This window comes from Aristophania vespae (assembly GCF_009906835.1).
GTDB classification, from domain to species: domain Bacteria; phylum Pseudomonadota; class Alphaproteobacteria; order Acetobacterales; family Acetobacteraceae; genus Aristophania; species Aristophania vespae.
Map to the genome: position 1 here is coordinate 1,297,672 of NZ_CP047652.1, position 461,373 is coordinate 1,759,044.

Sequence of the window (461,373 nt, forward strand, 5' to 3'; positions counted from 1 at the left end):
CGCCACTTTCCTCCCCAGCGTGTACATATTTGACAGGTTACATCTATCAAAAGAGCATAAATAGCAGCTTGGGCTGCTATATAAGAATGGGCACTAATCGCTTCATGCAAAATGCCGGTAAGCAATATTGAACGTATAATAGAAACACTATTAAGCAAAAAAACTATATTATTTTCTAATCTATTATAAATAGTCCATAATATTATTATAATAGATAATATTATAACCGATATTAACCAATATTGTACTTCATTTGCACCAATTTTTAAAGCTAAACCAACCAGCAAGATATAAGATAAATCATAATGAGCTTGATTTTCTTTTCTATAATGATCAGGCCAAAATAAAACAGGCAGAACTAAACATACACTCCAAAAAGCTGGATATAATCCCAATAGCAAAAGCGCCATTATCATATAAGATATTGGGCATGAATTTTCTCTTTGGAGTGCATGGCAAAATAAAGCACACCCCACACATAAGGCTTGCAGTTCAGCATTAAGTGTTAACAAACTTAAAGAGGCTGGGACAAAAGCCATAACCCTATAAAATTCCGGACAGTCAAAAAATCTTTTCTTTTCTGAAAAGACATTTTTATAAAGCAGGCTAATATCTCGATAGGAGATAAGACTTAAAAGCCCGACTAAATAAATGATTAGAGGGTCATTATTCCACACGCTCTCATTTATCCTGCTTGTCGCCATCCTTGAGGCTCTTGTTTCCAGTAAGTCAAGTCGAACCCATCCTGTTTCAACTTTTTCCAGCGTAAGCGTGCCCGAACCACGCTATCTTCATTTTGTCCGTCAAAAAGGTCAAAAACTCGTTTAAATCGATTCACATCGATAATATCGGCCCCATCAATACGAAACAGAAAAAGCGCACCATTAGGAGGCGGTTCTGCTTTTGCGCTAAGCCATATAGGCTGACGTGCAGCAAAACCAGTTTTTTGAGAACCATGGGGAAGCCAGAAATAAACTGGACTCTCCCATAAAGCACGGTCAAGACGCTCTAGCTCTTCTGTGTCAGAACAACATATCAGCGCTCTTTCGTCACTAGACAATGTCCGGTCAAGAAGAGGCAGCAAGGCTTCCTGCACAGAAGTACGTGTCAGATGATAAAAACCTATTTGAGGTTTAAAGCGATTTTTATCATTACCCTCTTCCACCATTTGTGTAGAAGACAGCTCCTGCCCTGCCGCCATATAATAATGCTCTCCTAAAAAAGCCTAATGTTCTCTGTCTGCTACAAACTGATTAAGCAACTGCACACCAAAACCACTTGCTCCCTTAGGAATACATGGCCCTGCTTTGTCACACCAGGCTGTGCCTGCAATATCGAGATGCGCCCAACTTGTATCACCAACAAAACGTTTTAAGAATTCTGCTGCTAAAATAGAGCTGCCTGGACGCCCACCGATATTTTTCATATCGGCAATGTCGGAATCAATACGGCGATTATAACTTTCTCCCATAGGCATAGGCCATAATTTTTCGCCTGCTTTTTCGCCTGCCTGTTTCAACTCCGTACTTAGCGTGCTGTCATTACTAAAGAGGCCAGCATAATCTGTGCCTAAAGCTACAACGATAGCCCCTGTTAAAGTTGCTAAATTGACCATTAAAGAAGGTGCATATTTATCTTTTGTGTAAGAAAGCAAATCAGCTAGAACCAGCCGACCCTCTGCATCAGTATTTTGTACCTCAATGGTCAGGCCACTATAGCTCTTAACCACGTCACCAGGGCGCTGTGCATCGCCTGAGACCATATTTTCTACAAGCCCGACAACACCAATAGCGTTAATTTTGGCCTTGCGGCGGGCCAGTACGCTCATTAACCCGACAACAGCAGCGGCACCGCCCATATCGGTTTTCATGTCTTCCATACCAGCAGCTGGTTTGATGGAAATACCCCCTGAATCAAACGTAACGCCTTTACCTATAAAGGCTAATGGAGCTTCATCTTTATCTGTCGCCCCCTGATAACGGATAATAACCGTATAAGGTGGTTTGTTACTACCCTGGGCAACGCCTAACAAAGCGCCAAATCCTAGAGAAGCCATAGCTGCACGATCTAGAACATCAATTTCCAAACCCAAAGGCTCAAGGGCTTCTATACGGGCTCTAAAGCTTTCGGGGTAAAGTACGTTTGCCGGTTCGCTAACCAGATTACGGGCTAAATAAACACCTTCACTTAAAGCCTCAAATTCGGCCCATTGAGCCTCGATCTGAGTTAAGGATGCATTTTGAGGTAATAAAATACTGATTTCTTGAGGGTAAATTTCTTTTTTATCTGACTGATAAAGAGAGAAATTATAGGCTTTCAGGCGAGCACCTAGAGCAATTGAGGCGCTTTGTTCTGCAAGTGTTTGAGGGATAATAAAATACGCTTTGGCATTTTTGATCTTCGTTTCTCTCAAAGCCTGAAAAGCGTCACTGCCAGCATGCTGCAAACGTATGATATCTGAGACAGTAGATTTATCTTTCGCGCCGCAACCAATGAGATGAAGCTGCGCAATGGAGTCAGTCGGCGCAATAAGCTGTAAAGACTGCCCCGTTACGCCGTTAAATTCCTGCATGGAGACTGCCTTTTCCAGGCGCCCTTGCAGCAGATTATTAAGCTGTTGATAATATTCATCATGAATAAAATTAGCCCCATCACAAAATAAGGCTAAAGCTGATTTTTCGCAGTGTTGGTCTGAAAATTTTTCGAAACTAATTGAAATCATATTTAAACTCACTTTGATATAATCGATCACAAATCCTTGACGATCTCATTTTTCTTCCATTTTGGAGATCTTCGGCATTCAATAATGAGAGCGTATCAGATAAGTGTGCTTATGACGAACGGTTAGAAATAGGATAGCCTGTACAAAATGAACGTTCATACCGCTTCCACTCTCGATACTCACACTCTTCTTGATCTTGCATTGCAAATCGTCTCTGAAGCTTCAGATATTGTTTTAGCGGTAAAAGAAAAGGGCTTCCATACCCAAAAAAAAGCTGACTGCTCACCAGTCACTGAAGCAGACCATGCTTCAGAAGCCCATATTCTTTCGCGCCTGCGTCGAGCATGCCCTGAGATTGAAGCCATTTCAGAAGAAGAATTTTCTTCAGGTATTCATCCTAATGTCAACGGAACTTACTGGCTTATTGACCCTTTGGATGGCACACGCGGTTTTGCAAATGGTGGTGATGATTTTGCCATTAATATCGGTTTAATATCAGGCGGTGAACCCATAATTGGTGCAGTAGCCATCCCAGCCTTTGGACAAATTTACGGAGGTGGGAAGAATTTGGGAGCTTTTTATCAGGATTCAGACGGACGACACCCTATTCAGGTTAGTGATATACCCGAGGAAGGGTTGCGTGTTTTAGCATCATTTTATTATGGTTCAGAAGATGAGCTTAAGAAATTTCTGACAAAGCAAAATATTCAATCAATTGACTGTTTTGGTTCAGCTATCAAAATAATTCGTGTGGCTGAGGGACAGGCAGATTTTTACCCCCGATTTGGACCTACAATGGAATGGGATACAGCAGCGCCACAAGCTATTTTGGAAGCGGCAGGGGGCCAGATTTATACAATTGATGGCATGCGCTTAACTTATGGCAAACCAGGACGCCTCAATTCGCCTTTTTTCTGTTCAGGTAAAACGCAAATCTTGTCTTCAGCCTCTGAGAGTACTGAGCCTAAAGATAAAATTTCAGAACTCCGTCATCATAAGGACTAAGCTATTTCGTGACTGAATTTCTTGATGTAAGTTTTGACGGTATTCGTCGTGCGGCTGACATTATACGCTATGGTGGTATTGTCGCTTTCGGGACAGAAACAGTTTATGGTTTGGGAGGGCTCTCCACTTCACGCCAGGCTGTAAGCCGAATTTATGCTGCCAAGGGACGTCCTTCTTTTAACCCACTTATCAGCCATTTTGCATCAGCTGAGCAGGCTTTTCAGGAAGTTGACCTCACATTAACTCCTTTGGGAGAAAAGGCTAGAGAGCTTGCATCTCACTTTTGGCCTGGTCCTTTGACACTTATTTTGCCCAAAAAAGAAAATAGCCTTATTTGCGATAGTGTAAGTGCTGCATTACCAACTATTGCCATACGTGTTCCACGTGGCAGAGCTGTGAATGAACTTTTAAGATTAGTCAACGCACCCGTAGCAGCACCATCAGCCAATCGCTCAGGACGCATAAGCCCCTCTTCTGCTTTGCATGTCAAAGAAGAACTAGACGGTAAAATAGACGCTATTTTAGATACAGGTTCCTGTATTGTTGGGCTAGAAAGCACGGTCCTAGACTTAACAGGCGAAACACCAACCCTCTTACGTCCTGGCGGCTTGTCGCAAGAGGAGCTTGAAGCTATTTGCGGACCAGTTCGTCATGCAGCGCCTCTATCTCAGGATCAAAAACCTCTCGCACCGGGACAGTTAACTTCACATTATGCTCCTACTTTGCCCATACGGCTCAATACAGATAAGGCAAATTTTGATGAAGCCTGGTTAAGTTTCGGCCCTGAAATAGAGGAAAATCACCCCCTTAAATGGAACCTCAGCCCCAAAGGTGACCTTGCTGAAGCAGCGGCACGGCTTTATGCAGGATTGCGCTATCTTGATAATGAAGGCCAAAAAAAGGGGGTAAAGGCCATAGCTGTTAGTCAAATTCCTCAAGAGGGATTAGGTTGTGCTATATTTGACCGGCTGCAACGTGCCGCAGCGCCCCGCCCTATATAAAACAACAAAGCGAGCAGAAAACCTAACTTATGGCAAAGGACTCCCACCCCCTTGACCAAAAAGAATTACGTCTTTTAGCGGACATACTGGCACTCGTTTTAGATGATGAGGCTGGCCAGGCCCAAGCCGCTCTTGATCGCTTAAGACATCGTGCCCGCCAACAAGAAATCTCCGGTGGTAGTTTTAAAAACCTCATAATTTCATTGGCTGAAACATCTGCTGGTTCTGATACACTTTTAAAAAAACGCCACGAACTTGAAATACAGCGTTATAAAGATGTTATGGAAGAGCTTGCCACGCAGCATAGAAACCTACAAAGACACGTTGCTTTGCTTGAAAGAGACAATCAAATAATACGTTACAATCACAGCCAGCAGCACGATATTTTACCTTGGCAGCGTATAAGAGTTATTATCGCTTTGCTTGCAGGTATATTACTGGGTATTGCAGCAAGCCAGATCGTACATAATATTGGCTCAGCGCAAAAAATTGATCGCGCACTTTGCTTTACCCAATCTCTATCTCATAATAACTCTCAATAAACGTTACGAGAGATACGTTCAGACTTATATTTTTGTCATTTTATTTTTGCATAGAAGATAAAACATCAGAATATAGTCGGCTTAGGCGGTTTTGATAGTCAGACATACTGAATTTTTTCACCTGGCTATATCCAGCTGAGACCAATTTTTCACACAGCTCATTTTCATGATCTAGCCGAATAATTGCCTTAGTTAGGGCTTCTATTTCATAGGCAGGAGCTTTCAAAACAGCATCTCCTCCTATTTCGGCCAATGCACCCTCATTTGAGGCTAAAACAGGCACGCCTAGACTCATTGCTTCAATCACAGGCAACCCAAACCCTTCGCAAAGAGAAGGGAAAAGAAGTGCTCTTGCATGTTTTAGCAGAGCAAATAACGTACGCTCAGGAAGATAATCAATTTTTATAATGCGTCCCGTCGATATACCATGCTCAAGATATCTTAATTCTTGCTCTTCTTTCCAAGCCATAGCCCCCACTAAAACAAGCTTCCTTTGGCTTTTTGAAGCAAGAAAGGCTTCGATAATACGACCGATATTTTTCTTTGGTTCCAATGAACCATAAAAAATAAAATAGGACTGAGATGATAAACCAAAATCAGCTTCTATCTCTGCCAGGGACTCTTCTGCTGAGCGGGTAAAAGCGGGCCGGGTCGTATCACATGACTGGTAGCAATTATATAATTTTGGCTCCATTTCTGGGAAAAACGACAAAATATCCTTTTTTGATGCTTCAGATATTGTGCAAATACCATCCGCCAGTCTGCCAATTTTTTTTAGCAGGCTAAAATAATGTGGCTTATTATCAAGTGTTGTATGAGGCAGACGCAAAGGCACGACATCATGTATTGTATATATATTTGCGGCCCCTTCTAACCTGATAGGAAGTGGGTAAGTCCAGTGCATAACGTCTGGAGGAGACGCTATACGGAGTGTCATGAACTTTCCCGTTCGGGCAAAATACCTGGCTGCACGGTTGAATAAATTATCCGCATTTAGCAGCCTGTTAAAAACGGGCAAACGCTCGGCAAAGCTGCGACTATCTATCAGATGACTGATAGGTATTTCTGAAATTTCAGGGCGGCTTATATCTTCTTTACGACGCTTAAACCAGCTTTTAGAAAAAACACGAACCGGCTTTCTTTGCTCCTGGCTTGCTAAAAGCTCAAAAAATCTGATCTCTCTCATAAGAGGAGATGACTGTGCAGAAATATTTAAACCGTAAAGAATATCTATAGAATACCCAAGATCAGACGTAGCCCTGCTTAGCGTACGTGCATAAGTCGCTACGCCTGTTCCTCTGGCAAGACTGAGATTGAAGCCATCGATAGCAATACGGAATGAATTTTGTTCAACCAAGTTCTATCCACCTCATCTCTTAAGCACATTTACGATTATAAACAGTTTTTTTAGTCGAAACATTAATTGTTCTTAAAACAACAATGCAGACCATTCCTATTTTATACCCGCCATATTTTTTGATACCCAGAATAAAGTACTTCTGCCCCGATTGACGACATAAATTGATCAATAATCATCCCTTTACCTCCTTCACCAAGAGGTGGAACATTAAAATCATCTACACAGATTAAAGTCCCTTCACTAATCAAACGACGTGCCGCCATCATTTCTGTAGCATGATGGATCGCACTTGGCATTGGAGCCGAAATATCAAGATCGAACGAATCTAAATATAATAATGAAGCTGCCCTACTCGTAATCTGCCCTAAGGTGTGCAGTCCCGCCCTTGAGTCGTTAAGAATTGTATTTGTTGTGCCACTACATGCCCTGCGTGCGCTATCTATGCTTGCTGCATTAATATCGATTGTAAAAACAGTCCCATGCATTTCCCTCGCGAACCAGTCGAAAAGAAATGTACTTTGACCATCACCTTCCCAGTTATTGGGGACTCTCAAACAGCCTGTTTCTACAATAACGGGCCGTTCCTGTTGTCGCAAAACGTCAAAAATAACAGAAAAACCGTCAGCCCGTTTACCAAGACGAGGACGAATATGCTGATTAAAAGCGTTATGAAAACCTGAAGCTTGGATTTCGGCATTCAGCCCAACATAAGAAAAATCGGCTGATACAAAGCCTGTTTCCATTGTGTTGTCTGTCAGCAGGTGCTTTTTACGCACTTCGAGGCGATCACTTAGAGCAATTTTATCAACTATGTCATCAACCGTCTCATTACCCTGGGATAATTGAGTGATGAGATTTTCACCACCTTGATCAGAAATTTTGTCGAAAACAGCACTCACAAGTTGAATATCTTGATTATCGGGCGATCCAGGACAAATTCCAGCATCTCCCATTTTTGAGTCGCTTTCTTCATTATTCATATTCATAATATTTTCCTTAAACTTAAAGTAAATATTCAAAAAACAAATTAAATACACAAAGAGATAATAATATTGATCAAATTATACACGTACACATATATAATAAAGTTTTAAAATAACCCTCTAATAATTTTAATGCAAAACAAAAATATATTCTATAATAAATGTAAAAATATGTTAAAATAAACTATGATATTAAAAAATTAATTTTCTATTATAACGCTATTTATAAAATATAGCTCTTTGCATAAATATAAGCTGCGAGAAAAGCCGAAACCAGACTTTTCTCGCAGCATTTTGGGTTATTTGTGTTTTACCAACTTAATTCAGCTAATTTAACACCATAAACCGCTATGATTTAACCTTGATTCAAAAAACGTTTCACCTGATTTAATACTTCTTCAATTTTAATTTTCTTAATACAGGCTACATCTTGTCCACATTCTTCGGGGTTATGATGCAGATAGCACCCGGCACAAGGAACTTTCCTGCTAATGATAACACCTCCCTGTTCCTGCCCCCATTCTGGCCACCCTATTCTTGCAGAATGAATGCTAATGACCTTTGCTCCCCTCAAGGCCGCAAGATGTTTTGGTCCTGAATCGTTACCAACAAAAACAGAGCAAAAAGATAGCAATGCATCAAAATGATCTGAAGGCAGTAATTTATCAAAGTAAATAATCTTGCCTGACTCTAAATCTTTGGCAGGAAGTTTCCCAAATTGAGATGGATTGTCAGCAATGAAGAAAACCTTAGCTCCGGTTTCTTTCACAATTTCTGCTGCAAGCTCAGTATAATAAGGCCACTGGGTAAATTTAATTCTAGACCCTGTATGAAGCACAACAAAATCATCTTCAGGGTTTATGCCATATTCCTTGAGACAATCTCTGTTTAAACTTTCTCTCCGTTCAACATGTGCCCCACTATCGAGCCAGCGACCAAAGGCTTCGATAAGAAGTTTCGTTCTGGCAGAATGACGCATAACATCATTGCCGGTTTTGGGATCATGAGTGACAATTTCAACATCTAAGGTTTTGCAATCCCCTCTTCCAAGGCCCATTGTCACTGGAGCACCGGTCATGGGAAGAAGTCTTTTAGACATACCGTCAACTGATAAATCAATTGCTACATCAAAATCATATTTTGAAAATGTTTTGATTAACTCATCCTGCTTTTCTGCACTCATTACTCTTTGACGACGATCACGGTCATCAGGTAGGTCAAGAATGATGTAATCGTCAAAAACATTAAGACTACGCGCTAATCCTTCATTAGCAGGCGTAATAACACCTGTAATTTTGGCGTGCGGTACTAACTCTCTTAGACGTTTTAAAGCCGGAACAGAAACAACCATATCACCCAACTGATCCGCTCTGATCACGGCAATACGGTTTAATTTTCCTGGAAAAGAATGCGTAGAAGCCTCATTAATTGAACTAGGTAAAGCATTGACCTGCTCAACAACTGATAAACCAGCATCACTGTTTAGAGGAGGAATATTACTATCGCTCTCCTGATATATGTCTTTAGGTAAATCTTCCGCTACGATAATACGGTCTCTCTTCCAGGTTAAGTTCTCCTGGACGTCTCCTTTAACATTGAGGGCACGCACTATAACGTCGTGCCAGCCGCATGAAAATTGAGAAAAGTCGATCCACGCATTATAAACATATTTTTTAAGACGTGTTCTTTTCCGCTCAAATTCAAGCGGTGCCGCTTCGAGTTTGGCTTTATATACTAATTGACCACTAACCCAGATTTCAACAAAGCGGCATTCAATCGCTGAAATTATATAGCCACGTAAGGAGTCTATGCCACGAACAGTAAGTCCGTCACCCCATTTCGTCTTTTGGTGGTTACCACTCCGACTAAAATGAAAGATCTCCTGATGCTCGTGATAAAGATCTTTTTCGGGAATTTTAAATAAGGTGCGATCTATTCTATGGTCTTTTATGACCTCATCATAAAATTCATCTCGCGTTAATATGTAAGTATCTTCATTTTTCTGTTCTTTTATTTTTTTCTTACACTGCTCAATAATAGATTTTATCTCATTACTTTCTTTTTCATCTGATATATTGCGCAATTTTTTACACAGAGTGAGAGCTTTGGTGTAATCATTAAAAGAAACATAAAGCTTTGCTAATGCCTTAGTAACCTCTACATCATTTTTTTCAATATCCAAATATTTAAGATAATATTGCTCTGCGCTCTTATAATTACCAAGCGCAGCCTGTATTTCGGCACATGTTAATATTACATCTGGCTTTTTGGGGTCAGACGCAAGACCTTTTTCATATAAGCGAGCAGCTACCTGCAACTCACCTTTTTCATATGCCCTTTGAGCAAGGTCAAGGTTTAACAAGCCTATATCAGCTTGCTTGGCTTCTATCTGTTTTTCTTTCAATACTGCTCGAATTTTACGAACTTTGTTTTTAATAGTCATTAGAGAACGCCCCTTAATAATATCACCGCAATGTTCTTTTAGGTCTAAAATTCTTTCAACAAGAACGCGTATCTACGGAATCACGATATGAGTTTGCTTAATTCGCTAAATACTTCATCTACAGAAATATTTTTTACGCATACGGCATCGTGACAACATTCTTCAGGGTCGTAATTCAACGAACAGCCGGCACACGGCACTTTTCTACTCATGATAATGCCTGCCTGTTCCTGTCCCCACTCTCTCCAATCTGTCCGGGCAGAATGAATACTAATCACTTGTGTTCCCCTCAACCCTGCAAGGTGTTTTGGCCCTGAGTCATTACCAACAAAAGCCGAGCAGAAAGACAAGAAAGCATCAAAGTGATCAAAGGGAACTTTTCGGGGCAGATAAATTATCTTTTTCTCTTCAAGCAAGGTTCTATCTAATGTGTCGAGTTCATTATCATCATCAGATAGAAAAACGACTTTAAGGCCCAACTGATTAACAATTTTAGTGGCTAGATCAACGAACCACGGCCAACGTGTAAATTTCACTCTGGCCCCACTATGAAGAACAATAAATTTTTCATTTTCTTCAATGCCATATGGTGCCAACATAGTCTTTGTCAGATCATCACGGCGAACAGTTTTGGCACCGCTATCGAGCCATAAAGCCAAAGCATCTACCAAACTTCTGGTACGCGCAGAGTGGCGCATTATATCATTGCCAGCTTTAGGGTCATGTGTCTCGACAATCAAATCAAGCGTTTTATAACCCTCTCTTCCAAAACCAAGTGTAATAGGCGCATTCATGTGATGAAGAAGTTTATATGAATTACCAGCTACAGAAAAATCTATAGCCACATCAAAATTACGCCGTTCCAAATCTCTGATAAGAGACTTTTGGTCGTCCATATCCATAACACGCTGACGACGCAGCGGATCATCTGGGAAATTTAAAATAACTATTTCATCAAAAACATTAAGGCTTCTGGCCAGCACCTCACTTGCTGGACTAATCAAACCTGTTATATGCGCATCGGGACATAATTGACGTAACTGCTTAAGAGCAGGAACAGACGCCGTCATGTCACCTAATTGATCAGCACGTAAAACAGCAATATTATTAATAGGCCCTGTAAAAGATTTAGATGAAGCCTTATGAACAATACTAGAGCGTTTATTTATCTGTTCTACCAGTGATAAACTAGACCCATAATCTATGTTATCAATAATACCATCACAATCTGCATGTAACCTTACAGGAAGAGGATCAGCAACAATAATACGTTCACGCCGCCAATCTACCCCTTCATTAGCTTCGCCTTTAATACCCATTGCTTTTATGATGATATCATGCCAGCCACGTTTGAACTTAGAAAAATCTATCCATGCATTATAGGCATATTTTTTAATATGAGGGTTTGATTTCTCTCTTCTTTGTGGCGCTACAGTGAGAGGCCCTCTAAAGACGAGCTCACTATCAACATATATTTCTATGGAAAAATATGGCTTATCAGAAACAATATAACCACGTATGGCGTCAACGCCCTGAACAGTTTGCCCTCTTCCCCATTTCGTAACCCGATCAAGACCGTTACGCACAAATACAAATGCGTCACGATGGTCAATATAGATATCATCGCGGGTTTTAGGAAAGAAGGCTGGATCTATCAATCCATTAGATACAAATAAATCTAAGTCTTCCAGCTCTTCATCACTTAATGTTTTAGATAATTCTGAGCCGTTTCTTTGTAACTCTTTGGCTAATTCTCTTTTATATTCAATCGTATGGACAATATTATTGAGTTCGTTGCGAGCATCATCCCAATTTTCACGGCGTTGAGTTGCTTGCTCATAGTATTTTTTAGCTTCTATATAACGGCCAATTGTTTTATAAAAATGTCCAAGTTGTATATATATTTCCGGGTCACTTGGTTTTAGATCCAAACATTTCAGATAGCGTGCTTCTGCATTTGCAAATTGCCGATTTTCCTTATGCATATGGCCCGATTGAAGAAGAAGAGCATAATTATCTTGATCAACAGAAATAATTTCGTCAAAGAGAAACGAAGCTGTAGCATAATCTTTATTATCGCGTGCCTGATTTGCTTGATCAAGTAAATATTTATAAATAATATTACCCTTCTTAATATCTTTCATCACTGAACTAGACTCAATTTTGACATCAGAATTCTCAGAGAGATTAAAACTATTTCCGCTCATTAACTACAACCCCGGTATAAATATTATTACCTAATTAACGCTCTCATTACGTCATCTGATGCTTTGAGCGTGTATGATGTGAAAGATTAAAGTTTTTACCTAGTTAATTACTTACTACGTTCATCATATCCACCCTTTGGCTAGTTAATATATTAAATGAGGCGTGTCTTTTTAAACTTCTCAGATTTAACCCCTATTTTTTGTCATATTGATCTTATTCAACCTCAATAAAAAATGGTTCTGAACTTTTTTCACATAAGCTACTATCAAGCTTTAGCTTGATTTTTAATCAGCTCTATGGCGGCCCGTAAATATGATAAAGTGAACTTGCTGGCATATGATCTGTGAGTGCTACGCCATTTGCGTCTAATCTATCAATCCACCCACCCTTTAGATGTGATGGAGCATATCGTTCAAAAAAACATTTTTTCTGACGGTCAATTAATGATTTTGCCTCTGAAAAATTCTCTCGTTCTTTTAATGCAAGCATACGCATAAACTCAGTTTGCGGCCAAATACGCGTTGTATTTTCAAGCTGCCTACCGTCATCGGTAATGGCGTCGCACACAATCAACGTATCGGGACTGACACCATATTTCATGGCCGCATCGAACAATTTTTCTCTTGTCTCTTTCATCTCATGAGAAAAAGATGTTTCTGGCGCCAGTCGCATAAACTCACTAAAAAGCCATGACCATTCACAAAGATGCCCTGGTTCAACTCTGTTAAGACCGATAGCTTCAAGCGGTTTCCATTCAGCATCAAAAAACTCAAGCAGCATGCCTGTATGAGGAAGAATAAAACGCTGCATCGCCAAATGGGTCATATTTTGCGCGTATTCTAAGTAGAAACTATCTCCTGATACTTCAAAAAGCATGAGATAGGCTTCTAATAAATGCATGTGGGGATTTTGCCTACGGATCGTATCTGGAGCAGGAACGGCATCAAGATACCCACCATTTTGAGCTTTAAAAATCTTATCTATTTCAATAACTGTGCGTCGCGCAACATTGAGATGAGCAGGATCCTTCGAAATCTGGTAAGCCCATGCATAGGCAAATAAAATAAAAGCATGAGCATAAAGATCGCGGCTTTTATCAGCAGGTTGACCGTCAGGAGCCAGAGAAAACACCCAGCCTATCTCACCATCACTACCCCAATAGCGCTTCTCTACTTCCTGTAAAGAGTCAAGAGCTAAAGATGCCGTTTTAGCCAATCCATCAAGCTCAGCACGACAATAAGTAGATATTTGTCGTGCCTGAACCATAAGACGAAGAGCAGGCAGCTCAATAGGCTTATGGTCAAACGTTAAACGTTCATGAAACAAACGGCGCTTATGATCAAAACCAATATTGGACCATAAAGGAAGAGCTTCTTCCATAAGCCAAGAATGCCAGTTTTTTTGTACCACAACACTGCCTTTTTAATTTAAATTACAAACGTCTAACGTTTAGTCACAAAGTAAAAAACTTTGAACTCTACCTATTATTACATAGCTGTTATTTCACGATATTGTCTTTGGCCTTTTTGACAAGAGATGATGTAGAGCGGCCTTCAATGAGATCAACAAGAGCAACACGTCCATTATATTGCTTGACAAAATCCCCACCCACTACTTGGCTTTCAGTGTAATCAGCACCTTTTACAAGTACGTCAGGCCTTAAAGCTTTGATCGCTTCTAAAGGTGTATCTTCGTCAAAAAGCACTACCAAATCAACATCGCGCAATGCACCAACCACCGTAGCGCGGGCTATTTCATCCTGAATAGGGCGTGAATCACCCTTTAAACGCTTTACAGAACTATCTGTATTTAGAGCCACAATCAGCTTGTCACCCTCTCGTGCAGCAGCTCGTATCAAGCTTATATGGCCTGGGTGAACAAGGTCAAAACACCCGTTTGTAAAAACTACCTGCGCTCCATGATGGTGCCAGTTTTGGACGATATCTTGCGCTTCTTCAATTGAAACCAGCTTACCAGCATCATGCATTTCATTGCGCAGCTCCTGGCTTAGCTCTGCACGTGACACAGTGGCCGTTCCTAATTTGCTAACAGAAATAGCTGCGGCGGTGGTTGCGATAACTATGGCTGTTTCCAGCGGCTGACCAGCAGAAAGCACACTGGCGACAGTTGCTAAAACCGTATCACCTGCACCTGAAACATCACTCACTTCAGATTTACGCACTGATGCGTGCGTCATCTTCCCATTTTTACGCCACAAGGTCATGCCGTCTTCAGAGCGCGTTAACAGGACATCGCCCCCAAATTGCTCTGATGCCTTTTGTGCTGCCCGCTCAATTTCTTGTTCTGTCCGTAAAGAAAGACCCGTTGCCTGCGTCATTTCTGCGCGGTTCGGCGTTACCAGTGTCGCTCCTCGATATCCAACAAATGATTTACGTTTAGGATCAACGATGATTGGTATGTTTTTTTTACGACCCGCTTCTATCACAGCTGCGAGCACTTCATCAGAAAGAACACCCTTTGCGTAGTCAGAGCAAACTAACACATCAGATTCTGCAATAGCTGCTTGCGCAGCTGCAATAATACGTGCTGTCACATCACTTGAAAAAGGTTTGATACATTCTTCATCAATGCGTACAATTTGTTGGTTACCGCTAAGCACGCGGGTTTTAGTGATCGTTGTCCAATTTGGATCTCTTACCACACCATCTAAATTAACATTAGACCAGGGCTTGAGGATATCAAGCAACATATCACCAGACTGGTCCTCTCCTACAACACCGATAAGATTGACCTGACTTCCTAAAGCAGCAGCATTAACGGCAACATTGGCCGTACCACCCGGAACGTCAGAAAACCGCGAATGCAATAAAACCGGAACAGGTGCTTCGGGAGATATACGGTTAACCGATCCAAAAATATATCGATCAAGCAATAAATCGCCAACAACACAGAGGCGGCCGAACGTAAAATTTTCAATCATGCTACCATCACTCAGTCAATAATTTAGAATTTAAGAAGAGGGGATACGAAGTTATCGAGGTTTTTACCATCAAATAGATATCCTTTTAACCCCGCGGCGCGGGCCGCCTGAATGTCTGTGTCACGATCACCGACGAGAAAAGAATTTTCTTTATCAATATCAAACTCCTTAAATGCCTTTTCGATCATTCCAGGATTGGGCTTACGATCATGATGGTCGCATCTATAACGCTCAATAATAGCCTGTGGGTGATAAGGAGAAATATAAAACTTATCGATATGCGCACCCCACAATGAAAGCTGCGACTGAATATGCTCGTTAAAAAGACGAGCCTGTTCTTCAGTATATAAACCCCGCGCTATGCCTGACTGATTTGTTACAACAATAACGAGATACCCGCATTTATTCATACGAGCAATTGCCTGAGGAGCGCCCTCTATGAAAGAGAAATCTTCGATACGATGTGGGTAACCAACATCGACGTTAATAACACCATCACGGTCAAGAAAAACAGTTGGGGTCATTTGTAAGTCTGCACTCACTATAAAAAAATATGACAAAATGACTGAAAGACATTCTGCCTTTCAAAATGGAAGCGTGTTGCTTTCAAACCATCAAGCGTTAATCTTTGAGTATAATTGATTTTTAAAAGCATCATGCGGCCCAATACATTAGTTTTAGTGCTTCCTGAAATACGACATCAACCGGAATTGTTTTAAGGCATAGCGCCCCAACACCACAGTGCCGTACGTCATTAACACCACACCCCGCACAAGGCACTTTTCGACTAATTACAAGACCGCCCTGATTTTGCCCCCATTCCTGCCAATTTAAACGAGGCACGCTAACACTAATAACCGGAACCCCTCTCACAGCGGCCAGGTGTCGAGGTCCGCTGTCATTACCAATCATCAACGCCGCATAACTGATAACAATATCAAACAAATTAGGATCAAGTTTATCTAAAACATGAATGCCGTCACTGTTACTTAACTTTGAAGCAACCTCGCTCTGATGGTCGACAAAAAACACAACTTCTTTATGCGTTTCTGCCCTCAACCTTTGAGCAAGTTCTATAAAATGCTCTAAGGGCCACATATTTAATGTGTGACGGGCACCTGTATGAATAACGACGTAATCTTTTTCTTTTAATGAAAAAGGTTTTAGTTTCGTAATATCATCTTGATAGCTTTGCCGTTCGACAACAGGTTGGCGCTGATGAGCCACCCGATCAAGTGCATCAACAAGCATCATCACATGGGCTGCGTGATTAATAACCGGCTTGCTATTAAATTTTTCTCTCGAAATAACTTCAATACCATAATCTAAAAAATGAAATCTTTCTGGAGAAAACCCAACACGATAGCGCGTATTACACCATAATAATAATTCGCGACTTTCATGCCCGGTCTGTAAATCAATAGCCAGGTCAAATTGTTCTTTACTTAAAGCTTTTTGTAGTTTTTCTTTATTTTCGGCTGTTAAATACCGCCTCTCAGCATCGTGTGAATAAGACAGATTAATAGCGATCAAAGCGTCACAAACACCGCTAGCTTTCAAAATTTCATGGACGGCTGGTTGTGCAATAATCGTAATATGCGCATTTTGATAAATATCACGCAAACGTTTTATAGCCGGTAATGACGCAGAAACATCTCCCAACTGATCAACCCGAAGCACAACCAAACGCTTTATGTTTTTAGACGAAAACTCTGACGGCGAATGATGTACTTGGGGAGGAAAAGCTAGAACAGAATTAAACAAATCATCTTTTTCCACCGATAAAGATGGAACAAATGCGTCGGACATTTCCATGTCTCTAGCAAAATCGGGCAAAAACATACGGTCCGGGACTGTGCGAACAAAACGCCTCATTTTCGTAATCATTTTTTTGCCATTAAACGCAAAAACCCAAAGCTTATGCTTAGTTTCTGGCAAAAACTGACTATCTACCCATAAATTCGCTGCCCAAATATAAACAGGACCTTTTTTACCGATTAAAGAAGGTGTTGTTTGAGCTAAAATTTTTTCATCTTTACCCAAACTTACAACCGCACGGTCACATTTCTCTAATGAAAAAATAAGAACACGATATGCTATTACGCCAGTTAATACTGGCATTCCGCTTTTATCTTTTAAGGTGCCAATTTGCACTAAAGTCATGCAGCGCCGCATTTTGCCAAATGGCAAGAGCAAGCTATTTAGAAGGATCTTGCTGATAACAGGAAAACGATCTACCCAACAAAAACGCCTGGGGATTATTACTGACATGCTACCCTCAGCTGGCAGCGCCCATGATTTGATCTCTGGCAGAGATAGATCCTCATTTTTTTGTGAGGTCGATTTATAATTATCTGCCAAAATCATATAAAACCCAGATACCTTTTGAAGCTCTATAAATATAAGGGCGATAATAATAGATTATAAATTAGAAGTAAATTTTAATTTCTTAAAAATAATTAAAGTGAATTATGTCACAAATGTGTCTATTAAAATTGAACTATGAAAAATTGTGAAATATAAACAAAATCTTAAAAATTTATTAAAATTTACATACTCGCAATAAAAACAAAAAAACTATTATTAAAATTATTTTTCGTATTTAATCTTATTTAAAATAACTTATAGTGAAAAATTTTGTATTACTTTTTGTGCGTTATATCATTTTCATATTGTTCTACTCATCATGTCTCCCTAAAGTGCCATTGTTCGGATAATTATAAAGGAAAATAGTGAGTCGGAATCACATTATGGAGCGTCCTTTTTTAAAGCTCCTGGATCAATATATAACAAAGCAGCTTTTGCTCTCGCTTTTAGGCTTAACTTTTGGAGCAATTGCCCTTATCTGGCTTACACAATCGCTACGCTTTGTTTCTCTTATTGTGCAACATGGCCTGGCTCTGAAGGCGTTTTTACACCTCACACTTCTCATGATACCTAGTTTCGCCGCTATTATCTTACCTGTCACAACATTTCTTGTTATTTTATTTACCTATCAAAAATTAAGTCACGACAAAGAATTAGTCATTTTACAATCTATGGGACTTTCTTCTCTTAGATTAGCACGCGCCGGTTTGTTCTGCGGTGGCATTGCCACACTAATATGCTATTGCCTAACATTATGGCTGGCACCAGCATCCTATCATGCTTTTCACCGTTACGAATTCAAGATAAGAAACCGAATTGCTGCCTTTTTACTTGAAGAAGGCGTCTTTACTACTGTTTCTCCGACCATGACAATCTATATTCACCGTAGGCATAATGAAAATGAATTTTACGGTGTTCTAATTCAGGATAATAAAAACGCAACAAAACCTGTCACAATTTTTGCAGAACGCGGAACATTGATATCACGGCCCGAAGGACCAAGATTAGTGCTCTCTAACGGCACAAGACAGCAGTTAAACCGATCCACGCAAAAAATAAGCATGTTGGATTTCAAAAATGATACCCTTGATCTAGACGGGCCAGTAACACCTCAAAAAATAAATCGGGAAGCATCAGAGCTGCCACTTCTCACATTGCTTCATCCGCCTCATGATACCCCTAAGCGCCTTCAAAACAAATTGAAGGTTGAGGGCTGGAATCGGCTTATTACACCGTTATTTACTCTTTCTTATAGTATCATCGGTGTTGTATGTATTTTAAGAACCCGCTTTTCGCGTCACAGTAATATTGTGAGACCTTTTGTAGCGGTTGTGCTTGTTATAGCTCTTTTATTATTTTCTTTAATGCTCAAAAACATGGCAGAAAGAGAACTTACTTTCATTTTCTTCCTTGCCCTAGAAGCTATTTTGCCGGCAATTATAGGTATAACAAGCCTAATTTTATCGTCATCTTCTAAAAACCGGAAAACCAAATCAGCTCTTTCCAACCTTAAGGTGCCAATGTGAGTCGTCTTTTAGGAGCTTGGAACCATAGACAGGCTGCTCTCGCACGACTTTATAAAAAGTTCGAAACAAAAGGCTATATGGAAAAAGCTGGTTTCCCTTATTTATTATCAAAATATGTTTTTTTACGTTTCTTTCTAACAGGCTGTACTTTAGTTTTAGCTCTAACAAGTCTTATTTCATTATTCGATTTCATAGATCTTTTAAGAAGAGCGGCCAGCCACCCTAACGTGGCCATAAGCTCTATTTTAGAAATTGCCGGTCTTCATATTCCCTATTACGCCTTATACGTCCTGCCTTTTGGCCTGCTTTTAGGGGGTATTATCTGTTTTTCCCGCCTAGCACGGTCTTCCGAATTAGTAGTGGCGCGTGCAGCTGGTATTTCAGTATGGCAATTTCTGGCCAGCCCCGTTTTATGTTCTTTTTTATTAGGGATTTTTTTTACAACAGCAATCACGCCTCTATCTTCGTACATGTACCGCAAGGCAGAAAGGCTTGATAAAATTCTTCTTCAAAATAATTCTCATAAAATTGGTCTAAAGCAGGACTCATTATGGTTATGGCAAAAAGATAACAGCCTGACCCCCTCAGGTAGTGCCATTATTCATTTGGAAAAACCTTATATAGAAGGCGAGCACCTTAAAGCCTCCAACATCACCCTATTTCGCCTGGATTCACACGCTCATTTATTATTGCGTATTGAAGCACCCAAAGGAGATATGTTTGCCGCTTTATGGCATTTTGAAAATGCCGTCAGCTTTCAGCCATCACATCAACCTCAAAATCTGGGCCTGGTGACGCTTGCTTCAACTCTTGATATTGAACGTATACGGAACCACGCAGCCCGGGCAGATACAATTTCTATATGGGCATTGCCGCGTGCTATTCACTTGCTCAGCCAATCAGGCTTTTCTACAATACAATTAAAATTACACTTTCAGTCTTTATTGGCTCTTCCCTTCTTAGCTGGTACAATGACACTTATTTCAGCTGGTTTTTCAATGAGGCCTTCGCGACGTGGGGGGATAGCGCGACTCCTTTCTATAGGTATATTAACGGGTTTTGCACTTTTTGCTGTTTCGAAAATTGCAGAACAATTAGGTAAATCTGGGGCACTTCCGCCAATTTTTGCGGCATGGGCTCCTACAGCAGCCGGGTTATGTATTGCAACAGCCCTGCTATTATTTATGGAGGACGGTTAATGCCTGGACTTGGAAATTTTCCGTCCGGTTTAAAGAAGCGATTTCCCTTACTATGCTTAGCCCTTACAGGCTCGGCATTAGGTATTTTAACACATTCTGCTTCTTCTTACGCCCAGGACAATTTAAATGCTCACCAGGCATCCGACAAAAAAAATAAGACTATTTTAACCCCCCTCACCATGCCTCATCACAGGAGCCCTTAACTTATCTGGCAGATCATGAAAGCTATGATAAAACTGGCCTTATTATATGGAAAGGCAATGTGCGCGTCTGGCAAGGAGATCAGGCTCTTCGGGCTGACAAAATAACGTACGACCGTGCTTCAGGCATCATGACAGCCAATGGGCATGTCGCCTTTGTGCAGCAAGATGGCAGCACAACTTATGCTGACCATATTGAGCTCACTCAGGGCTTGAAAGATGGTATTGGCAGCGCTGTTTACATGCGTATGCAACAAAATGCTAAATTAGCAGCCACCGGCCTTAGACGCACCAGTGGCGTTTTGAATGATTTTTCTAACGTTGTTTATACGGCCTGTGCTCTTTGTGAAAAAAATCCTGACTTGCCACCTTTTTGGCAAATTCAAGCCTATGGAGCCACTCAGGACAAAGAGCATACAAATATTGAGTTTAACCATGCTTGGCTGAAAATGCTGGGCATTCCGGTATTTTATTTTCCCTATTTTGCCGTAACCGATCCCACTGTCAAACGCCATAACGGTTTTTTAATTCCTAACATAAGCCCACATGACCGCTATCTTGGAACCTATTTCACAATCCCCTATTTTTGGGATATTGATGACCAGCAGGATATCACTTTTGAACCTTTGGTTGCGACCAAAACCGGCCCGCAACTAAGTGCAATTTATCGTAACAGGCTTAATTTTGGTCGGCTCAAAATCAAAGGTGGTGTAGCTGACGATACGCGTAGAAACTCACCCTACACAAACCCTTTTGGTCAGAGATATGACAATACCAGTAAGCATGGTGCGCAGGGTTACATTTTTGCCAATGGTGATTTTGCCATAAATCGTCATTGGTATGGGGGCTTTGACGTCAATGTCGCCAGCTCTGCCAATTACATGCGCGATTATCGCATTCCTGGTTATGGTAATGATACGCTTGGGTCAAATATTTATGTCGAAGGATATGGTGTAGGGTCATTTCTCAGACTTGACGCACAGGGATATCAGGGTCTTAACCGGGGCATTATTAATAATTCCGAACTTCCTTTTGCGCTGCCCCGTTTAACTTACGAATTTCAGGGAGAGCCCGATCCTCTTGGTGGCCGCTTAAGTGTACATTCAACAGACTTTTTTGTTTATCGCTCCCGCGGCGCAGTAGATCAGCGTGGCGAGCTTGCTTTGCAATGGGATAGGCCATTTCACAATAATCTGGGCCAACAGTGGCTGTTAACTGGACGTGTTGATACAACGCTGTATCATGCCAAACATTTAGAAGAGCAGCCTAATTATGGTCATGGTGGCGGCCATGTAAGAGGATTTGTTCTTCCGACTGTAGCTTTAAAAATGAACTGGCCTTTCTTACGCACCTTTGCAAAGGGCCATGGAAGCCAGATTTTTGAGCCTATCATTCAGCTCATTGCAGCACCTAACATGGGCAATTCCATAAACAGAAATTTGCCTAATGAAGATAGTTTAACCTACGAATTTACTGACACAACATTATTTGCCCTAAATCGCTATATGGGAACTGATCGCCTTGATAGCGGCTTACGCGCCAATGTTGGTATTCACCAAAACTGGAGCTGGAATGGGCATTCAGTTGATATGCTTGTTGGAGAAAGTTTTCAGGAACATATAGATCGCAATCGCCTTCCATATTCTGGGTTAGATCATCACGTTTCTGACCCCATTGGGCGCATTACGATCACGCCAAATCAATATGTGGATTTAACAGCGCGCGGACGCTATAACCCCTGGCGCGGTAATTTTGACTATGGTGAAGCTTTATTATCCACCGGGTTACCCTTCCTACGCTTTACTGGCGGCTATGTGTATGAGCCTATCACGCCTTATTATCTCTATCGCACGAATTACAGGCGTTTTAGGCCCAATCTACCATCTTTGAGACCAACTAACGAACTAACCGGCCGTGTTACGGCCAAAATTGGGCAATATCATGTTTCCGCTTATACGCGGCGCGCCATGCAACAAAAGAAATTTGTCGCAAATGGTGGTGATGTCGGTTATGAAAATGATTGTTTTGGGCTAGACGTTATTTATATCCGTCAATACACCTATGTAGGTGGCGAGAAACGAAACTCGACTGTTTTGCTCAATTTCTTCTTTAAAACCATAGGCACATTCGGGGTTAACGGCTGAGTTATGCTTTTTTCTTTTCGTTCTGCTCTCTTAAGCGTTACAGCATGTTCGTGCGCTCTTCTCTTCTCCAATGCAGCTTATGCAGCGCACAAGGCGAAACCAGCGCCAGTAGCTGAATCATCGCTTGCATCTCATCCCGAAGCAGAGGGAGAGATTATTGCGGTTGTAAATGGCCAGGTTCTTACAAAAAGAGATGTCAACGATCGCGCACAGCTTTTCGTGCTTTCAACCGGCTTACCTGTTAGCCCCGAAACCATGCGGCGCATGCGCGGGCAAATTATTCATCAACTCATTGATGAGCGCTTAAAAACGCAAGAAATGCTCAGGCGGCATATTATTATCGAGCCTGAACAGATTGCCGATGCTATTAATACCATCGAAGCTCGAAATGGCATGCCTAAAAATGCCTTACGGCAGCGTTTATCAAGCGATGGCATTTCACTCACAACGCTCATAGATCAAATTCGCGTTCAAATTGGATGGATGCAGGTTTTAAGGCAAGAACTTGGCCCCAAAAACCGCGTTACACCGGAGCAAATTGCTGAACGTGAAAAAGCTCTCCAGGCTGAAGCAGGACGACCACAATATTTCTTAAGTGAAATTTTTGTGCCCGTAGAAGATCCACGCCACGATGAAGTTGAGCTTGAATTTACCCAAATGATTATCAAGCAGCTTCGCAAAGGCGCTCCATTCCCTATTGTTGCAGCTCAATTCTCCCAGGATCAGAGTGCTCTTGATGGTGGTGCAATGGGGTGGGTTCAGGAAGACCATCTTGACCCTGCGGTTGTTGAAGTTGTTCGTGCCATGCCTAACAGAGCTATTTCAAACCCGATCAAAGTTCCTGGCGGTTATGTTATTGCTACAGTACAGGCACGTCGTTTAGTAGGCAAAGAAATGGGCACACTGATCACGTTACGTCAGGCCTTTTTCCCCTTTCAATCTCTGCTTAATCCCCAGGACCCTACAGACGAGCAAAAGCTAACCCTTCAAAAAGCAACTCGCGCCTCTCAAACATTATCAAGCTGCCAGGCGGTAGAGGAATTAAACAAATCCCTTGGAGCAAAAAGACCATCTAACCCTGGGACACAAATTCTGGAACGACTGACGCCACAAATGCGTGGTGTTTTGGAAAAACTTCCCCTCAACAAAGCCACGCATCCTTTAGTTGCAAGAGATGGTATAGCGCTTTTAATGGTTTGCAGTCGTGAGCAGAAAAACTTGGCGCAGCAAACTCCTGGTCAAATTGCTGACCAACTTATGAATGAGCGTATAGAACAAACTGCGCAGCAATTACAGCGTGCCCTTCATCGTCGTGCCGTAATTAAAATCCGCCCAAGTGTGCGAGAATTCCTTAAAAAGAATGCCGAATGAGCAGCAATTTTGAGACATTAAAATCTCTTCCTTCCTTAAAGGATTCTATTAGTCATTATGGGCTTGATGCCCGTAAAGCTTTGGGACAGCATTTTTTGCTCGATCCTGGCCTCTGCTCTCGCATTGCAGGGTTAGGTGGCAATCTGACTGGACGGCATATTATTGAAATTGGGCCAGGCCCCGGTGGTTTGACAAGAGCTCTCTTATTAAGTGAAGCTCGCACTATTCATGCTGTCGAAATTGACCAGCGTGCCTGGCCCCTACTTGATGATTTGAGCTCTCATTTCCCAGATAGGCTTACAATCGTTAAACAGGATGCTCTTACACTTGATGCGAGCAGTTTAACTGATGCGCCTCGGCAAATAATCGCTAATCTCCCTTATAATGTTGCTACGCCGCTCCTTATTGGCTGGCTGCGTCAGGCAGAAAAGTGGGAACGGCTTGTACTCATGTTCCAAAAGGAAGTAGCCGAACGCATCTGTGCTGAACCAGGTAGCAATGCTTATGGCAGACTCTCCGTGCTCTGCCAGTGGTGTGCTGAGTGCTCCATAGCCTTAATACTACCGCCGGGAGCCTTTTCTCCACCGCCCAAAGTCAGTTCGGCCGTTGCCTGCCTTACGCCTTACTCTCACCAGCCCCCAGCAGCTTTATTTAAAGCTATGGAGCAAGTCACGGCTGCTGCTTTCGGCCAAAGACGTAAAATGCTCCGTGCTTCGTTAAAATCTATAGGGGGTGAAACTTTATTGCGTTCGGTAGATATTGACCCTACACGTCGTGCAGAAACTCTTACAGTTGACGAATTTGCGCGCTTGGCTGTCTATCATTTGGAGCAAACCAAGCGCGCGTCTTAACAGACAAACTACTCACTATTTTGAGCATAAGAGAGACTTTACTGTCTCTCTTTTTTAGAGCTTTCTTCTTTAAACATATAATCACGTGTAAGAGGAACAGCTTCTATAGAGGGTGTAAGTTGAAGTTGAAAATTCATATGACCCTGAAGTCTGAAAGCCTGCTCGCTTGCTAGAAGATAAAGCTCAAACATACGTATGAAGCGATCATCATAAAGTGCTCTAATTTCTTCACGATGCTCTGAGAAGCGCTTGTGCCATTGCTCCAGAGTAAGAGCGTAATGCAGACGTAGGATCTCACAATCTGTTACCCATAGCCCCGTTTGCTCAATAGATGCAAAAACCTCACTCAAAGCAGGTGAGTAACCACCGGGAAATATATATTTTGCTATCCAGGGATTTGTCGTGCCTGGGCCATCCATACGACCAATTGAGTGAATAAGAGCAACACCATCATGTTTTAAACAATGTCGGATACTGTTGAAAAAAGTTTCATATTGCTTCACTCCTACATGTTCAAACATGCCAATAGAAACAATACGGTCGAATTTTCTGTATAAATTACGATAATCCAGTAGCTCAAAACGAACTAAATGCTCAAGATTTGCCTCTTTAGCACGTCTACGTGCTACGTTTAATTGCTCGACAGAAAGCGTAATGCCCAACACTTTCGCGCCATAATCTTTTGCCAAAGTGAGAGCCATACCGCCCCACCCGCACCCAATGTCCAGAACTTCAAGCCCTGGACGATTAAGACGAAGTTTGGAGGCTATATGACGTTTTTTAGCTTCCTGAGCGTCTTCCAAACTCATATCCTCACGCTCAAAATAAGCGCATGAATATTGAAGATCTTTGTCTAGAAAAAGAGCATAAAGCTCACCGCTAAGATCATAGTGATGAGCCACGTTAAAACGTGACCGTTTTAATGAATTGAGCGGGCGCATAACGCGTGCCACCTGACGGAAACGCGCATTAATTTCTTCACCCAAAAGAGAATGATTTTCCATATTTTGCATCAAAAGATGCAACAAAGTTTTTAATGTGCAATTTTTGGGAATAATGTGCCCTTCCATATATTCCTCACCAAAAGAAAGGCCAGGATTTAAAGCAAGAGCATATTCTGTTTTTAATGTAGTAATTTCGAGAGCTGCTTCACCACCTCTATGAGCCCCCTGATAACGACGCGTAGAGCCGTCACTAAATGTTACTGTTAAAGTCCCTATTTGAATAAAGTTTTTAAGGAGAATATCAAGAACCCGTCTCATTTTTACATTCCCTTAACTATTTAACTATCAATTACGTCTTGTGTTGTGGTCCAAAATGCTCATGACATAAGTATCAATTTCACAAACTTGATCATAACCGAAGTTAATACTGATTTTTCTTAAAAGGTATTCACAGAGTTATATATCTACCACTTTTTAACTTACCGTTACGAAATATCTTTTTAAGATATATTTTAAAGAAAAAAGGCCCTGACAGATCAAATCCTGCCAGGGCCTTTTTCAAAGAATTAATGTTTCAAAAAGCTTATTTGTCTTCGCTTTCTATAACACCGGCTGCCTCAGCGGCAGCTTCTTCTTCAGCAGCTTGCTCAGCATGCAGCTCGCCGAGGATATTTTCCTCTTCTTCCTGCATAACTGGTTCTTCGCCACGTGCCTGACGCTCTGCTTCTTCTTCAGAGCGAGCCACGTTGACCGTCATTTTAATAGAAACTTCTGGGTGAAGAACAATCTTCGCCTCAGTAAGACCTAAGAATTTGATCGGTGCTTCAAGAATAACCTGCTGACGAGCAACCGTTAAGCCAGCTTCTGTTGCTGCAATAGCAATGTCGCGAGGCGTAACAGATCCATAGAGGCTTCCACTATCACCAGCCTGACGGATAATGATAACTGTAAGACCTTCCATACGCTCTGAAAGGCGTTCAGCCTCTTCACGCTTGCGGAGGTTTTGTGCCTCAAGCTGAGCACGCTCAGTTTCAAAGCGCTTCCGGTTGGTTTCATTCGCGCGGAGAGCTTTGCCTTGAGGGAGAAGATAGTTACGTGCGTAGCCAGGTTTAACACGGACGATATCGCCCATTTGACCCAGATTTTCAACACGTTGTAATAAAATGAGTTCTGTCAGTGACATTGCACGCTCCTCAGTTCACGACATAAGGAAGCAGAGCAAGGAAGCGAGCCCGCTTAATCGCTTGCGCAAGTTCACGCTGCTTTTTTGCTGAGACAGCCGTAATACGGCTTGGTACAATTTTACCACGCTCAGAAAGATAGCGGCTTAGAAGTCTCACGTCTTTATAGTCAATCTTAGGAGCATTCGCACCTGAGAAAGGACATGATTTGCGACGACGATAAAAAGGACGACGTGCGCCAACAGCCATACGACGTGTGGCTGGGTTCACTTCAGAAGGATTGGTCGTATCAGACATGATCTATTACTCCGCTTCTTCGACGACTGTTTCACGAGCTTCAGAAGACTCGTTGTTACGACGGCCGCCGCGACCGCTCTCAAAGCGACCACCTGAACGTGAACCACCACGTGATGAACCACGTTCACCACGATCATCGCCTTTACGTGAAAGGACAGGTGATGGTGTTTCGTCAATTTCTTCAACACGAAGTGTCAGAACACGCAGAACGTCTTCGTTCAGGGCAAGTTGACGCTCCATTTCACGCATTGCTTCAATAGGAGCATCAATACCTAAAAGGACGTAATGGCCTTTACGGTTCTTTTTGATACGGTAAGCAAGTGTACGAAGGCCCCAAAATTCACGTTTTAGGATCTTGCCTTCCTGCTCTGCGAGCTGGGCTGTGATGGTCTCGACCAGGCCTTCGACCTGAGCCTGAGAGACATCATTACGTGCGATAAGCACGGTCTCATATAATGGCATGCAAACTCCCTTCGGATAAAATCAACCCTCTCTTGCACAAGCACAGAGTTCAACACTATCAGAGTAAAATGATAGAGGGGTATAGCCATAAGGTGCCAAAACCTCATAGCAGGGGGATCCGGTCCTAATACCGCATTTTATGAAAAAAACAAGATAATTATGCGGTCCTAATACCGCATAACAAGGGGGAATTCGATATTGGGGCCGTATTTTATCGAGAAAAACGGACGTATTAAAGCGAATTCACATCAGTGCCCGCCTGTCATTGCACTACTCATCAAAGAATGAGCCTAATTTACAACTTGGGATTCAATTTACGCAAAACTTTCGCCTTAATTTGGCTGATAAGCTCACATGTTACGTGAAATTATTTCCCGATTTCTTCAAAAGAATGGTTCATATCCATACCAATTATAGGACATGCTCCTCATCATCATGGTAAATGATAGAGGAATATAATCGTGCAGCCCTAAAGTATTATAGCAAGGAGCATGCGATCTTAAAGCCGCATCTTGTGAAAAAAGAGCATGCTGGGACAAATTCATCTTAGCATTTGCTCAATATAAACTTAGCCCTCAAAGAACAAACATGTTTTTCGACCAAAACTCGGATGTTTTGATTTATACGGAGTATCCGCCACAATTTGGCTGATACACTCGCATGTAACGTGAAATTGCTGCCAAACTTCCTCACAAGAATAGTTCATATTCATGCTAATTTAGGACACGTTCCTCATCATCAGGATAAATGATAGAGATATATAGTCGTGGGGTTCTAAAATATTAGAGCAGGAAGTATGCGATCTTAAAGCCGCATCCTGTGGAAAAAAGCATGCTGAGGCAAATTCATCCCAGTATTCGCTCCTTATAAACTTAGCCTTCAAAGAATGAGCATGTTTTCCAGCCAAGGCTCGGATATTTTAATTTATGTATGATATTTGGCTCAATTTTACTCATACGCTCGCACGTAACGTTAAATTATTGCCCAATTTCTCCAAGAGAATGATCTATATTCATACCACTTGCGGGACATGTTCCCCACTATCAGTGTAAATGATAGAGGAATATAGCCATAAGGGTGCCAATACCCTCATAACAAAAAATGCGGCCTTAAGACCGCATTTTGTTGAAAAAATAAAAGTTTATTAAGACGAATTCACATCAGCGCCCGTCTGTCATTAGGCTAGTCATCAAGGAATGAGCGTAATTTACGGCTTCGGCTTGGATGTTTTAATTTACGCAGAGCTTTCGCCTCAATTTGGCGAATACGTTCGCGCGTAACGTTAAATTGTTGCCCAACTTCCTCCAGGGTATGATCAGTATTCATACCAATACCAAAACGCATTCTCAAAACACGTTCCTCGCGAGGTGTAAGAGAAGCTAGAACGCGTGTTGTCGCTTCACGCAAGTTGGTCTGGATAGCTGCATCCAGTGGAATAATGGCGTTTTTATCCTCAATAAAGTCACCAAGATGACTGTCTTCTTCATCTCCAATTGGCGTTTCCAAAGAAATAGGTTCTTTGGCAATTTTGAGAACTTTGCGCACTTTTTCAAGTGGCATGCCCAGCTTTTCTGCCAGCTCTTCAGGGGCCGGCTCACGACCAATTTCATGCAACATTTGGCGGGAGGTCCGCACCAGCTTATTGATCGTTTCAATCATATGGACAGGAATACGAATCGTTTTAGCCTGATCAGCAATAGAACGCGTTATGGCCTGTCGAATCCACCAAGTTGCATAAGTAGAAAATTTATAACCACGACGATATTCAAACTTATCGACCGCTTTCATCAAGCCAATATTGCCTTCCTGAATAAGATCCAGGAACTGTAAACCACGGTTTGTATATTTTTTCGCAATAGAAATAACCAAGCGCAAATTCGCTTCAATCATCTCTTTTTTGGCACGTGTCGAGTCACGCTCACCGCTTGAGATTGCCTGATAAACTACACGGAACTCATCAACAGGTAACCCCATTTCATAAGCCAGTGCTTTTACATCATGGCGCAAACGCTTAAGAGATTCCAAATGTTTTGTCGTAAGGTTTTTCCATCCCTTGCCCGTTAGCGCAGAGATTTTTTCAATCCAATCAGGCTCCAACTCGTGATGACGGTAATAAGACATGAACTCATCACGGGGAATTTTGCTTGTTTCAGCTAAACGCAGCATCCGCCCTTCAAGACTATTGAGGCGCTGCACATGTGCCTTAATAAGCTCTACCAACTCTTCTATACGCGTATTATGAAGGTGCATGCGTTCAACAAGGGATACAAGCTCATTACGAACCTGATTGTAACTTTCCTCGGCGACTTCAGAAGTCCCTTTTCCCTCTACTAAAGATTGGATACGCTCACTCTGCATGGAAGCAAGCTTTTGATAGAGTGGTTTAAACTCTTCAAAAAGCGCCATGATTTCAGGTTTAAGCTTTTCTTCTAGGGCAGAAAGAGAAAGGCTGTTGCCATCACCTGCACCACCTTCTCCGTCACCATCACCATCACTGTCATCATGGGAAGAATCGACGTCAGAGTCGCTTTCATTGTCTTCCTCTGACTCCAGATCCCCCATCGCCTCAGCGCCTTCAGGGTCACTCTGGCTTGCTTCCAGGTCGATAACATCGCGCAATAGCATCGAGCCATCCTGGAGCTTTTCATACCACCCTAAAATAGATCCAAAAGTCAGAGGGCTACGACATAGGCCGCCAATCATCTCACTACGGCCTACCTCGATGCGTTTTGCAATCGCGATTTCACCTTCACGAGATAAAAGCTCAACAGCACCCATTTCACGCAAATACATACGTACAGGGTCGTCAGTACGGCTGGCAACCTCAGCGTCTACATTGCCGCCTGTTGCTTCTTCTGGCTCTTCTTCTGTTTCGTCAGTAGTTTCGGCGCTTGCTGCAGCATTATCAGGGCAGCGCTTTCATCGTCTCGGTCTTCGCCCTCAATAACCTGTATGTCCATTTCTGACAGAGCAGCCATGATGTCTTCAATCTGCTCGGACGTCATGCGGTCCTGTGGCAAAACAGCATTAAGCTCATCAAAAGTGATGTTGCCGCGTTCTTTGCCTTTTAAAATAAGTTTTTTAACGGCAGAGGACTGAACGTCCAGAGGCGCACTATCCTGCTCCGGGACGTTTTGATCTGATCCAGAGGCTGATTTAGTCGCCATGCGTCTCTCCGTCTAGTTCTCTACTCAAAGCCAGCTTTGGGGCAGGGTGCAAGTGGTTAATTCTTGGCCATAAGTCAAGATGTAAGCGCGAAAAAGAAGAACTAATCAGAGATTTAAGCCTCTTTTAGCTCAATTTTATCGACAAATTACTCTATCCCCAAGAGTCGCCAAGATGTTATTATGTGCTTTCTAAAGGCTCACTGATCTTCGTCAAGTGCTGGAACCTCTCCACGCTTTAACGCCTCTAGTGCCCTCATACGCGCTAGCACAGTCGGAGGAAAGCTATTTTCTGCATTTGAGCCCCCGAATTTGTTGAATAAGCGTTTAAAATAGCTTCTGTTACAGCCTGTTGCACTTCTTTTTCAAACTTAGAAAAATTAACCAGACCGTAAAAATGCCACCACGTTTCTGCAACCCCAATAGACAGCAAATCTTCTTTCTCTTCTGATGTCTGATGTTGTCTGGGCACATAGACCGATAAAAGCTGAGACATCGCTTTTTCCTGCCCGTGCTCTATCATCCAGTTTTGGCAGGAAACGGCATTTAATTCTTCTGCCTGACTCGCCCATTCTAAAAAAAGGGACCGGAACTGAGATAATGTGTCAGGCAAACTCAACTGGCAATAAGCCTGCTCAATTTGGGGCAAAATTTCTGGATAAGATAATAATAAAGCCGTCAGGATTTTTAGACGTTCACTGCTGCCCTGCGTTATCGAACGCGACGCAGATTTGACGTGATTTGCTCGAGCATTTGAAGATCTGAAATTTCTATTCTCACCTCGGAAATGTGCAAAAAATAAATCTAAAAGTGTTTTTCTATATTCACTTGCCAAAACCTTATCGGGAATCTGCTGAGATAATTCTATAAGCTTATGCCGAATAGAGGCGCGCTCTTCTGGTCCCAGATGAACTTTGCCTGCTGTTATTAAGGTAAATAATTCTTCTGCCAAAGGCTGAGCATTTTCTAGGAGATGGGCAAAAGCGCCCCTGCCTTCTCTTTGCACAAGACTATCAGGATCATCGCCTTCGCCAAGTCGACAAAAACAAAGTGTTTGCTCAGGCTTAATAAGCGGCAAAGCAAGCTCACATGTTCTTAGTGCAGCTCTTTGCCCGGCAGCATCACCATCAAGACAAATTATAGGCGCTCTGTCATGGCGCCATAAAAGGGCAAGCTGATCTTCTCCCATGGCTGTGCCTAAAGGGGCGACAGCCCCTCCAAAACCGGCCTGGTCCAACGCTATAACATCCATATAGCCTTCTACAACAACAAGCTTATCTCCCTTTCTTACAACTTCCGCAGCACGATTGAGATTAAATAAAACGCGCTTTTTGGAAAAAAGAAGTGTTTCCGGGCCGTTAACATATTTAGGTTGCCCCTCTCCTATTATACGGCCTCCAAAAGATATGAGCCGCCCCTTACGATCATGAATAGGAAACATGAGACGGTTAAAAAATAATTCACCGCGTCTATTTCCATGTTCATCATGTCGCAACAGACCTAATTGAGTCAGTTGTTCGGCTGTTACACCCTCTGGCTTAAGGGCTTCTATTAAAGAACGCCCGTCTCCAGACCACCCTAATCCAAAACGTGTCACCGTTGCTTCTGACACGCCACGCTTATTTAAATAATCCCGGGCAGCCCGCCCCTGTCGTTCAAATAAATTGTGACGATAATAGGCCTGAACAAGCTCCATGATTTCAACAAGGCTAGCCGTTTGGCGTGCTTTTTCTTCATAGCGCGGGTCTTCTTGTGGGATATCCAGCCCGACTTCATTTGCCAAACGTTCTACAGCTTCACGAAAATTAAGCCCTTCGCTCTGCATAATAAAAGAAATGGCATCACCATGAACGCCACATCCATAACAATGGAAGTGATCTTCATAAATATAAAATGAAGGCGTTTTTTCTCCATGAAAGGGGCAACATATTTTCCAGTTACGCCCTGATCTTACAAGTTTATTCTGCCGTCCGATCAGAGAATATAGGGGCACTCTTTGGCGCAACTCATCAAGAAAAGCAGGTTCAAAGGCCATGATTATTTTGTACTTTATTTTGATTTAAAATTGAAAAGAAAAGCCCTGCATGTCACAGAATGGGCATTTATATCATTTTTGGGAAAAAATTTCATATGATGGAACGTAAAACGGCACTAGGTTTTTTATGCGGTGTAACAGCCGGCGCACTCTGGGGTTATGTCATTTTAGTACCAGCCCTTATTCGCCCTTTTACGCCACTACAACTTGCCTGTGTACGCTTTATGTTTTTTGGGCTCATAGCCTCTATAATGGTTATACCTCGTTGGAGAAAAATTTTTATCCCTCTTGGAAAACGAGAATGGGGATCTCTGATTTTATTAAGCCTGCTGGGTAATATCATGTATTACCTGTTATTAGGCACCTCCGTGCAGCTCATTGGCATTGCCACACCAACGCTTATTGTAGGGTTACTACCAGTCACGGTCACTGTTGTAGGGGCCTTTGAAGACGGCGCCGTTCCCTTGCGTAAATTAATTCCTTCTATTTTATTGAGCGTGGCAGGTGTGGTCTGCATTACCTGGCATGCCTACCATCTTACTCAAAACTCGCCCCACCATAGCGATGCTATACGTATGATCATTGGCCTGCTCTGTGCTGTAGCAGCCTTATTTTGCTGGAGTGCTTACGCCATTAAAAATGCCCGCTGGCTCTGTAGCCTTACCATCACAACACCTTATGAGTGGAACCTTTTAATTGGCCTGTCTACAGGCGCACTAGCACTCTGCCTTGTTCCCTTTGCCTTTTTCTGGCAGACCTCACTACCTTTTAGCGCCATATCTCCAAAAGATTGGAGCTGGTTTCTACCGATTGCTTTTTCGGCAGCTCTGGTAGGCTCTATTTTGGGCAATGCCTGCTGGAATAAAATGAGCCAGATTTTACCTCTAACTATGGTGGGACAAATGCTTCTTTTTGAAACAATTTTTGCCCTTATTTATGGTTTCCTCTATGAGCAAAGAGTACCAACACCATTGGAAAGTCTAGCCATTATTTTAGTGAGCGCCAGTGTCATCACCTGTATGCACGCTCACCGCAAACCTAAGAAATTTACAACTGAAGGGCATGGATAAACATCCATGCCTTCAACGAGTAAGGCTATATCAGGTTAACTCTAAAACCTAATATATTTAGCCTAAGCGTTTTTTTACTAAAGCACTGGCCTTAGCTGGGTCTAAGGTTGCACCAAAACGATCTTTGAGCGCAGCCATCACACGGCCCATATCTTTCATGCTGCTGGCACCTAATTGGGTGATCGTTTTCTCAATTTCTTCAGAAAGCGTCTTTTCATCCAATTCTGGTGGCAGATAATGGCGGATCATATTAATCTCACCCTCTTCTTTTTCTGCAAGCTCAGGACGGCCCCCTTTGATGTAAAGCGCAACTGACTCAGTGCGTGACTTAATCATGGAGCGTAAAGCTGAGAGAATGTCATCGTCACTCACTTCGGCTTTGTTAGCACGCGCAGCAACATCAAGATCTTTTATCTTGGCTGTAATACCACGTAATTGTGCAACTTTCTCTGACTGACCAGCTTTCATGGCGGCCTTGAGATCATCCATAATTTGATTACGTATACTCATAACAGCTCCTATAATTTGGGTGGTTTCCCATAAGTCATTGTTTATCAAAGTTCGTTATAGGGCAAAAACTGCTTTAAGGAAAAATATGGGAAATTTTTTCCCAAATTAAATAAATGCAAGTTTCGAAATTAATAGCGGAAAAAACTTCCCATATTGCAGAATGTTACCTATATTAGGCTAAGATAAACCGGCATCGGCACGGAGCATATCATGAATATTGATAGTCTAATCAAAAAAGCTGGCGGGACAACACGTATTGCCCACCTTACAGGAGTGGGGAGCGAAGCTGTCCGAAAATGGCGCCAAGCGGGTACTATTCCCACAAAGCACTGGCCAGCTTTGCTCAACGTGCCTGGTATTACTTTAAATGACCTGAACGCTTCTCCTTCTGGGAATTCAAAAATGTCAGATAACCACCCACAGCAGCCTCCTGGCGCAAATGCCGCTCTTGTCTTAGCAGATGGCTCAGTCTTTTGGGGGCGGGGCTTTGGTGCCCATAATGATGGCGCTGTGGGAGAGCTCTGTTTCTGCACCGGAATGACAGGCTATCAGGAAACTCTGACAGACCCTTCATTTGCAGGGCAAATCGTTACTTTTACCTTCCCTCATATCGGCAATGTCGGCACGAATGATGAAGATGACGAAGCTCCCAAAATGGCAGCATTAGGTGCCGTTGTAAAAGAAGATGTCACAGCCCCAGCCAACTGGCGCGCTCATCAATCCTTACAAAGCTGGCTTGAAAATCAGGGTAAGAGCGGTATTAGCGGCATAGATACGCGCGCAATCACACGTATTTTGCGCGACCAAGGACCACAAACAGCTGTCCTGGCTTTTCCAGCTAAAGGGCCTATAGACTTAGATAATCTTCTGGAAAAAGCCCGCACTTGGCCAGGACTCGAAGGGATGGATCTGGCTAAAAGCGTTGCGCAAAAAGCCCGCACCTGGGACAAAAGCGTCTGGCAGGATACACGCCCTGCTCGCAGTGCAAAAAGACGCGTTGTAGCCATTGATTATGGTGCAAAAGATAACATCTTACGCTGCTTGGTTAGTGCAGGATGCGACGTTCATGTACTCCCTGCTACAGCGACGGGAAAAGACATTCTAGACCTTAAGCCAGAAGGCGTTTTTCTCTCTAACGGCCCGGGAGACCCTGCAGCTACAGCAACATATGCCGTCGAGGCTATTCAGGCTGTACTTGATGCGGATATTCCGCTTTTTGGTATCTGTTTGGGGCACCAGCTTCTTGCTCTCGCCTTGGGTGGTAAAACCTATAAACTGGAACAAGGACATCGCGGGGCTAATCAGCCCGTTAAAGATCTTACAACCGGCAAAGTAGAAATTACCAGTCAAAATCACGGCTTTGCCGTTGATGAAAAATCTCTCCCTGATGACGTAAAAGTCACTCATATCAGCCTTTTTGACGGCTCTAATGAGGGCATTGCCTCGTTGAAAAAACAGGCATTTTCTGTCCAATATCATCCAGAAGCCAGCCCTGGGCCAAGCGATAGCTTTTATCTGTTTGAACGCTTTGTCGAGATGATGGATAAGCGCGCTGAAAAAAATAACTCTTCCTCAAATGCGTCACAATCTCACGCAGTAGGAGCTTAAACCCATGCCTAAACGCACAGATATCCGCTCTATTCTCATAATCGGTGCTGGCCCTATCGTTATTGGGCAAGCTTGTGAGTTTGACTATTCTGGCGCCCAAGCCTGTAAAGCCCTTAAAGAGGAAGGCTACCGGGTTATTTTGCTAAACTCCAACCCCGCAACGATCATGACTGATCCGGATTTGGCAGATGCAACATATATTGAGCCTATTACACCGGAATTTGTTGAACGCATTATCCTTAAAGAAAAGCCCGATGCTGTCTTGCCAACAATGGGCGGACAAACAGCTTTAAACGCCGCTATGGCGCTCGATAAATCTGGCTTTTTAGCAAAACATAATGTCGAGCTTATTGGTGCCCGTGCTGACGTTATTGACCGCGCCGAAGACCGACAGAAATTCCGCGAAACAATGGATGCGATTGGCATTGAAAGCCCACGGAGTGCAATCGCTCACTCCCTGGACGAAGCCCGCGAAGCTTTAAATCATATCGGCCTCCCAACCATTATTCGCCCTTCTTTTACTATGGGTGGTTCTGGTGGCGGTATTGCCTATAATAAAGAAGAATTCGATCAGATCGTTCTTTCTGGGCTTGATGCCTCTCCCACGACAGAAGTTTTGATTGAAGAATCAATCATAGGCTGGAAAGAATTTGAGATGGAAGTCGTCCGCGATGTAGCGGATAACTGCATCATTGTCTGTTCCATTGAAAATATTGATCCGATGGGCATTCATACAGGTGATTCAATCACCGTTGCACCTGCCCTTACCCTGACTGATAAAGAATATCAGCGCATGCGTGACGCTTCTATCGCCTGTCTAAGGGCGATTGGCGTTGAAACAGGGGGGTCAAACGTTCAGTTTGGCGTTAACCCCAAAGATGGCCGCATGGTTGTTATTGAGATGAATCCTCGCGTCTCTCGTTCTTCCGCTCTGGCCTCAAAAGCAACCGGGTTCCCCATTGCAAAAATTGCAGCAAAACTCGCGGTTGGCTATACTCTCGATGAATTGAAAAACGACATTACCAAAACGACGCCGGCCAGCTTTGAGCCGACGATCGATTATGTCGTTACTAAAATCCCACGTTTTACGTTTGAAAAATTCCCCAGCACACCCGCCCTTCTCTCCACCTCTATGAAATCTGTGGGAGAAGCTATGTCTGTTGGACGTAGTTTTGCTGAATCACTGCAAAAGGGTCTGCGCTCAATGGAAACCGGGCTAACAGGGTTAGATCCTGTGCCCGCTCCTGGTGATGGCTCACACGAAGCTTATAAAGCTGCACTCTCTGAACCACGGCCTGAGCGTATTTTAATGGTCGCTCAAGCATTTCGTGCAGGGCTAAGCCTGGAAGACATACAGGAAGCATGTTTGTTTGAACCTTGGTTCCTGCGCCAAATAGAAGCCCTCATTGCAACTGAACGTGCAATTGAATCAAAAGGCTTACCTCAAGATGCCATTTCTTTAAGACAATTAAAGGCACAAGGCTTTTCTGACCGTCAGTTAGCACGCTTAAGTGGAAAGAGCGTAAAAGATATCGTTGCCTTACGCGAAAGACTGGAAGTCCATCCTGTCTATCGCCGGATTGACACATGCGCTGCTGAATTCGCCTCTGACACACCTTATCTTTATTCTACTTATGAAGGTGGCTTTGGTACGCCAGAGTGTGAAAGCCAACCAACAGAGGCCGATAAAATCGTTATTTTAGGCGGTGGTCCCAACCGTATTGGTCAGGGCATCGAATTTGATTATTGCTGTGTTCATGCGGCCTACGCCCTGCGTGAAGCTGGCTTTGAAACAATCATGGTGAATTGTAACCCTGAAACTGTTTCAACTGACTATGACACATCTGACCGGCTTTATTTTGAGCCATTAACGGCTGAAGATGTTATTGCCCTTGTCCGCGCAGAAATGGCTAAAGGACGGGTTTTAGGCTGTATTGTGCAATATGGCGGCCAGACGCCTCTAAAATTATCTCGTGCTCTAGAAGATGCTGGAATCACTCTTCTTGGCACTCCTGCCGACGCGATTGATCGTGCCGAAGACAGAGAGCGCTTCCAGGCAATGTTGCGTAAATTAGGCTTGCGTCAGCCTCATAACGGTATTGCACGCACCCCTGATGAAGCCCTGAAAATTGCCAAAGACGTTGGCTATCCTGTCGTAGCACGCCCCTCCTACGTTTTAGGTGGCCGTGCTATGGAAATTGTATTCGATCAAGCTGGTCTGACCAATTACCTCAATACGGTGCTCCGCCAGGCTGGCGAAGATATTTCGACGGGACCAATTTTACTTGATCACTACCTTAATGATGCTATTGAGGCTGACGTCGACTGCATTGCCGATGGTGAAACTGTTTTTGTCGCAGGTGTGATGGAGCATATTGAAGAAGCAGGCATACATTCCGGTGACTCAGCCTGTTCTCTTCCACCTTATACACTCTCCCCCGCTTTGGTGAGTGAGTTACGCTCACAAACAGAGGCTATGGCAAAAGAACTTGGCATTCGTGGCCTAATGAATGTTCAGTTTGCTATAAAAAACGAAGAAATTTTTGTTTTAGAAGTAAATCCTCGCGCCTCTCGCACTGTGCCATTCGTTGCTAAGGCAACGGGAGTTCCTGTTGCCAAAATTGGTGCACGCATCATGGCAGGAAGTAAACTCTCAGAGTTTAACCTGACTGATCGCCATATTGTGCCCCATGTCGCGGTTAAAGAGGCCGTTTTCCCCTTTAATCGTTTTTCTGGAGTGGATGTGATTTTAGGGCCTGAAATGCGTTCAACAGGCGAAGTCATGGGGCTTGATACCAGCTTTGAAATGGCTTTTGCGAAATCACAATTAGCTGCGGGTGTTAATCTGCCACGTCAGGGAACGGTTTTCTTATCAGTTCGTGAAAATGATAAAGTCCACGTACAGCCTTTAGCACGCAAACTGACGGAAATGGGCTTTAAAATTATGGCAACCAGAGGCACAGCTACACGCCTGCAAGAGGCAGGAATTGAAGTATCAATTACCAATAAGGTAATTGAGCGGCGCCCTCATTGCGTAGATGCCATCCGCTCAGGTGATGTCCAAATGGTGATTAACACATCTCAGGGAGGACAATCCGCCCGAGATAGTTTTGATATTCGCCGCTCAGCACTTACAATGGGTATTCCACATTATACAACCATTGCAGGAGCAAGAGCTGCCATTTACGCTATTTCAGCCCTGAAAAATGGTGAAGCCAGAGTAGCTCCCCTCCAATCCTATTTTGGTGAATCCTTTTAAATTAATTTCAAAACTTGCAGGTTAAGCAATCTGCTGTATCCTGTTATTTGAATCTGCATGAAACTCGTTCCCCCTCCTTAATTTATTGAGGGGGAAGGTTTTTTTGTGTTTTGAGCTTAATTTTTTTCTTTTTCTGGGGAAAAATCGTGCAAAAGAGTCCAATGACCGCACAAGGACTTCAACGTCTAGAAGATGAGCTACGTCGCCTAAAGACAGAGGATCGTCCTGCTGTAATTCGAGCTATTGCCGAAGCCCGAGCACATGGAGATCTTTCTGAAAATGCAGAATATCATGCTGCTCGCGATCGACAATCATTTATTGAAGGCCGCGTATTAGAGCTTGAATCTCTAATCTCTACAGCCGAAGTGATCGATCCTTCGACTCTTTCGGGTAATCGTGTCCAATTTGGTGCCTTGATCAAATTAGTCGATGAAGAAACTGATAAAGAAAGTTCTTATCAAATTGTCGGCGTTCACGAGGCTGATATTAAAGAAAAACGCCTTTCTATTTCTTCACCTCTTGCCAAGGCTTTAATTGGAAAAGAAGTTGGTGATACAGTTTCCGTACCGGCACCAGGTGGTGACCGGACTTATGAAATCCTGGAAGTAATATACCGATAATGACTGTATCTGCTCCTCACACCCCCATAAGCCTTGATGATGTTTTTGCAGCCCAAAAGCGTATTGCTGCTACAATTACAAAAACACCAACAATTAGAAATGTTGCTTTATCACGGTTAACCGGAGCAGATATTACCCTGAAATTGGAAAATATTCAGGCTATTGGGTCTTTTAAAGAAAGGGGAGCAGCCAATCGCATTGCCCTCCTGACTTCTGAAGAAAAAAAACGCGGTGTTATTACGGTTTCTGCCGGTAATCACGCACAGGGTGTTGCTCGTCAGGCAAGCCTTATAGGGCTGGATGCCACCATTGTAATGCCACGCTTTACTCCTGCTACAAAAGTTGGCGCGACTAGAGGTTGGGGCGCAAACGTTGTTTTAGCAGGAGAAAATTTTGACGAAGCCTGCGCCACAGCGGAAGAGATACGCCAAAAAGAAGGGCGAATCTTTATTCATCCTTTTAATGACCCTGCTGTTATGGCCGGTCAAGGAACATGCGCGTTAGAACTCATAAAAGACGAACCTGACCTTGATGCTGTTATCGTCCCTATTGGCGGTGGCGGATTAATGGCTGGTTTTATCACCGTGTTTAAAGCCCTTAGCCCCAAAACAAAAATCTACGGTGTGCAGGTTGCTTCTTATTCTCCCTTTGGGAATTATCCAGGCCCTCTGCGTTCAGCAAAAGGTGGCTCAACCCTGGCTGAAGGTATTGCTGTTGTACAACCTGGCGATTTATGCATTCCCATTATAGAAAACCAGCTAGAAGCTGTATTTGTTGTTGACGAGCTTCAAATAGAAAGTGCAATAACCACATTAGCTGAAAAAGCCCGTCAAGTATGTGAAGGTGCTGGTGCAGCGCCATTAGCAGGTCTTTTAGCCAATAAGGCTCTCTTTGAAGGAAAAAAAGTCGCTCTTCCCCTTTCGGGAGGAAATATTAATGCGCGTATTCTCTCTCACGTTATTTTACGATCACTTTTGCGAGAGGGACGCATTTTAAGACTTATTTTCCAAATACCTGACAGACCTGGGCTTTTGGCTGATATTTCAAAACGAATTGGTGATTATGGTGGCAACATCATTGAGGTTTCTCATCACCGTCTTTTTGCCGCCCCGTCTGTACAGACAGCCGAACTGGTCGTGATGATTGAAGCCCGTGATACTGATCACGCAAGGGATATAGAAGCTGAACTTTCCCGCCATTTTAACGTGACGAGAGAATAACCTGTTCAAGAAAAGGTTTAATTTTTTTCGGCAGGTAAAGCCCTGTATTTACATCATCTTTTGTGAAAATTTTGTCCCATCTTAGCGCCCGGACCCCCTATTTAAAAAGGGTCTTTAGGGCGCTTTTTTCAGGCACATCTAAAAATATAATTTGATTCATATCAATGCAACTTTCATGATATAAGCTTGTCATTGGAAAATTGAGATAATTGTAGGGGAAAGCTGCTTTTTATACTTTATTTACTCAGCTTTTCCTCTTCTTTATACCTCCTAGACTGGAGAAAGAATGTGACTATTAAAATCGCTATATTGAGGGAAACACTACCTGACGAACGAAGGGTAGCTATGATTCCCGCAGTTGCTGAGCGTTTGAGTAAACTTGGTGCTACGCTTGTTTTAGAACAGGGTGCTGGTGCCGCTGCGACTTATACAGACCAAGCTTATGCCAAAGCCCAGCTAACGCTAGAGCCTGATCAACACAAGCTCCTGGCAGATGCTGATATTGTTTTATCTGTACAACCACCGCCAATTGAAACCGTAAAAAAAATGAAAGCTGGCGCTCTGCTGGTTTCTTTCATTTATGCACAAGCCCATCCTGAACTTGTCAAAATATTACGCGACAATAAAATTACCACTTTTGCAATGGAGCTTGTGCCCAGAATAAGCCGTGCACAGGCTATGGATGCTCTTTCCAGCCAGGCCGCATTAGCGGGTTATTATGCACCTCTGCTTGGCAGCACCTATATGCAAAAAATTCTGCCAATGATGACCACAGCAGTAGGCTCGCTTCGTGCAGCCCGCGTTTTGGTTATGGGATTGGGTGTAGCAGGTCTGCAAGCTCTCGCAACAGCACGTCGGCTTGGAGCCATGTGTGAAGGCTATGACGTGCGCCCCGAAACGAAAGAACAGGCAGAATCTGTTGGTGCCAAATTTGTTGACACTGGAATCGATGCCCGTGGTGAAGGCGGCTATGCTCGTGAATTAACGGCAGAAGAAAAAGCCAAGGTCCGCCAGGTTCTCTCTCAGCATATCGCACAAGCTGACATGATTATCACGACCGCCGCCATCCCAGGCCGCAAAGCCCCAAGATTGATTGATGCTGACCAACTCGCCGCCATGAAAGAAGGCTCGGTTGTAGTGGATATGGGAGCACCAAATGGCGGCAACTGTGAAGGCTCTAAATCTGGTGAAGTGGTTAAAGTCGGGCCTGTCATATTAATTGGGCCTGCTAATCTGTCTTCTTCGCTGGCGGCACAAGCCAGTGAGCTTTATGCCAAAAATATTCTTAATCTGCTGCAACAGGTTCTCAAAGATGGGGTTTTAAAACCTGATTTTGCAGATGAAGTCATTGCCGGCACAACGCTAACACATGACGGTAAAATCACGAACGCAGCTATTCAAAAGACAATTGAAGGTTCAGGGGAGCACGCTTGATGATTACCGTAACCTCTATGACATTCATTATCGCCCTCTATATCTTCATGCTAGCTGCCTTCACGGGCTATGTGGTGATTAGCAGGGTGCCTTCTATTCTTCATACGCCTTTAATGTCGGGCTCAAACTTCATTCACGGCATTATTGTTGTTGGGGCTCTTAATGCACTTTTTAATGCCACGACACTCCCTGCCCAAATTATTGGTTTTATCGGCGTATTTCTAGGCGCAGCAAACGTTATGGGTGGCTATGTTGTCACTGACCGTATGTTAGCAATGTTCCGCCCAAGCCAGAAAGCAACCTCAGAGAAGAAGGACCAGCAGTAACATGTTGATAGAATATATTGTTGGTCTGAGCGGGCTTATTGCCGCAGGACTATTTATTTATGGCTTAAAAGCCATGTCCTCTCCCGTAACGGCTGTAACTGGAATTATGACAGCAGGTTACGGTATGGTTATCGTAATTGCAGCTGCTTTCCTTAATCTTTTTCACGTTAGCCCAAGCGCACAACCGCACCTTACTGTCAATATCACTTTAGCTGTTATAGCCCTTGTTTTGGGGTGTGTATGGGCAGGTCGGGCAGGCCGCAAAGTGCAAATGACAGCCATGCCACAAATGGTTGCTCTATTTAACGGTATGGGGGTGGCTCAGCTGCCGCTCTTGCGGCAGATAGCTTGTTAGCTAATCATCCAGCTTCAGGTTTACATCTCAGCATTACCATTATTGGTGCCCTGATCGGATCAATTTCCCTCACAGGGTCTGTCATTGCCTGGGCAAAACTTGATGGCCGCATTAATAAGCCCTTACGTTTTACTGGCCAACGCATTTTTAATGGTTTGATATTCCTGGCCGCTTTAGTGCTCGGTGGTCTTGCCGTTATGAATTACGGCACCCCAGCTGGTATATTGCCGATCATTCTCTTCTTTGCTGCTGCTTTGGTATTTGGTGTCTGCATGACACTTCCTATTGGCGGCGCAGATATGCCAGTGGTGATCTCGCTCTATAATGCCTTTACGGGTCTTGCTGTTGGCCTTGAGGGCTATGTAACAGACGATCCTGCCCTGATGATCGCTGGTATGGTCGTTGGCTCAGCTGGTACATTGCTCACCGTTTTAATGGCTAAGGCAATGAACCGTTCACTAACCAATGTGCTGTTTAGTAACTTTGGTGATGCATCAGGTTCTTCTAAAGGCCCAGAGGGTGAAATGAAATCCGTTGAGCCAGGTGATGCTGCAACCTCGATGAAATATTCATCCAGCGTGATTATTGTTCCCGGATATGGTTTGGCAGTTGCACAGGCTCAGCAAAAATTATTCGAATTTGTCAAAATCCTTATGGCAGATGGCATCGATGTTAAATTTGCTATGCATCCTGTTGCTGGTCGTATGCCAGGCCATATGAACGTGCTTCTTGCCGAAGCCGGCGTTCCTTATGACATGATCTATGACATGGATGACATTAATGAGAATTTCGCATCGACTGATGTTGCTCTCATTATTGGTGCTAATGACGTCGTTAACCCAGAAGCACTGACCGACAAATCCTCTCCTATTTACGGTATGCCAATCCTGAATGCTTACAAAGCTCATCAGGTATTTGTCATCAAACGTGGTGCGGGAACGGGTTATTCAGGTGTGCAAAACCCCCTCTTTTTCCAAGAGAATACCACCATGGTTTATGGTGACGCCCAAGGCGTGCTCTCTAAAATGGTTGAAGCTGTTAAGGCCCTTGGCAACGCTTAACTGTTAAAAACTTACTGCAAAAAAGGGTGTTACTTTTTGTATCACCCTTTTTTGATTCATTTTTAAAATATATAATATTTATAATAACAATCTGCTATGTTATAATGTTACCAGGGTAAATATAAACTAAATTATGTAAAATACTTATAGATAATTTGTATTAATCATATATATTATATTTATAAAGAAATTATTTTATTTTAATTATATTAAATTTCCCGGAAATAATTTCAAAATAAAATAACCTAATATATCTCTCAATCTTGAAAATTATGATCACGCCACTTAGATCTATAAGAATAAGGATATACTGAAAGCGTTTATAGTCTACTTAACGGCTCAGTAACTTCAAAATCCACCAAAAGAAAGGATTATTTCCATGTCTTATGCAACGATAAACCCCTTTACAGAAGAACAGCTCAAGAGCTTTCCTAATGCAACATCTGACGAAATTGCAGCAGCACTTGATAAGGGTCATTCTGCCTATAAGAAATGGAAAAAAACATCTTTCGCAAAACGCGCCCTAATTATGCAAAAAGCCGCAGACCTGCTGCGTGAGCAATTAGATGATTATGCAAAAATCATCACGTTAGAAATGGGCAAATTATACGCAGAGGCCAAAGCAGAAACGCTTTTGGCAGCAGAAATTTTTGAATATTACGCTGTTCATGCAGAGCACCAATTAGCACCTCAGATTTTGCCTGTTGCTTCATGTAAAGGGAGCCGGGCTAAAATCGTTTATGAGCCGCAAGGTATATTATTTGCCGTTGAGCCTTGGAATTTCCCTTACTACCAAGTAGCCCGGATTATTGCACCACAACTATCTGCTGGTAATGTCGTTTTGCTTAAGCATGCAGGTAATGTACCTCAATGTGCCGAAGCCATGGAAAAGCTCATGCATGAGGCTGGCTTAGAAGATGGCGCTTTTCAAAATTTATTTCCTACACATGATCAGATAGCGGAAATTATTGCTGATCCGCGTGTCTGTGGTGTTGCTCTGACGGGTTCCGAGAAGGCTGGTGCCATCGTTGCCTCGCAAGCAGGGCAGGCCCTTAAAAAATGTACAATGGAACTAGGCGGAGCAGATGCCTTTATTGTTCTTAATGATGCAGATGTTGAAAAGGCAGCGAAATGGGCTGTTTATGGCCGCCATTGGAATGCCGGGCAAGTTTGTGTCAGCGCAAAACGCATTATTGTTGAAGATGGCGTTTATGATAAATTCGTCGAGCTTTACCGCAAAGGGGTAAAAGAACTCCGTATGGGTGACCCTATGGACAGCTCAACGACCCTGGCTCCCCTCTCCTCTCGCAATGCCGCTGAAAGCCTGAAACGTCAGGTGAAAGAAGCCGTTGAAAAAGGGGCAAAAGCTGAAGAGATTGCCCTTGATCTCCCAGGTAAAGGTTATTTTGTACGTCCTGTTATTCTTACGAATTTGGAAAAAGATAACCCAGCACGTCAATGGGAGTTCTTTGGACCAGTTACATCACTTTTCCGCGCAAAGGATGCAGCTCATGCGATCGAAATCGCCAATGACTCACCTTATGGTTTAGGTGGATCAATCTTTACAAAAGACGAACAAAAAGGAGCGGAATTAGCCCGCCAGATCGAAACTGGCATGGTTTATATTAACCATCCCACAATGGTTAAAGCCGACCTACCTTTTGGCGGTGTAAAGCGCTCTGGTTTTGGGCGTGAATTGCTTGAACTGGGCCTAAAGGAATTTGTTAATGCGAAGCTAATTGGTATTGCCGATATTGATTCGCCTTTTTAACATAATCTGACGCGATCATATTGATTTTATAAAAAGAGCGGGAAGCCAACACTTCCCGCTTTTTTTATGAAAAGTTTAGTCAAAAATAACGGTTAATTAAGTGCCGTAAAACCTGTCTCCAGCATCCCCCAAACCTGGCACAATATAACTTTTCTGGTCGAGCCCTTCATCAATAGAGCATGTAATAATACGCACATCAGGATGCGCTTCAGATAAGGCTTTCACACCTTCTGGAGCTGCGACGAGACAGGCAAAAATCAGTTCTTTCACACCTGCTTTTTTTATACGATGAATTGCTGCTATGGCAGAATGCCCTGTTGCCAGCATAGGGTCGAGCACGATGCAAAGCTTTTTTTCTAGTTTATCGGGGGCTTTAAAGTAATATTCCTGTGCCTCTAGCGTACTATGATGACGCTGCACCACAATATGCCCTACTGAAGCAGTAGGCACAAAATCCAGCATACCAGCCAAGAGTGCATTACCCGCCCGTAAAATAGGCATAAAACAAAGTGTGTCATCTTCCAATTTTTTCGCAACACAAATTGTTCCGTCAGGAAGTGTAATGCGTTTTTCTTTAAGTGATAGCTCTTTTGTTGCTTCATAAGCCAAAAGTACACTTAATTCTCGAACAATGGCCCGAAATTCAACAATAGGCAAAGAACGATCACGCAAAAAAGACAACTTATGATGCACGAGAGGATGGTCAATAATCTGCACATTTCGCAGCATGTTGAGTGTCTTTCTTACATGTAAAATCAAATATCGGGATTATTTAGCAAAAAAACTCATCACAACCCTATAGTTAATTTTGCTTTACTACTTTACCCCTCTTTTGGATGTGAAGGTGTTGGCAAAATAAACTCATAAAAAGCCAAATCTAACCAACGACCAAATTTATACCCCACCTGATGAAGAGTGCCTGCATGTTTGAACCCTAAGCTTTCATGTAATTTGATGCTACATTCATTGCTGGCGTCAATTCCACCAATCAAAGAATGAATATCATTTTCCTGAGCCGTCTGGACAAGCTTTTGCAGAATGGCACGGCCAAGCCCTCTTTTACGGGCTTCTTTTTTTACATAGACTGAATGCTCAACACTATATTTATAAGCAGGCCATGCTCTAAAATTTCCATAAGTGCCAAAAGCAACTAATTCACCCTGACTATCCTCTATGCCAATAACAGGAAAATTGTTCTTTTCTTTGGAAATAAACCACCAGACCATACTTTCAAGCGATCTTGGCTTATAGTCATATAAGGCTGTCGAATTAATAATTGCCTCATTTAATATATCAACTATAGCTTTAGCGTGGCGCTCCAAGGTACAATTTACGAATTTATAGTCAGGTAGCTGATCTTTTACATCTGGCGAAATTTTCTGTTCCGGATTCTTAATCATAAAAAAAATCCTCTTAATAAAACGGGACTAGGCTTCTTTCTTATCTTCAGGACGAAAATCCAAAGCGAGACCGTTAATGCAGTACCGTAACCCCGTTGGATTAGGACCATCAGGGAAAACATGGCCCAAATGGCCTTTGCAGTTTGAGCAATGAACCTCAATACGCTTCATGCCTAAACTATTATCTTCAGTCAGACCGACTGACGCCTTTTCGATATCAAAAAATGAAGGCCACCCTGAGCCACTTTCATATTTTGTGTCAGATGAAAAAAGAGCCTGTCCACAGCGGGCACAATGATAAGTCCCTTTGCGCTTTTCATAATTAAGCGGGCTTGACCCCGGTGCCTCTGTGCCACAATGAGACAAAATATGGTTTTGCTCAGCGCTCAGGGGCTGAAAACCGGAATTTTGGTCCTTCGGATCCTTTTTATGAGACATAAAAATACCTATCTTGATTGAGTGATGATTTTCATAATAGGCTTAACATCTATGAAAAATAATTAAGGTCCAAGCTTTTAAAGAGGTGATATAATCACTTTTGAAGTGATCGATTTTAAAAACATTATAAGATAAAATCTCACAATTCTTATAAGGGAAATGTAAATTTTACCCTTTATTTTATAAATGACGGCAGGAGCGGTTCTATGTCTAAGTCTACAACACCTCGCCCCGTTATGTTGGCTATTCTTGATGGCTTTGGTTGGCGTGAAGATCAGTCAGATAACGCTGTTAGATTAGCAAAAATGCCCAATTTCAATAAATTATGGGCTGGTCATCCCCATAGCTTTCTCCAAGCTAGTGGAGAAGATGTCGGTCTTCCAGCAGGACAAATAGGCAACTCAGAAGTGGGGCATCTTAATATTGGTGCAGGCCGCGTGGTCATGCAGGAATTACCGCGCATCACCCACGCCTGTAATGATGGCTCACTGGCCAAAAACTCCGTTTTAAATGGCTTTATAGACGCTTTAAAACGTACTGGTGGAACCTGCCACTTAATGGGACTTGCCTCTAAAGGTGGCGTACATTCTCATCAGGACCATATTGTTGCTTTAGCCAAAATTGTTAATGATGCCGGCATTAAGGTTAAGCTCCACCTCTTTACTGACGGGCGTGACGTTCCTCCTAAATCAGGTGAAGAAACCCTACCTGAGCTCCTTAAGGCCCTTCCTGAAGGTGTAGATGTTGCAACTGTCAGTGGCCGTTATTATGCAATGGACCGCGATAATCGTTGGGACCGCGTGCAAAAAGCCTTTGACGCGATTCGTTACGGCAAAGGCCCCAAATTTGCTGACCCAACAGCGGTTATTAAAGACCAATATGCAAAAGACGATCGTGGTGATGAATTTGTAATTCCTGCTGTCATTGGCAATTATGACGGCATGAAAGACGGAGATGCTATCCTTTCGGCAAATTTCCGTGCTGACCGTATCCGCCAAATTCTGAATGCCTTTATCCTCCCTGAATTTAATGGTTTCGACCGCGGCACACGCCTGGAGCTAGCCGGGGTCTGCACAATGACCCATTATTCAGATACACTTTCGCCTTATGTGACGATCCTTTTCCCCGCGGAAACTCTTAAAGACCTTTTGGGTGAAGTTGTATCAGCTGCAGGGTTGCAACAAATCAGGATGGCTGAAACTGAGAAATACCCTCACGTTACATATTTCTTTAATGGTGGGCAGGAAGTTAAACTCCCTGGAGAAGACCGCATTTTGGTTTCCTCTCCTAAAGTAGCCACTTATGACCTACAGCCTGAAATGTCTTCTGTAGAGCTGACTGACCGCGCTGTCGAAGCCATTTCTTCTAGCAAATATGACATGGTCATCCTTAACTTTGCCAATCCAGATATGGTAGGTCATACAGGATCATTAGAAGCAGCCATTAAAGCTGTCGAGGCTGTTGATACAGGCTTAGGCCGCATTGCTGACGCTATTGAAAAAGCTGGCGGTATCCTGTTGGTTACGGCGGACCATGGTAATTGTGAGACCATGAAAAACCCAGAGACCGGGGGCCTCACACAGCTCATACGATCAATAAGGTGCCTTTCATTCTTGCTTATTCCAAAGAGAATGTAGCGGTACATGATGGCCGTCTTGCTGATCTGGCACCAACAATCCTGCATTTAATGGGGCTTAAAAAACCAGCTGCCATGACAGGTAAATCGCTGATTGATAAAGCGTAAGTCTATTTTACATCCATTGCTGAAATGGGGGCTGAGAGGTATATGCCTCTCAGCCATATTACTATTTTCCCTTCCCCTTTTTATGGGAATGCAGGCCGCTGCCCTCACTGAGAGAGAAGCCCTGCAACAAGCGAAAAAATCTCGCCTGGAATTACAAAAAAGCCTTCAGACGCAATTAACAGCTTTAAAAGCGCAAGAAGCGCAAATGCATAAAGCGGCCTCAAAAGCAAAAATAAGCGCCCGCCAGTTACGCATTTTTAGAAATAAACAACGCAGTTTAGAAACCGCACTCGCACACACAAAATCAACCCTGGATGCTTTGAATCACAGACAAGAGCAGCTTGATAAGGGTGAAGCCTATGTAGAAGAAAAGCAGAAAAATAATGCTTTAAATATAGCGCGCGCTCTCCCTGCCGCAGAGAATTTGCGGAAATCTGGTGAACTCACTCTTCTTCTTCCTCCAAAAGGGAATGAAGATAATCTGCTTGCACAATCTCTATTAAAAGCACGTTTAACTTTTGCTCAAAGACAGGCTGAACAACTTCTTGTCGCGCAAAATTCTCTTCATCATCGACAAGAGACGCTTGATCAGCAGGCCGAGCATTTAGAACAGCAACGGCTTAATCAACAAAAACGCAAAACGCTTACTGAAAAACGAACCAAAGAGGCTCTTTTAAAAAGCAAAGCAGATCAACAAGCTTACATTCAAGCTCAAAACAAGCTCAAACAAGCGCGCAAAAATATGCGTGATCTGACAAATAAAATCGAACTTATTGCCAAAAAAGAAGCTCAGGCCAGACGACGCCTGCAACAAGAAGCACGACGTTTGGCAAGACGCCACCAGCTCGCTAAAGCACGTAAAATGCAGGCTGCTGCTCGTGCCTTGAGTGGGGGTAAAGGCATTACAAAAGGCCAGGGCTTTACCCCGGTACAAGGCACACTCATAAAGAGATGGCATCAAAAAACAGAAGCGGGGCCAGCAACTGGTCTAACATATAAAGTTACAAATGCCGCAAATGTCATTGCCCCTTGTAACGGACGACTTCTTTATTCAGGGCCTTTTCGCTCATTTGGACAAATGGTTATTTTAGATTGCGGTCGTAAACAGCGCTTTGTCCTTGCTGGGTTTGGTCAAATTACAGCATCATCTGGGCAACATATCAAACGGGGAAGCTCTTTAGGGCATATGCCAAGTAGTGGAGGAGAACTATTTGTTCAGCTTCGCCATGGCGTGCAAATCATTAATCCCATGCCTTTCCTGAAAGGCTCATAAAGTTCAAGAGTTTATTTAGAATAACCCTTGGAGCAGAGACGTAAAAAATGTAAGCTGCTCAGCTGTGATTATTTTAATCCCGGCCCTGATTTTTAGAACTAGCCCTCCCAATCCCGTGAGGATGACGACCATATGAAGTTTAAAACTGCCCTCTTAATGGGATTTGCCTTTTCAGCAGGTATCGGCATTACCACAAGCCTTTATAACGCAAACTCTGTTGGCTCTTCCCTGTGGGCTGCTTCAGCTAAAGAAACGGCACAAGACGAGCCTAATAATGCTGAGACTGTGCGCTTATTAACCCTTTTCGGCACTGTAATGGATGTAGTCCATTCCGAATATGTCGAGCCTATTAGTGATAAAAAACTGATCAATAATGCTCTTGATGGTCTGGTAGGCAATCTTGACCCGCACTCATCTTACATGACGCCTGAGCAATTTAAGCAAATGCAAGATGAAATCTCGGGTCAATTTGGTGGTCTTGGCCTGCAAGTCCAGGCCGATAGCGGACATATACGTGTTGTAGGACCTATTGAAGGTACCCCCGCAGCACGAGCCCATATTATGTCTGGTGATGTTATCACCATGATTAATCATAAAAATGTTGCTGATTTAACGCTTGACGAAGCTGTCCGCAAAATGCGGGGCGCCCCTGGCACTAAAATCAACATTACTATTTTACGCCCCAAAACGGGCAAAACGATGGATTTCACTATAACACGTGAAATTATTCATGTTCAGGTCGTCCGTTCAGCTCTTTATGGCAAAATTGGTTATTTACGCCTCGCTGAGTTTGACGATTCAAGCGATCGTGAAATCCGTGTAAATTATAAAAAATTAGTCAAAATGGTTGCCAAAACCCCAGCTAAAACGCTTTCTGGTCTGATATTGGACCTTAGAGCTGACCCTGGTGGAAAACTTGATCAGGCTATTGCTGTTTCACGAGATTTCATTAAGTCAGGCGAAATTGTATCAGTCCGTGGCCGTCACCCAGAAAATAATCAGCATTGGCATGCTAAAGGCACAGATATCACCCATGGTCTGCCTATTGTTGTACTAACCAATGCAGGCTCGGCCTCGGCAAGTGAAATTGTTGCAGGCGCTTTAAAAGACCATCGGCGCGCCATTATTTTAGGTGAGCGCACTTTCGGTAAGGGATCAGTTCAAACTCTTATTCCCATCGCTGATCAGGGTGCGATACGTTTAACAACAGCCCGATATTACACGCCTTCAGGCCGTTCTATTCAGGGCCGCGGAATCACACCTGATGTTGAGGTCAAAGAAACACGCGATAAAGATGAAATTTATACTTATCGTGAATCAGACTTGGCCCATGTTCTCAGTAATATTGGTGGCAAAGCCGGACAGGACTCTATTCGTAGCGATCTTCCTGCTGATATTATCAAAGCGATCCCTCATGAACCGCCAGAAAAATGGCCTAGCTTTAATCCTGAGAAACCTGAAACGGATTTTCAGCTCCAACAAGCCATTCATCTCCTCAATGCTTTAAGTAGCGCGAAGGCTAAAGCACCAAAATGACCCGCCCCACCTCCATAACCACCCTTCCCTATCGCCCTAATGTAGGCCTGGCGCTTTTTAACAAAGACAGAAAGCTGCTTGTAGCCCAAAGGGCTGATTTACCCGGAAGTGTATGGCAATGCCCACAGGGAGGCGTTGATAAGGGTGAAGATCTTTATCACGCCGCCTGGCGAGAAATGGAGGAAGAAATAGGCACGCAGAACGCCGTGCTTTTGGGGGAACATCCTGACTGGGTCACTTATGATCTTCCTCCCCATTTACTCGGTCGCGCTTTGGGAGGAAGATTTCGGGGACAAAGGCAAAAATGGCTCGTTTTTGGCTTTACTGGCACAGAAGATGATATATGCCTTGATGTTCAGGATCCTCCTGAATTTACAGCCTGGAAATGGTTAAGCGTTCAGGACATCTTAAGCGGGAATTATGATCTTGGCTTTAAGAAAAACATGTATGAAACCTTACTGCCTGAATTAGAAAAAATTTTTCAGGACGCCTCGGCCTCAAAAGACTGGACCCGCACAAGCCTCGCATAAAGACCATTTTTAGCGAGAAGTTCCTGATGTGAGCCAGTTTCCGCTATAGAGCCATTTTCTAAAACAATAATCACATCAGCTTGCTGAACAGTGGAAAGGCGGTGTGCAACAACGAGCGTTGTACGCCCCTTTCTGATTTTTGATAAAGCTGCAAGAATCTTCGCTTCACTTTCTGAATCCAGAGCACTTGTTGCTTCATCCAAAAGCAAAATCCGGGCATCACGCAACAAAGCCCGCGCCAGAGCCACACGCTGCCTCTGCCCTCCAGACAAAGCCTGCCCTCCAGGACCTACACGCATTTTTAATCCATCTGGCAGAGTTTCAACAAAATCCAGGCAAGCTGCCTGGCATGCCTCATGCAGTGCTTCATCACTTGCTTCGGGACGACCCAAACGAATATTTTCCTCTATGGTCAAATCAAAAAGAGCCGTTTCCTGACTCACATAGGCAATGGAGTCTCTCAAACTATCCAGCGTAAGGGAGCGACTATCAATATCCTCAAGCAGCAACTCGCCAGAGCCAACATCATGAAGGCGCGGAATCAATGATAAAGCCGTTGATTTTCCGGCCCCACTTGGCCCCACAAACGCGATTAATTGTCCTGGCTCAATAGTAAGAGAAAAATGTTTTAACCCTGTTCTACCATCTCTATAATCATAACATACGTCTTTAAAATGAATTTTCCCGCCACCTTCAGGCAAAGAAAGAGCCTCTGCCTTTTGCTGTACAGCCTGAGGCTTATCAATTACGTTATAAACGCGCTCCATACCTGCAAGCCCTTCTTGCATGGCTGTATTAAGCGAGCCTAATGCCCTTAATGGCCGCGAAGCTGCAAAAAGAGCCGCAATAAAAGCCGTAAATCCCCCTAATGTGGCACCACCATGAGCCGCTCTCCACCCTGCAAAACCAAGAACAAAAGCAATAGCGACCCCACCAATGACTTCCAGCATGGGGTCAAGACGTGCACGTGTGCATGCTATACGCAAAAAACTATCATGCAAAAAATCTAAAGCAGCCCCTACACGTTTTGTTTCCTGCTTTTCTAAGCGGTAAACACGCACCTGGCGTGAAAGAGCAAAGCTCTCTGTTAATAGGCTTGCTGCAACACCTACATATTCCTGCACCCCCCGTGAGGCCCTTCGCACACGGCGCCCTAATTTTTGCACAGGAATAATAGCAAGCGGATATAAAATAAGAGCAATAAGACTAAGCTCCCAATCCGCCCAGATCATGGAAGCAACAAGTCCCACAAGTGTTATGACATCACCTAAGGCATTAACGGCACGCGTTAAGGCTTCTCGCACAGTCAAAGCATCTGTTGTAAAACGAGCAGCCCATTGGGCAGGCGCTTCTTGCTCAAGATAGGCAATATCAGCCTGGAGGGTATGTTGAAACATACGCTGCTGCAAACTACGTATGATAGTCCAAATTAAGGATTGAACGGAAACATTTTGCCAATATTGCGACAGAGCTTTGGCTCCTGTCACTAAAATCACCACAATAGGAATCTGATATAATATACGGGGATCATGCGCCGTAAACATATCAATGGCCCGTTTGATAACAATGGGGTACGCTGCTGTTAAAAGGGCCATAATAATCGTTAAAATGAAAATAAGGCCTAATTGACTTTTATGATGACGGATATGATCGCGCCATAAACGCTTTAAAAGTGACCAAGTGGCTTTGTCATAAGAGGACGCGGATTTCATAACCTATGGCTTTACCACGCTTAGGAATCAGAAGAAACTTGCTCTTTTAACCAGGCCAGGCAGGCTTCTTTATCGGGGCGGCACCCTTGTTCTAACCACCAATTTTGCGTTTTTTTAAGCCATATCCCCAAATTTGGCCCTGGTGGCAGGCCCAATTCCATCCCATCACGCCCTGTTAAAAGAAACTCGGGCTGCGGAAGAAGGGATAATCTTTGCCGAAAATGAGACCATTCTTTGCTAGGCTTACCTAACTCTTTTGCCTGCCAGAGCCATGAACGATCAATCAGAAGAGATAACTCCTGAGCAACTTTTAAGCGGCGCAACTCATCGTCAGAACCACCAGGCAGTAAAATTGGCTCATTATTGGCATAAGCTTTTAAGGCGCATTGCTGCATACGTGACAATTTTAGATGACGCCCGATAGAAGGATCAGGATTAAGAGCAAATAACCTTGGTAAGGCTTTAGGAGGATCCTGACAGGCTAATAATCGCTTTAAATTTTCAGGGTCAGGATGAGGTAAAATTTCAGACAAAATTTCTGTCTGCTGCATAAGCGCAATAATAGACCCAACCTCTGGCCCTTCAAGAATTTTTAAAAGCTCTGAAGCAACGCGCTCAATGGACAAATTTCGCACAAGGGCATGGTTTTGTTTTATAGCTTTGCAAGCATCCTGATCAGCTTCACCTTGGCCATAACGTGCCTGAAAACGAAAGAAACGTAATGACCGTAAGGCATCTTCTTCTATTCTTTTAGTCGCTTCACCGACAAAGCGAACACGCCCTTTTTTTAAATCTGCCTCACCACCAAAATAGTCATATAAAATACCCTGCTGATCTAAAGAAAGCGCATTCATTGTAAAATCGCGCCGTTGGGCATCTTCTTGCCAATTATCAGTCCACGCCACAACAGCATGACGGCCATCAGTTTCAACATCACGCCGCAAGGTGGTAATTTCATAGGGGCGACGGTCAATCACGGCGGTAATCGTGCCGTGATCCAATCCTGTTGGGATTGTTTTAATACCCTTTTCCTGCAATTTTTTAATATTATCTTCAGGCGTGTAAGGAGAAGCCAAATCTATATCATTAACGTCTCGACCAATGAGAAGATCACGCACACATCCCCCCACCAAACGCGCTTCGGGCAGGGCCTCCCATATTTTATTTAGCCCTGCATAACCCGCTAAATTTTCAAATGATATTGGCAATTTTTACTCTTTATCAGCCAAACGTGAGAGCGGGAAAAAACAATTTCGGCTCCAGACTCCAAGACAGGCCTTGCCATTTACATGCCCAATTGTAGCCAGGGCTGCCAATTCAAATAGCAGAGCGCGGCTTACGCGAGCTAAAATTGGCTTATCTCCCTCGCCATCCCGCACATGTATATAGGGAACAGTACTATCCTCTAGGGGGCGGTCCCAATCACAAATTAAAGGGTGGTCTTCTCCCAGGCAAATAAGCTCATCAACATTCGTTCTAAAACAAAGTGTCTGATGCCTATTGCACTTACCTCGAAAATCAAGCTCAATGGCCATAAAGGGAACGTCTTCAACATGAATCAAACCTGATTCAGTTGTGGATTTGAGCCAGTAACGCCCCATGGAGTCTCGTCTTAAAAGGGAGGCAAAAAGACAAATAAGAGCTTTACGCTTTATAGGAGACCCTCGATAAAGCCACGTACCATCACGACAAATATGAAATGGCAGACGCGGAAGAGGCTGATCTTGCTGAGTAATTTTTTCGTGAAGGGAAGTCTGTTTAGAGCATAAAGACATGCCAGAAGAAGAGACTAAAAGGTTTGAAGGCTCTATTTTATTATTCAATTGTCCCTCCTTTCATCATTTAAAGCCATTTTTTCATATAAATGCTTACAAAGCCCCTTTGATATAGGGCCCTGACTTAGTTTAGATAAGGGGGAGAAATAGATATGCTACGTATTTTTGCTCGAAATGACTATGATGAGCGCATTATAATAAAGTACCAACACTAATTTAGAGGGCGTATGACTGATCATAACAAGACTGAAGACCTAAGCCCGCCATATCAAACCGGCCAAGACACCATTAATGGTGTCGATTCAGTAGCACCTAAATTAAAGCTTTTATCTAAATCAATTAGTGAAATTGTCCTGGGCCAAGAAACTGTGATTGAGCAGGTGCTCATTACATTACTAAGTGGCGGGCATGGTTTATTGGTTGGAGCCCCGGGCTTGGTAAAACACTTCTGGTCAATACATGCGCCAAAGCTTTAGGGCTTGATAGTTCGCGCATTCAATTTACGCCTGATCTCATGCCTTCTGACATTACGGGAGCTGAGATTTTAGAGCAGGATGAAACCGGCAAACGTTACTTTCGTTTCCTGCCAGGCCCTATTTTTGGTCAACTCATTTTAGCTGATGAAATTAATCGTGCCAGTCCACGCACTCAATCGGCCCTTTTACAGGCAATGGCAGAAGGTGTTGTTACACAAGGTGGTAAAACCTGGCCCCTTCCTCGTCCCTTTCATGTGCTGGCAACACAAAACCCTATTGAGCAGGAAGGCACATACCCGTTACCAGAAGCGCAGCTAGACCGCTTTATGCTGCAAATCTTGCTCGATTTTCCCTCACAGCAAGCAGAACGTGAGATGCTTTTGCAAACAACGGGAATCAACCAGTCAGAGCCCAAGACCATTTTGAATGCTCAAGAATTACTAAGCGCTCAAAAACTGGTCAGGCATCTCCCTGTTGGGGAAACTGTCATTAATCTAATTCTTGCTCTGGTCCGGGGCTTACGCCCTCAAGAGGCGCAGGCCTCATCTGAGGTCAAACAATCTCTTGATTACGGCCCAGGACCTCGTGCGTCTCAGGCTCTTATGATGGCTGTCAGAGCAAGAGCCTTGCTTGATGGGCGTCTGGCACCTAATCAAGATGATGTCTTTGCACTCGCACAACCTGTATTAGCGCACCGTTTAGGGCTATCTTTCTCAGCCCAGGCTGAAGGCATAACCGCAGACTCTTTAATTCATAACCATGTCTCTCATCTGACATAAAGCGGGCAAACTCTAACGTGTTACGTCCTTTTTCTTTTCTGAACCGCTATAAAATTTTGTCTTCAAAAGAGTCTTCTTTGCAAAAAGAAGACTATCATCTCCCTGAGTTAATTTTGGCAGCAGGCCAACTTGCCAAACTCTTACAAATAGGGAGACACGGCCATAAACGTAGCGGAACAGGAGAAGATTTTTGGCAGTTTAGAGCTTATCAGCCTCATGAGCCTGCCTCTTTCATTGATTGGAAACAATCTGCACGTTCACCTCACGAAGAGACTCTCTGGGTCAGAGAAAGAGAGAGGCAAACACCACGTCCATTCATATTATGGGTTGATTCTTCTCCTTCTATGAAATGGTCATCGCAAAAAAAACTTCCGACAAAATATGAAGTTGCCATAAAAAGCTCTCTCGCTCTGGGGCAAGCTGCTTTAAGAGCAGGAGAAAACGTCAATGCTCTGGGGCAAAAACATTTTTTAAATGGGAGTCATTTTCTTCCTAAATTGGCACACCATTTAACCCATAATACAAGCGAATTACCACTAATTGAGCTTGCCGCACCCCATGCTACCTTACTCATTGTCAGTGATTTTTTGTGGGAAGAGTCAGCCCTAGAAACTCTTTTGAAATCCTGTAAAAACCGGCCAGGAAAAACAATTTTTTATGTTATTTTAGACCCTGCGGAATATGATTTTTCTTATTCAGGACATCTTAAATTTACAAGCTCTGAGGATCCTGATGCTTTGATTTTATCAGCTAATGAGTCTTTACAACAAGATTATCAGGCGGAATTAACAAGGCAATTAGATATTTTAGCAAAATATAGCCACGTAATGCCTCATGTTTTTTATCAGCTTCACCTGACTAATAAAGCTTTATTACCCAATTTATTAACATTAGAAGCGCTGTTAGGGGGCAAGGCATGAGCTTTCTTTCACCCTGGCTTCTACTAGCCCTGCTGGCTCTTCCCCTTATTTGGTGGTTAGTCAAAGCTGTTCCACCTCAGCCCCGCCTGCATAATTTTTCATCCCTTCTGCTACTACGCCGCCTTACTCAACATAAACAAAATGCAGCTCACACCCCCTTATGGCTTCTTCTACTCAGATTGCTAGCTGTAACATCACTCATTTTAGGATTTTCCAATCCTGTTTGGGGGCCTGGCGAGCAAAAAACAGCCCCAAAAAATCTAATTATCATTATTGATAATGACTGGGCTGCCATGTCCCAATGGCATGAACGACAAATCGCTTTTACTCGTTTGGGATTAAAAACCCTCGAAAAAGGGGGAACAGTGCGTGTATTACTTAGTACGCGCCTGAAAAATAACCAATGGCCCGATATTTTTCAGACCTCTGATCCCAAACAATTTAAAGACTATATTGCAGAGCTTGCCCCTCACCCTGGAAACCTGATCGACATCATTTGACATGGCTCTTATCCCGGCCTTCTTTTTTGTCGATTTTGCGCTCATCTGATGTTGCCATTTTTTCAGATGGCGTAGCAGATTCATCAGAGCAAGAATTAATATCAATTTTAGCTCACAGCCCTCACAGGCAAGACATAAGATGGCCGGATTGTCATATAACGCAGCTTTATGCGACGCTTCTTTCGGGCAATAAAATAGGTGTAATCGCCAAAAAATTTGAGAACTGTCCTACCAAACCTTTGAAGCTTAAAGCCCTCACCCTACAAAAAAATGGTCATTTTACGCCCATCCAAAAATGGGACATTACCCCCAATCTGTACCGCACATTTTCTATAGAAAGTGCATTATTACCTTCTCTTCATGCCCTAACCATAGAAGGTACTATGTCACCTGCTGGCCTGGCTTTATTAAAAGCCCCTAGCAGTACACGCTCTGTTGGCATATTACGCCAAAGCGGTGACGATAAGCCTTTAATTGGCAATGTGTTTTATCTTAAACGCGCTTTGGAGAATTTTACCTTAAGCAAAGATATTACGCCTTCATCTCTTAAACAAAGCCAGCTTTCTGTCATACTAGCCACTGACGGATCACTATCAAGCGATACTGCCTCGGAAAAAGTGCTCAATTGGGTGCAAAATGGTGGTATTTTAATTCGCTTTGCAGGACCAATTTTAGGTAAAAGCACTGCTCAAATTTTAAGTCCTACCCAAAAAGCTTTGATTACAGTGCCTTTAAGACAAGGTGAGCGGACTTTGGGTGGTTCCATGTCTTGGAGTACACCACAAAATTTAGCGCCCTTTCCTCCTAATTCACCCCTTTACGGACTAACAGTTGCAAAAGATGTTTCTGTAAAAAAGCAACTTATTGCAGAACCTTCTGAAACACTTTCAAGCCATGTTTGGGCTACATTAAATGACGGCACCCCCCTCATAACTGCTCGGCAGGAAGGAAAAGGATGGGTCATTTTATTTCATGTGACGCCCACAGCTGATTGGTCCAACCTGCCTCTATCGGGTTTATTTCCACAAATTCTGGAAAAACTTATTGAGGTAACACCACATGTTAATGGCCTTAATGAAACAGGCTCTATCATAGCTGAAACCTCATTATCACCCTGGAAAACACTCTCTTTAAAAGGCACACTCGAAAAACCACCTTTAACGGCTCTACCACTGCCTAGAAATAACTCAGATGGCGTTAGCGCCACTCATCCGGTCGGTTTTTATGGTGTTGCGCCAAATATTGTACCTTTCAATCTCGTACAAAATAAAAACCCTCTTATTAAAGAGCCTTTATTAGGTGTATTCACAAAGCCTGATTTAAGTCCGGCTCATTATGCTTTAGGGCCGTTCCTGCTCGTATTTGCCCTTATCCTGCTTATGCTAGACCTCATTCTCACAATATGTCGGCACGGCAATTTTTCTAAAATAACCTTAAGAATAAGCATTATATGTCTGACGTTACCCATCTTACATAGTCCCTCAGGCTATGCAGCCTCTTTAACCGCCCCACCTGAAGCTTTACAGCCAAGCCTTGCTTTTATTCCTTCAGGACAGGCAGACACTGACGAAATTGTTAAAGAGGGACTAAAGGGACTAACACATTTCATTAATCAACGCAGTACAGCGCATTTAAGTACACCGCGTGCCGTCACACCAGGGCAGGATAATTTGGCTTTTTATCCCGTGATTTATTGGCCTATCACAACAGAAACCAAACTGAGTAATGATCAGGCCAAAGCATTAAATGAATATATGTCTCATGACGGGCTATTACTGATTGACGAAATGGGGGCTGGTAGTTTGATTGGAGAAAAAAGCCTCAAAACAATCCAGACAATCTTACGCAATGCGACAAAAGGTTTGTCGATCCCACCCCTTGAATTACTCACTGACAAACAGACCCTGGCCCGTACTTTTTATATTTTACATGACTTTCCCGGTCGCATTGCAGGGCAAGATGCTTATATTGCCCATACGCAGCTTGATGAAGGAGAGGACGTAAGTCCAATTATCATTGGTAATGCTGATTGGGTTCATGCCTGGGCAATAGATGACAATAACCACACACTTTTTGCCGTCATCCCCGAGGGAGAAGACCAACGCACGCTCGCTTATCGTTTTGGCATGAATGTCGTGATGTACGCCCTCACCGGCAATTATAAATATGACCAGCGCACTTATCCAGAAATGCTCAAAAGATTAAAGACTAACGGCCCTTCATCTATTGAAGAAGAGGGAGATGAATAATGAGCCTAGACTGGTCTCCTCTCCTTCCAAGCTGGCTTTTAATAGTCATTAGTTTTGGTACTTTTTTCTTTTGCCTTTGGGCACTTATAACGCACACTCGCGGACAACTCATTAAGAGCTTCGCTTTTGTTATTCTGCTTATGTTTCTGGCAGGACCAGGCATCCGCCAGGCTCGCTATCAGCCCCAGCCACAAGATGCTCTAATTGTGGTAGATCATACTGCTTCCATGAATATTCGTGACCGCAGAGATATAGCCGACAAAGCCGCTGATAATCTCGCGCAACAGGCAAGCCAGATTGCAGGAGTTTCGACATATCGATTAGATGTTAATGATGACAACCAGCAAGGGACACATCTTTTTGAAGCGATTAAAGAAGAAGCACAAAATCATCCTAACTTATCGGCCATCTTCCTTCTTACCGATGGAATGAATCACGATACGCCACAAAAATTAGATAATATATTACCTGGCTTTAAGGGACGGTTTCTTCCTGTTCATCTGCTTCTTACCGCAAAAGGCGAAGAAAAAGACCGTGCCCTCCAGCTTCTGTCAACTCCGCCTTATGCGATTATGGGAACCGAAGCCCATATACACATTCGAGTAAATGATTTGGGAGGAAAAACGGGGCAAAGTGTCAAAATTTATAAACGCCAAAACAGCGCCAAGCCTAAATTCATTGCTGACACATTAACTGGGCAGACAATCGATATTCCTGTTAAAATAACGCAAAATGGCTCAAATTTAATTGAATTATCTGCTTCAAAACTGCCAGACGAAGCCTCAACGCGTAATAATCGCCTCGTTGTTTCTATTCAGGGCATACAAGATCATTTGAAAGTCATGCTTGTTTCGGGAGCGCCTAATCAAAGTGCACGCGTATGGCGTGACTTGCTCAAGGCTGATCCTTCTGTTGATCTCGTGCATTTTACAATTTTACGATCACCCGAAACATCAGATGACACCCCTATATCTGATCTAGCTCTTATCCCTTTTCCTACACATGAGCTTTTTGTCGAAAAAACCAATCAATTTGACCTTATTATTCTCGATAGCTTCGATAACCCGAATATTTTACCTGAATCTTACATTGATAATATTACGCGTTATGTCCGTCAGGGAGGAGGATTATTAGTTGTATCAGGCAGTGAACTTGCTGAACCAGGAAGCTTACAAGATACATCCTTAGGCGAAGTGCTTCCTGCACGTGTAACCTATAAAGGCGCAGAAACTGGTGTTTTTAAGCCTGTTATCTCTCCCTTTGGTCAAAATCACCCAGTTACAAATCATTTATCTCAAAAGGGTCCCTGGGGAGATGAATGGGGACCATGGTATCGGCTTTTAAAAACCACACAAATAAAAGGCAAAGTTCTTCTTGCAACAAAAGAAGGCACACCTCTTTTAGCTATAAGACACGACGATAAAGGCCGCGTTGCTCAAATTTTATCTGACCAAATTTGGTTATGGTCTCGCGGGGGTAGCGGTGGTGGACCACAAAAAGAGCTTTTACGCCGCCTATCTCATTGGCTTATGAAAGAACCTGACCTCGAAGGCGAGCGACTAAAGGCCAGACTTGACGATCATAAAATTATTGTTGATCGCTACAGCCTTACACCACATGACTTTTTAATGGCAGATATTTCCTCCCCTCTAGGAGAACATTTCCAGGTTAAGATGCAACCCGTTTCTGATGACTCTAACCATTTGAAGGGTAGTCTAACACTCACCTCTGATGAGGAAGATAATCAGGGTATTTGGACCATACGCCAAAATGGTCTTGCGACATTTATTGCTGATACAGCCTTGCAAACCATCGAAATGCAAGATTTAAGAAGTACAGCACACAAGCTGGAACCATTGGTTGAAAAATCCGGTGGTGGAATTTTTTGGATTGGAGATCATAAGGTACCCACCTTAAGACAGGTGGCAGAAGGCCATAAAGCATTTGGCACTGACTGGACTGGCTTACCCCTTCACCGGGAAAAAATAATGGGCGCTGACCACCTGCGTTCGATTTTACCATCTTGGCTCGCTTTAATTCTTATTTTACCCCTTTTAGCTCTTAGCTGGTGGCGAGAAGGTCATTAAGCGATAGAAAGACCTAACTCAGTTGATAATCACCATCTTCATGACTCGCCAGTACGAAAAGAAGAGGCTACACTATAACAATGCGCATATTTGACTCCACAAAGCCTTATTTGCTCCACTGTGTCCTCACAGCCACTCTTTTATTGGGGCCGGTTTACCTGTTCCATCCAAGCATGGCTCATGCTCAGGCTGTTGATGAGGCAGAAGCAGAGCAAGATGCTATGGCAGCACAGCAACGTGCTGAAGAGCAGAAAAAGGCTAAACGGTCTGCTCCTCCTTCCGCGATTCCTGGAGCTGATGACAATGGAGAAGATACAAGCCATTCCCGGCTTGATCTAAATCCAACAGCCGCTTTATTTGACGCCGTCAATCGTGGATCTCTCGTAGCCGCTAAAGAAGCGCTAAGTCGAGGGGCAGACGTCAATGCAAAGAATGTATTAGACCAGACGCCTCTTGATCTCTCTATTGATCTTGGGCGCAATGATATTATGTTTTTATTGCTATCAATGAAAACTTATAATCCTGATGGCCGCTTAGTGACATCTGTTGAGCATGAAACAGAAACACCTAAAAAAGGTAACGCGCACATAACCGTAAATGGCCAGGCGGGACTAGCCAGAATGGCGCCCAAAATACACCCCTTAAGTGATGGTGGCCATCCACAGCCTGGTATCGGCTTTTTAGGATTTAACAGAGGGGGAAAGCTCAGCCCTAAAGTTACTTCAGGGCCTAAACACAAAAATTCAGCTCGGCATGCGCAAACGCAAATGGGAAAACACTAACCTCCCACTTCGAACGAAACTTCCCTCAGGCTGATTGTCTGAGGGAATGAGTTTCCTGTCGTAATTGATCAAGCTGGATTAACTGTCCATCGCGTTCAAAATACCAAAAAGTCCACCCATTACATGATGCTGCATTGGTTAATTGCGCGCCTAATTTATGAATAGAGCCTCTATGCTGCCCCGAAACCAATGTCCCATCAGGCGAAACAGAAGCGCGTAAGCGTCTTTGCCGATCATAAACATAAGTACCAGCAGGTAATGCGCCATTTTCGACAAAGAAGCCAAAAGGAATACGCGGCATTTCCCTCTTAGCAGGGGTGATTGCTAATTTATCTGCGGAAAGCACTTCTACATTTTCAACACGACGCCGGGCCGCATTGAGGTAATCATCATGACGTTCAACACCGAGATAATGTCGCCCCAATTTTTTTGCTACTGCAGGGGTTGTGCCTGTTCCACAGAAAGGGTCAAGTACAACGTCACCAGCCTTTGTAGAGGCCAGCAACACACGATGTAAAAGACTTTCAGGCTTTTGTGTCGGATGTAATTTTGACCCTAATTCATTACGCAGCCGCTCATGGCCAGTGCATAATGGAAGGTACCAGTCTGAACGCATTTGCAGGTCATCATTTAACGCCTTCATTGCCTGATAATTAAAGCAATAGCGGCTTTGAGGGCTACGCGCAGCCCAAATTAATGTTTCATGAGCGTTAGTAAAGCGCCTTCCTCTAAAATTTGGCATAGGATTTGCTTTACGCCAAATAATATCATTTAAGATCCAAAACCCAAGATCCTGTAGGATTGTGCCTAATCTGAAGATATTATGATATGATCCGATAACCCAGATTGTGCCGTCTTTATCAAGCAGCCGACGTGCCTCTGTAAGCCAGTCACGGGTAAATTTATCATATGCTTCATAATTGGAAAATTTATCCCAGTCATCATCAACGCCGTCAACTTTGGTTTCATCAGGCCGGCGCAACTCACCTTTAAGCTGTAAATTATAAGGTGGGTCTGAAAAAATACAGTTTACGCTGCCCGATGGGATTCCTTTCATTACCTCTACACATTCACCATGCATAATTTGGTCAAGAAATAAATTATTTGTCATAATGAAAAGGCCTCGGTAGGAATCAAACGACGTATCGGTGCAAAATCGCGACGATGATGAGGGGTAATGCCACTTATTTTTAAACCAGAAAGATGCGCTGCGGTGCCGTAACCAGAATTACGCTCCCAGCTATACATGGGGTAACGGTGTGATAGACGCTCCATAGCGCGATCACGCAAAACTTTCGCAATAATCGAAGCCGCAGCAATTGAGAGACTTAACCCGTCGCCTTTAATAATCATTTTTATAGGGCATGGAATATTTTTAGGGGCATGCTTACCATCAATAAGGGCCATGACAGGCCATTGTCCTGCCTTCTGCGCTAAGCGCTTTAAAGCACGCCTCATCGCTAAATGTGCCGCATTACTGATATTAAGAGCCTCTATTTCTTGAACAGAAGCAGCTGCTGGAGCAATAAAAACATTTTTTGAGGCATAAAGAGCTTTAAAAACCTTTTCACGCTTAATAGCAGAAAGTTTTTTTGAATCATCAATAAGCATGGCAAGTTCCCCTTCGGGAGGGGTGATAAAAGCTACAGCTGCTGCCACAACAGGCCCAGCCAGAGGCCCGCGTCCAACTTCGTCCACGCCAGCTACAAGCCCCTTATAGGCAATCTCTAGGCTGTAATCTGGCATCCTTACTCCAAACTGGTTAAGCGAACTAACTTTCTCCTTTTAGCTTTTGAATCACTTCGACTCGGTTGCCAACCCCCTGAATGAAAAAAAATTACGTGAGTCAAGCAATAAAAAAAGCCTCTTAGAAATAAGAGGCTTTTTCATAAAACGATTTTAAGGACTTTAAAGCTGGATTTCTGCCGAATCTGACGTGAAGTTGTCGCCGTCTTTTAAGGGCGAATCATTTTGTCCTTTTTGGGAAGGACTTTTTCCTGGCTGCTTTTTTTCTGCAAAATTAGGTGTTTTATTATTGGTGTTAGTCTGAACCTGTTCTTTGCGGGGGTGATAGGCTGGAAAATCTTTTAACATTTTAGAGCTATAAGCCCCTAATCCCATACCAATAAAGAGTAAAACCAGCGGCATAACCGCTAAAATCAATCCTCTTTTAAGGATCGAATAGCGCACCCAAAAATACCCGATCAAAAGCAGCCACCACCATAATGAAGGCGGTTTATAGCCATGTTCAGCCAGAGTTTTGCGATCGTACCACATTGCAATAAAAGTGATCCCAGCAAAACAAATCGTTTCCAGAATTGAACCTGATCTCTGCATCGGGTCAACACCGCGCACGATATCGATAATAAATATGAATATCTCAAGAAAGCTCGGCAACATCATCAACCATGCCCAATGTGAAGGCACTGTTGCGGGGTCTTTCTTTTCTCCCAGTGGAGGTTTTACCCGAGATGCCGAAGAAACCATCACGCTAAAAGAAGGCGTAATTAAACCGGCCTTTGACGCAGGGCGCCACTGATCACCAAAATCGGGAGTCCATACAAGTGTGTGTGGCTTGATACGGTGCTGTACAATTAAACGAATGATCTCCGCTCGGGATACAGGTCCCATTTGTTGACCATTATGTTCGTAAAACCACTCCATAAAACCAAACCGCACCCTTAAATTTACACATTATGTATCGTTAATTGATCATAAATAAGGCTTCCTGATGCATTTAAACACCCAGGAAGCCTTATTTTAATCAAAAATTCTTAGATTATTATCACTTCTTAAAGAAAACTCTTCCAATAACCAACCCTATAACAGTTGCTATAAGGAGAGCCATGACAGGATGATCTTGAATAAAGCTTGTTGCAGCCTCTAATTTGGATTCATTTGCATCATAAAGATCAGCAAATTCCTGTTGAGCTTTGCCAGAAAGCTGATCTTTTTTGCCACCAAGTTGCATGCCCATATCACCCGTTAGGCCACCTGCGGCATCTTTAGTGCGGCCTACAGCTTCATCAAGAAGGCCTTCGGCTTTTTTACCAATTGACTCTGCCATGTGATTATCCCTTTTTCATAAATGGACGATAAGAAGCAAAGTTCCGAGCTATACTCCTTATCGGAGCATTCATAGGATATGACATTTATAGCTCAAACCACAAGAGAATTGAGAGATAAACTTACTGTAATCCTCAGTTAACACTTTATTGATAGAAGCTCACTAACTTTTTTTAAAGAAAAATAAGAGGATTTACGAACTAAGGATTATGTAAATCTCTCATTCATGAGGGCTATAAGTTTAGGTGCAAATCATATTATTAAATATTATAGTCCCTACTTCGAAACCAGCAATAAAATCTTAATAAGAGGTGAAAGCTGCATTTATGAATAAGCAACCTCCTGCTTCCTCAAAAAAACGGAAAAAATGGGTTATTGGTAGCATTTTTGCTCTCCTTTTGCTTCTTATAGGATGGCAGCTTATTATTCACGCTCACTTTGGCACCAAAAAAAACGCACATTCAAAAAATCAGGCTCAGGCTGTTGCAGTGACGACTGCCCAAAAAGGGCATATGCCGGTTATTCTGCAACTTTTAGGAACAGTCGTTCCCGTTGCTAATGTTACAATCACGCCACGCGTTAATGGTCATATTCTCAAAGTTTATTACCAAGAAGGCCAACATGTTCATGCTGGTGACGAATTAGAGCTTATCGATCCGCGCCCTTATGAAGCAACTTTAGCTCAATATGAAGGAACCTTAGCTGCTGATCGCGCGCAATTAGCACGCGCCCGCATTGATAATGCCCGCTATCAAAGACTGATCAAGCAAAATTCAACGTCAGCCATGACTGCAAAAGACCAAGAATTTACGGTCAAACAGTTAGAAGGTCAGGTCAAATTTGATGAAGCTAATGTGCGTAATGCCAAACTCAATGTAAATTACTGCCATATCCTTGCCCCCGTAGATGGGCGGGTTGGTATTCGTGCCTTGGACGTTGGAAATTACGTCACAACCGGGCAGTCGGGCGGTTTGACAACATTAACGCAAATGCAGCCTATATCAGTGATATTTACTCTGCCACAAAATGATCTTCCCGAAGTACAGAAACAACTCTCCAAGCAGCAATTTTTAAAACTTGAGGCCTGGAATAGTGATAACACCCAAAAACTTGCCGAAGGCACGGTTAAAGCTCTGGACAGCCAAATAGACACAGCAACGGGAACAGTGCGGTTACGCGGCATTTTTGCCAATGAAGATGAAAGACTTTTTCCTAATGAATTTGTCAATGCGCATCTTCTTGTCAAAACACTCAATGACGTTTTGCTTGTGCCCGGCGGCGCAGTTCAGACAGGGCCGGACGGTTCTTTTCTTTACGTCATTAAAGACGATATGACCGTTGAAATAAGAGCCATCAAAACAGGACAAAGCGATGATAACAACACCGTTATTCTCTCAGGTTTAAAACCAGGAGAAAAAGTTGTCACAGACGGCATTAATCACCTCAAAGAAGGCAGTAAAGTGTTCATTACATCATCAGAAGGTCGTCCCTCACCGTAAAATCACCGAGGCCTTTATCTTTACCTTTCTGACGACTGAAAGTGCATTTTCGTGAATCCTTCTCGCCTGTTTATTGACCGCCCTGTAGCAACCAGCCTCCTTATGGTGGCCATTTTGCTGGCGGGCCTGCTAGGCTATCACTTCCTTCCCATTTCAGCATTGCCAGAGGTTGAATACCCCACCATAACGGTTTCGACCTTTTATCCTGGCGCCAGCCCTGATGTCATGGCGACCTCCGTCACAGCCCCCTTAGAAACGCAGCTCGGTCAAATGGCGGGCCTAGAGCAAATGACGTCTCAATCTTCGGGAGGCGCTTCAGTTGTTACATTGCGTTTTGGGCTAGATATGGCAATGGATATTGCTGAACAGGAAGTGCAGGCAGCGATCAATAATGCTCAATCACTTTTACCTAGTGATCTGCCTGCTCCTCCAATTTATGCCAAAGTTAATCCGGCTGATACACCCGTTTTGACACTTGGCATTACATCTAAAACAATGCCACTTGTGCAAGTAGAAGACTACGTAAATACACGCTTAGAACAAAAAATAAGCCAAATTTCAGGCGTAGGATTGGTTAGTCTTTCGGGAGGTAATCGCAAAGCCTACCGAATACAAATTAATATCCCCAAGCTAACTTCTTATGGCATTGCGATTGATACAGTTAGAACCATTATTGGCACAGTCAATGTAAATTCCCCTACGGGCACATTTGACGGTCCCAAACATTCCACATCTTTGCGCATTGACGGCCAAATCCAGTCTGTAGAGCAATTATTGGACCAGGTTATTGCCTATCAAAATAATGGTCCCATTCGCTTACGTGATGTAGCAACCGTCATAGAAGGAGCCGAAAATAATCAGCTTGCAGCATGGTCCAATAATGTTCCTGCTCTCATTTTAAATGTACAGCGCCAGCCCGGCGCCAATGTTATCGCTGTCGCTGATAATGTGCGGGCCATGTTGCCCCGCCTTAGACAAGACCTGCCCACCGGAATTGACATTACCCCTCTCACTGACCGCACAACAACTATCCGTGCTTCAGTTCACGATGTAGGGTTTGAACTTATATTAGCGATGTTTCTTGTTGTCGCCGTTATTTTCGTTTTTTTATGGAATGTTCCTGCAACGCTCATACCCGGCCTGTCAGTTCCGCTTTCTTTGATCGGAACGCTTGCTGTTATGCATTTACTTGGGTTTTCGCTTGATAATTTATCTCTCATGGCTTTGACCATCGCTTCAGGCTTTGTTGTTGATGACGCCATTGTTGTGATTGAAAATATATCACGCTACGTCGAAGCAGGTGACGACCGCCGCACAGCAGCTCTCAAAGGAGCAAAGGAAATAGGATTCACCATCATTTCCTTAACCGTGTCTCTCATAGCAGTACTCATTCCACTGCTATTTATGAGTGACGTTGTGGGACGTCTTTTTCATGAATTTGCCACCACACTGGCAATTACGATCATTATTTCAGCCATCGTCTCAATTACGCTTGTGCCCATGATGTGCGCCCGTATGTTGAGCGAAAAACCCGCTCAAAAACGTCTTTCAGAAGCAGAACATCAAGACAGAAAACGCTCTTTTTCTGAGCGGATAACACAGTTTACGCACTGGATGATTGCTCATTATGACAGAGCCTTAAATATAGTTCTACGGCACCAAAAACTCACACTCACTATTACCCTAGGAACAATTTTACTAACCGGATTTCTGGCTTGGTCTATTCCAAAAGGCTTTTTCCCTGAACAGGATACAGGCGTTCTGCAAGGTGTATCTGTCATGGCCCAGAGCATATCTTTTGAAGGTATGAAAGAAAAGCAGGCTGCCTTGGGTAAAAGACTTCTTCAAGACCCCGACATAGAAAGCCTGTCATCTTTCATCGGGGTTGATGGCCAGAATATGACTCTTAATGTCGGGCGTTTTCTAATTAATCTTAAACCCAAAGATAAACGCACTAGCTCTCTTACTACGATTTTGCAAAGATTGAGCGATGCAAGCCATGATGTTGTAGGAACCCAATTATTTGTCCAGCCTGTTCAAGATTTATCACTTGATTCAACAGTCTCGGCTATGCGCTATCAGTTTGTATTGGAAACACCTGATTATCAGGACTTCGAAATTTGGGTCCCGCGCTTTTTAGACGCTCTTAAAAAAGAACCAGCCATTGCTTCAATGACATCTGACCTTCAGTCAGATGGTCTCACCGCCATGATCACGCTCAACCGAACCAATGGAGCGCGTTATTCTATTACCCCACAAACAGTCGATAACGCCCTTTATGATAGTTTTGGTCAAAGACAAGTTTCTACCATTTACACACAGGCTAACCAGTACCGTGTCATTTTAGAAGCTGAACCTCGCTTGCATAAAGACATAAGCAGTCTATCACAACTTTACTTACCTGGTATTTCATCTGAAGCCGGTGGCAGTACTTCAGGGCCCGAACGTAAGCCCACCTCAGGGCTTGTCCCTTTATCGCAAGTCACACAACTTTCACGCATGAAGTCACCGCTACTCATTACTCACTTTGGGCAGTTCCCCGCTACAACAATTTCATTTAATGTCACGTCGGGCTATGCACTGGGTGAAGCAACGCAGGCTATTGAACATACAAAAGATAAAATTAATCTTCCTGCCAGTTTCCAAACCGCTTTCCAGGGCACAGCAGCAGCTTTCCAGACATCTTTGGGGCACGAACTAGCGCTTATTATAGCCGCTATTGTAGCTGTATATATTGTTCTGGGAATGCTTTATGAGAGCTTCATCCATCCTATTACCATTCTATCAACTCTACCTTCTGCCGCTATAGGGCTTTATTAGGGCTTTATGCCTTTGGCATGGCGCTTGATATTATGGGAATTATAGGCATTGTCCTGCTCATTGGTATCGTGAAGAAAAATGCCATCATGATGATTGATTTCGCCTTAAATGCTGAAAGGCAAGAAAATCTATCACCTCTTGAGGCCATTCATCAGGCAGCCCTCCTCCGCTTTCGTCCAATTTTAATGACAACTTTGGCAGCTTTATTTGGTGCCTTGCCACTCATGATGAGCACGGGCACAGGAGCAGAATTGCGTCGTCCTTTGGGTGTAGCGATCGTTTTTGGGCTGCTTTTGTCACAGCTTCTTACTCTTTTTACCACGCCCGTAATGTATCTTTTTATGGATAAAATCTCACGACGTGTCAGAGATTTTTTTCAGCCCTCTTCCGATGAAGAAAAGATAACGGAAAGACCGTGAAACTCGTTAGGTTTTTTGTCAGACGACCTGTTGGCACCACCCTTATGGCACTGGCCATGTTTTTAGGTGGTATACTCGGGTTTATTGGCCTCCCGGTTGCGGATTTACCTAATGTTGAATACCCCGTCATTATGGTCACCGCAACCCAGCCAGGAGGATCACCTTCAGAAATTGCAAGCACAGTTGCTGAACCTCTGGAACGCCATTTAGGGGCTATTGCGGGTGTGCGAGAAATCACGTCTCAATCAACCGTAAATCAAACACGTATCCTGCTACAATTTGAGCTCACACGCGATATTAATGGAGCCGCTCGAGACGTTCAGGCAGCCTTAAGGGCAGCAAGACAGGATCTACCGACGTCTCTGCGCCAGGACCCTAAATACATGAAGGCCAATGCTAATGGGCCGCCCATCATGGTGCTAAGTGTCGTCTCCTCTACGCGCACCCCTCAGCAGCTTTTCGATTTTGCCACTAATATTATTGTGCCTGGTTTAAGCCAGGTTGAAGGTGTGGGTAATGTTGCCATTAGAGGGAGTGCTCTACCAGCAGTACGCGTCGAGCTTAATCCCTTAAGGCTCTTTCGTTATGGCATTGGTTTTGAAGATATACGCGCCGCCCTGGCCTCCGCTAATGCCCATACACCTAAAGGTTTTATAGAGGTTCATGGTCAGAGACTTACTCTGGCTACAAATGATCAGGCCAATGGAGCAAAAGCTTACCGTGATCTCATTATAGCCTATCGCAATAACCAGCCTGTTCAACTCTCAGACGTTGCTGATATTATCGATAGCAAAGAAGATCTAAGGCAGGGTGGTTATATTAACGGCCAGCCTGCCATTATTTGCACGGTCTATGCACAGAGCGGCGCTAACATTATTAAAACCATTGATCACCTCAAAGCCCGTTTCCCCTCCATTGAGGCGTCTTTACCAGGAGATAGTACTCTCACATTACACCTTGATCGCTCAACAGCTATTCGTGCTGCCCTTACGGATACAGAGAGAACCCTTATTCTTTCTGTATTATTAGTGGTGCTTGTCGTCATGTTGTTTCTTCATGATTTAAGAGCAACTTTTATTCCAGCTTTAATCGTTCCTTTAGCCACCGTAACGACATTTGGAGTTATGAAGCTTTTTGGCTACCAGCTGGATACACTTTCACTCATGGCATTGACTATCGCGACAGGATTTATTGTCGATGATGCGATTGTTGTACTAGAAAATATAATACGTTATCTTGAAAAAGGTCATACACCTTACAAGGCTGCTATATTAGGCGCTTCAGAGGTCACTTTTACCGTTATATCAATTACCTTATCGCTTATTGTTGTTTTCCTGCCAATTTTATTGATGCAGGGCATAGCAGGTATGTTTTTTCATGAATTTGCTATGACGATGATTATCGCACTGACAGTTTCACTCATTTTATCATTAAGCCTCACCCCTATGATGAGTGCTGTTTTTCTTAAAAAAAATTCTATTTCTGTAAGGCACAACTTTAAAGCAGCCTTTAACGTTATTTATTATTGCCAAAATATATTTCAGTCCTGTTTTAACTACCTGATAAAAGCTTATGAACGTTCATTAAATAAAGCCTTAAATCATCCCCGTTTAATTATTTTATCTCTCCCTCTTACTCTGGCCTTAGCTGCCTTGATGTTTATTATTTTACCCAAAGAGCTTTTTCCTCAGCAGGACCACGACATGATCATGGGGCGTTTAGTCGCTGATCAGTCCGTTTCTTTTCATGCTTTACAATTATTAACTCAAAAAATAGAACGCAAACTCGCTGATGATCCTGACGTTATAAGTGTGATTGGTGGCTTGGGTAAGCGCTCAGCTAACTCAGTTAATTTTTTCGTTACCCTCAGGCCACGGAATGAACGCAAAGACGATATTTCCACGACAATCCATAGGTTAAATCAAAGCTTTTCCCACCATGCTGGTGGTGCGCTACGCTTGCGTCTCCCCAGCCTTATTGGAGGAGGAGCACGATCCTCTGACGGTGCTTATCAATATAGTTTGCAAGGCTCTTCGGCTGAGGAACTTTATAGTTGGACCCCAAAACTCGTAAAAGCGCTCTCTCATTTGCCCTTATTAACTGATGTCACTTCAGACACTGAGCAAAACGGCAGGGGCATAACTCTATTTTTAAATCGTGATGTTGAGGCGCGTTATAAAGTTACCCCTCAGCTTGCTAGCCAGACACTTTATGATGCTTTTGGGCAACGCTCGGCTTCCGTCATATATGGTGACTTAAACCAATATCATGTCGTCATGGAAGCAGCACCACGCTTTTGGTCTGACCCCTCTTTTCTTAAGCAAATGTGGGTTAGTACAGCAGGTGGTACAGCGCATGGAGGAACAGCTTCTAATAATGTGCGTGTCAGAACAAATAAACTAGACACATCTTTAAGCCAAAGTGAAATTTCTTACCGAAATTCTATTGCAAATGCTTTAGCAGGTGGAAAATCTGCCTCAAATGGCGCCGCTGTTACAACCTCACGTGAGATAATGATACCTCTTTCCCTTATTGGTCAGTTAAACAACGTTAATGAACCTTTAGCTGTTAACCATCAAGGGCAGTTCGTCTCCACCACAATCTCATTTAACCTTGCACCCGGTGCCTCATTGGGTCCCGCTATTACCTCAGTGCAGGAAGCTCTTATAAAGCTCCATATTCCGCCTTCAATTCATGGCGGATTTGCTGGCAGTGCAGCAAATTTTAAGAAGACGGTTAATCAGGAACCTCTATTAATATGCGCGGCCCTTATCGCAGTTTATATCGTCCTTGGCATTCTTTATGAAAGCCTCATCCATCCCCTAACAATTCTTTCAACTCTACCTTCAGCAGGGGTTGGCGCGCTTATTGCCACAGCCTTATCAGGCAAAGCATTTTCACTTTTAACGCTTATTGGTATTATTCTTCTAATCGGCATTGTAAAGAAAAACGCCATCATGCTCATTGATTTTGCTCTTCAGGAGCAGAAAAAAGGCCTTAGCGCTTACAAAGCCATTCATAAAGCTAGTTTACTGCGTTTTCGCCCTATTATTATGACCTCTTTTGCCGCCGCTCTAGGAGCTTTACCCTTGCTCATTGGGCATGGCTCTGGTTCTGAATTACGACGTCCTCTTGGTATCTCTATTTTAGGAGGGCTATGTTTAAGCCAGCTTTTCACACTCTACACAACACCTGTTGTGTATCTTTATTTAGATCGCTTTGGCCGCTTTGTTAAAAAATCGCGTAAGGATTTCTCGTATCGCTTTTCACTGATTAAGTAATCATTCCACAACCAGGATCATCACGTGGCCCGTTTCTCACCTCACCGTAATTTTGTTAGTTTTGCCCCTATTTTCCTATTACTAAGCAGTTGCATGGTGGGGCCGGATTATCATCGCCCTAAAGCCATTATTAGTACTCACTTTAAAGAGGCTCCCCCTCCACAGGGCTGGGTAAAATCTCAGCCAGATAAAGCCGCTCTAGCAAAAGGAAAATGGTGGACAATCTTTAATGATCCTACCCTTGATGAATTGGAAGAGCGCGTTAATAAATCTAACCAAAATATAAAACAATATGAGGCGCAATACCGCAAAGCGCGGGCAATGATTGATTCAGTTCGTGCTAATCTCTATCCAACACTTAATGGGCAATTTTCATTTAACCGCAATTCACGTGGTGGTTCTGCTATTGATAGTTCTGGCATTAGCCATACTCAAACTTTTACAACTAACAGTTGGACCACCGGACCAAGCGCTAGCTGGACGATTGACGTTTGGGGAACAATTAGACGTCAAATTCAGCAACAGGTGACAGCTGCTCAATCAAGTGCCGCACTTTTGGCAAATATGCATCTTTCTTATCAACTAGAATTAGCGACTGACTATTTCAATCTTCGTTATCAAGATAGTTTGATTGATTTATTTGACCGCAACGTCGGACTATATAAACATAATCTTGAAATATTAGAAAATCAGCTTGAAGCTGGCGTTGCCGACCCTACTAGTGTGCTTCAGGCACGTTATCAATTACAATCAACCCAGGCAAGTCTTGCTAATGCTCATGTTGCTCGTGCTCAATATGAACATGCTATTGCAGTACTAACAGGTAGAGCACCTGCTGATTTAACTCTAACCCAGGCTCCGCTGCCCTCTATTTTGCCTCCCCCTCCCGAGGCCATACCCTCTACTTTGTTAGAAAGACGACCAGACATTGCTCAGGCTGAAAGAGAGATGGAAAGCTATAATGCTGAAATTGGCTATCGCATTGGCAGCTTTTTTCCACAAATTACGCTTAATGCAAGTTACGGCTATAGTGGCGACCCTCTAAGAAAACTTATTCAGACAGCAACCCGTACTTGGTCACTCGGTGCTGGTGCTACAGAAACAATATTTGCTGGTGGTGCACGCTCCGCTGCCGTGAGAGAAGCCGAAGCAGATTACGACAATGCTGTTGCATCTTATAGACAAACTGTTTTAACAGCCTTACAAGATACCGAGGATCAGCTATCGAATTTACGTTATCTGAACGAGCAAATGATCTATCAGGACCAGGCGGTAAAAAGCGCAGAAGAGGCCATTCGTATTTCTATGAATGAGTACCTTGCTGGGACACAAATTTATACAACCGTCATCGCAGCTCAACAGACTGCCTTACAATATGAGCAAACGCGCTTACAAATTCAGCAACAACGTCTTTTATCAGAAATCCGTTTAATCACAGATCTTGGTGGAGGCTGGGATTCCGACAAACTTCCAAGTAAAGCCTCTTTACAAACGGATAACCCAATTTTACCAAGCTTTATTCAAAAAGATAAAAACTAAAAAAACCGCCCTTATTAAGTGAGGGCGGTTTTTATATAAACGGCGTCAATTTTTAACATTTTTTGCGCTTTTTACAGCAACAATGACGCCCCATTAAAATACCAACAATACCAGCCGCGATTGTCCATAACCATGAATGATCATTTACAAGATCTTTAACCAGGCACTGAGCTTGGCCTGTCAGCGGGCATAATTTGTCTTTAACACAAGTACTCATGCTTTTACCCTTTCTCTCATACCAAAATAATAGTTCAATAAAAAAGGGATTAGCGCCAAAGCACTAACCCCTTATATTATTCTCCCAATAGGGAAAAAGTTCAAGCGGCTTCTGAATCCTCAGAAGTTTGAACTGGACCGCTATCTTGGCCTTTAGCATCAACATCACGATCAACAAGCTCAATGATCGCCATGTCAGCATTATCACCATAGCGAACGCCCGCTTTAAGAACACGTGTATAACCACCAGCGCGGCTTGTATAACGGTCTTTAAGAGCAGAAAATAGCTTCGCAACCACTGCTTCGTCACGCAACAGGGCATGAGCCTGACGGCGTGCGTGAAGGTCTCCACGTTTACCGAGAGTGATTAGCTTTTCTGCAACAGGACGAAGTTCTTTCGCCTTTGGAAGTGTTGTTGTGATCTGCTCATGTTTAAGCAGCGCGACAGCCATGTTACGAAACATTGCCGCCCGATGAGATGATGTGACGTTAAGCTTACGTCCACTTACATTATGACGCATTTTATTTTCCTAATCGTTACCCAAAGCTTCCCAGCTGAGGCTTCTTAGAATGTCTCATCAAGACGACGAGCGAGATCCTCAATACTTTCAGGTGGCCATGCAGGTACATTCATACCTAGTGACAGCCCCATTCCTGTAAGCACTTCTTTAATCTCATTAAGTGACTTACGACCAAAATTAGGTGTACGTAGCATTTCCTGCTCTGTCTTTTTAACAAGATCACCAATATAGACGATATTGTCATTTTTAAGACAGTTGGCACTACGCACTGATAATTCGAGCTCATCCACTTTACGCAGCAAGTGACGGCTGAATGGCAGGTCGTCTTGAGCTTCTTCCTGCTGAACAGGACGTGGCTCATCAAAGTTAATAAAGAGCTGGAGTTGATCCTGAAGGATACGGGCTGCAAGAGCCAAGCCATCTTCAGGTGTAACAACACCATTTGTTTCTACTGTGAGGCGTAATTTGTCATAGTCTGTGACTTGGCCAACACGCGTAGGCTCAACTTTATAGGAGACACGACGCACAGGCGAATAAATAGCATCAATAGGGATAAGCCCGATTGGTGCATCTTCAGGACGGTTAGCTGAAGCCGGAACATATCCCTTTCCGGTATCGACCGTGAATTCCATGCCAAATGTGACATCATCGTCAAGGGTACAAATCACTAACTCAGGATTCATGATTTCAATATCATGACCTGTTTGGATTTGCCCTGCTTTCACCTCTCCAGGACCGGTTGCCGTAAGCATCATGCGTTTCGGCCCCTCTCCATGCATTTTAATGGCGAGCTGCTTAACGTTCAGAATAATATCTGTAACATCTTCGCGCACACCTGCAACGGATGAGAATTCATGCAAAACGCCATCAATTTGAATAGCTTTTACAGCAGAACCTTGCAGAGAAGACAAAAGAATACGGCGGAGCGCATTGCCAATTGTCAAACCAAAGCCACGCTCTAGCGGCTCCGCAATGATCGTGGCAATACGTGATGGAACCGGGCCGGGCTCGACTTCAAGCTTCTCCGGTTTGATGAGGGACTGCCAGTTTTTCTGGAGAACCAAGGTCATGGCCTTTCAAACAACGAAGCCCACTGAAATATCAGTGGCGCCAGGCCCGCACTATTCGTGCGGTAATAACTACACCAGATGGAAACTGCCTTTTTGCAAAGGCAGTTTTTCCACCAATTAAACGCGGCGACGCTTACGCGGACGACAGCCGTTATGAGGAATTGGAGTCATATCACGAATTGATGTAATCGTGAATCCAACCGCTTGAAGAGCTCTAAGAGCACTCTCGCGGCCCGACCCTGGACCAGAAACTTCAATTTCTAAAGTTTCCATACCATGTTCACGAGCTTTACGCCCTGCATCCTCAGCAGCAACCTGCGCGGCATAAGGTGTAGATTTTCGTGAACCTTTAAAACCCTGTGCACCAGAAGAAGACCACGCAATAGCATTGCCTTGTGCATCAGAGATCGTAATCATTGTATTATTGAACGTAGAAAGAACATGTGCAACACCAGAAATGATGTTCTTACGCTCTTTTTTACGAAGACGTGGGGCAGGAGCCTTGGCCATAATATGCTTGTCCTATTTGTTCGCAGATGCTTGTGAGAAAAGTAACACTTAGCGTGTGACTTTTTTCTTACCAGCGATTGCCACAGCCTTACCTTTACGCGTACGGGCATTTGTGTGTGTTCTCTGACCACGCACTGGTAACCCGCGACGATGACGCAACCCGCGGTAGCAGCCAAGATCCATTAAACGTTTAATGTTCATAGCTACTTCGCGGCGAAGGTCACCCTCTACGCGATATTCATTATCAATAAGCTCACGAATCTTGACGACCTCGTCGTCAGAAAGTTCGTTTACGCGCTTAGCATCAGGAATCCCGAGCTTACTGCAGATGGCCTGCGCGCTCGACGGACCAATGCCATAAACATAGCGCAGACTGATGACCACACGTTTGTTGGTCGGAATGTTTACGCCGGCAATACGTGCCACGCCAATTCTCCAATCAACGCGGCACTTTCACCGCGTTCCCTTAATTTCGTGCCCTATTGGGAGACAACCGACACAATGTCAGACAGCCCCCTCTCCTGAAGCGATTCCAGCTTTTAAACAAAGCTACGCTCATAACTACTGGGCCAGATATACTGCCCAGCTCGTTAAGTCAAACTTTATTGATCACTTTTTTGTGATCATTCTTTACGCTGTTAATTATTACACGCGTTAAGAATCGTATCTATAGAATGTGCAACATCGCTTATTGTTTGCAGCCCGTCAACCTGTTTTAAGCGTCCATCCTTCTCATAATATGGAAGAATAGGTTTTGTCTGGCTCTCATATATTTCTAAACGAGACCGTACAACCTCAGGTTTATCATCCGCACGACGGGTCCCATCATCCCCTACACGCTGAGAAATACGCTGAACAAGCTCTTCTGTTGGCACTTTAATAAGGATAACTGCATCAATAGATATTTTCTTTTTTTGCAGCATATCGTCTAAAGCAACAGCCTGGCTCGTTGAACGTGGGAAACCATCTAATATGAAGCCTTTTGCACAGTCTGGCTGTTCAATGCGGCTCTCAATCATGGCGATGATAATTTCGTCAGGGACTAATTTACCCTCATCCAAAAGCCCTTTGATTTTTTGACCAGTTTCCGAAGCTGCAGCAACTTCAGCACGAAGCATATCACCCGTTGAGATCTGCTTCAGCCCATATTCTGTTTCTAATCTTTTAGCTTGAGTGCCTTTACCGGCGCCTGGAGGCCCTAAAAGAATGATATTCATTCTTACTTTCCTCTTTCTTTAACTCTACCAGTACCACGACCGCGCTGCTTGCGTATAAGACCCTGATATTGATGCGCCACTAAATGTGACTGAACCTGCGTCACAGTGTCTATCGTAACAGAAACGATAATAATCAAACTCGTTCCACCAAAATAGAAAGGCACATTATATCGGCTGATAAGAATTTGCGGTAGCAAACATACCAAAACCATATAAGCCGCGCCAATTGTGGTAAGCCGGGAAAGGATTTTATCAAAATAGCGCGCTGTATTCGCACCAGGCCGAATCCCTGGAACAAAACCACCTTGCTTCCGCAAATTCTCTGCTGTTTCTTCTGGGTTAAAAGTAACCGCTGCATAAAAATAGGAGAAGAAGATAATCATCAGGGCATAAAACACCATGTAAAGTGGATGTCCCTGCGAAAATAGCTGTCCAATTTTGCCTAGCCATCCCGTGTTGTTATGCAAAAAACCTGTCAGAGTCGCTGGAATAAGCAAAACAGATGAAGCGAAGATTGGAGGAATAACACCGGCCGTATTGACCTTGAGAGGCATATGGGTGGAATCGCCGCCATAAACACGGTTACCTACCTGCCTTTTAGGATATTGTATAATAACACGGCGCTGTGCTTGTTCCATGAAAACGATAAAAGCAACAACGGCTAACGCTAGAACAAGGAAAATAGCGACAAACAAAGGAGACAAAGCTCCTGTGCGTCCTAGCTCAAACAAACTTGCCGTAGCGTGAGGTAAGTTAGCAACAATACCTGAGAAAATAATCAGCGATATTCCGTTCCCAATGCCACGCGATGTAATTTGTTCACCTAACCACATCAAAAACATGGTTCCAGTAACAAGCATGACAATATAAGAAAAAATAAAGCTAAAACCGGGAGAGACAATAGCACTAAGCCCATTTTGGGTATGAAGGCTACTCAACCCCATAGCAAACCCATAAGCCTGCACAATCGCTATAATGACAGTCAGGTAGCGCGTATACTGATTAAGCTTTTTGCGTCCACTTTCACCTTCTTTTTTCAAAGCTTCCATGGAAGGAAGAGCTGTTGATAAAAGCTGAATGATAATTGACGCGCTAATATAAGGCATAATGTTCAGGGCAAACACGGTCATACGACCTAAGGCGCCACCTGAGAACATATCAAACATACCAAGAATACCACCCTGGTTTTGAGACACTATTTGTCCCAAAACTGATGCATCAATCCCTGGCACAGGTATAAACGTCCCTAAGCGGTAAACAATTAACGCCCCGAGAGTAAACCAAATACGCTTTTTTAATTCTGTCGCTTTAGAAAAAGCGTTAAAATTAAGGTTCGCGGCTAGCTGCTCTGCTACGGAAGCCATCTCCCCGTCCTTTCATAGAAACAGCGCCACCGCACACAGTGCGGGACGCTGTTTACTAAAACACCACATTTCACTTAACGTGAAAAGTAGAAAACTTAAGCCTCAGGCTTAGCACTGCCTTCAGAAGCCAAAACTTTAACAGTCCCACCAGCTTTCTCAACAGCAGCAATAGCCGCAGCCGATGCACCAGCAACTTCAAAGTTAAGACCAGAAGAAAGCTCACCTTTTGCCAATAAGCGAACACCTGCAACTTTACGGGACCCAACTAAACCTGCTGAGCGCAAAGTTTCAATTGTGACTGTTTCAGCAGAAGAAAGCTTACCAGTTTCAAGAGCTTTAGAAATAGCACCCAGATTAACCGAGGCATATTCCTTACGGAAAATATTCACAAAGCCCCGTTTAGGCATACGACGATAGATCGGTAGCTGACCACCCTCAAAGCCATTAAGGGAAACACCCTCACGAGCTTTTTGACCTTTATGGCCTTTTCCGGATGTTTTGCCTTTACCTGATCCAATGCCGCGACCTAGACGTTTCTTGCGATAACGTGCACCAGCATTGTCACGTAGTTCATTAAGATTCATCTTAATCCTCCACCTTCAGAAGGTGGGCTACTTTACGGATCATCCCACGAACTGAAGGTGTATCCTCCAGTACGCGAGAAGTGCCAATACCGCGCAGACCCAATCCTTTGATTGTCTCAGCTTGACCTGGTTTGCGGCCAATTACAGAATAGATCTGTGTAACGCGCAGAGTTTTACCCTGAGATTCAGACATTCGCAGCCTCCGTCTCAGAATTTTCACGACGTCCAAAAAGCTCAAATGTCTTTTTACCACGGCGTGAAGCAACCTGGCGAGGGCTCGCTACTCTCTCAAGAGCATCAAATGTCGCTTTGATCATGTTGTGCGGGTTACGTGTACCAAGGCTTTTAGCAACAACGTCGCTTATACCTAAGCTTTCAAAAACCGCACGCATTGGACCACCAGCAATAATACCCGTTCCGGCATCGGCTGCACGAATAACGACTTTACCTGCACCAAAATGCCCAAAAGCATCATGATGAAGGGTACGGCCTTCTTTCATAGGAACGCGGATCATGCGACGACGTGCACGCTCCGTTGCTTTACGAATGGCCTCAGGCACTTCGCGGGCTTTACCTGCACCGTAGCCAACGCGACCTTTTTGGTCACCTACAACTACAAGAGCAGCAAACGCGAAACGACGTCCACCTTTAACAACTTTAGCTACACGGTTGATGGTAACGAGCTTGTCAACAAGCTCATCACCTTGCTCACGCTCACGACCACCACGGCCGCCTTCTCTTGGCTCACGTGCCATGTGTGATCCTCCTTAGAACGAAAGCCCGCCCTCACGGGCAGCCTCAGCCAGAGCTTTCACTCGGCCATGATAAAGATACGCGCCGCGATCAAAAACGACTTCCTTGACGCCAGCAGCTACGGCACGCTCTGCAACGAGTTTACCAATAACTGTAGCCGCCTGAATATCCGCGCCGGTTTTGCCAGCACTGCGAACGTCTTTTTCAAGTGTGGATGCACTTGCCAAAGTATGCCCGCGCGCGTCATCAATGACCTGAGCATGAATATGTTTGCTAGAACGGAAGACCGACAAACGCGGCCGGCCGCCGCTCTTGCGACGAAGCTGGAAACGCAACCGCCGGCGGCGACGTTCCTGCAATCCTTGCAGCGATGCCATTACTTCTTCTTACCTTCCTTACGACGCAGAACTTCAGTCTCATAGCGAACGCCTTTGCCTTTATAAGGCTCTGGGCGACGGAAATTACGAATATCCAAAGCTACTTGACCGACACGCTGCTTATCATTTCCCTCAACAACGATTGCCGTCGGACGCGGCGTAGTAATTTTAATATCCGATGGAATCGGATAAATTACATCGTGTGAAAAGCCGAGGTTCATGACCAAGTTTGAACCTTGCACCGCTGCACGGAAACCCGTTCCTTGAATCTCAAGACCCTTAGTAAAGCCTTCAGAAACACCTTTGACCATATTAGCCAGAACGGCACGTGTGGTTCCCCACATTGTCCAGCTCTGACGGGAACGACCACCTAACGGCGATACGACGATCTTTCCGTCCTCAATCTTCACATCAACATTAGAAGAAACAGGAACTTTAAGCTCACCACGCTTGCCTTTAATGGCAATCTGGCCGTCAGCGATTGTCGCTTGAACGCCAGCAGGAAGCTCAATAGGATTTTTACCTACGCGAGACATGCTTCTCTCCCTTAGAAGACGCGGCAGAGGATCTCACCACCAACATTGGCAGTACGAGCCTCGACGTCAGAAAGAACGCCACGCGGAGTGGAAAGAATTGAAACGCCTAGCCCAGCATAGACACGAGGCAGTTCTTTAATCTTAGAATAGACACGACGTCCTGGACGTGAAACACGATGAATTTCACGAATAACAGGCTGGCCATCGGTATATTTAAGCTCAATGCGTAATTGAGAAATTCCTTTACGAATTTCTTCTGTAGCATAGCCACGAATATAACCTTCGCGCTTAAGAGCTTCAAGAACACTTGCCCGCAACTTTGAAGCAGGTGCAACACAGGCTGTGTGGCGTGCTCGCTGTGCGTTACGAATCCGGGTAAGCATATCACCCAGCGGATCAGACATAGACATTTAAACTATCCTCTTACCAGCTGGATTTGACCATACCGGGAATTTGACCCGTAGAAGCAAGATCGCGCAGCGCAATACGGCACAACTCAAACTTACGGTAATTCGCACGGGGGCGACCTGTAACTTTACAACGCAGTCTCACACGTGTTTGTGAACCATTGCGAGGAAGGCTTGCAAGTTTAAGGGTCGCTTCAAAACGCTCTTCCATAGGAAGTTCGCGGTTTTTAATAATATTTTTTAATGCGGTCCGCTTTTCACGATCGCGCTTAGCTAACGCAGCACGATTGTTATTACGGATAATCGCAGAGGTCTTCGCCATCTCGAATTATCTCCCGGAACCTGTCAGGACTATCCCAACGGTTTTCCAATTAGTCATCATTTAGCGGGATTTAATCAGAAGATAAACCCCTAAACCCCACTAAATAATTATTAAACTTAGAGTTAGGACAGGAAGGGAAGGTCAAAGGCCTTAAGAAGGGCTTTTGCCTCGGCATCAGTTTTCGCTGAAGTGACGAAAATGATATCCATTCCGCGAACGGAATCAATTTTATCATAATCAATTTCAGGGAAAACGATCTGCTCTTTAATGCCCATGGCAAAGTTACCACGACCATCAAAGCCTTTATTTCCTGGCAAACCGCGGAAATCACGAATGCGCGGCATTGCAATCGTTACAAAACGATCAAGAAACTCATACATACGGGTACGGCGAAGAGTAACCTTACAGCCGATTGGCAAACCTTCACGGATCTTAAAGCCTGCAATAGCTTTTTTAGCTAGAGTTTTAACCGGCTTTTGACCTGAGATTAAAGCCATTTCGGCTACAGCAGAATCTAATTTTTTCTGATCACCAGCAGCTTCACCAACGCCCATATTAAGGACGATTTTTTCTAGCTTAGGAATCTGAAAATCATTCTCATAGCCGAATTGTTCTTTAAGTTGTGCCTTTAACACGTCCCGATAATGCTGATGCAAACGGGGCAGCACACCATTTTTGTTGTCGCTCATCGTTTGCTCCTCAGCCTTCGATTACGTCGCCCGTTGCCTTGGCAACGCGAACTTTGCGACCATCCTCAAGCACACGAAAACCAACGCGCGTTGGTTTACCGCTCTTAGGATCGACGAGCTTCAGGTTAGAAAGATGGATTGGCATCTCACGTTCAATAATGCCACCATTTTCACCCATACGATTTGGCTTTGTGTGGCGTTTTGCCACAGCAACACCGCGAACAATTGCTTTTTCTGTTTTAGGGAAAACAGAAAGAACTTCTCCGCGAACGCCTTTTGAGCGACCTGTAAGGACCAGTACCTGGTCCCCTTTTTTAATACGTGCTGCCATTATAGCACCTCCGGAGCCAAGGAGATGATTTTCATAAACTTACGGGCACGCAGCTCACGAACAACCGGGCCAAAAATACGTGTTCCGATTGGTTCTTGCTGCTTATTAATTAATACTGCAGCATTGCGATCAAAGCGGATCGCTGAACCATCTGGACGACGTACAGGATATGATGTGCGAACGATCACAGCTTGGTGAACGTCACCTTTCTTAACCTTGCCACGGGGAATTGCCTCTTTGACGGATACGACAATGATGTCGCCGACCGAAGCGGTTTTCCGTTTGGAGCCACCCAGTACCTTAATGCACTGCACCCGACGTGCACCTGAGTTATCAGCTACGTCTAAGTTGGTCTCGGGATGAATCATCTGCCTACCCCCTTACGCGTCAGCAGATGTTGACGTATTTTTAGCTACGTCAGCACCGTTGCGTGAAACGACTGTCCAGGTTTTACGCTTGGAGATAGGAGCGCATTCTTCAATACGAACCATATCACCAATCTGGCATGAATTTTCTTCGTCATGCGCCGCATATTTTTTTGAACGGCGGATAAATTTCTTATACAGGGGATGCATAACACGACGATCGACAAGAACGGTAACCGTCTTGTCCATCTTATCGCTCGTCACCCGACCTGTTAGGACGCGCCTTGGCATCGTCCGTCTCCTCTCAGGACTTGTGCGCGGACGTTTGTGCGCCCGTGCTGTTCTTCGATTGATGCAGCAGTGTTTTGATGCGCGCTACAGCACGACGCACCATTTTAACACGGCTGGTGTTCTCAGTTTGGCCAGTAGCCGCTGAGAAACGCTGATTAATCTGCTCGCGCTTAAGCTCGATTAGAAGAGCATTTAACTCATCTGCAGATTTTGCGCGCAGATCAGAAACTTTATAAGCTTCAGCCATATCAAGCCTCCTCAATGCGCTGAACAAACTTTGTCTTAATTGGCAACTTAGCAGCAGCTAAGCTTAAAGCCAAACGAGCTACATCAGGTGGAACCCCTTCGATCTCGAAAAGGATACGACCTGGTTTCACACGAGCTGCCCAGTACTCTGGGTTACCCTTACCGGAACCCATACGCACTTCTGCAGGTTTTGTCGAGACAGGAAGGTCAGGAAAAATACGAATCCAGACACGACCAGCACGTTTCATAGCACGTGTGATAGCACGGCGTGCAGCCTCAATCTGACGAGCCGTAATTCTTTCAGGCTCGAGAGCTTTAAGACCATATGCCCCAAAGTTTAGCTGGGTTCCCCCTTTTGCTAAACCATGGATGCGGCCCTTGCGGACCTTGCGGAATTTTGTCCGCTTTGGAGAAAGCATGTTTTATACCCTCACTTTAAACACCAATGACGTAGAACGAAGACTTATGCCTCGTCTTAACGCTGAGGTGCCTGCTCCGCAGCTCGGCGATCTTGAGCCATAGGATCATGAGAAAGGATTTCACCTTTAAAGATCCAGACTTTTACACCACAAGAGCCATAAGTTGTATGGGCCGTTGAAGTCCCATAATCGATATCAGCACGCAATGTATGCAAAGGAACACGTCCCTCACGATATTTTTCATCACGAGCAATCTCAGCACCACCAAGACGACCGCTACAGGTAATACGAATACCCTGGGCGCCAAGTCTCATAGCTGACTGAATTGAACGTTTCATTGCACGGCGGAAAGCGACGCGCCGCTCTAACTGCTGAGCAATACTATCAGCAACTAAAGTAGCATCAATTTCTGGCTTGCGAATTTCAACGATATTCAGCGCAACATCGGTCTTAGCCATACGGCTAAGCTCTTTGCGGAGCGCATCGATGTCTTGCCCTTTTTTACCAATTACTACGCCTGGACGGGCTGCATAAATGGTAACGCGAGGTTTTTTCGCAGGACGTTCAATAACAACACGTGAAACGCCAGCACTACTTAATTTTTTACGCAAGAAATTACGCAGCTTAAGATCTTCATGAAGAAGACGTGCATAATCGTTACCTGCGTACCAACGGCTGTCCCAAGTGCGGTTTACACCCAGCCGAAGACCGATTGGATTAACTTTATGTCCCATAGGTCAGGCTGCCTTCTGTTCTTTGACGCTTTTCTTGGATGCTGCATCTCCTTCTGGAGCATCAGCACGCTCAGCGACAACAATCTTCAGATGACTAAAGAATTTCTCAATACGTGCTGAACGGCCACGGCCGCGTGCATGAAAGCGTTTCATGACGATCGATTTGCCAACTTCGGCTGATTTAACCACAAGACGATCAACATCTAACTGATGGTTGTTTTCAGCGTTAGCTAAAGCACTCTCCAGCGTTTTTTTCACTTGCTGAGCAATACGGCGACGTGAAAAAGTCAGGGCAGCAATAGCTTTGTCAGCAGGCTGATTGCGAATCATTGCAGCTACAAGATTTAACTTGCGAGGGCTAACACGCATATTGCGAGCAATAGCCTGAGCTTCTGTATCAGCCAATGTACGAATGTGCTTCGGTTTGCTCATAATTAGCCCCGCTTCGATTTTTTATCGGAGCCATGGCCAGTGTAGGTACGTGTTGGTGAAAATTCACCAAATTTGTGACCCACCATATTTTCCGAAACCTGAACAGGCAGGAATTTATGGCCGTTATAGACACCGAAAGTTAATCCGACAAACTGAGGAAGAATGGTGGAACGACGTGACCAAATTTTGATCACCTCGTTACGACCAGAAGCCCGCACTTTTTCGGCTTTACCAAATAGATACCCGTCGACGAACGGGCCCTTCCAGACGGAACGTGCCATCTCTATAGCCCTCTCTTATTTACCAGACTTGCGACGACGGATAATCAGGCTGTCCGTCCGCTTATTGACACGGGTTTTATAACCCTTTGTTGGTACGCCCCAAGGTGTGACAGGATGACGACCACCAGATGTACGACCTTCACCACCACCATGTGGGTGATCGACTGGGTTCATGACAACACCACGAACATGAGGGCGACGACCTAACCAACGGTTACGGCCGGCTTTACCAAAATGCTGGTTCATATTGTCTGGGTTAGAGACGGCACCAACTGTTGCCATACATTCACCGCGGACCAGACGAAGCTCACCAGATTGTAATTTAATCTGAGCGTAACCAGCGTCTTTACCAACGAGTTGAGCGTAATTACCAGCAGAACGAGCAAGCTTGCCACCCGCACCCTGTTTTAACTCAATATTATGAACGATGGTTCCAACAGGCATTGCTGCCAATGGCATAGCATTGCCAGGACGAACATCAACCTGCTGACCAGAAACGACACGGTCACCAATTTTAACGCGCTGAGGTGCAATAATGTAGGAGAGCTCTCCATCATCATAACGAATAAGCGCAATAAAGGCTGTTCTGTTGGGATCGTATTCTAAACGCTCAACTGTTGCTGCCACGTCAAATTTACGACGTTTGAAGTCAACATAACGATATGACTGTTTATGCCCGCCACCACGGAAACGCACAGTCGTACGACCATAATTGTTACGACCACCAGAGTGATTTTTACCTTCGGTAAGCTGTTTTACAGGCTTACCTTTCCAAAGGCCACTCCGGTCAATGAGCACTGTGCCTCTAGTACTCGGCGTCGTGGGATTAAAGTGCTTTAATGCCATAGTAACTTCCCCGCGCGTTAGCTAATTTTTGCGGTCAAGTCGATGGACTGACCTTCAGCTAGCTTAACATACGCCTTCTTAATGTCGGAACGACGTCCAAGACGCCCTTTGACACGCTTTGTCTTACCCTTTTGAACGAGGGTGTTAACATCTAACACCTTTACGTCAAAAAGTTTTTCTACAGCTGCCTTAATTTGTGGCTTTGTTGCAGAAAGAGAGACTTTGAAAACGACTTGATTACGCTCTGAAAGAAGCGTTGCCTTCTCCGTGATAAGAGGAGCACGTACAACTTCGTAAATCGCCTCATCCGAAAGAGCGGCTGCGCTTTTACGCGCATTCATTACTGCGTTAGTTGTCATGCTAGGCGCTCCTTGAGACCCTCAAGACCAGAACGCGTAATGACAAGCGTTTCATGCTTAAGGATATCGTAAACATTCGCACCGACAGTCGGCAGAAGGTCAATCTTTGGCAGATTGGAAATCGCTCTTAAAAAAGAAGCATCAACGTCTTTATCGACGATCAATGCTGAAGTCCAACCGAGAGCTTTAAGCTGCGCAGATGCTTCACGTGTTTTTGCAACGCCGCTTGCAGCTTCAATAATGACCAGCTTGCCTTCAGCTACCTTCTGAGAAAGAGCAGAAATTAAACCAAGGCGGCGCACTTTTTTGGGTAGGTCATAACCATGATCACGAACAACCGGACCATGAACAACACCACCTGTACGGAACTGAGGCGCTCTCAAAGAACCTTGACGAGCAGAACCTGTCCCTTTTTGACGGTATGGCTTTTTAGTCGTACCAGAAACAGCACCCATGCCCTTTGTAGCATGTGTTCCAGCACGACGTTTAGCTAATTGCCAGTGGACGACACGCGCCATAATATCTTGACGCGGAACAATTCCGAAAATCTCTTCCGGCAGTGCGACAGTGCCTGCACTCCCGTTATCGAGGGTTTTGACTTCGTATTCCATATCCCTCACCCGGCGGCCCCGACGGTCGCAGCCGGATATGGTGCGTCCGCATGGCGGGCCTTCTTGATTGCATCGCGAACCAGGACATAACCATTCTTGGCACCAGGAACAGCACCACGAACCATAATTAGGTTACGTTCTTCATCGACAGCCGCAATTTCTAAATTCTGTGTCGTAACGCGTTCATCACCAAGATGTCCGGCCATCTTCTTACCTTTGAAGACTTTACCTGGATCTTGACGTTGCCCCGTTGAACCGTGTGAGCGGTGACTAATCGACACACCGTGAGTTGCTTCGAGACCAGCAAAGTTGTGGCGTTTCATAACACCAGCAAAGCCTTTACCCTTACTTTGGCCCGTCACATCAACTTTCTGACCCACAATAAAGTGAGAGGCAGAAATCTTTGTGCCTGGCTCTAAAAGAGCGTCTTCAGCAACGCGGAACTCAACAAGTTTACGCTTGGGTTCAACTTTAACGCGAGCAAAATGTCCGCGGTTCGCTTTTGTAACGTGCTTAGTTTTCGCGTTTGTAATACCAAGCTGCACGGCTGTATAGCCATCGCGATCATTGGTACGAGCGTCTACTACCTCTACATTATCGAGGTGCAGCACCGTCACAGGCACATGTGTGCCATCTTCTTTAAAGAGTCGGGTCATGCCCAACTTTTTTGCAATCAATCCGGTACGCATCGTCTGGACCTTAAAGTTTAATCTCGACATCAACGCCAGCGGCGAGGTCGAGCTTCATGAGGGCGTCCACGGTCTGCGGGGTTGGCTCAACAATGTCAAGCAAGCGGCGGTGAGTTCTCATTTCAAACTGTTCGCGGCTTTTTTTATCCACATGAGGTGAACGATTCACGGTAAACCGTGCAATATGCGTAGGTAGAGGGATGGGACCCCGAACCCGCGCACCCGTACGTTTCGCCGTATTGACGATCTCTCTTGTGCTATTATCAAGCACGCGATGATCGTAAGCCTTAAGGCGAATTCGGATGTTCTGGTCGTCCATGGTCTGTTTTTATCCAACTAAATATTCAGACTGTCCTCCTACAGCCATTAATCCTGAAATGGAACCCCGGCCAATAAAAAAATCGACCGGGGCTCCACAGATTCAATGGCTTAGTAGGATTTAAGCCGTGATTGTAGCAACCACGCCAGCACCTACCGTACGACCACCCTCACGGATAGCGAAACGGAGGCCTTCATCCATAGCAATCGGAGCAATCAGCTCGACATCCATAGCAACGTTGTCACCAGGCATGACCATCTCTGTGCCTTCTGGCAGATGAACAACACCTGTAACGTCTGTTGTGCGGAAGTAGAACTGTGGACGATAGTTTGTGAAGAATGGTGTATGACGACCACCTTCCTCTTTCGTCAGAATATATGCTTCTGCTTTGAATTTGCTGTGTGGTGTAATTGAACCTGGTTTAGCAAGAACCTGACCGCGCTCAACGTCCTCACGCTTCGTGCCACGAAGAAGAGCGCCGATATTGTCGCCAGCTTCACCACGGTCAAGAAGTTTACGGAACATTTCAACACCAGTGACGGTTGTTTTCGTTGTGTCACGAAGACCAACGATTTCAATTTCGTCACCAACGTTAACAGCACCACGCTCGACACGGCCTGTAACAACGGTTCCACGACCAGAAATCGAGAAAACGTCTTCAATTGGCATCAAGAATGGGCGGTCGACTGGACGCTCTGGTTGAGGGATATAAGAATCCACTGCATCCATCAGGTCTCTTACGCGGTTTTTACCAAGTTCTGGATCACCATCTTCAAGGGTAACAAGAGCTGAACCTTTGATAATGGGGATATCATCACCAGGGAACTGGTAAGAAGATAGAAGCTCACGAACTTCCATTTCAACCAGCTCAAGAAGCTCTGGGTCATCGACTTGGTCAACTTTGTTCAAGAAGACAACAAGTGCAGGAACGCCAACCTGACGAGCAAGCAGAATGTGCTCACGTGTCTGAGGCATTGGACCATCAGCAGCAGAAACCACCAGAATTGCGCCGTCCATCTGGGCAGCACCGGTGATCATGTTTTTCACGTAGTCAGCGTGTCCTGGGCAGTCAACGTGAGCATAGTGACGTTTGTCTGTCTCATACTCAACGTGAGCTGTAGAAATCGTGATACCACGAGCGCGTTCTTCAGGTGCTTTATCGATCTGGTCGTAAGCACTGAAAGTAGCGCCACCTGTTTCAGCAAGTGTTTTTGTAATAGCAGCAGTCAGCGAGGTCTTGCCGTGATCGACGTGACCGATGGTGCCGATGTTGCAGTGCGGCTTGTTCCGCTCAAATTTAGCCTTTGCCATCGTCTCTCTCCATAACCCTTACTCACATTTAAGTAAGGGATAAGACTAAAACTTTAATCCAGATTTTACTAATGCTTTCGCTTTAGCAAAATCTGGAAATAAGGTCACTGGTAACAAATTACCAGCGATAGTGACTGAATGCCTTATTAGCTTCAGCCATACGGTGCGTATCTTCCCGCTTTTTAACAGCCGAACCACGGTTATTCACCGCATCCATAAGCTCGTTTGATAGGCGGTCCTGCATGGTGTTTTCACCACGTTTGCGGGAAGCATCAATAAGCCAACGAATAGCTAATGCTTGCCGGCGTTCCGCACGAACTTCAACTGGTACCTGATAGGTAGCGCCCCCCACTCGACGTGAACGGACTTCAACAGCCGGCTTCACATTATCGAGAGCGGAATGGAACATAGCAATAGGATCTGCTGAGGACCCACCACGGCGGCGAAGAACTTCTAACGCCCCGTAAACAATGCGTTCAGCAGTAGATTTTTTCCCGTCGTACATTAACGCATTCATAAAACGCGTAATAACGACATCTCCGAACTTCGGATCAGGAAGGATCTCACGCTTAACAGCGCGATGACGGCGACTCATTCCAAATACCCCTTATTTCGGCCGCTTCGCGCCATACAGCGAACGACGCTGACGACGTTTAGCAATACCTTGTGTGTCCAGCACACCACGAAGAATATGGTAGCGCACACCCGGAAGGTCTTTTACACGCCCGCCGCGGATAAGCACAACACTGTGCTCTTGCAGGTTGTGACCCTCACCTGGGATATAGCTAACCACCTCATACCCATTGGTCAGACGCACTTTGGCAACCTTACGCAGGGCGGAGTTCGGTTTCTTCGGTGTAACTGTATAGACACGCGTGCAAACACCACGCTTTTGCGGACAGCCCTGTAATGCAGGGACCTTGTTCCGCTTGGCGGCCGGCTCGCGGCCCTTTGCGATCAACTGGTTGATGGTCGGCATGCGCCCTTCCCAATCCTTTGTCCATATGCTGACAAGAGACAATCCCTTGTCACGACATCCGTTCAAACCGACACGCGGAATGAACCGCCTGTCTTTGCACAATTAGTCCTAAAGAAACGATTCTTCGTTTCCCGGACCACTCCTAATATGCTCGTTCTTTACTATTTTCTTAATAGAAAAAGTAGATCCGAGCACGACTCGTTAACCTTTGGACGAATCCTTCACCAAATAAGGGAGGAACCGTCTAGCGAGCGGACCCTAAAAGTGCGCGCTCATTAAGTCAAGCCTCTCCTTTACAGGAGAGACTAAAACTTATCAAAGGTTTATTCAGCAGCGTCCTCAATTTCTGAAGAAGGCTGCTCAATTTGTGACTGAGACTGCTGCATTGCAATATGTCTCAATCGACGCATCGTGCCACCTGTTCCCGCAGGAATGAGGCGACCAACGATAACATTTTCTTTTAGACCACCTAGCGTGTCGACCTTACCTGACGTTGCAGCTTCAGTTAAGACACGCGTGGTCTCCTGGAAGGATGCTGCTGAGATAAATGAGTGTGTCTGCAGAGATGCCTTAGTGATACCCTGTAGCACTGGGAGTGCCTTAGCAGGTTCACGACCACTAGCAAGCAGCTCTTCGTTCTCACTTTCAAACTCAACACGATCTACCGTCTCACCGATCAAATAGGTCGTATCTCCAGGTTCAAGAATTTCAACCTTTTGCAGCATTTGACGAACAATGACTTCAATATGCTTGTCATTGATCTTCACACCCTGCAAGCGATAAACATCCTGAATTTCATTTACAAGATAATCTGACAGAGCCTCGACACCCATGACTTTAAGAATGTCATGTGGAACACGAGGACCATCGACAAGTGGATCGCCCTTACGGACAAAATCCCCTTCCTGCACAGAAATATGTTTACCTTTAGGGATAAGGTAATCTGTCTGTTCACCCGTCTCATCATTTTTGACAATGATGCAACGTTTTGCTTTGTAGTCCTTACCAAATTCTACGCGACCATCAGCCTCGGCGATGATGGCGTGATCTTTTGGACGTCGTGCTTCAAAGAGTTCAGCAACGCGTGGAAGACCACCGGTAATATCACGTGTTTTGGAGCCTTCACGAGGAATACGTGCAAGCACGTCACCAGCATGAACAGTAGCGCCGTTTTCAACAGACAGAATACTGTCAGGTGAAAGGAAATAACGTGCCTCATTGCCATTGGCAAGACGAACGACTTCACCATCGGCCGCTTTAAGCTGAAGACGCGGACGAAGATCCACACCTTTAGAAGCTTGCTTATAATCCACCACGACGCGTGATGTCAGACCCGTCACCTCATCCATGCGCTCAACGAGCGTGATGCTATCGATAAGGTCAAGATATTCAACCGTTCCGGACTGCTCTGTGATGATCGGTAAGGTATATGGATCCCACTCAGCCATTTTCTGACCGCGTGTGACCATTTGTCCTTCTGATACCATAAGACGGGCACCATAAGGAACACGATAACGAGCTCTCTCAACACTGTTTTCATCAAGGAGAAGAATTTCACAGTTCCTTGACATAACGACAGGAACATTTTGTGAATTCTCAACAACGTTAAGATTATTGATCGTTACTTTACCATCACGTAATGCTTCAACCATTGATTGCTCAGCACCGCGCGTTGCGGCACCACCAATATGGAAGGTACGCATCGTTAGCTGCGTTCCTGGCTCACCAATTGACTGAGCTGCAATAACACCTACAGCTTCGCCAATATTAACAGGTGTGCCTCGTGCAAGATCACGTCCGTAACAACGTCCGCAAATTCCAACTTTGCTATCACATGTAAGCACCGAGCGGATTTCAACATTTTCGACGCCGGAATTCTCAAGAACTTCAACGTCAGCTTCTCCAAGAAGCGTGTTGCGCTTGAGAATCAGCTCACCTGTAGCTGGATGGTGAACATCACGCGCTAAGGTACGTCCTAACGTTCTTTCTGAAAGTGAAGAAACGACTTCACCACTATCCATAACCGCACGAACAGTCAGACCGCGCTCTGTGCCACAATCTTCTTCAGTAATGATGCAATCTTGCGCAACATCAACGAGACGACGTGTCAAGTAACCTGAGTTAGCAGTTTTAAGCGCTGTATCAGCAAGACCTTTACGAGCACCGTGGGTAGAGGTGAAGTAGTCGAGAACCGACAAACCTTCTTTAAAGTTTGCGATAATAGGCTGTTCGATAATTTCACCTGATGGCTTCACCATCAGACCACGCATACCGGCAAGCTGTTTCATCTGAGCTGGCGACCCACGAGCCCCGGAGTGGCTCATCATCCACACAGAGTTTGTAGGCTTACCAATAACTTGCTTGGAGATCTCTTTGAGCATGGCGGCCTGCACTTCATCGGTGCAACGTGACCAGGCATCGACCACTTTGTTATAGCGTTCGCCAGCCGTGATGAGACCTTCTTGATATTGCTGCTCAAACTCTTTGACTTCAGCCGCTGTACGATCAACAAGCACAGCTTTTTCGGCTGGGACGATCATATCGTCCTTACCGAACGAAATCCCGGCCATTGCAGCATGTCTAAAGCCTAGAGCCATCAAACGGTCACAGAAGATAACGGCTTCTTTTTGACCACAATGACGATAAACAGCGTCAATAACGTCAGAAACGTTCTTTTTGGTTAGCTGTTTATTAATGAGGCTAAAGGGGATAGCAGCATGTTGTGGTAGAATCTGTGCGATAAGAGCGCGACCTGGCGTTGTCACAAATGTCTTGCGAATGGAATTACCACTCTCATCCACTGTGTCCATACGCAGGCGAATCTTGTCATGCAGTTTTAAAGCGCCTGAAGCGATTGCTGATTCGATTTCAGCAACGTTAGCAAAAGCTGTAGGACCTGCCTGAACAATCTGATTATCTTTAATCACTGGCTCGTCAGGTGTCTGATGATATTCAGGCACCTCTAAGCTGAGATAATAAAGACCAAGAACGATATCCTGTGAAGGAACGATAATAGGTTTACCGTTTGCAGGGCTGAGGATGTTATTTGTGGACATCATCAGCACGCGTGCTTCAAGCTGTGCTTCCAGAGACAGAGGCACGTGAACAGCCATTTGGTCACCATCGAAGTCTGCATTAAACGCAGTACAAACGAGCGGGTGTAGCTGAATAGCCTTACCTTCAACCAGAATGGGTTCGAACGCCTGAATACCTAATCTATGCAAAGTAGGGGCACGGTTAAGCATAACAGGATGCTCAGAGATAACTTCTTCTAAGATATCCCAAACTTCCGGGCGTTCTTTTTCAACCATACGCTTTGCAGCTTTAATGGTTGTAGCATGACCGTACTTTTCGAGCTTTGAATAAATAAAAGGTTTGAAAAGCTCTAGCGCCATTTTTTTCGGCAGGCCACACTGATGTAACTTCAGTTCTGGTCCCACCACAATGACTGAACGTCCAGAATAATCGACGCGCTTTCCAAGGAGGTTCTGACGGAAACGGCCTTGCTTACCTTTCAACATGTCTGAAAGGGATTTTAAAGGTCGTTTATTAGCACCGGTGATTGCACGACCGCGACGCCCATTATCAAAAAGCGCATCTACCGCTTCTTGAAGCATGCGTTTTTCGTTACGTACGATAATGTCAGGCGCTCTTAATTCAATAAGGCGTTTCAGACGATTATTACGGTTGATAACGCGACGGTAAAGATCATTAAGATCAGACGTTGCAAAACGACCACCATCGAGCGGCACAAGAGGACGTAACTCTGGCGGAATGACCGGAACGATATCAATAATCATCCACTCAGGCCGCGCACCGCTTTCTACAAATGCTTCAACCATTTTAAGGCGTTTGACGAGCTTTTTACGAGCGGCTTCAGACGTTGCTTTGCGCAGTTTCTTGCGCATAATCGTCTTTTCAGAATCGCCTTCTATGACCTCGGCATCATAGTCAAAAGGATCTGGCTCACCACGCTCGCGCGCTGCAAGGCTTAGCTCGCGCTCTTGAGCATTAGGAATACCCCAGTCATAGCTCGATAGAGCACGCTTAATAGCCTCTGCTCCGATACCAACTTCAATACCGGCATCGGGGTAGGTATCAAGCAACTCCTCACAGCGAACCTCATCTAAAAGATATTGATCGCGACGCTTACCATGCTTGTAAGATTCAATTTCGTCTGATTCGAAAATACCTCTATCAAGGACGAGAAATTTTTCGAAATAAAGGACCGGCTCAACATCCTTAAGAGGGAGATCAAGCATGGTTGCAATACGGCTGGGGAGCGACTTTAGGAACCATATGTGAGCAACAGGAGACGCTAGCTCAATATGACCCATACGCTCACGGCGTACTTTGGCCAGAGTAACTTCTACCCCGCATTTTTCACAAACGATTCCGCGGAATTTCATCCGCTTATATTTACCGCAAAGACATTCATAATCTTTGGTTGGACCAAATATACGTGCGCAGAAAAGCCCGTCACGTTCTGGTTTAAACGTACGGTAATTAATCGTTTCTGGTTTTTTGATCTCGCCATAAGACCAGGAACGGATTTGCTCACTAGAGGCAAGCTGAATCCTAATCTGGTCAAAAGAAACAGACTGACCAGATTGCCCCAAAATCTTCATGAGTTCGTTCATGCACCGAAACCCCATTGTGCCAGGCGTCGTTCCGCCAACACGTTAAAAAAGAACTGCAGAGAGAAAGAGGAAAGCACCGTAATTACGATGCTCCCTGCTCAAGTTCAACATTCAAGCCAAGTGACTTCAACTCTTTAACCAGAACGTTAAAGCTCTCTGGTATACCTGCCTCAAAGTCATCTTGTTCACGTACAATAGCTTCATACACTTTTGTACGTCCTGAAACGTCATCGGATTTGACAGTAAGCATTTCCTGGAGCGTATAAGCAGCGCCATACGCTTCAAGAGCCCACACTTCCATCTCACCAAAGCGCTGGCCACCAAATTGCGCCTTACCACCAAGTGGCTGCTGTGTAACCAGCGAGTAAGGACCAATTGAACGTGCGTGAATTTTGTCATCAACTAAGTGATGCAATTTCAGCATGTAAATATAGCCAACTGTCGTTTTACGTTCAAAAGCTTCGCCTGTACGACCATCGATCAACTGTGACTGACCAGATGTATCAACGCCTGCTTTTATGAGCATTTGCTCAATATCAGGGATTGAAGCCCCATCGAACACTGGTGTAGCGATAGGCACGCCCTTGCGAAGATTTTCACAAAGCTCGATCAGCTGATCATTGGTAAGAGTTGCGATGTCTTGCTCAAATATGTGATCGCCGTAAACATCTTTCAAGCGGTCAAGAAGTTCCTGACGACGTTCACCGGTGCGCTGATATTCATCAACCATTTCACCGATATTTTGACCAATATTTGCGCAAGCCCACCCAAGATGGGTCTCAAGAATCTGACCGACATTCATACGCGATGGCACGCCGAGCGGATTAAGCACAAGATCAACCGGCTGACCATTTTCAAGGAATGGCATATCTTCTACAGGAACAACGCGTGAAACCACACCTTTATTCCCGTGACGACCAGCCATTTTGTCACCTGGCTGTAGCTTACGCTTTACAGCAATGAAGACTTTAACCATCTTCATAACGCCAGGAGGTAGCTCATCACCACGCTGAAGCTTTTCGACCTTGTTATCAAAGCGCTGATTAATACGGCGCATTGCCTCGTCAAATTCACGAGAAAGAGTTTCAAGCTCAGCGCTTACAGCAGCATCTGCTACTGGAATGTTACGCCATGCACCCCTTGGAATTTCACCAAGCACTTCTGGTGTAATGACCGTTCCAGAACGGACAGCCTTAAAGCCAGCCGCAGCGGTTTGGTTCATTAAACGCTCTTTTAAGCGATTATAAAAACTTCTTTCCTGGATATAACGCTCATCGTCACGGTCTTTTGCAAGACGTTCGATCTCAGAGCGTTCAATAGCCATTGCGCGCTCATCTTTATCAATGCCGCGTCGTGAGAACACACGAACATCAACAACAGTACCACTTGTTCCAGGAGGAAGCTTTAGTGATGTATCACGAACGTCCGAAGCTTTTTCACCAAAAATGGCGCGAAGAAGTTTTTCTTCAGGCGTCATTGGGCTTTCGCCCTTTGGCGTCACTTTTCCGATGAGGATGTCACCAGGATTAACTTCGGCACCTACATAGACAATGCCTGCTTCATCAAGATTACGAAGGGCTTCTTCGCCAACATTTGGTATGTCGCGTGTAATTTCTTCCTGACCTAATTTTGTATCACGAGCCATGACCTCAAATTCTTCAATGTGAATTGAAGTAAAGACGTCATCACGAGCAATACGCTCAGAAATCAGGATGGAGTCCTCGAAGTTATAGCCATTCCAAGGCATAAACGCGACGAGCACGTTACGACCGAGAGCCAACTCACCTAGTTCGGTAGATGGGCCATCAGCAATAATATCACCAGCAGCAACCAGATCACCAACTTTCACAAGAGGACGCTGGTTAAGGCATGTGGACTGGTTTGAACGCATATATTTACGCAAACGGTAAATATCTACGCCCAAAGTAGCGCCATTTTCGTCCGTGGCACGCACCACGATACGTGCACCATCAAGCTGGTCAACAATACCACCGCGCTTTGCGATGATTGTGGCCCCTGAATCATGAGCCACAGCGGCTTCCATGCCAGTACCAACAAGTGGTGCATCAGCTTTAAGAAGCGGCACCGCCTGACGTTGCATGTTCGAGCCCATAAGAGCACGGTTAGCATCATCGTTTTCAAGGAACGGAATTAGAGCCGCAGCAACAGAAACAAGCTGCTTTGGAGATACGTCACACGCTGTAACATATTCAGGGGAACAAGACGGAAGTCACCCTGCTGGCGGACTGAAACGAGATCATCACTCAAGCGCATGCCATCAAGCTTAGCATCAGCCTGTGCAACGATCAGTTTTTCCTCTTCCATAGCGGAGAGATATTTCCAACCATCTTGCAGAACACCATCTTGAACGAGGCGATAAGGTGTTTCGATAAAGCCGTACTTATTCACTTTGGCATATGTTGCCAGTGAGTTGATCAGACCAATATTCGGTCCTTCTGGCGTTTCAATTGGACAGATACGACCATAATGCGTTGGATGAACGTCACGGACTTCGAAGCCTGCGCGTTCACGTGTTAACCCGCCTGGGCCAAGCGCTGAAAGACGACGTTTATGAGTTACTTCAGATAACGGGTTGGTCTGATCCATAAACTGGCTGAGCTGTGAAGAACCAAAGAATTCTCGCACAGCAGCGGCAGCAGGCTTTGCGTTGATAAGGTCATGAGGCATAACCGTATCAATATCGACTGACCCCATACGCTCACGAATAGCGCGCTCCATACGGAGCAAGCCAATACGATATTGGTTTTCCATTAGCTCGCCCACTGAGCGAACACGACGGTTACCCAAGTTATCGATATCGTCAACCTGACCACGACTATCTTTTAAATCACAAAGAATTTTGATAGTGCGGATGATATCTTCTTTGCGTAACGTCCGATGTGTGTCAGGAGCATCAACATCCAGACGCATATTCATCTTTACGCGACCAACCGCAGAAAGATCATAACGATCAGGATCAAAGAAGAGCCCCTGAAGCATAGCTTCAGCCGTTTCGCGTGTTGGTGGCTCACCTGGACGCATGATGCGGTAAATATCGATCAATGCTTCTTCACGCGAAGTATTTTTATCAGCCAATAGCGTATTACGAATCCAAGGACCGTGTGTGCTATCAATTGCTAATGTTTTAAGCTCTGTGATACCCAGAGTCTCAAGAGATTCCAGAAGCTCTTCAGTTAGCTCTTCACCAGCTTCGGCGTAGATTTCACCTGTATTTTCATTGACCAGATCACAAGCAATGAAACGGCCAATAACATCCAGGCGACCAACACGCACAACGCGTGTTTTCTCTGCAATTTTTTTAACTGTTCGTGCCGTAAGCTTTGTTTCAGCTTCAGCAACAACTTCACCCGTATCTGCGTCAATGAGTGGGCTGAGTAGTTTCAAACCACGAAAAGCGTCTGGCTCAAAAGGACGCGCCCAATCATCTCCCGTGCGGGTGAAAGGCACGACACCATAGAAGTTAGCAAGGATTTCATCTTCATCCATGCCAGAGACTTCTAGGCTCTCAATATCACCGCCTTCGCTACGCTTTTCTTCAAGTGCAGTAAGATAATTCTGCCCGTGCATTGCATAAAGCAATGTCGTCACTGGCAATTTACGCTTACGGTCAATACGCACATGAATAATGTCTTTCGCGTCAAACTCGAAATCGAGCCATGACCCACGATAAGGGATTATTCTTGCAGCAAATAAGTATTTACCAGATGAGTGCGTTTTACCTTTATCATGATCAAAGAATACACCGGGACTACGGTGCATCTGAGATACAATAACACGCTCAGTACCATTGATGATGAAGGTACCGTTCTCAGTCATTAAGGGCATATCACCCATATAGACAGGCTGCTCTTTCAAATCGCGAATTGAGCGTGTGCCGGTATCTTCGTCAATATCCCATGTTGTAAGGCGTAATACGACCTTCAGGGGAGCTGAATATGTCAGGCCCCTTTGAATACACTCTTCAACATCGTATTTTGGTTCTTCAAATTCATAATAAATGAAATCCAGGCGCCCTTTGCCTGCGAAATCATGAACAGGAAAAACTGAACTAAAAACCTCCTGAAGGCCTTCCATACGACGGCTATCAGGACGTACATTCATTTGCAAAAATGCTTCGTAAGAAGCGCGTTGCACATCTATCAAATTGGGCATTGGCGCAATTTCGGGAATGCGCCCAAAGCTTTTGCGGATCCTCTTACGCCCTGTGAACGATTTCGTGATTGCGTTCATCTCATCCTGCCTCTGCACCAGACCTCCGAGTCGCCTGCCTATAAGTCTCTCCTCACGAGAGACGTTTTCATGTCAGACGACTTGAACGACTGGCTCCTGTTCAAAACACAAAATTACAAAGATATTCTTATATAAGAACTTTTTTTGCAAACGGCAACAAAGCGGGCACTGCGTACAGCGCCCGCCTGTTTTTCGTCCAAAAGAATATCTTAGACTAAGATATTCGTTTGATCGAGTCTTATTTAATTTCGACTGTAGCGCCGTTATCTTCAAGAAGTTTCTTGATTTTCTCGGCTTCGTCTTTGGAAACACCTTCTTTAAGGGTTTTAGGAGCACCCTCAACGAGGTCTTTAGCTTCTTTCAGACCAAGACCGGTAATACCGCGAACTTCTTTAATGACGTTGATTTTCTTGTCACCAGACTTAGCAAGAACAACGTCGAACTCTGTTTTCTCAGCAGCAGCTTCACCGCCAGCAGCTGGTGCAGCAGCAACTGCAACAGGAGCAGCAGCAGAAACGCCCCATTTTTCTTCTAAAAGCTTGGAGAGTTCAGCAGCTTCAAGAACGGTCAGGGCTGACAGTTCGTCAACCAATTTTGCCAAATCGGCCATGTGAGTTTCCTTAATAATGCAATAAGTCTATGTGCTTCCCTACGGAAAGCTAACACGATGTTTAAGCGGCTTCTGAGTCGCCGGTACTGGCATAGGCACCAAGAACACGAGCAAGCTGACCAGCCGGTGCTTGAGTGATACCTGCAATACGTGTTGCTGGAGTATTGATCATACCCACCAACTTAGCACGCAGCTCATCAAGTGATGGCAGCTCGGCAAGAACTTTAATGGCATTCGCATCAAGCGACTGACCATCAAGAGCACCACCGAGAACAACTAGCTTGTCATTTTTCTTGGCGAACTCGACTAACACTTTCGCCACAGCTACAGGCTCATCTGCCCACGCAAGCGCGGTAGGGCCTTTTAGCAGTGGCGCAATGCTGTCGAATGGGGTCCCATCCAGAGCACGGCTGACCAGCCGGTTTTTCGCGACCTTGTAAGACGCTCCCGCTGCACGGATGTTACGGCGAAGCTCTGTGACATCGGCAACCGTAAGACCTTTATTTTCGGTCACGATGACGATGTTAGCGCTGCCAAACACCTTAGCGAGGAAGTCAACAAAGGCCCGTTTTTCCGTACGGTCCAAAACCTGTCTCCTCGTCAGTCTGAATTAACAGACTAAGTTACCCATAGACTAACTCTGAAATCAGAATTAGCCCGCTCGCCTGTCCACAGAAGGGAAATCCGCCGCGACGCACTATTAAGTGCAAAAAACGGTTTCGCCCGTCTGACGTCCGCGATTTTACAATCCTTAGGATAATACCCGTTTGAGTATTATCACGTACGCTCTTGGACAGGATGGGGCAGTAAACCACCCCTACACTGCCCCGCAGGGCAGCGATTCTTTGTCTAGAAGACTTATTAGCCTTCTAAGCTGGAAACGTCTAGATGCACACCTGCTCCCATTGTAGAAGAAAGGGCAGCCTTTTTCAGATAGGTGCCTTTTGCTCCTGCTGGACGAGCTTTTTGAACTGCATCTACAAAAGCCTTTAAGTTTTCAACGAGTTGAGACTCACTGAAAGAGGCTTTACCGATACCGGCATGCACGATACCAGCTTTTTCAGCACGATATTCGACCTGACCAGATTTAGCGGCTTCAACAGCACCTTTTACATCCATGGTCACTGTACCCAGACGTGGGTTTGGCATTAAGCCACGTGGACCAAGGATTTTACCGAGACGACCAACTAAAGCCATCATGTCAGGTGTTGCAATGCAGCGATCAAAATCGATATTACCGGCCTGAATTTTTTCAGCCAACTCTTCTGCACCGACAACGTCCGCACCAGCTGCCTGAGCTTCTTCAGCTTTAGCACCACGGGCAAAAACGCCAACGCGAATTGTTTTACCTGTTCCATGAGGAAGAGACACAAGGCCGCGAACCATTTGGTCAGCATGGCGAGGGTCAATACCAAGATTCAGAGCGACTTCTACTGTCTCATCAAATTTGGCTGTTGCATTCTTTTTTACAAGAGCAACAGCTTCGTTTGCAGCATAATTTTTGCTTGAATCAACATCTGCACGGATGGCGGCTAAACGTTTATTTTTTGCCATGGGATTAGCCCTCCACCACATCAAGGCCCATTGACATCGCTGAACCGGCGAGCATGCGCACGGCCCCATCAATGTCATTAGCGTTCATGTCTTTAAACTTCGTCTCGGCAATTTCACGTAGCTGAGAAATTTTGACTGAACCAACAGAAGCAGATTTACCAACTGTCTGGCTGCCTTTAGAGATTTTGGCAGCTTTCAGTAGGAAATATGTATTTGGTGGGGTCTTTGTAATAAAGCTGAATGTGCGATCCGCGTAAGCTGTAATAACTACTGGAATCGGCATCCCAGGCTCAAGGCCCTGGGTTTTGGCATTAAACTCTTTACAGAATTGCATGATGTTCAAACCACGCTGACCAAGAGCTGGACCCACTGGTGGTGAAGGATTGGCCTTACCGGCCGGAATTTGTAGCTTGATGTAGCCAACGACTTTTTTGGCCATATCCGGGACTCCTCAACATTTCTGTTCCCGAACCGCGGTCTGGCGGAAGATGATTATCCCCCTCCCGCGTTCGATGAGTGACAGCCCGTAAACGAGATTAACTCATTCGTCAAGGTTTATGTGCTGTTTGAACAGAAGCTGAAAGATTATTTACATTTTCTTCTGGTTTCGTTTTTATATCAGCAACATCTTTAGGACGGTCTAAATTTTCATATTGAAGAGGTCCAAAAGGATCTATGTCTTTTATTTTAGGCATGTCACTAACCTGCCAGCCACCTCCTAATGCTCGAATAAGTCTAATAGTTGCCTGAAGCTGTGAAGATTGAGCTACCACTTCTTGCAAACGTGCTTCAAGCGCATCCTGCTGCGCCACTAAGGCATCGAGATAATTGGACAGCCCACCCGTATAGAGCGCCATTGTCATGGCCTGCGTACTGAGGGCAGCTTCTACGGCTTGATGTTGATGAAGTTGTTCCTGATGATATAATTTTGTTTGACTTAAGCTATCTTCAACATCGCCAAACGCGCTCAAGACAACGCTACGATAATTATCGACGCTCTCCCTATATTGCGACCATGCTCTTTGCAGGGCAGCACGTCGCAAACCGCCTGTAAATACCGGCTCTACAGCCTGAACGGCAATACTCCAAAATGCTTTGGAAATACTGGCCAAATCAAACCCGCCATCTTCAAAGCCGCCATTAGCACTAAATGTGATATGGGGGTAGAAAGCGGCGCGCGATACACCGATGGCACGTGAGGCTGCTGCCATATGGCGCTCGGCAATGGCAATATCTGGACGGCGTTCCAAAAGAGTAGAAGGTACACCAGCCTTGATTGCGATGACCCCAAAATGCATGTGGGAATCTTTTATGGGTTTAATATGAAACGCAGCGGGCACTGTATTTAACAATACTGCGATCGCATGTTCCATAACTTGGCGACTTGCCTGCAACCTGTCCTGAGCAGCGAGCGCTGCGTAAAGTTGGTTTTCAGCACGTGAAACGTCTAAACCCGCTCCAATAGCGCCACCTTGCCTCAAACGAGTTATTTCGACAGCAGCGCGGAAATAACGAACAGAGTCATCATAAACTGATAATTGAGCGTCTATAGCCCGTAAGGCAACATAATCAGAAGCTAATTCGGCCTGTAATGATAGCCGAGTTAAAGCGTAATCAGCAGCACTCGCTTGAGCTAAATTTTTCTGAAGTCTTGTGGAATTTCGTATAGAGTTCCAAAAATCAGGTTCCCATGTTGCGGCTCCGCTATAAGCTTCGTTTGATTCATAAACTATAGAGTCATTATTGTTACGATGAAAAATCCGCCCTTCAGATGCTTTATTTTTACTCATTTTACCTGAGGCTGTGAGCTGAGGATAAAGCTGGCTTTCACTTTCTTTAGCAAGATCTCTTGCCTGGGTAAAAACTTCTGAAGCAGCCTGTAAATCTGGGTTTGAAGCCAGCATTTTTCCTTCAAGCTGATTAAGTGTTGGATCTCCTAAAAGCTTCCACCATTTACCACGAGGCACAGAATCAGCAGGCTTGGCATTGCTCATAATTCCCTTGCCAGCCCACCCATTGGGATAAATATAATGGGGCACCTTATAATTTGGTGCGAGATCACAGCCCGATAAAGTGAGCGAAACAGCCCCCACAAATAAGACGGCGAAACGAGAATATGCAAAAAATCTCATCGTTACCCCTATTTCGCATCATGAGAAGATGGGGTGGTTTTTGCTGCTTTTGCTCTATCCTCTGGCTCTTTTTTAGCTGAAGCATCATCAGATGATGCCTCAGATTTATCACTTTCTTCTGCCTCAGTTTCTTCAGGGAGGGCAGCAGCTGCCCGCCGCAAATCACCAGGCGTTACGTTTTTAAGGGGGTGTGGCGTTACTTTGGGTTTTTCAGATGAATTATAACCGTGAGTACTTGGCACAATTTTGACCTGATCACCATCAAGCAAATCTGCTGTAGGGTTGGCTACTATTTTATCAGTGGCCTTAACACCGCTTAAAATTTGCATTGTTGTGCCATAATTAATGCCGAGTTTTACATTTTCTAGATGGACATGATTCCCCTCTACCTTAGCAACTTGAGTCCCGTGAGCTCGAAAAATGAGAGTGCTTGTTGGCAAAATTAAAATAGAAGGGTCACTTGGAGCTTTAATTTCGGCGGTAGCATAAGAATTTGGCCAAAGAAGACGGTCTTTATTTTCCAGCATCAATTCCGTCGTAACAGTTCGCGTAGAAGCATTAAAAGCTTTGGCTGTTGCCAGAAATTTTGCATGGAAGGTTCGCCCCGGATATTGAGGTACAGTTAAGTCAGCGCTGATATCAGGAGAGATAACATTTGCGTAGTCTTGTGGAACTGAAACAAAAACACGTATCTTTCTGACATCTGCAACTGAAAAAAGCTCGGCAACGGAACCGCGGGCATTTAAATTTCCACCATCTCCATTAACGTAGTCCCCGACATTGACAAGTCGTGAAGTAACAATCCCATCAAATGGGGCGACAATCTTTTTAAAATTTTCTAATGCCTGATATCGTTCTACTTCATGTGCGGCAGCTTCTAACTCAGCCTTTTGAGCGGCTGCATTGGCAGCTTGCACATCAACTTCCTGACGGGACACAGCCTGAGTGCTTTTAAGGGCACTCCAACGTTCAGATGTGATTAAAGCAAGTTTGTAACGAGCCATGACCACATCATAATGTGCTTTGGCAGCGGCAAACTGTGCATCTAAACTTGGGGTGCTGATTTCAGCTAAAACGTCACCTTTTTTGACATGAGCTCCATAATCTTTGTACCACATTTTTACATAGCCTGAGACCTGGGCATAAATAGGTGCTTCGTACCAGGCTGCCAGATTGGCTGGCAAGCTAACTGTGCGCATTTTAGGTCCAGGCTGTGGCATAACGAGAGCTACCCTGGGGATGGAAGCATCTTCCGTTTCCTGCACCAAATTATGCATATGAATACTACGCTCAATAATGCCCCACCCTGCCAGACATAAAGCAGCAAGAAGAACACCAAAAAGGATAAGACGAGCTTTTAGGCGAGAGGGATTGTGATAAGAATTGGGAGATAATTTCACAATACTTCTCCTTCTTTTGGCTTAGGATGGGATGAAGAAGCTGATTTATGATGCATAAGGGCAAAAACGCAGGGCACTAATAGTAAAGTTGCTACAGTTGCAATCATGAGGCCACCAATCACAGCCTTGCCCAAAGGCGCATTATCGGAATTACTTACAGACATAGGAATCATACCGATCATCATAGCTAAGGCCGTCATCAGCACTGGACGGATACGCTCATACCCTGCCTCTATAGCAGCTTTAAGTGCATCACCATGCGCGTCCAGGCGCTCTCGGGCAAAGGCAACAACCAATATGGCGTTGGCGGTTGCAGTGCCCATACACATGATAGCCCCTGTCAAGGCCGGTACGGACAAGGTCGTATGCGTAAGAAATAAACTCCATGAAATCCCTGCCAAAGCACCGGGAAGCGCCATGATGATTACAAAAGGATCAAGCCAGGATTGGAAATTCACGACAATGATCAGGTAAACAATGGCGATTGATAATGCTAACCCACCTATAAGCTGTATATAGGCATCATTCATTGTTACAGCCTGGCCTCGTACGACCATGGAGGACCCGCGAGGAAGATTTTTGCGTTCCTCTTTTACGAGTTTCTTCACAGCCCGCGAAACGGTTCCCAGATCAATATTTTCTGGAGATGCGTAAATATTGAGCACGGGCATGATGTTATAATGTGATACCTCAGCCGGAGTACCCATTTGCGTAATATCACTTAGCGCCCCAAGAAGCTGCATAGTTTGGTTATGCGGGTTGCCATCACCCTTATCGACAGGGATCATTTCAAGCTGATTCATTGTTTGCAAGTAATTTGCTGGCATCTGTACATCGATCAGCTGAGACGTACCTTGTTTATTTAGATAATAACTTTGCCCGACCTGCGAACTACCTGACAAACTCACAAGCATATTAGAGGCAATATCTTTTTCTGTAATACCTGTCCCCAGGGCAAAGCTACGCCGCGCATTGACCTTAAGAGTTGGTTGGGTCATTGGCTCTTGGATGGAGACATCTGTAATGCCTGTAATATGACGCATTTTATGCGAGAGCTGGACAGCAAATTTATAATTTTCCTGTAAATTTCTTCCAACAATTTGAACGTCTATGGGAGATGGCAGGCCAAAATTAAGAATTTTAGCGGTCAAATCACCAGGCTGGAACGTAAAGACTGTGCCAGGAAAAGCCTCTGCCAATCCTTTGCGCAAGGTTCGCCTATATTCGGGTATTGGACTTTCAGGATTATTTAATTGAACCGTAATATCGCAATCCTGTGTACCAACTGTTGGTGTAGGAAGCATTGCCTGATTTAAGTGACTGGCAGGTAGGCCGCAATTACTGACAACACTTTGCACCTGACCCGGCAAAAGCAAATGAAGCTGTTTTTCAACAAGACCACTAATTTTGGCTGTTTCTTCTATACGTGTACCAATAGGAGCGCGCATATGAAGTTGAAGTGTGCCTGATTTAATTTCGGGAAAGAAATTTTGCCCAACGAAAAAGAGTAAGCATAAAGAGGCCAGTGCTGCCGCTAAGAAGAAACAGATAAAACGCCCTCTTATGGCAATCAGGCCCGTTAGAATATCTCTATAACTATTTCTAAAGCGCTCAAATCCTTCCTCGAATTTCAGTTGAAAACGCTGAAATATATTTTTCTGACCAGAAGAATTTTCGTGATTTTTCGATTGAGATGCCAAAAGCCAATTCGCCATTGTCGGCACTAATGTACGAGACAAAATAAAGGAGGCAATCATGGCAAATATAATTGCCTCAGCCATAGGCATAAAAAGCCAGCCAGAAATACCTGTCAGCTCAAACAGTGGAAACCACACAATACAAATACATGTGGTGGACACAAAAGTAGGTACGACAATCTGGTTAGATGCATCGATAATGGCCGGTTCTAAATCTTTTCCCATATGTAAGTGAGCATCGATATTTTCGATCATGACCGTAGCGTCATCTACCAAGATACCCACAGCAAGAGCGAGCCCACCCAATGTCATGACATTAATAGACTGACCCGCTATACTTAGCCCTATCAAAGCCGATAAAATAGCAAGTGGAATAGATGTCGCGACTATAATTGTAGAGCGCCATGAACCTAAAAAAAGCAAAACGACCAGGCTTGTTAAAATAGCCGCAATGATCATTTCACGCACAACATCTGTAATGGAGTCTTTTACAAAGCCCGAAGCATCTGTCAGCACTTTGAGTGTTGTGCCCTCAGGCAAAGTACGTTCAACCTGAGGCAAAAGCTTTTTAATGCCACTCACCACAGATAAGGTGGATGCATCGCCGCTCTTCATGATAACAATCATGACAGCCTGTTGACCGCGCACAAACACTGCGTTTGTCTGCGGAGGCCCTCCTTTATGCACCCAGGCTACATCACGTAAATAAACTACGGAATTACCAACCTGCTTGAGAGGCATTTTATTAAAAGCTTCAAGATCCATTGGTGCAGAGTTGGAATGCACCATCATATCCAAGGGACCTAGTTTAAGATCACCTGAAGGGAGTACGATATTTTGCTTGTTAAGCGCCACAGCAACATCTTCGGGAGAGAGCCTATGTGCTAAAAGCTTAACTGGATCCAAATCCACCATAATATTGGCGGCTAATCCTCCATAAGGATGAGGGATAGCAGCACCCGCTACCGATACCAACTCGGGGCGGATCAAATTCATGGCCATATTATAAACTTCTGACCCTGACATTTTAGAGTTACTTACCCTTAATGTCATAACCGGGACAGAAGAAGCATCCATGGCTAAAATAAGTGGAGGTGTCGCCCCTGTAGGGAGTTGTTTGATAATCGTTTGCGAAACAGATGTGATCTGTGTTTGCGCAACTGAAGGATCTGTCCCAGGCTGAAAGAAGATTTTGACAATACCACGGCCATAATAAGAGTTACTCTCAATATGTTCGATATTACCAACTGTCGCGGTTAGCGCTCTCTCATAGTAATAAACTATACGGCCTGACATTTCCTCTGGCATTAAACCTGAATAAGACCATAAAACAGCCACTACAGGAATACGAATATTAGGAAAGACATCAGTCGGTGTACTAACAATAGCACGCACACCAAATATAACTATGACAATCGATAAGACGACAAAGGTATAGGGTCGACGAAGAGCGGTAATGACAATGGCTTTCATTGTCTTTTAGCACTCTCAGTACTACGAATCATTGAGCAACGCCTCATTTTATGGGTTTATTAAACCTTGGTTTAATTTAAAATTCTGAAATGTGTTCTAAATCTGTCCAGAACAATAGCCTCTTGCTCTCTAAGACGGTATCCTGTTTTTTATTAAAAGCTTTTTAGACTTTTACTCTCTATTTTCGAGACCTTTATGTCTCATGCTTTTATCATTTTATGAAGAACAAGCCGGAAAAAGTACCCTGAAAATACTGCCTTTGGCATTTTCATTATAGACATTATAATTAATATCCAATGTAGCATTATGCAGTTCTATAATTGGCATAACTAAGCTCAGCCCCAAACCATGGCCCGGAACCATGCGTGTTTTATCTGTTCTGTAAAATCTGTTTAGAACAGCCTCACGCTCATTTTCTGCAATACCAACGCCTGTATCTCGCACCTCGATCCAAAGCTGGCGTTTGGCATCTTCGCCTACAGCTATACTGACGCTCCCTCCCGGCTCTGTAAATTTAATTGCATTATCGACCAAATTTGCCACAACCTCGCTTAATAAATGCATATCAGCAAAAATTTGTCTTTCTTTAACCAGGAGTAAAACAGACAAAGAAACATTTTTTGTCTCAGCCATAGGCTCATATAAATCGGCAAGATCAATAATCAGCGAAACTACATCAAAAGTGGAAAACCCCTCTTTACGGAGGTTATTTTCAATTTCAGCTATTCTTAATAAAGCTTTGATTACCGTAAAACATTGTTCAATATCACCTCGACAGCGATCTACTGCTTTATTGAATTTTTCTATTTCTTGAGGTGTTGGGGATAAAGGTAATTTAGCAATCCTATTCATGCGTGCCTGCAAACGTGCAAGCGGTGTTCTGATGTCATGGGCTATATCATTGCCAACATCACGGATTGCCATCATAAGACGTTCCAAGCGGTCTAACATATGATTAACAGATCCAGCGACCCGTTCCAAACCATCTCTTTCACGACCTATTGGTAATCGTTCCTGCAAATTACCTTTCATAATGCGTTCAATAGCATGATGAGTAAGCTCGACTCTGTTGAGAATCTTTTGGCTCAATAAATAGCCAGCCACCAGAGCAAAAAGCAGGATCGGCAGCATTGAGAAAAGCGCTATATGAATAATGATCTGATGGAAATGGCTTGCCATCATATAGGTATGAGCAAGGACTAAATAACGATCATGCCGCCCATCCAAGCCTTTAACCCTGACCACTAAAACACGCATTGAAGAAACGGTGCCATCACGTAGACGAAAAGAAAGAGTCTGGATTTTATTTACTGGCAACAGCCCTTTTGGCCATTGATGAATATCACCAACTATATAGCGTTCATCAATATCGAATAGTCCAGCACCATTAAGTGAAACGCGCAATTCATTTGTGCTGCGGTCACGCACTTTAACTTCTAATTCGTGAGGGGCTTCCTGAGACAATAATTCGGCAGTACGCCTTAAAATACCCCTCGAATTTACATGTTCATAAGATTTTATTTGTTCATAAATTACGACAAGCTGTAAGCACATCCCTAATATAAGGACACCGGTTAAGGCTACCGTAAATCTGAATGTGATTGTTAAAAAGGGATTATGTCGAGACATTGAGGCAGAATCCAACACCCCGAATGCTTTTGATCAAAGGTGTTTCGTCTTCCCCATCTACTTTTCGGCGTAATTTGCCAATATGAACATCAACCAAATTCGTCTGAGGTGTAAACCGATAATTCCATACCTCTTCGAGCAACATTGAACGCGTAACGACAGTATCGGGGCGCCGCATCATATATTCTAAAAGTCGGAATTCGCGCGGCAAGAGCTCTAATTCCCGATTCATACGCCAGGCTCTGCGCTCAATCAGATCCATTTTTAGTGATCCAACTTGCAAGATTGTTTGGCGTGAATCAGTGAGAGGGCGTCTGAGCAGGACTTCCAAACGAGCAGCTAATTCTTCGGGAGCAAAGGGTTTTGTTAAATAATCATCACCACCAGCTTTCAAACCCGTAACACGATCATCAACTGCTGATAGGGCCGACAAAACCAAAGCGGGCAACATTATTCCTTCATTACGCAGGGTTGCCACGACTGTTAGCCCTTCCATGCCTGGAAGCATACGATCTATGATCATAAGATTATAGATATCTTGTTTTGCAAGCTCCAGTCCTCTTATTCCTGAAACTGTATGATCTACGAGATAATGTCTTTCTTCTAAATCAGCTTTGATCTCATCCGCCAATTCTTGATCATCTTCGATTAAGAGCAGTCTTGGTTTTCTTTGTTCCTGACTGTTTTTTGAATCTACAGCTGAATCCATTGTACTTATCGGCATATTATCCATTCTGCTCTTCTCTTAAGCTTTCAACAATAAACCTATTTTCTTGCTATCTTATTTACGGCGTTAAAAATTCATTTTCCATATCTTGCGACATATCCTCTAAAGCGTTTAAGCGACGGCCTAAAATACGCGATCGGCGACGTGCTTCCTCGATCGTATTACCCATTGTGCCAGCATTACGCTGTAATTTCTCTAGAACTTGATCAATTTTTATCATTTCTTGGCGCGTCTCACCTAATAAACCAGCAATAACTTCTGTTCTTTCTTCCAGAGCAAGAGTTACGTAGCCCAAATGGACAGTCCGCAAGAGTGCAGGTAATAAGGCAGGCCCCATAATGATTATACGATGTAGGCGCCCTATTTCATCAATCAAACCGGGAGAACGGGCTATTTCAGCATAAAGACCATCAGTCGGGACATAGAGCACGGCGAAATCAACTGTCACAGGAGGACGGATATATTTCTGCGATATTTTCTTCGCCTCAAGTTTGACCACTGTCTCAAGCGCCTTACGAGCTTGTTTTTCTCCTTCTGCATCACCCATTTCGGCAGCATTAATAAGACGCTCATAGGCCTCTGTCGGAAACTTACAGTCTATAGCGAGACGCGGTTGTTCCTGATGACCGTGAGACGGCATTTTTACAGCAAACTCAACAACTTCCCCCGTTTGTGGTGATAATCTAAATTCACGGTCATAACTTCCTTCAGGTAAAATATCGTCCAATATCGCCCGACATTGCGTCTCGCCCCAGCCGCCTCTTGTTTTAACATTAGCAAAAAGTCTTTTTAGATCACTGATCTGGGCTGTAACGTTTCTGACCTCACCCAATGCCTTTTGCATTGTTGCAAATTGCTCAACAACGCGTTGAAAGCTATTTTGCATTTGTTTTTCGACTGTGCCTTGCAAGCGTTCATTAACACTCTGCTGCAAGGTTGCTACTTGAGCCTGCTGTCTTTCTGCCATATCGCGCAGGGCTTCTGACAATAAAAGACGCATATCACTCTGATCTTGTTGCGATTTTTGTGATGAATTATCAAAAAACTGCCTATTTTCGAGGCGCAACTGCTCAATACGTGCGCTTAAAACACGCTCAAGCTCGGTAATTTGGTTTCTTTGATATTCTGCCTCGTAAGCACGAGCTTGAGCCTGTTGTGCTGCAAAATGGTTGCTGCCATTGCCGCGCAATATGGCAAAAAGGGCAAGTAAAAAAGACCCCCCTGCTATCGCCCATGGCAGAAAAATTTCCATAGTCAGTTTACTGTCCCTATGTTGAGTTCCCTTGGGCGAACTGCGCTGCTGCCTGACCAGCAACATAACCGCTCGACCAAGCCCACTGGAAATTATACCCCCCAAGCCATCCTGTCATATCCACAGCCTCACCTATAGCATAAAGCCCCGGGACGCAGACTGATTCCATTGTTTTGGAAGAAAGAAATTTTGTGTCGATGCCGCCACGCATAACTTCAGCTTTACCATATCCTTCTGAAGAAAAGGGCGTCAAAACCCAGCGCTCTATAGAACCAGCAAGAGCGCGAATAGCCTTCATGGGTTGGGAGTTTAAGGGGCGGTCATCACAATGGTTTTTAGCTAAAACACGACCTAATCTTTGTGGTAATCTCTCAAGTAAAGCAGGCGGATGAGCCTGGGGCGTCTTGCTCTAATAGCCTCAAACTCATCCATCACTTTTAGGCCCGGCATAAGATTCAGTACGAGAGCTTGCTGCTTTTGCCAATATGATGAAATTTGCAAAATAGCAGGGCCAGATAAACCTTTATGCGTAAAAACCATACCCCCTGTAAATTGAGGTTTTTTCGTCCCTAATGAGACAGAAATATCTAAAGATACACCTGCTAAATCAGGATATGCCTCCTCCAAAATAAAAGGAACAAGCGCAGGAGCTGGCTGTATAATTTTAAGACCAAACCGGCGTGCTAACTGGAGAGAGAAATCTGTAGCACCCAATTTTGGTATAGCTAATCCACCAGTTGCCAAGATAAGGGCACGTCCCTTTACAACACCCCTAGACGTTTGAACGATAAAGCACTGCTCGTCACGAGAGACGTCGCCAATTTTATGACCTAATAAGAACTCAACATTTCCTTTATGACATTCATTCAGCAACATATCTAAAATATCACGTGCTGAATTTTGGCAGAAAAGCTGTCCTTTCTCTTTTTCTTCCCAGGCTATTTTATGCTGTTGCACCAGCTTGAGAAAATCGCTCGGTGTAAAACGGGCAAAAGATGAACGCATAAATCGTGTATTTTGGGAAAGGTAACAATTTTCCTGGGCATTTAAATTTGTAAAATTACAGCGCCCGCCGCCAGAGATCAGAATTTTACGTCCTGCTTGCTCTGCATGATCTATAACGACAACACGTGCTCCTTTTTGCCCCGCCTGAGCGGCAGCCATGAGGCCAGCCGCCCCCGCCCCCAGAATGATCACATCCCAGTTTTTACTATTATTTTTAATTGTCATCATTTTGAGAAAGGGTCTCTTAAAAATCTAAGTCAGCATAATGAGCTGAAGGCGTAAAACCACTAATTTTATCGGCAAGTAGCGGGCGGAAGCAGGGCCGGGATTTTACCCGCGCATACCAATCTCGTACTGAGGGTGCATGTGCCCAGTTAATATCACCCAAAAAGTCCAAAGCTGAGAGATGTGCTGCAGCTGCAAAATCCGCTGCCGAAAGAGAAGGACCAGCGAGCCAGGTACGCGTTTCAGCCAGATAGCCAATATAATCAAGATGGAAGCGAAGATTTTTATAGCCAATACGTAAAACATTCCCGTCTGGCTGCCCTACACCAAAGAGCCGCTTCTCCACTTTCTCGCCTAACAAATTGACACTAACTTCATCTTGAAAAAGTCGGTCAAACCAATCAAGCAGGCGCCTCACTTCCACACGCTCAGCAATTGTACGTCCCATAAGAATCGTTTCTGGGTATACATCTTCAAGATATTCTGCGATGACAGACGCACCCGGTACAATTTGACCACTATCTTCGACCAAGACAGGAACTTCGCCAGCAGGATTAAGCGCCTGGAATGCCTCATTCTTCTCCCATATTTTTTCAAATACAAGCTCACAAGGTAAACGCTTCTCGCCCAGCAAGAGCCGAACAAGACGAGATTGCGGTGAAAGGGGTAGGTGGTGCAATATACGCATAATTCTCTTTAAGTCTTTCTAGACGATCATAACAAGTGTCCTGTTAGTGGATTCGACACAACTGCATGGTATATTTGCCCTCATGTCCCACTCATCTGCTCCTCACCCCAACAAAAATACTCCTGAAGCTCTGCGCATTCGCGCGAGAGGACGGTCATTTTTGGCTCTTGTTCTAACACCAGAAGCTCCGCTTGATGCATGGCTAAAAGGGTTAGACATACAAATCAGTCATTCTGTCAATTTTTTCAATGGTCGACCTATTATTATCGATCTTGAACTACTTGATCCCCAGACTGAAGGGCTAAGTTCTTTTTTGGCTGCCCTTAAAGAGCGAAAAATCCATATTATAGGCATTGAGGGCGCCGACCCCTCCTGGCCCGCTTTGGCAGGCTGGGAATGGCCTGCTGCCCTTAATGGAGGACGGCCTAGCGGGGCCGTTACCTTGCCCGATTCTCCGTCACAAAAAAACAGCCCAGAATCTGAATCTATAGAACAGAATTCTTATTCTCCAGATACAATAATAATAAATAGGCCAGTACGCTCAGGGCAAACAATTGAAAATCTGAATGGCAATATCATTATTATCGGCGGCGTTTCATCAGGAGCCGAGGTTATAGCAGGCGGTTTTATCCATATTTACGGCACCTTAAGAGGGCGCGCTATTGCAGGGATAAATCATCGTCCGCACGCACAAATTTTTACTACACGCTTAGAAGCAGAGCTTCTGGCCATTGACGGCTATTATCTCGTAGCTGAAGAAATAAATGATGCCTGTCTTGGCCATCCGGCACAAATATGTTTAAAAGATGGCAAGGTATGTGTTTTACCTCTTCCAAGCATCCGCCCTTCAGAGACTAATGGTTAAATAAAACTTGACGAAGTAAATTAAGAAAAAATACTTCAAAAAAAGTCTTCTTAGTAAGATAGATTAAGGTTTATCAGTGTAAGACATCTTTTTAAGAAATATTTCTTAGAGTCTCCTGAAGATGACATATAAAGGTTAGTAGCTATATGGCAAAAATCATCGTCGTAACGTCAGGTAAAGGGGGCGTGGGCAAAACAACAACTACTGCAGCACTTGGTGCTGCTCTTGCACGCAACGGCCAAAATGTCGTTGTTGTAGATTTTGACGTTGGCTTACGTAATCTTGATCTTGTTATGGGAGTTGAGCGACGTGTTGTATTCGACTTGATCAATGTCGTTCAAGGTGATGCTAAACTCTCTCAAGCGCTTATACGTGATAAACGCTGCGAAACTCTCTCTATTCTTCCTGCGTCACAAACACGCGATAAAGATGCTCTCACCTCAGAAGGTGTAGCGCGTGTTATGGAAGAACTGAAAGAAAAATTTGACTGGATCCTCTGCGATAGTCCTGCTGGAATTGAACGCGGGCTCAGCTTGCCATGTATCATGCCGATCATGCCGTGATTGTAACTAACCCTGAAGTCAGCTCTGTACGTGATTCTGACCGCATCATAGGTATGTTAGATAGCCGCACTGCTCATTCTGAAAAGGGAGAGACGGTCGAAAAGCACCTTCTCATTACCCGATATGATCCAGCGCGTGCCGCACGCCGAGAAATGCTTGGCGTTGATGATGTTCTAGAAATTCTTTCTGTTCCGCTCATCGGTGTTATCCCTGAAAGTGAAGATATTTTAAAAGCTTCCAATATAGGAACTCCTGTTACTCTTGCTTCTCCTGACAGTATTTGTGCTCATGCTTACCTAGAAGCCGCCCGCCGTCTTGAGGGAGAAGATATTGACGTCACAATCCCGACGGAAAAGCGAGGCTTGTTAGATTTCCTATTTAAAAAGAGGGGCGCATGAGTTTTTTCGATAATTTCTTCTCACGCAAGCACCCTCCTACAAGTCGTGTCGCACGCGACCGACTTCAGATTCTTCTTGCACATGAACGCAGTTCCGGCACCGAAGGAGACTCAGATCTCATTAAAAAACTTCACAAAGAGATTTTGGAGGTATTGTCACGCCATGTCTCTGTCGATCAGGATAAAGTACAAATTAAGCTAGATCGAGGACAACAATATTCCACACTGGAAATAGATATTGAAGTTCCTGAAGGTAAAGACAAAAAGAAGACCATTTAAACCGGTCTTCATAAATTTAAAGACTTAGATATAAGGTTTTAAACTTTATATCTAAGTCTTTTTTAATTAGAGCTCTGACCACACTCTAAGAAGATTATGATAAATATTTGTCAGTCTTAAAACTTCATTATCTTTATCACCTCTTTGACGGGTAAGCTCCTGTATTGTCTGGTCAAATTCAAATAACAAAGTACGATTGTCTTGTGAGCGGATAAAAGACTGACTCCAGAAAAAAGAAGCAAGACGAGCACCACTTGTAACGGTTCGAACAGCATGTAAGGCAGTCGTAGGATAGACAATCATATCACCAGCCGGAAGCTTTATTTCTTGCTGCTCTGATGGACCAAACAGCACTAATTCACCACCCTCATATTCGTCTGGTTCGCTAATAAATAATGTACTGGATACATCAGTGCGAATACGCATGCCCGCACCAGGAATAGGGCGTAATGCGTTATCGACGTGCGCTCCAAAAGACATACCCACATCATAACGATTAAATAAGGGTGGTACGACACGATGAGGCAAAACGGCACTGTTAAAAAGAGGATTTACCCCTAATTTCTGCAATAAAAATGTAGAAAGCTCACGCCCTAAAGGACTATTGGGAGCAATTTGTAAATTATGTTTAGAAGCTGCTGATTGCTGCCCCGCCGTAGCACGGCCATCAACCCATTCTGCCTCTGAAAATTTAGAGCGTACCCACTTGAGTTCATCTTTACTCAGAACTTTTTCAATGTGTAAGAGCATATAAACGCTCCTTTTTCTGTCTTAACTCAAAAATTACATGATCAAAGACATATGAGATACAAATTTTAAACTATAAAAACAGAAAACTTCACATGCTGAAATTTTCACTTTAGCTTCGCTATTCTCATTAAATGTCTTTGGCATAACAAATAATCAGGTGCCCCTGTTTGTTTACATCTTGTCTCAAGTTCCTGAGATTCAGAAGCAATAATCGTAACCATGCGCAGATTTAAACGTGCTAAAGCCTTTTGAAAAAACTCCTTGCGCCGAAAAAATAGCGGCGGTCTTAAGCCAGCAATAGCCTCCTGCCGTGACTGTCCCTCTTGCTCAAGCAATAAAACATAATGGAGTTTATCAATAATATTTAAAACTGTACGGGCATAAGCAACAGGGACAGCACCATCTGCCAAAGCCCTTATTAGAGAAAGATCAGCCTGGCGGAACTCTCCTGCAAGCGCCTGATATACGGCATCTTCAAGAGAGGCATTGCCTGAATCCCCTACACAATGGCGCACATCATCCAATGAAAGTGCACTACCAGGCACTGCGTATAATCTAAGTTTTTCAAGCTCATTCCGTACTAGCGCCCTATCTGAGGCTAAGCGTGATTGCAGCCACATCAAAGCCTCACGGTCTATGCGAATATTATCTTGAAGCAGAGTTTCTGTGATTGTACGCGAAAGAGCACGCCCCTCTTCTGCATAACAGGCTATGGAAGCAATCTTTGGTTCTTTCTCAGCAAAATTACGCAATTTAGAACGTGGAGATAAACTTCCTGCTTCCATAATGAGAACTGTGTCACTCTTAAGAGCAACGACACGTTCTAATTGAGGAACAAGATTATCCTGCACCCCGCTAACCCATACAACACGCCGCCCTCCAACAAGAGAAAGGGCCGACATTTCTTCTTCTACCCTTATCTGCTCCTCGCCCTCTAAACGCGTCAGGCGGAAAGGGTCATTAAAATCATCAACAATTTTGCGTGCAGCTTTCGCCGCACGCTCGCGAACAAGGCCGGTATCTTCACCATAAAGCAGTAAGCCCTGCCACGAGCCACTATCATCTAAAACACGATCTATTTGACGCGCTTCGATCTTCAAGGCTGAGTATCTTCCAGTTGCTGCGTTGAATAGCTACGCTGCATCCGCCCTGTAGCCATTGCGGGGAAGCCATCACTATCCAAGAAACGATAGCGTCCACTATGACCATCCTGCATTTCATCAACATCAAGATAACGACGAGGCGTTGTTTTATCGGGGCCCAAGGATATATTTGCTTTAAGCCAGATAGCGACCTGCTGCGTAATATCATGAGCTAAGTTTTCAGAAACACGCTTCAAAGCTGTTTCATCATTGAGTGACTGGGCAAAATATTGCTGTATGTTAGGATTATATCCGTCCAAGGTTCGTGCAAAACCCTGCGCTAGCAATTTAGGCTGCTCTTCAACGCTATAAAGTTTCCATTGCGCTCTGCCTACCAAACGAGAGCGCCCAGACGTATTATCAAGGTGAATGTCGACAGCTTCAAACGAAGCCGAGCCATTCACCTTTAATGTATAACCATCTGGCTTTTCAGGACCATCTCCTGCCATATCTTTTTGCAATGCCAAACGCATTGTCTGACCAAAACGTGTAGGAATATTAGCCACATAAACACGCTTTAATTCATTTGAAGCATCTATGGACTGGGTGCCCTGATTTCCATAAAGTGGCTGAAAACCACACCCCCCCAGGCTCATAGCTGACAATGCCAGAAGCGTTAGGCCAGCAAAGACTTTTTTAGGCAGAAGAATTTTTATCATTTTGGAGCCACAACAAAATTTACTATTCGGTTAGGAACGTGAATCTCCTTAACAATCTTTTTGCCTTCCAGTGCTTTGGCAACGTTGGGTTCAGCCTTCGCCTGCGCCAACACTGCCTCTTTAGGAGCATCAGGAGGACAGGTAATTGTCCCTCTCAATTTTCCTAAAACCTGCACGGCAAGAGTTACTTCATTAACAGCGAGCCATTCTTTCTCGGCTTTTGGCCAGGGGCGCTCAGCCACCATTGCACCATCTGGCTCCAGAAGATTCATTAATTCTTCGGCTAAATGGGGCATCATTGGTGAAATTAGCATCGCAAGAGCTAGCGCTGCTTCACGGCGTGCTGCCGCAAGGCCATCAGCCTGTGTTTTTTCAGCTTCAGCAAGAGCAGATGTTAGCTCATGGATACGGGCAACAGCAACGTTAGGGCTAAAGCCATCAAGCGCCTCTGTAACAGCTGCAATCGTTCTGTGCGTTGCACGACGTAAATCTTCGCCAGCTTTGCCATGAGTAGCGTCAGGCTTATCTTGCGCAGCAACTGAAGCTATCAAGCGGTAAAGACGCTGCATGAAACGCCCTGCTGCGGTAACACCGGCTGCTGTCCACTCCATATCCCTTTCTGGAGGGCTATCGGAAAGCACGAACCAACGCGCTGTATCAGCGCCATATTGCTCAATAATATCAACCGGCGAAACAGTATTACGCTTCGATTTTGACATTTTTTCCGAACGACCAACAGTCACAGCCTGACCTGTATCTTTTCGGACTATCTGCTCTCCTCGACGTTCAACCTCTTCGGGATAGAGCCATTGTTGCCCATCACGATAGCTTTCATGTGTCACCATGCCTTGCGTAAACAGCCCGTTAAATGGCTCGTCAACATTCAAATGCCCGGTTTTATGCATGGCTCTGGTAAAAAAGCGCGCATAAAGCAAATGCAAAATTGCATGCTCAATACCACCAATATATTGATCAACAGCAAGCCAGCCATTTGCAGCATCAAGCTCAGTTGGTGCCGAGGAATGCGGGCTGGTAAAGCGAGCAAAATACCACGAACTATCTACAAAAGTATCAAATGTGTCAGTTTCGCGCCGTGCTGCTTTACCACAATGAGGGCAGGAAACATGCTTCCAGCTAGGATGATGATCTAGCGGGTTTCCAGGACGGTCAAACGTCACATCGGTTGGTAATGTAACAGGTAGCTGGTCCTCTGGCACACCAACAGCACCGCAATCATCACAATAAATGATAGGGATCGGACAACCCCAATAACGCTGGCGAGAGACACCCCAATCGCGCAGACGCCAATTTGTGACTTTCTGTCCGATGCCCAAAGCTTCTAGTCTTTCAATGGCAGCTTTTTTCGCATCTTGCGTATTTTTGCCACTTAAAAAACCAGAGTTATAAAGTGTGGCTTCACCGGTAACAGCCTTATTGCCTAGTTGGAAGCTCGCATCTTCACCAGCAGGAAGTAAGATTGATGGTGTTTCCAATCCATACTTACGGGCAAAATCTAAATCTCTTTGGTCTCCACAGGGGCATCCAAAAATAGCACCTGTGCCATATTCAGTCAGAACGAAATTGGCAATCCATACAGGAACAATCTGCTCAGGCCTGAAAGGATTAGCGACAGTAAGACCGGTGTCAAATCCGCGCTTTTCAGCTTTATTTAAAGCTTCTTCGGAAGTCCCTAAACGGCGACATTCTTCAATAAATTCGGCAAGTTTTGGATTTTCGTGAGCAAGTTTTGCAGCCAAGGGGTGATCAGCCGCAATTCCTATAAAGCTCATTCCAAATAAAGTATCTGGTCGGGTCGTAAAAACCTCAAGGGAATCTTGGTCAGCATCAAAACCCTTAGGCGGATTGTGAAGAGCAAAGCGAATTTTTGCCCCTTCTGAACGTCCTATCCACCGTTCCTGCATGATTTTAACACGATCAGGCCAGCGATCCAGCTTTTGAAGTCCTTCAAGAAGAGGCTCGGCATAATCACTGATTTTCAAAAACCACTGTGAAAGTGTTTTCTTCTCAATAAGTGCCCCAGAGCGCCAACCACGCCCATCAACAACCTGCTCATTTGCCAGGACCGTCTCATCAACCGGGTCCCAGTTAACCGAAGCATCACGGCGCTCTACAAGACCAGCCTTAAGCATATCAAGAAATAGCTTTTGCTGCTTGCCGTAATATTGAGGCTGGCATGTTGCTATTTCTCGCGACCAGTCGAGCGAAAATCCCAAACGTTGCAAGGTTTTGCGCATGGCCGCAATATTTTGCATGGTCCATTCACCAGGGTGAACACCACGCTCACGTGCTGCATTTTCGGCTGGAAGGCCAAAAGCATCCCATCCCATAGGATGGAGAACAGAAAAGCCCTGAGCCCGTTTATAACGAGCTACAACATCACCAAGGGCATAATTGCGAACATGCCCTACATGGAGCTGCCCCGAAGGATAGGGAAACATTTCCAAAACATAATATTTGGGGCGTCCCTTTGGTGGAACATCGGGAACTTCAAAAACGCTTTTTTCTTCCCAGCGTTTTTGCCAATAAAGTTCGCGCTCTTGGAAATCAAACTGTGTTTGAATTGGCTGTGATGCTGCTTTGTCGCTCATTAAAACTTACTTTCCACCACCATTTTCGGCTTTTAGTTGGCGCGCACGCTCTAAAATACGTGCTGTAATATCTGAAACAGTTGTCGGGGCAACGGGAGTATCTTGCCACTCTCCACCATTCAGGCGTGTCTGGCGGAAAATGGTCACTCTTATTGCATCTGAGCGAAGGCGGCGGTCAAGCACATAAGCAGCAATTTTAAAGCGCTCATCACTTGTGCTTGGGGGCTGATACCAATCAGTCAGGATAACACCGCCCTGCGCATCTGCTGAGAGCATAGGCATAAAGGACAATGTATCAATAGCGCCACGCCACAAATAGGCATTAACGCCGCCTTTAAGCTGATCATGACCGCCTTCGGCTCCTCTATCCACTCCTAAAAGATGGTTACGAGGCTTGGTCAGAGTGCCGGGGTTTCTCTCGCTACTGCCGCAGGCCGTAAGCCCAATAAGGCCGAAAACAGCGAGACAAGATAAAAGAGTCGATTTTTTCAAGAAAGACATTTCCTTTAATCGACACAACAAAATATGAGGTTTTTGTGACTTTGAGGTCATAATAATCCTGCTGCACCGTGCCAGGGCTGGGTTACGAATAAGATTTAAAGGCTGGCTTGACCTAAAAACCATAAGTTCATCTCTTTCATAGAACGCCTCTCGCATAAGGCCAAGTCATGAGTTGCAGATCAATACTTGCGATAAAAACAAATTAAGGGTACTGAACAATTGTGTGTCCGCGTAGCTCAGCAGGATAGAGCACAGGATTCCTAGTTTTAATTGGGCGCTAGGAGTGGGAAACCGCCTAGTGGATTCGCTCAAATTCGGGGAAAGCTCTGGTCTTCTGATCGTGCCAATCCCGAGCCAAGCTCTGGCTTTATAAGTCAGCAGAAGGTGTAGAGACTGAACGGGTGACATCTGAGGCTTTGTGCTTATGATGAAGAGACAGTCCAGCTTACAAACACTCTCTCACGAGAGTGGCTATGAAAATAGTAGTGAGATGAATCCTGGGGCCGAAGGTTCGAATCCTTCCGCGGACACCATCTTTTTTCTCAATAAAAAGACGCTCTTATGACAAAATCTTCTGAAAAACCGTCTTTTCTTTTTGTCTGCACAGGCAATATATGTCGCTCTCCTTTGGCCGAACTTGCCATGAGAGAAGAAGCACGTAAAAGGGGACTTGATCTTTTTATTGATTCAGCAGGAACCGGAGACTGGCATTTGGGCTATCCTCCTGATCCACGTGCCCAGGCTGTTGCGAAGAGAGAAGGGCTTGATATTTCACAACTACGCGCCCGCAAAGTCAGCACGGCAGATTTCAGAAAATTTAGCCATATTATTGCTTTAGATAAATCTCATTATAAAACGCTAAACCGCCTTAAACCCGCTGGCTCTGATGCAAAAGTGATCTTGCTACTTGATTGCGTTCAGGGACGTAAAGGGCAAGATGTAGAAGACCCTTATTATGGGTCTGACAAAGACTTTGATACTAGCTGGCATGACGTGCAAGAGGGCTGTCACGCTTTGGCTGAGCAAACACTCTCTTCATTATCGTCATAACCTTAGGATCAAATTACAAAGGAGTTAGCGTGTCCTCTTCTTCTACACCCCCTCAAATTGATCTTCTCGTTCTCGATGATGTTAAAGACAGTATTTTAGAAACGCTTAAAAGCCACTTTATCGTTCATATTTATAAGGATGAAGAAAGCTTAAAGCCTATAGCGTCTAAAATTAGGGCTGTTGCCACAACGGGCGGTATGGGCATGATGAGGCCAGATCTCATGGCCAGTTTGCCTAATCTTGAAATTATCAGTGTTAATGGTGTCGGAACGGACAGAATTAATTTAGAAGAAGCTGCAAAACGCAATATTGCGATTACAATTGCTACAAATGTTTCAACTAATGATGTTGCCGACACAGCAATGATGCTGCTCTTAAATTTAAAACGTCATTTCCGCTTTAATGAAGATTACCTTTATGAAGGAAAATGGAGCAGAGAGGGCTACCCTCCCCTGGCACATAGCTTAGAAAAATGTCGCTTAGGCGTGGTAGGGTTTGGTCATATTGGCCAGGCCATTGCACGCCGTGCCACAGCGAGTGAAATGGAAGTCGCCTATTATAATCGCCGCCCTCGCTCTGAAACATCTTATAAATATATACCAGACCTTATAGAGCTTGCCAGCTGGTCAGATATATTGGTTCTGGCAGTTCCTGGTTGCGCTGAAACAGACAAAATGATCGACGCTTCCATATTAAAAGCGCTCGGTCCACAAGGCGTTTTAATCAATATCGCTCGTGGTAGCGTTGTGGATGAAGAGGCCCTTATTAAAGCCTTAGAGAATGGCACAATTGCCGGGGCAGGATTAGATGTTTTTTGCAACGAACCCCATATAAATCCTGCATTTTTAAAACTTAAAAATGTGACGCTGCAACCTCATCAGGGTTCAGCCACCGAAGAAACACGACAGAATTTAGGCCAAAATATGATTGATAACCTCTTGGCCCACTTTTCTGGAAAAAAACTTTTAACGCCCCTCACTTAAGGCATCTTTTTTAAGAAGGGTCAAACAAGAACTACCCCGCTTTTAAAAGCCAGCTCGAAATATTTCGCCCCTAAAACAACCTTAAAACAAGGAAGGGGCGATTATCTAACCTGTAAATTGCTCTGCAATAATCCTGTCAGATAGACTATGGCCGGGATCGAATAACAAAGTGGCTTTTTTCTCCAGCTCTTCACGAATAACAACCTCTTCCACATTCCTAATTTCCTGAGGGCCTGCAACGGCAGAAACAGGACGTTTTTCAACCTGAGCTAGTTTAAAACGCACAATAGATGAAGCCGGCAATAAGGCCCCACGCCAATGACGTGGATGAAAAGGTGAAACAGGTGTCAAAGATAAAAGATCAGAGCCTAGAGGGATAATCGGCCCACGAGCTGAAAGATTATAAGCCGTAGAACCGGCTGCCGTAGAAAGAATAATGCCATCACAGCATAATGTATCTATACGCTCTTTGCCGTCTACTTCTACTGTAATGCGCGCTGTTTGGCGTGTTTGTCTATAAAGATAGACATCATTAAAACTGCGCCCTTCGTGAACAACCCCATCCACCGTTTTTGCAATCATATGAAGTGGTGAAATAATTGTGCGCTCAGCAAGCTGGAGGCGTTCAATCAAACCCTCCTCTCTGGCAGGATTCATTAAAAAACCCACCGTGCCGTAATTCATGCCAAAGACAGGAATATTACGACCAAGAATTGCCAGTAACGTTTCAAGGAGGAAACCGTCTCCTCCCAAACAAACGAGCACCTCGGCTTGATCAAGACCAACATTACCATATTTATGCGTAAAATGCGTAAGAGCATTTAAAGCGCGCTCTGTCGGGACTGCGGCGAAAGCAATTTTCATGACTTGGTCTTCTTTCAGCTCCAACGAACTGAGTTTGGCAAATATTAACACCCTCTTGACTATCTCAAAGTAATGACAATAGTACGAGGATGGACTATGACGGGTCTTCATCACCATCACGGTCCCATCACCGACTAAGAGCAATCACTTAGAAGGCAACTATTTGCAGCAATAGCATGTTTGATCATGCTAAATCTAGTATAGTTTCTAACTTTGATATTGCTAGGCGCCTATTGAGCTCCAGGCTTATCCATATGTTGTGTTAGCATACAAACCTGATGCTATTTTAGAAATACCTACTATTTGCAAGAACTAGTTTCTACTTAGCCATATCCCTTACAGATAAAATTATTATAAATTAGATAAAACCAATTTTAGAGCTAGTTAAATTTGGTAAAACTTTTCACTCTACAAAAAAGACTATGCTGATTACGAGCTCTAAATACCAGAATTACATAAAATTTTTTCTAGTTTGATATTTATAACGTAATTAAATGAAAAGACTTTTTTGAGAGAATTTTGGTACTGACATCTGAGAACGGACTAAAATTGTGTAATAAGTTTTTATGTCCAGTTGTAACTATACACCAGGGGCCATGCTATAAAAGCACCAAGAACGTTATTGCCTGCCTTGGCCTTTTCTCATTAGTAAAAGCGGGTAAGAAAATAGATTATAATAGTAATATAAAACCATCTTACTTTTATCACTAGGCTGGCAATAACTTAGATTATGGCTAGTCAGGCAGCATGGTCTTATCGTGCTAAAGTCAGATTTGCTTTTAGCAGGCCACGCTAATGCACATTCACAGCGCCATTTTTACACAAATTTTTATAAATAAAATTTTTAGTAACTCAGAGTAAGGACGTCGACAGCCCCGCAAAACAACTTTGGTAAAATATTCTTTTATTTAATAAAAAATATTATCGATAGTAGAAAAGAAAGAGTAGAGATACTCGTAATCTCTTTTCTATTATCAACATCTACAACCGAAATAGCCTGAACTAAAACTTATTCAAAACGTTAAAGTCGCAGGCTGAACTTTTATTTTTTGTCCGATTGTTCTTCATCTGGGTTGATAATGTCATAAGCTGCTGAACCAGGATAAGGCCCTTTTTTGACATCTATATTGGAAGGACAAATAAATTGATCACCTTCTTGCAAGGCTAAGGCCCAAATCTTTTTCTCCACCATGCTATGCAGACCACGCACTGTAATCTCATGTTCTAAACGCATAAGGGGTAAAAGTGATTCAGGCAAAATAACCTCAGTTCCATCCTCTAACAGTACGCCTTGCGGTGTAATTCTTGTCACTTCTGCAGTTACAGAAGGTAAGGGCTTGACGTCATAATCACAGGGCACTGCCCATGATTGCGGCGCTAAAAATAGCCACCCTATCACGGCACAACATGCCAACCACAATGACGTAACTGTTAAAGAACGGAACAAAGTCATTTTTAATGCCTAAAATGTCTCATACCAGTGAAGACCATAGCGATCCCTGCTTTATTAGCAGCATCAATCACCTCTTGATCTCTAATTGACCCACCTGGCTGAATGACAGCTGTAGCACCGGCTGCAACGACAGACTCCAGCCCATCAGCAAAGGGGAAGAAAGCATCAGACGCTGCAACAGATCCTACAGTCAAGGCCTCTTTTAGGCCAGCTGCCTGTGCCGCATCCTCGCTTTTACGTGCAGCAATACGAGCACTATCAACGCGTGACATTTGGCCAGCACCAATCCCTACAGTAGCCTGGTCTTTGGCATAAATCACAGCGTTGGATTTAACATGTTTGGCGACACGAAATGCAAAGAGTAAATCTTTCATTTCCTGTTCGCTCGGTGCTCTTTTGGTCACAACTTTAAGTGACTCAAGACTAACATGCCCATTATCGCGGCTTTGTGCCAAAAACCCACCTGAAACAGAACGCACGACCAAGCCAGCTTCTGTTGGGTCAGGCACACCTTCAGTTAGCAGAAGACGTAAATTTTTCTTTTTTGCCAACAACTCAATAGCTTCTGAATCTGCCTCGGGAGCCACAACAACCTCTGTAAAGATTGTGCTAATCTGCTCTGCTGTTGCAAGATCAAGCTTGCGATTAAGGGCTACAATCCCCCCAAAAGCAGAGACTGGATCACAACGTAAGGCAGCTTCCCACGCTTGAAGCAACGTTGGGCGAGATGCCACACCGCAAGGATTAGCATGTTTTACGATAACAACGCTCGGTTCACTAAATTCGGCAACCGCTTCAAAGGCAGCATCTGTATCGTTAAGGTTGTTATAGCTTAATTCTTTGCCTTGCACCTGACGCGCTGTAGCAAGACCGAAACGTTTTTCGCCTGTCTGGTAAAAGGCCGCCTGTTGATGAGGGTTTTCACCATAACGGAGTAAAGCACCTCTTTTACCAGAAATTGTGACTGTTTCTGGTAAAGCAACCTCACCTTTTGGTGTTTGTTCCTGAACAAACCACGAGGCGATCATGCTATCATAAGAAGCTGTATGAGCATAAGCAGAGCTTGCCCACTGACGACGCTCGGTTAAAGTTGTGCCCCCTTGCTTAAGAGCGGCAAGAAATTCTTTATATTGCGCAGGTGCTGTCAAAATAACGACATGTTGAAAGTTTTTTGCTGCGGCGCGCACCATGGCAGGACCGCCAATATCGATATTTTCGATACATGTTTCAGCATCTGCACCAGAAGCAACAGTGGCAGAAAAGGGGTAAAGATTGACGCAAACAAGGTCAATCGGCGCAATGTTATGCGCTTCCATTTGTGCGAGATGCTCTTTATTATCACGGCGCCCTAATATGCCACCATGAATCCATGGCACGAGAGTTTTTACGCGACCATCTAAAATTTCTGGAAACCCTGTATGTTCCGAAACTTCCTGGACCGCTATTCCCGCTTCTCTTAATGTACGGGCAGAACCGCCAGTAGAGAGGATTTCAACATTTTGCTCCACTAACGCGCGGGCAAGCTCAACCAAACCCTCTTTATCAGAAACAGAGAGTAAGGCACGACGAAGAGGCAATCGATTTTCATCAGTCATGCCTCTGAATATATCTGTGTTCCTCCTGATGCAATGAAATAATGAACAGACAAAAGAATTTTTAATTCAGCTTTTGGGGCGCCTGAACAGATTGCATTTTATGCAGGTCATTAGGTTGAGCTTGAAATATATTTCTAGTTTTATTTTGGGTTGTATCGCTGGCTGAGTCATTGGCTGTTTGAAGTGTTTGCCACCCCCCTCCCAGAGCACGATAAAGATTAACCGTAGCGGTATTTGTTTCTGTTCTACTTTCTGCCAGCAAAATAGCATTTGCTAATAACAGGGCCTCGGCCCGGTCAACTTCCAAAAACGGAACGGCGCCCTCTTTATAACGCTCACGCGCTGCTGAAACAGCTATTTGGTTTTGATGCACGGTTTCTTTCAGGTCATCATAGCGAGCCTGGACATGAGCTAAATCTGTTACGGCATCATCAACTTCTCGCCACGCATTAAGCACAACGCGCCTAAACTCCAAAGCAGCTTCTTTTTGTTGTGATTTACGGAGTTTCAAAGTACCCGATAAGCGCCCTCCCTGGAAAATGGGAATTGTCACTGTAGGGCCAACATCAAAATATTTTGCTCCCGACATAAAAAAATCAGTAGCAGATAAGCTTTGCGTGCCTAAATTACCTACCAGATTAATATCAGGATAAAAGGCTGCTTTTGCTGAACCAACCAAAGCTGTTGCAGCATGTAATTTCGCCTCAGCTTCCATAATGTCAGGGCGGCGCTGTGCCAATGTAGAAGGCAACCCAACCCCTACAGAAATAGGCGCTGCTGGCTGCCCTGTTCGAGGTAACAGGTCTTTTTCTAATTGCCGGGGAGGAAGTGCTAATAAATACCCAATTGCATTAATCAGAGCTGCCTCGGCTTTTTTTAAAGGAGGTAATTCACTTTTTGTTTTTTCAACCTCTCCCCGTGCCTGAGCAACTTCCAGACTATTAGAGGCCCCTTCCTTCTGGCGTTGAAGGACAAGATTAAGGTCACGCTTAACAAGTTGAAGGTGTTCTTCAGTGTAATTAAGCTGTTCCTGAACCCCTCGTAAACGCATATAGCTATCGACCAAATCAGAAAGACTCGCGAGCACCACAGCCTTGCGCGCTGCTTCGACGGCCGCAATATCTGCCTTACCAGCCTCTACAGAACGGCGGATCATACCAAATAGATCCAGGTCCCAAGCAGCCTGACCAATATTGCTATAAAGCTGAAACTGAAGGTCAGCGTCGGGCTTAGCCTCCACCATGGAAAGCATGCCTTTTTCACTTTGCTGCTGCCAGCTATAAGAGCCCGCCCAGTTCACATTAGGCATACCAGCCGCCGCAACAACTTTTAACTGCCCTCTTGCCTGGCTTATACGTGTTGCTGCTTCTTGGATGTCTAAATTTTGTTTCCCCAGGCCTTCGATGAGATTATTTAAAATCTGGTCATTAAATTGCCGCCACCATTTCAGATCAACCTCACCTTCATAAGTAAAGCCGGCTTTTTGATCTCCTGATATATTTGCAGCTTTATCCCATTTTTGTGGCTGACCTTTCATTTCGGGACGATGATAATCGGGCCCTACCATGATACAGCCACTTAAAATGGTCGTTAAAAAGACTGTGCCTATTCCCCCTTTTATGAAAGGAGGAAATAAATTTCTAGAGCCACTCATCGTGCTGTCACCGACTGGTTAGAATGACGCTGCTGTTCTACGATATTTTCGAGACCCGTATTAATTGTGGTTTCAACAGAAAAGCCCATCCTCAATAATTTTGCCAATGGCTGTCCGGGAACCAAAGTAATTTTTACCGGTAATCTCTGAACAATTTTCGTAAAGTTTCCTGTAGCATTTTCTGGAGCTAAGGGAGCAAAAGCTGCTCCAGAAGCTGGCGGTACGCTATCAACCACCCCTTCTAGGTCAATATTATAAGCATCAACATGTATATGAACTTTCTGACCTGGTTTTACGTGACGCAAAGCAACTTCGCGGTAATTCGCCTCAATCCACAAATCATCAATAGGCACAACGGCCATTAATGGTGCACCAGCCGGTACGACATTGCCGGCCTGAACATTACGTTCGCCAACCATACCGTCAAAAGGCGCTCTAATTTGTGTATAAGACAGGTTTAATTCAGCCTGACGAACACGTGCCTGATCTACAGAGACTTGTCTTTTAGCAGCTTCGTTTTTAGCCTTTAAGACAACTAACTGTGCTTTGGCCGCCTCTAACTGAGCTTGCGCGGCCTTATAAGAGGCTGTTAATTCATCTAGAGTTGCATGACTTTTCTGCCCTTCTTGCAAACTACCCGCCCCTGTACGCGCAAGATGAGCGTAACGACTAGCATTTTGCCGCGCAAAAACGAGTTGTGCTTTTAAACGTTCTACCTCAGCCTGAGCATTAGCGATTAAGGCAGGTTGCCGAGCCACATTAGCCTCTGCATCCATCACCTGTGCTTTATCGCGCGCTTCAATAGAACGGGCTTCATCTAAGGCAGTTTGGTAATCATTGGGATCCAGCGTCGCTAAAATATCGCCTTTATGGACCGTTTGGTTATCATCGACTTCAACAGAAATTACCTGCCCAGAAACACGTGGTGCAATCACTGTATGATGCACCGTTACATAAGCATCATCTGTCCAGACACGTGATGTAGGCACAAAAATAATTGCCAAAACAATAACGATAAAAGCAACTAAAATCCCCCCAGCCACAAAAAACGGCCAGCGTGATGAAGATTGGGGCATAGCCATAAAAAATTACCTTTTACTACTTATCAGATGTGTTTGGGGTTGTGACTGGCCCGGGAGGTGGAGATGCCAGTGCAATACGAGGTGGATAAGCCCGTACCGGCACGATCAAAAGCCAAAGTAACAAGAAGGCCGCTAACATGATGATAATCATGAATAAATCTTCAATGACCAATACAGTGACCTGGTGATGTAGCTGTTTAGCCAAAGCCGCTACCGCCCCAGCCGTGCGCGTTTGGCCTGTGGGTGTTAAAGGAGCTGGATGCTGCCATGCAGGGTTGTTTCCCTGAAAAAGGGAATAACGATGAAGACCCAACCAGTCTGTTAAGCGAGAAGAATGAAGGCTTCCCCGCCAATGAAACGCTAACTGCACTAACCACGTACCAGCAACCTGCATAATAGCACGTGGCGCATTGACCATGCCCGCAGCATATGGTCCTTCCTGCGGCATCACGGCGTTCGTGGCTCCCATCAGGATAGGCATAACAATCATGGCACCTGCCAGACCCTGCACGGCTTGCCAGAAATAAAACTGGTTTCTATTCCACTCAGCCGAGACAAAAGAATTGGCACAGCAAGCAGAAATCAGACAGACAAGCCCCAGGAAGCTAACAATGCGTGAATCAACCCACTCATAATTGAGAATAATGGCCATAAGCGGTAAGAAAACCAATTGCAGGCAAGCAATTATAGCCGTTACGAGATAGGTTTGTTCGGGCCTATAGCCAGCCACTGCCGTCAGAAATTGACTAGGGATTGCCGAACTCGAAATCGACAGCATGACAAAAATTTGCAGAGCCACAATGCTATAAAGAAAATTGCGCCTTTTTAATAAAGAAAAGCGGAAAAATGGCTCTTTCCGCTTAATTTCATTCATAACAAAAAGTGGCAGTCCAACTACTGCAACTAAGGCACAGACACTTATCAAAGGAGAATTAAACCAATCTAACCGATCTCCTTGTGCTAATAAGACCACAATCGCCGGCATGGTTATAATTATAAGCACTGTACTTAGGTGAAAACTTCTTTCTTTTAAGCGCTCTAATTTTGGCTCCGTATCTGTAAGGCCAAAATTAAGCAGTGCCATCGCCATGGCCCCTAATGGGATAGATTGAAAGAAAATGAAACGCCAGCTCACAAGATCAGTCCATAACCCTGCCAAGGAAGTACTTAAATAAGGGAAGCAAGTTGCCGTCAGGGCATAGGCCGCCAAACCATAAAGCCGAATAGGCGGGGCCAGGACCTTAAGAGCGATTGACATGAGAAGCGGGATTGTACACCCACCCGAAACCCCCTGTAAAATACGCATACCATATAGAAGCGTGAGGTTATGGATGAACGGAATAGGAAAACTGCTTAATACTGTTAAAAGCGCAACGATGAGTACAAAACGTTTCATACCAAACGTTACGGACAGCCACGGTGCCATAGCCATACCGACAACTTCAGCGGCGCTATAAACAGTAGTAAACCAGGTGCCTGGATCGTGGCTTATGCCAAGTCCACCTAAAATATTTCCAAGACCTTGTGAAGAAACTTGCTCATTAAGCGATGCTGACATCGCTAAAATAATAATACCTGCAAGACCGAATAACGAACGTGTTTGTGGGGACACTTATTTATACCAATAAATTATTATTAATTATTAGAAAATATGTGAAAAATACTTATATAGACGTCCCACAAAAGACATTTTTACAGCACAATATAATTAGATCAAAAGAACATACCATATGTTCACCATTTCAAAGAGGCACGTAACCACCTTAGCAAAAAAGTAAGGTTTAAAAAAAAGCAAAAAGAGAAAGCACCCTTATCAAAACTGAAAAAGGCCACTCTGTTAAAATAGAGTGGCCTCTTCATAAATTGTCAAGAACTTTTAGCCCGTTATGGCCTTTGCCCTTTGCTTTACCATTTCAGGGGTGGCGTTCCCTGCTGTTAACCAAGACCCCCCAACACAGGCAACGCTATCAAGAGCAAGCCAGTCTTTATAATTTTGTTCCGTAATCCCACCTGTGGGGCAGAATCGAACACCTAAGCTGCTAAACACAGATGAAAGACTTTTCAATGATGGAATGCCACCATTGGCGACTGCCGGGAAAAATTTAAAACGACGCAGCCCCATATCGAGCCCGCGCATAATATCACCCGCATTGGCAATACCAGGCAGCAAAGGCACGTTTTGAGCACGTGATGCCTCAACCAAAGATGTCGTTAGGCCGGGGCTAACGACGAACTTAGCACCAGCTTTCACGGATTGCTCAAACTGTTCAGCGTTTAAAACAGTACCTGCACCAACCAAAGCACCCTCTACTTTAGACATTTCAGAAATGACGTCTAAAGCACATGGTGTCCTTAATGTAACCTCCAATGTAGAGAGACCACCCGCTACCAAAGCTTCGGCTAAAGGACGTGCTTGGGCAACATCATGGACCACGAGCACCGGAATAACCGGGCTACGGTCCATAACAGCATCAATTTGAGAAAAATCACTCATTGCTCAGTCTCTTTCATGGGATTATTACCGAGTGTTTCTAATTCACGGTCCATCATATAAAGAACCGCAGAAGCTCCTTCCTCGGCTGGAGGAGCTAAATGACGGGAAATCGCAAAAAGCTCACGCCCCGTCCCGGCAACTTCAGCTGAAATATGAGCAGCTTCACGCTCATTCCAAATTTTTTCGTCAATAAGAACTTCTAATTGCCCCGTTAAAGCACAGAGACGGATCATATCACCATCTCTTACTTTTGCTATGGGACCGCCAACTTTTGCTTCTGGCCCTACATGCACGGCAGCTGGTACTTTCCCACTTGCTCCCGAAAGACGGCCGTCTGTAACAAGAGCAACCTTATAGCCTTTAGCCATTTGCACCCCTAAAGGTGGAATAAGAGCATGAAGCTCTGGCATGCCGTTTGCTCTGGGTCCCTGGCCACGCACCACCACGACGACATCCTTATCTAACTCGCCGTTATGTTGCGCTTCTTTAACGGCTTCTTGCGTATCAAAAACGCGGGCCGGGGCTTCAATCGTCAGATTATCATCAGAAATAGCACTGGCCTTGTAAACGCCACGCCCTAAATTGCCCTTAACGAGCTTAATCCCGCCAGATTTATGGAACGGATCAGCAATGTCACGAATTACCTCATCATCCTGAGAGGACTGTGACAACGTATAAACAAGCTCATTTTTATCATTTAGGCTGGCACGTTTGCCGTAAGAGTCGATGCCACCTTTAGCGAGGGTTTTTACATCTCTATGTAAAAAACCAGCCTCGTTCAGTTCTCGAATGACAGTTGGCAGCCCACCCACAGCGTTAAATTTATTTACATCAGCTGGGCCACTTGGATAGATTTTTGCGATCATAGGCACAACGTCTGAAAGACGAGACAAATCTTCCCAGTCAATGATGATACCAGCAGCACGTGCTACAGCAGGCAAGTGGATTGTATGGTTTGTTGATCCGCCTGTTGCCATAAGACCAACAGCAGCATTCACAATCGCTTTTTCGTCAACAATTTCATATAAAGGCAGCGGTGTCTCTGATTTTAAACCCACTTCAACAAGACGATGTACACCGGCCTGTGTCACAGCCTGACGTAATGGCGTGTTAACGCGAATAAAAGAGGCATCGGGCATCATAAGGCCCAAAAACTCGGCCATCATTTGGTTTGTATTGGCTGTGCCATAAAAAGTACAGGTGCCTGCACCATGATAAGAAGCACATTCAGCTTCCATCAGTTTTTCGCGGCCAACCTTGCCTTCTACATAAAGTTCGCGCACATGAACTTTTTCTTTATTCGGAAGGCCTGAACTCATAGGCCCTGCAGGAATTAACATTGTTGGCAAATGACCAAAACGCAAAGCGCCCATTAAAAGGCCCGGTACAATTTTGTCACAAATTCCTAAAAGAGCTACAGCTTCAAACATGCCATGGCTCAAGCCAATAGCAGTTGATTGAGCAATAGCATCGCGTGAAAAGACAGACAGATCCATACCCGCCTGACCTTGTGTCACACCATCACACATTGCCGGCACACCCGCAGCAACCTGTGCCGTAGCCCCTACTTCACGGGCAAAAATTTTAATTTGTTCTGGGTAATGTCTATAAGGCTGATGTGCCGAAACCATGTCGTTATAAGCTGTAATGATTCCGATATTAGGCCCCTGCGCTTTCATCAACCCATCTTTATCAGAAGGGCGTGCAGCGGCAACAGCGTGAGCAAGATTACTACATGTAAGATGCGGTCTAGAAACACCTTGCGCCTTGTTGCACTCCATAAGAGCCAAATAACGCCTACGTGAAAGTTTTGATCGTTCAATAATTCGAGCCGTGACACTTTCAACAACGGAGTTTAGAGACATGCAGCACTCACTTTTCACACTGCCTTCTTAAATGCTTATAACATTTGAGAAGGCGGGATTGTACGTTATTTGCCCCTATTAAAGGGGCCTATTTGCCTCAACTTTATTAAATTCACACTCTTGTGAGCAAGCTTATTACAAAAGAACCTCTGGGCCTTTCTGACTAAAAAGAGTTCATTCTCCCAATTTTTCAATGAGATAGGAAGAATCTTAAAAAGAAATTTAATCTTATGAAGACGTTATGAGACCTTTATCCATGAGACGAACTGATAGCCCTTTCCGAAGCAATAGACGGCCAGCGCCTTTCGGATAAGGCCATTAGAGACGGTGTTTTAAGACCCATTTTTTTGGCATATAGCCACGTTGTACATAGAACATTATGCACATAACGACGTGTTTCAAAGTTGGGTAAGGTTTCTATAAAATAAAGCGGATCGGGTTGGTTTGGCTGCAAGGCCTGCCACCGCAACATAGCCCCTGGCCCCACATTATAAGAGGCCAAAACATGCAGCAAATTACCTTTTTTGAGCTTTTCGTCACTACTGGCCTGAGAAACTGCCTCAGACAAATAAAGAAGATAAAGCTGACCCACTTCCAAATTATAACCCGGGTCTTGTAGCTTTTTCGTCATATTTCGGGGAACTTTAATAATAGCCACCCCTTTTTTATCAAAATTAATATGGTGTGCCGTTACAAAACTGGCAGTTCTTGGCTGAACCTGCATTAATCCATAGGCTCCCATAGGAGAAACCGCATCAGGATTAAAATTGGACTCCATTAAGGCCACAGCATAAATGAGTGCTGGGTCAAGTTTGAAGCCGTGATGAGGCTTTAACTTAGGGAGTGGTGGTAATTCAATTTCGGCTATTTGTGGCTGTTTTATATGATCAACCACATTTATCATTTGCTGTGACAGTCTGGTCATACCAGCTTCACGCACAACCAGTTGCAGAGAATGGGCCCGCACCGGATCAGACTTCAAAAGTCTAGGCCACATATAACGTGCCAGATTTTCAGCCCGTCCCTGCTCCCCAACTTGCAGAAGAGCGAAAAAATGCCGCCCTTCCGCCGAGTTCATAATAGCTTCTACGTCACTTTCGGTAAGAATTTGATGCTGAAGCGAGACCTCATCCGCCGCAGATAAAGTTGCCGAAGCATCTTTTTGTTTCAATTTCCGCTGCAAAGCTTCCTTGGCTAAAAGGCCGTAAAAACTATTTTTAAAAGAGGCAGCACGTCTTAACCAAATCTTATGAGCACGCTTTGCGTGGAGTCGTTCCTGAACACGCGCCTCCCAAAAGGCAGATGCTGCCTGCAAATCAACTTCTGTTTTTGGTGCGTTTGCAGCCCCCTTAAAACAAAAAGATGCCGCCTGAAGCTGCTTTTCATGCCACAAAGCCAGGCCCATAACAAAGGCAGGAAGACCTACCTGCCTTGAGCCTTTATTAAAGCCGATATTTCCAAGATGAATAGCATCTCGCAATTTGCCCTGGCTCAAAAAAGTTAAAGCCACTTCACCATAAAGTTGCGCTAAATAATCAGCTTTTAGGCCTCGCGTGCGCCTTATAAGTTTTAAGGCCTGGCGTGCTCCAGGCAAACCTTTATTGAGATGATCGTGAATAACACGATCAAAGTGACTTTTACGCTGTAGAGAGAATAAATCCTCATTACCTGTCTGTGAGGTAATGTCAGTCCCTTCCATCTTTAAGTAAGGAAGAGACGGAGGAGGTGATATTTTTCGCGTAGGGCGAAAAGCCTCCAACTTTGTGTAAATAAGGTTAGCATCCGGCAGTTGCGGATATAAGTCCAGCCACTGCCTTAGGTCAGATTGTTTTGGTTTAATGTCAGTGTGTAGATAATATTCAGCTAAAATATCTGGCCGTAAAGCTTTATCAGAAATAGAATTTAGCTCTTCCTGAATATGGGTAAAGCGGGCATCCCTTACTGAATGAAATAAAGATTCATAACGTTTTGCACTTATATCTGAAAGAGGATGAGGAAATATGATCGCCCCATCCTTTATATGAGAATGAAACTCGGAAAAAACGGCTTCACCCGAAAGCTTAATAGCCTCAGATAAAGTTACATCTGCTTTTGCCTGAGCATAAAAGGGAGAAGTACTTGCAAGTAAGGCAGCACTCACGAAAATCGCTCGGGCTGTCGAAGCAAATACAATTGGCAGTCTTTTGTACATAACGCGTGCTACATAAGGAGCCAATTCTAAAAAATCAAGATGAGGCCATAAAGACACACCTCACCAATATTCGTACATAAAACATATATACTTAAGAAATATCTATTACCTGACGCATAACTTAATTTTCTAAATACCCAATGTTTCAGCAAGTAAAATCATATCCTGCCAAAGACCTTTTCTTACCACGCTACCTGCTCTTAATTGTAATGGATGAAAAGTTGGTAACAGCTTAGCCTGCCCAAGAGACGCTGACAGGGTAATATCATGCCATTTGCCTCTTACCTTTGTGATACGGGTCGGTTTTTTAAATAAGATATGCAGCGCCGTTGTGCCCATCGTTATAATAGGCAGAGCACCATTTTGTGCCCAACTCAGTGCCAAACTATGCTGCATAATCTCAGCACCGACTTTTAACTCCTGTGGCAAAAGAGGTCTTCCTCCAGGAGGGCGCCACGGCATAGCAGGTATTAAGCTGGCGTCGCTTTGCTTTAAGCCAATAGACTTTAAAATTTTTTCCAAATACTGCCCAGCCTGGCCTGAAAATAAAACGCCAGAGCGATCTTCGTCATCATCAGGAACTTCACCAATAATAATGAAGCGCGCTTTGTCACTTAAAATAGGCAATAAGTGGTGAGTGGCTGTTTTCGCTAATGTCGAATCTTTTATGTGATCACTATATTTTTTGAGAGATTCAATATCTGTTACTTCAATAGTGACGTCAGCAGACGCTTTTTTAGAACTCTGCCCCGCATAAGACCCTATCTGAGTTGACTTCGCTCTTTCGGGCTTTCTTTGGCCTAATATGGGTGTAGGAGCTTCTAAAGGCTGCCAGGGAATATTTTCCGTTACAGACTCTACCCCCCAGTCTCTCTGAAGCTCGAGCGCTGTTATAAGAGATTTAACTGAAGCATTATGGTCCAAAACCATGTGGGCAAATACTTTTCTGCAAGACTAAAAAAGGATCAAAAACAAACATAACAGGCATCACCATGATTCCCGCTTTTGGCCAAGATAGCAATTATAGAAATCTTTTGTTACATCAGCTCAGTTTACCAAAGGCTTTTGAGCTCCCTCTTTGTTATAAGGACGCAATATGTCCCCCCTGCAAGATAAAGCACACGCTAAGATAAATCTTTTTCTCCATGTGACAGGACGTCGCCCTGATGGCTATCATCTCCTAGACAGTCTAGTTGTTTTTGCCGAAGCGGGAGATAAGCTTTTTCTAAAACCTGCCCCTCTGCCCAGCATTCGTCTTTGGAACTTACAGGGCCTTTTTCTCAAGGCTTGAGGGCTGAGCCCAATAATCTCGTTCTTAAAGCGGCTGAGGGATTAAAACAAAAATATTACGACTTAAATGCTAAAAACCCACCACCAGTCCATTTTACGCTAGAGAAAAATCTTCCTGTTTCATCAGGAATTGGCGGTGGCTCTGCCGATGCTGCCTCGGCATTACGCCTTTTAACCCATCATTGGAATATGCCACCTCAAGCAGCCTCCGACCTCGCTCCCTCTCTGGGCGCTGATATTCCGGTTTGTTTTGTGCAAGAAACAGTACGGATAGAAGGCATTGGAGAAATTTTATCACCAGTCCCCCCTTTACCCTCAATGGGGATGATTTTACTCAATCCAAAAATCGCTGTTTCAACCCCAACAATATTTAAAAATTTAGCATTGCCGGTCGGAGTTTCTTCTTCTACTAGAACTGATTTTCCTACTCAAAGCTGGAAAGATCTAGAAGAGTTTATCGCCTTCTTATCCACCACTCGCAATGATCTACAGGCCCCTGCCATTAAACAAGTACCCGTCATTGCAGACATGATCGAAATATTATCTGACCTGCCAGACAGTCTTTTTGCACGTATGAGTGGCTCTGGGGCTACCTGTTTTGCTCTCTTTAAAACCAAAGAGCAAGCGCTCAAGGCGCAAGCTATTTTAATGAAAAAAGACATAACACGCTCTTGGTGGTGCTGGGCCGGAAAAGTACGCGTTTAAGGTCTATAAACATAAAAGGCTCGCCTCATAATTGAAGCGAGCCTTTTTCAAAAGATAGGGACTTTAGCTAGAGTCTTATTGTCCCTGAAATTCTTTTAAATGGGCATTACATTGTGACCAGTAACCGCCGCCTTTTTGGATCCATTTAAGTGATCCATTACCGCCATTTTCTTTATTAGCATTATACTGCATGACGCAGGTTTTCATACGGGCTTTTCCGGGTGTAAGAGACGCAAATTTTGGGTCAATTTTATTTGGAAAAACGATGCTGCCATTTACGATGGGTGCTCTGGCAGTTTCTGCGCGGGTATTGTCGTCTTTTGCCTGATTTGGTGCATCTTTCTTTGTATCATTCATCTTGGTTTTCGGCGTTTCAGCTTTTGAAGCCCCGCCGATTGCGCATTTAGAGGCTTTAAAGTCTTTATAGGCAAGACCATTAAGCGAACCGTCTCTTTTGGCGGCAAAAAATGCTTTTCGACAATCCCGGCCAGACATACCCTCATGCTGAGCAGCAGCTAAAGCTGTACCACTTGTCATTAATGCCGCTAATGTTAAAGCAGAACAAAAACGTGATAAATTCATAGGGTCTCTCCTATTACAACATAACTTTTATAATGAAGAGCTTCATGACAAGATCTTCGACTCTCACTATGAGGCCATTACTGATAAAAGTCTCTCCAAGCCTAAAGAGAAAAACAAGCTTTTCTTTTAAGCCATGCTAATTTTATCAGATTAAAAGTAAAAAGCTTTATAATGAACGCGGCGCTAAATAAATAATTCCTGCCCCTATTAGGCATATTACACCGCCTAATATATCCCAATAGTCAGGGCAGCTACCTTCAATAATCCACATCCATAATAAAGAAGAAATAATATAAATGCCGCCATAAACCGCATAGGCACGCCCTGCTTGCTCAAAGGGGAGCAACGTCAGAACCCAGGCAAAAAAACTAAGCGAAGCCAGAGCTGGCACTAACCACAAAACAGAACGCCCTAGTTTAAAAACCTGCCAAACCGCAAAACAGCCAAAAATTTCGGCCAAGGCGGCAAGACAGTAAATTAAAAATCCCTGCATTTACAATGTCTCTCACTATGGCCGTAAAAATATGTGCCCTGTCTTATTAATTAAGGCGCTCTCCATGTTGTGTCATATCAAGGCCCTCCAGCTCCTCATCACGCGTTACGCGCATTCCTATTGTACGGTCAATGCAAAAGACTATGACAGCTGTCATAACCACACACCATATGATAACCACACCGACGGTTTCAACTTGACTTATAAGCTGCTTTAAACCTCCAATAGTGCCCTCTGGATTGGCTTTAGTCGCTGATAAAGGCCCATAAGCCAGCACACCTGTGAGCACTGCTCCCACAATGCCGCCAACGCCATGAATGCCGAAAGCATCCAGACTATCGTCATAGCCCAACTTCCGTTTAGCTATACTCACACTTCCGAAACAGACTGCACCAGATATAAGCCCAATCCATAAGGCCCCACTTGGTAACACAAATCCCGCTGCCGGTGTAATACCCACCAACCCCGAAACAGCTCCTGATATGATCCCCAAAGCTGTAGGTTTTTTGTTATACCACCATTCCAGCAACATCCAGCTTACACCGCCTGATGCTGCTGCAATTTGGGTGGTTAACATTGCCAATCCGGCACGTCCATTAGCCCCAAAGGCAGAACCTGCATTAAAACCAAACCACCCTACCCATAATAAAGCCGCCCCTATAATTGCATAGGCCAAATTATGAGGGGATAAATCTTTCCGTTTAAAGCCTGTTCTTTTGCCGATCATGATAGCGCACACCAACCCTGCTATGCCGGCATTGATATGGACGACCGTCCCACCAGCAAAATCGACCGCTCCAAGCCCTGCAATCCAGCCATCTGGGCTCCATACCCAATGAGCAACAGGCGCATAAACCAAAATACCCCATAACACTGTAAAAAGGCACAAAGCAGAAAACTTAATCCTTTCTGCAAAGGCACCTGTAATAATAGCAGGAGCAATAATGGAAAAACTCATCTGAAAGGTTAGAAAAACACTTTCAGGAATGGTCATTGTAACAGGCTCGGCAGAACCTTCACCAAGCACGAAAGCACTATCAAGCCCGTTATGAAAATGATCAGCCAAACCATTCAGGAAAAAACGTGTTGTTCCCCCGATCCAACTTGTCCCCGTAGAAAAAGCCAGACTATAACCACATATCATCCATATTAACGACGCTATGCAGCATATACCAAAAGACTGCACCATTGTAGAAAGAACATTTTTACGCCGCACCATACCAGCATAAAAAAGGGCTAGCCCCGGTATGGTCATCATAATGACCAAAGCAGTACTGGTGAGCATCCAGGCTGTATCGCCTGCACTAACGGCTTGCATTAGAGCGCACCCTCGCCGCTTTCGCCTGTGCGAATACGGATAATATGTTCCAATGGCGTCACCATAATTTTACCGTCGCCAATACGCCCTGTACGGGCGGCGTTTGTAATGGCTTCTAAAACCTCTGGTACAAGGCTGTCACTAATAGCCACCTCAATTTTTACTTTTGCAACAAGACTGACGTAATATTCTGCACCACGATAAATTTCCGTCTGTCCTTTTTGACGACCAAAACCCCTCACCTCAGAGATGGTAAGACCTTGAATACCTAATTGCGTCAGGGCTTCGCGCACATCATCTAATTTAAAGGGTTTTATAATGGCAGTTATCAATTTCACGATACCGGGCCCTCTATTTATCACCTTAATAGGACATGCACATTATCAGATAAAATCGTATCACTATCGCAACAATATAAGCAAGCCTTTCTTTTATCTTTAAGGAAGAGTAGGAAAGAATATGTAAAAGAGGGACAAGAATGACCCAGCATTATGATGTCTGTATTAACGGCGCGGGACCAATTGGCGCAACCTTAGCCTGCTTGCTTGCTCAAGCAGGCATAAAAGTATTGCTCCTAGAAAGACAAGCCCTCGTAACAGCTCCTTTGGCTTCTTTAGATGGGCGTGCTTACGCTTTAACAGAAGGCTCGCGTCCTCTTTTGGAAAAAGCAGGATTATGGCAGAATCTGAAGGGTAAACCTGAACCCATCAAAATGATCCATGTTGCTGATGGCGAAGGCCGTTTTCCTAAAGCAGCCCCTAAAGTCAAATTGACTTTCACACCTGAAGATTCCCCAGAAAATCTCCCTTTCGGATGGATGGTGGAAGCTAATAATCTGTTAGCCTCTATTGGTCTGACACTGCAAAACCACCCCTCCATTCGGGTTTGTACCTCTATTACGGGGCAATTTGATTTCCACAAAGATCATGTTTCAGTCACGCTTAATTCTGGCGAGACATTAACAGCAAATCTTGCGATTGCAGCAGATGGACGCCGATCCGAACTTCGCAAACAGGTAGGCATTAGTTTAACCTCCCTTCCCTATCATAAGTCCGCTTTAGTTGCGTTATTGGCTCATGAACAACCTCATCATGGCGCTGCTCTTGAGAATTTTTTGCCGCAAGGGCCTTTTGCACGCCTTCCTCTTCCACCAACAGCCGAACATCCTCACCGTTCTGCCATTGTGTGGACAGATCGCCCAGAGCGAATTGAACTTTTTAAAAATCTTTCAAATTCATCATTTGAAGATAATGTTCAAAGCCGGCTAGCAGGAGAAACATTAGGCAAACTTCAATTAATCGGCAGGAAATGGATTTACCCTCTTTCCTCTCAATATGCCCATCGTTATACAGCGCCACGACTTATTCTTATTGGCGATGCTGCTCATGGGCTACACCCTGTTGCAGGACAAGGTATGAATTTAGGGTTTCGCGATGTAAGGCTTTTGACAACTCTTTTAACCGAAGCCTTTCAAAATAAAAAAGATTTAGGAGACAAAGATCTTCTCGCCCATTATCAACGTATAACTCGACCCAATAACCTTGCCATGCTTGCTGGGTGTGATCTTATGGAAAGACTTTTCAGCAATGACAAATTTATCATTCGCCAAGCGCGGATTTTAGGGCTTAAATTCTTGGGGGACGACCTCATTTAAGACAATCTTTTGTCAAACAAGCAATGGGACTTTAAGAGATTATATATGCGTTATAGTCACTGTACTCCGACTAACAGCACAGCTCTCTCTCAATTCTGGTCTCAAGTACAGGCGCAGGCATGTGGTTGTCCTGACCCTCTCATCAGTGATCTTTATGCTGTTAATATATGTGACCACATTGATTTTCCCTCGGCGCTTGCGTCTCTTTTAGGGGCAAAATTAGCAGATCGCTCTATGACAGAGAGCACATTAAACCGATTGGTTGCAAAATGCCTGGAAGATAACCCAGCAATTATTGAAGCAGCTCGTACTGATATGTTGGCAACTTATGAGCGCGACCCTGCTTGCACTGATTTTGTTACACCCTTTTTATTTTTTAAAGGCTGGCATGCCTTGCAAGCATATCGCATCGCTCATCATTTATGGCTAAATGGCCGACGCCCCTTAGCCTATCATGTGCAAAGCCGAATTAATGAGCGCTTTGGCATTGATATTCACCCGGGAGCCACAATTGGCCAAGGACTAACTATTGACCATGGCACAGGCATCGTTATCGGAGAGACCTGTATTATTGAAGATGATGTTTCGATCTTCCAAGGCGTTACTTTAGGCGGCACCGGCAAAAGTGACGGCAATCGTCACCCCATTATAAGACAAGGCGCTATGATCGGAGCAGGAGCCAAAATACTTGGTCGCTTGGAAGTTGGCGCTTATGCCCGTATAGGAGCCGCCTCTGTTGTTTTGGAAGATATTCCTGCCTATGCAACAGCAGTCGGTAACCCTGTCCGTATTGTAAAAAAAACCCTCCCTAAATAGCCTCTCTAGCTAGTTATCCCCAATTTGGGGGACAAGTTTGGGCATGAGTTTGTGTAACTTACGGGGTACAATGTGCACAAACTTTCATCTCTCAAGCTTTGCCCTCATCTCTATGCTGTGTGTAACTTACAGAAGCGCCCAAATATTTAAATTTTGGCGAAAATTCTGCCACTCACATTAGAAGTTATCCCCAAATTTGAGGACAAGATAGCGCACGACTCTGTGCAATATTTTCTGGATTATGGGGATAAAATGAGGTCAAGCCTTCGACTAGTTATTTTTGAAGTTTATTTCAACCAAACCGATCTGATGACTTTAAGCAAAAAATTAAATAGCCTCGGTCTCATATTTTGATATTTTAACAAACATAAAGACAAAATACTTTTTGCTTTGCTCTAACATACGCTCTTACTGAATAAGAAGCTGCGCTGCCACATAGATGACTTACATCGCACTAATAATAGCGTTTAAGTAACTTTTTTGAAGTAAGAACAATCAAACGGGCTGGAACATTGCCTTAATGGCAACAAAGACATTTTATTTATATGTTACAGCCATCATCATAGATTTTTTGAATATCACTTTTATTATCCTGGCCACAAAGACTATGCGCCAACATATTCATTAATTTGAAATCACATACGTCGCTTTTAAAATGAGGTCTGGCAATAAAATGGGGTTCTTAAAAAAGAACCCCACAAAACTCTAATTGTGAGAGAATTTAAAGATTGTCACATGGTCGTAAGACTGACCAGGTTTTAGCTCAATGGTGGGAAAATTGGAATGATTGGCACTATCAGGAAAATGCTCCGGTTCAAAGGCCACTGCATCACCTTGACGATAAGCCTGACCCGATGGGCCTACATAACGCCCATCTAAAGAATTACTCGTGTAAAACTGCATACCAGGTTGATCAGTATATACTTCTAAAACCCTACCTGAACGTGGATCTGTCAATTTTGCAGCTGGTCTGAGTTTGCCTGTAACAGCCTCTCCTTTTATGACCCAACATTTATCATAACCCCGTGGCCAGATCATTTGTGACTCTTTACTACGTAGATGGTCACTAATTTTATGAGGCTTATTAAAATCTAGAGCCGTACCAGCAACAGGCACAAGCTTTCCAGTTGGAAGAGAAGCTGCGTCAGTTTCTACAAATTTATCAGCAAAAATCTGTAAAATTTCTGGCTCTATCGTACCACTACCTTCGCCTAAGAGGTTCCAATAATTATGCGTTGTAAGATTAACAATTGTGGGCGCATCAGTTTGAGCCTGAAAACGCGCTTTCAGACTATTATCGTTACTTAATGTATAAGTAACGCTTGCCGTCACCGTCCCTGGGAAACCTTGATCACCATCAGGACTAATTAATTTTAAACGAACATGGGCACCGTTTTTATCCTGGCCCACATCATCAATCGTCCAAAATTTGCGTGAAAAGCTCTCTACCCCTCCATGGAGCGTATTTTGACCCTCATTGACCGATGTATGATAGGTCTTACCTTCAAGGGTAAAGGTTCCATTAGCAATGCGATTGGCAACACGCCCAAGCACTGCCCCAAAAAAGGCCCCTTTATTATTTTTGACATATCCATCAATAGAGTCAAAACCTAGAGCGATATTAGCTATTTTACCTTTTTTATCAGGCGTTTCTACAGACTGGATTATCCCACCATATGTAATGATTCTAACTGTTGTTGAACGGTCATTAGTCAGCGAAATAGACTTGACCGTTTGGCCATCTGCTAATTTTCCCCAATTTTCAACCTTAGCTTTGGGCATTGCCTGTGCTGACACAGAAAATGCCATGGTAAGAGCAGACGCAGACATTAAAAATCGATTTTTAGTCAAAATATTTTTCATAAATTTCTCTTTTCTTTTCATAAGGTTTTATTCGCACTTTAGTCAGCTACAATTGTCAGATTAAAAGCATTAACAAAAAACTTAATTAAAAAGATGTAAGAAAAGAGAGTGCAGGACATCTTATTTTAGATTATAAGAACGCACCATGCGATTTTTCTTGGGATTAAAGAGGGCCAGCTCCCTCTCTGCCTTGGAGTGGGAGGATAGGACCATGGCGTGTAGAACCAGCAAAGACCAGCTTCACAAACGTGAGAGAAAATTTCTACGCGTTCTAGCTGGAGCTTGCGCTCTTTTAACTCTTTCTGCCTGCGGATCCTTACGTAATCCTCCCCCGAAAGACCCAGAAGCGCTTCAGGATTACAAACAGGCTAATGATCCGTACGAGCCTGTAAATCGTAAAATGTTTGGCTTTAATAGCTGGGCCTACCACAATGCATTACGCCCTGTAGGCCGCGCCTGGAAAAATTATATTCCTTCACCTGTGCGCAATTCTGTCGCTACACTTAACGAAACATGGCGGCAACCCGCAGTTTTCTTCTCTGATGTAGGAGCAGGAAAACCTCGCAGAGCTGGCGATTCCTTTATGCGCTACCTCATCAATATGACAGCAGGTGTCGCAGGTTTTTTCGACGTGGCAAGTCTAGCAGGCTACAAACAGCATGAGACCGACCCAGGAATGGTCATGGGATTATGGGGCCTTGAAACCGGGCCTTATATATTCTTGCCTTTCCTCGGTCCCTCTAACTTCCGTGACATGGCAGGTTATGCAATTAGTCAGGGTTTAACCCCTATCAATTACGTTCCTCGCGGTTATGGTTTACTCAGCTTTAACTGGGGATATAATATTCTGGGCGCGTTTAATACTTTTGCAGATAGTACTGATCAGCTTGACCAGCTTGAACGCGAAAGTTTAGATCCTTATGCTTTCCTAAGGAGTGCCTGGCAGCAAAACCGTCAGGGCCAAATCGATGCTCTCAAAGCTGACCATCGAGCTACAACTCCCGATTGGTACTAATAGTCATAAGAGTACGTTTTTTCTTATTGTTCAGACATCCTCTTGTTAGGAGATCCGTCAATGAAACTTAGCCCCCTATCACGCAGAACGGTTCTAGGCGTAATAGGTGCCCTTTCTCTGGTGCCAAGTTTAGCATTTGCTACACCTGCGACGGATTTTGTGGCATCATTTGGCTCACAGCTTACGCAAATCCTCGATTCATCGGACTCGCTTAAGCAAAAACGTGAGAAAATCCTGCCTTTACTTCAAAAAAACGTCGATATTGCTGCTATCGGCCGCTACTGTTTAGGCCGGTACTGGCGTGTGGCCACACCAGCACAAAGAGAGCGCTATCTGCATCTCTTTGACCAGGTTTTACTCTATGCCATCACAGCGCAAGTGGGTAATTATCAAAATGTTTCTCTCAAAATCACGGGTCATATTCCCAGCCCATCGGGAGAAAAAGTTAACCTGCTTGTCAGCCGTCCTAATCAACCATCTGTCACTATGACTGTTGTGGTAAATGGAGCCCCACCCGCGTTATTGATTTATATGGCGAGGGTGCCAGTATGCGAATGACACAGAGAAGTGATTACACGGCTTATCTCTCACGTCATGGCGATAATGTGGACCTTCTCATCAAAGCTCTTGAAAAGCAGGTTGCACGTAACAGCCAGACTCCATAAGAAATTTTTTCTAAAGAAACTATTTTCTTTTAGGGCTATATTTCAGACTTACGTCTTGAATATAGCCCTTGCTCTGTTTAGAGAGCTTCATCATGACTGATGACCTCACCCTCTTTGACTTTCACCTCCCCCATGATCATATTGCCACTGAGCCTGCACGCCCTAGAGAGGCCGCAAAGCTTTTGCGCGTCGACCCTCATGCGCCCTTTAATGAGCAGCTTCAGCACGACATTATCAGAAATCTCCCGTGCCTCGTAAAAGAGAATGATCTTATTGTCGCCAATAATACTGAGGTGATAAAAGCCAAATTTGAAGCCCGCCGGGGTGAAGCAAAAATTGGCATTACTTTAGATCGCATCTTACCAGAGGGAACATGGCACGCTCTCGCCCGTAATGCGCGACGCTTACATAAAGGCGATGAGTTACATTTCGGAAATGATGAAACTGTAATAGCTACAGTCATTGATAATGAGGGAGATGGCGCCGTCACACTTCGCTTTTCAGTAGAAGGAGACGAGTTTGACCAGTTTCTGGAAAGGCGGGGCATTTTAGCACTTCCCCCCTATATAGCTCGCCCGAACGGGCCTACAATGCAGGATAATATAGACTACAAAACTATTTTTTCGCGTTTTAGAGGGGCAGTAGCCGCACCAACAGCAGGCTTACATTTTACTGAAGACCTCCTTGAAGCCTTGCGAAAAAAAAACATTCGTCACTGTAGCTTGACCCTCCATGTAGGAGCAGGAACGTTCTTACCAGTACGTAGTACAATTGCTGAGCATAAAATGCATGCTGAATGGGGACATATTGACTCTCAGACTGCCCAGCTCATCAATGAAACCAAGGCCAAAGGCGGTAGAATTATGGCTATAGGCACAACCACATTACGCCTTTTGGAAAGCGCCGCTACTGAAGAAGGACTGGTTGAGCCCTGGTCGGGAGAAACATCCATTTTTATTAAACCAGGGTACCGCTTCAAAGTTGTAGATCGTCTTCTCACAAATTTTCACCTTCCTCGCTCAACTCTTTTCATGCTTGTCTGTGCTTTTAGTGGCACGGAAACAATGCGTCGCGCTTACGAGCTGGCCGTAAAAGAAAATTATAGATTTTATTCCTACGGAGATGCCTGTCTTTTGGAACGTCAATCATGAGTACATTACCTCGTCCTGACCTCACTCCCTCAGATAAAATGTACTGGCAAGAAGAAGCTCGCTGCGGCAGTGACAGCACAGGCTGGGCACGTGCGGGGTGGCTTCATACACGGCATGGAAGCGTGCCAACGCCAACCTTCATGCCTGTTGGCACTGTTGGAACGGTTAAGGGCATAACAACTGATGCCCTACGCTCAACAGGTGCAGGTATTATATTAGGCAACACATACCATCTTATGCTGCGCCCTACAGCAGAACGAGTACACCGTTTAGGTGGTCTGCACAGAATGATGGACTGGCCCGGCCCAATATTGACTGACTCTGGGGGATTTCAGGTCATGTCATTAGGGCCATTACGCCAGATGGATGAAGATGGTGTAACTTTTCGCTCTCATATTGATGGTAGTAAACACCGCCTTACAGCTGAAAGCTCCACTGACATTCAGTTTAAACTTGATGCCACAATCACAATGGCATTTGATGAATGCCCCGCCCTCCCTGCAACAAAAGAAACGCTTGAAACCTCTATGGAACGGTCCATGAGATGGGCAGCACGCTCACGTGAGGCTTTCAAAGCTCGCCCAGGTTATGGGCAATTTGGCATTGTGCAAGGAGGAACGGAAGAAGATCTACGTAAACGCTCGGTCAAAGCACTACGCAATATTGGGTTTGAAGGTTACGCTATTGGTGGCCTGGCTGTAGGAGAAGGGCAGGAACTCATGTTTTCTACCCTTGATTTTACAATCCCTGAACTCCCAGCAGATCAACCGCGCTATCTTATGGGTGTAGGCACCCCAGATGACCTACTAGGCGCGGTTATGCGCGGTTGTGATATGTTTGACTGCGTTATGCCCTCAAGAGCTGGACGCACAGCGAGAGCCTATACAGAGCGCGGTACAATGAATATGCGTAATGCCCGCTTTGCAGATGATACTCGTCCCATAAGCCCTGATGATGACAGCCCTTTGGCTGGCCGTTACTCAAGAGCTTATATTCACCATCTCTTCCGCGCTAATGAAATGCTAGGGCCAATGTTACTAACGTGGCATAATCTAGCTTATTATCAGCGCCTCATGCGTCAGATAAGATCTGCTATCATTGATGGCACCCTACCTGCCCTGGCGCAAAAACTGAGAGCGGATTGGAGTAAAGGGGATTGGACAGAAGAAGAATTTCCCAAACCACAATTTACTCTTTAGCTCTTTAGCTCTTTAGCTCTTTAGCTCTTTAGCTCTTTAGCTCTTTAGCTCTTTAGCTAGGGATATTATTTTTATAACAGTGCCAACTAGCAGTAAGCTCTTTTACGATAGGGCTTGCTGCATATAACTAGGTTATAGAGATATCTAAACCGGCAAACCCTGGTTTACTTGCCTCATCTGCCAACATGGCTGTGACACGCACCCCGATAATCAGACGTCCACGTTATTTGGGATTTATAAAAACAAAATGCGTCCTATATGAACTTTACCAGCCCACTTTTTGACATTTAAAGTTCGAACAAAAGCAATCTCTCTTATCTCAGTGCAGCCATCTTTTCTTTTCCATCTGTTCAATAACCCACAAGGCGATCTAGTTGAACATTCATGCAATGATTCAGTCAAAAAGCTTCTAAACAAATAATATTATCCCCTATGACATAGGGCGCGGTCTCTATCTTTGGGGTAGCACCTCAAGCCTTTTATTTTGCTCCATAAGTAAAAATTGAGCTTCTATTAGTGTGCTTTGGATAAAATAGACTTGTGAATTTCATCTTTGGCAAAATCCTTTAATGCCAATTCCAAACGCCATTCTAGTGCAGCTTTCTGATTTTGCTTCAAATAAGAAGCACATTTTTTAGAAGGTTTTATAGAAACAATCTCGCGATTACATGACATCACCTTATGGCCTAAATTATGCTTTACCCACAAAGACTTTCCAGGAACAAAAGCATATTCCAAGCTCACACGCGACAGCTTAATAAGGTCACCATAATTAAGCCGAAACTGTTTTGCTGCCAGGCTGTATTGTTCGGTCAAGTCAGAGCGCAATATACCTTCATTATCTGATATAAATGCTACTGGCACTAATGATTGACGGTAAATTGTAAAGGGGTGTTCATTCCCCCTAATATTCAGAATTTTCTCATTACGGGTTAAATTTAATTCCACTAAAATGTTATGATCCGCCAATTTCTCAAGAAGAGATGATGAATCATCTTCATGCAAAATATCCATAGCCTGACCAATGCGCTGTGCACCGGCAATATCTATCGCATCACGAATATGACTGGTAAGATTTTCTGGGGAAACTAAATTTGCTGTAAGCTCGCCAGCGGGAAGCACAATATTAACAGCTGGATATATTCCGTTCAAAAAGTGAAACATTTCCATTTGTAATTTATAATGATCAAGTGCTTCTGGGTCATCTTCATAACCGGAAAGTGTGACGCCAACGAAACGAGAATCATTTTTTGTCAGGAAGTAACCGACCTCTAATTGCGTTAATATAGAAATTAAAGGCAGGTTGCGTGAAGTTTGAAAGAGATAGCGCACTTCAATCTGACAGGCAGGATCTTCGTCTTTTTCGCCACAATGAAGTTTTTGATGCGCCTGCTTTTCCATTTCAGTTATATCTTGTTGTGCCAGTTTTGTAAGGCTCCCCAAAACGGGTAAAAGCTTTTCATGCACAGCAGAAAGATCGGATTTTTTCTCAAGCTTTGGCCGACCCTCTATGTTTATCATAGCACTAAGGGCCGGTGATACGGCAATTTCTATATAAATAACGTGGTCACGCGCAGCTTGCTGTAAAGCCTTTGCCAACATATCACCCTGATGGTGTTTTTCTACAGCCGCAAAACGGGTAAAAGTACCAAAAAAGTGATCATGCGCTGAACGATCCCCGACCATTGGCACAAAATCTCTCATTGAGAGAGCAGCAACCATATGGCTCCAGGCTGAAAGATCTTTGCCTAGATTTTGTGCAGGTTGCTCATTGTGGGTAACAACACCACAAGGTGAAGGAAGGATTTTTGCCTTACTGATGCTAACACATAAACCATCTTCACCCGCCCATTTAAGCCATGTTTCAGCATAAATGGCACCAACAAGATGATTATTAAGATCTCCTCCTTTTGGAAAATCTCTTAAAAAAACTCTCAACTTTAGTGGGTCATCTTTGATATGATTATAAAGCTGCTCCACTGATAAGGTTGAACCAGCAGCATATATAGGCCGAACATGAAAAATTGCGCCTAGCATAAAAAGACACAGCAATTTTAATAATGTTTTTATCATCCTATGTTGCAATTTTTTCGTAACCTACGCAGAGAATAAAGAATTAACACTTTTAACAGAGGATAAGATTTCTGTCTCACAAACCAAGTACTATTGAAGAAAAAATAGAAGCCAAAGCCCTTGAAATGGGGTTTGATGCTATAGGTTTTTGTAAGGCATCGCTTGATCCCTCAATCGAAGAGGGGTTGCGCGCCTTTGTCGCTCAACAATATCACGGTACAATGACATGGATGGAAGAACGGATTGAAGAACGTGCTCAACCTAAAGTTCTATGGCCAGAAGTACAAAGCGTAATCTCACTCGGACTGTCCTACGCCCCGGCTGAAGACGCTTTTGCAACATTGAGACAGAAAAGTCATGGCAATATCTCTGTTTATGCCCGTAATAGGGACTATCATGATGTATTTAAGGGGATGCTTAAACAGCTTGCCCAATTTGTCGTAAAATGGGGTGGAGAAAGCACAAAAGTTAAAGTCTTTGTTGATACGGCACCCGTATCAGAACGGGATCTGGCTGAAAAAGCTCAACTTGGATGGCGTGGCAAACATGGTTGTCTGGTCTCACGATCCCACGGATCATGGCTCTTTCTAGGTGAGATTTTTACAAATCTAGATTTAACCCCCTCTTCCTCTAAGGGAGGAAAATGCGGTTCCTGCACTCGCTGTTTAGACTCATGTCCAACTCAGGCCTTTTTAGCACCCGGTCGAATGGATGCGAGACGATGTATTGCTTACCTCACAATTGAGCATAAGGGATCTATTCCTCATGAATTTCGCTCACAAATAGGTAACAGGATCTATGGTTGTGATGATTGTGTAGCCGTTTGCCCCTGGAACAGCTTTGCGAAAACGGCACAAACAATTAAATTTCATGCAAAAAAGGAACATATAGCCCCTCCACTTTCAGAATTAGTACAATTTGATGATGCCAGATTTCGCACTCATTTTTCTGGTTCACCTATCAAACGTATTGGACGAAGCAAATTCATACGTAATGTGCTTATTGCAGTCGGGAATTCGGGCAATTTGTCTCTCCTTCCTCATGCTGAGCGTTTAAGACATGATGATGATCCTGTCATTGCAGAAACAGCCTCGTGGGCTGTCGAACAACTTAATCTTCAAGAACTCTAAAAATGAGTGGTTTGGTAAAACGCAGTATAACAATCAGTCGTCACCGCACTTCTATAGCCTTAGAAAAGGAATTTTGGATAATATTAGAAGAAATAGCCGAAAAAAGAGCGCTTCCTCTTGCTTCCTTAATTATTGAAATAGATTCCAAGCGCGATCCTGATCAAGGCCTTGCCTCTGCACTAAGAATAGCCACCTTAAATGACGTTTTAAGGCGGCTAACTTTAAGCTCTTCACCGAACAAATAGTGAAACGAGCAATAGGAAGACCCCCTACTAGAAACTTCTTAAATTTCGTTTTTCTTGCTAACTATAAATTGAAAGAATGGAGCATTTTATGGCGATGTGGGGAAAAATGTTTGGCGGTGCAGCGGGCTTTGCTACAGGGGGGCCTTTTGGCGCTCTTATGGGCATGGCGCTCGGACATCTTGCAGATAAAAAGAAACTTCTTAATGCCCCCACTGGCACATGGGCCAGAAATTTTAAAGCCAAAGGCACCCCTGATCCTGATAATGCTGCTATGTATGCAGCAGCCAAACTTGCCTCAATTTTTGGCAAAAGCGATCAACTTTTTGGCTTGTCAGTCATTACGCTCAGTGCAAAATTAGCCAAAATCGACGGGCCCGTTTCCAAGAAGGAAATTCAGGCTTTCAAAACCTGTTATCGTTTTCCTGAAGAAAATTTGTCTGAAGTTGGTAGAGTGTTTGACCGAGCCCGCAATCGTACTGATGATTATCTAATGTACGCTCAGGAACTTGGTAATGCCTATGCTCATAATCTAGCCCCCCTAGAAGGAATTTTGAGCTCTCTATTTTATATTGCCCGCTCTGACCTCCCTCCTGGTAGTCCGCTCCACCCCCGTGAAGTTGAATATTTACAAAATGTGCACAAAGCTTTTGGTCTGTCTCAAGCCGCCTGGGAACGCGCTGAGAGGGGACAATCACGTATTAACGTGAGCTCTAACACACCAGATTCCTACCGCATACTTGGCATTACACGCTCAGCCAGCAACGAAGATGTCCGAGCACGATGGCGTGTGCTCATTAGGCAATATCACCCAGATATTTTAGCCCAGCGCCCTATGACTGACCTTCAACGCGCTCAGGCTCAAGAGCGTGTGGCACAAATCAACGCAGCATGGGACCAAATTAAACGGGATCGGGGGCTTTAACGAGCTTTTCTAACGTAGCACGAACGCCATCACGCTTAATCATTTGGCGGTATTTTACAATCTGAGCATTTAGTTCATCATGGGCTATATCTTGCCATGCTCTGAACGCCGGTAAAGATAGAGCTTTTTCAACATTAGAAGAGCGTGCACAAGCCCAGTCTTCATTAGTAAAACTAGGTTCTTTAGGAGTAAATTTGGTGCCTTTTTCATTTACCCCCTGTAGCATTTCCAAATAGGCCGCCAATCCGTAAGCAATACGCGATATATCACCTTTTTTCTGTATAATCGCCTTTACTGTAGGCCCCCAAAATACAGGAATTTTAGAAGCGCCATCACCCGCAACCCTGAGTGTCTGATCACCAATAGCTGGATTGAGATAACGCTTTAGAAGATTATCTCTATAAGCCTCTAAAGAAAGCCCTTCGGGGGTGTAAGGGTGGGAATAACGTCATCATTCCAAAAATCCCACAATAAGCGCCTGAGTAACGGTTCTGCCCGCAACGCTTCATCTTTGATCTCATAACCTAACAGACAGGCCGAGTAACATAACATACCGTGCGATGCATTAAGCATGCGGGTTTTGACATGTTCATACGGAGAAACATCGCCAACAATTTGTGCCCCAACTTTTTCAAATTCCGGCCTTGTATGAAGAAAATTATCTTCTATCACCCATTGAGTAAAATCTTCTGTTAGCACGGGAAGGGCATCATTCAATCCCGTTTTTTCATTTAACAGACGTTGCGTTTCAGCCGTGATACTGGGGGTAATACGATCAACCATTGCATTGGGGAACGTGACATTTTCTTCAATCCACTTTGCCAAATCTGGATCATGCGCCCGGGCGAGATATAAAACAATTTTTTTTGTTGTCGTGCCATTTTGCTGTAAATTATCGCAAGATAGAACTGTAAAACCGCACCCTTTCAACTTCCGGCGCAAAGCACAGCCTGCTACAATATAACCAAAAGCTGTTTGTGGTTTTTCCAAATTTTTAAGATCAGCATTTAAAGCAGCATCATCTTCTATAACTTTCTGGGCACGCGCGTCATAAGGATACCCGCCCTCTGTCAGTGTCATTGATACAAGATGCGTTTCGGGTGAAATAAGCGCCTTTAATACGGCCTGGGGGCTTTGTGGGGCCAAAATATAATGCAACAACACCCCAATAAGACGTGTTTTGAAAGATCCATCAGAAGCACATTCTGTAAGAGAATAGATTCCATTTTGTTTTCGGAATAAATCGCTCTTTTCCCTTGCTGAGGCGCTATCGCGTAGCCCAACCCCGATAACACCCCAATAAGGATCATCTTTGAGCAGGCGGTCTAGATAATAAGCCTGGTGTGCCCGAAAGAAATTCCCCACGCCAAAATGTACGATACCAGCCGTTACACTTCTCGGATTATAAAGAGGCTTTTGAACAGAGCCCAAATCCTTTGTAAGATTAGCATAATTCAACATAAAGCATCCTCTATAATAGGATTATTTTAGAGGATTTTTGTCACACTTACTCTACAAAGATTTGTGATAATGAAAAAAATTAAAGCTATTTAGCGCCTTAGTGGAAGAGGTACCCACTTCATACCATCTTTATCCTGTAAAAGAAGAAGGACATCTTTTTTCTTTAATTCTTCGACACGCTTAATAGCCCGTTCGAAAGCGTCAGGACTATTTACGTCCGTCTGTCCTACCTGAGTGATAATATTACCTTCTTTAATGCCACGTTGGTCAGCAATACTATTTTTGCTCACTTCACTAACTAAAATACCTCTTTGACTATCAGAAAGAGAATATTGCGTGCGCAAATCCGAATCAATGGCACTTACTTTCAAACCGAGGCTTTTGATTGTTTGATGTCTGTTTTTAGGTAAAAATACGTCTGAGGGCAAAGGATCAGCTTCTTTAGGAGATTTTTCCAAAATAAGCGATACAGTTTTACGCTTACCTTTATGCCACACATCAAATGTAACTTTTTCACCTGGTTGGTGTTCAGCAACCAAACGCGGCAAAATAGACCCGGTAATTTCATGCCCATTTACACTTAAGAGGACATCTCCCACCTTTAAACCAGCTTTAGCAGAGGGACCGCCCTTTTTAACATCAGCTAAAATAGCCCCTTTGGCGGGTGTGCCATTTTCATCATAAATATCGAGATCATCAGCCATAGAGCGCGTGAGATCCTGGAATGAAACTCCTAGCCAGCCACGCTGTACATAGCCTTTACGACGAAGCTGCTCAATAATACCGCGAGCGTCATCTGCTGGAATTGCAAAACCAATTCCAATCGAATCCCCTCCGGCACCACCATAAATGAGGGTGTTGATTCCAATAACCTCACCTTTCAGGTTAAAAAGAGGTCCACCAGAATTCCCACGATTAATGGCAGCATCAGTTTGGATGAAATCATCATATAAACCGTGAGCCACGTTTCGTTTACGAGAGGAAATGATCCCAGATGTGACAGTGCCACTCAGCCCAAAAGGGTTACCAATAGCAAGCACCATATCGCCAATACGCGCTTCGTCACTATGGCCTAAAATAACGTGAGGTAGAGGGTGAGCAGACTGCACCTGCAATACAGCAAGATCAACCTGACTATCACGTCCTATGATTTTAGCAGGAAGCTCTGTGCCGTCATGTAACGTGACACTAACCTGGTCCGCATTATCTATAACGTGATTATTCGTAACCACTATACCAGACGGATCGATAATAAAACCTGAACCTAAAGCTTGCACTTCTCGTTTTGGAGCCCCTGCCCCCTCTTTATGCTTCATATAATCATGAAGAAACTTGTCTAAGGGTGTCTTTTTTTTGGAAGGTGGCGTTTGTGGCCCATTGGGACTACTAGCATCAGGGCCATCTGAGTTCTCATCATCCGCTGGATGAATAATCTTTGAAGCAGAAATATTCACGACAGCAGGCAAAAGCTTATCAACCAGATCAGCAAAGCCAGGAGGTGTATCCTCCTTTTTTGCTTTTATGGAAGCTTTAACAGCTTCTATTGTCGCCATAGGCTTGTTCTGCGCCCATGAGGTGACAGAAAGAAAAGGGCTGCTCACGACTAATAAAGCCGCACAAGAAACAGAAAAACGAGAAAAAGCTTTGGTCATGGGCGAAACTCTAACCTACTTCTTTTAAAAGGTCATCAATGAGTTAAAAAGAATAAAATAATTTTCCTTTCAGTGCTTTTTGCAACGTGAGAAAATCATTTTATGACTCAAGAAAACGATTCCGTAACGTCCCTCATTCGCGAAAACATTTTAGCGTTTTTGCATCATAAAGAACTCACTAAACGCATAATTTTGCGCGATGTGATTGTGCGAGAGAACCAAGCTTTCATAAGCTGTGAAAGCTTCGTCAAAAATGAAAGTTTTTTAAAATCCCTTAAAGAGGACCTGGACTCTCTTTTAAAAAAGAAAACAGATCTCAGCGCTGTCAATTTGTCTTTCATAGCCGCTCAGACACCTTCAACTGCACCCAACCAAAAAATGCACCGCCCTCTTGGAGGGAAACCCTCAAACGACCCTACTTTACCTGAGGTCAAGCTCGTTATTGCCGTTGCTTCAGGAAAAGGAGGGGTAGGGAAATCTACCGCAGCCATTAACCTTGCCTGTGGTCTTGCTCAAAAAGGCCTTAAAACCGGGCTACTGGATCTTGACATTTATGGTCCCTCCCTTCCGGTTATGTTAGGTGCCGATACAAAACCTGAAGTCGTCAATGGCAAGCTTATTCCCATAGAGAAATGGGGCTTAAAAACAATGTCTATCGGCTATCTGGTCGATGAAAAACAGGCTCTTATCTGGCGCGGCCCCATGATTATGGGCGCGGTATCGCAGTTACTGGATGATGTACAATGGGGTAAGCTTGATGTTATGGTTATCGACCTCCCCCGGGCACAGGTGACGCTCAGCTGACCCTTACAAAGAAGCTAGGAGATAAATTAGAAAAAGGTGGAGCTATTATTATCTCCACGCCGCAAGATATTGCTCTACTTGATGCCAGACGGGGCGTGACGCTTTTTGAACGTACCCACACGCCTATTTTAGGGCTTGTAGAAAATATGTCCTATTTTAACTGTCCTCATTGCCACAAAAACACAGCTATTTTCGGCCATGGCGGCGCCCGATCGGAAGCTGAAGCTCTTAATCTTCCATTTTTGGGTGAGATTCCACTTTCTACAGAGATTCGCCTTGGTGCTGATAAAGGAGAGCCTATTGTCATTTGCGCTCCAGATACTATTGAAGCAAAGGCTTTCCGTGCCATTACGGACAAAATTTATCTCACTTTAGAGTCACAATTTTCATGAAAAATTTCTTTTTCCTCACTTTAATAAGCTGCGCCTTGCTAAGCGGGTGCAGTAACCAAGCCTCTCACCCCGCCTTATCCTCTGACGGTTATGGTTTTGTTGAGAAAGGGCCAGTTGTACCGCCCCCACCAGAGCTTATAAAGCCAGTAAAAACTGGTAATTTTTAATTTTTTACAAAAAAATTAAATTTACCTCTTGATTAATTGTGCAGGAAATGAGAATTTCCCGCCAACGCCGGATTAGCACAGTGGTAGTGCAGCGGTTTTGTAAACCGAAGGTCGGGAGTTCGAATCTCTCATCCGGCACCATTTTTCATTACATTCTCCTATATTGATGTATTTAGATGTCGGTGCCTGCCGCGTACAAAGCAGCTATGGCACGCATATTACCAGATATATTTCACGAGCCTCACCGAACTGGCCGGCTAGCAAATATTTCCGTTGTCTTACGGAACTATGATGACTTGAATGATGTGTGACATCACAAACAAAAACATCGGCTTTTAAGACTCTGAGAGCAAAAATATGCCGAAAGTCACGGGCCTTTAAATTTTTCACTCTCTCTTATATCAGACTAGCCAATTATGCATCTGAGCATGACAGCTACATTCTGATATCTCGTCATAAGAGAACAAAAACAAACGGTCTTCTTTAATATGTCTCCAACATATTTCCATATGGCGTGGCGTTAATGAAATAACACTATAAAGCCATGATTTATCATGAAGTAACAGCCACTAACATGATAAGACGACTCCTAACCATTAAATATGAAAGAGACAAAACTAAGTTAAAAAGTAATAACGCATTATAAAGGCACAGAAAGTGGAAATAAGTCGTTTATATGAAAACCACTCTTCTTTTTAAGTTTCTATATACAAGAAATATACAAAATATGATCCAAAGTAAGAAAGAATTGTAGTAACTTTGTTATCAATATCAGAGAAATTACAGATTCTTCTTTATTATCTCTTGTTTACTAATTTTAAATATATTGCAGGGATGAGACAAAAAAGAAACGCTTTGTCGTCTCGAGTCTAACCATGTCAAACCGTATTCATCAGTGGTAATACATTTTTGTCAAACTACCTGCCTGTGAACTTTAAGATTAGGTTTTTGAGCCTTTAACAAAGAGTAGCTGTCTTTATAGATTTAGATAGAAGCAAGATAAAATACCAAACAGCTTAGTGGGAAACCATATCATAACCAAGATATCTTGCACTTTTTATCCAATAATAGCTTAACATAAGCCGCTAAAGAATAATAACCGAACAGGATATTATATATATTCTCTGTAAATATCTATAATAAATATTCTTATAGTAGAAATGCTCCGCAGCACTCCCATTATTACTAAGTAATCTGTAATAAAACTATTCAACCTTTTAAGCAGGCTGCGTTATGCTACCCTCACAACGCAGCCCTATCACTGGACAGAGCCAACTAGAAAGGAATACCCTGCCAGTGACTATTATTATCAATAGCATGCATTAAAGTGCTTAATCTAGTGTTTATAATTTAGACATACCGATAGATATTTAAAAATCTCTTATATTGCCAGTTTACATAAAAAGTAAGCACGTAATGTTAAATGTTAAGACAAGCCTTGATATTATCAAATCATAGTAAATTCATTGTAATTTGTCTGGTTTATGTCTTGGCCTAATTATCTTTGATCGAATGAGATCAACTTAAATATGCTGACTGTAGAGACACTAAACTTAATATCCTAGCATAAGTCTCACAATTTAACTTCAAATAGGTCACGAGTAAGATCAGGACTAAAATGAAATAGCATCATAAATATCACTTGATGTTAGCCATTTGGGACGGGCAATGCCCGCCCCTATTTGCAATAAATCTTTAGGATTTCAGTTTTACAGCAATTGTAAAAACAAAAGAGAGTAAATCATTTGGACAACGCGATGTGATGATCTCATCATCGATAACAGCTTTATCCTCCCATATAGCGCCAGCATTTTCCAGATCCTTTTTCATGGACCACCATGCCGTTGCTTTACGTCCCTTTAATAGTCCCGCATCTGCTAATACCCACGGTCCATGACATATAGCAGCAACGATCTTTTTTGCTTTATGAGCCTTTTTAACAAAATTTAACGTAAGCTTGTCAGCTCTCAAGCTATCAGGACTCCATGTACCACCAGGAATAATCACAGCGTCATAATCTGTAGGATCAACATCATCTAAGAAATGATCAATTTTGTGCCATCTTCCAGGACTTACATAATGAATACTGAAAATATGTGTTTTGCGTAACGGAGGATGAATCATTCCACTGGCAGCCGTGGTTTTAGGACACTTTGGAGCAATGAGGTGAGTATCGGCGCCATGTCTTTTAAAATAGGTCAATATAGCAACAAGCTCTATATCCTCTACGCCGTCCGTCGCAATAACTGCTATTTTTTTACCTCTTAAGGTTGCAATTGCTGGAGTTGCAAATATTCCTTCTCTAATTTCGCGATTTTCTTCAGCACCTAGAAACTGCAATGTATCCAGGGTAGGTGTGGCCGGCTCGCCATCTGAAGCAAGATGCCTTAATATAACTTCAGGTCGGCTATTATCGTTTTTCATAAGGTGCTCTTTTTCTATTAAGTTTCTCTTTAGGAGCCAATGTCCTTTTAAGATTAGAGCGCCTTTACCTTTTAATTTAGGTTAAAATCTCAAGAAATCATTATAGATATTCATAAAACTTATTTATTCTCTAATAAATAAGTTTATTTGACGTATTTGATATCAATATATATTATAAACAAAAACGTTATTAAAAAATTTTGTCTTAATTTTATAAATTTATATTAAATAAAAAAACATATTATTAATATTCGCACTCATAATTAATATAAACGCGAATATTAAAAAAGAATAATGCCTTAGTCTGTCCCGCATAAAGGACCAACTTTTTATTTAAGATTTAGTTGCCTTTTGGTTGTAACAAAATAGTGCATAAAGAAGTGTCGTGACAACTAGGCCCACAACCCAAGAAATATCTATACCACCTAATGTCGTAGCAAGATGACCAGTATAAAAATCAGTTTTTAAAAAGGGCAGTTCAACAAGCACACCTAAAATATAACATGAAGCTGAGCGCCTATTAAGTCTTCCATAACGACCGGCACGGGGTTTAAAAAAATCCTCTACGGCGTAATTACCTTTTTTGAGAAAGTAATAATCAAAGAGGTTAATAGCCGTCCAAGGTACCAATACCGCTAAGAGAAAATCCAAAAAGGCCGTATATGACTGCAAGAAGGTTTTAGACATTGCCAGCCCTATAAAGAGGGCAATAATGAGCAAAAAGCTTGTTACAAGAACACGCGAAAACCGTCCAAAAACTCTTTTAGAATGAAATGTCTGGATTAATGTAAGGGTGCATAACCCCCACAATATACGCTCATGGCACTGCCCAAGGGTATGGCAAGAGCAAGCACTAACACTATGACAAGCCCAAATGGCCCTGACAAATGAATAAGCGCTTGAGAAGGAGATAAATCGGGCCATGAAATAACGAGTAGGCTGCCTAACATCATTGGCAATATGGCGCCAATAACTGTTCCGCCATAACTGGCCCAAAAGGTTTTACGCACGGATAAGGCAGATACCGGTAGGTAACGTGACGAATCAGAAACATAGGGTGCATAGGCAATTTGCCACAGGGCAGCCACCGAAATAGCCCCGATAATGCCTGACATAGAGCCGTGCATATCACTTAATACCGGCCATGATAGTGCATAAAGCCCACACCCTATAGCGTAAAGCACAGCAATAGCCGAAACCCAGCTTGCCAATTTAGAGCAAAGATGAATCGCCTTATAACCTAAGACACAGGGAATAAAGGTCAAAAGAGCTATAAGTAATATGGCGTTTTTTTTCCCAATCACAGGTACGATATGAAAAAGTGCATCCCCACCCACAACACAATTTGAGGCTGCAAACCCTACATACATAATAATGACCAGAACAATCACAGGCACAGAGCCATATAAACCAAACTGCCCTCTGCTCTGCACCATTTGCGGAACACCTAAACGCGGCCCCTGCGCCGCGTGAAGTGCCATAAAGACGGCCCCAACGAGGTTACCCACAATAAGCGATATCATTGACCAAAAGAACGATAACTTAAAAACTACCGGCCCCAATGCTCCCGTAAAAACGGTCAGCAAAGTCATATTCGCGCTAAACCAGACCGAAAAAAGATCGGAAGCCTTTCCAAAACGCTGTGAAGGCGGGATAGGATAAATTGTATAACGTTCAAAGCTCTGTGTCATGAGCTATGCTTTCCCACACTTACCTTATCAAGAGAAGAGACAATTTCTTCTTAAGCGTAACAAATTTAAAAAAAATATTTAATAGAAACTTACCAGCCTCAAAAACAGAAACAGCTCATAAAACGCGGCTCTAAATCAAATCAAGCAGATGTGACTAAGATTTTTCTCTTTAATAAGGTCAACTCACATATAGTAAAAACAGTTTACAGCTCTTACAAACCCACTCATAAGGCGCTTTGTAAGATAAGGATATTAACTATATGCCCTGTAAGGAAAAAGGTAGTTTCGACATGACATTTAAAACATATCAATGTTTTGCCACTTCTATTTTTGCTTTAGGGGTTCTAGGCGGTACTTATGCTTCCCAAGCTTTGGCAGACCCCGCTCTACAGGCTAAGCCACAACATGATGAACTCGTTCAAAATGTTAGGCAGCATTGGGCCAAGATAGAAGCAAGGCATTCATTTAACAAACTTTCAGACCACAGCCTGCAAGCACTCCAAGATATACTTGAAGCTAATCAATATTTGTCTAAGCAAGAAAAAACCGAGGCTTTAAATGAGCTGAAGCTTGCTCGTGACGACCTGGCTAAAGCTTTGGTAAGTCATTCAAATTTCAAAAGTTTGGCTAGTAAAGTTAAAAAGGAAGAAGCCGCAGCTAAATTCGCACATAATTTAGCAAAATATAGCAACGATAACTGGTCACCAGTTGGTGGAACGTTTGTCGCTAAATCTTCTCTTTCTAAAAAAGAAGCTGACATTTTGGCTCAAGCCAATCATTCTTTAGAAATGAAGAATGTTCCGCAAGCATATAAACTCATTCGGCCCATTGAAAACAAAGTGCAAATAGCCATTGCTATCGCGCCGTTAAAACCAATTACACAATCTGTGGAAGAAGCCCTTAGTGATGTCGAAAAAAGCGATCTGACTTCAGCCAAAGCAAAACTTGACCAGGCGATCAAGCAATATGTCTTTATTCCACAAAGATATATGAATATGAACCCGCTTACATGTAGTAAGTGCAAAATGATCGCGCACCGCTAAAAGCGCAGAATTATAACTTACTTTCCCTTCTCTATTAGTTTTATAGAGAAGGTTTTCTAGCAATTTAATATTTATCACTTTCGTTAGCTTTTACTATAAAGCTGCTCAGAGCAAAGCTGATAGTAAAAGCCATTTATGTTGTGATTTATTATCTTACCATCTTTCGGGTTGACTTATAAGCAACTGCCTGGCTTTGGTTATTTTGGGCTTCTTTTAAAAGAGCCCCTTCGTCGGGAAGAACCTTCTGCCACCCGCCTCCAAGAGCATTATATAAACGAGCCAAATTCGTTGCGACAGCGGCGTCACTCGTTGCCAGATCCATTTGTGCATCTTGAGTTTGTATTTGCGCATTCAACACATCGAGATATGTACTGAGGCCAGAGCGATACTGACTTAAAGCCAGATCAAGAGAACGCTGACTATCTTTCACCGCGTTATTAAGACCCTCCCTTTTGTTCTGCTCATCGTGATAGCTTTGCATAGCATTATCAACTTCGTGCCATGCTCGCAGCACCGTCTGACGATAAGAAATAGCAGCTGACTTTTGAGCTGCTTTTTTCAAATTAAGCTGTCCAACCAGTCGACCACCCTGAAAAATTGGCAATGATATACTAGGTCCAACATTCCACGCCCTGGCTCCCCACAACCCTAAATCTTTAAAAGAGAGCGTTTGAAAACCAAAATCAGCATTAATTGTGATTTTAGGATAAAAATCCGCTGTTGCTTCGCCAAGTTCGGCAACAGACTGGCGCAAATTTGCTTCTGCTTCGCGTATATCAGGACGGCGGTGAACCAATTCAGATGGCAGCCCTGCCGGTACAAAAGGCGGAACAACTGGCGTATTTTGACCTTGTTCCAACTCCTGGTCTAGACTCCGCGGAGGCGCACCTAAAAGAAAAGCAATAGCATTCTTTTCCTGTGCCACGATCTGAGAAAGCTGTGCTTGCTGAGCCTCAACACGATGAAGACGCGATTTGACAGAATCTACATCTAATTCCGTTACTAAACCCGATTTATAACGACTCTGCGTTAAACTGAGCAGATCGGATAAAGTTTTGTGACTTGCATTTAAAACACGTACTCTTTTTTGATCGCCACGAAGTTGTAAATAATCATGTGCCATATCTGCTTGTTGAGCAATCAAGACGCTGCGTCTTTCTTCCTCACTCATTTGCATCAAAGCTTTTGCCGCCTGATACTGACGTGCTACCCGCCCCACAAATCAACTTCATAAGTGGCATCAATGGAATATTGCCACTGATTCAAGACAGGAACCTTTACGTCACCAGGAGAAACGAGCCCTGGGCTCTTTTTTCCTATACGGTGGATGATTTCTTCTAACTGTTTTGTACTATTTTGAGTTCTGGCATAAGTACCCTGCGCTGATAAGGCAGGAAAACGCTCAGCCCCGGCAATCATCATTTGAGCACGACTTTGCGCCAAGTTGGCTGTAGCTAATTCAAATGCCAGATTCTGCTTTGCAACTCTCTCTTCCAAAGACGCTAACACAGGGTCATGAAAGGATTTCCACCAGGCATCGTCAAAAGGTAACTCTGTCACGACACTTAAGGGTGAAGTTTGCCCATTTTCGCGTGCATGTGTGTCAAAATGAGGAGGAGACCACGGCTTGGGAGCATGATATTTCGGGCCGACCATACAGGCACCCAACCCCAAAAGCGGCAGAGTTAAAAGGAAACTTTTGAGCATGAATTGTCGTCTTACAGGACGAAGTGATCGGACAGACTTCACAAAAGTACTCCTGTATTAATCAGTGCCAAAAATGACAAATTTGCTTTAAATATAGATAATTGTGCTAAATATTGACGCCACATCTTGCGCAGCTTAAGTAACCAACTTCGATTATCAAAAAAAAGTAACCAAAAGGCATGAATAAAAGCCCTCATTTGGTACCTGCTCTCACCGAACCTCATGAACCTTTCTCCAGAAGAAGGCAAATTTTGGCTGGTGCAGGTAAAATTTTTCAGCAAAAAGGCTATGAACGGGCCTCTATGGCAGAAATTGCTAAAGAAGCCTCTGTCTCTAAAGGAACGCTTTATAATCATTTTAACAATAAAGCTGACCTTTTTACGGCTTTTTTCGAGGAAATGAGCCACACAAAGCTTAAAATTTTTGAGACTCTTTTGCGTTCCGAAGAAAGTGATATTGAAAAGACACTCATTAATTATGCACGCGCTGTTATTGAGCTGCTGCTGAGTTCTGTTTCTCTCAACCTCTACCGCATTATTGTTGCTGAAGCAGAACGCTTTCCCAATTTGGCTGACACTTTTTGGCAATATGGTTCTGCCCGCACTATTGGCTATCTGGCACAATTTTTTGAACGCAAAACCACTGAAAAAATGCTTAAGGTTGAAGACCCAGTTTTGGCCGCTGAGCTCTTTTTGATGATGTGCCAAACAAGGCTCGTCCAAAAAAAGCGCTTGCAACTCCCCGTTAAAACCAATCCCGAGCATATTGAAGAGATCGTCCAGCTTGTTACACGGAGTTTTTTGAGCATTTACGCTCCCCAAAAATAGTGAGCCCGTAAACCTCACCATTTTAATGGACACCTACATCAGCTTTTTTTCCCTTTTGTGCTGTAATCAAAAAGCAAAGAGGAACCATAAAGAGCGTCATAACTCCCAACATATTAAAGACCTGATTATAGGCAAGTAGCGAGACCTGCTTAAGAAAATCCTGATAAAGATGCTGTATGGCATATTGCTGAGATTGCAGAAACGACATGCCATGAGCCTGTGCCGCCGCCTCAGCTTGCGATAAATAAGACCGTATTTCAGGCCGTGACATCACAGCATGACGTGATAGATCAGACTGATGCACCTGTCTGGTCTCAATAATAGCGGCTGTAGATAAGGAAATGGCTAAAGAACCAAAATAGTTTCGCACCATACTAAAAAGGGCCGAAGCATCGCCATTCAGTTCTTTAGGCAAGGTTGAGTAGGCAAATGTCGAAATTGGCACAAAGAGAAAAGCCAAAGGCGCCGTTTGCATAATGCGACATTTAACAAGAAAGCGGAAATCAACATCCTGATATAATACAGCAGAACTAAATAGCGCCATGGAAAGTGCAAAAAAGCCAAAAGCAATAATAAGCCTTAATTCTATTTTTTGCATTAGGCGCCCAACGAGGGGGATCAGGATCATAATGGTCAGACCACCTGGGGCCAAAAGCTGCCCTGCAATTGTGGCCGTATAACCCTGAACCTGCTGAGCAAATTGCGGTACAATCACGGCAGAGGCATAAAGTACGACCCCTAATACACCCATCATGATAGTGCCAATTGCAAAATTGCGATCTTTAAATACCGTTAACCGCACAAGAGGATTTTTAGCTTTTAACAGCCAATAAATCGCAGCAATAAAAGCAATAACGCCAATAACCGCTAATGTTACAATAAAAGATGAACCAAACCAGTCATCATCTTCACCACGGTCAGTCATGATTTCAATACAGCCTAGCGCCAAAGAAATAAGACCAATACCGATAACATCAATTTTCTCTCGGCGGGCTTTTTCCCAGGGGGGATCTTCCAATAAAGACGCAACGGCAATAATCGTGAAAATACCAAAAGGTATATTTACAAAGAAAATCCAGCGCCAATTATAATTATCAGTCAGCCATCCACCGAGCATTGGACCGAGAACCGGGCCTACAACGGTAGCAATGGCCGTCAAACCAAAAGCAGCGCCCCTTTTTTCTGGTGGAAAAATATCAAGAATAATTGACTGCTGGCAAGGTTGCAGACCACCCCCAAAAAAACCCTGAAGAAGTCGAAAAACAACCAGCATCGGCAAAGATGTTGAAAGCCCACAGAGAAAGGAAGTTATAGTAAAAAGAACAATACAAATAACAAAATAACGTTTGCGGCCAAAAAACTTTGCTAACCAGCTCGAAATTGTAAGAACAATACCATTAGCCACCAGATAGGAAGTCAGGGCCCAGGTTGCATCATCATAGGAGCTACCTAATGCACCAGAAATATGCGGCAGGGCCACATTCACAATAGTGGTATCCAAGACCTCCATGAAGGTAGCAAGTGTTACAACTACGGCAATCAGCCAAGGATTATGCTTTGGCTTCCAACTGGAGTTTTTATTATCTGCCTCCGAAGAAGCTGTAGCTGCGCCGCTCATTCTGTGTGAACCGTTGGCACAACAGAAAGACCTAAAGCGAGAGGAATTTTCGGATTTAAACCGCTATCAATCAGAATTTTTACAGGAATACGCTGCACCGTTTTGACAAAGTTACCCGTCGCATTCTGAGGCGGAAAAGCACTGAAGGATTCGCCTGAACCCACTTGTAGTGAATCAACATGCCCCTTCAGATGAAGCTGCGGATAGGCATCAACCTCAATATCAACCTTTTGCCCTGGTCGCATATGAGTTAATTGCGTCTCTTTGTAATTAGCAACAACCCATACATCATCAGGCACAATTGAGAACATCTCCTGTCCTGTCTGAACAAAATTGCCCTGCTCTACATTACGTTGAGAAATGCGCCCATCACGTGGAGCCTTAATGTCCATCCACTCAACATTGAGCTTTGCTTTTTCTAAATCAGCCTGGGCTGCTGATAAATTCGCTAATGCCTGCGTGACGTGAGCATCGGCAGTTGCAATATTTGCCTGCACTGGTTCAGCCTGCGTCAATTGACCTTGAGCCTGGGCAACTCTTGCTGTGGCTTCATCAAGTGCCGCATGAGCGTAATCAATTTCTTGTTGCGTTGTAGCAGCACGCGCAACCTTATGCTGACGGGCATAATCTGTACGCGCTTTGAACAGACCGGCCCGGGCTGCCGCTAAATTCCCCTGGGCCTCGACCAAACGGCCAGGAAAGTTCTTTTGGGCTACAATCAAAGATAGCTTATAAGCGTTCATATCAGCTTCAGCCTGCTGGACTGAGGCTTCAGCTCGATGCAGGGCCGCTACATAATCACGCCCATCAATTTGAACGAGCAGATCTCCCTTATGCACATACTGGTTATCATCAACCAAAAGCTTTTCGACAAAGCCACTAACATGCGGTGCGATAGAGATTTTACGCCCAGTTGTATAAGCGTCATCGGTGCTAACTTCATTGCGTGTAAAAAACAGATATAGCCCGGCACCTAGCAGGACCATGACAACCAGAACGATTAAGATCACTCTTTTGCCAGAGCTCGCTTTAGGCGGAGTCTTTGAGTCATCTTTTTGCGAATCATCCTGCGCCATCATTTTATCCCGTTATTTTCACGTTTATCTAACAAGAGAATAGTTAAGCGAGGGTTCGCAAAAAAGATTTTAATCTTATTGCTATTATCTCACTGACCGATCGGTCACCACCAATGACACAATATTTACTCCTCTGGCAAGAGCCTAATCCTGCTTCTCATAAAGTCGCTTTGCAGCTTGGAAGGTATTATGGAGCAAGCATGTGATTGTCATTGGTCCTACGCCGCCCGGAACAGGAGTTATATGCCCTGCAACATGCTTGACCTCATCAAAATTAACATCACCTACCAGGCGGCTTCGACCATTTTCTTGCATGACGCGTGTAATACCAACATCGATAATTGTCGCCCCTGGCTTGACCCAGTCACCCCGTACAAGTCCAGCCTTTCCGGTTGCTACGACAATAATATCAGCTTGACGTGCTAACTCGGGAAGATTGGTTGTATGTATGTGCGCAATAGTTACCGTACAGTTTTCTTTGAGCAATAATTGCGCCATAGGCCGGCCAACCAGATTAGAAGAGCCGATAATGAGCGCATTCATGCCTGTCATGTCTGGATGCACAGATTGCAACAATTTTAGGCAACCGAGAGGAGTGCATGGGACAATACCATTTGTCATTCCCAGGGCAAGGCGACCTGTATTTACCTCACCCAAACCATCGACATCTTTTGCTGGATCAATAGCATTTGTTACTAAAACAGGATCAATTTGCTCAGGAAGCGGCAACTGAATGAGAATGCCATGTATTTGCGGATTTTTGTTAAGATCCTCAATCAGAGTAAGCAATTCTTTTTGCGACGTGCTTTGAGGAAGCATATGCATAAAAGAGCGCATACCAGCATGATGGGTCTGAATCGCTTTATTTTTAACATAGACTTCAGAAGCTGGATCATTTCCCACAAGCACAACAGCAAGCCCTGGCAAAGGGTGCCCTTCTTTGATCAAAAGATCAACTTCTTGGCGAATTTCTTCGGTCAAGCCCTTTGCCATTGCTTTACCATCAATTAACTTAGCACCATTGGCCTCGTTATGATTGTCCATTCCAGCAGATGATGTCATGATATACTTACTCCCCAAACCCAGCAGTCACCGCAGTTCTTTAAAAGGTCTTTTCCAGACCGATCTCTTATTTACTCTATGTAAAAGAGGAATTACCCGAGTTTTCTAGCTGAGAAAACAGAAATTGTAAGGATTTTTTTAGTGTCTGAGGACGTACGCAAAAATTTTGCTAGTGATAATGTCACTCCTGCCAGTGCCGAGATCCTTGAAGCACTCATGCGGGGCAATCAGGGTAATGTCTCTTCATACGGAGAAGACCATTATACAGAACAGCTCGCAAAAAAATTTGGTGAAGTTTTTGAAACAGAGCTTGCTGTTTTCCCAATAGCAACAGGTACAGCCACAAACTCCCTCGCTTTATCCGCTATAGTAAGACCTTATGGCAGCGTTATATGTGATCATAGTGCTCATATTGAAAATGACGAAGGTGGAGCGCCTGAATTTTTTACCTCAGGGGCAAAAATAAGCACTCTTCCTTCTCCTCAAGGACGTATGTCTCCTGAGGCATTGCAGGAAGCCATAAAACGCAACAAGGAAAAAGGCGTTTTATCTCCTCCATTTCAGGCTTTATCTCTCACACAATCCACAGAATGGGGCACCGTTTATCCTATTAAAACTATAAGTGCCCTTTCTGATATTGCCCATCAGAATGGCTTGACCGTCCATATGGACGGAGCACGACTTGGAAATGCTATTAATCATTTAAACTGCTCTCCTGCTGAAACAACATGGAAAGCCGGTATTGATATTTTAAGTTTTGGCGGCACTAAAGCAGGTACCATGGCCGCAGAAGCACTTATCGTCTTTATTAACGAGCGCACAAAACCCTTTTTGAGTGCCATTCCTCACTTAATTAAACGGTCTGGACATTTATGGTCCAAGCATCGCTTTTTAAGCCTACAGCTCCTTGCTTTACTCGAAGATACTTTATGGCTGAAAAACTGTGCCCATGCCAATAAAATGGCCAAACTCCTTGTTGCAGAGCTTAAGCGCCACCCTGGAGCACAAATGCCGTTTGATTGCGAAAGTAACGAGGTTTTTGTAGTCTTACCCGAAACGTTACTCGATAATTTAGAAAATGAAGGATTTAGCTTTTACCGCTACCCTACCCCTGGTGGCGTTCCGGGAAAACTTGTGCGTTTTGTAACAAGTTTTTACACACGAACCAAAGACGTAGAGGCCTTAATAGAGGCCATTAACAAATAATATCGAAAGCCTATTTAAAAACCCCAATGTCTTACAAAACATTGGGGTTCTGACACTACAAAAATTCAGTTCACAGCTTGATGAAATTTTTAATTACCGTCACTAGTTCCATCATCTGAACCATCGGGCGAGACAGCGACGAATAGTTGCTGACCATCACGTAAAATCCGCAAAAGTGGAGGCTGATTATTAGCCAAAGCCTGCTTAATTAATGAAGCAGCTGCATGAGGATTTGTCGTGACACGATTACCTACAGCAACAATTATATCACCCGGGTGAATGCCAGCACGCTCAGCAATACTTCCCTGTGCAACATCGGCAATAACGGCTCCTTTTATAGTTTCATCCAGACCCAACTCCCGGCGGGTTCTTGGTGTAATCGCTGCTAAGGCTATGCCTATTTTACCTGAAGGGCCTGCTTCTCCACCGTTAGAACCGTTTGTCTGGGTTTTATCGTCCATATTACCGGTAATAACAGTTAAGTTCACTGTTTTACCCTCTCGCAATACAGATAAATCAGCCTTTGAACCTGGTGGCAAAGCCACAGCCTTTACGGCAAAATCATGAGCACTTCTGACGGTGTGACCGTTAAGAGATAAAATGACATCTCCAGTTTTTAAGCCGGCCTTTTCAGCTGGGGCACCTGCGACAACTGAAGCAATAATGGCCCCATGTGTTGTTTTTCCAGGTTCTGATACGGAAAGCTTAAGTGCACGCGCCATGGTTGGCGTGACTGTTTGTGTCACAACGCCAAAATAACCACGCACAACATGACCAGATTTACGTAACTGGTCGACAACAGATTTCACAGTATCGGAGGGAATAGCAAATCCAATACCGATTGACCCCCCACCATTGGGCGACATAATCATAGAATTCACACCTATGACTTTGCCATCTAATGTAATAAGTGGTCCACCCGAATTACCCCGGTTAATGGGCGCATCAACCTGAATAAAATCATTATAGGCATCTGTATTAAGCTCTCTACCTAAAGCAGAGACAATACCAGATGTCACAGTGCCACCGAGCCCGTACGGATTACCAACAGCAACAACCCATTGGCCAGGTTGCACAGTATCAGAATCACCGAGCTCAAGATAAGGAAGCTGCTCGTTTGTTTTAACACGTAAGAGCGCCAGATCTGTTTTGCTGTCCCGTCCAACAACCTTTGCGGGAAGGACGGTACCATCATCAAACCGAACTTTGACTTTCGCGGCTCCATTTACGACGTGGTTATTGGTAACGATATAACCATCAGCCGAGACTAAAAACCCTGACCCTCTTGCCTCAACCACTCTGTTCGAGGGCATTGGCATCATTTGGAATGGAAAAGGAAACGGAAAAGGCATGCCATTGCCTAAACCAGGAGGGCCATTATCGCCCCCATTATCCATATCGCTTTCTTTAATACGCGCCGAAATAGACACCACTGCCGGCTTAACCTGTTTTACGAGGTTAACAAAGTTGGGCACACCCTGACTCGCAACTTGCGGTCTAATAGGTTGGCTTTGCGCATAAGCACCCACAGGGCTAAGGCTAACACCTATTAAAGGTAAAGTCGCTAAACACGCCAAGGACAAACGGGAAGCTGAATTCATCTCATTAGTCCTATTCTGATCCTGATTAATAGATATTATGACAAATTTAAGATGATATGCATCTATCCAATATATGAAAGATTTTTAATAAAAATAAAAACCATATAATTAAATCTACATTACACCGATATTTAACATTTTTTTTTACAACAAAAAACCCGCTCTTTTGAGCGGGTTCTCTGCAAATCCTATTTAAAAAGGTCGTTATTTATCATCCAGTCTATAAGCGATGACATAATCTCCGCGGTCAGGAGATTGGCGAGCGCCTCCGGCTGAAATCAAAATATACTGCTTATGGGTCTTGGGCGATATGTAAGACATTGGTCCACCCTGGCTTCCTACAGGTAAACGTGCCTTCCAGACTTCCTTACCTGTCGCACTGTCAAAAGCTCTCAAATAATAATCTTGAGTACCAGCAATGAAAACAAGACCGCCTTTTGTGGTTAGAGTACCCCCCAAAGTTGGCATACCGACGGGCATTTTTGCGTGCATTTTAATACCAAAAGGTCCTGTATCCTGCACTGTGCCGACAGGTACTTGCCACACAATTTTATGACTCTTCATATCAATTGCTGAAAGCGTACCAAAAGGAGGCTTCTGGCAAGGAATTTGCAATGGAGACATAAAGCGGTTTTTCACAACAGAATAGGGTGTTCCTTTTAAAGGCACAGCTCCCATACCTGCATTGACTGATTCGCCACCTTCATTTTCTGCCGCCACGGGGCCAGAATTTTTAACCATGCGCACCCACAACCCAAGGCGCATATCATTGACAAAGATATAATTATGTTCTGGGTCTGCTGAAATTCCGCCCCAGTTCATACCACCCAGAGAGCCAGGAAAGCTTAGTGACGTATCTGTTCCTGGAGGGGTAAATAACCCTGAATAGCGCATTGATTTAAAGGAAATGCGACAGGCCAGCTGATCAAAAGGTGTAGCCCCCACATATCAGACTCAGTAAGAGGTCCTGCTCCAATCTGGGGCATACCAACTGAGAAAGGCTGAGTTTTTGAATATTGCTCTCCAGGAATATCAGCTGAAGGAACAGGAAGTTCTTTCACATCTGTTAAGGGTTTGCCTGTATGGCGATCCAGAACAAAAATCTGACCGGCTTTTGTACCGAATACGACCGCGGCTTTTTTCCCTTCTGCAGTTGGAACATCAATTAAAGAAGGCTGCATAGGAATATCAAAGTCCCATAGATCATTATGGACTGTTTGATAAACCCAACGCTCTTTGCCCGTGTTCGCATCTAACGCTAAAATAGAAGTCGCATATTTATGGTCTTCGGCTGTACGAGGCACACCCCAAAGATCAACAGATGAGCTCCCCATAGGGATAAAAACAACATTCATTGAGCTGTCATAAGACATGGGAGCCCAAGAATTAGCAGAACTACGGCGGTAAGTCTCACCCGGTGCTAATTTATGATTAGGATCAGGGTTACGAGCATCAAAAGCCCAAGCCAGCTTCCCAGTCATGACATCGTAACCGCGAATGACTCCCCCAGGCATATCAGTACTGACATTGTCAGCAACGCGTCCCCCAACGACAACTGTTTTACCAGCAGCGATTGGTGGCGATGTTACCTGATATTGTGGATCTGGTGCAGCTCCTAAACCTTGCAGAAGGTCAACTGTACCTTTATCCCCAAAATCTTCACAAAGTGAGCCATTATCAGCATCTAACGCAATTAAGCGAGCATCTGTTGTATTTACAAATAGTCTACGCTGACATTGCGTTTGTGATGGCTGAACGTCGGATTTAGGAGCCGAACTCAATGAGGTGCCGTCTGTGTTGCCACTCTCTTTTGGAGCTGTTGCCACATCATAATAAGCCAAGCCACGGCAACGCTGCCAAATCTTGGATTTGCTGTTAATGGCTGCTTTCCAGATTGATTTTCCCGTATCAACATCCACAGCAATTACATTATTATGGGGTGTGCAAAGGAATATTTTATCCCCAATTTGTAATGGCGTTTGCTGATCTTCTGCACCATTGCCATCAGGGCTTATGGCAATATCACCTGTACGGAAAACCCAAGCCTTGTGAAGCTTTGAAACATTCTTGAGATTAATCTCTGAAAAGGGAACGTAACGGCTGCCACCTTCATCACGTCCGTAAGAAGACCAATCACCCTGGCCATCTTTTGCCTGGGATAAGGGAAACCCAGTTAACGGGCCAGCCACAGGAGGATGTGGTACAAACATCCCCCAGACTGTCACTAACAAACCTAGAGCTGTTAGCCATGCACCTGCCCAGGATAATTTTCTAGCTTCTTTTTTTCCACGAGCCTGTCTCAAATAAGGAAGCACGATGAAAAAAACGAGCAATAGGACAGAAGGCATCATTAAGCGGGAAATTAATGGCCAAAAATCGAAGCCTGCATCCCAAATGGCCCATATCACACTTGTGACATAAAAGAACAAAAAGAGCCAAAATGCTTTATCACTCCGCTTAATAAGATAAGCAGATGAGAGAAACAAAATGATGCTCTCTAAAATAAAATACGAACTTCCTCCCAGAGAGAGCAACCACCCTCCCCCTATAAGGAAATAAAGCCCCGTTAGCCCTAATACAGCTGCAAGAACCCAAGTTAAAAATAAATTAAGGCGCGTAAACAAACGAGCAGACGGTGGCACTATCTTCTCCTAACCCTGTGGTAAAATCTTTTAACCAAAAAATAATAATTTTCACCACATTAACTGACTAACTATTTAGTTTCTAGTGCATATGACAGCTCACAAGCTGAACCAAATAATATATTAAGGCCAAGACTTCAAATTGTCGTGACCATATAGAATGTGATAACGCTACAGCCAGAAACAGCTTTCATTTACCTTGATAATGAAAGAGAAGGTCATGGTAGAACATTTTTCTCACATACGTGATTCAGACCAAACCAGGCAAAATATCCTGGATGTAGCACTAAAAGAATTTGCAAAATTTGGCCTTGCTGGCGCTCGCGTAGACAGAATCGCCAAGGAAATGAACACAACTAAGGGCATGATCTATTATTATTTCAAAGATAAAGAAGGTTTGTATAAAGCGGTATTAGAACGAATTTACCCTTGTCTCCGTGCTGAAGAACAAGACCTGTCACTTTCAGAGCTTGACCCAATCGCAGCCCTGGAACGAATCATTGATTTTACAATAGATTATCACGAACAACATAGTGACTTCGTCCGCATTGTAATGATCGAAAATATTAATAATGCAGAATATTTACGCCAAACCGGAATTGATAGTACTATAAGCTATGTTATTTTACTTACCTTAGGCGACATAATACGTAGAGGCTGTGAAAGTGGTATATTTAAACGTGATATCACGCCAGTTGATCTACATATTCTTTACACGTCATTCAGCTTTTACCGTATAAGCAACGCATCTACTGTCAGTTCTGTTCTTGGGTTAAATACCCTGAATGCCGTTAACAGCAAGCGCCATCGGCAAATGATCAAAGATAGCGTCAGAGCCTATATGACGAGTGCGGCTTGATAATAGACATTTATTTTTAGTGCAATTTTAAGATTTGCATCACAAAAGTGTGACTTTCAGCTTTTTTCTTTATAGCTTGTCGGCATTTCTATAACTAACTAGATAGTTATTTCGTTAACCAGCCGGTAAGATGTGTCCTTAATGATTTTCTGTCAAAAGATGTTAAAATTCCATGCTTTTAATGGCTCAAACAGTCACTATGCCCCACATGCTATTTATAACTTCATGATTCAGAAAACGCATTTTACGAAATCAATTGCCTTTTCTTTTCTAACAAGTCTCTTTCTTGTGATGGGCAATTTATCTCAGGCTCAGGCTCAGGCTCAGGCTCAGGCTCAGGCTCAGGCTCAGGCTCAGGCTCAGGAAATAAAAAATCCATATAAAATCACATTGAAAGCACCATCTACTGCGCCATCCAAACATTCTTTTGACAATAAGCTTTTTGGCAATATGTATGGAATGAGAGACTGGCTCGCCGATAAAGGAATTGACCTAACTCTTACCTATATGACTGAAACCCTCGCCAATGTCGCGGGAGGACGGCGAGCAGGCATAGATTATGCTCATCAGATTATTATGGCCACCGATGTAGATTTAGAGAAATTAATAGGCGCAAAAGGCCTTAGTTTTCGTATGCTTGGGGTGCAGCGTGCCGGGCGTGATGTCGCAAAAGACTATATTAGTGACTTAACTTTATTCGAGCCCCAACAATCATATGGTGTAGGCGGCAATGTGCTGTACCACCTAGTCCAGCTTTATTTGCAACAAAAACTTGCAAATGACCAAATTATTGTAACAGCCGGCTATTACCCTCCTAATATGAGCTTTGGCTCGTTTCCGCTGGGATGTTATGCCCTTGATAACGTAACATGCTCGCACCCGACTGGTGTTTCAGTATCGTCTCATTGGCGGTCCTGGCCCTTTGCTAATTTGGGAGCCCAAATTGAATATGACCCCATAAAAACGGTTTATATACGCGCCGGTCTATTTCAGGCCACTAAAAAAGATGGTGGTAATTCGGGGTTCTATATCACGACAAATTCGCTAGGGGTTGTTATCCCTATGGAAATTGGATGGAACCCAAGTTGGGGAAAAGACCACTTACCAGGTCACTATAAAATTGGGGGTTACATTGATACCTCAGATAATAAGGACCTATATCGCTCCATCAATGGCAGACCGATCGTTACATCAAACTTGCCAGCACGCATCGAAAAACAGCGCGGTGCCTGGTATATTGGGGGTGACCAAATGCTTTATCGCCTGGGACCTGGCCCACGTGATGGCATTATGTTTATGACCATTATTACCGGCTCAAGCGGAACGTCTTTGCCATTTCGTCATGATTTTACCGCAGGGTTTGTTGCTCAACATTTCATGCCAGGTCGACCAGGTGACTATAGCTCCATATTCTGGTCAGAGCTTATCGTAAATCCCAACCTTACCAAAACACAAAGACTTCAAGCTTCTATAGGTTTACCCTTGAGAAATGGGGTAAAAGCAATTGAAACAAATACGCATGTCCTGGAATTTAACTATGGGTTTCAGTTCTCCCATGGTCTTAAATTCGTGCCTGATTGTCAGATTATTTTTCGTCCAGATGCCGGGAATTATTATAAAACCGCTCTTGTAACAGGGTTCCGTTTCCAGGCTGATCTCTGAGATATTTATGGCGATATTTGGACTTCTTGATGTTTCTGAGCCAAATAAGCATTAACTTCGCATAAAATGCTATGCAGTATTTTTGAAGGTGTGTTTTCCAAATAGTCCTTTATCGCATAGCAGCTTCCTGGAAATTCCAGCGATAATGACCGTCTTAACCAAAAGGATGCGTCATTATATTCTTTTTTCTCGGCAGCCAGGCGGCCCCTATTAAAGGCCGCCCAACAGTCTCCTCCTTCGGCACCAGCGGTAAAATAAAGACAGGCCGCATCAAAATCTTTTTTACCGGTAACCATTCCCTGCTCATGCAAAATACCCAGCATATTGAGCGCTTTATTAACCCCTCTCTGGGCAGCAAGGACATAATGGGCAAAAGCCTGCTTAGGATCACAAGCCACACCATCACCAGAAAGATAAAGATCAGCTAAATTAAAGTTGGCCCATCCCTCACCTTTTTGCGCCGCATAATCAAAATATTTTATTGCCTGTGTGGGATTACGCTTTACACCCCATCCTCGTTCATAGGCACGGCCAAGCATATTCAAAGCCTTAGCTCGACCACTACGTGCCGCCAGGGCAAACATCTCAAAAGCATGACGATCATCACCCTTATTAAGAGATATTTGCCCTAATAAGAGCTGTAGCTCTACGTGATCAAGATCTTTTAAGCTGGGGGCACAAGCCCCCATCTCACGACCATCTTTCATTAGAAAGAAAGACCCACATTGCCAATAAAAGCACGCCCTGGAGCCGGCGTAGCACGGCTTGTGCTGAAAGAAGACGCATAATTCAAATGGTTGGTAAGGTTAGTTGCATTAAGTGAAACACGATAACGCTCTGTTTCCCATGAAACCATCCCATTTAATGAGAATTGGTAAGGAATCCGGGCTACGTTATCAAAGTCACCATTGGCCCAACTTGCTGAGGAATATTGTGCTCCACCTGCTATTTTCAGGTGCCCATAGGCCGGATCAAAGAGATGACTTGATAGGTCATATGACGTCCATAAAGAGAAGTTATTACGTGGCGCACCAGCGGCTTCCTTGCCGTGATATTCTGAGCCCTGTTTAAGCTTGATTTTGCTATCCATCCAGGAATAGGCACCATATATATCCCAGTTATCTGTGATTTTACCGCTTAAACTAACTTCGACACCACGAGTACGCAGACCAACACCAGAATCAATAAAACCTGAGACCACATCTCCCGCCTCGTTATAATAATAGGAATTACTTTGATTGATCTGGAAGAACGCAACGCCAAGCCCTAAACGTTTATTGAAGAAATCGGTTTTATTCCCAAATTCAAATAAGTCACTACGTTGTGGGTTATAATCAGCACCATTTTGCGGCGTATCATCCTGTATGATCGTAACCTGAGAAGAAATGTCTGTACCAATAGGTTTATATGAACGCGAGAAGGTGAAGTAAAAAGATGAGTCTTTAAACGGGGTATAAACAATACTTCCTGAGGGACTCCAACGGTCAGCACTTTGTCTTTGACGTGGTACATATTCTGGGTTGAGTTGGTAACCTTTAATACTGGACGTAAATGCATCCCAACGCACTGTTCCAAAAAGGGCTAATTGTTTGGTTAGCTGAATATGGTCAGATAAGAATAATCCGACATCGCGTTGATCTGAATTTGCTTTTTTAGAGTCTGGAAAGCGGATATAGGCCCCATTAGATGAATGAGAAGGATTTCTGATCGTCTGATTATTAACACGCCCATACCATGTTCCCGCATAACGGTCTTCATCCTGGTAATTGACGTCAACGCCAAACTTCAAATCATGTTTAATCATTGCTGTTTTGAAACGGGCGTTACCCATAATAACATTTTCTACGCCCCATCCCTTTGAAAGATAGGCTGTACCACCCACAGCAGTATATCTTGTTGCTGGATTACCACCATTTAAAAAGTCATTAACACATTGAGGAGTGCTACAAGCCCCAACAGATGTAGCACCGTAATTACGCTCGTAATGTGTAAAACGCGTGCTGTTGGTTAATGTAAACCAGGAAGACAGTTCTGATTTAAGACTTGATGTCAAACTATGAATATCAGAATTGTCACGATCAGCATCACGAGCATAAGTCGTGTTACGATCAAGACCTGCACTTGTAATAGGCTTATACCTGCCATTTGGCATTTTGATCATGCCAACACCATAATCAGGCATCGCATCAGTATGAAGCCAGCGCCAGTTTAGATGCCAGGATGTCTTACTATGTAAACCCAATCCTAGATCAACTGCTGAGCCATAGCGATTTGAATAAACATAATCACGCCCAACAACACCGCTCCTATTATACATCCCGTTAACACGCAGAGCGACATCGTGATTAATTTGATAGTTCACATCGCCTTGGCCGCGATACATGTCGCCATTACCAAAGCTTTGATCAAAATTATAAAATGTTCCTGAACGCGCTTTTTTAAGGGATTCATTAATTAATCCCCCTAAGTTAGCAGCCCCAAAATATTCACCCGCAGGGCCTTTAATAACCTCTACATTTTCAACATCGAAAATATCGCGTGTATAAGTACCAAAATCTTTTAAACCATCTGTATAAATATCACCCCTGGCTTGTTGCCCACGTATACGAAACTGGTCACCATTGAGTCCCCCGCGCCCCTCGCCACTTGAAAGGGTAATGCCAGGAACGTTAGCCAAAGCCTGGTCTAATGTATAAAGACGTTGCTCTTTAATAATCTCTTTTGGAACGACATTAATAACTTGAGGTGTGTCACGCACAGAAAGAGGCATACGACCAATATCAAGCTTTGTAGCATTAATATTCGGGATATCATTTTCCTGCTTATTTTCACCACGCACACGCAATGAAGGCAGCTTTATGCTTTCATCATTCGCAGCAGGATCAGTCTCTAATTTCTGAGCTTCAGCTTCGCTCTCAGTTAAACTAATACCAGCTGTTACACCCAAAACCACAGCCGCCCCAAAACGCACTGCCGGCTTATATGTCTTGCTAAACCGCTCCATTGTCTCTCCCCAGAATGAAACCATTCCCTAACTTGTTAAGACATTAAAAATAAGTAACCTAAATTCCTATAATGAGATTAAGAGTTATTCTCAACTAGAATCGATCATAAAATTTTACGTTGTGAAAAAACTTTCCGTTAAACTGTGTCTTTTAAAGCTCAGCCCACCTACGAACTAAATTATGGTAGACAGACGTAAAACCTAAAATAGCGCGGTTATCATCAGGTAATAACTGACGGGCAGACCGTATAGACTGGTCAAATTCATATAAGAGACTGCGCATTCCATCATCTTTTACCATGGACTGTGTCCAGAAAAACGAAGCCCAGCGGCTCCCTCTGGTGACAGGACTCACACTATGCAGACTTGTAGAAGGATAAAGCACAAGATCCCCAGCAGGTAGTTTAACCTGATGCGTGCCATATGTGTCTTCGATAACAAGCTCTCCACCATCATAATCTTCAGGTTCAGTTAAAAATAATGTGGATGAAACGTCTGTCCGAATGCGAAAACCCGTTTCGGGATCGGGACGAATTGCATTATCGACGTGAGTGTCGAATTTCATGCCAGTATCATATCGGTTAAAAAGAGGAGGGAAAACCCGCAAAGGTAAAGCTGCACTCGTAAAAATATCGCTTCGGGCAAGAGCTTTTAAAAGCAGAGTTCCTAACTCACGACTCACTTTAGAATCCTGAGGGATTTGCAAGTTTAATTTTGCTTTAGCTGACTGCTCGCCTGCCGTAATTTTTCCATCAACCCACTTATCAGCTTCAAGCCTCTGACGAAAATAGGCGACTTCCTCCGGCGATAAAATATTGGGAATATGGATAAGCATCACCCCTCCTCTGAGACCCAAAACCATATTATGCAATTTCACTTGCAAACGATTCTTAGTTGCACAATAAAGATATTTAGTCCATAGAGTTTTTAGCGCCTTTTCAAACGGCGCTCCTCAAACCACGAAAAGCAATTTTCGGAGATCAACTGCCTTATGCCTGCCACTCCTGCATCTTCAGTTCCTTTTTCCCCCTGGGAGATGTTTCTCAATGCGGGATCCCTTGTGCAGGGTGTGATGATCATCCTGGTCATTGCTAGTGTGCTTAGTTGGACCATATTCATCGCCAAATCAGTCGAACTCATATGTGTGAGGCTTAAACTTCAAAAAGCAGAGCAGCAGATTGAAAAAGCCTCTACTTTTGACATGATAAAAGATGAGACATTAGAGAGCAGAATAGCCCAAACGCTTATTATGGCCGCCGAAGCTGAACGCATCCGCTCTAAAGAGCTTTTTGATGATAGTGAGGGTATAAAAGAACGCATTGTTCTTCATCTGGAACGATTAGAAGCCGCTGAAGGACGTAAGCTCATGAGAGGTACATCCTTTCTGGCAACCACGGGAGCTACTGCACCTTTTATAGGTTTATTCGGTACAGTTTGGGGTATTATGACCTCATTCACAGGCATTGCAGCCAGTAAGGCCACTAGCCTCGCCGTTGTTGCCCCAGGCATTGCCGAAGCCCTGCTCGCCACAGCCTTAGGGCTTGTTGCAGCGATACCGGCAGTTATTATTTATAATCATTTGGCACGCAAAACTGCCTCCTGTCGTGCACAGATAGCTGATTTGACAGCCCTTATTATGCGCCTGATTTCTCGTGATTTAAGCCAAAAACAGCATCTATTTCCTAATGGGCGAGTCGTCCCTTTTAATTTGTCACGCCACGCTGGGGAGTAACCAGGCATGATTCGCATTCGTCATGCTGATGAGACCGGACAACATTTTAACAAAGGTGAGACCAGTGAGATAAACGTCACACCCTTTATTGATGTAGTTCTGGTACTACTTGTAATTTTTATGGTTACAGCTCCTTTAACAACTGTAAATGTACCTGTTGATCTACCATCTTCAACTGAAAAACCAGCACCGCGTCCCGATCATCCAGTTTTTCTTACTGTCAAAGCCGATCATGGCTTAGCGTTAGGAGACGATGACATTAGTGTCGACGCACTGCCAAGCGCTTTAGAAACAGCAACCAAAGGCAATAAAGAAGAGCGTATTTTCCTTCGTGCCGACAAAATTGTAGATTACGGCACCCTTATGAGCGTAATGAATAAGCTCCGCAAAGAGGGTTACCTTAAAGTGGCGCTTGTTAACCTTCAGGGACAAGAAGACCCTTCAGAAAATTCTTCATCCGTGAGCACAAAGTGAATAGCACGGCAGAAAAAGAACTCATTGCGACAAGTTTTCTTGATTGGCAAAAAAGCCTTATCAAGCAGAGTAAGCGTGAAGATATTCTTTTGTGGGGCAGTTCTTTTATAGCGGTCTTAACTATCGGCGCCGCACTTCTCTGGTGGGCCATGCATGTCTCTCCCCCAGAAATTATCATAGATGAACCGCCACCTGCGGCAATCGCTATTGATATGACACCTATGTCTGTAACCACGCCGCCCCAAGATGTTGCACTTGGCCCTCAGCAAACCCAGTCCCAATCTGAGGCAGCAGAGCAAAAAACACCTGAAATATCTGCCCCGCCATCACCTGCACCTAACCCACCCATAGCGGTTCCGAAAGCGCAAAAACCACACAAGGTTGTTAAAAAACGCAAACCCTTGCCTGTGGTAAAAAAATTACCTCCTAAAAATACACCTCCAGCAGAAACAACAACGGCTCCTCCCTCTACAGAAGCTCCTCCAGCGCCATCACAAGCAGCACCAGCACCGGGCCACTCATCTGCAAAGACATCTCATAATCTCGTAACATGGCAGGGCGCAGTTTTAGGGCGTCTTGAAAAATTTAAGCGTTACCCTTCTGAAGCAATGGAAAGTGACCAGGAAGGTGTACCCCATGTTACATTCTCAATGGACCGCAATGGCAAAATTATTTCTGTCAAATTAGCCAAAAAATCCGGCCATTCCCTTTTAGATGAAGAGGCTTTGTCGTTACCAAAACGAGCCGAACCTCTACCACCTCCCCCGGATACGGTAAAAGGAAACGTCATTACCCTGACTGTACCAATCGAGTTTTATATTCATTGAAAAAATAAATTCCGATCAGCGCTTTGCTTTAAAAAACTGTTTTAGCAAATGCGCTGAATCGGTTTCACGAAAACCGCTAATAATCTCTTTTGGCCTATGCAAACAACCAGCCATTTGAAATAAGCGCGGCCCGTGATCAACACCCCCTCCTTTAGGATCATAAGCCCCATAAACAAGCCTATGAAGGCGAAAATGGCTTATGGAGGCTGCACACATTATACAAGGTTCTAACGTTACAATAAGTGTGCAGCCAGTCAGACGAGGCGTTTTCAAAAGTCGTGACGCATCTCGCAAGGCCAAAATTTCAGCATGAGCCGAGGCATCATGATTTTTTTCTACTAAATTATGTGCCTGAGAAAGAAGACAGCCTTTTTCATCAAGAACCAAAGCACCGATAGGCACTTCACCAGCCCTAGCACCTTCATGTGCTAAAAAAAGCGCTTTTTCCATTGCCTCCTGCCATGAGGAAACAGAAAAATTTTTCTTTGATTTATCGCGATACATGGCCATTAAATACCGGTTTTTTCTTAGCTATTATAGTTACTATAACAACCAATATTAATATGGATGAAAAAGAAGCCCGTTGCTTTGACTAAAAACGCGCGGTATGTGCATTTTATGAATAAAATTTCTCCTTCTTCCTCTTTGAATTCTGAACGTGGCGAACGTATCGCCAAAGTCCTTGCACGTTGCGGCGTTGCCAGCCGTAGGGCCGTCGAACATATGATTGAAGATGGACGAGTCATTCTTAATAATGAGAAGGTTACGCATCCTGCAACCTTCGTTCAGTCAGGTGATATTCTTAGAGTTGATGGGAAAATTATAGAACCCCCGCAACGTACGCGTTTATGGCGTTATTATAAACCCACAGGTCTTGTCACTACTCATCATGACCCACAAGAAAGGCCAACCGTCTTTGCTTCTCTTCCCGAAGGAATGCCCCGTGTCGTTAGTGTCGGACGGCTTGACTTAAACTCCGAGGGATTGCTCCTTCTTACTAATGATGGCGCTTTAGCTCGTGAATTAGAGTTGCCATCGCGGCAATGGGTGCGTCGCTACAGAGTGCGCGTTTTTGGTTTGGTTGATCCCAAGCGACTCGCAGATCTGGCCAAGGGATCTGAGTTTGAAGGTGTAAAATACGGCCCTATTCATGCTGTTCTTGATTCTACCAAAGGTGATAATTCCTGGCTGACTGTCAGCCTTAAAGAAGGCAAAAACCGCGAAATTCGGCGTGTCATGTTAGGTATGAACCTGCATGTTAGCCGGCTTATCCGCCTCTCTTACGGTCCCTTCATGCTTGGCTCTTTAAAAGCAGGAGACATAGAAGAAGTCGCAGGCAAAGTTCTTGCTGAGCAAATTCCTTTTGTGAATGACGGCATTAAAGCGGCAAAAAAGCGCACGAAATGAAAATCATTGCTGGCCGCTTCCGGGGGCGCACCCTGCGCGCGCCAACAGGGCAAAATACCCGCCCAACCTCTCAAAGAACAAGGCAAATCATTTTCGACCATCTTATGCATGCCTCTTGGTACGGCCGAGAGGCATTAGAGCGGGCCTGTATTTTAGATGGATTTGCCGGAACAGGAGCTCTTGGACTAGAAGCCCTGTCCCGAGGGGCAAAATTCGCAAGCTTTATTGAAAAATCACGTCAAGCAGCCGCTATTTTACACGATAACGTACGTGCCTGCCGCGTTGAAGATCAAACCCAAATTTTGCGATGTGATACAATAAACCCTCCTCCAGCCCGCATGAAACATAATTTGGTTTTTTTGGATCCACCTTACCATAAAGCTCTGGTTCCCCAGGCTCTTAGGGCCCTTTCTCAAAAAGGGTGGCTTGCTGAAAAAGCCCTTATAATTGCAGAGACTGAACACCAGACCGAAGATTTGTTGCATGAACCTGAAAAGCTTATACTCAAGCGACAAATTGGTATAGCAGAAGTCCGTTTTTGGTTTCATCAGGGATAAATAAAAATTTGTAACTTCTGATATTTTTTATTTTAATATCCTGCTCTGAATGAGCTCTGACAGCCTGATATTTTCACAAACTCATTTCTTGTTAAACTGACTTTAAAACTGGTTTCGCTATAAGACTTCCCATCACTCTTCAAAATCGCTATTTTAGGAAATCGTATTCCATATTTAAATGGCGCTTTAATAGCGGACTTTATCAGCAAAAATTACAGAGGACAGATCTGTCTTGCTTTTCTTAAAACGAGCGCGCCGTAAGCCTTCAACGCCCGTTGAATCGTCTGGTCCCCATATTCCTTCTACAGATGAGTTAGAGGGCTCACGTTTTGCACGTCTTATATCGGCACGCATGATGGAGATTCTCGGTTTATTTCTGCTTATTATTGCAGTAGCAATTGCAGTAGCTCTTTTCAGCTTTAACCCTCATGACCCTTCTTTTAATACGGCAACAGGTACACAGCCTACCAATTTGCTAGGCAGAGCAGGGGCAACAATCGCTGATAGTCTGGTCCAGTGGTTAGGATTGGCAAGCGCATTACCCATTCTTATTTTACTAGCCTGGTCGTGGCGGCTTGTACGCTACCATATGCTCACTGCGCCCATATTGCGCCTTTTAGCCGCTTTTTTACTTTTACCTGCTGGCGCCTTATGCATCAGCACCTTTCAAATATTAGCACCTGGTCCTAATATTGCCTGGCCATCAGATAGTGGACTAGGTGGGCAACTGGGACAGTCACTAGCTCACTACCTTTTAAATGCTACAATTGGCGAAATGGGGTCTGCTGGAGGAGCTGTAGGGCTCATTCTCTCTCTCTTACTGCTGGCTCTTTTATTTCCCATCACCATGGGGCTAAACAGCCATGAATGGCGTGCCATAGGCAGTGCTCTTTTAGCGACCTTTAAATGGGGTATCTCTCTCGCTCGCGGCAAAAAAGCTGATAATGAAAAAGAAACAGACTTTTCTCAGCACAAGCTATTTACTCCCCAACCTGGCGCGCGCTTACGCTATAGTGACAAATTCACGCCCAAGGGGGGTGTTCCTGCTGGCTTTTTAAGACGTAACTTTATGCGTCAAGATCCACGTCTTCCGCCTGCAATTGAAGATGGCCAAACCTGGCTTCAACCTCCTCATACTCAAGAAGCAGCCCCATGGGAGCGTGTTCCCCCAACGGATCAGGCAATTCCTATTGTCCCCAAAAGTGAAAATGAAAAAAAAGAGGCGCCTACCAATCCATATGGGGAGAAGCTGGCCCAAATAAACAGGATGAGTGACACCACCACCCCGCCCGTAGTCCCTGTGATTATTGACGAAGATGACGAAGAAGAAGATACATTCACTGCACCTGAAACACTGGCTTCAAAAGAAGACTCTCACCCTAACGGCGATTTCTTTAAACGTATGATCCATCGTGGCTTAAGTGCCATGCCCTCATATAATGCTCCCCCAGGTGAAGAAAAAACGACCCAGCAAATAACACCAAAAAGTGAGCCTGCTGGCCCATATACGGGTTCTGTCACCCAAAATCATAAAGCCTCTCCACCTGCAACAGAATATCAGAGCTGGGCTAATCCTTCCTTAGACCTGCTCAATCCCTTACCAGACCAACAATCTACTGGCCCCTCTGAAGAGGTGCTGCAAGACAACGCACGTCTTTTGGAAAGTGTTCTAAATGATTATGGTGTTCAGGGTACGATTACAGATTATCATGCAGGCCCTGTAGTTACACTTTATGAGCTTGAGCCTGCACCTGGGGTACGCTCCTCCCGCGTCATTGGACTTTCAGACGATATAGCAAGATCACTCTCAGTTTTGAGTGTACGTATTGCCACTGTGCCAGGCCGTAACGTTATTGGGATTGAAGTTCCCAATGCATCACGCGATACAGTCTATTTCCCCGAACTGCTCCTTAACGAGGGATGGCACGATGGCAAGGCTAAATTAAAGCTTGCTTTAGGAAAAGATATCGCAGGTCAGCCCGTCTATGCTGATCTTGCCAAAATGCCGCACCTCCTCGTTGCTGGTACAACGGGATCGGGAAAATCAGTGGGGATCAACGCCATGATCCTCTCTTTACTCTATCGCTTAAGTCCAGAGGATTGCCGGTTGATCATGATTGATCCCAAAATCCTTGAGCTTTCAATTTATGACGGCATCCCGCATTTAATGACTCCTGTTGTTACGGAGCCCTCCAAAGCTGTTAGTGCCCTTAAATGGGCTGTGCAGGAAATGGACCGTCGCTACCGCCTAATGGCTGACCACCAAGTACGTAACATTAGCGGCTATAATGACCGTATTGAACGCCTGCGCGATTCTGGAGAAGCTCCCACACGCCGCGTACAGACAGGGTTTGATCCTGAAACAGGCAGACCTGTCTTTGACGAACATCGCCTTCCCCTTGAACATCTTCCTTATATTGTTGTGGTCATTGATGAAATGGCTGACCTTATGATGGTCGCGGGGAAGGAAATTGAAGCAGCAGTATTACGCCTTGCCCAAAAAGCTCGTGCTTCTGGCATACATGTCATTATGGCCACTCAACGCCCCTCGGTTGACGTAATTACCGGCACAATTAAAGCTAATTTTCCTACGCGCATTTCTTTCCAGGTAACAAATAAATATGACAGTCGCACAATTTTAGGAGAACAGGGCGCCGAGCAACTTTTAGGACGCGGTGATATGCTCTTTATGCAAGGTGGTGCACGCATTACCCGCGTTCATGGCCCCTTTATCAGTGACGAAGAGGTAGAAGCAGTTGTTGCTGACCTCCGCACGAAAGGCGAGCCAGTCTATAATGCTGATGTTATCGCTGACGAGCCAGAAGAAGCCCCGCACGCCCAAGTAGGAGCTCTGATAGCGATGGCAATAACGACCTTTATGAACAGGCCGTTGATCTTGTTTTAAGAGAACAGCGCGCTTCTACAAGCTTTGTACAGCGCCACCTCTCTATTGGCTATAACCGGGCTGCCAATATTATTGACCAGATGGAACGAGAAGGCATTATCAGTGCGGCTAATCACGTTGGTAAACGTGAAATTCTCGCCTCGCGTTCAATGAGAGAAACAGCAGACTCATCAGACGATGATGATGAATAGGGAAAATATTGCTACGCCTCAAGCAAGCAAAAATTAGACACCAAAGAACATGACCCACAACATTATGTTGCCAGGAAAAGAACTCCCAATTCTTTGGGAAAATAATCATTTTCTGGTCATTAATAAACCAAGTGGACTTGCCTCACATCCAGGCCCTCAAACCCGTGATAGTGTTGAAACGCGTTTTGTACCCCAAAAAAGAGGAGGACCCTGGTTAGTTCATCGACTTGATCAGGAAACTTCGGGTTGTTTGCTTATTGCTAAGCGAAAAACCCCTCTCATCGCGGCACAAAAAACCTTTGAGAAGCGTTTGGTGAAAAAAACATATTGGGCCCTTATTGAAGGTCATCTGCCTTCAGAGACAGGATCGATTACCGCGCCCTTAATACGATCTGAGAGCAAGACCGGCTGGCATATTAAGGCTGTCACATCCTCAACCCCACAGGCACAGAACGCTAAAACCTTATGGCGTGTTTTAGGGCAGAATAAGGACTTAACCTGGGTTGAACTCCAGCTCTTAACCGGTCGCACTCACCAGGCCCGTGTACACTTAGCCCATATGGGGGCTCCTATTTTAGGAGATCATCTTTATGGCAAAGAATATCCCGGACTGCCCTTACAGCTTTTGTCACGCTCTCTCGAACTTACAGTCCAGGAAACACATATCAGCGCCATAGCGCCACCTTCAGCGCTTATGGCACGTTATCTCAAAGATTTTCCTCTTTTCGAGCCTGGCCTTAATTAAGCAGCCGGATCCATTAAAAAGCGGGTAACAGCCTTTTTGAAAGGTGTCAGACGCTCTGCAAGCCCAAGCCCAATACGCCTTGCAATAAGAAACGGAAATTCATCACGCGTATAAGCGACGGCAATGGCATTTGTTGCTGCAAAAAGCGGCGCGGTGTTCCAACGATGCTGATATGAAAAACGTTCCAGAGCACGTCTATCCCTGGATCACCGCTTCCCTGTAATAAAGACTTCACTAAAGTTTCCTGCCCCTTAAGGCCCAGATTGAAACCATGAGCCGTTATAGGGTGCATGCCCACCGCAGCATCTCCAATTAGGGCAAAGCGCTGAGCATGAAAACGATGAGCATAAACAGCCTTTAAAGGATAAGTTATGCGCCCACTTGCCAAAACCAGTTTCCCCAGCCGTTCTCTTGTGCGTTTTGTAACTTCCTCACCAAATTCATCAGGCGAGACAGATTTAAGACGTTCAATTTCACCAGGAGGCAGGGTCAATACCAGAGAGGAAAAACAGTCCTTTCCTTCCTCATCCGATACGGGAAGCAGTGCAATAGTCTGCTCTTCATCAAACCATTGGAGGGCAACATTATCATGAGGTACGTCATGTTTAACGCGACATACCAGTACATTTCGCCCAAAATCGTGGATGATAGCCCCAATGCCCGCCTGGTCACGCAATTTGGAAAAGCGCCCGTCAGCCGCCACTAATAAGCGCGCCTTAAGCATAGAACTATCTGTCAAATTTAGCGTTACATCGTCCCGGGTTGCTTTAAAATCATGCACAGCTATGCCGGCCCGAAGAGTAACATTTTCTTCTTCACATAAACGCTGATAGAGAGCCTTGCGAATCAAATGATTGGCCACTAGAAAACCCAGCGCATCAGCAGAATCTTGCCCTTGCGGAGGGCTAAATAGTAAAGACGGCCCTCCTTCCTGGCCGCTCTCAATACGGGCCACTTTAAGCGGACAAATGGCATGAGACGCAATATAAGGCCACACGCCAGCCTCTTTGAGCCAATGCATGCTATGATGTGTTAAGGCAATTTCACGCCCATCGAAGGATGGATTAACCAACGTCTCAATAGGGCTAGGCTCTATAACACATGTCTTCCATCCTGAACGGGCAAAAGACAGCGCACTCGCTAGCCCCGCCGGCCCCCACCAGCAATGATAACGTCATATTCTGTCTGTAAGGGGGCAAAGCTGGTCACTTTTTCTCTCCTTTATCCGCATTGAAAGAAGGGATCTCCCCCTCCTGCCAGTAAGCGACATAATCCTTAATATTAGGACGTCTAGGCTTTTTAAGATCATTAGATGGGGTACCCACTAATAAAATTCCAGCTAACTGATCTGTAGAAGATAAACCAAGCTTATGCATTAATTCTGGCTCATCGCAATAAGCGCCACTAACCCATAATCCACCAAACCCTTGGGCATGAAGACCATTAAGGATATTCATCGCCCCTGCCGCACTCGTCATAATCTGCTCCAATTCAGGGATTTTATGATTAGGACGCAAATGAATACCTAAAGCAATGAGAGCTGGCGCGGCTGAAAAACGACTAATGATTTTATTTGTTTTCTCTTCTGGCAGATCAGGAACTTTACGTTTTAGAGCAGCAATGACTTCTTGTGCAAAAGCAATACGTGCTTCACCCTCAACAATAATATAGCGCCATGGCCGCAATTTCCCGTGGTCTGGAGCACGCAAAGCCGTAGCAAGAATAAGCTCCAGCATTTCACCATTGGGGGCAGGCTCTTGCAAAGAATCAGTCGACATACGTGAAAGCAGCATGTCCAGATTGGAGGCTGTTAAGGATTGAGAATGCATACAGACCTCTTTATAGATATAAAAATAACAACTTATCTAAAATTATTACGTCCCCAAGAAAAGCAATTATCGTTATTCCTCTTGGAAAACCCACAAACTCTGGTGTAGCAGGAAGATATGACAACGCACACCCCCCACAAAAATCCTCGTATGGCGACGATAACACGCCGCACAAATGAGACTGATATATCACTCTCCCTAGACCTTGACGGTCAAGGAAAAGCAGACATTAAAACTGGAATCGGTTTTTTTGATCATATGCTTGAGGCGTTAGCACGTCATGGCAGTTTGGATATGCAAATTCAAGTAAAGGGCGATCTTCATATAGATGATCACCATACAATTGAAGATATTGGCATTGCTCTAGGAGAAGCTTTCCACAAAGCTATCGGCGATAAAAGAGGAATCGAACGTTTTGGACAAGCGCTTGTTCCCCTTGATGAAGCATTATGTGAAGCCGTAATAGATATTTCTGGCCGTCCCTTTCTAACCTGGGACATCACCTTCCCTCGCGAAATGGTGGGCACCATGGCGACAGAAATGATTGAAGAGTTTTTTCGTGCTTTTATCATGTCGGCACGCATAACGGTGCATCTCAATAAAAAAGCTGGTAAAAACGCGCATCATATTGCCGAAAGCACTTTTAAAGCCTTTGCACGCGCTTTACGTATGGCAGTTGCCCGTGACCCGCGCGCAGCCGGTTCTATCCCTTCTACAAAAGGGATGTTGTAAAAAGCCTATCTGCTTGGAGACAAATAATGCGTGTTGTTGTCATAGATTATAATGGCGGTAATTTAGCTTCCGCTGCGCAGGCAACAAAACGTGCTGCCTCGCAACTCGGTTTAAATGCAGATATCCGTATTTCTCGGCAAGAGAGCGATATTCTCTCTGCAGATCGCTTAATCCTTCCAGGGCAAGGCGCTTTTGCAGATTGCGCTCGCGGCTTAGAAATTGATAATCTTCGTAAAATCTTGGAACAAACCGTAGAAAAAGGCACAGCTTTTTTAGGGATCTGCGTTGGTATGCAGCTTATGGCCGAATACGGTCTGGAGCACGGCAAGACACCTGGTCTCGGCTGGATCAAAGGCTATATCGCTCCAATGAGCGAAGCTGAGGAGGCAGGACTAAGACTTCCTCATATGGGCTGGAATGAGCTTAATTTTACAAAAGGAGCTCACCCTTTAACTGAAGGACTGAGCCCTAAAGATCATGCTTATTTTGTCCATTCTTATGCCCTAAAGAACGGTGCATCTGAAGATATCATAGCCACAGCAGACTATGGGAGTGCCGTCCCAGCAATTGTTGCACGGGGCTGCCAATGCGGCACACAGTTTCATGTTGAAAAAAGCCAGGAAGTTGGCCTTACTATTTTAAGGAATTTCCTAAGCTGGGCACCACGTGCATAAAGGGGCATATATGCCTTATAGTAAACTTATACATCGCGTTACAAAGCCCCTTTCTGAAGAAGATTTACAAACCCTAATAGATGCAACAATGGCCGCTATTTTAGATGGTGGCACGTTTGGATGGCTAGAGCCGCCTGAACGCCCTGTATTGGAGCGCTTTTTTAAGGGAATGTTGCTTGTTCCAGAACGAGAATTTTTTGTAGCCCGCACCCCTGACGGAACAATATGTGGATCGGGTATTTTGGCCCTGCCACCCGCTCATTTAGATTTGCATAATTTAAAATCGCGGATCCAGGGCTTTTATATTGCCCCCTATGACCGTAATGAAGGCTATGGGCAAGCTCTTCTCAACGCTATGCTTGACAGAGCCCGCGCCCTTAAAATTAAGGTTGTTGATTGCGAGCTGAGAGAAACCCAAAAAATTGCCATTGATCTCCTTATCAGACTTGGCTTTGAACATTGGGGCACACATCCTTATTATGCGCGCACAGGCAAAAAAGTCGTACGTGGATTATTCTTTTCAAAATATTTGGTTAAAGATGAGCCTCTCACTTATTGGCAAGCCCCTCAAAACGTTTCTTCTTCCCTCTCCTGTCCGATAGATGCACCAATTATGCGCCCTAAATTAACACTTTACCCCGCTATTGACCTCAAAAATGGCGCCTGTGTCCGCTTAAAACAAGGCAATATGGACCAGGCTATACAATATTCTGACAATCCAGCCGCTCAGGCTAAAATCTTTTCTGAAGCAGGCTGTAAACATCTGCATGTCGTCGATCTAGACGGTGCATTTGCAGGGCATTCAGCCAATAGTGACGCTATAAAAAAAATCATAGAACACACCTCCCTTCCCATTCAACTTGGTGGGGGGCTGCGTGATATGGCCTCTATTGAACGCTGGCTAGAAGCTGGCATTTCCCGTGTTATTTTGGGTTCTGCTGCCGTCAAAAACCCAGAACTGGTAAAACAGGCTTCCAAACAATGGCCCGGAAAGATTGTCGCAGGCATTGATGCCCGCCATGGCTGCGTTGCAACAGAGGGCTGGGCTGAAGCTTCTGAACTAACAGCGATTGAGCTGGCAAAACGTATGGAAGATGCCGGCGTTGCAGCCATTATTTTTACAGAAATTACCCGTGATGGCATGTTGGAAGGGCTTGATCTTGAGCAAACAGCAGCCTTGGCCCGCAAAGTCTCTATCCCTGTTATTGCAAGTGGCGGGGTTGGCTCACTTGATCACCTTAAAGCTCTATATCGCACGGCTCGGGAAGTGCCCGGGATTGCAGGTGTTATTATCGGCAAAGCAATTTACGATGGACGCATAGATTTAACAGAAGCTCTAAAATTACTGGAGGGCTCATGTTAAAGCTACGCGTTATACCGTGTCTTGATGTGCGTGATGGCCGCGTTGTAAAAGGCGTCAATTTTGTCTCCCTCCGCGATGCGGGAGACCCCGTAGAGCAGGCTAAACTTTATGACGCCGCCGGAGCAGATGAACTTACTTTTTTAGACATTACCGCTAGTTCGGAAAATCGCGATACAATTTTGGATGTTGTGAGTCGGACAGCTGCCGAAATCTGCCTTCCCCTTACCGTAGGGGGTGGTGTTAGAACAACAGATGATATGAGAAAGCTTCTGCTTTGCGGAGCTGATAAATGCGGCATTAACTCCGCTGCCATTAAAAGGCCAGATGTCATTAACGAAGCCGCTGAGCGCTTTGGTAGCCAATGTGTAGTTGTGGCTATAGATGCACGTTCTGATGGGCATGGTGGATGGGAAGTTTACGCCAAAGGTGGCCGCGAAGCTACCGGCTTGGATGCCATTGCCTGGGCCGAAGAAATGGCCTCACGCGGGGCTGGAGAGATTTTACTGACCAGTATGGATCGAGACGGTACAAAAAAGGGCTTTGACCTGAAGCTTCTTCAAACTGTCTGTCAAAAAGTTTCTGTTCCTGTCATTGCCTCAGGTGGGGTTGGTGAATTGGAACATTTTATCGAAGGCGCTAAAGCTGGTGCTACGGGTCTTTTGGCTGCCAGTATTTTTCATTTTGGGCAATTTACGATCAAACAGGTAAAAAACGCTCTTTATGAAGCAGAATTGCCTGTCAGATTAAATCGTTAAATTAAACTTCTAAAATATGAGATATCTGTATGGATAAAAATAAAGATCACGTTCTTCAACGCCTCTTTGACACAGTTATTTCACGCAAAGATGCGTCTCCTGAATTGAGCCATTCTGCCCGTCTCATGTCGCGTGGACGCCATAAAATTGCTCAAAAATTTGGTGAAGAAGCCGTAGAATGCGTTATTGAAGCGATAGACGGTAATAAAGAAGCCCTAATAAGCGAGAGTGCAGATGTTCTTTACCATCTCATTGTAATGTGGGTTGACGCGGGAATAGAGCCAGAAAATATCTGGGCCGAATTAGCCCGACGAGAAGGAACAAGCGGTATTGAAGAAAAAGCCTCACGCTCTCAATAAAAATTCATAGGATTTTGCACAATGGCTGCGGACAAACACCTCCCTCATTACGACCCTGAAAATATTTTTGCCAAAATTCTTAGAGGCGATATTCCTTCAAAAGCAGTATATGAGAGCAAAGATACTTACGCCTTTCACGACATCCAACCAGCAGCGCCAGTGCATATTCTTGTAATACCACGCGGCTATTACACAGATTTCCATGATTTCACTATGCGCGCTTCAAAAGAAGAAATAGCTGATTTTTGGCAAAGCGTGGATAGCGTAGCGCAGGAACTTAACTTACTTGAAAATGGTTTTAGACTCGTAACCAATACAGGTAAAGATAGCGGGCAAATTGTCCCGCATTTTCATGTACACCTTCTCGGAGGCGGCCCCTTGGGACCTTTATTATCGGGTTCGGATATTTAAGTAAAAATTTAGGGTGCAATGCACGAATTTCCTTGCACCCAAAGCCATTATCCTCTAGACGAGGTTCATCTCTAGTCCCGTTCGTCTAGAGGCCTAGGACACCGCCCTCTCACGGCGGCAACACGGGTTCGAATCCCGTACGGGACGCCAGCAGAAAATTGCGGTTTTAGAGTTATTCCTATTAGACATAGTATCGCAAATGTAACACTAACCCTTGTGATACCGCCTTAACGAAATTTACCAAAATCCTGCTGCAAGCACTTCAGACGCAGGACACCAGTCGCTCATAACCTCAAGGTAGAACTCGTTCTTTCCAGATAAGACAGGTCATATTTGCGATAGACGCATCTCAATATGCATAGATCTATTATCTCTCACTACCTGGCTAGACTATGTTTTCAAACCTTTAAAGCCTAGTCAAACCCGTTTCAAAATTAGTTGTCTGCACAAAATGATTTCAGGGAATAAAGCCTGAACCCAGAGATTATGAAAGAACAGACTTAAAGTGTCTATAAAACCTGGCTTTCAACTTGGTAAAACTTTGTCTTGATAAGACTCAGCAAAAAGAATTTTCTCTTAAATGACCGTCCATTATATTAATTGGAGAGATAGGGTAACTATTCATCATATATAAATCACAGTCTAATATTTGAAAATATTACATAAATTTTCAACAGCCAGAAACCAGTTCTATAAAATTATTACAAATAAAAACAATACATAACGTCACATATTTAATAAATATATTTCATATATTTGTAAAAGTTTATATAAATATCTTATAATTTTTAATCCATTTTTCTCTATTCTTTGCAAATGTTCTTTACAAACTTTATTTTATTTATTTATAACCTATCTCCCACCCTTATCTAAGAACAATTGAAACAAAGCAGGTATTCAAATGAATACGCTGCCACAATCAGCTTTTTTCAAAAACATAATCTCTTATAGATTTCCGTTACGTGAACATTAACTGAAATTAATATATTACGTTACATATTAATTACTTAAAAATAGTACGTTTTTTAGAATGCTCTATAACCTGCAATCCTTAGTAATATCTATTTCAAAAATTAATTACATACAGAAATGTTAAAGTAAAATTGTAATATTGTGAATATTTTCATTTTATACATACTTCATAAAATACATATAATTTTGTTAATCGTGTCATAGATCACACACTGTAGAAATATCATAACGTAACGTAATGTTTAAATATTATAGTACTATTGCACATTAATTAAACCACAACTAAAGGAATTTTAACAAATTATTAATAAATGACGTTCGTCCAAAATTTAGGCAACGTCCTCACTAATTATATTATGGGACAGACAAAAATGAGTGTTTTGAGGTTTCGCAATAAAAAGGATTTTCTTAAATATATTAGGACATCTGTCAGCAGCATAGCGCTGATTATGGGAACTTCCTTAACAGCCTATGCTCAGGACATAAAATTCAATACTGCTGCTAATGGCACTACAATCCTCGACTTAAATGTTCAGCCTGGCGAGACACTTACAGTTGATAAGACACACCCAGAATTTGCTCAGGATAATCTTGATAAAGTGACTGAGTTGACAATCAATGGAGGAGGTAATGTTGACATACCTGCTCCTGAGGTTGGATCCACGTCTCTTTCCTTTAATAATTTGAAATCTCTCAATATCCAAAGTGGGACTTTCTCTCCCAACGCAAGTAAATTTATCTTCCCCTCTGAAAGAGAAGGTTTGAATCTAACATTAGGCAAAAGCGGTGTCCTAGATCTAAGGAATAACAAAGATGATGGGAATAATTTTTATTATAACATCCAGAATCTCAATGGAAATGGCTCCATTATTTTTACAGCTACTCGTAGCTACACTCCTACCATTCATGGTGACCAGAGCATTTTCTCAGGTACTATAAATGGCTCTTTCAGCGATGATCCGAGTACACTTTTTTCTTACAACGCTCCCTATGACGAAGAAGATTTCGGCCGATTCGAAAAATTGTCTTGGGTCGCTTTTAATGGAAAATATGTTGATCTGAATAACGCGACCATAGAAAAAACAGCCGTACTCTCTTTTACGGGGCTAGGTGATTGGTCTGAAACCACTCAAATCAATAATAGCTACATCCGTAATGGCTCCAGCATAAATGTTGCTGAACTCCTTATTGGCCACGGGGAGGATAACTCCTATGACTTTGGAACAAAGCCCGCATTTCCCTCAGACCATAATAAGGCGACTGTCATTATTCGTGACAATAATACGCTGGTTAATACAGCCCAGCTTGTCGTTGGTCAGCAAGGCGGTGGAAAAGAATGGGAGCAGGCAAAAGATGGAAAAATTCTTATCCCTGCTCAAGGTGATTACGCCACAGATGCAGGCCATTCCAGTGGGATATTATATGTCACAAAAGGCGCTCAGATTAACATTTCTGGTGGCGGCCTGCATGGAGGTATCTATCTAGGTAATAATGCCGGTTTTGGTTATGACGATCGGACCAATGATGCTTCCAGAAATGATTCCTATCTTTACGTCGACGGTAATAGTGACGGCACAATGCACATTACTGGAGATGACGTCACTTATGATACCACTCATAATATCGTCCAGAACACTTCCCATGATGGCGGTATCGTTAATGTCGATCAGGGCACCTTATGGATCGGACCGGTTAATCTCTTGGACCCCGAAACAGGTTCGGGCTCTGGCCTGATCACGGTCGATCATGGGGGTCAGCTTAATCTGAAAAATTCCTTCATCGTTCTTGGCGGGCAAAATGGCACAGGAAATATTCAAATCAATGATGCCGGTATTCTAAACATCACAGGCACACAGCCCGGTCAGATTACTACAGATAATACAGGTCGCCTCTTTAGCACCACGCGTCAGGGTGCTCTCTCCATTAATCAGGGAGGTGTGCTCAATATCGGTGACAGTTACAATGCCGGCATCCTGCGTGTTTATGGCGATCTAAACCTTGCACAGGGCAGCCAGACCAATTTCTACGAGGGAACGACTTCTACTGAAAAAAGCAATAAGGGAGATGCCTATAACTCCTATGCGGATATACGGGGCAATCTGACACTCGGCGGTAACCTTTCCATCAATGGTATTGTAGGGCAGAATAAAGGGCAGAATGGTGCCGTTGATGTTGGGCTCTATCATCTCTTTGATTATACAGGCACTCTCTCAGGACAGACCAACACTATATTCGCAGCCACAATTGCAGGACAGACTGGCTCTTACGTCTATGACAGCGCTGCCAAATCTGTTGATGTCATGGTCACCAATAATAGTGATATAAACACGCCAACTACCCCGACTACACCAAGTGGAGACACAACGCCTCCAGCACATAATACTGACACACCAAAACCGCCCCCAGCCCCCCTACTCATGTTGTTTCTGGCGGCGATTACCGGATCACGGCGTCTGGCGGTCAATCTGATATTACCTCTTCACTCGATTTCACATCTGGAAAATATCACACCATCTCGGGTGGTACGATCACAGCACCAGTCAGTGCCAGTAATACTGGACAAAATATGCTCAGCCTTAACAGCAATCAGGAGCAAAACGGGGTCATCAATTCCGCTATCGTGGATAACGGCAAGAATGCCGTGGGTCTGATGAAAAAAGGTACAGGCACAGTCACAATCAATGGCAAAAACAGCTATACAGGCGTGACGGCCATTCAGTTTGGTGGGCTCACTATTTCTAAAACAGGTGATATTTCCAAAAGTAGCAAAACAGAAATTACCTCCCTGGGAAGTCTCTATGTAGAAGGAAAAGCAGGAGACATCATTAATAATGGTAATGTGAGTGTCACAGGCCAAACAGGCTATATCTCCAATAGTGGTGGCAAAACACAGATTTCTAGCAATGGTCAGGTTTCCTCAATGGTCAATAATGGCCATGCCGTTCTGACTGATAACGCCAAAGTCACAGGCACTTTGGTTCAGCAATCTGGACAGCTTGATCTTAATGACAATGCCAGCATTGATACTCTGCAAGCCACAGGCGACCAGCATCTGGACCATATTGCCGGGCTAGACCGTAATGACGGGCTATTCAGTCAGACCCGTAAGGATTTTGTTGCTGATCAGCTCAAAAATGCAACCGATCCAGCTGCCAAGGGCCTTTTACAGGCTATAAGCAACACACTTAGTGGCAACACAGATAATGTTCTCGATGAGCTTAAAAAGACCAATAATCTCTTTACGATCGGGTCAAATGCCAATGTCACCATTAATAACCTGCAAGGTTATGGCACAGCCTACCTAAATGACGGTTCTACGATGACTCTGGCCGGTAATAACACTAACTATGGTGATGCCATGTTCGGCTCCGGGCGTGTCAAATTTACAGGACAGAACGCTACTCTAGTCGGAACAAACTTTTATTCCGGTGGAACAGAAATTATATCAGGTGCCAATGTAACCTCTGGGGCCCATTCTCTTGGCAGTGGCACTGTCGCTATTGACGATAATGGCTCTCTCAGCATTCACGAAGACAATATAAGCAGCTTTGACAATAGCTTTACCGGTACAGGCACTTTTAACAAAACCGGTCAAGGTATTCTGACCCTTAATGCCAGTGTTGATGATTCCGGCTTTAAGGGACAAACCAATGTTCAGTCTGGATTATTGACAGTCAATAATAAGCTGGGTGGCAACACCAATGTTATGACAAATGCCGCTATTTCTGGCACAGGAACAGTAAATAACCTCACCCTGAACAAAGGTTCCACGCTAGGTGTCACGCTTGATGGAGGAAATGGCAAAAATGCCCCCACTATTCAGGCTCTGCATGTAACAGGAAAAGCAGCCGTCAATGATGCCACTCTGGGCGTTTCAGTCCAGCATTTGACAGGACTTGCACTCAACAAAAACTACACAACACAGGCCCTGGACTTTAAAACAACAGGTAGCGGATTTAACAAGACCAGCTTTGATACAATCTTTGTCAAAGGTAAGGCTGTGCAAGATCAGAATGGTCTATGGAATTTGGATTACCGACGTTACGCTGCTTATAATAGCTGGGCAAAAACGGCCAATGAATATGCTGTCGCTAATGCTCTGACACATGCCGACAATAAGGGACTATCATCACCCTTCATGACTGCACTAAATAATATGGCCGCAGGAAATGATGCCGGCGCACAGGCACGCGGTGCCTATAACGCTCTTTCTGGTGAACTGAATGCCGATGCCAAAACCGCTATGGTTAATGACAGCTTCTTTATTCAAGAAGCCGTTATCAACCGTCTAGACTGCGCCGGCGACCAGCTACGGGCTCGCACCCTTGATGGCAAACAACAAAGCCATGGCTATTGCAACATTGACCCCAATAATCCTGTTACGGTTTGGGGCACAATTTATGGACAGAAAGGCCACAATTCCGGCAGTAATGGCTCTGCCTCTCTGGGGCAATCTTCCATTGGCTGGATCATGGGTGCTGATACGCAACTTGAGGGAAACTGGCGCTTAGGTGGTATGCTTTCTTATGGTCGTGACTGGTTTGATGCTAAGGCAGGTCGAAGCTCCTCAGCCCATTCCAACACAGCCACAGTTGGGGCCTATCTTGGCAATGCATGGCGTGTTGGCGGATTGATACCTGATGCAGCCCTCACCTTTAAAGGTGGCGTAAGCTATTCCTGGAACATGATTGATACACATCGCCAGGTGAATTTCAGTGATTATTCTGGAAATCTGTCATCAAGAAATCGTTCAGGCACGGGGCAAATCTTTGCAGAAACAGGGTATCGCATGGCCTTTAATGAAGGCGCAACCATCCCTCTGGAAGTTGAACCTTTTGCACGCATGACTTACGTCAATTACGGTCAGGACAGCTACCGTGAACATGGTGAAGATGCCGCATTAAGAATAAAAGGACAGAATAGCTCCATAGGCTTTTCAACCATGGGCATTAAGCTAGCTTCCAGCTTCTCACTGGGTAAGGTTATGGTCTCGCCTCATCTAGAAACCGCCTATCGCCGTGCTTTCGGACGGACAAACGCCCATATTCGTGAAGGCTTTATCAATGCCAATAATGGCTATGACGTGACAGTCTGGGGTACGGGGCTTTCGGTTGATACTGCGCAAATCAATACAGGCTTTGGCATGCGCTTGACCGACAAATTTGATGTTAATGTCGATTATATCGGTCAATATGGTAGCAGCCAGAGCAGCACAGGCGGCTCAGGAAGCATCCATTACAGATTCTAACCTCATTCACATAATCACGTAAAAAATGTTCAAAATAGACAGGGGGTTTCCAGCCCCCTGTCGGAAGCCAGCCTCAACTAAAAGAAAATACAAACCTGCTTTTGTAAAAATAATTAAACAAGGAACCTTAGCAGTGCGTCCAGCCTTTTATTCAGTGAGTATTATGCATTTTACAAAGCTGTGTCAGGCATATTCTTTGAGCAATCAAATTGTGACTTAATGCCCTAATTACCAAATAAATTTGACTTCCATACCCTTTCCAAATGACATCTATAAGTTATTTCTGATCTGGCAACTCAATCGAAATAAAAACTGTAAGATGCAAGAAAACAGTAATGCAGACTATAAAATCTTTATTATCTGCTCACATGTTTCTTTTTCTTAGTACGGCTACAAATTACATATAGCGATATAAATGTACTATTGCGCTGTTGCTCAATACTTTTTTTGGCAGTTAATAAAGATGTGCCTAGCTGTAAATAATTGCCCATAATATAATGGTTGATGGCCAAATATTATGATCCTCTTACTTCGGCAATAAAGTTTCAAATCCCTATAGTGAGACCAGGCCTTTTAGTGTTTCCCGCACGTACGAGCCTAGAGCGTAATCCTTCTTAACCTCTAATTGCTCTACATGATATTTTCGCGCATATGAGGATGAACCTCAAAGATATATCTAAAACTGGATATATCCCCCGTACTCTCATTGGCCTCGTTACACCCTGTACGCTCCACTTTGATGAATTACTCACAAACAAATCAACAAAATCTTGCTACCAAGCAGCGCCAGAAATTGCCTAAAATTTAGTCAAAAAACTTGGTAGATTTCTCGACAAGAAAATCACTTTATATAACAATAATTTCCAAAAAGAGTGTTCCCCGTGTGAGCGAGGATGAGCATTTGTGGTTAGACGATGCAACTCTCGCCGTCCGTATTCCCCACGCGTGCGGAATAAACCACAATCAAAGCAGCTGCGTTGATGTTGGTCGCTATGTTCTCCCGCACTTGCGGGGATGAGCCTTCATGGACATGCTCTTAAAACATTGGCACGTCGTGCTTTCCCGCGCGTGCGGATGAACCGATTAGAAAGAAGCATGTTTCCGGCGCGTGCGGGGATGAACCGCCATATATCCTGTTGGCCATTTCTATAGCCAACAGGATAGTAGAAGCTTGGTTTTTATAATTATTTAGACGCCTTAAAATGGAGAGGACATCCATTAAGACGTGTCCGAAGCTGGGACGAGTAAGGATAGGTAGCACGCCGTGCACGCATAATGTCTCCCAAAGGACGGTGAGCCGCCAGGCCGTGCCAAGGAGAGAAGGACAAGCTATCTTCCAGACGTTTTGCTCGTTCCTCTGACCAGGCCTCCTGAGGTGGGATTCTAATAGTTGCAAGTGGCAGGAAAGGATTATTTTCTTCTGACCAAATTTTCCCCGCATTTTCTATTGGGTTTTCTGTCAAATCACGACAGAGCTGTGCTCTTAAAGTCCATTCCCCGCCTTCCTTGCTGAAAAAATTGTTCAACGCTTCACGAATGGCGGTCGGGTTTTTGTCAACATCTATCATCCTGCCTTCTTGTCTTTTAAAGCTCTCAGATGTTGGCACAATATCGAACTTAGCAACATATTTACCAAACCGTACGGGAACCTGGCTAAAGAAGCGCTCCCCCACCGGAATAGTTGGCGGATAACCACCCAGCAGTGCGACCATATCATTGGGCCGGCCCCACCGAATTAATTGCTTTTGCACAGAACGCATAAGGCGTGAAAGCAGCTTTTTAAAACCATTCAAACGGTCTGTTGTTGGAGCAAGCAAACGCAGAGTATTTAAAAAATGACGTGAATCAGGGGCTGCAAAAATAGGCCCATTAACAAACAGAAAGTCCTGCACAGGAACACCCTCATTATCAGGAAGGAGTTCGCCTTCAACATCATTTATTTTCAGGGCAAAACCACGTGGCAGGGACACAGCATCGTCCAGTACGTCGCCTGGTATAGTTGAAATACGCACGACAACCGAATGTTCGCCCGGTTTTGCAAATAATCCCTGTGCTAAAATATCGGGCAGGCCCTCATGTATGTGTATAGTACCTTCTAATAAAGCGTGGCTTTTGGCATGAACTCCTCTGCCAGCCCGCCCTTCATCACGATGAGTTGTGGTAATAATCTTATGAAATTCTTTTGCAAAACCTTGATGAATTTTCTGCTCATTTGGGGCCACGTGTTCAAGATCGTCACTGTATAAAACCGGGTCTTTCATGGTGTAACCTCCTAAAGATAAAATTAAATGAAACGATATCGCAACATATTACGCAGGTAATATGCAGAGCTTTGTCCTCTTTCACGTAAAATGGCTTATTTTGTCTCTCTTAGTTCAGAGTCATGGAGACGTCGCACGGCAATAGACCTTAACCTCTCTTTTAAAAACTGACTTTGCTGAGTTGGGCTGACAATAAACCGTCTTTTATTATCTAGACTTTACTTCGGCCTTTTATGGCCTGGTCCACTGCTTTTATTCGCTTTAGCGATGTAAACAGAATTTCTGTTTCAAAGGCTAAATGATCTCCAATAGTCTTCATTGTCACATCACTTTCACCATCGTGATTTCATAGAACCAACGTAACTAACTATTGCGCACAAACCAGGTGCGAGGGTGCCAGAGCAGAAAACAAAACTGCTAATATAATCGCAGGGTTGCGTAGGACGAAGCACCTATCTCTGCACCTTACATACTGGTAAAAATCAAAAACCATTATTTATATTTTATGAAATTATATTGTACGAAATATAAAAATAACGTTTAAATAGGAAATATCTTTCTTCCCACTCAAACTCCCCATGACGGCCTAATCCCCTGGGCCCAATTTTTGAGGGCTGCACCTTTCATATAAAGCTGGTTAGATCCGTTATTTAGGGTAATAGAACGACAGCAAGTTTAAATATATCTTACTTATGTAAGAGCATAATCTAATGAGGGATTTTTCTCTTATATTTGACTTTTATACATCATGACGACGCACATTTGTTGCAACCTTAACTTCGCTCTTTTCGGTACTTCATGATCACAAAAATGTCATTTAGCCCTGCATGAATGGTCATTTTCTTATATTACACGTTAGGAGCTTATATACGGAAATCATTTCTCGTAACCAGGTGACCATTAAGTTCCACCCACTCAGACTTAAACCATGTATTATTAATTGTTACTGGCTTTACCACTCACTAATTTACAGTCATTCATCATTCTGACTGCCAAGAATTTACTTATAATTTGTCGATAATGTGAGTCAAACTTACAATTAACAGCCTCAATGTTCTGGGAGCGGTAACTGCTCAGCGCCTTGATCTATGAAAATACCCTCTCCAGACAGCACCTTTGTACTTCACATGACAAAAACTCGACATCTAATGGGACCTTGGCAGATTGCATATTTTTGAAAACAGCAGGTTTGAGCTGCTTTTAACTAGCGTAAAATGAATTTTGTATGGGACATCAGCTATGGTTTTTAAACAGTGCATCTGTCACGGAGGCAATCAGGCGACATTTAGTAGCTCATACGCAGCATGGTTTTAAAAATCAGTTTCATTTATTTTGAAAATCACCCTTATATAGGGGCCTACAACGCACTGCGCCGAACATCTACAAAAACGTTTCATATGATAAACTTTTTGATGTACTGAATTTTTGCACTGCCAATACGGCAAGATAACGACCCGAAAAGACGCTATCACGTGAGATTTTCTATTCAGATGGTTTCACCTAAAAATCACCTTACACATCGCAGAAGCAATATAATAATTTCTCTAAAATTAGTTTAATATTTTAGTTCTCATTTTAGCTACAAATGATGCTGTGCACGATACTACCATTAAAGAAAACAAAATATCTAAGTAGCAGTTTTGTAATGTAATAAGTGGGTTATTTCCCTCTACTCTGTTTCTAAAGAACGATAAAATGATTATTTACTTCATAAGCCGTCGATGGTTTTCACTCACATTTACCGCTAAAGACGCTCGGTTTCGACTGTCTGTAATATTTTCTTCAACCTTCAACCTTCAACCTTCAACCTTCAACCTTCAACCTTCAACCTTCAACCTTCAACCTTACCTTCAACCTTCAACCTTCAACCTTCAACCTTCAACCTTCAACCTTCAACCTTCAACCTTCAACCTTCAACCTTCAACCTTCAACCTTCAACCTTCAACCTTCAAAGAAATAACCTAATTATAATTTTTTCCAAAACAAATTTCATATATTGGAGCCCCGCTTTTTCTTTTTTCTACCCCCGGTATCAATTATGTCAATGCAAGTTTTTCATTACGCGCTCTGTTACGGCTCTCTGACCTTCTCGTATGACGTGGCTAAAATATAACTCTAATTTTACGCTTAAATCGACAAGGTCATAATTCAAAATTTGTGAAATTCTAACAAGTTCGCATCATGAAAGTATTTGAGGTTCCTGTACAAGATACTTTTTTCACAGTTAGACCTAAACCAACCGGTTATTACTATTAGTAGATCTCTCCCATTTTAAAAAATAATTATTGATATTATTACGTAAGTAACGATGGTTATATCTACTTCTTATATGTGTCACCCTAAATGGTCAGAACCTTTTCATAACCATTTTTGCCTTTATCAGGAACTCTCACATTTAACTTTAAGCAAATTCACGAAACATAATCATCGTGCTTTACAAACATTTTCTTATAATTCAAAATAAACTGATTAGAAAAACTAAGGTCGTTAATGAAATTTATGCTGGGAACCAAGCCACCGCAAAGGAGGCTTTAAAAATACTTAATTTTATAAAATGCCTTGTAATTCTCAAAGAGAATTAGACGCGGCATCGTCCATGTTTGGTCACAAAAACGCACTCAAATTACAAAATTTCATCACATCACATAAAAGGTTATTTTATGCTGTCCCTTAACTTTGATACAAAAAAATCAGCACTTTTACTCATGGATTTCCAAGAGTTTATTTTGAAAAATTTCATGCCTCCTGAAATAGCGTCTCAAGTCGTTAAAAATGCTGCTCACCTGCTGGAAGCAGCTCGAAAAGCTAATATATTTGTTATTCACGTTAATGTTTCTTTCCGGAATAATTACCCCGAAATAAGTTCACGTAATAAAATGTTTTCGTGGATCAAAGAAAAGGGCCTAGCCATCCCGGGAAGTGATGCCTTGCATATTCACGATGCTTTAAAACCCTTAAAAAATGAACCAGTTATTCACAAGCACCGCATGGGAGCATTTACCGGCACTGATCTTGAAATGATTTTGCGGGCACAAAATATTGAAACACTTATTTTATCTGGCGTTACGACGTCAGGGGTGGTGCTCTCAACTTTCAGGCAGGCATTTGACCTGGATTTCAATCTCGCCGTTATCAGCGATGGCTGTGCTGATGGAGATGCAGAAACACATGCTTTTCTCACTGAAAAATTTTTCCCCCATCAGGGAACTGTTTTATCTATTCAGGACATGACAGCACATTTTTAAAGTTGAAGAACTCTTAATTTTTTAGAGGCCAGTTAATTATATATCGACAAGCAGGCCGATTTTATCAAACCTGCTTGTTGGTTTATTACCTTATTAAGCCATTATCTAAGAAAATACAGGCAGAATAGCCAGCATAATTCGCATTATAGTCACTGCGGTCCTTACTCTATAAATAAGTGACATGCCCTCAAAAACGATAAACGCACCATCAGCACAGGTACATTATATTAAGAGAAAAACTCTAGTAATAAGTTTTATAATTTTGCAAAAATTAATACTGTGTTACAGATAATGTGAATAATACATACATATTGTATATTATAATCAAAGAGTTTTTTTAATTAAATTATGATTTTACTTTATAAAAAATTTATTAAATTTTTTTCTTAATATTTAAATATGAATTCTTAAGATATATTTCCACTTTTTATAAGATAAAAAAATTTTTAATCTATATCTTTAAAAAAAGGAACAAACAGTTTAGTAAAGAAGACAATAGCAAAATAATTTTGTTTTATTTAATTATAGTCTAACCTACCGAGTAGCAGTTTAATGTCAGAAAATAAATTTCTTCAGAATAGTATTTTAGAACTAGATGGAAAAATTAATAATATAAATAACTTATTAATAAATTTTGCAGAATTAATACAGTTATCAGTAATAAAACAGCAAAATTCTGAAATAATATTAAACAACTTAAAAGACAGCATTAACTTATTAATGCAAAAAAATACTTGCAACAAAAAAATTCGCTGTTTTTTTCTTATTCATTCTATATCTATGTGGGACTCATTGTCTGATATTTATAGACGTATGGCACAAGATGAACGGTTCGAACCAATTATATTTACCATACCTAGTCGCATTATTAGCAGTGGTGATTTCACAGGGGAAGAAGCTGTTAGTGATGCATTTACAAAAATGGGAATATCTCATTATCGCCTTGAAATGACAGATTCTTTTGATGGCCTAACTATCCTTAAAAACATGTCTCCCGACATTATTTTCCGCCAGCAACCCTGGGACGGAGATATGATGACATGTTATGCAGCTCAAGATTTAAACTTTGCTCGTCTTTGCCTGGTTCCATATTCACCATGGATGCTGGATATGGATAAGATCGCTCAAAGTGGTATCAATTTTGACCGCACATATCATAGATTAGCATGGCGGTTATTTTCTGAATGCCCGGATTCTAGCGAAACTTATTCGCAAAATCCTCACATAGACCAAGATAGAGTTATATTTTCTGGGTTATCCAAGATAGACAGTTTATTGCTTCATAAAGATAAAGGTGTGTGGCCTTTTCCTGAAAAAGAAAAAAGACCTTATCGTGTGATTTGGAGCACTCATTATTCTGCCTATGAAGAGTCCTTCCAATTTAGTGTTTTCAATCAAATTTGCCTGCTCATGCTTGAATGGGCCCAAAAAACCCCTGATATTGAGTTTGTTTTTAAACCTCACCAAGGTTTAAGAAATGGCGTCATAAAATCAGGCTTTATGACAGCAGAACAATATGACAAATATATTTCTGTCTGGGAGTCTCTTGATAATTGTGCGGTCTCTCTAGGAGATTATGCAAGCCTTTTTGACGCTTCTGATTTAATGGTTACTGACGGTATTTCGTTTCTGGCCGAATATCAGTTTTTCGATAAACCTATAATCTTTTTTGACTCTGGTTCTCATGCTGCTTTCAACTCTCTTGGCGAGTTAGCAGCATCATGCTCAAAAAAAGTATCTTCTTTCCCCGAAATGGTAGAAGCTGTTTCTTATTATAAAAATGGAGGAAAATGGGAGTATGTTGCAGAGCGTGAAGCTTTAAAAGAAACGCTCTATCCCTCCGGTCAATCACCTTCACAGCTCATTATAGAAGCTATTTATGAAGGATTTCAAAGGGAATCAAACAGCTAAATATTAGTTTTATAAATAGAAAATAGTCAGAGTAAATTATGAAACGTATCCTTACATATGGCACTTTTGATACGCTACATTTTGGTCATATTCGTCTTCTAAAACGAGCGCGCGCTTTGGGAGACTATCTTATGGTCGGGCTTTCAACAGATGATTTTAATCAGTCTAAAAACAAAGAAGCATTTCTCAGTTATGACGAACGAAAGGCCTATCTTGAGGCCTTGCGTTATGTCGATTTAGTCATCCCTGAAACCTCATGGGAACAAAAGAAAAGTGATATCAAATTATATAAAATTGATATCCTGGTCATGGGTAGTGACTGGCAAGGAAAATTTGACCACCTAAAAAATGACTGTGAAGTTATTTATCTAACACGCACCGAAGATATTTCCAGCACAGCCATTCGCAAAATCATTACCTAAGCCTTTTTTAAAAACCAGGTTCTGGCTATGTCAGAATCTGTTTGTTAAAGGTTAAAATAATATTTATACCTCATAATTGAGCGAAATTTTAGAGTCTATAGTTAAATATAGGCCTTAAACAGCGTGCATATGGCACGCTTTTTTATGAAATACGTATAAAATTCTGTGATTTTTTTTATTTCTACGGTCAGTTAGGCATAATTTATGCTGATTACGCTTAACAGGTGCTTGACAAAATTAACAAACATGTAAATTCTATACATCTTTAAAAGGTATATAACTTGTACACCTTTTGACTCTTGTAAGGATTTATTTTCATGTCTGGGGCTCCTGAAGGAACAGCGGTTTACGCCACTGCCCAAGATGCGAACGACAAGGACAAGCTCTCTCCTTGGTGGAAACGCATCCTCATAAGCGTTATTATTATCGCTTCGATTATTTTAACGTATATTACTTTACACGCTTACCATGTTGCACCGCCCATCCCTGGGCAGGTAGTTGATCAGCAAGGGCAAGTTGTTGCAACAAAATCCAGTATCGAGGAAGGCCAACAGGTATTCCAACGTTATGGACTTATGAATAATGGTTCAGTCTGGGGACATGGTGCCTATATTGGACCTGACTTTGCGGCATATTCACTGCATCATACGGTTGAGCGTTTGCATGAAAGCGTCGCTTTTTCTGAATTTGGTGAGAGTTATAAAACGCTTCCCCCAATAAAACAGGCTGCTGTAAATGGTGAAGTCGCCCTATTACTTAAGAAAAATAACTATAGTAAGAGCACAGACACACTTAGCTTAAACAAAGAACAGGCAGAAGCCTGGCGTGATGGCCCCGCTCTCTGGACAAAATACTTCCATGACACAGTATGGAATGGCGGATTAGAACCGGGTATTGTCCCAACAAAAGAGGAAATGACCCATCTTGCAGACTGGTTTAACTGGGCTGCTTGGGCTTCTGCAACTGCACGCCCAGGGACAGAGAATTCTTATACAAATAATTTTCCCTATGAGCCTGGGGCTGGCAATACGCCAATCCGCGGGGCACTCATTTGGAGTATGTTAAGTCTGCTTACCCTGCTTGGGGGTATTGGCGCTGCGGTCTTTATTCGTGACAGGTACCCAAGTGCCGCTTGGGTTACACAGGATTATCAAAGATTAAACTGCCGTCTGTGGATTGGTAAAGTCTCCGAAGGGCAAAAGGCTCTGGCCAAATATATGGTTATTGTGGCGGCTCTTTTCTTTGTGCAAACTCTCCTTGGAGGGGCAACGGCACATTATAGAGCTGATCCAGCAAGCTTTTATGGCCTACCATTGCAAAAAATCTTTCCTAGTAACCTTTTAAGATCCTGGCATTTACAGCTTGCCGTTTTCTGGGTTGCAACTTCTTATGTCTCAGCCTGTCTTTATATTGCTCTTGGGTTCCGTGGACCTGACGACAGGCTTGCTAATTCACGCGGGCTCAAAGTAGCGATTAATCTCCTTTTTGTTGCTTTTGTCGTAGTTGTGGTCGGCTCATTATTAGGGATTTGGGCTGGATATTTGCAAATATTTGGTCGTTGGTGGGAGCTTTTAGGCGCAACTGGCTGGGAATTTATGGAGCAAGGCCGCTTATGGCACGGGCTTTTATTAGTCGGGCTATTTGCATGGATGGCACTTTTATGGGTGATTTGTAGCCCTGTTTGGAAGCGCAGCCAGCAAGATCGCCCCATGATCACGGCCTTCTTGCTATCTGCTTTGGCAATTCCAGTCTTTTACCTGCCCGTACTCTTCATTGGTGACCATACTAACTACTCAGTAGTAGAAATTTGGCGCTTTTGGATTATCCATCTATGGGTTGAAGGATATTTCGAGTTCTTTGCGACAGCCCTGATTGCAACAGTTTTCTATCTTTTAGGAATTGTTCCACGCAATGTAGCGCTGCGTACAATCTATTTTGACGGAATTCTCTTTTTCCTTGGTGGTGTTTTAGGAACATGTCACCACTGGTACTTTACAGGCCAAGGGCAAATGATGATGGCCTTTGGTGCCCTTATGTCTGCCTTAGAGGTTGTGCCACTAACCCTTCTCTGTGCTGAGGCATGGGATTTTATTAAACGCACAAAATTAGACCGCGACGACCAAAACCAGGTTACGCATAAATGGGTTTATGCGTTCTTACTCTCTGCTGGGTTCTGGAACTTTGTTGGTGCAGGTATGTGTGGGTTCTTTATCAACCTACCAATTGTCAGTTACTATGAAGTTGGCACCATGCTCACTCCTAATCACGGCCATGCAGCTATGATGGGTGTGTTTGGTATGATGGCTTTAGCTATGCTCGTTTTGGTCTTGCAACAAGTTAGTAATGCTCAACAGTGGAAAAAAGTCGAGAAATGGTTACGCATTGCCTTCTGGGGTACTAATATCGGCCTAGCTGGTATGTGCTTGATCAGTCTTTTCCCTGGTGGGTTGTTCCAACTATATGACGTAATGAGCAACGGTTACTGGCACGCTCGCAGTCTTGCTTATAGCCAATCAGCACGCGCACAATTTATTGAATGGATCAGAATGGTCCCTGATGTTGTGTTTATTCTCTTTGGCTCGCTCCCTATTGTGATTTTTGCACTCCGTACTTACGGATTACTAATCACAAACCGTAGTAATAAAGTATAAGGAGGCTTGCCTAACTCAGGAAAATGATGATTTAAGCAAAATAAGTTTTATAAGTTGAAAAAGATGGCGGTTTTTAATAGGCCGCCATCTTTTTTTATAAAACAAACATGTAATCAGAATTTTTTAATGTAAATTTTGGCATATTTGCTATAAATATGATTTTTATTTTTAAAATTTAATACCACATTATTGATCTGCTAAAATGTAAGTTGAATAATAGTCAGACATGTTTCTGTGGTAAATGACCCATAGCATCTTTAATGAACTCTCTTAACTCATAATGTGCCATAGCTATATTGAGTAAAGATCCAAATATTGTGCTCCTTGCACAAGCGGAGAATAACTCACTTAAGGAAGACATCATTTTTATTATAATGGGATTTTGATGTTCATTTCACTATGTGAAAGAGCTTTTTTAATGAGAAACATAATTCTTTGAATTTTATAAAGGCCTTTAGCGCTATTTTATTGTAAAACTTAATAGCTCAAAGATGAATATACAGGCATTTTCATGTTTAAAAGCTCATTTTAAACTAAGTTTTATAATCATTACGGTAACGTTTTGTTTAGGAAGTGAGGTTATGGCTTACTTACAGCCATAACCTCACCTGACTTAGCTATTTATTTCTTTTCATGCATTGTTTTATGTTCAGATAGCCATTTTGTCATTTGAGCAATTTGTGTTGCCTGATCATTAATGATTTTTTGCGCAAAAGCTCGTGCTTTGGGATTTTTCCCATATTTTAGCTCGATCTTAGCCATTTCAACAGCCCCCTGGTGATGAGGGATCATACCTTGGATAAAATCCATATCAGCATCACCGCTGAAATTGACCCGCATATTTCTGGTCATTTCTGAATTAGCGGCCATAAATTCTTGGGTAGAGGCAGGTGTCCCTACTGGTGCCGCTTGCTCACTCATTGAGGCTGTTTGAGCAAAAGCAGAACTCACACCACCAACCAAGAGACCAGCTAGTAAAAGAGAGGTAATTTTTTTCATAATATTTTTCCTTTTTCAGTTAAAATAACTGAGACCCTGGAAAAAGGCCTAATCTGTTTTTTCACATAATTATAGAAGTTTGGTTAATATTGCTTATAATATAAAATATTAATTTTCTTTATTACCAATTCGTAAAATGCCGTTTCCTCAGATACGAACTTTCTTTATAATGCGTACAACAAATTTTATGTTTAATTAAGGATAGTTTTTTAATGTTCAATCAAAATACGCAAATTCCACAGCATTTACACCTTATTTGGCTTGGCGACAAAGCTGATATGCCCAACCAGTCAATTGCAAGTTGGGTTGGCATGAATCCTGGCTGGAAAGTTCATCTCTGGCTTAAAGAACATTTAGAGACGCTTTCCTGGCACAATGAAGACCATCTCAAAACTTTATTAGAAAAAGCAAAAATAGCTGAAGCAGCTAATGACAGAGACGCTATAAAAAATATTTATACTTCCATCTCTGATATTATGAGATATGAAATTCTATTTGCCGTAGGCGGTTTTTATGTTGACGCAAAGTCATATTGCGTCAGATCTCTTGAGCCCTGGTTATTTGACGGTGATTTCTGCGTCGCCAGTGATAATGAAACCGCTATGCCTGGTTTGCTTATCAATGATTATTTGGCCTGCACAGCCAACCATCCTATTTTATTAGAAACGATTAATAATATCCATCATGTTGGCGTGGAAGAAGATGAATCATGCCCGGTCTGGATCAAAACAGGCTCAATGATGCTAAAACAAACTATTGATAAAATGGATGAGGCTCATAATATCACAATATGGCCAAGCCATTATTTCCCCCCCTCCAAAAATGTAACAGAAACATATTGTGGCACAGGCGCTGTATTTGCCCGCAATTTAATTGACCAAGATCTTGTCAATTTTCAAACAGTACATAATTTCTTTAACATTGCGGCCTTCCCTGTTTTTAATGAGCTAGTCACAACACCTTCAGGGCCACGTCTGATTAATCGTAATGACACTCAAATTGGACGCCTCATCCGGGCAGAGGGAGTCTGGGGTGTTCAGGAACTATACCTCCTTAAAAATTACATTCCTAAAGGCGGTATCATTATTGAAGGCGGGGCTAATATTGGTGCCCATACGGTTGATCTGTGCCGGATGGTTGGTACAGAAGGTAAAGTTATTGCCTTTGAGCCACAACGTCTCGTTTTTCAAGAGCTTTGTGCTAATTTAGCGCTTAATAATGTACCTAACTGTTTTTGTCACAATAAAGCGCTCGGTGCCGAAATAACACGCTCTACAATGCCTAGCGTTGATTATTACAAACAAGGTAATTTTGGTGACGTTTCCCTATTAGATCAGGGGGACAGAACAAATGACCTTACTGCCAGTGACTGTGAAAAAGAAACTACTGAGATTATCACAATCGATTCACTATCTCTTTCCCGTCTTGATTTCGTAAAATTAGACGTTGAGGGCATGGAAAATGCCGTTTTAAACGGGGCAACTGAAACAATTAAAAAATTCAATCCTATTATCTATATGGAATCTCATAATGATGGGCACGGTGCCGAAGCCCGTGCTTATGCACGTTCTTTAGGGTATAAATTATACCGTATAATTGTTATGGGAGAGCAAAATGTGCTTTGTTTACCCCAAAACAGCACTCACGTCACTGATCTGGAAGAGATTGTGCATTAAAAATTACTAAGGGCTTCAACCCTAGTCCCCCGCCATTAAACGGGGGACTGTGATTCATGATGCCAGTATTTTACTCGACCTCACAAGATACTCAGCAAAGTCACTAAGCCAGCGTGCCTTCGATATTTTCCTGCTCACAAGCCCTGCGAACATAGGGTAAAGCATCGATTTTATTAAGAAACGTTGCGATATGAGGGTAATTCCGGGGTGAAACGCTAGTTTTACACAAGGCACGACAGGTCAGCGCGAGGTGTATGTCAGCGACTGACGTTTTATTGCCCAAAAAATAAGGGCCATTTTTAGCTAAATGAGCTTCTATTATTTTTAAATAGCTCTCTACTCTTTGCAGAGCTCCAGAACGAACAGCATCTAGAACATCCTCTGATACGTCTCCAACCAACCGATCAGGATAAAGCGCATGCATCATAGTTGCTTGTAAAGAATTAGTAAGAAAAAACATCCATTGCAAAAATTCCGGTCGCTGTGCTTCTTCTGGGGGTGGTGCCAAACCAGCTTCGGGATGAGCATCAGCTAAGGTGACCAAAATAGCAGATGATTCATAGATAATTTTACCATCCTGCAAGATTAAGGCAGGTACTCTGCCATTAGGATTTATCTTAAGGTAATTAGAAGATTTTTGCTCATTGGCCTCCAGGTCAAGAAAATGAATCTCATAAGGGACATCAAGCGCCTCCAAAACAATATGAGCCGAAAGCCCCATAGTCCCGTAAGCAGAATATAATTTATACATAATGTGATCTCCTTTTCGTCCAATGGCTAATAGGGCCCTTAAGCTTTTAACGTAAATTATAATGTTCCATAGTTTATATTCATAAATATTTTACTATATTTTCACAGCACCATCGTTTTTACAGAGTAAAGAGTAGGCTTATGTCCCGTCACACAGCAGCTACACACTTTTTAGAAAGTCAGGGAATTAACTTCACCACTATTTCTTATGACTATACCCCTCAAAAAGGTCATGTTGGTGAACAGGCCGCTCAAGCCATAGGGGCTGATGCACGCTGTGTTTTTAAGACCCTGGTCGTAAAACTTGACGGAGATAAAAGCGCATTTGCGGTGATTCCAGTTGAAAAACGGGTCAATTTCAAGATCTTGGCAAGCGTTTTAGGCGCTAAAAAAGCCAAAATGATGCAAGCTGACGAAGCTCACAACCGCACAGGCTATCTCTCTGGCGGGACAACACCCTTTGGCTCACGCCAGGCAATGGCTGTTGTGATTGACCAAAGCGCTTTTAACCACGATAAAATATGGATCAACGCAGGTGCACAAGGATTTTTGGCATGCCTAAATCCCCATGATATCCAAAAAATTACTCAAGCTTTGAGCGCAAAAATTGCAGCATAAACATGTCTATATTATAAAATATAAGTTAAAATTGGTTAATACAAAGTAGTATTTTAAAATATGAACAGTAAATGACAATAATTTCACTCTATTTTTCAAGATATTTGTCTTATAAAGGGTGTTACCAACTAAAATATATAATCTTTCTTCAGGGACAAGTCCCATGCTGAACACAATTTTTTTAAAAAAGAGCTCACTCGGCTTATTTAGTGTCGCATCACTTATGAGCGTGTCTCTAAGTACTGCTCAGGCACATCATAGTTACCGCGGCTATCATGGCTATCATGGCAGTTACGGACGATATCATGGGGGATACCACCCTCGTGCTTACCGCCCTCACCATTATTACCATCGTTATTACCGCCCGTACCGCCACCATTTTGGTCGCAGCTTTGCACATGGTTTAGGCTGGGGTGTGGGTATGGGCGTAGGTTATAACCTTGTTAACTACGCTACCAGAAATTTAGAGACTTATAGTTCTTCTGACTATAACCCTTATATTTATAGAACTTATGACTCTTATGGCGGCTATAGTTCCTACCCGTCAGTTGTCAATAATTCAGAGACAATTATTAATAACCCTCCCCCTGCACCACCTATATCTTCGGTGCCACCTGCTTATCCGTACCCCGTGCCAGGTTACACAAATTATACGGCTGGTTACGGGTACACACCTACAGCTCCCATTACCCCACCAGTATATTAATTAAATCTACTTATTAAGGGCTTAAACTCTCGGCCTTCCTCGCGCTATAAACCCTAAAAATAACTTGAGGAGGTCGGGTGATTTTTAGCCGTTTTTTTATTGATCGCCCTGTTGCCACGACGCTTTTTGCGCTGGCTATATTTTTATCCGGCTTGATTGCGCTGCCTTTTCTACCTGTCGCAACAATGCCAGATATGACAGCTACAGCCATTATGGTTGTGGCTGACCAACCTGGGGCCGACCCCCAACAGATGGCAACCTCTGTTACTACCCCACTAGAACGGCGTTTAGCCTCTATTGCTGATCTCAAAACTTTAGAATCCGAAACACAAAATGGTCAGGCTTCTCTCTTTTTAGAATTCTCTTCTTCGCGAGATATTAATGGTGCCCTAAGAGATGTACAGGCAGCCCTGAGAGCAGCAAGAAGTGACCTCCCCACAGGGACTCTTAATTCTGACCCAAAGGCTTTTAAGCTTGATGGCGGCGGTATGCCTGTCTATCTCCTGAGTCTAACATCGAAACAACTTTCTACAGCTAAGCTATTCGACCTCGCCACTATTCGTGCACGGCCAATACTCGCTCAGGTCGCAGGGGTGGGACGCGTTGAAGTGACAGGGGCCTCTACCCCGGCAGTACGTGTCGAAGTTAATCCTTATCCTCTTTATAAATGGGGTATAGGGTTAGAAGATATACGCTCTGCACTGGCTTCAGCAAATGCTTTTACCCCCAAAGGCTATCTTACCCTTAATGGCCAGCAGCTGAGCTTAAAAACCAATGACCAGGCTATAAATGCAGCCGCTTATCGTGACCTCATTGTAGGTTATCGCAACGGTTTCAACCCACTTTATTTGCGTGACATTGCGACCATTCGTGATGATGTACAAGATGTTTACCAGATGAGCACTTTTAATGGCGAGCATGCTGTATCCTTACTCGTCATGCCACAACCACATGCTAATACGGTTGAAATTGTTAAAGGTATCAACAAGCATTTATCTACTTTAAGAGCAGCTTTACCGGGTAACGTTTCTCTTCAGGTTGGAATTGATCTTTCAAAGACAATACGTGCATCTTTAGATGATGCTAAATTAACGCTTATTATTTCTATTTTATTAGTCGTTTTAGTTATCGCACTTTTTTTCAGGCGTGCCGTTAGCACGCTCATTCCGGCCATAACAGTTCCTGTTTCTCTTTCTGGCACATTAGCCATGATGGCCTTTTTCCACTTTACACTCGATATTTTATCATTAATGGCTCTTACAATTGCTGTCGGTTTTGTTGTTGATGATGCCATTGTAGTAATGGAAAATATCGCCCGCCACATGGAGCAGGGAATAGAAAGACGCCGTGCTAGCATAATTGGTGGCTCTGAAATAACCTTCACGGTCCTTTCAATCAGCCTATCTTTGATCGCCGTTTTTATTCCTCTTCTTTTTATTCCCGGAACTTTAGGCTCTATTCTCTATGAATTCGGCATGACTACGGTAAGTGCGATTGCTGTTTCAACGGTTATTTCTCTCACCTTAACGCCTATGATGTGTGCACATTTACTAAAAGTCAGCACAGCATCTAAGGCTCAATCCGCTCAAATAGAGTCCCGCGCTTTAAAAATCGTACATAAGGCTGCGTTATCGCTTGAAAATGGACTTTCTGCATTAACTCATCTTTATGGTCGTTCCATAAACTGGGCACTAAAACACCCTATTTTGATAGGACTTTCTCTTCCAGGGAGTTTTATATTACTTATTATCGGCATTATTTTTATGCCCAAAGAACCCGTGCCTTCAATGGATATGGCTGTCATTATAGGGCGGGTTAATGGTGAACCTTCTCTTTCTTTTAAAGCTTTGACGAGCCGCTTAAAGCAGGCCGAAACTATTATTCGCAAAGACCCAGCGGTCATTTCCGTTACAACTATGACGCAAAGCAGCAATAATGGGCGTTTTTTTATTCAGCTTAAAGATAAAGCCCAGCGTGCCCCTATTGAAAAAATTATACAAAGATTACAAAAATCCATCCCGCCACGAGCTGGAGCAGACATTATGCTTTGGGCCATGAGCAGCAGCAGACAGGGCGGTAGTGGCAATAATAATACAGGCAATTACCGTTATGTTTTGCGTAGCGATAACCCGGCCCCTTTACTCGATACCATGCCCAGACTCATGACAGCTTTACGCAAAACAGGTAAATTTGTTAATCTTTCAACTGACAATGAGCAGCAGGCTTTTTCAGCTAATGTTGTCATATTACGTGATCTTGAAGCGCGTTATAATGTCACACCGCAACTTGTGCAGAATGCCCTTTATGACTCATATGGCCAAGCTGTCGCTTCCACTATTCATTTACCCCTCACCGATCACCGCGTCGTGCTCGTGCTTGGACCCCAATGGCGCGAAAATCCCCGTTTACTTCACCATTTATGGCTTTCAACCTCGGCAGGATCAGCCGCAGGTGGCATTGCCTCTAACCTCATACGTGTCCGCGGTACAGGAGCAGATAGCCAGGCAGCACGCTTATCAAGAGCCTCTATAACCAATAATCTGGCCAATCAAATTTCAGGCAACAACTCTAATGGTGCACCTGTTTCTTCTTCTATGGAAACAATGATCCCACTTGATAATGTCGCGCATATCGTACCAACACCTCAACCCTTAACAATCAGCCACCATAATGGCAGTTATTCAAGTTCGCTCTCTTTCGATCTTGTTCCTGGATTGAATTATAGTGATGCCACCTCTCTTATTAAGCAAAGTTTAGTCGCTATTCATGCTCCCTCTGAAATCAGAGGTGATTTCAGCGGAACTGCGGGTGAGACAAAAGACCTTATGATCAATGCTCTCATAGCCTTTGCAGCCGCTATTGCAGTAATGTATCTGACTCTAGGCGTGCTTTATGAGAGCCTCATTCACCCTATTACAATTCTTTCCACACTTCCTTCAGCCGGTATTGGTGGAGTTTTAGGATTATGGATCGTAGGGGATTCATTTAGCCTTATCGCCATTATTGGCATCATTCTCTTAACAGGTCTTGTTAAGAAAAATGCCATCTTGGTTGTGGATTTTGCCCTACAAGCTGAAAGAGATGAAAAACTCTCCCCCCGTGAGGCTGTGTCAAAAGCGGCCATTACACGTTTCAGACCTATTTTAATGACCAGTCTGGCAGCCGCTTTAGGCGCTATTCCGCTTATTTTAGGCAATGGTTATGGCTGTGAATTACGCCACCCTCTCGGTGTTGCTATCTTGGGGGGTATGATTGTCAGCCAGCTCCTGACTTTGTACAGCACGCCGATCGTTTATTTATGGATGGGAAAAATCAGTCGCATTATGCGTAATTTCACGCATAGAATTTTACCTTCATCCTCTTATAAAGAAAAAATTGTGCAATAAATCATCAGCTCTTAAAGTAAGGCTACAAGATCAGTAAGGACCCCTTATGAGCACTGAGCCTCCTTTTGATAAAGATAACGGCACTACACCCCCTTCGCGCCGTAAAATTCTGACAGCAAGCACTATTGCTTTAGGAGGAGCTGGAGCCTGCGCTCTGGCAGCTCCTTTTCTTGAGTCATTAGAAGGGCCGGGTGCAGATTTACGCAAAGCTGAATCTGACGATAAAGCTGCAATTGTGGAAGTTGATCTTTCTGATCTTAAGAGAGGTGATCACAAACAAATTAAATGGAAAAATTGGCCTGTTTTTATTCAATATCGCACAAAAGACATGATAGCTGCCCTTAAAGAGCCGGCACTAAAAGCTCTTTTACGTGATCCTGATTCAAAAATTCGCCAACAGCCCAAAGATGCAGTCAATGATTATCGCTCTATCAACCCTGATTATGCCATTTTAATTGGGATTTGCACCCACCTGGGCTGCATTCCTAATTTTCGTGATGTCAAAGGCTATGCTCATAAAGGTGGGTTCTTTTGCCCCTGTCATGGTTCCCAATTCGATAATGCAGGGCGAGTTTTAAAAGATATGCCAGCACCTTATAATCTGCCCGTACCACCAGCCCGCTTTATAAAGCCTACCATTTTACGTTTGGGAGAAAGTGCCGCGGAGCCTCATTTCAGCATGAATGATATTCAACAGATATAAAGCGCGCTCATGACCCAATCTCCCCCCCTCCCCATAAACCTGATCTAGAGCATCAATCTGGGCAGCGTCTTTCATTTTTATATAGCTTTTATAAGCATTTCTCACATTACCCCATGCCCCCCGTTAATTGGTTTTGGTGCTTAGGGGCATGCCTATTAGCCGCTTTAGGCCTTATGATGTTAAGCGGTCTTTTTTTGGCAATTAACTATGTCCCTGATACGCACCAAGCCTTTCAGGCTATTGTAACGATAGAACGTCATGTACCTTCAGGATGGTTAATTCGTGCTATTCATATGGCAGGAGCGACTATGATTTTCGCAGCGCTCTATCTCCATATTGGGAGAGGGTTATGGTACGGCTCTTATAAAGCGCCGCGAGAATTTGTCTGGCTCACTGGGCTTTTACTTATGGCACTTTTCATGGTCACAGCCTTTGCAGGCTATGTCTTACCCTGGGGGCAAATGTCTTATTGGGGTGCTACAGTCATAACACATGCAATAGAATCCATTCCTTTTATTGGCAAACCACTTCTCAACTTTTTGTTGGGAGGACCAGAACTAGGCGATATCGCTTTACGCCGCTTTTTTATATTGCATTTCACTTTAGGGTTTGTGGCTGTCGCCATCATAGCTCTGCATATTTTATGTCTTCATGCCGTAGGGCCAACAAATCCTACACTTGACTCACCTCAACCCAAGCGCGTGACAAGGCCTTTCCACCCTTTTTACACTATTAAAGACAATATCGCTGTTTGTGTTTTTCTTATTATTTACACAATCCTGATTTTCTACCTGCCTCATTTAATTGAAAAACAGGCTAATTTACTACCTGCCAATTCCTTAAAAACACCAGATACAATCAGCCCAGAATGGTACCTGGCTCCATTCTTTGCCATGTTACGTGCTGTGCCATCTCAATTAGGCGGGCTGGCAATCGCTTTTGCAAGTTTGCTCATGCTTTTTGCCCTACCCTGGCTCGATCGCTCTCCAAAACATAATGCCACTTACCGACCTCTGGTGCGCTTGGGATGGATCCTGTTTTTTACAGCATTCCTCACTCTTATTGTGGCTGGTCTGGAACCACCTTCTACATGGTGGATTTGGCTAAGCCGGGTGGCTCTTTTAATATGGTTTAGTGTATTTCTCGTTATTCTTCCTTATGCAAGCTTTCGCGAAAGGCACTCAAAAGGAGAAAAATCATGAAATTTTCTCCCCAAAACTTTTTATACTCAGCTCTTTTAAGTTCAGCTTTTTTAGGTTGTTTTTCCTCACAAGCAGCTGCTGATACAAGCACCCAACACGGCTTTTATGTATTTCAAAAAGTCTGCATGGACTGCCATGGCATGGCAGATGTTCATTATGGCGATATGGCAAAATTAGGGATTCCACTCTCTTATCTAAAAGAATGGGCCGAAAGCCGCCACGCCACCCTAAAAGACCCTATTGCTTCGCCTTTCCCAACAATTGAGGCTGCTAAAGCAGCTTATGGCGATGCTCCACCTGACATGTCACAATTAGCACGATATATAAAAGGAGGATCTTTTTACATTGAAAAAATGCTTAAATCCTACGAGCCAGCTCCTAAGGACTTTAAATTAGGCCCTAACAGTTATTATAATCCTGTCGCTCTAAGCCATCATAAAGTTTTTCGTATGCCCTATCCCTTCATGAAGGAAACGATGACTTATCCTGATGGTAAAATTGCTGATGTGCCACAAATGGCACAGGATGTTACACAATTTTTAAACTGGGCCGCTGCGCCACACAATAAAAATCGTTTTCTTTATGGAACTGCTATTTTGCTTTATTTAGCAGTCATGTTGGGCTTATTAATTTCACTTAAGAAAATGATACCTTAGTAAAATATAATAACAATAAGCTCCCACTCTTTTACGCAAATTATATGAGGTTTACAAAAAGAGCGGGCACTTATTCTGGCACTGTACTTATTTACGCTTATGGAGCAGGATTAGCATTTAACTGATGAATATTATTTATTTTTGCTTCCAAATCATCAGTAATCAGACTGGCCTTTGTTTTTAACAAAAGATCAAGCTGCTCTAAAGATGTAGCACCAATGATCGTGCTTGCTACAAAAGGACGAGACATTGCAAAGGCTGTTGCCATTTGCACCAGATTTACGCCCTCTTGCTCAGCTAAAGCTTTATAAGCTTTGATTGCTTTATCTACACCTGGTTTTTCATAGCGTTGTCCGCGATCAAAAAGCGTCGTGCGAGCTCCTGCAGGGCGGGCTCCATCAAGATATTTTCCTGTTAAATAGCCCTGTCCCAAGGGGGAATAAGCCAGCAACCCAACTTTTTCACGAAGGCACATCTCGGCAAGGCCAATTTCAAAAGTACGGTTGAGCAGGTTATAGGCATTTTGAATAGACACGATATGAGGTGCTTTTAATTTATCAGCCTCATGCAAAAATTTTGCTACCCCCCAAGACGTTTCGTTTGAAAGGCCATAATGGCGTATTTTCCCCTCTTTCACGAGCTCGTTCAAAGCTCCTACTGTCTCAGCAATAGGAACTTCATCAGCAAGTGAGAGATTTTTGAATGTCGTGCCACCCTCTCCAAATAAGCCAATTTCCCTATCTGGCCAATGCAGCTGATAAAGATCAAGGTAATCTGTCTGTAAACGCTGCAAAGACTGATCAATAGCATAACGGATTTGCTGTGGCGTTAAGCGGGCCGGCTCTCCTCCAGGTCGATACCATTTATTAGAAGAGCGCCCTACAACTTTACTTGCAAGAATAATTTTATCACGCTGGCCCTTTTGTTTGAGCCAGGAGCCAATAATTTTTTCTGTTGCGCCATATGTTTCTGCACGTGGAGGAATAGAATAAAGCTCTGCCGTATCAATAAAATTGACACCATGGTCCAATGCCATATCAAGCTGCGCATGACCTTCTGCCTCGGTATTTTGTTGGCCAAAGGTCATGGTGCCCAAGCAAATTTCACTGACAGAAATCTCTGTGTTACCAAGATTATGATAACGCATTTTATCCTCCTAAAAGAGTGATAGTTCCTACAAAAATTATAAAAAATTAATGTATGTTTATGGGACTATAACACATCCAAAGACTTTTATTTAGGATAACAAAAAGCTATCGTTTCTGAGGTTTGACTAAATAAACCAAAAGTGAGGAGCAATTTCAGACTCATGCGTATTTTACTAGTTGAGGATGACCCTACGGTTCGTTCATATGTCTCAAAAGGACTGAAGGAAGCTGGCCATAACGTTGATGAGACCGAAAACGGCAAAGACGGTCTTTTTCTCGCTGTAAGTGAGAGCTATGACGTCATCATTCTCGATCGCATGTTGCCAGGTGGTATTGATGGGCTTCGTATTCTTGAAACATTAAGGAGCCAGAAAAATAAGACACCTGTTCTCATTCTTTCTGCTTTAGCTGATGTTGATGAACGCGTATCTGGCTTAAAAGCTGGAGGCGATGATTATGTTACAAAACCATTTTCCTTCTCAGAGCTTTTAGCCCGTGTAGAAGCCCTAACGCGACGGGGACAAAATGACAATCCGCAGACAACAAGGCTGATTATAGGTGATTTAGAGCTCGATTTATTGGCCCGTGAAGTCAAAAGAGAGGGCAAACGCATTGACCTTCAGCCACGTGAATTTCGTCTCCTAGAATTTTTGGCACGCCATGCAGGCCAAGTTATCACACGCACGATGCTGCTAGAAAAAGTGTGGGATTATCACTTCGACCCTCAGACAAATGTGATTGACGTTCATGTTTCACGTTTGCGCCAAAAAGTAGATAAACCCTTCGCCCACACTATGATTCACACAGTGCGGAATGCGGGCTATATTTTGCGTGCTCCTGACGAAGAAACTTAAATCACCTTATGAACAACACTAAAAAGCGGTTAATTTCATGGCGGCGCCGTTGGCCTATTCGCTCTATCGGGGTCAATTTTGCCCTTGCCTATAGTGTTGTTTTTCTGATCTCTGCGAGCATCTTTCTCTCATTTACATGGTGGAGCACCACAAATCTTTTAAACCGTCATGTACAAAATGCGATTGAAACTGATGCTTCAGATCTCACTCATCGGTGGCGCGTTGGTGGGCCTCGTGCCCTCACGCACGCCATTAAGGAACGGTTAGATCAAAATGTAGATGATGACGCGCTTTATTTACTCGTCGATGGGCTTGGGCGCCGGTTGGCAGGAAATTTACCAGGGTGGCCTGTCAAAATACAAAAGACAGACCATTATTATGAACTCCCCATAAAGCGTTATTCATTTAGAACCACCGCAAAATTTCGGGTTTATAAACTCACCAAGGGTTACCGTCTCATCATAGGTCACGACGTTAAAGGGCGTGAACTCTTCCGTCACATTATTACAGAAACACTTGTCTGGTGCGCTCTTATGGTCTCTATCCTTGCTTTAGGAGGGGCTTTTGTCGTGAGACGCCTGTTCCGGCATGTGGTGTTTTCTATTGCCCGAACAACACGCGCTTTAGCAAATGGAGATCTTAACCACCGGATAGCCCTTGATGGGAGCGAAACTGACCTCGTTGCAGAAACAATTAATGCAATGCTGGAACGTATTAATCGCTTAATGGATGGGGTGAAGCAGGTTTCTAACGCCATTGCCCATGACCTGCGAACACCCATCGCCCGTGCCCGAACACGCCTAGAAGATGCCATCGATCACGCCAAAAGTGAGGAAGAGCTGCGCGAAGCCGTTAGCTTGGCGGTAGGAGATCTTGATAATATTACGCTTATCTTTGAGGCCTTATTGAGAATTGCACAAATTGAAGCCGGGGCCAAACGCTCTGCCTTTGCTGAAGTTGATCTCAATAAATTACTTGAAAATATGGCTGAATTTTACAGTGTTTCTGCTGAAGAAGCCGGCTTGAACCTGGCCCTTAATGCAAGCTCTTTACCCACCATCATTGGCGATAAATCTTTATTGCAGCAAGCTATCGCCAATTTATTAGATAATGCCATCAAATTTACCCCTCAAGGTGGTACGATTACATTAGAGGCTCATACAATTCCCTTAGAGAGCACCTCACCTGACTCTATAAAAATCAGCGTTCGTGATGAGGGTGTTGGTATGGCTGAAAAAGACATTAATCGTGCTCATGAACGCTTCTTCCGCGCTGAATCAGCACGTAATACCCCTGGCTCTGGCTTAGGCCTATCCCTTGTACAGGCCATTATGAGCCTTCATAAAGGCAGCTTATCATTGCAAAATGAGCAACCCGGCTTACGCGTTATTCTTACATTGCCTCTTTCAGACAGTTAACAGATATTACCAAAATTTCATATCGTCCCCACATCTAGGCTAACTTATATACATCATAATAGGGACTATGCGCGCTATATTCTTCCTTTTCGTTCTTCTATGTCTGGCTGAAACCTCTCATATAGGTCATGCTAAAATCATGCCTATTACAAAAGACGTACACACATCTCATGAAGGCAGCTTGGAGATTACAAGTGATAGCAAAGATTATTGCTCTCGGCTTGATCGCGCCTTAACAAAAAAACTTAAGCTTCCCCACGGTGTGCCTGTTGGAATTGTAGAAGATGTACGTACTCTGCAAGAAAGAGGCAAATTTCTTTGCGGGCAAGGCTTTGTCAGAGGGGCATTGAAAGGCTTAGGAGAGGATTAGTTTTATTAAAACAATATGAAAAACCCTCTAAGTATAAATAAAATTTATAAAGTAGTACTTTGTCATTATACAAAATATATCTCTTAATGGCTAAAAAATTAATAAAATATAACAAATTTTAATTGTTCTTGACATTAGAACTGACATTATCTCATTCTTAAAAAGACGGTATTACATTTGAATTCTGTAGCAGCATGAAGAAACGAGATAGTAAATTATATCTCGATTTCTTTATAAAATGCTGGATATGGAACGGAGACACAGTAAAATGAAACAAAATCTCACACTTCGTCGCGTTTTAAAAAATGCTTCTTTCCTTGCTGTAGGAGCTCTTATGAGCACTAGCTTTTCAGTCAATTCTGCTCACGCTGGACCTGGAATGATGCCTCCTCCACCTCATGCAGATCACCATGCTGGCGTTAGACTGGCTTTCGCGACACAAGGTGAAGCACAAGCTAAACCAACAGAACTCACCATTCATCTCACAGCACAAAAAGAGAGCACCTCCCCCGTTGAGGCTCAACAAGCTCTTAATAAACTGGTCGATAGTGCCATGAAGGCTACATCTGACCAGAAAGACATTAAAACAATGGCAGGCAATTATTCTATTTCTCGGGAATATACACAAAAAGGCCCTGGCCGCTGGAGTGCCCGTCAGACAATTAAAATCAAAGGTACAGATAGCCAAAAGCTTTTAAGCTATGCCGAAAAGCTTCAGAAAATTGGTCTTGGTGTTGATAGTTTTGAATGGTCTTTAGATCAACAGACCCAGCAAAAGCTTGAACAACAGGCTCGCTCTGAAGCCCTTAAAAAAATACGCCAACAAGCTGAGTCAGATGCTCAAGATCTGGGCCTGAAATTCGTCAAGCTTGATAGCGTCATGGTTCGCTCCTCTGGTATGCCACATGCCCCGAGGCACACCCATTCGCTTTAATGGCTGCTCGCTCCGCAGAATCTCCACAGCCACAAAGTACACCAGAAGCTCAAAAAGTTGTCGTTACTGTCATGGCCCATGCATGGCTGAACAATCAGTAAATAAGATAATCAGACCTTACTGATCTGAAATGGGACGCTTTCCTAACGTAATGGAAAGCGTCTTTTCTTCATTATTACGCTTGATCGTAAACACGAACACAGTTCCCGGAAGAGCTGCTGCTACACTTCTGAGCACTGTTCGGGCATCTCTTACAGAAACCTTGCCCATAGCTAAAATGGCATCTTTCTTACGCAATCCCCCTGCCAGGCAGGCCCATTTTGATCAACATCCTCAACGATCATAGGAACATTCGTATCATTGAGCGTTACGCCAAGCCATCCATGATCAACGTGACCATTTTTTTCAATCTGCTCCACAACAGGGGCAACAATTTCAGCCGGAATACCAAATCCTATTCCAACTGATCCATCACTTGGTGAAGCAATAGCAGCATTTACAGCAATAACCTGACCATGAAGGTTAAAAGCAGGCCCCCTGAATTTCCAGGGTTAATGGGAGCATCTAGCTGCATGAAATCATCTAAGGCTCCAATGCCCAAATCACGCCCCACGGCAGAGATGATTCCCGCTGTTACTGAGGAACCAAACCCAAAAGGATTACCCGCAACTAAAATCCAATCTCCAATCTCAACCTGCCGACTATCACCCCACGTTACACAAGGTAACGGCGTTGGTGTGTCAACCTTAATAACCGCAATGTCAGTCATTGGATCATCACCCAAAAGATGAGCTGACAGGCTACGCCCGTCTGATAAAGACACTGTCACCTTTGTCGCCCCACCAATAACATGGCGGTTCGTCACGATTAGCCCTGAGGGGTCAACGATAAACCCTGATCCTGCGCCTGTCATATCATCATCAGCAGGGTGAATAATTTTACGGTTTATATGACGGTGCTTTACTTTAGAAGAGACATGCTTCTTAGCTCGCTTGAGTATTTTTTTATGCGGGCGAGGATGTACTTTCTGTAGTCTTCTCTTAGTGTGAGAGGGCACTTTTTTATGGATGGGCGCTTTTGCTTTGGGCTTAACTTCCCGATCGGCCGGATCGCGTGAAATAGAAATATTTACCACCGCGGGAATAACCCGCCGCACCAAAGGAGCAAAACTAGGAAGGTCGGACGATAAAGCAGAATTTAAAGAGGGCGTTTTTACCTTCTCAGCAGAAGTTTCTTTCTTCTTTGGAACCTCAGTAAGTGAGTTTGGCCTTACTAAAGGTGCTGATATAGGCACTGAAGGCGGATGGTTATGGAAAAATCGTTTTCTGAGAAAAGAATGCCCCGCCGCTTCTTGTGACTTGGGCGCCATATTACTTTCATAAGCAACAAAAACGGCACATACAGCCCCTGCAGTAAGGCCGCCAGCGAGAGCGGGGATCAAAACTGCATGGACAAGCCGCTTCATCGCAGGAAGACCTCAATAGAACAGAGTTGCTCAGGTTATAATAATCAGCATCACCCTTCCCACTTACTGAAAGAATGAGGCAATATTTTAACACCAAAAAAACTAATCGCTAAGAGCGTAACTTCATTTCACTCTGATTATTTATTTTAGCAAAATACTGTTAGGGAGCTGTCAGGCAATGTACCTTTTTAAAACATCTTTGTTTCTACTTTATGAAAAGACTCAAAAATAAATTTAGTTATGAGATGATCGACGATGGATCTTCTGGCCAATTATGCTTTGGGTAACGCCCTCTCATCTCTTTAAGCAAATCTAACCATCCATTTTTCCAAAAAGCTTCTAAATCTGTCGTAATTGCCTGAGGTCTACCAGCAGGTGAGAGCAAAATGGCCTGAAGAGACACCTTGCCCCGTGCAATTATGGGCAAAGACTTTAACCCATAAAAAGACTGGGCACGCGCTGAGACTGAGGGCACAGGGGCCGTATAATCAATAGTGTGCTGGCGGCCTTTTAAAGTTAAAAAAGGAGGGAGATGCTTATCTAATATCTGACGCTCCTCATAGCTCAAAAAACTTTGTAAAATGTGCGTAAGGTCAAGTTCTTTAAACTGAGATAATTTGCAAAAACCTATTAGCCAAGGTTTCAGCCATTCCGAATCTTGCAAGAGAGCCTCATCAGAAAGATCAGGCAAGTCTGGGGCAAAATAAAGTCGTGCAAGGTGAATCCGGGCCTGCAATTGACAGACCTTATCATCCCACGTCAGTAATTTTTTAAAATCACTTTTAAGACGCTCTAAAAACAGCTCAAGTGCTTCCTCTTCCGAAGCAGGAATGTTTTTGTCTTTTAAAACCAGAGAACCCAAACATAATTTTTGACGTGCCCAGACACGCCCTGAATTTGTATCAAACGCAAGGTCGCGTTTTTCGATCAATTGCTGCTGTAAACAAGACGGTAAATCATCTCTCTTTAACGCTGTAGCCATGGTTATTTCATGAGAGCGTTTGGCATGAATTCCTATAGCAACCAGTAATGATTCACGAGATAGAGGATCTGTCACAGAAAGGCGGGCGCTCCCTCCTCCTGCCAAACGATAGCGCCCTATGTCTCCTGCCTGCTGCGCCACTCTATCAGGAAACCCGGCAGCCACTAAGAAAGGAATTTTTTCATCCTCTATAAGTGAAAAATCAGTATCTTTCACTTTTAAGCGCCGCATGTAACGTTTTGCTATATGACGCAGATGCTGCATAACATAGCCAGGAACTCTCCGATCATTCTGTGCAAAAAGTGCTAATCTAAATCTGATATCGGTTGTGATATTCGTTTTATCATCAACTCGTCCTAGAGGATCACGTTCTTCTAACAAGGCAGCAAGACATGACGCTGTAATTTTTTCTGAATCTGTTTCAGCAGAGCAGAGCATGGCTGCAAGACGCGGATGAGTACCAACCCCTATCATTTTATGACCTAAGGGTGTTAGGGAACCGTTTTTATCTAAAGCACCCAGTAATTTTAACAAATGCTGAGCTGCTTCCAAAGCTCCTGATGGCGGCATTTCAATAAGAGGTAATGTAAGAGGGTCTGTACCCATTACATGCCGCCAGGACGATGTTATAAGAGCAAAATCACTTAAATCAGCGTCTTTTATTTCAGGACTATCCTGTAATAAAAGGCGGCGTTGCGTCATTTCAGACCATAATCGTACAGCAATTCCAGGCCCCTGACGGCCCGCGCGCCCAGCTCTCTGCTCTGCTGTGGCACGAGAAATACGATGAGTTATAAGACGTGATAAACCCGTATTTGGGTCACGTCGAGGAGAGCGCCGCCAACCTCCATCTATGACAATATGAACACCCGGCACTGTAACAGAGGTTTCAGCAATGGATGTTGCTAAAACAATGCGTCGCCCCTTTTCAGGATCCAGGGCCTTTTGCTGCTCTTGTGGCGATTGCTCCCCATAGAGAAAATAAACAGGTAACTTAGAGTCAAGTAAGGCCGCACACCGCCTGATTTCTCCTATCCCGGGTAAAAACACCAAAATAGAACCCGCTTCATCGTTCCACATTCGATGAATAACACGCGCGCATAAAGCAGGAAGATCCTTCAAATGCGCAATATCACGCTCAAAACGAACGGTAACAGGGTACTGCCGCCCCTGACTCTGCAAAAGAGGTGCTTTTAGAAGCTCGGTAAAAACATCAGTTTCCAAAGTGGCAGACATAGCCACTATTCTTAAATCAGGACGAAAATTTTTTTGTATATCAAGGCATAAAGCAATCGCTATATCGCTATTTAATGAGCGCTCATGTACCTCATCAAAAATAACAACACCAACATCTTCAAGAAGTGGATTACTTAATAAGCGCCTTAATAATAATCCCTCTGTCATCACTTCTATGCGCGTTTTAGCAGAAACGACCTGCTCCAAACGTGTGCAATATCCAATAAATTCGCCAGGATCCTCTCCTCGCAAAAAAGCCATACGCGCCGCTGCACCTCGTACAGCAACACGTCTAGGCTCAACGAGGATTATTTTCTTACCTGCAAGCCAGTTTGGCTCATGAGCTAAAAGGTAAGGAGGAACTAGCGTTGTCTTACCGGCACCTGGAGGCGCCATAAGCACAAGATTAGGATTAGTTTGAAGGCTTTTTAAAAGTGCAGGAAGTGTTTCTTCGACAGGAAGTGAAGACTCAGTGAGCATATCCAATGAGTTTCAGGCCTTATTTTAACGGAAAGCCAAGCTTTTCGAGAACAGATTTAACCACATGGCGACCACTTAAACCTTTTAGGCTCGAAACGCGCGCAGCAACAGTTTGCGACCAACGCCGAGAAGGTAAACCCTGCTCCTGCTGGTAGTCATCGGCCTTTTTGTCATAATCAGCGATATAATCTGCTTCATTTTCCGTATTATAACGTTCTCTATGCACCACAACATTTTGGCTAAGACGCGGTTTAATATGTCTGGTTACATTAGAGGCCGGATGCCCTACGCACAAACCAACAACAGCATAAGACCGTGGAGGTAATTCCAATAATTCTGCCACGGCTGCGATATTATTGCGCAAACCACCTATATAAACCGTGCCCAGCCCCATTGATTCAAAAGCCGTTACGGCATTTTGGGCTGTAATGCCGATATCCAGCACGGCCATTAAGTGTGATTCTTCGTAATTCAGAGCTTCATCTGACAATTTTTCATATTTTGTCAGTCGCTCTAAGCGCGACAAATCAACAATCCAGGCAAGAAAAACAGGGGCTGTTTTAATATAATTCTGATGACCAGCAAGCTCCGCCAATTTTGCCCTTTTTTGCGGATCTTCTACCACAACAACAGACCAATGTTGCAAATTACAGGAAGTTGCCGCAGATGAAGCCGCCGCTAACCCTGTCTCAAGAGCACCTTCTGGTAGAGGATCGGCTTTATAATCACGCACACTTTGATGCGATAATTGTACGCGTAGGGTCTCGTTATCAATAAGAGACTGTGGTGCGGACAAACGATAACGCTCTTGCCATAGCTCGCTCATGCTATGGCCAACAAAAGGCGAAGCTTTATCCATGACCTTTACTCCTCGTAATTTATTAGTGAGGTCACTGGCACATCAATTTTACTGCGCCCCTTTAAAAAGGCTAACTCAATCACAACAGAGGCCCCAACAACTTCGGCACCGACCTTACGCAATAGACTCACTGACGCCCCTAACGTGCCTCCCGTTGCAAGAAGATCATCCAACACAACTACGCGTTGGCCGGGTTTAATAGCGTCTTCCTGAATATGGAGTTCATCATGACCATATTCCAGACCATATTTTAATGAAACTGTTTTACCAGGTAATTTGCCAGGTTTACGCAACATCGTAAAACCACAGCCCAAGCGCATTGCCAAAGGTGCAGCTGTTAAAAAGCCCCGGCTTTCAATGCCAGCTAAAATGTCAGGATTAAATTTTGCAACAATGCGAGCAAGCCGTCCTGTCGCAATCTGCCATGCCTCTGGATTACGAATAAGAGTTGAAATATCGTAAAATAAGATGCCTTCTTTAGGGAAATCAGGCACTTCACGAATATATTTCTTAAGATCAGCGGGTTCCGGTTCTTGATAAGGCATATAAAGGCTTCCTTATGGTCAGTAAATCAATAAACACATAAGGTGTCATTGTGTAAGCGAGCATCACAAAAGGCTCAAGTTTTATTGCCTGCATAAAAAGAATAAGCTTCTTTTATCTTCTCTAAAAGTACAGTTTTTCTAAAAGGTTTGGGTAATAAACTAACTTTCTCCAAACCTTGGACCGATGTCTGACTTTCATCAAAACTACCAGACGTTAAAATAACAGCTAATTGTGGAAATTTTGCCCGCAATTTTTGCGCCAACACCTTACCGTTAAGCGCCCCCGCTAAATTAAGATCAGAAATAAGAAGCGCAGGTTCTAATTTTTCAGCCTGTTCTAAAGAGTCTTCGGCTGATGAAAATTTAAAAACGCAATATCCCTCTTTTTTAAGAACGGATTCAATCAAAATTGCCACCATTTCTTCATCTTCAATCAGCAAGGCATGACCAGCTTTTATCATATATTCTACTCTTGGACGCGACGAGCCTTAACTGAACTGATCAGGGCAAATATTAACATAATGCTATTAGCAAAAATAAGCATCCCGGCCATTGGCACGGCTGTACCAAGAGGCAGGCGAGCAAAAGCAAAAGTTGCCAACATGCCAAACACATATTGCCCTGTACCACCTAATGCCGCAGCTGACCCCGCATTTTGAGCCTGGTTAGAAAGTGCAATAGCCGCCGCATTAGGCCCAACAGCTCCACCAGGACTTAATGTTAACAGCATGATGATAGTCAAAGGCCAAAAATATAGCTGCTTTAAATGGCCAGCATGGTCTAAATCATGTGCAGACCACAGAGCAACAAGCAAAAATAGACTACCAAAACTCACAGCTAACACTAACGCCGTTTTAAGAAGTGTTCTGCTGTTATAGAATCTCAATAAAAATGCGTTAATTTGCGAGGTGCCAATCATGCAAATCGCAAACGCTCCAAACAACATGCCATAATGAAATGGTGTAAGGTTAAAGACCTCTTCAAATAAAAAAGGTGCCGCAGTCAGATACGTAAAAACTATAAGCCCTTGCAGCATCCAGATTATACCGGTGTAGAAAAAGCTTGGATCACGCAAAATGGAAATATAACGGTGAAATACAATATGTGCCTTAATTTCACGCCTATATTGAGGAACCAATGTATCAGGCAAAAATAACAACACAGCCACAGCACTGAAGCCGCCATAAATAGCCGTGCCCAGAAAATTCCTCTCCAGCTCATATATTGTAAGAGAAATCCTCCTAAAGCAGGGGCCATAATCGGTACAATCCCCTGAATAATGATTAATCGTGACATGATACGCGACATGCCATCGCCCGAAGCAACATCACGAATGCACGCATTAGGCACAACCATACTTGCCGCCCCCATCAATGCAGCGAGCACGCGATAAAGGCATAATTGTTCGAGTGTATTGGAAAGAGCACATCCAATAGCAGCCAGGACATAGCCTAATGTACAGGCAAGAAGAGGCAACCGACGGCCAAAACGATCTGAAATAGGGCCAATCACAATTTGCCCAATAGCCAAACCTGCGACCCACGCCGTCATTGTCAGACTACCAGCTCCAGGGCTGGTATGAAGTTGGTGTTCAATTGCTGGCAGGGCAGGAAGATAGATATCAGTTGATACTGGTGCAACGGCTGTCAAACTACCTAATAGGACAGGAAACCATAAGGGCAAAGACGTATTAAGAGCAGAGCCATCTTCGGCTTTTTCAAGATTAAGACGCGTTAGAACCACAATTAATCCTCAATAACTTTAAAGCTCATTATGCCCAGATGACTTATTACCCGCTAATCTGGCTTTATAAAAATGATTCATAGCAACCAGCCCTACCAGGGAGGACAATAAAAAGAGCAAACTCGCTATAATAATTTCATAAAAATGGCCTAAATGCGTGCCGGTCCCAATAAGAGTAAATATAACATTTTGTGGTATCCCCCCTATAAGGGTTGCAAAAACAAATTCCACAAAAGGTATTTTTACCAATCCTGCTCCAATAGACACTAACAAAGCTGAACCTATAGGCAGCAAACGCAAGGAAAGCACGGCTAAAAAAGGCGATGTTTGCCCCATTTCGCGCAAAATTCTTAAAGCCTTATCTTTGGTAGATGAAAATGAACGACTTAAAAAACGCGCCCATAAATAGCTTAAACAAGAACCTGCCTCATAAGCGAAAGTGCAAAGTAACAATCCTTTTTCAAAACCGAAACTAAGACCTGCGGCAAAGCAAAGCGCCTGTCTGGAAAGACCAAAAGCACAATAAAAAGTGCCAATGAGAGAAAACCAAAACCATCCCCAAGGCTTAGTTTGCCATTGTGATACATCAGAAAGAAAAGCTTGGACAACCGGTATTTGCCAAAGAATCAAAGGAAGGAGGATAAGCGCCAAAGCTATAAATATCATTTTAACGGCGCTTATTAACATTAACTTTTTTCCTATTTTACCCAATACCGCAAACAGCTTTTTAAATTAAAGCCCTTCTTTGATCCTGACTAAATAAGTCCTCTTGCGCGAATTTGGGCAAAAGCGGCTATGGTAACCATACAGGTGATTTCACCTTTTTTGATCATGTCTTCAAAAACATCAAGCGGCATATCGTGAACTGTGATGTCAGACTCCGTCTCTTCACGTTCTGCTTCGCCGCGTACAAGATCTCGAGCTAAAAATACATACCCTTTTTGGGTAGAATAACCTGCACCCTGATAAAGAGTGCCTGCGGGAATGAGTTCATTAGCTATAAGACCAGTTTCTTCTCGCAGCTCACCCAAGGCAAGTTCTTCTGCTTTTACATTATCCTTTGTTTCCCACATTCCCATGGGAAACTCCCATAGGCGCTTACCAATTGGGTAACGAAATTGCTGAATGAGACTTACGTCTCCATTAGCATGTACAGGCATGATAACGGCAAAAGTGCCACGTTCAACAACCCCATAAAGCCCTTTTTTGCCACTGGGATGAATAATGATATCTTCTCTCACAGCCGTCCAAGGGTTCTTATAAGCGAGTCGAGAAGATAAGATCTGAAATCCTGCTTTTTCCCTAGCTTTCTGTACTTCTGCTGAAGTGTCATCCTGGCTCATAATTTTTCCTTCTTAAAAAAATTTATAATTTTGATTTCAATTCGATCCTGAACCGTCAGGAACGAAAAAGCCAAGCATTTTTGCTGGATTATCCTCATATTTGAGCACTTATTTATTCTTTCTACCCCCTAGGTGACGAACAGGCTCACCTTGCTTATGATGACGCCATTCAATCATTGCCCCTGTAGGTACTGTCTTCAATATGGGGCAAAACATCTCAAGCTGAGAAGGGACCCCTTATGTCCGCAGCGACTAACACAGAAGAAACCCTCGAAGGCTCTCCCACAGCCAAAGTACTTCCTGTCGTTCTTTTTAACCTCCTCGTCTATTTTATTATTGGCCTTCCTAATGCCGTCATTGGTGCTATCTTTGTTCATGAAACATTAGGTTTCAGCACCGCTATTGCAGGCATGACGCTTTCGCTTCAATATTTAGGCACATTCGGCACACGTCTCGTTGCTGGACAACTTGTAGACCGTTATGGTCCCAAGAAAATCCTATCATATGGACTATTAGCAACAACAATATCTGGCGCTATCATGTGCGTCGCAGCCCTTATTCCTACGCTCATGTCACTGACAGGATCAACGCGCTACATTGCTCTTGGCCTTGCACTTCTGAGCCGCATTTTCCTTGGATGGGGTGAAAGCTGGACAGCAACCTCAGTAACAACATGGAACATTCGCCGCGTTGGGCGTACGCATACGTCAGTGGCTATTTCCTGGAACGGTGTCACCTCTTATGGTGGTATTGCTCTCGGTGTTACTGTTGGGAAATATCTGAGCCACTTTATGCCCAATATTGGCTTGCTACCTGTTGGTATTGCCTCGGCAGCACTTGCATTTGGTGGTCTTGCCCTTTTAATCCCTTTTTATACAGGCGTTAAACCTTTGCCCGTTCAAAAGGGCAAACAAATGTCGTTTTTTCACGCGTTACGTAAAGTCCTTCCTTATGGTGCTGGCCTTGCTGCAGGATCCTTCGCTTTCGGGACAATCAGCAGCTTTTTAGCTCTGTATTTCAGCGCTAACGAATGGACACATATTGGCCGTGCATTTGGCATATTTTCTGCTGTTTTTATTTTGGGCAGGCTTTTATTTGCCTCTCAAATTGACAAACGCGGTGGCATGTTAGTCGCTTTTATCTCGTTAGTTGTCAGTGCGCTTGCCATGGCTATTTTCTGTGCTTTCCATACAGAATTAGGCGCTACAATCGGAGCAGCTCTGACTGGAGCCGGCTTCTCGCTTCTCTTCCCTGCCCTTGGCACGATGGCCGTCAAAACAGGTGGCGCCGAATATAGCGGCATCTTACTCGCTGCTTATTCTGTCTTCACCGATCTAACAATTTTCGTTGTAGGTCCTCTTATGGGAGCAATCCAGGTCAAAGCTGGATGGAATGCCATGTTCGGTGTTGTTGGCCTGCTCTGCCTGAGCGGAATCGCACTCAGCACCCTGCTTTCACGCCTACCAGGTAGTGGCATCCAGCCAGAAACCAAAGCCTAAAATTCAAAGCTTTACTTTCTTTATGTTTAATCAAGTGGAACTTACCTTCCACTTGATTTTATTTCTTACCTCCCAAGAGGACTTTCCATGAAAATTAAGAACTGCACAGTTTTTTGCGGCTCTCGTGACGGCTTTGACCCTATTTTTAGTCAAACGGCTATTGAGCTTGGCAAAGCTCTAGCTCAAGCCGACATAACGCTTATTTTTGGCGGTGGCGCCACTGGCCTGATGGGAAAAGTCGCCAATGGTGCCCTCCAGGCTGGCGGGCAGGTTGAAGGTTATATAACTGACTTTTTAGAAGAGCGCGAACACCGCCATGGTGGTTTAACTAAACTTGAAGTCCTCTCAGATATGCCGGCGCGCAAGGAACGTCTTTTTACATTAGGTGATGCCTATATCATCCTACCCGGTGGTTTTGGCACTTTTGACGAGTTTACAGAGGTGTTAGTCAATCGTCAGCTTGCATTGCACAATAAACCAATCATTATTCTCAATATAGCACACTGGGCCGATGCTCTTTTGCAGCTTTTAAATGTAACTATTGAACAAGGATTCGCTGAAACAGAATCCCATAATTTTTACCAAGTTGTAGAAGACGTTCCTTCAGCCATAAAAGCTCTCTCCGGCTCCCTATAAAAAGGAAAAGATTTTTTTATGCTTAGGCTGCCTCTTCAATCCGTTTGATAGAGGCACCACAATTGGCTAATTTACGCTCTACACCTTCATAACCGCGATCCAGATGATAAACGCGGTTTAAAATTGTTGTGCCTTCAGCTACTAATCCTGCAAGAATCAAAGAAAAAGAAGCCCTTAAATCCGTTGCCATGACAGGGGCCCCAGAAAGACGCGGTACACCACGAATAATGGCTGAACGCCCCTGAATATTAATATTAGCGCCCATTCGATTTAATTCTGGCACATGCATAAAACGATTTTCAAAAATCGTTTCTGTGATCATGGAAGCTCCTTCTGCTACTGCAAAAAGAGCCATAAATTGAGCCTGCATATCAGTTGGAAAACCGGGATAAGGTTCTGTCATCAAATCTATACCAACTAGATTTTGAGATGCAGAAACACGAAGACCCTGCTCATCTTCAGATACGTTAGCACCCATCTTTTGCAGCGCTATCATAACCGCTTCTTGGTCGAGAAGGCGCCCACCTTTTAGAAGCAAATCTCCGCCAGTGATGGCCGCAGCGCATGCATAAGTACCGCATTCTATACGATCAGGCATGACACTATATTCAGCCCCATGAAGAGATTCGACGCCCTCAATGGTCAAATTACCCGTATGCTCACCTGTAATGCGCGCACCCATCGCATTTAAACATTGTACAAGGTCGGCAATTTCTGGTTCACGCGCAGCATTTATAATTTCTGTCGTACCCCGAGCCAAGCATGCGGCCATTAGCAGATTTTCTGTAGCTCCAACACTTGCGAAAGGCAAAGTAATGCGCCCACCCGCTAAACCTCTAGGCGCTTTAGCATTGATATAGCCATTTTCAAGTTCAATTTCTGCGCCTAAAATTTCTAACCCTTTTAAGTGCAAATCCACAGGACGCGTGCCAATAGCACAGCCTCCTGGTAAAGAGACTTTGGCTTCACCGCTACGCGCTAACAGAGGCCCCAAAACCAGAATCGAAGCCCGCATTTGCGAAACAATATCATAGGGCGCTTCAATAGAAGTGACAGGCCCCTCGATAATTAGACTGTGAGTATCAGCCCCTTTTGTCACTGTTTTGCCTAAAGTCGTAAGCAAATTACACATTGTGTGTATATCAGCGATATTAGGCACATTGTGCAAAATAAGGGGCTCTTTAGAAAGAAGAGACGCTACCATTAACTTTAGACCAGAATTTTTGGCCCCGCTAATCGTGATTTCGCCTTTAAGGGGGCGCCTTCCTTCTATCGTGAAATAACTCACAGCCTTACCTTTATAAACGTGGTGGGGTCACACCTGATTGTCTCATATATTTTCCGGCACGATCAGCATAGCTAATCTCGCAAGGACTTGCCCCCTGGAAAAATAAAAACTGACAGATCCCCTCATTAGCATAAATCCGTGCAGGAAGCGGGGTTGTATTGCTGATTTCTATTGTCACTTGTCCTTCCCACTCCGGCTCAAGTGGCGTGACATTAACAATAATACCACAGCGTGCGTAAGTAGATTTACCCAGACAAACAACTAAAGTATCACGAGGAATACGAAAATACTCAACCGTGTGTGCCAAAGCAAAACTATTGGGCGGAATAATAATATCGCCCTTGCGCGTAACAAAGCTATTTGCCGCAAAGTTTTTGGGATCAACAACGGCACTATCTACATCGGTAAAGATATGAAACTCATCTGCAACTCGAGCATCATAACCGTAAGATGATAAACCGTACGAGATTACGCCTTCGCGTTTTTGCGCTTCAACAAAAGGCTCAATCATCCCTTTTTCCTGAGCCATACGTCGAATCCAGTGATCTGGCATAATAGGCACGTTTTATTTCTCCTCTTAGGAACTTTTACCGCTCTAACCCATGTTATGACTGGGTTCAATGATTAAGGCTTTTTAGATGAATCCCGCGGTGGATCTTCAGGGTAACGTATAATGATATCGGCCATTGCTGGCATACGGTCTCGCGCAACTGCCCCTCTTAATGTACGGCGAAAGCCGGGCCAGCGAGGCCGTAACTCGCTCGTTATCACGCCACAAATAATAAAAAAAGCGCCAAAAATTGTAGTTGATGGTAGTGCCTCCCCCATCAAACTGCCGATAATTCCACCCCAAATTGGTTCGGTAGAATAAATAACAGTTGCCCGCGTTGCTGAGACTGATTTTTGTGCCCAATTCATGACAAGCTGCACAGCTGCACTAAGCAACCCCATAGCCAAAGCACAAAGCACCCATCCCCACGCTAAATGCGGCGCACTCTCTCCAGCAATAGGCATGCATATAAAGGCTACAATACCACCCGCTACGAGCTGCACAATCGTGATACGACGACTATCAGCCTGAAGGGCATAAAGACTAATCAGCAAAATCTCTATCGCAAATGCAAAAGTCGCAATGATCGTAAGAATATCACCATGACTTAAGGATATTTTCCCACCTTGCGGCCCCGCTAAAAACATCAATCCCATAAAGGCAAGGATTAACCCCAACATACTCATAAAATGGGGCGGCTTTCTGAGAAAAAGCCACTGCATTAAGGGCACCAAAGGAACATAGAGTGCTGTCAAAAAGGCAGAGCGGCTTGAGCTTATGGTAAGCAACCCCTGCAATTGCAGCAAATATCCGGTAACGAGAGCCAAACCAATCAGTGAGCCATTAATGATTTCTTTGCGTGTAATCCCTACCAGACAGCGTGTTCCCGTGAGAAGCACCACAAAAAACGCAGCAAAAAGAAAACGCACGGCAACGAAAAAAAAAGGCCCGCTAGACTGCAAGGCCAAATGAAGAACATAGTAAGTGCCACCCCAAAACATTGTAACAATGATGAGGGCCAATTCCTGCCGTGAAGGCAAAGGAAGACGGATTTTATTCATTAAGAAAGAGAATCCTTCAAACTAAGCCGTGCCTGTTCTTCTTCAGTGGGACGAAGCCTTTTCTGCTGCTTACGGCGCAAAAGATTAGCCCTCAAAGCTTTCGCTTCTCTTTCAAGGCGCTCCTGGCGCTGTTTTTGAGCGTCGGCTTTTATAATCGTTTGGTTTTTCATTGGCTTAGCTCACACGATTAACACCATAAAGTGGCTGGGCTTCTAACATGACTCTATCACCAAACCAATAACGATTTATTTGAATTTTTAGCCTTTAGACCCACGATATAGTGATTATCTATTCCTATAATTTAAAAAAGATAAATTACAGGAGTTTTTTACTCTGTTATTCGTCAACCAATTTCTTAGCAAACTTATTATACATATCCGTTTTAAGGATTTCATCATAAATCTTTAATGTGGCAGATTGCATGATGTTTTTAGCAAAATACTTCAAAGCATGCTGACGAGCTATTTGCGCCAAGTGAACTAAATTTTCTCTTTCAGCAGTAAGGACATCTATTAAAGCATTTCTTAAAGCCTTGACGTCATTAGCCTCAACTAAAATACCAGTCTGATTGTCTAAAATCGTTTCTGCCAACCCGCCTTCACGCGTACCTATAACAGGGCGCCCCATCATTTGGGCTTCAATAGCGACCCGCCCAAAAGGTTCAGGTTTGAGAGACGGCACTACAACCACGTCAGCTGCCGCATAAGCAGCAGGCATGTCAGAACAATTTCCTACAAAGCGCAATCTATCAGCAATGCCTGCTTTTTGCGCCTGAATATGAAGCTTGCGCGCGAATTTTTCCTTTGTTTCCACGCCAGCTAAAACGCAAACCCATTCTTCTTTAAAATCATCTTTTAAAGCTGCTAATGCCTCAATTAAAAAACTTTGCCCTTTCCAGGGGGTTAAACGCCCAGCCATGAGAATAACGCGACTCCCTTCGGGGATATACCAACGCTCAATAAGAGCTTGCACGCGCGTCCCAGAAACGGACTCTGGACAGAAAAAATCAGCATCACATCCACGTGGAATAAGTTTTATCTTATTTTCTGCAATTTTAAACTGATGCTGAATTTTTTGAGAAATGTGCTGAGAAACTGCAATAACAAGCGCACCTTTTACCAACACAGAATTGTAAATACGCTTTGCTACAGAGTGTGCATCATGCACCCCATGCCATGTTGTAATGAAAGGAATTTTTTCTTTTTTAGCAGTCTTTAAAGCCACCCAGGCTGGATAGCGGGAACGCGCATGAATCAAATCAACCTGGTACTCTTCGCAGATTTTTCTTAAACGCCTTACATTTCGAAAATAAGCCAAAGGTGAGGCCGACTTTTTTAAGGAAAGCGTGACATGCTCTCCTCCCACAAAGCGCAGTCGAGGAAGCAGCCGACCGCCTTCACTCACGACGATAGCCCGCCCCCCTGCTTTTGCAACCGCTTCAGCAATATCTAGTGTACCTTGCTCGATACCACCCGCATCTAACTTGGGAAGAACCTGTAAGATACATGGTTTCTTTGTTTTTATCATGAATCTTTAAACACCAGTTACTATCCGCCAGCAGGAATTGTTACGATAGCCCCAGCGCTGTGGCTTGTTGCTGCCAGTGCATTAATCACCTGAATCATCGTAAAAGCTTCTTTACTCTGAAAATCAGTGTCATCTATCCAATACCAGCGGTTTTTATAATGCACTGCTGTGTAAGTCTCATCAGGAAGACTCTTTCCTGAATGGATCATAACTTCCGGCCTGCTTTCAATACCGACTTGAGTAATTGTAGGAGGCGTGCGACCAGAATGAACATCTTCTTCTGGTACCTCCATCTCATAGGAAAGCTGAGTAAGCATAGCCAGCATAGAACGTGTTAAAATAGCAATTTGCCCTGCTTTCTTGGGATATGGGCCGTAAACAATCTCCGCTTCCTGAGCTCCTGGGGCTAAATGCAAAAGGCGTCTTACCTCACGCTGTACAGCAAGAAGGCTGTTATCTGATGTACTAGAAAGCACTAAATAAACATGCTCCCCCTTACCTGCGGCATTACCGTCACTTGCACTATTTTTAGGAGATTTCTTAGGTTTGTCCGAAACGGAAGGTGTTATTTCTTCACTGGCAATACGAATAGTCATAGCGCCAGCAATTTGCAGCTGACGCAAGTCGTGAAGCAAAAGATAAAATCTGACAGAGCCCCTCCAAAAGGGCCTGCCCCTAACCCGCGCACATTAGAAAGACCATCTATTGACTGTGCCGTAAGCCGCAACAGCGTATCAATAGACATTCCACCAAGACTAAGAGGCATAATGACTGTCGGTGAAATCGGACGGATAATATTCTCAGCATATTGCTGACCCGTCAGAGGCTGATAGGTAATAGTCGGATTTTCAGCCATAGACATCGAGCCCTGACCAAAAAGATAATTACTGACCGCTGCGGCCGGGTAACCATAATAACCACCCGACAGACTACGAGAAAAACTATAACCCGCAATCACCTGGGTCGTATCAAGAAAAGTTGGTGGATCAGCATAACGTCGACGCACAATATTAAGGAGCATTTCGCGCTTTTGCGTCTCTCCCAAAGCACGCGAATAAGCAAGCTGGTCATTTTGCATGCGGCCAGGGCCAAGCGTAATGCATCCGGCTAAGCTCAAAAAGCTCAGCATGCCGGCTATATTGGATAAAGATAAAAGGGATAAAGCCAGTTTATATCTACAAGCCGTAAAAAAACGCAATAAGATAGGAACTCTCCCCACATAAAGCCGGAACGGGCATATCGCTCTTAGCATGCCTCAATTGGATCTAATCTAAAGGCATAAGAATAAAGGATGAATAAAAATTTCATCCACAAAGGTAAACTCTATAAAATTAGTTTTTAATCAGATTTCATTCATGAAGCACGCGTTAAGAGTATTTTTTTCCTCAAAATTACCCTTGAAAGAAAACGATATCCTCCTTAGATCAAGTCTAAGCCGTTGGATCGTATAAAGCGATTCAGCAGCAATGTCATATAGGGTTATACCTAATGCCTGGTTAGAGAGGGTTAGGCGTAACCGCTGAAAGGACTGTGATTTATGAGTAAAGTTATTGGTATTGACCTCGGTACGACCAACTCCTGCGTTGCTGTACGCGAGGGTAACGAAACAAAAGTCATCGAAAATAGCGAAGGAACTCGCACAACCCCGTCAATGATTGCTTTCACTGATGGCGGTGAAGTACTCGTTGGGCAATCTGCAAAACGCCAGGCTGTAACCAACCCAACAAACACGCTTTATGCTGTTAAACGTCTTATTGGCCGGCGCTTTGACGATGCGACAGTTAAAAAAGACCAGGGCATGGTCCCTTATGAGATTGTTCGCGGCGAAAATGGCGATGCCTGGGTGCGTGCACAAGGTAAAGATTACGCTCCGTCACAGATTTCTGCTTTCGTTCTTGGCAAAATGAAAGAAACAGCCGAGGCTTATCTTGGCGAAAAAGTAACAGAAGCCGTTATCACTGTTCCTGCTTACTTTAATGATGCCCAACGTCAGGCAACACGCGATGCTGGTCGTATTGCTGGACTAGACGTTAAACGTATCATCAATGAGCCAACAGCAGCTGCGCTCGCTTATGGACTTGAGAAACGCGATTCTGGTCATGTTGCCGTTTACGACTTGGGTGGCGGAACGTTCGATATCTCCATTCTTGAGATTTCTGACGGCGTGATTGAAGTGAAATCCACCAATGGTGATACATTCCTAGGTGGTGAAGACTTTGACAATAAAATCATCGACTTCCTTGCCGATGAGTTTAAACGCGAACAGGGAATCGATCTTCGCTCAGATAAAATGGCTCTTCAGCGTCTGAAAGAAGCTGCTGAGAAAGCAAAAATCGAGCTATCTTCATCTAAAGAGACAGAAGTCAACCTCCCATTCATCACGGCCGATGCTTCTGGACCCAAACATCTTGTTGTACGCTTAACACGCGCTAAACTTGAAAGCCTCGTTGAAGAGCTGGTTAAACGCACCTTGGCACCATGTCAGGCAGCATTGAAAGATGCCGGTCTTTCAACATCAGAGATCAATGAAGTAATCCTGGTTGGTGGTATGACACGTATGCCACGCGTGATTGATGCCGTAAAAGAATTCTTTGGTAAAGAACCTGCCCGTAACGTTAACCCGGACGAAGTTGTTGCTATTGGTGCTGCCATTCAGGGTGCTGTTCTGAAAGGAGACGTTAAAGACGTTCTTCTTCTAGACGTTACGCCGCTTTCTCTTGGTATTGAGACATTAGGGGGCGTCTTTACACGTCTGATTGATCGTAATACGACCATTCCGACCAAAAAGAGCCAGACCTTCTCAACGGCTGAAGATAACCAACCTGCCGTGACGATTAAAGTCTTCCAGGGTGAGCGCGAAATGGCTGCCGATAATAAATTACTCGGCAATTTCGACCTACAGGGTATCGCACCAGCACCACGCGGTGTGCCGCAGATTGAAGTCACTTTTGATATTGACGCTAACGGTATCGTTAATGTGTCTGCAAAAGATAAAGCAACAAATAAAGAGCAGCAGATTCGTATTCAGGCTTCTGGTGGTCTTTCTGATGCTGACATTGATCGTATGGTAAAAGATGCTGAAGAAAATGCATCAGCCGATAAAGCACGCCGCGAACTCGTTGAGCAGCGTAATAACACTGAGTCAATGATCCATCAGACTGAGAAATCACTTAGCGAAGTCGGTGATAAAGTTTCTGAGGCTGATAAGTCTGAAGCAGAAGAAGCTATTAAAGCCGCTCGTGAAGCACTGAATGGCGATAATCTTGAGACCTTGAAAGCAGCTTTAGAGCGCTTGACACAAGCTGCTATGAAGGTTGGACAGGCCGCCTATCAGGCTCAGGGTGAAGCACCACAAGATGCAGAAGCTCACGCTCAGAAAGACGAAGAAAATGTCGTCGATGCTGATTTTGAAGAAATCAACAATAATGACGATAAAAAGAAATAATTTCGTCGAAAAGGGCTAGTGTTAGACATTAACTTAGCCCTCTGGAACTGGGCGTCTGATTCTTTTTATGGATTAGACGCCCTTTTTTCACCATAAAAGATTAACATATTCTTTTCTTTGAAATGAGTAATTGAAAGCCGACATGGTCACGAAAATCGACTATTACGAAGCACTTAGCGTCTCACGCACCGCCAGTCAGGACGAGTTAAAAAAAGCTTTCCGCAAGAAGGCTATGCAATATCACCCTGATCGCAACCCTGGCGACAAAGAGGCTGAGCAGAAATTTAAAGAAATTAATGCCGCTTACGAAGTCCTCCGTGATGAAGAGAAACGTGCTGCCTATGACCGTTATGGCCATGCTGCCTTTGAGGGTGGCTCCGGTGGTGGCGGAGGTTTTGGTGGGTTTGGCGGTTTCGATGCTGGCGGACTTGGCGATATTTTTGAACAAATGTTCGGAATGGGCGGGCGCCGCGGCTCAACTCAAAGAAGCGCTGCTGATATTCAGATCCAGGTCGAAGTCAGCTTAAAAGAAGCCTTTACTGGGGTAAAAAAAGAGGTTTCTGTCAAAACACGTGTCAGCTGCTCAACGTGTCACGGGACAGGATCTGCTGACCCCAATAGTGCTAAAACAACATGTCCAAGCTGCCACGGCCGCGGTGTCGTTCGTGCACAACAAGGCTTTTTCTTAGTAGAACGCCCATGCCCTACCTGTCAGGGGACGGGGCAAACTGTTGAAAAACCGTGTCACACCTGCCACGGCAGTGGAACAGAAGCTGCTACCTCAACAGTTAATATTGATATTCCTGCCGGTATTGAAGATGGCACCAGAATTAGGCTTGCTGGCAAAGGGGAAGCTGGTAGCGGCAATATCCAGCCGGGTGATTTATATGTGCTGGTTTCAGTAGAGTCTCACGACCTCTTCCAACGTGAAGGTGCTCATATTTATTGCCGTGTTCCACTACGTATGACGCAGGCAGCCCTTGGCACGGAAATTGAAGTCCCTGTTATTGATGGTTCTTCAGCAAAAGTAAAAATTCCTGCCGGGACACAAAGTGGAGAAACATTACGCCTGAGAGGAAAAGGATTCTCTGTCCTGCACTCTAAGGCACGTGGTGATATGTATCTCCAAATGAGCATTGAGACGCCTCAGCATCTTACAAAACGCCAACGTGAGTTGCTTGAAGAATTTGAGCAGGAAAATGGCAATCAGGCAAAAGCCAGCCCTGAAAGCACTGGTTTTTTTGCGCGCGTGAAAGAGTTTTTTGAAGGCTCCTAATTCATAATTTTAGGCCATAAAATGACTTTACCTCTTGCCTCTCTTTCACAGTGAGGCAAGAGTCGTTTCATGAGAAACATCGAATCCCCTAAAATTGGTATTGCCGGTATTACAGGCCGGCTTGGTTCCCTCTGTGCTGAAGAAGCTGGCCCTCACCTTGTAGGTGGGCTTTCTCGTCATGCAGACCCTTCACGCTCTATCGTATCAACACCCTCGCTGCTTGCGTCAAAATGTGACGTGATAATTGATGTAAGCCATGCGAGCCTGGTTACGGCCCATGCTAAAGCTTTTGCACAAGCTGGCTGTGCGTGGGTATTGGGCACAACAGGGCTCGATCAGCAGGCACAAGACGCTATTGCAGAAGCTTCAAAAAAAATAGCTATTTTACAGGCAGCTAATTTTTCTCCAGCTTTAACAATGCTGCTCGACCTTGCCCAACAACTTGCGGCATCCTTGCCTGATTACGATGCCGAAATTCTTGAAACACATCATCGCCAAAAACTTGATGCGCCTTCAGGAACAGCCCTCGCTATTGGCCGCGCCGTAGCCAACGGAAGGCAGGTCGATTTTGACAGCGTTAAGAGGCTAGACCAAAATGGGAAACGCCCTGACGGAGCTATTGGATTTGCTTCTTTACGCGGTGGCCAGGTGATTGGTGAGCATGATTTACGTTTTCTCACCTCCGATGAAGAAATCACTCTTTCACACAAAGCTCTTGATCGACGTGTCTTTGCCCGCGGTGCCCTACAAGCTGCTTTTTGGCTGGCAAATCATAAGCCGGCTGGACTCTATACGATGAGTGATGTAGTGAAAAAGAACACTGCTTGATTAGAGTAAAAATTATAAGATAGTTGCATATACACCTATCTTTAAGTCTTTACCCTCTTGACCGTTGGTCACATTTACGTCAAGCGATATATTCCTTGATGCTGTGGTGGCTCCCTTTTCTGGGGAGTCACGGAATCAGCTTTTTTCTCCACTCATTCCCTGTGAGGTCCCTGAGTGCGCAATAATGGCGATTTTCTTTTTACTTCCGAATCTGTCTCTGAAGGTCATCCGGATAAAGTAGCTGACCGTATCTCCGATACGGTGCTTGATGCTTATCTTGAAGCCGATCCTGAAGCACGCGTCGCGTGTGAAACGCTCGTCACAACAAACCGCGTAATATTAGCTGGTGAAGTTCGTGGCCCTGAAGCCGTTGAGAAAACGCTGATTGATCGTGCGCGGGCTGCTATCAAAGATATTGGCTATGATCAGGAAGGTTTTTCCTGGAAAAAGGCCGATATTCAGTCTTTTCTTCATGCACAGTCAGTAGATATTGCTGTTGGCGTTGATAGCAGCAGCGATAAAGATGAAGGTGCCGGCGACCAAGGTATCATGTTTGGCTTTGCCACGCGTGAAACCGAACATTTAATGCCAGCACCGATTTTTTACGCTCACAATATTTTAGAGCGTCTGCGCGACCATCGTAGAAGCGGAAATGAACTTGGAAAAGGCTTGCTCCCTGACGCAAAAAGCCAGGTCACATTACGCTACGTTGATGGCAAGCCTGTAGGCGTAACATCCATTGTGGTTTCTACTCAGCATGAAGCCAATATGAGCCAAGACAGAATTCGTGAAATGGTTCGTGAGACCGTAGGCGAAGTGTTGCCAGAAGGCTGGACGTGCCCAGAGGATAGCTTCTATGTTAATCCTACAGGCATATTCGTTATTGGTGGTCCCGATGGTGATGCCGGCTTAACAGGCCGCAAGATCATTGTTGACACTTATGGCGGTGCAGCTCCTCATGGTGGCGGTGCTTTTTCGGGTAAGGATCCTACAAAAGTTGACCGTTCTGCTGCCTATGCCGCACGCTATTTAGCGAAAAATGTTGTTGCAGCAGATTTAGCTGACCGCTGCACCATTCAGCTTAGCTATGCTATCGGTGTTTCTCGTCCATTGTCAGTTTATGTTGATTTGGACGGCACAGGTCGCGATGTTAATGAAGAAAGACTCGGTGTTATATTAAATGAAATTATGGATCTCTCACCCCGTGGGATTCGTAAACATTTAAGGCTTAACCGCCCTATTTACACCAAGACTTCATCTTACGGGCATTTTGGTCGCGTGCCTGACACGGCACTAGATAATTTCACCTGGGAAAATACAGACCTGGTTGAAAGCCTAAAAAGTGCTCTTAATCGCTAATGTGAGAAAATCTCTCTCATTTAGACAATAATATATTCATTATTCCCCTTTCTTCTTACAAAGAAAGGGGGATATTTTTTACTAGTTAGTTTAGACATGACGGCCCAGTTGTTTGACGATCTAAAACCGCAACCTGAACGCCTTTATGGCCGCCAAAGAGGCCATCCTCTAAGGGCGAGACAACAGATATTACTTGATAAGACGCTGCCTCGTATGAGCTTTGATGCGTTTAAGAACCCCCTTGAAGGGTTTTCACGCCCTGTTTCAAAAATTTTTCTAGAAATTGGCTTCGGTGGTGGAGAGCATGCACTCGACCAGTCAGAACGTCACGCAGATGTGGGCTATATTGCTTCAGAGGTTTTTGAAAACGGCATTTGTTCCCTCTTATCACGTGTTGTTTCTGAAGGCGAAGAAAGCGAAGGCGAAGTTCCAGCCAACTTACGCCTCTGGACTGATGATGCACGCCTTTTAATGAAGGAACTTCCCGACCAGTCTCTTGATCGGGCTTATTTAATGTTTCCAGACCCATGGCCAAAATCACGCCATGCCAAAAGGCGTTTTGTGCACCCAGTAAATATTGCACATTTGGCTCGTTTGTTAAAAAAAGATGCAGAATGGCGCATTGCCAGTGATCACCCTGTTTACCAAGAGTGGGTCACAGAGGTCATGAGCAGTCAGCCATATTTTGAGCTTAAATCATTCACACAGGAACGACCAGAAAGCTGGTCTCCAACACGTTACGAAGCCAAAGCCTTTCGTGAAGGCAGGCAACCTTTTTACTGGACTTTTGTACGCCGCGCCTAAGTTAAAACTCATCGGTGCTTCCGCCTCATCGAACCTTACAGACCATATGGAGTATTTCCTAAATGACGCAGCCTTTAACAGCGGAAAACCACATTGAACGCGAAGAAATGGAATTTGACGTTGTGGTCGTCGGCGGGGGGCCGGCAGGGTTAAGTGCCGCAATCAAGCTTCGTCAGCTCAATCCTGACCTATCAGTATGCCTGTTAGAAAAAGGCAGCGAAATTGGTGCCCACATTGTCTCTGGTGCTGTTATCGAAGCAAAATCATTAGCGGAGCTTTTCCCTGATTGGCAAAATCGTGGCGCCCCGCTTAATGTAACTGTGTCTGAAGAAAGACTTCTTTTCCTCACAAAGGACAAAGCCTTCCCTATTCCTGCTTTTCATTTTGTCATGCCTCAAATGGATAATCGGGGAAATTATGTAGTATCTCTCGGCGATTTATGTCGCTGGCTTGGTGAACAGGCTGAGGCTCTGGGTGTTGAAATTTATCCAGGCTTTTCAGGCCGTCATCTTCACATTGAAAATGGACGCGTATGCGGTATTGTTACAGGTGACATGGGCATTGCGCGCGACGGAACTAAAAAGCCTGATTTTACACCAGGTATGATTTTACGGGCAAAACAAGTTATTTTAGCTGAAGGAGCAAGAGGCTCTCTTAGTGAACATGCCATTCATTATTATAACTTACGCGCAAAATGTGACCCACAAACATACGGGTTAGGCATTAAAGAAGTTTGGGAAATCCCCAAAGAGAAGCACCGCCCCGGTTTTGTTCAGCATAGTTTTGGTTGGCCTTTAGATACACAAACTTATGGTGGAGCTTTTCTCTATCATTTTGGAGAAAATCTAGTTAGCTATGGTTTTGTCACAGGCCTAGACTATTCTAATCCCTGGCTTTCTCCCTTTGAAGAAATGCAGCGCACTAAATTACATCGCTCATTTAGCTATCATCTCGAGGGTGGGCGGCGTATTAGCTACGGGGCTCGTGCTCTTTCCGAAGGTGGATTTCAATCAATTCCTGAACTGGCTTTCCCTGGTGGTGTGCTTACAGGTGATAGCGCTGGCTTTTTAAATATGCCAAAAATCAAAGGCACTCACACTGCCATGAAATCAGGCATTATTGCAGCGGAAGCTGTTATAGAGGCTCTTAAGGACAATTCAGTAGAAGCAAGAACCTATCTTCCCAAGCTCAAAGAATCATGGCTTTGGAAAGAACTATATAAAGCCCGCAACATTCGGCCTGCTTTTTCTAAATGGGGCTTGCTCAAAGGAGCAGTTTATAGCGGTATTGATAGCCTGTTCTTGCGGGGCAATGCACCCTGGACACTACATCACAAACGCGCAGATAATGAATCTTTATACCGTGCAGCACAGTTTATAAACTCTCCTTATCCTAAAGCTGATAATAGACTGACATTTGACCGTGCCAGTTCAGTTTTTCTAAGCAATATAAGCCACGATGAAGACCAGCCCGTCCATCTTCAATTACTCAATAAAACTTTATGGAAAGAGGTCAATTTACGACATTTTGCCTCTCCAGAATCGCGTTATTGTCCCGCCGGTGTTTATGAAGTAGAAAATGATGGAAGCGGGAATGAGAGTTTAAGGATCAACGCACAAAATTGCGTACATTGCAAAACGTGCGATATTAAAGATCCATCTCAAAACATTAAATGGGTTCCTCCTGAAGGAGGGAGCGGGCCTAATTATTCCTCTGGCATGTAAGGTTTAGCGCCAAGCCTGAATGATTAAATGTCTTTTCATGCAGGATGATGTGACATTTCCTTAAAGACGCGATAGTCTTAAGAAAATTTTCTCAGCGGCGACAGCGACGAAAGATGACAATGAAAGTTCTTGTCCCCGTTAAACGGGTTGTTGATTATAACATCAAACCGCGTGTAGCGGCTGATGGTAGTGGTGTAGAAACACAAGGCGTAAAGATGTCGATCAATCCTTTCGACGAAATTGCCCTTGAAGAAGCCATAAGATTACGTGAGCAAAAGGCAGCTACAGAGGTGGTCGCCATTTCGATCGGCCCTCAAGCTGCTCAGGACACATTGCGCACTGCAATGGCCATGGGTGCAGACCGCGCTATTTTGGTTCGCACAGATGCTTTGTTGGAACCTTTGGCAGTGGCAAAGATTCTGAAAGTAATGATCGAACGCGAACAGCCTGGTCTTGTTAGTATGGGCAAACAGGCTATTGACGATGATATGAATGCTACGGGTCAAATGCTTGCGGCTATGCTTGGTTGGCCGCAAGCCACATTTGCCAGCAAAATTACAATCGCCGATGGTAGCGCCGAAGTAGCCCGTGAGATTGATGGAGGAATTGAAGTACTTTCGTTACCTCTTCCCGCAGTTATCACGGCAGATCTTCGCCTTAATGAGCCACGTTATGCCTCTCTTCCTAACATCATGAAGGCTCGCAAAAAGCCTTTAGAGACAATTGAAGCTGATAGTCTTTCAATTGATCTCACCCCACATCTAAAAATTGTGAAGGTGGAAGAGCCTGCAGAACGTAAGGCAGGTATTATTGTTGAAACGCCCCACGAGCTGGTTACAAAGCTAAAAACAGAAGCAAAGGTGATCTCATGACCGCACTTGTTCTGATCGAAACTGAACAGGGGAAAATCCGCCAGGCTTCTCGTTCAGCTCTGACGGCGGCCCGCTCGTTCGGTGAGGTTGATCTTTTAGTTATCGGTGATGGCGCAGAAGCTGCCTCTAAGCTTAAAGACGTTCGTAAAGTCCTGCATGTCACGAACTTAAAACATCCCTTAGCTGAACCAACTGCGGCTTTATTAGCGCAACTGGCTCCCCATTACAGTCATATTGTGGCGGCTTCTTCGGCCGTAGGGAAAAATATTCTCCCACGTGCGGCCGGGCTTTTAGAAGTGCAGCCTATCTCTGATGTCATCTCCATTATAGATGACAACACTTTTATCCGCCCCATTTACGCAGGCAATGCCCTGGCCACAGTTCAGTCGGGTGATAACATTAAGTTATTAACTGTACGTGGCTCAAACTTTGATGCCACAGAGTACGGAGAGGCTGACGCACCAATTGAGGCAATTGAAGCTCCTGAAGATCATAAAAATGTGCGCTTTATACGCGTTGAGCTTTCACAATCTGATCGCCCAGAACTGGAAGCTGCACAGATTATTATTTCGGGTGGAAAAGGTCTCAAGGACGCTGCTAATTTTGACCGTCTCCTAGCACCTATTGCAGATAAACTCGGTGCTGCCATTGGCGCTTCTCGTGCCGCTGTGGATGCCGGTTTTGCTCCCAATGAAATGCAAGTCGGGCAAACAGGTAAAGTGGTCGCTCCTGAGTTATATATAGCTGTAGGACTTTCTGGCGCTATACAGCACCTTGCTGGCATGAAAGATAGCCGTGTCATCGTTGCTGTAAATATGGATCCTGAAGCTCCTATTTTTAAAGTGGCTGATTACGGGATAGTGGGTGATCTTTTTGAGATTTTACCTGCTCTAGAGAAAGCTCTTTAAGCTTTTCTAGACTGAGTCATTAAAAAGGCTTCTGCTTTTCATAGCAGAAGCCTTTTTAATTAATGTCTCTCAGCCCTTGCACATCTTACAACAGCAGAGTAGGAAAATTGCCTGAGTGCGGAGTATAGCTCAGCCTGGTAGAGCACTGCGTTCGGGACGCAGGGGCCGGAGGTTCGAATCCTCTTACTCCGACCATGTAAAATTTTTTAACATCCTTTTTACGATCAATTTTCTTCTCTTATGGTAGAGCGTTCTAAATGAGTCAGATTTTTCTGCCTTTAGAGAGGAAAAAATATGTCACGCAAATTATGTGGTTTTTTAGCAGCTATGGCGCTTATGGGCGCTACACCAGCTATTGCTGAACCTGGCGGATGCCTGAAATATGGCGCTGCTGGCGCTGTAGGTGGTCATTTGGCTAACCACCATGGTGTGATTGGTGCTGTAGGTGGATGTGCTGTGGGTATGTATCAACGCCACAAATATCGGAAATCTCTAAAAGAAAAAGCAGCTTTGTGGGATAAAGAACATGCAGCAGATGGTAATGACCATAAAAGCTGGTGGCAGAGCCATAATAGCAAGGAGTCTATAAGCCAGAAAGCACAATGGTATGATTCTGAACATCCAGAATCAGAAAATGCTCCTGCACAACGAGCTGCTCATTAATCTTTAAAAAAATATCCCTGCTTTGTTTCAAAAAAGCAGGGATTTTTCCCTTAAAAAGCTTTTAGAGCATGACGTGATAATGCTTCGAGCAGATCTATCGTGCCTTCAGACTCATTGAGGCAAGGAATATAAGCAAAATCCTGGCCGCCCACTTCCAAAAACTCCTCACGTAGCTCACGCCCAATTTCATCAAGCGTTTCGATACAATCAGTCATAAAGCCAGGTGTGATGACAGCAATTTTTGTAATACCCTTTTGAGGCAAAGACTGTACAAAAGGCGCTGTATAAGGTTTTATCCATTCTGTTGGCCCAAAACGGGATTGAAATGTTACAGGGGCCTGCTCTTCGGTCAAACCTAGCTCTTCTCTCAAAGCCTCGGCAGTACGGAAGCACTCATCCTGGTAGGGATCACCTTTTTTGATAAAAAATTCTGGTACCCCATGAAAAGATATTATGAGTCGCTGCGGCTTAAAATCCAGAGTACCTAAATGCTTTTTTACCGACTCTGCCAATGCTTTAATAAAAATAGGATGATCAGGAAAAGACGGCACAGTAACAATTGATGGCTGACGCCTGAGCCGCATCAAATAGCGAAAAAGCTGATCCTGTGCTGTTGCTGTCGTAGAAGCAGAATATTGAGGATAAAGAGGCAGGCTAATAATACGATCACAACCCTGTCGCATAAGCTGTGACACGGCTTCTTCGATAGAAGGTTTGCCATAACGCATTGCCCATCCGACCGGGATAGACTCTTTTTCAAACCGGGCCGCTAGTTCATAAGCCTGGCGTTCCGTATAGACGCGTAGAGGAGAGGCATTTTCTGCTCGGTTCCATATACGTTTATAGTTTTTACCCGTTTTAAAGGGCCGCCTCGTCAGAACAAAGCTTTGTAATATAGGCTGCCATAAAAGAGGGGGCATTTCTACTACGCGCCGATCTGACAGAAATTCTTTCAAATAGCGACGAACAGAAAAATAATCCGTAGCCTCAGGTGTGCCAAGATTAATGAGAAGAACACCAACCCGTCCTTCAGACGAAGATGATGAATGCGGGAGGGGATTGATAAAATATGTCATAATAAATGACTATGTACCCCTCCCAAGGCAAAAAAAACTAAAACTATGCTTAGTTTTTCCAGAGTGGTGAATTTTTGCCGAGTAATTTTTGCTCTACCAGGCTCTCAGCGATCTGCACTGCATTTAACGCTGCCCCTTTGCGGAGATTGTCCGAAACACACCAGAAGGCGAGCCCATTTTCTACAGTGGGATCAATACGCAGGCGAGAAACGTAAGTGTCATCTTCACCTACACACTCAACCGGCGTGACATAACCCCCATCTTCACGCTCATCACGTAAAATAACGCCCGGTGCGTGACGTAATGCTTCTTGAGCTTTACGCAAATCAATTGGTCTTTCACATTCAATCGAAATCGCTTCGGAGTGACCAATAAAAACAGGCACCCTTACACAAGTCGCTAGAACCTGAATATCAGGATCAAGAATTTTTCGTGTCTCGACCGCCATTTTCCATTCTTCTTTTGTCGACCCATCTTCTAAAAAGCGATCGATATGAGGAATGACATTAAAAGCGATTTGCTTTGTAAATTGCTTGGCTTCGATAGGGTCATGGACGAAACTACCGCGCGTTTGGGTAAATAATTCATCCATACCTGTCTTACCTGCCCCAGAAACTGCCTGATAGGTAGACACCACAACACGACGAATCTTAAAAAGCTCATGGAGCGGTTTTAAAGCCACAACCATTTGTGCTGTAGAGCAGTTAGGATTAGCGATAATTCCTTTTTTTGCTTTTTGCAGCGCCGTCGCATTAACCTCTGGTACAACAAGCGGAACGCCTGGCTCCATACGGAAGTGAGACGTATTATCTACGACCATACAATGTGCGGCAGCTGCTTTAGGGGCATAAATTGCAGAAACAGCCCCACCAGGAGAAAAAAGGCCCAAATCCCAACCATGAAAATCAAATGTTTCAAGATTTTGGACTTTTAGGATTTTTTTATCTCCAAAAGAGACTTCTTTTCCTACTGAGCGTGATGAAGCTAGAGCCACAATCTCATCAGCAGGAAAGTTACGTTCCGCAAGAATACGGAGCAACTCACGCCCGACCGCTCCCGTCGCACCCGCGACAGCTACTCTGTACCCCATCTTATTCTCTCCTTCGCACATCATCGCTTAAGGCTTTAAAACCTAGCGGCAAAACTGGGACTAACTATTAACTTTTAACGCAAGCACATTAATGCTTAAGTCACTAGAGTAAAGAAGCAATTTTTTATGTTTTTTTAGTAAAACGTTTCCAGAAAGCCGAAAGCTCATGTCGCTTTTTTTCTAAAGACGTGCGCCAGTTTGCACCCATATAATTAAGCTGGATGGTGCAACGCGGCCCATTATAGGGCAAATGTCCGTGCCAACTCTTAGGGTGATTAGGAAAAATCACCAGAGTTCCTCCTTTAGGAGGCACTTCGACTGCGTAATCCTCAATATGATCAGGGCCATTTGTAAAGCGCAGGCACCCTTGATGAGATGACCAATCTTTCTCTTTGGAATTCATATAAAGTAATAAAGTTACGCGTTTTGAACGACTATCACGATGAATTTGACCATCTTTATCACGCGTTTGGCCACGCAATGTCAGCATAGATGGGGCTTTTTGCAAATTTAGACCAAACTTCCGACTGACAATATTTTTCAACCTGTCACCCTGAAATTCTTTTAAAAAAGCCTCGAAACTGGGGTGGAAATCAAGAGATTCGGGAGCAAAAGATCCGCCGGAATGAATCTCGGGAAAAAGACTCACCATTTGCTCCAACGTATCTCCTTGCAAAAAGGAAGGAACAATCAGATGAGGGCAAGGAGCATTTTGAAGAGGTGCTTGTTCAACCGCCTCATAATGAAGAATAATCTTTTCCATGATAGGATAACGCTATCTCTGTTTCTGCACCCTTGGCAAGCTTTAAGGTGAAGCTTACGTTAAGAAACGCCCTAAAGGTTTCTCTTCACGCTATAATGGGGTAAATCATGCCCTAATTAGGGAAAGAATATAGGTTTGCTATGAGTAAAAGCCCGCTAACTGGCCTATTAAATAATCGCGATGCGATGAATAGTGAAAATGTCGCCTATCTTAGCGAGCTTCACAGCCGTTGGCTAAAAGATCCCCAGTCGGTAGATCGCGCTTATGCAACTCTTTTCTCTAATCTGGGCGATGATAATCCCTTCACGCTGGAAGATTTTTCGGACAAAAAAAATCTATTACGCCAGATTAGTGACGACTCGCTCAAAACCGCTTATCGCACTTTTGGGCATTTACAGGCCCAACTTGACCCACTCAATATGCAAATAAAGCGGGGTGAAGATGCTCTCTTTTTCCCCGATGCTGATCCAGATCTTCAAGCACGTTACAGACGTTTTTACTGCGGAACAATTGGTGCAGAATTCATGCATCTTTTATCCCCACAAGAACGTCAATGGTGGATTGATCAGTTAGAATCCTCTTATGCCTCTCCATCACTTTCTGACGAAGATATTCTGGCAGCTCTGATTGCAGCAGAGGAGTTTGAAGCCTTTTGCCAGCAGCGTTACCCTGGTGTGCGCCGCTTTGGCCTGGAGGGCGGAGAAAGCTTGATTGTCGCTTTACGCTCGCTCGTAAATAACGCCGCTCTTCGTAAGGTTAAAACCATTAGTTTTGGCATGTCTCACCGTGGGCGCCTCAATGTAATGGCCAATATTCTACATAAAGATTTGGCCGCTATATTTAGTGAATTTGCGGGAAAAACTTTTCAGCCACCTGGCATATCTGTTTCAGGCGATGTGAAATATCATCTAGGCACTTCCACGCACTTAACGCTTCATGACCATGATATAGAATTATCTCTTTTACCCAATCCCTCACACCTTGAGGCCATTGGTCCCGTCATTCTGGGCCGGGTTCGCGCCTTACAGGATTCAAGAAAAGATAAAGAAAGAAACCAGCATCTCGCTGTCATGATCCATGGTGATGCCGCCTTTGCAGGTCAGGGTGTCGTTTATGAAACCCTCCAACTCTCTCAGTTAGAGGGTTACCGTACAGGGGGCACGATCCATTTTATTGTTAATAACCAAATTGGTTTTACCACTTCACAGCAAAATGCTTATTCGGGATACTGGAACACGGATGTAGCCAAGTCTGTTGCTGCTCCTATCCTCCATGTTAATGGTGATGATGCTGAGGCAGTCGCCCGTTGCACTGATTTAGCCTATCAGTGGCAGCGTCAGTTCAAACGTGACATCGTTATTGATATTCAGTGCTATCGTCGAAATGGTCACAACGAAACTGACGATCCTGCTTTTACCCAGCCACTCATGGTTAAGGCTATACAAGCTCAACCAGGTGTAAAACAGCGTTTTGGACAAAAGCTAATACAAAAAGGCTCTCTGACCACTGAGCTTTTAGCTCAAAAAGAACAGAGCTATAAAAATATTTTACTCAATGGGTTTGATCGCTCAGCCAGTTACGAATTTAATAGCCATAACTGGTTTGGTGATGGTCCTATTGACCCAACACGCTTGCTAGATAAGCCAGAACGTTTACAGCCTATGACTGGCGTGCCTCTGACACGCTTGCGCGAAGTTGGTCACTTTTTAAGCAAAATACCATCTGATTTTACACTTCATCCCCGCTTAAAGCGCCAACTAGAAAGCCGCACTCAGAGTGTAAATGAAGGAAGTCCGATTGATTGGGCTACGGCAGAAGCCCTTGCTTTTGGCACATTAGCACTTGATGGCCACCCTGTTCGTCTTTCTGGCCAGGATTGCGGACGAGGTACTTTTACACAACGTCATGCTGTTTTGACTGATCAAAATACAGGCAGAAATTTCACACCTTTAGCTCATATAAACCACCGTCAGGCACCTGTTGATATTTGGAACTCCCCTCTTTCAGAATACGCTGTGCTTGGCTTTGAATATGGTTATAGTCTTGGCAACCCCGAGGCTTTAGCAGCTTGGGAAGCTCAATTTGGTGATTTTTCCAACGGAGCACAAATCATCATTGATCAGTTCCTTGCTTCTGGCGAGACGAAATGGCTCCATAGCTCAGGTTTGACGCTTTTATTACCTCATGGCTATGAGGGTGCTGGACCAGAACATTCTTCAGCCCGACCTGAAAGATACTTACAACTTAGCGCAGAAAATAATCTTCGGGTTTGCTGGCCATCTACTCCTGCTAATTACTTCCATGCTTTAAGACGGCAAATTATACGTCGCTGCCGTAAACCGCTTATTATTTTCAGTCCGAAGTCGCTTTTGCGAAACCGATTAACTGTGTCCTCTTTAGCGGAAATGGGGCCTCAAACACGTTTTCAACCTGTACTTGCCGATCCACTCATCACACAGGATGCAGATCGCATAATAGTTTGCTCAGGAAAGGTTTATTATGACCTTTTCCAAGCTAGAGAAGAGGCCCAAAAGAATAACGGTATTCAGTCCAGAACTGCTCTCATACGTATTGAGCAGCTTTATCCATTCCCTCACCACGCTCTTATCGAGATATTCCAAAAACACCCTCAAGCACGTGAAATCATATGGTGCCAGGAAGAACCTCACAATGGAGGCGCTTGGCAGTTTGTCAATCGAAGGATAGAAAAAGTGCTTAGGACGGCACAACATCCTGTTAAGAAACTTGACTATGTAGGGCGAGCAGCCTCTGCATCTCCTGCAACTGGATCACTCAGCATCCATCAGGCCGAACAGAAAGCTCTTCTTCAAAAAGCCCTTTCTTTAAAAATGAGCTGACACCCTCATATAAGAGGCCTTTTCCGATGGGCAAATTCAATAAACGAAATGTTTGTTATGAACCAAAATTTTATTGAGAAAGATTTATAATGACCTCATCACATTTAAAGTCAAATTCTCTCCGCACTGGACCCGATCTTTCAGGCCATTTTGGTCCTTATGGTGGGCGATTTGTTGCAGAAACCCTCATGCCCCTCATGATTGAGCTTGAAAAAGCTTATGAAACTGCCAAAACAGACCCAGAATTTCACGCAGAGCTTAAACTTCATTTGCGTGATTATGTTGGGCGGCCCAGCCCCCTATGGCACGCTAAACATTTAAGCGAGACAATTGGCGGTGCACAAATTTATCTCAAGCGTGAAGATCTCAATCATACGGGGTCGCATAAATTAAATAACGTGATGGGCCAAATTCTGTTAGCACGCCGTATGGGTAAAACACGTATTGTGGCAGAAACGGGTGCAGGGCAACATGGCGTTGCTACGGCAACAGTTTGCGCTCTTTTCGGGCTTAAATGCGTAATTTATATGGGTGCAACAGATGTTGAACGTCAAAAACCCAATGTTTTTCGCATGCATCTTTTAGGTGCTGAGGTTAAGGCCGTAACTTCAGGGGCTGGAACGTTAAAAGACGCCATGAATGAAGCCATGCGTGACTGGGTTGCTCACGTAGAAGACACTTATTTTCTTGTAGGCACGGTCGCTGGGCCTCACCCTTACCCTGCTATGGTCCGCGATTTTCAGTCAGTTATCGGTACCGAAGCCCGCCAGCAAATTCAGGAACAGACAGGACGCCTGCCTGATGGTATTATTGCCGCTATTGGTGGCGGCTCAAATGCTATGGGCATTTTCCACCCCTTTCTTGATGATGCAGAAGTGGCACTCTATGGTGTTGAAGCCGCAGGACTAGGGCTTGAGAGCGGAAAATTAGCGGCCTCAATTTCACGCGGAAGACCAGGTGTTTTGCACGGCAATCGTACATATTTGCTTCAAGATCAACATGGTCAAATTGAAGAGGCCCATTCCATCAGCGCTGGGTTAGATTATCCAGGTATCGGACCTGAACATTCATGGCTTAATGATATTGGGCGGGTAAATTATGTCAGTGCTACGGATAAGGAAGCTTTAGATGCCTTCCAAATTCTCACGCACAAAGAAGGTATTATCCCTGCCCTCGAAAGCGCTCACGCTGTGGCTTATGCTCAAAAGTTAGCCCCTAAAATGAGCAAAGATCAAATCTTGATTGTTAATATTTCAGGCCGCGGCGATAAAGATGTCCCCACAGTTGCGGCTCACCTTGGTGTAAAACTGTAAGGAACAGCGATCTTATGAGCCGTATTTCAGCCTGTTTTGCCGCTCTCAAAGCTCAGGGACGCGGTGCTTTAATTCCCTATCTTGAGGCCTTTGACCCTGACTATGAAACTTCTAAGAAGCTTCTGGCAGAAATGGCCCAAAATGGCGGTGATATTATAGAAATTGGAGTACCATTTTCAGACCCCGCCGCAGATGGCCCTACCATCCAGCTCGCGGCCAAACGTGCCCTTAAAGCGGGTGCAACTTTATCTAGAATTCTGGACATGGTGGCCGATTTTCGTCGAAATAACGATAATACCCCTCTGATACTTATGGGGTATCTGAACCCTATAGAACAGTTCGGGACAGAACGTTTTTTAGAAGAAGCCGCTAAAGCTGGTGTTGATGGGCTGATAATTGTCGATCTCCCTTTTGAGGAAGCAAAAGATGTTCGTGCATCTGCCAAAAGTAAAGGGCTTGATTTAATTCACCTTACTACACCTAACACCCCCGAGGACCGGCTTGAACTAACATTAAAAGAAGCGTCTGGTTTTATATATTATGTGAGCATTACCGGCATTACGGGTACAAATAGCGCTACTGAGGAACAACTTCGTCAGTCGATGGGTAGATTACGCAAAGTCACAAATCTTCCCGTCATAACAGGTTTTGGCATCGCCACCCCCGAACAGGCAAGATCTGCTTCTCATATTAGCGATGGTGCCGTGGTAGCTTCTGCTCTCATTAAAGAGATGGCAGGCACTTTGGAAGATGGCAAAGCCACTTCAAAAACAATCCCCACCGTTATCCAGTCTCTTAAAAAGTTAGCAGAAGCCGTCCGATCCTAAGGTCGCTCATATTATGGAAAAGCCGCGCTCTTTTTTGAGCGTGGCTTAGAGTGGTTTTTCTTAAAACCCTTCTTTTCGGACACGGCGTAAACCCAAGCCGAAAAGCAAGGATGAAAGCCCTGCTACCAAAAGTTCTATAGCGATCAATGTACCGATAAAGAAAAAGCCAGACCAGGGCAGATACCAATAGAGCAATATACCAACAACAAGCGTAATAGCACCCCCAAAAGCGGCAACCCACCAGTCAGGTGCGTGATCACGCTGGTTAACAGCCCAGAAAATTTTACTAAAACCACCTAAAACGAGCAAACCTGCTAAAAAGGCTGTCAAAATCTGTGAACCTGCAATTGGCTCAGCACACAAAATGAGCCCTGCAAGAATAATAAAAAAGCCAATAAGAAGATTTACCCAGCGCCCCATCATTCTATTTTTAAAATGCGCAATCCCTTGCACAAATTGAATCACGCCCCCTGCCATTAGCAGAATACCGAGCACAATTGTACTTGCCAAAGTGACGCTAAAAGCATCAATAAAAGCTAGAATCCCCAAGATTAACATGGCGATTCCCATGCCGATAAACCAGCCTGGCTTTAAGCCAACACGGGCCATCCCATCTGATAGATTCCTAAAACGATTCGACTCATCCATATCTTCAACCTTATAATATCGGTAATATACCTTTTTCTAAGGCTTGGTTAATGAAAACTAGCCTTAGACTGGTATCTTGATGTAAGCACCATTAAACTATGTCACAATCCTGTCACTGTGACGTTAACTCAGTGACGATAGTGAGCTAATCTGCGGAGAGTAAACAGAGACTATGAGCTGGCTGACCGAATATGTGCGCCCCAAACTGAGGAGCTTACTTCAACGGGATATCCCAGACAACCTCTGGACAAACTGCGAATCCTGCTCTCAAATGTTGCTCATTCGCGATTTGGAACGCAATTTAAAAATATGCCCCCATTGTGGCCATCACATGCGTGCCCTGGGCCATGAACGTCTGGCCTGGACTTTTGATGATGGGCAATATACCACAATCGAACTTCCAAAAATGCCAACTGATCCGCTTGGATTTCGTGATTCAAAACGTTATACAGACCGCCTTAAAGCAGCACGTACAAAGTCTGAACTTGACGAAGCTATGCTCGTTGCTCATGGCACAATCGGGGGTAACCCTGCTGTTATTGCTGTAATGGCATTTGAATTCCTAGCCGGAACAATGGGTGCTGCGCTGGGTGAAGCCTTTCTTGCTGCATGCCAACTTGCTGTATTGCAAAAAGCCCCGCTAATTATTTTTACCGCTTCAGGTGGGGCCCGCATGCAAGAGGGCATTGTTAGCCTTATGCAGATGCCACGTACAACAATTGGTGTACAAATGCTGCGTGAAGCCAAACTGCCCTATATTGTAGTCTTTACAAACCCGACTACTGGGGGGGTATCAGCCTCATTTGCAATGTTAGGCGATATTCATATCGCTGAACCCAATGCTCTTATTGCCTTTGCCGGGCCACGTGTTATTCGCGATACGGTGCGTGAAGAACTTCCCGAAGGATTCCAACGCTCGGAATATTTACGTGAACACGGTATGGTTGACATTGTTGCTAAAAGAGCAGAACTACCCGATTTGCTAAAGCGTCTTATTTCTCTTCTTGGCTCTAACAAGCCTCAAGAAAATGATAATGCTTCTGAAACGGGGCAAAAAGAAAAATTTCAAAAATAACAACCACCTTGGCGCTTAAGGTAGAATAGTCATTATGTCAGTTTCTCAGCAGCGTTTGCCGCCATCTGGCGAGTATCGTGGGAAGGCAGGCTTTGTTATTGCACGTTTGCAAGAGCTTCACCCAAAGTTAATTGACCTCTCCTTAGGCCGCCTTGAAGCTCTTTTAGCCAAGTTAGGCCATCCTGAACGCAATTTGCCACCAGTCATTCATGTCGCAGGGACAAATGGCAAAGGCAGCACATGCGCTAATTTAAGAGCCATTGCTGAAGCTGCTGGCCTGCGTGTGCATGTTATGACAAGCCCGCATTTGCTTAGTGTTACAGAACGTTTCCGTCTTGCTGGCCAGTTTGTCTCTGAAGAACAGCTTATTGAAACATTAGAAGAAATTGAGCGCATTAATAATGGCGACCCCATTACCGTTTTTGAAGTTTTAACCGCCGCAGGATTTCTTCTTTTCTCACGCACTCCTGCTGATCTTGCAATCATAGAAGTTGGACTCGGGGGCAATATGATGCAACCAACGTCATACCAGCACCAATAGCGTGCATTATCACCTCTATCAGCCTTGATCATCAGGCTTTTTTAGGTGATGACATCGTCACTATTGCGCGAGAAAAAGCAGGAATTATCAAAAATCATGTTCCTGTCATTATTGCCCCGCAGGAAAAAGACGTTTTGGCGCTTATACGCTCTATTGCCCAAGAACATTCAGCACCAAGTTATGTTTTAAATGATGAAATCACCCTTCAGGATTTAGCAAAGGGTATAAGCTATTCTGATCCTTTGGGCACATTATCCCTACCTCTTCCTGCATTGGAAGGACCTCATCAAAACCAGAATTCTGCCCTCGCCATAGCAGCTTTAAGACTGGCAGATTTGGCGCTTCCTCTCTCATCTTTTGCTGCTATTTCAAAGGCAAGCTGGCCCGCACGCTTACAACCCCTTAATGGCGCACTAAAAAAGATGCTTCCTCCGGAATGGTCTCTCATTTTAGATGGAGGGCATAATCCAGGGGCAGGAGAAGCTTTGGCCAAGGTCTTAAAAGACTGGAATGACCAACCTATTCATCTTATCGTAGGGTTAAAGGATAGCAAGGATGCAAGCGGGTTTTTACGCCCTCTCATGCCCTATGCACAGACTATACAAGCTGTTGCAGAGCCAGACCAGCATTTAGCCATGAATGTTGAAGCTATCATGAAATCAGCACAAAAAGCTGGTGGTAAAGCCCTTAAAGGCTCAACCATCAAAGCCGCATTAGCGTATTTAACCAGCCACTATGCAACAACGACCAAAGCCCGCGTACTCATTTGCGGTAGCCTCTATCTAGCAGGCTGCGCTCTTTCTCAAGACGGCACGAATCTTCACTAAAAAATTATTTCTCAATGTCACGCCCGCTTAACAAGGCTATAACTTAAATTCTATGAACGATTTAGTCCCCTCTTCGTCTGATACAACCTCCTCTCAAAGCATAACCGCTCTTTTGCAACGCTCTCCTCCAGCTAATTTAGCTGCTGAGCAGGCTTTGCTAGGGGCTATTCTAACCAACAATAAAGCCTATGAGCATGTCTCGGACTTTTTACATCCCTCTCACTTTTCAGATGAGATTAATGGCCGCATTTACGAAGCCATTACGCGACGCATAGAACGTGGACAGCTTGCCGATCCTGTCACGATGCGCGCTGAGTTTGAACATAGTGGCATTTTGGCAGGGGCTGGTGGACCTGCCTATCTTGCCCAATTGCTCAATGCGATGGTGGGCATTGTTAATGCTGGTGATTATGGTCGCGTTATTCACGATTGTTGGATTCGCCGTCAGTTAATCGATATTGGCGAAACTGTCGTCAATAATGCCTATGGTGCTCGCACAGAACTGGACGGGACTGACCAGATTGCCGCTTCGGAAGAGGCACTTTTCAAACTGGCCACTGATAAAGGGCAAGATGGAGGGTTTGTTTCCTTCGAACGGGCTTTGACTCATGCTTTAGAAACAGCAGAACAGGCTTTTCTTCGCACGGGCGACATTGTTGGTCTAACCTCAGGTTTACGAGATTTTGATAAAAAAACCGGTGGATTACACCCTTCTGATTTACTTATTCTTGCCGGCCGGCCAGCTATGGGTAAAACAGCTTTAGCCACAAAAATCGCCTTTTCTGCGGCACAAGCCATTATGCGCGAAGCAGAAGATAATAATACGCCTCCTAAAGGAAGCGTTGCAATTTTCTCGCTTGAAATGTCAGCAGAACAATTAGCAACACGTATTCTTTCTGAACAATCCGAAGTTTCGGGTGAGCGAATCAGACGGGGTGATATTGGACAAAAAGAATTTGACCGCTTTGTCCGCGTTTCAAGAGAATTACAGCGCCTCCCCCTCCATATTGATGATACGCCCGCTCTCTCACTCTCAGCCATGCGCACAAGGTGCCGCCGTCTGGCTCGCACAAAGGGACTGAACCTGGTTGTTATTGATTATTTGCAGCTCATGCGTCCTGCCATTGGCACAAGGCCAGAAAGCCGCGTCTTGGAAATTTCCATGATCACACAGGGCCTCAAAGCCATCGCAAAAGAACTTTCAGTACCTGTCATTGCACTGTCACAGCTCTCTCGTCAGGTCGAATCTCGCGAAGATAAGCGTCCCATGTTGTCCGATTTACGTGAATCGGGTTCTATTGAACAAGATGCTGATTTGGTGATGTTTGTATATCGTGATGAATATTACCTTCAACAGCGCCAGCCTAAAGAAACTACCTTTGAAAGCCCTGATAAATATCAGGCTGCTCTGGATGACTGGCAGCGTAAAATGGCTGCTATCCATAATAAAGCTGAGCTTATTATCGAAAAACAGCGTCACGGGCCAACTGGTACTGTACAGCTCTTTTTCGATGGGCAATATACGCGCTTTTCTGATCTTGATACATTCCATGAATAAAAATACAATCAAGCTAGAGAGCGAATAACCTTTATTTCTCGCATTAGCCCGGCGCATTTTCTGTGTTCAAAACGCGTTTTAAGGGCTTTGTCGTAAAATCGTTTCCTAAAGGCTGCCTTATCGCAATTCCAGTCAGCCTTTAGCTCTTTTCTCATAGAAATTATAACGATTCTTAAAGTTATAAAAATGTCCGTGAATTTATGCTGCTATAAAAAATGAACACCTACGTTAAATATATAATGAGGATGTGACACGACGTTACCGATACTCATCACATCTATTGAGCCAGAAGACTACAACACGCGCCTTCTTACTGCACCATAGCTACGTGCCAAATTACGCTCTTAAAAAGAGCCCTCTTGCAATCCGTTAAATTAGTAAAAGAGATGTAGTGGCACCCATTTCATCGCCATACACCCTTCACAAACACGCATATCTCTTTGTTATGTTACGAATATCGTTTAATTTCTAAAATGTCTTTGCCCTTGAAAGCTTAACAAAATAGTCTTTACGTCATCAAAAAACTAAATTTTAAAATCAAAAGTGCCCCGAATTATAAAGATTTGTTGAAATACTCCAATCTTTAACCCAGGGTGAAAGCCCTTCCACTCCAATAAGATTGAAACCTGCAAACTCACCATCCCAATAGCTAAGCCTGTTTTGTTTTTCTTAATGGCGCGTCAGTAAGCTGTTTCGCTCAGTCATAATGCGCCTCATCTGGCCTGCTATATCAATTGAAGAAATTTTATCAGTAGAAAATAATTTCGCTGATTCCATTGCTTATATAAAGCAAACGGGCGCCAAAAGTTCCTAATCCAATAGGTAAAACTCTTGGCGCATTATGTTTCTGTAAAAAGATAATTATCTGCTCACAGACATAGACTTATATTTTATACTACCAACTATAGTAGTTTTTTATTTTTTCTCTAAGCATTCCGCAATGAATCTATGAATTGCTACAGCCCTGTGACTATAACGATTTTTTTCTTCATCACTCATTTCACCAAATGTACGTTCATCTTCTCTACAGTCAGGATTTTGTCCCTCTGGAATAAACATAGGATCATAACCATGTCCTTGCTCTCCTCGCGGTGGCCAACAGATTCTGCCTGCGACTTCTGCTCGTACAAATTGTTTCACGCCATCTGGCCATGCCAGGCAAAGCACCGTGACAAAAGAGCCTGACTGATCATTGCTATTACTGGCAACCATCTCATCATGAACACGTTGCATCGCTAATTTCATGTCACGCTCTGGACCGGCCCATCGAGCAGAATAAATACCTGGTAACCCTCCTAAAGCCGCAACACAAAAACCTGAATCGTCAGCTAACGCTGGCAAATTCGTCGCTTTCGCTGCTGCAAAAGCTTTGAGTGCAGCATTGCCCTCAAAGTTATCTTCCGTTTCATCAGGTTCGGCGAGACGAAAATCTCCAGCAGAATGTACCTTAATGTTATAAGGTGCCAAGAGCTTCATGAATTCACGAATTTTGCCCTTATTATGGGTAGCAAGAACGATCTCTGCTCCCACTGGTAAAAGGCGTTTATGAGCATTTTCTGGCATTATGCCACCCCGTCTTTATTTCCGACGCGCCTTATTTTGCGCTTCAATTAGCTCTTTTATGCCTTTTTCAGCTAAATCAAAAAGTGCGAAGAATTCCTTTTTTTGAAAAGGTTTATCTTCTGCCGTACCCTGAATTTCAACAATACCGCCATCGCTTGTCATAACAAAATTTGTATCTGCCTGCGCATTGCTATCTTCAGCATAATCCAGATCAAGCACTGCCCCCGCCTGTGTGAGGCCACATGAAATTGCAGCTACCTGCCCTGTCAAAGCCGAGGAACGCCCCATTTTGTCTAAAGCCTGCGCTAAGGCCACCCAAGCTCCCGTAATAGAAGCACAACGTGTCCCTCCATCAGCATTTAACACATCGCAATCGAGAGTGATTGTACATTCACCTAAAGCTTTAAGATCGACACAAGCACGCAAAGAACGACCAATCAAACGCTGGATCTCTTGCGTACGTCCTGACTGTTTACCCTTAGCCGCTTCACGATTACCACGCGTATGGGTTGCACGAGGAAGCATACCATATTCTGCTGTTACCCAACCCTGGCCTTTATTTCTTAAAAAGGGCGGTACTCTCTGCTCAACAGACGCTGTGCAAAGCACTTCCGTACCTCCCACTCTAATGAGAGCAGACCCCTCAGCATGATGAGCAAAATTTGTTTCAATAGAAACAGCTCGACACTCATCTACAGCACGGCCTGAAGGTCGCTTTGTCATAACTTCATCCTTATCGTTCATTTTCAGCTACATAAAGCCTTTATAGCCTCAGCATAGAGGACCTTTCATCATTAGTCATGTGATGAAACAGAGCTGAAATTAAGGCAGCTATCGACGCCACAAAACAACCATAAGTTGCAAATTTACATCGTTACCGAAAAATGTAGTCATAAAATATGTGTTGTTAGAAGGTTTTGACTTAGCTTCTTTGATTCTTACGAAAAAAAGGCCTTACTCAAATTTATGGCTTAACTATTTCAATAATGTGTATTTTATAAGGAAACTAATTTGTCATGCTAGAAGATGGAACATATGCCCAACACTTAGCCTCTCTCAAGCCCAAACACCACCAAGACAGTATCATCCGGATCCCTCCATTCTTAGCGGAATCGAGAAAACGTTTTCCCGTTGAGATTAATATGAGCGAAGATCTTTGGAAGTATGCGCTTTTGATAATGTCTGTCTCTCCAGGTGGAAAAATCTTAACCAGAGATCTCATTGACACTCTTCCCTGCTATGTAAAATTACCAGAACCCCATAAATATAAAAACAGGGCTCGGGCAAACCCGATAATTTTCCAGCTGGTGCGTAACCTGAAATCACATAAATCAAATGACTCTAATTTTATTTACCAAAAATATGCACAGGACATTCCTTTTGGTTTTAAAATAACCTCAAAAGGTCGTGAATTTGTAAAAAATTACTTCAAATTAAACCCTCCTTTTTCCACAAACCCATTCCACCATAAAAGATAGTTATAAAAGATTAAATATTTCTTAATATAATAATTGATCTGGACCATTTTAATATAAATTTTCCAATATTCAGATCATTAGTTTTAAATAATTGAAATGAAAGTGATAATTTCTAAAAATTATTCGCTATGTAACAGTTGTAAGAAATTCATTATTTTTATCTATTATTATATAAAATTATCTACCCCTTTTCATGCTTTAATTGATAATAAATTTTGAGCTAGACTGTCACTTCTGGCCCTCTTACATATTGTCAATCCGGTGCTATGCCAGTTTTTACGTTAAAACTAAGCATCTCGCGGTCACAAAATTAAGTATGAACTAGTTTACTTAATATTTGTTTATTATTAAAATAGTTTTACTATTATTAATTTTAGTTTAAATATTAAATTTTTAAGTAGATATAAAATAATATATATTATATATATTTACAAATTAATTTATTTTATAAAAAAATTTATCCGTATTATTTTTTGACTTCAGGATATCCCATAATATATTTTATTTTTATAAAAATAAACAATTTCTATTGTTCACTCTTTCATTATGTAAAGTATAAAACCTTGAGCATCGCCCATTTATAAAAACGTTTTTATAAGTCTATAAATGTGAAGTTATTTCATTTTAAACTAAGCGCAATGTGCCGTGTCAAAGTTGGGTCCATGACCTGATAGATATAAATCCAACATGATTTTACTGCACTAATCAGCGTCTGAATATGCATTCCTTAGCAGAGTCATACTCTCATAACCCCTATAATTTTAAGCAGACTATAGATTGCGCCTACGATGGCAGAGCAGAAATCATCTAAAGACTCTCTTGAAAAATGCCTCTTTTAAGCACTTTCACAGCCCATAAAAACTACCTGACTGCCCACTGTCCCTAGTTATAATTATTGAGACGGATATAGAATCGAGACTGAACGGGATAACTGAGAGAGATAGAGTTAGAAATTGTAATTTTCCGGGAGGGGCGGATGGGGCAATAGGAAAGAAGATATTTCTTTCTTTTAAAACCATGGGCGGATTTTTGATACCTGCCCCTGTTCTCTCTTTATCCTTAAGACAAATTTATAAAACATCTCCCGAAATTTAGGAAAATACTTTAACCCTGTTTGAAACGTGTTTCAGAACAGATTTTAGACAAATTGCTCAACGCAACTAACCTTTATAGACAGCCTCCTAGTGCGCCATAGCACGCACGCTGGGGCGCTCTCATATTGCCTTTGAGACTAGAGAAAAATAATGTTAGCCATGAAGGATAGAAAAATTAGGCGCGGCTTAACTATCCAGACGGATATGACCAATAACTTTTCCTATGACGCGAACTTCAACATCTGGAACAGCAGCGCCCCAGCAAATATCATCCATTGCTACGTCAAAATCCTGGTAATCCTTGTTGTCACTCATAATCATATAAGTACGCGGATCTTTCAAACCAAGCCGCTTTACCAAAACCAGACCATTAACAGATAGGACATAAATGCCTGGCTCTATCTGCTCTGGCTTGTAATTCACAAAGATAACATCCTGCGGCCTAATGCTAGGCAGCATACTGTCACCCCTGACCCTCATCATAAATAAATGATGCGGGATAAAGCCCAGAATTTCGAGAAGAAAACGCCTGGAAACCGGCATTTCTTCGGTATGCTCCCAATTATGAGGCATAAGAGCATGCCCAGCCGCAGATTCAGCAGGTAGCCACGGCAACATGCATAAATCACCCTCACCCCCATCGCAGGATAATCAGAGTGAGAAGACTCCTCCTTACCCAGAGCAAGCCATTCAAGTGAAACACCGCAGGCCCCTGCCAAACGAATGGCAGCATCCAGCTTCATATTACGTCCTGCAAGATAATTATTAAGCGTTCCCAGAGGAACACCAGAATTCTGTGAAACAGCTTTGTTTCCACCAGCTTTCTGAATCGCAAATTTGAGACGCTCTATCCTGTTTTCTTTTCCGATGTCTTCTTCGGAACTGTTTAGTTTCTGTTTGGAGATGTTATCCATTTAAAAACCTCAAAAATTGACAAAATCCCTCAGGTTTCGTAACAAAACTAAAACATTACAATTATTTTAACTTCGTAATTGCTACTTTAAGTTCCAATTTTGCTATTTTACATTATAATAAGAAAGGAAACATCGGGAACATGTTTCGATTTCAAAGTTAGAAACGGGGCCGATTGCTGCCAACCTGAAAAACGAGAGAAATAATGAAACATAAACTATCCGGAATTGATGTTGAAGATATCAAAGCGGAATTGAGAAAAAAATACGGACCTCTTGTCCATATATCAGAGCAGTTTGGACTAAGCCGCAACGCCATTAGTGCTGTTTTGGGCAATGCGCGGCATTCGATCAAAACAGAACTAAGAGTGGCACAGCTTTTGGGAAAAAGCCCTTACGAAGTATGGGGGGCGTCACGCTTTACGCCAGATAACAAACCGGTAAAAAGAGCACCACAACGCAGTGGCGTAAAAAAAGTGCCTGAAAAACTGCGCAAAATGTGCGGAAAAGACTAATGCTCAAAGCAGAGTTCGCCACATTGAGAACAATAGAGGCACTAAAATTACCTGGAGTCCCCAAAAGTTCGGCACTGCTCAAAACAGCAAAGAAAGAGAACTGGACTCGCCCAGAATGGAAAGGGCGTATGTGGCGCCCCCATAAGGGACAGGGCGGAGGCGTTGAATATTCATATAAACTTTTACCAAAAATAGCTCAAATAGCCTGGGTGCAGCGTTTTCTGAGGTGCGAAGAAGCCAGAAAAACACCTTCGTCCGAACATGCTCAAAGATGGGAAACTTACCTCAGAGCGAGTGAGAACCAAAAATCCTCTGCCCTGAACGCCCTTAAACTTTTGGTGTCAGTAGAGGAACTACACAAGGCAGGATGGACAATAGAAGAGGCAATAGAGGCATTTAAAAAAGAAAACAGCCATTCAGTGAGTCGCGCTTCAGTGATGAGATGGCGAAAAATGGTAAGAAATATAGAAAGAGAGCATTGGCTTTGCTATCTGGTTCCAGAAAAAAGAGGCCCGAAATCATCAAGAGCCTCCTGCTCCGAAGAGGCATGGGACTTTGTTAAAACTGACTGGCTAAGAGCAGAAAAGCCCAGCATTTCGGCCTGCTACAGACGGCTATGCAAAGTGGCTGAAGCACAAGGCTGGACCATTCCATCAGAAAAAACAATATCGAGATGGCTGTCAGAACTCCCCATCGAGGTAAAAACATTAGCCCGTGAGGGGCGCGAGGCCGTCAGGCAGCTCATCCCTGCGCAGGAACGCGACCGTAGGCACCTGCATGCTTTGGACTCTGTAAATGCAGATGGGCATAAATGGGATGTCATGGTCGAATGGCCTGATGGTACAAAAGGCCGTCCGCTCATGGTGGCATGGCAGGATCTCTATAGTAACATGATCGTAAGCTGGCGCGTTGACCGCTCAGAAAATACAGATTTGATCCAGCTTGCTTTGGGTGACATGGTAGAAAAATACGGCATTCCCCACAAAGCCTATCTCGATAATGGCCGTGCCTTTGCTTCAAAAAGAATGACCGGCGGAGCAAAAACACGGTTCCGCTTTAAAATACGTGAAGGTGATGCCGCAGGTATTATGACGATATTGGGTATAGAAACAGTATTTGTCACGCCTTATTCAGGACAATCAAAACCAATAGAAAGAGCCTTTCGCGACCTTGCAGGCGACGTTGCAAAGCACCCTGCTTTTTCGGGGGCCTATACAGGTAATAGCACAGCCAGCAAACCCCATAATTATGGCGAGCGATGCATAAAGCTGGAGGAGTTTCTTGAAGTCATAGGGGCTGGGATTGAGGAATATAATAACCGCCCCGGACGCAAAACAGGAGTATGTGGTGGGGTTAAAAGCTTTCGACAGGCTTTTGAAGAAAGCCTATCACACATTGCCGTTAGAAAACCGACCTCCCTGCAACGCCATCTTTGGCTAAGAGCAGCCGAAAATATAGTTACCTCAAAACGAGATGGATCACTCAGATTAATGGGTAACCGCTATTGGGGAGAGTTTTTAAGAAACCATATGGGAGAAAGCGTTATTGTTAGGTTTGACCCCCAGGCCCTGCATGAAGGACTACATGTCTATAATAAAAGTGGCGCCTTTCTGGGTGACGCCCCTGTTATAGAAAAGACAGGGTTTGATAATATGGCAGCCGCCGCAGAAAAGAAGCGGGCTGAAAAACAATTATTAAGAGCAGCAAAATTACAGCTCGAGGCCGAAAAGCGCCTAACAATATCAGAACTGGTCAAATTATTACCAAATCGAAATGAAAATGAAGACATATTGATAGATCAAAAACTGGTTTCGCCCTTTAGGGCCGGATCGGTTGTGACAAAAGAAACTGCGCCTTTTGCGGAAGAAAATGCGCATGAAGAGGAAGATAACGTGACGGCCAACATCCTTAATTTCATGCGTCAAAGTGCATAAGGGAAAAAAGCGTCATGAATGAAGAAGTCAAAACAGCACATAGCGCGTTAATTGCTGAAATCAGAAAACTGCAAAAAGAAGACGGGCTAACACTGTCACAAATCACACGTGAGTCAGGTATAGCAAAATCAACAGTCAGTCAGTTTCTGAGTGGGCAATATGGCGGGAATAATGAGAAAATAGCAGAACAGGCACAAAAATGGCTTGATACTTACAAAGCACGTCATCAGCTCAATGGCAAATTAAGAACTGAACCTGAATTTATTTTGCTTCCCTCATCAAAGCAGTGGGTGCAGCTTTTTGAATATGCACAAATGGCTGGAGATATAGGGGTGATTACAGGGGCACCTGGAACAAGCAAAACAGTAACGGCAGAATATTACTGCAAAACCAATAGTAATGCGTGGATGGTCACGGCTTCAAGCTCGTTAAGGTCACCAAGAGCCTTGCTTGAAGAAATTGCAGAAATTGTAGACTCACCAGTCAAATCAGGATCTGGGGTGATGCGGGGGCTGATTAAAAGGCTGCGCAATACGGGTGGATTACTCATTATAGATGAAGCACAACATTTAAGCACAGAGTCACTAGACCAGCTTCGTGGACTCAATGACCAAGCCGGAATAGGACTAGCCTGGATCGGTAATGAACCATTACGTGGACGTATTGAAGGGATGGGACAAAGTAAATCAAATGCCCAAATCTTTAGTCGCGTCGGCATGTGGAAAGCCCGCACAAAACCCCTTAAAACTGATCTGGAACAGCTAAAAGACGCATGGGGTGTCACAAACCCAGAGCTAGATAAGCTGCTATTTTGGATAGGCTCACGCGAAGGGGGACTAAGAGAGCTGAGCAAAACCTTAAGATTTGCCTATTTTATAGCAGGCAGCGAGGGAAGAACAGAATTGCAGGCCTCAGACATTGAAGCAGGCTGGACCCAGCGCAAATCATCATCCTTACCAAACAGCCTGCACAGACATTAATGCAGAACCAACTAAGTCAAAGAAAATAAACACCATTACACACTACTTCCCCTGTTACTTTCTTATTAACAGGGGAGAACGCTAAAAGAGGTGGCGTTGTCAGGCCAAACGTGCAGGGAAAACCCAGTAAAAGCAGAGCAAGCAAGCTAAACTCACAGAGTAGAATCAAAGTGAGTTAAATCGGCAAAGCAGGAACAGAAACACCAAAGCAACCAAACATCAACTCTTACACATCACCTTCCCTGTTACGTTCGAACTAACAGGAGGAAGTATCAAAAAACGGAGCTAATGAGCCAAACTCACAGAAATAGAACTGAGTGTGCTAAGCCCGCAGGACAGACCAGCTAGACCAAGGGCAATAAACACCAACTTTTAAACATTATTTCCTACAAAGAGTAGAACCAGAAAAGGCAAAGTAACCAAGCTGAACTCACAGAGTAAAACCGATGTGAATTAAATTGGCAAAACAGGAACAGAAACACCAAAGCAGCCAAACATCAACTCTTACACATTACCTTCCCTGTTACGTTCGAACTAACAGGAGGAAGTATCAAAAAACGGAGCTAATGAGACAAACTCACAGAAATAGAACTTAGTATGCTAAGCCCGCAGGACAGACCAGCTAGACCAAGGGCAATAAACACCAACTTTTAAACATTATTTCCTACAGAAAGTAGAACCAGAAAAGGCAAAGTAACCAAGCTAAACTCACAGAGTAAAACCAATGTGGGTTAAATTGGCAAAGCAGGAACAGCTCAGCCTAAAAGAATGGTGAAAACAGCCTAAAGTAACAATTTCTGACGTTCGTCACATACAGCACGGGCCGGCCTGATATCTGCCCTGATATTATGGAGAACATTTTTAATATAGCTACGCCCTACACCAACGCGGGCAATAATTTCATTGTTGGAAAGCCCCTTAAGAGCGAGTTTTCTAACACGCCATGCTTTGAGCATGGGTACTTGCCACTGCTCACCACCATAACGTTCAGAAAGGCAGCGTGCCAGTGAAATACCCCATGACCTGGCCAGACTGGACTGCTCAACCCTTAAGCGTGGAACCCATATTTTTTGCCCCGCCATAGCCTCAATAAACATAAAGCAGCTTTCTTCTCCAACAACATCAGAGAGCCAGCTAATTTCTGATGGCACTATAATGGTAAACTCTCCCATAAGCGGCTCCACAATATTGATGATATATATGTATTAATTATAACACAATTAAATATAATTTACAATATTAAAAGTAATGTTATAGTTACAATACAAAATTATATAACATTACTATAAATTATATCTAATATTGTTTCGAAAATTTAAATCTATACTCATTATTAATTGTGCAAAATATGAATAATAATATGTTGTGTTTCATTTCATATTTTTATCAGATTTTATGACTAATAAAGTTGTTACTCAATAGTTTCTCATTAATCGGGGTATTGTTCTGTCCCCTGATAGTGGTGCGCAGGTTTTTCTAATGTGCAGGCTATGAGAACGAGCCTTGAACAAACCTTAAATTTCACAATTGAGTCTGAAGGTGGATATCAGTGTCTAAGGTCTGACCCTGGAAACTGGACGGGAGGCCGGGTTGGCTGTGGCGAACTGGTGGGCACAAAATATGGGCTCTCAGCCCCTATTGTCGGGCAGGAAATCGAAGCCCTGACGGCACGAAAAATGCGGCTGTTAGACGAGGCAGATTTTGAGCGTATCGCGACAGAACAATTTTGGAACCCCATGAGGTGTGATGACCTTCCAGTCGGGCTTGACCTGCTGACATTTGATCATGGCTTTAACACAGGCCCTGGTTCGTCGGTCAAATTATTACAGCGTGTAGCAGGTGTAAAAACTGATGGCATTATGGGCCCCGCAACACTAAAAGCCATTAAAAGTGCTTCGGTGGCGCAGCTTGGTCCGTATTTGAACCGAACATCAATTTTATGCCTGCAAAAATCACTAATGCTTGATGAAACAGGTGTGATGAACGCTCAAACACGCAGAGCAATCAGTGCGGAAAAAAACCATAATTTATTATGGGTAAGTGCCCTGTCTTCGATGCAAGATGTGGATTACCGACAAAAAAGCGGCTTTAGCACCTTTGGGCGGGGCTGGCTAAACAGAGTGCAAAAACGCACTGAAAAAGCCCTTGAACTGTGTCGCGAGCACCAAACAGACAAAATAAGAGCGGCGTGAGAGTCTCGGTCTGCCGGGCGCGGCGGACAGATTTTTCCTCCAGCGCAGACGCAGCGCGGATAAAGGCGTTTTTATGAAAACAATCCTCGCATGGCTGGCGCAAAATATCCTGCCATTATTAACAAAACTCATTGAGCCTGCCATTATTGGCCTGCTATCAAAATATAACACAGCCGCACAAGCAGCATTGCGCGCAGCACTGAATAAATCAGATAAAAGCGCAGATCAGTTACTTCAGCTCTATCGCAGCTATGAAACAAGCCATCCATTGGTCAAAGACGCCATGGATGAAACAACCAGACTTTTAAAAATAGCGGGCATTACAATGCCACGTGCCGAGCTGGTTGAAACCCACATGAAAGCAGCCATTCACGATGTTGCGTCAGTTTTTTTAAAACCGGAACCAGAGCAGAAATCCGATATAACCTCAGAGCAGAATTCTGACCAAAAACCTGGCACGAAATCTGAGCAGAAATCTGACGGTGATCACACCGTGATTTAATTATGTGCCAGAAATCGCTCATCATGATGCTGGTTATCGGACTGCATTGAGATAAAGAACAATGAATAACGATATGAAAACACACATTACAGAAGAGCGACGCTGGCGCATTCTGTCATTTTTGGCCGATGCCTCGGGGCGCAGCCTGAATGAAGACGTGCTTCTTCTCTGTTTTAGAGAACTTGGCTTTCCAACTGACGTTGTAGAATTACGCCATGACCTTGATCATCTCGAGCGCCATGGCTGCGTTAAGCTGATTGATTACAGGCTGGAAATGGGGCGGCATTTATTTGTTGTGCGCCTCACAGCCGGAGGGCTGCAAACATGGCGATGCGAGCGGCCAGTCAGCGGTGTGGCAGGCAGAAAGCCGCTCTAAAATGCCCAGACCATCGACAGTATCAAGGCTGGCTGATGCAACCCGGCAAAAAATTGGTGAGTTACATGATGCAGGCTGCACTATTGATGACATAATGCAGGCCCTGCCCCAAGCCAGCATCAGCCATACAGCCTTAGAGCGCCATATCAGGCAGCGTAAAAGGCTGGGCCTTGAACTGAAAAGATCGCGCAACGTGGCCGAAAATCTGGTCACCCAAATGGGCAATAAAGCACCAGGCCAGAAGCAGAAGCAGGTGCTACTCACTGAACTATTTCATACCATGCTGCTGGATGTGTTTATGAAATCAGACAGTCAGAAACTGTCAGCACTAACAGAAAATCCGAAAGAATTTTCGGCTTTTGCAGATGCGATTTATGCCCTAGCCCATACCAGCCGGCCAGATGCTCCGCCACGCACCAAGATAGAAGAAAAAGCACAATCAAAGACAAAAGATAAAGCAAAACCCAAAATCGTTAAAGCAGCATCCAGGCAAAAGCTTTCCACCGCCATAACGCAACAGGGCACAGCCAAAAAAGCTGATGCAAAATTACAAAATGCACCATCACGCAGTGCAAAGCCATGTAAGGCTAAATCACGCAATGTGACATTAAAAACAGAAGACACAGCAACAGGTAAAATTGCCGAAAAAGCCAGCGAACAGGAACTCTCTGCCGAAATGATCGCTCAGATCATGGCCGAGGCTTTTGGTGCAAAATTATATAATGCAGACTCACACGATGCGTCATTAAAGACAGACAATAAAGCAGGAGCCAAAATTGCTGCAACCTCAGCCAGACAGGGACTTTCTGCCAAAACGATAGAACAAATCATGGACGGGGCTTTTGGTGTGAAGTCACATAATGCACCACCACGCAGCGCAAAATCTTGCGAGGCACCCTCATGAGCAAAGCAATCTTTTTGCCCTATCAAACTGCCCTTATGACCGCAATGCAAAACCACCTTGTCACAGTCATTGCAACATCACGCCGCACCGGAATGTCTTGGGTAGCATTATTACTCACAGCCAAACAGGGTCTTTCTGCCAAAACGATAGAGCAAATCATGGCCGGGGCTTTTGGTGTGAAGTCACATAATGCACCACCACGCAGCGCAAAATCTTGCGGGGCACCCTCATGAGCAAGCCAATCTTTTTGCCCTATCAAACTGCCCTTATGACCACGGTACGAGACCACCTTGTCACAGTCATTGCAACATCACGCCGCACCGGAATGTCTTGGGCAGCATTATTACTCACAGCCAGGCAGGGACTTTCTGCCGAAATAATCGCTCAGATCATGGCCGAACCCTTTGGTGTGAAGTCACATAATGCATCACCACGCAGCGCAAAACCTTGCGAGGCACCCTCATGAGCAAGCCAATCTTTTTGCCCTATCAAACTGCCCTTATGACCGCAATGCAAAACCACCTTGTCACAGTCATTGCAACATCACGCCGCACCGGAATTTCTTGGGTAGCATTATTACTCACAGCCAGACAGAGACTTTGTGCCGAAATAATCGCTCAGATCATGGCCGGGGCTTCTGGTGCAAAACCATATAATGCAGACTCAGACAATGTGTCATTAAAGACAGACAATAAAGCAGGAGCCAAAATTGCTGCAACCTCAGCCGGACAAGGACTTTTTGCTAAAACAATAAAGCAGACCGGGGCCGGACCCTTTGGTGTGAAGTCACATAATGCATCACCACGCAGCGCAAAATCTTGCGAGGCATCCTCATGAGCAAGCCAATCTTTTTGCCCTATCAAACTGCCCTTATGACCGCGGTGCGAGACCATCCCGTCACAGTGGTTGAAAAATCACGCCGCACCGGAATTTCCTGGGCAGCATCATTTATTGCTGACCTGACCGCTGCCGCCGCAAAAGAAAGCGGGGCATGGATGTCTTTTACCTTGGCTATAATCTGGAAATGGCACGGGAATTCATTGATTACTGTGCCGAGCATGCAAGGCTCATGCACCAAGTCACAATGAAGGTAAATGAAAGCTTTTGGAAAGACCCTGAAAAAGAAGGGGCTGCCATCAAGGTTTTTCGAATTGATTTTGGAAGTGGCCATAAGGTTCTTGCCCTTCCCTCCCGTGCTCGGGCGCTACGCGGCATGCAGGGGCTCGCCATTATTGACGAGGCAGCCTTTCATGACAAGTTGGAAGAATTGCTCAAAGCCGCTATGGCCCTGCTCATGTGGGGCGGAAAAGTGCTTATCATCAGCACCCATAATGGCGAACAGAACGCCTTTAACATATTGGTTAATGACGTCCGCTCTGGCAGAAAGCCCTATCACCTCATAAGACTAACACTTGATGACGCCCTCTCAGAGGGACTTTATCGTAAAATCTGTGAACAAACAGGCAGGAAATGGAGCCCTGAGGGAGAAGCAGAATGGCGCTCAGAGCTCATTGCCGGCTATGGCCCCGTAGCTGATGAAGAACTATTTTGCATTCCTTCTTCCGGAACAGGATCCTATCTGCCACTGGCACTAATTGAAGCACGGTCTGACAGTGATATAGCCGTCATACGCTGGGGATGTGATGAAGGGTTCGTACTGCTTTCCGAAACAGTACGAACACAAGAAGCCAATGATTTTATCCGCACTGATCTATCAGCTCTTTTAGCAGGGCTGGACCGTAAAACTCCCCATGTCTTTGGGGTTGATTTTGGGCGCTCTGGAGATTTGACAGTCATTTGGGTAATGGCTCTTAGCAGTAATATGGTCCGACAATGCGCCTTTATTATCGAACTTCGTAACGTTCCGTTTGAACAACAAAAACAGATATTGCATCACACGCTTGACAGACTGCCACGCCTGCGTGCCGGCGCTATGGATGGGCGCGGTAACGGGCAATATCTGGCAGAAGTCACAATGCAGAAATATGGCCCACTTATTCAGGCCGTTATGCTGTCAGAATCCTGGTATCGCCAGAATATGCCAGCATTAAAGGCATCATTTGAAGACGGGCTCATCACAGTCCCAAGAGACCGCGAAATTATTGATGATTTGCGTGCACTGACACTTATACGCGGGGTTGCACGTATTCCTGAAAAGCGCACCGCCGGCGCCACAGGCAAACGCCACGGCGATGCCGCCATTGCACTAGCTCTGGCTTACGCAGCAAGCCGGTCTGAAACCTCTGAATATGCCTATGAGGCCGTTCACCTCCCCTGGGGAAAACATGCAGGCAACACCATGCACCACACCACGCCCCATGACGAAGAAGAAAATGACTGGCTAGGTGGCCCCTATGGCAGGTCCGGCCTGGTGGGAAAGGTGATGTTGTGAACAAGGATCTTTCAATGACACGGCACACCGATCCGGAATTTCTGAATGTGCCCATGAGGCGATGCACTTACCCTGGGAAGAAACACGCAGGTAGCGCCCCGTACACCTCCCCTAAAAAGGAACATGAAAGCGGCGTTATGTGCCTCTCCCGGGGTAAGCATAAAGCCAGCATTATGCGCCTTTTATGGACCATTCACTTTATCCTGGAGGAGCATGAAGGCAGCATCATGCACCGTGCCACATTCCATAACGAAGAAGGCCATGACTGGCCGGGTGGTTTCTATGGCAGGTCCGGCCTGGTGGGAAAGGTGATGTTATGAAAGAGGGTCTTTCAATTATGGTCCTTGGTTTGTCTTCGCTAATGGGGCTTGTGTGGCTATCCTGGCGGGCTGCCAAAACCGCAACAGAAAAAGAGAACGCCCATGAGGCACGCAAAAGCGCCACTTTGATTGAGCAGGCCTCTCAGGCAGCGGCAAATAAGTGCAATACAGATAGCGAGCTGGAAGAGAGTCTTGAAAATGGCACTTTTTAAATCTTTTTCAGCCCTCTGTGCGGTGCTGGTGCTCGCAGGCTGCGCAGACCCAAAAATCGTCGGACTTTGCCCGCCTTACGTGGCCTATAGCAGGCAGGACCAGCATATGCTGCTTTCTGAATTACAGGCAGGGAAAGCAGCACAGGTGCCACAAAGTCAAACTTATCGCTTTTTGCGTGATTACGCAAAAGAACGCGCTGCCTTGCAGGTAATTTGTAAAGGGAAATAAAATGGCCATATTTGACCAGTTCGGTACCCCCCTTCCCCCTCATGGCAATCGTGAAAGACTGGGGGCAACAGTGTCAGGCTACCGCCCTGCGCTGTCTGATCCCATTGCGACATCGGGCCTAAACCCGACAGATGCCGCCGCATTGTTGCAGTCAGCCGCAGAAGGAAATTCGAGCGACTGGCAAACATTATGCGAACTGATAGAAGAAAGAGACCTGCATTATTTGGGGGTCATCAGCACACGCAAAAGATCAGTTGCCCAGCTTCCCATAACGGTTGAGGCCGCCGGGGCCTCGGCCAAACAGAAACAGGCCGCCGATTTTGTTCAAAAATGGCTCGATAAGGGTATTTTTCAGCGTTCTGCCTTTGATATTTTAGATGCAATTGCCAAAGGTTTTTCGGTTCATGAAATTATCTGGCATTGTGAGGCTGGAAATTATTACCCCAAAAAGCTCATTTACCGCCCCCAAAGATGGTTTGAAATCAGCTATCAAGATGGCGAAACAATTTGGCTCCGTGCTGACGATGTCAAAGGCAGCAAAAAAGCACGCCCCTCCATAAAAGACGCTGTTGCAGAACCCATGATGCAACCGCTAGACCCCGAATTACCCTTACACACCGCCATCCTTCATGGTCTGGCCTGACCATAAGAGCCGGGCTAACGCGATCAATCGTGTTTAACAGCCTGTTCAAACTATTTTCAAACCGTGATTGGGGCGTGTTTGTGCAGAGTTTTGGCATTCCGGTCCGTGTTGGTAAATTTGACCAGTCCAGCACAGATAGCGACCGTAATACGCTTTGGAGGGCCGTTTCAGACGTTGCAGGCTCACTCGGCTGTATGATCCCCAAAAATATGGATCTTGAATTTATAGAACCCAGAAGCGGCGCCGGCGCCAATGACACTCACGAAAGACGCATTAAGTGGCTGGATGAACAGACAAGCAAGGCCGTTCTGGGCCAAACCGGCACCACAGATGCCCGGCAGGGAACACACGCCGCCTCAATGACACACCGCCTGGTGCAGGAAGACATAGAAAGATCAGATGCTCTTTTGCTCGCCCATACCCTTAATGAACAGCTTGTAAAACAAATGGTGGATTACAGTTTTGGCCCCCCTGCTGACGGACATTACCCCATCGCAACAATTGGCCGACCAGACGAAGCCCCTGTTTCTGTCTTGATTGATGCGGTTCAGAAACTCGGTCCGCAGGGACTGAAAATCAAAGCAGATGAATTATATACCAGACTTAATGTCAAACCCCCTCTCGAAGGCGATGAAACAGTCGGTATTCAGCCCCAGACACGAAACGCCACACCACCTCCTACTTAAGGGCCTTTACTTTATAATCGGCTGAACTGCCTCTCAATTAGACCAGGCCAGCAGCAAAGCGGGCAATCTGTACCTAATAGTCTGGCCCTCATGGCATGATTTTGCCCGCACAAATCAGAAATAGTCACTCATTTGCAAGCTAGAAAGACACCAGCAATAGCCTCGAAATTGAGGCACAGCCTGAAATATGAATGACCACTTCTTTTATTATGTTAAAGTGCCAGCCAATTTTCCAGTTTCAAACCTTCTAGCTTTCCGAACTCTTCAATATTAGATGTTACAACTATAGCCCCAAGAGCAGAGGCCTGAGTAGCCACAAGGAGGTTATGAGGGCTTATGACATGACCAGACGCCTCAAGCTGCGTTCTGATAGTGCCATATTGATTATCAACAGGAATATCGAGAGCCATTATTTTAACACTATTTAAAATAGCTTCAATCTGGTGTGTTAATTTTGCTGAACCCTTTTTGGCACATCCATAATGAAGTTCTGCTGCCGTAATAATACTAACACAAATAGCATCATCGCCAATTTCTGCGATTTTGTGAGACACAGGGCCATGAGGATTTTGGGCTAATTCAGATACAATATTTGTATCAAGCATATAAAGCTGCTTCATAATTCGATTTCTGACAAAGGCTGTGAGGTCGTATTTATTTCGGGAAAATAGTCTTCAGGAAGTAAAGGCTGCAAATTAGCCAGAGCTGCAGATAAACCTTTATGAGCCAAAGGTTCGATAATCAAACAGTCTCCATCTTTATGAATGAGCACGCTTTTGCCTGGCAACTCAAAATCTACAGGAATACGAACAGCTTGGCTTTTATTATTTCGAAAAAGTCTCGCCTCACGTGGCGTTGATGTTTTTATAAGTGATGAATATGGCACGCAGCCCTCCATATATATGGTATCTATATACAAAAAAGTTACCAGTTACTTAAAACCTTTATCTTCGTATCAAAAACAAGCTCTTTGATATAGATCCAAAGTAAAAAAAGCCGCCAATATGAGGCGGCTTTATAAATTCCAGTAAAAAAAGAACTCTTAATTTGTATTTTTCGCTCCAGCCCACGCCAGCATGTGACTCGTCATGGTCTCTTTTAGCATTAAATTGCATCTCTTTAATATCTACAAAATGAACTGTGCGCGCATTAATAATTTTCTTTATTTCTTTGACTTTCTTTTCAGCAACATTCACAGGGGCATAAGATTATGCAGGTCTGTCATCATCACCAAAAATGTCATGACAGATTTCTTTATGATCGAAAACTTCGTTTCTAATTTTATATATTATGTATGTCCGCAGGACTATAAATTGCCACGCACAAGCTCTTATCCGACTTTTAAGATTTTTCCGGTCGCGATACTTCCAAATGACTTTTGCTATATTTTTCTAAGCGATAAAATCACCAGCATAGTCATTCTGATATTTTTTAATGAAAACCCACCGATTGTCTTCGCATTTTGATTTTTCGTGATTACCATAAACAAGCTTAAAGCTTTTGGCTTCGGCAAGGGCATCTTGGTTTGTAAATGGCTTGGCGTGGGCAGAGACGCAATATGTTAAGGCTATAGTGCCTCATATGGTTTTCATCAATTTTGACATTGATAAAATCCTTTCGGACGCCTCTCTTATAACAGGAAAGTCAATAGAAGCTCGTTTTCGGCAAGGGTAAATAACTTCGCTCCAAGCCAACACCGAGCTTCACTACGATCTGGCGAAGTTTTTTATTTTTGATTGCCCTGCGCCATTATACTTTGCCAGATTTTTTTATATGACAAAGTATAATGGCTCTCGGGAAAAATAATAAATAATTCTAAAACTTGTTCCTATTATTTTCCGCCATTCCACCCCAATCCAGCATGGGCCTGGTCATGATCTCTTTTGACATTAAAATTAATCTCATCAATATCTATGGGACTAACTGAATGGACTTTGATGATATTTTTTATTTCTGCAACACGCTTATTAACAGAAGGCTTGGACACAGAAATAGATGGGGATTGAAAGTAGTCATCAAAAGGTGACGTACATATAAACTGTTGATAGGCACCATCTGTTGAGCGTTTATATTTTGACTGGGTTTGCATGACTATAGTTTGCCACGCACAAGCTTCTGTTAACATAGAAGCATTATCCCACCTCTGATAGTCCCAGAGAATATAGGCCACATTCCTCTGAGCAAGATAATCACCTGCATAAGCATTTTGATATTCTTTTATAAGAAGTTTTTGGGCTACGTCACAATCCGATTTATTATGAGCGGCACTACAGTAAAAACCGTAGCTTTTTACCTCATGAATGGCATCTTTATTAGTGAATGACGTCGCGTGTGCAGCAACACAATATATTAAAATAGTGCTACCAAAAATGGTTTTTACTAAATTATGCATGGGTAATATCCCTTTAGGCCAATCTTATGGCACAGAGTCACAGGGTTTCACTTTTCAGAAACATAGGGGGGAAATTCGCGCCCTATTTCTGTCACTCATCACTATCACTATCTACAGCATCGACTGTATGAGCACCGATAATATTTACTATATCTAACGCCCGCGCATGAATGAGCCGGTTGCGAGTAGGAGAGAACTTCAAACCCGACTTCGTTCCTTTACCCATAGCTGGTGCACATATCTTAATCATATTTTCACCATCTTTCTTGGGTAATTTTTTTAAGTCATATGACATGACCACATATTGCCAAGAACAGGCCTCTATCATGGCAGGAACAATATCGCTCCGGTCCCGATACTCCCACAAAGTATCGGCCACTCTGGTCACACTGGCATAATCACCAGCATAGGCATTTTGATAATCTTGGATAAAGTTTTCTTGAGCTTCAGCGCATTCTGACTTGGTGTGAGTATCACCACAATAAAACTCATAAGTTTTTGCCTCTTTTATGGCATCTTCATTTGTAAATGGTTTCGCATGGGCCGAAACACAATATATCAGGGCAGCACTGCCAAAAATGGTTTTTACTAATTTAAGCATGAATAATATTCCTTTAAGCCAATCTTACGGCGCAGTGTCACTGCGTTTTACGTTTTGGAACATGGGAGAGCAATTTTGAGACCTGCTTTAGTCACTCATCACTATCTACGGCATGAACTGTATGTGCCTTAATAACTTCCATTATGTCTAAGGCCCGTAATGCGATCAGCCGAAAGCCGGGAGAGAAACGTGAATCCGCATCCTTAATTTTGCCCGTAATTGGCGTGGCCATTTTATAGGCCTTTAAAGACTCTTTTTGGGAAAATGTTCCCGATAAAATCACTCCGTATACATAATCCCACGCGCTAGCATCTAACAGGCTAGTAATATCGCTCCGAGACCGATACTCCCACAAAGCATCAGTCACTTTAATCATGCTAGGACGATCACCAGCATAAGCATTTTGATAGTCCTGAATAAAGTTTTTTCGAGCTTCCGCGCATTCTGACTTGGTGTGAGTATCACCGCAGTAAAACACATAAGTTTTTGCCTCATTTATGGCATCTTCATTTGTAAATGGTTTCGCGGAGGCCGAAACACAATATATCAAAGCTACACAGCCAAAGATGGTTTTTACTAATTTAAGCATAAAGAATATCTTTTCAGGACAATCAATAAAGGGGGAAATGACAGGTTTTTCCGTTTTGGAAACAAAATGAATAATTCTTGATCATTATGTCACTTTTTCCCATCAGAATTTCCTTTCACCCGATGGACTGTATGCGCCCCTATAATTCGTCCTATTTCGTAAATCCGCGTGACCAAAAACCGCTGGCCATACCCAAGTCGTAAATTTGGATCTCCAGCGGAAAACAGACTACACATGCTTTCCCAACCATGTTGCTGTCCTGGAAGTCTTTGTTCTGGCTTCACGGGGATAAGAAAAAGTTGCCATGCACAAACATCTAGCAAGGTAGAAGCATCATCCCTAGACCGATACTCCCGCAATGCATGAACGACTTTTTCCTGCGCAGTACGGTCATCGGCATAAGCATTCTGATAGTCCTTAATAAAGGCTTTTCGGGCTAGCGTGCACTCTGACTTTGTATGAGTGTCACCACAATAAAACTCGTAATTTTTGGCCTCATTTATGGCATCTTCATTTGTGAATGGCTTTGCGTAAGCCGAAACACAATATATCAGGGCAGCACTGCCAAAGACGATTTTCGTTAATTTAAACATCAATAATATCTTTTCAGGACAATCAATAAAGCAGAAAGTGACGGGTTTTTTCGATTTAATAAAACTTGGTGAATAATTTTCAGCCTTGCTTTATTACTTTCAGTCATCCCACCCCAGCCCGGCATGAGCTTGGTCATGGTCTCTTTCGACATTAAAATTAATCTCATCAATATCCACGAGATGTGTTATGTGATATCCGATAATTTCCTTCATCGCCTTAACAAGCTTTTTAACAGTAGGCTCTATTTTGGGAACATCTGAAGCATTATAAACACCAAAAAACGGCTTACACATGAGGTTCAAATAAAGACGGTCTGTTGAGCGCTTATATTTTGATTTTGTTTGCGTAACTAATGTTTGCCAGGCGCAGGCTTCTTCTAACGCAACATCATCCTTTTTGTCATAATATTCCCATATAATAGCGGCCACGTCTCTTTGAGCAAGATAGTCACCTGCAAAAGCATTTTGATACTCTTTAACAAGAAGATTATGGGCTACTTCACAATCTGACTTTTTATGATTGTCACAAGAAAAATGAAGTCTGTTTAACAGTTTAATCGCCTCTTCATTACCAGATATTTCGGCTCGGGCAGAAACGCAATAAGTCAGCGTAATAGCACAAAGCATGGTTTTTATTAGTTTTGACATAATTAAAATCCCTTCGGACATTTCTTATGACAAATATCAATATCAAACAATCACATCATTAAAGATATTATTGTATATGGTTCATTATATGTCTATTTTGATTATCATTAAAATTTTCACTATTATATAACTACTTATAAACAATTTTCAAAAAGAAAAGCCGCTCAAATAGAGCGGCTTTCCATATAGCAGAAAGGCAATTAATAACCTCAAAGCTTAATATTTATCACTCCAGCCCACGCCAGCATGTGACTCTTCATGGTCTCTTTTGACGTCAAAATCCATTTCTTCAACATTTACGAGATGGACTGTACGAGCCTGAATGTTTTTCTTTATTTCTTCGATTTTCTTCTCAACAACATCCGCAGGAGCATAAGATTGTGGAGGTTTGTCGTCCCCACTTAGATGACTACACATGTCTTTTTGATCATAGATTTCAATTCCATTTTTATATATTGTATCAGTCCGCACGACTATGGTTTCCCAGGCGCAGGCTCCTATCTGACTATTAAGATCCTGCCCGTCGCGGTGCTTCCAAATAGTCTTTGCTACATTTTTCTGAGCAAAAAAATCACCCGCATAGGCGTTCTGATATTCTTTTATGAATTGCTTTCGATCAGCTCGACATTTTAACTTGTCATCCTCACCACAAACAAACTTATATTTTTTTGCCTCAGCAACAGCATCCTGGTTTGTAAATGGTTTGGCATGGGCAGAGACGCAATATGTTAGGGCTATAGCGCCAAGCATAGTTTTCATTAGTTTTGACATTAATAAAATCCTTTCAAACTTCTTTTCATATATAAAGAATAATAGGTCATATTCCTTTCTTTGATACTCAATTTTCAAAGAGGATGAAATAGCAACCCTGCCAAAAATGAGTTCGCAACAGCCAATACTTACTTTGAAACATGTTTCAAACAAATCTACCGCCCTCAAGGCACGTTGCAAGATATATTTTACTCTAGCCTGCACATAGTTTTGGGCAGACATTCTTTTATTTTATCACGATTCATTAACAGAATATTAGCGCTATCCATAGAAAAAGCCGCCTCATTTAGACGGCTTTTTTGTGACAGAAAGACGATAATCCTCAATCAGCGCTATCTGCTCCATCCGAAACGTCTTTATCATAATCTATTTGGATGAAATCAAAAACTTCAAAGTCTGCGGGATACACCGTATGAATAGCGATAATTTTTTTTATTTGCTCGACCCGCTTTTGAATAGCAAGTGACGACTTTTTATCAGCCGTAGCAAACTGGCACATTTTTTTTGTGCGATCATCATCTGAAGGAACTTTAGAGTTTGATGAGCTGGACATGGCTATAGTCTGCCATGCACAGGCGCCTATCTGACTGGCAGCATTCTCTGGATCACGATACTTCCAAATAGCGTAAGCTACTTCTCTCTGGGCCTCAAAAACCCCCGCATAGGCACTCTGATATTCTTTGATAAAGATTTTCTGATCATGTTCACAACGTGCCTTATCATGATTGCCACAAACAAGCTTAAAGCTATTTGCCTCCGCAATAGCGTCTTCATTTGTGAATGGCTTGGCGTGAGCAGAAACGCAATATGTTAGGGCAACAGCCCCTAGCATAGTTTTCAGTAACTTCGACATTGATAAAACCCTCTCCTAGTTTCCTATATAAAGAATAATAAATCATTCCCTTTTGATACCCAGTTTTGCACTTAAACGGAATAGTCGCTTCAAGTCATTGCTCAGACAAACATAAAATAAAAAACAACCACATTTGGGAATTCTTCTATTTTGATTATAGTGTCACTGTCACGATATCGCGAAATTACTAGTAAATGCCGTCTACTTCCAGCTCTGGCATCCCCTTCAAAGTCCCATAAGAAAAAGCCGCCCCACTAAGGCGGCTTTCCATATAACAAAGAAATAATCCTCAATCAGTCCTGTGTGCTCCAGCCTACGCCAGCATGTTTCTCGTCATGATCTCTTCTGACAACAAAATCCATTTCTTTAATATCTACGGGATGAACCGTACGAGCATTTATAATCTTTTTAATTTGCGCAACACGCTCACGAACAGTCGGGCCATTCTTATAAATTAACGCAGCATTATCATCTTCAGAAAAATCGCACTTTATCTCCACATCTACACGATCATTAGACTGCTTATATCTTGATGGGGTAAACACGAATATGGTCGACCAGGCACAAGCCTCTATATGGCTGGCAGGATCCTCTGGGTCACGATATTTCCAAATGGCATCAGCCACATTACGCTGCGCCTGATAATCACCAACATAGGCATTTTGATATTCTTTAATGAATGTTTTCAGATCGTCTTCACAACTTGACTTGTCCTTGCGACTACTACACTTAAAATTGAAGTTCTTTGCTTCAATAATGGCATCATGATTTGTGAATGGCTTGGCGTGAGCAGAGACGCAATATGTTAGGGCAACAGCCCCTAGCATAGTTTTCAGTAACTTCGACATTGATAAAACCCTCTCCTAGTTTCCTATATAAAGAATAACGCATTCTTCCTCCCTTTCTGATACCCAGTTTCGGGCTTAAACAAAATAGCTTTGAAGCTAAAATACTTTCTAGAAATATCTACTTTTTGCTATTCATTAACAATGTGTTAACGCCAGCCTTGCCGTTACTAAGCCAAAAACACATTTCATTTGGGTAGCTCTTCATTTCGATTATAACGCCATTACCACGATATTACGTAACTCTTGATACAGGCCGTTTGCTTCTGGCTCAGGTTTTTCCCTTAAAGTCTTGAAATAGCATTTCGTTTCAATCTAGAAAGGAATTTTTCCCAAAAACGCTTAGAGAGTGATGGCCTGTCAAACTCACCACCCAAAAAGAAAAAGCCGCTCAGAGAGGGCGGCTTTCTGAATGCTGGGAAAGTAATAAATAATCTGCCAGTTTTGCGCTCAAACAAAATAACTTTGTAGCAAAAGCGCTCTTGCAGTGGCCGATATCAATTTTCAAACGCTCTTCAAACAATTTCGAACAGGGCTGCAGGCTTTGCAGTCTGCTTCAGGATAGATTTTACCCCGGACTGCAAAAAATGTCTGTGCGGTAAAATATGGAGCTGGTTTTATTGGCGCTATCGGGGGGTGGTTCTGGCCCCTGAATAATCAGCTCTATTTCGCTCATTCTCGCCTGCATGAGCGAGATGATAGAATTGCCCCTTCCGAAAGACGACAATAATGTGCCTGACTGGGTGCATTTACTCCCCTCCGGGTCGTTCTCCGCTGCTGGCGGGAGCAGAACGCTGCGCGCTGAGGAGCTTCATGCCATTATAAGGGAGTCCATGAAGCAGGGGAAAATTGTGCTTGATGAAAATCACAGCACAGATCTCGCTGCCCCCCGTGGCAAGACAGCCCCAGCCATGGGGTGGATTACAGCCATGCAGGTGCGTGATGACGGCATTTGGGGTCGTGTCGAATGGACAAACCGCGGCAAAAACATCATGGCAGATAAGGCCTATAGGGCTATTTCGCCTGTTTTAAAAAGCGATTATCGCGGCCAGGTCATCCAGATCATGCGGGCTTCTTTGACCAATAATCCTGATCTCTCTCTCCAGACCCTTCATTCACAACAGATACAGGAGGATGCGTTGACGTATCCACTTTCTGCACTGCGTACACGCCTCGGCCTGCCGGCTGATGCGGATGAAGCCGCCATCACCGCGGCGATTGCTTCAGCTTTAAAAGCTGCCAAGCTTTATGTTTTGCTTCGGACTGGAGCGGCTCAGCTTGCTGGGCTGGATCAGTCAGATCAGACTATCACGGATGAGGCCATTCTCACAAAGCTCAGAGCAGGACAAGATCAGGTCTCGCTCCATGCGGCAAACCAAAAAGCCCTGCAAATACAGATTGACGAGCTAAAAACCGCCAATGCCCGCATGGCAGGTGAGAGATTTGTCGAAATAGCCGGTCAGAAAAAGGCCATTACGAGTGAGCTGAAAACACAGCTTATTACGCTCCATGCCTCTAACCCTGAATTGGCAAGAACCATTGTAGCAGGTCTGGCTGATGCCCCCTCATCAGAGAGCGTTACACTTCATGGTGCTGCCTTGGCCATGCCACATGGAAACGCTCCGTCATTTAAAACCATTGATGCCGCGCTTGGCCTGACATCAGACGATCTGAAAAAAGGAGGGCTGGGATAATGCTTACAAAAGACAGGGTGGTTTCTGAAAAATTTTCTACTCATGCACCAGAATTTGCTCATTCTGTAGCGGCAGGTCATTGCGTTTATCGCGGCTCTATTGTGGCAGTCTGTGAAGATGGCACCATTGTGCCGGCTGGGTCTCGCAACACAACCTCACCTTTGGTGGCGGCTATCGGCATTGCGCGGCAAGGTAGCGATAATAGAGAGGGTTCTTCATCGCCATCTCCCATATGGGTGCAAAAAGGCTGTTACGCTCTGCCCTTCGATCATATGCCAAGCTGGGCCGCTATCGGGCAAGATGTTTATGCCATTGATGATGAGACAGTCTCGCTTAGTGATCATGACATGAGCGATCATGCCCCGGAGCAGACAGACGCGGCTGATGCCACAACACATAATGTAGCAAGCAGCGCCAAGCGGCTCAGGGCGGGCACACTCGCCGGAATTGAAGCCGGCCATGCTTTTGTGCTCATTTCCTGAAGGTATAGGTAACATGGACATTAATATAGGTAATATCAACGCGTTAACGACACGCGTGAATTTGGCCTTTAACAAATATATTGAAACTGTCGATACGCATTACCAGCCTTTTACCATGGTGGTTCCCTCCTCTGCGGGAGAAAATCTTTATCCCCGCCTCATGGAGCTGCCAGGTTTTCGGGAATGGTTTGGCCAGCGCGTGGTGCATCGCATTGGTGAGGAAGGCCGCATTTCTGTTGCCAACCGCACTTTTGAGCAGACTTTCTCTATTCGTCGTGAAGATATTGAAGATGACCAGATGGGGTTTTTAACCCCTATTGTGCAGCAGCTCGCTTCTGATGCGGCTAGTCTGCCTGACAAGCTCATTTTTGAGCTTCTTGAAAATGGTCATAAAAATCGCGGCATGGATGGGCAATATTTCTTTGATCCTGACCATGAAGCTTATGACCAGACGGGCACATTAACGGCTTTTTCAAATATTATGCGCCCTGCTTCTGGCGAGGCTACAACAGCAGCATGGTACTTATTTAATACACGCCAGCCTATGAAGCCGATGATTTTCCAGAACCGTCGGAAATTCGTTATTCAGGCGCGCACCCAGCTTCAGCAGGGTAATGTATTTAATGGTAATGAGTTTGTATGGGGTGCTGACGGGCGCTGTGCTGCGGGTTATGGTCTGCATAATTTTGCCTTCCGCTCTACAGCTCCCTTAACGGCTGAAAATCTTGGCAAAGCTATTGGCCAGATGCAGGCGCAATATCGCCGTGATGGCACACCTTATAACACACGGCCAGATATGATTTTCGTCCCCACTTCTTTAGAGGGGCCAGCGCGGCAGCTTATAGAAAAAGACTTCCTGCCTACCTTGGCACCTGATGGCAAGACTTATGTCACGGGTTCTAATCCATGGAGCAGAACAGCCAAACTTGTGGTTTGCCCTTATCTCAATCCTTTGGCGGTAAGTGAATAATGTCGCGCAAAACAGACGAAAAACCGGCTGCCCCCCGCACAGAAATGATGCAGGCCCGCCTTCTTGGCGCTGCAAAAGACACTGAGCTGAAAGCAGGGACCATTTTGGTCACCTGCGTTTCACCCGGTTTCAGACGTGCAGGGATTGCTCATGAGCGCCTCAAAATTTGGGCGCGTGATGAATTGGAACCTGGCCAGATTGAGGCCATGCGCCAAGAGCCTAAACTGACCCTTATTGAGTTTGTCTAATCATGGCTTATGCGACGCTCAATGATCTCATCCAGCGTTTTGGCCGTCATGAAATTGCGGCCACAACGACCGATCTCGACTGCCCTCGGGGTACGGTAGATGAAGCCCGTGTAAAACAGGTTTTAGACGATGCTTCGGCTGTCATGGACAGTTATCTCCAGCGTCGATACAAGCTGCCAGTCAGCCCGGTTACCCCTGTACTGGTTCGCGTTTGCTGTCAGCTTGCTCGTTTCGATTTGGCAATGGGTGGCGATAATGTCCCTTCTGAGCAAATCAAAAGCGGGCAACAAGCTGCAATGGCATGGTTATGCGACGTGGCAGCCGGAAAAGCGACGCTTGATGCGCAGGCTGTCAATGAAACGGGATCTATCTGGTCGCGCGTTTCTACACGGCAGACTGAGGTTAATGCGGTGGCATTATGGTAGGGGATATTCCGCCCTCTTATCCTGATGCCATTTTGAAGGGTGACGTTCTGACTGACCTCTTTGAGGCAGTGCAAGCGCGGCTAAAGGTCATTTTGCCAGAAAGCGCGTTTGCTCACACGATTTTACCGCCAAGTCCAACAAAGCAAACCCTACAGGCCATTATGAAAAATGGAGCCTGCGTGGCTTTGGGCTTTGCTGGATGGCATCGCAATGAAAATGCCGGCGCCTTTTTTAGAGGAGATGCCATTTTCCCTCTCTCTATTTTGCTCACTCATGTGACGTCCAGAGATCTGTATCTGGGAACAGGGCAGCTTAGAGGAATGGGAGTTACCGGTGTGATGGCTGCGATTGCCGGCGGAATGCATAGCTGGGAAGTACCCACTATTGGCACATGCCGCCTTCAGGGGCTGCATATGTCTCAATCAGGAGACTGGTTTGAGGAACGCAGTGCCCTGATTACGGCAGAGCTGATTTTTAACGATGTCAGTTTGGGCAATGCTGAAACATTAGCCCTGTTGGAGGATTTTATCACGCTTCAAAGCAAAGTCGCGACGGTGCTGGAGAAAAAAGATGAGTAACATTCTTGTTAAAGTTGCTGACGGGCGGCGTGCTGTTACCCCCCGCGGAGATGATGTACCGGCCGGATTATTCAGGGTCAATAAAAACGACCCTTATTGGGCTCGTGCCCTACGGGCCGGTGACCTGATTGTGGCTGCTGAAAAGACAGCCACTAAAATTACAGCTCAGGCTGTTCAATGCGTTCCCTCAAGAAAGGAAGAAAAATCAGATGCCTGATTTTCAGGAAATACCCGGTGAATGGCCGGTTCCAGGCAGTTATACAGAGGTTAGCTACGTGCCAGCACCTGGCACATTAGCCGGCATGCCTGTGCGGCCTGTCATTATTGGGCAAACCAGTAAAAAAGAAGCCGCCGGTATATTGCACCATTATATTACGGCTGGCCAGGCAGAACAGATTTACGGCAAAGGCAGTATTCTGGCCCAGGCCGTACGCACATTTATTGACGAAAAGCCTACTCTCGGTGTTGATGTCATTGGCGCAGCTCTGGCTGATGATGCCGTAGCTGCCAGTGCTACAATCTCTTTTGAAGGTACAGCCTCCGCAGCTACAACAGCTGCTCTTATTGCCGCTGGCGTGAGATTAAACTGGACTGTCAATGTCGGAGCCAGTGCTGCTGATATTGCAACCGGACTGATTAATGCAGCCCAAACCAGCAAAGCATTTGCTTTAACGGGCCTTAAGCTCGCTCTTGGTTCTGACAAAAAATCTGTCACAGTGACTGCTGGTGAAGCAGGTGCTTTGGGTAATGATTTTGATATTCGTTATTCCAGTGCCTTTAATGACCAAATTGCCGGTGTGACCGTAAAAGTCACAGCCATGCAAGGTGGCACAGGAGTGGCTGATATTTCTGACGCCCTGCTTGCTTTGGGTGAAAGCTGGTATACTGATCTTATTTTATGCCAGACAGATAGTGCTGCCATTACAGCCGCTGTAGCAGAGGCAAACCGCCGCAAAGATGCGATGGTGGCCAAAGATATGCGTGTTGTGGTTGGGTTGCGTGCCACTCAGGGCCAGGCTCTTGCCCTGCAACAAAATTTCTCAACCTCCGAAGAGCTGGTTTTACTGCCTCTCTCTAACCCTCGTTGCAGCCCATGGCAGATTGGTGCAGCTTTGGGAGCACAGCTTGCACAGTCACTTAATAATGACCCTGCACGCCAGCTACGCACCCTGCCGCTCAATACACTCGCAGGTCTTGGTCCAGAAACATCTGACCAGTTTTCAGACACGCAACGCTCTGTGCTGCTTGGTAATGGATGTTCAACCGTTACAATTGCACAAGATGGCACAGTCACTTTAGAGCGCGTTATTACAGCTCGTGTGTCTGACCCGCAAACACATCAATCTGTCGGTGTGTGGGATGTTATGATTCCTGCCATTGCAGCGCGTGTGCGTTATGAGTGGAATAGTTACGTTAACAAAACATATGCGCGGTCTAAACTGGCTGATGATCATAGTCCTCTATCTAGTGCTGATGGCGTTGTCACAACACGCACCTTAAAGGCAAGCTGGATAGCGCAATGTCTTTTATATCAGAACCGTGGCTGGATTGATGATGTTGCCACGACAGGACCGCAATCAGTTTTTGAGCGTAACACTTCTGACCGGTCTCGTGTTGATTCATCATTACCAATTCTGCCGATGGGATCATTAACGGTTCTGGCAAACTCTTTGCAATTACAGGTGTAAGACATGGCACAGACTTTAGGTATTATCCGATTTTTCTGGCGCGGCAAGCAATATGACACTGATAAAAGCAGCTCCATAAAGCTAAGTGGCATTAAAAATAACGACGTTCATGCCAATTTCCGCACATTGCGCTCCTCTGAATATCAGGGGGGTCAGGTCAAGGTGAATGTCAACGCCACAACTGAAATGTCTCTCAATGATTTTGACCCCTCTTTGGGTGAAAATGAGCTTCAGCTTCAGACTGATTTAGGCACAACAATTGTTGTGTCTGATGCCTGGGTGCGTGAACAGCCAGAATGGGCTGGTGGCGGCAAGCCCGCTTCGGTTGTTTTCAGCTTTAACACTTATCAGGAGGTTGAATAAATGAGCGAGACAGACTTACCAAAAGGCGCAGAACTGCAAGAAGATGGCAGTGTACAGTACACCTTATCGCGGCCCATTTCGATGGCTGTCAAAGGTGGCACAACCCGTGAGCTCTCAGAGCTCACTTTTAGTGAGCTGGTTGCGGGCGATCTGATTGATAGCAGCACAAGTGGCTCAGGGGCAAAAATTTCGCTTGATATGCTCAAACGCTCCACAGGGCTGAATGATCTGGTTGGCGAAAAATTACTGCGCTCTCTTCCTGCCCGCGATTATATGCGCTGCCAAAAAATTATTGCCTATTTTTTGGAAGATGGGGAGACGACTGGCACGTAAAATTGGCAGCTATTGCCAATACGTTACGATTTGGTCGCAGCGATCTTCGGGCACTGACGCGAATGGAACTAAATTTCTGGGCTACGGCCCAGAATGACTATGTGACTCAACTGGAAGCACAGGATTAAGAATGGCGTACGAACCTACTGCACAGTCCGCACCGCAGGCGCTCGGCCAAATGTCGGGTATTAAAACGACCAATAGTTTACTTTCTGATATTAAAACAAAAATAGGCGACCTTGGCGACAAATTAGAAACGATCTGTACTTCTTTTACGGCCCTCAATAAAAAGATCGACGACGCAGCAAAAAATAGCGATACAGCCATTGAAACGATGAATCGCGCTGTTAGCGCCATGAATGCCATCACTAATCACTGGTCGTCTTCTAAATCAGTCACTGATGATGCAGGTCATAAAACAAACTACGTGCCAGGCGGCCCTCATCATACAGGTCATCATGTAAGCGATGCCATAAGCCACAAAACAGACCATGGCGGCAAAAAATCACATGAGCATGAAAAAGAAGAGTCAAAATCTAATGATAGCGACATTGGGTTATCACTCAAATCTTTCGAAGATAACGGAAAATTAGAAGATGTTATTCGCCGTATCGGGGAGTGTAAAGGCCTCTATGACGCGGCACTGGAGGAGTTTGTTCAGTCTCAGAGAGACTTTATCGCCAAGCTAGCCCATGCCACAGGTCAGGTCAGTTTGGATTTGGCCAAAGTAGAAAATTATCTTTATCACGAAGGATATAGCGGCAAAGAAGGTAACAAGATCCTTACAATAGATGCCCAGGTCGCCGGAGCCTATAGAACTGGCATCGAAGACGTCGCCCATACCGGGGTCAATCTTCAGAAAAACCTGGGAATTAGTACTGATGAACTGGCAGGCGCCCTCGCCGCGGCTGCATCCATTGAAAGAAAGGATATTGTAGGCCTATTGCCAAAAATATCATTTGACCATGTAAATAGTTACTTAGCCAAATCTGCAGAAAATGCCAAAAAGGCAGGTCTTAAGGGAAGAGATGGTGTAAATGATATGGTATCGCTCTTAGCCTTTGCCCGTAAAGACACGAAAACAGACAAAGAAGCATTTGAAAACGTCGACAAGCTTTATACTGCTCTAAACTCTTCGACGACAGACAAAAATTTCAGAAAAAACTTCGGCGGAAAAGGCATCGCAGAGCTGATAGCTAATGCACATAAGGCTGGCATAAGCCCCATAACGGCTCTGATAAACCGTATCAAAGAATTAGGCAAGATCAAGGGCAGTAACGATAAGGCAATACACGCTCTTTTCAAAGGCACAGGTAGTGAAGATCTCATTAAAGACCTAGTCGCTCACCAAGAGCAATATACAAAAATTAAGGGAAATGTATCTAAGGTCAATCCGGACAATTTGCAACGCGATTTGCACCAAGAAATGAATGGTAAGCTGGCAAGCATCAATAGATTTGAAGAAGCCTTGTCCCAACTTGGGCAACATATCGCTAACGGTCTTACATTTGCTATAGACGCAGCTACGGCATGCATAAATTGGCTTAATTCTATATTTTCATTTCTTGAACGGAACTGCAAATTTGCAGCAGACCTATTGGCAAGTGCACTCGCTTTATTACCGACTGCAATTGTCTCAATAATAAAGGGTATAGGAAAACTTTTTGGCTTAATAGGGAAAAGTATTAAAGGATTTTTTGGCAGAGCCGCAAGCGCTATAGCAAGAACTGCCAGCTCAGCTTGGAAAAACATAAAATCTGCTTTCGGATCAATAGGAAAATCCGGAAAAAATATTACAGAATTTTTTAGCAGAGCCGCAAAAGCTATAACAAGAACTGTCAGCTCAGCTTGGAAAAATATAAAATCTGCTTTCGGATCAATAAGAAAATCCGGGAAAAATATTACAGAATTTTTTAGTAGAGCCGCAAGCGCTACAGCAAGAACTGCCAGCTCAATATGGAGAGGCATAACATCTGTTTTTGGCTCGATAATGAGAGTTGCGGGAAAAATTGGAAGATTTTTTGGCCCGGCAGTGAGAGGTATAGTATCAGCCTGTGGCACAATTGGCAGAGTTGTGAGGGGTTCAGTAGTAGTTTTTGAGTTCCTGGGCGAGGTTATAGAGGCAATCGTAACAGGAATTGCAGCAGTGCTCGGAGCGCCTGCTGAGGGAGCGGCTGCATTGGTCGCGGCTATAATCGCAGTGGGATACGGCTTATATATGCTGATCTTCCACTTCGATAAGGTCAAAAAGTTTTTTGTAGATCTTGGTAACGATATTTCCAAATTCGTTTCATATCTATCCAATCTTTTCCCCCGGATGTGGAATAGCATGAAACACTGGTGGCAGTCTGACAAGAAGTCCGACAAATCAGCTGCCGATGCAGCGGCGTCTGCTGCTGCTGACATCTCAGCTCCAGCTTCAAAAGCTGCGGCGGCAACCGATGAAAACAGTGCCAAAGATTTTGCAGAAAAACAGATGAGGTCAACGGTTGAGCTTGGCCAGAAGCTCCAGTTCAATAAGGGGCTTCATGGCACAAACGCACCCGCCAATGACAGCAAGGCCGATGCTATAAGCAAAGATCCAGCGGGCGCGGCTAACGTCATGAGCTTTAATAGCTACCTTCCAGGTGGGATCAATACTGATGCTCTTGGCAGAAATCCAGCAAATGTGGCCAAATTTGCCAATGTGGGTACAAAGCTTCCAGCTGGGTTTAATGCTGGCGCTCTTGGCCAAAACCCTATGGGTATAGATCCGGCTTCACTCACGAATGGGGCGCCGTCTCCGCTATCTTTACGCACTGTCAAAACACAAAAACAGGAAACAGTCGTTCGTCTCAAAATCGAAGCTCCCAAGGATATGCGCGTTTCATCAAAACATACCCAACAACCCGGGAATAATGTTTCTGTGCTTGTTGATCATGGCCAAATGATGATGAGGGCATAATCATGTTAGATTCTTTTGGTTTGGGCGGGCTGGCCGGCTCCGAGATTGCACAACTTGGTAGCGGCCTGGCGGGGGCCTGTTTTCACGCTTAACGCAACAAAGCTATTTGGCGGGTGTTTCCTTCTCCATCATAGATTCAAGCGAAGGGGCCGGACGCCGCATCAAGCGTATTTTATTTCCTGACCTGCCCCTGAAAAGCAGCTCTTTCAGGATTTTGGAGCGATAGACACGACCATTACAATCACTGGTGTGATTGTTGGTGATGATTATGTCATTCGCTCCAAAAGAATGCGCAAAGCCCTGATGAAACCAGGGAAGAAAACACTCATCCATCCCTGGTGGGGCCAGCTCAAGGTCAGGCCCGTCAGCTTGGCCTCATTTAAGTTCCATCAGGGACAAATTCGCTGTACGTCTTTTGAAGTTCAGGTTGTGCGCGACCCTGACCCTCCGCGTAAAAAGGGCCTGCTCGGGCGCATTAATGACACCGTCAATAATGTTTTAGAAAAAGCCGATGAATTGATGGATGAGGCTGAAAGCGCCATTTCGCTGGTGCTATCAGCTGCGTCATTGCCGCTATCACTGGTCTCGGGTGTGAACTCACTTATTTCACAATGTGAGGGTATTTGGGATAGTCTGACAGCGTCTGCACCTGAACCTATCAAAAGCGCCATTGCTCCAGCATTGGCCGCAGCCTCTAATGGTGTGGTCGCCCCACGACAAAATAATAATGGCTCTTACGCCCAAAATGTCGTTTCTGTTCTGGCTACCCTGCCTGCTTCACTCACAGAGGCCATTACCCAGCCTAATCAGTCAGTCATTGCCCTCCCTTCACAGTCAGGCACGTTTTTGCAATCAGGAACGGCCCTGCCCTCGCAATCAGGTAATGGCTCACAGTCAGGCAATACCCAACCTTCACAACCGGGTAATGGATCACAATCGGGCAATACCCAGCCTTCACAGCCGGGTAATGGCGCGCAGTCAGGGGCTTCCTTCCCGTCAAACACAGCCTTATTTTATCAAATAGGCGCTGATGGGCAGATAGAAACAGAAAGCGTAACAGGGCAAACCATTGCCGCACTTCTTATTGCCGGTGCACGTGAAACAGGCCGCGTTACCGAGGCCATTGCGGAGAGCAATCCATTATCGAGTGACATATTGGCACTTGGTGTGGCAGCCCAGGCCTTTGTGGTCAGTCAGCTCGCCGCAGCATGGGCTGCTATGGAATTTACCAATAATCAGGAAGCTGAAGAACAGCTTCTGGTTATAAAGGAAATGTGTGATTCCCTTCTGACAGCTTTAGAAACAGCCATAACGGCCAAGGCTCCCATATCACTCGGGAGGGTATTTTCTGCCGTGCAGAGCCTTAAAACCGGCCTTACTGTCGATGGCAATGCCCGCATAGGCTCATTACCGCAAATCAAAACCGTCCCCGTAGCGGCGCGCTCTTCATTATGGTCGCTCTGTTACGCTGTGGGAGGAGATGACACAAGCCAGGTTGAATCCATTTTTAACGATGCTGTGCTGCGTAATGGCCTGTCTCACCCTGGCCTCACACCTTCTGGAACATTAGAGCTTCTGGAGATGAATAATGACAGCTAAAAAATCCCACGTCACACCCGACCCCAAAGCTAAATTATTTATTGAAGGTCATCTTTTTGAGCACTGGACCAGCCTGGAAGTCGGGCTTGACCTGTCCAATCTCGCAGGCATATTCCGTGCAGAACTGGCTATGTCATTTCCGATAAAAGCACAGGAAAAGCCAGTGCTGGGCGCCGCTATCGAAATTCAGATCATGAACAAGCCCGTATTACGCGGCTGGATTGAGGCCATTAATAGTAGCGGCGATGCAAACTCTCTCCAGCTCACCATTTCGGGGCGGGACAAAGCGGGTGATATTGTTGACTGCACGGCCCAGCCTGAAGGCCCGGCCGCCTTGATCGTGTAAAACTCGAAACAGTTGTGGGGTCACTCGCCAACCCTTATGGGCTGAGTGTCAGGCAAGTTGTTGATACGGGCGCGCCCTTTGAAGTTGTTGCCTTTGAGGCTGGGTCCAGCGTACTCGATGCCATTGAAAAACAAAGCCGGCAAAGAGGCGTGCTGGTCACGTCAGATGGTTTAGGTGGCATTTTGCTCACAAAACCAGGCGATACACGCGCTGATGAAGATTTAATCTTTCCCGGCGGAAATGTGCAGCGTTTTGAAGAACGCCTCAATCAGTCATTTTCTGACCATATTGTCAAAGCACAGGGTAAAGCTGCTCACAGAAGCGGAAAAAGCGCTTTTAGCACCCAGAAATCGGCCGGCACTGTGGCTTTGACAAAAGGACACGCAGACCACGAACAGGCGGCTGTCTGTTCGTTTGGATATTGTTACGATTCACGCGTGGGGCGCTACAGACCAAAAGTTTATGTTGCGGGTTCGCATAATAATAAAGAACAGCCCCCCTCACAAACAGGCACCGACCTTGCAAGCATTTTGGAACAATCACGCTCACAACCCAGAGCCGGCTGGAACAACCCACCAGCCCTGACAAAGACAGACACCCCACCGCGCAGCCAAAACCAGCCTTATGGCCTGAATGACCAGGCCGCATGGCGAATGAGAACAACACGCGCAAAAAGTTCGGCACGCGTCTATACCGTGCCCCGCCTTTTGACAGAAAAGAAAACATTATGGCGCCCAAATCAACTTGTTCGGGTCAAAGATAGCGTCAATCAAATTGATGGTGACATGCTCATTGGTGCCGTAACCTGGAGCATATCAGGGCAAAGCTGCGAGACCAAAATTTCTGTTGTTCCACCAGACGCCTATGACCTCTCCGGTATTGCCGACCACACGCCACAACACGGGCAGGTCACACGCCGGCACGGCAAAGCATGGCACCGCCATAAATCAGTGGCACAAAAATGAAACAATTCTCCACTATTTACCGCTCCATCAGACCACAAGCCACCGTCACAGCCATTGTCTTTTCCTATGGCTCTGACCTCTCCGCTGTTACTGACCACACACCACAACACAAGCAGGTCACAGGCCGGCACGGCAAAGCATGGCACCGCCATAAATCAGTGGCACAAAAATGAAACAGCTCTCCACTATTTACCACTCCATCAGGCCACAGGCCGCCGTTGGGGGCATTGTCTTTTCCTATGGCTCTGACCTCTCTGCTGTTGCTAACCACACACCACAACACAAGCAGGTCACAGGCCGGCACGGCAAAGCATGGCACCGCCATAAATCAGTGGCACAAAAATGAAACAGCTCTTTGCTACTTACCGCTCCATCAAGCCACATGCCGCCGTCAGAACCACTGTCTTTTCCTATGGCTGTGATCTCTCTGCTGTTGCTGACCACACGCCACAACACGGGCAGGTCACAAACCCGCAAGGCAGGGTATGGCAAAGCATGACGCGACACAGCATGGCGCGACCCGGCATAATCGGCACAGAAAAGCATGGCCCGGTCAGCCTAGAACAAAGCAAAACGCAGAACAACACAGCACAGCGCTGCGCAACATAGCACAGCAAGTCATAGTGCAGCGCGGTGCCCTAAATCGGTGATACAAAAATGAAACAACTCTTTGATATTTATCACTCTATCAGGTCACTCATATCACATGCCGTTGTCAGAGCCATTTATGATGATGGTGCAGAGCAGCAGCTTGATCTTAATATCCATGCAGGCCAAACCAGAACGCGGGTGCCTGTTCATTTTCCTTTTGGTTTTTCCTCACATGCACCGCTTGATGGGGCCGTCACCCATGTTATTAGCACAGGGGGCGATCCTTCTGACCTTATGGCCCTTCCCCCCTCCAACCCTGCCGCAGCAAGGCTTGGTGATTTGGCAGAAGGTGAGAGCGTGCTTTATGACAGTGCGGGCCAGAGGCTGATTTTTCGTGATGGTGCCGTTGCTGAAATAGATGTGGTGGGCCAGCTCATTGTACAGGTTAAGGGAAGCCCCATTCTGACACTGGATGAAACAGGTATCAGCATCAAGGGCAATATCCACGCTACGGGCGATGTCACGACCGACAAAACTTCGCTCAATAACCATATTCATGGCGGTGTTCAGGCCGGTGGCGCCAAAACCACCCCGCCACAATAACCGCTCATAATCGGGGTATCGTTCTGGCCCCTGAGACCAGAATAGAAGCTGCTCTATTTATGAGAGTATGATTAGCGATAATTCTGTCACACTTCATATAGGCCCTCATCAAGATGGAAGATGTGACCTGGTCATTACCCCTCGCGGTAATGGGCAGGGCAGCATTTCACTTGACCGGACCATCTCATCCTCCCTCTTACTGGCTCTATGCTCTGATAGGCGCGCTGATGAAGATGACTCTCTCCCGGCACTTCTGACCACATCAGACAGGCAACCTACCCCCCTTGGAGGGCGTCGCGGCTGGGCTGGCGATATTTTCCAGGAAAATGGCCAGAGATTTGGCTCAAAATTATGGCTTTTGGAACGCGCCAAACGCAATGAGGCCACCCGTCTGTCAGCCATGGATTATGCCACTGATTCTGTCTCCGATATTGGTACTTACCATAATCAGGAGCTGACTGTCTCCGCTCACTGGAGTGATGACAGACGGTCTGAGCTGGTGGTTCAGGTCAAGGGAGATCAGACAACCGTCACACAGAAAGTAAAAACAGCATGAGCGTTGTTATTCCAACCCCCACACAGCTGGCAGAGCGCTACGTCACCGCCTTTTCGCAGACAGATTTCATTGCCTCTGATGGCTCTACTGTCAAACTGGACCCAACAGCACCCGGCACATTTGAGCAGGTTCTGGCAGCGGCCAAATCCATGGCGGATTATGAAACATATCTCTATATCAGAGACCGTTTTTTACAGGTTCTGCCCACCACCGCCACAACAGGACCAGGCGGGCTATTACCCCAGCACGGCCAAATATGGGGCGTTCCCCGCCGCAGTGCCCAGTCTGCTCTGGGTCATGTCATTATTACGGCACAAAGCGATGCCTCTTTGCCTGGGGGCACAATCCTAACCAATAATGGCACAGTGCAATGGGCTTTAAATGAGGCTGTCAGCCTCACGGCAGGCGAGTCAGTCTCTGCCGCCGTCACATGTGTGCAAAGGGGTACAGCGGGCAATCTGGCACCACATTCTAGCCTGTCATTAATTGAGCCTGTTGCCGGTATCCGCACTGTTACCGTCGATCAGAACGGCCTGACTGGCGGAGACGATATCGAGCCTACCGAAACATGGCGTCAACGCATTTTGAACGCCATTCGCAAACCATATCAGGGTGGTTCGAAAGACGATTATATTCAGTGGGCCAAACAATTTGGGGCCAGTTACGTTAATGTCGTGCCCTCTTATACAGGGCCAGGCACGGTGGGCATTATTGTTGCCATGAGCGGCCCCCGCACCCCAAGCGATGACGAAGTCAAACGCCTGCAAGATAATATAGATTCCGTGCGGCCCATACGCGGCAATGCCACAATTTACGGCGCTGTCATCAAAAATGAAGAGGTCACTGTTACCATAAAACCCGATACCGGCCCCATAAGAGAGAAAGTTCATTCTGCCTTATCAACGGTTTATGCCAGTGTAGGCATAGGGGGCACGCTCTATCGGGCCATGCTCGAAAATGCCCTTTTTATCGCGGCTGGCCCCTATGCAGCCTTACAATCTCCACCTGGAGATATTTCATATCCCTCCGACACCATACCAACCCTGACACATATTGAATGGGGCGCGTCATGAGCATTGCGCCCCCACGCTCAGCCGCCGAAATTGCTGAAGAATGGCATAGTGACCTTTTGCCTGGGGGCCCTGCCTGGCACGGCCCCAATATCAAATCATTAATGCACGCTTTGGCTCTCCCGCGTGAAACGCTAGAGGGTGACATCGCCTCTATTGCTACAGAAATCTGCCCGGGCACGGCCCATTTGCTGCTTGATGATTATCGCGATGTTTTGGGCACCGACCCTTTAGGCCGTGATGAAAATAATCTGACAGATGATGAATGGCGTGCCCTTCTGCAACAAAGATGGACCGCAAGAGGCAATCAAAGGCCCGATTTTTACAAAGAGCTGGCCAAAAAACTGGGCTGTGACATTAAGTTATGGGAGCCAGATGCCCCCCTTGTGGGCGGCACAATATGCGGCACCAAGGAGCTTGCCGCACCTTCAGTGGCTTTTCAGTGGATCGTGATACTCCCTGATGAGACAACTGACGAGCAGGCTCGCAAAATACGGCAATTTTTCAACTTTTTAAAACCTGCGGATAGCGAGGTTTATTTTTTGCGTAAAGGATCCTGGTTCAATGGTTGAGTTAAACTGGCCCACATTCCCCAATGCCACACATATGAGGCAAGACTCTCAGGGTCGGCCAGAAACACAAAACCTCATACCCGGTAAGCAGTTGGGCACCGAAATTGATGAATTTCTGCTCAACCCCCTTATCCACAAAGTATGCGATATTACAGATGCGCTAAAAACCGTTCAGCCCGCCGGTGATTACGCCCTCAATAGCCGCGTTACCACTGTTGATAACGACCTGCAAAATTTTAAAGCAGACGCCGTTACAGGGCATGGCTATAGTGATAATGATAAGCGCATTACCAATATCTGGGCTAATAACGATAAGGACTACCCCAGATTACAGGCAAACGTTGGAACAGACCAAACACTCGTTACAGCGCGTATTGAAGATGTCACAAAGGAAACAGCCCGCGCCCAATCCGCCGAAGCCACACTTGTTTCTGGCACATTAGGCACAGGCCCCAATGACAAAGCCGGACGTGGACTTCATACCAGTGCTTCAGGCCATGCCTTTTACTGGGATGATAGCGGTGCCAAAGGCGACCTTGCCTATCTTTCAGACGTCACTGACGAAACAACCCGCGCCAAGTCTGCCGAAGCCACGCTTGTTTCTGGCACATTGGGCATGGGCTCAACCGACAAAGCCGGGCGTGGACTTCATACTAGTGCGTCAGGCCGCCCCAATTATTGGGACACAGACGGCACAAAAGGTGATCTTGCTTATTATAACGATGTCACCACTGTCAGTGTTGATCTGCAAAATTTTAAAGCAGATGCCGTTACAGGGCATGGCTATAGTGATGGGGATCTGCGTGTCACCAATGTCTGGGCCAATAAAATTGACAAAAATCGTCCCAGATTACAGGCAAATATTGGAACAGATCAAAGCCTCATTACAGCACGTATTGAGGACATTACCGACGAGACAGCCCGTGCCCAGTCTGCTGAAGCCACGCTTGTTTCTGGCACATTAGGCACAGGCCCCAATGACAAGGCCGGGCGTGGACTTCATACTAGTACGTCAGGCCGCCCCAATTATTGGGACATAGACGGCACAAAAGGTGACCTTGCTTATTATAAAGATGTCACCACTGTCAGTGTTGATCTGCAAAATTTTAAAGCAGATGCCATTACAGGGCATGGCTATAATGATGGGGATCTGCGTGTCACCAATATCTGGGCCAATAAAATTGACAAAAATCGTCCCAGATTACAGGCAAATATTGGAACAGATCAAAGCCTCATTACAGCACGAGTTGAGGATATTACTGACGAGACAGCCCGTGCCCAGTCTGCTGAAGCCACGCTCGTTTCTGGCACATTAGGCATGGGTTCAACTGACAAAGCTGGGCGTGGACTTCATACCAGTGCGTCAGGCCATGCCTTTTACTGGGATGAAACGGGCGCCAGAGGTTACCTAGCCTATTATGCCTCATTAATCCGCAGACCCCTCACCGCCACGCAAAATGGCAGCACGATAGTGCCAGATGGTGTTACGCAGCTTATTGCCGAAATTGTCGGTGGTGGCGGTGCTGGCGGTAGTTGTCAGGGGCGATCACTTCAAGAGTCAGTTTATGCAGCAGGAGGCGGTGCCGGAGGCTATCTCAAGGTTCAAATTTCCGTCTCCCCGGAGATCAGATCAGCTGGGTCATTGGTAAAGGAGCCATAGGCCCTGACTCAACAGGGGGTGACGGCAGTAATGGCGGCGATACTGTTTTGTCAATTAATGGCAATGTTGTCGCAACGGCTCAGGGTGGATTTGGCGGGGTCTGGAACTCCACCTTCAGCTCGGCAGGCGGTGGCGGTGGCGGTGTAAATGGGGGTGCTAATTCTGTAGTCTGGTCTGCTGGTGGCTGGGGCGGTGATGGACAAACCGGCCCCGTTGCAGCCCCTACTGGATATGGCGCAAATGGCCCCTGGGGTGGTGGTGGCAGAGCCGGGAACGGTGGCGGCATTAATGCCTGTGGCTTTGGTGCTGGCGGTGGTGGTGCCTATGATACGGGACTAGCCGGTAATTTTTGTCGCGGGGGCAGCGGTTTTGACGGCGTTGCCATCATCTCGCTCATATAATTCATTTAAATTTCAGAAGGAAAAACAAAACATGGAAACCAATCCCATAAATTACGCCTGCTACCGCACAAAATCTTTAGGCTGGCAACAAGCAGGCTATATCGTGGTGATAGCAACGGCGCCTTCATTAGATGACCTGCCCACAGCCAAAGACAACCCAGATTTATGGGGCAATACGGCATGGGTTGCTAATGACGAGGGCCAATATCTCATTAGCCACACTTATCCCGAACTCGTTCCCACACGCAAAGACCGTGCCTCTGACAAAACATCAGATAAACCATCAAATGTAACGGCCAAAAAACTAGCTGATTAAAATAGCTGACGCGATATCCAATAATCATAGCAAATAGTCAGAATAGGCTCTTGCAAAAAGAGCCACATTCAGCCCCTCCAGGAGAAAGCCTCAGATCATTATGCCGTTAATGGACTTACTAACTGTCATAAAACAAAATGAGGGGCTAATATGTGGCCTGTGCGGCACCCTAACGGGTTGGCTAGGCCAAATGGCCAAAAGCCGCCTGCTCTCACAACATCATAATAACAAACAGCTCCATCTAGCTTTGATGAGAGAAAGAGACCTAACTGACCGTGTCATAGCCCTAACTGATGAAATAGAAGGTCTATGGCACAGATTTTACGGACGGGAAGAAATATTAAAAATCTACCACTCTGCGGCCTTAACCGCCCGCCGGGAAATTAATATTCTGGAAGCGAAACATAATTATCCTCTGACGGAATTTAGAGACCTACCCGTTTTTCCCCCTCCCAAAGAGGCCATGGCTCATATTAAAAAACAAGGCTAAAACTGATTTTAGCCTTGTTTTAAAGTTCTTACCGCTGCTAAAATCCTGTCATAATATAATATGACGAAATATTTCCTTTTGAAGCAACAAACAACATTTCAATATTAAATCTTTGCCTGATTAACACGTGCAGAAAGTTTCTGATGACTTTCTTTTCTTTCTCCCACTTTGCACAAAAATTACTTTAAAACAGGGCAGGACCATCTACCTCATGCCAGGCCTGTCACTAATGTAACTCACTCCTCGCACCAGCCATTACAAGCTGACAAATATGTATATTCAATAAAAAACTTTCCAGAAAATACTATTCTTTGAGTAACACTAACTACAAGTTCACCTTATCCGAAACACTTATCTTTTCTTCTCCCCACCCTGCACAGAAATTACCATAAGACAGAGCAAATCCATCTACCTCATGCCAGGCCTGTCACTAATGTAACTCACTCCTCGCACCAGCCATTACTAGACGACAAATATGTGTGATTAACAAAATACTTTCCAAAAATACTGTTTGCTGAGTAATACTGACTACAAGCCTGTCTTATCCGAAGCATCTATCTTCCCCTCTCCCACCCTGCACAGAAATTACTTTAAAACAGGGCAAGACCATCTACCTCATGCCAGGCCTGTCACTCATATAACTCACTCCCCGCACCAGCCATTACAAGCTGACAAATATGCGTGACTAACAAAATACTTTTTCAGAAAAGACCATTTTTTGAGTTATAACGACCCTTAAACATGTAACAAATGGGGGGTCTCACTCCCCCAACATCCTATTTTATTCCTGTTTCGAAATAATAAAAAGCCCATTATTTACTGCGCCTGACTGTAACATCCATAGGAGCATCAGGTAATTTAGGCTGTGAGCGCTGCCATACCGTGCCATATCTTGTATATTGCGGTGGAACCGGTATAGCGACCTGAAGGTCATCTGCCGCTGAGCGTGCCCAGAATGGGTCTCTAAGCATCTCACGACCAATCAGCACCATATCGGCACGGCCATTTTGCAATATTTCTTCTGCCTCACGGCCTGTCTGAATTAGTCCAACTGCGCCCGTTTTAATCCCCAGTGAATTACGCAATAATTCTGCTGCCGGAACCTGATAACCAGGAAAAACATTGCTTGCCGTCGCTGGCACGACCCCACCAGAAGAGCAGTCAATCAGATCAACGCCTTGTTCTTTCATCCAGCGGCCATAATGTAAAAAATCTTCTGGAGTATTTCCGCCTTCGAAATAATCACTTGAGGAGATACGTACAAATAAAGGCCCCTGCCACTCCTTTCGAACCACATCTATAATCTCGCGTACAATGCGATAACGTTTTTCATGACTGCCCCCATATTGATCTTCTCTTACATTCGCCAGGGGTGAAAGAAACTCATTGAGCAAATAACCGTGGGCTGTATGTATTTCGATAACATCAAACCCTGCTTTACGGGCGCGAATAGCTGCATCACGAAAAGACTGGATAATTTCATATATACCATCCAGAGTGAGCGCCTGCGGCACTGCTTCTTTAGCAGAATAAGCAATGGCAGATGGCGCAACTGAATTCATTTGCAAAAAACCCTGCTTACGACCAGCATGGCCAATCTGTATGCCTGCTTTGGCACCCATATCATGAATGACATCAACAAGTCGGCTTAGGCCAGGAAGATGGCTGTCACTCCATATACCAAGATCACCCGGACCAAGCTGTCCATTTGGCAAGACGGCACATGTTTCGGGAAAGATAAGCCCCGCACCCCCCAGCGCACGCGCGCCATAATGAACCAGATGAAAATCAGTGACATTACCGTTCTCATCAGCTGAATGCATGCACATGGGAGACATGGCAATACGGTTTTTAAATTCAATATTTCTGATTGTAAGGGGAGCAAAAAGAAGTGACATAAACTCTCCGGGATTAAGTGAATACCCAGACAATAATATTCATATCTTTGAGAGCAATACGGGAATAAAACACCGTTAGTAACCTTATTTATACATAGTTCCATAAATGTAACTGAACAGAATGATCTTTATCGTTATATTCATTTTAAAATCAGGTAGAATTTATTTTATGGTATTTATGAGTATTTATAACAAAGGCACTCTGACAGAGTGCAAGCACATCTTCGTAGTTTCGTAGTTTCGTAGTTTCGTAGTTTCGTAGTTTCGTAGTTTCGTAGTTTCGTAGTTTCGTAGTTTCGTAGTTTCGTAGTTTCGTAGTTTCGTAGTTTCGTAGTTTCGTAGTTTCGTAGTTTCGTAGTTTCGTAGTTTCGTAGTTTCGTAGTTTCGTAGTTTCGTAGTTTCGTAGTTTCGTAGTTTCGTAGTTTCGTAGTTTCGTAGTTTTCGTAGTTTCGTAGTTTCGTAGTTTCGTAGTTTCGTAGTTTCGTAGTTTCGTAGTTTCGTAGTTTCGTAGTTTCGTAGTTTCGTAGTTTCGTAGTTTCGTAGTTTCGTAGTTTCGTAGTTTCGTAGTTTCGTAGTTTCGTAGTTTCGTAGTTTCGTAGTTTCGTAGTTTCGTAGTTTCGTAGTTTCGTAGTTTCGTATTTTTTTTTTTTTTTTTTTTTTTTTTTTTTTTTTTTTTTTTTTTCGTAGTTTCGTAGTTTCGTAGTTTCGTAGTTTTTTTTCGTAGTTTCGTAGTTTCGTAGTTTCGTAGTTTCGTAGTTTCGACCCCAATATCGCGATTTTAAACAGAAGTACATCACATTTTCAAAAAAATTCAGCTTTTATCGGGTAATACCGGTCTTTTTTCAGCAGCATGTTTCAGCACGTCAAAATCTTCATCTTTGGCAGTACGCATACCGCGCCGCTCCAGCCATCCCCGGCCCCACACACTAAGCCCCATAATAAGATCATGAAGTGTCCGCCCCTCTTCAGTCAGCGAATATTCCACATGGGGTGGCACAACAGGATAAACCTTACGGGTGATAAGTCCGTGTTCTTCCAGCTCACGCAGCTGCCTGGTTAAAAGACGCTGATTAATCCCCCTAAGCGCACGGAAAAGCTCACCAAAGCGAAGTGTTCCGTCCGTAAACAGATGATAAAGAATAACACCTTTCCATTTACCACCCAAAATATGTAGGGCCGCTTCCATAGAACAGCCAGGAACGCCATCAAAGTTACGCATTCTTTTTTGCATGATGTGCTCCTTTAGTTCATTTTTGATATGTACAGCCTCATATGACACTATCATAAGATAGTACCCATTTCTTGTTCAAACTAAAATCATTTCATAACAAGACATATTTTCTCTATTTTGAATGGCAAGAAACAATGGCAGGTAAGCTAATTACATTTCATCAGGATTGCATTATTGCTTTTCATGCAATCAAACCACCAGCTTCTTCTTTAGTAAATTAACGGGGTTAGCTAACAATACTGCGCTTTTTACTCCACAAGAATAAGCCACCGCAGACAGTCACATCGAGACAAGAAAGCAAGCAGTAAAAAGCAGACAGAACGAGCGTGCCACACTACCAACATACCCTTCAGAAAATTACCAAGATCAGCTAATAACGCCGCATTTTTTATTCATCAAAACAGGCCGCCGCAACCAACCACCTGAAAACCAGAAAACAAGCAGTAAGGGATAAGTAAATTAGGTGTATCAGTCATGACATCACGTCAGCCTATGTTACTGAAAAGACCCTGAACAGAAAGTCCTATTCCGCTCCCGAACCATAACCACCTTATTTTAGATGCGCATATAGTCAGGATGCTAAAAGGATAAAAATGAGCAATTTGCCAGATAATATAAATGCAAAAAGCAACCGAAATTGTGCCTCAAACCTAAAAAATAACTTCTATAACTCAAGAATATTGCAAGGGAGTTTCTGCTGGTTTTTTAACCGTAACTGAAAGCCCTGCTATGGCTGTCCAGGATAAATAACCTTGGGCATAAAGGTTATTAAGAAGAAGGTCCTAATTAATTTAAGCCTCTTTCAATCATTCTTTATGAACCATATTTTCAGATGGAATCTTTATTCCCTTTGCGCCTAAATGGACAGATTCAATAAAATCTAGTGTCATATTATACGCAACCATATTTTATAGGGCCAGTTAACTCAGCATTAGTTTAACCTCAAATATGAGCCAATATTCATATTCGCCGTGCAGTAATATCCTACTTCACTTTAATATTTATCAATAAGATATCAAATACCAATACCAATACCAATACCAATACCAATACCAATACCAATACCAATACCAATACCAATACCAATACCAATACCAATACCAATACCAATACCAATACCAATACCAATACCAATACCAATACCAATACCAATACCAATACCAATACCAATACCAATACCAATACCAACATGACCGCCATGCCGATCATTTTAGCAACCCAAAATTATACCATTTTATAAAAATAATTTTCTAAGAACGGCCTTTTTTACCGACAGACAGCCCTTCCTTTTCTTCTATCTTCAATAATATACGGCTAATGCGCTCAAACCATATCTAGCCAGTTTTGCATCATTAAGCTCTATCTGACTGTTAATGACCCTTTCCCCCGCCTGCATAAAGCAGGTTATTTCACCCCAGGCTTTGGTTATCCGACCATTAAGCCCTTCCACCAAAACCACTATGACTCAAATCTGATCACCCCTCACTTTTTGCTTCTTATTAAATAAGAAAGACGGACGTAAATATAAATTTGCAAAACTGTTTCAACCGTTTTTTGATCTAATTAATTCCGTCCCAAAAAGTTAAAAATTCTGTCACGTTACACAAGTGAAACAGACAAAACATATATTAAGGTCAAAGAGGTCTAAAACTATCTATATCGGGCCGTTAGCAAATGCGGCAATAAATTGGTTTTCACCTGTCGACGACTAGAAACGTCAAACTGGCCTAACGTTTTTTAGACAAGAGAGGAAAAGCCTGAGATGATTAACACTGACAGGGCACCAACCTACGAAACGGTAATTTCTAAACTCAAAAGGAAAGACAAGCTTTAGCCAGAATAGAGCATCGCCAGATAAAATATCTGAATCATATGATCAAAGATGCTCAAAATAATACAAGCAATTGATTAAACCAGGGCTGAGGGTCAAGAGCTTAAAAACAGCATATGCCACCATCAGAAGCTTTGGAGCAATGCCCGCTCTTAGAAAGACAGGCAGTCTGCACTTTGACAATGAAAAAACAGCATCAAAAAGGAAGCGCTTTTCATTGAAAGATAGTTCAGCGTCTATTCTTCATAAAAACTTCAAAAAATAAAAATAATTGACGCTATTACAAAATTTTCAATAGAACTAACAATAGCTTGTTAACCAACAAGTTTATTTAGCATGGAAGACGAATTATCATATTTTATGAAGTAGATTAAAATACATTTTATATTAGTGCTTTAAATGTTTTTCAAATTTTATTTTTGATCTTTAATTGAAATATGATAATCGTCATTCTTTAACATCAAGACAACATTAATATGAAAAAAATATATTATATTTTATTGTATATGCTGTTTTATACAGTATCGACGTTATTTATTGCCCTACGCGTTAAGGATCTGGATTTTGATCCGATCTTTTTTGTCATGTCCCTGATATTACCAATCTTTTTGCTCTCAATTGGTAGATATTTATCAGTCATACTAAGCTTTTTCATATTTCTGATTATAGAATTTAATATTTATATTGTTCTTATGTATCACAAGACATCTTTTGAGATCTGTGTGGCCATTGCCGGCTCACCGATTGATGATGTTTTTACCATGATAGAGGCTGTCCCATTACAGGTTTTTCTATCTGTGATCATCCTACAGTCTTTGTTGATGTTTATTACATGGAAGGCCGCTTTTAACCGACCCAAAGTGGCGGCAGTCTCACTTGCCTGCTTTGGTACTATGTTAGGAGGCAGAATTTTATTAAAATCTGATATTGGCGTGGAGGATCTTTACAAAAACGCGCTTGTGTACGATCATTTTAAAAAGCAATTTGTTATTAATGGTGACGCTGAATTATATGGTTATCTTTACGGTTTAACGCCGGGTTACCTAGGAATAACCTTAACAGAACTTACTCTCGCCCTGAGCTATAATACAGGCCACTTTAAAAGTGTTCCTATTTCACTCAAGGGGCACGACGTTACAGATCCTGTTATTACGTCAAAAAACACACCAAAAGTGCGTCATATTGTGATGATTGTTGGTGAGTCTGATTCTGCATTGCACCATAATCTCTATGGGTACCGGGATTACGAAACGACTCCGCATCTTAAAAATCTATATAATCAAGGCCAAGTGTGTTTTATTCCAAAAGTACATTCTGGAGCGAATTTAACCCGTGATGCAGTACCGATGCTTTTGTCATTTTATGATGCTGACCATCCTAACAAACTCTTGAAAGAGAAAAACCTGATCGAACTGGCAAAGGATAATGGTTACATAACCTACTGGATGGGGGCACAGGAAGGTACAAATGTTTACGGCAGTTCCTATGGATTTTTAGGCCATTTTGCTGATCACTATTTGATGCCCCATGATACAAATATGGCATATTCTCTCAAAAAACAGAGAGATCAAATGCTTTTACCTATGGTAAAAAAAGAGTTTTCTTCTCTGGATAAAAGCAAGCCTTATTTTATCATTATTCATTTGATGGGAAGTCACACAGATTATATAGCAAGAGTAAGAAAAGAAGATGTAAAAGCACTTCCTACAGCCGGGAGTTATAATCAGGCTATTCACCACACAGATCACTCAATTAATGAGATTATTGAATTAAGCAAAAAATATCTGGGTGATTTTACGTTGCTATATAGTCCAGATCATGGCGAGCTTCTAAGAAGCCCTGATTTAGGGGAACATGGTATTTATGATGGTGGGTACGACCAATATAAAATAGGCATCTATCTAGCAGGCGACAATCATACTAATTATTGTCAGCAGGCCGAGACATTGCGTAGTGATAATGGCTATTTTGCCTCTCCTCAGAATAAGTATCTTCTACTCACAATGATGGGGTATGGTGTTTCCCAAAAAGGTCTAGACTATATTAAGTCGCACGACCGCGTCGTTAATTCAGGCATAGCGTTTGATTATGACAAAATCCCACAACCTAAAAGAAAAAAGCAATAACGTTGAAACGTAAATTGTTTTCATGATTCCAGGAGGGCTGGTCTGTTTTACTCAGACCAGCCTTTTAAGTTTACTCGTTAATGACGTGCGATCACGCCATCATCAGGGCGCTATATGCTGGCTTTTAGAGATTTCTGGTAAAAATTTTGCCTCTTCAGCCAGACAGAATCCAACGGCATTATTTTCTAAGATTAAATTAATAGTCTTATTATTGAATATAGCTACATAGTTTTCATCAAAAATTATGAAATAATTATATTACATTACAAAATATCTTAGTAACATATATTTGATTAAAATTGTTAATTATATCTATAGATATAATGATTTAGGCGTCTCATATTGACAGAATATTCTTGTGAAACTTTATCTTATTAACAAAGCCTTCGAAAAGGACATTATCGAAAGCGCCTCACAAAAAAGAGGGATTATGATGAGCTTCCCTTTATCTTTCTGTTTTTTAAGCACAATATTATCAATAATCATTTTAATGAGCGGACATAAATCTCACGCAGCCGATATTACACTTGGGGTCATTGGCCCTCATGAATATGATCTTCCCGTTGATTTCAAACCGTTCAATGCCTTTGTAGAATATGGCGATGGTAACGCTGCCGGGTTACATTATAATAATAAAGGCCAGCGCCACGGAGGTAATGGTAACCATAGCTGGTCCGGTATGAGCAAATATGTTCATTTCTGGAGTTTTGATTCCGTCCCCGGCATTGGCTTTGCCTATGAAGTCATTCAAACTGAGAGTTTTATCCTCGCTAATGGTAAAAATTACGGCGGCCTTGGCACTACGATTACAGGACCGGCTGTATGGTTTAAACCCAATAAAAAGAGCACATTGGGCATGCAGGTTTTTATGCAAACCCCTTCAGGCACAAGGCAGGATATCGCCAATAATTACTGGTCAGCTATTATAAGTGGCATGTTCGATTATGAGTGGGATAATTTTAGTTTTGATGGCGATTTTGGTGGTGTTCCCGCTTCAACAAAACATATTAAAGGCCAGCATTCCTATCATCCTGGCACAGTATTTTTTACAAATTTACGCTTTAGCTGGAAAGCAAGCCACGAGTTTGAACCATTTTTTGCTTTTGACTGGCAAAATGCGCAAGGTTTATATGATTATACCTTAAATCAGTCTGTGCCTGATACAAACAGCCGTGAAATTGCTCTGGGCGTTGGGTTAATGTGGAATATCTCGTCCTCTATGAACATAACAGCGCGTTATTCACACTCTGTAGAAGGGCGGAATGTCCCCGAAACGGATGCCTATTATCTTAAATTTGCCTATCTCTGGGATGGAGCCATATTCTCCCGCTATTAAACGCCACTATTTATGTTAATTAAAGGCTTTCTTCTATTAACGCCGTAAAATTGTGATTTATACCCTAAAGTAAACAGCTATAAAATCACTTTAAAACGCCAATTCGTTTTCTACTCTCTATTTGGCTAGGTTTCGGTCAATAATCGTGTATATTTCTAACTTAATCGCTGCCAGTGAAATATATTTCACTGGCTTTATTCATTTCGCTGCCCTTACGATTGGGCTCCCTTTATTGTCAACCGATCCTAATTTGAAATAGTAACAATCTGTTTACCTCACTGTCTCTCTCATCATAGTGAATAGTAGTTTGAGCTTAGATTAGCTAATCAAGCTTTAAACAACGTGTCTTAATGAGCAAAGGAGCTACGAGACTGTGGAAGACGAAGTGCAAAGAAAGAAAAGGATTGTTCCTTTTATAGCAAACAAAGCTTTATCGCGCCGTCATTTCATTTTGAGCTCTACCGCCGTAATGGGCGCTGGAATTGTTCTGTCTTTTCCCAAACTAACTTTAGCACAAGAAACAAATAATAACGCTAAAGACAAATCTATTACTAACATCCATCATATGGCAGAATTTGTCACAGCAAAGAAAATATCACCCTCTCTTGCCCAACGCGCCGGCTGGGCCATTACAAAAACCGATGCCCAGTTTCCAGATCATATTGAAGCACTGGCAGAGTTTATTACTAAAAATAACATCACTGATATAGAAGCTTTACAAGACGCGCCTGGTTTTGATGGTGACATTAAAATTGCTGCCCAGAAGCTAATCTCTGCTCTTTATCTGGGCTATGCAGGTCAACCTGTTGAACTTTCATCTGAAGATAATGTTGAGTTTGTAGCCTATAGAGAGGCCCTCACATATCAGCTGACCCAAAAATACACACCGATCCCAACTTATTCTCGTTGGAGCACCGGTTATTGGGCTCATCTTCCCTCAGAGTGAAACTGGCTTATTTTCCGGTAAATTCTTTAAGTAAAAAACGCTTTATAAAGCACGTTTAATAAATCAAGAAAGGTCGTGTCTTGGCCATTGAATATGATGCAGACGTTATCGTTGTTGGTTCAGGAGCCTGCGGCTCTAATGTCGCTAACGAATTAGCTAAACAAGGCAAATCAGTTATTCTGTTAGAGGCTGGCCCCAATACACCACGCTGGAAAATTTTGGAAAATTTCCGCAATTCTGGCCGCCATTATGACCGTAACAACGCTTATCCCAATAATCCTTGGGCACCTACAAGTAACCAGCCAGGCTATATTAAAAATATAGGTAATTTTCGTGAACAACCCGGCATGCTCAAACTGGTTGGGGGCACAACGTGGCATTGGGGTGGCGCAACCTGGCGCTATATTCCCAATGATTTTAAGATAAAATCACTTTATGGCGTCGGGCGTGATTGGCCAATCAGCTATGATGACCTTGAACCTTATTATTGCCGTGCAGAATATGCCATAGGTGTTGCTGGCTCTGATAGTGAGGATCAATCAGGCAAGAACCCTGGGCAGGCTTATCCTCATCGTTCACAGCCTTATCCGGTTAATGCTGAAGAAGACGTCTATAACAGTACTTTACTCAAAAAAGCGCTTATTCCTCATGGCCACAGTGTTGTACATGAGCCTACCGTACGTATTCATAAGCCTTATGAAGGACGCCCGGCATGCCAGGGCAATAATAACTGTGACCAGGTTTGCCCTATTGGTACATTATATAATGGCTCAATATCGGCTGATCAGGCAGTGCGAAATGGTGCAAAGTTAATTAGCGAAGCCGTGGTACATAAAATTACCAAAGGTGAAGATAAAAAAATCCGTTCTATCAGCTACCTGACTTCAACAGGACAGGAACACACTCTTACAGCTAAATATTTTGTACTTGCCGCCCATAGTTTTGAAACAGCAAAACTCATGTTGATGAACGATATTGGCAATTCATCTGACATGGTTGGCCGTAATCTTATGGATCACGTGGGTATTAGCATGAGCCTTCTTGCTCCAGAACCAGTCTGGAGTGGAAGAGGGCCTGTGCAGCAAGCCACAATTATGACATCACGTGATGGTGCTTTCCGCTCTGACTTTTCGGCCAATAAACACACATTAGGTAATAATAACCCGCAAATTGACATCGCTAATCGCGCTATTTCAGAAGGGTTAATGGGCAAGGCACTAGATGAGCGGATTCTGGATTGGTCAGCCCGCATTATGAATTTCTACAGCTTTCTTGAGCCTCTGCCTGAACCCACTAACCGGGTAGAACCTAATTCTGACTGGAAAGATAGTTTGGGTCTTCCAGGACTAAAAGTGACCTTCAATGCTTCTGACTATGTCAAGCGTGGCGCTAATCACATTGCCAAAGAATATAAAGACATCGCACAATTATTAAATGGCGAAATTATCACCATCAATGAAGAATTAGAAAATCATGATCATTTGATGGGAACAATGATCATGGGTAAAGAGGCCTCTGATTCTGTTGTGAATCATGAGGGACGCTGTTTTGATCACAATAATCTTTTTATTGCCTCAGTTGGCGTGATCCCTGCAGCTGGTGTGGTTAACCCAACACTCACAGCCATTGCCTTAGCAATCCGCTCAGCTGACATCATCGCCAAGGAGGTGTGACATGAGTAAGAAGAACCTCTTTATCTCTTTATTGGCACTTCCTCTCAGTTTGATGACCTTAGGCCCTGCCGTGGCTCAAACTGCTCCTCAATCAAATGCTGTTTCTGAAAATGCTCTTATTGCCAGAGGGCAATATTTAGCCCATGCAGGAGATTGCGCTGCCTGTCATACAGTATCAGGCCATAAACTCTATTCCGGTGGCTATAGCTTTCACATGCCTATGGGTGAAATTGTCTCGGGCAATATTACCTCTTCAAAAAAGTTTGGCATTGGAACATGGTCAGAAACAGATTTTGCCAATGCCGTGCGCAAAGGTATCTTGCCTAATGGCAGACACCTTTATCCCGCTATGCCATACACGGCCTATGCAAATATCACCGATGATGACATTCATGCACTTTACGTCTATTTCCAGCATGTACCCGCTGTAGAAACAGCTCCTGAGAAAAAATCCCAGCTCAAATTTCCCTTTAATCTTCCTGGCCTCATGACTGTTTGGAACTTTCTCTATGCTAAGCAGCAGCCATTTCAGCCAGATCCCACTCTTAATTCGGAAGAAAATCGGGGCAAATATCTCGTTGAAGGGCTTGGGCACTGTTCAACATGCCACACACCCCGCAACCAGATGCTTAGTGAGGATATGGGTAAGTTCCTAACTGGCGCCTATGTTCAAAACTGGCATGCTCCCAATATTACATCTGATGCCGTTAGTGGTATTGGTGGATGGAGCGACCAGGAGCTATTTTCATATCTCAAAACTGGACGCGCTGTGGGTAAATCACAAGCTGGCGGCCCCATGGCTGAGGCCATTGTACAAAGCTTTCAGTATCTCACAGACCACGATATTAAGGCTATTATCTCCTATCTTAGAAAAGTGCCTGCCGTACGCACGCCAGGACAGACCTTTACATCCTGGTCTGTCACAAAACCAAAAGAAGATAAATGGAATCACTATGAAACGGGTGGGAGTAAAAACGACCAACCCGGTTATAGAGATATTAGCACGCTTAATGGTGCCATGCTTTACAATAATAATTGCGCCGCATGTCATGGTATTAATGGAGAAGGAAGCGAAGATCACATCTTTCCCTCTCTCACACAAAATAGTGCTGTAGGAGCAGACGATCCTACCAATCTGGTTATGTCAATTTATGAAGGCATACATCGCCAGGGTGTCGGTTACAAAGCTGTTATGCCGGCTTTTAGTCAACAATATCAGGCTATTCATAACTGGCTAAGCCCTGCTCAAATTGCAGCTATCTCTAATTATGTGACTGAGCGCTTTGGCCAGGGTAACGCCCATTTAAAAGCCGCCGATGTAAATTACATTACGTCAAGGGCGACCGATACAGCACCCTTCCTAATTCGTAATGCTGCGATTTTAGCCGCAATTGGTATTGTTACTGGTGTCGTTATTCTAATTCTTCTTTTTGTCATGATCTCCAAATCACGGCGGCGCCCATGACTCAGTGATAGACAGAGAGGCAAAAATTTAAACGGTCTTTATGACTAAAAAACCCGCCATTAACTGTGGCGGGTTTTAAATTAAAAACGGGAGAAATAGTGGCTTAAAATGGCAAAACCATCAAAGATAATCTTCATTACCTTCTTTTAATCATTATAAACCCCCTATTCTTTCAATTATGTTATAAGGTTCGTCTCTTTCTCTGCCCATGTTATAGAGATCTGAATGACGCGTAATTCTCTCCGGCCTGAAAGGCCTACATCATCGGTTCACAAGCCAGTTTTTCGGCGGTACCGAACCTTTCTGGCTCTTGTCCTAGGGCTGATTTCCTTTTGCTGTGTCGGCACTCTCCTTGTCGGACTGGGATTTTATAGCCATTTAACGTCTGACCTTCCCAGCGTAGAAGCCCTACAGCATTACAACCCGCCCGTTGTTAGTCGTCTTTATACCTCTGACGATCAGTTGATGGCAGAACTCGCCTATGAGCGGCGGATTTATGTTCCTATTACGGCCGTTCCTGACAAAGTTAAACGTGCTTTTATCGCGGCAGAAGATCAAAATTTCTACAACCATAAGGGGATTGACCCTATGGCCATTGCGCGTGCGGCTTTGACTGACGTTTTTGCACGTCATGGCAAACGTCCGCTTGGCGCCTCTACCATTACGCAACAAGTCGCAAAAGTGATGTTGCTAAATAATAATAATCTCACTTTAACACGCAAAGCGCGCGAGGCTCTCTTGGCCATGCGCATTGAAGAAGCCCTTTCCAAAGAACGTATTTTAGAAATTTATCTTAATGGAATTTATCTGGGTGCCGGTGCTTATGGTGTTGAAGCAGCAGCGCAATCCTATTTTAATAAGTCTCTCGACCAGCTTGATGATGCTGAAGCAGCAATGCTGGGAGCATTGCCCAAATCACCAACAAAATATAACCCTTTTCTACACCCTGATACTGCTCTCTGGCGCCGTAACTGGGTGTTAGATCGGATGCACGAAACGGGTGTTATTTCTGCTAGTGCCGCAGAAGCAGCCAAACAAGAACCTCTTATCCCACAAAAAAGGCGTCGCTCAGGACCACTTCCAACAACAGAATGGTTCTCAGAAGAGGTGCGGCGTCAGCTCATTACGCAGTATGGCAGTGATCAGGCTTTACAGGGTGGATTAGACGTTCACACAAGTCTTGACCCTTATTTACAGCAAGTCAGCACCCATGCCTTGCAAAACGGCCTTATGGCTTATGATCGCAGATATAGCGGCTGGCGCGGAGCGATCCAACATCTAGACACTATAAAAGACTGGTCAGCACAGCTTAATAAACTAACACCGCCTAGAGGCATGTTGACTGAATGGCGACTGGCTGTTGTGCTAACTCAAGCACCAGTTACAGTCGGTTGGAACGAATATAAAACGCCTAAAACAGCATCATTAAGAGCAGCAGACATAACATGGAGCCGGCGTGCCCACCCTTTGCGCCCAGGTGATGTTATTTTAATTGAACCTGCCGCTGATGGCTCAGTTGCTCTAAAACAGATCCCCCAGGTGCAAGGAGCAACAGTCACTATTGATGCTCATAGCGGGCGTGTTTTGGCCCTAGTGGGTGGGTGGTCTTTTAAGCAAAGCCAATTTAACCGCGCTACTCAAGCCCTGCGCCAGCCTGGATCTTCTTTTAAACCTCTAGTCTATCTCGCTGCCATGGAGAAAGGCATCTCCCCTTCTGAGACCTTTAAGGACTCACCCATTTCTTTCGGCGACTGGCATCCCAAAAATTACGAACATAATAACTGGGGTCCAACAACATTACATGATGCCTTAAGAGAAAGCCGGAACCTTGTTACGATCAGGGTTGCAGCCTATTTAGGTATGGCTGCCGTAGGTGATTTGGCCGTTAAAGCAGGCATGGTTGACTCTATGCCACCCTATCTGCCTGCTGCACTCGGTGCTGTGGAAACGACTGTTTTAAAAGAAGCCTCAGCTTATGCCGCTATCGCTAATGGCGGGCATGTCGTTAAACCGACATTGGTAGATTATATTCAGAGCCCGCAAGGCAACATATTGTGGCGCCGTGAAGGATTTTCTCTTAACGCCCCAGAAGGCGGCCTACCACAACTGACAGATCAACGCCCTGTTTTGGCAAGCCCACAAAGCGCCTATCAGATAGTGACTATGATGCGCGACGTTATTAAACGGGGAACGGGATTTCGTGCCGGAATCGGTATCACCCAACCTATCGGGGGAAAAACGGGCACAAGTCAGGACTTTCGTGACGCCTGGTTTGCAGGTTTTTCACCCGATATTGTAACAGTTGTTTGGGCTGGTTTTGATACACCACGTTCATTAGGCCGTAACGAAACAGGCTCGCGCGTTTCGGCTCCCATCTGGAACACCATAATGAAAGCAGCTTTATCAAAACTGCCTCAGCGTGAATTTCCTGCCCCTGAGGGTATAACTTTAGCGCGCTATAATACAGGGCGCATCGTAGCTGTAGATGCGTTCAAAAATGACCAGACCCCTGGAGCTTCTGTGCCTCTACATGGCTTTGGTGCCGGCACGCAAAGCTTAACGGCTAGTGATACAGGTGCCGATATGATTCCTGATTCTGAAGAAGATATGGAAATTTATAGCAATAATAATGCCGCACCAAGCTCCTCTTCGGGATATGACACTTCAAATAGTACTGTCTCTCATTCTGATAGCTCATCTAATAGTGACATTGGTGTGGGTGGGTTGTACTAGAATGTCTTCAGAAAAACTTAACCATTATTTTGTGGAGTTAGACATAGATGTCGGCTGAGACCGAAGCCCTCTCCAACCAGATCAAGCAGTCAGTGGCACTGCTGAGGAGGCATCTTTGACTGGGATGTTGCCAAAACACGCCTTGCAGAACTTAATCATCGTGTAGAAGACCCTGACCTCTGGAACGATGCAGAAGGTGCGCAGAAAATTATGCGCGAGCGCACTTTACTCGCTAACCAGATAGAAGGCGTTGAACAGCTTGAAAAAGATGTGCAGGATGCTCTTGAGCTAGTCGAGCTTGCTGAAATGGAAGCAGATAATGCTCTCATAGAAGAAAGCACTCAAGCTTTGCGGCAGCTAGCCCAGCAAGCCCAACAGCGTGAAACAGAAAGCATGCTTTCTGGAGAAGCAGACGGTAATGATTGTTACCTTGAAGTTAATGCTGGCGCCGGCGGTACAGAAGCTCAGGACTGGGCCAGCATGTTGCTTCGCATGTACACGCGTTGGGCAGAACAACATGGTTATAAGGTCTCGCTCATTGAAAATAGCGATGGCGAGCAGGCAGGGATTAAATCCGCTACAATTCTTGTAACCGGCCCTAATGCTTATGGTTGGCTAAAAACTGAAGCAGGTGTACATCGGCTTGTCCGTATTTCACCCTTTGACTCAGCAGCACGTCGTCACACTTCTTTTTCTTCTGTTTGGGTTTATCCTGTTGTGGATGATTCAATCGAAATTGAGGTTAATGACTCCGACTTGCGTGTTGACACATTTAGAGCTTCTGGAGCCGGAGGACAGCACGTTAATAAAACGGATTCGGCAATCCGTATTACACATATTCCTACTGGAATTGTGGTTGCCTGTCAGACTGATCGCTCACAGCACCGTAATCGCGCAACAGCTATGGAAATGCTTCGCGCTCGCTTATATGAAGCCGAACTGCAAAAACGAGAAGCTGCGGCTGCTGAAAATGAAGCCTCTAAAACAGATATAGGATGGGGCCATCAAATCCGATCTTACGTTTTAGCGCCTTACCAGCTTGTTAAAGATCTGCGCACCAACGTTGAAAAAGGAAATCCAGACGCTGTTTTAGATGGTGATCTGGATGCTTTCATGGCAGCTTCCTTAGCACAAAGAGTAGGCGGTACACGCTCTGAAGCCAGTGCTTTAGCGCAATGACACCATCGTAAGCAGGTTTGTGACAAATTTTAGATCAGACCTGGAGAGAAGGAAGGCAATAACGTCTTTCTTCTCTTCAAAAGATATTAATATCTTACATGACAGCCATATAATAACTGTATGGGCTTGACATTCAGCGATCAGTTTTGTCCTCTATTTATGGTAAAAGAGGATGATAATGACTCTCATTTGATGCTATAATATGGGTGAGATAATAATTTTTGCCTCACAACTCATTTGAACTGAGATCGTAAGAAGGATAAAAGATCCACTATGAAAAGTTATGTGGCCCAACAGCATAGACCAATTGACTATGTCATTGCAGTAGGGGTTGCATTACTTCTCGTTGGGGCCATCATTTTTGCCCTCACCCGGCATCAGACAGAAAAAGCAACAGCCAGCCTGACGCCTCTACAGGCAAGCATCATTACGCAGGCACCTTCTGCCGCTCCGGCAGCTGCTCCTCCTGCACCTGCTTTAATTGAGCCACCTGAACCTTATATCCCCCCTCCTAAACTTAATATTGCCGCCCCCCCAAACCTATTAAGAATGTGACGCACAAAAAACCTACAAAAGAAAAAAAGACGAAGCATTCCTCACAGGCCAAGCAAAACTCTCACAGTCAGTCACAAAATAATGAGGGTAAAGAAGGGCAGAGTAACGGGTCAGCTAAATCGGCAGCTCCAAACCCAGGTGATCATTCAGCAGGAGCACAACCTATTAATAATGTGCAGCCTGAATATCCATTAAGTGCCCAGGAGCAAAGTCGAGAGGGAAATGTCACTGCTGTTTGTGATATTTTAGCAAATGGAAAGCCTGCTCATTGTAAAATATTAAAAGTTCGCGGCGGCCATGATTTTGCCGAAAGTGCCATGGACTTTTTAGAAAATTCTCCCGTGCGCTATCAACCTGCCGTGGTCAATGGTCAGGCTGTTATTGAGCATAATCACGTTCTTCACATCGATTTCGTTCTTACTGATGGCATGGATTAAAATGACACTTAAAGCTTCATCATATCCTGCCATATCCATTTTTTGGGATCGTGTCTCTTTCCCACCAAACAACGCTATTCAACGAGGATTATTGGGATCTATGACCAGATTGTTCTGTCTTTCAGCACGCTCAAAATTTTTGCCAGCTCGAGCAAGACGTTATCAAGCCCTTGCGCTGGCTTTGGGGGTGAGCCTCTCTGGTCTGGCGCCCTGTGCTTTTGCACAAGATGCAGCACCCTCTCAAACTAATTATAATATCCAAGTTGATTCTTCGCATCCTGCCCCTATTTCTACGTCATCCAATAAGCAAAATCCCGAAGCGACCCCACCACAAGAGACAACACAAAAACAAGATGCTGCACCTGAAAGTGCTGCTTCGGTTGCTTTACTCTCTGACAGCCAAACAACCGAAGCCCCGGCTGACAATCCTTATGGATTAAAAGCTCTTTGGCAGAATGGCGATATGATCGCTCGCATTGTATTGCTGATTATGGCCATTATGGCTGCTGGCACATGGATCATCATGGTTGTCAAATTCATAGAGCAGGCTCGTCTCTTTCAGGCTGCTCGTGAAGCATCGCGTAGTTTTTGGAACCAACCTTCTATCGAAGAGGGGGCTCACTCACTTAAAACAAATTCTCCTTTCCGCTATATTGCCGAAACGGGGCTAGCTGCAAGCGCGCAATATAAAGGTGCGGTCATAAATCAGATTAACCGTCAGGCCTGGCTGGAACTTTCTTTACGACGCTCAGTTGAAGTGATTAGCTCACGTTTGCAGGGTGGTTTAGCATTTTTAGGAACAGTTGGCTCCATCGCACCTTTTGTAGGGCTTTTTGGCACCGTATGGGGTATTTACCATGCTCTTACTGCCATTGGCGTTGCAGGCCAGGCAACACTCGACAAAGTAGCTGGCCCCGTTGGTGAATCCCTTATTATGACAGCTATCGGCCTCGCAACGGCTGTCCCTGCCGTTTTAGGGTACAACCTGCTTGTGCGCCGCAATAAAGCCGCTATGGAACGGACACGTAATTTTGCTGCTGATATGCATGCAGTCCTCATTGGCGGGTTCCGTCATGACGCTATATTTAGTGACAGTCACGATGCACCCCGCACGACCCTTACGCCAAGCGATCGGGTGTAAGTATGGCTATCTCCTTTAATAGCGGGAGTGACCATGATGAAGATGAGGTCGTATCAGCCATTAACACCACCCCTTTGGTGGATGTTATGCTGGTGCTGCTCATCATCTTTCTCATTACCATTCCGGTTGCAACCCATACTGTTAAGGTAAATCTACCTGTTGACCGCAACCACCCAACGCAAACCAAAGCAGGCAATATCGTCTTGGCCGTTATGGCAGATGGGCAGGCTTATTGGAACGAACAGCCTATTACAGATCATGCTGAGATGATCAGTAAACTCACACAGGCTGCAGGGCAAAAACCGCAACCGCAAATTCAGATCAGGGGTGATGGTGCCGCAAAATATGCTGATATTGGGCCTATTATAGCAGCCTGCCAGGAAGCAGGCATTGCTCATGTCGATTTCATCACAGTTCCGCCTCATTCTTAGTGTTTAAAATGACTGTTCCGGTCTTTTATTCACCTAAGCTTAGTTATTGCATTTAATCGTACCGCTGGAGGTCTCTCCATATGTCTCTCAATCTAGGCACAGACGTCACTCATGCTGATGAGAGCATTGTTGACATCAATACAACACCTTTAATTGATGTCATGCTGGTGCTGCTTATTATGTTAATCATCACCATTCCGCTACAAACGCACTCTGTCTCAATTGACTTGCCCCAGGGTAAATCTCCACCAGGCAATATTCATCCTCAAACAATCACGTTAGATATTAATTACGATGACAGCTTGAGTTGGAACGGCACTCTTCTTACTTCTGAAGAAGATTTACAAACTCATTTGCACGATATCGTATCGCAAAATAATGGAAATGAGACTGAACTTCATATTCACCCTGATAGGCTGGCTAACTATAAGACCGTTGCTCATATATTAGCCAGTGCCCAAAAATCAGGCATTAAAAAGTTGGGTATTATCGGCCTGGATCAATTTATGGAAGGACAATAATCAGTGTCTCTCTCTCGCTTCATGTGCTTACGTGCTCTTCTTTTAAGTGGAAGCATTGCATTATTGGGGACAACTATAGTGCAGGCAAATGATAACATATTGAGACCAGAAATTGGGGTGCCACTACAGCAAGCTAAAACGGCCCTCGCTGCACGCCGTTACAACGCCGCTATTGCCTCAGTCAATGCGGCTGAGATTGTACCCCATAAAAGCTCTTACGAAGCCTATGTGATTGCCCAGATGAAAGCAGCCATTGCTACAAAGACAGGCAATGTCACAGAAGCTTTCAAAGCTTATGACGCACTGATTAATGACCCTAAGACATCATCCAAAGATAGAGAAAAAATGCTCTCTGCGGAAATTAGTCTGGCCTATAAAGCTAAAAACTACAGTGCTGCGGCTCGCTCTGCTGAACGCTATATTAAAGAATTTGGTCCTAATGAACAAACGAACTTACTGCTAACTCAGGCCTTTTATCTTGATCATAACTGGCCCAAAACATTAAGAGCCGCTCAAGATTCCATAGCCTTGTCCCAAAAGGCAGGGCGCATGCCGAGTGAAACAGAATTACAAATATACGCTTTAGTGGCTAACCGCGTTAAAGACCAGGCTCGTGCAACGCAGGCCTATACGCTTCTGGTTCAGCATTATCCAAAGCCAAAATATTGGCAAAATTTAATTCAAACTCTCCTTGCCAACCGAACTTTGCCCCCTGCTTCAATCTTTAACTTACAGCGTTTTCGCTTTGTCACACACAACTTAAAAGACCCTGCCGAAATTAAAGACATGGTAGAACGCGCGGTGCAGCTTGGCCATCCTACTCTGGCTTTGTCTCTACTAAACCAAGCCTATTCATGGCACCTGATGGGACAAGGAACTACCAAAAAGCAGGATGACCATTTCCATGCCTTTATTGCTAAGCGCGCAGAAGACGCAAAGGCTGCCCTTAATGATAGAGTCAAAGAAGCAGAAAATAGTGCTCTTGCAAAACCTTCTTTGATCGAGGGTTATAATCTTGTTCTGGCCGGAAAAAAAGAACAGGGCCTGGCCTTAATGAATAGTGGCCTGGAGAAAAAACCAGTTAGTCATGATCAGGCTTTATTAGATTATGCCCTTGCTCAAAATGATGCAGGACAAACATCTGAAGCCCTCAAAACACTTCAACAGATAAAAGGGACATCCCCAGCTGCAACCATGGCTCGATTATGGTCTATCCAATGGCAGGCAAAATCACCTAAAAATTAAAAAACAAATCCTGTACATTATTTTTTAAAGCAAGATTTGAGACGTTAAAAGCGAACTATCTGAGCCCTTTTAACGTTATCTTGCGCTTTTTTTGTTAAAATACCGTAAGGTTTTCTTAACACGTTATCACCTCTATAACGTGTTACTTTAAGCCTTTTCCATTCTAAACACTCTTTTCCACTATTAGAGGAGAAGCCGTCTCATGCCAGAGAAAGCTTGTGATAACGCTTTTAGAATTTCAGAGTCCCCTCCTCAAAAATCTGCCTTTATGAGGCGGTTTTTAGCTGTACTGGTAATCCTTCTAGGGTTATTACCTTGTGCAACTCTTGCTCAGACTGTACCTCTCACAAATGCTCCTCCCGTAACATCAGCGCAAGCCGATCAGCTTCTTAACGTTTTAAATGATTCCAAAAAACGTCAGGATTTTGTTACGACACTAAAAAATCTTTCCGACGCTCAAAAAGCCGTTGAGAAGGATAAACAAAATAATTCTTTGCTAGATTCTGCCTGGAACAGTATTTCCAAAGCAAGTCACAAAACAATAATTCAGCTCCATAGCCTCACTAAAACAGTCACTAATTTTACTGATACAGGGCCTTGGGTTAACCACGTCATGCATACACCAAGTGTGCAGGGTGAAATCCTCCGTATTTCCACACGCGTTGCTATTTTGATTGTCGGAGGCTTAATTCTCTCTTACGGCATTCATTTCTTATTAAATACGCCGCGCAAACGTTTGGAATTGCGTGCTCAACGCTATAACCGTGATAATATCCAAAAAGATTTACAGGATTTTCAGGAAACCAAAAGCACGGTTGATCAACAAGCCAAAGAGACCGTTAATGATGAAAATAAAGACTCATTAAGCGCTAATAAGGCTCAGGACGAAGCTGAAAGAATGCGAAGACAGGGGGCACTTACTCGCCTCATGATCACATTCAGGCGCTTTCCATACACAATGGGACGCTTTGGGATGGATCTTTTGGCAATAGCCATGTTTCCTCTTGTCGCTTTATTAATCCAAACTTTTGACCCTGCCCCAGATGTTCGTACAATGCGTGCTATCTGGAGTATTGCATGGTTTGCCGCTGTTGGCTTTGGCGTATGGGTCGCTCTGTTACGTGCCCTTTTTGCCCCTGAGAGACCCTGGTTGCGTTTGACGACAATCAACGACAACACCGCAATTTTCTTATTTAAAGGCTTTTATCGCATTGGTAATGTCATTGCCTGGGGTGTTACGGCACTTATCATTCTTAATGACTGCACTCTTCCTGAAAGCATAAGCCTTTCTCTGGCAAAGATTCTGGCCCTTATTGTCCATATCATGATCGCTATCATGATCTTAGGCAGCCGCAGTAATGTTAAGTGGCTCTTTAATCGTGCGGCCGACCATAATAAACGCCTCGCCCCCGTCCTCCATTTTATTGGAAGATTCTGGTGGATCGTCGCCATTATTTTTGACATTGCACTCTGGGTTGTGTGGGCAGCCGAAGTTCCTGGTGGTTATCAGTTAATTCTACGCTTAACAGCACGAACAATAGCTGCCCTCATTCTTATGCGTGTGGTCAGTATTCTGGCTTTTGGCGGGTTAGAGCGCTTTTTCACCAGGCTGAATGACCGTAATATCAGCAAGGAAACAGCAACCCGCATTCTACGCTACTACCCTGCTGCACAGCGCGTAACGAGCGTCGTTATCCTGCTCCTTACCATCTTTGCTGTCGCTGTTGCTCTGGGCGCCCCAGTTTATGCAGTCATTGGGCTTCATACTTTAGGCGGACGTCTGCTCTCCTCAATGGTAACAATTATCATTGCCCTGCTCATTGGCGTTGTTATATGGGAAATGTCGAATGTTGCCATAGAGCATAAAGTTCACCAGCTTGAGCGTGAGGGCAGTGGTAACTATCGGGCCCGCACAGCGCGTATTCGCACTTTGCAACCTATGTTACGCATTCTGCTCCTGGTGATCTTAACCGTTGTGATCGGACTAACGGTTTTATCCCAGCTGGGTGTTAATATTGCTCCACTTTTGGCAGGCGCTTCTATTTTTGGTGTGGCCTTAGGTTTTGGTTCTCAAAAATTAGTGCAAGATTTCATCAGTGGTATTTTTCTATTAATGGAAAATGCTCTTACTGTTGGCGATGCTGTTACACTAAGTGGAACTTACGGCGTTGTTGAAAAGCTCTCTTTACGCACAGTGCATGTACGCGCCAATGACGGCTCAATGAATATTTTCCCCTTTAGTTCACTGGGGCAAATTATCAATTATGACCGTGACTTTGCACGTGCCATGATTTCAGCAGAAGTTTCGTATGGAACAGACACCGATAAAGCTGTGCAGGCACTTTTTGACATTACAAAAGGTCTGCGGGAAGACCCAGATTTTAAAAACCTCATCATCGATGATTTCCAACTCTGGGGTGTTGATTCAATTAATGAATCTTCCGTGACAATCAAAGGCACATTACCAACCACGACCGGTGGACGTTGGCCTGTTCAGCGGCAATTTTATCGCCGTATGAAAAAATGCTTTGAAGAGCGTGGTATTGATATACCTTTCCCAACCCGCACAATTCATGTCATTAATCAGGGAAATGCTGACGTCTCACACTCAGACTTGGTAAACTCTGGACGATCTGATCCAAAACAGGCACAGGCCGAAAACAAACCAGAAGCCTAGCTTTTATAAAAAACCCCTGCCCGAAAGAGCAGGGGTTTTTCATGCAAATATATAGGGGGCAATTACGCCTTATATTATGCCCCTCTGCCGAGATCATAACGTCTTAAAGCGATAAAGGCCCAAATTGCCGCTGGCACCCATCCCAAAATTGTGACCTGAAGGACAAAGCAAATAATCCCTGCTACAGGACGGCCAATTGTAAAAAATGTGAGCCAAGGAAAGAAAAAAGCAATCAAAATACGCAACATGGTTATTCCCTTTCAAAGAGATATAATCTCTTCTAAACTGATGGACCTGTTCTAAAATCCAGAATAATGCGTAAAAATCGCGTAAAGATTTGTAATTCTTTAGAGGTTTCTTATGAGCCACCTATTTTTAGCAACCATTACTTACCTCGCTTCTGAGGAGGAAGTAGCAGCACAACGCCCTGGTCACCGAGCCTTTCTTGATAAATTCTATCAAGAAGATTTACTTTTAATTTCAGGGCCTATGACATCAGGCAAGGGTGGCATTCTCATTTTACGTGCAACCCTTTCTGAAAAAGATCTTTTAGAACGCCTTGCACAAGATCCATTTGTCACTTCAGGTGTCGCCCGCTATGAGCTATGCGCTTTCAACGCCGTCAAACATGCTTCTTTTTTAGAGGGTAAAATTTAAAACTCCCACTCTCAGGGCTTATTCAATAATATTTACTCAAACTATGATTAAGACCCTATTACAAGGCTTTTACGGCCTTTTAATAGGGGCCTGAATAATATTATATGAGCTCAGCCGTCATAAACTGGCTTTATAAAACACACTTTTAAACTCTTATCAGAGCAGACAAAAAGCCAATATTAGACTTTTTATACAAAAACCATCATAATACCGCTCTTATGCGTTTTAATTAGGGAAAAACTTTTATAAAGACTTCAGATAGTCATAAAAAGGCTTGACCTTACAAGCAGTTTCCCTAAGAGAAGCACAATATTTATCACTTGTGTCTTTATGATTAGATAAAACACACTTTTGATAAATGGTCGTTATAGTCGCAACAACGTTTTAACCTTTGGATGGCACTCCCACCATGAGACAGAGACTATCATTCAGTCGCCGCCGTCTTCTCGCTCTTACTGTTGGATTAGCGGGACTTACTAGTTTTGCACTCAGCACAGCCATGCCTGCCCATGCTGAGGCTATTAAAACCGTTAAAGTCGGTATCATGTCTGGTGAGGATGAAGATGTTTGGCGCGTTGTTGCCAAAAATGCCGCTACTGATGGCTTAAACGTTAAAATTACCACTTTCTCAGATTATAATGCCCCTAATGAAGCTCTGATAGAGCATGATTTAGACGCAAATGCTTTTCAGCATACGCCTTATCTGGAAGCACAAAATAAAGCTCACGGCTATCATCTTGTTATTGCTGGAAATACAACATTTCAGCCTATTGGGTTTTATTCCCGAAAATGGAAATCTTTAGCAGATATTCCTAAAAACGCTAAAATTGGCGTTCCAAATGACCCAAGCAATGAAGGGCGTGCCCTTTTAATGCTTCAATCTTTAGGTCTTATCAAAGTATCTTCTGATGCAGGCCTGTTCCCCACAGCTTTAGACGTAACTGATAACCCACATAATATCACCATTGAAGAACTCGATGCTGGTGTTGTGGGGCGGTCCCTACCCGATCTTGACGGAGCGGTCATTAATACAGACTGGGCACGCAAAGCAGGGGTTGATCTGAAAAAAGAACGTCTTGGGACAGAAAATCTAAAAGACAACCCTTACGTCAACATTATCGTTGTCAATCAGGGTGATGAAGACAAGCCCTGGGCTAAAAGCCTGGTCAAGGCGTTTCAGCAACCAAATGTAGCCAAAGCTCTTCATGAAGTTTATCACGGGACGGTTCTCCCTGCCTGGCCATGAGCATTATTTTAGATATCCAAAATGTAACGCATGGCTTTGGCGATCAGATTGCACTTGATGATATTTCCTTTTCTGTAAAGAAAGGCGAAGTTGTAGGTCTCATCGGACGTTCAGGAGCGGGCAAGTCCACGCTCCTGCGCTGTCTTTGTGCTTTGGAACGCCCTCAAAAAGGCTCAATCATACTCAATGGTACTGATCTAACCAAAGAGAATGAAACCAGCCTCACTAAAATTAGGCGCGAAATTGGGCTTGTTTTTCAGCATTTTAATTTGCTCACATCGCGCTCTGTAGCCGGAAATATTGCCCTGCCTCTACAAATTGCGGGTTGGTCAAAAGACAGGCAGAAAGCACGAGTTAAAGAACTCCTTCAACTTGTGGGATTAGAGAAATTTGAGAAAAAATATCCTTCTCAACTTTCTGGTGGGCAAAAGCAGCGTGTTGGCATTGCACGTGCCCTGGCCGCTAGCCCCTCTCTCCTTTTATGCGACGAAGCAACATCTGCTCTCGACCCAGAAGCCACAACGTCCATTTTCAACCTGCTTAATGATATTAATCAGAAGCTGGGCTTAACCATTATTCTTATTACGCATGAAATGGATGTTGTACGCCGGTTTGCTCAGCATATTTTAGTGCTTGATCATGGTAAGCTTGTCGAAAACGGTACTTTTTTTGACCTATTATGCAAAAGTAGTGACCAAGGTCCCCTTCAGGCTTTATTGGCTGATAGTTGCCCCCAACTTCCTTCTGAGCTACGAAATCAGCTCCAGCATCAGCCTTCACCGGGTTTAATGCCTGTACTCCGCTTAATCATGAATGAAAACACAGCTTTAAAGCCTTTATTTTCACTGATGGCAGAGCGTTTCCACGTAGAGACCATTTTACTACAAGGCGGTGTAACCTCCATTGAGGAAAAATTAACTGGCGATATGATTATCGGCCTCAAAGGAGAAAAAGTTTTTGAAGCTCAGGCTTTTTTAGCCACAAATGTACAACATATGGAGGCTATCGGTTATGTCCCCGTTGATCGTTAACCTCATTATTCGTGCTACATTACAAACACTGGAAATGGTTTTTGCCTCTACAGCCATTGCTGTTTTGTTTGGCTTGCCTCTGGCTCTCTTTCTCATCACCACTAGCCCGGGGGGACTTTATCGCCTCCCTGTTTTACCGAGGATTGTTGGGCTTATTGTTGATGCATTAAGGGCTGTGCCTTTTATTATATTACTCGTGCTTCTCATTCCCATAACAAGAATGATAGCAGGCACATCTTTGGGAACTGAAGCTGCCATTGTGCCGCTCTCCATCGCGGCTATCCCCTATTTTGCCCGTATTGCAGAAGTAGCCCTAAGAGAAGTTGATCCTGGCTTGATTGATGCTGTGCGGTCTATGGGCGGTACGCGCTTTACAATCATGCGTTCTGTTATGATTCCCGAGGCTCTGCCCAGCCTGATTGGTGGCCTCACTGTGACACTGGTTACATTAGTCGGGGCTTCAGCCATGGCAGGCACAATCGGCGCTGGGGGCTAGGCGATTTGGCTATCCGCTATGGTTATCAACGCTTTAATACAACCATAATGTTGTGGGTGGTGGCTGTTTTAGTCGTAATGGTTTGCCTCATGCAGCTTATAGGAAACATCCTTACACGCTGGCTCAAACGCTAATCTAACGCTTTTTAGAAGAGAACTTTAAAATAAGGGGGAAATAGTCCCCCCTTATTTTTAAAACTGACTAAGCTTTTTCAAGAGCTTGTGTCATATCAACAATCAGATCATCCTCATTTTCAATACCAAGCGATAATCTTACTGTTGCCTGAGTTACACCAATACGCTCACGTATTTCTTCTGGCACGCCAGAATGCGTCATAGTCGCAGGATGACTTGCTAGCGATTCAGTACCACCAAGGCTAACGGCCAATTTGAAAATCTGTAATCCATTAAGGAACCGGAAAGCAGCTTCCTGCCCCCCCTTAACATCAAAAGAAAATGTTGAGCCAGGACCTGAACATTGCTTGGCGTAAATTTTCCCTTGAGCAGACTCTTTCTCAAAAAATGGTGGGAAATAAACTTTTTCCACTTTGGGATGGTTCTGCAAAAATTTTGCTACGGCAAAAGCATTGGAAGCTGCTTTTTCCATCCGTAAACCAAGTGTCTCGAGCGAACGCCCTAACATCCAGCAGGTGTGTGGGTCGGGCTGAGTACCAATAGCACCACGTAACTGACGGAGCTTTGTCATCAGGGCCACAGACCCTAAAGCAGCACCCGCAATAAGATCGGAGTGCCCACCCACATATTTCGTCAGAGAATAAAGAGAAATATCAGCACCATGGGCAATAGGTTGCTGGAAAACAGGCCCTAAAAGTGTGTTATCACAAGCAATAAGAGGACGCTCTTCCTGCCCTAAAGACTCAGCAATCTCACGCATTAAGGGGAGGTCAACAAGACTATTTGTCGGGTTTGCTGGCGTCTCAACTAAAATAAGAGCAACGCGACCTAATTTTTTGGCCTCTTGAGCGGCCTTTTTAATTGTCTCTTCATTGCCATCACTAGCAAATCCGACGGACTTCATTCCAAGTCCAGCCATGATTTTGCTTAATAACGTCTCTGTTCCGCCATAAAGCGGTTGAGAATGCAAAATCACCTCACCAGGGCGTACAAAAGCTAGTAAACTTGTGGAAATTGCAGCCATGCCCGAAGAAAAAACTACGCCACTTTCGGCGCCTTCATAAACAGCTAAGCGGTCTTCAACAATTTCGCTATTAGGGTGATTAAACCGCGAGTAAACAAGACCGGCCCCTTTTCCTTCAGGGGGTTGTTTGCGTCCCATGACATAATCAAAGAAATCGCGTCCATCTTCAGCTGTAGGGAACACGAAAGTAGATGTCAGAAAAACGGGAGGTTTAACAGCCCCTTCAGAAAGCATAGGGTCATAACCATAATTAAGCATCTGTGTATCAGGATGCAATTTATGTGACCCTAATGTGAGTTTATGATGGCGTGAGTTACTCATAAAAATCCATTTAGTAAAAAAAGATAATATTCTTTTAGCCTATTCTTTTCTTACTGTCAGATTTTTAGCAACAACAAGCTTTTTAAGAGTCGGAAAGGCTCCCCTCACGACTAAAGACCTTATTGCCTGCAACCCACATTTCTTTAATTCTGAAATCGCGATCCATTACAGCAAAATCAGCTAATTTTCCTTCGCATATTTCACCACGATCATGCAAACCCAAATAGCGGGCCGCATTTGTGCTTACCAGCCTGGAAGCTTTAGAAAGAGACGCCCCATGACGCACAGCATTACGAAATGCCTGGTCGAGCGTTAGAACACTTCCAGCCAAACTACCATTAGGCAGACGTACGACACCCTCTTTTATCATCACATCTTGCCCACCTAGCTGGCTTGGTCCATCTTCCTGCCCAGCACCGCGCATAGCATCTGTCACAAATAAAAGACGATTATCCATTGTCTTGGACGCCAGCCGGAAAGTAGCCGGATGAACATGATGCGTGTCAAAAATCATTTCGGCATAAGCCACATCATGACACATAAAGGCCGTTACAGGGCCAGGATCACGCCCCTGAATGGAAGGCATTGCATTAAAAAGATGCGTCGCTCCGGCCGTACCTCCTGCACCACAAATGATACATAAAGCCCGTTCTGTTTGCTCATAATTTGCTACAGTATGACCCAGACTGACACGTATGCCGGCTTTGGCAAAACTCTCCATTGCCGTATCACTATGTGCTAATTCAGGAGCTATCGTCACAAGACTGACACAACCTGATTTTATTAACTCATCAACACGCTCAGCTGTAGGCTCAATAGCAAAAGCAGGTTGGGCTCCAAGCTTATGAGGGCTGACAAAAGGCCCTTCTATGTGAGCACCATGAATATGAGGGCCATTTGGAACCCCCTCTTTCATAACCTTGGAAATCGCTTCTAATACAGTAAGGATATCTTCCCAGGGGCGTGTGATTGTCGTTGGCAGAATCGTTGTTGTGCCATGACGGAGGTGAAAAAGCGCCATTTTCCGGATCGCCTCAACGCCATCCATCGTATCAGCGCCATCTCCCCCATGGACGTGACCATCAACAAAGCCCGGTAAAATATATGTATCAGGAGCTTCTTTTAGGGGGTGATCTTTTCTATGTGGCTGCCAAACTCAATTGAACCCGCACTTTGATGATCTGGAAAAATAATTTGCCCTGTTAAAGATCTCATTTATCCCTCCTCAGCTTGAAGGCCGACCCGGCCAAAATAATAAGCATAAGCTGACATAGCGAGATATGACGGTACGACCAGCAAAATAAGCGCCCCTTGAAACCCGAGATAGGGTTTTAACAAAACATAAATCGGAGGAATAATAGCCCCTCCACAATAAGTCATAACCAGCACGGCTGAAACTAAAGACGTTAAAGCACCTGCGCCTCTAAGGGCAATCGGAAAGAGAATAGGCATGATCATCGCATTTGCCGCCCCCAAAAGCGCAATGAAAAAGACTGAACTATAACCGTGAGTGAAAAAGGCGCATATGGCAAAAACAATTCCTATAAAGCATGAGAATTGCACATAAACTTCCTGCGTAACAAAACGCGGCACAACCACAAACCCTGCAATATAACCAATCAGCATGGCTGTCAGTGTAAAGGTCGTGAAAAATTTTGTGGAATCCAGAGGAAGGCCAAACCCACTGCCATATGTGCCAATCGCACTAGCAGCAAGAACTTCATTACCAGCATAAAGGAACAGAGCGATAAAACCAAAAATAACGTGCGGCTGTAGGAAATGCGAACGCTCACTCTTTTTAAGCTTTACAATAGGAGGGGCTTCTAAGGTCGGAAGCGGGAAGAAAAGGACCACTATTCCAATTAAAACAAGAATAGCCGCTAAAATAAGATAAGGTCCGTACAAAGAGTGGGCAAGCGGATATAAAATCGCATCTTTTGCAGCTTTATCGGGAGCAGCCTGGGCGCGCTCTGCAACTGAGCCTATATTGCCCATAACAAAGACACCTATAATAATAGGCGCTACAATACCAGCTGCCTTATTACATATGCCCATTATGGCAATACGCTGTGCTGCCCTGGAAGCAGGGCCAAGAAGACTGACCAGAGCACTCATAATGAGCTGCATGAGAGAAACACCAGCCCCTAAAATTAAAAGACCAGCTAATACCCCAGGATAATTTTTCCACACAACAAATTGCCCAAAACAGGCAACACCCAGGGCAGAAACAAGTAGCGAGCACGATAGTCCTAATTTCATACCCAATTTTTTAGCGACAAACGCTGCAGGGATAGAAAAAAAGAAATACGAGATGTAAAATACAAGCGGTATTAAGAAAGCGCTCACTTCATCAAGCGAGAAGGCAACCTCCACAAAAGAAATAAGCGGCCCGTTAATCCAGGTCACAAATCCTATTGCAACAAAAATACAGGCTGAAATAACAAGTATACTATAGCTATATGGTCCAACTAACCGCCCTGCCACGCGCTCTGACAAGTCATGACTGTCTCTCATTTTAGGCACTTTCGCTCATTAAAAAATCGTAAAAGGGATAAACCCCTTAACTCAAATAGGAGGCACCGATCATACCGGCATCTCCACCAAGTTGAGTAGGAACAACAAGTGCTGAATGAGGCACGTAAAGCAATTTACGGTTTACTTCCTCATCGAGCATTTTAATCAAAGCTTTATCATTTGAAAGTCCTCCTCCTACAGGAACGATTGAAGCCCCTGTAATATTAACAGCTACCGCTAAAGCTGATGAAAGATACGAAATAAAGAGAGAAACAGTCTTAGAAGCGGCTGGTTCATTTCGATGCGCATTCGATAAAATATCGAAACTATTTAGAGATTCTTTTGAGTGCCAGTGATGTAAATGCTCTAACCCTCTGGCATTGCCAATAGTTTCAAGACAGCCATATAGACCACAACCGCATTGAAAATACGGCGTTTTGCCCTGCATATCTTGAATAAAGGGCCCATGGCCCCACTCACCTGTGTAACCTCCGCGCCCGACAATAAGCTTGTCATTAAGGATCAAACCACCCCCTGTGCCTGTGCCCAGGATAATGCCAAATATATTGGAATGTCCCTTTGCTGCACCTTCTCGTGCTTCTGCCAATGCAAAACAGTCAGCATCATTCCCTACGCGTACGGGACGAGAAAGAGACTTTTCTAAAACCTCCCTAAGCTTTATCCCGTTAATAGCTTTTATGTTAGCAGCTTTGCATAACCCAGTCTCAGGATCGCTTAAACCTGCTATGGCTATGTGAAGAGGTAGATTAGGATAAGGCGCGGACATCTCTCTAAAAGCATTGATAAATGCTTCTAAATCCTGTGTAGGTGTAGGGCGTTTTTGTTTTTCTCTTACCAAAGCTGAGCCTGGCGTGAATACACCCATACTAATAAAAGAACCACCAACATCGGCACAAAGAATAGGATCAGACACTGTGAGACAACTTTCTTCTTAAGATTAATCCAACATGATTTTTTGATTACAGACGCTTACTTACGAGCCATCTATTAACCATTTTTCATCTATTGTTGTTTCAAAGATGAGGCGCTATCTTGGTCTAAAATAATCGTGACATTTTTATGCAAACGCACGGCCGTAGCACTGACCTCTGGCCCTATTTCACCTTCAAGTGTTCTTGCAATAATCGGTGCTTTGTCTTTCCCCAGAGCAATAAGAAGCAGCTCCTTGGCTTCCAAAATCGTGCCGACACCCATTGTCAAAGCCTTGCTCGGCACTTTTTGGGGATTTCCTTCAAACATTCCCGCATTTTGTTGCCGCGTTTCGGAAGCCAGCGTAATACAGCGCGTCCGGCTATCAAAAGCAGAAGGTGGCTCATTAAAGCCAATATGTCCGGTATCGCCTATACCCAAAAGCTGTATATCTATACCACCAGCCTGTTTTATTGCCTCTTCATAAGCAGCGCATTCTTTTTCAAGATCTGCTGCAACACCATTTGGTACATGCGTGTTATTCATATTAATATTAACAAAACGGAATAAATTGTCTTGCATGTAATAGTGGTATGACTGCTTATCAGAAGCAGAAAGACCTACATACTCATCTAAGTTGAAACTAGTAACTTGAGAGAAATCTAAATTATTCTGCTTAGCTATCTGGATGAGAGATCGATAAACCCCTTCCATCGTACGACCTGTTGCCAAACCAAGAACAGATTTTGGCTTTTCATGTACTTTTTTGGCTATGATCTTTGCAGCTTCATGAGCTGCGTCAGTAGCGTTAGGGAAAATGAGAACTTTCATAAAAGAACCAATACTTTATTACCGTTAATATTATCTTTTACGAAGCTAATGCAGAGATATTTACAAAGTCAACGATTCAATTTTACTAAAAACTGTTTACCAGCTTCTTGCACAAGGATTTCTCCAGTTTTTTGGCATTATTGTCACATATTTGTGATTTCGATAAACCACTAACTAATAATTTGATTCACAAAAAATTATTTAACGACACGTTAAATTTAAAGTTAAAATATATGTTATTTACTTGCATAATATTATCAATATTTGCGTTATTTCTTGCAAATCGTGAGATTTTATTGTAATATAATTTTTATCATCTCCCAATATGGAGGTGTGTCTATATTTTACTAATTATTTGAAAAATTATATTATCAAGGCCTATCTATGAGTAAATTAAAAAATCTGCTCCTTACCTTATCGGTAGGGGTGTCTTCGCTCGCCTTAACATCAGAGGCAGCTTTAGCCAACTTACCCGTAAATACCTATCATTTAACCGTAAATGCACATCATTTGGCATCTGCTGCCGATAAAGCACCTATTTTAACAGTCGGTGGCACGCAAACTTCTTATATCCGAACCGGGCAGAATATGGATCCCTGGATCAAGCCTCATGCACTGCTTTTAGGTGCACAACGGGCTGGCAGTGTAGCATCTACAATTGCTGAAGATCATTTAGGTACAGATTCCCAAATTATTCTTCGCGGTATGCCTGATGGTTATCTAGATATGGGCTGCTTGATTTGCTCAGTCACAACATCACAATCTGTGTTTGACACACGAGCAGGATTATCCAGCAACCTGACAATTAATAGTAATTTTGCCAAAAACCCATCATTTGATAGTGTTGTTGAATATCTTCAGCCTAAGAGTGCTGAGCCTCAACTTGTGCTAGATGATGTCACCTATGACGCCACACATATCTATTTGCCCCAAAACAAGCACTTGACTGCTCAGCAAATAGCACGCATCCACCCTAACCAATATATTACCACAAATTCTATTTCAGCTGATGTTCCTGCCCCTCATTTCACTGATGATAGCGGCATGTCGAACCCTTCAGAAGGTAAAACGCTTCCACCACATAATTATTATGTATCTACAGTGCAAAGCGTGGCAAAAGATGGTTCATCTATTACAGTTAATGGCTGGGCTGTACAGGGTGGTGATAGCTCGGGACACCCCTGGCGCGATAATGATGTTCCTACCACGACATATGACACTGTACGTTCAAACTTCGGTAAAGCTGTCGCTATGATCGGTATGCCAACCCAAACTGGTGGCAGCGATATTTATATGACCTTTGACCCCAGTAATTCCCCCCACTCTCTCACAGATCGCTTTAATGGCGAGCAGATGAACATTCATTATGATGGCACGCAGTCAGGCCAGGCTACAATGAATGGCATTATGATCTCCTATGAGTGCGGAGGACCAGCCTCAGCCCCCGGAAAATGCCTGCACCCTAGTTATGATTCAACAGGGCTGCTCATTAACGGCAATAACCTGCCTAACGGTATTCAAAATACTGTGCCATCATGGGCAAACGAATATAAGGGTTATAATTTTTACATCCCTGGTTCCGAAGCCCCCAAAAATGGCCTTAATAACGCCCATACCTCTTTTGAAAGCTTTACACCAACACTGAATAATCACCAGCTTATTACGCGCCAATGGGTTCAACAGACAAGTGACAACTCTGCTACGCTTGATTGGCCTGATTATAGTGTTAACTTCGGGCTTGTTGTAGACGGCACACGTTGGGATAGCACAGGTAAAACAGGGGTTCGTCAGGGTTATATCTCCTTTGACTATAGCAAGGCCAATCAAGGCGGCGTTTGCATCATTGGAAATAACACTGTCTGGCTTAATAAAGACGCACCTGGCCTCTGTGTCCGCGGCGACGGCTCGACATGGTTAGGTAATAACCTAGTGGTCGAAACACAAAAATCAATCGTTGCACGCGCTAATACTCCCAAAGGAGAACAAGATGGTGCAACTTTAACCGGTGATGATAATGGCGATTGGCAGGTTGGCTCCAAACTTGCCAATGGTGGCAATATTCGTGGCGTCAAAGGACTATACGCTAATAACGTAACAGCTTTGGTGGGCCAAATTCCTTTCATAGAAAATGTTTCTCTCATTCGTTCTGGTGTTAAATTAACATTAGGGACAATTAAAAGCGGCGGACATGAGATATCTGACCGCGTTTGGTGCGATACCTGCCTCAATGCTGGTCAAACGGCAGGTAATGGATCGGGACGCTGGGTCTTTTTAGATAAAGATGGTAACTGGCGCACTGATGATGGCGCTATTGCCCGCGAGTAATTTTAATAGAGAAGCTGGCTATGATTATAATAGCCAGCTTTATTTTGCTACAATGATTAGTATTAGTATTTAAATAGATTATTATATTTTATTAAATTTAAATATACTAATATTATTTATATATAATCATTAAGTAAAAATATTTTCTATTTTAATATGTAATTTTGGTTAAAACTTCTTATATTAATATTACACTTATTATATTCTTATAAAATAATCACACATATTATGTCATTAAATTAGACAATAGAGAAAAAGTGATAGGCGCTTTCTTTATTGTCTAATTATATGGCAAGTTACTACCTTACTAAATAATTTTCACAATCTTTCTTCCTTGTTGTAAATTGCAAAAATCCGAAAATGATATGGTGCTGATACGGGCCAGAAACTATGGCATGTTATATTATTAAGGCTGGCCCTGTTTACTGCGTTTTTGTTGAAAGAAACGCTCATAGTTAAGGTATATAATGATTCTGACGCCCTTGCAGACCAAGAAAATCAGCTGAAAGGTATCTTGCAGAGTCCTGTTATACGGCACACAAGATCTGAATAATCTACCAATTTTATTACTTCTGCTCAACGCTGCTTATAAATTAGTGAAAGGTCTGATACGGCTCTTAGCGTTTCTCAGGCTACCTCACGTTCTATTCATACGTCTGGAAAGCTGACCTAAAAGCTTAGGAACATTTCCCAAAAGGCAGAAGCTTTTCTCTACCCTAAAACGATATTTAAGATGCTGTAGCTTTAAAACATTTGGTTAAACCATAAGACATGAACCTTGTAGAATCAGATAAGTATGTAAGGCTTATCTTTCACTTTCACGTTTTTAATTGTGATATTTTTCTGCACAGCAATACCCTCACTTCTGGGAACCATACCTCCCTCAAATACCCCTAAGTGCGTTAGATGCAATTGAGACGATTTGGGATTATTCAAAAATATCAATAACGAACTTCGGCTATTTCCCGCCGGCGCTTCGTCTTATCTAAATTGATTTAAGGGATTATTTGGTGAACCGGGTGGGATTCGAACCCACGACCATTCGATTAAAAGTCGAATGCTCTACCGACTGAGCTACCGGTTCACTTCGAGAGACTGGCTACAGGATAGAGGCGGGTCCGTCAAGGGAGTTTATGCAAAAAAGTATAATTAATGACGTTTTAATTAAATTTCTTTGTTTTCATTCACCTTTTCTACGCTCTGAGCCTTTAAATGAGATAGTTTGCTACAAAAATAGGGAGAAAAAAATTTCTGCCCACAGCACTTAAAATGAAAATTTATTGTACTCTACGTCTGCAATTCGCAAAAATTCTCCCTTGCCTAAAGATTTTTTGTCATATGAAGGCTGTTTAAGACGGCAATAAAAAACCTCACACCCTCCTTTTTTGTGAGGGTAACAAAGCATATTGCCCGTAATAGGCTCATCTAAAAAGGCTGTTTACAATAACATTATGCGCAATAATGGTATTATTGTCTGTCTTGAGATCATTATTTATCGTGAAGTAATTTCACAAAGCATAGATAGGATTTTGTACTATACATCCCAATATAGGAGACTTCCAAGTCATACCCTATGCTTATTCAAATGAACTGTGAGGATATAGCATGGAGTCAAATGTAAATTCTCACAGCTATTTTTAAGTAAGAAAACTCAAAGCTTTACGCTTTCTTTTCGGCATTTTCACGCTCTAAAACAGATTTATGTCTCACTTTTAAAAGGATCTACATGATGACTTTCAATATAGTGATTATTTGGAATCGATCATTCATTTATAATGATTTTTATGTATAAATGATTTAATCAATAGTAATAAAATTATATTTTTGTTGAGAAACATACATTTTTAATAAGAATTTTTGTAAATAAATTTAAAATAATACGAAAATTTATCTATTATCTATTATCTATTATCTATTATCTATTATCTATTATCTATTATCTATTATCTATTATCTATTATCTATTATCTTAAAGTAAACATGTCTAGAGAGTTTTTCAACCACATTCAGACTTTCATCATGGCAAAACAGAAATAAAAAGTCCTAAAATATGATCTCACAATTTGTGACGTCATATTAAATTATAATGAGCAGGTTAAAAAATCCAGAGGGGGCCATAAGCCCTCTCTGGGCTGTATTATGGCTTATTCTTCAATATAAGCGCGTTTGATGACATCTGGTTCTTTCACCATGCCAGATGCGCCAGAGCCACGTTTTAATTTATCGACATGCTCCATACCTTCTATCACTTGTCCAATGATCGTATATTCGCCATCAAGTGAGGGGCAAGCTTCAAACATAATGAAGAACTGACTATTGGCACTATTAGGATTCATGGTGCGAGCCATACCGACAGTGCCGCGCTCAAAGCGCTCTTTTTTGGTAAATTCTGCAGGAAGGTCAGGATAAGAGCTACCGCCTGAACCCGTGCCGGTTGGGTCCCCACCCTGTGCCATAAAGCCTTCGATCACACGATGGAACTTAACCCCATCATAAAATCCTTCCTGAGCCAGTAATTTCATACGCTCAGCATGTTTAGGGGCTAAATCTGGACGTAGAACGATAACCACTTTACCTTCAGGCAATTCTAAAACGAGTTTGTCACCCTTGATCTCTGGAGCTGTGTTTTTACTGTCAGACATATATATTTCCTACAAAATGAAAAATTATTCTAAGGGGGAATATAAGTTTTATATTGGCTCATACCCCAATTTCGACAAGACAAGCCGAGCGACGTCCTCACTTACAAAATGAGAAATATCTCCCCCAAGGCGAGCAATCTCTTTGACAATCCGACTTGCTGTTGTGCGATGATTTTCTGATGCTAATAAAAAAACTGTCTCAATTTCAGGAGCCAGACGACGCAAAGCCCCTGAGAGCTGAGTTTCAAAATCAAAATCACCTGCCGAGCGCAAGCCACGAACGACCGTGCCCGCCCCTGCCTGATGCACCGCATCAACCAAAAGATTATCAAATCCCTGCACAGAAATTCTCTCTCCATGCGGTAAACGTGCTACTTCTTTACGGACAAGATCGATCCGCTCTTCCAGCTTGAGGAGCGGCTTTTTATCTTCATTAACAGCCACCCCAACAATGAGATGGTCGAAAATAGTTGCCGCCCGATCAATCACGTCTAAATGCCCAAAGGTAATTGGGTCAAACGTGCCCGGGTAGAACCCTATGCGTGGGTTACCCATTGCCTTCCGGCGCCTCAGGTACCGTTGATGAAGAAGCAGTTTCTGAAGGTTGGCCTGCATTTTCTGCTATATCTGGTGCACTCTGAGTTTGCTCGATATTATCGCTACTTTCACCATTAGTCTCGTCGTTATCTTCTTCCTCTACAGGGAAGACACTCATGACTTTTTCTTCACCATCCAGACGGAAGAGCGTTACACCTCCTGCCTGACGTGACATGACCCGCACCTGCGAAACAGGAAGGCGAATTAAGCGGCCTGTATCTGTCACCATCATCACGTCAATGCCATCCATTGTAGGAAGAGTTCCCACAATTTCCCGGCCTCGGCGCTCAGTTGTGAAGTTCATATTATTAAGTCCCTGACCACCGCGGCCAGACACACGATAATCATAAGCTGAAGAACGGCGACCAAACCCCGTATCCGTTACCGTTAATAAAAGCTCTTCCTGAGCTGCAAGCTCTTCAAAACGCTCTTCACTTAAAGCTGCATCCTGCGAAGCCGTTTCTTCTTCGTCAGAAGTAACTTCAATTGTCTCTTCTTCCTCTGTATCAGCCTCAGAGGCAGCTATGGCACGCCGGCGCGCATTGGCCATACGGAGATAAGTTGCGCGTTCTTCAACGCTTGCATCCACGTGGTTAAGAATACAGAGAGAGACGACCTGATCACCCTCTCCCAAGCGAATACCACGCACACCAGTACTCCCGCGCCCTGCAAAAACACGTAGAGTATCGTCGGTAATCTGGAAGCGGATCGCCCGCGCATTACGCGTTGCCAAAAAGACGTCCTGGCCTTCTTGGCACGTTGCCACACCAATAAGAGAATCGCCTTCATCAAGCTTCATGGCAATAAGGCCAGAAGCCCGAATATTACGGAAATCACTAAGGCGGTTACGACGTACATTGCCGCTTGCTGTAGCAAAGACGAGATGGAGGTCATCCCATGTCTCTTCATCCTGAGGAAGAGGCAATACGGTTGTGATGGAATCTTCTCCAAGTTCTGGCAGCACATTGACTAATGCACGGCCTTTGGCCGTTGGTGCTGCCTCTGGCAAATGCCAGACTTTCATGCGGTACACTTTACCGCCCGATGAGAAAAAGAAGACCCATTGATGGGTATGAGCATTAAAGCTCCGCACCACAACATCGTCACCACGACGGCCTGCCGCCGTACGACCACGCCCTCCCCGATTTTGCGAACGGAAGATTTCAAGCGGAGTCCGTTTAATGAAGCCATCACGTGTAATCGTCACGACCATTTGCCCTGGCTCAACCAAACTTTCGTCTGATTGATCACCTAAAGCATCAGAAATCTCAGTACTACGAGGGGTTGAGAGGGCAGCACGGGCCGCCAGAAGCTCTTCCCGCATAACTTCCATACGGCGAATATGGCTACCTAAAATTTCCAGAAGTTCAGTGATTTTAACACTGACTTCATCCAACTCACCCTGGATTTTATCACGCTCTAAACCTGTAAGGCGCTGAAGACGTAAATCTAAAATACCTCGTGCCTGGGCCTCGGTGAGATGAATATAACCATCTACGATGATATTACCCTGGTCATGGATCAGTTCCAGCAATGGCACGACTTCTTCAGCAGGCCATGCCCGAGCCATGAGACGCTCACGGGCTGTAGCTCCATCAGGAGCTGAGCGAATAAGGGTGATGACCTCGTCAATATTGGCAACGGCAATAACAAGCCCGACCAATAAATGTCCACGATCACGCACTTTGTTCAGATCAAAACGCGCCCTGCGTAAAATCACATCTTCACGAAAGCGGATAAACGCTTTGAGCACATCAATAAGCCCCATCGTACGGGGGCGCCCTTCATCAAGGGCTAACATATTGACGCTGAAAGAGGTCTGAAGCTGGGTAAAGCGATAAAGCTGATTTAATACAACTTCGGCCGTAGCATCACGCTTAAGCTCGATCACAACGCGCATGCCAGAGCGGTCACTCTCATCGCGAATATCAGAGATGCCTTCTATCTCTTTGGCACGAACGAGATCAGCAATTTTTTCCTGTAAGGTGGCTTTATTCACCTGATATGGAATTTCAGTCACCACAATCGCATAGCGATCTTTGCGGATTTCCTCAATTTCGGCACGTGCCCTTACCGGGACAGAGCCACGACCAGTTTCAAAAGCCTGACGAATACCTCTGCGCCCCATAATGATTCCCCCTGTAGGAAAATCAGGGCCGGGGATAATCTGCATAAGTTCATCGAGCGTAATAGCTGGATTGGTTACCATTGCTAATGTTGCATCAATAACTTCGAGAGGATTATGAGGTGGGATATTGGTTGCCATACCCACAGCAATACCGGCCGCCCCATTAACCAGCAGATTAGGATAAGCAGCAGGCAGAACCTGTGGTTCCTGCTCACTCTCATCGTAATTTGGCTGGAATGCGACCGTGTCACGATCAATATCATCAAGCAAGAAAGAGGCAGAGCGCGCCAGGCGGGCTTCAGTATAACGCATAGCGGCAGGGCTATCGCCATCAACCGAGCCGAAATTGCCCTGTCCATCAATCAGGCGCACGCGCATAGACCAGCTTTGCGCCATCCGCACCATAGCATCATAAATAGAACTATCGCCATGAGGGTGATATTTACCCATGACGTCACCAACCGCGCGGGCAGACTTGCGATAAGGTTTATCAGAGGTAAAGCCGCTCTCACGCATAGCGTAGAGGATGCGTCGGTGAACAGGCTTTAACCCATCGCGGACATCTGGCAAGGCACGCGATACGATGACAGACATCGCATAAGCCAGATAGGAGGAGCGCATTTCCTCCTCAATTGTCACCGGGAGGCGGTCAGAAGGAAGAAGATCGTGCGGTTCGCTCAAAATAATGCCACCAATTTTTATGACAACAAGACAAGTGTCACCATAGCCCATTACCCACAGAAGTGCCAGAAGGAAGCATCAGATTAGACGCATAAGGCTCTTTCTTTTTCTTCTCTAAGCAGAATAAATCCTTTAGGAGGTCGTATAGCTCCTTAATTTAACTGGACTTTAGCACCTTAATAACATGGCGTTATCTCTCTCTTCCACTCTGACTGAACTCCCGTGGCAAGCCATTGAGGCTTATTTACCTCTATTGGAGGGAGAGGAAGCATTATTGCTTGATAGCGGCGGTGACCCAGCCCAGACTAGGCAAAGATTTAGTTTTTTATGCCCCAAACCAAAAGCTGTCCTGAAATTAACATCTGAGGAAATTAGGGATTTTCGTCCTTATCTGAGATCATTCTGGCAAAAATACCGCCCTGCAAATCCTTTTATGTCTTCTTTACCTTTCACAGGTGGATTGGTCGGATTTGCAAGCTACGAGGCCGGGCTTATGTGCGAGGGGCTTGTATCACGTCACAAAACAGATGCACCACTTTTTTTGCTTTTGGCCTGTACTGACCTTTTTATATTTGATCGTTTAGAGCAACGCTTATGGTGGGCCAGTGCAGAAGGTAATGCTCCCCCGCCCTGCCCTGCGCCTTTTGCCAGTGACTCTCAAAACAAGCTTACACTCCCTTCAGCCCTGAATTTTATTCCAGATGACAAAGCCTCATCATGGAAAAATAAGGTAGAAAAAATACGGGCTTATATTGAAGCTGGTGATATTTTTCAGGCCAATCTCACAATGAGATGGAAGGCCGAACGGCCTGCCAATATGCCTCTTCTCCCTCTTTATACTGCGTTACGACAAGCCTGCCCTGCCCCTTTTGGTGCGTTTTTAAACACACCAGATTTTGGCCTCTTAAGTGCCTCTATTGAGCGCTTTTTATCACTGTCTGCTGAGGGGCTCATTGAAACCCGCCCCATTAAGGGGACAGCTCCTATTCACGCTGACCCTCTTCTTAATAACAAAATTCAAGAGGCCCTTTCCAAAGACGAAAAAGAATTAGCTGAAAATCTGATGATCACTGATCTTATGCGTAATGACCTGGGGCGTGTGAGTAAAATAGCCACTGTCACCGTGCCGCAACTCTGTGTCGTTGAGCGCTTTCGTCATGTGCATCACCTTGTTTCAAGCGTGCAGGGTCGGCTTCAAGATCATTATGATGTTTTTGACCTTTTACAGGCAACATTACCTCCTGGCTCAGTCACAGGTGCCCCAAAACACCAGGCCTTAAAAATTATTGATGAGTTAGAAAGTTCGTCACGTGGGGTTTATTGTGGCACATTACTTCGCATCGGGTGGGATGGTGCTTTAGATAGCTCTGTCATCATACGCAGTATCAGTGCAACATCTGACCAATTTCGCCTGGGCGCTGGTGGAGGCATAACCTGGCCCTCTGACCCTGGGTGCGAATATGACGAAATGTTGCTTAAGGCAGCCCCTCTCCTAAAAGCTCTGGGTTCATTATGACGTCTTTTTTCTGGCTGAATGGCACCATCCACCCTACCAATGAAGCCGGCATTAGCCCCGCTGATCGTGGGTTTTTACTGGGAGATGGGCTTTATGAGACATTCCGTTTTTATAACGGTAAAGCCCCCATCTTGGACGCCATTTTCAGCGCCTGGCGCAGGGCTGCCAGATTTTGCGTCTCCCCCTACCTGATAAAACACTTATTGAGCAGGCTCTTTTACAGCTTTGTGAAATGCATCAGCTTTTTAATGGTTCGGCACGTTTAACAGTAACCAGGGGAATAGGCCCTCGCGGGCTTATGCCACCGCAACCTGCTCAACCAACAATTTTACTTGTAATCAACCCACTTCCTGCCCACGAGCCAGCACCTGTAAAACTCATTTTATCGTCGCATAAACGGCAAAGAAACTCTGTATTATCTCATATAAAATCGACCAATACACTACTTTCAATCATTGCCCGTTTAGAGGCACAGGATCATCAGGCTGATGATGCCTTACTTCTTAATGAGCAAGATTTTATTGCCGAAGCAACAGCCTCAAATTTTTTGGCCCTCAGAGATGGGCAACTTATTACCCCTCCTATAGAGGATGGCGCTTTGCCGGGCATATCGCGTACACGTCTTATTGAAGAGGGCTTATGTACGGAGTCATCACTCACATCAAAAGAGCTCTATAAACTAGAGGGGGCCTGGCTGGTTACCGCCTTGAGTTTAACAAATATAAGCTCAATCAATACGCATAAACTTCCACTCCCAGAGGAACTCACACAAAGCTTACGCCGCTTTCTCTATTGACACTCTCTTCAGAGAAACCACATTTCCTTCATGACTTTTAAAACAGATTTACCCCGCCCCCCTGTTGCACCACGCAATAATATCACCATTGAACAACTAGGCCGTGTCAGGACAGACCCTTATGCCTGGATGAAAGATGATAACTGGCAGACTGTATTACGTGATCCATCTATTTTGCGTGAAGATATTCGCAAACATTTAGAAGCTGAAAATGCGTACACAAAAACTGTTTTAAAAGACACTGAAGATCTACAGGCAACACTTTTTTCAGAAATGGTTGGCCGCTTATCTCCGGTAGAAGAATCTGTGCCTGTACCTCATGGCCCCTGGCTTTATGGTATTCGTTATCAGGAAGGTGCCCAGCATCCTCTGCACATTCGCCGCCCCCGTACGGGTGGCGAGGAAGAGATTTTACTCGATGCTGATAGCCTCTCTAAAAAACATGCTTATTATAGTTTAGCTGGTGCGGCCCATACAGAAAATCACCGTTATTATGTCTATTCCGAAGATGTACAAGGGTCTGAAGTTTATCGGATCCAGGTCAAAGATTTAAAAACTGGCGAGATCTGCGCTCCTGCCATTGAAAACACAACAGGATCTTTCACCCTATCACCTGATGGAGAGTGGCTATTCTGGATTTATCGCGATGAATTTGGCCGCCCTTCACGTATATATCGTCGCCCCCTTTTAGGCGGGAAGGATAATCTTGTTTTTGAAGAAACCGATCCAGGGTTTTTCTTAAGCATCGGACTGAGTGCCTCAAAAGAATGGATAGCCATTGAGCGTGGCGACCATGATACAAATGAGACGTTACTTATTCCTGCCAAAGCCCCGACAACATCTCCGCAAGTCGCGGCCCCCCTCATTCGCGGAGAACGTTATAGCTTAACGCACTGGAATGACCGCTTTATCATTCTCACAAATCAAGGTGGCGCTGCAGATTTTAAAATTATGCAAACGCCCCAGACAGCAACTGAACGTGAAAACTGGGTGGAATTTCTTCCCCATCAGGAAGGACATTTTCTATTAGGGGTTTGCGCCGGACGGCATCATCTAAGCTGGATTGAGCGCTTTGAAGGCAATGAAAATCTTTATGTACTTTCCGCTCAGGATGCACCCTCTCTAACAGAAAAAGCCTCACTTCCACTCCGCGATAAAGCCCAACAGATTAGTTTTGATGAACCTGCCTATAGTTTAAGTTTACTGGGTATTTTGGAATATGACCAACCTATGTTGCGTTATGTCTATCAATCTCCCACAACACCAGCCCATTGGTATGACATAAATATGGAGACTGGCGAGCGGCTTTTACGCAAAATAAAAGAAGTTCCTTCTGGTCATGACCCAGCTCTTTACGAAACACAACGTCTTTTTGCCAAAGCTGATGATGGCGAACTTGTACCGATCACGGTTCTTAAACGCAAAGAAACAGCCATAAATGGTTCAGCACCATTACTCCTTTATGGTTACGGCTCATATGGCATTTCTATGGAGGCTGCTTTTTCAACCTCTATATTGAGTCTTGTTGATCGTGGCTGGGTTTATGCCATTGCACATATCAGGGGTGGTTCTGAAAAAGGGTGGAACTGGTTTTTGGATGGCCGCAAGGAAAAAAAGACCAATAGCTTCACTGACTTTATCGCCAGTGCCCGCCACCTTATTACAGAAAATTATACAAAAGCGGGACAAATCGTCGCCCATGGTGGTTCAGCTGGAGGGCTCCTCATGGGAGCTGTCGCAAATATGGCACCTGAATTATTTGCCGGTATTGCTGCACAAGTGCCTTTTGTAGATGTGCTTAATACAATGTCTGATACGACATTACCGCTTACCCCGCCAGAATGGCCAGAATGGGGCAATCCCCTTACTGACCCGAAGGCTTATGACCTTATTGCCAGCTACTCACCTTATGATAACATTCACCCCAAACCTTACCCTGCAATTTTAGCCTTAGGCGGACTTTGTGATCCACGTGTCACCTATTGGGAACCTGCTAAATGGATTGCGAGATTACGTGACATTGCGCAAAATGGGCCGTTTTTATGCCAAATCAATATGGAAGCCGGCCATGGTGGATCATCTGGACGATTTGAGCGTTTAAAAGAAACAGCTCTGGTGCAGGCATTTGCTCTTTGGTGTTTGGAGCAACATAAGGCAGCGCACTAAAATCCTTCTTTCCCCCTTTTGAAAAACTTTAAAGAACATCATCTCCAGGCTCGGGATGCAAAAGGGGGCAATATTGAGTCAAATGAGCATTTTGAAATTGCTGCTTGCGGCATAATGTGTGGGCATCAGCGCCGCACATTATTGTTGCATCTGATAAAGATGACCCAAAAATATCCCGTGCCAAAGCAATATCAGACTTTTCCTTCTTTTCTGTAGCCTGTTTAAGCTCATTTTGAGCCTTATGCATGGCTGATAAAGCTTGCAGACACGCCGTGCTGGTCGATTCTGGTTTTTGTCGAAGAACCTGAAGGATCTTATGAATCTCCGCACCACCCTGAACCGCATCGGATTCTTCGCCAAGCAGCCCATTCTGAGCCTGAGCCTGGCCTACAGTAAAGGATGCTGCAAAACTTAAAGAAATCAGGGAGAAAATAATGAGCCGTTTTGTCATGATAGCCAACATAAGATGAAATCCTTCATAAAGAAAAGAGGCAATCTGATGGATTTCTCTTGACTCTTAAGCCTTCTTTACGTTATCTCAGCGCCAATTCTGCGGGCGTTTCAGCCCTGCTATATTTGCATGGCCTATATTTTTACTTTAAATGGGCCTGCGCTTTGACTGTCGGGAGCCTGAAGCACTATGAAAATCCGCAATAGCCTTAAATCAGCAAAGATTCGTGACAAAAACTGCCGCGTTGTTCGCCGTCGTGGCCGCGTTTATGTCATCAACAAAAAGAACCCTCGTCTAAAAGCACGTCAGGGTTAATTTATATTGAAAAAAACGCTGCCTTTAAATTTTTTTGTGCCTTTTTCTCTCAATAAGGCGCAGTTTTCTGGTGACGTTTTAAAGCAAAAAGAGCCTCTTGCCTTACGGTCTGGGGCTCTTTTCTTATCTATAATAGGCGGTATTTTTCTCTTATCAAACGTTGCTTTGGCAGCATCTAACCCTTCTCATCCTGCTGCATCTTCATTGGCTCCCTCTTCTGGTTCGTCTAAAAAATTAGCAAAAACCAGAGAAGAGCGGCAGAAAGAGACCCTCCAAAAATTTGAAAAGGCTCTTTCTCAGTCAAAATCAGAAAAAGAGACCCAAATTTTGTGGGAAAAAGCCGAAAGAGCACGGCAAGCTACGCTCAATAATGCCCCACGGCTTTTACTCAAAGAAGCGCAGGAAAAAGAGAAAAAAGGTGATGTGCAATCCATCGAATCCCTTCTCTCTACCGCACTAGCTCTGCAACCTGATAATAGTTTGTTGCGCCGTCTTAGGGCCTCTACCCGTATTAAAGGCAATGACCCTATGGGGGCTATACAGGATCTGGGTGTCGCTCTACTCACTGATCAAGATGACCCTATTGCGTGGCTTTTATTGGCCAAGGCTCAGGAAAATTTACACAGACCATCACACGCTTTGCAGGCATTTAAAGAAGCTGAGCGGCGTGTACCTTTTCTCCCGGAAAAAGAAAAGCTGCAACAACATTTTGAGCAGCAAGCTTATGGTCAAGAAGATTAAATTAGTTTGAGAAAGCAAGATTAAGCCCACTCATGACGGTTAAACCCTGGTTAGGTATGGTTGCGAGAGCGTTATTGTAATAATGTCTGTTTGTGACGTTATCCGCACTTGTAAAAAGCTGTAATCTTTTTGTGATTTGATAATCACCAAATAAATCGAACACAACATAACCAGCACGCTTGCTCGCACCATAACGCCCTATGGCCTGCCCTGTTGTGCCAGTCGCTGCCCTCACGCGCCCACCTAAATTAAGGCGGTTATCAAGCAGATGCAGCCCTATTGTAGAAGACATTACATTACGCGGCGGTGTGGTAACGAGTTGGTTATAACCACTATAATCACGCTGAGGTAACTGTGTTGTACTATTTGTATAAGAGAGCATGGCAAAAATAAAAGGTGAGTCGTAACGAACCTGCCCCTCAAAACCACGCGTATATGTATTGCCTGCCATATTCCTAAACAGATATCCCGACTGTGGAATGGGGGGAAACACACCTGGCCCTGGACGCGCTGTAATAAGGGTTTGCCCTACATAATTTTTAATACGTGTATCATAATAATCTGCTGAAATATCTATGTGGTCTCCCTTGGAAAAAACACTATGATATTTAAGTTTTGTGCCAATTTCCCATCCATAAGTCCGCTCTGGTTGCAAGTAGGGATTGGGCACAAATTTTACAAAACCTAACCCAGGATGTGACCCAGAATATAATGTTTCTGTTATTGCTGGAGGGCGAAATCCCAGACCATAATTGCCATATAACTGGAACCCCTCAAGAGGATTAAGAGCTAAAGTCACTTTGGGACTAACGGCATCCGCAGTACGCCGGGCGTGAAATTCTCCCATTGGCAGGTTATTTTGACCGGAAAACTCATTATTACCTTTGCCTGATAGATGGAAACGATCATAGCGCACAGCTCCTGTAAGCTGCACGATGTTCCACCCCATTGTTAGTTCGGTAAAGGCTCCACCAACCTCTCTCCCCCGCTTGGTGTCGTACCGTCATGACCTGTGCTACTTTTTGTATTGACCTGATCATGATAATATTCGCCCCCATAAGTCAGGGCAAAATCAAGCGGTCCCCCTTTAAAACGGGACATATTATCAAGTTCAAAACCTAAGGTCGTTAACCCATAATGGGTTAAGTCAGGTTGTGCTACCGTCACCGCTCTAAAAGAAGGTGTATAATTAGACATTGTCGTGCTGACGACATAGCCTTTGGCATGCAAGGAAATGAGATTATTATCGACCGGCTTATAGCTATAATCAATTGTGCCGGTATTATTTTGCACCTCATCTGAGGTTGTTACATTTTCAACACCTACGCCAAATTGGTTATGATAAATAACGGTCCCTAAAGTAAGCTTCTGATCTGACCCTGGGGTTATATTTATTTTAAATAAACCTGATTGTAGCCTTTGAAAGGTATGGGGAATGCGATCACCATTACCGTCTTCATAATCACCTGAACTGCGCATACTAAAGGCTGCTGCAACCCCAATCATATCGTTAATTTGATCAGCCGCACCGACCATTCCCGAACCATCATAATTATTTGTCCCACCCAATATGCGTGCAATCACACCATATTGTTTTCCTGCTTCGACAATATCATTCACATTCAGAGTATGGAGATTTAACTTGCCGCCAATAGCCCCGCTCCCATCTGCCGTAGATACGGTGCCACGTTGCACATCTAGCCCTGCCAAGAGGGCAGGATCGACATAAACACTACCATTGGCACCGTGACCGCTTTCCTGAAAATTCTGTCTTGCCCCATCAATCATGACATTGATACGACCAAAATCCTGCATACCACGCATAGAGACAGATAAAGCTGGGGTGCCATCATTTTGGAAAAATACACCAGGTAGATCACGCAAAATTGCATAAGGTTCTGTTGGCTGAACCCGCAATAGATCGTCGCGTGTTAAAGAAGAAGAAGCCTGCGGAACAGAGACCGGCTTTGTGGCACCCTTCACCCTAATTGACGGTAAATTTATGGGGAAGTTGCTCTCTGCCGAAGAATTATCTGCAAGCTCTGCTTTTGCCGAGGCAGCTATAGGCAGCATCAAGGCTGTAGATAAAAGGCACCCTCCAACAACAGGCCTAGAAACAGGTGATAATGCGAGCTTTTTCAAGCAGTTTAAAGGGCATGAAAAAAAACAGTTATGAGAGTTAGGCATGTTTGATCTCATTAAGAGTTGTTAAGATGCCTTTCATTTAAATGATAATGATTCTTAGTTGCAATAAGAATCATTATCATTTAGAAAAAAATTAAAGGTTTTCATTTTCCACGATGAGGATGAATTCCTTTTTCTTTGAACCGCTCACCGTAAGATTTTTTCACAATTCGTTAACTGTAGAAAACGAAATAAGGAACTAACCCATGTATATCGCTATGAATCGTTTTAAAGTGAAAATTGGGAATGAGGATGCTTTTGAGACACGCTGGCTAAATCGCGACATTCTCTTAAAATCATGCCTCGGTTTTATCTCTTTTCAGTTTTTGAGAGGACCTCAAAATGCTGAATACACACTCTATGTTTCCCACACTTTGTGGGAGACATATGATGACTTTTGCAACTGGACGAAATCGGATGCCTTCAAAGAGGCCCATATCAAAGCAGGTCAGTCAGAACGTCTGACAATATCTCCGCCCACTTTTGAAGGCTTTGATATTTTACAAACCGTTACACGAAGGGTTATTTAAACTCTTATATGAAAGGGCGGCTTTTTGATTATTGTTTCACTCAGCCACTAAGATACGCCAGGTAAGAACGATGTCACACATACTGTGCTAGCAAACTGCACTTATTTTTTATCTTTCCTAGATAGGCTCTAAAAAGCAAGCTCTGCCTTTATTATGCAGAGCTTCTTTTATCACAACCCAAAATTAGACTATAAATAGCCCAAAAAAAGTTCGCAGCGACATCTCATTAGACTAGTTTTTCAAAAAAACTCAAACCGCAGGTAAAATCAAATCGGTTTCTAATTTTGAATAATGCGGGCGTTTATAATGATCAATGTGATTTCCTTTTACCAGAGGGCTATAAGGTAAAAGACCAGAGTTTTTAAGATGAATCTCCCTCATATTGGTCTTTCCTGGATATGAAGTAATAGCTCTTGTAAAAGCAATAGGGCCTGACGTTTTTAACGTAGCCACGCGCCCAACGCCGGCAATGCGGCGATCATAAAGAGAAATATTACATAATACCTGATTGATCACACGCCTTAACAGAGGATGCCCAGCCACAGATATAACAAAGGCATTTAGATATTCCCCATCGGAAATATGGCAAAGATCAGGATGAGTTTCGGTAATGGCCCCCCATTTCCCAACGAGAAACTTATCGTCTTTTCTGATGACATCTTTTAAAGGGTTAACGATAACGGATTTCAGATCTAAATAAATGCCACCAAGTACATAAATAATTAAATAACGTGCTAAATCGGCACAAATAGCACCATAATCAGGATTAATCCTGTCAAATAATTTTAAAACATCCATACCATAATGATCGTAAATAAATCTCATTATGGAATTGTCACCAAACTCAGTCCAGTATTTATAGTCATAATCGGGATTATGATAAATTATATGGTCAAGATTTTCTTCAAAAGGCTCCTTTGAATCAATTTTATACCCTATTTGGTGAATAATTTTAGGAATTGTTTCTGTAAAAGGATGTTTCTTTACAAAGCAGGGCAATTTTCCTTCATCAACTTCTAAAAATCTCTCCCAGCCACTAACATTATCCTGGGTTGTAAAACCCAAATCGGGACGAGCAGAAAGATAGTCATTGCCCCTTTTCAGAGCAACCAAACCATCACTTTGATATTCCCGGGCAAAACCTAAATTTTTAAGATCTGACCATGTCGCGGGCTTAACCCAATCGTCATAAAAAGCGCAAAAATCTCTCTGTTCAAGTCCATTATCTGTAATTGCCAAAAAACTATTGAAGAAGGTAATTAACAAGCTTCTTGTCCCTTAAAGATAGGATTTTGCAAAGAAATTTTGAGGTACATCTGGCCCAGGGACAGGCTTAACAAACAGCCTTTTCTGAGTAAGAACATATTAAAAATTTATCTTAATATTTTAAGTATTATTAAAAGCAAATTCAAGGACGTTTCAAAATAAGATCGCTATTTAAACTGGAATAATGAGGCCGCCCATATAAGGGTTTTGAATTTTTTTTCACGAGCAGGCTCTGATAAACACAGCCTTCCTGGTTGAGAGAAATTTCTCTAAAGCCACTATTTCTAGGAGAAGATAAAATTGCCCTTGTATAAGGCACTGGCCCTGTAGTTCTTAAAGTAGCTATACGGCCTGCTCCTGCAAAGCGGCGGTCATAAAGGGCTATATTACAAAGCACCTGATTGATGACCCGCCTTAATAAAGAATGGCCAGCTATCGAAGCAATAAACCAGTTTACATATTCTCCACCAGCAACATGACTAAGATCAGGGTGTACCTCCCCCTCACTTTCCCACTTTGCCAAAAGCAATTTGTCTTGAGCTTTGATAAGCGCGTTAAGCGGTTGAGTAATCACTGATTTCAGGTCAAGATAAACACCACCCATAGCATAAATAATCATATATCGAGCCAGATCAGCGCACATTGCACCATAATCCTGGTTAATCATTTCAAATAATTTTACATACTCAATTCCATAATAATCATAAATAAACTTATAGACACTATTATTACCAAATTTAGTCCATAATTTGTAATCGTAATCTTTATTTCTATATTTAATGTAATTTATATTTTCATAAAATGGATTAAAATTACTAATATTATACCCTATTTGATGAATAATTTTAGGTATATCACATCCAGAAGCTATGTTTCTTACGAAAGGAGGTAGTTTCGTTTCACTAATCTCGGAAAATCTTTCCCATCCGCCAACGTGATCTCTTACTGAAAGGCTTAGATCTGCGTTAACAGACAGATAGTCGTTGCCCTTTCTAAAGGCGATCATTCCATCATTTTGATATTCACTTTGAAAGCCAAGGTTTTTGAGCTCCTGCAAGCTGACAGGTTGCACCCCCTCATCATGGAAAGCGCAAAAATTTTTCTGTTCTAATCCTTGGTCTGTAATGGCCAAAAAACTATTAAAAAATGAAACAAACACTAAGTAAAGCTCCACCTAAAGCCTTATTTTGAGAAAAATATAAGCATTATTTAAAGTTTCTTAAATAAATCTCATCATCATAATTATAAGGTTTTTTCTGTTTGTCTCTCTATTCCTGGAGTATATTTTATGGCCTTCACTTTTCGAAAATCCTCTAGTCCTGATACTCTTAACAAAGCACCCTCTCGCCGCCGTTTCCGCCATTATGGTGAGATTGCCATGACAGGCGCCACTGCAATGGCCATGTTTGGGCCACGTCGCTTTCGTCCCTATTTCCAACATCTTGTCACACTCGTTGGGGTTATAAGCACAACAATTAATATTTTTCGTCCCAAATCATAAGAATATTCTCAATTTACAAAAAAGAAACAGGATCAATATCTACCGTCACTTTTACATCACGGCTCGTTTTCACACGCTCTAACCACAATCTTATAAGCGGCTGTAGGGCAATATTTCGCCTTGTACGTAAGAGAATTCTCCGCCTATGCTGTCCTCTTAACACAGCAATAGGTGCAGGGGTTGGGCCAAGAACCTGAATCCCCTCTCCCTGAGGGGCATTTAAGGCTAATTCTCTAGAGATTTGGTCGGCTAATCTTTCTTGAGCAGAGCTAATAATAAGGGCCGCTAACCGCCCATAAGGCGGCCAAAAGCCCGGCTTTCTCTGAGCCGCCTCTTGCTGCATAAAACGCTCAATGTCATTATCTATAAGAGCCTGCATTACGGGATGATCTCCCACATAACTTTGCAGCATAACCCGCCCTGGTTTTTCTCCTCGCCCTGCACGACCTGAAACCTGATGCAATAGCTGCATCGTACGCTCCCCTGCTCTAAGGTCTCCCCCCCTAGTCCCAAATCTGCATCTACAACACCAACCAATGTTAAATTGGGGAAATGCCATCCTTTAGCGACCACCTGCGTCCCAATAATAAGATTAACCTCGCCTTCTGAAATTTTACGCACAGCTTCTGCCGTTGCTGCGGGAGAAGAAAGCGTATCAGAGGCCATGGAAAGAATCTTTGCTTCGGGAAAACGCGCCCGTGCTTCTTCTTCTATCCGCTCAACGCCTGGCCCAACAGGCACTAAACTGGTCTCTGCCTGGCACTCTGGGCATTCATGTGGAATGGGTTGGGTATATTCGCAATAATGGCACGACATGCGCCCACGGGCACGGTGCTCAACAAGCCAGGCTGTACAATGCGGGCATTGCAAACGATAACCACAGGCGCGGCATATTGTCAGAGGCGCATAGCCACGCCTGTTTAAAAAGAGCATGGCCTGCTCACCCTTATTCAAACTATGGTCAATGGACTCACATAATAAGGGAGAAAGAAAGAGGCCTCGATCAGGACCGTCTTTTTTCATATCAATCAGAGAAATTTCTGGAAACTGTGCTCCACCGTGGCGTGTTTGCAGTATTTCATGCTGATAACGCCCTTGTTCTACATTAGCTAATGTTTCTAAAGAGGGCGTTGCAGAAACCAGAATAACAGGTGCTGAGACAAGGCGAGCACGCATAATTGCCATATCACGGCCATTATAAAGAACGCCCTCTTCCTGTTTGAATGTGCTCTCATGTTCTTCATCAACGATAACAAGCCCAAGATTATCAAATGGAAGAAACAAGGCTGAGCGAGCACCAACTACGACACGCACATCACCCAATGCGGCACCCAACCACACTTCGCGCCGGGTTTTCACACCTAAATCAGAATGCCAAATCGCAGGCTCGACCCCGAAACGAGCTGAAAAACGCTCCATCCACTGAGCTGTTAGCGCAATCTCTGGGAGTAAAACCAGTATTTGTTTTTGATGCTCCAGAGCTTTTGCCAAAGCCTCAAAATAAACTTCTGTTTTGCCTGATCCTGTGACACCTTCTAACAAAGTGACACTAAATTTTTGCTCTTTAACTCGTTCACATAAAGATTGCGCGCTTCGTTTCTGATCCTCTGACAATAATGTCTCATGGAAAAAAGGATCTGGTTTTTTAAAAGAGATTTCTGGCTTCAGGGCAGTTTCTTTTAAAATACCCTGTGCCGCCAAACCACGTATTACCGCAGAACTGGCACCGCTTTTTTCGCTCAGCTCCACTGTGCTCTGCGGCTCTACCGAACTAGCCGCCTCTATCACGGCCCGTCGTGAAGGTGTCAAACGTAAGGTGGCTGGAAAAGGCTCTTTTGTTAAGAGCCATCCCAAACCGGGCCGCATTCCACCAGCTAAGGGCACACGCAATGTTATAGCCAGTACCTGGCCAGGCGCGTTTAACGTATAGGCAGAAAGCCAGTCAATAAAACGCCGTAAGCTTTCAGGCACTATAGGAGCACCCTCTATCACGTGAAGGATAGGTTTAAGGCGGGCAAGATCAAAAAATTTTTGCGAGAAAGCAGGGCGAAAATCAGGGGGCAAAACATCGCGCCAGTCTGCATCCCATACGCAACCCATAATCTCCTTGCGCCCTAAAGGAACTTGCACAATCGTCCCCGGTGCCAAAGGTTGGGAGCAAACATAATCAAGAGGGCCAGAAAAAGGCCTTGGTACGAGTACGCTTAAACGAAATTTCTTTTCTGACTCCTTCTGCGCTACAGTCTGTTTTATGAGGCTCTTGCCTGTCATGAATCTGCTTCACTTCTTTTGGGCCGAATCGTCATGAGCTCTTTATCACCTTATGCCTCTCGCACAGCCTATGAAATACATAAATCATGGGCAGACTGGCTTCGTTTTGATAAAAATTTGAGCCCTAAAACAGTCATAGCCTATAGTCATGATTGTGTGCAGGCTCTCAATTTCTTTCAGCGTCATTTAGGGCGTGAACCCCTATTAACTGACCTGCAAAACCTTAATTTGACCGATTTTCGTGCCTGGCTGGCTTTCGAAACGAGCAAATCTGAGGCTTTGGCGCACCGTCAATTTAGCAATATCAGTCGTCAAGACGGTTTTGCCCGCAGCAGAGCCCGCCGTCTCTCTGCTCTGCGTTCTTTTTTTCTTTATCTTAAAAAAGAACACGGCATAGATAATGATTCTCTCTCACTTCTTCGTAGCCCACGCCTTAAACCACGCCTGCCACGCCCCTTAAATATCGAGGAAGCTCAACAAGCTCCTGATGGCATTGCCGAGCAAGCACACTCTTTACCTACCGCCATACGTGACCAAGCTCTTTTTACGCTGCTTTACGGCGCTGGGTTACGTATAAGTGAGGCTCTTTCCCTCACTATAGCAGACTTAAAACGTTCAGGCGGAGAAACTCTTCTTATTCACGGTAAAGGCGGTAAGGAACGTTTTGTGCCTCTCCTGCCCAAAGTTGGACAAAGCCTGAATGACTGGCTCAAAGTTCACCCATCGCCTCATCCCACTGCCCCACTTTTTTGTGGTGTTAGAGGGGGCCTCTTAACCCTGGGGTCGCACAAAGGGCAATGCGCCAATGGCGCAAACTTCAGGGACTACCCGACTCTGCCACTCCACACGCTTTTCGTCACGCTTTTGCATCTCATCTGCTCCAAGGTGGGGCAGATTTACGCGCCATTCAAGAATTACTGGGCCATGCAAGCCTTTCTTCAACACAAATTTATACACTTGCTGATGAACGTCATTTGATGGACGTTTGGCAAAAAGCCCACCCTCGAGCCAAAGTGAAGTCAAAGCCATGAAGCACTATATTTCGGTTCTTATGATTGGGGCTTGCCTGATGAGCACAGCATCTCATGCAAAATCTCTTTGCACATTTGAACATATTGCAACGATCCCTTTAACCGAGACAGGCTATACAATTAGCCTCCAGGCACACTTAGAAGGGCACCCTCTTTCTTTAATTGTTGATACAGGTTCTGAAGGCAGCCTGCTCACGCCCGAGGCTTTAATTCGCCTGCGTTTAACGCCCGATAACTCTTTTAAAACTCTTATTTCAGGGTCAGATGGCAGAGGACAAATTGTTCCTAACGTAACCATTAAAACTCTGGAAATGGGAAATTTGCTACTTTCCAACCTCTCATTTCCCGTAGGGGCTCTCCCCGGAGCACCTCTTATAAGACCTGCTATTTCGGGCCTCATAGGTATGAATCTTTTGGGAAATTATGATCTCGATTTTGATTTACCCCACCACCAACTCACTCTCTATCATATTCAGCTAGGCTCCATGCTGTGCAAAAGACCACCAGCTTGGCAGGAAAGTGAGATGTCTGGAGCTAACAAGTCCAACAAGCAAAACTCAGGTAAAATTAAAACTCTTCATACTCAAGTAATCGCCAGACGCTATATGATTCCCTTTATATTGGATGGTCACAAAGGAACGGCCCTGCTTGATAGCGGGGCACATTCTCATATTGTAAGCCTCTCCTTTGCTCATAAACTGGGCCTAAATGAAGAGAGGCTGGCGCAGGATCCAGGAGGCTATAGTGCCAGTATAGCGACACCAGAAAAACGCTATTACTGGCATCAATTTAGTGAGCTAAAAATTGGCGATGAGGTCAGAAAAAAGCCCACTTTAACCGTCGCTCCCTTAAAGGAGCATGCAGATATGCTCCTCGGTGCCGACTGGTTTCAGACCCATAGAGTTTGGATATCAAAAGCAACTGAACGCGTATATATACACCCCTGAGGCTTTATTTACGCATAAGACGCTTTGCCTGAGCCTCTTGAAGAATAGCAACAGTGCTTTGTGTTCTTTGTGCCTGGGCTAAGGAATAGGCTGTTTCGCCTTTAGCATCTTTAAGGAAGGGATCGGCACCTAGTTCGAGCAGAGTTTTAACAACCTCATTGCGCCCGAAAAGGGCAGCCATCATGAGAGCCGTCTGCCCTGCGTGATTTTGCGTATTAACAGAACATCCAGCCTTGGCCAGACGGTTTAAAATTGCCACATTGCCTTTAAATGCAACCCCCATTAGGGCCGTATTACCTGCATGATCAGCCAGGCATGGTTTGGCACCATGCGTCAGAAGTAGCTCAACACTATCAAGATGCTCATTATAGGCAGCTAAAATAAGAGGGGTATAACCTTTCTCATTTTTGATGTTGGGATTTATCCCCTGCTTGACCAGGCCCTCAATGATATCATTACGCCCCTGCTCTGCTGCATCTAAAAAGATTTTGTTTAGGTGCTCACGGCTATATTGTGCCTGTTTTGCACCTGCATCTTTAACAGTCTGCGATGAATTAGAGGACTGAGCAAAACTCGCTGAGGGGCCAGCGACAGAAAGAGCACCTAAAAGAAGCAAAATTTTATGAGAGATCATTTTTAATATCGCCTTTCACGTGAAACATTGACCAAAAGAAAAGCCCTCTCTTTCCCGGGCTAGGGACAGAGAGGGCCTCAAGTTAGTTTAACGCTTATTGAACTTGCGTTTGAGGAATATGATCAGCAGCCTGTTTAACTTCCTCAATTTTTAGACCAAGAGCTTTGGCCAAATTTTCCCCGTATGTCTTATCTGAACGATAAATATAAGATGTAAAGCGGACTTTAGTCTCGTGACTTTTAACCATCTTCATATCGCTAGCAAGATTATGGACAACCTCACTTTGTTCAAAAGGTGAGAAACTACGATAAATCTCACCGGTCTGAGTGAAATTATCTGTAGGATGGACAGCCTGTTTCAACACCACACCAGAAACAGCATAACGGCTTTTATTATTCCTGTTATTTTGTGGTGCTTCAGCACGGATAATGCCCATACCTGGGTTAGTTTCATCTACCACTGCACCAGGGTCATCATAACGGCTTGTTGGTTGCCAGTTCACATGTCCTTTGCGAGGACGAATGCTCATAACACCATCTTGATGGTCATTTTGCACTTTGACCAGCGGACGATTGATTGGCAGATCCTGGTAATTGACGCCTAAGCGATAACGCTGCGTATCAGCATAGGAGAACAGACGTCCCTGAAGCATTTTATCAGGAGAAGGCTCGATACCAGGGACCATTACACCAGGAGCAAAAGCTGCCTGCTCTGTTTCCTGGAAGTAGTTATCAGGCATTTTATTGAGCACCATGGTGCCAATTTTCTTTTCAGGAACGCCAAGCCACTCTTTTGTATCATCAAAAGCATCATAAGGAAGCGCAGCAGCTTCTTTAGGGGTAAGTACCTGAACGTATAGATCCCATTTCGGGAAGTTACCCTCACCAATTGATTTATAAAGGTCAGCTGTAGCGTAGTTTGTATCAGCAGCATGGGTCGCTTTAAGATCCATACCCTTCACACCCTGCTGGCTCACCCAGTGGAATTTTACAAAGTGGGTCTCACCCTTATCGTTAATCACACGGAAGGCATGAACACCCTGTCCATCCATATGACGATAATTGATCGGCATGCCGTATTTATCAGAATAAATATAAGTCAGCATGTGGGTTGATTCAGGAGCGTTCGAGAAGAAATCGAACTGATTATTCATATCCTGCATATTCGTTACAGGATCAGGTTTAAGAGCATGCACAAAGTCAGGGAACTTAATGGCATCACGAATAAAGAAAACAGGAAGGTTAATACCAACTAAATCCCAGTTTCCTTCTTCGGTATAGAATTTTGTTGCAAAACCACGAGGATCACGTGCTGCTTCAGGAGAGCCACGATAATTCATCACTGTAGAAAAACGGACGAATACGGGAGTTTTTTTACCGCTTTTGAAAAGAGCAGCCTTGCTCAGCCCGGCAAAATCACCATTAGCAATAAAATAACCGTGAGCACCTACACCACGTGCATGAACAACACGTTCGGGAATCCGCTCGCGGTCAAAATGGGCAAGTTTTTCGATAAGAGCAAAATCCTCAAGCACAACAGGGCCATCCTGACCTGCTGTTTCCGAATTCTGGTTATCAACGATAGGTGCACCAGAATCCTGTCTCATCAAAGGTGGCTTTGAAGACGGAGCCATAGATGGCCCTGCTAAAGCCGTTGATACCAACAAAGGCACTGATAGCAAGGATATAAAAGTTTTTTTCATATGTGTTTTCCTCCATGGTTCGCTCATATGCTTTAAGATTAGCTCTCTTTTTCTCAATAAGAAAAAGCAAAATTTCCTTCTTCTGAAAAAGGAAAAACCTATTAAAACCTCTTACGAACCGAAAAATTATTATTCCATAACCTCTATTTCTATTACTTATGTCAAAAAAAAGTAAAAAAATTGCTTTTCTCTCTTGTCATGACTTCATAAGACTGTTAGATCATCGCCACCCCACCGCGGGATGTTCTCTTTCGTAAGAGGCCATTTATAAGCGGGTGTAGCTCAGTTGGTTAGAGCGCCGGCCTGTCACGCCGGAGGTCGCGGGTTCGAGCCCCGTCACTCGCGCCACTATCAAAGTGGTGCTTATCTTTTTCATTACAATTCGGATCAGCCCAAATTTGCCTGATAAATCCTAATATAAGGCATTATTGTGCATTTATTAAATCCGCGCTTTTCCAAAGTGTTCTGCTTTGACAGCCTGAAAGATTATGCTAGAAAAAGCACTGATTTGTGGCTTAATTCGTCATATTTATAAAATTATTTAGACCGCCTATTCTTTGTTTTTGGGAGGAATATTCATTGCTCATGACAAAGCAAAGAAAAATAAAGCAGATCCTATCATGAGCAAAACATCCCAGGCGGCCAAAGAACTCAAAAAATTTTTAGGTGAACAAAAATTTTCGACGGTCATGGCCGATCCTCCTTGGCGCTTTACGAACCGCACAGGCAAAGTAGCACCAGAGCATAAACGGCTGGCCCGCTATCCTACCATGACATTGGAAGAAATATGCTCTCTTCCTGTTAAAGACCACCTTAATGAAACAGCTCACTGCTACCTATGGGTGCCAAATGCTCTTTTACCTGAAGGGCTCCAGGTACTCAAAGCATGGGGGTTTGAATATAAATCAAACATCATCTGGCATAAAATTCGCAAAGATGGTGGTTCTGATGGGCGTGGCGTAGGGTTTTACTTTCGTAATGTCACCGAAATTCTACTTTTTGGCACAAAAGGCCCTAAAGCACGCACATTGCAGCGGGGCCGCACACAGGTAAATTTATTTTCTACAAGAAAAAGGGAACATTCCCGCAAACCTGATGAACAATATGAAATTATAGAAGGTTGTTCATGGGGGCCATATTTAGAGCTCTTTGGCCGAGGCAAACGCGATAACTGGACGGTGTGGGGCAATCAGGCTGACGCCGATTATAAACCCACCTGGGATACCTATAAATATAATTCTTCCACCAGTGCGAACAAGATGGAGACATAATGACGGAGGAGCTAGATTTCGGACAGCTTGAAGACGAACTCGTTAAAAACGATATTTCTGTCGGAAAAGTTGCTGATAATTCTGAATCATATGCCTCCATCTTCCCAAAAACGATTTTAGAAAAATTTGAGATTTATAGTTATCGCTCTGCGGCTGCGGTGCTTTACCAAAGCTTTCCAGAGCAATTTAAAGAACTTATCTCTGCCCTCGAAAAATTTTACATTACAAAAAAGATGATTCGCATTCCCGGCGGAAGCAAAGGCCCCATTGCGAAATATGTAGATACGCTTTTAGATAAAGAAAAATGGGTTGAAACACGCATTTCAGCCGATCTCGTCGTCAAGCTTCATCATGCTCATACCAATGAAATTGTTACTGAATATGTCAGAGAAGGTTATCTCGACGGCCATAGAATAGATTTTGTGTCAGGACGGGTAGCATTTGACCTGGAGTGGAACAGCAAAGATCAAACTTATGATCGTGATCTTTATGCATTTTCTGCCTTCCATGAAGCAGGTGCCATTGATGTTGGCGTTTTACTGACAAGAGGGACAAGTCTGGATAATAAGTTTTTCAAAAGTCTGGGCAAGGTTCTCGATAAAAATGGCGAAAAAGAAGGCACCGCTGACGTTTATAAAAAATTTGGCGCTTCTACCACTTGGATGGGAAAATTACTCTACCGCCTTGATGCTGGCCGCAATGGTGGATGCCCAGTTTTAGCCATTGGCATCACACCAAAATGCGTTATTGACGATTCTGCACCCTAAAAGGGCTTTTTTCTTTCACATTTTGCAAGAAAGTTCTTGCATCCTTCGCCATCCTCGCCGACATGTCAGGCTATGTCTTATGCTGTGAAGGAAATTTTCGCCACTCTGCAAGGAGAAGGCGCTCATACAGGTCGCGCGGCAATTTTTTGCCGTTTCGCAGGATGTAATCTTTGGTCCGGGCGAGAAGAAGACCGTGCCAAAGCCTCATGTCAATTTTGCGATACTGACTTTATTGGTATTGATGGCCCCGGAGGGGGGCGCTTTGAAAATGCGCAAGACCTTGCTCTTGCCATCAAAAATTGTTGGCAGCAATATTCATCGGATTTCACGCAAGCTTATGTCGTGTTTACAGGAGGGGAGCCTCTATTACAGCTAGATCCTAACCTGATAAAGGCCGTTAAAGCACAAGGTTTTACCATTGCTGTAGAAACTAACGGAACCATCAAGGCCCCCGAAGGAATAGACTGGATCTGTGTTAGCCCAAAGCCGGGCTTACCCCTTTTGCAGGTTTCTGGCTCTGAATTAAAACTGGTTTATCCTCAGGAGACCTTGCCACCTTCTCTTTTTGAAGGGCTTGATTTCGCACATTTCTGGCTACAACCCAAAGATGATGCCCACCGCCAGGATGCCACCAGGCAAGCCGTACATTATTGCCAAGAACACCCTCACTGGCGATTAAGTCTGCAAACGCATAAATTTATTGGAATTTTATGACAGAGTCCGCTTTAGATACGCCTTTTGAAAAAAAAGCTTTGGTTCTTTTTTCAGGCGGCCAGGATTCAGCGACATGCCTGGCCTGGGCATTAAAACATTTTGAGCATGTTGAAACTGTCGGTTATGCTTACGGCCAACGGCACTCTATAGAGCTAGAATGCCGTGATATTTTAAGAGATAAAATTGGCAAACTCTTCGCCCAATATGGCAGAGTTGGAGAAGATCATACGATTGATCTCGCCAGCCTGGGGGCACTTTCAGAAACATCTCTGACTCGTGAGACTGAAATCATCATGAGCGAAAATGGTTTACCTTCCACCTTCGTTCCTGGTCGAAATCTCATATTTTTGACATATGCAGCCGCTTTGGCCTATCGACGCGGCATTAAGCATATTATCACCGGCGTGTGTGAAACAGATTATTCAGGCTATCCTGACTGCCGTGACGATACAATTAAAGCCTTACAGGTGGCACTTAATTTAGGCATGGAACAGCGTTTTGTGCTGCATACACCACTAATGTGGTTAGATAAGGCACAAACCTGGCAAATGTGTGATCAACTGGCAGGATCCGACTTAGTAGAAGTCATCCGCAAAGAGAGCCATTCATGCTATAAAGGCGACCGCACTCATGAGCATGTTTGGGGTTATGGATGTGGTGACTGCCCAGCCTGCCAGCTCCGTGCAGAAGGATGGCGACGTTACCAGGAGGCGTTGTGAATAGCACACCCTGCCCAGAATTAATTTTTACCCGCCGTTTTAGCATGGCTCACCGTCTTATTTCTGGCTGTAGTGAGCGTTGTGCAACGCCTCATGGTCATAATGAATATGTCACCGTCACACTTAGAGCTGGTAAAAATAATTTTCATCATCGTTTAGACGGTCACGCTAACATGCTCCTCCCCTTTGCTGAAGCAAAAGGCAGGTGGCACCACTTTATTGATGAGCATATTGACCACGCTTTTCAGCTATCTGCGTCTGACCCGCTTCTAGGCTGGTTTAAAGAAAATGAACCACAAAGAGTTAAGCGTATAATTGTAACGCCAGGCGATCCTACAACTGAACTTATGGCCGCATTATTAATGGCTAAACTCAATGCTTTTCTTCATGACCAGGGTGACTTACTGACACTCCACAGCCTTGAATTACGAGAAACACCAACAAACTCTGTCCGGCTTTCTGGCGATCCGCTTTTTTACCTACCTTTTACGGATAATCTATCTAAAGATCACTGGTGGAACCGAGCAGATAATACGATCTCAGATTTATCATAAATCAGCATTGATTTCCGACCTTATAAAAGTAAGGGGAATGGCTGGTCCGCCACACGTCCCCCTCAAAATTTGCTATATTTCTGCTTCTAAAATGAGCTTTATGGCGTGACGATTATCTTTATGGATTGCGGGTCAAGACTGGCTTTTAAAGCGTCTTCTGCATGCTCCAAATCATAGCGAGCTGTGATCATGGAAGAAAGATCGACCTGCTTACTAGCCACAAGATGCGCTGCCATGGGCCATGTATTCGTGTAACGAAAAGTTCCTGTTACATTAATTTCGCGTGCTTGTATGACTGAAACGGGCAACATCATCTCATCTCCTCCCATTCCAACAAGCACAGCGTACCCTGCCCCCTCACGGCCCTGATTCCTGACTGAACAGCTTTGGCAGCTCCCGAACAATCAATGAATGCATCCACCTCAAGCTGCTCAACACTCTCTTTGCTTGGATCTAAAGTGCTTGTTGCACCATATTTCATAGCTTGTTGGCGGCGTTCATGCTGAATGTCTGAAACAATGATTTCTGCAGCACCAAAAGCACGGGCTGCTTGCGCTGTTAAAATGCCAATAGGGCCCGCACCAGCAATAAGAACCCGTGCCCCTGGAGAAATATGCGCTTTATGACAAGCCCAGAGCCCCACTGATAATGGCTCAAGTAATGCCCCTTCCTCATATGATACATTATCAGAAATAGGATGGGCAAAAGAGGCCTGAATGGTGACATATTCCTGAAAGGCACCATCAATAGGTGGTGTCGCGTAAAATTCCATATGAGGGCAAAGGTTATAATGTCCTGTTCTGCACTGTAAACACGTACCACAAGGACGTTGGGGCTCAATAGCAACACGTTGCCCTATCCTCTGCTCCGGCACATTGTCCCCTACCCCCACAATAACTCCAGAAACCTCATGTCCCAGAACAAGCGGACGCTCCACCACAAAATCCCCAATACGTCCTTCGAGATAGTAATGAACATCAGAGCCACAGACGCTAACTGCTTTTACCTGGATTAAGACCTGGTCAGCTTCAGGCTGTGGAACAGGCCTGTCCTCAAGACGGATATTTTGTTTTGTGGTAAGAACCGCAGCTCTCATTTTAGACGGTATGGATGTATTTGTTTTAAGCATAATAGACTCACAATCTGTGAAAGAGATGCGTAAAAGAATTCAGCCCTTCAATTTTGATCACAGGCAATATCACTATGTCATAATTTTCATTAAAGGCACAAAATTATACGAATTTGACCTCAGGGAAATTAAAAGGAACTTATGTTAAAGTCATATTTTTAAATAATTACTTAATGACTATTATATAAGCGAAATAAAAATTAAGGCGTATCTAAAGCTGACTCTGTCATAAAATTCCAATAAATTTATGTGTTTGCAGACTTAATCGCCTGTGAGGGTGTTCTTGGCAATAATGTACGGCTTGCCTGGTGGCATCCTGGCGGTGGGCATCATCTTTGGGTTGTAGCCAGAAATGTGCGAAATCAAGCCCTTCAAAAAGAGAAGGTAGCAAGTTTTCCTGAGGATAAACCAGTTTTAATTCAGAGCCAGAAACCTGCAAAAGGGGTAAGCCCGGCTTTGGGCTAACACAGATCCAGTCTATTCCTTCGGGGGCCTTGATGGTTCCGTTAGCTTCTACGGCAATAGTGAAACCCTGTGCTTTAACAGACTGTGAATGAAAAAGAGCCAGAAGCTCTTTTTTCAACAATGCTCTTTAGTAGCACACGAACATTATTTCTTTTGGTGAGACGTTAAACCACTCTAGAGTTTAATGACCGCAATAATTTCATCGCCAGGATAAACAGACTCACTGACAAATTTCGAACTATCAGCAGGCCTAAATATTGTGGTTTGTCAGTTATTAGAAGCAATTCCAAGCGGTTTTTCAATTGAGCAGTCCCGAGCTTTCGCCAGGCGGCAAACACTAAATAGATCGGGACGCTTGGACCTCCCTTTCAAAATGTCACGCATATACGTTTCATGAAGACCGGCGCGCAATGGTAGATTTTTTAATTTATCTTCTTTGCCATTATGCGGCGTTTTAGCTCGGAAATAAATCATCAGGATACATAATTAGCTAAAGCCCTTCTTGGAATTGTCCAAATTTTCTTCAATTTTCAAGCACTATAGGCAACTTGAAAAAACTGAAATGGCTCTAATCATTTTCGATTTAGAGGCTGTTAAAGAGATTTTTTCACTCTTGTCAGTCCCCCAATATCACGCGCATCAACTATTATGATTACCTCATTTGCTCCACACCAGGATAACAGCTTGGGTGGCCGCGAAGTGATACTGATATCATCCAAAATATATAAACGGCTCTTTTTCAATTTTTTGGAAAAAGAGCCGTTCTTATTTTTCAGGATTTCGCAGGATCAAGATTTCATCAGAGAAAGGATTTCTTGCCGTTCTTGCAAATTTTCTGCCCAACGCCCTAAGGCAGCACTTGTTACAGTTTTGGAACCTGGTGAGCGCACGCCCCTCAAGCTCATACACATATGCTCACCCTCTAAAACAACTAATACGGCTTTAGGCGATAAAATTTTAGCAATGGCCTGTGCAATCTGGTCAGTCAGACGTTCCTGTAATTGCGGCCGACGGGCATAGCCTTCGACCAGACGTGCCAATTTACTCAACCCTGTAAGACGACCACCGTCAGGCAGGTAGGCCACATGAGCAACGCCATAAACAGGTAGTAAATGATGCTCACATGTCGATTGAAAGCGAATATCTTTTACAATAACAGCGCCCCCATGTTGATCAGCACTAAATTGCTTTTTTAAATGTTCTTGCGGATCTTCATAAAGGCCAGAAAAAATCTCCAAATACATTTTTGCCACACGCTGAGGCGTTTCTTTCAACCCCTCACGTTCAGGATCTTCTCCCAGAGCGACCAAAATTTCACGCACATTACGAGCAATACGTTCCTGAGCGTCAGCAGGGCGTATTAAAGCATCCTCTTTAATCTGTGCTGCTGATGATGTCATTAGACTTGCCGGCTGTTGCATATCCTTAGTTGACATATGACTCCTCTGAACTAGGAAATGGCGCGCCAGCACGTCGCACGACGTCGCCTTCTGTGCGCGCAAGTTGCGCTAAGGCCTCTGAGATATTACGCCCAGAAATGGTAAATGTTGGATCAAGTTCATAAAGTGGCTCAAGCACGAAAGCACGTTCAAAAATCCGTGGATGAGGTAATGTTAGAACAGGATTATCTATTTGCATCTCGCCATAAAAGAGCAAATCTATATCCAAAGCCCGTTCTCCCCAATGACGACCGGGAATGCGCCCCAATAAAAGCTCAATCTCCTTGCAGAGTCTCAATAAAGCCATAGGACGCAAGGAGGTCTGCCCCAAAAGACAAAGATTTATAAAGGGAGGCTGGTCCTCCACACCCCAGGGAGCACTATCATAAAGACCGGAAACCCGATCAATTTGTAAACCCTCTGCACGCGCCAACATATCTATCGCGGCTTTGAGCGTTGCTTCACGTGGGCCCAAATTAGCACCAAGCGATAGCCCAACAACTTCATGCCGTTTCTTCGTAATCTTAATAGCTGCTTCAGACACAGTATAAGGTAATGGTGCTGAAGGTTTGCGAATTTCTATATGAGTTTCGACAACCTGAGAGTAACGCTCCAAAATAGCAGAGGCAATACGATCAGCAAGTGTTTCAATTAAGTTAAAAGAAGAGCCCCTGGTAATTTCAGAGGCAATATCGCAAAGTCCAGCATAACAAACTGCCTGATGGTAATCATCATCCTTAATAGCAGGGTCGATATTAACCAGGGCATCTATATTAATAAAAAAACGCTGGCCAAGACGTTTTTCTTCCTCCAACACACCATGATGAGCAAATAAACAAAGATCACGCACAGAAACACGTGTTAAAGGGCTCTCTATCACGATAAATTTCCCAGCATATAATTAAGCAGAACCATATCTTCGTGCGGTTGAGCATCATGGACTCTGATGATAGAGGCACCCTCTTTTACACCATAGAGATTAGCTGCAATTGTTGCTGCAAGTCTCTCACCTTTTTGGCGCCCCAGAAAATGCCCAAAAAATGACTTACGTGATACACCAAGCAAAATAGGTAATTGATAATAAGATCGCAGCCAGGAAATTAAATTAATGGCTTTTAGATTTTGCTCTGGAGTTTTGCCAAAACCAACACCAGGATCGAGCACAATCTGTTTGGTAGAGACCCCTGCCAGCTGGGCTTTTTCTAATGAATAATCAAAAAAACGCTTGAAATCAGCTTTTAGATCTAAATGAGGGTCAATGTCCTGCCGGTTATGCATGACCACGACATTAGCCCCAAAATCAGCAACAACCGCTGCCATAGCCGGGTCATATTGAAGGCCCCATACATCATTGACCATGACCGCCCCTGCCCGCAAAGCGCGTCTTGCAACCTCAGCTTTCATCGTATCAACAGAGAGGCATATCCCCTGAACGGCCAAAGGAGCAATAACAGAGCTTAGCCTGTACCACTCCTCCTCTACGCTAATGGCTGTATAACCAGGTCGTGTAGATTCACCCCCACAATCAATAATATCAGCGCCTTCTAAAACCAATTTATGTGCTTGCCTGCACGCTTCATCGGCTTCAATAAATTCCCCACCATCTGAAAATGAGTCAGGCGTGATGTTTAAAATACCCATGATAAGAGGCGGGATTTCGCCTCTATCACTGGCAGCAATCATCTCTGCAAGCGCTTTCAATGTTTAGCGTACCTTTTCCAAAATCTGATCTAATTGGTCGAGACTAATGGCTCCGGGAATCACCGCTGCTTGACCAAATATAAAAGTAGGTGTTCCATCTAAACCAATAGCTTGCGCTTGACCGACATTTATAGCGATTAATGCCTTTACGGCAGGCCCCTTCATATCTTTACGAAATTTCTCTAAGTCAAGCCCCTGCTCTTTGGCTAAGGTTTCAATTTTGCCCTGATCAGATTTGGCAGTTTCTTTCATAAGAGCTAGGCGCATTTGTTCGTAATGATTTTGCATAGCAGCTGCAAAAATTGCCTGCACATCCAGAAGGCTTGCTGGCCCTAAAACGGGAACTAACTTTTCAATCAGCTTCACATCGGGATGACGTTTTAAAAACTTGTCTAAAACTGGCATCATATGGCGGCAATAACCACAGCGCGGGTCAAGAAACTCTATCACCGTCACTTTACCTTGAGGGTTACCTTTAACAGCATAAGGCGGCGCTGCCTCCAAAGCAGAGTAATGAGCCTTAACAGCTTTTAAACCGCGCTCCTGCATTTCTTCGGTAGCTTGTTGCCGAAGTGACTGGATCGCATCACTCAAAATTTGAGGGTCTTTTTTTAACGCCTGACTAACAATTTGCACAATCTCTTTACGCTCCTGTGGCGTAAAATGACGAGATTCCGTTTGTGCCGCATGAGCAGACCCTCCCAGAGAGGCTGTCCAAAAAGCTGCAAGGACAGTTAATAAAATTTGGCGTTTCACACAAAATCTCCGCTAAACAAGGCTTGTGCTAGTCACCCTTATCTGCAAGCCCCTTATCTAAAAGCATGTACCTTTTATGTAAGAGCTTTCCCAAGGGAAACTTAAAGCAAAAAAAAGCCTATATCACTCCTACCCCTTTCTCGATACTTTTTCATCATGTTATGTTATACAAGATCACTCTTCTTAGTGTGGTGGCCTTAATAAAAGCTGCCCTTATTTTGCCTTTGATTTGAAACTGGAGAAATGCCCCCGTGGCTCAGCACTCAAGCCTGCCTCCCGCTCAGTATCCTTACTCAGCTCAAAAACCTTCTCGGTTTCGATCATACTGCAAGCCAAGCATGCTTTTAGCGCTCGCTAGCTTTTCAGCTATTTTGCTGAGCGGTTGTTCCGACGTCCATGTTCCCGGATTTATTGCCGCACACACCCCTCCAGGTGGAGGTGGAATCGTGGTCGCTGACGAACCACAAGCAGCCCTGGTTGGACGTGATGTCCTTGCAAGAGGCGGAAATGCCGCAGATGCCGCTACAGCTACCGCTTTTGCATTGGGCGTGACCCTTCCCTCACGTGCTTCTTTAGGAGGTGGGGGCGCCTGTCTTATAAGCGAGCCAGGCCAGGCTGAAGCAAAGGCCATTACCTTTTTAGCCCCTGCCGGCCAAGGTGAAGGCGAGCGCCCTGCAAGCGTGCCGTTAATGGCAAGAGGACTCTATCTCTTGCAACTGCGTTATGGCTCAGTTCATTTTGAAGATGTCATTGATCCTGCCATTCACCTGGCACGACAAGGAATCAGTGTCAGTAAAGCCCTTGCAGCTGACCTAGACGCTGTTAAAGGCCCTCTCCTTGACGATCGTGGTGCACTTTCTGTTTTCGGCAAAGAAGGAAATCTCATCGTTGGCGTTGGTGACCAGTTAGTCCAGACACGTCTTTCTTCTTTCCTCTCACGTCTCAAACTTGCAGGCGTTGGAGATCTTTATAGCGGTGCTCTCTCGGAAGTATTTGTAAATCAGGCCCAGCAATCCGGTGCAGCACTCACAAGGGATGATTTACGCAAAGCTCTCCCAGGAGAAAGCGCCGCCCTGGTAGTTGAGCAGGGGAACTATCGCGCTTCCTTCCTTCCTCCCCCTGCTGATGGTGGCTTAGGGTCTGCTATGGCCTTTAGTCATGGCATTTCCGCAGAAGGTGCCGTACAAGCCTGGCGGCAATCAGGTTTGGCAGGGACAAAAGCTGCCCAGACTTTCCTTAATAAAAGCCAGTCTAGTGCTCAGCCTTTGCCGTCTTTGCCAGCTTCAACGTCATTTATCGTAAAAGACCATTATGGCCTGGCCGTCGCTTGTACTTTAAGTGACAATAATTTGTTCGGCACTGGTAGGATCGCAGGCAGTACGGGCGTTATATTGGGAGCCTCTCCACAAAATTATCCTAAACCCCTGCTAAGTGCTGCCATAATTCAAAGCAAGGGAAAGCAACCTGTTAATGCCGTGCTTTCTGCCTCAGGACAAAATGCAGCCGCACAAATCGTTGCTGATGCTTTAACAAAAATCATGCATGACCAACCTTTATCAACAGTTACGTCAGGCTCAAATGAGGGACGGCTCAATGCTATTATATGTAAAAAAGGTCAGTGTTCAGGAACAGCAGATCCAAGAGGTAGCGGTCTCAGCACATCGACTAAAGCCCCTCATAAGGGGCTATTGAAAAATCGATTTCAAACACCATATCAGAATTCCTTTCCTCACCCTGTTTAATTGACCTTATTTATAAAAGGCATAAGCGCCCAAGCGTATAACTGCCTGCTGTTAATGCGAGGATTACATGGATAAAAACAAAGCCTTAGAAGGTGCCTTGAGCCAAATAGAGCGCGCCTTTGGAAAAGGGTCAGTAATGCGCCTGGGCCAACGGCCAATAGAACAGGCCGAAGTCATTTCAACTGGTTCGTTAGGTTTAGATATTGGCCTTGGAATTGGTGGTTTACCTCGTGGTCGTATTGTTGAAATTTACGGTCCAGAAAGCTCAGGTAAAACTACATTGGCGCTGCATGTTCTGGCTGAAGCTCAGAAAAAGGGAGGCACTGTAGCCTTCATTGATGCTGAACATGCCCTAGACCCAATTTATGCACGCAAACTCGGTGTTAACATCGATGAGTTATTGCTGAGCCAGCCCGATACAGGCGAGCAAGCTCTTGAAATCGCCGATACTTTAGTCCGTTCTGGGGCTATTGATGTGCTTGTTGTAGACTCTGTGGCAGCTCTTGTCCCTCGTGCAGAATTAGAGGGTGATATGGGAGACAGCCATGTCGGATTACATGCGCGCTTAATGAGCCAAGCATTACGTAAACTTACCGGCACGGTATCACGTTCCAACACAATGGTGATTTTTCTAAACCAAATCCGCATGAAAATTGGGGTGATGTTTGGAAATCCAGAAACCACTACAGGTGGTAATGCTTTAAAATTCTACGCTTCTGTCAGGCTTGATATCAGACGGACAGGCTCTATCAAAGATAAAGACGAGGTTACCGGAAACCAAACCCGCGTTAAAGTCGTTAAAAACAAGATGGCACCGCCTTTCCGCCAAGTTGAATTCGATATTATGTATGGCGAAGGCATTAGTAAGGTTGGTGAGCTTCTTGATCTTGGTGTTAAAGCCAATATCGTTGAAAAAGCTGGTGCATGGTTCTCATTTGACAGCACACGCATTGGCCAAGGTCGTGAAAATTCAAAGCAATATTTACGCGACCATCCAGAAATGGCTCAGATTATTGAGCAACGCATTCGTGCCGATGCTGGAATTGTTGCACAATCCCTTCTTGTGGGTGAAACAGAAGACTCTGAGAGCCTACCATTAGGGGAGTAATCTCTTTTAAATTAGACTAAAATGTCAAAACTCCGATCCCTTTTATAGAGATCGGAGTTTTTCACAAAAGACGTTTTAAAACCGGTTTTTTAAGCTGAAACCGCTTCGGCATTTTCTTCCTGATTTTTCCCGCGTAACTTACGCCAGAATTTTACCGCTTTAATGGCCGCACGAGCTGCCATAGGTGCCATTTTAGGGCGTACTAAGCGTGGATCATATCCTGAGAAACGGCGTTCATCCTCTCTCAGACAAAGCTCCATAAGTTCAACAAAATCAACATTCTGATCAGTCATGCTCTGCGCACCAGTCACAGTAAAATTATTATCCTGTGTATGCTCAATGCCCTGATCATCAAAAGAACGCACCAGACTCATGCGCTCATATAATAAGAAGAAAAGAACCCCAATCACGCGCATCTCAAACCATGGTCGCTTCCAAAATGGCATAACAGCCCGGTGGTAAGCCAGCCAATTTGCAAAAAGCAGGATATGACGACATTCTTCCTGCATAACAGGCTCAAAAGTCTCAATCAGCTCCATAGGAAATAAGCCAGCTCGCTCAGCCAGGGCAAAAAGCCCAAATGCAAAGAAACTATCCCAACATTCTGAAAAACCCGTAACCAGATAGGCCCATTCAGTGTCTCTGGGCTCTTTATAAGGAGGTTCTGGCGCCATAGGAATTTTATAAAATTCCACCAGACGCGATAAAACTTCTTTATGGCGATTTTCTTCCCATGCATTACGAGAAATCGCATCTTTTACATCTGGATCATCAAGCATGTCTGCATAGGCTGCCATACGCAAACGTGCTTTACCCTCAGTCTGCACAGCAATATCCCAAATAGGTAGAGACGTAATGCGGTGCAATGTTTCAGGGTCAAGCTCAGGCCAGGGGATAACAGAAGGCTTATAAGGGTTAAATGTCTCACGGAACATATCAGCCATAGCTTTCTTATGTTCCTGAGTGCCTGGCTTTAATGGCCCTTTGACGGGGCTGCTCCAATGACGTGCCTGATAATCCACCTCAGCCAAAGTTTTTTCAGAAGGCTGGTCAGGTAAATGTGAATAAATATCGGCTAGAGTTTTTTTATCGGTATTTTTTTTCACGTCACTCATGGCGTGCTCCTTTCCTTAATTATGGAGCTGAGGGGGTTTCAATATCAGCTGGCGAATTAATGATACGGCCCACTAAACCATAATCTACCGCCTCTTGGGCTGACATCCAGTAATTACGATCTGTGTCGCGAGCAACTTTCTCGTAAGTTTGCCCTGTTTCCCGAGCAAAAATGCGATTTAGCCGTTCGCGCATTTTAATAATTTCGCGTGCCTCAATATCAATATCTGTAGCAGGACCACGCACCCCTCCCATTGGCTGGTGAAGAAGAAAACGTGTATTTGGCAAACATAAACGACGCTCAGGGCGCCCTGCGGCAAAAATTAAAGCACCAGCAGATGCCACCCACCCTGTACCAATAATGGTTATAGGTGCGAGCGAATCCACAAAACGAATCATGTCATGAATGGTATCGCCACTTTCGACATGCCCACCCGGAGAATTGACATAAATATCAATCGGCTTATCCGAATCCCCGGCCAATGCTAGTAACCGTGCTGTTACTTCTTTTGCCAGGCGATCATTAACCCCGCCAAAAATAAGCACTTTTCTTTGCTTAAAAAGACGATCTTCCATTTCAGGAGAAGGCTTCGAAGCCTCTTTATCCTCCGAAGGGGTCTCCGGTTTTTCTTCATCAAAGCGGCTAGGAAAACGCTGGGAAGACGGCTCAGTATAACACTGTTCCTGAGATTTTCGATCTAGTCCTTTTAGATCACGATATTGTGTATCATTCATCATCATTCTATCCTGCGCTCGCTTTTACGTTATGCCAAGACATAAACTCTTTCTCAGTTTCATTAAATAGCCTTAAAGCGAGTTAAAAGTCTCTTGCTTGCGAGGTATGATAGAGAAGTTTATCTTATTGGCCACTCTGTTAGGAGGACTGTCGCTTTTTTACACCGGCTTTTGCCGCTCTAAGCTTCGTCGTCTTTAAGCCCTGTTGATGGACCATATCACCTCATGATGACATATTTTTTTGCCAAATATTCACGACCATTCGCAGGCCTATTTTGTGCTTTTGCTTCGGCCTTAACCTTATCGGGCTGTCAGCACCGCACAGCAAATGAGACACTTACAGATTGGGTACATGGCATTTCTGGAGGGGAAATTTATAAATTACGTCCCCCACCACCCTATTACGACAAACCCTTTCCCCACATTGGGCAAGTCCCCACTTATGAGCCAGAATTCCCCAGCCCAGAAGCACGCGCAATTTTAACGCAAAATCTTCAGGAACACCGCAATTACGCTCAGCGTTTAAGTGCCGCTAGTGGACCAATAGTTAAAGGCGCTATCGCCCCTCCTCCCCCTCCTGGTGGCGGAGAAAACTCTAGCACGCTGACATCTAGCCGCAGCACCGGGCAAGGCTCAATTTCTAAAGCAGCACCTTATATACCCAAAAAAACAGCAACCGATAAAAATAACGATAATGGGTTACCTGAGCTTAAATATAAGCCCATCGCTCATGAAACCCCAAAATCTCTTCCGACCATAGGAGACGCTCCCCCTCTCCCTATAGGGTTTCGGGGATTTAAAATTCCCTCCACCCCAGGAGCCATCATCCCGGATTTTGATAAAAAGGAACCTAATGGAACTCTGATCCGCTTTGTTGCTGCGACTGATCAAATAGGTCCAAAGCAGGAACAAACACTGCAACATCTTGCTGATGAAAGCCTTCATAAAAAATTTATTATTATCGGTTTTGGGACAACACTCAGTGCAGAGGCTGGATTAAAAGCAAAAGACCAGCAACATGAGCTCAGACTTGGCTTATTAAGAGCCCAAAAAATAGCTCAGGAACTGGAAAAACGCGGTGTAGCATCTGAAAACTTAATTATAGAAGCCCGCTCCATAGGTGACGGAGCACGCATTCAGATTCAGTCTCTCACACCGTAATATTTGATAAAACATTAGGTTAAAAAAGAGGTAACCCCCTTGCTTCAAAGTCAGAAGACGTGAAACATAGCCGGTAAACGTCACTTATTTTAAGGACACCACTCTAGCAATTTGTAACAAATATCTGGGTCTTTTTATCTTACAAAGACCTTTTAAAAACGCACCTTACATTTGAGATGTCACCGCTAAAACCGTCCTTCATTTTATTAAAGAAAAGAATTATTCGATTATGAAAGCTGCACCTCATTTTTCAGACAAAACCGCTAATTCTAATTCATTACGTCTAGCAATTGCTGGTCTTGGAACAGTGGGATGCGGGGTCATTAAACTTTTACAGGAACAGGCTTCCTCTTTAACTGACCGCACAGGAAAACAACTCGTTGTTACTGCCGTTAGTGCCCGTGATAGGACAAAAGACCGTCAAATCGACCTTAGCTCTTTTCGTTGGTATGATAACCCTGTCGAGCTGGCCTCAGATGAAACTATAGATTGTGTCCTTGAACTTATTGGAGGAGCGGAAGGCCCTGCACGTGACCTTGTTGAAGCCTCTCTCAAAGCTGGCAAGGCTGTCATCACCGCCAATAAAGCTCTTATAGCACTTCATGGAAAAGAATTAGCACAGCTAAGTAAAACCCATAACGCCCCTCTTTATTACGAAGCCTCTGTCGCTGGAGCCATTCCAGCCGTCAAAATTGTCAGAGAAGGTCTGGCAGGAGATATCATTAAAACTATCGGTGGCATTCTCAATGGCACCTGCAATTATATTCTGACTACAATGGAAGAAACCGGCCAAAGCTTTGAGGCTGTGCTGAAAGAAGCACAAGAAAAAGGCTTTGCCGAAGCTGAACCTTCTACAGATATTGATGGATGGGATACGGCTCATAAATTAGCCATTTTGGCCAATATAGCTTTTAAACCACTCCAGTTTGACAGTCTGACTGTTGAGGGTATTCGCAGTATCACAGCATCTGACCTGGGTTTTGCCAGAAAACTTGGCTATAAAGTCAAACTCCTAGGCATGGCACGCCAACATCAGGATGGCTCAATTGAGGCCTGGGTTCGCCCCTGCCTTGTGCCCGAAAAGGCAAAATTAGCCCAGGTTGATAATGTCTTTAATGCCCTTACGTGGGAGGGCAATTATAGCGGACCCATGACCATATCAGGCAGGGGAGCAGGAGAAGGCCCTACAGCCAGCGCCGTTCTTGCTGATATTATCGACTATGCTCAGGGCATGCGCCTCCCCTTATGGGGGCGCATTGTGGAACAAGAGGAAACAGCAGCCCGCTCAGTAGCGTCACTTAAAAGCGCCTTTTATGTGCGTTTGCTCGTTGATGATACACCAGGCGTTATGGCCGATATCTCCGCAGTCTTACGAGATCAGGGTATTTCAGTACATCTAATTGCGCAGCATGAGTTTAAATTAGAGCAGGTTTATTTAACCGTTATCACTCATCCTGTGGCTAATAGTCATATAACAGATGCTGCCGCCCGTCTAAGAGAGCTAAACTCCGTGCATGGAGCCCCTCTTATAGTAACTATTGAGAGCTTATGCTGATGGCAAAGCCTTTTCGCTTAACGGGCCGCAATCTTGGCCTTGAGCTTGTACGCGTAACAGAAGCCGCAGCCATTGCTTCAGACCACTGGACTGGCTACGGCAACAAAATAGAGGCCGATGGTGCCGCTGTAAAAGCCATGAGAGAGGCTTTTGATAATGTCGCCATCAATGGCACTGTTGCCATTGGCGAAGGCGAAATGGACCAGGCCCCCATGCTTTATATTGGCGAAAAGGTGGGCTGCGGAGGGCCTGAATTTGATATCGCTGTTGACCCGCTAGAGGGCACAAATCTTTGCGCCCGTAGCCTTCCAAACGCTCTGACAGTTATTGCCCTTGCTGAAAAAGGGCAATTTTTACACGCTCCCGACGTTTATATGGAAAAAATAGCCGTCGGACCCGATGTGCCTGAAAATGTAGTTGATATTGATGCATCAATTACAACCAACTTGCGTGAACTCGCCAAAGCCAAGGGAAAATCACCCTCTGATCTGACTTTATGTGCTTTAGAGCGTGACCGTCATGAGGAAATGATTGCAAAAGCGCGCGAAACAGGGGCACGCGTTAGATTACTAAGTGATGGCGATGTTGCTGCGGTTATTGCAACATGCCTCCCCCTTAGCGGTGTTGACCTTTATGCTGGAAGCGGTGGAGCCCCAGAAGGCGTTCTTGCTGCCGCGGCAGTGCGTTGCATGAAAGGACACATGCAAGCACGCTTGCTTTTTGAAAATGACCAGCAACTTCAGCGGGCAAAGATTATGATGAAAGACCAAGACCCTAAACGGCGTCTTGAGTTATGTGACTTAGCTAATGGCCATGTTTTCTTTTGTGCAACAGGTGTCACACCAGGCTATTTGCTCGAAGGCGTAGAAAATCTCGATACAGGTTATAGACGCACACATTCCGTTGTTATGCGCTCAGAAACAGGCACAATCCGCTATATCAGGGCCTATCATCACGTCGCCACCAAGCGTTTACAAACCAATTTTTTCTAAGATTTCATGACATTTAATAATCACGTGCCCAATAACTCTGTTCTTGGTGTTACCTCCAGCGCCGGAAACCGCCAATGGGTATGGCGCAAAAGCACTTTAAGTGACGAACAACAGCGCCTTATTTTAACAATTACTCAACAAACAGGCCTGACAGAACTCACAGCCCGCATCTTAGCCGGGCGGGGCATTGGCTTAAATCAGCTTGAGGCCTTTCTTGAACCGCGCCTCGAACGTGATTTACCCGATCCCTCATGCTTAAAAGATATGGACCAAACGTCTCAGCGTTTGGCCGATGCAATTGAGAAACAAGAAGTTATTGGCATATTAGGTGATTATGACGTTGACGGAGCATGCGGAACAGCTTTGCTAGCCAGCACTCTAAGCGCATTAGGCTGTAAAATTCTCACACATATCCCCGACCGAATCACTGAAGGATACGGCCCTAACACTCAAACTTTAGAGTCATTTATAACGCAAGGCGCAACTCTGCTCATTTGCGTTGATTGTGGCACAGCCGCACATACTATTCTAGACGCGTTTGAAGGGCGTGCTGACAGAATTATTTTGGACCACCATAAGCCTAATGGAGGGTTGATCCCTAAAGGGCTGGTCGTTAATCCAAACCGCCTTGATTGCGATTCAAATCTTGGTTTTATCTGCGCTACAGCCGTTTCCTTTTTCACCATGATAGCCCTGAGGCGGGAATTACGCTCACGCGGTTGGTTAGAAACTCATAAATTTCCTAATTTGCTGTCTTTATTAGATCTTACAGCCCTCGCCACAATTTGCGATGTCATGCCCCTTTATGGCGTTAACCGCACATTAGTTACGCAGGGCCTGAAAGTGCTTAATACTGGCAAGCGCCTGGGCCTACAAATGCTAGCCCATAGCGCAGGGGTGAAAGATAAAAGCAACGCAATGGCTTGCGGCTTTGCCCTTGGGCCCAGAATCAATGCTGGTGGGCGTATCGCTCAGTCTGACCTTGGTCTCAAATTACTACTAAGTCAGTCCGAAGAAGAAGCGCGTGCTTTGGCAGAGACATTAGACGGCGTGAACCGCAAACGCCAAACAATTGAAGGTCACGCCCTCCAAAGCGCTATAGATCGGGCGCAAGCTCAAATTGACGCAGGCCATGCCGTTATCTTGCTATGCGATAAAGAATGGCATCCTGGTATCGTCGGAATTGTGGCAGGAAGATTAAAGGAACGCTTTAATCGCCCCACTCTCATTGGCGCTCTTAATGAAGATAATATTATTAAAGGGTCCGCCCGTTCTGTAACGGGACTAGATATTGGCAATGCCATTATAGCCTCTCAACAAGCAGGGTTGTTACTTGCCGGTGGTGGGCACTCTATGGCAGCAGGTTTTTCTCTTAAAGAATCGAATTTAGAGGCCTTTCATCAATTCCTAAATCAAACACTTTCTCAAGCTCTAACCCTGCCTCCTCAAGAAGCACTGCAAATTGATGGGATTTTGACCCTAAACGGTGCAACCCCCACCCTTGCAAAAGAATTATCGGCCCTTGCCCCCTTTGGAAATGGCAATGAGGAGCCTATTTTAGCACTAAGCCATGTGCGCTGTGTCAAAACTGACCGTATTGGAAAAGATGGCAACACGCTAAGGGTAATTTTGCAAGGTGAAGACGGATTTACCCGCCTTAAAGGTCTTGTTTTTAGAGCAGCAGAAAAACGCTTCACAAATTTACTTGAAGACCGCACAAAACCGCTAATTCACGTTGCAGGACAATTGCGATTAGAAGAATGGCAAGGCATAGAAAATTTAACTTTTTTCATTTCTGATGCAACACCCTCTTGACGTAGGATAATAAACTCTTTATCAACCGCCTCACGCCTTTAGTCCCGTTCGTCTAGAGGCCTAGGACACCGCCCTTTCACGGCGGCAACACGGGTTCGAATCCCGTACGGGACGCCAGCATTTTACTGCGGTTTTTGACGTTATCCACATAATAGAAGCTGGGCACATATGTGCCATCTATAGCGAAACATGATCCGTGACTTCTTTTAGATAGCCAGGATCAAATTTCCTGTAAACTCGCCTTCTTGTGCATGGGTCTGTAGTCAGTCAGAGGCTTGATTTATAAAAACCCCGCCCTTGCCAGCCACAACGCAATGCTGTGTTTCGGGTGATGCGGCGTTGGCATTCAGCTCAATACCGCCCTAAGGCGCGCTTTTTTGATAGCTCATAGCTCATAGCTCATAGCTCATAGCTCATAGCTCATAGCTCATAGCTCATAGCTCATAGCTCATAGCTCATAGCTCATAGCTCATAGCTCATAGCTCATAGCTCATAGCTCATAGCTCATAGCTCATAGCTCATAGCTCATAGCTCATAGCTCATAGCTCATAGCTCATAGCTCATAGCTCATAGCTCATAGCTCATAGCTCATAGCTCATAGCTCATAGCTCATAGCTCATAGCTCATAGCTCATAGCTCATAGCTCATAGCTCATAGCTCATAGCTCATAATTCTGACGCAGAACCAACTCTCGTCAAGACAGTTAAGGCCAAATTTTTGATAAACTTGCCTCAATATGCACGAATCCACAGCCAGTTGACCACCTGATCAATAGACTTAGCGAGCCATAACCATTTAACGAACAACGTTATGTCCCACATAATGTATAATATTGCTGCCCAATCCAACTTAAACTCTAACACATGCTTTTTTGAATGACCGGCAAATATTATTGGGAACGGGGCTATTTTCTACCATTGAACACCATAGAGACCATCTCTTAACTGACATATCATATGTAATAATTCCTTACATAACCCCTCCCATATCTTGGCGATTTCTTACCTCAAAACACCCTCTAAAAGTTGGTAGATTTCTTGACAGGGAAATTCCCTTTATATAACAATAACTTCCAGCAAGAGTGTTCCCCGCGCGTGCGGGGATGAACCTGAGCCTGTACATTGTGGCGGTCGATTTTGATAGTGTTCCCCGCGCGTGCGGGGATGAACCGATCGTTATCATCCTAAAACCTTGTTTTTCTAGGTGTTCCCGCGCGTGCGGGGATGAACCTATGCCATCGGCAGCTATGCCTGTTTTGTGAGAGTGTGCCCCGCGCGTGCGGGGATGAACCATTTTCTGTTTTTTCGACAGTTTCCCGCGCCGGGTGTTCCCCGCGCGTGCGGGGATGAACCTTTATTTCTAGCGTTGCTAGCACCCTATTTATGGTGTTCCCCGCACACGCGGGGATGAACCTGTCCTGTTCTGTTTTAATCTGGGCGTGAGATGGTATTCCCCGAGCAGGCATGGATGAACCTAAATACCATGCTAGCCCGGTAGCCTCAGTGCTGTGTTATTCGCGTGCATGTTTATGAAGCGTTGACAATCCACCGACCAAAATCACTAGCCAACTATTCTTTGTTTGTGCGGGAATAGGCCAAAAGAAGACATCCCTAAATTTTTAACGCAAAAATGTTCTCGACATCTGCAAGGGTGAATCGTGGGTGTTATCAACTTCAAGTTGTTTTATGTGATATATTTCGCGCATATGAGGAGGAGGATGAATCTCAGGATTATATCTAAAACTAAATATACCCCCTTCATTGGTCTTATTACACTCTATATGCCCTGATCTGATGGATTAGCCTTAAGTAGGTCGACAAAATCTCGCTACTAAGAGACACCGGAAATTGCCTAAAATTTAATCACAAAACTTGGTAGATTTCTTGACAAGGAAATTCCCTTTATATAACAATAACTTCCAGCAAGGGTGTTCCCCGCGCGTGCGGGGATGAACCTACGACCCTACAACTCATGCACTGTCTGTAACAGTGTGCCCCGCGCGTGCGGGGATGAACCGGATAAGGGGCGGGGCGGATAGGCCGCCCCTCCGTGTTCCCCGCGCGTGCGGGGATAAACCTCCTCAGCGGCGTTTACAGCACTACTCGCCATAGTGTTCTCCGCACACGCGGGGATGAACGTACAACAACACCTAACAAGACCGCGGCACATTTGTATTTCCCCGCACGTGCTGGGAAGGACCATATGCAATGGGATGCAGCAGCGGCACGGAAAGAAGTACGTTCCGTGCGTGCACGGGAATGAATCTTTAGAGTAAGTCCTCGTCACAAAATAGCGCTCTATATTGCTTACAGGTGAGAGGTGGACCGATCAGGGAAGTGATTTCATTTCGTCACAAAGTGCTTTCCACACATGCAGAGATGAAGTTGGTTATTTCTTAATATAGACGTTTTATTGATGTTTTGGATAAGAGATGAGTGCATATTTATAAAAGGCGCTCATGCAATTACAGGTTGTAATTATCCTCTTTTGGGCCGGGCTTGGTTAAAGCCGAAATTTTGTTCTGTTTTTAGTAAAAGCCCGCAAGGTGAAAACAACCATGGGTTGTTTTTATGGGGGTAAATGAATTGATTTCAACTCAAAGTAAAGTAAGACATTTTAACCGCAAAACCACAAAAACTATAGATTAAGAAAGAAAATTTGCGTAGCCTGTTCGGGCTATGAGCAAGAGAGTGACCATTCTTACGTTGCTCATGGCCCATATATGGCCTGACTGGTGCTCTACTGCTTTTACAATATGGCAGTCACCTTTCTAAGAGCCTGCTGGGTAACCAGGGCGCCTGATAAAAAAGCACTAGATTGCCCTGATATACTTACAGGCTTTGGGAAATTTTGGCTTTTGTACGAAAATGCGCTTAATATAAATTCGTATAATAAGGGTAGTAAGTAGCATTTTAATTTTACGACTTGCTCTTTTAGAACAAAATGCAAAGTAAGCACTGACCTGATACAAACCATATTAGAATAATTTATTAGACTATCATTTGCATGGCTTAATATGCTAACAGTCATTATCTGAGTTTTCCTTCAAGCTGACTCAGGTGATGATAGGGCTATAGTGGTGGCAGCCACTATGGCCCGTTTTCTATGAATAGATTTTTGTTTTTAGCAAAATTCTGCAAAATAAATACAATCATAAGTTGTAATAATAGTGATAAATAAATTGGCTTTAATTAAGAGCCATGTCCGAATTTTAACCGTGAAATCATAAAAACTATTGATATAGATAAAGAATTTGTGCTTAGGCTGTTCAGGCTATGGGCGGCAGAGTGACCTTCGATGCACTACCCATAGCCCGTATTCGGCCTAATGACGCTATGCTGCCCTTATATTATGGCAGCCACCTCCTTAAGAACCAGTGGCCAGGCAGCCTACTAAACCTGGTTATACCCACCGGTTCTGGAGGATAGTGCTTTGTTTTTAAAAAGTATCTTAATATAAATCTGTGTAATAGGAGACTTGGGCAGCATATTAACTTCACGAATTGCCTTTTTAGAGCAAGACGCAAAGTAAGCACCGGCCTCATACTCACCATACTAGTATAATTTAATAGACTAGCATTTGCATGACTTAACATGCTAATAGTGTGAACAGTCATTATCTGAGTTTTTCCTTTTCACAGTGACTCAGGTGATGATAGGGCCATGGTGGTGGCGACCACTATGGCCCGTTCGCTATGAATACGCTTTTATTTTTAGCAAAGTCAAGTGTCAGTAAGTCTCAATTATTAATTGATGCAAAAATTATATTAATCTTTGGATCAAGACGTAATTGCACATTCATAAAAAATTATTATGCACTTACAGGTTGTAACTATTCTTTTTAAAATTAGGTCCGGTTAAAGCCGTAATTCTGTTACAACCCTAGTCAAACCTGACAAAATAGACACAACTATGGGTTGTTATATTGCCAGTGATTAGGCAGAAGATAGTTTTTCATTATGAGGCTTTTCGAGAAAAATGTTCATAAAGTTTGATTTATAAAAGTTCAAACTAACTTAAGTTAATTCTATATTAACTCACTTTATTTTGAGATTCTAAATAAATGCGTAATTATCAATAATCCAGACAAATCTACACAAAATAGATGAAGATAGTCTTTTAACTTAATAAACTAAGCGTAACCAGAAACTTAGCCATTCTCTCATATTTTTGCCAATGCAACCATAAAAACGGCACTGATTTCGAATGAGTCGTGAGTCGCGAAGCGCAAGCCTTACGCTATGGGCTATGGGCTATGGGCTATGGGCTATGGGCTATGGGCTATGGGCTATGGGCTATGGGCTATGGGCCAAATGTCACAAATTATAATCCATGGTTGTAATTTATGAATATAAGGCGAAAATAACACGTCATAGTTGCAATTCATGCACGTAAGACGAGAGTTGCAAGCATTAGCCGCGATTTATGCACGTAATACGCGAGTCACAGGCATTAGTCGCAGCTTATGCGCGCAAGATGATAGTCACAGGCATTAGTCACAGTTCATGCATGCAAGATGATAGTCACAGGCATTAGTCGCAGTTCGTGCACGCAAGACGAAAGTCACTAGCATTAAGTCACAGCTTATGCACGCGAGACGATAGTCACTAGCATTAGTCGCAGCTTATGCATGCAAGACGAGAATCAAAGGCCATAAGTCTCGATTTATGCACGTAAGCCGCTAATCACAAGCCAAAGTTCTAGTTCGTGCATGCAAGACGATAGTCACAACATAGTCACAGTTCATGCACGCAGGCCGCTAATCACAAGCCAAAATCGCAGTTCATGCACGCAAGATGATAGTCACAGCATAGTCACACTTCATGCACGTAAGACGCAAGTCACAGGCATTAATCGCAGCTTATGCATGCAAGGCCGATAGTCACAGGCATTAGTCGCAGTTCATACACGTAAGACGAGAATCAAAGGCCATAAGTCGTGATTTATGCACGTAAGCCGCTAAACACAAGTCAAAGTTCTGGTTCATGCACGCAGGACGCTAGTCACGCGCTATAATCGCAGTTCATACACGCAAGAAACGAGTTACAAACATCGAGCCTCAAGCCGTAGTCACAGTCCATGCACGCAGGACGAGAATTACAAGCATAATCATAGTTCATGCATATACGTCACGAATCACGAACTAAATCTGTGCACGTAAGACGATAGTCACAGGCCATAATCGCGATTTATGCATGTAAGACAATAGCTACAAGCTATAAGTTGATGTTCCCCGCTCACGCAGAGATGGACCTCACAGTGCGAAACAAACGCAACCTTTCCTCACATCTTCTACGTACATGCAAGAATAATGCGGTTAGGGGCCCGTAACGCTTACTGGCACGCATCTCATTTGATTTTTGGGCCAACTAAGCCAGACCGGTACCACCCATCCAAAACATTGATGTTAGGATTCATAGTCTGTTGCGACAATGCACAGATTAAAAAAAATATTTGCGGCGCTTCGAAATGTAAAATGGCACAAAAAATTCCTTTCGCAGCAAAGTACTGGTAGGAGAACTGTTTTGATATATCGTGGCTAGTGTGGGTTATATTTGGAGCCCCATCGAACTCAGACTTTAACTCTTGAAACTTTTTACAGCACTTAACATACTCAGGCAGCGTTAATACAAATATTTCACCCGTAAATAGCTCTTTATTATGCTTGAAATAAAGAGTTTGACCAAACCACACGCACATTTTGTTCATTAAGCGTATTGCTTCTGGCCCATAATCGACAATTTGCCAGCCTGCCGTTTTATTCTTCAAAACGTCATCTTGAGAGCCAACAACTTGACGTAGATGAAGTTTAGACTGCTCATTTGATAGAGGGGTCATTTCCGCAATGATTTCTGGGCGGTTATTTTGTACAGCACGGACAAGCTTATCAAATCGCGATTCGTCCTTATCGACTTCCCAACTGCTCATCATAACAATGAGACTTAGAGCCTGCTCGTCCGAACTTTTTCCGCTATTACAAAAATTGCATGATGGATAAGTGTAGCCCTCTGGGGCTTGCCTTTTGTAAAAAAAGTTTCGTGGAGGGAAATGGTCAATTGTCGTGGCAGGAGCTCCGCAATAGACACAAAATTTGTTTTCCGGTTTGGCAAGAAATTTCCTCTTGCTCATCTGCTTGATTTTAGCTTCACCCATAGGTTCCTCCCTTTATTATCACAAACGGTGCTTAGAAAATAAACTTGTTCGAGCCGCCTAGACAGCACTCTCACTGTTAAATTTTGGGGATGCACATGTACTGAGTGTTGTTTCAAACCCGTGCACAGTCCGCTGCATACGCCGCATTCTACGCCTAAAGTTCCTAGGTTTCTATAATGGGGGAAACAGCTTTATCTGCAATATGTTATTTACGCTGGCAAAGTTGGTTTTGGGTCTATGCAGATAATGACTAATTCAGATGTTGCAATTTTGCTAAGAGCGTAAGAGCGTAAGAGCGTAAGAGCGTAAGAGCGTAAGAGCGTAAGAGCGTAAGAGCGTAAGAGCGTAAGAGCGTAAGAGCGTAAGAGCGTAAGAAGAGCGTAAGAGCGTAAGAGCGTAAGAGCGTAAGAGCGTAAGAGCGTAAGAGCGTAAGAGCGTAAGAGCGTAAGAGCGTAAGAGCGTAAGAGCGTAAGAGCGTAAGAGCGTAAGAGCGTAAGAGCGTAAGAGCGTAAGAGCGTAAGAGCGTAAGAGCGTAAGAGCGTAAGAGCGTAAGAGCGTAAGAGCGTAAGAGCGTAAGAGCGTAAGAGCGTAAGAGCGTAAGAGCGTAAGAGCGTAAGAGCGTAAGAGCGTAAGAGCGTAAGAGCGTAAGAGCGTAAGAGCGTAAGAGCGTAAGAGCGTAAGAGCGTAAGAGCGTAAGAGCGTAAGAGCGTAAGAGCGTAAGAGCGTAAGAGCGTAAAGAAAGCGTAAGAGCGTAAGAGCGTAAGAGCGTAAGAGCGTAAGAGCGTAAGAGCGTAAGAGCGTATACAGTCATCTCACTTTTGTACAAGCCTAAAATTATGTGATAACGTTATTATTACTCGTAGAGACGTTTCATTTTTGCATATCAAAATTGATGTGCTCGGCCTTTTCTGTAATTTTCGAGCTCATTGATAAATAACTGCTAAAGCATTATCACCATCATTAAAATACTCTCAAACATCACGTTAAATTAGAGAAGTTGGTATCTTTTGACAGATGAAATAATCTGCCTTTATTACGCAAATAATTTATCTTACCGTAATCATCTGACTTATTTTACGTTCAGTAACAATATGTATTTTTCTTACTCTAAATCAGTCATTATCTTGCAATTTCTATCTGACTTTATACCCGTCTGAATCATGTTCTAAAGCGCATAGTTTTAAGTATTTTTATAATGATAATTGCAACTCATATAGGATATTATAGCTATAGTGACGAAGGCTATATAAGCACTAAAAATAAAATATCTTGCTTTGTAACGTCTAAAACACCGTAATAATGAGCTGCTTATCAGAGACCCCTTTTCATACCGCCTCATCGACCTCACGACGTAGAATTTTCATTCTTTTTAAGTTTGTAGACTCTTAACAATTTGGCAAATCTATTTAGAAGGCAGATTTCAGAGGGTGTATTACGTATGGATTGCAAAGGCATATTTAGTAAGAAAAGTTATCCTCTCTCGCATGCCGGGCTGTCATAATATCACTTATCATAGTGAGATATTTTTTGTCATATTTAGCTATATACTTGCTCCTGACTGACTATAAAAATTTATTTCTATTAAATTGTAATAAAATCAGCATGTCTTGCACATGTATAATTCCAAAAATCATTCTCTATTACACTGTAAATTATCAATTTTACGGAATAGATATTTTTATAAAATATAGTTTTAAATTTTGAAAAAAAATTTCAAGTTACATTCAAAATATTTAAATGCTGATTTTTTATTCAGTCTGTTCCTATTATAATAAGTTTCTCAATAACATTTTGCGATGTATCTTTACATGAAAGCGACAAAATACTCGCTTTTTTATAAAATCTTTGAAGTTTTTTATTATATAAAAAATAGTACTTAATTTTATTTATATTGCTGAGCAAAAATTCAATCTTAAAATATTCTTAATTTTTGCTATTTGGCCACGCATCAAGCTCTAAAAAATATATTTGTACATTTTTGACCTATAAATAAACAGATCATATTTATAAATTTTCATAAATATAATTATAATAAATGAAATTTTAATGATAAATTGTAAAATGTAGTTTTGTATATATGTTTTATTCTTAAATAAATTTATATTTAAAAGCATTATAAATAAATAACTATTACATTATCTTTATAGAAAAATACAAATTCATCAAAAAATAAAAATTTTTTTTAAACAAAATTTTCTTTTTTATGTTATAATCTGTCACTCAAAAGAAATATAAATATTTATAAAGTTTTAAAAAATTTTAACTAATTATTAAAAATTAGGTAATTACCCTACTCACTTTACCTGCTTAACCTTTTTAATTTTTGTTTCCTCCTTACTTTTAACCTTTTATTTCATACTCTTTATAGGTTAAACACATTATGACATATGAATTTAATTCAAGTTATACGTATCGGAAAACCGATTTTTATTCGAGGCTATGCAAAATATATCGAATTTTGAAAAAAATTCCTTTTTAAAATAGTTAAAAGGATTAGAAAATGAATTCACGCGACTCGATCTTTCTCACTCGCAAGCGGGCCAAACTTGTCCAAAAACAAAGCAAGCGCTCGTTTCTCTTCCTCATCCATAGCACGCCAAGCTCTGAGGAGAGCGAATTCTGTAGAATTTTTGACAAGCTGGCTAGGCGTCTCAACCAAAGAAATCTCATCACCAAAACGGATATAGTCGATAGCAACACCGTAAAGGTCCGAGAGAGCGCACATTACTGGCCAGGACGGAAGTGATTTATCTGTTTCAATTTTAGATAACTGGCTACTTTGAATTTCTACACTAAGTGCAGCGACTGCTTCAGATTGCTGCAGTCCTGCCTGATGTCGAAGCCGCCTTAACCTTTGCCCTAACGTTTCTTTTTTCATGGGGTGACATTCCTTAATGTTAAAGTTCTCCATGAATGTCATTTAATGAGATTTTGTGAATGAATTTTATTCATTTTTTTTATTGCTATTCGTGTGAATTAAATTCATATATACGAATTACATTTGATAAACAACATTCACTTTAGACCAGAGTTACAATTGCAAAAATAGGGTTAAAACTAAGTTGAGTGAACATGTCCACATACTTAAATGACTTGATAGCAACATATTTCATAAGAAAACGTTTCCTAAAAAGAAAAAGCTATCAAACATTCATTGTAGCTCATTATGGCAAAAAGAATGCGTGTTTTGCCTGTATCTTTTTATAAGAGGAATATAAAATGAATAATCCATCTCAAAAAGAATGTCACGAACGGTTTCATACTCATGCTATAGAGTTGGGCGCTTTAGTAACATACTGTGAAACTGGATATAATCTACAATTTATTAAACCAGATGATTATAATACACTTTCAAAAATTTTAGAGGATCATAAAAAACAATTTTATAAAGATATCCTGGCTTTAACATCGCAATTTTTTCACTCTAACGAGAACCTTTCATCTTATCTTACAGAAAATAGGCGCTCAATCTTAACTCAAGAGCTAAAGAATTTTTTAAAGCAGCAAATTTATTTTTTAAAATTAAGTGATATTACGCCGGAACAATTAGAAAACTGGCTTAAAAAGCTTTCACCACATTCGGCAAAAATTAAGCAACCTATTACCAAACCAAACGCCGTCACTATCGAAAAGCAAAAAACAGCCCCTCCTATTGATCTGAGCAAAGAAGATACGCAAACTCTTCATATTCTCATAACATGCGTTAAATGCCCACAAATCAGGCAAGCCGCTCAGCATGAAATAGAAAAGCGTGCAGGTTTTTGTAAATGAAATTGCGATCTTATATCTGTGCTAAGATTTTCCAATTTCACACATACTGTGACTTGTTAATAATATATAGAAATATAGATCGAATTAAAAGCGTTAATTATTAATTATAAATTTATCAACATAACCTCATATCATCTTATAAAAGTTTTTATCAATAAATAATTAACAATTATTTTAATTTTATTATTATAGGTATATTTAAATGCTTATCCCACGCATAATAGACGCTTCATGCGCAAAAAGTAACATTGTAGCAAAGCGAAAAAGAGTTCAAACAAAATGGACTTCTGACAAAATTTCTTTGCTCCGCTCCCTTTATAACGAGAATTATAGTTATAAAGAAATGGCTTTTGAGTTATCTGTCTCGCGTTTTATGGTCGATTCAGCCATCAGACGCTATATTAAAGGCCAGTCCCGTCCAATTTATACACCGCAAATAGACGTAAAACTTCGAAAAATTCCTAAAGGATTAAAATTAACGAGAGACGAACTCGTTTCCGCAAATTCTCCAGACCCTCTCCCCAAAGGGCACCCACTTGCCAAGCCTACAGGGTGGAAAAACACATTAAGGTTTAGCGAACAATAAATAAATTAAGACATCTGGTTAAAGTTACTTAATCCAATTTATCGCCATATATGCTTTTTAAATTACGTAATCGAAACATATAATAATTTATCAATATGGAAGAGTCACCATGACAAGCAAAACAATTTTATCCTGTGGAAAATTACATCTTGATACCGAAACACGTCTAGTTTCAGGACCAAGAGGCGAAATAAGGTTAGAAAATTTGCTTTTCAAGCTTCTTAAAAGACTGATGAGACGTCCAGAAGCTATTATACAAACTAATGATTTGATAGCTGCGTTATGGCCTAATCCAGATGAAGAACCTGATACTGCTTATGCAACCTTGAAGACAAGCATCACCATACTCCGTAATACATTCATAAGTTTAGGGTGTAATGGTCGGCACAAAGTGATGATCATCAATGAACGAGGCGTTGGCTATTATATAAGTGCCTGGAAAGATGATTATAATATAAAACCTTATCAGTTAGACCAAAACTGACAGGGCATTAAGACTTAAATTATTTAAGTTATATTTGATAATAGAAACGATATTTATTTTAACTATCTCTAATTCTCTTAGTAATAGGCTGACAACACATTGATTACTAAAAAGAATTAGAGATAGAAAATAAAATCTAATTTTTTTCAAAGCTTATTCAGGCTTTTTTCTTGGCAGATTTAGTTGACTTGGCCTGAGATAGATCAGAAGCTGCCACTTCTTTTTCTTTTGTTGTGCTTTTACTATCTCTTAAAATTTTTGATGCATGTGATGCAGCTTTTTTTCCTGTAGGCATAAAATTTTCCTTCTGGAAATCAATTAAATATTATTGTCAAAAAGGAATTTTCTGACAATAAGTAAGATAACCACCATGAAGTAAAATAAAAAATTAATGATCAACTATATTTGATTATAATGAATAATATGTATAATTTTAAGTAATTATTTAATATATAAAAACAATTTTTTAAATATATTACAAGGTTTTAGATTATAACCTCTGTACTTACACTACCATGCCATAACTCCTGATGTCGAAGCCAATTGGGAGAAAGCTATGACAGATCCTAATCTAATTATTACAAATGGGGGATTTAAAAATGCCTTAGTAAAATTAAGCTATGAACAAGCAGAACATGACCAGCGTTTATCTAGGTTAGAAAACCAGATTAGCGAGGGTTTTTCATCAATTAATGATAGTTTACGCACCATACAAACTATTAAAAATTGGACTACAGGAGCTGCTGCCGGGGTAGGCACAGCCATTGTTTATGCCTTGCTTAGCCTGTTTCAGGGCGGAGGGCATTTATTATGAAAAAGGCCATTACCCTAGCAACAGAACTTATAAAACAGTTTGAAGGCTGCTCTTTAATTCCCTATCTCTGCCCAGCTGGATTTTGGACAATTGGATATGGCAGTACAGTCTCAGCTAACGGTAAACCCGTTACTGACCTTACCAAACCTATAACGTGGTCAGAGGCGAATTCTCTCTTACTGTCAACTATTCAAGATGTGCAAAAGCAGCTTGCGCGTGTGGTGACTATATTCGTAACTCCACAGCAGGAAGCAGCGTTAATTTCGCTTATTTACAATATAGGTATTGGTAATTTCAGACGTTCAACACTTTTGAAGCTACTTAATACCGGCCAAATGAAGCAGGCCGCCGAACAGTTTCTTCGCTGGAATAAATCACAAGGACAAACTCTAAGCGGCCTAACACAGAGGCGAAAGGCAGAAAGAGCGGTTTTCCTGGGAGAAACACCATGAAAATACTCTTTAACTTGCGCCACTGGCTTCAACAGCCAAGCACATTATATGGTTTATCTGCTTTTATTGGTGGCATTATCGGACTTTGGTTTAAAGCTATTACGCCAGACGTCGCTTATACGATGATGGCAGCATCTTTACCTATGCTCTTGCCAGATAACACATCTGCACAGCGTATAGGGCAAGCAGCTCTTTTACCTCTGATCTCTGCTTTAAGCCACCATAAAGGGTCGGGTACCAACCTTAATGCACCTGACAAGATAGGGCATATTAACTCCAAAAACTATTTTAGAAACCCTTATTAATATGGGCTGAAACAACAAGCCCCTTATTTAAAATCAAATTATTTATTAAGGATATTTTAACATGACAGAAGCACAAACAACATCTTCTATTTTTAATCACGCTATCACCGATCTCGCTTCATCAGCTGAGGCTGCCATCAAAGCTATTACGGGCCTTAGTCTAAGCAGTAACCAGCAGAAAGTCATTGATGGTGTCTTAAAAATTGCTGACGGCCTTTTACCTGCCATTGAAGGAATAACACCTTTTGACCTTGAAAAAGTTATTAAAGGCAGCACTGAAATTCTTAATGGCGTAGCTGACGTTACAACGGGAGTAAAAACAAAATCATCATTAATTCCTAACCTGCCCCATATCCCAAATCTAATAAAAGCAGCATCACCAAGTGAATAACTGGTTAGGTTTGAAGGCGCTCACTATAATAGTGGGCGCTTTAATCAGTCTGGTCATATATGCAAACAGAGCAGGGCGAAACGCAGCGCGTGTTAAATTTGAAAAAGAAAATGCACAACTTGCCCAACAGGTAACACGCGTTGTGCGAGCTATGGCTCAGGCTGAAATAAACAAGCCCATCACAGCAAAGGAGCTTATAGACCGGCTGAATAATGGAAAAATATAATGAAGACTTATGTAATAATGCTGTTATTACTGGTTATGGGAGCCTGCTCCGCTCCCCATTTACAAACAATCTGCCCAATATTGGTTGATTATTCTCCAACAGACCAACAAGCCCTTGCCAAGGAATTATTACAATTACCCGATCATTCCCATATAGTACGTTGGCTTGGTGATTACATCGGGCTGAGAGACCAGGTAAAATCATGTCAAACTAAAAGTTGATTACTTTATTCTAATACCAAATAAGTAACATTTATTGCCCATAATATTATATTTTATAAATAAATTCTGACATATTTATGAAAGGCGCGGCAATATGTTTAATGCTTAAACAGCGTTTAGAAGCATAAAATCCGCGCCTGATTTGCACGAACATGCAAAAATTTATGCCACTTTATTTATAAAGTGATGTCATGATATGAAATATTCAAAGAAAACACTTTTTATTGGTGCCTCTTTTATCTCTAAAACATTGAATTGACAGCAAATTGAGGCGTAACCTGAATATTGCTATTGTGACCTGCAAAATAGAAGGCCGATCCTACAATAATACCCCATCTTGGGTTCCAGTTATATTCTATGGCTGGGGCAATTTGCCAATCACTGGACGCAGAACTTATTTTATTAACGTAATGACCTCGACTGTCATAACCCTTAATATGAGAGCCATTTGCCCAGTCATGTGCCAAGTCAGTTGCTAAAACCCATTTTTGGTTTAGCCCATATTCTAAAGAAATACCTGTTTGCCCACTCATGCCAGGATGGCCACGGCCATAAAAGCCGTAATCAGTGCCATAGCTCGTCATATTTTTTAAACGAGCTGATGAAACGGACCGCCTGAACCAGTTCCAGACTCTAACACGAAGTTCATGTTGACCAGGCAGCGTATATGTCGACTGCGACACAAATCCAAGACGAAAAATGTAAGTCCCTGTTCCAACACCGTCCTGCTCATGGCCAAGATTACTATAATCTCCTGTTGGAAAAGCCATACTTGCAATAATACTTAAAGCAGGAATATAACGTTCTGGATCTGGTCTAACAAAACGATAAATTAAGCCCAGAGGCATATCAGCCGCTTTGGGACCATGAGCATGGCCCGCAGCATGCTTCCATCTATAATTAACCATCGTGTGAAACTGAATACTCAAATCAGGCGTAATACCATATTTCCACAAAGTAGAGTTTGATAAGCTACGCTGTAAGGGGTGCTTTGCAGGCCCCGTCCCGCCATGAGGACCAAAAGCCCCCATAGGTTGGCTATAAGAGTAATAAGGCTCAACGTTTAAAACTCCCTCTCCAGTTGTGCCAGAAGGAGAGACGAGCGAGCCTGTGTACCACTGGCCAGCCTTGGCGTCTGTTATGTTAAAAGTGCAAAATAAAGCGGATGTTGCCAGTATCTTTAATGTCTTCACTTTAAAAAACTTTTGCAATGACTGAACCACTCTCTCACTCATATTTGCACTGCTTACTTTTTATTCAATATCTAGCAAGGAAATCCTGCTGAATTTTGGATTTGTCTCTCACATGGTTTGCTAACAGTAACTGCAAAAGAATACGGGCTTTTTGAGGGTTTAAATCGTAAGAAACAACTAAACCATGTTCATCATCATTAACTTCGACATTACGGTTAACAAAACCTTCACCTACTCTAGCAGAACGCACAATAATCACACCAGCTTTAACAGCACGATCCAGTCCAGAAAGAGCCTCTTGTGAAACATTGCCATCACCCATACCAGCAATAACTAAACCAGCCGCACCCGCCTTTACAGCTTCGTCAATTTGTTGCGCATCCATATCAGCATGAGCATAAATTATTCTCACCTGAGGGAGATTTTGCTCTGTAGGTAAAGCAATATGGTTAAAAGAAACTGGTGGGCCAAAAAAACGGACAGACGCAGCATCAACAGCGCCAATAGGCCCGGCAATTTGGGACTTAAATGTCTCTAACGATGTGGTGCTTGTTTTCGTCACCCAGCGCGCTGCATGAATGGTATCATTTAACACAATCATGACCCCCCGGCCCTGCGCAGCAGGATCAACGGCCACTTTGACGGCTTCATACATATTAGCAGGACCATCGGCACTTATAGCTGTGCTTGGTCTCATAGCTCCTGTTAAAATAACCGGGTGAGATGTCTTTATAACTTTATCCAGGAAAAAGGCCGTTTCTTCCATAGTATCAGTGCCGTGAGTAATCACGACGGCATCAGCCTCATCATGGGCAAAAACCTGGTTAATACGCTCAGCCAAACGAAACCAGACTTTTGAGTTCATGTTTTGAGACGGAATATTGGAAATTTGCTCAGCTTTTAAGCGCGCAAGCTTTTCAATACCCGGTACACCAGCAATCAGATCTTCGCCCGTGACAGCCCCAGCATCATAACTAATGGCTGAACGTTCAGAGGCTTTTCCCGAAATTGTACCCCCAGTAGCCAGAACCAAAACGCGCGGTAACGAAGAGTGCATAGGTGCCTTCCCAGTTTGTGCCAAAGCAAAAGAACTACTTACAGCAAAAATAATAGCACCCACTAAGGCATAAACCCAGCTTGAGCAACGCCTCCTATATAACTGAGCCATAGAGAAATTTACCTTATGCTTATGCAAAGCCAGCTTCGTAAAGAGCAATGCTTTCACGCGAAACGGAGAACGGGGAACAAGAACAAGAACAAGAACAAGAACAAGAACAAGAAAAAATAACTGGGTAAAGTGCACTCTACCCAGTTTTCATTCTAAATTTAGGACTGTTCTTTTTGAAATAGAACGTAATATTCCTCAGCCATTTTACGTAATGAACGCCCAATAGCGATATATTGAACCTCATTAAGATTAGCCAAGGACACACGTCCCGCAGGGCGTTTTGCGCCAAAACCTGAAGCCGGTAACAACACAATACCTGTCTCATCGGCAATACGGAAAAGAAGCTCTCCAGCACTGGCTTTTTCAAGCATCCATGCGGCAAATTTATCTCCATAAAGTCTGCGGCTTACATTTTCCAAATCTATTAGCGTGTAATAATCTACAGCATTAGCATCATGGCCCTCTGTAGCAGCTAATTCCCTGTAAAGAGCTTCCTGACGACGGCGCACTAAGCTCTTAAGCACAGTTTTGTAACGCCCCTCCTGATCCATTAACGCAAAGAGCGAGAACATCACCATCTGCACTTGCTGCGGGGTCGATAATCCAGCCGTATGATTAAGAGCAACAGCACGACTATCAGCTACCAGACGGTCAATAAATTTGAGATCAGATACATCAGGCGTTAAGGTGATATAACGTTTCTCTAGCGTATCTTTTACCTCTTGAGGGAAATTAGCTATGGCTTTATCGAGCACATTATCTTTATGCATCCCGATGACGCCAAGACGCCAGCCTGTGCTTCCAAAATATTTAGAGAAAGAATATACAAGTATCGTATTATGCGGGCATATTGCATAAATAGAGCGGAAGTCATCTGCAAATGTGCCATAGACATCATCGGTCAGAATAACGAGTTCGGGACGCTCTTTAACAATATCAGCAATTTTCTCTAATGAACGATCATCCATTTTAACCGAAGCAGGGTTACTTGGATTAACACAGAAGAATATTTTAACTTCGGGGTCGCGTAATTTATCAAGTTCAGACTCTGGATATTGCCAGTTTAAATTAATATCGGCCTGAATTTCAACGACTTCCAGCCCATATTCCTCTAATTCTGGGATCTCAATATAAGGTGAGAAAATAGGCATGCCTAAAGCAACTTTGTCACCTTTTTTAATAAGGCCATTTTGCTTCATGCTATGAAACACATAGGCCATGGCCGCCGTGCCGCCTTCAGTTGCAAAAAAATCAGTATCCTCTAAAGGAACATGTCCCCCCACCATTTCGCGCAACACATACTGACCAACGATTTTTTCACTTAAAGACAGCATACGAGGAGGAGCAGGGTAATAGCACCCAAGAATACCCTCTACCATTTCTAACAAGAATTCATCGGCAGGAAGCCCCATCTGGTCACGCACATAACTCAGGGCACCAGATAAAAAGCGGGCTTCTTCTAACCCCTGATGAGTGGACATAAAACTATCAAAGCGCCCTTCTATCCCGGCAACACGAACCGTACCACCAAGCCAGGGCGAAAGATAAGAAAGAGACAAACGAGACTCAGCAAGGGCAAACTGCCCAAAAAGGAAGAACGCAGCACGTGGTAAAGTCGCTAGAAAATTAGGATTACCACGCCCCGCATTAAGCATGGTGCGCTCACTTTTTGAACTGGCTAAACGAATGAGCTCATCTTTTAACTCAAAAGGACTCATATTACTAAATTTTGAATAATCAGTAGCCATAAGCTAGCCTCCTTAGATTTTTGATTACTTATGAAAAGGCAACAACAAGAGGACCAAGTAATGTTAACAACACATTGGCCAGTGCGTAGGTAATGGCAAAGGGCGCCGTCGGAACGGCATTTCCCGCTTTATTTAAAATTTCACCCAAGGCTGGATTGGCACTACGTGAGCCAGATAAGGCACCTGCAAAAATTGCTACGTTACGATATCGCAACACATAAAGCCCGAACAACATTGTAATTATGAGCGGTACAATCGTTACAACAACACCAAGCATGAATAATGTCACACCATGTTGCATGATTGTAGAAATTGCCTGCTGGCCAGTTTGCAAACCAGTAACAGCAACAAACCCGGCGAGACCAAAATCCATTAAGAAAGTGGAAGTTTCACGACTCATATTACCAATAAGGGGGTGACGGTTTTGGTACCAACCAAAGACCAACCCAGCTAGCAGAGCACCGCCCCCACTTCCCAAGGTTAAAGGCACTGAACCAAAATGCACAACACCTAAGCCAATAAACAAACCTACCGCCAGGCCAAGAGCATGAAACACTATGTCGGTTTTCACTGTTGTGACTAAGGCTGTCCCAATTTGAGCGGTAAGCCGGCTTATGTCAGAAGCATTACCATAGAGGGTAATAATATCGCCTTCTTTAGCAACACTATCAGCTTTAACAGCAATCTTTCTACCATCACGTGTGATATCAATAAGATAAACACCGTGCCTAGCCTCTGGAGACAAAATATCCTTACATTGATCAAGGGTTTTACCTACAAAATCCTTATTTGTAAGAACAACATTTTCACGCGTTATAACAACATCCAGGCCAGATATGTCATCTGTCTCCGTGCCAATTTGTGACCCATATTTAACAATATTATCCCGATGACCCAGTAATAAAACCTGGTCTCCTGGTAAAAGAGCAAGGTCACCCGACAATTTAAAAGGTTTTTTATCTCTTAAAACCTGCTCTACCGTCACATTTTGAATTGTCTGCTCTAACTGAGAAACTGTCAGCCCTTTTTTATTAATAATAAAGGCGCGCCCCATGAGATCAGGCACAGCAAAACTCTCATTCTGCTTAAGGAGACGAACACCTCCGGCCTGGCTCGTCTCGGCCTGAATAGCATCATCACGAATGCTGCGTTTCATAAACCATGGAAGAATATTGACGCAGATAATGATAGTACCGATAGAACCAAAAATATAGGTTACGGCATAACCAATCGCGACATTACCTTGCAGCTGCTGCACTTCTGATAATGGAAGCCCCAATTTGCCCAAAGCAGAACCAGCCGTGCCAATAATGGCAGATTGTGTCAAACCACCAGCAGCCAGACCAGCGGCCAAACCTTTATCTAAATGAAAGAGGCGCGAAACCGTAACAACCGTAATAAGCCCTGTTACAGCCAGCACAACCGCAAGCATGATTTCTTTAAGAGACTCTCGCCCCAATGAGCGAAAAAATTGCGGGCCGCTTTGATAACCGACGGCATAAATAAAGAGGGCAAAAAGAACATTCTTAATGCCCGAATCAATATGCACCCCCACCTGACTTATGACGACAGCCGCAAGCAAAGACCCTGCAACCCCACCTAACTGGAAAGAACCAAAGCGCAAACGGCCCAGGCCATATCCAATCACAAGTGAAAGAAAAAGAGCAATTTCGGGAGCCGCATTGAATATATGTGAGAAAAAATTAACAACGTTATGCAACAAAAAAACTCCTAAAAACAGATAATTGTCGCTTTATTCTTTTTCCATAATTCAAAAGGCTGTCACAAACTTTTACAGAAATCAAATAAATTAAGGCCAATACCTTAAAATCATAAAAAACTTTAAATTAACCAAGATTGGAGTAAAATATAAATTTTTTGTTTATTTAAAATTACTAATAAATTAATTTTATAATAGCGTTAAGTTTATTTAAATCTCTTTAGGAAATGATTAAAATATCAGGATAAATAAAATTCTATAGGAGAAAGAAATGAGAAAAACTCTTTTAACCATCATTTCCATGATGTCTCTTTCAATAACCGTCCCAGCTTTAGCGCAGAATTCCGCAAGCTGGCCACCTGAAGCAGGGGCCAAAACGCCTTATAACGCCCTTTCTGTCCCCACAGATTTAAAACCTGTAGGACAGTCACTAAAACAGCTTCTAAATCAAGGCTTTAAAATCACGACCTCAAATTACTTTCAAAATGGTGAGATATTTACATTAAAACATAAAAAATCTGTTGTTTTATGCGTTTTAACAGCACCTGGTGCAAATACAGACCAAAATGTACCAACATCTCGCTGCTGGACATTAAATTAGACTAGTCTAAATTATGAGAGGTTCTTTCTTTTAAGGAGCCTCTCAAACCTCACTTTTATAAATATCTTTTATAATAAGCCTGAACTGAGCTCTGCTTTTTCTAAGCCTCTTCATATGGCAATCGAGTCGAGTTTTGCAAAATTAATTTTGGGCTCCCCCATGGTCAAACGGCAAAATCTTGATCATTGACAATAATAAAACGTCACATAACCATAGACGATATGAACCAATGATCTGACACCATCCATGCCGTAAATGACTGCTCCCAACAAAGCTGAGAAAGTCATTTAAAACTGAAACGAACCTAGCAAGAACACAGTCATAATACTGGTAAGCCACGACCCTACCCCTAAATCGGGCAAAGAATAATTTTGGCCAAAGCTTCCCAAGCACTCAAATATTCTACAGCCCGTTTTATGCAGTTTTTTCAAATTTTTCGTAGATACAAAATCTATCAATATTAAAAGCCAAGAAATAAGTGCTCAAACAATATGGCACGGGGCTAAAAATATTTTGAGATGAAACAAAGTGTTTTCTTCTCCTTAGGCCGCAAAGCTTTTACAATCAAAAGATTATGCCCTGCGTCCGTAAAGGTGAATCGAAGGCGGACTCAACCCATAGTTGTTTCATATGGTGTGTTTCGCACTTAGGAAGATGAACTGATTCCATCCCCCCTGGCTGTCACCAAATTAGGTGTTCTCCTCATGCACGGGAATAAAGCACCATTCGAATAATCACGCATTCCTTAGCCTATCTCCCACCTATGCGAAGATGGATCGCAATCTGTGGTTGTTTTTATATAGTGTTTCTCGCGCATATAAGAATGAAGCACTGTCCGAACGATCATGCATTACCCGGTTTATCCCCATTTACGTGAAGATGGATCGTAACACTCTCAACTTACGGTTGTTTTACGTAATATTCTTTCGCGCATAGGGGATTAGGCCGATTTCCTCTCTCCTAACTGTCACTAAACAACTATCCCCCTCATGCATGGGAGCGAAACATCGCCCAGACGATCACGCATTTCCCAGCCTATGCGAAGGTGAATTGTAACGCTATCAACCCATGGTTGTTTTACACGGTGCTTCTTGCGCATGCGGGAACAAAGCGTCGCCCTAACGATCATGCATTTCCCAATTTATCCCCCAACCTACGCGAAAGTTGAATCGTAACACTTTCAACCTGTGATTGTTTTATGAAGTGTCTTTTGCGCATATGAAGATAAACCGTTTCTCTCCCTCTGACTGTCAGAAAACAACTATTTCCCCCCGTACGAGAACGAAGCGCCCTTCGAACGATCATACATCTCCTAGCACATCCCCTGCCTATTCAAAGGTAAACCGTAACGTTCTCAACTTATGGTTGTTTTACGAGATGCCATTCACACATGCAGGAACGAAGCTTCGTTTAAAAAATCATACATTACCCAGTTTATCCACTAACCTACGCGGAGGTGAATTGTAACGTTTTAAAATTATCGTTGTTTTGTATGGTGTTTCTCGCAAGTGCGAAAACAAAGCATCGCTCGAACAATCACGCATTTTCAAGCCTCTTTCTAGCCTAAGAGAAGGTAGATCGTAAGGGTTTTCAACATGTGATTGTTAACATGGGGTTTTTCGTGCACAGGCGGGAACGAAGCATCATTCGAACGATCATGCATCTTTCAGGCTCCCCCCACCTAAGCGAAGGTTAACCGTAACGTTATCAGCCTATGGTTGTTTTATGTAATGTTTTCGCACTCACGAGGATGAACCGAACGCCTTTTCCCTTTACTGTCGCCAGACAACTATTCTCCTCGCGTACAAGAACGAAGCGCCACACGAACAATCACTTATTTCCTAGCCTACCCCTCATCCATGCAAAGGTGAATCGCAACATTCTCAATCTGTGGTTGTTTTATTTGGTGCTTGTTGCGCACATACGGGAATGAGACCTCACTCAAACAATCACGCATTTACCAGTCTATCCCCCGCTTAAGCGAAGATGAATCGCCACGTTCTCAACCTAAAGTTGTTTCATGTGATGTTTCTCGCAAGTGCGAAAACAAAGCGCCGCCCAAACAATCTGCATTCCCAAGCCTGTCCCTCGCCTAAGTGAAGATACATCGCAACGCTCTCAACCTATGATTATTTCACGAAATGCTATTGGCACATTCAGAAACGGAACGCCGCTCGAGCGATCGTACATTCTCCGGTCTATCCCTCGTCCGTGCGAAAGTGAACCGAGGCGATTTCAACCTATGATTGTTTCATATAATGTTCTTTCGCACAGGCGGAAACGAAGCACTGTTCGAACGATCATACATTACCCGGTTTATCCCTCACCTACACGAAGGTGAACCGTGACGATCTCAACCTATAATTGTTTCATATAATATTCTTTCGCACAGGCAGGAACGAAGCACTGTTTGAACGATTATACATTACCCAGCCTATCCCTCACCTACACGAAGGTGAACCGTGGCGATTTCAACCTATGATTGTTTCATATAATGTTCTTTCGCACAGGCGGAAACGAAGCACTGTTCGAACGATCATACATTACCCGGTTTATCCCTCACCTACACGAAGGTGAACCGTGACGATCTCAACCTATAATTGTTTCATATAATATTCTTTCGCACAGGCAGGAACGAAGCACTGTTTGAACGATTATACATTACCCAGCCTATCCCTCACCTACACGAAGGTGAACCGTGGCGATTTCAACCTATGATTGTTTCATATAATGTTCTTTCGCACAGGCGGGAACGAAGCACTGTTCGAACGATTATACATTACCCAGCCTATCCCTCACCTACACGAAGGTGAATTGTAACGTTTTCAAGTTATAGTTGTTTTGTATGGTGTTCTTTTGCACAAATGCGGGGATAAGACCAACAAAAGGAATTACTGGCTTCTTAACCCAAAAATATATACCGCTTATGCAAGGATGAATTGCAAGAGCGTTCAACTTATGATTGTTTTATATGGCGTTTTTCGCGCGTAAGGGGATGAACCGAACGCCTTCCTCCCTTACTATCGCCAAACAACGACTCCCCGCCTGAGTAGGAAAGAGCCATTCGCACGGGTAGCGATACTCGAACAATGTGCAATGTCTCACGCGCGAAGATAAGACCAACGAAAGAAACCCCCAAGTTTTTAACGCAAAAACGTATCTTGCCCGTGCAAGGGGATCTATGAAGGTGTTCAACTCCTAGTTGATTTGCTTGATATTCTTCGCACATAGGAGAATGAACCGATTTTTCTCTTTTTACTTTCACCAAATCATTACCTTGCCTTAGAAAGAAAAAACCGTTCTCGCAGGTTGGCAACCCTCGAATAATACGATGTTCTCGCGCGCAAGAATTAGACCGGCAAAAGGAATTACTGGGTTTTTAACGCAAAAACGTATTTTATTAATGTAAGGGGGATCCGTAAGGGCATTCAACCTCTAGTTATTTTACGTGATATTCTTCGCACATAGGGGAATGAACTGATTTTTCTCTTTTTACTTTCACTAAATCATTACCTTGCCTTAGCAAGAAAAAATCGTTTCGGCAGGCGGGCATTACTCTAATAATATGGTGTTCTCGCGCGTGGAAGTAAAACCGGTAAAAGAAAACCTATATTTTAATGCAGAAAAAATCTTGTTTGTGCAAAGCTGAACCGTAAGCATGCTCAACTTATGGTTGTTTTATGAGATGCTATTTGCATATGCGAGAATAGACCGCTTGCTTGCGGCCACACATGGCAAGGTGGCAGCTATTCTCCGTACGTTCAGAAATGGAGATGAATCGTGCTGTTAATTTTACTCTTAAATTCTCTATTTGTGTTCTCTGCACGTGCAGGGACAATGCTGGTCACCTCTTGATGTTACGACTTTGCTAATGTTTTAAATAAGTGGTGGTTATACACCTATAAGTTGTAATTACTCTTTTTTAGAGCAGGTTCGATCAAAGGCTCTTCTGTTTTGATTAAAAGACCGAAAAGTAAAAACAATTTTAGCTTATTATAGTGATGATGAATAAACTGGTTTCGATTTAAAGCCATACATAAATTTTAACCCTAAAATCATAATAACTATTGATAAAGAAGAAAATTTTATGTATTAGCCTGTATAGGCTATGAGCGAGAGAGTGACCTTTCTGCGTTGCTCATAGCCCGTATCCGGCTTAGGCTGGTGCCCCGCTATTTTTTCAATATGGTGGGATCACCTCCCTAAGAACCGATGGCCAGGCCGCCTGGTAAAGCTGGCTATACCCGCCGGTTCTGGAGGATTATGCTTTGTGTAAGAAAGTATATTTATAAGAAAATTATGTAATAGGGATGTTGGGCAACATATTAACTTTACGATTTGCCCTTTTAAAGCAGGACGCAAAGTAAGCACCGGCCTCATACCCACCATATTAGAATAATTTAATAGACTAGCATTTGCATGACTTAATATGTTAATAGCTATGATCTAAGTTTTCCTTTCCAGACTGACTCAGGTAATGATAGGGCTATAGTGGTTTCCTTCACTAAGGCCCGTTTGATATAAACACGCCTTTGTTTTTGCTAAAATCAAGAGTTAGTCAGTTTCAATTATCAATTGATAATAGATTATTCTCTATAACGATCATGTCTCAATGTTGGAACTTTGTTAATGTTCCGGATAGGGTATGATTGCATATTTATGAAAAGTGATAATACACTTACAGGTTGTAATCTTTTTTGACTGGGCTCGATTAGAGCCGTGATTCTGTTATCACTCTAGTAAAACCTCACACAATAAACACAACCTTAAGTTGCTGGTGATGAGATGAAAACGTAGTTTTTATCATAACGCTTTTAGAAATATGTATTTATAATATTTGATAAATATCGAACAAAGTTAAGCTGAATTGACGTAATTAAAACTAATATTTTGTCTTTAAATCTGGCTATTAAACATTCAAAAAATTACAAGAACCATAAGAATATGAGCAAGAATTTTATCAACTCAATATAGCTTTAAAATTAAGCCTGCTCTCACTAATGAGGTTATGAGTTATGAGTTATGAGTTATGAGTTATGAGTTATGAGTTATGAGTTATGAGTTATGAGTTATGAGGATAGTAACGTTTTTAAATCAAAGCCTAGATTTTAATCGAAAAATTATAAAAACTATTGATAAAGAAACGAAATTTACGTAGCCTGTTCAGACTGTGAGCACGAAAGTGACCTATTTGCGGTGCCCATAGCCCGTATTAGGCCTAATGATGCTCTGCTGCCCTTATATCATGGCAGCCACCTCCTTAAGAACCAGTGGCCAGGCAGCCTACTAAACCTGGTCACACCCACCGGTTCTGGAGGATAGTGCTTTGTTTTTAAAAAATATCTTAATATAAATCTATGTAATAGGAGCGTTAGGCAGCATTTTAACTTCATGATTTGCCTTTTTAGAGCAAGATGCAAAGTAAGCACCGGCCTCATACTCACCATATTAGAGTAATTTAATAGACTAGCATTTGCATGACTTAACATGCTAATAGTGCAAACAGTCATTATCTGAGTTTATTCCTTTCTAGAGACTCAGGCTATGATAGGGCCATAGGTGGTTGCAGCCACTATGGCCCGTTCTCTATGAATGGATTTTTGTTCTTAATAAAAATTTGCAAAATAAATACAATCATAAGTTGTAATAATAGTGATGAATAATTTGGCTTTAATTAAGAGCCATACCCAAAATTCAACCGTAAAGTCATGAAAACTATGGATTAAGACAAAGAATTTGTGCTTAGGCTGTTCAGGCTATGGGCGGCAGAGTGACCTTTGATGCACTGCCCATAGCCCGTATTCGGCCTAATGACGCTATGCTGCCCTTATATCATGGGCAGCCACCTCCTTAAGAACCAGTGGCCAGGCAGCCTACTAAACCTGGTTATACCCACCGGTTCTGGGGATAGTGCTTTGTTTTTAAAAAATATCTTAATATAAATCTATGTAATAGGAGCGTTAGGCAGCATTTTAACTTCACGATTTGCCTTTTTAGAGCAAGACACAAAGTAAGCACCGGCCTCATACTCACCATATTAGAGTAATTTAATAGACTAGCATTTGCATGACTTAACATGCTAATAGTGCGAACAGTCATTATCTGAGTTTATTCCTTTCTAGAGACTCAGGTTATGATAGGGCTATGGTGGTTGCAGCCACTATGGCCCGTTCTCTATGAATGGATTTTTGTTCTTAATAAAAATTTGCAAAATAAATACAATCATAAGTTGTAATAATAGTGATAAATAATTTGGTTTTAATTGAGAGCCATACCCAAAATTTAACCGTGAAATCATAAAAACTATGGATTAAGACAAAGAATTTGTGCCTAGGCTGTTCAGGCTATGGGCGGCAGAGTGACCTTCGATGCACTGCCCATAGCCCGTATTCGGCCTAATGACGCTATGCTGCCCTTATATCATGGACAGCCACCTCCTTAAGAACCAGTGGCCAGGCAGCCTACTAAACCTGGTTATACCCACCGGTTCTGGGGATAGTGCTTTGTTTTTAAAAAATATCTTAATATAAATCTGTGTAATAGGAGACTTGGACAGCATATTAACTTCACGAGTTGCCTTTTTAGAGCAAGACGCAAAGTAAGCACCGGCCTCATACCCACCATACTAGAGTAATTTAATAGACTAGCATTTGCATGACTTAACATGCTAATAGTGTGAACAGTCATGATCTGAGTTTTCCTCTTCTAAGTTACTCAGGTTATGATAGGGCCATGGTGGTTGCAGCCACTATGGCCCGTTCGTTATGAATACGCCTTTGTTTTTATCAAAGTCAAGGGCTAGTAAGTCTCAATTATTAATTGATGATAAATTTTTCTGTAACTGTCATGTCTTAGTGTTGAAACTTTGTTAATACTCTGAATAAGGCATGATCACACAGTTATAAAAAATGACAATACACTTACAGGTTGTAACTATCTTTTTTAAAATTAGGTCCGGTTAGAGCCGTAATTCTGTTATAGCCCTAGTCAAACCTAACAAAATGAACACAACCATAGGTTGTTATATTGCCAGTGATTAGATGGAAGATAGTTTTTCATTATGAGGCTTTTCGAAAAAAATGTTCATAAAGTTTGATTTATAAAAGTTCAAACTAACTTAAGCTAATTCTATATTAACTCACTTTATATCAAAATTTTAAGTAAATCTGTGATTATCAGTAAATCAAAAGGATATACGCAAAATAAATAAAGCTATTTCAGCAATTTAATAAAATAATTGTTACCAGAAAAATTAGCTATTCTCCCATGTTTTTTCGGATGTGACAAAAAATGGCACTAATTTAGAACGAACCATGAGTCGCGTCCCGTAAGCCATGAGCCATGAGCAAAATCATAACCCTGGTTGTAATTCATAAAAGCAAGACATGAATTACACTCCAGAGTTGTATCTCATACACGTAAGACACGAGTCTCAAACCATAATCACAGCACATGCACGCAGGACGATAGTCACAGTCATTAGTCGCAGCTCATGCACGCAAGACACGAATTACAGGCTATAATCGCAATTCATACACGCAGGACGATAGTCACAGACATTAGTCGCAGCTCATGCACCCAAGACACGAATTACAGTCTATAATCGCAATTCATACACGCAAGACGATAGTCACAAGCATTAGTCGCAGTTCGTGCACGCAAGACACGAATTACAGGCTATAATCGCAATTCATGCACGCAGGACGATAGTCACAAGCATTAGTCGCAGCTCATGCGTCCAAGACACGAATTACAGTCTATAATCGCAATTCATGCACCCAAGACGATAGTCACAGTCATTAGTCGCAGCTCATGCACCCAAGACACGAGTTACAGTCTATAATCGCAATTCATACACGCAGGACGATAGTCACAGACATTAGTCGCAGCTCATGCATCCAAGACACGAGTTACAGTCTATAATCGCAGTTCATGCACGCAAGACGATAGTCACAGTCATTAGTCGCAGTTCATGCACCCAAGACGATAGTCACAGACCATAATCGCAATTCATACACGCAAGACGATAGTCACAGTCATTAGTCGCAGCTCATGCACCCAAGACACGAATTACAGTCTATAATCGCAATTCATACACGCAGGACGATAGTCACAGACATTAGTCGCAGCTCATGCATCCAAGACACGAGTTACAGTCTATAATCGCAATTCATGCACGCAGGACGATAGTCACAGTCATTAGTCGCAGCTCATGCGTCCAAGACACGAATTACAGGCTATAATCGCAGTTCATGCACGCAAGACGATAGTCACAGTCATTAGTTGCATCTCATGCATCCAAGACACGAGTTACAGTCTATAATCGCAATTCATGCACGCAAGACGATAGTCACAGACCATAAGTTAGCGTTCCTCGCCTGCACTAAGAAGAATCGCAGATGCTCTCAACTTATAGTTTTTTATATGAGGTTTTTCGCACACACAGAAATGAAGATAAGCCCCAGAGATATATCCAAAACTGGCTATACCCCCCCCTGCTCTCACCGACCTCGTTACACCTTATATGCCTTATTCTGGTAAATTCCCCTCGGACAAATCAACAAAATCTCGCTACCAAACGGCATCAAAACTGCCTAAAATTTAGTCACAAAATTTGGTAGATTTCTTGACAGGTAAATTCCCTTTATATAACAATAACTTCCAACAAGCCTGTTCCCCGCACGCGCGGGGATGAACCTGGACGCCTTCACAGCCGATAAATGGGCGCGTGACTGTTCCCCGCACGCGCGGGGATGAACCTCCGCTAGAATCAGACAGCTTATAGGCACGCTCCTGTTCCCCGCACGCGCGGGGATGAACCGGCCTCTTGCAGCTCATGCCAGGCACTGCACGCCTGTTCCCCGCGCGTGCGGGGATGAACCAAACATATATCAAAGTAAAAGGGGTATGGGCGTATCTGTATCGGGCGGTTGATAAAAACGGCGATATGATTGGCTTTTACCTCTCACCGACCCTTAAGGCCGGGGCTGCCAAACGTTTTGGCTAAGGCGGTAACCGTCCTGAAGGATTGAGAAAAGCCTGTAACATCAATATGGATAAAGCTCCAGCATATGGCATTGCCGTTGCAGAGCTCAGGAAAGACGGAAAGCTGCCAGGCACGGCGAAGCACCGTCAGGTGAAGTATTTGAATAAGTTGAGGCTAATCACGGTAAGCTAAAACACCTGATTAAACCTGTTCGTGGTTTCAAAAGTTTGAAAACAGTTTATGCGACGATTAAAAGCCTTGAGGTCATGCACGCCCTAAAAAAGGGACAGGCCAGACTTTTCCAGTTTCAGAACGGGATCAGAAAAGGGGTGCGTTTGGTCAAAGGACAATTCGGAATTTATAGTAGCTAAAACCCTATACATCCTCACCCCTTCGAAAATTTTGCAACAAAACCTATAAGATCATCTTTCAAGATTTTTACAGCAATATATTGCTGTAAAGGCATGAAAGTCTTCTCATCACTACAATCGCACTCAGCTGATTGTCTCAGATTTGGGACAAGTTGATTTAATCGAGGTAAAAAACTGGGGTCACCTCACAATCAGTCTTTGCTACGACATCCAAGACGCAATAGCCTGTGCTGCTTCGGCAATAGCATATTCTGCACTGTCAGTATCCGGAGTTCCAGCTACAAAGCACGCAATTACCATTGGGCGTCGCGCAATCGGCCAGACCACGCCAATATCAACCGTTGAGAAATAATTTTCATTGAAAGTGCCTGTTTTATCACCCACCCGCCAAGCATGAGGCAGACCGGCACGAATACGCCTTTCGCCAGTCTTGTTAGATAAAAGCCAATTTGTAAGCTTGTCCCGGGACGCTGACTTCAAAGTATCACCTAGCACAAAACGCTCGTAGGTTTTGGCCATTGCCACAGGCGTGGTTGTGTTATGTCGATCACCGTACTGCGCCCAGTTCAGTTCTGGTTCGATCCCAGAAAGATTAAACTCATGATCGCCCTCGCTCTGCATCCAAGCATTCAGAGCCTTATAACCGCCGGTTTCACGCCATAGAAGATTAGCCGCCGTATTATCGCTCAGGGTGACCGCGGCTTGACATAGTTCTGCGATTGACAAGAAGCCCTTGCTTACAGCAACCCGCGTAACCGGTGCATAAGGAAGAAGATCGGCTTCAGTATAATGCACAATTTGATCAAGACTGATTTCACCTCGATCGGCTTTCCATAACACGTAAGCCACTAAGGGCACTTTGGCGCTTGAGCAAAAGGGAAACCGATCATTCGCTCTCCATTGCAACGTTTTCCCAGTTTCCGTATCTAAAACAGATACACCAATCTTACCCCCACTACGACGCTCGATAGCAGCAAAATCAGGTTCAAGAGAGTGAGCCATAGCCCTTCTAAACACAGGAAACAGAGAAATGCCTGCCATGAAGCTACGGCGCGACACTTGAACGATACGGCTATCGAGCGACATATGCAGCTAATCCCTTATCACACTTGCGGTGCTGTTATTTCCGACAATATCCAAAAGGAAAATTTCTTACTTATATGATCTGGCGTTGAGTTGCTGTCACGTTAATTCAGGCATGATGCGCTCTTTTTTCGAAAAGACAGATGGCTGTTTTCTGCCTGGTTGTTCAGTCCCTTCTACGCAAGATTCCAGATCGAAAATCTCAGCTTTCTCAGGCTCAGGCTTTATTAAAATCTGAAGTTATAAGGGAAATAGGCTTCATGGAGGCTAAGTTTAAAAGAAAGCCTCGCATGAGCGAGTTGTTTTTGCTCTCTGAAAGCAAGATGGAGCGGATACGCCCTTATTTTCCTCTGGCCCATGACATTCCACGCATAAATGATCGCCGCGTTTTAAGTGGTTATTTTTATGTGATCCGTAATGGCCCTCAGTGGAAAGATGCACTCAGGGAATATAGCCCCTACAAGACACTTTACATCGCTGGAGCCATCTCAGTGTCTTTGAAGGATATTTTTACGGCTTTGGTGGAACAGGCAGGGCCTTCTGCACAACTTATGATTGATGCACCAGCGCCTAACGGCAATACCAGCACACTGCCTACAGAATGATATCACCACGGAAATGACGTCTTTTGAAATTTCTCATGAACAATACCCCGCCTAAAACCAGACGTAACTTTCAGAAAAAATTCAAAATTTGCAAAAGAGCCATTGAGGCTGATCACGGCAAGATGAAACATCTGATTAAACCTGTTCGTGGTTTCAAAAATTTGAAAACAAGTTTATGCGACAATTAAAAGCCTTGAGATCATGCACGCCCTGAAAAAGGCACAGGCCAAGATTTTTCAGTTTCAGAACGGGATCAGAAGAGAAGTTCGTTTGATCGAAAGACAATTCAGAGTTTATAGGGCCTGAAAACCAGATACCCTATAAATTTGCGCTCCATCCGAAACTTTGCAACAGTGCCGTAAAAAGCAAAAAACTGTACGTTATGGTCAAGATAGAAGGCCAATCATAAGATGTGTTTCTTATATCTATCTACGCCAGAATCTGGCTCATTATTTGTATGAGGCTGTAGATAGCCGCGCACCGATGACCATAACCCACAAGACCTGAAAAGGCTGTGTCGTGCTGATGTCGGAAAAGGAATTTTCCGTTTGGCAGGAAACCGTGCATCTTCTGAACAGCCCACCTAATGCAGAGAGGCTGTTACGGAACATTTATGACGTGAAGGCATGGAGCAGCGACCGAACGTGACCTTCTTAAATATTCCTAGCACGTACGGGGATGAACCTGGTCTAACGGCCTGTTTGGCGGTTTCTAGCGTGTGCTCCCTGCACGCGCGGGGGTAAACCTCCCAAGCATGTGAGGGCAAATCAAAGCTATAGGTTTATTTCATCCTAAAAAATTCCCTCAAGCGTGCGAGACCAGGCCACAGTTAGGGAGCTATTTCGTTATGTAAAAAAAGTTCCCCAGATGTGCGAGAATAAACCAAAACTAAATGACCATTTTATCTTAAAAAACCCCCAAGCTTGCAAAAACAAACCAAGGTTTAAAAGGTCGATTTCGTTCTATAAAAGGGTTCTCAATAGGCAAGGATAGAGCTGATATAATCTTGAAAAATAGAATGTTATTACCGGTAAGGTTTTTTTTTAATTATAGCCAGAGTGTAACGCGGCTCTTTAAAAGGCTTTATCGCTTTATCGCTTTATCGCTTTATCGCTTTATCGCTTTATCGCTTTATCGCTTTATCGCTTTATCGCTTTATCGCTTTATCGCTTTATCGCTGCTTTTGTGAGCATCATTGCAAAAGAAAGCAAGACTGGTATGCCCAATTTACTTTCGCCATATATTCTTTTCCGAAAGATCATTGGCACTTCGGCGATAGAGAGTGGATTTTTGGAGCTTAGGATCAAATCCAAAAGGATTTTAAAGCCTTTGCCTGAGAGTGAAGGGACTATTTCGTCAAATATCTCCTGCTTGATCATAAAAAACCCGCTCATAGGGTCTGTTATAGGGGCATGAGATAATTTTATGGCTAGTTTTATACCGGTTTTAGAAAGTCCCCGGCGCCATGCACTAGAAAGGCCTTCATTTCCCCCGCCATCTATATAACGGCTTGCCACGACTAAATCCGCTTTATGAGCACGCAACAAATTTAGCATTGAAGGTAGGCACGCTTCATCATGTTGCAAATCGCCATCCATAACGGCGATATAGGGAGAAGAGACACTTAAAGCCCCTTCAATCACGGCAGAAGAAAGACCTTTGCGGTTTAAGCGCAAAATACCTCTTACTCGAGGGTCTTCCTGGCTTATTTGGCGAATATTATGGATTGTGCCGTCAGAGGAATTATCATCAACAAAGATAATTTCCCATTTCACATCACAAAAGATATTTTTGATAGCTTCGACAAAAGGAAAAATATTATCGGCCTCATTGAGGCACGGGACAATGATACTTACCTCAGTCACAGCCATCATTTATTCCCTAACAAGGTTTTACACCGTCATAATAAAATATGATTTTAAAAAAGCTTTTCTTTTTTTGTCAATCTTAAGGAAGAATAAAGAAAAAGAGAGCTTAAAGCCCTCTTTTTCCTTTCTCATCTTACATAAGACCCAATCAGAAAGATTTTGGGGTGGTTATTTCTTAAAGGACAAAAATGTCCCCGTACGGAGGCGTCTTTCGATTTCTTCGAGAGAAACACCTCTTGTTTCTGGCACAAAATAAAAGACGAAGCAGAAAGCGAGGAAATTCATAGCTGCGAAGAGCCAGAACACGCCGCCTGCACCGAGTAACTTAACCATGCTCAGCGTGGTTAAAGAGACTAAAAGGTCAATGCTCCAATGTGTTGCAGAAACAAGGCTCATACCCTGGCTACGGCAGCTAAGAGGAAAGACCTCTGCCCCGATTAACCAAATTCCTACCGATAAGCTGCCAACGTTAAAGAACGTATAGGCCATGACTGAAAAGACAGTAACCCATGCACCCATACCATGATTAGCAAGCCCAAGGTGGAACATTGTGCCTGTTATAAGCAGGCCAATAATGGCACCAGGGAGCAGATAAAGCATGGTTTTACGACGACCCCATGCATCTACAGCCCAGCCACCAAAGGCGATAGAAGCGACCATCGCAATTCCTACAGGAATGACAGATAAAAGAGCAGAGCTTTGGCTAAAACCAACATCAGCAAAAATTGTTGGTGCATAGTAAATAACGGCGTTAATACCAGTAATCTGGCAGAATAAGGCCACACCAACGCCCACGATCAGAGCAGGACGAACCCACCGCGAAAAAAGCTCGGCGTAACCTTTTTTTCCGTCAACTTCATGACCCTGGCCATAAGCGAGGATCTCTTTTAATTCACCCTCAGCTTCTTTTTTGGTCGAGCGTAAACGAACCAATACCTGGCGCGCTTCCATAACTCTGCCTTTAAGGGCCATCCAGCGAGGGCTGTTAGGCAAGCACAACATACCGATAAAAAGAACTAAAGCCGGCACAAGTCCAATACCAAACATAAGGCGCCATGAATGGTTACGGATCATAAAGCCTAATATGAAAGACCCGAGCTGACCAACACCAACTGCCAACTGGAAGGCCACAACCAGGCTTCCACGCCGCTCTGGTGGGGCGATTTCAGCAATATAAATAGGCACGATTTGCGTGGCTGCACCAATAGCCAAACCTAAAATCAGGCGGCATATAACCAGCGATGTCATGCTATTGGCAAAAATAATTGCGGCAGTACCGATAATGAAAAGTACAGCTGCAATTAAAACTGATGGGCGCCGCCCTATTGCATCGGAAATAGGACCAGCAGAAATAGCACCCACAAGAGCACCAACAATAATAGCGGAGGTGACGATCTCGGCATTAAAGGTTGAAAGATGGAAGTTTTCCATAAGCTGCATTAATGCAGCAGAGATGATGCCTGTATCATAACCAAACAACAGACCGCCCGTTGCTGCAACAAGAGCAATGACAATAGTCAAAGCAGATGTATTCATAGTCGAAGACGTGCTCGTATCAGACGATTTCGCCATCAGGGTGCTCCCTATAAAAGAACCTTATTATCTCGGAAGAGAGCCTACTTTATTTTAGTTAAAACTAAATCATCACAATTGCGTTTGTTGCAAAAATACACGCCTCACAGCAAGGAACTATCCTAGAAGAACACACCAGAGTGGTTTTTATACAACAGATTCCCGTCATGGAATTTGGTTAATAAATGTAATGAAAGAGCTTTACCCTCAATTTTCTTTTATGCGGCCCTCTAATAGGAGGTCCATAAAAAGCAAACTCTGCCTCTTTGAAATCGAAATGCTTCTATCTAAAAATTTTCATCAATAAAAGCTTTTTTGATTTGAAAAACAAAAAGATACGGCCCTTAAGACGCTAAATCTCAGGGCCGTAATTTTAGTAAAGAGAGTCTTTTTAAAAGGCTTTTATTAGCCAGTTTTACCGACTAACTTTATTAATGAGGTAAAACCTCTAAAATATTGTTATCACGAATCTGCTTGCGTGCTTTTGCAATGTCTTCGCTTAATTGTGGTGTCATCAGGTCTCGCCAGCCATCAAAAATTGGCAACTCAATAGATGCTTTGAGATCATCTGAATGAGCTATCTCAAGCTGCTCTTTTGACAAAGCAGGCTCGGAAATTGGCTCTCCCTCCTTATTATTATTGCGCAATAACTCCAAAAAGAGCGCCATAATGAAAATAAGGCGGTGCTGATCGCGTTTCCCCTCAAGGGCCTGACGCATTGTTTCTGTCCAGAAGACCTGCGTTTTGGAGGTTAAATCTCCAGCAATACGCCTAATCTGGTCGGCCATAGCAGGGTTGGAAAAACGATCAAAAATGAGCTGTTTATAAGCCTGAAGATCAACACCCTTTGGCCCCTTAAGAGTAGGCAGGACATCGTTTTCGATAACGTTATCAACAAATTCTCTCACTTTAGAAATAGCAAGAACTTCGTCAATATGTTTTAGACCCAAGAGCCAACCTATAGAGGCAAAGACAATGTGGGACGCATTTAAAATGCGGATTTTGGCATGCTCATAAGTACCCACTTCATCGGAGAATTCAGCACCCACTTTTTCTAGTGGAGGACGCCCTGCAATGAATTTATCTTCCAACACCCATTGCGTAAAATCCTCAGCAACGATGGGTTCAAGATCCTGCACACCGCTTTTTTTATTCAGAACTGCTGCGGCTGATTTTGAAATGCTTGGTGTGATACGATCCACCATAGCATTGGGGAAAGAAACATTTTCCTCTATCCATGCAGCAAGATCAGGATCAAGAGCCTTTGCATAACCAATAAAGGCGGTGCGAGACACTGAGCCATTTTGACGCAAATTATCGCATGATAAAATTGTAAAGCCCTTTAACCCTGCCTCTTTGCGGCGTCTTAATCCTTCGACAACATAGCCAAATACTGTTTTGGGTTTTGTCGGATTTGCCAAATCATGTTTGACATCAGGGTCATCAAGAATGAACTCCCCTGTTTTTTCATCAATATTATAACCGCCTTCCGTAATGGTGAGCGAGATAATTTTTGTTTGAGCTGATGATAAGTAAGAAAGGACCTTTTCCTGCTCTAGCGGTGCTAAAAGATAACCCCTTAAAGAGCCAATAATACGTCTTTTACTCTCACCATTAGGAGCTGTTTCTGTCAGGCTATAAAGACCCTGCTGTGCTTTAAAATCCTTAGCTTTTTTCTCAGGCCCTTTTCCTCTGCGTAGGCCAACACCAATAATACCCCATTCCTGACATTCGGGTAGGGCCAGGATTTTATCCATATAATAAGCTAAATGAGCCCGAAAAAAATTTCCGACACCGAAATGAACAATAGATATTTTAACGTCTTTAAGATTATAAGACGGTACTGTAACAGTGTTAGGAAGTGATTTCAGTAATGGGATTGTAAGCATAAACTCCTCTTCATAACTGAATGCCGCCATTATAAGACGGTTATAGGGCCACGTTCTTTTTTAATAATTCATAATTTATGAATGCATTATTAAAAAAAAGTGTCATTCTTTTCTTAATAAAGACTTAACAATAAAGATTAAATCTTTACACGGGCCCTGTTTAGCTCTTCAAAATCGTTCTGGCAAAAAACTTCAGCCAGAAAGAAAAAGCCTGAACACACGGTAATAATAAAAGACTTTTTTATTTTCCGAAATAGAAAGTTTATTAAGAAAAACTTAGAGTTTCAATGCTTGAATTTTATTTTTACCTTCTCTAAGCTCAAAGATTAAGCCTTTTTAGAAAGCATTTGGATTATAACCATGATGTTCTATCTCTGGATGTTAATTAAGTTGATCACAGGTTTTGCTTTTATCATCGGCTATCTCAACATATCAGGCCGGACTCAGCTTTCTCAAATGAATTCGATCGATCTGATTGGCAATTTCATTTTAGGGGGTATGATTGGTGGTGTTATTTACACGGCCAGTATTCCTTTTATGGAATATGTTTATTCACTTCTGATTGGTGTTCTTGTTTTATTTGGCCTGAACTTCCTTTATAGAAAGTTTAGTGGCTTTCGTAATATAACAATTGGAAGGCCTATCCCCATTATTTCAAATAAAAAGTTTTTGCTGGATAATATTAACGACAAGAACAATAAAATCGATATATTGAATGTTGCATCTCAACTTAACTTAAAAGGCATTATGTCTTTTAACGACGTATATTTTGCCCAAATAGAACCTAATGGACAAGTTACAGCCTTTACAGAAAAAACAAAGCGACCGGCTGCTATTGTGTGCTATAATGGCGATATTCGAGAGGCAGATCTCGAAAATTATCATAAGACTAAAGAAGACTTTCTCAATGACATGAAAAAACAAGGCATTGAGAAAGTAGAAGATATTTTTATAGCAGAGCTTCAGTTTGGCCGCTTTAGCTATGTTTGCCGCAATGGCAAGCACATACCCTCCCTATCCAGCGGGTTAGAAGAGGTTTAGAAAATAAGCCTCCAATATATAACTCATGAGGTTCCGATGTTAAAATCGAACTCATAAAAGCGATTTTAAAACGTGCTAGTAATTATTTAATTGAAATATCAATAATTGCTGTGTGCTCCACAACTAACATAATAAAATTATGCAGTTAAAGTGGGTCTTATTGTTAAAACAACAAAACGAATTTTGTTTTTTGCTGGCTACTCAAGGGTAAAAAGCTGCATTCTGTTAGCATTGAGATTTAACCTAAAAAAGAGCTTTGATATTAGTGCTAAATAATTATGCATTGCGGATACTTATTTTGTTTTTTGCTTATGTGAGGCTGTGAGGCTGTGAGGCTGTGAGGCTGTGAGGCTGTGAGGCTGTGAGGCTGTGAGGCTGTGAGGCTGTGAGGCTGTGAGGCTGTGAGGCTGTGAGGCTGTGAGGCTGTGAGGCTGTGAGGCTGTGAGGCTGTGAGGCTGTGAGGCTGTGAGGCTGTGAGGCTGTGAGGCTGTGAGGCTGTGAGGCTGAATTTTAGAAAAATCAGACCAAGTAAAGTCTTTTTCTCTTTTTTATTTGTTTATTCACAACAAATTGTTGAAAATTATAGTGTAGTGCTTGCCTACTTACCTGACTTTCACAAACTAGTCAGACAGAAATGGCTATTTTAATAACCAGGTCAGGGTGCCCTTCTGGTCTGTCGGCTCTATGACTTTCATAATCTGACTTAAGTGGCATGGAAAAATATTTTTAATATATTTAGTCAAAATTGGTGCGAGATAACTCACCTGGTAACTAGCGGGAAAAACTATTTTAATCATGCTGCGCAAAAGATCTTTTCTCCTGTAAGTGCAGCTTTTTGCAGTTTGTCTTTTTCCATAAATCCAGCAAACAGGCTTGGGCTTTTATTGTTTTGCATACGCAAAAACCAGCTTGCCATAACGTACGCTATAATAAATAATGCCAAATTCTTTTTAAGATAGAAAACAACCATTGTGGCGGTTAGGCAGAATAAGACAGTCTTTTATGCTGCCTCTGCAAAATCTGGCAATCATGTCATTGTGAAATTTCTAAACAAACGAATTTTGTGTTCATACCTAGTATATTCACTAGCTTAGGGCCACCTTAAGGAGAGATTACTAGACTATTTTTCATTACTGTTTTGGTTGGAATTAAAATGATTGAGATTCGTCCTTTCGCTAAATTAGGTCACGCCAACCATGGCTGGCTCAACGCTACTCATCATTTCTCATTTGCTGATTATTTTGATCGCAATCGCATGAATTGGGGCCGGTTGCGCGTATGGAATGATGACCAAATTGCTGCTCAGGCCGGTTTTCCTTCTCATCCCCATAGCAATATGGAGATCATTACTTATGTGCGCAAAGGTGCGATTTTTCACCGTGACAGCCTAGGGAACGAAGGCAAAACAGACGCCGGTGATGTGCAGGTTATGTCAGCCGGTACAGGTATCGTACATAGTGAATATAACCCTGATAATGAAGAAGGTTTAATTTTCCAAATTTGGATTACGCCTGACCGCAACGGACATAAACCTTCATGGGGAAATCGGCCTTTCCCTAAAAATGATCGCCAGGGCCGCTTTGTGCCCCTCGCTTCCGGCTTTGAAGAAGATCACCCCGAAGCCCTGAATATCAATACGTCAGGCAGGGTCTCAGGAGCAACTTTAAGCAAAGGACAAAAAATTGAGCATAGTCTTCTTAACGGATGCTTTGCTTATTTAGTCCCTTCAACAGGCAAAATTACGATTAATGGCGTTTCTGCCAATGCCCGTGATGGTATTGCTATTAAAGATGAAACATCTCTCGTTATTACTGCCGAAGAGGATGCAGAATTGGTTTTAGTCGAAACACTCGATTAAACTTATTCCTAAGCGCTTTTGAGGAAAAAACGTCTTTTATTCTTCCAGGGTGTTTTTTGGGTGTTTTAAAATAGGAAATTCAACAAATTCTCCCAAAATCCACCCTTCAGGCTTTGCTTGCAGCCATTAAATTGCCGCTGATAAGTTGAAGCTCGCGAACCCACTTTGCGAGCAACCTTAACCAGCCATCCTTTAGAGGCATAACTCCGGCGCTTATAACCGCCCCATCCTTCATGATAGGCAAGATACTGATTTGTGGCATTCCTGACCGGAACGCCATTTATTTTTTTCGTATTGGTAATGTACCAATTCATGAAATCCAGAGCATCGGCATAATTATCGCGCCTGCCAGAGCGACCTGTCTTTTTCTCATAATCGCTCCAGACTTCATCCTTGGCTTGAGGATATCCATAGGCAGTAGTGATATATCCCCAGGGGATGACCCATAAAATATAGCGCCGTCTTGTATGCACATTACTCCGAAAGCCTGATTCCTGATACATCATTGCCATCGGTACAGATGAGGGAATATTCCATTTCCGCTCTTGCCTCATGGCAGCATGATACCAGCCACGCTTTTCGCGATAAATATCACATAAATTCCCAGGGTGAGCGGGTGGAGACGTTGCACAGGCCGTTAACGAGCCCAATAACAACAATAATCCCCCAACCTGCCCTAAGAGAACTCTATCAGCAGCTAATTTTTTGAGGTGACAAAAAAGCCGATAAAACATGAAGCGTTAGAAAGGAATCTCATCATCTAAATCGGACTCATTGCCACCTGACGGCGCATCCCACCCAGAGGAAGAAGACTGACGTGCAGGAAATGAATTTTGCTGAGCACTGCCAGAATTACGGCTACCAAATGAGGAAGATGGATTTTCATTAAAGCCCGAACCACCAAAATCATCACCACCTGAACGTTGGCTATCAAGCAGCACTAATTCACCACGGAAACGGTCAAGAGTCACTTCTGTGGTATATCGTTCCATGCCCTGCTGATCGGTCCATTTGCGGGTGCGTAATTCACCTTCAATATAAACCTTACGGCCTTTGCGTAAAAACCGTTCAGCAACATCAGCCAGGCGCTCATTAAAAATGACAACGCGGTGCCATTCTGTGCGCTCCTGGCGCTCACCTGTATTTCTGTCATTCCAGCTATTGCTGGTTGCAATAGTCAGATTAACAATTTTATTCCCGGTTTGGGTATTGCGTATCTCGGGGTCACGCCCAAGATTACCAACTAAAATGACCTTATTAACACTGCCCGCCATTTTGCCCCTGCTTTCAAATTCATCAAGAGTTATTACATTATAGATTAATCTAGCGCTCTCCAAGTGTATGATCTACACCCGTTATGCTCAATGAGGGGATATTATTTCGGTGACGACAAAAGCCCACCTAGCTCCTGCCTCCCACTCTACGGAAAAATTAACACAAGGTAAAATTACCGTACGTGGTGCCCGCACTCATAATTTGAAAAATATTGATGTGCAAATCCCTCGTGATACTCTTACTGTCATCACAGGATTATCAGGTTCGGGAAAATCCTCACTCGCTTTTGATACCATTTATGCTGAGGGACAAAGGCGCTATGTTGAGTCACTCTCAGCCTATGCGCGTCAATTCCTCGAACTTATGGGTAAGCCAGACGTTGATTCGATAGAAGGGCTGTCTCCTGCGATTTCTATTGAACAGAAAACGACCTCAAAAAACCCGCGCTCTACTGTTGGTACAATTACCGAGATTCATGATTATATGCGCCTTTTATGGGCGCGTGTTGGAATCCCTTACTCCCCCGCGACCGGCTTACCTATTGAATCACAAAGTGTAAGCCAGATGGTTGATCGGGTGCTTGAACTTCCTGAAGGCACGCGCCTGATGTTGCTCGCTCCCATTGTGCGTGACCGCAAGGGCGATTGCGCTAAAGAACTGGCCGAATTGGCACGCAAAGGCTTTTCACGCGTGCGGATTGATGGCGCTCTTTATGAGCTTTCTGAGGTTCCAAAACTCAACCGCAAAACACGACATAATGTTGATGTCGTTATAGACCGTATTGTACTGAAAGAAGGGATTGAGACACGTCTCGCCGATAGTTTTGAAACGGCTCTAGAACTTTCTGACGGCATTGCCTCAATAGAGGAAGTTTTACGCAATAACGAAACGCGTACGCCCATTACAATTTCTTTTTCTTCACGATTTTCCTGCCCCGTCTCGGGGTTTACTCTCGAATCAATAGAGCCTCGTTTATTCTCTTTTAACGCTCCGATGGGAGCCTGCCCTCATTGCGATGGTCTGGGGACAGAAACACATTTTGACCCTAATCTTATTATCCCTGATGAGTCTCTGACTTTAAGAGAAGGCGCCATTGCCCCTTGGAGAGAAGAAAAGGACCCTCTTTTTGAGCAAACGCTAGCAGCGCTTGCACGCCACATGAATGAAACGATGGATACAAAATGGGAAAAATTGCGCCCCCAAACGCGCGATTTTCTCATGAATGGCAGTACTGACATTGTCACCATCCCTTATCAGGACACAAACGGCCAGGTTCATACTATTCAACGCCCGTTTGAAGGGCTTATCGCCCATATGCAACGCCGTCTGGCACAGGCGAGCAGTGTTTATGTGCGTGAAGCTTTAGGTCGTTATCAGTCTGACATGCCCTGCCCAGCCTGTAAGGGAGCACGCTTACGGCCTGAGGCTTTATGCGTTAAGGTCAATGAGCTGGATATTGCCCAGGCCTCTGATATGACAATTCATGAGGCTCTGTCATGGTTCAGCCATGTTGAAGATAGTCTTACCCCCAAAGAGCAGAAATAGCGCGCCGTATTTTACGTGAAATTACCGAAAGGCTACATTTTCTGGACCGGGTTGGACTGGAATATCTGACTCTGTCACGAGGTTCTGCAACATTATCAGGTGGTGAAAGTCAACGCATCCGCCTGGCATCTCAAATTGGTTCGGGCCTGACCGGTGTGCTTTATGTGCTTGATGAGCCTTCCATCGGGCTGCATCAACGCGATAATGCCCGGCTTTTGGCTATGTTAGAACGGCTCCGTAATTTGGGAAATACGGTTTTAGTCGTCGAGCATGATGAAGATGCAATCAGACAGGCAGACTATCTTGTCGATATGGGACCTGGTGCAGGAACTCTGGGCGGCCATGTCATTGCTTATGGAACGCCTGAAGAGGTTGCCCAAAACCCCAAAAGCATTACAGGAGCATGGCTTTCCGGCAAAAAAGGAATAGATGTGCCTTCTGAAAGGCGAGACTCTGAACGTTGGATCACGCTACATGGCGCGAAGGGGCATAATTTAAAAGATGTTACAGCTCGTTTCCCTCTCGGAACATTTATTGCCATAACGGGTGTATCAGGTAGTGGTAAATCCACTTTAGTCATTGATACATTCTACAAAGCCATGGCCCGCCAGGTCATGAAGTCTGGGGTGGTGCCCCTCCCTTATAGCCGCATAGAAGGGGCCGAGCAGATTGATAAGATCATTGAAATTGATCAATCTCCTATCGGTCGCACCCCACGGTCTAACCCTGCCACCTACACAGATTTATTCACGCCAATTCGGGATTGGTTTTCTGAATTACCAGAATCCAAGGCACGCGGTTATAAGCCTGGCCGCTTTTCCTTTAACGTCAAAGGGGGAAGGTGCGAGGCTTGTCAGGGAGATGGTGTTTTAAAAATTGAAATGCATTTCTTACCTGATGTGTTTGTAACCTGTGATACCTGTAAGGGTGCCCGTTATAATCGTGAAACATTGGAAGTAAAATTCCGTGGAAAATCCATTGCTGACGTACTTGCAATGACCATTGATGAAGCGGTGCCCTTTTTTCAGGCTGTACCCAAAATTGCTGAACGACTGGCCATTTTACAGCGCGTGGGATTAGGTTATGTTGCACTGGGTCAGCAAGCGACAACCCTTTCTGGCGGCGAAGCCCAGCGCGTTAAACTTGCCAAAGAGCTAGGTCGCCGTGCCACGGGACGCACGCTTTATATTCTTGATGAACCGACAACTGGTTTGCATACAGAAGATGTACGCAAATTATTAGAAGTGCTTCATGCCTTGGTAGAGCAGGGCAACACAGTACTGGTCATTGAGCACAATCTCGATCTTATCAAAACAGCTGACTGGATCATTGATATTGGTCCGGAAGGCGGATCAGGCGGTGGACAAATTGTCTGTGAAGGCACACCTGAAGATGTTGTCACCTGTGAGAAAAGCTATACAGGGCGCTTTCTAGCCCCCATGCTCAAGAAAAAACCACTTTCACATCAAAAATCATCTTCAAAAGCTAGGCCTATTCCACCAGCAGAATGGGGGGACAAAAATACAACAGCCTCTCAAGAGACAAAGAAGAAAGGTAAAACAAAACTTGCCAAAACATCTTCACTTTCTGTAAAGAAAAAGCAGAATTCTAAAAAAAATAACAACTAGATAACCAAGAGACATTAAGGGATGATGACAGCCTGGCTTTACTTATTTGCAGCTATTTTGCTTGAAGTAGGGGCTACGACATTACTCAATATGAGTGAGGGTTTTAGGCGTCTTCTCCCAACAAGCGGTTCTCTCATTTTATACGGAACAGCATTTTTCTGCTTATCGCGTGCTTTGCGTGATATTCCTTTAGGGATTGCTTACGCCGTATGGTGCGGTTTTGGTATAGTTTGTATTGTAGCAATTGGACTAATTGTTTTTCGCCAAAACCTCTCTTTTACGGCTTATTTGGGGATAGCTCTCATCATTATAGGCACGGTTCTTGCCAGTATGGCGGGGGCTGTGCGCCATTAAATGAGCAACGTTCGAACATTCTGTGAAGGATTAATAGAACGCCCTACACCGGGGAAAACACCCTGGTGTCTCCTTATTCTCCTTTTCGTTGCCTTTTTTAGCCAAACACTTTTACAAGGTTTTTCTCTCCCGGAAGAAACACCTCGTAGCGCTATCGAACGTCTTTTAGGCGTTGATATCGCCCCTTCTGCTCCTTTCATGCATCATATGATGGGAGACCATAGGGATATGGCTCATGGGAGTTCGTCTCATCATATAATGAAAGAGGCGGGACCATTTTCCTCAGCAGGATGGCACCACCATCACCATGGAGATGATAGCTGTTCGCTCTGTTCGCTTCTTGGTCATATTACCTTTGCGATTTGTTTTTTTCAGATTGCAATTGGTACGGGCCAGTTAGCACGTTTGTCGTGGGAGCGGCCTTCCCAACCCCGGGCGCCTCCCTTTACAGAATGGCGCCTTCCTCCTTCCCGCGCCCCACCATTAGCTCTCTGAAAAATATCCCGCGCTCATAAGCTTTTTTCAAAAAAGTGATGGGCTTTTTTAGATTGTTTTTCAGGGCGAATCTCTGTGTCTAATTCTCAACTGGCATTAACAGGCTACATGTCTGTACCTAGGCGCTGTTTGCCATTTTGCACCTTTCTTTTGCTTAGCTCTTTGCTGTCACTCACTCAGGCCAGAGCAGACGACGCATTAGATAATGATGACTCCTCTTCTAAGAAAGAAGAAACCATCACTGTTACCAAACAAAAAAAACATTTTTCTCAAAACGCTGATACAACATCTCTCTTTAGAGATGTCCCAGGTTTTAGCTCTTATTCAGCAGGGGGGCTGTCATCACTACCCGTGCTGAATGGCATGGCTGATGATCGTCTAGCCACCTATATTGATGGGATTAGAGTTGGGGCTGATTGTCCTAATCATATGAACCCTGCTTTTTCACAAATTGATATGGATAGTATCGCCTCCAGCAAAGCTACGGGAGGGATAACGTCTGTCAGTGAAGGAGGCGATTCAATTGGAGGTTCCATTTCTGTAGAGCGGAAAGACCCGCAATTTGCTGAAAAAGGTAAAATTCTCGCCACTGGAAATGCCCGTGCAGACTGGCGCAGTAATGGTGGTGGCTCAGGTGCTGCCGGCTCCATTACCGTAGCAGATGACACATTAAGTCTGCGCTATACGGCCTCTTATAGTCATGCCAGTAATTATACAGCTGGTGGGCGCGGTGGGCATGTGGCTTCCACAAATTACCTCAGCTATAATCATGCCGTCACAGCTGGTTTACACCACGAAAACCACATGCTCGCTGTCACTTTCAGTCAGCAATCCATGCCTTATCAAGGCTTTCCCAATCAATATATGGATGAGACAAATAACCGCTCTACCTCCGTTAATGGGAAATATCTCGGCACATTTGACTGGGGAAATTTAGATATTCGCGGTTTTTGGAAACGTGTTGATCACGCCATGAACATGCTTTCCGATAAAGGCGGTCATTCTGACACGACAGGCATGCCGATGAATATTGCTGCTCGCAGTGTAGGTTATTCTATCAAAGCGACAATTCCTCTCACAACCATGCAAACTTTAAAAGTGGGAAGCGAGTTCCAACATAATGGTCTTAATGACTGGTGGCCTCCTCTTAAGGGAAGCATGATGATGGGACCTGGTACTTATCATAATCTCAATGATGCCCATCGTGACCATTTAGGCCATTTTATCCAGTGGAATTCACAATGGACATCTCGCCTTTCTACTGAAATTGGAATGAGAAGCGATGTTGTCATGATGAATACTGGTGATGTCTCTCCCTATAATATGGGCGGGATGGGACATATGATGACAGGCCACATGATGGGTATGGGCGATGATGCCAAGGCTGCCAAAGCCTTTAATGCTTCTAAAAGAGGACGCACAGACGCTAATTTTGATGCCACCGTTATTATTCGTTACAAAGCCACGAATTACCTCACAATAGAGGGTGGCTATGCCCGCAAAACACGCTCACCCAATCTCTATGAGCGTTATAGTTGGGGGCGTAGTGGTATGTCTTCGCGTATGATTGGCTGGTTTGGTGATGGAAATGGTTATGTTGGCAATCTTAACCTAAAGCCAGAAATTGCCAATATTGGTAGCATTACCTTCCGCTTCCATGATCCTTATCAGCAACGTTGGGAATTCATGGTGCAACCTTATTTCAACCATATCCATAATTACATTAATGTGGAAAAAATTGCCTCGCTCGCAAATGGATTTAACCAGCTGCGCTTTGTCAATCATAACGCTCAGAATTATGGAATTAATGCCTCTAGCCGTGTACAACTATGGAGTAATAACCGTTTTGGCACAGGCCAATTTACAACCACATTAAATTGGGTGCGAGGTCAGGATAAGACTTCACACACAGGGCTTTATCAGCAAATGCCTCTTAGCGGTATTATTGGATTGCATGAAAGTTATGGCCATTGGTCTGGTCGTGCTGAGCTGACATTAGTAAAAGCCAAGCGATCTGTTGACTCAATTCGCAGCGAAGCCCGCACACCTGGTTATGCTTTGTTAGGCCTTGGCGCTGGCTATAGCTGGCACACTCTACGCCTAGATGTTGGATTAGATAATCTGCTGAATCAGCGCTATTTTCTCCCCCTAGGAGGGCGCATGGTCACTGATAAAAACCACCCTACAGGAACATTGCCATCGCCTGTTCTCGCCATGGGGCGCTCGGTTAATCTGACATTGAGGGGAAGTTTCTAACTTCCCCCCCCTTCTCTTTGAGGGAGCTGGTCTCTAGCTCCCTAAATGAACGGTGTCCCGTTTCTCGGCTAATTTCGCCTGTTGCTGGCATTCACGATAACGCTGACATTGAGCTTTCTGATAGAAACCACCATCCTACGAGAACATTACCATCGCCTGTTCCTCGCTACGGGGCGCTCGGTTAATCTGACATTAAGGGGAAGTTTCTAACTTCCTCCTTCTCTTTGAGGGAGCTGGTCTCTAGCTCCCTAAATGAACGGTGCCCCGTTTCTCGGCTAATTTCGCCTGTTGCTGGCATTCACGATAACGCTGACACTGAGCTTTCTGATAGAAACCATCCTACGAGAACATTACCATCGCCTGTTCTCGCTATGAGGCGCTCGGTTAATCTGACATTAAGGGGAAGTTTCTAACTTCCCCCCTTCTCTTTGAGGGAGCTGGTCTCTAGCTCCCTAAATGGACGGTGCCCCGTTTCTCGGCTAATTTCGCCTGTTGCTGGCGCTCACGATAGCGCTGACGTTGAGCTTCTGTGCGTTTTCCATAACAATGAGGGCAGCTCACACCTTCCTCAAATTGAGGAGACGCCTTATCCTCTGCACTAATGGGATTACGGCACGCATGGCATAACTCATAATCACCTGGAACAAGCCCATGCCCAACAGACACACGCTGATCGAACACAAAGCACTCACCATCCCATAGGCTTTTTTCCTGAGGGATTTCCTCAAGATATTTTAAAATGCCGCCTTTAAGATGGTAAACTTCGTCAATTCCTTCCATTCGGGCAAAAGCTGTCGATTTTTCACATCTTATGCCACCAGTGCAGAACATGGCAATTTTTGCTTTTCTACCCTGTGCTTCGATTTCCTGACGTTTTTGACGAAACCATTCAGGAAATTGACGGAAAGTTTGAATATCGGGGTTAATCGCCCCTTTAAACGTGCCAATCGCTACTTCATAATCATTTCGTGTATCCATTAGGATTGTGTCTGGATCAGAAATTAGATCATTCCATTTCTGAGGCTCTATATAGCGCCCAACACATTCTAATGGATCAATATTTGGCTGACCCATTGTGACGATTTCACGCTTTAAACGCACTTTTGTACGCAAAAACGGCATTGAAGGCGCACGCGATTCTTTATATTCCAGATCAGCGCAACCAGGAAATGTACGTATATGGTTTAAAACTTGTTCAATCCCCTCATCACTTCCGGCAATTGTACCGTTAATGCCTTCATGAGCTAAGAGAAGAATACCTTTTACGCCTTCTTTTTTGCATAAATCACGCAAAGGACCGCGTAAATCCTCAGGCTTTTCAAAAGGGGTAAAACGATAAAGGGCGACAACGCGAATAGGTAAAGACGTATCAGACATCAGACTCTCTCCCTGATTTGGAGTTTGACTTCTTATTAACAGGCTCCCCGCATAAGAAACAGCCCTCTATTATACAAGATTATCGCTAAAATGCTGCTCTTTTACATCTTAGCACATCTCTAACGTCTTTTATTTCTCTATTGAACAATCTCTCCACTCTTGGAGATCAACTGTATTACAGTCTTGGGTGGAAGAGGTCCTGCAAAGAAAAATCCCTGCACTTCTGAACAGCCTAGACCGACAATATAATCATATTGTTCCCGGCTCTCTACACCTTCTACAGTCAAGGAAATACTGAGATCAACCGCTAGGTTAACTATCCCTTTTACGATTGTAGCTGCCCGTTGGTCACGTAACATATCGCGAATAAAGAGGCGGTCCAATTTAATTTTAGAAAACGGGAAGAAATATAAATAACCCAGGCAAGAAAAGCCTTTTCCAAAATCATCCAGAGCAATAGCCATACCACGATCACGCAATTTATGAAGCTTGGCAAAAGTAGCAGCACTCTGCTTCATAAAAATTGTTTCCGTAACCTCAATCTGTAAACGATGCGGAGGAAATTTTGTTCCATCCAATACGATTAGCCATTCATTAATAAAGTCTTTTCTTAAAATTTGACCAGGAGAGAGATTAATGGACAAAATAAGATGTTCTGGCCAGGAAGCAGCAAACTCCGTTGCTTTAGCAAGCACGAACAGACCAAGCTTTTGTATGAGACCTGACTCTTCAGCAATGGTAATGATTTGTTCGGTTAAAATACGCCCATAAAGGGAATGTTTCCAGCAAAGAAGAGCTTCGAAACCACGGAGCTTTTGTGTTTGCGCATCATAAAATGGTTGATAGCGTAAAGAAATTTCGCCTTCATCAAGTGCTAAGGACAAATCACGCAATAAACTCAGTTTTCTTTGTGCTAATGTCTCAAGTTCAGAATCAAAGAAAACAGCACAGTTGCCACCACGTTTTTTGCCCTCATAAAGCGCCAAATCACTTGCAGCCAGTAAATCCGTAACTGTTTCCATACCTCCTTTTGTGAGAACAATGCCAATACTCACTCCAGGTGTCCAACTAGCACCTTCTTTTATCGTAATCGGCTTGGAAGTAATGGCTTTTATCAAATCCTGGGCAATAAGGTTGGCTTTCTCCTTAGAGGTTTTTTTATTGATGAGAACAAACTCATCTCCCCCAATGCGATAAAGCGTATCTCCCTCTCCCAAAATTTTATTAAGTGTAATGGCTATTTGAGAGAGAACATAATCACCTGCATGATGCCCATATTGGTCATTAACGCTTTTAAAACCGTCAAGATCAATATTCAAAAGAGCAAATACCTCTTGTGACTGCTCTGCCTCGACCAGATAAAATTCCATGTCATCAAAAAAGGCCGTCCGATTAGGGAGATTTGTCATTTCATCATGACGTGCTCTAAAAGATGCTTTTCTGTGGATATTATGAATATGAGTAACGTCTGTTCCTACCCCACGATACCCGACAAATTTTTGGTCCTGAAATAATGGTCGCCCACTTAATGACCAATAACGTGTTTCATTTTCTTTTTGTACTTCCACAATCAAATCACGAAAAAACAGCCTTTGTTCTAAACACTCTTTCAGGCGCTCCATATCTTCAAAAAAGCTTTTTCCTTTATTTTGGCTGGCTTTTTGCAGCATGATTTCCACAAAAGGCTGCTCATAAAGGACATCTTCCTGAACATTTAGTGCGTGTTTAAAAGAGGGAGAAACGCCCGTTAAAGCGCCCTCATCATCAGTCTCCCACAACCAGTCTCCGGCAATATCACTTGTATCACCTAACAACAGGGTTAAAATAGCATTTCGTTGTTCCAAATAATAACGTTTGATTAAATAACCGATTAATAATTCTCTTATAAGCGCACAACTTAAAACAACAATACAAGTATAAATAAAGAATATTATTGCACCTAAAAGATACAAAGTTTCATGATGAAATTTTGCCCAGTCATACAAAATAACGGCACATGTGCCCAACCCCACAACGGCAGAAAAAAGGGCTGAAGCCCCCGCTACAGGTAAAAACAAAACAGCACTTGCCATTAAAGCCATAACGAGAAGGCAGGCGATAAGTTGCCCTATATCTGATTCTTTTGGAAAAATAGTGACAAGGATCGTCACCCAAAAAATTCCAAGACATAGAGCAAAGAGCCGTAGCACATAAATAGCAGGAGCACGCATTAAATGCTGCTCTTTGACAAAAAAGAAATAAGCTGACAGCGCAATAATGAGAATGGCCGTAAATATTAACGAAATAGAAGCAACACTACCTGACACGTCCCATAAAAAGAATGTGAGACAAAATGCCACTATAAGCTGCAACACAGCAAAAATTGGCGCAAAACTGTGCAATATATGGGCTTTAATTGTACTAATAGCTGGATCTACTGGGTTTATTTTGTAGATATTTTTGAACATTGAGACCAAAAAGGGCCCAAAACCACGATATTGCGTTAAAACATTACCAAGATTATCAGAGGTTCTATATAATCTTTCGTGATCTTTTCCAGCCGCTTTCATAAAAGCTTCCTCCTTCTAATCCTGTCTTGATTAGTAAAGAGATTAACTTTACGAAGCGTTAAAGCCCTCTTATGTAAATGAAAGAGGGCTTTATCTTACTCGCACTATAAAAAATTATTTCCTTGATTTTGTTTTTTTATTCTTTTTGGGGTCTAGTTTGTAGTCGGCACATAAGCGCTCAATAGTTGCTATAACGTAACTAGGTGAAATTGCTTTTGTGCACTCAAACTGTCGCGATGTGCCTTTATGACGAGGACAGAAAATATACTCGTCATGTTTAAAAGGCGTTCTAATATCATGCCAGCAACTATTACATACGTGAGTTGAAAAAACACGATAAGGATTATCAAACTCATTTATGGGATGTGTAAAACCGCTAATCATTACAACAGGTGTTTTTACTGCCCATGCAAGCCAGGAAAGTCCTGATGAAAGTCCTATAAAGAAATCTGCATGTTTAAGCCAGCGTGCGCGCTCACTTAAAGGACGCTCTCCCGTTTCATCTTCAACGCCATAAGGAAGACTATTCCAATAAAGCTGGTAAGCTATGACAGGTTCTTTATCAATACAGATAACGCGATACCCTTTTTGTTTTAGGTACGCAACGATATCCATCCACCCTGTAGGATGGTTCCAATATTTACACGCTGATGAGGCTTGAACAGCAATAACGACGTAAGGCTCCGCAATAGGCCGTTTATCAGCCTGCGCAATATCAACCAAGGGCGCTTCTTCTGTAGGGTCAACACCCAAAATATAGCCTGCTGTACGGTGCAGCCCCACCATACGAAAATCTGCTGGCTGCCATTTATTATCCTGATCATGGAAATAGAGACCAATATAATAGGTCGCATAAAATTCATGACGAATTTTTTCATATTCTTCGCGCGTTACACAACGCACGTCAGGATAGACGGGCTGTAATAACTCTTTGATGGGCTCAACCATCATGACTGTTAATTCACATTTATGCTGTTTGGCAAAACGTACAGCATAAGGAAACCAGCCTAACGTATCGCCAAGTGTGCCACCTGGCATAATGACCGCTACTTTTTTACCCGCTGCATTAAAATCATGGCTCCAAAAGAGCTTACCATTTTTCTCGATTTCTATACGTGCCTGAAAAAAATGCCGTTTGATGGACAGGATCTGAACATCCCCGCCCTCTCTTTCATAAAGAAGGCTCTGCGTTTCTGTATCTTTTAAACGCATTTTCCAGTCACCGGGAGGAAGGTAAATCCGGGCACCCGCATTAAAGTCATAGCGGATTCCTTCCGGTCCTTCTTGCGTTAATCTAGGAACAGGCTCTGGAAAAGGTGTCGCCCCCATGAGAATCGGGGCCTGAGGCTGTTCTTTTTCCTCCTCAATAGTGATGTTCCCCTCAGAACTTACAGATTCACTGAGGGATATATCGGGCATTTCTGTTGATGTACTCTGCACCGCCACGGGTGTTTCAGAAAAATCTTCTCCCTTTAAATGAATAATGTCTTGGAGAATGCGATCTTTTGAGGTCTCTGTCACGACTGAACTCCAAAACCAGGAATTGATTTAATAACCGATTTCACATGGTGCAAGGAAATGCTTCTACCACATTCAAACATCCGGTCAGTGCCCTTATGATTGGGGCAAAATTGTCGATCGGTTGTTTCCAGGGTTTTTGTCACATCATTGGCGCAGCCATTACAAACATGACGGTTAATGACACGATAGGGCGTATAAAACTCATTATAGGGCTCGGTGTACCCACTAATCATTACCACTGGTGTTTCCACTGCCCAGGCAAGCCAAGAAAGCCCAGATGAAAGTCCTACAAAAAAATCTGCATGTTTGAGCCAGCGTGCACGCTCGGTTAAAGGACGTTCTCCCGTTTCATCTTCAACGCCATAAGGAATTGGGCGCAACATATCACCACTTCCTTCAATACGGCTGCGATCAATACAAATAACGCGATAGCCATTTTCCTTTAGGAATTTGACAATTTCAGACCACCCCGACGGATTATGCCAATATTTGCTCATGCCCGAAGCTTGCGACGCAATACAAACGTAACGCTCCTTAATGGGGCGTCCCCAGGATCTGCTACAACATTGGGGCGTCTTTCATGAGGGGATAGTCCTAAAATATAGGCCCCCATCACGGCTAAACCTACCTGACGATAATCATTGGGCTGAAAATTGCGATCATGATCATTGAAAAATACGAGAACTTTATATTGTGCATAATAAAAACGATCATCTTCGCTATCAGGCCCTATAAAGCGAATATGAGGATAAGCACCAGACAATAACGGGACTAGATTTTTATTGACTTTACATGTCAGACGACATCCATGACGCTCCTGAAAGGCAATGGCATGGCCAACCCAAGCCAGATGGTCTCCCAAGCCTCCAAGCTCCATAGAAATAAGCACTTCTTTGTCTTGTAATTCACAAAGATGGGTAAAGATAAGCTTGTCTTCTTTCCAAACTTTAAATTCAAAAGGCACGTAAAAACGTTTTGAACTTTGAACTAAGCTTGAAGACTCAATCTTATGTTGAAATAAAAGACTATCAGTCTGGCTATCATATAATTCTATGCGCCACTTGGCCCCATCAGGCACCCAAACACGACAACCATCCTGGAAATCATAGCGGATACCCTCTGGGCCTTCTTGCGTTAACACACCGTCATTATTCATTTGCCTAGCCCATATCCTTTAACAAGATTACTGTCTTTAACTGATTGTAAAATATGCCTGATCAAGCCCTATAAAGTTACTGAAGGCAGGTCGAGTATGTTCAATGCCTCGAGCTCTTCAGTCGAAAAATGCTGTTCCTCTATAATAGGTAGTGTTTTTTGTTTAAATGCCTCCTGAGTGGCCATTAAGCGAATTTTACCGCTCGGCGTACGGCTAATGCCGCCAGTGCGCACTAACACAATTTTCAGTGCTTTTACCGGACAGATTTGTTTAATGGCACGTGCCATATTTTTTATGAGGGTAAATTTCTGGTCCGATATAGCTGACGATGATATTTCTCCCAAAACACAAAGCGCTTGGTCATCCCAGAATATAGCTAAACCACGAACAGTAAATTGAGGGCATTTTTGACGGATAACACTCGCTAAATCATCAGGATCAAAACGACGCCCCCCTATCAGAAGACGATTTTCCAATCGGCCGGTAACATAGAGATTTCCCTGATGAATAAAGCCAGTATCACGACTCCTAAAATAAAAGTCGCCCTTTAATGGAAGATTAAACCGTTCCTTATTTTCCTGCTCACGATTGAGATATCCAGGCGAAATACTGGGGCCACTCAACCATAATTCTCCGACCCGATCCTCACCTAAATCTTCGCCCGTTTCTGGGTCAACGACAGCAATTTTATGGCCTTCCAGCGCCATACCGCAATTTGCCAATACACGTTGATCTGATTCATCCTTGGGTGGGATAACTAATCCTTTTGTAAGGCCTGCTCTTGAAAAAGCCTTAAAAGTAACGACAGAATCACCGCGTTTTTCCTGCACGGCAACATGCTGCCCCCCACTGGCAAAGCCAAGGGTTGTCTCAGCCATTCCATAGCCTGAATGAATAAGTTTCTTACTAACACCCACGCTAGAAAAACGATCTATAAACCCTTCGACCGTGTCACATTCAATCATCTCAGCACCGATAAGAGAACGCCACCAGCAGGAAAGATCAAGCGTTTTTAATGTGTCTTCTGAAACAGTCCTGGTACATAAATCATAAGCAAAATTGGGGCTGGCTGTAAAAGACACACGATATCGGCTTATAATTTTTAGCCAACGCTCAGGCTTTTCAATAAAATGAAACGGAGACATGAGCATACAAGGCCCGCCGGCAGTCAGCCCGACCAGCAAACCTGTAATAAGCCCCATATCATGCGATAATGGGAGCCAGCTTACTCCCAGGGCTCCGTCATAAAAGCCAATTCTTCCTAGCATAAGAAAGAGATTATAGCCCAGATTGCTATGCGTGATCTGCACCCCGCGTGGCCGTCCCACTGAACCCGACGTATATTGCACAAAGGCTACATCATGCATATCAGCAGCGTGATGACGATAAAGTGGCTCTGTTTTTTCAGCCCCCTCAATCGGAATCCATTTTACTGCCGGAGCGCCTTTAGGCATCGTACGTCTAAAATCGAGTAATGTTTGACGCAGACCAATCACAGCAACAGCCTGTGAATCTTCTAAAATATCAACAAGGCGTGTAACACTTTCAGGCGCAGTAGGATAAATGCCTGAAATAGGAATCATATTGGCATAAACACAGCCAAAAAAACCAGCAATAGCCTCTAGGCCATTTTCAAAGCATAGCACAATATGAGAACGCTCAGGCGCAAAACGTGCAATGAGGCCAGCCACACGACACGCCCATTCATGAGCTTGAGCCAGCGTCATATCCTGAGTGACATTTTCGCCATCGCCAATATAGCTAAATTGTTTGAAATCGGGCGTTATAAGCGCCCGATAACTTAGCATTTCATCTAGCGTAGAACTTTTCCAGTCAAGGAGTAGACGACCATCTTTATGCCTATAAAGATGGTAATCCTCTATTTTGTTCATCCCTCCTCCTTTGAAACATCATCAGCCCCAATAAGAGGAGTTTTACTTGCATTAAGCGTAGCCGCCTGCCGTAAAAGAGAGCGTGCCATTTCGATAATGGTTTCATTACGCGCTAACACAACAAGCGATACGTCAACACCAAATTCCGAACGAATGGCCATTTGCAGCTCAACCCCCGCAAGAGAGTCGATTCCAAGCTCTGAAAGTCTTGCCCCATCACCAATTGTCTCGGGGTCAATTTGTAATACGGACCCTAACTGCCCTTTCAGACGAGCCAGTACGTAATCTAATCTTTCTGACTCTGGCAGAGAGAAAAGAATATTTAATGTATCGGAAAGGCCACCCTTACGGCTTTCCTGCCGAACGGGAGCAAAACGAGCAACCCCCTCGAGCCATGTTAACGCCCCGAAAGCTCGTGACCAGTCAATATCAACAATGGAAAGGCTTGGCTGATCAACACGCAATAAGGCAGGTAACAAGCTGAGAGCTTTTTCTGCTTTAATTGTTTTGACACCCGCAACGTCAAATATACGATTTGCGGCCTCATTACGCACTAACATCCCAACATCACCAATAGCGCCCCAACCAACGGCAATGGCTGTCTCGCCTTTTTGGCGACGTTTTTCGGCAAGGGCATTTAACCAGCCATTGGCAGCAATATAAGAACTTTGACCAGGATTACCGATTTCAGTTGTAAAAGAAGAATAAAGAACGAAGTAATCCAGCTCTAAGCCTTGCGTTGCCTCGTCTAGCGCCTCTGCTCCAAGAACTTTAGGTGCCATAACGCGTTCAACACTCTCTGGTGTCAGGTTGGCGACAATCATGTCATCAACAACACCTGCCGCATGAAACACACCACAAAGCGGTTTTTCTGACGCATTAACGGATTTAACAAGCTTTTTAACGGCTTTTTTATCCGTCACATCCACTAGGTGAATATGAACCTCAACACCAAAAGCCTTAGCGGTTTCTTTCAATGTTTCTAGAGCCTCTTGCATTTCAGGCTGGCTTGGCAAGCGACGCCCCAAGAGATGTAATGCACCGGCTCCCTGACGCAAAAGTGCTTCGGCTGTTTTAAGTCCAAAGCCGCCCATGCCCCCTGTAATGAGATAAGAACCATCAGCCTTAATCTTAGGCGGTTCTTTTTTCATTGGGCGTGCCTGAACATTGCTCAGGTCCTCAAATGAGAGGATTACTTTCCCAATATGCTTCGATGATGCCAGGAAACGGAACGCTTCCACAACCTCAGAAGCAGGAAAGACCGTATGGGGCAAGAAGCTGATTTTATTCGCCCTCGCACAATCGATAATTTCAGTAAGAATACTTCTTCCCACCCGCTCATCAGGCATGAGGCGGTCCATATCAAATGAGAAGAAAGAAAGATTTTCGTTAAAAGGCGTGAGGTCAAGGCGACGATGTTCAACAATATCGCGCTTACCAATTTCTATGAAACGACCCAAAGGTGCCACCAAATGCAGACTTTGTGTCAAAGCCTCGCCCGGGAGGGAATTGAGTACAACATCAACCCCCCGTCCATTTGTCGCCTTTCGAATACCATCAACAAATTCTAACGTGCGAGAATCCCATACGCCCGCGCAACCTTGTTTTCTTAGATAGTCTCTTTTTTCTTCGCTACCGGCAGTGGCATAAATTGTTGCCCCTTTCATAAGCGCTATTTGAATAGCGGCCTGGCCAACGCCACCAGCACCCGCATGAATAAGAACGCTCTCACCTTTTTCAAGATGGGCCAATTTTAACAGCACATACCAGGCTGTAACGTAAACCAGTGGGGCTCCCACAATAGCAGGTTCTGAGTAAGCCAGAATTTCTTCAGTAAGGGGAATGGTGCAAAGATCAAGCCCATCCACATTACAGACCCGATAAAGGCTGAAGCTCTCAGGATAGATAAAGAGTAATTTCTCTCCGACTTTACGTTTTGTAACGCCTTCGCCTACAGCCACAACCTCTACAATAGATTCCATACCCAGATGGTCACCATTATAGGTTCCCTCCACCACTGATTCTGGCAGCAGGGACATTGCTTTTAAAATATCTTTAAAATTAAGACCGGCATGGGTAGTGCGAAAAACAACTTCACCTGGGCCAGGCTTAGGCACTTCATAAGCCTGCCAGCTCAAAGATTCCAGCGTTCCTGATGAGCCCGGCTTTAAGCGGATCCCTAAATGGCCATCCTGGCTCCCTTCCAATGTTTCAAAAGGCACAGGTGCAGGTTCGGGATTTAAATTAGGTTTAATGAGGCGCTCGACGTAACGCTTCTCATCACGGAGGGCTACAGTATCTTCTTCTATAGCTTCTGTAACAAACTCTGCCGCTAGATCTTCTAGCATGTCCTCGGGCAAAATCTGCGGAAGATCGATTGATCTTATCGCAAGATCAATGCGCTCACTCTGAACACCCCGGAAAAAGCCTGTTAGGGCACGTTGTGCAGGTGACACTAACTCATCATACCCCGGGACATGATACGCATTGTGCGTCACAATAATTAATGGCAAACGTTTATGGCGTGTGCGGGTTGGTATTTTATTGACGAAGGCTAATGCTTTTTGTACGGCCTCAATCGCAGACTGCTCGCCATTTTTATCTGGATCATGCAGATAAATAAGTGAGCGCAATTCCAAAATTTTCCTATCATTCTCCAGTAAAGTGACAAGGTCATCTTGTTCGGTCGAAGGATAAGAAAGAACGTCCGCGCCACATTCAGTCAGGAGTGTTTCCAGGCGTGAAGCCAGATCACCAGCTTTACCAATCAGAGCAATTTTAAGCGGTTCACTTAACAGCATTTGCCGCTCAGTCATTACCCAGGAAGGTGCTAGTAAAAGACGCCCTACGCGGCTTTCTTCATCATGCCCGGCCCGCGCTAAACGACGGCATTTCAAACCCAGAATCTCTAGAACAACCTCCCCCTCTTTATCATAAAGAGTGAGGTCAGCTTCAACACGTTCAGTAGAGCGATATTTTGGTTTAACAACAACAGTGACTGCCTCACATTTCTGCCCCATATAGCTCACACGGCGCATCTCTGTAGGGACAAATAAGCTGTCATTATGACCTTCCAGCGGGAAGGCCCCAATCATCGCATGCATTGCACCATCTAAAAGTGCAGGATGAATGAAATAATTTTCTAGCTCGGATTTTTCAGCCTCTTTGAGCGAAACCTCACCGATAGAAATATTTTCGCCACGATAAAGAGCTGTTAGTGTCTGGAAAGAAGGACCGTAACCCATGCCATGGGCAGCCAGTTCTTCATAAATTTTAGGCCCTTCAAAGCGAGTCAGCCCCTGCTTGACTACCTCAAGATCAATTTGATCTTTTTTCCAAGGGGCCGCTTGCAGCAGCGTAACCTGGCCATGGACCTGCCAATCTCCATTATAGGCTATAGTCTCGCTTGTAAAACTCAGCACACGTGATTCTGAGTCAAAACACCAGGCCACAACAGGCACAGACCCTTCTTGTAAAACAAGCGGAGCCGTAAGGCGCAGATCTTCTAAAATAGCTGGTGCTTTTGACTCAATTTGTTCGTGAGCTGCCAAAGCTGCCTCAATATAGGCAGCCGCAGGAAAGAGGGTAATATTATCAATACGATGATCAACCAGCCAGGGCATAATCACAGCCGAAATATTAGCCTGCCAGGAACGGCCAGAGTTTAACGAAGCTGTTCCCAAAACGGGATGAATGGCAAGATCCAAACGATCACGACGGGATGCCTCCATTTCCTGCCATAATTCATTTTCGACACACCAGACATATGGCGGTAAAGCAACACGTGAAGGCCGCATGATCCAGCGCCAATCCGGCTCTGCACCACCTAAAGTAAGATTTATTAATGCCGCGGTGAGTGTTTCCTGATCATCTTCTTTCCGACGCAAACTCGGACAAACCGCTATGGTATGGCGCGTTTCCTCAGCACTTATTTTGATAGAACTTGCCAGAACAGGATGAGCAGCAATTTCTAAGAAGACTGGAAATTCATCTTTTAAAAGCTGGCGTGTAACCTCTAAAAACTGCACAGGCTCTCTGGCATTCTGATACCAGTATGCAGCATCATGAGGGGCATTTTCCTCCCATTTTTGGCCCGTTACTGTAGAGTAAAGTGGGCAATGAGGTTCTTGGCTTTCAAGGTCAGCTAAAGAGGAAATCAAATCGGTTTTGATTTCTTCCATAAAGGGGCTGTGATAAGGAAGCTCTACGCGTAAAAAACGCGTGAAAATGCCTTTTTCTTCCCAATCCTTGGCAAGGGATTCTAGAGACTCTTTCTCGCCAGCTAATGTGCATGATTCAGGAGCATTAATGGCGGCAATAGCGACTTTATGACCAAAAGGCTCAATCGCTTCTTTTAAGGACTCGGCACTAAGACCCACAGCCAACATCGTGCCTTTGCCCTCAAGGCGGGCTTGCAAACGACTGCGATGATAAATGACCTTAACAGCATTTTTTAGGTCAAGAGCACCGCTGACATAGGCGGCAGCAACTTCACCCACGCTGTGGCCTGTAACGGCCCCTGGCTCTATACCTTTTTGTTTAAAAAACTCTGCTAAGCAAATTTGTAATAAGAAGATGGCTGGCTGAGAAATAGCCGTTTCCTGAATACGAGACTCTTTTTCAGAACGGGCTAGTTCTTTTAGAATAGACCAACCTGAAATTTCCTGAAATTCCTTATCGCATTCTTGCGCTAGACGACGAACAGAGCCCGTAGCCTTTTTTAGAAACTGGCGCCCCATGCCCCACCATTGTGGGCCCATGCCAGAAAAAACAAAAACTGGTTTTGTTTTACGATCTGTAACAGCATCTCCTACAAAAAGGGCAGGATGTTTTTCGCCTTTTTCAAAAGCCTCAAATGCTGCCAGGGCTTCTTCTGCCTCATTTCCCCCTGCACTCGGTAAAATTACAGCGCGATGACGAAAACGGGTACGATAGGCCGCAGCAGAAAAGCAAAGCTCTTCCCAGCTTGTAAAAGCCTCGCTTTTTATGAGTTCAGCATAATTATGTGCTGTACCCTGCAATGATTTTTCAGAAAATGCAGAGAGCACCAAAGGAATACGCTTGAAAAAACCTGTTGCCTTTACATTTTTAACACGGAATTTCTGCGCAACTTTCCTTTGTGCATTTTCCTTTTCAGCCAAAGTAGGGCGGCGTAACAGCGCAACGGCATTCGTCCCACCATAGCCAAAAGAATTCACAAGAGCATAAAGCTCTTCACTCTCCGGTAAAAATGCGGGTTTATCTTGTGGAATGGCCAGACGATATTCATCAAAAGGTATGGCTGGATTTAGTTCTGTTAAATTCGCTTGAGGTGGCACTTGCCTATGCTCAAGACAAAGCAACGCCTTAAGGACACCTAATGCGCCTGCGACAGCCTCTGTATGGCCAAGATTAGCCTTAATAGTCCCAACAACAACATCTTCACCTTTGGCCTTATGTTGCCCAACAGCACGCGCTATAGCCTTGGCCTCGATTGGGTCGCCTACAGGTGTGCCTGTACCATGAGCTTCAACATAAGCAATTTGGGAAGGCTCCACTCCTGCCTTGCGCATAACCTCTTTCATGAGGTTTTCTTGTGCATCGGCATCAGGTAGCGTGATGACGGCTGTGCGGCCATCCTGATTTACACCCGTGCCACTAATCACGGCACGAATATCATCACCATCACGCATAGCATCTTCTATGCGCTTTAAGGCAAAAAGAACGCAGCCTTCTCCGCGCCCATATCCATCAGCAGACGCATCAAAACTTTTTGAGCGGCCGTCCTTCGCTAAGAAATGCCCTTTAGACATGAGCATGGCCGTTTGTGGGGAGAGCATAAAATTAACGCCACCAGCAATAGCGACGTCACAATCCCCTAGCAAAAGCCCATTACAGGCCTGAGCTAGTGCCACGAGTGAAGAAGAGCAGGCTGTATCAATAGCCATTGCTGGCCCTTGAAAACCATATACATGGGCCAAGCGTGCTGCCAGCATGGTCATAGATGCCGCAGTAGCTGCAAATTGATCACGGATTTGAGCCCGCATAAAGGGGCTACCGCATAAAATTAGATGATCCTGAGTAAAGCCGCCAATAAAAACGCCTGTACGAGACCCCTGTAGGTCAGCCGGTAAGAGAGCTGCATTTTCTAATAACCGCCAGCTAACACCCAATAAGAGGCGCTGCTGAAAGTCCATTTGCATTCCCTCTCTTGGGGAAATACCAAAGAAGAGAGGCTCAAAATCATAAGAATCATGATTTAAGAAATTTCCCCAGCGCATACTTGTTTTGCCGGGCGTCTGGTCTATAGGATCGTAAAAATGTCCTATACTCCAGCGATCAGGCGGGACTTCGGTTGTCGCGTCGCGACGGTCGAGCAAAAATTGCCAAAGGTCATTTGTGTTACCTAAATGTGAAGGCAATTCGAATCCTACGCCAATGATAGCAATTTCACCCGATCGCTTCATACTCATGCAACTTTTTTCCTTTATTTTTACCCTTAAGAGTCTGATTCTTCTTTAGCTTTTAGAAAAAGTGATACTGAGGCTCTCAACTTTTCACGATCTACAAAACCTATTGTTTTATATGGAATTGTTTCAACCCAAATAACAGTTACTGGCGGCAAAGCAGGATAGCGTTTTCGCAGTGCTTGAGAAAGCTCATTTCCCACCAGATCTTCATGCGTAATAAGTGCGCAATATAAAGATTGTTCGCCTTTCTCATTACGATAAATAAAAGACGCTGCGTCCGAAATAACGGGATCAGCTTTCAGAATGGAATCTATGACTGACAAGTCAAACTTGGCCCCTCCCAGTGCAACGAGGTCATCAACACGTCCGGTTAGATGAAGCTCATAATTCTGAGAGAGAAACCCCCTATCACCAGGATAAAACCACCCCTCACGAAAACGTGTCGCGCTAAATTCTGGCTCATTATAATAAGAGCGCGCCATGCCTGAAGCACGAAGACGAATAATCCCGACATCTCCATATGGAAGAGGCCTGTCATTTTCATCTACAATTTCAACACTGGCCCAGGGGAGAATATTACCAACACTCAGCTCATTTTTACGCAGTGCAGCCCTTTTTTCTGAAACAAGGCCGCATTCGTCTGTGCCATAGGCGATAGTAACGTGTGATGTTAGTTTCTTAAGTGTTTTTTCCAATAAATTATTTGATAAAGCCGCCCCTACGATTGTTAAGTGAATCTGGGAAAGAGGCGCCATTGAAGGGGGTAATATTTTTATAAGATGTTCTAAGTGGGATGGAGTCATCACGACAAAAAGTGGCGTGCCGCGCACAACCTCTGAGCCAACATTTTGACTGTCAGTTTCTCTTACCGTCGTAACACTCGCCAAAGCCGCAGCAATCATCAAAAAGGCACTGTGAGAAGCAGCACCAATTGTGCAAAGCAGGTCAGGTTTTTCTATATTCTGACGTAGGTTGGATAAAACTGTCGTACTATCCTGGTAGATTAAGCGTAAGATAGCACTCTCAATTTCTGAAAAACTAAAAGCAATAGCGTGGAATTCTTTATCTGTTCCCGCTGCTATTGAAACACGACATAAATCATTTGGATCTACCGAAACCGGAGGGAAATAAGACTCCGGACCGTCATCCTCAACCCCGGCAAGCACCTTACGAAACCATTTATCGTCAAGTGAAAGGATTTTTTCTTTTGAGGAAAGATCACCACCACTTGAGATAATGAGATCGGGATTTAAAAGAGCAAGAGCTTGTTCAGGAACCTCTGAATCAGGCAAAGATGCACTCGCCAAACCTAGACGGGACAGGGCCAAAAGCAACAGCCAATGCCGCCATAAGTCAGGACATTGCACAGCAATAAACGGTGCAGACAGTCCTCTTAAATTCTGCAATGCTCGCGCAACACGACTCACTGAAGCTTCTAGGCGTGCAAAACTACATTGCCGCGCGAGTCCTCCGAACGCCAGCGCATCTTTATAGCGCTGCGCATTACGGAGGACAAAACGATCAAACATCCTCGCTCCTATAGACGCAGTTTGGTCTTAATATCTCACCCGAGAACCCAGCACAAAATGTGCTAGGCGCTTAGGGCAGGAGAATCAGAGACAGAAGATATAGGATATGGGCCGCCTGCCTCAAGCTGAATAGAGAGCAGCATCCTCTCTCCTTCTGGGACGTAACATTCAGGAAGAGGTAAGAAAGCGTCACCCATTGTCCAGCGATGAGGTCCAGCTTCAACCACACTCCAGCCAGGCAGATTATCACGCTCTAAATGAGCCGTAACATCTATTTCGCGCCCACCAACCCACAACTCAACCTTACCGACAAGAACGCCAAGATCGCGGCGGTCATCAATGAAGGGTCCAATTGTTGCAGATGGTCTAAAGCTATTGGAAACTAGCCTTACACCACGCGCATTAGCCGGCAGATAGAAAATGGCGCGACCATTACTCTCACGACTTTTCTCAATAACTGTTCCATTATCCAAGATCAGACGCAATTGTGAATCTTCAGTGTAGTTTTGTTTCTGGGCTTGAAGATCTGCCTCTTTGTACCCCAGACTGACAGCACGCTCGCGGAAGTTATTATAAAGTGGCTCAACAAAATCACGACTTACCTCTAGAGGTGCCGCTGCATCATTATGCCATGTCAGTTCTCTTAAGCGAACGATACGTCCCATATCCTCATTTTCGGATTTAATGGAACGACGCTCACCCGTATTGAGGTAGCTTTCAGTCAGGGTATTATTTGCCCAGATAACGGAATGAAGCTCTGTTTCAACATGGTAATAATCATAGCTCTCCTGGCTATAATCATACCGGATTGAAGCGCCATTAACCAACATACGTGCAGGAACAAAGCGCCCTTCAAGATAGAAACAATGTTCAGGTGTGACAAACAAGTCTTGAGATGGCACACCAGGTGCAAAGGCATCTTTACAAACCTGAACGGCCCAGCCAGCTAACTCATCTGGCATGTTTTTGTTAACAACGCTATGGCGTTTCAAGACCGAAGTGACTTCACGCACTGACTTTTGTCCATTTTCATAGACAAAAATGCGATCACCTTTTTTGACATTTTCAACTGCTGTCTCACCTTTTTCAAGGCGCAACAAGGTTCCAGGTAAGAAACATTTATCATAGATGATAATGGTATTACCATATCCGTCATCTAATAATTGGAAGCCATTATCAGGTGAGGATTGACCCTCTGAATCAGGGTAATTACCCATAAGATCCAGCGTCCAGGTCTGGCCATTTTCCGTAACGACAAGCTTACCATTCTGCACGAAAGTCGTGCCTTCGGAATCGTATTTAAATCCTAGAATTCTCAGACGGGCATTATAACCCATTGAGGTCTGGGTCATGACCGCGCCGCTTTCAATGGTGAGAATCCCACCTAGAGAGCCAGACTGCACCGCACCCACGATTGTTGTGGAGGTCATGCTACCGCCAGAAGCAGTCCTGCTAGCGTCATCTTTACTTGTAATGACAGCTCCAACAGATGTTCCGCCAGAATAAACTGTTAGGCTATGGCCATCCGTAACGGTTGGACCACCAACCCAGCCACCACTTGCAACCGTGATGCTAATAGCTGAAGCACCTGAAAGGAACAGACCCGACCCACCGGCAAGAATCTGCACATCTCCCACAGTTGCGCCGGCTTGAACCGTGCCATAACCGCCAGAAATAACAAGCTGATCAACAACACCGCCAACAACAGCACTACCAGCCGTTGTAACAGTTGCACTGGTGAGAGTGCCACCAGAAATAACAGTAGCTGTACCCCCTGATGCCACTAGCGCACTATCAAGTGTGCCGCTTTCATCAATAGTGACAGCACCACCAGAACCCGATGCAAATGCGATGGTGGCGCTGCCGACATGACCACCAGAGGCAATCTCTACCTGACCACCAGAAACCAGAGCACTACCGACTTCACCACCATTATCAACAAACATTGAGCCAGGGACAAGCATTGCCCCGCCAACATTTCTATTGGTTGTGATTGTAGCGGTGTCGATAGAACCACCACTTTCGACAATAACCTCACCGCGGCGCGTGGCAACAGCATTATTGATATGAGCGCCACCATGCACGTAGAGTCTACCACCAGCAGAGGCTACAACATCGTCAAGCCCCGCTCCGCTCATAATGTGCAAGTCACCATGATGATATTTTGGATCATTGATGACAGTTGTGTAATCGCCCCTGACGAAAGCCTGGTTGCCCTGGATTTGAGCGCCAGAGAAGAGATAGGCCGTACCACCACTTATAAAGAGGTCATTAATATAACTGTCAGCACCTGCGCTGATAACACCGCCTTTTTGCACAGAAACATGCTCAATAGCAGCACTAGATAGAATTATTGTACCTGCTGCATTTGGAACAGCGTTGGTCGTATCATCGCCATAGGCCGCAGCACTAAAGACAGAAGCCCCACTGCCGATATCAACCACCCCTGCCCTACCAGCAGAGACGACGCCATTTTGAATAACCGCCCCGCCCAGGAAGGATAAATGACCCTGGTTATTAGGGTCACCAGTCACGGCGATTGCGCCAGCCGTGGCGCCGGAGTTCATAACCGCCTCACCACCGCTAACGGTCAATTTATCAACAAAGGCACCTGATAATATAGAACCAAGACCACCACTATTGACTGTGATGTCGGAGCCTATGGCTCCGTTCTGCATTACTAATTCACCGCCATTGATCTGCAACCCGCCACCGGAGCCGCCATTTTCAATGACAATTTTACCATTATCTACGTTAGTGCCAGACCCCAGGTAACCGCCAGACTGAACATCGACATAGCCGCTATTTACCGTTTGTAGAGCTACACCACCGCTAGAGACATATACCTCACCGCCTGACTGCACCGTAGTTTGTATCGCCGAACCACCATCAGAAATCAGCTCAACACCACCAGAGGTAATGACAGAACTTGTGGCATAACCATCTGAGCCAACAATTTCGGTGCCGCCACTTAAAACGGTATTACCGACACTATAGCCTTTTGAATAATTACCAGCAGATGTTGAGTGATCAGATGTAAGAACCGATTCGTAAGTACCACCGGCAACCAGAACCGTGCCACCAGAACCGGCAGTAATACCCACGCCCGTCGCACCAGAAACGAGAATCTGTCCCCTCCTAATGCGGTAGAACGCGACGCCAGACCACCATTGACCAATTGAGTAGCGCCGTGGCCGCTAAATATATTCCCAAAAGTTTGCCCATTTGACTGAACGAACTGGAGCCCGCGATAATCGCCCCCTACAACAGTACCACCTTTACCAACGGCCACCATGGAGCCTTCTTCAAAGGTGCCCCTGAGATAAAGCCACCACTACCCTGAACGTTATAGCCCTTAATTTTAAAGCCTGGACCACCACCGCCTGCCAGACCATAACCGCCAGAAAGAACATGAGGGTCAAAGAAAGTACCGCCAGAATTTAGCCCACCCATGGCCCCGCCACCATTATTGGTAATAATGGTCGCAGCAAGCGCGCCAGAGGAACCAATTACAGCGCCACTGACCACCCCGCCCTGAGCCGCAGCAATAGAGGCGTTAGAGCCAGCATAACCGCTATAAATGGTAGACTTGTTAACCGAAGCAATCGTCGCACCGTCAAGGGCTGTCGCTCCAGAAATAAAACCACCATCAGAGGAGATGATAACAGAAGGTTCATCTGTACCTCCTGTTCCGGTCCCCGTGGCGATAACGTTAAAGTAGGTGCCTTTCCCAACTTTAGCAAAAGTCGCGCCCGACGTGACACTGATACTCTTGCGCCCCTGATCATCCTTATAGCCGGCATCTACACCAGGTTTGAGCTTGCTGATTATAGAGCTAATAATTTCTGGAATGTCTGGAATTATATTGCTAGCGCTTATTGAAATATCTAATTCGTCTGGCATGAAAGGGCATCCCTAAAACAGGCTTCGTAGTCTTTTCTGGCTTCTTTCAGAATACAATAAAGAGTGTATTTTTACAAGAAAAAAGGAAACAGCCTGCCTCTTCTTACCTATTGAATCAAAATAGACAGAGGATTTCATTACTAATTGTGTAAAATTTGTGGCAACTTCATTAACACTATATTATTTACTTAATAAAGGTAGATAAACTTTAGACAGGCACTTCTTTATTTTGTCTTTATTATAAAAAGCCACGGTTTTGCGTCCTTCAGAAATTTGCCTTTTATAGAAAGAGGTCTGATTCACAAATCCATCTAAAGCCTGAGCCATCGAGTCAGCAAAAGACTCTAATGCCTCTGTAAGATGCCAGGCACCATTTTGAGAACGTGCATAGTCAGAGACTCCACCACCCTGCAAACCTATAAAAGCGCAATTCAAAGCCATTGCTCTAAGGCCCATCAAACCTGTTGTATCTAAATGTGACAGAGAGACACATACAACAGATCTACCCAGCAACTCGGTAATTTCTGATTGTTTTTTACCCTCAACATCATGCCAGGCAATATTAGCGTAATGAGGATATTTATTTTTTATAATCCCCAATATGACAAACCAAAGTCCAGAACTATCATGGGTTAATTCTCTTTCAAGAATACACATCGCCATAAGTTTTTTTGGCTGAGGAACGTAAAGTTCTGTATCAATAAATGGTGTAATGAGCGCTACGTCCTCTAATCCCATTACTGATTTCAAAAAATTCATAGCCCATTGATTAGGGACTATAACTTTTAATATATCCCATTTTTCCAATAACGCTTTATTGATTTCGTGATGAACCATTAAATAAGGGTCATGGCAATATATTAGTTTCTTGCAAGGCCAATTTGCTTCAAGTGATGGTTTTAACTTCTCTAAAGCATGTATGGGAAATATGACAACATCTGACGAATTTAAAGAAACCTCTACAGTGTGTACGGACTCCGTTACATAGGACTCTAGTAAAGACGGCATCCCTGCCGGTTGAAAAACGCGCGCATCAATGCCTATTTCTCTCAAAAGTTTGGCTTGCTGATAAATTAATTTAGTTGCTTCAGATGAGTCTGTCTTTGGTACACAATTTAAGAAAATAACGCGCGCCATAATATTCTTTCTTTTAAATTATTGAATAGTTATTATTGAGCGATGATTACTTCACAAAAGAATCACAGAGTTACCAGCGGGCGTTTTCTATTAAGCAAATCCTGATAGCTTTCTTTTAGGGCACGCCTGGCTAAAGTCTCATTATATCTTCGAGCTGTACTAATGGCGCTGTCCTGAATCTTTTTAAAGACCTCTAACTGGCGAGCCTGTCCTTCAATTGCAAGAGCCAGAGAGCCGACCAAACCTTCTATATCTTCTGGAGAATGCCAAAACCCATTTTGAGGTGTTGCAAAATCAAGCCCACCTTCTCCGTGGAACCCTACGGTCACGCAGCCCGAAGCCATGGCCTCAAGTGCCGTAAGTCCCAGAGATTCTGAGCGCCCTAAAGCAAGGCAAATGGCTGATTCGCCCATTAGTTCTGCAACCTGATTTTCCGTATAGCTACTAAGATTAACCCAGGGGACTTCGGCTAAA

General features: G+C 43.9%; 390 protein-coding genes, 6 tRNA genes, 24 pseudogenes and 1 CRISPR repeat array (2 of these 421 cut by a window edge). Of the genes and pseudogenes, 211 read left to right on the plus strand and 209 right to left on the minus strand.

Features of this window, described 5'->3' with window-relative positions; all coding sequences use genetic code 11:
* The 3 genes from GT348_RS05865 to GT348_RS05875 form a co-directional block, all read right to left on the minus strand.
* A protein-coding gene (locus GT348_RS05865) for a hypothetical protein (RefSeq protein ID WP_160618909.1) crosses the window boundary here: on the minus strand, positions 1 to 539 show its 5' end (the start). It extends 661 nt beyond the left edge of the window; the window shows 539 of its 1,200 coding nt (coding positions 1–539); its start codon is at positions 537 to 539; the stop codon falls past the left edge of the window.
* Positions 540 to 685: 146 nt separating this feature from the next.
* Entirely contained in the window at positions 686 to 1,201 is a 516-nt protein-coding gene (locus tag GT348_RS05870; RefSeq protein ID WP_369692589.1) for a DNA polymerase III subunit chi, read from the minus strand.
* 24 nt (positions 1,202 to 1,225) lie between these two features.
* Entirely contained in the window at positions 1,226 to 2,722 is a 1,497-nt protein-coding gene (locus GT348_RS05875; RefSeq protein WP_160618910.1) for a leucyl aminopeptidase, read from the minus strand.
* A 147-nt stretch (positions 2,723 to 2,869) separates the two neighbouring features.
* Between GT348_RS05875 and GT348_RS05880 the strand changes: the two genes are divergently transcribed.
* From GT348_RS05880 to GT348_RS05890, 3 genes are read left to right on the plus strand one after another with little or no spacing between them, the layout of a single operon-like run.
* Positions 2,870 to 3,727, plus strand: a complete 858-nt coding sequence (locus GT348_RS05880; protein ID WP_160618911.1) for a 3'(2'),5'-bisphosphate nucleotidase CysQ family protein — start codon at positions 2,870 to 2,872, stop codon at positions 3,725 to 3,727.
* A gap of 8 nt (positions 3,728 to 3,735) precedes the next feature.
* Positions 3,736 to 4,728 carry an L-threonylcarbamoyladenylate synthase gene (locus GT348_RS05885; protein ID WP_160618912.1) on the plus strand — a complete coding sequence of 331 codons (993 nt, stop codon included), beginning with the start codon at positions 3,736 to 3,738 and terminating at the stop codon, positions 4,726 to 4,728.
* Between the two features lie 29 nt (positions 4,729 to 4,757).
* Positions 4,758 to 5,270 carry a hypothetical protein gene (locus tag GT348_RS05890; RefSeq protein WP_160618913.1) on the plus strand — a complete coding sequence of 171 codons (513 nt, stop codon included), beginning with the start codon at positions 4,758 to 4,760 and terminating at the stop codon, positions 5,268 to 5,270.
* Positions 5,271 to 5,310: 40 nt separating this feature from the next.
* Here the strand turns inward: GT348_RS05890 and GT348_RS05895 are convergent, their stop codons facing one another.
* The 8 genes from GT348_RS05895 to GT348_RS05930 all read right to left on the minus strand — a co-directional run bounded on the left by GT348_RS05895 (position 5,311) and on the right by GT348_RS05930 (position 17,572).
* Positions 5,311 to 6,627: a glycosyltransferase family 4 protein gene (locus GT348_RS05895; protein ID WP_160618914.1), complete on the minus strand. Its 1,317-nt coding sequence runs from the start codon at positions 6,625 to 6,627 to the stop codon at positions 5,311 to 5,313.
* A 101-nt stretch (positions 6,628 to 6,728) separates the two neighbouring features.
* A complete protein-coding gene (locus GT348_RS05900; RefSeq protein ID WP_160618915.1) occupies positions 6,729 to 7,616 on the minus strand; it encodes a hypothetical protein in 888 nt (295 codons plus the stop codon).
* Between the two features lie 352 nt (positions 7,617 to 7,968).
* Positions 7,969 to 10,056 (minus strand): tetratricopeptide repeat protein, encoded by a 2,088-nt coding sequence (locus GT348_RS05905; protein ID WP_160618916.1) that lies wholly within the window; start codon positions 10,054 to 10,056, stop codon positions 7,969 to 7,971.
* Positions 10,057 to 10,136: 80 nt separating this feature from the next.
* The gene (locus GT348_RS05910; protein WP_160618917.1) at positions 10,137 to 12,263 is read right to left on the minus strand and encodes a glycosyltransferase family 9 protein; all 2,127 of its coding nucleotides are present in this window, start codon (positions 12,261 to 12,263) and stop codon (positions 10,137 to 10,139) included.
* Between the two features lie 295 nt (positions 12,264 to 12,558).
* Positions 12,559 to 13,674 carry an AGE family epimerase/isomerase gene (locus GT348_RS05915; protein WP_160618918.1) on the minus strand — a complete coding sequence of 372 codons (1,116 nt, stop codon included), beginning with the start codon at positions 13,672 to 13,674 and terminating at the stop codon, positions 12,559 to 12,561.
* 88 nt (positions 13,675 to 13,762) lie between these two features.
* On the minus strand, positions 13,763 to 15,205 hold the full coding sequence (gene rfaE1 / locus GT348_RS05920) for a D-glycero-beta-D-manno-heptose-7-phosphate kinase (RefSeq protein ID WP_160618919.1): 1,443 nt from the start codon (positions 15,203 to 15,205) through the stop codon (positions 13,763 to 13,765).
* A 23-nt stretch (positions 15,206 to 15,228) separates the two neighbouring features.
* Entirely contained in the window at positions 15,229 to 15,729 is a 501-nt protein-coding gene (locus GT348_RS05925) for a D-glycero-alpha-D-manno-heptose-1,7-bisphosphate 7-phosphatase (RefSeq protein ID WP_160618920.1), read from the minus strand.
* 130 nt (positions 15,730 to 15,859) lie between these two features.
* A complete protein-coding gene (locus GT348_RS05930) occupies positions 15,860 to 17,572 on the minus strand; it encodes a glycosyltransferase family 9 protein (RefSeq protein ID WP_160618921.1) in 1,713 nt (570 codons plus the stop codon).
* Positions 17,573 to 17,955: 383 nt separating this feature from the next.
* Between GT348_RS05930 and GT348_RS05935 the strand changes: the two genes are divergently transcribed.
* The 6 genes from GT348_RS05935 to rsmA are packed head-to-tail and all read left to right on the plus strand — an operon-like array spanning position 17,956 to position 24,863.
* The gene (locus tag GT348_RS05935) at positions 17,956 to 19,098 is read left to right on the plus strand and encodes an LptF/LptG family permease (RefSeq protein WP_160618922.1); all 1,143 of its coding nucleotides are present in this window, start codon (positions 17,956 to 17,958) and stop codon (positions 19,096 to 19,098) included.
* Entirely contained in the window at positions 19,095 to 20,297 is a 1,203-nt protein-coding gene (locus GT348_RS05940) for an LptF/LptG family permease (RefSeq protein WP_236646435.1), read from the plus strand. The genes GT348_RS05935 and GT348_RS05940 overlap by 4 nt, the downstream gene beginning before the upstream one ends.
* Entirely contained in the window at positions 20,297 to 20,500 is a 204-nt protein-coding gene (locus GT348_RS05945) for a hypothetical protein (protein ID WP_160618923.1), read from the plus strand. Before GT348_RS05940 ends, GT348_RS05945 begins: the two co-directional genes overlap by 1 nt.
* 59 nt (positions 20,501 to 20,559) lie before the next feature.
* Positions 20,560 to 22,641, plus strand: a complete 2,082-nt coding sequence (locus tag GT348_RS05950; RefSeq protein WP_236646436.1) for an LPS-assembly protein LptD — start codon at positions 20,560 to 20,562, stop codon at positions 22,639 to 22,641.
* 3 nt (positions 22,642 to 22,644) lie between these two features.
* Positions 22,645 to 24,012: a peptidylprolyl isomerase gene (locus tag GT348_RS05955; protein WP_160618924.1), complete on the plus strand. Its 1,368-nt coding sequence runs from the start codon at positions 22,645 to 22,647 to the stop codon at positions 24,010 to 24,012.
* Positions 24,009 to 24,863: a 16S rRNA (adenine(1518)-N(6)/adenine(1519)-N(6))-dimethyltransferase RsmA gene (rsmA, locus tag GT348_RS05960; protein ID WP_160618925.1), complete on the plus strand. Its 855-nt coding sequence runs from the start codon at positions 24,009 to 24,011 to the stop codon at positions 24,861 to 24,863. The genes GT348_RS05955 and rsmA overlap by 4 nt, the downstream gene beginning before the upstream one ends.
* 38 nt (positions 24,864 to 24,901) lie before the next feature.
* Here the strand turns inward: rsmA and GT348_RS05965 are convergent, their stop codons facing one another.
* From GT348_RS05965 to dnaG, 6 genes and pseudogenes are all read right to left on the minus strand, one after another.
* Positions 24,902 to 26,125, minus strand: a complete 1,224-nt coding sequence (locus tag GT348_RS05965) for an SAM-dependent methyltransferase (protein WP_160618926.1) — start codon at positions 26,123 to 26,125, stop codon at positions 24,902 to 24,904.
* Between the two features lie 265 nt (positions 26,126 to 26,390).
* Positions 26,391 to 26,990 (minus strand): 50S ribosomal protein L9, encoded by a 600-nt coding sequence (gene rplI, locus GT348_RS05970; protein WP_160618927.1) that lies wholly within the window; start codon positions 26,988 to 26,990, stop codon positions 26,391 to 26,393.
* Positions 26,991 to 27,000: 10 nt separating this feature from the next.
* The gene (gene rpsR, locus GT348_RS05975) at positions 27,001 to 27,285 is read right to left on the minus strand and encodes a 30S ribosomal protein S18 (protein WP_160618928.1); all 285 of its coding nucleotides are present in this window, start codon (positions 27,283 to 27,285) and stop codon (positions 27,001 to 27,003) included.
* A gap of 6 nt (positions 27,286 to 27,291) precedes the next feature.
* Positions 27,292 to 27,747 (minus strand): 30S ribosomal protein S6, encoded by a 456-nt coding sequence (gene rpsF, locus GT348_RS05980; RefSeq protein WP_160618929.1) that lies wholly within the window; start codon positions 27,745 to 27,747, stop codon positions 27,292 to 27,294.
* A gap of 1,182 nt (positions 27,748 to 28,929) precedes the next feature.
* Positions 28,930 to 30,914: pseudogene (gene rpoD / locus GT348_RS05985) on the minus strand (RNA polymerase sigma factor RpoD).
* A 262-nt stretch (positions 30,915 to 31,176) separates the two neighbouring features.
* Entirely contained in the window at positions 31,177 to 32,946 is a 1,770-nt protein-coding gene (gene dnaG / locus GT348_RS05990; protein ID WP_236646437.1) for a DNA primase, read from the minus strand.
* A 95-nt stretch (positions 32,947 to 33,041) separates the two neighbouring features.
* Here dnaG and GT348_RS05995 point away from each other — a divergent pair, with 95 nt between their 5' ends.
* Positions 33,042 to 34,016 carry a DMT family transporter gene (locus GT348_RS05995; RefSeq protein ID WP_236646438.1) on the plus strand — a complete coding sequence of 325 codons (975 nt, stop codon included), beginning with the start codon at positions 33,042 to 33,044 and terminating at the stop codon, positions 34,014 to 34,016.
* A 57-nt stretch (positions 34,017 to 34,073) separates the two neighbouring features.
* Here the strand turns inward: GT348_RS05995 and GT348_RS06000 are convergent, their stop codons facing one another.
* Positions 34,074 to 34,526, minus strand: coding sequence for a GatB/YqeY domain-containing protein (locus GT348_RS06000; RefSeq protein ID WP_160618930.1), 453 nt, complete (start codon positions 34,524 to 34,526; stop codon positions 34,074 to 34,076).
* Positions 34,527 to 34,736: 210 nt separating this feature from the next.
* Between GT348_RS06000 and carA the strand changes: the two genes are divergently transcribed.
* The 8 genes and pseudogenes from carA to GT348_RS06040 all read left to right on the plus strand — a co-directional run bounded on the left by carA (position 34,737) and on the right by GT348_RS06040 (position 46,180).
* The gene (gene carA, locus GT348_RS06005; RefSeq protein WP_160618931.1) at positions 34,737 to 36,134 is read left to right on the plus strand and encodes a glutamine-hydrolyzing carbamoyl-phosphate synthase small subunit; all 1,398 of its coding nucleotides are present in this window, start codon (positions 34,737 to 34,739) and stop codon (positions 36,132 to 36,134) included.
* A gap of 4 nt (positions 36,135 to 36,138) precedes the next feature.
* Positions 36,139 to 39,393, plus strand: a complete 3,255-nt coding sequence (gene carB / locus GT348_RS06010) for a carbamoyl-phosphate synthase large subunit (RefSeq protein ID WP_160618932.1) — start codon at positions 36,139 to 36,141, stop codon at positions 39,391 to 39,393.
* Positions 39,394 to 39,539: 146 nt separating this feature from the next.
* Positions 39,540 to 40,013: a transcription elongation factor GreA gene (greA, locus tag GT348_RS06015; protein ID WP_160618933.1), complete on the plus strand. Its 474-nt coding sequence runs from the start codon at positions 39,540 to 39,542 to the stop codon at positions 40,011 to 40,013.
* Positions 40,013 to 41,233, plus strand: coding sequence for a threonine ammonia-lyase (locus GT348_RS06020; RefSeq protein ID WP_160618934.1), 1,221 nt, complete (start codon positions 40,013 to 40,015; stop codon positions 41,231 to 41,233). The genes greA and GT348_RS06020 overlap by 1 nt, the downstream gene beginning before the upstream one ends.
* A 288-nt stretch (positions 41,234 to 41,521) precedes the next feature.
* Positions 41,522 to 42,667 (plus strand): NAD(P) transhydrogenase subunit alpha, encoded by a 1,146-nt coding sequence (locus GT348_RS06025; RefSeq protein WP_160618935.1) that lies wholly within the window; start codon positions 41,522 to 41,524, stop codon positions 42,665 to 42,667.
* Positions 42,667 to 42,993 carry an NAD(P) transhydrogenase subunit alpha gene (locus GT348_RS06030; protein ID WP_160618936.1) on the plus strand — a complete coding sequence of 109 codons (327 nt, stop codon included), beginning with the start codon at positions 42,667 to 42,669 and terminating at the stop codon, positions 42,991 to 42,993. Before GT348_RS06025 ends, GT348_RS06030 begins: the two co-directional genes overlap by 1 nt.
* 1 nt (position 42,994) lies before the next feature.
* A pseudogene (locus GT348_RS06035) lies at positions 42,995 to 44,409 on the plus strand (NAD(P)(+) transhydrogenase (Re/Si-specific) subunit beta).
* A 379-nt stretch (positions 44,410 to 44,788) separates the two neighbouring features.
* Positions 44,789 to 46,180 carry an NAD-dependent succinate-semialdehyde dehydrogenase gene (locus GT348_RS06040; protein ID WP_160618937.1) on the plus strand — a complete coding sequence of 464 codons (1,392 nt, stop codon included), beginning with the start codon at positions 44,789 to 44,791 and terminating at the stop codon, positions 46,178 to 46,180.
* A gap of 96 nt (positions 46,181 to 46,276) precedes the next feature.
* Here the strand turns inward: GT348_RS06040 and upp are convergent, their stop codons facing one another.
* The 3 genes from upp to msrB form a co-directional block, all read right to left on the minus strand.
* Positions 46,277 to 46,909, minus strand: coding sequence for a uracil phosphoribosyltransferase (gene upp, locus GT348_RS06045; RefSeq protein ID WP_160618938.1), 633 nt, complete (start codon positions 46,907 to 46,909; stop codon positions 46,277 to 46,279).
* A gap of 92 nt (positions 46,910 to 47,001) precedes the next feature.
* The gene (locus tag GT348_RS06050) at positions 47,002 to 47,580 is read right to left on the minus strand and encodes a GNAT family N-acetyltransferase (RefSeq protein ID WP_160618939.1); all 579 of its coding nucleotides are present in this window, start codon (positions 47,578 to 47,580) and stop codon (positions 47,002 to 47,004) included.
* Positions 47,581 to 47,607: 27 nt separating this feature from the next.
* A complete protein-coding gene (gene msrB, locus GT348_RS06055) occupies positions 47,608 to 48,018 on the minus strand; it encodes a peptide-methionine (R)-S-oxide reductase MsrB (RefSeq protein WP_160618940.1) in 411 nt (136 codons plus the stop codon).
* Between the two features lie 206 nt (positions 48,019 to 48,224).
* Between msrB and gpmI the strand changes: the two are divergent.
* The 4 genes and pseudogenes from gpmI (at position 48,225) to GT348_RS06075 (ending at position 53,101) form a co-directional block, all read left to right on the plus strand.
* Positions 48,225 to 49,762 (plus strand): annotated as a pseudogene (gene gpmI, locus GT348_RS06060) (2,3-bisphosphoglycerate-independent phosphoglycerate mutase).
* Positions 49,749 to 51,035: a murein hydrolase activator EnvC family protein gene (locus tag GT348_RS06065; RefSeq protein WP_160618941.1), complete on the plus strand. Its 1,287-nt coding sequence runs from the start codon at positions 49,749 to 49,751 to the stop codon at positions 51,033 to 51,035. The pseudogene gpmI and the gene GT348_RS06065 overlap by 14 nt, the downstream one beginning before the upstream one ends.
* Positions 51,036 to 51,167: 132 nt before the next feature.
* Positions 51,168 to 52,571, plus strand: a complete 1,404-nt coding sequence (locus GT348_RS06070; protein WP_160618942.1) for a S41 family peptidase — start codon at positions 51,168 to 51,170, stop codon at positions 52,569 to 52,571.
* Positions 52,568 to 53,101, plus strand: coding sequence for an RNA pyrophosphohydrolase (locus tag GT348_RS06075; protein WP_160618943.1), 534 nt, complete (start codon positions 52,568 to 52,570; stop codon positions 53,099 to 53,101). The genes GT348_RS06070 and GT348_RS06075 overlap by 4 nt, the downstream gene beginning before the upstream one ends.
* Here the strand turns inward: GT348_RS06075 and GT348_RS06080 are convergent.
* From GT348_RS06080 to GT348_RS06090, 3 genes are read right to left on the minus strand one after another with little or no spacing between them, the layout of a single operon-like run.
* A complete protein-coding gene (locus tag GT348_RS06080) occupies positions 53,053 to 54,813 on the minus strand; it encodes an ABC transporter ATP-binding protein (protein WP_160618944.1) in 1,761 nt (586 codons plus the stop codon). The two genes, GT348_RS06075 and GT348_RS06080, sit on opposite strands and share 49 nt — an antisense overlap.
* Positions 54,814 to 54,833: 20 nt before the next feature.
* Positions 54,834 to 56,021, minus strand: a complete 1,188-nt coding sequence (locus tag GT348_RS06085) for a CCA tRNA nucleotidyltransferase (protein ID WP_160618945.1) — start codon at positions 56,019 to 56,021, stop codon at positions 54,834 to 54,836.
* A 3-nt stretch (positions 56,022 to 56,024) separates the two neighbouring features.
* Complete coding sequence (locus tag GT348_RS06090) at positions 56,025 to 56,636, minus strand: DUF1285 domain-containing protein (protein WP_236646439.1); 612 nt, start codon at positions 56,634 to 56,636, stop codon at positions 56,025 to 56,027.
* 179 nt (positions 56,637 to 56,815) lie between these two features.
* Here GT348_RS06090 and GT348_RS06095 point away from each other — a divergent pair.
* From GT348_RS06095 to GT348_RS09390, 6 genes and pseudogenes are all read left to right on the plus strand, one after another.
* A pseudogene (locus tag GT348_RS06095) lies at positions 56,816 to 57,843 on the plus strand (AAA family ATPase).
* Positions 57,844 to 57,860: 17 nt separating this feature from the next.
* A complete protein-coding gene (locus GT348_RS06100; protein WP_160618946.1) occupies positions 57,861 to 58,763 on the plus strand; it encodes a DUF58 domain-containing protein in 903 nt (300 codons plus the stop codon).
* On the plus strand, positions 58,760 to 59,263 hold the full coding sequence (locus tag GT348_RS06105; protein ID WP_160618947.1) for a BatA domain-containing protein: 504 nt from the start codon (positions 58,760 to 58,762) through the stop codon (positions 59,261 to 59,263). The genes GT348_RS06100 and GT348_RS06105 overlap by 4 nt, the downstream gene beginning before the upstream one ends.
* A 26-nt stretch (positions 59,264 to 59,289) precedes the next feature.
* A complete protein-coding gene (locus GT348_RS06110) occupies positions 59,290 to 61,512 on the plus strand; it encodes a DUF4159 domain-containing protein (protein ID WP_160618948.1) in 2,223 nt (740 codons plus the stop codon).
* Complete coding sequence (locus tag GT348_RS06115) at positions 61,512 to 63,599, plus strand: DUF7408 domain-containing protein (RefSeq protein WP_160618949.1); 2,088 nt, start codon at positions 61,512 to 61,514, stop codon at positions 63,597 to 63,599. The genes GT348_RS06110 and GT348_RS06115 overlap by 1 nt, the downstream gene beginning before the upstream one ends.
* An 80-nt stretch (positions 63,600 to 63,679) precedes the next feature.
* Positions 63,680 to 64,381, plus strand: a complete 702-nt coding sequence (locus GT348_RS09390; protein WP_236646440.1) for an ankyrin repeat domain-containing protein — start codon at positions 63,680 to 63,682, stop codon at positions 64,379 to 64,381.
* A 25-nt stretch (positions 64,382 to 64,406) separates the two neighbouring features.
* Here GT348_RS09390 and GT348_RS06125 read toward each other — a convergent pair whose 3' ends face one another.
* The 4 genes from GT348_RS06125 to GT348_RS06140 all read right to left on the minus strand — a co-directional run bounded on the left by GT348_RS06125 (position 64,407) and on the right by GT348_RS06140 (position 67,448).
* A complete protein-coding gene (locus GT348_RS06125; RefSeq protein ID WP_160618950.1) occupies positions 64,407 to 65,492 on the minus strand; it encodes a site-specific DNA-methyltransferase in 1,086 nt (361 codons plus the stop codon).
* Entirely contained in the window at positions 65,489 to 66,127 is a 639-nt protein-coding gene (locus GT348_RS06130) for a ribonuclease HII (RefSeq protein WP_160618951.1), read from the minus strand. Before GT348_RS06130 ends, GT348_RS06125 begins: the two co-directional genes overlap by 4 nt.
* A 162-nt stretch (positions 66,128 to 66,289) precedes the next feature.
* A complete protein-coding gene (locus GT348_RS06135; protein ID WP_160618952.1) occupies positions 66,290 to 67,045 on the minus strand; it encodes a DUF4339 domain-containing protein in 756 nt (251 codons plus the stop codon).
* Between the two features lie 121 nt (positions 67,046 to 67,166).
* Positions 67,167 to 67,448, minus strand: coding sequence for a CsbD family protein (locus GT348_RS06140; protein ID WP_160618953.1), 282 nt, complete (start codon positions 67,446 to 67,448; stop codon positions 67,167 to 67,169).
* Between the two features lie 325 nt (positions 67,449 to 67,773).
* Between GT348_RS06140 and GT348_RS06145 the strand changes: the two genes are divergently transcribed.
* The 5 genes from GT348_RS06145 to GT348_RS06160 are packed head-to-tail and all read left to right on the plus strand — an operon-like array spanning position 67,774 to position 77,005.
* A complete protein-coding gene (locus GT348_RS06145) occupies positions 67,774 to 68,946 on the plus strand; it encodes an efflux RND transporter periplasmic adaptor subunit (RefSeq protein ID WP_160618954.1) in 1,173 nt (390 codons plus the stop codon).
* 51 nt (positions 68,947 to 68,997) lie between these two features.
* The gene (locus tag GT348_RS06150; protein ID WP_408865143.1) at positions 68,998 to 71,766 is read left to right on the plus strand and encodes an efflux RND transporter permease subunit; all 2,769 of its coding nucleotides are present in this window, start codon (positions 68,998 to 69,000) and stop codon (positions 71,764 to 71,766) included.
* Between the two features lie 17 nt (positions 71,767 to 71,783).
* Positions 71,784 to 72,185 (plus strand): efflux RND transporter permease subunit, encoded by a 402-nt coding sequence (locus GT348_RS09770; protein WP_408865144.1) that lies wholly within the window; start codon positions 71,784 to 71,786, stop codon positions 72,183 to 72,185.
* Positions 72,182 to 75,466, plus strand: coding sequence for an efflux RND transporter permease subunit (locus tag GT348_RS06155; protein ID WP_160618955.1), 3,285 nt, complete (start codon positions 72,182 to 72,184; stop codon positions 75,464 to 75,466). The genes GT348_RS09770 and GT348_RS06155 overlap by 4 nt, the downstream gene beginning before the upstream one ends.
* A gap of 24 nt (positions 75,467 to 75,490) precedes the next feature.
* Positions 75,491 to 77,005 (plus strand): efflux transporter outer membrane subunit, encoded by a 1,515-nt coding sequence (locus tag GT348_RS06160; protein WP_236646441.1) that lies wholly within the window; start codon positions 75,491 to 75,493, stop codon positions 77,003 to 77,005.
* A 52-nt stretch (positions 77,006 to 77,057) separates the two neighbouring features.
* Here the strand turns inward: GT348_RS06160 and GT348_RS06165 are convergent, their stop codons facing one another.
* The 45 genes and pseudogenes from GT348_RS06165 to GT348_RS06385 form a co-directional block, all read right to left on the minus strand.
* On the minus strand, positions 77,058 to 77,222 hold the full coding sequence (locus GT348_RS06165; protein ID WP_160618956.1) for a hypothetical protein: 165 nt from the start codon (positions 77,220 to 77,222) through the stop codon (positions 77,058 to 77,060).
* Positions 77,223 to 77,322: 100 nt separating this feature from the next.
* Positions 77,323 to 77,742, minus strand: a complete 420-nt coding sequence (gene rplQ / locus GT348_RS06170) for a 50S ribosomal protein L17 (protein WP_160618957.1) — start codon at positions 77,740 to 77,742, stop codon at positions 77,323 to 77,325.
* Positions 77,743 to 77,786: 44 nt separating this feature from the next.
* Positions 77,787 to 78,806: a DNA-directed RNA polymerase subunit alpha gene (locus tag GT348_RS06175; RefSeq protein WP_160619471.1), complete on the minus strand. Its 1,020-nt coding sequence runs from the start codon at positions 78,804 to 78,806 to the stop codon at positions 77,787 to 77,789.
* Positions 78,807 to 78,929: 123 nt separating this feature from the next.
* Positions 78,930 to 79,322, minus strand: coding sequence for a 30S ribosomal protein S11 (gene rpsK / locus GT348_RS06180; RefSeq protein ID WP_160618958.1), 393 nt, complete (start codon positions 79,320 to 79,322; stop codon positions 78,930 to 78,932).
* Positions 79,323 to 79,370: 48 nt separating this feature from the next.
* Positions 79,371 to 79,748: a 30S ribosomal protein S13 gene (rpsM, locus tag GT348_RS06185; protein ID WP_160618959.1), complete on the minus strand. Its 378-nt coding sequence runs from the start codon at positions 79,746 to 79,748 to the stop codon at positions 79,371 to 79,373.
* Positions 79,749 to 79,960: 212 nt separating this feature from the next.
* Positions 79,961 to 80,539, minus strand: a complete 579-nt coding sequence (locus GT348_RS06190; RefSeq protein WP_160618960.1) for an adenylate kinase — start codon at positions 80,537 to 80,539, stop codon at positions 79,961 to 79,963.
* A 2-nt stretch (positions 80,540 to 80,541) separates the two neighbouring features.
* On the minus strand, positions 80,542 to 81,903 hold the full coding sequence (gene secY, locus GT348_RS06195; protein WP_160618961.1) for a preprotein translocase subunit SecY: 1,362 nt from the start codon (positions 81,901 to 81,903) through the stop codon (positions 80,542 to 80,544).
* A gap of 95 nt (positions 81,904 to 81,998) precedes the next feature.
* Positions 81,999 to 82,487, minus strand: coding sequence for a 50S ribosomal protein L15 (gene rplO / locus GT348_RS06200; RefSeq protein ID WP_160618962.1), 489 nt, complete (start codon positions 82,485 to 82,487; stop codon positions 81,999 to 82,001).
* 1 nt (position 82,488) lies between these two features.
* The gene (gene rpmD, locus GT348_RS06205) at positions 82,489 to 82,680 is read right to left on the minus strand and encodes a 50S ribosomal protein L30 (RefSeq protein WP_160618963.1); all 192 of its coding nucleotides are present in this window, start codon (positions 82,678 to 82,680) and stop codon (positions 82,489 to 82,491) included.
* Positions 82,673 to 83,242 carry a 30S ribosomal protein S5 gene (rpsE, locus tag GT348_RS06210; protein ID WP_160618964.1) on the minus strand — a complete coding sequence of 190 codons (570 nt, stop codon included), beginning with the start codon at positions 83,240 to 83,242 and terminating at the stop codon, positions 82,673 to 82,675. Before rpsE ends, rpmD begins: the two co-directional genes overlap by 8 nt.
* Positions 83,243 to 83,254: 12 nt before the next feature.
* On the minus strand, positions 83,255 to 83,617 hold the full coding sequence (gene rplR / locus GT348_RS06215) for a 50S ribosomal protein L18 (RefSeq protein ID WP_160618965.1): 363 nt from the start codon (positions 83,615 to 83,617) through the stop codon (positions 83,255 to 83,257).
* Positions 83,617 to 84,153 (minus strand): 50S ribosomal protein L6, encoded by a 537-nt coding sequence (rplF, locus tag GT348_RS06220; RefSeq protein WP_160618966.1) that lies wholly within the window; start codon positions 84,151 to 84,153, stop codon positions 83,617 to 83,619. Before rplF ends, rplR begins: the two co-directional genes overlap by 1 nt.
* An 11-nt stretch (positions 84,154 to 84,164) precedes the next feature.
* A complete protein-coding gene (gene rpsH, locus GT348_RS06225) occupies positions 84,165 to 84,563 on the minus strand; it encodes a 30S ribosomal protein S8 (RefSeq protein WP_160618967.1) in 399 nt (132 codons plus the stop codon).
* A 13-nt stretch (positions 84,564 to 84,576) separates the two neighbouring features.
* Positions 84,577 to 84,882 (minus strand): 30S ribosomal protein S14, encoded by a 306-nt coding sequence (rpsN, locus tag GT348_RS06230; RefSeq protein WP_160618968.1) that lies wholly within the window; start codon positions 84,880 to 84,882, stop codon positions 84,577 to 84,579.
* Positions 84,883 to 85,004: 122 nt separating this feature from the next.
* Positions 85,005 to 85,571, minus strand: a complete 567-nt coding sequence (rplE, locus tag GT348_RS06235) for a 50S ribosomal protein L5 (protein WP_160618969.1) — start codon at positions 85,569 to 85,571, stop codon at positions 85,005 to 85,007.
* A 10-nt stretch (positions 85,572 to 85,581) separates the two neighbouring features.
* Positions 85,582 to 85,902, minus strand: coding sequence for a 50S ribosomal protein L24 (gene rplX, locus GT348_RS06240; RefSeq protein WP_160618970.1), 321 nt, complete (start codon positions 85,900 to 85,902; stop codon positions 85,582 to 85,584).
* Positions 85,902 to 86,270, minus strand: coding sequence for a 50S ribosomal protein L14 (rplN, locus tag GT348_RS06245; RefSeq protein WP_160618971.1), 369 nt, complete (start codon positions 86,268 to 86,270; stop codon positions 85,902 to 85,904). Before rplN ends, rplX begins: the two co-directional genes overlap by 1 nt.
* A 12-nt stretch (positions 86,271 to 86,282) precedes the next feature.
* Positions 86,283 to 86,558 carry a 30S ribosomal protein S17 gene (rpsQ, locus tag GT348_RS06250; RefSeq protein ID WP_160618972.1) on the minus strand — a complete coding sequence of 92 codons (276 nt, stop codon included), beginning with the start codon at positions 86,556 to 86,558 and terminating at the stop codon, positions 86,283 to 86,285.
* A gap of 13 nt (positions 86,559 to 86,571) precedes the next feature.
* Positions 86,572 to 86,805 (minus strand): 50S ribosomal protein L29, encoded by a 234-nt coding sequence (gene rpmC, locus GT348_RS06255; RefSeq protein ID WP_160618973.1) that lies wholly within the window; start codon positions 86,803 to 86,805, stop codon positions 86,572 to 86,574.
* Position 86,806: 1 nt separating this feature from the next.
* Complete coding sequence (gene rplP / locus GT348_RS06260; protein ID WP_160618974.1) at positions 86,807 to 87,223, minus strand: 50S ribosomal protein L16; 417 nt, start codon at positions 87,221 to 87,223, stop codon at positions 86,807 to 86,809.
* Positions 87,224 to 87,279: 56 nt separating this feature from the next.
* Positions 87,280 to 87,957, minus strand: a complete 678-nt coding sequence (gene rpsC / locus GT348_RS06265; RefSeq protein ID WP_160618975.1) for a 30S ribosomal protein S3 — start codon at positions 87,955 to 87,957, stop codon at positions 87,280 to 87,282.
* Between the two features lie 3 nt (positions 87,958 to 87,960).
* Positions 87,961 to 88,389 (minus strand): 50S ribosomal protein L22, encoded by a 429-nt coding sequence (gene rplV, locus GT348_RS06270; protein WP_160618976.1) that lies wholly within the window; start codon positions 88,387 to 88,389, stop codon positions 87,961 to 87,963.
* Positions 88,390 to 88,391: 2 nt separating this feature from the next.
* Positions 88,392 to 88,670, minus strand: coding sequence for a 30S ribosomal protein S19 (gene rpsS / locus GT348_RS06275; RefSeq protein ID WP_160618977.1), 279 nt, complete (start codon positions 88,668 to 88,670; stop codon positions 88,392 to 88,394).
* 15 nt (positions 88,671 to 88,685) lie between these two features.
* Positions 88,686 to 89,516, minus strand: coding sequence for a 50S ribosomal protein L2 (rplB, locus tag GT348_RS06280; RefSeq protein WP_160618978.1), 831 nt, complete (start codon positions 89,514 to 89,516; stop codon positions 88,686 to 88,688).
* A 17-nt stretch (positions 89,517 to 89,533) separates the two neighbouring features.
* The gene (locus GT348_RS06285) at positions 89,534 to 89,875 is read right to left on the minus strand and encodes a 50S ribosomal protein L23 (protein ID WP_160618979.1); all 342 of its coding nucleotides are present in this window, start codon (positions 89,873 to 89,875) and stop codon (positions 89,534 to 89,536) included.
* Positions 89,872 to 90,486: a 50S ribosomal protein L4 gene (gene rplD / locus GT348_RS06290; protein WP_160618980.1), complete on the minus strand. Its 615-nt coding sequence runs from the start codon at positions 90,484 to 90,486 to the stop codon at positions 89,872 to 89,874. Before rplD ends, GT348_RS06285 begins: the two co-directional genes overlap by 4 nt.
* 5 nt (positions 90,487 to 90,491) lie before the next feature.
* Entirely contained in the window at positions 90,492 to 91,175 is a 684-nt protein-coding gene (rplC, locus tag GT348_RS06295; protein WP_160618981.1) for a 50S ribosomal protein L3, read from the minus strand.
* A 10-nt stretch (positions 91,176 to 91,185) separates the two neighbouring features.
* Entirely contained in the window at positions 91,186 to 91,494 is a 309-nt protein-coding gene (gene rpsJ, locus GT348_RS06300; protein ID WP_141450932.1) for a 30S ribosomal protein S10, read from the minus strand.
* A 120-nt stretch (positions 91,495 to 91,614) separates the two neighbouring features.
* Positions 91,615 to 92,805, minus strand: a complete 1,191-nt coding sequence (gene tuf / locus GT348_RS06305; protein ID WP_160618982.1) for an elongation factor Tu — start codon at positions 92,803 to 92,805, stop codon at positions 91,615 to 91,617.
* Between the two features lie 118 nt (positions 92,806 to 92,923).
* On the minus strand, positions 92,924 to 93,400 hold the full coding sequence (gene rpsG, locus GT348_RS06310) for a 30S ribosomal protein S7 (RefSeq protein WP_160618983.1): 477 nt from the start codon (positions 93,398 to 93,400) through the stop codon (positions 92,924 to 92,926).
* 12 nt (positions 93,401 to 93,412) lie between these two features.
* A complete protein-coding gene (gene rpsL / locus GT348_RS06315; RefSeq protein ID WP_023979007.1) occupies positions 93,413 to 93,784 on the minus strand; it encodes a 30S ribosomal protein S12 in 372 nt (123 codons plus the stop codon).
* Between the two features lie 323 nt (positions 93,785 to 94,107).
* Entirely contained in the window at positions 94,108 to 98,439 is a 4,332-nt protein-coding gene (rpoC, locus tag GT348_RS06320; protein ID WP_408865145.1) for a DNA-directed RNA polymerase subunit beta', read from the minus strand.
* Between the two features lie 67 nt (positions 98,440 to 98,506).
* Positions 98,507 to 102,675, minus strand: a pseudogene (gene rpoB / locus GT348_RS06325) (DNA-directed RNA polymerase subunit beta).
* Between the two features lie 238 nt (positions 102,676 to 102,913).
* Positions 102,914 to 103,285: a 50S ribosomal protein L7/L12 gene (gene rplL, locus GT348_RS06330; RefSeq protein ID WP_160618985.1), complete on the minus strand. Its 372-nt coding sequence runs from the start codon at positions 103,283 to 103,285 to the stop codon at positions 102,914 to 102,916.
* 61 nt (positions 103,286 to 103,346) lie between these two features.
* A complete protein-coding gene (rplJ, locus tag GT348_RS06335; protein ID WP_160618986.1) occupies positions 103,347 to 103,871 on the minus strand; it encodes a 50S ribosomal protein L10 in 525 nt (174 codons plus the stop codon).
* Between the two features lie 275 nt (positions 103,872 to 104,146).
* A complete protein-coding gene (gene rplA / locus GT348_RS06340) occupies positions 104,147 to 104,839 on the minus strand; it encodes a 50S ribosomal protein L1 (RefSeq protein ID WP_160618987.1) in 693 nt (230 codons plus the stop codon).
* A 4-nt stretch (positions 104,840 to 104,843) separates the two neighbouring features.
* Positions 104,844 to 105,278 (minus strand): 50S ribosomal protein L11, encoded by a 435-nt coding sequence (rplK, locus tag GT348_RS06345; RefSeq protein ID WP_160618988.1) that lies wholly within the window; start codon positions 105,276 to 105,278, stop codon positions 104,844 to 104,846.
* Between the two features lie 109 nt (positions 105,279 to 105,387).
* Entirely contained in the window at positions 105,388 to 106,971 is a 1,584-nt protein-coding gene (locus GT348_RS06350) for an efflux transporter outer membrane subunit (RefSeq protein WP_160618989.1), read from the minus strand.
* An 8-nt stretch (positions 106,972 to 106,979) separates the two neighbouring features.
* Complete coding sequence (locus GT348_RS06355) at positions 106,980 to 108,317, minus strand: efflux RND transporter periplasmic adaptor subunit (RefSeq protein ID WP_236646619.1); 1,338 nt, start codon at positions 108,315 to 108,317, stop codon at positions 106,980 to 106,982.
* A 50-nt stretch (positions 108,318 to 108,367) separates the two neighbouring features.
* Positions 108,368 to 111,541 carry an efflux RND transporter permease subunit gene (locus tag GT348_RS06360; RefSeq protein ID WP_160618990.1) on the minus strand — a complete coding sequence of 1,058 codons (3,174 nt, stop codon included), beginning with the start codon at positions 111,539 to 111,541 and terminating at the stop codon, positions 108,368 to 108,370.
* Between the two features lie 216 nt (positions 111,542 to 111,757).
* On the minus strand, positions 111,758 to 113,170 hold the full coding sequence (locus GT348_RS06365) for a sensor histidine kinase (RefSeq protein ID WP_160618991.1): 1,413 nt from the start codon (positions 113,168 to 113,170) through the stop codon (positions 111,758 to 111,760).
* Positions 113,157 to 113,879 (minus strand): response regulator transcription factor, encoded by a 723-nt coding sequence (locus GT348_RS06370; RefSeq protein ID WP_236646620.1) that lies wholly within the window; start codon positions 113,877 to 113,879, stop codon positions 113,157 to 113,159. Before GT348_RS06370 ends, GT348_RS06365 begins: the two co-directional genes overlap by 14 nt.
* Positions 113,880 to 113,955: 76 nt before the next feature.
* Entirely contained in the window at positions 113,956 to 115,149 is a 1,194-nt protein-coding gene (locus tag GT348_RS06375; RefSeq protein WP_160618993.1) for a DNA recombination protein RmuC, read from the minus strand.
* A 16-nt stretch (positions 115,150 to 115,165) separates the two neighbouring features.
* Positions 115,166 to 116,379: pseudogene (locus GT348_RS06380) on the minus strand (NAD(P)/FAD-dependent oxidoreductase).
* Positions 116,380 to 116,398: 19 nt separating this feature from the next.
* On the minus strand, positions 116,399 to 117,067 hold the full coding sequence (locus GT348_RS06385; protein WP_160618994.1) for a glutathione S-transferase family protein: 669 nt from the start codon (positions 117,065 to 117,067) through the stop codon (positions 116,399 to 116,401).
* 46 nt (positions 117,068 to 117,113) lie between these two features.
* Between GT348_RS06385 and minC the strand changes: the two genes are divergently transcribed.
* The 3 genes and pseudogenes from minC to minE all read left to right on the plus strand — a co-directional run bounded on the left by minC (position 117,114) and on the right by minE (position 119,171).
* Complete coding sequence (minC, locus tag GT348_RS06390; RefSeq protein ID WP_337251987.1) at positions 117,114 to 117,932, plus strand: septum site-determining protein MinC; 819 nt, start codon at positions 117,114 to 117,116, stop codon at positions 117,930 to 117,932.
* 146 nt (positions 117,933 to 118,078) lie between these two features.
* A pseudogene (gene minD, locus GT348_RS06395) lies at positions 118,079 to 118,893 on the plus strand (septum site-determining protein MinD).
* A complete protein-coding gene (minE, locus tag GT348_RS06400) occupies positions 118,890 to 119,171 on the plus strand; it encodes a cell division topological specificity factor MinE (protein ID WP_160618995.1) in 282 nt (93 codons plus the stop codon). The pseudogene minD and the gene minE overlap by 4 nt, the downstream one beginning before the upstream one ends.
* Before the next feature lie 66 nt (positions 119,172 to 119,237).
* On the opposite strand, the gene GT348_RS06405 is transcribed toward minE, so the two are convergent.
* The 5 genes from GT348_RS06405 to GT348_RS06425 form a co-directional block, all read right to left on the minus strand.
* Entirely contained in the window at positions 119,238 to 119,921 is a 684-nt protein-coding gene (locus GT348_RS06405) for a Fe2+-dependent dioxygenase (protein ID WP_160618996.1), read from the minus strand.
* Between the two features lie 104 nt (positions 119,922 to 120,025).
* A complete protein-coding gene (gene holA / locus GT348_RS06410) occupies positions 120,026 to 121,021 on the minus strand; it encodes a DNA polymerase III subunit delta (protein ID WP_160618997.1) in 996 nt (331 codons plus the stop codon).
* Entirely contained in the window at positions 121,018 to 121,722 is a 705-nt protein-coding gene (locus GT348_RS06415) for an LPS assembly lipoprotein LptE (protein ID WP_236646442.1), read from the minus strand. The genes holA and GT348_RS06415 overlap by 4 nt, the downstream gene beginning before the upstream one ends.
* Positions 121,719 to 124,331, minus strand: coding sequence for a leucine--tRNA ligase (gene leuS, locus GT348_RS06420; RefSeq protein WP_160618998.1), 2,613 nt, complete (start codon positions 124,329 to 124,331; stop codon positions 121,719 to 121,721). Before leuS ends, GT348_RS06415 begins: the two co-directional genes overlap by 4 nt.
* A 6-nt stretch (positions 124,332 to 124,337) precedes the next feature.
* The gene (locus GT348_RS06425) at positions 124,338 to 124,832 is read right to left on the minus strand and encodes a DUF3576 domain-containing protein (protein ID WP_201740080.1); all 495 of its coding nucleotides are present in this window, start codon (positions 124,830 to 124,832) and stop codon (positions 124,338 to 124,340) included.
* A 561-nt stretch (positions 124,833 to 125,393) separates the two neighbouring features.
* Here GT348_RS06425 and GT348_RS06430 point away from each other — a divergent pair.
* Together GT348_RS06430 and GT348_RS06435 are read left to right on the plus strand one after the other, a co-directional pair.
* On the plus strand, positions 125,394 to 125,882 hold the full coding sequence (locus tag GT348_RS06430; protein ID WP_160618999.1) for a low molecular weight protein-tyrosine-phosphatase: 489 nt from the start codon (positions 125,394 to 125,396) through the stop codon (positions 125,880 to 125,882).
* A 29-nt stretch (positions 125,883 to 125,911) separates the two neighbouring features.
* Complete coding sequence (locus GT348_RS06435) at positions 125,912 to 126,865, plus strand: 2-hydroxyacid dehydrogenase (RefSeq protein ID WP_236646443.1); 954 nt, start codon at positions 125,912 to 125,914, stop codon at positions 126,863 to 126,865.
* A gap of 105 nt (positions 126,866 to 126,970) precedes the next feature.
* Here GT348_RS06435 and GT348_RS06440 read toward each other — a convergent pair whose 3' ends face one another.
* The 10 genes from GT348_RS06440 to GT348_RS06485 all read right to left on the minus strand — a co-directional run bounded on the left by GT348_RS06440 (position 126,971) and on the right by GT348_RS06485 (position 140,993).
* The gene (locus tag GT348_RS06440; protein WP_160619000.1) at positions 126,971 to 127,729 is read right to left on the minus strand and encodes an NAD kinase; all 759 of its coding nucleotides are present in this window, start codon (positions 127,727 to 127,729) and stop codon (positions 126,971 to 126,973) included.
* A 1,042-nt stretch (positions 127,730 to 128,771) separates the two neighbouring features.
* A complete protein-coding gene (locus GT348_RS06445; protein WP_160619001.1) occupies positions 128,772 to 129,182 on the minus strand; it encodes a hypothetical protein in 411 nt (136 codons plus the stop codon).
* A gap of 2 nt (positions 129,183 to 129,184) precedes the next feature.
* The gene (gene purH / locus GT348_RS06450) at positions 129,185 to 130,777 is read right to left on the minus strand and encodes a bifunctional phosphoribosylaminoimidazolecarboxamide formyltransferase/IMP cyclohydrolase (RefSeq protein ID WP_160619002.1); all 1,593 of its coding nucleotides are present in this window, start codon (positions 130,775 to 130,777) and stop codon (positions 129,185 to 129,187) included.
* A gap of 61 nt (positions 130,778 to 130,838) precedes the next feature.
* On the minus strand, positions 130,839 to 132,431 hold the full coding sequence (locus tag GT348_RS06455; protein ID WP_160619003.1) for an efflux transporter outer membrane subunit: 1,593 nt from the start codon (positions 132,429 to 132,431) through the stop codon (positions 130,839 to 130,841).
* Positions 132,428 to 133,513, minus strand: coding sequence for an HlyD family secretion protein (locus GT348_RS06460; RefSeq protein WP_160619004.1), 1,086 nt, complete (start codon positions 133,511 to 133,513; stop codon positions 132,428 to 132,430). Before GT348_RS06460 ends, GT348_RS06455 begins: the two co-directional genes overlap by 4 nt.
* Positions 133,514 to 133,529: 16 nt before the next feature.
* A complete protein-coding gene (locus GT348_RS06465) occupies positions 133,530 to 135,125 on the minus strand; it encodes an MFS transporter (RefSeq protein WP_201740034.1) in 1,596 nt (531 codons plus the stop codon).
* Between the two features lie 264 nt (positions 135,126 to 135,389).
* Complete coding sequence (eda, locus tag GT348_RS06470) at positions 135,390 to 136,007, minus strand: bifunctional 4-hydroxy-2-oxoglutarate aldolase/2-dehydro-3-deoxy-phosphogluconate aldolase (protein ID WP_160619005.1); 618 nt, start codon at positions 136,005 to 136,007, stop codon at positions 135,390 to 135,392.
* Positions 136,004 to 137,872 (minus strand): phosphogluconate dehydratase, encoded by a 1,869-nt coding sequence (edd, locus tag GT348_RS06475; protein ID WP_160619006.1) that lies wholly within the window; start codon positions 137,870 to 137,872, stop codon positions 136,004 to 136,006. The genes eda and edd overlap by 4 nt, the downstream gene beginning before the upstream one ends.
* A gap of 250 nt (positions 137,873 to 138,122) precedes the next feature.
* Entirely contained in the window at positions 138,123 to 140,120 is a 1,998-nt protein-coding gene (locus tag GT348_RS06480; RefSeq protein WP_160619007.1) for a transglycosylase SLT domain-containing protein, read from the minus strand.
* Between the two features lie 72 nt (positions 140,121 to 140,192).
* Positions 140,193 to 140,993, minus strand: a complete 801-nt coding sequence (locus tag GT348_RS06485) for a uracil-DNA glycosylase (RefSeq protein WP_160619008.1) — start codon at positions 140,991 to 140,993, stop codon at positions 140,193 to 140,195.
* A gap of 166 nt (positions 140,994 to 141,159) precedes the next feature.
* On the opposite strand from GT348_RS06485, the gene GT348_RS09395 reads away from it, so the two are divergent.
* The gene (locus GT348_RS09395) at positions 141,160 to 141,354 is read left to right on the plus strand and encodes a hypothetical protein (RefSeq protein ID WP_236646444.1); all 195 of its coding nucleotides are present in this window, start codon (positions 141,160 to 141,162) and stop codon (positions 141,352 to 141,354) included.
* Positions 141,351 to 142,058, plus strand: a complete 708-nt coding sequence (locus GT348_RS06490; protein WP_236646445.1) for a 4-(cytidine 5'-diphospho)-2-C-methyl-D-erythritol kinase — start codon at positions 141,351 to 141,353, stop codon at positions 142,056 to 142,058. The genes GT348_RS09395 and GT348_RS06490 overlap by 4 nt, the downstream gene beginning before the upstream one ends.
* 75 nt (positions 142,059 to 142,133) lie before the next feature.
* On the opposite strand, the gene GT348_RS06495 is transcribed toward GT348_RS06490, so the two are convergent.
* From GT348_RS06495 to GT348_RS06510, 4 genes are all read right to left on the minus strand, one after another.
* A complete protein-coding gene (locus GT348_RS06495; protein WP_160619009.1) occupies positions 142,134 to 142,640 on the minus strand; it encodes a hypothetical protein in 507 nt (168 codons plus the stop codon).
* 166 nt (positions 142,641 to 142,806) lie between these two features.
* Positions 142,807 to 143,133 (minus strand): YnfA family protein, encoded by a 327-nt coding sequence (locus GT348_RS06500; protein WP_160619010.1) that lies wholly within the window; start codon positions 143,131 to 143,133, stop codon positions 142,807 to 142,809.
* Positions 143,134 to 143,179: 46 nt separating this feature from the next.
* The gene (locus GT348_RS06505; protein WP_160619011.1) at positions 143,180 to 144,451 is read right to left on the minus strand and encodes an ammonium transporter; all 1,272 of its coding nucleotides are present in this window, start codon (positions 144,449 to 144,451) and stop codon (positions 143,180 to 143,182) included.
* A complete protein-coding gene (locus GT348_RS06510; RefSeq protein WP_160619012.1) occupies positions 144,451 to 144,789 on the minus strand; it encodes a P-II family nitrogen regulator in 339 nt (112 codons plus the stop codon). The genes GT348_RS06505 and GT348_RS06510 overlap by 1 nt, the downstream gene beginning before the upstream one ends.
* A gap of 140 nt (positions 144,790 to 144,929) precedes the next feature.
* Here GT348_RS06510 and GT348_RS06515 point away from each other — a divergent pair, with 140 nt between their 5' ends.
* Positions 144,930 to 146,105, plus strand: coding sequence for an FAD-dependent monooxygenase (locus tag GT348_RS06515; protein WP_236646446.1), 1,176 nt, complete (start codon positions 144,930 to 144,932; stop codon positions 146,103 to 146,105).
* A gap of 45 nt (positions 146,106 to 146,150) precedes the next feature.
* Complete coding sequence (gene cysE, locus GT348_RS06520) at positions 146,151 to 146,921, plus strand: serine O-acetyltransferase (RefSeq protein WP_160619013.1); 771 nt, start codon at positions 146,151 to 146,153, stop codon at positions 146,919 to 146,921.
* 705 nt (positions 146,922 to 147,626) lie between these two features.
* Here the strand turns inward: cysE and GT348_RS06525 are convergent.
* Complete coding sequence (locus tag GT348_RS06525) at positions 147,627 to 148,784, minus strand: aldose epimerase family protein (protein ID WP_160619014.1); 1,158 nt, start codon at positions 148,782 to 148,784, stop codon at positions 147,627 to 147,629.
* A gap of 211 nt (positions 148,785 to 148,995) precedes the next feature.
* Between GT348_RS06525 and GT348_RS06530 the strand changes: the two genes are divergently transcribed.
* The 4 genes from GT348_RS06530 to tgt all read left to right on the plus strand — a co-directional run bounded on the left by GT348_RS06530 (position 148,996) and on the right by tgt (position 152,814).
* Positions 148,996 to 149,799 (plus strand): MlaA family lipoprotein, encoded by an 804-nt coding sequence (locus GT348_RS06530; protein ID WP_160619015.1) that lies wholly within the window; start codon positions 148,996 to 148,998, stop codon positions 149,797 to 149,799.
* A 60-nt stretch (positions 149,800 to 149,859) separates the two neighbouring features.
* Positions 149,860 to 150,357, plus strand: a complete 498-nt coding sequence (locus tag GT348_RS06535) for an MlaC/ttg2D family ABC transporter substrate-binding protein (RefSeq protein ID WP_236646447.1) — start codon at positions 149,860 to 149,862, stop codon at positions 150,355 to 150,357.
* Positions 150,358 to 150,556: 199 nt separating this feature from the next.
* Positions 150,557 to 151,615 (plus strand): tRNA preQ1(34) S-adenosylmethionine ribosyltransferase-isomerase QueA, encoded by a 1,059-nt coding sequence (gene queA, locus GT348_RS06540; RefSeq protein WP_160619016.1) that lies wholly within the window; start codon positions 150,557 to 150,559, stop codon positions 151,613 to 151,615.
* 38 nt (positions 151,616 to 151,653) lie between these two features.
* Entirely contained in the window at positions 151,654 to 152,814 is a 1,161-nt protein-coding gene (gene tgt / locus GT348_RS06545; RefSeq protein WP_160619478.1) for a tRNA guanosine(34) transglycosylase Tgt, read from the plus strand.
* Positions 152,815 to 153,327: 513 nt separating this feature from the next.
* On the opposite strand, the gene GT348_RS06550 is transcribed toward tgt, so the two are convergent.
* Entirely contained in the window at positions 153,328 to 154,887 is a 1,560-nt protein-coding gene (locus tag GT348_RS06550) for an amidohydrolase family protein (RefSeq protein ID WP_160619017.1), read from the minus strand.
* 71 nt (positions 154,888 to 154,958) lie between these two features.
* On the opposite strand from GT348_RS06550, the gene queG reads away from it, so the two are divergent.
* The 3 genes from queG to GT348_RS06565 all read left to right on the plus strand — a co-directional run bounded on the left by queG (position 154,959) and on the right by GT348_RS06565 (position 157,184).
* The gene (queG, locus tag GT348_RS06555; protein ID WP_408865160.1) at positions 154,959 to 156,017 is read left to right on the plus strand and encodes a tRNA epoxyqueuosine(34) reductase QueG; all 1,059 of its coding nucleotides are present in this window, start codon (positions 154,959 to 154,961) and stop codon (positions 156,015 to 156,017) included.
* A gap of 2 nt (positions 156,018 to 156,019) precedes the next feature.
* On the plus strand, positions 156,020 to 156,262 hold the full coding sequence (locus tag GT348_RS06560; RefSeq protein WP_160619019.1) for a ribbon-helix-helix domain-containing protein: 243 nt from the start codon (positions 156,020 to 156,022) through the stop codon (positions 156,260 to 156,262).
* A gap of 88 nt (positions 156,263 to 156,350) precedes the next feature.
* Positions 156,351 to 157,184 carry a TerB family tellurite resistance protein gene (locus GT348_RS06565; RefSeq protein WP_160619020.1) on the plus strand — a complete coding sequence of 278 codons (834 nt, stop codon included), beginning with the start codon at positions 156,351 to 156,353 and terminating at the stop codon, positions 157,182 to 157,184.
* Here the strand turns inward: GT348_RS06565 and GT348_RS09575 are convergent.
* The 3 genes from GT348_RS09575 to GT348_RS06575 form a co-directional block, all read right to left on the minus strand.
* A complete protein-coding gene (locus GT348_RS09575; protein ID WP_256375729.1) occupies positions 157,162 to 157,548 on the minus strand; it encodes a hypothetical protein in 387 nt (128 codons plus the stop codon). The genes GT348_RS06565 and GT348_RS09575 overlap by 23 nt on opposite strands.
* 44 nt (positions 157,549 to 157,592) lie before the next feature.
* Positions 157,593 to 158,645: a mannitol dehydrogenase family protein gene (locus tag GT348_RS06570; protein ID WP_256375714.1), complete on the minus strand. Its 1,053-nt coding sequence runs from the start codon at positions 158,643 to 158,645 to the stop codon at positions 157,593 to 157,595.
* Between the two features lie 89 nt (positions 158,646 to 158,734).
* On the minus strand, positions 158,735 to 160,297 hold the full coding sequence (locus GT348_RS06575; protein ID WP_160619021.1) for a Do family serine endopeptidase: 1,563 nt from the start codon (positions 160,295 to 160,297) through the stop codon (positions 158,735 to 158,737).
* Positions 160,298 to 160,675: 378 nt separating this feature from the next.
* Between GT348_RS06575 and GT348_RS06580 the strand changes: the two are divergent.
* Together GT348_RS06580 and GT348_RS06585 are read left to right on the plus strand one after the other, a co-directional pair.
* Positions 160,676 to 161,493: pseudogene (locus GT348_RS06580) on the plus strand (Mrp/NBP35 family ATP-binding protein).
* A 233-nt stretch (positions 161,494 to 161,726) separates the two neighbouring features.
* Positions 161,727 to 161,801, plus strand: a tRNA-Thr gene (locus GT348_RS06585).
* A 1,554-nt stretch (positions 161,802 to 163,355) separates the two neighbouring features.
* On the opposite strand, the gene GT348_RS06590 is transcribed toward GT348_RS06585, so the two are convergent.
* From GT348_RS06590 to GT348_RS06595, 3 genes are all read right to left on the minus strand, one after another.
* Positions 163,356 to 164,084: a DJ-1/PfpI family protein gene (locus tag GT348_RS06590; protein ID WP_160619022.1), complete on the minus strand. Its 729-nt coding sequence runs from the start codon at positions 164,082 to 164,084 to the stop codon at positions 163,356 to 163,358.
* A 333-nt stretch (positions 164,085 to 164,417) separates the two neighbouring features.
* Positions 164,418 to 164,771, minus strand: a complete 354-nt coding sequence (locus GT348_RS09580; RefSeq protein ID WP_256375715.1) for a cytosine permease — start codon at positions 164,769 to 164,771, stop codon at positions 164,418 to 164,420.
* A 95-nt stretch (positions 164,772 to 164,866) separates the two neighbouring features.
* Entirely contained in the window at positions 164,867 to 165,775 is a 909-nt protein-coding gene (locus tag GT348_RS06595; RefSeq protein ID WP_256375716.1) for a purine-cytosine permease family protein, read from the minus strand.
* A gap of 290 nt (positions 165,776 to 166,065) precedes the next feature.
* Here GT348_RS06595 and GT348_RS06600 point away from each other — a divergent pair, with 290 nt between their 5' ends.
* Positions 166,066 to 166,818, plus strand: coding sequence for a YfdX family protein (locus GT348_RS06600; RefSeq protein ID WP_160619023.1), 753 nt, complete (start codon positions 166,066 to 166,068; stop codon positions 166,816 to 166,818).
* 148 nt (positions 166,819 to 166,966) lie between these two features.
* Here the strand turns inward: GT348_RS06600 and GT348_RS06605 are convergent, their stop codons facing one another.
* Positions 166,967 to 168,037 carry an efflux transporter outer membrane subunit gene (locus GT348_RS06605; RefSeq protein ID WP_236646448.1) on the minus strand — a complete coding sequence of 357 codons (1,071 nt, stop codon included), beginning with the start codon at positions 168,035 to 168,037 and terminating at the stop codon, positions 166,967 to 166,969.
* Positions 168,025 to 168,567 (minus strand): outer membrane factor lipoprotein domain-containing protein, encoded by a 543-nt coding sequence (locus GT348_RS09400; RefSeq protein ID WP_236646449.1) that lies wholly within the window; start codon positions 168,565 to 168,567, stop codon positions 168,025 to 168,027. Before GT348_RS09400 ends, GT348_RS06605 begins: the two co-directional genes overlap by 13 nt.
* Before the next feature lie 137 nt (positions 168,568 to 168,704).
* Between GT348_RS09400 and GT348_RS06610 the strand changes: the two genes are divergently transcribed.
* Positions 168,705 to 169,352, plus strand: coding sequence for a TetR/AcrR family transcriptional regulator (locus GT348_RS06610; protein ID WP_160619024.1), 648 nt, complete (start codon positions 168,705 to 168,707; stop codon positions 169,350 to 169,352).
* Between the two features lie 22 nt (positions 169,353 to 169,374).
* On the opposite strand, the gene GT348_RS06615 is transcribed toward GT348_RS06610, so the two are convergent.
* From GT348_RS06615 to folD, 3 genes are all read right to left on the minus strand, one after another.
* A complete protein-coding gene (locus GT348_RS06615; RefSeq protein WP_160619025.1) occupies positions 169,375 to 170,970 on the minus strand; it encodes a DHA2 family efflux MFS transporter permease subunit in 1,596 nt (531 codons plus the stop codon).
* Positions 170,967 to 172,049, minus strand: a complete 1,083-nt coding sequence (locus tag GT348_RS06620; protein WP_408865146.1) for an HlyD family secretion protein — start codon at positions 172,047 to 172,049, stop codon at positions 170,967 to 170,969. The genes GT348_RS06615 and GT348_RS06620 overlap by 4 nt, the downstream gene beginning before the upstream one ends.
* Positions 172,050 to 172,190: 141 nt before the next feature.
* Positions 172,191 to 173,108, minus strand: a complete 918-nt coding sequence (gene folD / locus GT348_RS06625; RefSeq protein WP_236646450.1) for a bifunctional methylenetetrahydrofolate dehydrogenase/methenyltetrahydrofolate cyclohydrolase FolD — start codon at positions 173,106 to 173,108, stop codon at positions 172,191 to 172,193.
* Positions 173,109 to 173,249: 141 nt separating this feature from the next.
* Between folD and GT348_RS06630 the strand changes: the two genes are divergently transcribed.
* A complete protein-coding gene (locus GT348_RS06630; RefSeq protein WP_160619026.1) occupies positions 173,250 to 174,314 on the plus strand; it encodes a threonine aldolase family protein in 1,065 nt (354 codons plus the stop codon).
* Positions 174,315 to 174,403: 89 nt separating this feature from the next.
* On the opposite strand, the gene GT348_RS06635 is transcribed toward GT348_RS06630, so the two are convergent.
* The gene (locus tag GT348_RS06635; RefSeq protein ID WP_160619027.1) at positions 174,404 to 175,915 is read right to left on the minus strand and encodes a Do family serine endopeptidase; all 1,512 of its coding nucleotides are present in this window, start codon (positions 175,913 to 175,915) and stop codon (positions 174,404 to 174,406) included.
* A gap of 204 nt (positions 175,916 to 176,119) precedes the next feature.
* Positions 176,120 to 178,266, minus strand: a pseudogene (locus GT348_RS09790) (membrane-bound PQQ-dependent dehydrogenase, glucose/quinate/shikimate family).
* Between the two features lie 511 nt (positions 178,267 to 178,777).
* Between GT348_RS09790 and GT348_RS06645 the strand changes: the two are divergent.
* On the plus strand, positions 178,778 to 179,416 hold the full coding sequence (locus tag GT348_RS06645; RefSeq protein ID WP_160619028.1) for a TetR/AcrR family transcriptional regulator: 639 nt from the start codon (positions 178,778 to 178,780) through the stop codon (positions 179,414 to 179,416).
* A gap of 159 nt (positions 179,417 to 179,575) precedes the next feature.
* Entirely contained in the window at positions 179,576 to 181,078 is a 1,503-nt protein-coding gene (locus GT348_RS06650; protein ID WP_201740037.1) for a carbohydrate porin, read from the plus strand.
* 5 nt (positions 181,079 to 181,083) lie between these two features.
* On the opposite strand, the gene GT348_RS06655 is transcribed toward GT348_RS06650, so the two are convergent.
* From GT348_RS06655 to GT348_RS06665, 3 genes are all read right to left on the minus strand, one after another.
* On the minus strand, positions 181,084 to 181,785 hold the full coding sequence (locus tag GT348_RS06655; protein ID WP_160619030.1) for a tetratricopeptide repeat protein: 702 nt from the start codon (positions 181,783 to 181,785) through the stop codon (positions 181,084 to 181,086).
* A complete protein-coding gene (locus tag GT348_RS06660) occupies positions 181,785 to 184,082 on the minus strand; it encodes a TonB-dependent receptor (RefSeq protein WP_160619031.1) in 2,298 nt (765 codons plus the stop codon). Before GT348_RS06660 ends, GT348_RS06655 begins: the two co-directional genes overlap by 1 nt.
* Before the next feature lie 151 nt (positions 184,083 to 184,233).
* Positions 184,234 to 184,917 carry a Fe2+-dependent dioxygenase gene (locus tag GT348_RS06665; RefSeq protein WP_160619032.1) on the minus strand — a complete coding sequence of 228 codons (684 nt, stop codon included), beginning with the start codon at positions 184,915 to 184,917 and terminating at the stop codon, positions 184,234 to 184,236.
* Between the two features lie 156 nt (positions 184,918 to 185,073).
* Between GT348_RS06665 and exbB the strand changes: the two genes are divergently transcribed.
* The 3 genes from exbB to GT348_RS06680 are packed head-to-tail and all read left to right on the plus strand — an operon-like array spanning position 185,074 to position 187,115.
* Entirely contained in the window at positions 185,074 to 185,814 is a 741-nt protein-coding gene (gene exbB / locus GT348_RS06670; protein WP_160619033.1) for a tonB-system energizer ExbB, read from the plus strand.
* Positions 185,815 to 185,820: 6 nt separating this feature from the next.
* Positions 185,821 to 186,288 carry a TonB system transport protein ExbD gene (gene exbD, locus GT348_RS06675; protein ID WP_160619034.1) on the plus strand — a complete coding sequence of 156 codons (468 nt, stop codon included), beginning with the start codon at positions 185,821 to 185,823 and terminating at the stop codon, positions 186,286 to 186,288.
* Positions 186,285 to 187,115, plus strand: coding sequence for an energy transducer TonB family protein (locus tag GT348_RS06680; protein ID WP_160619035.1), 831 nt, complete (start codon positions 186,285 to 186,287; stop codon positions 187,113 to 187,115). Before exbD ends, GT348_RS06680 begins: the two co-directional genes overlap by 4 nt.
* A gap of 15 nt (positions 187,116 to 187,130) precedes the next feature.
* Here GT348_RS06680 and GT348_RS06685 read toward each other — a convergent pair whose 3' ends face one another.
* Positions 187,131 to 187,625: a nucleoside deaminase gene (locus GT348_RS06685; protein WP_408865147.1), complete on the minus strand. Its 495-nt coding sequence runs from the start codon at positions 187,623 to 187,625 to the stop codon at positions 187,131 to 187,133.
* Positions 187,626 to 187,733: 108 nt separating this feature from the next.
* On the opposite strand from GT348_RS06685, the gene GT348_RS06690 reads away from it, so the two are divergent.
* From GT348_RS06690 to GT348_RS06705, 4 genes and pseudogenes are all read left to right on the plus strand, one after another.
* On the plus strand, positions 187,734 to 188,522 hold the full coding sequence (locus GT348_RS06690) for a pseudouridine synthase (protein WP_160619037.1): 789 nt from the start codon (positions 187,734 to 187,736) through the stop codon (positions 188,520 to 188,522).
* Positions 188,519 to 189,079 carry a 16S rRNA (guanine(966)-N(2))-methyltransferase RsmD gene (gene rsmD, locus GT348_RS06695; RefSeq protein ID WP_160619038.1) on the plus strand — a complete coding sequence of 187 codons (561 nt, stop codon included), beginning with the start codon at positions 188,519 to 188,521 and terminating at the stop codon, positions 189,077 to 189,079. Before GT348_RS06690 ends, rsmD begins: the two co-directional genes overlap by 4 nt.
* Positions 189,080 to 189,374: 295 nt before the next feature.
* Positions 189,375 to 192,175, plus strand: a pseudogene (locus tag GT348_RS06700) (DNA translocase FtsK).
* Between the two features lie 49 nt (positions 192,176 to 192,224).
* Entirely contained in the window at positions 192,225 to 192,920 is a 696-nt protein-coding gene (locus GT348_RS06705) for an RluA family pseudouridine synthase (RefSeq protein WP_236646451.1), read from the plus strand.
* On the opposite strand, the pseudogene ubiM reads toward GT348_RS06705, so the two are convergent.
* Positions 192,917 to 194,129 (minus strand): annotated as a pseudogene (gene ubiM / locus GT348_RS06710) (5-demethoxyubiquinol-8 5-hydroxylase UbiM). The gene GT348_RS06705 and the pseudogene ubiM overlap by 4 nt on opposite strands.
* Positions 194,126 to 194,749 (minus strand): nitroreductase family protein, encoded by a 624-nt coding sequence (locus GT348_RS06715; RefSeq protein WP_160619039.1) that lies wholly within the window; start codon positions 194,747 to 194,749, stop codon positions 194,126 to 194,128. The pseudogene ubiM and the gene GT348_RS06715 overlap by 4 nt, the downstream one beginning before the upstream one ends.
* Before the next feature lie 117 nt (positions 194,750 to 194,866).
* On the opposite strand from GT348_RS06715, the gene hisB reads away from it, so the two are divergent.
* The 9 genes from hisB (at position 194,867) to GT348_RS06760 (ending at position 205,263) form a co-directional block, all read left to right on the plus strand.
* Positions 194,867 to 195,481 (plus strand): imidazoleglycerol-phosphate dehydratase HisB, encoded by a 615-nt coding sequence (gene hisB, locus GT348_RS06720; protein WP_160619040.1) that lies wholly within the window; start codon positions 194,867 to 194,869, stop codon positions 195,479 to 195,481.
* Between the two features lie 26 nt (positions 195,482 to 195,507).
* A complete protein-coding gene (hisH, locus tag GT348_RS06725; protein WP_160619041.1) occupies positions 195,508 to 196,155 on the plus strand; it encodes an imidazole glycerol phosphate synthase subunit HisH in 648 nt (215 codons plus the stop codon).
* Positions 196,156 to 196,165: 10 nt separating this feature from the next.
* Positions 196,166 to 197,518 carry a 1-(5-phosphoribosyl)-5-[(5-phosphoribosylamino)methylideneamino]imidazole-4-carboxamide isomerase gene (hisA, locus tag GT348_RS06730; RefSeq protein ID WP_160619042.1) on the plus strand — a complete coding sequence of 451 codons (1,353 nt, stop codon included), beginning with the start codon at positions 196,166 to 196,168 and terminating at the stop codon, positions 197,516 to 197,518.
* On the plus strand, positions 197,512 to 198,273 hold the full coding sequence (gene hisF, locus GT348_RS06735; RefSeq protein ID WP_160619043.1) for an imidazole glycerol phosphate synthase subunit HisF: 762 nt from the start codon (positions 197,512 to 197,514) through the stop codon (positions 198,271 to 198,273). The genes hisA and hisF overlap by 7 nt, the downstream gene beginning before the upstream one ends.
* A 29-nt stretch (positions 198,274 to 198,302) precedes the next feature.
* Complete coding sequence (locus tag GT348_RS06740; protein WP_160619044.1) at positions 198,303 to 198,632, plus strand: phosphoribosyl-ATP diphosphatase; 330 nt, start codon at positions 198,303 to 198,305, stop codon at positions 198,630 to 198,632.
* A gap of 21 nt (positions 198,633 to 198,653) precedes the next feature.
* Positions 198,654 to 199,043: an HIT domain-containing protein gene (locus GT348_RS06745; protein ID WP_160619045.1), complete on the plus strand. Its 390-nt coding sequence runs from the start codon at positions 198,654 to 198,656 to the stop codon at positions 199,041 to 199,043.
* Positions 199,044 to 199,117: 74 nt separating this feature from the next.
* A tRNA-Glu gene (locus tag GT348_RS06750) sits at positions 199,118 to 199,193 on the plus strand.
* A gap of 1,271 nt (positions 199,194 to 200,464) precedes the next feature.
* Positions 200,465 to 202,666: a hypothetical protein gene (locus tag GT348_RS06755; protein ID WP_160619046.1), complete on the plus strand. Its 2,202-nt coding sequence runs from the start codon at positions 200,465 to 200,467 to the stop codon at positions 202,664 to 202,666.
* On the plus strand, positions 202,582 to 205,263 hold the full coding sequence (locus tag GT348_RS06760) for an autotransporter family protein (protein WP_160619047.1): 2,682 nt from the start codon (positions 202,582 to 202,584) through the stop codon (positions 205,261 to 205,263). Before GT348_RS06755 ends, GT348_RS06760 begins: the two co-directional genes overlap by 85 nt.
* 1,184 nt (positions 205,264 to 206,447) lie before the next feature.
* On the opposite strand, the gene GT348_RS06765 is transcribed toward GT348_RS06760, so the two are convergent.
* Entirely contained in the window at positions 206,448 to 207,524 is a 1,077-nt protein-coding gene (locus GT348_RS06765; protein WP_160619048.1) for a catalase family protein, read from the minus strand.
* Positions 207,525 to 210,184: 2,660 nt separating this feature from the next.
* Between GT348_RS06765 and GT348_RS06770 the strand changes: the two genes are divergently transcribed.
* The 4 genes from GT348_RS06770 to GT348_RS06785 all read left to right on the plus strand — a co-directional run bounded on the left by GT348_RS06770 (position 210,185) and on the right by GT348_RS06785 (position 215,753).
* The gene (locus tag GT348_RS06770) at positions 210,185 to 210,769 is read left to right on the plus strand and encodes a cysteine hydrolase family protein (RefSeq protein ID WP_160619049.1); all 585 of its coding nucleotides are present in this window, start codon (positions 210,185 to 210,187) and stop codon (positions 210,767 to 210,769) included.
* Between the two features lie 552 nt (positions 210,770 to 211,321).
* Positions 211,322 to 212,680 carry a hypothetical protein gene (locus GT348_RS06775; RefSeq protein WP_160619050.1) on the plus strand — a complete coding sequence of 453 codons (1,359 nt, stop codon included), beginning with the start codon at positions 211,322 to 211,324 and terminating at the stop codon, positions 212,678 to 212,680.
* 38 nt (positions 212,681 to 212,718) lie between these two features.
* Positions 212,719 to 213,102, plus strand: coding sequence for a glycerol-3-phosphate cytidylyltransferase (gene tagD, locus GT348_RS06780; RefSeq protein WP_160619051.1), 384 nt, complete (start codon positions 212,719 to 212,721; stop codon positions 213,100 to 213,102).
* 317 nt (positions 213,103 to 213,419) lie between these two features.
* Complete coding sequence (locus tag GT348_RS06785; RefSeq protein WP_160619052.1) at positions 213,420 to 215,753, plus strand: nitric-oxide reductase large subunit; 2,334 nt, start codon at positions 213,420 to 213,422, stop codon at positions 215,751 to 215,753.
* 621 nt (positions 215,754 to 216,374) lie between these two features.
* Here GT348_RS06785 and copM read toward each other — a convergent pair.
* Entirely contained in the window at positions 216,375 to 216,752 is a 378-nt protein-coding gene (copM, locus tag GT348_RS06790; protein ID WP_160619053.1) for a CopM family metallochaperone, read from the minus strand.
* Between the two features lie 212 nt (positions 216,753 to 216,964).
* Between copM and GT348_RS06795 the strand changes: the two genes are divergently transcribed.
* A complete protein-coding gene (locus tag GT348_RS06795) occupies positions 216,965 to 218,428 on the plus strand; it encodes an FkbM family methyltransferase (RefSeq protein WP_160619054.1) in 1,464 nt (487 codons plus the stop codon).
* A 103-nt stretch (positions 218,429 to 218,531) separates the two neighbouring features.
* Here the strand turns inward: GT348_RS06795 and GT348_RS06800 are convergent, their stop codons facing one another.
* Entirely contained in the window at positions 218,532 to 219,179 is a 648-nt protein-coding gene (locus tag GT348_RS06800) for a glutathione S-transferase family protein (RefSeq protein WP_160619055.1), read from the minus strand.
* Between the two features lie 140 nt (positions 219,180 to 219,319).
* Here GT348_RS06800 and ybaK point away from each other — a divergent pair, with 140 nt between their 5' ends.
* The 6 genes from ybaK (at position 219,320) to GT348_RS06830 (ending at position 226,449) form a co-directional block, all read left to right on the plus strand.
* On the plus strand, positions 219,320 to 219,796 hold the full coding sequence (ybaK, locus tag GT348_RS06805) for a Cys-tRNA(Pro) deacylase (RefSeq protein WP_160619056.1): 477 nt from the start codon (positions 219,320 to 219,322) through the stop codon (positions 219,794 to 219,796).
* Between the two features lie 163 nt (positions 219,797 to 219,959).
* Positions 219,960 to 220,502, plus strand: a complete 543-nt coding sequence (locus tag GT348_RS06810) for a hypothetical protein (protein ID WP_160619057.1) — start codon at positions 219,960 to 219,962, stop codon at positions 220,500 to 220,502.
* Between the two features lie 77 nt (positions 220,503 to 220,579).
* Positions 220,580 to 223,888, plus strand: a complete 3,309-nt coding sequence (locus GT348_RS06815) for an efflux RND transporter permease subunit (protein ID WP_160619058.1) — start codon at positions 220,580 to 220,582, stop codon at positions 223,886 to 223,888.
* Between the two features lie 46 nt (positions 223,889 to 223,934).
* Positions 223,935 to 224,591: a ubiquinol-cytochrome c reductase iron-sulfur subunit gene (gene petA, locus GT348_RS06820; protein ID WP_160619059.1), complete on the plus strand. Its 657-nt coding sequence runs from the start codon at positions 223,935 to 223,937 to the stop codon at positions 224,589 to 224,591.
* A gap of 17 nt (positions 224,592 to 224,608) precedes the next feature.
* Positions 224,609 to 225,793, plus strand: coding sequence for a cytochrome b (locus tag GT348_RS06825; RefSeq protein ID WP_236646622.1), 1,185 nt, complete (start codon positions 224,609 to 224,611; stop codon positions 225,791 to 225,793).
* Positions 225,790 to 226,449, plus strand: coding sequence for a cytochrome c1 (locus tag GT348_RS06830; RefSeq protein WP_160619061.1), 660 nt, complete (start codon positions 225,790 to 225,792; stop codon positions 226,447 to 226,449). Before GT348_RS06825 ends, GT348_RS06830 begins: the two co-directional genes overlap by 4 nt.
* Before the next feature lie 97 nt (positions 226,450 to 226,546).
* On the opposite strand, the gene GT348_RS06835 is transcribed toward GT348_RS06830, so the two are convergent.
* Entirely contained in the window at positions 226,547 to 227,596 is a 1,050-nt protein-coding gene (locus tag GT348_RS06835; RefSeq protein WP_160619062.1) for an aldo/keto reductase, read from the minus strand.
* A gap of 162 nt (positions 227,597 to 227,758) precedes the next feature.
* Between GT348_RS06835 and GT348_RS06840 the strand changes: the two genes are divergently transcribed.
* The 4 genes from GT348_RS06840 to GT348_RS06855 all read left to right on the plus strand — a co-directional run bounded on the left by GT348_RS06840 (position 227,759) and on the right by GT348_RS06855 (position 231,173).
* Complete coding sequence (locus GT348_RS06840; protein ID WP_160619063.1) at positions 227,759 to 228,451, plus strand: response regulator transcription factor; 693 nt, start codon at positions 227,759 to 227,761, stop codon at positions 228,449 to 228,451.
* A gap of 8 nt (positions 228,452 to 228,459) precedes the next feature.
* Positions 228,460 to 229,869, plus strand: coding sequence for a sensor histidine kinase (locus GT348_RS06845; protein WP_160619064.1), 1,410 nt, complete (start codon positions 228,460 to 228,462; stop codon positions 229,867 to 229,869).
* Between the two features lie 67 nt (positions 229,870 to 229,936).
* Positions 229,937 to 230,239 carry a hypothetical protein gene (locus tag GT348_RS06850; protein WP_160619065.1) on the plus strand — a complete coding sequence of 101 codons (303 nt, stop codon included), beginning with the start codon at positions 229,937 to 229,939 and terminating at the stop codon, positions 230,237 to 230,239.
* Positions 230,240 to 230,507: 268 nt separating this feature from the next.
* Positions 230,508 to 231,173, plus strand: coding sequence for an SIMPL domain-containing protein (locus GT348_RS06855; protein ID WP_160619066.1), 666 nt, complete (start codon positions 230,508 to 230,510; stop codon positions 231,171 to 231,173).
* Positions 231,174 to 231,290: 117 nt separating this feature from the next.
* Here GT348_RS06855 and GT348_RS09405 read toward each other — a convergent pair whose 3' ends face one another.
* The 11 genes from GT348_RS09405 to GT348_RS06895 all read right to left on the minus strand — a co-directional run bounded on the left by GT348_RS09405 (position 231,291) and on the right by GT348_RS06895 (position 239,826).
* A complete protein-coding gene (locus GT348_RS09405) occupies positions 231,291 to 231,470 on the minus strand; it encodes a S1C family serine protease (RefSeq protein ID WP_236646452.1) in 180 nt (59 codons plus the stop codon).
* Positions 231,446 to 231,592, minus strand: a complete 147-nt coding sequence (locus GT348_RS09410) for a hypothetical protein (protein ID WP_236646453.1) — start codon at positions 231,590 to 231,592, stop codon at positions 231,446 to 231,448. Before GT348_RS09410 ends, GT348_RS09405 begins: the two co-directional genes overlap by 25 nt.
* A gap of 77 nt (positions 231,593 to 231,669) precedes the next feature.
* Positions 231,670 to 232,638 (minus strand): S1C family serine protease, encoded by a 969-nt coding sequence (locus tag GT348_RS06860; protein ID WP_236646454.1) that lies wholly within the window; start codon positions 232,636 to 232,638, stop codon positions 231,670 to 231,672.
* A gap of 238 nt (positions 232,639 to 232,876) precedes the next feature.
* A complete protein-coding gene (gene hrpB, locus GT348_RS06865) occupies positions 232,877 to 235,336 on the minus strand; it encodes an ATP-dependent helicase HrpB (RefSeq protein ID WP_160619482.1) in 2,460 nt (819 codons plus the stop codon).
* Between the two features lie 19 nt (positions 235,337 to 235,355).
* Entirely contained in the window at positions 235,356 to 236,195 is an 840-nt protein-coding gene (locus tag GT348_RS06870) for an NADPH-dependent oxidoreductase (protein ID WP_236646455.1), read from the minus strand.
* A 5-nt stretch (positions 236,196 to 236,200) separates the two neighbouring features.
* Positions 236,201 to 236,740 (minus strand): adenine phosphoribosyltransferase, encoded by a 540-nt coding sequence (locus GT348_RS06875; RefSeq protein ID WP_160619067.1) that lies wholly within the window; start codon positions 236,738 to 236,740, stop codon positions 236,201 to 236,203.
* A 74-nt stretch (positions 236,741 to 236,814) separates the two neighbouring features.
* The gene (locus GT348_RS06880; RefSeq protein WP_160619068.1) at positions 236,815 to 237,201 is read right to left on the minus strand and encodes a response regulator; all 387 of its coding nucleotides are present in this window, start codon (positions 237,199 to 237,201) and stop codon (positions 236,815 to 236,817) included.
* A 5-nt stretch (positions 237,202 to 237,206) separates the two neighbouring features.
* Complete coding sequence (locus GT348_RS09415) at positions 237,207 to 237,890, minus strand: MFS transporter (protein ID WP_236646631.1); 684 nt, start codon at positions 237,888 to 237,890, stop codon at positions 237,207 to 237,209.
* Positions 237,782 to 238,483: an MFS transporter gene (locus GT348_RS09420; RefSeq protein ID WP_236646456.1), complete on the minus strand. Its 702-nt coding sequence runs from the start codon at positions 238,481 to 238,483 to the stop codon at positions 237,782 to 237,784. The genes GT348_RS09415 and GT348_RS09420 overlap by 109 nt, the downstream gene beginning before the upstream one ends.
* 18 nt (positions 238,484 to 238,501) lie before the next feature.
* Positions 238,502 to 239,149, minus strand: a complete 648-nt coding sequence (locus GT348_RS06890; RefSeq protein ID WP_160619069.1) for a TVP38/TMEM64 family protein — start codon at positions 239,147 to 239,149, stop codon at positions 238,502 to 238,504.
* 89 nt (positions 239,150 to 239,238) lie between these two features.
* A complete protein-coding gene (locus tag GT348_RS06895) occupies positions 239,239 to 239,826 on the minus strand; it encodes an NUDIX domain-containing protein (protein ID WP_160619070.1) in 588 nt (195 codons plus the stop codon).
* Positions 239,827 to 240,065: 239 nt separating this feature from the next.
* Between GT348_RS06895 and GT348_RS06900 the strand changes: the two genes are divergently transcribed.
* Entirely contained in the window at positions 240,066 to 241,325 is a 1,260-nt protein-coding gene (locus GT348_RS06900) for an MFS transporter (RefSeq protein ID WP_160619071.1), read from the plus strand.
* Positions 241,326 to 241,412: 87 nt separating this feature from the next.
* Positions 241,413 to 241,961: an LOG family protein gene (locus GT348_RS06905; RefSeq protein WP_160619072.1), complete on the plus strand. Its 549-nt coding sequence runs from the start codon at positions 241,413 to 241,415 to the stop codon at positions 241,959 to 241,961.
* Between the two features lie 22 nt (positions 241,962 to 241,983).
* Here GT348_RS06905 and murA read toward each other — a convergent pair whose 3' ends face one another.
* From murA to GT348_RS09775, 6 genes and pseudogenes are all read right to left on the minus strand, one after another.
* Positions 241,984 to 243,249 carry a UDP-N-acetylglucosamine 1-carboxyvinyltransferase gene (murA, locus tag GT348_RS06910; RefSeq protein ID WP_160619073.1) on the minus strand — a complete coding sequence of 422 codons (1,266 nt, stop codon included), beginning with the start codon at positions 243,247 to 243,249 and terminating at the stop codon, positions 241,984 to 241,986.
* Between the two features lie 10 nt (positions 243,250 to 243,259).
* Positions 243,260 to 243,811, minus strand: a complete 552-nt coding sequence (gene dcd, locus GT348_RS06915) for a dCTP deaminase (RefSeq protein ID WP_160619074.1) — start codon at positions 243,809 to 243,811, stop codon at positions 243,260 to 243,262.
* A gap of 62 nt (positions 243,812 to 243,873) precedes the next feature.
* Positions 243,874 to 244,860, minus strand: coding sequence for a DMT family transporter (locus GT348_RS06920; protein ID WP_160619075.1), 987 nt, complete (start codon positions 244,858 to 244,860; stop codon positions 243,874 to 243,876).
* Complete coding sequence (locus GT348_RS09185) at positions 244,860 to 245,030, minus strand: hypothetical protein (protein ID WP_201740086.1); 171 nt, start codon at positions 245,028 to 245,030, stop codon at positions 244,860 to 244,862. The genes GT348_RS06920 and GT348_RS09185 overlap by 1 nt, the downstream gene beginning before the upstream one ends.
* 166 nt (positions 245,031 to 245,196) lie before the next feature.
* Positions 245,197 to 246,387: a glycosyltransferase family 4 protein gene (locus tag GT348_RS06925; RefSeq protein WP_160619076.1), complete on the minus strand. Its 1,191-nt coding sequence runs from the start codon at positions 246,385 to 246,387 to the stop codon at positions 245,197 to 245,199.
* Between the two features lie 20 nt (positions 246,388 to 246,407).
* Positions 246,408 to 247,408: pseudogene (locus GT348_RS09775) on the minus strand (hypothetical protein).
* Between the two features lie 516 nt (positions 247,409 to 247,924).
* On the opposite strand from GT348_RS09775, the gene dnaK reads away from it, so the two are divergent.
* The 10 genes from dnaK to GT348_RS06980 all read left to right on the plus strand — a co-directional run bounded on the left by dnaK (position 247,925) and on the right by GT348_RS06980 (position 258,266).
* Positions 247,925 to 249,832, plus strand: coding sequence for a molecular chaperone DnaK (gene dnaK, locus GT348_RS06935; protein ID WP_160619077.1), 1,908 nt, complete (start codon positions 247,925 to 247,927; stop codon positions 249,830 to 249,832).
* 142 nt (positions 249,833 to 249,974) lie between these two features.
* Positions 249,975 to 251,108 carry a molecular chaperone DnaJ gene (gene dnaJ / locus GT348_RS06940; RefSeq protein ID WP_160619078.1) on the plus strand — a complete coding sequence of 378 codons (1,134 nt, stop codon included), beginning with the start codon at positions 249,975 to 249,977 and terminating at the stop codon, positions 251,106 to 251,108.
* Positions 251,109 to 251,177: 69 nt separating this feature from the next.
* Entirely contained in the window at positions 251,178 to 251,936 is a 759-nt protein-coding gene (dapB, locus tag GT348_RS06945; RefSeq protein ID WP_160619079.1) for a 4-hydroxy-tetrahydrodipicolinate reductase, read from the plus strand.
* Positions 251,937 to 252,110: 174 nt separating this feature from the next.
* Positions 252,111 to 253,295 carry a methionine adenosyltransferase gene (metK, locus tag GT348_RS06950; protein WP_160619080.1) on the plus strand — a complete coding sequence of 395 codons (1,185 nt, stop codon included), beginning with the start codon at positions 252,111 to 252,113 and terminating at the stop codon, positions 253,293 to 253,295.
* Positions 253,296 to 253,391: 96 nt separating this feature from the next.
* Positions 253,392 to 254,099 carry a tRNA (guanine(46)-N(7))-methyltransferase TrmB gene (trmB, locus tag GT348_RS06955; RefSeq protein ID WP_160619081.1) on the plus strand — a complete coding sequence of 236 codons (708 nt, stop codon included), beginning with the start codon at positions 253,392 to 253,394 and terminating at the stop codon, positions 254,097 to 254,099.
* Positions 254,100 to 254,161: 62 nt separating this feature from the next.
* A complete protein-coding gene (locus tag GT348_RS06960) occupies positions 254,162 to 255,823 on the plus strand; it encodes an electron transfer flavoprotein-ubiquinone oxidoreductase (protein WP_201740038.1) in 1,662 nt (553 codons plus the stop codon).
* A 119-nt stretch (positions 255,824 to 255,942) separates the two neighbouring features.
* Positions 255,943 to 256,695 (plus strand): electron transfer flavoprotein subunit beta/FixA family protein, encoded by a 753-nt coding sequence (locus tag GT348_RS06965; protein WP_160619485.1) that lies wholly within the window; start codon positions 255,943 to 255,945, stop codon positions 256,693 to 256,695.
* Positions 256,692 to 257,603, plus strand: coding sequence for an electron transfer flavoprotein subunit alpha/FixB family protein (locus GT348_RS06970; RefSeq protein ID WP_160619082.1), 912 nt, complete (start codon positions 256,692 to 256,694; stop codon positions 257,601 to 257,603). The genes GT348_RS06965 and GT348_RS06970 overlap by 4 nt, the downstream gene beginning before the upstream one ends.
* Before the next feature lie 118 nt (positions 257,604 to 257,721).
* A tRNA-Pro gene (locus GT348_RS06975) sits at positions 257,722 to 257,798 on the plus strand.
* A gap of 99 nt (positions 257,799 to 257,897) precedes the next feature.
* A complete protein-coding gene (locus tag GT348_RS06980) occupies positions 257,898 to 258,266 on the plus strand; it encodes a hypothetical protein (RefSeq protein ID WP_160619083.1) in 369 nt (122 codons plus the stop codon).
* A 50-nt stretch (positions 258,267 to 258,316) separates the two neighbouring features.
* On the opposite strand, the gene hemH is transcribed toward GT348_RS06980, so the two are convergent.
* The 3 genes from hemH to GT348_RS06995 form a co-directional block, all read right to left on the minus strand.
* Complete coding sequence (hemH, locus tag GT348_RS06985) at positions 258,317 to 259,342, minus strand: ferrochelatase (protein ID WP_160619084.1); 1,026 nt, start codon at positions 259,340 to 259,342, stop codon at positions 258,317 to 258,319.
* A gap of 49 nt (positions 259,343 to 259,391) precedes the next feature.
* On the minus strand, positions 259,392 to 260,432 hold the full coding sequence (locus tag GT348_RS06990; protein WP_160619085.1) for an aspartate-semialdehyde dehydrogenase: 1,041 nt from the start codon (positions 260,430 to 260,432) through the stop codon (positions 259,392 to 259,394).
* 124 nt (positions 260,433 to 260,556) lie between these two features.
* Positions 260,557 to 261,195: a 2OG-Fe(II) oxygenase family protein gene (locus GT348_RS06995; RefSeq protein ID WP_201740039.1), complete on the minus strand. Its 639-nt coding sequence runs from the start codon at positions 261,193 to 261,195 to the stop codon at positions 260,557 to 260,559.
* Between the two features lie 140 nt (positions 261,196 to 261,335).
* On the opposite strand from GT348_RS06995, the gene GT348_RS07000 reads away from it, so the two are divergent.
* The 3 genes from GT348_RS07000 to trpA all read left to right on the plus strand — a co-directional run bounded on the left by GT348_RS07000 (position 261,336) and on the right by trpA (position 266,193).
* The gene (locus tag GT348_RS07000) at positions 261,336 to 264,053 is read left to right on the plus strand and encodes a 2-oxoglutarate dehydrogenase E1 component (RefSeq protein ID WP_160619086.1); all 2,718 of its coding nucleotides are present in this window, start codon (positions 261,336 to 261,338) and stop codon (positions 264,051 to 264,053) included.
* A gap of 89 nt (positions 264,054 to 264,142) precedes the next feature.
* Positions 264,143 to 265,366, plus strand: coding sequence for a tryptophan synthase subunit beta (gene trpB, locus GT348_RS07005; protein WP_160619087.1), 1,224 nt, complete (start codon positions 264,143 to 264,145; stop codon positions 265,364 to 265,366).
* 14 nt (positions 265,367 to 265,380) lie between these two features.
* Positions 265,381 to 266,193: a tryptophan synthase subunit alpha gene (gene trpA, locus GT348_RS07010; RefSeq protein ID WP_160619088.1), complete on the plus strand. Its 813-nt coding sequence runs from the start codon at positions 265,381 to 265,383 to the stop codon at positions 266,191 to 266,193.
* Between the two features lie 60 nt (positions 266,194 to 266,253).
* Here trpA and GT348_RS07015 read toward each other — a convergent pair whose 3' ends face one another.
* A complete protein-coding gene (locus tag GT348_RS07015) occupies positions 266,254 to 266,841 on the minus strand; it encodes an HdeD family acid-resistance protein (RefSeq protein WP_236646459.1) in 588 nt (195 codons plus the stop codon).
* A gap of 172 nt (positions 266,842 to 267,013) precedes the next feature.
* Between GT348_RS07015 and accD the strand changes: the two genes are divergently transcribed.
* From accD to GT348_RS07030, 3 genes and pseudogenes are all read left to right on the plus strand, one after another.
* Complete coding sequence (gene accD, locus GT348_RS07020; RefSeq protein WP_160619089.1) at positions 267,014 to 267,916, plus strand: acetyl-CoA carboxylase, carboxyltransferase subunit beta; 903 nt, start codon at positions 267,014 to 267,016, stop codon at positions 267,914 to 267,916.
* A gap of 34 nt (positions 267,917 to 267,950) precedes the next feature.
* A pseudogene (locus tag GT348_RS07025) lies at positions 267,951 to 269,284 on the plus strand (bifunctional folylpolyglutamate synthase/dihydrofolate synthase).
* A 52-nt stretch (positions 269,285 to 269,336) separates the two neighbouring features.
* Positions 269,337 to 270,842 (plus strand): replicative DNA helicase, encoded by a 1,506-nt coding sequence (locus tag GT348_RS07030; RefSeq protein WP_160619090.1) that lies wholly within the window; start codon positions 269,337 to 269,339, stop codon positions 270,840 to 270,842.
* A 915-nt stretch (positions 270,843 to 271,757) separates the two neighbouring features.
* On the opposite strand, the gene rdgB is transcribed toward GT348_RS07030, so the two are convergent.
* Together rdgB and rph are read right to left on the minus strand one after the other, a co-directional pair.
* Positions 271,758 to 272,405, minus strand: coding sequence for an RdgB/HAM1 family non-canonical purine NTP pyrophosphatase (rdgB, locus tag GT348_RS07035; RefSeq protein WP_160619091.1), 648 nt, complete (start codon positions 272,403 to 272,405; stop codon positions 271,758 to 271,760).
* 15 nt (positions 272,406 to 272,420) lie between these two features.
* The gene (rph, locus tag GT348_RS07040) at positions 272,421 to 273,128 is read right to left on the minus strand and encodes a ribonuclease PH (RefSeq protein WP_160619488.1); all 708 of its coding nucleotides are present in this window, start codon (positions 273,126 to 273,128) and stop codon (positions 272,421 to 272,423) included.
* A gap of 293 nt (positions 273,129 to 273,421) precedes the next feature.
* Between rph and GT348_RS07045 the strand changes: the two genes are divergently transcribed.
* On the plus strand, positions 273,422 to 273,883 hold the full coding sequence (locus GT348_RS07045; RefSeq protein WP_160619092.1) for a hypothetical protein: 462 nt from the start codon (positions 273,422 to 273,424) through the stop codon (positions 273,881 to 273,883).
* 1,280 nt (positions 273,884 to 275,163) lie between these two features.
* Here the strand turns inward: GT348_RS07045 and GT348_RS07050 are convergent.
* Entirely contained in the window at positions 275,164 to 275,550 is a 387-nt protein-coding gene (locus GT348_RS07050; RefSeq protein WP_369692630.1) for a S24 family peptidase, read from the minus strand.
* Complete coding sequence (locus GT348_RS07055; protein ID WP_160619094.1) at positions 275,457 to 275,891, minus strand: helix-turn-helix domain-containing protein; 435 nt, start codon at positions 275,889 to 275,891, stop codon at positions 275,457 to 275,459. Before GT348_RS07055 ends, GT348_RS07050 begins: the two co-directional genes overlap by 94 nt.
* A 203-nt stretch (positions 275,892 to 276,094) precedes the next feature.
* Between GT348_RS07055 and GT348_RS07060 the strand changes: the two genes are divergently transcribed.
* Genes GT348_RS07060 through GT348_RS07070 form a run of 3 tightly spaced genes read left to right on the plus strand, consistent with a single transcriptional unit; the run spans position 276,095 to position 279,317 of the window.
* Positions 276,095 to 276,403 (plus strand): helix-turn-helix domain-containing protein, encoded by a 309-nt coding sequence (locus GT348_RS07060; RefSeq protein ID WP_160619095.1) that lies wholly within the window; start codon positions 276,095 to 276,097, stop codon positions 276,401 to 276,403.
* On the plus strand, positions 276,403 to 278,337 hold the full coding sequence (locus tag GT348_RS07065) for a transposase domain-containing protein (protein WP_160619096.1): 1,935 nt from the start codon (positions 276,403 to 276,405) through the stop codon (positions 278,335 to 278,337). The genes GT348_RS07060 and GT348_RS07065 overlap by 1 nt, the downstream gene beginning before the upstream one ends.
* 14 nt (positions 278,338 to 278,351) lie before the next feature.
* Positions 278,352 to 279,317, plus strand: a complete 966-nt coding sequence (locus GT348_RS07070) for an AAA family ATPase (protein ID WP_160619097.1) — start codon at positions 278,352 to 278,354, stop codon at positions 279,315 to 279,317.
* Between the two features lie 782 nt (positions 279,318 to 280,099).
* Here GT348_RS07070 and GT348_RS07075 read toward each other — a convergent pair.
* Complete coding sequence (locus GT348_RS07075) at positions 280,100 to 280,489, minus strand: hypothetical protein (RefSeq protein ID WP_160619098.1); 390 nt, start codon at positions 280,487 to 280,489, stop codon at positions 280,100 to 280,102.
* 318 nt (positions 280,490 to 280,807) lie between these two features.
* On the opposite strand from GT348_RS07075, the gene GT348_RS07080 reads away from it, so the two are divergent.
* From GT348_RS07080 to GT348_RS09590, 14 genes are all read left to right on the plus strand, one after another.
* Positions 280,808 to 281,509, plus strand: coding sequence for a glycosyl hydrolase 108 family protein (locus GT348_RS07080; protein WP_160619099.1), 702 nt, complete (start codon positions 280,808 to 280,810; stop codon positions 281,507 to 281,509).
* A gap of 73 nt (positions 281,510 to 281,582) precedes the next feature.
* Positions 281,583 to 282,011, plus strand: coding sequence for a hypothetical protein (locus GT348_RS07085; protein WP_160619100.1), 429 nt, complete (start codon positions 281,583 to 281,585; stop codon positions 282,009 to 282,011).
* A gap of 73 nt (positions 282,012 to 282,084) precedes the next feature.
* The gene (locus tag GT348_RS07090) at positions 282,085 to 282,387 is read left to right on the plus strand and encodes a hypothetical protein (protein ID WP_160619101.1); all 303 of its coding nucleotides are present in this window, start codon (positions 282,085 to 282,087) and stop codon (positions 282,385 to 282,387) included.
* Position 282,388: 1 nt separating this feature from the next.
* The gene (locus GT348_RS07095; protein WP_160619102.1) at positions 282,389 to 283,291 is read left to right on the plus strand and encodes a phage protein Gp27 family protein; all 903 of its coding nucleotides are present in this window, start codon (positions 282,389 to 282,391) and stop codon (positions 283,289 to 283,291) included.
* Entirely contained in the window at positions 283,288 to 283,524 is a 237-nt protein-coding gene (locus GT348_RS07100; RefSeq protein WP_160619103.1) for a hypothetical protein, read from the plus strand. Before GT348_RS07095 ends, GT348_RS07100 begins: the two co-directional genes overlap by 4 nt.
* The gene (locus GT348_RS07105; protein ID WP_160619104.1) at positions 283,521 to 283,757 is read left to right on the plus strand and encodes a hypothetical protein; all 237 of its coding nucleotides are present in this window, start codon (positions 283,521 to 283,523) and stop codon (positions 283,755 to 283,757) included. The genes GT348_RS07100 and GT348_RS07105 overlap by 4 nt, the downstream gene beginning before the upstream one ends.
* The gene (locus GT348_RS07110; protein ID WP_160619105.1) at positions 283,754 to 284,128 is read left to right on the plus strand and encodes a hypothetical protein; all 375 of its coding nucleotides are present in this window, start codon (positions 283,754 to 283,756) and stop codon (positions 284,126 to 284,128) included. The genes GT348_RS07105 and GT348_RS07110 overlap by 4 nt, the downstream gene beginning before the upstream one ends.
* Positions 284,125 to 284,379 (plus strand): hypothetical protein, encoded by a 255-nt coding sequence (locus tag GT348_RS07115; RefSeq protein WP_160619106.1) that lies wholly within the window; start codon positions 284,125 to 284,127, stop codon positions 284,377 to 284,379. The genes GT348_RS07110 and GT348_RS07115 overlap by 4 nt, the downstream gene beginning before the upstream one ends.
* Complete coding sequence (locus GT348_RS07120; protein WP_236646460.1) at positions 284,376 to 285,683, plus strand: hypothetical protein; 1,308 nt, start codon at positions 284,376 to 284,378, stop codon at positions 285,681 to 285,683. Before GT348_RS07115 ends, GT348_RS07120 begins: the two co-directional genes overlap by 4 nt.
* Before the next feature lie 14 nt (positions 285,684 to 285,697).
* Positions 285,698 to 286,003: a hypothetical protein gene (locus tag GT348_RS07125; protein WP_160619108.1), complete on the plus strand. Its 306-nt coding sequence runs from the start codon at positions 285,698 to 285,700 to the stop codon at positions 286,001 to 286,003.
* Complete coding sequence (locus GT348_RS07130; RefSeq protein WP_160619109.1) at positions 286,000 to 286,215, plus strand: hypothetical protein; 216 nt, start codon at positions 286,000 to 286,002, stop codon at positions 286,213 to 286,215. Before GT348_RS07125 ends, GT348_RS07130 begins: the two co-directional genes overlap by 4 nt.
* Positions 286,202 to 286,444, plus strand: coding sequence for a hypothetical protein (locus GT348_RS07135; RefSeq protein WP_160619110.1), 243 nt, complete (start codon positions 286,202 to 286,204; stop codon positions 286,442 to 286,444). The genes GT348_RS07130 and GT348_RS07135 overlap by 14 nt, the downstream gene beginning before the upstream one ends.
* Position 286,445: 1 nt before the next feature.
* On the plus strand, positions 286,446 to 287,087 hold the full coding sequence (locus GT348_RS09585; RefSeq protein WP_160619111.1) for a phage portal protein family protein: 642 nt from the start codon (positions 286,446 to 286,448) through the stop codon (positions 287,085 to 287,087).
* 2 nt (positions 287,088 to 287,089) lie between these two features.
* Positions 287,090 to 287,773 carry a phage portal protein family protein gene (locus GT348_RS09590; protein WP_256375730.1) on the plus strand — a complete coding sequence of 228 codons (684 nt, stop codon included), beginning with the start codon at positions 287,090 to 287,092 and terminating at the stop codon, positions 287,771 to 287,773.
* A 212-nt stretch (positions 287,774 to 287,985) separates the two neighbouring features.
* Here the strand turns inward: GT348_RS09590 and GT348_RS07150 are convergent, their stop codons facing one another.
* From GT348_RS07150 to GT348_RS07200, 11 genes are all read right to left on the minus strand, one after another.
* Entirely contained in the window at positions 287,986 to 288,378 is a 393-nt protein-coding gene (locus tag GT348_RS07150) for a type II toxin-antitoxin system VapC family toxin (protein ID WP_236646461.1), read from the minus strand.
* 11 nt (positions 288,379 to 288,389) lie between these two features.
* Positions 288,390 to 288,659, minus strand: coding sequence for an antitoxin (locus GT348_RS07155; protein WP_236646462.1), 270 nt, complete (start codon positions 288,657 to 288,659; stop codon positions 288,390 to 288,392).
* A 58-nt stretch (positions 288,660 to 288,717) separates the two neighbouring features.
* Positions 288,718 to 288,969: a hypothetical protein gene (locus GT348_RS07160; RefSeq protein WP_160619114.1), complete on the minus strand. Its 252-nt coding sequence runs from the start codon at positions 288,967 to 288,969 to the stop codon at positions 288,718 to 288,720.
* Between the two features lie 635 nt (positions 288,970 to 289,604).
* A complete protein-coding gene (locus GT348_RS07165; protein WP_160619115.1) occupies positions 289,605 to 290,165 on the minus strand; it encodes a hypothetical protein in 561 nt (186 codons plus the stop codon).
* A 91-nt stretch (positions 290,166 to 290,256) separates the two neighbouring features.
* Positions 290,257 to 290,766, minus strand: coding sequence for a hypothetical protein (locus GT348_RS07170; RefSeq protein WP_160619116.1), 510 nt, complete (start codon positions 290,764 to 290,766; stop codon positions 290,257 to 290,259).
* Positions 290,767 to 290,857: 91 nt separating this feature from the next.
* Positions 290,858 to 291,355 (minus strand): hypothetical protein, encoded by a 498-nt coding sequence (locus GT348_RS07175; RefSeq protein ID WP_160619117.1) that lies wholly within the window; start codon positions 291,353 to 291,355, stop codon positions 290,858 to 290,860.
* An 89-nt stretch (positions 291,356 to 291,444) separates the two neighbouring features.
* Positions 291,445 to 291,948, minus strand: a complete 504-nt coding sequence (locus GT348_RS07180; protein WP_160619118.1) for a hypothetical protein — start codon at positions 291,946 to 291,948, stop codon at positions 291,445 to 291,447.
* Between the two features lie 99 nt (positions 291,949 to 292,047).
* Positions 292,048 to 292,596 (minus strand): hypothetical protein, encoded by a 549-nt coding sequence (locus GT348_RS07185; RefSeq protein WP_160619119.1) that lies wholly within the window; start codon positions 292,594 to 292,596, stop codon positions 292,048 to 292,050.
* A gap of 216 nt (positions 292,597 to 292,812) precedes the next feature.
* Positions 292,813 to 293,367 carry a hypothetical protein gene (locus tag GT348_RS07190; protein ID WP_160619120.1) on the minus strand — a complete coding sequence of 185 codons (555 nt, stop codon included), beginning with the start codon at positions 293,365 to 293,367 and terminating at the stop codon, positions 292,813 to 292,815.
* 322 nt (positions 293,368 to 293,689) lie between these two features.
* Positions 293,690 to 294,220, minus strand: coding sequence for a hypothetical protein (locus GT348_RS07195; RefSeq protein WP_160619121.1), 531 nt, complete (start codon positions 294,218 to 294,220; stop codon positions 293,690 to 293,692).
* A 293-nt stretch (positions 294,221 to 294,513) separates the two neighbouring features.
* Positions 294,514 to 295,068: a hypothetical protein gene (locus GT348_RS07200; protein WP_160619122.1), complete on the minus strand. Its 555-nt coding sequence runs from the start codon at positions 295,066 to 295,068 to the stop codon at positions 294,514 to 294,516.
* A 692-nt stretch (positions 295,069 to 295,760) separates the two neighbouring features.
* On the opposite strand from GT348_RS07200, the gene GT348_RS07205 reads away from it, so the two are divergent.
* From GT348_RS07205 to GT348_RS07325, 25 genes and pseudogenes are all read left to right on the plus strand, one after another.
* Positions 295,761 to 296,759: a phage protease gene (locus GT348_RS07205; RefSeq protein WP_160619123.1), complete on the plus strand. Its 999-nt coding sequence runs from the start codon at positions 295,761 to 295,763 to the stop codon at positions 296,757 to 296,759.
* Positions 296,759 to 297,241: a hypothetical protein gene (locus GT348_RS07210; protein WP_160619124.1), complete on the plus strand. Its 483-nt coding sequence runs from the start codon at positions 296,759 to 296,761 to the stop codon at positions 297,239 to 297,241. The genes GT348_RS07205 and GT348_RS07210 overlap by 1 nt, the downstream gene beginning before the upstream one ends.
* A gap of 13 nt (positions 297,242 to 297,254) precedes the next feature.
* A complete protein-coding gene (locus tag GT348_RS07215; RefSeq protein ID WP_160619125.1) occupies positions 297,255 to 298,211 on the plus strand; it encodes a Mu-like prophage major head subunit gpT family protein in 957 nt (318 codons plus the stop codon).
* Positions 298,211 to 298,459: a hypothetical protein gene (locus GT348_RS07220; RefSeq protein WP_160619126.1), complete on the plus strand. Its 249-nt coding sequence runs from the start codon at positions 298,211 to 298,213 to the stop codon at positions 298,457 to 298,459. The genes GT348_RS07215 and GT348_RS07220 overlap by 1 nt, the downstream gene beginning before the upstream one ends.
* A 2-nt stretch (positions 298,460 to 298,461) precedes the next feature.
* Entirely contained in the window at positions 298,462 to 298,884 is a 423-nt protein-coding gene (locus GT348_RS07225) for a gp436 family protein (RefSeq protein ID WP_160619127.1), read from the plus strand.
* Entirely contained in the window at positions 298,878 to 299,462 is a 585-nt protein-coding gene (locus GT348_RS07230) for a hypothetical protein (protein WP_160619128.1), read from the plus strand. The genes GT348_RS07225 and GT348_RS07230 overlap by 7 nt, the downstream gene beginning before the upstream one ends.
* Entirely contained in the window at positions 299,455 to 299,679 is a 225-nt protein-coding gene (locus tag GT348_RS07235) for a hypothetical protein (protein ID WP_160619129.1), read from the plus strand. The genes GT348_RS07230 and GT348_RS07235 overlap by 8 nt, the downstream gene beginning before the upstream one ends.
* Positions 299,672 to 301,150: a phage tail sheath subtilisin-like domain-containing protein gene (locus tag GT348_RS07240; RefSeq protein WP_160619130.1), complete on the plus strand. Its 1,479-nt coding sequence runs from the start codon at positions 299,672 to 299,674 to the stop codon at positions 301,148 to 301,150. Before GT348_RS07235 ends, GT348_RS07240 begins: the two co-directional genes overlap by 8 nt.
* Positions 301,151 to 301,153: 3 nt before the next feature.
* A complete protein-coding gene (locus tag GT348_RS07245; protein ID WP_160619131.1) occupies positions 301,154 to 301,513 on the plus strand; it encodes a phage tail tube protein in 360 nt (119 codons plus the stop codon).
* A complete protein-coding gene (locus GT348_RS07250) occupies positions 301,514 to 301,846 on the plus strand; it encodes a phage tail assembly protein (protein ID WP_160619132.1) in 333 nt (110 codons plus the stop codon). It begins immediately after the preceding gene.
* Positions 301,847 to 301,976: 130 nt separating this feature from the next.
* Positions 301,977 to 304,790 (plus strand): hypothetical protein, encoded by a 2,814-nt coding sequence (locus GT348_RS07255; RefSeq protein ID WP_160619133.1) that lies wholly within the window; start codon positions 301,977 to 301,979, stop codon positions 304,788 to 304,790.
* 195 nt (positions 304,791 to 304,985) lie between these two features.
* Positions 304,986 to 306,389: pseudogene (locus GT348_RS07260) on the plus strand (DNA circularization N-terminal domain-containing protein); the annotation flags it as partial.
* Entirely contained in the window at positions 306,379 to 306,735 is a 357-nt protein-coding gene (locus GT348_RS07265) for a phage baseplate assembly protein (protein WP_160619134.1), read from the plus strand. The pseudogene GT348_RS07260 and the gene GT348_RS07265, both read left to right, overlap by 11 nt.
* Positions 306,736 to 306,749: 14 nt before the next feature.
* Positions 306,750 to 307,700, plus strand: a complete 951-nt coding sequence (locus tag GT348_RS07270) for a phage baseplate assembly protein (RefSeq protein WP_160619135.1) — start codon at positions 306,750 to 306,752, stop codon at positions 307,698 to 307,700.
* Positions 307,697 to 307,873: a hypothetical protein gene (locus GT348_RS07275; protein WP_160619136.1), complete on the plus strand. Its 177-nt coding sequence runs from the start codon at positions 307,697 to 307,699 to the stop codon at positions 307,871 to 307,873. The genes GT348_RS07270 and GT348_RS07275 overlap by 4 nt, the downstream gene beginning before the upstream one ends.
* Complete coding sequence (locus tag GT348_RS07280) at positions 307,870 to 308,046, plus strand: hypothetical protein (RefSeq protein ID WP_160619137.1); 177 nt, start codon at positions 307,870 to 307,872, stop codon at positions 308,044 to 308,046. Before GT348_RS07275 ends, GT348_RS07280 begins: the two co-directional genes overlap by 4 nt.
* Positions 308,043 to 308,309, plus strand: coding sequence for a hypothetical protein (locus GT348_RS07285; RefSeq protein WP_160619138.1), 267 nt, complete (start codon positions 308,043 to 308,045; stop codon positions 308,307 to 308,309). Before GT348_RS07280 ends, GT348_RS07285 begins: the two co-directional genes overlap by 4 nt.
* A gap of 48 nt (positions 308,310 to 308,357) precedes the next feature.
* Positions 308,358 to 308,894 (plus strand): phage baseplate assembly protein domain-containing protein, encoded by a 537-nt coding sequence (locus tag GT348_RS07290; protein ID WP_160619139.1) that lies wholly within the window; start codon positions 308,358 to 308,360, stop codon positions 308,892 to 308,894.
* A gap of 67 nt (positions 308,895 to 308,961) precedes the next feature.
* Positions 308,962 to 309,450, plus strand: a complete 489-nt coding sequence (locus GT348_RS07295; RefSeq protein WP_160619140.1) for a phage GP46 family protein — start codon at positions 308,962 to 308,964, stop codon at positions 309,448 to 309,450.
* On the plus strand, positions 309,447 to 310,523 hold the full coding sequence (locus tag GT348_RS07300; protein WP_160619141.1) for a baseplate J/gp47 family protein: 1,077 nt from the start codon (positions 309,447 to 309,449) through the stop codon (positions 310,521 to 310,523). The genes GT348_RS07295 and GT348_RS07300 overlap by 4 nt, the downstream gene beginning before the upstream one ends.
* Positions 310,520 to 311,092: a putative phage tail protein gene (locus GT348_RS07305; protein ID WP_160619142.1), complete on the plus strand. Its 573-nt coding sequence runs from the start codon at positions 310,520 to 310,522 to the stop codon at positions 311,090 to 311,092. Before GT348_RS07300 ends, GT348_RS07305 begins: the two co-directional genes overlap by 4 nt.
* Positions 311,085 to 312,752, plus strand: a complete 1,668-nt coding sequence (locus tag GT348_RS07310) for a hypothetical protein (RefSeq protein ID WP_160619143.1) — start codon at positions 311,085 to 311,087, stop codon at positions 312,750 to 312,752. The genes GT348_RS07305 and GT348_RS07310 overlap by 8 nt, the downstream gene beginning before the upstream one ends.
* A 47-nt stretch (positions 312,753 to 312,799) precedes the next feature.
* Positions 312,800 to 313,153 (plus strand): hypothetical protein, encoded by a 354-nt coding sequence (locus GT348_RS07315; RefSeq protein WP_160619144.1) that lies wholly within the window; start codon positions 312,800 to 312,802, stop codon positions 313,151 to 313,153.
* Positions 313,154 to 313,184: 31 nt separating this feature from the next.
* Positions 313,185 to 313,469 carry a hypothetical protein gene (locus GT348_RS07320; protein ID WP_160619145.1) on the plus strand — a complete coding sequence of 95 codons (285 nt, stop codon included), beginning with the start codon at positions 313,185 to 313,187 and terminating at the stop codon, positions 313,467 to 313,469.
* 100 nt (positions 313,470 to 313,569) lie between these two features.
* On the plus strand, positions 313,570 to 313,959 hold the full coding sequence (locus GT348_RS07325) for a hypothetical protein (RefSeq protein WP_160619146.1): 390 nt from the start codon (positions 313,570 to 313,572) through the stop codon (positions 313,957 to 313,959).
* Positions 313,960 to 314,771: 812 nt separating this feature from the next.
* Here GT348_RS07325 and namA read toward each other — a convergent pair.
* Entirely contained in the window at positions 314,772 to 315,857 is a 1,086-nt protein-coding gene (namA, locus tag GT348_RS07330; protein WP_160619147.1) for an NADPH dehydrogenase NamA, read from the minus strand.
* Positions 315,858 to 316,668: 811 nt separating this feature from the next.
* Positions 316,669 to 317,088 (minus strand): winged helix-turn-helix transcriptional regulator, encoded by a 420-nt coding sequence (locus GT348_RS07335; RefSeq protein ID WP_160619148.1) that lies wholly within the window; start codon positions 317,086 to 317,088, stop codon positions 316,669 to 316,671.
* 2,307 nt (positions 317,089 to 319,395) lie between these two features.
* Between GT348_RS07335 and GT348_RS07345 the strand changes: the two genes are divergently transcribed.
* The 14 genes from GT348_RS07345 (at position 319,396) to GT348_RS07410 (ending at position 337,384) form a co-directional block, all read left to right on the plus strand.
* Entirely contained in the window at positions 319,396 to 321,045 is a 1,650-nt protein-coding gene (locus GT348_RS07345) for a sulfatase-like hydrolase/transferase (RefSeq protein WP_160619149.1), read from the plus strand.
* Between the two features lie 490 nt (positions 321,046 to 321,535).
* The gene (locus GT348_RS07350) at positions 321,536 to 322,381 is read left to right on the plus strand and encodes a transporter (protein WP_236646625.1); all 846 of its coding nucleotides are present in this window, start codon (positions 321,536 to 321,538) and stop codon (positions 322,379 to 322,381) included.
* Between the two features lie 373 nt (positions 322,382 to 322,754).
* Positions 322,755 to 323,327, plus strand: a complete 573-nt coding sequence (locus GT348_RS07355) for a sugar dehydrogenase complex small subunit (protein WP_160619151.1) — start codon at positions 322,755 to 322,757, stop codon at positions 323,325 to 323,327.
* An 80-nt stretch (positions 323,328 to 323,407) separates the two neighbouring features.
* Positions 323,408 to 325,000: a GMC family oxidoreductase gene (locus GT348_RS07360; protein ID WP_160619152.1), complete on the plus strand. Its 1,593-nt coding sequence runs from the start codon at positions 323,408 to 323,410 to the stop codon at positions 324,998 to 325,000.
* A gap of 1 nt (position 325,001) precedes the next feature.
* Entirely contained in the window at positions 325,002 to 326,465 is a 1,464-nt protein-coding gene (locus tag GT348_RS07365) for a cytochrome c (protein ID WP_160619153.1), read from the plus strand.
* A 225-nt stretch (positions 326,466 to 326,690) separates the two neighbouring features.
* On the plus strand, positions 326,691 to 329,198 hold the full coding sequence (locus GT348_RS07370) for a penicillin-binding protein 1A (protein ID WP_160619154.1): 2,508 nt from the start codon (positions 326,691 to 326,693) through the stop codon (positions 329,196 to 329,198).
* Positions 329,199 to 329,245: 47 nt separating this feature from the next.
* A protein-coding gene (gene prfB, locus GT348_RS07375; RefSeq protein ID WP_160619155.1) for a peptide chain release factor 2 occupies positions 329,246 to 330,377 on the plus strand; the annotation gives its coding sequence in 2 pieces (ribosomal slippage) (positions 329,246 to 329,314 and positions 329,316 to 330,377; 1,131 coding nt in all).
* Positions 330,378 to 330,650: 273 nt separating this feature from the next.
* Complete coding sequence (locus GT348_RS07380; protein ID WP_160619156.1) at positions 330,651 to 330,932, plus strand: hypothetical protein; 282 nt, start codon at positions 330,651 to 330,653, stop codon at positions 330,930 to 330,932.
* Positions 330,929 to 331,369 (plus strand): energy transducer TonB, encoded by a 441-nt coding sequence (locus GT348_RS07385; protein WP_160619157.1) that lies wholly within the window; start codon positions 330,929 to 330,931, stop codon positions 331,367 to 331,369. The genes GT348_RS07380 and GT348_RS07385 overlap by 4 nt, the downstream gene beginning before the upstream one ends.
* Before the next feature lies 1 nt (position 331,370).
* Positions 331,371 to 332,510 (plus strand): MotA/TolQ/ExbB proton channel family protein, encoded by a 1,140-nt coding sequence (locus GT348_RS07390; protein ID WP_236646464.1) that lies wholly within the window; start codon positions 331,371 to 331,373, stop codon positions 332,508 to 332,510.
* Between the two features lie 8 nt (positions 332,511 to 332,518).
* On the plus strand, positions 332,519 to 332,941 hold the full coding sequence (locus GT348_RS07395; RefSeq protein ID WP_408865161.1) for an ExbD/TolR family protein: 423 nt from the start codon (positions 332,519 to 332,521) through the stop codon (positions 332,939 to 332,941).
* A gap of 80 nt (positions 332,942 to 333,021) precedes the next feature.
* Complete coding sequence (locus GT348_RS07400; protein WP_160619159.1) at positions 333,022 to 333,462, plus strand: ExbD/TolR family protein; 441 nt, start codon at positions 333,022 to 333,024, stop codon at positions 333,460 to 333,462.
* A gap of 3 nt (positions 333,463 to 333,465) precedes the next feature.
* Positions 333,466 to 334,707 carry a tetratricopeptide repeat protein gene (locus GT348_RS07405; protein WP_160619160.1) on the plus strand — a complete coding sequence of 414 codons (1,242 nt, stop codon included), beginning with the start codon at positions 333,466 to 333,468 and terminating at the stop codon, positions 334,705 to 334,707.
* A gap of 202 nt (positions 334,708 to 334,909) precedes the next feature.
* The gene (locus GT348_RS07410) at positions 334,910 to 337,384 is read left to right on the plus strand and encodes a mechanosensitive ion channel family protein (RefSeq protein ID WP_160619161.1); all 2,475 of its coding nucleotides are present in this window, start codon (positions 334,910 to 334,912) and stop codon (positions 337,382 to 337,384) included.
* A 74-nt stretch (positions 337,385 to 337,458) separates the two neighbouring features.
* Here GT348_RS07410 and GT348_RS07415 read toward each other — a convergent pair whose 3' ends face one another.
* Entirely contained in the window at positions 337,459 to 337,629 is a 171-nt protein-coding gene (locus tag GT348_RS07415) for a YqaE/Pmp3 family membrane protein (protein ID WP_160619492.1), read from the minus strand.
* A 115-nt stretch (positions 337,630 to 337,744) separates the two neighbouring features.
* On the opposite strand from GT348_RS07415, the gene GT348_RS07420 reads away from it, so the two are divergent.
* The 4 genes and pseudogenes from GT348_RS07420 (at position 337,745) to GT348_RS07435 (ending at position 340,948) form a co-directional block, all read left to right on the plus strand.
* Positions 337,745 to 338,041 (plus strand): YciI family protein, encoded by a 297-nt coding sequence (locus GT348_RS07420; protein WP_160619162.1) that lies wholly within the window; start codon positions 337,745 to 337,747, stop codon positions 338,039 to 338,041.
* 409 nt (positions 338,042 to 338,450) lie between these two features.
* Positions 338,451 to 339,287, plus strand: a complete 837-nt coding sequence (locus GT348_RS07425) for a MetQ/NlpA family ABC transporter substrate-binding protein (RefSeq protein WP_160619163.1) — start codon at positions 338,451 to 338,453, stop codon at positions 339,285 to 339,287.
* Positions 339,284 to 340,318: a methionine ABC transporter ATP-binding protein gene (locus GT348_RS07430; RefSeq protein ID WP_160619164.1), complete on the plus strand. Its 1,035-nt coding sequence runs from the start codon at positions 339,284 to 339,286 to the stop codon at positions 340,316 to 340,318. The genes GT348_RS07425 and GT348_RS07430 overlap by 4 nt, the downstream gene beginning before the upstream one ends.
* Positions 340,299 to 340,948, plus strand: a pseudogene (locus tag GT348_RS07435) (methionine ABC transporter permease). The gene GT348_RS07430 and the pseudogene GT348_RS07435 overlap by 20 nt, the downstream one beginning before the upstream one ends.
* Positions 340,949 to 341,015: 67 nt before the next feature.
* Here GT348_RS07435 and GT348_RS07440 read toward each other — a convergent pair.
* The 5 genes and pseudogenes from GT348_RS07440 to nagB form a co-directional block, all read right to left on the minus strand.
* Positions 341,016 to 342,293 (minus strand): cystathionine gamma-synthase family protein, encoded by a 1,278-nt coding sequence (locus tag GT348_RS07440; RefSeq protein ID WP_160619165.1) that lies wholly within the window; start codon positions 342,291 to 342,293, stop codon positions 341,016 to 341,018.
* 82 nt (positions 342,294 to 342,375) lie between these two features.
* Positions 342,376 to 343,508: pseudogene (gene nagA, locus GT348_RS07445) on the minus strand (N-acetylglucosamine-6-phosphate deacetylase).
* Positions 343,509 to 344,807 (minus strand): glucose/galactose MFS transporter, encoded by a 1,299-nt coding sequence (gene gluP, locus GT348_RS07450; RefSeq protein ID WP_160619166.1) that lies wholly within the window; start codon positions 344,805 to 344,807, stop codon positions 343,509 to 343,511.
* Between the two features lie 46 nt (positions 344,808 to 344,853).
* Positions 344,854 to 345,741: an ROK family protein gene (locus tag GT348_RS07455; protein WP_160619167.1), complete on the minus strand. Its 888-nt coding sequence runs from the start codon at positions 345,739 to 345,741 to the stop codon at positions 344,854 to 344,856.
* Positions 345,742 to 345,830: 89 nt separating this feature from the next.
* A complete protein-coding gene (gene nagB, locus GT348_RS07460) occupies positions 345,831 to 346,568 on the minus strand; it encodes a glucosamine-6-phosphate deaminase (protein ID WP_160619168.1) in 738 nt (245 codons plus the stop codon).
* A gap of 384 nt (positions 346,569 to 346,952) precedes the next feature.
* On the opposite strand from nagB, the gene GT348_RS07465 reads away from it, so the two are divergent.
* A complete protein-coding gene (locus GT348_RS07465) occupies positions 346,953 to 348,893 on the plus strand; it encodes a hypothetical protein (protein ID WP_160619169.1) in 1,941 nt (646 codons plus the stop codon).
* Between the two features lie 1,008 nt (positions 348,894 to 349,901).
* Here the strand turns inward: GT348_RS07465 and GT348_RS07470 are convergent.
* The 4 genes from GT348_RS07470 to gyrA all read right to left on the minus strand — a co-directional run bounded on the left by GT348_RS07470 (position 349,902) and on the right by gyrA (position 354,881).
* A tRNA-Lys gene (locus tag GT348_RS07470) sits at positions 349,902 to 349,977 on the minus strand.
* 1,060 nt (positions 349,978 to 351,037) lie between these two features.
* Positions 351,038 to 351,535, minus strand: a complete 498-nt coding sequence (locus GT348_RS07475) for a peptidylprolyl isomerase (RefSeq protein WP_160619170.1) — start codon at positions 351,533 to 351,535, stop codon at positions 351,038 to 351,040.
* A gap of 48 nt (positions 351,536 to 351,583) precedes the next feature.
* On the minus strand, positions 351,584 to 352,090 hold the full coding sequence (gene coaD / locus GT348_RS07480; RefSeq protein ID WP_160619171.1) for a pantetheine-phosphate adenylyltransferase: 507 nt from the start codon (positions 352,088 to 352,090) through the stop codon (positions 351,584 to 351,586).
* On the minus strand, positions 352,083 to 354,881 hold the full coding sequence (gyrA, locus tag GT348_RS07485; protein ID WP_236646626.1) for a DNA gyrase subunit A: 2,799 nt from the start codon (positions 354,879 to 354,881) through the stop codon (positions 352,083 to 352,085). The genes coaD and gyrA overlap by 8 nt, the downstream gene beginning before the upstream one ends.
* Before the next feature lie 244 nt (positions 354,882 to 355,125).
* Between gyrA and GT348_RS07490 the strand changes: the two genes are divergently transcribed.
* The 3 genes and pseudogenes from GT348_RS07490 (at position 355,126) to GT348_RS07500 (ending at position 359,419) form a co-directional block, all read left to right on the plus strand.
* Positions 355,126 to 356,457: an anthranilate synthase component I family protein gene (locus tag GT348_RS07490; RefSeq protein WP_160619173.1), complete on the plus strand. Its 1,332-nt coding sequence runs from the start codon at positions 355,126 to 355,128 to the stop codon at positions 356,455 to 356,457.
* Between the two features lie 142 nt (positions 356,458 to 356,599).
* Positions 356,600 to 357,253: pseudogene (locus tag GT348_RS07495) on the plus strand (aminotransferase class IV); the annotation flags it as partial.
* A 30-nt stretch (positions 357,254 to 357,283) separates the two neighbouring features.
* Positions 357,284 to 359,419 (plus strand): S9 family peptidase, encoded by a 2,136-nt coding sequence (locus GT348_RS07500; protein ID WP_160619174.1) that lies wholly within the window; start codon positions 357,284 to 357,286, stop codon positions 359,417 to 359,419.
* A gap of 28 nt (positions 359,420 to 359,447) precedes the next feature.
* Here the strand turns inward: GT348_RS07500 and GT348_RS07505 are convergent, their stop codons facing one another.
* A complete protein-coding gene (locus tag GT348_RS07505; protein ID WP_160619175.1) occupies positions 359,448 to 359,882 on the minus strand; it encodes a hypothetical protein in 435 nt (144 codons plus the stop codon).
* Between the two features lie 177 nt (positions 359,883 to 360,059).
* Between GT348_RS07505 and ykgO the strand changes: the two genes are divergently transcribed.
* Both ykgO and GT348_RS07515 read left to right on the plus strand, forming a co-directional pair.
* Positions 360,060 to 360,185 carry a type B 50S ribosomal protein L36 gene (ykgO, locus tag GT348_RS07510; protein WP_160619176.1) on the plus strand — a complete coding sequence of 42 codons (126 nt, stop codon included), beginning with the start codon at positions 360,060 to 360,062 and terminating at the stop codon, positions 360,183 to 360,185.
* Between the two features lie 6 nt (positions 360,186 to 360,191).
* Positions 360,192 to 360,926, plus strand: a complete 735-nt coding sequence (locus GT348_RS07515; protein WP_160619177.1) for a tetratricopeptide repeat protein — start codon at positions 360,192 to 360,194, stop codon at positions 360,924 to 360,926.
* 1 nt (position 360,927) lies between these two features.
* Here GT348_RS07515 and GT348_RS07520 read toward each other — a convergent pair whose 3' ends face one another.
* Together GT348_RS07520 and GT348_RS07525 are read right to left on the minus strand one after the other, a co-directional pair.
* The gene (locus GT348_RS07520) at positions 360,928 to 361,875 is read right to left on the minus strand and encodes a TonB-dependent receptor domain-containing protein (RefSeq protein ID WP_160619178.1); all 948 of its coding nucleotides are present in this window, start codon (positions 361,873 to 361,875) and stop codon (positions 360,928 to 360,930) included.
* A 2-nt stretch (positions 361,876 to 361,877) separates the two neighbouring features.
* Positions 361,878 to 363,113: a TonB-dependent receptor plug domain-containing protein gene (locus GT348_RS07525; RefSeq protein ID WP_160619179.1), complete on the minus strand. Its 1,236-nt coding sequence runs from the start codon at positions 363,111 to 363,113 to the stop codon at positions 361,878 to 361,880.
* Between the two features lie 203 nt (positions 363,114 to 363,316).
* Between GT348_RS07525 and GT348_RS07530 the strand changes: the two genes are divergently transcribed.
* Positions 363,317 to 363,640: an antibiotic biosynthesis monooxygenase family protein gene (locus tag GT348_RS07530; protein WP_160619180.1), complete on the plus strand. Its 324-nt coding sequence runs from the start codon at positions 363,317 to 363,319 to the stop codon at positions 363,638 to 363,640.
* Positions 363,641 to 363,889: 249 nt separating this feature from the next.
* Here the strand turns inward: GT348_RS07530 and GT348_RS07535 are convergent, their stop codons facing one another.
* Positions 363,890 to 364,906 (minus strand): glycosyltransferase family 32 protein, encoded by a 1,017-nt coding sequence (locus GT348_RS07535; RefSeq protein WP_160619181.1) that lies wholly within the window; start codon positions 364,904 to 364,906, stop codon positions 363,890 to 363,892.
* A gap of 142 nt (positions 364,907 to 365,048) precedes the next feature.
* The gene (locus GT348_RS07540) at positions 365,049 to 366,065 is read right to left on the minus strand and encodes a glycosyltransferase family 32 protein (protein ID WP_160619182.1); all 1,017 of its coding nucleotides are present in this window, start codon (positions 366,063 to 366,065) and stop codon (positions 365,049 to 365,051) included.
* A 129-nt stretch (positions 366,066 to 366,194) separates the two neighbouring features.
* Between GT348_RS07540 and GT348_RS07545 the strand changes: the two genes are divergently transcribed.
* A complete protein-coding gene (locus GT348_RS07545; RefSeq protein WP_160619183.1) occupies positions 366,195 to 366,407 on the plus strand; it encodes a hypothetical protein in 213 nt (70 codons plus the stop codon).
* 13 nt (positions 366,408 to 366,420) lie between these two features.
* Here GT348_RS07545 and GT348_RS07550 read toward each other — a convergent pair.
* A pseudogene (locus GT348_RS07550) lies at positions 366,421 to 368,678 on the minus strand (primosomal protein N').
* Between the two features lie 33 nt (positions 368,679 to 368,711).
* Here GT348_RS07550 and GT348_RS07555 point away from each other — a divergent pair.
* Positions 368,712 to 369,709: pseudogene (locus GT348_RS07555) on the plus strand (tyrosine recombinase XerC).
* Complete coding sequence (locus GT348_RS07560) at positions 369,706 to 370,656, plus strand: retroviral-like aspartic protease family protein (protein ID WP_160619184.1); 951 nt, start codon at positions 369,706 to 369,708, stop codon at positions 370,654 to 370,656. Before GT348_RS07555 ends, GT348_RS07560 begins: the two are co-directional and overlap by 4 nt.
* A 4-nt stretch (positions 370,657 to 370,660) precedes the next feature.
* On the opposite strand, the gene GT348_RS07565 is transcribed toward GT348_RS07560, so the two are convergent.
* Positions 370,661 to 371,290, minus strand: a complete 630-nt coding sequence (locus GT348_RS07565; protein WP_160619185.1) for an ankyrin repeat domain-containing protein — start codon at positions 371,288 to 371,290, stop codon at positions 370,661 to 370,663.
* A gap of 94 nt (positions 371,291 to 371,384) precedes the next feature.
* Complete coding sequence (locus GT348_RS07570; RefSeq protein WP_272916139.1) at positions 371,385 to 372,992, minus strand: catalase; 1,608 nt, start codon at positions 372,990 to 372,992, stop codon at positions 371,385 to 371,387.
* 271 nt (positions 372,993 to 373,263) lie between these two features.
* Between GT348_RS07570 and GT348_RS07575 the strand changes: the two genes are divergently transcribed.
* The 6 genes from GT348_RS07575 (at position 373,264) to GT348_RS07600 (ending at position 377,017) form a co-directional block, all read left to right on the plus strand.
* A tRNA-Asp gene (locus GT348_RS07575) sits at positions 373,264 to 373,340 on the plus strand.
* Between the two features lie 272 nt (positions 373,341 to 373,612).
* Positions 373,613 to 374,263: an MT-A70 family methyltransferase gene (locus tag GT348_RS07580; RefSeq protein WP_160619186.1), complete on the plus strand. Its 651-nt coding sequence runs from the start codon at positions 373,613 to 373,615 to the stop codon at positions 374,261 to 374,263.
* Positions 374,263 to 375,030 (plus strand): BglII/BstYI family type II restriction endonuclease, encoded by a 768-nt coding sequence (locus tag GT348_RS07585; RefSeq protein ID WP_160619187.1) that lies wholly within the window; start codon positions 374,263 to 374,265, stop codon positions 375,028 to 375,030. Before GT348_RS07580 ends, GT348_RS07585 begins: the two co-directional genes overlap by 1 nt.
* Before the next feature lie 72 nt (positions 375,031 to 375,102).
* Positions 375,103 to 375,744 carry a 7-carboxy-7-deazaguanine synthase gene (gene queE / locus GT348_RS07590; protein ID WP_160619495.1) on the plus strand — a complete coding sequence of 214 codons (642 nt, stop codon included), beginning with the start codon at positions 375,103 to 375,105 and terminating at the stop codon, positions 375,742 to 375,744.
* A complete protein-coding gene (queC, locus tag GT348_RS07595) occupies positions 375,741 to 376,463 on the plus strand; it encodes a 7-cyano-7-deazaguanine synthase QueC (protein ID WP_160619188.1) in 723 nt (240 codons plus the stop codon). Before queE ends, queC begins: the two co-directional genes overlap by 4 nt.
* Positions 376,460 to 377,017 carry a 6-pyruvoyl trahydropterin synthase family protein gene (locus GT348_RS07600; protein WP_272916142.1) on the plus strand — a complete coding sequence of 186 codons (558 nt, stop codon included), beginning with the start codon at positions 376,460 to 376,462 and terminating at the stop codon, positions 377,015 to 377,017. Before queC ends, GT348_RS07600 begins: the two co-directional genes overlap by 4 nt.
* A 98-nt stretch (positions 377,018 to 377,115) precedes the next feature.
* On the opposite strand, the gene GT348_RS09190 is transcribed toward GT348_RS07600, so the two are convergent.
* The 7 genes and pseudogenes from GT348_RS09190 to GT348_RS07630 form a co-directional block, all read right to left on the minus strand.
* Complete coding sequence (locus tag GT348_RS09190) at positions 377,116 to 377,358, minus strand: MDR/zinc-dependent alcohol dehydrogenase-like family protein (RefSeq protein ID WP_201740040.1); 243 nt, start codon at positions 377,356 to 377,358, stop codon at positions 377,116 to 377,118.
* Positions 377,328 to 378,146, minus strand: coding sequence for an NAD(P)-dependent alcohol dehydrogenase (locus tag GT348_RS07605; protein ID WP_201740041.1), 819 nt, complete (start codon positions 378,144 to 378,146; stop codon positions 377,328 to 377,330). The genes GT348_RS09190 and GT348_RS07605 overlap by 31 nt, the downstream gene beginning before the upstream one ends.
* Before the next feature lie 226 nt (positions 378,147 to 378,372).
* A pseudogene (locus tag GT348_RS07610) lies at positions 378,373 to 378,693 on the minus strand (7-carboxy-7-deazaguanine synthase); the annotation flags it as partial.
* Positions 378,694 to 379,399: 706 nt separating this feature from the next.
* The gene (gene folE, locus GT348_RS07615; RefSeq protein ID WP_160619496.1) at positions 379,400 to 380,032 is read right to left on the minus strand and encodes a GTP cyclohydrolase I FolE; all 633 of its coding nucleotides are present in this window, start codon (positions 380,030 to 380,032) and stop codon (positions 379,400 to 379,402) included.
* 4 nt (positions 380,033 to 380,036) lie between these two features.
* A complete protein-coding gene (gene folK, locus GT348_RS07620) occupies positions 380,037 to 380,930 on the minus strand; it encodes a 2-amino-4-hydroxy-6-hydroxymethyldihydropteridine diphosphokinase (protein WP_160619191.1) in 894 nt (297 codons plus the stop codon).
* Positions 380,927 to 381,751, minus strand: a complete 825-nt coding sequence (gene folP / locus GT348_RS07625) for a dihydropteroate synthase (RefSeq protein ID WP_236646466.1) — start codon at positions 381,749 to 381,751, stop codon at positions 380,927 to 380,929. The genes folK and folP overlap by 4 nt, the downstream gene beginning before the upstream one ends.
* A 3-nt stretch (positions 381,752 to 381,754) precedes the next feature.
* Complete coding sequence (locus tag GT348_RS07630) at positions 381,755 to 382,507, minus strand: DsbA family protein (protein ID WP_160619192.1); 753 nt, start codon at positions 382,505 to 382,507, stop codon at positions 381,755 to 381,757.
* 251 nt (positions 382,508 to 382,758) lie between these two features.
* Here GT348_RS07630 and GT348_RS07635 point away from each other — a divergent pair, with 251 nt between their 5' ends.
* Positions 382,759 to 384,249, plus strand: coding sequence for a gamma-glutamyltransferase (locus GT348_RS07635; protein ID WP_236646467.1), 1,491 nt, complete (start codon positions 382,759 to 382,761; stop codon positions 384,247 to 384,249).
* A gap of 67 nt (positions 384,250 to 384,316) precedes the next feature.
* Positions 384,317 to 385,357, plus strand: coding sequence for a recombinase RecA (gene recA, locus GT348_RS07640; RefSeq protein ID WP_160619193.1), 1,041 nt, complete (start codon positions 384,317 to 384,319; stop codon positions 385,355 to 385,357).
* Positions 385,358 to 385,446: 89 nt separating this feature from the next.
* Here the strand turns inward: recA and GT348_RS07645 are convergent, their stop codons facing one another.
* The gene (locus GT348_RS07645; protein ID WP_160619194.1) at positions 385,447 to 386,472 is read right to left on the minus strand and encodes a ferritin-like domain-containing protein; all 1,026 of its coding nucleotides are present in this window, start codon (positions 386,470 to 386,472) and stop codon (positions 385,447 to 385,449) included.
* A gap of 19 nt (positions 386,473 to 386,491) precedes the next feature.
* Positions 386,492 to 387,211 carry an ATP-dependent Clp protease proteolytic subunit gene (locus GT348_RS07650; protein ID WP_160619195.1) on the minus strand — a complete coding sequence of 240 codons (720 nt, stop codon included), beginning with the start codon at positions 387,209 to 387,211 and terminating at the stop codon, positions 386,492 to 386,494.
* Positions 387,212 to 387,430: 219 nt separating this feature from the next.
* On the opposite strand from GT348_RS07650, the gene GT348_RS07655 reads away from it, so the two are divergent.
* The 7 genes from GT348_RS07655 (at position 387,431) to GT348_RS09595 (ending at position 397,069) form a co-directional block, all read left to right on the plus strand.
* Positions 387,431 to 388,366 carry an OmpA family protein gene (locus GT348_RS07655; protein WP_160619196.1) on the plus strand — a complete coding sequence of 312 codons (936 nt, stop codon included), beginning with the start codon at positions 387,431 to 387,433 and terminating at the stop codon, positions 388,364 to 388,366.
* A gap of 229 nt (positions 388,367 to 388,595) precedes the next feature.
* Positions 388,596 to 389,921 (plus strand): homoserine dehydrogenase, encoded by a 1,326-nt coding sequence (locus GT348_RS07660; protein WP_160619197.1) that lies wholly within the window; start codon positions 388,596 to 388,598, stop codon positions 389,919 to 389,921.
* Positions 389,921 to 390,913 (plus strand): class II fructose-bisphosphatase, encoded by a 993-nt coding sequence (gene glpX, locus GT348_RS07665; RefSeq protein ID WP_408865148.1) that lies wholly within the window; start codon positions 389,921 to 389,923, stop codon positions 390,911 to 390,913. The genes GT348_RS07660 and glpX overlap by 1 nt, the downstream gene beginning before the upstream one ends.
* 6 nt (positions 390,914 to 390,919) lie before the next feature.
* A complete protein-coding gene (recJ, locus tag GT348_RS07670) occupies positions 390,920 to 392,728 on the plus strand; it encodes a single-stranded-DNA-specific exonuclease RecJ (protein ID WP_160619199.1) in 1,809 nt (602 codons plus the stop codon).
* A 41-nt stretch (positions 392,729 to 392,769) separates the two neighbouring features.
* A tRNA-Glu gene (locus tag GT348_RS07675) sits at positions 392,770 to 392,845 on the plus strand.
* Positions 392,846 to 393,814: 969 nt separating this feature from the next.
* A CRISPR array of direct repeats spans positions 393,815 to 394,142; the repeat unit is 23 nt; unit sequence CCCCGCGCGTGCGGGGATGAACC.
* A gap of 635 nt (positions 394,143 to 394,777) precedes the next feature.
* Entirely contained in the window at positions 394,778 to 394,990 is a 213-nt protein-coding gene (locus GT348_RS07680; protein ID WP_160619200.1) for a hypothetical protein, read from the plus strand.
* 1,950 nt (positions 394,991 to 396,940) lie between these two features.
* Positions 396,941 to 397,069: a hypothetical protein gene (locus GT348_RS09595; protein ID WP_256375718.1), complete on the plus strand. Its 129-nt coding sequence runs from the start codon at positions 396,941 to 396,943 to the stop codon at positions 397,067 to 397,069.
* A gap of 1,007 nt (positions 397,070 to 398,076) precedes the next feature.
* Here GT348_RS09595 and GT348_RS07685 read toward each other — a convergent pair.
* The 3 genes from GT348_RS07685 to GT348_RS07695 form a co-directional block, all read right to left on the minus strand.
* Positions 398,077 to 398,880, minus strand: a complete 804-nt coding sequence (locus GT348_RS07685; RefSeq protein ID WP_160619201.1) for a hypothetical protein — start codon at positions 398,878 to 398,880, stop codon at positions 398,077 to 398,079.
* 250 nt (positions 398,881 to 399,130) lie between these two features.
* On the minus strand, positions 399,131 to 399,691 hold the full coding sequence (locus GT348_RS07690) for a hypothetical protein (RefSeq protein WP_160619202.1): 561 nt from the start codon (positions 399,689 to 399,691) through the stop codon (positions 399,131 to 399,133).
* A 1,695-nt stretch (positions 399,692 to 401,386) separates the two neighbouring features.
* On the minus strand, positions 401,387 to 401,758 hold the full coding sequence (locus GT348_RS07695; RefSeq protein WP_160619203.1) for a helix-turn-helix domain-containing protein: 372 nt from the start codon (positions 401,756 to 401,758) through the stop codon (positions 401,387 to 401,389).
* A gap of 341 nt (positions 401,759 to 402,099) precedes the next feature.
* Between GT348_RS07695 and GT348_RS07700 the strand changes: the two genes are divergently transcribed.
* The 3 genes from GT348_RS07700 (at position 402,100) to GT348_RS07710 (ending at position 403,721) form a co-directional block, all read left to right on the plus strand.
* Complete coding sequence (locus tag GT348_RS07700) at positions 402,100 to 402,651, plus strand: hypothetical protein (protein ID WP_160619204.1); 552 nt, start codon at positions 402,100 to 402,102, stop codon at positions 402,649 to 402,651.
* 202 nt (positions 402,652 to 402,853) lie between these two features.
* Positions 402,854 to 403,237: a hypothetical protein gene (locus GT348_RS07705; protein WP_160619205.1), complete on the plus strand. Its 384-nt coding sequence runs from the start codon at positions 402,854 to 402,856 to the stop codon at positions 403,235 to 403,237.
* 109 nt (positions 403,238 to 403,346) lie between these two features.
* Positions 403,347 to 403,721 (plus strand): winged helix-turn-helix domain-containing protein, encoded by a 375-nt coding sequence (locus GT348_RS07710; protein WP_160619206.1) that lies wholly within the window; start codon positions 403,347 to 403,349, stop codon positions 403,719 to 403,721.
* Positions 403,722 to 403,878: 157 nt separating this feature from the next.
* Here GT348_RS07710 and GT348_RS09195 read toward each other — a convergent pair whose 3' ends face one another.
* Positions 403,879 to 404,016, minus strand: a complete 138-nt coding sequence (locus GT348_RS09195) for a hypothetical protein (protein ID WP_201740042.1) — start codon at positions 404,014 to 404,016, stop codon at positions 403,879 to 403,881.
* Positions 404,017 to 404,277: 261 nt separating this feature from the next.
* Between GT348_RS09195 and GT348_RS07715 the strand changes: the two genes are divergently transcribed.
* The 6 genes from GT348_RS07715 (at position 404,278) to GT348_RS07740 (ending at position 406,130) form a co-directional block, all read left to right on the plus strand.
* On the plus strand, positions 404,278 to 404,535 hold the full coding sequence (locus tag GT348_RS07715; protein ID WP_160619207.1) for a hypothetical protein: 258 nt from the start codon (positions 404,278 to 404,280) through the stop codon (positions 404,533 to 404,535).
* Positions 404,532 to 404,987 (plus strand): lysozyme, encoded by a 456-nt coding sequence (locus GT348_RS07720; protein WP_160619208.1) that lies wholly within the window; start codon positions 404,532 to 404,534, stop codon positions 404,985 to 404,987. Before GT348_RS07715 ends, GT348_RS07720 begins: the two co-directional genes overlap by 4 nt.
* Positions 404,984 to 405,292, plus strand: coding sequence for a hypothetical protein (locus tag GT348_RS07725; protein WP_160619209.1), 309 nt, complete (start codon positions 404,984 to 404,986; stop codon positions 405,290 to 405,292). The genes GT348_RS07720 and GT348_RS07725 overlap by 4 nt, the downstream gene beginning before the upstream one ends.
* A 61-nt stretch (positions 405,293 to 405,353) precedes the next feature.
* Positions 405,354 to 405,683 carry a hypothetical protein gene (locus tag GT348_RS07730; protein WP_160619210.1) on the plus strand — a complete coding sequence of 110 codons (330 nt, stop codon included), beginning with the start codon at positions 405,354 to 405,356 and terminating at the stop codon, positions 405,681 to 405,683.
* Entirely contained in the window at positions 405,676 to 405,909 is a 234-nt protein-coding gene (locus GT348_RS07735; RefSeq protein ID WP_160619211.1) for a hypothetical protein, read from the plus strand. Before GT348_RS07730 ends, GT348_RS07735 begins: the two co-directional genes overlap by 8 nt.
* Entirely contained in the window at positions 405,909 to 406,130 is a 222-nt protein-coding gene (locus GT348_RS07740; RefSeq protein ID WP_160619212.1) for a hypothetical protein, read from the plus strand. The genes GT348_RS07735 and GT348_RS07740 overlap by 1 nt, the downstream gene beginning before the upstream one ends.
* A gap of 242 nt (positions 406,131 to 406,372) precedes the next feature.
* On the opposite strand, the gene GT348_RS07745 is transcribed toward GT348_RS07740, so the two are convergent.
* From GT348_RS07745 to aspT, 4 genes are all read right to left on the minus strand, one after another.
* A complete protein-coding gene (locus tag GT348_RS07745; protein WP_236646468.1) occupies positions 406,373 to 407,365 on the minus strand; it encodes a hypothetical protein in 993 nt (330 codons plus the stop codon).
* Between the two features lie 22 nt (positions 407,366 to 407,387).
* Complete coding sequence (locus tag GT348_RS07750) at positions 407,388 to 408,491, minus strand: asparaginase (RefSeq protein ID WP_160619213.1); 1,104 nt, start codon at positions 408,489 to 408,491, stop codon at positions 407,388 to 407,390.
* A gap of 158 nt (positions 408,492 to 408,649) precedes the next feature.
* Positions 408,650 to 410,239, minus strand: a complete 1,590-nt coding sequence (locus GT348_RS07755) for a bifunctional aspartate transaminase/aspartate 4-decarboxylase (protein ID WP_160619214.1) — start codon at positions 410,237 to 410,239, stop codon at positions 408,650 to 408,652.
* 28 nt (positions 410,240 to 410,267) lie between these two features.
* On the minus strand, positions 410,268 to 411,959 hold the full coding sequence (aspT, locus tag GT348_RS07760) for an aspartate-alanine antiporter (protein ID WP_160619215.1): 1,692 nt from the start codon (positions 411,957 to 411,959) through the stop codon (positions 410,268 to 410,270).
* 271 nt (positions 411,960 to 412,230) lie between these two features.
* Here aspT and GT348_RS07765 point away from each other — a divergent pair, with 271 nt between their 5' ends.
* Positions 412,231 to 412,560 (plus strand): hypothetical protein, encoded by a 330-nt coding sequence (locus GT348_RS07765; RefSeq protein ID WP_160619216.1) that lies wholly within the window; start codon positions 412,231 to 412,233, stop codon positions 412,558 to 412,560.
* A gap of 970 nt (positions 412,561 to 413,530) precedes the next feature.
* Here the strand turns inward: GT348_RS07765 and GT348_RS07770 are convergent.
* Positions 413,531 to 413,689: a hypothetical protein gene (locus tag GT348_RS07770; protein WP_160619217.1), complete on the minus strand. Its 159-nt coding sequence runs from the start codon at positions 413,687 to 413,689 to the stop codon at positions 413,531 to 413,533.
* Positions 413,690 to 421,435: 7,746 nt separating this feature from the next.
* Here GT348_RS07770 and GT348_RS09440 point away from each other — a divergent pair.
* A pseudogene (locus GT348_RS09440) lies at positions 421,436 to 421,917 on the plus strand (DDE-type integrase/transposase/recombinase); the annotation flags it as partial.
* A 201-nt stretch (positions 421,918 to 422,118) separates the two neighbouring features.
* On the opposite strand, the gene bla reads toward GT348_RS09440, so the two are convergent.
* The gene (bla, locus tag GT348_RS07785; RefSeq protein WP_160619219.1) at positions 422,119 to 423,003 is read right to left on the minus strand and encodes a class A beta-lactamase; all 885 of its coding nucleotides are present in this window, start codon (positions 423,001 to 423,003) and stop codon (positions 422,119 to 422,121) included.
* 140 nt (positions 423,004 to 423,143) lie between these two features.
* On the opposite strand from bla, the gene GT348_RS07790 reads away from it, so the two are divergent.
* The 3 genes and pseudogenes from GT348_RS07790 (at position 423,144) to GT348_RS07800 (ending at position 424,794) form a co-directional block, all read left to right on the plus strand.
* On the plus strand, positions 423,144 to 423,605 hold the full coding sequence (locus GT348_RS07790) for a hypothetical protein (RefSeq protein ID WP_160619220.1): 462 nt from the start codon (positions 423,144 to 423,146) through the stop codon (positions 423,603 to 423,605).
* Between the two features lie 98 nt (positions 423,606 to 423,703).
* Positions 423,704 to 423,911: pseudogene (locus GT348_RS09445) on the plus strand (DDE-type integrase/transposase/recombinase); the annotation flags it as partial.
* 700 nt (positions 423,912 to 424,611) lie between these two features.
* The gene (locus GT348_RS07800) at positions 424,612 to 424,794 is read left to right on the plus strand and encodes a hypothetical protein (RefSeq protein WP_160619221.1); all 183 of its coding nucleotides are present in this window, start codon (positions 424,612 to 424,614) and stop codon (positions 424,792 to 424,794) included.
* Here GT348_RS07800 and GT348_RS07805 read toward each other — a convergent pair.
* The 3 genes from GT348_RS07805 to GT348_RS07815 form a co-directional block, all read right to left on the minus strand.
* Entirely contained in the window at positions 424,769 to 425,479 is a 711-nt protein-coding gene (locus GT348_RS07805; protein WP_236646469.1) for a polyprenol monophosphomannose synthase, read from the minus strand. The genes GT348_RS07800 and GT348_RS07805 overlap by 26 nt on opposite strands.
* Before the next feature lie 162 nt (positions 425,480 to 425,641).
* Positions 425,642 to 427,045 carry a sugar porter family MFS transporter gene (locus tag GT348_RS07810; RefSeq protein ID WP_236646470.1) on the minus strand — a complete coding sequence of 468 codons (1,404 nt, stop codon included), beginning with the start codon at positions 427,043 to 427,045 and terminating at the stop codon, positions 425,642 to 425,644.
* A 431-nt stretch (positions 427,046 to 427,476) separates the two neighbouring features.
* A complete protein-coding gene (locus tag GT348_RS07815; RefSeq protein WP_160619222.1) occupies positions 427,477 to 428,934 on the minus strand; it encodes a mannitol dehydrogenase family protein in 1,458 nt (485 codons plus the stop codon).
* A gap of 378 nt (positions 428,935 to 429,312) precedes the next feature.
* Between GT348_RS07815 and GT348_RS07820 the strand changes: the two genes are divergently transcribed.
* Entirely contained in the window at positions 429,313 to 429,975 is a 663-nt protein-coding gene (locus GT348_RS07820; RefSeq protein WP_369692631.1) for a DUF421 domain-containing protein, read from the plus strand.
* 1,153 nt (positions 429,976 to 431,128) lie between these two features.
* On the plus strand, positions 431,129 to 431,833 hold the full coding sequence (locus tag GT348_RS07825) for a pirin family protein (RefSeq protein ID WP_160619223.1): 705 nt from the start codon (positions 431,129 to 431,131) through the stop codon (positions 431,831 to 431,833).
* A gap of 65 nt (positions 431,834 to 431,898) precedes the next feature.
* Here GT348_RS07825 and GT348_RS07830 read toward each other — a convergent pair whose 3' ends face one another.
* Both GT348_RS07830 and ssb read right to left on the minus strand, forming a co-directional pair.
* The gene (locus GT348_RS07830) at positions 431,899 to 432,567 is read right to left on the minus strand and encodes a transglycosylase SLT domain-containing protein (RefSeq protein WP_160619224.1); all 669 of its coding nucleotides are present in this window, start codon (positions 432,565 to 432,567) and stop codon (positions 431,899 to 431,901) included.
* A gap of 6 nt (positions 432,568 to 432,573) precedes the next feature.
* Positions 432,574 to 433,107, minus strand: a complete 534-nt coding sequence (gene ssb / locus GT348_RS07835) for a single-stranded DNA-binding protein (protein WP_160619225.1) — start codon at positions 433,105 to 433,107, stop codon at positions 432,574 to 432,576.
* Positions 433,108 to 433,279: 172 nt separating this feature from the next.
* Here ssb and uvrA point away from each other — a divergent pair.
* The 4 genes and pseudogenes from uvrA to GT348_RS07855 all read left to right on the plus strand — a co-directional run bounded on the left by uvrA (position 433,280) and on the right by GT348_RS07855 (position 439,386).
* Positions 433,280 to 436,281 (plus strand): annotated as a pseudogene (gene uvrA / locus GT348_RS07840) (excinuclease ABC subunit UvrA).
* A gap of 21 nt (positions 436,282 to 436,302) precedes the next feature.
* On the plus strand, positions 436,303 to 436,635 hold the full coding sequence (locus GT348_RS07845) for a DMT family transporter (RefSeq protein ID WP_236646472.1): 333 nt from the start codon (positions 436,303 to 436,305) through the stop codon (positions 436,633 to 436,635).
* Complete coding sequence (locus GT348_RS07850; protein WP_160619226.1) at positions 436,636 to 437,130, plus strand: permease; 495 nt, start codon at positions 436,636 to 436,638, stop codon at positions 437,128 to 437,130.
* Between the two features lie 75 nt (positions 437,131 to 437,205).
* Positions 437,206 to 439,386, plus strand: coding sequence for a TonB-dependent receptor (locus tag GT348_RS07855; RefSeq protein ID WP_236646473.1), 2,181 nt, complete (start codon positions 437,206 to 437,208; stop codon positions 439,384 to 439,386).
* Positions 439,387 to 439,830: 444 nt separating this feature from the next.
* Here GT348_RS07855 and trhO read toward each other — a convergent pair whose 3' ends face one another.
* The 11 genes and pseudogenes from trhO to GT348_RS07910 all read right to left on the minus strand — a co-directional run.
* Positions 439,831 to 440,763, minus strand: a complete 933-nt coding sequence (gene trhO / locus GT348_RS07860) for an oxygen-dependent tRNA uridine(34) hydroxylase TrhO (RefSeq protein ID WP_160619227.1) — start codon at positions 440,761 to 440,763, stop codon at positions 439,831 to 439,833.
* 137 nt (positions 440,764 to 440,900) lie between these two features.
* The gene (locus GT348_RS07865; RefSeq protein WP_160619228.1) at positions 440,901 to 443,312 is read right to left on the minus strand and encodes a putative bifunctional diguanylate cyclase/phosphodiesterase; all 2,412 of its coding nucleotides are present in this window, start codon (positions 443,310 to 443,312) and stop codon (positions 440,901 to 440,903) included.
* Positions 443,313 to 443,426: 114 nt separating this feature from the next.
* Positions 443,427 to 444,833, minus strand: a complete 1,407-nt coding sequence (locus GT348_RS07870) for an autotransporter strand-loop-strand O-heptosyltransferase (RefSeq protein WP_236646474.1) — start codon at positions 444,831 to 444,833, stop codon at positions 443,427 to 443,429.
* Positions 444,830 to 445,989: pseudogene (locus GT348_RS09705) on the minus strand (autotransporter strand-loop-strand O-heptosyltransferase). Before GT348_RS09705 ends, GT348_RS07870 begins: the two are co-directional and overlap by 4 nt.
* Positions 445,990 to 446,057: 68 nt before the next feature.
* Positions 446,058 to 447,881 carry an AMP-binding protein gene (locus GT348_RS07880; protein WP_160619229.1) on the minus strand — a complete coding sequence of 608 codons (1,824 nt, stop codon included), beginning with the start codon at positions 447,879 to 447,881 and terminating at the stop codon, positions 446,058 to 446,060.
* Positions 447,878 to 454,333: a type I polyketide synthase gene (locus tag GT348_RS07885; RefSeq protein ID WP_160619230.1), complete on the minus strand. Its 6,456-nt coding sequence runs from the start codon at positions 454,331 to 454,333 to the stop codon at positions 447,878 to 447,880. The genes GT348_RS07880 and GT348_RS07885 overlap by 4 nt, the downstream gene beginning before the upstream one ends.
* Positions 454,334 to 454,359: 26 nt before the next feature.
* Positions 454,360 to 455,859 (minus strand): AMP-binding protein, encoded by a 1,500-nt coding sequence (locus tag GT348_RS07890; protein ID WP_160619231.1) that lies wholly within the window; start codon positions 455,857 to 455,859, stop codon positions 454,360 to 454,362.
* A 62-nt stretch (positions 455,860 to 455,921) separates the two neighbouring features.
* Entirely contained in the window at positions 455,922 to 458,963 is a 3,042-nt protein-coding gene (locus GT348_RS07895; RefSeq protein WP_160619232.1) for a Hint domain-containing protein, read from the minus strand.
* Between the two features lie 157 nt (positions 458,964 to 459,120).
* A complete protein-coding gene (locus GT348_RS07900; RefSeq protein WP_160619233.1) occupies positions 459,121 to 459,762 on the minus strand; it encodes a hypothetical protein in 642 nt (213 codons plus the stop codon).
* Between the two features lie 180 nt (positions 459,763 to 459,942).
* Positions 459,943 to 460,899, minus strand: a complete 957-nt coding sequence (locus tag GT348_RS07905) for a glycosyltransferase family protein (protein WP_160619234.1) — start codon at positions 460,897 to 460,899, stop codon at positions 459,943 to 459,945.
* Positions 460,900 to 460,961: 62 nt separating this feature from the next.
* Positions 460,962 to 461,373: the final stretch of a glycosyltransferase gene (locus GT348_RS07910; protein WP_160619235.1), read on the minus strand. 569 nt of this gene lie beyond the right edge of the window; the window shows 412 of its 981 coding nt (coding positions 570–981); the start codon falls outside the window, past its right edge; it ends in the stop codon at positions 460,962 to 460,964.

Excerpts from the sequence above, each read along its gene's own strand:
- copM (WP_160619053.1), bottom strand. The coding sequence starts at position 216,752 with ATGAAAAAAATTACCTCTCTTTTACTAGCTGGTCTCTTGGTTGGTGGT.
- GT348_RS07205 (WP_160619123.1), top strand. The coding sequence starts at position 295,761 with ATGATAGAATTGCCCCTTCCGAAAGACGACAATAATGTGCCTGACTGG.
- GT348_RS07420 (WP_160619162.1), top strand. The coding sequence starts at position 337,745 with ATGAGCCACCTATTTTTAGCAACCATTACTTACCTCGCTTCTGAGGAG.
- GT348_RS07365 (WP_160619153.1), top strand. The coding sequence starts at position 325,002 with ATGAGTAAGAAGAACCTCTTTATCTCTTTATTGGCACTTCCTCTCAGT.
- GT348_RS06365 (WP_160618991.1), bottom strand. The coding sequence starts at position 113,170 with ATGTCTCGACATAATCCCTTTTTAACAATCACATTCAGATTTACGGTA.
- GT348_RS07055 (WP_160619094.1), bottom strand. The coding sequence starts at position 275,891 with ATGGATAACATCTCCAAACAGAAACTAAACAGTTCCGAAGAAGACATC.
- GT348_RS06655 (WP_160619030.1), bottom strand. The coding sequence starts at position 181,785 with ATGAAAGATGGTCGTGAGATGGGGGCTTGTGCCCCCAGCTTAAAAGAT.
- GT348_RS06980 (WP_160619083.1), top strand. The coding sequence starts at position 257,898 with ATGTCACGCAAATTATGTGGTTTTTTAGCAGCTATGGCGCTTATGGGC.
- GT348_RS06460 (WP_160619004.1), bottom strand. The coding sequence starts at position 133,513 with ATGGCTATGCCCCAATCTTCATCACGCTGGCCGTTTTTTGTGGCTGGG.
- GT348_RS07175 (WP_160619117.1), bottom strand. The coding sequence starts at position 291,355 with ATGCTTAAATTAGTAAAAACCATCTTTGGCTGTGTAGCTTTGATATAT.
- GT348_RS06740 (WP_160619044.1), top strand. The coding sequence starts at position 198,303 with ATGGATAAAAATAAAGATCACGTTCTTCAACGCCTCTTTGACACAGTT.
- nagB (WP_160619168.1), bottom strand. The coding sequence starts at position 346,568 with ATGAAAGTTCTCATTTTCCCTAACGCTACTGACGCAGCTCATGAAGCT.
- ssb (WP_160619225.1), bottom strand. The coding sequence starts at position 433,107 with ATGGCGGGCAGTGTTAATAAGGTCATTTTAGTTGGTAATCTTGGGCGT.
- GT348_RS07655 (WP_160619196.1), top strand. The coding sequence starts at position 387,431 with ATGATGACATATTTTTTTGCCAAATATTCACGACCATTCGCAGGCCTA.
- GT348_RS06645 (WP_160619028.1), top strand. The coding sequence starts at position 178,778 with ATGGTAGAACATTTTTCTCACATACGTGATTCAGACCAAACCAGGCAA.
- recJ (WP_160619199.1), top strand. The coding sequence starts at position 390,920 with ATGACATTTAATAATCACGTGCCCAATAACTCTGTTCTTGGTGTTACC.
- GT348_RS07115 (WP_160619106.1), top strand. The coding sequence starts at position 284,125 with ATGAGCAAGCCAATCTTTTTGCCCTATCAAACTGCCCTTATGACCGCG.
- rpsS (WP_160618977.1), bottom strand. The coding sequence starts at position 88,670 with ATGGCACGTTCCGTCTGGAAGGGCCCGTTCGTCGACGGGTATCTATTT.
- hisA (WP_160619042.1), top strand. The coding sequence starts at position 196,166 with ATGCCTTATAGTAAACTTATACATCGCGTTACAAAGCCCCTTTCTGAA.
- GT348_RS06105 (WP_160618947.1), top strand. The coding sequence starts at position 58,760 with ATGAGCTTTCTTTCACCCTGGCTTCTACTAGCCCTGCTGGCTCTTCCC.
- GT348_RS07430 (WP_160619164.1), top strand. The coding sequence starts at position 339,284 with ATGAGCATTATTTTAGATATCCAAAATGTAACGCATGGCTTTGGCGAT.
- GT348_RS07060 (WP_160619095.1), top strand. The coding sequence starts at position 276,095 with ATGAAACATAAACTATCCGGAATTGATGTTGAAGATATCAAAGCGGAA.
- GT348_RS06500 (WP_160619010.1), bottom strand. The coding sequence starts at position 143,133 with ATGCAGGGATTTTTAATTTACTGTCTTGCCGCCTTGGCCGAAATTTTT.
- GT348_RS07740 (WP_160619212.1), top strand. The coding sequence starts at position 405,909 with ATGAAGACTTATGTAATAATGCTGTTATTACTGGTTATGGGAGCCTGC.
- GT348_RS07570 (WP_272916139.1), bottom strand. The coding sequence starts at position 372,992 with ATGAAAAAAACTTTTATATCCTTGCTATCAGTGCCTTTGTTGGTATCA.
- GT348_RS06850 (WP_160619065.1), top strand. The coding sequence starts at position 229,937 with ATGCGCGCTATATTCTTCCTTTTCGTTCTTCTATGTCTGGCTGAAACC.
- GT348_RS06285 (WP_160618979.1), bottom strand. The coding sequence starts at position 89,875 with ATGACAACTAACGCAGTAATGAATGCGCGTAAAAGCGCAGCCGCTCTT.
- namA (WP_160619147.1), bottom strand. The coding sequence starts at position 315,857 with ATGTCACTTCTTTTTGCTCCCCTTACAATCAGAAATATTGAATTTAAA.
- GT348_RS06900 (WP_160619071.1), top strand. The coding sequence starts at position 240,066 with ATGTCCGCAGCGACTAACACAGAAGAAACCCTCGAAGGCTCTCCCACA.
- GT348_RS06415 (WP_236646442.1), bottom strand. The coding sequence starts at position 121,722 with ATGATAAAAATTCTTCTGCCTAAAAAAGTCTTTGCTGGCCTAACGCTT.
- GT348_RS07230 (WP_160619128.1), top strand. The coding sequence starts at position 298,878 with ATGGTAGGGGATATTCCGCCCTCTTATCCTGATGCCATTTTGAAGGGT.
- rplK (WP_160618988.1), bottom strand. The coding sequence starts at position 105,278 with ATGGCCAAAAAAGTCGTTGGCTACATCAAGCTACAAATTCCGGCCGGT.
- rsmD (WP_160619038.1), top strand. The coding sequence starts at position 188,519 with ATGAAAATCATTGCTGGCCGCTTCCGGGGGCGCACCCTGCGCGCGCCA.
- GT348_RS07720 (WP_160619208.1), top strand. The coding sequence starts at position 404,532 with ATGAAAAAGGCCATTACCCTAGCAACAGAACTTATAAAACAGTTTGAA.
- GT348_RS06485 (WP_160619008.1), bottom strand. The coding sequence starts at position 140,993 with ATGGTTTTGGACCATAATGCTTCAGTTAAATCTCTTATAACAGCGCTC.
- GT348_RS06455 (WP_160619003.1), bottom strand. The coding sequence starts at position 132,431 with ATGAGTGGCTCTAGAAATTTATTTCCTCCTTTCATAAAAGGGGGAATA.
- GT348_RS06070 (WP_160618942.1), top strand. The coding sequence starts at position 51,168 with ATGAAGTTTAAAACTGCCCTCTTAATGGGATTTGCCTTTTCAGCAGGT.
- GT348_RS06895 (WP_160619070.1), bottom strand. The coding sequence starts at position 239,826 with ATGAGCCAGGATGACACTTCAGCAGAAGTACAGAAAGCTAGGGAAAAA.
- GT348_RS06905 (WP_160619072.1), top strand. The coding sequence starts at position 241,413 with ATGAAAATTAAGAACTGCACAGTTTTTTGCGGCTCTCGTGACGGCTTT.
- GT348_RS05880 (WP_160618911.1), top strand. The coding sequence starts at position 2,870 with ATGAACGTTCATACCGCTTCCACTCTCGATACTCACACTCTTCTTGAT.
- cysE (WP_160619013.1), top strand. The coding sequence starts at position 146,151 with ATGCGTTATAGTCACTGTACTCCGACTAACAGCACAGCTCTCTCTCAA.
- GT348_RS06615 (WP_160619025.1), bottom strand. The coding sequence starts at position 170,970 with ATGAGCGGCGCAGCTACAGCTTCTTCGGAGGCAGATAATAAAAACTCC.
- GT348_RS07045 (WP_160619092.1), top strand. The coding sequence starts at position 273,422 with ATGCTAGAAGATGGAACATATGCCCAACACTTAGCCTCTCTCAAGCCC.
- GT348_RS06370 (WP_236646620.1), bottom strand. The coding sequence starts at position 113,879 with ATGGATTCAGCTGTAGATTCAAAAAACAGTCAGGAACAAAGAAAACCA.
- GT348_RS06405 (WP_160618996.1), bottom strand. The coding sequence starts at position 119,921 with ATGCTCTTACACATTGAAAAAGTTCTGAGTAAAGATGAACTCAAGTGG.
- rplX (WP_160618970.1), bottom strand. The coding sequence starts at position 85,902 with ATGGCAGCACGTATTAAAAAAGGGGACCAGGTACTGGTCCTTACAGGT.
- GT348_RS07520 (WP_160619178.1), bottom strand. The coding sequence starts at position 361,875 with ATGGGGTGGAACATCGTGCAGCTTACAGGAGCTGTGCGCTATGATCGT.
- GT348_RS06960 (WP_201740038.1), top strand. The coding sequence starts at position 254,162 with ATGACGCAGCCTTTAACAGCGGAAAACCACATTGAACGCGAAGAAATG.
- GT348_RS07715 (WP_160619207.1), top strand. The coding sequence starts at position 404,278 with ATGACAGATCCTAATCTAATTATTACAAATGGGGGATTTAAAAATGCC.
- GT348_RS06925 (WP_160619076.1), bottom strand. The coding sequence starts at position 246,387 with ATGATAAAAACAAAGAAACCATGTATCTTACAGGTTCTTCCCAAGTTA.
- GT348_RS06590 (WP_160619022.1), bottom strand. The coding sequence starts at position 164,084 with ATGAAAAACGATAATAGCCGACCTGAAGTTATATTAAGGCATCTTGCT.
- GT348_RS07185 (WP_160619119.1), bottom strand. The coding sequence starts at position 292,596 with ATGTCAAAACTAATAAAAACCATGCTTTGTGCTATTACGCTGACTTAT.
- exbB (WP_160619033.1), top strand. The coding sequence starts at position 185,074 with ATGCCTGCCACTCCTGCATCTTCAGTTCCTTTTTCCCCCTGGGAGATG.
- GT348_RS07765 (WP_160619216.1), top strand. The coding sequence starts at position 412,231 with ATGAGAAAAACTCTTTTAACCATCATTTCCATGATGTCTCTTTCAATA.
- hisF (WP_160619043.1), top strand. The coding sequence starts at position 197,512 with ATGTTAAAGCTACGCGTTATACCGTGTCTTGATGTGCGTGATGGCCGC.
- GT348_RS07065 (WP_160619096.1), top strand. The coding sequence starts at position 276,403 with ATGCTCAAAGCAGAGTTCGCCACATTGAGAACAATAGAGGCACTAAAA.
- minE (WP_160618995.1), top strand. The coding sequence starts at position 118,890 with ATGAGTTTTTTCGATAATTTCTTCTCACGCAAGCACCCTCCTACAAGT.
- GT348_RS06855 (WP_160619066.1), top strand. The coding sequence starts at position 230,508 with ATGAAACAAAATCTCACACTTCGTCGCGTTTTAAAAAATGCTTCTTTC.
- GT348_RS06575 (WP_160619021.1), bottom strand. The coding sequence starts at position 160,297 with ATGACCAAAGCTTTTTCTCGTTTTTCTGTTTCTTGTGCGGCTTTATTA.
- hisB (WP_160619040.1), top strand. The coding sequence starts at position 194,867 with ATGACAACGCACACCCCCCACAAAAATCCTCGTATGGCGACGATAACA.
- GT348_RS07725 (WP_160619209.1), top strand. The coding sequence starts at position 404,984 with ATGAAAATACTCTTTAACTTGCGCCACTGGCTTCAACAGCCAAGCACA.
- GT348_RS07755 (WP_160619214.1), bottom strand. The coding sequence starts at position 410,239 with ATGGCTACTGATTATTCAAAATTTAGTAATATGAGTCCTTTTGAGTTA.
- GT348_RS07815 (WP_160619222.1), bottom strand. The coding sequence starts at position 428,934 with ATGCTTACAATCCCATTACTGAAATCACTTCCTAACACTGTTACAGTA.
- rplO (WP_160618962.1), bottom strand. The coding sequence starts at position 82,487 with ATGAATCTTAATGAACTACGTGACAATGCTGGTGCACGTTATCGCAAG.
- rpsG (WP_160618983.1), bottom strand. The coding sequence starts at position 93,400 with ATGAGTCGCCGTCATCGCGCTGTTAAGCGTGAGATCCTTCCTGATCCG.
- GT348_RS07565 (WP_160619185.1), bottom strand. The coding sequence starts at position 371,290 with ATGATCTCTCATAAAATTTTGCTTCTTTTAGGTGCTCTTTCTGTCGCT.
- GT348_RS06445 (WP_160619001.1), bottom strand. The coding sequence starts at position 129,182 with ATGACTTTGTTCCGTTCTTTAACAGTTACGTCATTGTGGTTGGCATGT.
- GT348_RS06610 (WP_160619024.1), top strand. The coding sequence starts at position 168,705 with ATGAATAAAAGCCCTCATTTGGTACCTGCTCTCACCGAACCTCATGAA.
- GT348_RS07110 (WP_160619105.1), top strand. The coding sequence starts at position 283,754 with ATGAGCAAGCCAATCTTTTTGCCCTATCAAACTGCCCTTATGACCGCA.
- GT348_RS06990 (WP_160619085.1), bottom strand. The coding sequence starts at position 260,432 with ATGGGGTACAGAGTAGCTGTCGCGGGTGCGACGGGAGCGGTCGGGCGT.
- GT348_RS06760 (WP_160619047.1), top strand. The coding sequence starts at position 202,582 with ATGCTCAGCCTTAACAGCAATCAGGAGCAAAACGGGGTCATCAATTCC.
- rsmA (WP_160618925.1), top strand. The coding sequence starts at position 24,009 with ATGAGCAGCAATTTTGAGACATTAAAATCTCTTCCTTCCTTAAAGGAT.
- GT348_RS07105 (WP_160619104.1), top strand. The coding sequence starts at position 283,521 with ATGAGCAAGCCAATCTTTTTGCCCTATCAAACTGCCCTTATGACCACG.
- recA (WP_160619193.1), top strand. The coding sequence starts at position 384,317 with ATGGATAAAAACAAAGCCTTAGAAGGTGCCTTGAGCCAAATAGAGCGC.
- rplL (WP_160618985.1), bottom strand. The coding sequence starts at position 103,285 with ATGGCCGATTTGGCAAAATTGGTTGACGAACTGTCAGCCCTGACCGTT.
- GT348_RS05935 (WP_160618922.1), top strand. The coding sequence starts at position 17,956 with ATGGAGCGTCCTTTTTTAAAGCTCCTGGATCAATATATAACAAAGCAG.
- GT348_RS07820 (WP_369692631.1), top strand. The coding sequence starts at position 429,313 with ATGTTAATTAAGTTGATCACAGGTTTTGCTTTTATCATCGGCTATCTC.
- GT348_RS09395 (WP_236646444.1), top strand. The coding sequence starts at position 141,160 with ATGTCCCCCCTGCAAGATAAAGCACACGCTAAGATAAATCTTTTTCTC.
- dnaG (WP_236646437.1), bottom strand. The coding sequence starts at position 32,946 with ATGGCCTTTGAACCTGCTTTTCTTGATGAGTTGCGCCAAAGAGTGCCC.
- GT348_RS07425 (WP_160619163.1), top strand. The coding sequence starts at position 338,451 with ATGAGACAGAGACTATCATTCAGTCGCCGCCGTCTTCTCGCTCTTACT.
- GT348_RS05955 (WP_160618924.1), top strand. The coding sequence starts at position 22,645 with ATGCTTTTTTCTTTTCGTTCTGCTCTCTTAAGCGTTACAGCATGTTCG.
- GT348_RS05905 (WP_160618916.1), bottom strand. The coding sequence starts at position 10,056 with ATGACTATTAAAAACAAAGTTCGTAAAATTCGAGCAGTATTGAAAGAA.
- GT348_RS06840 (WP_160619063.1), top strand. The coding sequence starts at position 227,759 with ATGCGTATTTTACTAGTTGAGGATGACCCTACGGTTCGTTCATATGTC.
- GT348_RS07165 (WP_160619115.1), bottom strand. The coding sequence starts at position 290,165 with ATGCATAATTTAGTAAAAACCATTTTTGGTAGCACTATTTTAATATAT.
- GT348_RS06190 (WP_160618960.1), bottom strand. The coding sequence starts at position 80,539 with ATGAATATCATTCTTTTAGGGCCTCCAGGCGCCGGTAAAGGCACTCAA.
- GT348_RS07195 (WP_160619121.1), bottom strand. The coding sequence starts at position 294,220 with ATGTCGAAGTTACTGAAAACTATGCTAGGGGCTGTTGCCCTAACATAT.
- rpsQ (WP_160618972.1), bottom strand. The coding sequence starts at position 86,558 with ATGCCAAGGCGCGTCCTAACAGGTCGGGTGACGAGCGATAAGATGGAC.
- GT348_RS07170 (WP_160619116.1), bottom strand. The coding sequence starts at position 290,766 with ATGCTTAAATTAGTAAAAACCATTTTTGGCAGTGCTGCCCTGATATAT.
- GT348_RS07805 (WP_236646469.1), bottom strand. The coding sequence starts at position 425,479 with ATGATGGCTGTGACTGAGGTAAGTATCATTGTCCCGTGCCTCAATGAG.
- GT348_RS06685 (WP_408865147.1), bottom strand. The coding sequence starts at position 187,625 with ATGGCCATGTATCGCGATAAATCAAAGAAAAATTTTTCTGTTTCCTCA.
- GT348_RS06350 (WP_160618989.1), bottom strand. The coding sequence starts at position 106,971 with ATGAGATTTTTTGCATATTCTCGTTTCGCCGTCTTATTTGTGGGGGCT.
- GT348_RS07900 (WP_160619233.1), bottom strand. The coding sequence starts at position 459,762 with ATGCCAGACGAATTAGATATTTCAATAAGCGCTAGCAATATAATTCCA.
- GT348_RS06050 (WP_160618939.1), bottom strand. The coding sequence starts at position 47,580 with ATGATTAAGAATCCGGAACAGAAAATTTCGCCAGATGTAAAAGATCAG.
- GT348_RS06440 (WP_160619000.1), bottom strand. The coding sequence starts at position 127,729 with ATGAAAATTGCTTTCGCCGCAGTCCCGACAGAGCGCGCTTTAAATGCT.
- GT348_RS07225 (WP_160619127.1), top strand. The coding sequence starts at position 298,462 with ATGGCTTATGCGACGCTCAATGATCTCATCCAGCGTTTTGGCCGTCAT.
- GT348_RS06965 (WP_160619485.1), top strand. The coding sequence starts at position 255,943 with ATGAAAGTTCTTGTCCCCGTTAAACGGGTTGTTGATTATAACATCAAA.
- GT348_RS07380 (WP_160619156.1), top strand. The coding sequence starts at position 330,651 with ATGAAAAGTTATGTGGCCCAACAGCATAGACCAATTGACTATGTCATT.
- dapB (WP_160619079.1), top strand. The coding sequence starts at position 251,178 with ATGAGAAACATCGAATCCCCTAAAATTGGTATTGCCGGTATTACAGGC.
- GT348_RS07370 (WP_160619154.1), top strand. The coding sequence starts at position 326,691 with ATGACGCGTAATTCTCTCCGGCCTGAAAGGCCTACATCATCGGTTCAC.
- GT348_RS07135 (WP_160619110.1), top strand. The coding sequence starts at position 286,202 with ATGGCACTTTTTAAATCTTTTTCAGCCCTCTGTGCGGTGCTGGTGCTC.
- GT348_RS05995 (WP_236646438.1), top strand. The coding sequence starts at position 33,042 with ATGATGGAACGTAAAACGGCACTAGGTTTTTTATGCGGTGTAACAGCC.
- GT348_RS06495 (WP_160619009.1), bottom strand. The coding sequence starts at position 142,640 with ATGAATTTATCACGTTTTTGTTCTGCTTTAACATTAGCGGCATTAATG.
- GT348_RS07400 (WP_160619159.1), top strand. The coding sequence starts at position 333,022 with ATGTCTCTCAATCTAGGCACAGACGTCACTCATGCTGATGAGAGCATT.
- gyrA (WP_236646626.1), bottom strand. The coding sequence starts at position 354,881 with ATGCGCTCCTCCTATCTGGCTTATGCGATGTCTGTCATCGTATCGCGT.
- tagD (WP_160619051.1), top strand. The coding sequence starts at position 212,719 with ATGAAACGTATCCTTACATATGGCACTTTTGATACGCTACATTTTGGT.
- GT348_RS06920 (WP_160619075.1), bottom strand. The coding sequence starts at position 244,860 with ATGAATAAAATCCGTCTTCCTTTGCCTTCACGGCAGGAATTGGCCCTC.
- rpsC (WP_160618975.1), bottom strand. The coding sequence starts at position 87,957 with ATGGGACATAAAGTTAATCCAATCGGTCTTCGGCTGGGTGTAAACCGC.
- GT348_RS07705 (WP_160619205.1), top strand. The coding sequence starts at position 402,854 with ATGCTTATCCCACGCATAATAGACGCTTCATGCGCAAAAAGTAACATT.
- GT348_RS07825 (WP_160619223.1), top strand. The coding sequence starts at position 431,129 with ATGATTGAGATTCGTCCTTTCGCTAAATTAGGTCACGCCAACCATGGC.
- GT348_RS07650 (WP_160619195.1), bottom strand. The coding sequence starts at position 387,211 with ATGATGATGAATGATACACAATATCGTGATCTAAAAGGACTAGATCGA.
- GT348_RS06620 (WP_408865146.1), bottom strand. The coding sequence starts at position 172,049 with ATGATGGCGCAGGATGATTCGCAAAAAGATGACTCAAAGACTCCGCCT.
- GT348_RS06870 (WP_236646455.1), bottom strand. The coding sequence starts at position 236,195 with ATGGATAAAGCTTCGCCTTTTGTTGGCCATAGCATGAGCGAGCTATGG.
- GT348_RS07070 (WP_160619097.1), top strand. The coding sequence starts at position 278,352 with ATGAATGAAGAAGTCAAAACAGCACATAGCGCGTTAATTGCTGAAATC.
- GT348_RS07890 (WP_160619231.1), bottom strand. The coding sequence starts at position 455,859 with ATGTTTGATCGTTTTGTCCTCCGTAATGCGCAGCGCTATAAAGATGCG.
- rpsH (WP_160618967.1), bottom strand. The coding sequence starts at position 84,563 with ATGTCTATGTCTGATCCGCTGGGTGATATGCTTACCCGGATTCGTAAC.
- GT348_RS07125 (WP_160619108.1), top strand. The coding sequence starts at position 285,698 with ATGACACGGCACACCGATCCGGAATTTCTGAATGTGCCCATGAGGCGA.
- GT348_RS07500 (WP_160619174.1), top strand. The coding sequence starts at position 357,284 with ATGACTTTTAAAACAGATTTACCCCGCCCCCCTGTTGCACCACGCAAT.
- trhO (WP_160619227.1), bottom strand. The coding sequence starts at position 440,763 with ATGTCTGATACGTCTTTACCTATTCGCGTTGTCGCCCTTTATCGTTTT.
- GT348_RS06875 (WP_160619067.1), bottom strand. The coding sequence starts at position 236,740 with ATGCCTTATCAAGAACCGGAACCCGCTGATCTTAAGAAATATATTCGT.
- GT348_RS07280 (WP_160619137.1), top strand. The coding sequence starts at position 307,870 with ATGAAACAGCTCTCCACTATTTACCACTCCATCAGGCCACAGGCCGCC.
- GT348_RS06755 (WP_160619046.1), top strand. The coding sequence starts at position 200,465 with ATGGGAACTTCCTTAACAGCCTATGCTCAGGACATAAAATTCAATACT.
- GT348_RS05890 (WP_160618913.1), top strand. The coding sequence starts at position 4,758 with ATGGCAAAGGACTCCCACCCCCTTGACCAAAAAGAATTACGTCTTTTA.
- purH (WP_160619002.1), bottom strand. The coding sequence starts at position 130,777 with ATGACTGATGAAAATCGATTGCCTCTTCGTCGTGCCTTACTCTCTGTT.
- GT348_RS07790 (WP_160619220.1), top strand. The coding sequence starts at position 423,144 with ATGGCTGTTTTCTGCCTGGTTGTTCAGTCCCTTCTACGCAAGATTCCA.
- GT348_RS06770 (WP_160619049.1), top strand. The coding sequence starts at position 210,185 with ATGCTGTCCCTTAACTTTGATACAAAAAAATCAGCACTTTTACTCATG.
- GT348_RS06830 (WP_160619061.1), top strand. The coding sequence starts at position 225,790 with ATGAAATTTTCTCCCCAAAACTTTTTATACTCAGCTCTTTTAAGTTCA.
- GT348_RS07075 (WP_160619098.1), bottom strand. The coding sequence starts at position 280,489 with ATGGGAGAGTTTACCATTATAGTGCCATCAGAAATTAGCTGGCTCTCT.
- GT348_RS06525 (WP_160619014.1), bottom strand. The coding sequence starts at position 148,784 with ATGAAAAATATTTTGACTAAAAATCGATTTTTAATGTCTGCGTCTGCT.
- rplB (WP_160618978.1), bottom strand. The coding sequence starts at position 89,516 with ATGGCATTAAAGCACTTTAATCCCACGACGCCGAGTACTAGAGGCACA.
- GT348_RS06505 (WP_160619011.1), bottom strand. The coding sequence starts at position 144,451 with ATGCAAGCCGTTAGTGCAGGCGATACAGCCTGGATGCTCACCAGTACT.
- GT348_RS07265 (WP_160619134.1), top strand. The coding sequence starts at position 306,379 with ATGACAGCTAAAAAATCCCACGTCACACCCGACCCCAAAGCTAAATTA.
- rplV (WP_160618976.1), bottom strand. The coding sequence starts at position 88,389 with ATGAGCAAACCGAAGCACATTCGTACATTGGCTGATACAGAAGCTCAG.
- GT348_RS07585 (WP_160619187.1), top strand. The coding sequence starts at position 374,263 with ATGACGGAGGAGCTAGATTTCGGACAGCTTGAAGACGAACTCGTTAAA.
- GT348_RS06130 (WP_160618951.1), bottom strand. The coding sequence starts at position 66,127 with ATGCCAGATTACAGCCTAGAGATTGCCTATAAGGGGCTTGTAGCTGGC.
- GT348_RS06360 (WP_160618990.1), bottom strand. The coding sequence starts at position 111,541 with ATGAAAGCCATTGTCATTACCGCTCTTCGTCGACCCTATACCTTTGTC.
- GT348_RS07750 (WP_160619213.1), bottom strand. The coding sequence starts at position 408,491 with ATGGCTCAGTTATATAGGAGGCGTTGCTCAAGCTGGGTTTATGCCTTA.
- GT348_RS07240 (WP_160619130.1), top strand. The coding sequence starts at position 299,672 with ATGCCTGATTTTCAGGAAATACCCGGTGAATGGCCGGTTCCAGGCAGT.
- GT348_RS07830 (WP_160619224.1), bottom strand. The coding sequence starts at position 432,567 with ATGTTTTATCGGCTTTTTTGTCACCTCAAAAAATTAGCTGCTGATAGA.
- GT348_RS06595 (WP_256375716.1), bottom strand. The coding sequence starts at position 165,775 with ATGACACAGAGCTTTGAACGTTATACAATTTATCCTATCCCGCCTTCA.
- bla (WP_160619219.1), bottom strand. The coding sequence starts at position 423,003 with ATGTCGCTCGATAGCCGTATCGTTCAAGTGTCGCGCCGTAGCTTCATG.
- GT348_RS06145 (WP_160618954.1), top strand. The coding sequence starts at position 67,774 with ATGAATAAGCAACCTCCTGCTTCCTCAAAAAAACGGAAAAAATGGGTT.
- trpA (WP_160619088.1), top strand. The coding sequence starts at position 265,381 with ATGAGCCGTATTTCAGCCTGTTTTGCCGCTCTCAAAGCTCAGGGACGC.
- tuf (WP_160618982.1), bottom strand. The coding sequence starts at position 92,805 with ATGGCAAAGGCTAAATTTGAGCGGAACAAGCCGCACTGCAACATCGGC.
- GT348_RS07080 (WP_160619099.1), top strand. The coding sequence starts at position 280,808 with ATGAGAACGAGCCTTGAACAAACCTTAAATTTCACAATTGAGTCTGAA.
- GT348_RS07490 (WP_160619173.1), top strand. The coding sequence starts at position 355,126 with ATGGCGTTATCTCTCTCTTCCACTCTGACTGAACTCCCGTGGCAAGCC.
- GT348_RS07320 (WP_160619145.1), top strand. The coding sequence starts at position 313,185 with ATGGAAACCAATCCCATAAATTACGCCTGCTACCGCACAAAATCTTTA.
- GT348_RS07660 (WP_160619197.1), top strand. The coding sequence starts at position 388,596 with ATGAAAGCTGCACCTCATTTTTCAGACAAAACCGCTAATTCTAATTCA.
- folE (WP_160619496.1), bottom strand. The coding sequence starts at position 380,032 with ATGCAACAGCCGGCAAGTCTAATGACATCATCAGCAGCACAGATTAAA.
- GT348_RS07560 (WP_160619184.1), top strand. The coding sequence starts at position 369,706 with ATGAAGCACTATATTTCGGTTCTTATGATTGGGGCTTGCCTGATGAGC.
- rpsN (WP_160618968.1), bottom strand. The coding sequence starts at position 84,882 with ATGGCGAAGACCTCTGCGATTATCCGTAATAACAATCGTGCTGCGTTA.
- GT348_RS07525 (WP_160619179.1), bottom strand. The coding sequence starts at position 363,113 with ATGCCTAACTCTCATAACTGTTTTTTTTCATGCCCTTTAAACTGCTTG.
- rpmC (WP_160618973.1), bottom strand. The coding sequence starts at position 86,805 with ATGGCTGAAGCTTATAAAGTTTCTGATCTGCGCGCAAAATCTGCAGAT.
- GT348_RS06135 (WP_160618952.1), bottom strand. The coding sequence starts at position 67,045 with ATGGAGTGGTTTTACGAACATAATGGTCAACAAATGGGACCTGTATCC.
- GT348_RS05875 (WP_160618910.1), bottom strand. The coding sequence starts at position 2,722 with ATGATTTCAATTAGTTTCGAAAAATTTTCAGACCAACACTGCGAAAAA.
- GT348_RS07710 (WP_160619206.1), top strand. The coding sequence starts at position 403,347 with ATGACAAGCAAAACAATTTTATCCTGTGGAAAATTACATCTTGATACC.
- GT348_RS06000 (WP_160618930.1), bottom strand. The coding sequence starts at position 34,526 with ATGAGTATACGTAATCAAATTATGGATGATCTCAAGGCCGCCATGAAA.
- GT348_RS07810 (WP_236646470.1), bottom strand. The coding sequence starts at position 427,045 with ATGGCGAAATCGTCTGATACGAGCACGTCTTCGACTATGAATACATCT.
- GT348_RS07210 (WP_160619124.1), top strand. The coding sequence starts at position 296,759 with ATGCTTACAAAAGACAGGGTGGTTTCTGAAAAATTTTCTACTCATGCA.
- tgt (WP_160619478.1), top strand. The coding sequence starts at position 151,654 with ATGTACTGGCAAGAAGAAGCTCGCTGCGGCAGTGACAGCACAGGCTGG.
- folD (WP_236646450.1), bottom strand. The coding sequence starts at position 173,108 with ATGACATCATCTGCTGGAATGGACAATCATAACGAGGCCAATGGTGCT.
- GT348_RS07465 (WP_160619169.1), top strand. The coding sequence starts at position 346,953 with ATGAGTAAATTAAAAAATCTGCTCCTTACCTTATCGGTAGGGGTGTCT.
- GT348_RS06115 (WP_160618949.1), top strand. The coding sequence starts at position 61,512 with ATGAGCCTAGACTGGTCTCCTCTCCTTCCAAGCTGGCTTTTAATAGTC.
- GT348_RS07770 (WP_160619217.1), bottom strand. The coding sequence starts at position 413,689 with ATGATCGTTAGGGCGACGCTTTGTTCCCGCATGCGCAAGAAGCACCGT.
- GT348_RS05930 (WP_160618921.1), bottom strand. The coding sequence starts at position 17,572 with ATGATTTTGGCAGATAATTATAAATCGACCTCACAAAAAAATGAGGAT.
- GT348_RS06030 (WP_160618936.1), top strand. The coding sequence starts at position 42,667 with ATGATTACCGTAACCTCTATGACATTCATTATCGCCCTCTATATCTTC.
- glpX (WP_408865148.1), top strand. The coding sequence starts at position 389,921 with ATGGCAAAGCCTTTTCGCTTAACGGGCCGCAATCTTGGCCTTGAGCTT.
- GT348_RS06690 (WP_160619037.1), top strand. The coding sequence starts at position 187,734 with ATGAATAAAATTTCTCCTTCTTCCTCTTTGAATTCTGAACGTGGCGAA.
- queC (WP_160619188.1), top strand. The coding sequence starts at position 375,741 with ATGACAGAGTCCGCTTTAGATACGCCTTTTGAAAAAAAAGCTTTGGTT.
- GT348_RS06880 (WP_160619068.1), bottom strand. The coding sequence starts at position 237,201 with ATGATAAAAGCTGGTCATGCCTTGCTGATTGAAGATGAAGAAATGGTG.
- queA (WP_160619016.1), top strand. The coding sequence starts at position 150,557 with ATGACTGATGACCTCACCCTCTTTGACTTTCACCTCCCCCATGATCAT.
- GT348_RS07120 (WP_236646460.1), top strand. The coding sequence starts at position 284,376 with ATGAAGGTAAATGAAAGCTTTTGGAAAGACCCTGAAAAAGAAGGGGCT.
- GT348_RS07090 (WP_160619101.1), top strand. The coding sequence starts at position 282,085 with ATGAAAACACACATTACAGAAGAGCGACGCTGGCGCATTCTGTCATTT.
- trmB (WP_160619081.1), top strand. The coding sequence starts at position 253,392 with ATGACGGCCCAGTTGTTTGACGATCTAAAACCGCAACCTGAACGCCTT.
- dnaK (WP_160619077.1), top strand. The coding sequence starts at position 247,925 with ATGAGTAAAGTTATTGGTATTGACCTCGGTACGACCAACTCCTGCGTT.
- GT348_RS07235 (WP_160619129.1), top strand. The coding sequence starts at position 299,455 with ATGAGTAACATTCTTGTTAAAGTTGCTGACGGGCGGCGTGCTGTTACC.
- GT348_RS06075 (WP_160618943.1), top strand. The coding sequence starts at position 52,568 with ATGACCCGCCCCACCTCCATAACCACCCTTCCCTATCGCCCTAATGTA.
- GT348_RS07290 (WP_160619139.1), top strand. The coding sequence starts at position 308,358 with ATGAAACAACTCTTTGATATTTATCACTCTATCAGGTCACTCATATCA.
- rpmD (WP_160618963.1), bottom strand. The coding sequence starts at position 82,680 with ATGTCTGAATCTCAGGGTAAAACTCTGCGCGTTACACAGATCTATTCT.
- eda (WP_160619005.1), bottom strand. The coding sequence starts at position 136,007 with ATGAGTGATTTTTCTCAAATTGATGCTGTTATGGACCGTAGCCCGGTT.
- trpB (WP_160619087.1), top strand. The coding sequence starts at position 264,143 with ATGACCTCATCACATTTAAAGTCAAATTCTCTCCGCACTGGACCCGAT.
- GT348_RS07030 (WP_160619090.1), top strand. The coding sequence starts at position 269,337 with ATGAACGATTTAGTCCCCTCTTCGTCTGATACAACCTCCTCTCAAAGC.
- GT348_RS06140 (WP_160618953.1), bottom strand. The coding sequence starts at position 67,448 with ATGGCAGAGTCAATTGGTAAAAAAGCCGAAGGCCTTCTTGATGAAGCT.
- rph (WP_160619488.1), bottom strand. The coding sequence starts at position 273,128 with ATGACAAAGCGACCTTCAGGCCGTGCTGTAGATGAGTGTCGAGCTGTT.
- ybaK (WP_160619056.1), top strand. The coding sequence starts at position 219,320 with ATGTCCCGTCACACAGCAGCTACACACTTTTTAGAAAGTCAGGGAATT.
- rpsR (WP_160618928.1), bottom strand. The coding sequence starts at position 27,285 with ATGTCTGATACGACCAATCCTTCTGAAGTGAACCCAGCCACACGTCGT.
- rpsK (WP_160618958.1), bottom strand. The coding sequence starts at position 79,322 with ATGGCCAAGGCTCCTGCCCCACGTCTTCGTAAAAAAGAGCGTAAGAAC.
- GT348_RS06040 (WP_160618937.1), top strand. The coding sequence starts at position 44,789 with ATGTCTTATGCAACGATAAACCCCTTTACAGAAGAACAGCTCAAGAGC.
- GT348_RS05910 (WP_160618917.1), bottom strand. The coding sequence starts at position 12,263 with ATGAGCGGAAATAGTTTTAATCTCTCTGAGAATTCTGATGTCAAAATT.
- GT348_RS07645 (WP_160619194.1), bottom strand. The coding sequence starts at position 386,472 with ATGAGTGACGTGAAAAAAAATACCGATAAAAAAACTCTAGCCGATATT.
- GT348_RS06650 (WP_201740037.1), top strand. The coding sequence starts at position 179,576 with ATGTTAAAATTCCATGCTTTTAATGGCTCAAACAGTCACTATGCCCCA.
- GT348_RS06995 (WP_201740039.1), bottom strand. The coding sequence starts at position 261,195 with ATGGAAAAGATTATTCTTCATTATGAGGCGGTTGAACAAGCACCTCTT.
- GT348_RS06775 (WP_160619050.1), top strand. The coding sequence starts at position 211,322 with ATGTCAGAAAATAAATTTCTTCAGAATAGTATTTTAGAACTAGATGGA.
- upp (WP_160618938.1), bottom strand. The coding sequence starts at position 46,909 with ATGCTGCGAAATGTGCAGATTATTGACCATCCTCTCGTGCATCATAAG.
- GT348_RS07295 (WP_160619140.1), top strand. The coding sequence starts at position 308,962 with ATGATTAGCGATAATTCTGTCACACTTCATATAGGCCCTCATCAAGAT.
- GT348_RS07410 (WP_160619161.1), top strand. The coding sequence starts at position 334,910 with ATGCCAGAGAAAGCTTGTGATAACGCTTTTAGAATTTCAGAGTCCCCT.
- GT348_RS06430 (WP_160618999.1), top strand. The coding sequence starts at position 125,394 with ATGACAAAATCTTCTGAAAAACCGTCTTTTCTTTTTGTCTGCACAGGC.
- edd (WP_160619006.1), bottom strand. The coding sequence starts at position 137,872 with ATGTCTCTAAACTCCGTTGTTGAAAGTGTCACGGCTCGAATTATTGAA.
- GT348_RS06560 (WP_160619019.1), top strand. The coding sequence starts at position 156,020 with ATGAGTGGTTTGGTAAAACGCAGTATAACAATCAGTCGTCACCGCACT.
- rplI (WP_160618927.1), bottom strand. The coding sequence starts at position 26,990 with ATGTCACTGACAGAACTCATTTTATTACAACGTGTTGAAAATCTGGGT.
- GT348_RS06890 (WP_160619069.1), bottom strand. The coding sequence starts at position 239,149 with ATGATATTTATAGCTTTGGCGCTTATCCTCCTTCCTTTGATTCTTTGG.
- GT348_RS06125 (WP_160618950.1), bottom strand. The coding sequence starts at position 65,492 with ATGACAAATAATTTATTTCTTGACCAAATTATGCATGGTGAATGTGTA.
- rfaE1 (WP_160618919.1), bottom strand. The coding sequence starts at position 15,205 with ATGATTGAAAATTTTACGTTCGGCCGCCTCTGTGTTGTTGGCGATTTA.
- GT348_RS06835 (WP_160619062.1), bottom strand. The coding sequence starts at position 227,596 with ATGCGTTATCATAATCTTGGTAACACAGAGATTTCTGTCAGTGAAATT.
- GT348_RS07530 (WP_160619180.1), top strand. The coding sequence starts at position 363,317 with ATGTATATCGCTATGAATCGTTTTAAAGTGAAAATTGGGAATGAGGAT.
- carA (WP_160618931.1), top strand. The coding sequence starts at position 34,737 with ATGAATATTGATAGTCTAATCAAAAAAGCTGGCGGGACAACACGTATT.
- GT348_RS06845 (WP_160619064.1), top strand. The coding sequence starts at position 228,460 with ATGAACAACACTAAAAAGCGGTTAATTTCATGGCGGCGCCGTTGGCCT.
- rplE (WP_160618969.1), bottom strand. The coding sequence starts at position 85,571 with ATGAGCGACAACAAAAATGGTGTGCTGCCCCGTTTGCATCAGCATTAT.
- GT348_RS05925 (WP_160618920.1), bottom strand. The coding sequence starts at position 15,729 with ATGACCCCAACTGTTTTTCTTGACCGTGATGGTGTTATTAACGTCGAT.
- GT348_RS06375 (WP_160618993.1), bottom strand. The coding sequence starts at position 115,149 with ATGGAAATTTTTCTGCCATGGGCGATAGCAGGGGGGTCTTTTTTACTT.
- ykgO (WP_160619176.1), top strand. The coding sequence starts at position 360,060 with ATGAAAATCCGCAATAGCCTTAAATCAGCAAAGATTCGTGACAAAAAC.
- GT348_RS06635 (WP_160619027.1), bottom strand. The coding sequence starts at position 175,915 with ATGAATTCAGCTTCCCGTTTGTCCTTGGCGTGTTTAGCGACTTTACCT.
- GT348_RS07695 (WP_160619203.1), bottom strand. The coding sequence starts at position 401,758 with ATGAAAAAAGAAACGTTAGGGCAAAGGTTAAGGCGGCTTCGACATCAG.
- GT348_RS06080 (WP_160618944.1), bottom strand. The coding sequence starts at position 54,813 with ATGAAATCCGCGTCCTCTTATGACAAAGCCACTTGGTCACTTTTAAAG.
- GT348_RS07845 (WP_236646472.1), top strand. The coding sequence starts at position 436,303 with ATGATGACAGCCTGGCTTTACTTATTTGCAGCTATTTTGCTTGAAGTA.
- GT348_RS07850 (WP_160619226.1), top strand. The coding sequence starts at position 436,636 with ATGAGCAACGTTCGAACATTCTGTGAAGGATTAATAGAACGCCCTACA.
- GT348_RS06550 (WP_160619017.1), bottom strand. The coding sequence starts at position 154,887 with ATGATAAAAACATTATTAAAATTGCTGTGTCTTTTTATGCTAGGCGCA.
- GT348_RS07190 (WP_160619120.1), bottom strand. The coding sequence starts at position 293,367 with ATGTCAAAACTAATGAAAACTATGCTTGGCGCTATAGCCCTAACATAT.
- GT348_RS07390 (WP_236646464.1), top strand. The coding sequence starts at position 331,371 with ATGACACTTAAAGCTTCATCATATCCTGCCATATCCATTTTTTGGGAT.
- rplA (WP_160618987.1), bottom strand. The coding sequence starts at position 104,839 with ATGGCAAAAAATAAACGTTTAGCCGCCATCCGTGCAGATGTTGATTCA.
- GT348_RS07300 (WP_160619141.1), top strand. The coding sequence starts at position 309,447 with ATGAGCGTTGTTATTCCAACCCCCACACAGCTGGCAGAGCGCTACGTC.
- GT348_RS06165 (WP_160618956.1), bottom strand. The coding sequence starts at position 77,222 with ATGAGTACTTGTGTTAAAGACAAATTATGCCCGCTGACAGGCCAAGCT.
- GT348_RS05965 (WP_160618926.1), bottom strand. The coding sequence starts at position 26,125 with ATGAGACGGGTTCTTGATATTCTCCTTAAAAACTTTATTCAAATAGGG.
- GT348_RS06570 (WP_256375714.1), bottom strand. The coding sequence starts at position 158,645 with ATGTTGAATTATGCTAATCTTACAAAGGATTTGGGCTCTGTTCAAAAG.
- GT348_RS07745 (WP_236646468.1), bottom strand. The coding sequence starts at position 407,365 with ATGAGTGAGAGAGTGGTTCAGTCATTGCAAAAGTTTTTTAAAGTGAAG.
- leuS (WP_160618998.1), bottom strand. The coding sequence starts at position 124,331 with ATGAGCGACAAAGCAGCATCACAGCCAATTCAAACACAGTTTGATTTC.
- carB (WP_160618932.1), top strand. The coding sequence starts at position 36,139 with ATGCCTAAACGCACAGATATCCGCTCTATTCTCATAATCGGTGCTGGC.
- hrpB (WP_160619482.1), bottom strand. The coding sequence starts at position 235,336 with ATGCTCACTGAGTCTTCACTTCCTGTCGAAGAAACACTTCCTGCACTT.
- secY (WP_160618961.1), bottom strand. The coding sequence starts at position 81,903 with ATGGCTTCCGTAGCAGAGCAGCTAGCCGCGAACCTTAATTTTAACGCT.
- GT348_RS07310 (WP_160619143.1), top strand. The coding sequence starts at position 311,085 with ATGGTTGAGTTAAACTGGCCCACATTCCCCAATGCCACACATATGAGG.
- GT348_RS07730 (WP_160619210.1), top strand. The coding sequence starts at position 405,354 with ATGACAGAAGCACAAACAACATCTTCTATTTTTAATCACGCTATCACC.
- GT348_RS06745 (WP_160619045.1), top strand. The coding sequence starts at position 198,654 with ATGGCTGCGGACAAACACCTCCCTCATTACGACCCTGAAAATATTTTT.
- rpoC (WP_408865145.1), bottom strand. The coding sequence starts at position 98,439 with ATGGGGTTTCGGTGCATGAACGAACTCATGAAGATTTTGGGGCAATCT.
- GT348_RS07605 (WP_201740041.1), bottom strand. The coding sequence starts at position 378,146 with ATGCTTAAAACAAATACATCCATACCGTCTAAAATGAGAGCTGCGGTT.
- coaD (WP_160619171.1), bottom strand. The coding sequence starts at position 352,090 with ATGGGTAACCCACGCATAGGGTTCTACCCGGGCACGTTTGACCCAATT.
- GT348_RS06665 (WP_160619032.1), bottom strand. The coding sequence starts at position 184,917 with ATGCTTATCCATATTCCCAATATTTTATCGCCGGAGGAAGTCGCCTAT.
- GT348_RS06660 (WP_160619031.1), bottom strand. The coding sequence starts at position 184,082 with ATGGAGCGGTTTAGCAAGACATATAAGCCGGCAGTGCGTTTTGGGGCG.
- GT348_RS05900 (WP_160618915.1), bottom strand. The coding sequence starts at position 7,616 with ATGAATATGAATAATGAAGAAAGCGACTCAAAAATGGGAGATGCTGGA.
- GT348_RS07215 (WP_160619125.1), top strand. The coding sequence starts at position 297,255 with ATGGACATTAATATAGGTAATATCAACGCGTTAACGACACGCGTGAAT.
- GT348_RS07905 (WP_160619234.1), bottom strand. The coding sequence starts at position 460,899 with ATGGCGCGCGTTATTTTCTTAAATTGTGTACCAAAGACAGACTCATCT.
- rplC (WP_160618981.1), bottom strand. The coding sequence starts at position 91,175 with ATGCGTACCGGATTGATTGCAAAAAAGTTGGGCATGACCCGACTCTTT.
- GT348_RS07000 (WP_160619086.1), top strand. The coding sequence starts at position 261,336 with ATGAGTAAAAGCCCGCTAACTGGCCTATTAAATAATCGCGATGCGATG.
- GT348_RS07305 (WP_160619142.1), top strand. The coding sequence starts at position 310,520 with ATGAGCATTGCGCCCCCACGCTCAGCCGCCGAAATTGCTGAAGAATGG.
- GT348_RS06810 (WP_160619057.1), top strand. The coding sequence starts at position 219,960 with ATGCTGAACACAATTTTTTTAAAAAAGAGCTCACTCGGCTTATTTAGT.
- GT348_RS07200 (WP_160619122.1), bottom strand. The coding sequence starts at position 295,068 with ATGTCGAAGTTACTGAAAACTATGCTAGGGGCTGTTGCCCTAACATAT.
- GT348_RS09390 (WP_236646440.1), top strand. The coding sequence starts at position 63,680 with ATGCGCATATTTGACTCCACAAAGCCTTATTTGCTCCACTGTGTCCTC.
- rpsJ (WP_141450932.1), bottom strand. The coding sequence starts at position 91,494 with ATGGACGACCAGAACATCCGAATTCGCCTTAAGGCTTACGATCATCGC.
- GT348_RS07580 (WP_160619186.1), top strand. The coding sequence starts at position 373,613 with ATGAGCAAAACATCCCAGGCGGCCAAAGAACTCAAAAAATTTTTAGGT.
- msrB (WP_160618940.1), bottom strand. The coding sequence starts at position 48,018 with ATGTCTCATAAAAAGGATCCGAAGGACCAAAATTCCGGTTTTCAGCCC.
- GT348_RS07865 (WP_160619228.1), bottom strand. The coding sequence starts at position 443,312 with ATGAAAGCGGCTGGAAAAGATCACGAAAGATTATATAGAACCTCTGAT.
- GT348_RS07050 (WP_369692630.1), bottom strand. The coding sequence starts at position 275,550 with ATGCCTCATAATTGGGAGCATACCGAAGAAATGCCGGTTTCCAGGCGT.
- rpsF (WP_160618929.1), bottom strand. The coding sequence starts at position 27,747 with ATGCCATTATATGAGACCGTGCTTATCGCACGTAATGATGTCTCTCAG.
- GT348_RS07250 (WP_160619132.1), top strand. The coding sequence starts at position 301,514 with ATGAGCGAGACAGACTTACCAAAAGGCGCAGAACTGCAAGAAGATGGC.
- rplD (WP_160618980.1), bottom strand. The coding sequence starts at position 90,486 with ATGGAATACGAAGTCAAAACCCTCGATAACGGGAGTGCAGGCACTGTC.
- rplP (WP_160618974.1), bottom strand. The coding sequence starts at position 87,223 with ATGCTTTCTCCAAAGCGGACAAAATTCCGCAAGGTCCGCAAGGGCCGC.
- GT348_RS07180 (WP_160619118.1), bottom strand. The coding sequence starts at position 291,948 with ATGTTTAAATTAACGAAAATCGTCTTTGGCAGTGCTGCCCTGATATAT.
- GT348_RS09185 (WP_201740086.1), bottom strand. The coding sequence starts at position 245,030 with ATGAAAAACCAAACGATTATAAAAGCCGACGCTCAAAAACAGCGCCAG.
- GT348_RS09580 (WP_256375715.1), bottom strand. The coding sequence starts at position 164,771 with ATGTCTAAAACCTTCTTGCAGTCATATACGGCCTTTTTGGATTTTCTC.
- GT348_RS06425 (WP_201740080.1), bottom strand. The coding sequence starts at position 124,832 with ATGTCTTTCTTGAAAAAATCGACTCTTTTATCTTGTCTCGCTGTTTTC.
- GT348_RS07335 (WP_160619148.1), bottom strand. The coding sequence starts at position 317,088 with ATGCAAAAAAGAATGCGTAACTTTGATGGCGTTCCTGGCTGTTCTATG.
- rplF (WP_160618966.1), bottom strand. The coding sequence starts at position 84,153 with ATGTCTCGCGTAGGTAAAAATCCTATTGAGCTTCCTGCTGGCGTTCAA.
- GT348_RS07350 (WP_236646625.1), top strand. The coding sequence starts at position 321,536 with ATGAGCGGACATAAATCTCACGCAGCCGATATTACACTTGGGGTCATT.
- GT348_RS07150 (WP_236646461.1), bottom strand. The coding sequence starts at position 288,378 with ATGCTTGATACAAATATTGTATCTGAATTAGCCCAAAATCCTCATGGC.
- GT348_RS06535 (WP_236646447.1), top strand. The coding sequence starts at position 149,860 with ATGAAACTTAGCCCCCTATCACGCAGAACGGTTCTAGGCGTAATAGGT.
- GT348_RS07700 (WP_160619204.1), top strand. The coding sequence starts at position 402,100 with ATGAATAATCCATCTCAAAAAGAATGTCACGAACGGTTTCATACTCAT.
- GT348_RS06715 (WP_160619039.1), bottom strand. The coding sequence starts at position 194,749 with ATGCATTCTCAATCCTTAACAGCCTCCAATCTGGACATGCTGCTTTCA.
- GT348_RS06970 (WP_160619082.1), top strand. The coding sequence starts at position 256,692 with ATGACCGCACTTGTTCTGATCGAAACTGAACAGGGGAAAATCCGCCAG.
- GT348_RS07095 (WP_160619102.1), top strand. The coding sequence starts at position 282,389 with ATGCCCAGACCATCGACAGTATCAAGGCTGGCTGATGCAACCCGGCAA.
- GT348_RS07885 (WP_160619230.1), bottom strand. The coding sequence starts at position 454,333 with ATGAGTATGAAGCGATCGGGTGAAATTGCTATCATTGGCGTAGGATTC.
- GT348_RS07220 (WP_160619126.1), top strand. The coding sequence starts at position 298,211 with ATGTCGCGCAAAACAGACGAAAAACCGGCTGCCCCCCGCACAGAAATG.
- GT348_RS07345 (WP_160619149.1), top strand. The coding sequence starts at position 319,396 with ATGAAAAAAATATATTATATTTTATTGTATATGCTGTTTTATACAGTA.
- GT348_RS06600 (WP_160619023.1), top strand. The coding sequence starts at position 166,066 with ATGACATTTAAAACATATCAATGTTTTGCCACTTCTATTTTTGCTTTA.
- GT348_RS07545 (WP_160619183.1), top strand. The coding sequence starts at position 366,195 with ATGGCCTTCACTTTTCGAAAATCCTCTAGTCCTGATACTCTTAACAAA.
- GT348_RS07505 (WP_160619175.1), bottom strand. The coding sequence starts at position 359,882 with ATGTTGGCTATCATGACAAAACGGCTCATTATTTTCTCCCTGATTTCT.
- GT348_RS06785 (WP_160619052.1), top strand. The coding sequence starts at position 213,420 with ATGTCTGGGGCTCCTGAAGGAACAGCGGTTTACGCCACTGCCCAAGAT.
- GT348_RS06385 (WP_160618994.1), bottom strand. The coding sequence starts at position 117,067 with ATGCGTATATTGCACCACCTACCCCTTTCACCGCAATCTCGTCTTGTT.
- rplR (WP_160618965.1), bottom strand. The coding sequence starts at position 83,617 with ATGGCATCGCTGCAAGGATTGCAGGAACGTCGCCGCCGGCGGTTGCGT.
- GT348_RS07440 (WP_160619165.1), bottom strand. The coding sequence starts at position 342,293 with ATGAGTAACTCACGCCATCATAAACTCACATTAGGGTCACATAAATTG.
- petA (WP_160619059.1), top strand. The coding sequence starts at position 223,935 with ATGAGCACTGAGCCTCCTTTTGATAAAGATAACGGCACTACACCCCCT.
- queE (WP_160619495.1), top strand. The coding sequence starts at position 375,103 with ATGTCTTATGCTGTGAAGGAAATTTTCGCCACTCTGCAAGGAGAAGGC.
- GT348_RS09585 (WP_160619111.1), top strand. The coding sequence starts at position 286,446 with ATGGCCATATTTGACCAGTTCGGTACCCCCCTTCCCCCTCATGGCAAT.
- rdgB (WP_160619091.1), bottom strand. The coding sequence starts at position 272,405 with ATGCCAGAAAATGCTCATAAACGCCTTTTACCAGTGGGAGCAGAGATC.
- exbD (WP_160619034.1), top strand. The coding sequence starts at position 185,821 with ATGATTCGCATTCGTCATGCTGATGAGACCGGACAACATTTTAACAAA.
- GT348_RS05945 (WP_160618923.1), top strand. The coding sequence starts at position 20,297 with ATGCCTGGACTTGGAAATTTTCCGTCCGGTTTAAAGAAGCGATTTCCC.
- rplN (WP_160618971.1), bottom strand. The coding sequence starts at position 86,270 with ATGATTCATCCCGAGACCAACTTAGACGTAGCTGATAACTCAGGTGCA.
- accD (WP_160619089.1), top strand. The coding sequence starts at position 267,014 with ATGAGCTGGCTGACCGAATATGTGCGCCCCAAACTGAGGAGCTTACTT.
- GT348_RS05870 (WP_369692589.1), bottom strand. The coding sequence starts at position 1,201 with ATGGCGGCAGGGCAGGAGCTGTCTTCTACACAAATGGTGGAAGAGGGT.
- GT348_RS07130 (WP_160619109.1), top strand. The coding sequence starts at position 286,000 with ATGAAAGAGGGTCTTTCAATTATGGTCCTTGGTTTGTCTTCGCTAATG.
- hemH (WP_160619084.1), bottom strand. The coding sequence starts at position 259,342 with ATGACATATTTTATCAATCCCCTCCCGCATTCATCATCTTCGTCTGAA.
- rpsL (WP_023979007.1), bottom strand. The coding sequence starts at position 93,784 with ATGCCGACCATCAACCAGTTGATCGCAAAGGGCCGCGAGCCGGCCGCC.
- GT348_RS07245 (WP_160619131.1), top strand. The coding sequence starts at position 301,154 with ATGGCACAGACTTTAGGTATTATCCGATTTTTCTGGCGCGGCAAGCAA.
- GT348_RS06565 (WP_160619020.1), top strand. The coding sequence starts at position 156,351 with ATGGCGATGTGGGGAAAAATGTTTGGCGGTGCAGCGGGCTTTGCTACA.
- GT348_RS07685 (WP_160619201.1), bottom strand. The coding sequence starts at position 398,880 with ATGGGTGAAGCTAAAATCAAGCAGATGAGCAAGAGGAAATTTCTTGCC.
- GT348_RS07880 (WP_160619229.1), bottom strand. The coding sequence starts at position 447,881 with ATGAACAAAATAGAGGATTACCATCTTTATAGGCATAAAGATGGTCGT.
- GT348_RS09195 (WP_201740042.1), bottom strand. The coding sequence starts at position 404,016 with ATGCCTACAGGAAAAAAAGCTGCATCACATGCATCAAAAATTTTAAGA.
- GT348_RS09770 (WP_408865144.1), top strand. The coding sequence starts at position 71,784 with ATGGCGCTTGATATTATGGGAATTATAGGCATTGTCCTGCTCATTGGT.
- GT348_RS06020 (WP_160618934.1), top strand. The coding sequence starts at position 40,013 with ATGACTGTATCTGCTCCTCACACCCCCATAAGCCTTGATGATGTTTTT.
- GT348_RS07255 (WP_160619133.1), top strand. The coding sequence starts at position 301,977 with ATGGCGTACGAACCTACTGCACAGTCCGCACCGCAGGCGCTCGGCCAA.
- GT348_RS06705 (WP_236646451.1), top strand. The coding sequence starts at position 192,225 with ATGACCCACAACATTATGTTGCCAGGAAAAGAACTCCCAATTCTTTGG.
- rpsE (WP_160618964.1), bottom strand. The coding sequence starts at position 83,242 with ATGGCACGTGAGCCAAGAGAAGGCGGCCGTGGTGGTCGTGAGCGTGAG.
- hisH (WP_160619041.1), top strand. The coding sequence starts at position 195,508 with ATGCGTGTTGTTGTCATAGATTATAATGGCGGTAATTTAGCTTCCGCT.
- dnaJ (WP_160619078.1), top strand. The coding sequence starts at position 249,975 with ATGGTCACGAAAATCGACTATTACGAAGCACTTAGCGTCTCACGCACC.
- GT348_RS07690 (WP_160619202.1), bottom strand. The coding sequence starts at position 399,691 with ATGACTGTATACGCTCTTACGCTCTTACGCTCTTACGCTCTTACGCTC.
- GT348_RS07325 (WP_160619146.1), top strand. The coding sequence starts at position 313,570 with ATGCCGTTAATGGACTTACTAACTGTCATAAAACAAAATGAGGGGCTA.
- GT348_RS06530 (WP_160619015.1), top strand. The coding sequence starts at position 148,996 with ATGGCGTGTAGAACCAGCAAAGACCAGCTTCACAAACGTGAGAGAAAA.
- gluP (WP_160619166.1), bottom strand. The coding sequence starts at position 344,807 with ATGAGAGACAGTCATGACTTGTCAGAGCGCGTGGCAGGGCGGTTAGTT.
- rplQ (WP_160618957.1), bottom strand. The coding sequence starts at position 77,742 with ATGCGTCATAATGTAAGTGGACGTAAGCTTAACGTCACATCATCTCAT.
- GT348_RS07015 (WP_236646459.1), bottom strand. The coding sequence starts at position 266,841 with ATGGATGAGTCGAATCGTTTTAGGAATCTATCAGATGGGATGGCCCGT.
- GT348_RS06800 (WP_160619055.1), bottom strand. The coding sequence starts at position 219,179 with ATGTATAAATTATATTCTGCTTACGGGACTATGGGGCTTTCGGCTCAT.
- GT348_RS06860 (WP_236646454.1), bottom strand. The coding sequence starts at position 232,638 with ATGAAGCGGCTTGTCCATGCAGTTTTGATCCCCGCTCTCGCTGGCGGC.
- GT348_RS07285 (WP_160619138.1), top strand. The coding sequence starts at position 308,043 with ATGAAACAGCTCTTTGCTACTTACCGCTCCATCAAGCCACATGCCGCC.
- GT348_RS06795 (WP_160619054.1), top strand. The coding sequence starts at position 216,965 with ATGTTCAATCAAAATACGCAAATTCCACAGCATTTACACCTTATTTGG.
- GT348_RS06515 (WP_236646446.1), top strand. The coding sequence starts at position 144,930 with ATGACCCAGCATTATGATGTCTGTATTAACGGCGCGGGACCAATTGGC.
- GT348_RS06765 (WP_160619048.1), bottom strand. The coding sequence starts at position 207,524 with ATGAAAGACCCGGTTTTATACAGTGACGATCTTGAACACGTGGCCCCA.
- GT348_RS07475 (WP_160619170.1), bottom strand. The coding sequence starts at position 351,535 with ATGTCTGACAGTAAAAACACAGCTCCAGAGATCAAGGGTGACAAACTC.
- GT348_RS07100 (WP_160619103.1), top strand. The coding sequence starts at position 283,288 with ATGAGCAAAGCAATCTTTTTGCCCTATCAAACTGCCCTTATGACCGCA.
- GT348_RS07275 (WP_160619136.1), top strand. The coding sequence starts at position 307,697 with ATGAAACAATTCTCCACTATTTACCGCTCCATCAGACCACAAGCCACC.
- GT348_RS07085 (WP_160619100.1), top strand. The coding sequence starts at position 281,583 with ATGAAAACAATCCTCGCATGGCTGGCGCAAAATATCCTGCCATTATTA.